Raw genomic sequence first — 453,959 nt, 5'->3', positions numbered from 1 at the left:
CATGCTCGGCGAGCCCGAAGACGACCGCCTCCTTCGACTTGAAGTAATGGTAGATGTTGCCGGCCGTCATCCCGGCCTGGCGCGCGAGATCCTGCATCGTGGTGCGATGGAAGCCGTTGCGGACGAAGCAGATCTCGGCGGCGTCGAGGATGTCCTGCCGCCGTGTTGCCTGACTGGCTCTCGGCTCGGCGAGCGCGCCGGCGCTCACGAGGCGGACCTCTCACCGGAAACGGGGATTCTCCCCTCCAGCTGGATCGTGCCGCAAGACCGGGCCTGCATGAAGGGATCGGCGCAGATCCGCGCCTGCCAGCCATCCGATCCCGCACCGGTCCAGCCGATGAAGGCGAGCCAGCCGACGAGAATCAGAATCCCCGGCAGGAGGCTCGAAGGCCGGAATGCGGATCGGATCGAAGCCAAAACGCGCGAGGCGCTCCGTTCGCGCGGCGCGTCGACATCGTCGTACCAGCCCAACTCAGCCATCGCGGCCTCCTGTCCGCCAGCAGCTCTATTGAACGTTCATTCATGTGTCAATGAATGTTCATTCAATCACTTTCGGTGGCGAGGTTCCTTCACCGCCTCGACAGGACGCGCGACGGACCTATCTCATCGGCGATGCGCTTCCTCCTCATCACCGCCTCCCTGCTGTCCCTCTCGACCCTGCCGGCACGCGCCGATGCGTGCGGGGACCTCATCGACAGCGTGGTCGCCGAGACGAAATCCACTCTCGTCAACCGCACCGTCGATTTCGCCGAGATGTCCGCCACCGACGGCATGACGCTGACCCTGGCCTGCGGCGATCCGTCGGCGGTGGGCGTACAGTTCAAGGGCGAGACGCCGGGCGACGCCTATTACGCGCTGTTCGGCCGGGCCGGGCAGATCGCGACCGGCATCGCGCCGGACCTGATCGAGGCGGCGGCGCGGCAGGCCCGTGAACAGGCGGTGACCACCCGCCACAGCCATGCCGATGCGGCCTCGGCCGTCGTCACCTGCTCGGTGATGAACGGCAGTCGCGGGCCGATGACCGGCTGCGCCGTGGTCGACAAGAGCAAGCGCTGACGGCCTCCCCGCCGATCGTCGAAATGGGAAGATGCGGCAGCCGAAGCGGAATTTCGGTCAGGCGGTGAGCCGCCGCTCGTCCTTGGCCGCGAATTCTTCGGCGATCGTGGTCGCGATCTTGGCAAGCCACGCTTCCGCCGTGCGTGCACGCTCCTCCGCGTCCCTGGCGCGCGCTTCGGCAGCTCTCAGCAGCGCATCCGACCGATTTTGGATCTCCTGCGCATGCGCCTCCGCCACCCGGATGCGCTCATGGGCCGCCTTCATGTCTTCGCGGACCCGGTCCAGAAGCTCACGAACCCGCATTTCCTGCTCATGAGCATCGGCCTCGGCCTCTCTCACGCGGGTTGCCGCAGTTCTGACGCGCTCGATCAAGTCGGACCAATCTTGAGGGGTCGAACGATGATTGAGCGGCGCATCCGCCGATGCCCTATCCGACGGGCTAATGACACGAAGGATGCCGGCTAGTGGAGCCGCGGCGGATTGTTTTGAATGAGACGCTTGCTGGTCGTCTTCAAAATCCTTGGTCAGATCGCGCATGATCTTCTCGATCTGATCCACCGTACAATTCCTTACAATCCAACCGTGTTATGATTCGAATAGCCTGCGGTTGCTGGCCGAGGAACCAACACGCTTTAAATTTTCTTAACCGTCAAGGCGCCCCTGCACGAACAAATGCATGCCGCAGGAAAAGTGGCGGGAGGTGTGCCGAATCTGGCGCTACCGGCGTCGGGGCTTTTCGCAGCCGGGGGTCGATCCGGCTCGGCAGCGGCAAGCTGGGCGAGGGCGAGGTGGGCGGCCACCGTCGAGCTCACGGGGTCCGGTCGTTTGCGGGTCGAGGCCGTGTTTCAAGCCAACGCCCTGAACGTGATCGTCGAAGCGCTTCCGTCGCGGCTCTTTCCGGCGGCCCCCTGGGCCAAGCCCTTGCCGGCCGCGACCGGCCCGCTATCCTGTGGGGATGACTTTGCGCTCCACCAGCAGCCGATTGTCGCCCAAGGCAGGCATCGCACTCGTCCTCGTCATGACGGTGCTGGTCGGGCTCGGCTTCTGGATGGGATTGATCGGCTGAGCGATGAGGGGCCGCCTTGGCGCGAGCTTCTCACCTCACGGTCATGACAGCGGTTAGTTTCACGCTCGCCGGCGGGCCGTCGATCGCAACGCTCAGGCCGACGAGCGATGCCGGCACGGCTGCGATCAGACCGACCTGCAACGCAAGTGGCCAGGGCGGATCGCGACACGATCCAGGACTTCAGCCAGGCACGGCACGACAGAATCGACGTGCACTTCATCGGTGCCATCGCTGGCGGAAGCGTCAATCAGGCCTTCAACGTCATCGGGGCGGATGCCTTCGGCCATCATGCCGGCGAACTGCGTGCGGTCGCTTCCGGCGGCAATGAGGGCGGTCTCCGACATCGGCCTCTCGCTCTTCGTGCGGCTAAAACGACCTGCCCTGGCTCCCTCGCAATGCCGGCGCTCCTCTTATCCCTCGGCGCAGGTTCGATGGAGACACGAAAAGCCCGCCACGGCCGAAGCCGGGCGGGTTGAGTAATTGGTGCATCCTTGGAGGGATGGATGAATCTTAGCATGGCTCCTCACAGGCAGCAGACGGCCCGCTGCATAACCACCCCTCGCTGGGTGCGGGCCTGCGTCGGACGGAGCCGGATGCGCGATGACGACGATCCGGCTTTTCGCCTGGGGAACGACATCGCGGCAATGAATTCGTATCCATGGGGTCTCCCATGGACATCATTGGAACGCTTCAGACGAAGCAAGGGCCGCCTATCTGAAGCCGGGCCGGGCGTTCGATGTGCGGTCAAGCGAGGTCGTTCTGCGCCTCGGGGTCATCGGAAATTCGCTCGGCTGGATCGACGGTCTCCTGCGTATGGCTGCCTTCGATCTTCGGGGTTTTCGTGGTGACGTGATCGGTCTGCACGGTCAGCGGATCTTTTGCGTCCGGTGCGATCGGAGGGCGTGCCTCGTCGGTTTGGGGCGCTTTCTTCTCGGTCATAGCTTCCTCGCTGGCTTCTTGAAGGAAGCCAACGACTGGGCTGGGCGGATGTTCGAGCCAACGTTCCTCTCTGCCCCGCGCAGGAGCGTTGTCGTGTCGACGATTGCCCCCCGCCCGGCCTAAGCCGGACGGATCTGAGGAGGATGGTGATGGTGCCAACGCAATCGCGATACGTATTCAAGCCTCTCAAGGGGATCGCTGGCCTCGGGCTCCTATGGCTCAGTTATGAAATCTGGTTGGGATGGGCAGCCATTTTGCCGCGAGACAGTGTTTTGAACTGGGCTGCGGCGATCACGCTGGGATGGCTGGGGCTCCGCTGGCTCTCCGGTTTCCTCGAACTCAATCCAGAAATGGAAAAACCCGCCGCGGCCTGAGCCGGGCGGGTTTCAAAAGAGGCGCTACCGCGCCGTGAGGTGATTGCTACTCAATACCCGTAGCGGTAGGCGCGACGGTAATGCTGATCCTGACGGCGCAGATGCGCGCCGTAGCGACGATCGTGGAGCATCTGCCGGCGAATATGCTGCCGGTACCGGTGCTGTGGCGAGTGGCCATAGCCGTAACGGTATCCGTACTGGACCACCTCAGTTGCCGCGGGCTGCCCGAGCGATGTCGCGTCAGCTGCCAGTGGCGCGGCCTGGGCCGGCGACAACAGGCCAGCGCCGACGAGCGCGGCCGCCAGTGCGAGGGAGCGCAGATTTCTCATTCGATGTCCTTCCTCATGAGTTCGGATGCGACATGTAGGTCACGACAGCGCAGCTTCAAACGAAAAGACGCCGCTCCGGTTTTCACCGGGCGGGGTCTGTCGTTCAGTGACCCGAGGGGAGGGGGAGGGATCATAGCAGGGGGCATGCCCGCCCTGAGAACGCCGAAGACCCGGCGCGGCGAGCCCTGACGCAGGGAGTTCGCGGATTGCCTTTGACCGATTGAGCGGCAGCGTCCCACCGCCGGTCACCATCCAGCGCGGGTCCCGCCTTCAGGTCACCGGTCGATCGGCATCTCGGGACGCGAGTGATCGGATGAAGGCTATCACAGGACGAAATCGGCTCTGGTCAGGGTGATGGCGTCGTCGAGATGGATCGAGAAGTCCCAAACTTTGTCGCCGTCGAGGTCGCCGTAGACGTCAGTATCCGACGCCGCCTTGTCGAAGCGCAATTGGCCGGCTTGGCCAGAGAATGCCGCCGAGCCGAGGAAGCTGAAATCCTGGTTGCCACTTTTGTTAGCGTCGGCGTCAATGGTGATCAGCCAGATAGAGGGCCTCGGCGGCGACCTTGAACAAGCGGTCGGCCATGCGGCCCCGCTGGACCGGAAGGATGGTCGGAGACAGCGTCTGAGCGAACGCGGTGGAGACGGCGCGGGCGAGCGCCAGTGCCGCGGGTGTGAGCAAGCGGGTCATAATGATCACACGATGTCAGGGATTACGCGGCAGGACCGGCCGGCTCGGTATGGTAGCGTTCTCGGAGCAAGCCGGGAGCCTCTGGATGCCGTACGTATGGTGCGACTTAGGAAACCCTGGCTTCCAGCTCGATCTATACAGCTTAGACGGCCGCTCCATTTACAGTGCGAGGGTTTATACAGTCGACGGCTTCGGACACGGCTACACGATCACGAAGCAAGGTCAGAACCAGCCACTCATCATGGGATCGCGCCCGCTCGATCTCGACCAGATAAAAGCCGAGTGCGAAGTAATCCTACAGGCGCTCTGCGCTGAGGACGGTTCCTTACCCGAACCAGGCCCCCATGAGCCATGAGGCGAAGCGCGAGCCCCATGACGGCTTCATGTCCCCGGCCGCCTCCGGCAGCCACTCTCGCACCTCGGACGGGGTGACCACGGGAGCGGCCGGGACCAGTGCTATGCGATCACCTGCCCGAGTTTCACGCCAGTGATGTGCCCGAAGCCAATGGTCGGCATGCCGACGCTGTCACGGTGAGCTTTCGGGCGATCTGAGCGCGGCAAGGCCGAGCGGCGTCATGGTGGCGGACGCGGCCCCATCACTTCTCACGGTTTTGGGAGTTGCGCGGCGTAGCCCTTGCCTCCACCTCCGCCCAGCGGTGGCTCGGATGCGAAGACGATGGAGCAGAGGACAGTCGAAGCGGCATTCGCCATCGGATTGATGACGGGACTGCTGATCACGTTGACCGTCCGGTACGGTCCGGGCTTCGCGTTCTGATCGGGGAGTTGCGCGGCGACCGGCCGGCTCGGGCGGGATAGAAGGCCGGGATGATCAGCGCCTGCGACTGACCATCATCCTGAGCCGATGGACCCGGCGGCGCGGGACGCGGACTGAAGCGATCGTCGCCCTGGACTGCTTTCGCAAATCGTTGAACGCCTCGATGCGACTGTGTTCGGCTTGATGGAAGCACTCGATGCCGATCGCGCTGATCTGGCCTACGCCGGACACCGCTGGGTTATGGCTGCGCTTCCGGACCGAAGCTCAGCGATGTGGGCCATGCACCGATGCCGACGGACAATGAGTACAGCCACCTGCATGGACATCCGGCCGGCGTGGCTTCACCAGCGGCCTGCGAACCGAAGCGAGGGAGCGAGGAATGGACGAGGCGAGATTTCGCGCGTTGGAGGCGCGCGTCGTCGCGTTGGAGGGCGAACTGAAGCGCGCGCGGAACGACATCCAGTGGGCCATTGGCCTGATGTTCGTCGTCCCGGTGGGGCTGCTGATCATATTGCGGGTCTGGTCGTGAACGCTCCCCCGTCCAATCACGTCGGATATCGCGAAGACGATGCCCGGCATTCGGGACGGACTGCTTATTCGTGAGATGTCCGTTGCATTGACGGGTGCCATCATGCCCTCGACGTGAAGCGTTGGCATGCCGCGTGGTCGAAGAACGGAAAGCCCCCGCCGCTGGCTCAATGGCACTTGCAGTTCTCAAGGCAGCGCTGACGTTCTGCATCGTCGCGGGGCACCGCCAGCGTCGGCAGTCGGGCGACGATATCAGCGAGTTCAGGATTACCGGACAGAGACCACGCAAGGCCTTCGCGACGGCGGACCCGGTCATCGAAGCACCGCTGCCGAGCACCGTCACCGACGGGAATGCGAAGTGTGCCGGCCTGGAATGACGCTACCATCGATGCGAACCGGACCCTGCGGATCACGCCCGGCAAGACCGAGGGGACGACCGAGGCGTGGATCGCGATCGACCTGAAGCTCTGCCGGATGGTCTTGGAGGAATTGGCGCGTCTTACGGAGGACGCCCGATCCGGTCCCGTCATCGTTCATGACCGGCAACATCGACCGTACCTAGCTCGCGGAGCGATGGAGCTTCGTCCGAAGGATTGCCGCCCGGTATATGGTGCCGAGATCTCCGCGCCTGCGCCCATACGGAGGCCGGGGAGACGGGGCTTTGACCGACGCTGCCAGTAAGCTCGCGGGGCAGTCCAAGCCCCGGATCACGGCTGCGGTGTATGACCGCGCCGGCCTCGACGCCCAACGTCGCATTGCCGTTGCACCCGTTGCGAAACGCTCCGGGAACGAGAAGGAACGGCCCCTCGGCAAATCCGGGCGTCAGGTCGTTTTCGCGTTAAGGCCGTGTTAACCCTGTCCCGACGATCGTTCTGCCGATGGACAGGCGGTCTGCCGACCCGACCGAGGAGCCGATGGGCCGCACGATCCTCGCCTGCCGCATCTCCGCTTTATCTCTCGCCTGCTCCCTTGCGGGATCGCCGGTTCTGGCCCAGGAACCGCTCCTCCTGAGAATCAGGCCCGCCGACGCCGCTCCGGCCGAGATCGGCGCGGGGGGCGGAATGCCCTCGGCGGAGGAAGTGGCGCGGGCCCGCGCCGCCCGCGAAGCGGTATGGGAGCGGGCCAGCCGGCGCGCCCGCATCGCCATCGCTTCCGTCTGTACCGGATGCCTCCAGCCGGAGCGTCCGGTGCGTCCCGTTCCTCAGCCGGACCCGGACGGGACCGGCCTCAGGGAGCGGGCCACGCCTACCGAACCTCTCGCCGCCGGAGAGCCCCTTTCGGCCGGCACCTTCGCCCAGCACTCAACCAGCCAGACAGGTATTCCATGACCCAGTCGCACCCCACCAGCGGCGCCGAGCCGGATCCGGCCTGCCCGGTCTCCCTCGACCTTCTCGGAGCGGTCTACCGCGCCGAGCCCGAGGACCTGCCCGAGATCCTCGCGGAAATCCCTCCCACCACCCGTGCCAAGCTCGCCGTCTACCTCTACGGCAAGAGCCACATGCACCAGCTCGGACTCTCGGTGGCTCGGGCCTGCGAGCGGGACGACCTCGTGCGGGTCGCGGGCGAGATCGGCTCGGTGGTCCATGGCCAGGCGCAGATGAAGTCCGCCCGCCCGGCCGCCCCGAATCCGGCCGCCCCCCCGCCGCCACGCAAGATCAGCCTCGGCGGTTCGGCTCCGAAGAAGATCAGCCTCGGCGGTTCGGCGGCGAAATCGCGCTCCTTCGATTGAGATATCTTCGCGACTGAACACGTTGGCGGGACTCGGCCCGTTCGCGCGATCGTGAGGCGACGAAGGGCTTTCGACCAAGGTCGGCCTTTCGGCGGCGGCCGACCGCGTGGCATAAGCGCGGCGGTTGTGCCTGTCGGCATTGAGAGGAACGACATGTTCGGTGCGTGGTGGAAGCTCGGCATGGATGCGACCCTGCTCGCGATGGAATCGCAGCAGGTGATCGGCCTTCGGCTCGCCAAGCTCTCCCTCGGCGGACCGGCCGCGCAGGCCGAGGCGCAACGCATGGTGAGCGAGAAGATCATGGCCGCCAACGAAGCGGCCATGCTGATGGCGACGGGAAGCTCGACCCAACATGTGCTGACCGGGTATCGCCGAAAGGTCCGCGCCAACGCACGGCGGCTCTCGAAGGCCTGATCCGGCTTCGCCGCAGCGCAGCATTAACCGGGGATTAACCAACCTCCGCTTCCATCGGGGCCACCACCCACGAGGAGAGCGCGGATGAACCCCTTCGAACAGCAGGTGCGCGAGCGTGCCTATTACATCTGGGAAGGCGAGGGCCGAGTGTTCGGCCGCGCCGACCAGCATTGGCTGATGGCCGAATCCGAGCTGCGCTCGGTGAGTGTTCCGGCCCCGGTCTACGTCCAGCCGGTGACCGCCGATCTCAGCATGGCACCGAGCCCGGCCAAGACCCTGAAGCCCCGCGCCTCGCGCAGCGCCGGCACCGCCGCCAAGGCTGTCGCCGAGAAATCCGAGACCGCCCCGCGCCAGACCAAGGCCGCCACATCTAAATCTGCTTCGACCAAGGCGCCTGCCGCTCCCGAGGCGACCAAATCTGCCTCCACCAAGGCTGCTTCGGCCAAATCTGCCTCCACCAAGTCCGCCTCGGCCAAGACCGCATCGGCCAAGACTGCATCGAGCGCCGGCACCGCCACCAAGCCGCGCAGTGTGGCCAAGCCCCGCGCCGCCGCCTCGATGGAATCCGCCGCGACCGTCCACTGACGCCGAGCGGCTCCGTTCAAGCCCGCCGCCCCGCGCAGGGCGGCGGGCTTCTTTTTTGCGGCCCCCGGTTCAAGCGCCGCCCTCGACCCGCCACCCGGCGCGCCGGGACGGAATGCCGGAACGCCGGGCCAACCTTTGCCGTTATGGATTCACGATATCGATTCGAGCCGGATCCGGCTCGCTCTCCCGAGGCTCGCCATGAAGACCGTTCTCTCCACCCTGGTCGCCCTGACGATGGTGGCAATCCCGCTCGCTGCCGAGGCCGGTGCGGGTCCGTATCGTGAGCGTCCGGTCGCGCGCGACATCGATTCCACCGGCGGCATCACCGTCGGCGGACGCGCGCCCTGGAATCAGCCCTGGGAATACGATTCGGGCAGCGACAACGACCGCCGGCCGGAACTGCCCTATTACCAGCAGGGCCGCGGCCAGCAGACCGGCGGCCCGGCCCGCAACCTGCTCCCGGATGACGGGCTTCAGATCTTTCCGCGCTGAATCGCCCGTCTGGAAGCGCTCTGCATTCCACACATGACACAAATGCGTCAGAACCGGCCGCCGGCTATGGATAGTCGGCGAAAGGGACTGGCGTGGGCGAGCGTCTTCGCGTAGCCAACCGCCCGGGGAAAATGATCCCGAGCGACGGAACGTTGACCATGGCGCAGCAGGCCCAGTCGAGCTTCGATTCTCAGTTTTCTTGCGAGCAAATGCCGCTCCGGGACCAGGTCGAGGCCGCCGTCCAGGACGGTACGACCCCGATCAGCCGGCTGCTTCGGCTGATGTTTGCCGTCGATGCGGACGCGACCGCCAACGAAAACCTGCGCCTGCGCCTGCGCGCGCGCATCGGCGCCCCGCGTATCGTCTGATCGCCGGTTACCGCCGTCGACGCCGAGCGACCTTCGGTTGCGAACGCGCCATGCAGGCCATGTAGATCTGTCGCCCGATCGCGTAGAGACCGATCGCGTGCGGGTCCGGCGTGATGAACACCTTGGCCCGTGCCTCATTGCGGCAGGCCGCATCCTGAGGGCTCTTGATCGGAGCCTCCGCCCGGACCTGCGATACAACTCCCAATAATCCCACAGCGACCATACCGGCGATCAAGCCTAGTCGGCGGCGTGCCGAATGTCGTCCGCATACCCCGGCCGTTCCGCCCATGATTCTCGCCCCCCGTTACGGTGAAGGTAGGGCGCATCGGCGGGAAAGCGCATCCGTATTCTCCGCCGAACCCTGGGTCTGAAAGTTCGAGTGGCTCCGGCGTCGTCCCGGATTTCCACTCACGGCATGACCCAGAGGCAGTTTGGCTCGTCCGTCACCGCGAGGCATTCGAATGGAGCCCCGCCGATCATGGCCCGGTGCTCTGCCGCGCCGATCCGGACGCGGGCAATCCTGCGACAGCCGGGATGGCTCGCGAGGTCGGCCAATGCCCTGGCATGGTCGGCCTGCGCCTGTCCCATCAGCACGCGGAGATTGACCAGGGTCTCGCAGGCGACGACGTCTCGCGCGGCGGTCTCATCGGCCTGTGCCGCGCTCGTCCCCGCAAGGGCGAGGAGCAATGCGGCCCCCCATTTCATCTTTCCCATCACGGCGGCGTCTCCCGGTCCCAGCACTGCCGGGAGGATGTAGGGCGATGACGACGCATCGGGAGCCTCGTGCAGGCCGGTTCTTGCTCGGCCGGTTCTTGCCCGCCGGTTCTTGCCAACTCGTACTTGCCCGCCGGTCAGGACTTCATTGTCAGGACTTGGCCTTGGCGGGAGGCGTCTTCCCCGGAGGTGCCTTCTTGGGCGCGCGTGCCGGATCGGCCGGGACGACCGTTCCGGCGATGGTCCAGTAGCAGACGCTGGTCCCGGTGACGCCGACGCAATCGTAATCGTTGCCGTTGAGCGCCGCGTGGTCGGTGATGGCGTTCACCGTTTCGCGTCCGAGCAGGGTGCAGCTCAGATGGTCGGCCTTGGGATCCGACAGCGTCGCCGCCGCTTTCTTGGCATCACCGCCCGACTGGCGCAGGAGAAGGCGGAGATTGGCCAGGGACGGGCAGCCGATGGCGGGCGCCGAGGCCAATGCGGCGGCAGGCGGCGAGAAAGCGGGCGCGGAAGGCGGTGCGGGAGCCTTGGCCGTCTGCGCCTCGGCGTGCAGGCATCCCATCGCGGCAAAGGCGGACAGGGCCGCCAGATAGCCCATGCGGGGACCGCGCCTCATGCCGCGCGCCTCGCCTTGGCATAGCGCTTCACCGCCCGCTCCCGCCGGAGCCGCGACAGGCGCTCGATCCAGAAGATGCCGTCGAGCTGATCGATCTCGTGCTGGAGGCAGGCTGCCTCGAACCCCTCCGACTCGACCTCATGCAAGGCGCCGTCGAGATCGGCGTAGCGAATCCGTATCCGGGCCGCCCGCTCCACGGTGTCGGACACACCCGGCATCGAGACGCTGCCCTCGGTCTGGGGCGCCGTCTCGGGCGAGACGAAGGTGATCTCCGGGTTGACGTAGATGGTTGCCGGCGTGCCGGGCTCGAGCCGCAGCGCCACGACGCGGGCGAGCCAGCCCACATGCGGCCCGGTCAGCCCGATGGCGGACACGCGGGCAAGCGCCGCGACGAGGTCGTCCGCATCGCGGCGAAGGCCGTCGTCAAACACGGTGACCGGCTCGGCACGCAAACGCAGCCGGGGATCGGGATAGAGGATCAGCGACTGGACCGGCACGGTGCGGACGACCTTCGGAATGGATAGCAGCGTGGATACGCGATCCCCCCCACGCTGTTCAAGCGCGGCACAGGATGGCGGGAACCCTGCCTTCCGCTCGGAGCCGCCATGCCGTAAGGCCCGCGGGAGACATCTCAGGACAACGATGCGCGCATGATCCGCCTCGAGAAAATCGGCAAGCAGAACGGTCGGCAGATCGTCTTCATCGAGGCCTCGGCCGCCCTGCAGAAGGGCGAGAAGGTCGGCCTCGTCGGCCCCAACGGCGCCGGCAAGACCACCTTGTTCCGCATGATCACCGGCGAGGAGGAACCCGACGAGGGCCAGGTCGCCACCGATCGCGGCATCACCATCGGCTATTTCAGCCAGGATGTCGGCGAGATGGCGGGCTGTTCCGTGGTGTCCGCCGTGATGGACGGCGCCGGCCCGGTGAGCACGGTGGCCACCGAGTTGAAGCAGATCGAGGCCGGCCTCGCCGACCCCGACCGGATGGACGAGATGGACGCCCTGGTCGAGCGCTACGGCGAGGTCCAGGCCCGGTTCGAGGAACTCGACGGCTACGCCCTCGAAGGCCGGGCCTACGAGGTTCTGGCGGGGCTGAGCTTCAGCCAGGAGATGATGGACGGCGATGTCGGCAAGCTGTCGGGGGGCTGGAAGATGCGCGTGGCGCTGGCCCGCATCCTCCTGATGAACCCGGACGTGATGCTCCTCGACGAGCCTTCCAACCACCTCGACATCGAGAGTCTGATCTGGCTGGAAGCCTTCCTCAAGAACTTCGAGGGCGCGCTGCTGATGACCTCGCACGACCGCGAGTTCATGAACCGCATCGTCGGCAAGGTCATCGAGATCGACGGCGGCAACCTCACCACCTTTTCCGGCGATTACGTCTTCTACGAGCAGCAGCGGGCCCTGAACGAGACGCACCAGCAGGCGCAGTTCGAGCGCCAGCAGGCCATGCTCGCCAAGGAGATCAAGTTCATCGAGCGGTTCAAGGCCCGCGCCAGCCACGCCGCCCAGGTCCAGAGCCGGGTGAAGAAGCTCGACAAGATCGAGCGGGTGGAGCCCCCCAAGCGCCGGCAATCGGTGGCGTTCGAGTTCCAGCCGGCGCCGCGCTCCGGCGACGACGTCGTCATCATCAAGAACGTGCACAAACGCTACGGCAGCCGCAGCATCTACGAGGGGCTCGACTTCTCGATCCGCCGCCGCGAGCGCTGGTGCGTGATGGGCATCAACGGCGCCGGCAAGTCGACCCTGCTCAAGCTGGTGACGGGCTCGGCCAAGCCCGATGACGGCTCCATCGCCATCGGCGGCAGCGTCAAGCTCGGCTACTTCGCCCAGCACGCCATGGACCTCCTCGACGGCGACCTCACCGTGTTCCAGGATCTGGAGGCCACCTTCCCGCAAGCCGGGCAGGGGTCTCTGCGAGCGCTGGCCGGCTGCTTCGGCTTCTCCGGCGACGACGTGGAGAAGCGCTGCCGCGTGCTCTCTGGCGGCGAGAAGGCCCGGCTGGTGATGGCCAAGATGCTGTTCGACCCACCGAACTTCCTCGTCCTCGACGAGCCCACCAACCACCTCGACATGGGCACGAAGGAGATGCTGATCACGGCGCTCGCGAGCTACGAGGGCACCATGCTCTTCGTCAGCCACGACCGACACTTCCTCGCGGCGCTCTCGAACCGCGTCCTCGAACTGACCCCTGAGGGCACCCACCAATATGGCGGCGGCTACACCGAATACGTCGCCCGCACCGGCCAGGAAGCGCCGGGCCTGAGGAGCTGAGCGGAGGCCGCCATGGATGCCAAGCTCGCCGAGATCGTCAGGGCGGCCGCCGCGCAAGCCCGGCGCAAGGCCCAAGCCTTCAACGCCCAAGCCTTCAACGCTCAGGCCTTCGACGGGACGTCGTCGAGGGACGCGCTGCCCTGGGCGGTGATCGAGGCCTTCGACGCCGACGTGCGCGGGCATGTGGAGCGCGACCGTCGCATTGAAGAGGAACGCGACCGGGTACTCATCACCGCGGTGAACTTCGCCGAGACGCGACCGGAAGACGGGGCGGAGGAGATCGAGGCGGCACGAAGCGCGCTGATCGATGCGATCGATTACCTCGAACAGGCCGTGCTGCGCTTCGGCATCGTCAACCGCCAGGGCGCGAAGCTCGGCTACGGCGAAGCCGGGCAGTCGGTGACGGCGCGGCGCTGAACTGCGTCAGCCGAACCATCCGGTGATCCAGTAGCAGATTGCGGCGATGAGGGCCGCGGCCGGCAGGGTCAGCACCCAGGCGACGACGATGTTGCCGGCGATGCCCCAGCGCACGGCCGATGTCCGGCGCGCCGCGCCGACACCGACGATGGCGCCGGTGATGGTGTGGGTGGTCGAGACCGGCACCCCGAGCCAGGTTGCCAGGAACAGAGTGATGGCACCCCCCGTCTCGGCGCAGAAACCCTGCATCGGGTTCAGCCGGGTGATCTTCGAGCCCATCGTGTGGACGATGCGCCAGCCGCCGAACAGGGTGCCCAGAGCCATCGCCGACTGGCAGGCCAGCACCACCCAGAGCGGCACGTGGAAGCTGCCGCCGAGATGCCCCTGCGAGTAGAGCAGCACCGCGATGATCCCCATGGTCTTCTGCGCATCGTTGCCGCCATGGCCGAGGGAGTAGAACGAGGCCGAGACGAATTGCAGGAGCCGGAAGCTGCGGTCGACCCCGAACGGCGTGGACCGTCGGCAGGCCCAGGACACGATCAGGACGAGGAGGAGGGCCAGCAGGAAGCCGACGAGCGGCGACAGCACGATGGCCGCGATCGTCTTCGACAGGCCGGACCAGACCACGACGTCGAAACCCGCCTTGCTGACGCCCGCCCCGACGAGGCCGCCGACCAGGGCATGCGAGCTGCTCGACGGAATGCCGAGCACCCAGGTGGCGATGTTCCAGGCGATGGCGCCGACGAGCGCGCTCAGGATCACGCGCGGATCGACGATGTTGGCGTCGACGATGCCGGTCCCCAGCGTCTGCGCCACATGAAGGCCGAAGAACAGGAACGCGATGAAGTTGAAGAATGCCGCCCAGAGCACCGCGTATTGCGGGCGCAGCACGCGCGTCGAGACGATGGTGGCGATGGAATTGGCCGCATCGTGCAGGCCGTTGAGGAAGTCGAAGAAAAGGGCGACGGCGATGAGGCCGGCGAGGGCGGGCAGCGCGAGCGAGGCGGCGTCCATACCCGTCACACGTTCTCGATCACGATGCCGCTGATCTCGTTGGCGACGTCCTCGAACCGGTCGACCACGTCTTCGAGGTGTCCGTAGAGTTCGGCGCCGATGAGGTAGGCCATGGTGTCGCCGTCGCCGCCATCCTTGCGATGGGCCTTGTAGAGGGCCTTGAGCCCGCGCTCCTGCAGCTCGTCCGAGCGGCCCTCGACGCGGGTGATCCGCTCGGTGAGGGTGTTGATACGACCCGCATGGGTCCCGATCGCGTTGAGGAGGGGGATCGCCTCCGCGGTGAGGCGTGCGGCCTCGATCACGGTGTCGCCCATCTCCCGCATCAGCGGCTCGAAGGTGCGGACTTCGTAGAGGGCAATGGTCTTCACGGTCTTGTTCATCTGGTCGATGGCGTCGTCCATCGACTGGATCAGGTCCTTGATGTCACCGCGGTCGAAGGGCGTGATGAAGCTCCGGCGCACGGCGAGCAGAACCTCGGCGGTGATCGCGTCGGCCTCATGCTCGCGATCGACGATGACCTGACAATAGTCCGGTACGCCGTCTCCGCCCTTCAGCACGCCCTGGAGCGCCTCCGCCCCTGCGACGAGGGTGTGGGAATGGCGCTCGAACAGGTCGAAGAAACGATCTTCGCGCGGCATCAAGGCGCGGAACCAGCCCAGCATTCGGTACGCTCCCCCATCTCGTCGTCAGAGGCACTGTCCGCACCGGGCCGCAGGCTACATCAACCGATGCGCCACCGTCATCGAAAGACCGTGCCGCCCGATAACACTTTCGTGGCCGACTCGTGCCCGCGACGGGTTCCGACGGCCTCAATATTCCCATTCGGCGCCGACGCCGACGGCGGTGCGGCCATCGCTGCCGGCCTCGCCCTGGATCTTGATGCGGCGGGTCACGTCGTAATCCACGGTGGCGGCCGTGTCCTGGGGCTTGGCGCCGGCCTTCACCCCGACGCTGAGGCGGTCGCTGAGGTAGCGCGAGGCGCCCAGCGCCGGGCCGCCGGAGGCACCGGTGGAGACGTCGAGGCTGTCGAGGCCGAGCCCCTTGCGGGCCTGCTCGAACACGTCGGGGCCACCGGCTCCGCCGGAGAGCTGCGACACCGCCTGGGCGAGCTGCAGCGCCTGGAATGGCGAGAGCCCGCCCGCCGCCTTCTTGAACAGCAGGCGCGAGAGCACCTCGTCCTGCGGCAGGGTCGGGTCGGAGGTGAGGATGAAGTCCGGCTGGTTGGCCGGGCCGGTCACGATAACGCGGGCGGTGACCTCGGCGGCCTTGGTCTCGGCCTGGAAGTCGAGGTCGGGGATCGCGAGCTCACCGTTGAAGGCGAGGCGGCCTCGGGTGAAGTCGAGGCGCTGGCCGATGATGCTGAGGCGGCCACGACGCATGGCGAAATCGCCGACCGCCACCGGGTCGCGCGAGGTGCCGGTGAGGCGCAGGTCGCCGCCGAGTTCCGCGTCGATGCCGCGCCCGCGCACGAAGATGCGGCTGGGCGCCGAGACCGTCACGTCGAGCGTCGCGTCGAAGGGCGGGGGCGCCTTCTTGCGCTTGGCCAATGCCGTGATCTTCGCCCTGCGGTCGGCCTTCGCGTCGAGGCGCGCACGCACGTCGGAGGGCGTATTGACCCGTCGCACGCCGGGCAGGGGCTGCACCGTGGCGGGCAGACGATCGGGGACCGTCACGTCGACGGAGGCGAGATCGACGCGGCCCGAGATCTTCGGCGTCCGCGCCAGTGGGCCGCTGAGGGCGAGGTTGAGGCTCGCGGTGGCGGTGACGATGGGGCTGGAGACGAGCTCGGCCCGCTCGGCCGTGATCTTGAACGTGCCGGGGAACCCGCCGGTCGGGTCCAGGGCCACGCGACCGCTGGCCTGGAGGCCGCCGCCGTTGCGGGTCTGGGCGGTAAGGCGCTCCACCACCAGGGTGTCGCCGCGCCCGGTGACGCGGCCCTCGATCTGCTTCAAGGCGATGCCCTGCAGCGGATCGGTGAAGCTGCCGCCGGAGAGGGTGGCGACACCCTCCGCACGGGGCGCGTTCAGGGTGCCGGAGACGCCGCCGTCGAGGGCGAGGCGGCCTGCGACGCGCTGGCCACCGACGCTGAGCAGGCTGTTGGCCATGGCGGCGTCGAGGGTGCCGCGCAGCTTCAGGGCGATCGGCCCGCCGGCGGAGACGGGCAGGAATCCCGCGAGGGTCAGCTCGGCACCGCGACCGGCGGAGACACGGCCCTCGATCCCGGCGCGACCATCGCTCAGGGTGCCGCTGGCCTTGGCGTCGATGGGCGGCAGGCCGGCTTTCCGGGTCTCGGGCGTCACCAGCTTCGCCAGCGACAGGGCATAGCGCCCTTCCGGCCGCGCGCTCGTGCCGTGGATGTCGGCCTCCCCGTCGAGCGTGCCGGTCAGCGCGAGGCTCGGCGAGGCGATGCGGGCAAGGGCCAGCGGCAGCGCCCGGATGCCGAGCTTCAGGTCGAGATTCGACCCGACGCGGCCGGCGAGACTGACCCTGCCGGTTCCGGCGGCGATGACGAGGCCGTCGATGACGGCACTGCCGCGGTCGAGGGTGATCGTCGCCGGGCCCGCGAGCGCCAACCGGTCCTTGCCGCGCGCGGCGGAGAAGCGCGACAGCTCGATCCGTGTGGCGTCCGCCGGGACGAGCCGGGCGGCGCCGTCGAGGTCGAAGCCGCGCGCCTTGGCGGTGAGGGTGATGTCGCTGGCGCCGGGCGACCCGACGGCCAGGAGCCGCACGGTGTCGATGGATTCGCCCGCGGCGACGACCCGGTCGGCATTGACCCGGCCGTCGACCACGGGATGAGCGAGAAGGTCGCGCCCGGTGAGGTCGGCGTCGAGCTGCGCGAGACCGATCTCGCCCGAGCGCAGGGACGCGCCCTTCGCCTTGATGGAGGCGTCCTGTCTGCCGCCGTCTCGCGAGAGGGCGATGGTCGCATCGAGGCTGCCGCCGAGCGGCGTGAGGGCCAGCGGCGAGAGGTCGTCCAGATTGGCGGCGGAGAGGGTGACCTTGCCCTGCGTCAGGAGGGTCGCCGCATCGACGATTGCCGTGCCGTCGAGGGTGACGGAGCCGAGATTCACGGCAAGCCGGTCGAGCGACCAATCGGCGGCCCTGCGGGCGAGGTGCAGGTCCCCGCGAAGGGTCTTGCCGCCGATCTCGCCGCCGAGCGCCAGCGTGCCGTCCAAGGCCCCGGTGAGGTCCTTCAGCGTCGCGGCCACGCGCAGATCCCGGATCGGGCGGCCGAGCGCCCGTCCGTCCGCGGCGGTGAGCGTAGCGGTGAGGTCAGGTTTCTCGAGCGTGCCGGAGAGCCGCCCGTCGAGGAGGGCACGACCGGCGAGGCGCGGGTCGAGGGCCGAGAGGGTCTTCACGTCGACCAAGAGCTTGGCGTCGGCGAGCCGCGCCGTGGCCTTGCCCTCGAGCCGGGCGACCATCTCGGCGCCTTCGAGCTTGGCACCCTCGAAGCTGTAGCCGTCGAAGACCTGCGACAGGCGCCCGGAGAAGCGCGGTTCGCGCCCGAGCAGCCGATCCAGAGCGGGGAGACCGAGGGCGAGGTCCCGGGTGGTCGCATCGACGTCGGCAGTGACCGCTTTACGGGCCGGATCGCCGCTCAGCGCGGCCTTCACGGCGACGCTGCCGGCGAGGGTGCGGTCGGCGACGTCCGAGAAGGCGGAGAGGTCGGCGAGGCCCGCGTTCAGCGTGCCGGTCAGCGTGTTCTGGCCGACGCGACCGGCATAGGAGAGCTTGGCGGTGGGCGCGTCGAGGTCGAACTTCGCCACGTCGATGACGCCGTCGGGCTGGAGCGTGCCGCGGAAGGTGAAGGCCCCGCGCGATCCGACGGCGCGGCGCAGGGCCGCGTCGGCGAGCTTCAGCCCCTCGACCGTGGCATCGGCGCTGAGCGCGAAGCGGGTGGCGTTGGGGTCGGTCCCGGCCGGCTCCATGGCGAGAGTGGCGGCGATCCGATCGAGGACATTGCCGTCGGCGCGCAGGCCCGCGGCCTTGAGGTCGCCGTTCACCCGTGGCCGGGCGATGGGGCCCTTCACGCTGCCGTCGAAGACGAGGGTGTCGAGTTCGGCATTGGCCGCCTTGGTGACGCCGCCCTCGGTGGGGATGGCGCGGGCGGAGAGGGTGAAATCGGCGACGCGGTCCGGGGTGAGGCTGCCCGAGGCGTCGAGGCGGGCGGTGCGGGAGGCGAGCGCCAGACGGTCGATGCCGAAGGCGCCGCTATCGCCGAAGCGCAGGGCCCCGTCGAGCTTGGTCGTGCCGGAGAAGATCGCGGCCGCCGGGCCGGGCAGCAATCCCTCGATCCGCGAGGAGAGATCGAGGGTCAGGTGACGGTCGGTGCCGGCGCGGGCGATGCGGGCGGTGCCCTTCGCCCCGAGATCGGGGCCGGCATCGAAATCGAGCCGGGCGTTCCAGGCGTCGAGGGTGCCGCGTCCGTCGAGGTCGAGGTTGATCGGTGGCTCGCCGGGCAGGGTGGCGAATTTGGAGAGAAGACCGCCCGCGGCTTCCACCAGGGTCGTCTTCACCTCGAGTTTCGCCCCCTTGGGCACGAACAGCAGGCGCGCGGCGAATTGGCCGACGGCATCCAGGCGACGCACCGTGAGGTCGAGGTCGAGCCCTTCGGACGGGGCGCCGAGCTTGGCCTTTCCCTCGGCCGACAGGCGCGCCGGCTGGCCGGCGACGGTCTCGCCGAGCACCAGTTCGGCGAGCTTGAAGGCGGTGATCTCCACCTTCACCGGCAGGTCGGGCAGGAGCGTGCCATCGGGCTCGGCCGTCGCCGAGACCGGAGCGGGGAGGGGGCGGCGCAGGACCTCGAGCCGGCCGATCTCCAGGCTGTCGACCTGCAAACGACCGGAGAGGAGGGCGAGGCGGCTCCAGACGAGGCGCGCCTTGTCGAGCCTCAGCCAGACACCGTTGGCGTCGCTGATCGCCACGTCGCGGATCGTGGCATTGGAGGAGAGCGCCCCGTCCACGGCTCCGATGGAGACCTGAGAGCCCGGCGTCGACAATGCCTTCGACAGGAGCCCGCCGAGCACGGTCTTCTCGCCCTCGTCGGCGCGGGTGTGGGTGGCTGGGACGGCGATGCAGAGGGTCAGGCCGATGACGGCAGCGATGTTGCGCATCACCCTCCCCCCTTCGCGGGGGAGGGTGCCTGCGGAGCAGGCGGGAGAGGGGGCGACCTCTTTGGATACGGCGCTCCCCTCTCCCGACCCTCGCTCACGCGAGGGCCACCCTCCCCCGCAGAGGGGGGAGGGACGGCTCGCACGGACGCCTCTGAAAAATCCCATCAGAACGACTGCCCCAGGCTGATGTACAGCGCGACGGGGCGCTCGCGGTTGCCCTTGATCCGGTCGAGGGGGAAGGCGACGTCGACGCGGATGGGGCCGATGCCGGTGTAGTAGCGCAGACCCAAACCCGCGGCGTACCGGATGCGCTCCTCGAAGTCCGGCAGGCTTCCCTCGAAGGCGGTGCCGGCATCGAAGAACGGCACGATTCCGATCGTGTCGGTGATCTTGACCCGCGCCTCCACCGAGGCTTCGAGCAGGCTGCGTCCGCCCACCGGCAGGTTGAACGGCCCGCGCGGCCCCAGCGTCCGATAGGGGAAGCCGCGCACCGAGCCGCCGCCGCCGGCGAAGAAGCGGATATTGGCCGGGATCTCCTCCAGGCTCGCTCCCGAGATAGAGCCGAAGCCGATGCGGCCGGCGAGGATGTAGCGAGCCTCGTCGTCGAGGGCATAGTAGGTCGAGCCCTGCGCCTTGGCGACGAAGATCGACGGATCCGAACCGAGGAACCCGGCATAGGGAGTCACCGAGGCGGTGGCCCTGAACCCCTGCGTGGGATCGAGGAGATTGTCGGTGGAATCGTACGCGACCGAGAGCGGCACGCCGACGAGGCGGTAATCGACCTTGCCCAGCGCGTCCTGCGAGCGGCCGGCCTGCCCGTCGATGCCGATCTGCGCGTAGAAGGTATCCGAGAACCGGTGGCGGATGCCGATCGTGCCCCCGGCCGCGTCCGAGACGTAGGATTGCTGCGCCTCGCGCCCCGCGAAGACGTTCGCCACTAGGTCGTTGCGCGTGCCCCACAAAGCCGGCTTGACGAAGGTCGCGGAGAGCCGGCCGCCCAGGCCGTTGGAGTCGATGCCGGCGGCCTTGCGCTGCTTCGCGTAGAGGTCGTTGCCGAGATAGTAGATGTCGGCGTCGAGCCGCAGGGTCTCGCCGCCGCCGAAGAGGTTGCGGTTGGCGTAATAGGCTCGGATGCCCGGACCGTCGACGGTGGAATAGCGGGCCGCCACGCCGATCAGATTGTGGTCGCGCTCGGTCACGTCGACGAAGATCGGCAGGTTGCCCTGCGCGTCGAGCGCCTCGCCCTCGCGCACCCGGACGGAACCGAGGGCCTCGACCTTCGCCACCGACCGGCGGATCTCCGCCACCGCTTTGGGCGAATAGGGATCGCCCGGCTCGCTGTAGATGAAGGAGCGCACCACGGCCGGGTCGAGACCCGTGGTGCCGCGCACCGCGACCTCGCCCATCCCGGCGATGGGGCCGGGATCGATGGTGAAGCGCACATCCATGACATGGGCGCTGTCATCCACCACGGGATCGCGCGAGACCGCCTTGGCGAAGGGATGGCCCAGCGCACGGAAGCGGTCGACGATCTTCGCCTCGCGGGCGAGCACCGTGGCCGAGCGCGCGGGGACATCGTCGCCCACCCGCGTGAAGCGCTCCGGCAGGACTTCGTCCGGGAAATCGCTGCCGCGGGGATCGGAGGCCGCCACATTACGGAGCTTGTAGAGCGGGCCGGCATCGACGACGATCCTCACCGGCACCAGGGCGTTGTTTCGCGCGCCTTCGGCGGCCCGCGCCGCGGCCGCGATCGCGGCTTCGCCGGAGAGCTCGACGCCATCGATGCGGATGGCGACCTTGCCCTGGTAATAGCCGTAGCCGGAGAGCACGTCGGACAGGCGGCGCAGGTCGGCCTCCGCCCGCCGCACGATGCCTTCGCCGTCGGGCGGCGCGTCCTGGCGCAGGCGGTAGAGTGTCGAGGTGTCCTGCAGGGCCTGCAGCACGTCCTCGTCCTCGAGACCCTGGAACTTGACGGAATAGGGCAGGGTCTCGCGGCTCGGTGCCAACGGCTCCTCCTCGGAGCCGAACATGCCGAACAGATCGAAAGCCGCCGCCGGGGAGCAGGCGAGGGCGCTCATCGACACGCCGCCGATGACGGCCAGAGCCACACCCGCGCAGCCGTGCCTCAGGCCTCTGACCCTCGCATCACGCGTGTGCGACGTCACGAAGCACGGCCCGCCCGCGATCCCGGCCGGCCAGTTCGCGTCATCCGAGACGGCGCCCCCCTAAAGGTTTGCACGCCGGCCTTCGACTCCGTCATCCCGCCCCCGCTTCGATGCCGGTCAACCTTCCGTGACGACCCCTCACCGGGTCGTTAAGGTCGTTCCTCGCCTCATGTCGCAGAGTGACAAGCCTAGCCGCCGCCTCCAGCCAGGGCAACCTCGGCGGTGCCGCAGCCCCCGTCCGAGGGAGTGGAAACGGGAACCATCCCGGCGTCCGAGCCGGCTACGCTCCGTGTGAAATCGCGGCCTTCATCGGGAACCCGGAACGGTCGGGAGCCTTGTCTGAGCATCGCAGGCAACCTAACTTTCACCTATCGGACCGTGTCTTCTATGATCCCCCGCCGGTTCATCCCGGGTCGCACGCCCAGCAGTCGCTGCAGAACTGCCGCGGGCCGTCGCTTCGATCCCATCGCATCTCCGAGACCCTGCGCCCTGTCGGCCGCGCATGACTTTGTGCGACCCGAGAGGCCCCTCCACCCCCTATTCGAGACGAGGCCGCGACGACTGCAATCGCGTTCCTCCCGACGGCGAGAAGGACATCACCATGAGCACGGGTACCGTGAAATGGTTCAACGAGACCAAGGGCTACGGCTTCATTCAGCCGGATGACGGCGACAAGGACGTGTTCGTCCACATCTCGGCCGTCGAGCGCGCCGGCATGCGCAACCTGATCGAGGGACAGAAGGTCTCCTACGAGATCGAGAGCGACCGGCGCACGGGTAAGCAATCCGCCGGCAACCTCCAGGCCGCCTGAGGCTGAAACGGGCGAGGGCCACCCCATGTGAGGCCTTCGTTCAACACTTGTGTAAGAAGCCGCCCTGTCATGGGCGGCTTCTGTTGATTCCGGCCGAATCGTGAGGCATTGGCTCTCCGATTCGAGCCGGACTTTCGATGATTCACAGCAAGGCGCCGCTCCGCGTGCCTCCACATGCGGGCCGGGCCGAGACACACACATGAGAAAGGTCAGATGAGCGCCTTCGACTACAGGAATTTCGACGATCGCCGTAAGAACTCCGCCAGCGCCAAGCAGATGCTGCTGGAAAAATTCAAGGCCCGTCCACCGGCGGATGACCCGGACATGATCGCCAAGGCCCAGGCCCGCGCCGAGGTCGCCCGGGCCCGCGAGGAACGGACGCGCGAGCGCGAAGCCGCCCGTATCGCCGCCGAGAAGCAGGCCGCCGCCGAGAAGCGGGCCCGCGAAGAGGCGGAACTCGCCGCCCAGATCGCCCGCGAAGAGGAAGAGACGCGCCTCGCCGCCGAACGCAAGACGATCGATCTCGCCGAGAAGAAGGCTCAGCGGGACGCGCGCTACGCCGCCCGCAAAGCCAAGGCCCGCCGCTGAGGCCTCGTCTCGCCGTATCGAGACGGCCGTCGCCGGCGGGGACGGTAATGATCCAAGACAGCGCCGAGGGCCCGGATCGCAGCAGCGGATTTCGTATCCGCAGCTTCGGTCCGGGCCCTCGGCGTTAGCGCGGCTCGAGAGCCGGCTTCAGGCCTCGGTCTCGCCTTCAGCCTCGCCTTCGTCCTTCTCGGACGTCGTCTCGACCTCACCCTTCGGCTCGGTATCCGCCTCGGGGCGGGGGCCGGCCTTGAACGAGCGACGTGGAGCATTGCCGCGCTTCATCTGCGCGGGCTTCTCGATGGCACCGAGACGTTCGGAGAGCTGCTTGGCCCGCTCGTTGAAATCGTTGGTGGTGCGAGACTGAGACGCACCACTCTTGAACGCATTCGCCACTTGGGCCTCATGGAGTTTGCCCAAGGCACGGGTTCGTGCGGGGTTGCTCATCCCTTAGCACGCTTTGCCGCTCCGCGGGCAGTTAACTGTCCGCCGGCCGTTTCGGGTGCCTCAGAACCGCGCAGTCAGGAACAGACGGACGTTGCGTCCGGGCAGAAGAATCTCGTCCTTCTTGAACGAGGCCGAGTTGCGAATCCGGTCGTCGAGCAGGTTGCGTCCCTGTAGTCCGAAGGTGATCTCACTGGCGCCGTAGAGGGTCCGATCGAGCACCTTGGTGTGGCTGATCTCGGCGCGCAGGTCGTTATAGCCCGGCGTCGTCGTCTCCAGGGAGGCGGTCTCGATATGGTCGAAGGCGTGGAGCAGGTTCACGCGGGCATACCACCCGTCGGCGCGGATGAAGGCGCCGCCGCCGAGGCGGTGCGGCGGGATGCGGGGCACGTAGGACCCATCGTCGAATTGCGCGCGGACGAAATCGTACTGCGCCTCGATGCCGGCGAACCCGTTGCCCACGGGCAGGAGATCGAGCTGCGCGCCGATCTCCGCGCCGTAGAACGCGGCGTTGCGCTGCGAGTAGACGATCTGCTGCAACTCGTCGTCGCTGCCGCAGGAGGCGAAGTCGTCACCGCAGCCGATGCCGGTCTCGCGCTTGTAGATGAAGTTGGTGTAGCGCGTGTAGTAGCCGGTGGCGTCGAGGCGGAACGGCCCTTCGCGACGGCGCAGGCTGAGCTCGACGGTGCGGGCGCGCTCCTTCTTGAGGTTGGCGTCACCGATCTCGAACGTCTCCGTGGCGTCGTGCGGTCCGCGCGAATACAGCTCGAACGCCGTCGGTGCGCGCTCGACATAGGAGCCGTTGAGGCTCGCGACGAAACCGTTGGGCAGGTCCTGCAGGGCACCGAAGCTGAGGCTCTTCGGCGCGAACGAGCGGCGGCGGCCGTAGGAGAGCGGGTCCTGCCCGTCCACCGGCAGGTAATCCCCGGGAAAGAGCGACGCCGTGCCGGTGGAGCGGTCGCCCTCGATCCGCCCCGCCCCCTGGACGCGCAGGCCGTTGCCGAGAGCGATCTCCTCGAACAGGTACACCGCGTTGCTGCGCGAATCCGTCGGCGCGAGAAGGCTGCCGGCCTCGCCCGACGTGCCGATGGTGCGCCGGCCGGTCTGCAGGCCGAGGGCGCCGGTCAGGGTGCCGAAACCGAGGCTCACCGGCACGTGCTGCAGCTCGACCCGGCCTTCGGCCTCGCGGTTCTTGAACGTCGCCTGGATTCCATCGACGCCATCCTCGCCGATCCCGGTCTCGTTGTGCCGGTAGACCGAGCCGCCGGCCCAGAAGCGGATCACCTCGAACGGCCCTTCGAGGGGACGATACTCGCCGCGTGCGAGAAGCCGGTCCTGATTCGGATCGAGGCGGGTCCGGCTCTCGGCGGCTCCGCCGCCGGGGATCTGATAGAGCGCGTCGTAATGGCTGTAGGACAGGCCGACGAAGCCGCGATCGCCGATGAACGACATGCCCACCGCGCCGCCCTGCGATTCGTTGGCGGAGTTGCGCTGGATGCCGGCCGGCGTGCCGTAACTGTCGGCCGCGGTGCGGAAGCCGTCGGCATGGATGGCGACGTTCTGGCCCCCGGCATCGACGCTGACGGCACCGAGCCGCCCATTGTCCACGGAGGAATAACCGGTGGTCGCCTGGCCCGAGATGCCGCCGGCCGGGATGAAGGTCGGGACGCGGTTGTTCTCGGCGCTGACCACGCCGCCGATCGCCTGCGAGCCGTAGCGCAGGGAGGCCGGACCGCGGATCACCTCGATCCGGTTCGTCACTAGCGGGTTGATCGGGACGCCGTGATCTTCGCCGAGTTCCGACACGTCCTGAATCCCGACGCCGTTCTCCTGGATGCGCACCCGGTTGTTGTCGAGGCCACGGATGATCGGCCGGCTCGCCGCCCCCGGTGCGTAGGTGGAGGCCGAGATGCCCGGCCGGTCCATGAGCGCATCGCCGAGGGTGCGCGGCTGGTCGCGGGCGATCTGCTCGGCCGTGACCACGGTGACCGGCGAGAAGGTGTTGGTCACCACCGGCAGCACGCCGGTGGGAAAGCCCGAGGTCGCGGCGGTGCGAGGCGCGGCGAGGATCGGGCTCGCCGAGGTCACCGTCAGTTCGGAGAGCGTCGCCTCGGCCTGCTGCGCTGCCACCGGGGCGATCATCGCAGCGGATGTCAGGCCCGCGCCGGACAGCATCGTCCCGGCCAGCCAGATCCTCGATCGTCTCATCCGCGTCACGCCCCGCAAGAACTACGTTATAATGTTTCATTGCTGAGCACGCTCGATGCGGCAAGGGGATGGTGGTATTGCAGCGCAGCTTGGACACCGGCTGTGGCCGAAGCGCATCATCGGCGCTGCGGTCGCCATCGCCGTGGAAACGCCGTGACTGCGACGAAGGCGGCGCTTGCGCGGGGCACCGCGCCGGCAAACATCTCCTCCGTGATCTCCCTCTCCGTTCTCGGCACGACGCTCCGCGTGCTCGGCCTCGTCCTGCTCGGCGTGTTCCTGCTGCCGCTCGGTACCCATGCCCTGTGGTGGATGGCGCGGGGCGGCGGCGCGGCGAATTGGTCCGTGGCCGATTGGTCGAGCGCCGGGCTGCTGCGTCCTCCCGGCGCGTCGGACCCCGCTCTGGTCCGGGTCTATGCGGCGCGGGTCGGGCGCTGGCGCGGGATCTTCGCCCATCACAGTTGGATCGTGGTGAAACCGGCCGGCGCGCCCCGATACACCCGCTACGACGTGGTCGGCTGGGGGATGCCGGTCCGCACCGACGGCTGGGCGGCGGACGGCCGCTGGTTCGGCAATGATCCGCAGACCGTCCTCGCCCTCGACGGCGCAGAGGCGGCTCGCGCCATCCCGGCGATCCGCGTCGCAGTGGCGGATTACCCCTATCGCGCGCTCGGGACCTATCAGGCCTGGCCCGGACCGAACTCGAACAGCTTTGCCGCCCACGTGCTCGCCCGCCTGCCAGAGCCGCAGGTGACCCTTCCGCCGACGGCCCTGGGGAAGGATTGGGCGCCGCCCGGACGCATCGTCGAGCGCACGCCCAGCGGCACCGGCATCCGGTTGACCTTCGGTGGCTATGCCGGAATCACCCTCGGCTGGGTCGAGGGAATCGAGGTCAACCTGCTGGGCCTCGTCGCCGGGCTCGACCTGCGCCGCCCGGCGCTCAAGCTTCCCGGCTGGGGCAGGATCGGAGTGGCATGAATCGGGGTGGCATGAATCGAGAGGGCATGAATCAGAAGTCCGCGGCGACCTCACTCGTCATCCGCCCGGCGGAACCCGGCGATGCCGACGCGATCTGGTCGATCCTGGAGCCGGTGATCCGGGCGGGCGAGACCTACGCGCTGCCGCGGGACGGTTCCCGCGAGGCCATGCTGGCCTACTGGTTCGCCCCGGCGAACCAGGTCTTCGTCTGCATCAGCGGGGACGCCGTGCTCGGCACCTTCATGCTCAAGCCGAATCAGCAGGGTGGCGGAGCGCATGTCGCCAATGCCGGCTTCATGACCCATCCCGATGCGGTCGGGCGCGGCATCGCCCGCGCCATGGGGCACCATGCCATCGCCATTGCCACCGACCAGGGTTTCCTGGCGATGCAGTTCAACTTCGTCGTGGCCAGCAACACCCGCGCGGTCGCCCTGTGGACGAGCCTCGGCTTCTCCGAACTCGCCCGCCTGCCCGAGGCGTTCCGGCACCCGCGTCTCGGGTTTGTCGACGCCCTGGTGATGCACCGCAGGCTCGGGACCGGCGCCGCGACCTGAAGCACAGACGCGACCTTTACGACCGCGCGGCCCCCGAGACGGAACCTCGGCTGCCCGGACGCCTTGTCGGAAGGATTCCCTCAGCGAGCCTCATGCCCGATCCCTCGTCCCCGCCGAACGATTCCCCGCCCTTGCGCGTCACCGTCGATCTCAACCGCTGCCAGGCCTATGCCCAGTGCTGCTATGCGGCGCCGGCGCATTTCACTCTGCATGGGCGCGAGGCGTTGTTCTACGACCCCGCGCCGTCCGCCTCCGACCGTCTCGCCATCGAGCGGGCGCGGGTCTCGTGCCCGGTCCAGGCGATCCGGGTCGAAGACCCGGAGCGGCAGGGTCGATGACCGAAGCGATGATCGACGGACATGCGGTGGTGGTCGGCGCCTCGCTCGCCGGTCTGCGCGGCGCCGAATCCCTGCGCCGTTCGGGTTTTGCCGGCCGCCTCACCCTGGTCGGCGACGAGGCGCACCGCCCCTATGACCGGCCGCCGCTGTCGAAATCCGTGCTCACCGGCGAGGTCGCGCCCGAGGCGACGCGGCTGCCGAACTTCCACGCCCTGGATGCCGAATGGCGGCTCGGCATCGCCGCCAGCGGCCTCGACAGGGACGCCCGCACGATAAGGCTCGCCGACGGCTCGACGCTTGCCTACGACCGCCTGCTCATCGCCACCGGATCGCGCGCGCGATCCTGGCCGAACCCGGCCGAAGCGGGACTCATCGGGGTCCATACATTGCGCGGTCGGGACGATGCCGACGCCCTGAGGCGGGCGCTCTCCGCCGGCCCCAAGCGCGTCCTCATCATCGGCGCCGGCTTCATCGGCTGCGAGGTCGCGGCCTCCTGCCGGGCCCTCGACCTCGCCGTCACGCTGATCGATCCGGGACCGGCGCCTCTTGCGCGCATCCTCGGGCAGCCGGTGGGAGAGATCGTCGCTGCCCTGCACCGGACGCTCGGCGTCGACCTGCGCAGCCGAACCAAGGTCGAGCGCCTCGAAGGCGATACGGCCGGCCGGGTGGTACGAGCCATCCTCGACGATGGCCGCTCGGTGGAGACGGACGTCGTGGTGGTGGCCCTCGGCGCGGTGCGCAACACCGAATGGCTGCACGGCTCCGGTCTCGATGTCGGCCCGGGCGGTCTCGCCTGCGACGCGGCCGGCCACGCCCTCGACACGGAGGGACGCCCCGATACGGCCATCGCCGCGGCCGGCGACGTGGCGCGCTTTCCCCACCCGCTCTACGACGGCCGCCCCGTCGCCCTGGAGCATTGGGGCCATGCGGTGGCGCAGGGCGAGCATGCCGGGCGCCTCCTCGCCGGGATGGCCGCCGGGACGGCCTATGCCGAGATGCCGGCCTTCTGGTCCTCGCAGGGCGGCATCACGATCAAGTCGGTGGGGCTTACCGAGGGGGCCGATGCCATGGTCTTCGCGCAAGGGAATCCGAAGGAGGGGCGCTTCGTCGTCGTCTACGGTCGCGAGGGTCGCTGCATCGCGGCCGTGTCCTTCGATTCCGCGCGCTGGCTCCCGGCCTATGCCGAGCGGATCGCCGCCCGTGCCCCGTTCCCGCCGATCCGCGGCGGAACCGACGAACACAGCCTGACCGTACTGGCGCCGGGCTTTCCCGAGGTACGGACATCGCCATGAAGACCGGGAGCCTGTTCGAGGCGGTCAAGGACGAGGCCAACCGGGCCGATCCCTATCCGCTCTATGCCCGCCTGCGTGAGACGCCCGTCTCGCGCCAGGACGACGGCACCTACGTGGTCTCGACCCATGCGGCGATCACGAGCCTCCTCCACGATCCACGGATCAGCTCGGAAACCCTGCCGCCGAGCGAGCGCCCGCGCACGGGCAACCCGGTCTCGGACTGGATCATCAATCCGCTCAAGAACCGCGTCACCAACAGCCACCGCCCCTTCATCTTCCGCGATCCACCGGACCACGACACGCTTCGGATGGCCGTGATGGGTCAGTTCACCCATCAGCGGGTCCACGCCATGCGCGATCGCGCGCACGTCCTGGTGGCCGACCTCCTGGACAAGCAGAGCCACGCGACGAGCCTCGATCTCGTCTGCGACGTCGCCTACCCGCTGCCGGTGACGGTGATCTGCGAGATGCTCGGGGTGCCGCCCGAGGACGAGCCGAAATTCCACGGCTGGGCGACGCAGCTCGCCTCGGCGCTCGAGCCCGACAACCTCGGCGACGAGGAGGCGCGGGCTGCCAACATCACGACGTTCGACGAGATCGCGACCTATATGGGCGGCCTGATCAAGGAGAAGCGCCGGCACCCGCAGGACGACATGCTGTCGGGCCTGAGCGGCACACCCGGCGCGGACGCACCGCAGATGGGCGAATACGACCTCATCGCCAGCGCCATCCTGCTGCTGGTGGCGGGGCACGAGACCACCGTGAACCTCATCGCCAACAGCATGCTGGCGCTTGTGCGCCACCCCGACATCCTCGCCCGGCTCGCTGAAGAGCCTCACCTCGCCCCGCGCCTGGTGGAGGAGATGCTGCGCTTCGACCCGCCGGTGCATTTCCGGACGCGGCGCGCCTTGAGCGCCATCGACATCGCCGGAACCACGATCCCGCAGGACGCCGACATCGTGCTCCTCCTGGCCTCGGGCAATCGCGACCCGGCGGTATTCCGAGACCCGGACAGGTTCGATCCGGACCGGCCCGACATTCGCCATTTCGGCTTCGGCGGCGGCCTGCATTACTGTGCCGGCGCGCCGCTGGCCCGGTTCGAGGCGGAAGCGGCACTGGTGGCGCTGGCACAGCGCCTCATCCATCCGCGCCTCGTCGACGATCCGCCGCCCTATCGCCCCGGCGCGGCCCTGCGCGGCCCCAAGCACCTGCGGCTCGCCATCGACGGGGTCGCACCCCGGCGCTGACCTCACGGCGCAGGGGACGGGTGCGATTGCGGCCTTGCCGCCACACCCTGCCCGAAAAGCCGGGGCGTCACGCCTTTCCCCGTTCGGCCTCGCGGATTGCCTTGCCGTCAGCGCAATTGCCGGTGACGCAGCGGCCTATTGCCGATGTCCCTGCCGGGAAGAGAAATCGATGCCGCGTCAGTTCCTGTCGACCGTTGCCCTCGTCGCCCTTGCCGCAAGCCTCGGAGCCTGCAGCTCGTCGCGTCTCGACGGGCCGAGCCGCGGCAGCCGCGCCGGCCTCGGTGCCCAGGCCGCTCTCGAGCCGGTCGCCCCGGCCATGCCCTCCGGTCCGGTGACCTCCGCCCCCCTCGCGCCTCCGCCCGGCGCCAGCGCCGCGCCCCTCGACGCTCCGCCTCCGCCCCTCGGTGCCGACGTGGCGATGGCTCCCGCCCCGGTCGTCGTGGAGCCCACCTACGTGCCGCCGCCCGCACCGCCGATCGTGTCGAGCGGACGCTCCTCGGTGGTGGGAAGCTGGAACGCCAGGGACGCCACGGGCGCGACCTGCAAGGTCTCCCTGTCGAGCGCACCGGCCCTCGACCTCTACAAGGCAAACGCGTCCGGCTGCGCCAACAAGGATCTCGCGAAGGTCACCGCCTGGGATTACCGCGACGGCGAAGTCTATCTCTACCAGCCAGGCGGCACCGTCACGGCCCGCCTGCGCCAGGGTGGCGGGGCGCTGGACGGTGCTCTGTCCAAGTCCGGTGCCTCGCTGGCTCTCGCACGGTAAAGAGCTGCGACGCAGCTTCGAAAACCGATCGCAAGATCCTGTTCCTGCTTCATCTTTTTAGAAACAGGACATGCCCTGGCGCAGTCCCTTAGGGGCTGACGCGCAGCCCCAGAAGCCAGGTATTGGCGCTGAAGCTCGACCCGGCGGAACTGCTGTCGATCTGCTGGTAGATGTAGCTGCCGCGCAGGGAGAGCCAGCGGTTGAAGCGGTAATCGAGCCGGGCGGTGGCCGAGAAGCCGCGCTCGGTGATGTTCACCCGGTCGTAGTCGCTGGCGAGGTAGCCGGCGCCGAGCGTGATCGACAGGTTGCGCAAGAGGTCGTGCTGGACTTCCAGGGTGGCCGCCTGGGTCAGCACGCCGCTCGATCCCGGCACGGCGGTCTCGATGATGCCGGTGGTCGCGTTGAGCCGCACCGTGGTGAGCGGACTCGCCGTCCAGATCAGGGCCGCGTTGATGATAGGGGCCGTGAGATCCTTCAGGGTCGGATCGACATAGGTCCGGTGCTGGAGGCCCGCCGAGACCTCGCCGCTGATGAAGCGGGTGAGGGCCACGCGTGCGCCGCCCGTGACGGTGATGCCGTCGGAATTCCGGCGGATTCCGTTGGAATCGGTGCGCAGGTCGTAGACGCGGGTATCGGCCAGGACATCGACGAAGGGCGCGATGACCGGCGAGATCTCGTAGGCGGCGCGCAGCCTCAGGCCGTACTGGTTCAGGTTGCGGTCGCTCTGGTTCAGGACCGCGCCGTTCGAGAGCGTCGCGCTCTCGAACTCGGACCGGTCGACGAGGCCGCGCAGCGAGACCTGCAGCCGGTTGAAGGTCTCCGTGACGCCGACAGTCGTGCCGTAGCTCGCCACGATCGGACGGTTCGACAGCGTCGCATTGATGTCCGGCGAGCCCGGCCGCTGCGTGTCGATGAGGAAGCGCGTCTCCACATCGATACTGGTGCTGCGGTTGGCGTCGAGACGCAGGCGGACGGCGCCCGCGCCGTTGGGCCGGCTGGCGGCCTGATTGTCGGGAAAGTCGAGATAGCCGCCGCGGAGCTCGCCCGCGAGTTCATGCGTCGACCAATCGCTGCGGAAGGCGAGTTCGCCCTCCGTGCGCAGGGCCAGCGATCCCTTGGCGCGGTTGGCGGTGATCTGGTCCGGATTGGTGTCGTAGCCGACGCTCTGCTGGAACACCGGCAGGACGGTGAAGGTGCCGACCTTGACGCCGAGGGGGGCATAGGCCTGGTCCACCGCGAGCGGCTGGCGCAGGGCCGCGCCGAGGACAGCGCCCGGCGTGCTGATGCCGGCGAGCGGCAGCAGGGTCAGGGAGGGGGCCGAGGGCGGCGAAGGCGACGGCGTCGGCAGCGGCGCGCCGACGACGGCATTGCGGATCACCGGCGTGAGACGCAGGTCCGGCGGGGGCGTCTGCACGATGGCACGGACCGGACGCGCCGTGGCGAGGCCGAAGCGGCGCGGCGGGATCGCGCGCTGGCGCAGGATGTCGGTGAGCGTGCGGTTGTTGCCGGCTCTGGTGGTCGCGCTCGGCACCGGGGCGCGGGACCGCGGCCGGGCAGGGGCATTGGACAGGCCGTCGCCGATCTGCAAGGCGGAATCGTCGCTCGGGGAGAGCGCGCCCGTGGAAGCGTCGCCGGACGCGCCGCTGCCGCGCAGGGTCGGGCCGCCCTCGCTTGAGGCTCCGGAAGCGGAGGAGGGGCTGCTGCTGCCGAAGGTCGCCGTGCCGGGCCGCGTCCCCCGGTTCGAGACGGTCTGGTTCGAAGGGGTCGGGATCGCCTGGGCCAGGACCTCCGCCCCCGGCAGGGCGACGGCGGCCGTCAGGATCAGGCCGTGAAGCCCTCCCTTGCGCCATCCAGCGATCGGCCCTGCACGCGTCACGGATGAATGTCTCTCCGCGGACCTTCCGTGCCGAGCGGTGCGCACGACAGGACCGCTCCCCGGGGTGATCACGGCAATCCGCTCGCGCATCCCGGGACCGGCGCGACGGACGCGACGGTGAAGGTCCAACACGAAGGCCGCCGCGATCGAGACCGCGCGACACCCTCGTGAGGACGGCCTTCGCCGACCTCAACGTGGTAAAAGAACAGGGTTAGCGTTGTCTTAAAATCGAGCCGAGCCTTGTCGTGTCGGCTCGATCCTGCCGGCGCGGGCGCGGAGAACGAAGAAGCCCGGCGCGGAATGAGCCGGCCGGGCCTGGTCTGCTCCGATCGTGGGCGGGCGCTCAGGGAAAACCGATGAAATCGGTCTCTTGGATCGATGACGCGGCGACATCGTGCAGGATGATCTTGTTGGTCCCGGAAATTCCGGCGCGCGTGATCAGCGTATCGGCTCCGCCGTGAAGTTCACTGATGCTGACCTGATCGAAACGGCCGACGAAGGCCGACACGTTGAAATGGTCTAGGCCCGACTCGAAGCCATAGACAGTGTCGCGCCCGAAGTTCGCCTTGAAAGCAAAGGTATCGGACCCCGCGCCGGCATAGAGCTTGCCCCCACCGATGCCGCCGAAGATGAGTGGAGCGTCGAGGAAACCACTCCGATCACCAGCCTGGGCCGCGCCCGTCATGCGGCCGGACGATCCCCGGCGCCCATGGGCCTCGTCGTGAAAACCCGTCCGCGACATCGGTCAGCCGAGGCGGTGATAGGCCTTGAACCAGCGCACGAAGGCCGGGATGCCGACCTCGATCGGCGTCGTCGGGGCATAGCCGAGGTCGCGGGCGATGGCGCCGAGATCGGCGTAGGTCTCCCGCACGTCGCCGGGCTGCATCGGCTCGGACCGGCGGATCGCGGGCCGTCCGCAGGCCTCTTCCAGCACGTCGATCATGCGCAGGAGCGGGACCGAGCAATTGTTGCCAATATTGTAGAGCCGGTGCGGCGCGCGGCTGCCGCCCGCTTTCTCCGCGCCGTCATCGGGGGGCGGGTTGTCGAGGCAGGCGAGGATGCCGGCGACGATGTCGTCGATATAGGTGAAGTCGCGCCGCATCGCTCCGTCGTTGAACACGCGGATCGGCTCTCCCGCGAAGATCGCCTTCGTGAACAGCCACAGCGCCATGTCGGGCCGTCCCCATGGCCCGTAGACGGTGAAGAAGCGCAGGCCGGTCTGAGGCAGGCGATAGAGATGGGCGTAGGTCTCGCTCATCAACTCGTCCGCCTTCTTGGTGGCGGCATAGAGCGAGACCGGGTGGTCGACGCGGTCCTCGACCCGGAAGGGAAGGGAGGTGTTGCCGCCATAGACCGAGGAGGACGAGGCGTAGGCCAGATGGGCCACCGCCCGGTGGCGCGCGAATTCCAGGATGTTGAGGTGACCGACCACATTGGCCTGGACGTAGGCGCGCGGGTTCTCGATGGAGTAGCGCACCCCGGCCTGGGCGCCGAGATGGACGATCCTGTCGATCTCGAACGCCGCGAGGCCCCTGTCCAGGGCCTCGTGGTCGGAGAAATCGAGCGGCAGGAAGCGGAACGCGTCGCCCCGGCGCGTCTCGATATCGGCGATCCGGTCGCGCTTGAGCGCCACCGGATAATAATCGTTGAGATTGTCGATGCCGATGACCGTCTCGCCGCGCGCGAGCAGGCGATCGGCCACGTGGTAGCCGATGAAGCCCGCCGCTCCGGTCACGAGAATCGCCATGTTCGGGTCGCGCCCTCACGATTGCCCGGACCGCCTGCCGACAAGGCCGGCGGCGGTCCGGAAAGGTCCGCTTACAGTCGCTCGTAGAGTTCCTTGAGGCGCCCGCGATAGATCTCGGGGCTGTATTTCGCCGCCTGGACCTTGCCCATCTCGGAGAGGCGCGCGCGCAGGTCCGCATCCGAATCCACCGCACGGATCGCGTCGGCGATGTCGCGGGTGTCGTAGGGGTTGATCAGCAGGGCCGCGTCGCCCGCGACCTCCGGGGTCGAGCCCTCGCGCGAGGTGATGACCGGCGTGCCGAGCAGCATGCTCTCCAGAACGGGCAGGCCGAAGCCTTCGTAGAGCGAGGGGAAAACGACGCCCTTGGCGCCGCGGATGAGACTGACGAGCAGGGAGAACGGCGCGTAGTCGAACCGCCGGATGCGGTCGCGCTGGTAGGTCAGGTTGTCGACCTGCTCGAGATACGAGTTCGTCAGCGGATTGATGAACTTGAACTCGACATCCGACTTCCAGGCGGCGCCGCCGACGATGACGAGGGGCGACGAGACCTGGCTCGCGAGATAGGCCTCGACCAGGCGTCCGACGTTCTTCTTCGGCTCGATGGCGCCGAAGAAGAGGAAATACCCCTTGTAGGGAAGGCCGAACGCGCCTTCGATCTCGCGGCGGACCACGTCGTCGGGCTTCTCGGAGAACTTCTTCGGGATTTCCACCGACTGGTAGGTGTTGGTGATCCGGTGCTCGGGGCAGCCGAGCAGGTTGATGATGTCGCGGCGCGAGGTCTCCGACACGGTGACGATGTGATCGGCATCCTTCACGATGCGCCGCATCAGGCGCAGGTAGCGCCGCTTGATGTCGCCGGTGGTGAAGGGCAGGCGCAGGGGCACGAGGTCGTGCAGGGTGTAGATGTTCTTGGCGCCCGGAATCCGGATCGGCAGAGGATAGGTCCAGTGCATGATGTCGGGGGTGCGCAGGCCGCTGACGCGCAGGGTGCGGTTGTAGGTCTTGAAATAGGCGAGCGAGACGTCGAACAGGTTCACGCTGTTCCAGATCTGGTCGAAATACGGCATCCGCGACTCGAACGTCTTGCTGATGACCGTGCCGGTGATCGGCACCTTCACCGCCCGACGTCCGAGGGGCGAGGTCAGCTGGTCGCGGAGGTAGCGCAGGACCAGCAGCCACTGGGGCGGCTTGCCGACCGCGGGATCGAAGAACGAGATCTCGCGCAGCAGCGGATCGAGGCCCGGCGAGGCGCGAGTCCCGTAGAGGACGTCCGTCCGGTAGCCGAGCTCATGCAGTTCGTAGCTCAGGTTGCGGGCGTAGGTGGCGACACCGGTCCCCTTCTCCAGGCCGAGGTTGTACCCATCCAACATTATACTCTTGGGCATTCGGGGCTTCCTCAGATGGTTCTGCGATGGGTCGGTCGCGTCATGGATGAAAGACTCGGGCCGAGCGTCGTCTCCGTCCCGATGGGCCGGCCCGTGTCCTATGAAATCCGCTCGATCGCTTCGTGGGATCGACGAGACGGCGCGTCCGGCGGGCCTAGAACTTCAGCGCCTTGAGCACTCTCGGCTCGACCGGCCAGGGGGAAGCTTCGAACTCGACCGCCTTCGGCAGCGGGAACGCGTCGAACAGCGCCTGGGGCGAGTAGGTCAGCGGGCGCCAGGTCGCCTTGATCCAGTCGAGGGCCTTGTCCCATTCGGGCTGGGCGCGCCGCTCCAGGCAGAAGGCATTGAGCCGGGTCACGCCGGCACCGAGGTAGAAGTCCCGGACCCGGTGATCGACCTTCTCCTCGTCGTCGTCGAGCTTGAGCTCGCGGCCTTCGCCCTTGCCATAGGTCGCGAACCAGGCACTGGGAATGCCGTAGCACTCGGCGATCACGAGGCCATGGAGCGAGGTGGAGAGGATGTGCCGGCAGGACACGATCTCCTCGACCTTGGCGCGCAGGGACGGAGCGTCGCGCTCGGTGATCGTGTTGATGATCCGGATATCGCCCTTGCGCTCGGGCGGGATGCCGTAGCGCGTCATCACGTCGAGGACCGCGGCGGCGGGATCCTGGGAGGCGAGTTCGGTCAGATGGACGATGACGCCGATCTCATGGGTCTTCACCACGTGGTCCATGGGCCAGAACTTGGGCAGCAGGTAGACCGGATCACCGTAGATCTCCGGGACGGCGATGCCCTGGGCCCTCAGCACGGCGCCGGTCTTGGGGCCGCGCACGGCATGGACGTGGAACTCGGTTCCGGCCGGTCGCTGGTACGGCGCCGGATTCGGATTGCCCGGACAGCGCTGGGCGTCGAGGCCGGTACCCCACATGTGCAGCGTGCCGTTGCTCACCGCGTGACCGATGGTTCCGACCGCCACCAGCCGCTCGGAATTGCTGTCGAAGGCCGCATGCCGGACGACACGCCCGGAAATGGCGGCGACCATGACGGCGCTCAGAGCGTCGCCGAAATTGGCGTAGGGAAATTTCTTCGAACTGGCCGCCCAGGCGAGGGGAACCGAACCGGGCGGCAGCGTCGATTTAATGCGCTTCAGGAGAGCGACGGAGCTCTTTTTTTTTTCTAGCTTCGCCGCGGAGGCCACGGCAGCATCTTCGCCAGCCGGCTGGGGAGCAGCTTTGGCAGCACTTTTGGGAGCCCCTTCAGGAAATCGAGCAGCGGCCACCTTGGCGCCTCCCGGAAATTCCTTGCGGTCGAGCCGGTTCAGTTCGCCGACGTCGTGGCGCAGCTTCAGATCCGTGAGCGCCTTATGCTCCCAGATCGTCTCGCCGGGGGCGGCGGAGATGGGGCTGAGATCGACGGGGAAGGCGTTGATGAGGTCATCGCCGTCGAAGGTCTTGGGCGCCCAGGTCTGGTCGATGGCCTTCATGATCGCCGGCCAGTCGCTCGGCTTGGGCCGCGGCTGGTTGTAGACGTCGATCTTCGGAAGGCCGAGGCCGGTATAGAGGTCGACGATGCGCAGATCGACGTCGCCACCGGGGGTGAGTTCAACCGATTGCAGGCCGTCCTTGCTCAGGCTCGGCGCGAAGTACAGGCAGGGAATGCCGTAGGATTCCGCGATCACCATGCCGTGGAGGCTGGTGGAGACGATGCGCTCGCAGGACAGGATCTCGTCGATCTTCGACTGCAGGGCGCCGACATGCAGCTCCGTGACGGTCGTGATGAGATGGATGTCGTCGGCGAGTTCGGCCGGGATCCGGAAGCGCGCGATCTCCTTGCGCGGCACGGCCTCCATCTCGCGGTTGGCGAGTTCGGACAGGTGCAGGATAACGCCGAGCTTGTAGCGCTTCTTGATGGTGGGCTTGTAGAATCGGGGAAGCAGCCAGACCGGATCGCCGTAGGGAACGGCATGCGAGAGCGTCCTGCCCGAAAGCAGAGCCTCCGAGACCGGACCACGGGTCGCGGTCACGGTGAAGTGCGAATCCTCCGACGGGACGAAGGGCTTCTTGTCCGCCGCCGGTGCGGACGGATTCGCCCAGTTCGAGCACCCCGTCCCCCAGAACCAGACCTCGCCATTGGCAAATCCGTGCCCGATCGTACCGACGCAGGAGAGGCGAGGCGCGAACGACTTCATCGGCGCCCTGCGGATCGGCTTGCCCGAAAGCAGGGCGATCATCACCGGGCTCAGAGCGTCGCCGAAATTGAGATAGTTCATGTCCAGGGTCGAACCGGCCCAGGCCAGAGGAATCTCGCCTTTCTCGCGCACGTACCGGGTGATGGATGTCGCCATGATCACGTCCTTGCTCTTTGATTTTCTAAACGAAAACAATGATCACATCGTCATGGCATGGCTTGGGGCCGCAAGCCTCGGACCCGCAAGCATCGACGCGGCCGATGCTCATGGGCTTCGCCACCTCAACCGAAAGACCGGCTGCGCAGAAATGACATCGACGCTCGAATGACGATCTCTTCGTCATCTCAACGGAATCACCGAGACCGTCTCGACCAAAGAAGCTTGGATCATTCCGCATTTTCTTGCCTGAATGCCAAGCTCTCCGAGTCGCCCAAGTCATTGGTGCGCCTGATTAAGGCGGATTCCGCAGGGTGTCCAGGGCGGGATGTCGCGGTGCAGGCAAAACCGCACGCCGCTCCCAGCACCACCCCGGCGCCGAGAGCACGGAGGGAAGCAGAAACCGGAATCGAGACCGCACCGTGACGATCGTCACGGTGCGGTCTGAGAGACGCGCTGCCTCGCACCGCCGGAGGTCGACACCACACGACGGGCCGGCGCGGGACGTTGCGCGACCCGGGCGGTCTTGGCGCGCTCGTCGAAACGGTTCAGCGCCGCCATGATCTGCCGGCCGGTTTCCGTCCAGGTGGTCGCACGGAAGTTCTTGTCAATCTCGCACTCCTTCTCCCGCAGCAATGCGGGATCGGTGGCGTAGGTCTTGATCTTGGCGGCCCATTCGCGCGGCATATGGGGCTTCGCGTAATCGACGAAATGCTGCCCCACCTCGGGCAGGGAAGTGGTGTCCGAGACGATGCCGAACTTGCCGAAGCTCAGAGCCTCGGCGACCGGCAGGCCCCACCCCTCGTAGCGGGAGGGAAACACGAACATCTGGCAGCCCTTGTAGAGGGTCCGCAATGCCAGGTCGTCGACCTTGGCGAGGAAATGGAGCTTGCGGGCCAGCGGCGTCCGTCGGACGATGGCCCGCAGGAGCATACGCCTCTTGCGCTTGCTGTGGCCGACGCAGACGAGGCTCGGCGCCGCCTCCTCGTTGCCCTTGAAGGCCAGCGACCATGCCTTGATGGCGACGCGATGGTTCTTCCGGGGATGCACGGACGAGACGTAGAGGATGTAGGGCCCCTTGACCTTGAGCGGTTTCGGAGGGGTGTTGTCGCCGATCTGCGAAACGCCGAAGTCGAGCTGCACGATACGCCCGCAATCGAACCCCTGATAGGCGATCAGCGCCTCCGCGGTGGCCCGCGACGGCGTGAAGATCACGTCCGCAGTCTCGAGAACGAGGTCGATCCAGCGCTTGAAGGTCGCCTCCGCCGAGCGGAAGGTCAGCTTCGGCCGCTCGATCGGCAGCATGTCGTGGACGAGGACCGCCTTGCGGCACGCGATCCCGGCCGTTTTCATCGCGCTGATGATGCCGTGGTAGTTCGAGCGCGACCAACTCGCACCGAGCATCACCAACCACGGATCTGCCCGAGGCATGGAGATATCGGCGGCCGCGGCGACCTGACCCTTGAAGATGCGGACGTAGCTCAGTTCCTCGACCGCCTTGGCGACGAGGGAACGGCCATGGACGGTGTTGGTCCTGCCATAGGCCTCGATGAGTTCCAGCATCGCGCCGTTGATGGGCGCGAGCCGCCGCTTGAACGGCGTGATGCCGATGGGCGTGATGACGGCGCCGGAATCGTCGGCCTGAATCGCGCTGGTGATTTCGTACACGACCCGTTGAATTCCGGTGATCGGAAGCCCTCTTTTGAAGAAGGAAACCAGATCCGTGTAGTCCATCAGAATGTTGTGATCTGTCATGGAACCATAATCGCGGATTCGACGATGGAAAAACGCCGACACATTGTATGTGCCGTCTTCTGACCACCTACGGTGTCAGCCATTGCTGCCATCGACGAGTACGCCCCGCTTGCTCGAAAACGCCAAGGCCACCTGCGAGAACTACGCGCCTAAAATATGACGCTCCCGCAGCCACGGGTCGAGGCTATCGCATCGCACCCAGCGCGCATAGTCGGTCAGGAAAAATGAAGCGTCCTGCGAATGCGATGAGGAGATGAGCGGTAAGACAGGGATTGTCGAGTTGCGACGGGTCCGACCGCCCGTCGCGCACCGATCCGGCATCAGCATCGGATCTGAACAGGTATTTGGCTCCCCGAGTAGGACTCGAACCTACGACAAAGCGATTAACAGTCGCTTGCTCTACCAACTGAGCTATCGGGGACCACGGCGGGGTCTCTACACACGGCTCACGAAGGATGCAAGGGCCGTCCGCATGTTTGTCGGCTTTGTTTGCGGCGGCGCCGCGCATTGGGCTCTCGTGGCGGAATCCCCGTTGCGAACGGGGCTCGGGCTCTGTATGAGACCCGTCACCCCGGATCGGCCGCCCGATCCGGAGGCGCCATTCCCTCTCGAAAAGGGATGTGCCAGAGGCCTCGTGGCGGAGTGGTTACGTAGAGGACTGCAAATCCTCGCACCCCGGTTCGATTCCGGGCGAGGCCTCCAACTTTTCCCGACCGTCCACGAGGGACGGGCCCCGGCCAAGGCCGGACCACCTCATTCCGTCGCTTCCGTCCAGCCGAACGAGCGCGTCACCGCCTTGCCCCAGGCGGCATAGAGCCGGTTGCGCCGCTCTTCGTCCATGCGCGGGTGCCAGCGGTGATCGACGCCCCAATTGGCCACGAGGTCACCGGTCCCGGCCCAATATCCCGTGGCGAGGCCCGCCGCGTAAGCGGCGCCGAGCGCCGTGGTCTCCGTCACCTTCGGGCGCAGCACCGGCACGGCGAGGAGGTCCGCCTGGAACTGCATCAGGAGATCGTTGCCGACCATGCCGCCATCGGCCCGCAGCTCCTTGATCGGAATCCCCGAATCCGTCTCCATCGCTTCGATGACCTCGCGGGTCTGGTAGGCGGTCGCCTCCAGGGCGGCGCGGGCGATGTGGCCCTTGTTGGCGTAGCGGGTGAGGCCCGCGATGATGCCGCGCGCACTCTCCTGCCAATGCGGCGCGTAGAGCCCGGAGAAGGCGGGCACGAAGTAGACATCGCCATTGTCCTCGACGGTGCGGGCGAGGGGCTCGATATCGGCGCTGTCCCGGATGAGGCCGAGATTGTCGCGCAGCCACTGCACCAGGGCACCGGTGATGGCGATGGACCCTTCGAGCGCATAGACCGGCGCCTCGTCGCCGAGCCGGTAGGCGAGGGTGGTGACGAGGCCGCAGCTGGAGGGCACCGGCGCCGCTCCGGTATTCATCAACACGAAACAGCCGGTCCCGTAGGTGTTCTTGGCCTCGCCCGGCGAGAAGCAGGTCTGGCCGAACAGGGCGGCCTGCTGGTCGCCGAGGATGCCGGCGATGGGCACGCCCGAGAACGCCATTCCGGCGAAGGATCCGCGCGTCTCGCCGTAGACCGCGCTCGAGGAGACGATCCGCGGCAGCATCGCCCTGGGGATGCCGAAGGCCGAGATCATGCCGGCATCCCAGTCGAGGCTGGCGAGAGCCATGAGCTGGGTGCGGCTGGCATTGGTCGCGTCGGTGATGTGAAGACCGCCCTGCGGACCACCGGTGAGGTTCCAGACGAGCCAGGTGTCGATGGTGCCGAACAGGACATCCCCGGCTTCGGCCGCCGCGCGGGCGCCGGGTACCCGGTCGAGGAGCCAGGCGAGCTTGAGGCCCGAGAAGTAGCTCGCCAGGGGCAGCCCCGTGACCGCACGAAACCGGTCCTTGCCGCCGTCGCGGGCAAAGCCCGCCACGAGCCCGTCCACCCGCGTATCCTGCCAGACCAGGGCATTGTGGAGCGGCCGGCCGGTGGCGCGGTCCCAGATCAGCGTGGTCTCGCGCTGGTTGGTGATGCCGATGGAGACGAGATCGGAAGGCAGCAGCCCCGCCATCTCCAGGGCCTCGCGCATCACGATCCCGGTGTTGCGCCAGATCTCGACGGGATCGTGCTCCACCTGGCCGGGACGGGGATAGATCTGCTCGTGCTCGCGCTGGGCCGACGCGATGATCGCGCCGCCGCGATCGAAGACGATGAAGCGCGTGCTGGTGGTGCCCTGATCGATGGCACCGACATACCGGGTCATGGACCTCTCCCGTCCCAGGCGTTTCTAGTCCCGTCCGATTCGCGAAACCGGCCGAGAACGGCTCGTTCGCCGTCAGGCCGCCTCGGCCTTGCCTGCCATATAGGCTTCGAGCCGCGCCCGTCCCTCGGGCGCCAGGTGAAGGCCGAGCTTCGAGCGACGCCAGAGGATGTCGGGCGCGCTGCGCGCCCATTCCCGGTCGATCAGGTAATCCACTTCCGCCTCGGTCAGCCCCTCGCCGAAATCCGCGCCGAGATCGGCAAGGGTCCGGGCCGAGCCGAGCAGGCTGTCCGTCCGGGTGCCGTAGGCGCGCGCCAGGCGCCGCGCCATCGCAGCCGTGAGGAAGGGCCTGCGCGCCATGAGATCGTCGAGGAAACTCCCGAAATCGGCATGGGGCATGTCGCCGCCCGGCAGCACCGCATCGCCGGTCCAGGCGGGCTTTAGCCCCGGCCGGTAGGAAGCGAGCTTCTCGATGGCGTGTTCGGCGAGGCGGCGGTAGGTCGTGATCTTGCCGCCGAAGACCGAGAGCACCGGCAGGCGCCCGCCCCTGTCGGAGACGTCGAGGACGTAGTCGCGGGTGACCGCGGAGGCCTTCGCGGCGGCATCGTCGAACAGCGGGCGCACGCCCGAGTAGCTCCAGACCACGTCGCCGGGATCGATGCGCGCCCGGAACGACCGGTTGATGCAGTCGCAGAGATAGCGGGTCTCGTCCCCGGAGATGCGCACCGGGCCGGGCTCACCGCCATGGGGTACGTCCGTGGTGCCGATGAGGGTGAAGTCGCGCTCGTAGGGGATCGCGAAGACGATGCGCCCGTCGGGTTGCTGCAGGATGTAGGCCTGCGCGCCCTCGTAGAGTTTCCTCACGACGATATGGCTGCCCTTGACGAGCCTCACCGCCGCCCGGCTGTCGAGGCCGAGCGTGTGGCGGAGGGTCTCGCTCACCCAGGGGCCGGCCGCGTTGACGACCATCTCCGCACGCACGGTCTCGCTGCGTCCCGTCCCGACGTCGCGGATCGTGGCGACCCAGGATGTCTCGTCGCGACGGGCGGATTCCACGGCGGTGCGGGTCCGGATGACGGCGCCGCGCTCACGCGCATCCATGGCGTTCAGCACCACGAGGCGGCTGTCCTCGACCCAGCAATCCGAATAGGCGAAGCCGCGGGTCAGCCGCGCCTGCAGCGGCTCCCCCAGTGCCGAGCTGCGCAGGCGCACGGATGTGCTGCCGGGGAGGGCGCGCAGGCGTGCGAGGTGATCGTAGAGGAACAGGCCGAGCCGGAGCATCCAGGCGGGCCGCAGGCCCTCGTCGTGCGGCAGGACGAAGCGCAGCGGCCAGATGATGTGGGGCGCCAGCCGCAGCAGGCGCTCGCGCTCGGCCAGGGCCTCCCGCACCAGGCGGAACTCGAACTGCTCGAGATATCTCAGGCCGCCATGGATCAGCTTGGTCGAGGAGGAGGAGGTGAACTCGGCGAGATCCCCGCGCTCGCAGAGCAGAACCTTGAGGCCCCGTCCGGCCGCGTCGCGCGCGATGCCCGCGCCGTTGATGCCGCCGCCGATGACGAGAAGATCGTAGCCGTCCGCGTCCACTCTGCGACCTTCCCGTTCCTGGGGCCCGCCCTAAAGAGCCCTCGATCACAACGGCCGGAAGGCGAACCCGTCCCTGTTCCGATCGCAAGAACACGCGGTCCATGAAAACACGGCTCTTGTAAACGCGGCAGCACCCGATGCTCCGCACCGCCGCCGCGCAGCCACTATCGAACAGTTCCAAGATTCCGCACGTCTGCGTCGGAGGCCGGCATCGTCGGCAGCGCATGCACAAAATAAGTCTTTTCGCTCTTATATCAAAATGTTTTGCAAATAGCGTCAGCCCGTTCCGTCACAGAAATCAGCATCTTCAAATCACTTTATGCAATAAACAGAATCAAATCTGAAAACGATCTAAACTCTTGCCAAATAAAAATCGATAAACTGGCGCAGTTTTATCTGTATATATGTCGAAATACTCCCTACGATTAGAGCGACATTAACATCGGCGCCCTAGGGACGGATATCGCCCGGGTCGGCCGGCATCGGCCGCCCGTCCGGGAGCCGGGGCTTTCGAACACAGAAGACTCGGGTCTCGCCTTTGGGGGGCGGAAACGCATGAGACATGGACCGCATCTCCGGCGCGGATTGATCGCCGCATCCGTCCTCGCGCTGACGATGGCAGCGGGGTCCGGCGCATCGGCCGAGACCGACATTCCCGCCTATATGAACGTCATCGTGGGCGCCAAGGTGCCGGATGCGGCGGCGGCGGCTCGCCAGAACGTCCTGGCGCTGAATACCGGGATGTTCGAACTCTACGGCGAGGCCGGCAAGCTCGTACAGAGCAGCATCCTGTCCCAGCACCCGGTGATCCTGGGCCTGTTCTCGGGCGCCGGCGGCCGCTTCATCCTCTATCGGCCGGGTCAACCCTCCCTGGAAGGTCCGCCGGTTCCGGAAGTCTACCAATACCTCAAGTCGGTGGGCCACAGCGTGATGGCGCTCGGGGTCGTGGTCGGGCCCCATATCGGCAAGACCGGCGACACCTCGTGGCAAACGTCGGTGGCGAGCTACCGCGTCCGCCTGAAGGCGGCCCTGGACAGCATCGATTCCGTCGCCATCCCGGAGGCCTGGAAGGCGAACAACAAGGCGCTGATCGCCGAGAACATCGCCTTCATCGACAAGTGCCTGTCCGAGGGCACCATCTCCTTCGCCTCGGTGAAGGCCTTCGCCGAAAAGCAGAAGCGCCCGCTCAAGCTCAACATCCAATGGGCCGCCGATACCCAGGTGAAGCACTGGATGGGCGTGCTCGCCGATTGGAAGCGGCAGCTCGGGGCCGATTGGGACAAGGTCTATGCGGCCAGCAACACGATCTACGTGGCGCGGCAGAACAACGTCCTGTTCAGCGTCCTGGCGCAGTTCTTCAAGCCCGAGGACATCAACACCCGCCTGATCCTGATCGAGACGGTGTCGTTCACGACGACACCCACCGATATGCTCGAATCGCTGACGCGCATCATCGCCGATCGCACCGTGGGCGAGACCTTCTTCGGCAGCCCCCACCTGATGGATTACGAGCTGATGGGAGGCGACGCCCGCGACACGATCACGGCCGAGACCAAAGCGCGCGGGATGACGACCCTGCTTCCGCCGCGCGTGCCGTTCGGTTCGCATCAATGGCCGACCCTGATCACCCCCGGTCCCGGCCCCGCCTCGCTGTCCGACCTGCCGTAGGCCCTCCGCCCGACACGGCGCCGCAGGAGACGACCCGCGGCGCCCATTCCTGACCCTATCGCGGCTTGGCCGCGGGCGACCGGACCGATGGGCGATGCCGGTCGCCGACGCCACGATGCCGAGGGATCGCTCCATGCTGGCTACGAACGATCGTTGCGCCGACCCCGCCAAGCGGCGGCTTGCCCGGGGCCAGGGCTCCATCGTCGCGCCGGTCCGCAGGGTCCTGTCGGCCGGAACGATCCTGCTCGCGCTTCTCGCCGGTGCGCCGGTGCGGGCGCAGATGCCGCCCGCCGAGACCGTGCGGGACGCCATCACCGGACTGCCGCGCCAGCCCGTCCACGTGACGGCATGGCCGGGGGGCAAGAAGGTCGCCGTGACCTTCGTGCTCTACGTGGAGGTCTGGGGGACCGGGCACGGCCCCAACTTCCGCACCGACATGAACGGCCGCGATCCCGATGTCGTCGACGAGGCCTTCCGCACCTATGCCATCGACTGGGGCGTGACGCGGGTCGGCCGCCTGTTCCGTGAGCAGGGCGTCCCGCTGACGATCGCCCTCAACGCACAATTCCCCTCCGCCCATCCCGACATCTGGCGCCGGTTGAGGGAGAGCGTGCCCAGCGCCCCCATCCTCGGCCACGGGCTCAACAACTCGACGCAGCTGCTGCCGCTGGGACAGGGGCTCGCCGCGCAGCAGGCCTATATCCGCCGGACCCTCGACCTCCTCGAGAAGGAGACCGGCCGGCGCCCCATCGGCTGGTCCAGCCCGAGCGTGTTTCCCAACGGCGACACCTTCCCCGCCACTGCGGCGGAGGGCATCCGCTACACCCTCGACAGCATGGATTCCGACATCCTGTCGCGCCTGCGGACCCCGTCGGGGCCGCTGCTGCAGATCCCCTATCCCGCCGTCACAGTCGATATGGGCCAGTACCTGTCGCGGGGAAAGGAACCGGCGGACCTGGAGCGGCTGTGGATCGACTACGTCGGCGAACTCGCCCGCGAGGCGACGGCGGACACGGCGCGGGAGGCGACGGTGGTGGCGATCGGCATCCATCCCTTCGTCGTCGGCACGCCCTCCGGCGCGGCCGCCATGCGTCGCGTCCTGGAGGCGCTGAAGGCGCTCGATCCGGTCTGGCTGACCGACACGCAGGCGGTGTTCGAGGCCTCCGGTCGGTAGCTCGGCGAAGACCGGCCGCCCTGGAACGACACAAGAATTAATGAGATTGCAATGCCTATTCACTAACCAGGCAACAAACCACGAATTTCACGCCGCTGATACTTTGGCATGACTTTTCCATTGAACGACCGGCCACCCGGCTTCAGCCGGAGGCCGTAGCGCACCCGACCCATACCGAGTCCGACCAGAGGGTAGAAACATGCGCGCGTCGCGCCGGGAATTCATGACGTGGATGTCCGCCGGTGGCATCTCCCTCAGCATGACCCGCCTGGGTCAGGCGCAGGAGGTCGGCTTTGCCGCGCGGGAGACGCTCCCCGGCCGCACCCGGTGGAACCCCGCCATCGGCGGCCTCGGCCGGATCGACGGCGAACCCAAGGTGACGGGCGCGAAACTCTACGCCTCGGATTTCCGGGCCGCCGACATGCCGGGCTGGCCGGCCAAGACCTCGCATGCCCTGCTGGTGCGCGCGCCCGACGCCTCGCATGTCTATCTCGGCCTCGACCTCGCGCGTCTCGACGGGCCGATGAAGCCGACCACGATCGTCACCGCGGCCGATGTCGCCAAGATCGGCCTCCAGGTCCCGGAATTCTACGCCGGCGATCTGTTCTGCCCGGTGGGCAAGACGCCGCTCTATCTCGGCCAGCCGGTGGCGATGCTGATTTTCGACGGGTTCGACGCCTATGACCGGGCGCGGGTGGCCGTGCGCGACGGCAAGGTCGTCAGGTTCGGCGAGGAGACGGGGCCGATCGCGGCCGAGAATTACGGCGCGTTCCGCTTCACCCGCGTGGCCGGGCCGACGCCGGATTCGCCCGATCTCTACTCGCCGGTCCTGGCCGGCTGGGTGAGGCCGGGACGCGTGCAGCATTCGCCGCTCCCGGTCTGGGAACCCTATGCCAGGGAGACCTCCGATCCCTACGGCAAGGCGGCGCGGTACGGCGAGGAGATCCGCGCCGGGCTCGCCGAGAACGATCCCGACCTGCTGGTGCTCGACCGGCATTTCGAGACGCAGTCGGTGGATCCGATGTTCCTCGAACCGGAGGCCGGCCTCGCCTGGCATGACGGCCGGAGCGGCACCCTCGAACTGGTGCTCGGCGTCCAGTCTCCCTTCGAGGCGTCGGAGGCCATCGCGTTCCTGCTCGCCAAGGCGAAGGCGCCGTTCAAGCCGAAGCGCATCAAGACCGACTTCGCCTATATGGGCGGCGGGTTCGGCGGGCGCGACCACACGCCCTTCATCCTCTACGTCACCCTGGCGGGACTGTTCTTCCCCGGCCGCCCGGTGCGCCTCGCGCATGACCGGTTCCAGCAGTTCCAGGGCGGCATCAAGCGCCACGCCATCAAGATGCATTCGCGAATCGGGATCGACCGCAGGACGGGCCGAATCACGGCCTTCGCCGCCGACCATGTCCTCGACGGCGGCGGCCTCGCGAACTTCTCGCCGAACGTCGCCACGGTGGCCGCCACGGCAGCGATCGGCATCTACGACATCCCGAAGGTCGACGTCACCACGGTGGCCGTGCATTCCCGCGGCGTCACCGCCGGGTCGATGCGCGGCTACGGCACGGTGCAGACCATGACCGCGCTGGAAACCCTCGTGGACGAGGTCGCGGCCGCACTGCCCCTCGACCCGATCGCGTTCCGCCGGCGCAACGCCCTGCCGCCGGACGGCCGCACCATGACGGGCAACCGCTACAGCGTCTCGGTGCGCACCACCGAGATCCTCGACAAGCTCGAAGCCCATCCGATCTGGACCTCCCGCGCGGAGGCGAAGACGCAGACCGGACGCGACGGGATCCTCGTCGGCACCGGCGTGGCCGTCGCCACCAAGGATTACGGCACCGGCGCGGACAGCTCGCTCGGCCGGGTCGAGATCGACGCCGAGGGCCGGATCTCGATCGCATCCGACCAGCCCGAGATGGGCAACGGCATGGGCACCGCCCTGGCGAGCCGGGCGGCCGCGCATCTCGGCGGCGTGGCCGACGAGATCGCCCTGGCGCAGGTTGGCGTCTTCGGTGAACTCGCGCTCGTCACCTCCGGCAATTCCTACACGATGGATCAGGCGACGCAGGATGCCGCCGAGAGGAACAGCCACTGGGTGCCGGCGATCAGCTCGGCCACGGCCGCTTCGAACGGCGCCCATGTGGGCACTCACTCCACCGCCGAGGCCGCGCGCGTCGTGTTCCGCTTCGGCCTGTGGCCGGCCGCTCTCGCCCTCTGGTCGATCGCGCCGACCGATCACCGAGCCGGGCAATGGGCGCAGGCGACCTGGGTCGACGGTCGGCTTCATTTCGCGGATCTGCCGCCGCTGCCCCTGAAGGAACTGGCCGCCAAGGCCCATGCGGCCAAGCTCGTCACCGGCGCCACGACCCATTGCTTTTCGCGGTGGGCCTGGTCGAAGGCGACCTTCCCGGTCCAGGGCCAGCGCTACTCGGCCGAGATCGATGCCCTCGCTTTGCGCAGAGGGGGAGGCAGGTTCGAGCGGGTCGGGCGCGTCGCCGTCTCGTTCCCGCCCACGGACAACAACCGCATCGGCACCACCTATACGGCGATGTGCGGCACCCTGGTCCGCGTCGAGATCGAGCGGGCGACCGGCGCGATCAAGGTGGTCGAGGCCTATTCGGTCGTCGAATGCGGCCATGCCCTGGTGCCGGAGGTGGTGAGGGGTCAGGCCCAGGGCGGATTCGCCATGGCCGTCGGCTATGCCCTGCTCGAGACCCTGCCGCCTTTCGAGGACGGCCCCGGCAACGGCCAGTGGAACCTCGGCCAGTACGTGGTGGCGCGCGGCTCCGACCTGCCGCTCTCCGCTTTCAAAGTGGAGATATTGGCGCCGCGGACTCCGGACGAGCCGCCCAAGGGCATCGCCGAGGTGGTGATGGTGCCCGCGGTGCCGGCCATCCTCAATGCCATCTCCGATGCCACCGGCCACCGCTTCCGGGCGCTGCCGGTCACCCCAGCCCTCATCAAGGGAGCCCTCGCGTGACGACCTTCGCCATTACCATCAACGGGCAGGCGTACGGGCCGGTGGAGCTGCGCGACGACCTGTCGATGAACGACTACCTGCGCGAGTATCTCGGGATGACCGGGACGAAGTTCGGCTGCGGCGCGGCCCAGTGCCTGAGCTGCGCCATCATCGTCGACGATCCGGACGGGACGAGCCGGACCAGCCCGACCTGCATCGTGCCGGCGGTGACCTTCAACGGCATGGCCATCCGCACCATCGAGGGCCACGCCAAGGGCGACGCGCTCACGACCCTGCAGAAGGCCTTCATCGAGCATTTCGCCTTCCAGTGCGGCTATTGCACCGCCGGCTTCCTCAACGAGGGGCAGGTCCTGCTGGAGCGGCTGGAGAAGAGCCCGGTGGCGCGGGCAGAGCTCGAAGGCATCATTACCGAGGCACTCGACGGGCATCTCTGCCGCTGCACCGGCTACATCAAGTATCACGAGGCCGTCCGCTCCGTGATCCTGGCCGAGCCCAAACGTTACCTCGCCTAGCCCGCCGCCCCGGCACGACACGCCGGGCGCGTCTCGTGCCTCACCTTTCTTCGAACAGCGGCCTGCGCGTTACGGGCCGATGCTTCAGGATCACCGCGATGATCTCCTCCGTTCGAACCGCCATCCTGGCCTCGGCCGCCCTGCTGACGCTGGGCGGGCTCGCCGGCTACGCGGCCGAGAGCGGGAGGGTGCCGGCGGACCGGCTCGCCCCGCCGCAGAGCTTTGCCGGCATCGCCGACCCGCAGGCGCGGTCGGCGGCGCTCTTCACCGAACTCGGCAAGGTCCTCACCAGTCCGCGCTGCGTCAATTGCCATCCGGCGAGCGACCGGCCGCGCCAGGGCGATGCGAGCCGGCCGCACCAGCCGCCGGTGACGCGGGGTGCGGATGGGATGGGCTCGGACAGCATGCGCTGCCCGACCTGCCATCAGGACAGGAACTACGATCCGGCCCGGATGCCCGGGCATGCGGCCTGGCACCTCGCCCCGCGCGAGATGGCCTGGGAGGGCCGGTCGCTCGCGGAGATCTGCGCCCAGATCAAGGACCCCGAACGCAACGGCCAGCGCAAGCTCGACGACCTGATCGAGCATATCGGCAAGGACAGTCTGGTCGGATGGGCCTGGGCGCCCGGCACGGGCCGCAAGCCCGCACCGGGCAGCCAGGCCGAAGCGGGCGCCCTCGTCGCCGCCTGGGTCGAGAGCGGAGCGGCCTGCCCCTCGAAATGACCGCGCTCGGCCGACCCTCCGGCAGGATGGAAATGTCGCGCGGGAAGGGCCTCACCCGGAAGTTCATCCTCCGCGATTTTGGCTCGATCCGGGTGGTTGACCGGACAGGCACAGTGCCTTATGCGAACAACCTCTATCGGAGGCGCTCACGCAGCCTCCGGCCCAGATCGAAGAACGGCCGCAATAAAGCACCGTCTTCAGCGGGTTCGTTGGGGGATAGTTTAACGGTAGAACAGTGGACTCTGACTCCTCTAGTCGAGGTTCGAATCCTCGTCCCCCAGCCACTGTCACACCTAAGTCATTCAGATCATTGAGCTCCTCGCGCAGTCGCCCTGCGGTGTGAGCCTGTTGCTACACACCGCTGCTACACAAGGCACCCAGCCAGGTGCCGAAGGAGCGGAGTGGCACCGATCGCGAATGTCGTCCTGCGTGGACGCACCTTTCATTTCCGCCGACGTATACCGACTGGCCTGCAGCCGAAATTGCGCCTCACCGAGATGGTGCGCAGCCTCGGGACATCGGACGCACGGACTGCCAAGCTGCGAGCCTGTCAGCTATACGTCGCGTCAGAGAATATCTTCTCGACCCTGAACGCGACCCCGATGCTGACCGACGCCCAACTCGCCCGCCTCGTACAGGATTTTTACGGGCTGATTCTCGATCAAGAGAACAAGGGGCGTCTGACGCGCGGTGCAATCCCGAACGACATCCGTGAGCGCCGTGTCGTTCAGTACGACACGATGGCGGCGCGGAACCGGGAGGCGCTCGCCTGCAACCGACTGGAAGAGGCGGGCTTCGTCACCGCCCAAATGCTTAACAAACAGGGCATTAAACCCTCTCACCTAAGCCCTGCGGAACTTTCCCAAGCGCGGCAGGCGATGCTGCGCGCAGGCATTGACGTGGCCGAAGCGCTCAAGGCCCGCCACGAGGGCGACTTCAACTTCGAGCCACGCGACAAACTTTTGAAAGCCCAGTTGGAGGCGACGGCCCCTCCACCGCCCTTCGCTGAGCAAAGCGCATCGGCCCCGGCGCCCGCGTCTGAGCCCGAGGCGACGCATGAGGCGCCTGACCCCTTATCTGTAGTCGGTGCGGCCTTCCGTACCACACAGGTCGCCACAGGCGCCTGGGACCGACAGACAGCGGCGCAAGCGGGAGCAACGTTCCGGCTATTTGTTGACTTATGCGCGGACCGCCCCCTTGCAGCGTACACCCGTAAGGATGCCGGCCGCTTCCGGGAACGGATAGAGCAGCTACCAAATGACTACGGGAAGCATCCGCGTTACCGCGACCTCACCGTCGACCAGATCCTGACCGCATACGATGCGCTCCCCATAACCGGACGCCCGCCCGTCATTACCCAGAAGACCGTCAAGCGGCACTTCTCAGCGCTATCCTCGCTTTGGACAGCGGCCGTATCGAAGGATGACGCCCCCACAAACATCTTCTCAGGCTTCCGCTTTAGCAGCACGCGCAAGGCCAGTGAGCAGCGGGATATGTGGGAGCAGGCCGAGCTCGTCCAACTTTTTGCGAGCCCAGTCTGGACCGGTTGTCTTTCCGAACGCCGTCGTGCGGTCCCAGGACACATCATCCTGCGCGACGAAAAATTCTGGCTGCCTCTGATCGCCGTATTCTCCGGATTGCGACAGGAGGAGATCTGTCAGCTGCATGTCGACGATATCCGGCAGGACGGGGGTATTTGGTTCATCGATGTGAACGATCGCCCACCACGCAAAGTGAAGAACGCAACTGCAGTACGACGCGTGCCCGTGCACTCCGAGTTGATCCGGCTGGGCTTCCTCGCCCATGTCGACACCCAGCGCCGATCCCGGCAGCCGCGGATCTTTCCAGGCCTTGAACCGGGCGGAGCAGATGACCGTCTCGGCCATGCCTTCACCAAGTGGTTTACGCGCTACCGACGAGACGTAGGGATTTACCGGCCAGGCCTGGACTTCCACTCCTTCCGGCACACGGCAACAACCCTAATGCATCAAGCCGGCGTAGTCTCGGCAGTGATCGACCATGTTACGGGCCATGCCACCGCAGGTGAAACAGCTCGTTACACGAAGCGTTCGACCATGATGCAGTTGCAGGCAGCCATCGAGACGATAGCCATCGGAGTGGATTTAACTGCCTTGCACGCAATGAAAACCGCCTGATCTCCGAATTGCCCAGGCATTCAGCGGCGGCGCCCGCCTTTCAGGGGCGCAGGCGGGGCCTCTCCTTCTGCGGGCGCTACAAACAATTCCCCCAGGGGCACGGCGAGCGCGTCAGCAACCTTGTCCAGAAGGTCAACTGTTGGGTTTTCGGCCTGCCGCTCAAGCCCTCCGAGATACGCCCGATCCACTCCAGCATCCGCTGCCAGCCGCTCTTGGCTGATTCCTTGCGCCACACGTACTCGGCGCACGTTCCACGCGACTAAGGCCCGACCCTTCATAGCTGGGAATGAACGGGCAGGGCGGGCTATTTAACCACTGGCTATAGCCACAGGGTATCGCTAAGCTTGGCCTGCGGCGCGACGACCGCACGAGGTCCCGGCTCAGATGCAGGTTCGTATCCACCGCGGCACGCGTGAGATCGGCGGTACCTGCATAGAGCTGGTTCACGAAGGCGCCCGCATCCTCCTCGACCTTGGCCTCCCGCTCGACGGCGATCCGGGAGATGCGTCGTGTCACCCAGTCGTGGATGGCATGGCCGCTGGCGGCAATCTGAAGGCGCTTATCCTATCACACGGCCACCGTGACCATGTCGGGTTGGCCCACCTCGCCGGACCGGACCTCCCGGTGGTCATGGGCGCCGCGACACAGGCGATCTTGACGGCCGCCGCCCCGTTCGTCCCGGACGCCTACCTACCGCCATCGACGATCACGATGGAGAACGGCAAACCCCTCACCTTCGGCCCGTTCACGGTCACGCCGACCCTCGTCGATCACTCGGCCTACGACGCCTACGCCCTCCTCGTCGAAGCCGGCAGGCAACGCCTGTTCTACTCGGGCGACTTCCGGGGACATGGGCGCAAGGCCAGTTTGTTCGAGCGCTTCATCCGGCACCCGCCGAAGAATGTCGACCTCCTGCTGTTGGAAGGATCCAGCCTCGGTCGCCTCGATCCGGACCAGCGTTTCCCGACGGAGTCAGACGTCGAGGACCGCTTTGTCTCGCTGTTCCAGGAAACGACCGGCATGGCCCTCGTCGCGGCCTCCGCCCAAAACATCGACCGGATGGTCTCGCTCTACCGCGCCTGCAAGCGCACCGGACGAACCCTTGTCATCGACCTCTACGCAGCGGAAGTCCTGCGAGCGACCGGCAACGCCAACATCCCGCAATCGGACTGGCCTGGCATGGCGGTGTTCGTGCCGCACTACCAACGAGTCCGGATCAAGCAGGCTGAGCGGTTCGATCTGATCGAAGCCCGTGCGGCCAACCGCATCTTTCCGAGCCAACTTCGAGCTCTCGCCCCCCGCGCCGCCTTCCTATTCCGGCCAGCCATGCTGCGAGACCTCGACCGGGCGGAGTGCTTGTCCGGCGCGACCGCGATCTGGTCTCAATGGGACGGCTACCTTGCCCAAGAAAAGGGCTTAACCCTACAGGCGGATCTGACCGAGCGCAGCATCCCGCTTGCCCACGCCCACACGTCGGGCCACGCGAGCATCCCGGATTTGAAGCGGCTCGCGGAGGTCATCGCCCCGCGCCAGATCGTGCCGATCCATACTTTTCACGGCGACAGCTTCCCCGAATTGTTCGGTCCGAGCGTTAGCATCAAGCAGGATGGTCAGTGGTGGGAGATAGCAGCGTGAGTTCGTCGCCTTCGTCGTTCTACAGGGGCCTCAGCGAGACTTACCTCGCAGCACTGAATACCCTTACCAACCAGCCCAAGGGCAATTGGTGGCAAGACGTCCTAGCGAGACGCGACCTCGTGATCGCGATCCGCGCAGAGTACCTGAACGTCTATTACCGCGGTGCCTCCATCTTCCGTGTAGAGCGTGAAGGCGACAAGCTCGTACCGATCACGCACGCCAAGTATCTGACCCGCCGGAAGCAGGGATCGGTCAAGATGGCCGCGGACGGAACCTTCAACATAGATTCTAACACGGCACTCTGGCGCAGCTACGAGGGTCCGCCGACACTGCGGGAGATGATCCAGGCTGCCGATGCGCTCACTGGACCGGAAAAGATTGGCCTGCACGGCCTCCTCATCACCAGTCCCCATGTGATTGACGTAGAAATCGCGTTCGGTGTCGTTGCAGCGCCAACAACCGAAGATTCGAAGGACGGCCTCATCGCCGCCGCAGAAGAAGAAGCAAGCGAAGCCGCTCAGTCGCTATCAGTGCCAATCGCTGGCCGCGCGGACCGGATCGACGTGGCGACTTTGGAGGAGCAGGACGGGAAAGTCCGCATCGTCTTCCACGAGGCCAAACACTTCGCCAACCCGGAACTTCGTGCCAGCGCCGGGGAGACGCCGCGAGTCGCTAAGCAAATTGACCGGTATCGGCGGACCCTCGCCCATCATGCTGAGGCGATCGGCCGGAGCTATCGTGATGTCTGCCAGGCGCTTGCCCTTATCGACGGCATGCGTCGCCGGGTGCAAACCGGCACTCGGGCCTCGCCCCCCCTTCATTCGCTGATTTCCCGTGTTGCGGACAATGGCACTCCGCTCACGGTAGACCCCGAGCCACGTATCGTTGTCTTCGGTTTCGACAAGGACCAACGTGACGGCACGATCTGGCAAAGCCACCTTAAGCGGCTGACGGACACCAGCGGAGATGGCTTCGGTCTGAAAGTCCACGCGGTCGGCAACACGCAAGGACGCCGATCTCCCGCCTTCACAGCTTGAGAGCAAACGCGGTTCGTGCCGCTGACGACTTTGATGGATGGATGTTGGGAGCCGCCAACATCCATCTTTGACCCTAAGCGGCCTCTTGGCAGGTCCCGCTTCCGGGCAGTCTGGTCGCATAATACGAACCAGAGCATTGGATGGCGGCCGGTTTCGGCTCGGCGGGTTTCCGACGCCGGAGGAAAGAAGGGCAGCCGTTCGCGTTACCTCGAGATATCCCTCTCAATCACTAATGCGCTGTTCAACGTTTGAGACAGCTTTCGCCAAATTCGACGCCGATGGAATAGCTCTACTTCTTATCGGCAGCCATACTGGTACGCGCAACTTACGATCCTGGACCAAAGACCTTTTACAAAAACCTAGCCGGCATATTCGACGAAACCCCACAGCCATTGCCGCACATCCTCCCCGGTCTGCGGATCCCTGCTGACTCTGTCCAGCAGCCGAAAAGCTTCCGCCTTTAAAAACGCGCGATCTGCGTAGCCGTCCTGAACGACGCCCTCGATGTAGCGCGGAAGCTCCGCTGCAACCGCTGCGGCGTTATGATCTCGCCCCTTCTCCCTAATAAACCATCTGCTGTAATGACCGACCCATGAGAGAAAATCTGCGTCGAGAATATCACGTGTATAGCGAGTCTTGATTTGATAAACTGCGTCCCACGTGTCTGATCGGTCCGACTCATGACCGACGATGTTGATGTTCCATCGCGGCAAGGTATAGCCTCCAATCTCGTTGCCGTTAAAAAATTCGCTACCTTCAAGCGTGATGCGATAGTTGGGACCGAAATAAGGATCGCAGCAGCGACGTCTCCGCCCGTCGCTCCCAATCAGAACGTCAATCGCGCGTTTGTAGGTCGAGTTGCACTCGTCGCACGCTGGCGGAAGATTTCGAAGATCAGCAGAAGCAAAAGGATATTTTGAGATCGGAAGCAGGTGGTCGAGCGCATGTCGGGGAGCACCGGGAGCCCGAAAGTAGTTTAGTCCGCAAAAGGGACAAAGCCTGATGTCAGCCGCATAGATTACGCTGTATTGATGGTCGCGAAGGAAGCCGTCGGCTGCTTTGATACTTGACAGTTGGCCGAAGAGATACGTCGCCAGCGCGCTCGCTGACTCCCGGATCGACTGAGGAAGAGAATCAATAGTCGGGCAGGGGGCGGTATCGTTAAATACGTCCGGCAGGGCCGTTTGCCGCATGATGGCAGCCCGGACGTCTGGCCGCTGCGCCGCGGGTAGCTGGGAATATCTCTGAAGCAGGCATGCGAGCTTTGACCGCAAGCCGGTACGTTGCGCTAAAATATCGCGCTGACCTTCAGGCAAACATCCCGGCCAAGCCGCCGGCTCAAAGCCGCCATCAATCGCGTTCATCCCGGCCAACATTAGATCTACGGCCAGAGCGTTGAGCCAATTATGGCCCAAGGCTTCAATCGGGTAGGAGAAGAGCATCGTTAGGCCTGGTTTTTCAGCTTTCGTAGGTGATCGGCCAGAAGAGCTTTCCCGATTGAGGGCCCGAGACCCTTGAACCCCTCCTCGATCTCGGCGACGTTGTCCGACTTCAAGAGCTTCTCGATTTCCTTTTCTGCAATGTGCGAGTTGGGCGGGCGGATGCCGAAACAGCTCTCAAGAATCCGGTCGAATGTGGTTCCGAAGGTCTCAATCTTAGGATTATCGACGACAAATTTTCCAGTTTCCTCATCTCTCGAGAAGATCATTACTTGATCCCTCGGCATGTCTGATGGCACGAAAGGCGCGTGCGTCGTGAGCAAGAATTCTTGGTTCCCGCGATCTCCCACTATCTTGGTGAGTTGCTGAACGAATTCGACGCGCCATTTTGGGTTGAAGTGAGATTCAGGCTCGTCAAGCAGGAAGAGCGCGTTGGTGTCGGCGATCATCGCGTAAGTGCCGAGGATTAGCGCTTGCTGGTGCTCGCCGTCAGAGAGCGAGACGTAGTCGACAGGAGCCGACCTGCACCCCTCGGGCCAAAACCGAACCTCCTCGAAGCTGAAAACCATATCCTCCTGCTGTGGCTCGGGCAGCCTGGAGGCAAAGCGCCGCTCCTTAACGGCCTTATCAAACCGCTTTCGCGCTGGTCGCGGGATGGCAAGGTCATTGAGCAGGGCAAGCTTGTGCAGCGAGCGGTATAGCGAGAAAGCATCAGCCCAGTAGTGGGCGAACGCTTGCCGGGTCGCCTCCGTGATGAGGAAGTCGAAGGTGTATGTCTCGGTCTTTTCGTCGACATGCCAACAGGTTGCGGTACGTTGAAGATTGGCAATGACGGTCTCGAGTTCGTCGGTGAGCTGGATGCCCTTGCGAGAAGAGACTCTTTTTTTCTTTGGGATTTTTGGAACGGCGGAGTGCGCTAGGCGCACGATGCAACGGCAAGACGCAAGATCACCGAGGCGGGCGTGCAAAAGCAGTCCGGCTCGAACAGGCTCCAAGCCCAGCATGAGATTGGAAAACAACACCTCCAGGTTCGTGCTATAATCTATGAGCATAAGCCTGTTATCGGGAACTGCCTTAGCGTCATCTTCGCGCGCCGCCTTCGCGACGTCGCGAGCATATCCACTTCTGCTAGCGAGGAAGGGCAAACTCAGGGTTTCATTGTCACCCGACGTGTAGCCAATGATCAATGTCGGCAGAAATTGGCTGAACGCAGCCTCCCCCGCCTTGATACTATCGCCATCGGCGGTCAAGAGTTCGATCGGCCCAGGTTTATTACCCTTTAGCGCTCGGACGAGACGGACGGTTTGATAGTTATCTGATTGGGGCGGCCGGATAATATACTCAAGATCAAACAGAACCGCGTCGTTGGCGCTGCGCCGCTCCTCGCCGGGGGCATGAGCGTGCCACGCCGCCTGGAAAATCTCCGCGATCAACTGGAGAAATTGAGACTTACCGGATCCGTTCGGACCGATCATGCACAGCGGCGCGAGAGGTGCGTCCACCTTGCCGTCAATGTCGCGACCGAACCAAATTTGTGTGCCGTCAAAAAGGCCACCACCGGTTCCCGATCGCTCGATCTTGAGCAGCCTCAACCTCACCGCGCCGCCCTTCTTAGCAGCATGCGGTGTTCATCCTTGTCGAACACCTGCATCAACTTGGGCGACGTGCCGCTCAGGAGCTCAAAAAGCGCGTCGCGCACATCGCCGTAGGGTAGCAAGACCCGCTGAGCGATGGCCTCGAACGTCAATCCCTTCTCAGGCCAATTGGCGCTGTCGGTCAAAAGTGCGTGCTTTGGATCCGTTTTCACTGTTTTCGCTTTCGGACTCTTCGGCGCGTCGACGGCAAGAATTGTACGCATCTTTCCGATACGATCGAGCAATTTGTTGGCTGGTTCGTCGCCGGTGGTTTGTTCGACCAACTGTCCTGCGAACGCTCTTGCTAGGATGCGCTGTTCCGCCCGTTCGACGAGGCGCAATGACCGCTCCACCTCGCTGGCAAGATAACTGATGCGGGCAAATGCGTCCTCGACAAGTCGGATAATTTCTCGCTGCTCCGCGAGCGGGGCTAATTTAATGTTGAACGCCCTGATCTCGGGAAAATAGATTGTCGTGTGGGTAGTCCCGCGCCCAAAGTCGCGGATGTCATCGCCCTCGGCCAGTAAAGCGTACATTAGATATTTGGGCTCGAGGGCAGCAGTGCAGGACCAGGTCACGAAATCCTGGCTGGTCGCCATTTCACGGCCCATGATTGCGACATAACCAACGGACGCCGTACGCGAGAGGACGACCGTACCCGCCGGAAGCAAACGCGCTGATGAATTGGCAAGGCCCGCGTTGTTGATCGTCTGAAGGGTGTGCTCGATCACGCCCCCATGGTGCCGGTTAGCGTCCGGAATCCCGATCCATGGCACGTCGCCGCGCCACCATTCAGGGTGCGACCGACTGGGCGTGTGTCCGGTCTCCTGGCGCGCTATGCGCAAGAGCGGAACCCAATCCCAGCCGTCGGGGAGAGCGGTGCCGGGATTGTTGACCGAGATTCCGCCTCTACCCGCGATAATCTCGTTCGTCGCCTGCCGCCCGCCACGGGCCTGTTCCGGCTCTTTGACCCTCGCAAGTAGCCCAGCCACCGGTTCGATTTTCTCTTCGTCACGAAACGCTGCAGTTAGCTCACCGCGGAAGGCCGATCGAAGAAGTTTGAGCTTATACTGATCGACCAGCGGAGCAATCTTTCGTAATTCGCTGCGCGAGAGATCGATGCGCGCCCCTACTTCCTCAAGCAGAGCCACAATCCGGCGCTGCTCGGACAGAGGCGGGATGGCCGCCTGATAGCCTTCGATGTGATGCTTCGAAAGCCCCGGGATATCGCCTTGGGCCTGCTCGATGATTTCGCCCGCACGATAGGCGATCGTTCGCAAGATAAATTGAAAATCCAGTTCAGGGCTAGGGTGGTAAGCATAGATATCTCGCCCGATCGCCGCTGGAATGCCCGGAAAAGTCTTACCAACGCCGCCGCCTTTGACAGTGATGAAGATACAGCCTTCTGGCACTATCCTACGCGGATCGGTCGTCCATTTCGGCCTGTGAAATGCACTTCCGTCCCATTGCTCGGGTCCAGTCACATAGCTGGTTCCCCGACCTTCCTGGTTGACGGTTTCCGCGCTCGGCGACTGTCCCGTATATAGAAGGCCGACGTCACCCAGCTTTGCGTAGGCCCACCCGGCTGGAAGCTTGTTCATTGAACCAAGAACCCCGCCCCCAGGCATACTCTATGCGCGAGCATCCCGGTTGTCGGCATGGCCCGTCGAATAGCATCGCGATTTGAGTAGAAACAAATAGGGATGTGTGACATTAATTGCTCCTTCTCAATCAATGCGCGGGTTTTAGCTGAAAGTCTTCACCTTCAATATCTGAGGTTAGGGCATCGATTTCGTTCAGCGCTGAGCGCAAGTGGCCGACGATCGCGGCCAAGATTTCATTGGTATCCTGCATAGCGTCGTCCTGTTCCGCATTTTCGTCGCGCAACCACATCCAGTTGAGATTGTCGCCGCGTTCGGCAACTTGCTCGCGCGATAGCTTGCGCCATCTGCTGTTTTCTCCTTGGTCCATGCGCTGTGATGTGCCTCCGGGATCGGCGCCGTATACGCGCTCGAAGTCATCAAAATGAAAGTCAAGCAGTGCATTGGTTTTGCCAAACGCAGGCATGTTTGTGCGCAGGTCATAGAACCAAACATCGTCCGATACGACCCCGGCTTCTTTCCGAAAGAAGAGCACATTGGTCTTTACCCCTGCGCCCGGGAAGATCCCTTTGGGAAGCCGAAGGATCGTGTGTAGGATGCACTTCGTCATCAAGTCCTGACGAAGTGACCGGCCGACCCCGTCCTCGAACAGCACGTTGTCAGGCACCACCACCGCAGCCCGGCCGCCATTACTTAGCGTCAGGTAGATGTGCTGCAGGAATGCCAGCTGCTTATTGGTGTTACGGTATGGAAAGTCCGCGCGCAGTGCCCGTCGGCTTCCTGCCTTGCTGCCAAACGGGGGGTTCGCCAGTACGAGCGTCGCCGCGCCAAGCTTACGGCCATCATCTGTCAGCGCGTCTCCGTGGATGATGTCCGCATCGAGACCGTTCAGGAAGGTGTTCATCAGGCATATTCTGCGAGTATTCTTTTCAATCTCGACACCCTGATACTTCGGCGGATTTATAAGATAGGCTTGCTCAGAGTTGCTTAACCGGATAAATCGGTCGGCCGTGATCAGGAATCCGCCGCTTCCCACAGCCGGATCCTGGATCAGCTCGCCTAAATTGGGTTTGGAGACCCGCACCATGGAATTCACCAATGCGCGCGGAGTGAAATACTGCCCTGCTCCCGACCTAACATCTTGGGAGCTCTTCTCTATCAGCCCTTCATAGATCTCGCCGAACCGATCGCCGCTGACGTCGTTCCATCCGATTTTCGCGATCCCCTCGACCACCGCATGAAGGTTCTCGGAGTGGGAAAAGACCGTCGTGGGAAAAGAGTAGATAGCTCGAATGATTTCGCTGTCGGCGCTGGTCCCGAGATGGGTCAGCATTTCTTGGTAGAAGCCGAGCAATCCTTCCTTCGGGTGCCGGGCCAAGTCGCGCCAGCGATAATCGGGTGGAAGTAGCCGCTCAACACCGTTCTCTTCCGCTATCTTCAGAAACAGGAGATAGGTCAGTTCGGAAACATATTGGTGATAGCTAATCCCATCTCCGCGAAGAATGTGGCACAAGGCCCAGATTTTTTGAACGATGTTTTCACTTTTCATTTTTAATACAATCGTTTAGGTCCAAAATCGCATGCTGCTCATGGTGGATGCCCAGCCTGGGCGAGATCCTATCGAGATTGGATCAAGCCGGAAACCGCAGAATGGGGAAGGCCGGAGCGATATAATGGTAAGCGTTGCCGATCGGCCGATGAGATGCGGGTAGGTGCTGACTGAACGAGGCAGCGACGACACCCGGCAAGTGCCCCCCCAGAAAGGGTTTGTCGGCCCCCTCGTCAAGAATGATAACCTGATCGCCGGGCGCGTTCGGCCGGTGCCGGTGAGAATCGAACTTACGACCTCAGCCTTACCAAGGATGCGTTTGATTGAGCTGCATTAATAGCTTGGGGGAACTAATGCATCGGTGACGAACGATCGAGATGGGCGCAAAGCCGAAGGTCGACCCTCCGATTAGGAGCCAAGGTCAGGTCGTGGCGCGCTTCAGATCGCGCGAGGAATGGCCGTGGCCGCTATTCCCGTCATGTGGACGCGAGCGTCTCATGACCGTCTGAAACCGTAGCGGAGGCCCTCGCCCAGGAGATCGAGGACGGCTTCGCCGGTTTCGCTCATCGGGTTCGGAATCATCTCGACCCGGATGCGCCTAGCATCGGCGACGTTGCTGACGTAGGCGATCCAGTAACGGAGACCGGACCGCGTGCGTGCCGCAGCCCGGCCCGCGCGGACCTGGGTCTCCCCGAGCTCGAAGGCGCGGGGGTCGTCGAGGTGCGATTTGACCTCGATCTGCCAGACCTGTCGCTGCCAGCCGATCTCGAAATCGTACCCGAGGCCATCGTTCCCTTCCTTGCCAGTGAACTGCTTGGCGTTGCTCGACTTCCAAGCGTCGTCGATGTCCTGCTTAGGCAGGCGCTTCTGGAGCCACCGCCGGACGGCGAGTTCGCCGAGCCGTCCGATCATGTCGGTCTTCGAGGACGGGGCGAATTTCCGGCTCCCGTACACGTTGCGGGTTCCTGATCCCCATCCACCGAGTTGTGGCGTAAGGGCTGGTCGTGCATGGGCGGGCGCGAGGTCTGCCTCGCGCCCGACCGGCGTGTCGAGGAAGGCAGCGGATAGGTTCTTGGAGAGCTCCGCTTCGAGTGCCGTCCAGTCGACCTCATCTGGATCGCGCGCTACGCCGTTGAACTCGACGGACCGCTCCTGCTTGCGCTGAGCCGCTGCATCTGCCTTGGCCTTGGCCTGCGCAGCGGCCAGCGCCGCGTCGCCGAGTGCAAGCGACGCTCCGTCAAGTGTCAGCTCCATGCCCTTCGGCCACGCGCCCAGCCGCCGGATCCAGGCGAGCAGGTCGTCGTGGTCGATCGCCTTGAAGTCGTAGGCCCCGGCGAGGTCGAGCATTGTCCTGAAGTCGGCCATGCCGCCGTCCGCCGCCGCCCACTGAGCGGGGATCGCGCGACTACGCGCGCCGCACCAGGCCCTGACGAGGGGACCGGCGGATCCGAGAACCGACCTCAGGGTCTGTCCGTTGGCCCTACGGACCTCCTCTAGGCCCGCGAGGTCCGGGTGCGGGAAACCGAGCGGCTGCGCGCCTTGCTCGGCGAGCCACTCGTCGACCCGTTGCGTCAGGATCTCGTCGGGCACCTCCTGCCATCGGGTCAGCCAGGCAGGATCGGGTTCGATGGTGGCCGCGGCGTCGCGGGTTTGGGCGTAGGCTGGCGCGGGTTCGCCGGTGGCAAGGGTCGGGGCGAACACGGCGCGCAGCGCGTCGGCGATATCGATGGAGGCTGCCTTAATGCGGCTGGCGAGCTGGCGCGCGTGGGCCTCCGGGTAGGTGTCGGGCATCTGCCCTGTCGACAGCAAGGCTAGGTTAAGCGCTTCGAACTCCAAGGACAGCGCCTCGCGCAACTCGAAGACCGACAGGGCGGTCCGGCAAGCGTCGAGCGCTGCTTGCGCGTCGCAGCTGAGCGGCTCGAGCCAGGGCGAGATGGCCTCCCGCAGACGCACCGGATCCTTAACTGCCTCGTGCTCGACAGATGCGAAGGCATCGAGGGCCGGTTGCCCGCCGCCCATGAAGAGCAGCGCGCGCAGCCACGGCACGTGCCGCTCAAGACCGGCGCCGAGCGTCTCGCGGGCGGCCCGGCGTGCCCGGCCCGACAGGCGCAGGCTATTGCACAGCGCGTCAAGGTCGCGATCAGGATCTAACGGGTCGCCCATCGCCGCGCCGGCGGCCTGGAGCGAGCGCAGGAGGATCCGCAGCCCCTGTTCGAGCCCGGGCTGGAGGAGCCCGTCGCAGACCGCGGCCAGCGCCCGGTCGAGCTGCGCCCATCCTGGCCCGGCGTCTAGCCGGACCGCGATGACTGGCCGGCCGTCCGCAAGCTTCAGGCTGAGCGCGTCCGGACCGCCCGTTAGGTCGTCGTCGGTACCGTCGAGCCGAAATCTGAGCTGCATCCCGGTTCGGACAGATAGGCCGTCGAGACGGTCGAGGATGATCCTGCGGTTGACGGGCACGTTGCGCGCTTCCAGCCCCTTGATCGCTTCCATGGCGACGGCGGCCATCAGCGGCAGGCGGGGGCACCAGTCGACCAACGGGGTGGCCTCGCCCGTTCCGACGTCCTCGCCATCAATTATTACCTGGTAGTCGACTTCCGAGAGGAGGCGCACCCGATCGCCGTACAAGCCCAGCAGCACATTTCCGAGCTGGGCGCGGCTACCGCCGCGTGTCTCGATCATGGGGCGCCCCGCTGCCTCCACGAGGCTCGACCCCGCCTCGTCGTCCGTATTGCGGACGTAGATCGGTTCGCTACCCGCATCCGCGCCCTTCATGGCGAAGCATTCCAACGCGCCACGCCGCCTTGCGAGCAACCGAAGAGGCGCCTCGGCGACCGGCAGTGGCGGTCCGGTCCAGTGGCGGTCCGCGATCCTCTGCCACGTATTGGCGTAGAGGTTGGCGAGCTGTCGTTCAAAGTAGCCGTCGAAGCCGTCCTTGGCGAACTGATCGGCGAGAAACGCCGCCTGCGCGAGCAAAGCGTCGGATTGATCGAAGGTCCGCAGGCCGGTCCTCGCGCGGATAGCGCCGAGGTGAGGCGCCATCGCCCGCTCGAGCGTGCGCAGAACTGAGATCGCGGGGCGTCGGAGGAAGGAGGGGAACCTGTCGCCGGCGTCCGCTGCCATCCAGATGTCCGAAGGGGCTACCGTGACCGTTTCATGACCCTCCCGCGTAGGCTCCGTCGCCGGAATCCAGGTAGCCGTGCGCAGGAAGGCCGTGAGCGGCGTCGGCCACTCCCGCACGTCGGACTGGCTAAAGAATGTGTGGCGGATGGTCAGCGACCAGCTTTCCGGCAGAGGCTCGCCGAGCCACGCAATCACGAGCATGGCGTAGAGTTCGAGCGCATCGCGATCGAAGCGCCCGATGTCACCTTGGCCCGGGAACCATCGCAGCTCGCCGGTCACGGTGTAGGCGCTGGCTGCGCCGAGGCCGTGGGGCTTGGCCGCGGCCACCGCCGCCTTCCAGTGCGTGACGACCGATTCCGGCATTCCCTGCTCAACCCAAAACCGGTTTCCCCCGAGCGTATCGCCGCGGTGTCCGCCGGGAAGCACTTTCCGACGCGGTTGAAGGCCACGCTTGACGCCAAGTTCCGTCAGGAAGTCCAGCCATTGGCCACCCGCGCCGCCGCGGAAAGCGTAATGGTCCGGCCCGGCGAGCCGTTGTTGCGCCACCCGGTCCAACTCGGGGCAGTCGCGAGGCGCGGAATTGAGGAACCTCTGGAGGAGACGGCCCCGGGTCTCCTCGGGCCATCCGTCGGAAAAGATCGCCTCCTCGGCCGCGACGAAGCCATGGTTCAGCGTCGGTACGTAGAGGCGGAGGTTCGCCGGCAGCGAGATGCTGCGCCCCTGGCCCAGCGGCCGCCGCCATATCTGGAAGGCCCAGCGCAGCCCTGCCGCCCTCGAAAGGTTGCGCTCGTCCCGGCGCAGCACCCTAGCGAGCTGGGTGAGGATGCCCTCGCGGTCGAACTCGAAGACCAGCCTGTGCCGGACCAGGAAGCCTCGGGCCTCGGCAAGCTCCCCGTGCCAGTCGAGCGCGTCGGATAGGAACGCGAAATTGTTCGCCAGCGCCTTCGGCGGCGAGAGGTCGTCCTGCTCACCTCCCGGCCCCCGCCGGACCGGCGGCGCGAACACCGTAATCCGTCCGACCCGTCGCACGCGCTTCCGCGCGGTCCCTACGGCGCCTTCGATGGGCTCGACGACCGACATGGCCGGCTGCAGCGTGCCGTCGTCGCCAAGCAGGACATGCTTGTCCGCGAGCGAGCCCCCCGCGGTGCCGACGAAGCTGCTAAGCTCTTTGTAGTAAACCGTCCACGCCTCGAAAGAGCGGCCGGGGGCCTTCGCAAGCGCGCCGGCGATCTCGACGGCCAGCGTGGTGCGTTCGTCCGCGTTCGGAGCGTCGAGATAGGTCGGCATCTGTCCCTTCGCGTACACCACCAGCGCATCAAGCCGCGAGCCGAGCCCAGGCCAGAGGGGCCAAGCCCGCACGGTTTGGGAATGCTTGGCGGCTGCCGTGATGGAGAAAGCGCGCCCTTCGTGCGTCCAGCGGCGGGCGTTGCGCAGAGCGGCCCACCCGATCGCCAGCTCACCAGAGCTGGTCGTTACCAGGACGGGCGCCATGGGGGCGTCGCCGAACTCGGCGACGCCGGCGGCGGCGGCGATGCCTGCTGCCACCCGCGCCGGCAAGTCAGCCGGGGAATCGAAGCTCTGGGGCTTCCGCCAGCACATGAAGTCGACGGCAGCCCGCGCCTTGTCCCGAGTGGTGAGTTCGCCGGACGGTTCGCGGGCCGTCGACGCCGTCCAGACGGCGCTCTCGGCTGCGAGGTCCGCGGCGCGTTCGAGCAGCATGGCGTTGAGCCGGATCTTCCCGTCCAGGCCCTTGCGGTTCGCCGTCGGGAAGAACGAGGCGTGCAGGTATCCGCGGAACGGCGCATGGGCCTGCTCGCCCATTGGGAGGTAGGTGAACAGACGCGAGGTCAGCGGTGCGTCCTCGTCGAGCCTAACCGCCAACGCTACCTCTCCGGGGCCCCGCCATTCCCTCCAATTCGAATGGAGCTGCGTCTGCTCGATCCCTGCGACGATCGCCTCGATCATCTCCTCTTCCTCGACGGAACGCCTCGCGAGCAGGAAGCGCCCAGCCGGCCCTAGGTCAGCAAGGGTGAGGTAGTGCGGCGCGCCCTCGACCGCCTTCTCGGTCCGGGTGAGCGACAGCGGATGCCCTTCTGCGCCATCGGCCCCTCGCACCCGCACGTCCAGGCGCGCGAGCCTGGACAGGAACAGCAGCATCGGCACGTTCATCTTATTGAGCGCGTCGATCTCCTCATGAACCGCCTGCGCTGCGCGCTCGTCGCGCAGTGGAAGCGCGATGACCGTCGCGAACCCGCGTGCGGCGAAGCTGCGGACCAGTTCCGGTTGCTCGTTGAGCCAGACCGGCACGTGGAAGTGCGGCAGGTCGCGGCGGGCAAGCTCGAAAGCCCGCGGCTTTGACACGAGTTCCGCCAGGTCGTCGTCGTCCGCGAAGCGAAAGCAGAAGCCCTCGAACCGTCCGGCCTCGCAGCCGCCCGGAGCCTGGGAGTAGATCTTCGGCGAATCGCACACGTGCCGGACGCTCCTGAAGCCGAGGCCCTTGTTGCCGATGGATTGCCCGGGCGGCTTGCTCGAGAGGCCGAGGTCGGAGAGTGCCTCGACGTTGCCGCGGCAGAACGGCGTCCCGCCGTTCGCGACGTATAGCGTGGGATGGCCCTCTGGTCCGGCATCCAGGAAAACCTCGATCGCCCCGTCTGTGCAGTCGGAAGGATGGACGTCGTGGGCGTTCTGGATCAACTCGATCAGGAAGCGGCCGTGGTAATCAGCAGACACCTGCTCGCTGATGCTTTTGGCGGTCGGGTAGATCTTGGCAAGGTAGTCTCCTTGATCGTCGATCGTGCCCTCGAAGGCGCGCATCTTCCGGCGCGCCCACAATTCGATGAAGCGGCGGGCGTCCGAACCCCATGCGGGCGCATCGCAGGCCGGCTCGAACGGCTGAGCCGTGCCAATCGCTTCGGCATCGTCTGCTGCAACCATTCGAATCGTCGTCTCCCTCGCAGATTGTAGAGTGGTTCTTGCTTGTGGCGCAGGTCGGGAACAGCTGGGTCAGACCGAGCTAATCGCCATCCCAAATGTCAGGCGGATTGTGCGAGAGCTACACAAATCACCTGCAACGAGAGCAGAAACAACCTGATTTGTGGTGGTAACGACCGCTCAACTGGCGTCTTACATCCCTTACCCTTCGTGGACCAGCGCCGCCGTAAACGCTCGTGTTGGGTCATAACGCCCGCTTGCCCGTCGTGACGTAAATGTCCGGAATGTAGCAATCAGCCAATGTCCAGTCCTGGCGCAAACCAGAAGCTCACGGGCCTCCTCCATCGGCGTGTAGAGGCATGCACCTGAAAGCTCAGCTTGGTATGCCGGCAACGGCATGAGGCAGTCTGCCACACCCAAAATCAACGTTGCCCTGTAAATTTCAGGCGGGCCAACGTGAATCCCCTCTGTCGACTTTTCCGACAGCAGAGGACACACGCGATGCCTTCCACACTCGCCAGCGCGGCGACTTCCCGCCAGGTTAAGTCTGCTCGCTGCCGTCCGCTCATCATCGCCCTGGCAGCCGTCGGGTTTCTGCTTACATCAAACGCTTACGCAGATCTGAGACTGGAAGGCCGCTTCCATGGACGTGGCGATGGCCGTCTAGAACTCCAGGTGCTCGCCCTCGATAGAGATGATCAAAACGGCGCGTATCTGGTGATCGCGGATACGGCTATTCTGAACCAATGCACGGGTGAAGTTCGCGGTACCGCGAAGAAGCTGGACGCGAGCACCCTTCGCTTGCGGGCGAAGACGGACGATCCCAACGAATTCTGCGAGATTACTGTTCGCTACAACAGCGATCGCAGCCGAGTGCAGGTCACGTCGGAAAACTGCAACCACTTCCACGGACCGTCCTGCGACTTCGGGGGCATCCTCAAGCGGCGCTGAACGAGGGACGGTGGGGCCAGACCCCATCGCCACCGTGGTGCCAAGTAGCCCGACAGCACGCCTCCCACTCCGCCACAGGAAACGGACCTCCCATGAAGCGTACAATAATCGCGCTCGCCTTTGCCATGCTGTCAGGCGAGGCAGCGCAAGCCAACCCACCCGTGGACGAAGTGAACGCGGGGCATTGCCTTGAACTCAAGGTCAATGGGCAAGCCGCCCCCTGCAATAACGACCTTCGGCTCGTCGACGACGGCAAGGGCGAGGTTACGTTCGTCGCCGGCTACGGTGACGGCAAGATCGGGGCGAAGATGGTCGTAGCGTTCACGACGGCACAGACGCCCGACATGGAGAACGCCTACGGCTATGCCCTACGCGTAAACTCACTGACCCTGATGCCCGTCGGCGCACCGGACACGCAGAAGCATTGGCCCGCGACCGGGCTGTGCTTCATGGTCAAACCGAATCCGGTGCGGGCGGGCACGACGGCGATCAAACAGGACATCGTTGTCATGTGCTCGGCGAACCTGACCGACATGGCCGCGCGGGTACGACGTATCGACTGGAAGTTCATTCTTTGAACGGGACGGCGACGCATGACGAACCCACTCCACCAGCCGACCCACAAGCCGACACCGTCGGCTACGACTTCCCCGCCACCGAGCGTCGGCATTTTCTGGGGCCTGCGCGAGGGCGATAGCCCGTGGGAACTGGTTCATGCCGGGCTCCCGCTGTCGGAGGCGGAGCCCTATGGAGACTGCCTGACCTATCCCAGTGCGCATTACGACGTTTGGGAGAGCTGGCGCCGCCTGCGTCCGGTCGGTCTGCGCAAACGTGGCCTGCCGACGTGGATCGCATCCTACGAGTACGAACATTTCCCCCGTGGCCGCATCGTCTACGAGACGGTTCCGCGCCGATTCGTCCTTTATGCGGACCGCCGGCTACAGCGGCCCGGCGTCATCGACCAGTTGCGGCAGAGATTCGGCCTCATCGATGCCACCGTGATCCTGCGTAGCGACCCACATTACCGAACAGGTCGGGGCTGAAGATCCTGCAAAAGTACCGACCACGCAGCTGCCAATAACTAAACGGTGGCTCCTGCCTGCGTCTGCGATTGCTCCATCACAATCATGTCTGGAGCTTCGACTTTGTGCAGGCCCAGACCCAACATGGGCGGAGCCTGCGCATCCTCACGCTGATCGACGAATATAGCTGGGCTTGTCTAACGCTGAAGATCGATCGGCGCATCAGCAGCTTGGTGAAATCGAAGCGCTGGGAGATGCGATGTGCTTCGACGGCATCTCCGACACCATCCGAGTCCCAAGGCGCACGGATGGAAACCTGCCCGTTTCATTGGCCGGCTGAAGCGCTTGCGCACCGCCTTCTGCCTCGCCCTCTGCTTGGCCCCGCCCATCCTGTCCTCACTCCCGTTGCACCTCACGCGGTCGCGAAACGCACCTCGGGCAGTTCATCGGACGAGGCGGCGGCGATCCATTGCTCGGTCGCGTCGCTCGCATGCCCATGGTGGGCCAGCATGACTGCCAGCCGCACGGCATCGGCCCGTATCAGCGTGAGCCGAGCCGTCGTCTCGTCGTTGCCCGCCCACGTGGCATAGGCGGTCTCCTGCAGCAGATGTCGCAGGCCGATCGCGAGCCGGCGCGCATCGGGAGGTGTCACACCGCCATGTTCGACGATGGTCCTGGCGGTCTGCAGGGCTTCCGGCAGCGCCCTAGAGACCCGGAGCGAAACGAGACCCGCAACCTCCTCCGTGAGCTGGCGTGGGAGCGCTACCACGTTGCCGCGATGGTGCTGGGTCATCCATTCGCCAACGCTCCAGAGGGCGGCGGTGACGAAGCGGCGCTCCTGCTCGAGCAACGCTCCCTGTAAATGGCCCGTCGCTTCCTCGACGTCCAGCACGCCCAACCGTATGGCCTGCGGGACGAGGACGAGGTGCTCGGGCAGCCAGGCTTCGAGCACGAGGCCGCGAAGAGCGATCCGCCGTGCTTCGTCCATTTGCTCGTCCGTTACTGCAGGGAGAATGGCATGCGCCAGCGCAGCCACGATCTCCCGACCCTGTTGTTCGTCGTGAGCCCTCACATCGACGAGGTCGAACTGAGCCTCGGGACGCTCCGGCGGACGCCATGCCACCAGGACATCGAACACTGTCAGCAGTTCCTGCGCAGACAGGTAGTCCCGAACGCCCGCCGGCTCTCGTTCGGCCATCTGCCTTAGCAGCCGCATGCCGCCAGGCGAAGGCTGCATGGTTTGATCCTCAGCGCCGAGGACGAGTTGACGAAGCATCGCGCGGCGCGCGTCCTCGTCCCGCGCTGGCACCTCGAACACCGTGTAGAGGGCAAGATCCCAGACGAGGCCGGGATTGCCGAGCCTGTCGCGTCGGCTCCAGAAGGCGCGGCCGAAGGAAGCGCGTTCTTCGGCCGACAGCAGGCCGTTCCGGGAGAGGTGAAAAAGGCGCAGGGTCGCCTTGGACGCGTTGTCCTGATCGCCGTGCTCGGCGGCGGTGGTGAGTTGCGCGATCCTCTCCGACCACCGTGCGTCGTCCCACGGTCGATCTGTTCCGGCACGGATCTGATCGCTCGGCTCGGGCCAGTTCATGCCGACATGCACACCGGCCTCCGATGGCAGTGGGAAAGCGATCAGGTCCAGTGCGGCATCGGCGCGGTCGGCAGGAGCCATCGTGTCGTACGAACGGTCGATGAGATGCTCCAGCGGCTCGAACAAGGATGGGTGTCGCCAACTCGGATGCCGCGCGAGTTCAACCGCGAACCGGAAGCAACTCTTGGCGTCGTCGCTGGGCAGGCGGACGATCAGCCGAGACATGAGCTCGGCAAAGTTCTGAGAACGGCTCACCCAGTAGCCGTTAAAGGGGCGTAGCGTCAGCGCGTAGTCCAGCGCGCGACGCGTGCGGACGAAGAGTTCGCCCGCGACCGCCTGATCGAGACGTGCAACGGCAATCCGATTGAACCGCAGTTCGATCAGGTCTCTCTCACCACGCGAAGCCGCGACGAGCGCGCGTACATCATCGACACGATCGGAACCAGCCGAGACGGCGATCGCTCTTGCGACCCGGCTTTGCAGGACGTTTACGCGCCCCTTCATCGCCATCGGTATCCCGACATGGTCGGCGAGCCGTGTCGCGTAGTGGTCGACGTTCACCGTCGTCATCGACCGCAGGGTGGTGCCGGGATGCTTGACGACGCCTGGATCAAAAGTCGCTGCCGGTCCCGCGGCATCCTTGCGAGCTTGCCTCTCGCCAGCCGTGATGGCGGCGTCGAGCCCTTCGATGCAGGGCCAGGGGTTGCAGCCTCCCTTGTCGAAGCGACGCAGCCAGTCCACCTCTAGGATCCCCTCGGCAACGTACTCGGGATTCCGTTTGTCCGGCGTGCTCGTCCGGGTGAGGGCATGCGCCAGAAACCCGGCCCACGCCAAGCGCGAGCGTATCCAGAGGGAGGAGCGATCACGGACGATCAGCGCCTTCAGCTCGCGGAAGGCGTCGAGCACGCCGGCCTCAACAGCGTCGTGCTGTCCGAGTTCGGCGAGGAGCGCGGTGCGCCGCAGAGCCCACACTGGATCGCGGCCTTTCACGCCAGCGACACGTGCGGCGAGTGTGGAGTAATCGAGATGATCGCGTGCCCAGAGTGCCTCCTCGTAGGCGAGAAGCGCGCGCGCCTCGTCATCCCGCTCCGCCGTCGGCGCCAGCCAATCGCGCCAGCGCTCGAACGATGTGCGATCCTCGGCCTCGCGATAAGTCCGAAGCAGGAGGCGCCCGAGCGACCAGCGGTCTGCGGGTCGCAGCCGCATCGGATCGGCTCCCTCGATTGCAGCCTCGATCCAGGTCAGATCGAACGCGTGCAGGCTGCCGTGCACGAGATCAAGCCGCCAGAGCACGTCGGCCACGGTGCCGATCGGATCATGTAGGCGAGCGTGGCTGAAGCCACGCTCCAGAGCCGTCATCTGATGTCGTAGGTCCAGTTGCAGCCATTCGCGGGAGGCAGGGGGCGGTTCGAGCCATCCCGGATAGGCGAGGCGTTCTGCACGCCAGCGCCCGGCACAGCTCTCGACGTAGCGGGCCGCGAAATCCGGTTCGTGAAGCCCCGTCCAGGATCCCGCGGGGTTCTCGGGATCGGGCGTGCGTGAGGAGCGTGCTGGCCAAGGGTCTTGTGGCGGCCAAGCCTCGGGGGGAACTCTGCGCGCCTCCTCCAGGGCCGAGAGGAACAGTTCGAGGGCCGCGGCATTCCGCTCGTCGCGATTGCCCGTCGGATCGGGGACGAAGGGCCCGAGATCGATGGGCGTGATGCCGCGTCCGAGATAGGCGTCGCGGGTCTCTCCGGTCAGGTCGAGGATGCCGACGAGGAAGAGGGTCCGGCTGTAGGGCGCGATCTCCGCTCGCACCCAACCCGTCCAGGCCGTGAAGTTGGGGTCGTCGCCGGAAAACCCCAGCATGCAGACGTCGTTCTCGATCAGCACCTGCCGCGCCAGGTTGACGAAGGGGGCGAAGCGGGTGGGATACTCGTGGTAATCGCCGTCGGTGATCACGAACGGCGTGTGAGAGGGAAGGGTACCGTGCAGCTTCACGATGCGCGGCGAGCGTGTCCGGGCGAGGTCCACCGGCGTCAGTACGACCTCGTAGATGGGGTCGGTGATCTGATCGGCGGCCCGCTCCAGCAGCGTGTCGTAGTTGGTCGTGAGCACCTCGGTCCACGGCAGGCGTAGCAGACGCGTGTGCAGATCGCCCGGCATCCAACTCGCATCGGGGATCAGGCGCCGGATCAGCCCCTCCAGGCGTCCCCGGCCGAACATCTCCTCGTAGCGCGCCGCGAGCTTCAGGGCGCCTGGGGCTATGCTCTCATCGAGGCCGAGTTCGTCCCGCATCACCCGCAGCAGGTCACCCCAAAGTGGAGGCTTCGGGCTATCGAACGCGGCAAGGCCCGCATTACGCGACAAGCCGGCACCAGCCATGAGAGCCGCTCCGCGCAGTTCGGTTTCCCGCCAGAGTGATCGGACAAGCGCCCTGAAGGCGGGCGAGGTCGCGAGTTCCGCTTTCGCGTCACGGCCATTCTTCATGGATCGTCACCTACCTCACTGTTCCAAGGAAACCGCCTTGTGTGAGGCGCCCATTGCATCCGGGTTGCATAGCTTAAGATAGGACTCGCTCCAATTGGAGGGCCGGTTCCGTCGAGCGCATTGGTGGACCTTAGCCTGCCCCATTTGGTGGCCCAGGTTTGAAGTTAGCGCATCGTCGGCCCGCAGTGGATCACAACGCGGGTCAACTCCTAACATGACTCGAATATATACTTTAGGGAGGATCACTTTTCTGGGGGCAGGCCAAAGAACACGAAGCCGTTGTCACGTTGGAGGCTATCGTTTAATATTTTTCACAACTATCTATACGATTTATCGTATTAAAGAGCCCTAGTTCTAAATATAGACCAGGTAAATACATTCGCTGCGAAGCAAATAACTATTCACTTAACAGATGTATGGTTATAAAGATACCGCCGAGCATGTTCGGCAGCGCCTCACCGCAAAATTAGAACCTACACCGACGCATCGACCTAGCCCTTACGCTCAACTTATCGGGCCAGATACTCTATCCCGTCCAACTCTTCCCCTTATATCGTGCGTCGGATTAGGCTGCGGTGAGGCGTCCATTCGAATGGATGCCTCACAATGCTTCGACGCCGTATCGCCCCTGCCGACATTGCAGGCACGATCGAGATCGTTCGTACCCTCGGCGCAGCAAACGATACGATCTGGCCGGTTCATAAGGTACCGAATCTCTTCGCATCACGACCGGATTCCTTCCGACGCCCCCTCGTCGGTATCCGCATCTCTGCCGTGCGGGGTGATCCAGGAGCCGTGACACTTCGCCGTGCCGACGGCGCAATCGAGGAACGATGCCCCCTCTGGACGACGACCATATCGCAGCAGCAACTTTCGGCTGACACGGGTGGGATGACCGGCTCCAACCGGGATGATGATGGGACCGGACTGGTTCTCTCGTTCGACTGGACGCCGATCCGCTCGGGGTCCGGGCGGAACCAGTCCGAACTGGTCTTACGCATCCGGTATCGATTCGAGCCGTTCTGGCTCGACGACATGGCCCATGCGCTACGTGATCTCGCAGACCACACGATGCACCGCATCGTTGCCCGTACAAGGCTGAAGCAAGAAGCGTAGCCGGCGTCGCAACACCCGTCGCATCAGCGAGACGGACGAGACACCGGCGCAACGCTGCGGAGGGACCGGGCGGAACCGCGTGTTTTCGACTGTCCAAACGCGCTATAAAAGTATAAGGGCATTGGAATACCGGATGGGATAGCGAGTACGGCATGTAGCCGTCCGGTAGGCGCCGGCATGCACCCAACCACCTACGGCACTACGTACGACCGCAGGCACTCCTGTGCGGCCAGCCCCTACGCCACATACGACCTACGCGCTGCCCACGCAGCCACCACGTCGGCACGTCCCCCTGACCACTACGCCGACACCGATCCGGCACCCGGCTACCACTGCCTCTTCGTCCGGCACGCCACTATCACCGCTGCCGCCGCCCCTTCTCGTTCATGATCCGAACTGCAACGGGAATCCTGACCTGACCGCACCGACGCGGCCGCACGTCAGGATTTCTTCATGGCCGACAACGCCCTCATCCCGCTGCCCCCCGCCAGCGATTCCATCCCTTCGTCCACCCATCTCGATGCCTTCGACCCCACCGGGCTCGGACCGCTCACCATCCTGCCGATCATCCCCGAGGCGCAGCGCCGAACCCACCACGTCTTCGTTCCCGCCGACCACCGCTTCAAGGCCGCCGCCCGCTTCCTCCAGGCCCTCTGGCGTGAGGACAACGGCCTGCCCACGGGCCACCTCCCGGCCGGCACAAATGGCAAGCGCCGCCGCCTCGGCTCCCGCATCAGCACAACGGCCGGCGACCAGGGCGCCAACTTCCTTCATCCGGACATCGTCCCCACCGTGGCCCGCGCCCTGGCCTACCGGGAACTCGGCGCCGTCTATGATGTCGAGCGCCTCAAGACCAACCTGCTCTCGTCACAGCCCCTGGCCTTCAACCTCTTCGGCCTGCTGCAACGCGACCCCGCCCTTGCCACCCGCTTCATCGCGGACTTGTTCCCGGGCGTCATGACCGAGGTAACGGAGTTCATCTTCGAGCACAGTCCCGGCCGCAGCGGCCCCCGCTTCACGGCAGACGGCACCGCGTTCGACCTCGCGATCCGCGGGCTATCTGCAACAGGCGACCGGGTCTTCATCGGCATCGAGGTCAAGTACAGCGAGAGCGGTTACGAACCAGCGCCACGGCTGAACGACAGATACACAACCCTCGCCCCGACCACCGACCTCTTTATCGATCCAACCGCCCCCACCCTGACAACCAACCCCTGCCAGCAACTTTTCCGCCAGCACTGCCTCGCGGCCACGATCCTGGACGAAGGTCTCGCGGACTACGCTCTCCTCGCGTTCATTGCCCCCCAGCACAACCATCTGGCCCAAGCCGCGGCCACGACCTACGCCCGCCAACTGCAATCGGCCACCACAGGACGCATCCCCTTCATCCCGCTCACCCTCGAACGCGTGATTGCAGCCATCGCGAAAGCCGGCCTCCCGGAACACGCGCGGAAGCTCCACCGCCGCTACACCGACTTCTGGCTGGTCGATGGCGAGCTTCATCTCGACACCGTGCCCGAGACGCTGTTCACGGCCGCCGCCGCATCAGCCCGCCGCCCGCGCCGCACGACGGCAAACGCCGCCTGACACCAGCGCCGCCCCCTTCATCTGACCACCCACCACACCGCGCACCGGACCCGCCCTGGCCCCCAACCGGTCGGGGCGGAGGCCGCACGCCTCCAAGCCACTTTGGACGCCCACCCAGGCGAACCCACACGACCGCCAACATCATTGCGGACGCAGATCCCGCCGAACTGCTCACGAACGGACACACATCACAGCAAGACCCCGACTTCGACCCGCCCCCGGTCACCAAGCTCTTCATGCCCGACGGCCCCGGCACTTGCCTCCTCAGCGAACTCGACCCGAACGAACCCGACCGTGCCTTCGGCCTGTGCGACACCGGCCACGGCTACCCGGAACTCGGCTACGTTCTCCTGAGCGAACTGCACGCATTCCGCGGCCGCCTTCGTCTACCTACCGAGCGCGCCGCCCCACTTCATTCCGGACCGACCCTGGTCCCAATACGCGAAAGAAGCGCGGGCGGGCGCATCACCACCTGAACAACCGCCTTTCATCGGGACCCGCGACCCACAACCACCGACGCCGCAAAAACGGCCACACGACATCACCGGTCACCCGACTACCCAACAGACCACATCTCACACTTCTCGCGAAATCGGCCCACGCTAAGTGTTTGAAACTATGGAACCCGAACCACACGAGTTCTCCCCGCATCGCCCCTTCATCGCCACCGCCGACCTGTAGCTCAGCCCCCAAGATTTGGCAGGGTATTTGGCCTATGGTCGTTGGCTGGACGATAGACAATTGTTATCAATTAGACGTCGACGCTAGCTCTTCGGTTGCAGGTTTGAGGCGTCTATGCGGTCGCGCGCCTCCCCCCGCTCACGGACTGAGAGCCCGCCGTCGGGCGATTTTCGCCGGAAACGGTCGGATGCTATGGCTTCCAACGCTGGAACATGGCTGCGAGGCTCGCCATGATGCCAACCTCCCGTTGCGCGACGTCTACGCTCCGCAGATGCAGCCGATCCGTATTCCCGTTTACCAGATAATCCGTAGAGAACGGCTCCGATCCAAGATCCAGATGGTGCGGATAGATAAGAATAAGGTCTGGGCATGAATAAATCTGCCCATAGGCCATCATCTGATAGACATCGGTCTGATTGACCCCGTGCTTGACGTCTTCGATCGCCGGTGACAAGCGCTTCCATTTCGTGTCGAGGATCGCAATCGGCGCGTTGCTTTGGCGGTCCCGAACAATGATGTCGGGCCGAGTCTGAAATCGCCGGCGCCCCTGGTCTCCCTCCTCGATCAGGCAAAACAGCCGGCCGCCCTGCGTCTCGACCGTGAACCCGCCAGGACGCAGGCTCCTTCGCATAAGGACTGCAATGTAAGCCTCGAATAGGTCGTTCATTGGGAAGAGGAGCGTGATCCCTTGTCCTGCAGACGGATCATGATGCGTGGCCTGCCAGTCGCGCTTAAGGAACAGCCGGGCGAGACCGAACAGCGCCTCCCAGCGCCGGTGGGTCCGGTCGATCCGCACCGCGCCCCAGGGCAAAGCGGCCACGCCCACATCGGCAATGTCAGCAAGCATGAAGCGCAACTCGTCGAGCTTGCGCACGGTATCGGCAGCGCGCGCATGGCGGCGAAGGGCCAGCACGCAAGCCTTCATGATCTGCAGCAGCGGAATGTCGCTCGACAGCGCGTCAAAGCGGCACGCTAGCCGATCGGGTCGCACCGCATGGGCAGTGAACTGGCGCACCACGTTCAGCCGGCCGCGGAGCGCGGGAAGATCGTCTTCTTGCTGGAGATATGCCCTGGGAAAACCACGGCGCGCCTCGGTCAGGAGCTTGTCCGCGAACAAGCGGATCAGAATGTCGAGAAGTCCTTCCGCCTGCCTCGCCATCGCCGACACCGCACCATCGCCAATGTCGAGGCCTAATGCCACATCGAGCATCCGTACCAGCCGTTCGCGGACTGTACGGCGCCCCTCGACCGATGCGGTGTCGAGCGGGTCGATTTTAGGAAAAATCTCGAGACTGCATCCGGGAGCCGCGATCACGCCAACCATCTGACCGGCCGTTAGGTGGCGGAAATGATCTCGCAGAATTGTTGTGCCCTCGTCGCCCCCGAGGGGATGCGCACGCGCCGCATCGATCAGGGCATTTGCCTGTGGCCGGGTGAAGCCTCCTTCCCCCGGTCGATCAAGGACTCTGACGCGCCCCCACTCGCTGACGGCGAGATGGCTCATTCGGCCGAGGCGCCTGCGGTGCCGCCTCGATTCAGCCGCTCGAAGGCGTCCGCCCGAAACGGCTCGCGGACGAACCAGCTATCGCGATCGTCGCCCTCAAAGCCTGGCGGCGGGGCGATCTTGCGCAATCCAATGAAGCCATCACCGAGGACACTCTGGATGCGACCCCAATCCTCGAAGAAGTATTCTTGGAGCAGGGGAATAACCTTGTCACGCATGACCAGGGCGATTGCCTCGCGATTCTGACACCCCATGAAGAAAGCATGGCCGATGCGATGTTCGCGGTCGATCAGATACTCGATCCGATCGTTGATGGCGGCGAGCACCGCGCGCAGGTCGATACCGTCTATGGTGCCGAGCAGGTCGATGCGCGGCGCCATCTCCCGAAACGTGAACCGGCGCCTTAGCGCTGTGTCGAGTAGTGCGATCGAGCGATCGGCGGTGTTCATCGTCCCGACGATGTGAAGATTGGCAGGGACGCCGAAGTCGCGTTTCTTCGAATAGGGCAAGGTGAGGCTTAGCGCATTGGCCATTCCAAGACGCTTGTCGGGTTCGATCAGCGTTATGAGTTCGCCGAAGACCTTCGAGATATTTGCCCGATTGATCTCGTCGATGATCAGTACGAACTGCTCCGGTTCGCCGGCGACCGCTTCGGCCGGGGCGTTGTCGTCATTACGGGCGATCAGGCGTGTCAGCGCTGGCAGGTTCACCCGCTTGGTGGTGATTGAGTAGAGCGTTCGCATTGTGAAGTTGCCATCGACGATCGTGTCGAGCGGCAAGGGCTCGTCCAGCGTGAGCAACCACCGCACTTCGCGGCGGTGCGCGTAGAAGCCCTCGGCCTCGGGAACGTAACCATAGTCGCCAATGACTTCGGCGACGGCCCTGAACGCGGTGTTACCGTAAGGTACGATGACAATGTCACCGATCTTCATCACGGCTCGGAACGGCCAAGTCTGCGTCCAATTACTGGGCGTCTGATCTTCCGGATTCTTTTCCAGCCATTCGGCTTTAATCGCATCGAAGGACGAGAAGCGCCCGTCGCTCCAATCAATCGCTCCGCCCCATCCAAGCGCGATGTATCGGTTCGCCAAAGCCGCGTCATAGACCTCGTCCTCGCTGCCGATCGCGCCTTGACCCATCTTCCAGAAACGACGGCCCGAAAAGTCGAAGTCGACTGCGCTCGATTTCGGCACAGGTCGGGTCCTGGCCTGGTCGGCGAGCGCACAGATCTCGCGGAAGGTGCCGGGCCGGGCTTCGAGGCGGAAGCCAGCCGAGTTGTTATCACCGTCGCCCGTCTCCGGCCGCAAACCCTCAACGAAGGTCTCGTAATCATAGTTCTGGTGGAATGTGACGAAGGCAATCCGCTTTTCCGCTTCGAGCTCGCGATAGCGGTCAAGTAGCGCCTGGCGACCTTCAGGGGACTCGTCGAACGCAACCGTTCCATCGCACAGCAACACGGCCTCATAGGCGGTGCGGTAGGTCTTGCCGGTGCCCGGAGGGCCGTAGAGGATCAGGTTGGTCGGCGATTGCTTCGGCTTGGGCATGCTCTCGGTCTCCATCGCCAGCGAGTAGGTCAGTTTCCGCGTTGTGCTCTGCTTCGGTCCTTCCGCCGCCGGCGGGGGCACGTTCGCGAGCTGCAAGAACAATCGACCTTCGAGCGCTTGGCAGATGTTCGGCCAGGCCATGTGAAGGCCCATCTCGTTATTGAGCGCGCCGATCGTGATGGTGACGGTCGCATCTCCCCGAACTCGTGCCGGTTTGATATAGTTTTTCAAAACGTACCGGCGGATTTCGTCGGCCTGGCTTTCGCCGCCACCGTCCTCGTCTGCGACACCTGCGACTGAATAATTGGGATCACGCCCTTCGCGGAAATAACCATATTGCCGCAGGCTGGCGATCATGTTGCCGAGCTGTCCCTTTGGATCTTCGGCTTGGGGGACGACCGCGCGCACAACCGTCATATTTGGCTCAGGGTCGCTCGCCAGCGCCGTCAATTGCGCCAGCAAATCGTCCCATTTGCCATCGTCGAATACCTCGTCGAGCGTGGATTTAGAGTAGCCGAAGCCATACAATCCACGCTCGGCTCGCCGGCTGCGGCGCACGCGTGTATCCATAGCCTTTTTCGTCAGCGGCTCTCCTTTCCAAAGTCGCTTGCTCAACCAGTCTCTGAACTCCTGTTCTTTCATTCCCCCCCCAGCGGCGACACCAACTTAGCGCTATTATAGCCGGATGCTTCTCTACTCGATAGATTCACATCCAGTGCGCTACCGGCATCGACCTCAGCAAGCAAGTGGCCGAGATGCACGGGGCTCTCACATAGACGATAGCCAATCTCGTCAGGTCCGGCGGCTGCGTCGAGGTGCATGAAAATCTGTTCGAGAAGTCCAACATCCGCGCTGGCGCTCTGCCGAGGCGTGCCAGCCAGCCCGATACGCGATCGCAGCTCCGGGGACCGTTCCGCAAATATCGACCATTCGTCCCGATCGAGCTTCACCTCGAAGAATCGCGAATAGCACCAATACGAAACTGCCCCGCGCGCGCCGCGGTGCGCGCAGAGGAACAGCCTGGGCCAAGCGTTTGCGTCCGCATCCGACCAGCCGGAGAACAGATTTCCCTTCGGCCAGTTCGGCAGGCGGCCAATCTCTTCCTTCTTCAACTTCGGCTTGCGACTCTTGCTCTCGACCGCCATCGCCACCTCGGCTGCGCGCTCAACATCGTCGTGATCAGCCTCGCCCGACGAGAACACCACGCCAATTCCTCGATAGCGGTCAGGGTCAGCCGCGATGGTCCGCAGCAGGGTATCGGATGCAGCGATCAACGGCGCGCTCTTAGGGGTACCGTGTCGCGGTCGCTTTGCCCAGGTGGCGCGAGCTGTCGCGAGGGCCTTCGGATCGACTACCTCAGCGTTCTCCCAGATCGCCTCGAACCACTTCGCGCCTTTGCAGAACGCGGTCGTATCGGGTCGATGGAATGTGCCGCATTCTGTAAGGGCGGCCGGTTCGACAAAGCCGATGCCCCGATTTGAGGCGTTAGCTGAGGTGACGACTAAACCGGCGCTCGAAAGGTACAGTTTCGCGTGCAATCCCCGAAGATGCTTAAGATGAGGATTTTCCGGCGCCCCAAGCAGCACCAGTTCGTCAGGATTAGTGCCGCCCATTGAAAGGTCGCAGATGATCCGCGCCCTGAAGGCAAGCCTTTTAAAGCCGAACAGCGCCTTGAGCGCGCCATTACCCCAGAACGCGACGGCGCATCGGACGTCGTCTCCCGCGATGACGGCCTGGACTGCACTGCGCACTTGCTTGTGATCGAGGAACCGCGCCATTCTCTCCCCTATGCCGGTCGCTAGAGCATTTTCGGTTTAATCTGGTTCAGATCCTGCTGCGGCGAAGAAGTTGGCGCACTCGCCTGGCGTGACGGTGTCGACGAGGCGTCCGATGGCCGACCACAATCCCTCGACGGTGCGTTCGGCCGCCTTGCGGAGCAGTGCTTTGAGCTTCGAGAACGCCATCTCGATCGGGTTGAAGTCGGGCGAGTAGGTCGGCAGGAACAACAGCCGTGCGCCGGCGGCCTCAATGGCGGCGCGCACGGCCGGTCCCTTGTGGCTGCCGAGGTTGTCCATGACGACGATGTCGCCGGGGGTAAGCTCGGGCACTAGGACCTGATCGACGTAAGCCTGGAAGGCGTCGCGGTTGATAGGCCCATCGAGCACGAACGGCGCGGCGATCCCGGACAGGCGCAGGCCCGCCACTAGGGTCGTGGTCTTCCAATGACCGTGCGGGATGGGCGAGCGCAGCCGCTCGCCGCGCAGTGAACGCCCACGGGTGCGAGCCATGTTGGTGGAGGTCCAGGTCTCGTCGAGGAAAACTAGGCGCGCAGGGTCGAGATCGGGCTGGCCCTCGAACCAAGCCTCGCGCGCCGCTTTCACGTCCGGGCGTTCCTGCTCGGCGGCGTGAGCTGTCTTTTTTGTAGGTGAGATCGCGCGCGTCGAGGAAGCTCCACAGGGTGCCCAGCCCGACCGTGAGAGCGTGCTCGTCCCGCAGCCGAGCGCGCATCTCCTCCGGGGTGATATCGACTTGTCCGTCGATCAGGCTGCGTAAGAAGGCCTCGTGCGGATAGAGCTTCGAGCGGCGTGCCCGGCCTTGCGGACGGGCCGCTACCATCCCGGTCGTGGTGAGTGCGGCCATCCAGCGGATCGAGGTGGCGACACCGACCCCAAAGCGCGCGGCCTCCTGGCGACGCGAGGTCGTTGCAGCGGCCTCCACCACGCGCTTCCGCAAGTCCTGGCTGTAGGGTCGGCCCATGCTTCGCTCCTTCTCAGAGCGATCAGTGAATCAGCTCAACAGCTTCGCGTGAACCCCACCTGCCCGATTCAGCGCAGCCCGAAAACGCTCTAGAACTCCGCAATCCGCCCGCCAAGTCGGGAATGAGTCCCACAGGCACACGCTTCTGGCTCTACGCAGCGAGCTGCCGCTGGCCTCTGACAAGTGCAGATAGCCAACTTGTTAGACGGTCAGAAATATCTGATTCCGCACACTGGTACTGCAACATCTCGAAGACCGCCCGCCTCAAGTGAGCCCCATCGCTGTAAGTGCGTTGAAGAACGAAAAGTAGATATCGCTCCAAAGCAGCGATCACTTCTTCCTGCGTCGTGACTAGGCCAACCTGCCCCTCGCACCAGAGCGCAAAATGCTCCATCCATTCGCGTGATCCTCCCCCGTGTCCGCGAAACCGGGGGGAGGATCAATAGGACATGCGTGCCACGTCCCAGGGCAGTTAAATAAGGCTGCGCTGGTGCAGGTTCGCGGTTGACATGAGCAGCCGCTACACACCTTGGATCGAAGGCCCTAAGCGAAACGGTGCTCCTAATTCCAGGCGTGGAGCCGAGCTTCTCCCCGCCGAAAGGAAAGAGCCACGCTCCCTATGAGCCCCGAGCCTCCACCGCTAACCAGGCGGGATGGGGAACGCCGGGTCGCAAGTCGAAGGGCATCGATAGCAAGCGGTCTGCCCAAACGGGGCAGACCGCAGGATGAAGGGAATGGGTTGCCCCAGACCTCCAGAACGACCCCGATGCCAGCGGATCGAGCGGGTAGGGTCCGTTCGCGTTGTCCGTCCAAGGTGGCGGGAAGCGGTGCGCAAAGGCCGTCAGCACAACCCCGGCCTCGCCTATAACAAGGTTGCACCTTCGATCCGCCGGTCGACCGACGGCGTGGCTCCGAGATCCGGACCCCTCGGTTTGATGCAAGGCTTTGCCAATGCCTGGCAAAGCCTTGCCCCTAGGCAAGCCGGCCTCCCTCAAACGTTCACCAAGATCCGGGCGAAGACAGACGAATACGCCGATGGCTTGGAGCCGAAGCACGGACACGCTGCCGCCGGCCTAACGAACAGGGCGACACTGCCAACCGTGAAAAACCGCCGCCCCAGCGGGAACCCGGATTGCCGCCCTACAGGGCCCACCGGAACTATCCTGATGCCAAACGACCTGCACACCCGTGTTGCCGCCGCCATTTTGGAGCAGCTGGAGACGGCTGACCCCGCTTCATGGACACTACCCTGGCACGGCGCAGACCCGATGCCCTGCAATGCCAGCACGGTTCGTCGGTACCGTGGCATCAACATCCTTGCGCTTTGGTGCGCGGCGCAGGCCAACGGATACACGGACGCGCGGTGGGCCACCTATCGTCAATGGACAGCGCTCGGAGCCCAGGTTCGTCGAGCCGAACGCAGCACGCTCGTACTGTTCTACAAAGAGCTGCCCCGAGGTACCGACGCAGCGGCAGAGACAAACGGCTCAAAGAAGCCCGGCAGCGTCCCCTTCGTCGCCCGCGCCGCCAACGTGTTCAACGTCGCACAGGTCGACACAGCCCCCACCCAAGTGGTCCTGCCATCAAGCGGCACAACCATACTGCCGCCCCCAGCCTTCGACAGCTTCGTCACGGACACCGGCGCGACAATCCACGAGGGCGGCACACGCGCCTGCTACGTGCCCGCTACCGACACAATTCGCATGCCTACCCGCACCACCTTCCACTCCACCGAGGGCTACGCCGGCACGCTCGCGCACGAACTCGTTCATTGGACGGGAACACCCCACCGACTCGCCCGTGACCTCACCGGCCGCTTCGGCGCCCACAGCTACGCAGCCGAGGAACTCGTGGCCGAGCTTGGCGCCGCCTTCATCCTGGCCGACCTTGGGATTGCCCGCGTCCCGCACTCCAACCACGCGGCATACTGCGCATCCTGGGCACCCCTCCTACGCGCCGACCCCCACGCACTCGCAACCGCCGCCACGCAAGGCTCACGCGCCGCCGACTATCTGGCCGACATGCAACCAAACGCGGAGGTATTAGCCGAACGAAGCGACGCCACCGGCGCATCCGCGCTCGTTAAACCATCCGCGGCAGCAACCACCTTTTTGGGTGTGTCAGTAGGATCAGCACCAATGCGCGCGGCGAACCGAACGCGAGCTACTGCCAACCGCCAGTGAGTGAGTTGGGAGGCGATATAGCGACACCAAAATCCTGGCGATCGACGAAGCGCAGGCAATTGCCAACTGCCCACTTCATTGCTACACATCCCCAGCCGATATGCGCGGCAAGTCATTGATCTTGCTTAGGTTTATCCGAGGCTGGCAACGGGAACAGGATCCTCGTCCCCCAGCCACTGCTTTTAGCCCGCTCGGTCAATGACTTGGCGGGTTTTTTGCTGCCTGATTTCTCGCCTGAGTAGCGTGAAAGGGCGAGCAGGACGACCTCATATGACGACGCGCTGGCCGGCAATGCGCGCAGGGCGGAGATCCTCGAGCGCCGAGATGACCGCGGTGGCGAGGAGATCGGCTTCGGTGAAGGTCTTCGCCCCACAGAGAACGTTCACGCGGCCTTCGCGGAGTGGCACGGACCCGGCGAGACCATCGTGCTGCCGGCTCCCGGACTGACCCGAGCCAGGAACGAACGGCTGCCTCGTCGAAGACGCCCACGGCTCGCGACTGGACCCACCTCTTACCAAAGCCGACTGCCGCATGCTGGCGACGACCGTCAGGGGGAGGGGGCGTGTGGCCGGGCGGCGAGGTTACCGGGCGAACTCGAGGGCGGAGCGGAACCGCATTGTCCGCACGGGACCGGACAGAAACCGCACAGATCCGCCTGCACCGGGCGAGGTCGTCCGGGTGCGGCCCGAGACTGGCAGAAGCGTCCCGTGGCGAAGCTTCGATGCGCGGGTGAACCTCTGTGACGCGCCGGCCATCGTGCCGGAAGCCCGGAGATCACGCCCATGCTGCCCTCTAGTCTCACCACGCGCCTCCGCTCAGCGGATGGCACCGGGATCGTCCGGTCCGTCTCGCCTTTGTTCCTGGCGCTTCTCGCGCTGCTCATCTCGATCTGCTCGGCCAGTGCCCTGCCGGCACCGTCGAGCGGTAGCCTGGTTCTGCGCGGGCCGGATGCCGCCGCGCCCGTAGAGGCGCCGCGCCTCAGCACCGATTTCAGCGTCACCGTCAGCGGCCCGACCGCCCGCACGGTGGTGACGCAGGCCTTCCGCAACACCACCGGATCCTGGGTGGAAGGGACCTACCTCTTCCCGCTGCCGGAAGATTCGGCGGTCGATACGATGAAGCTCGTGATCGGCGACAAGGTGATCGTCGCCGAGATTCGCGAACGCGCGGCGGCCAAGCGCATCTACGAGGCCGCCAAGGCGGCCGGACGGAGCGCGGCCCTGACCGAGCAGGAGCGGCCCAACGTCTTCACCAACACCGTCGCCAATATCGGACCGGGCGAGACCGTGCTGGTGCAGATCGAGTACCAGCAGACGGTGGCCCTTTCGGGGGGCACCCGCTCCCTGCGCCTGCCCCTGGTGGTGGCGCCCCGATACAGCCCGGCCCCTGCCGCAGCGGAGCTCGTCTCGGCCCGTGACGAGACGAGCTCCGACCCGGTGCCCGATCGCCACCGGATCAACGCGCCCGTTCTCGACCCCTCCCTTTCCGCCCCGGTCAATCCTGTCGGTATCACGGTGCGGCTCCAGGCCGGCTTTCCGATCCACACGCTGAGAAGCGCCACGCACCCGCTCCAGATCGACGAGACCGGTCCGGATTCCCGGCGCGTGACCCTGGCCGACGGGGTCGTCCCCGCCGACCGCGACTTCGAGCTCACCTGGGAACCCGTGCCGAGCATGGAGCCGCGCCTCGGACTGTTCCGGGAGATTGTGGCCGGCCGCACCTATCTCCTCGCCACCCTCACCCCGCCCGACGCGACTGCGGCGCAGCGCCAGCCCCGTGACGTGGTCTTCGTCATCGACAATTCGGGGTCGATGTCCGGCCCATCGATGCGGCAGGCAAAGGCCGGATTGCTCGCCGGCCTGGCCCGTCTCACCCCCCGGGACCAATTCACCGTCATCCGCTTCGACCACACCATGAGCCAGCTCTTTCCGGAGCCGGTCCCGGCGAACCCGGAGAATCTGCGGGCGGCCGAAAGCTTCGTCGCCGGACTGGAAGCGAGCGGCGGCACCGAGATGCTCGCTCCCCTCCGCGCGGCGCTCGCCGACAGCCATCCTGAGGATCGGAGCCGCGTCCGCCAGATCGTCTTCCTCACGGATGGCGCCATCGGCAACGAGAACCAGATCTTCGCCGCGATCCATGACGGCCTCGGCCGGAGCCGGCTGTTCATGGTCGGGATCGGGTCGGCTCCGAACGGACACCTGATGCGTCACGCCGCCGAGATCGGCCGGGGCAGCTACACCGCGATCCACACCGTCGATCAGGTCGCGGAGCGCACCCGCAGCCTCTATGCCAAGCTCGAGAACCCCGCCGTCACCGATCTCGCCGCCACCCTGTCGAATGGGGGCGACATCACCCCGAACCCGCTGCCCGACCTCTATCGCGGTGAGCCGGTGGTGCTCGCGGCCGAGATTGCCGACCCGTCGGGTACCCTGACCGTGACGGGCCGCATCGGCGACGCGCCATGGCAGACCAGCGTGTCCCTGGCCGACGCCGCCGAGGGGGAGGGCATCTCGAAGGTCTGGGCACGCTCGAAGATCGGCGAGGCCGAAACCGCTCGCGTCACCGGGCGCGTGATGGCGAACCAGGCCGATGCCACGATCCTGCAGCTCGCCCTGACGCACAAGCTGATGACCCGCCTGACCAGCCTCGTCGCCGTCGACGCGACGCCGCGCCGGCCGAGCGGCACTCCCCTCGTCGCAGCCGATCTGCCCCTGAACCTGCCCGCGGGCTGGGATTTCGCGAAGGTCTTCGGCGAACGGGCCATCCAGCGGCCGCAGGAGCGCGGCGCGGCTCTCATCCCTGCCCAGGCCACGGCTCCGGCCCCGGCGGTCCCACTCCCCCAGACCGGGGCGGGCACCCGGGCGCAAATCCTCCTGGGTCTCGTCCTGCTGCTCGGCGGATTGCTCACCCTTCGCCGGGTTCGGGGGGTCCAATGAGCCGCACGACCGGGGGGAGGGTGCTCGCCACCCTCCTCGTCCTCGCGGGCCTCGGCACCTTGATCGGGGCCGCCTGGATTCCCGCCAAGGCGGCGCTCGCGCAGGTGCTTCTCGAGCGTGCCTTCGCCCGAAGCATCGCCGAGGGCCGCCCGGTACGGCCCTGGCCATCGGCCGATACCGAGCCGGTGGCCCGCCTCACGCTGGCGGGACGAAGCTTCATAGCCCTGCGCGGCGGCAGCGGGCAGGCCCTGGCCTTCGGCCCCGGCCATCTCGACGGGACGCCGGAGGCCGGCGAGCCCGGCACCGCCATCTTCGCGGCCCATCGCGATACGCAATTCGCAGGGCTCGGAGCGGTGAAACCAGGCGATGTCGTCTCGGTGACCCGACGAGACGGACGCACCGTCCGTTTCCGGATCGGCGGCAGCCGGATCGTGTCCTGGGACGCATCGGGCATCGATCAGGCCGCCCCGGGACGGAACATCGCCCTCGTGACATGCTGGCCGCTGGATGGCCTGGTGCAGGGGCCGCTGCGCCTGGTTGTGGAGGCAGAGGCGGTGGACGACGGAGACTGACCCACTGCTCTTGCCAGCCTGTGCGGTTTCGTGCGGATCTCAGCGGAGACGAGCGACGAGCCGAGAGACCGTGCAAAAACCCGAGACCGTGCAAAAGTCCGAGACCGGGCAAGAACCCGAGACCGAGCTGCCCGAGGGCCAGAGCCGCGCCATTGCCCAGGCCGTGCGCGAGGCGCTCGCCCGTCGCCGGATCTCCCGCCAAACGCTCGCCGATCTGGCGCGGATCAGCGTCTCGACCCTGGAGAAGGCACTGGCCGGTCGCCGGCCCTTCACGCTCGCCACCACCATCCGCCTGGAGGAAGCGCTCGGCCAGCGCCTGCGCAACGGCGCCGAGCCCGTGAGCGCGGCACCCGAGACGCGGCATGCCCCATCGGAACTCGGCTCCTACTCCCGGGAATCCGCCGCTTGGCTCGAGGGGCGCTACCTGACCTTGCGACCGTCCTTCGGCCTGGCCGATGCGGTCTTTGCCTATCGCACCGAGATCGCGTGGGATGCGGCGAGTGCGCGCCTTGCCTTCCGCGAGGCCGAACGGAGCGATGCCCCTTTCGCGCAGACCGGCAGCGTCGCGGTGCCGAACCAGTCGGGCATGATCTACCTCGTCACCAATTGGCAGGGGCAGTGCCGCCTCGCCGTGCTCTGCCGGCCGACCATCCATGGCGAGATGTTCGGGCTGCTCACGACGCTGCATGCGGGACGCGGCACTCAGCTGACCCCAGCCGCAGCTCCGCTCGCCCTCATCCCCGAAGCTTCGGCCGGCCCGGACCTCAGTTACGGACGCGTGACATCCGGCATGCCGGCCTATGCCGATTACCGCCGCCGACTTGGACGGGTGTTCGAGGAGGGCTACGGGGTCTTGTTCGGCTGAGCCGACCCGAACCAACCTGACTCCGGAAACCCCGGCGCGGTTCGGTTTCGACCCGCCGAAGATCGCGCCCGACCGTCGCGCGGGGTCAGGGACGTTCGGACCCGGCCCAGGGTGCCGTGGACAGCACCTGCGCCAGATAGGCGATCAAGGCCGTGACGCGGGCAGGGCGCAATTCGCCCGGCGGCATGACGAGGTGCAGGGCGATCGGCGGCAGGGACCAGTCGGGCAGCACGCGCTCCAGCCTGCCGGCCTTCAGGTCGTCCCAGATCATGAAGTCGGGCTGAACCGCCAGGCCGAGTCCGGCCCGCAGGGCGGGCGCCAAGGCGTCGGCATTGTTCGCGCGCATCGGGCCTTTCGGGGCGATCACGGCCTCGGTGCCTCGACCGTCCGTGAACCGCCAGCGATCCGGGGTCGGAAGGTAGGCGTAGCCGAGGCAGGCATGCCGAACGAGATCGTCGGGATGCTCCGGCCGGCCGTGCCGCTCCAGGTAACCGGGCGTCGCCACGAGCGAACGGTGGACGGCGCAGAGCTTACGGGCGCGCAAAGACGAATCCGGCAGTGCGGCGATCCGCAATCCGATATCGAAACCGCCGCCGATGAGGTCGACCACGGCGTCGCTCAAGTGCAGATCGACGGACACGGCAGGGTACTGGCTCAGGAAGTCCGGCAGCCGGGGCGCGACGTGCAGGACACCGAACGACATCGGCGCGGCGAGCCGCACCAGGCCCTGCGGTTCGGAGGCGCCGGCGCTGGCCTCCGCTTCGGCGGCTTCCCCTTCGGAGAGGATGCGCGCGGCGCTGGTCTTGGCGGCCTGTCCCGCCTCCGTGAGCGAAAGCTTGCGCGAGGTCCGGTGGAAGAGGCGCGCTCCGATGCGGACTTCCAGGCGAGTCACGGCTTTGGAGATGGTCGCCTTCGACAAGCCGAGATCGGACGCGGCCCTGCCGAAGGAGCCTGTCTCCACCACCTTGGCGAAGATCGCCCAGGCCTCGAAGTCGGGTAACCGCATCATACATTTCCAGAAACGATGGGTTTCCATCGTTTCTGTTTTACAGCTCGGTGACAAGCCGTATCATGCCTCCATCGCAGACACGCCACGCGGCAGGCGACGGACAAGCCCGACAGACAGGCGGCGGATGACGTGGTTCGGTACGGCCTCGCGGATCGCGCCGTCATCGGCGGCGCGACGGGGAGGCGCTCGCCGAGCTCCATTCCAAAGAGTGACACCCTTGTCCGACGCTCCGGCATCGATGGTATTCGTTGTTCGAATCGCAGTCACGCAAGCAGAAGGAGAGCCATGATGCCCATGTTGACCACGCAGGACGGCACCGAGATCTTCTACAAGGATTGGGGCTCGAAGGATGCCCAGCCGGTGGTCTTCCATCATGGCTGGCCGCTCAGCGCCGACGATTGGGACAGCCAGATGCTGTTCTTCCTCGCGAAAGGCTATCGCGTGATCGCCCATGATCGCCGGGGCCATGGTCGCTCGACCCAGACCGATACCGGCAACGAGATGGACACCTACGCGGCCGACGTCGCCGAACTCGTCGTCGCCCTCGACGTGAGGAACGCCATCCATGTCGGCCATTCCACGGGTGGCGGAGAGGTCGCCCACTATGTCGCCCGTGCCGAACCCGGCCGCGTCGCCAAGGCGGTGCTGATCGGCGCCGTGCCGCCCGTGATGGTGAAGTCCGCGGCGAATCCCGGCGGCCTGCCGATCGAAGTCTTCGACGGCTTCCGCGCCGCGCTCGCGGCCAACCGGGCGCAATTCTACCGCGACGTGCCGGCGGGTCCGTTCTACGGCTTCAACCGGGCGGGCGCGCAAGTCTCGCCGGGCGTGATCGACAATTGGTGGCGCCAGGGCATGATGGGCGGCGCCAAGGCGCATTACGATTGCATCAAGGCCTTCTCGGAGACGGACTTCACCGAGGATTTGAAGGCCATCGACGTGCCCGTCCTGGTGATGCACGGCACCGACGACCAGATCGTGCCGATCGCGGATGCCGCCCTGCTGTCGCACCCACTCTTGAAGCACGGCACGCTCAAGACCTACGAGGGCTTCCCGCACGGCATGTGCACGACACATGCGGACGTGATCAATCCGGACCTGCTGGCCTTCTTCAAGGCCTGAGGCGGCCCCGGATCGGCCCCGCAAACCACAACACTCTTCGAGAGCATCGCGCAGAAGGCGAACAGGCAATGAGCTGGCACAGTGCGGACGACCCGGTTCCGGGCGATCACTTCACCTGCGACGCGATCAAGACCCTGATCGTGCCGCGCTCGCGCGATCTCGGCTCGTTCGCGGTCCGGCGTGCGCTACCCTCGACGGAGTGCCGGATGGTCGGCCCGTTCATCTTCTTCGACCAGATGGGGCCGTCGGAATTCCTCCTCGGCCAGGGCATGGACGTGCGGCCCCACCCGCATATCGGCCTCTCCACCGTCACCTACCTGTTCGACGGCGAGATCATGCACCGGGACAGCCTCGGAACGGAATTGCCGATCCGTCCGGGAGAACTCAACTGGATGACGGCGGGCCGGGGGATCACCCATTCGGAGCGCACGGGTGCCGATCTCCGCCAGACCGGCTCGAAGCTGTTCGGCATCCAGAGCTGGGTCGCACTCAGCGGCAGGGACGAGGAGACCGCCCCCGCCTTCGAACATTACGAGGCCGAGGCGCTGCCGATCCTCACCGGCGAGGGCAAGATCGTCCGGCTGATCGCCGGCGAAGCCTTCGGCGCCAAGTCCCCGGTGCGGACATCGAGCCCGATGGTCTATGCCGACGTGGCGCTGGAGGCGGGCGCGGTGCTGCCCCTCGACCCGACCTATGACGAGCGTGCGATCTACACCGTCTCGGGCGCGATCGAGATCGCCGGGGACGGGTTCGGTCCCGGCCAGCTCCTCGTCTTCAATCCGGGCGACCGCATCAGCGTCCGGGCGACGGAGGCCTCGCGTTTCATGGTGCTGGGCGGCGAGCCGATGGACGGCCCGCGCCATCTCTGGTGGAACTTCGTCTCCTCGCGACCGGAGCGGATCGAGCAGGCCAAGGAAGACTGGCGCCAGGCCCGTTTCGACACCGTGCCGGGCGAATCCGAGTTCATCCCGCTGCCGGAATCCCCTCCGCCCGTGCGCTATCCCTGAACACTCTCCGAGCTCGGCCCGACGCGTCGGGCCGAGCTGCCGCCCGCCTTACCTTGCCTTACAGAGGATACCTGGAAAACATGGCTGTTGAAGCGTCCGGTGCCGCGAGCGAACTCGTCCAGGTCGTGGCCCTCCTCGCGGCCGGCGTCGTCGCGGTCCCGGTCTTCAAGCGCATCGGGCTCGGCTCGGTCCTCGGCTACCTCGTGGCGGGGCTCGCCATCGGCCCGTTCGGCCTCGGCCTGTTCTCGGATGCCCACGCGATCCTGCACGTGGCGGAACTCGGCGTGGTGATGTTCCTGTTCATCATCGGACTGGAGATGGAGCCGTCGCGGCTCTGGGGCATGCGGCGCGAGATCTTCGGGCTCGGCCTCGCCCAAGTCGCCGCCTGCATCGCGGCTCTCACCCTCGTCGGTGTCGCCATGGGGTTCCCGCTCGCCGTCTCGTTCGTGGCCGGCACCGGCTTCGTCCTGACCTCGACGGCCATCGTCATGCAGCTCCTCGAAGAGCGCGGGTCGCTCTCGACCCCGAAGGGCCAGCGCATCGTGGCGATCCTGCTGCTCGAGGATCTCGCCATCGTGCCGCTGCTCGCCATCGTCGCGCTGCTGGCGCCCGGCGGGCAGGAAGCCGGCGGGCAAGGGACGGGCACGATGGACCGCGTCTTGGCCATCGCCATCGCGCTGGGGTCCATCGCGGCGCTGGTCGCCGCCGGACGCTGGCTGCTCAACCCCCTGTTCCGCCTGCTGGCCGCATCGAAGGCCCGAGAAGTGATGACGGCCGCGGCCCTGCTCGTCGTGCTCGGCTCGGCTCTCGCCATGCAGCTCGGCGGCTTGTCCATGGCGATGGGCGCGTTCCTGGCGGGCGTGCTCCTGTCGGAATCGAGTTTCCGGCACCAGTTGGAGGCCGATGTCGAGCCGTTCCGGGGCATCCTGCTCGGCCTGTTCTTCCTCGGCGTCGGGATGTCCCTCGACCTCACCATCATCGCCGCGAACTGGGCGCTGATCCTGACGAGCGTCGCTTCCTACATGATCGTCAAAAGCCTCGTCATCTACGCCGTCGCCCGCCTCCTGCGGGCCTCGCATCCCGAGGCGATGGAGCGAGCGGCCTTGATGGCGCAGGGCGGCGAGTTCGCCTTCGTGCTCTACGCCGCCGCGACGAGCGCCGGGATCATCGACGGCACCACCAACGCGATCCTGACGGCGACCATCATCCTGTCCATGGCGATCACGCCCCTGATGGTGATCGCCTTCGACAGGCTCGGCCCCAAGGCCTCGGTGTCGACGGCCGGCGTCGATGTGCCGGAGAATCTCGTCGGAAGTGCCCTGATCATCGGCTTTGGCCGGTTCGGACAGATCGTCAGCCAACCACTGATCTCGCGCGGCTGCTCCGTATCGATCATCGACACCAACCCGGCCTATATCCGCATCGCCGAGACCTTCGGCTTCAAGGTCTATTACGGTGACGGCGCCCGCCTCGACATCCTCCACGCGGCAGGGGCCGCGACCGCGCGGGCGATCCTCATCTGCATCGACGACCGCGAGGCCGCCAAGCGCATCGCCGAGATCGCGAAGGCCGAGTTTCCGCTCGTGCCCGTCCTCGCGCGTGCCCGTGATCGCGAGCATGCGATCGAGCTCATCCATGCCGGTGTCGCCTATCAGCTTCGCGAGACCTTCGAATCGGCGTTGGCCTTCGGCGAACAGGCGCTGCTCACCATCGGGGACGAGCCGGAATCGGCCAATGCGGTCATGGGTGAAGTTCGCCGCCGCGACACCGAGCGTCTCGACATGGAGACCGTCGGCGGCATCTATGCCGGGCGTGGCCTCATCCGGGGAAACGCGGCCGAGGCACAGGAAGTCGGCTGAGATCTCTCGACCGACCTCTGATCGCCGGCATCGAGGCCGGCGATCGACGGGAAAGGTAGCCTTGGCCGGAGGTTGAGGGCCGCCTGTTTTGCTCCGCGCCGAGCCGGTGCTTAGAATACGGGGCATGAGCATCAGACCGGTACGACGGCCGATCTTCACGCGCCGACTCGTCGCGGCGCTGCTCGCCGGATCCTGCTCGGCGATGCCGATTTCGGTCCCGGCGCAGCCGAACGCAGCGCCATCGGCCGTGAATAACTGGGCGGACCTTCGAGCGAGGCTCGCCTCATGCTGGTCGGTACCGCCGGACACGAAAGGATCGCTCATCGCGTTCCGTTTCGGCATCGGCAAGACCGGCTCCCTGCGCGGTGCTCCCCTGGTGACGGCCCGTCGACTCGAAGGCGACCGGGACGCGCGAAAGCACTACGAAGATGCCGCGATGGATGTCCTGTCCCGCTGCTTTCCCATCACGGTGACCCCGTCCTTCGGAGCCATCCTGGGCGAGAGCCCCGTCCGGCTGCGGCTCGTCAACACTCCACCGACGGCGGCCTACCAGCTCAACAGCAACATCACGATCTTCGCGCCGCCCTGATGCCGCGGCACCGGGCCGGATCCGACCCGGATGGTTGCTGCGGAAACCCTGTCACATCACGAAAAAGGGCCGCCTTGCGGCGACCCCTTCTTCCGAATATCCGGTTTCGGCTCAGTAGCCGTAATAGCCGCCATACCCACCGTAAACCGGGGCGTAGCCACCGCCGTAATAACCGACCGGGCGGTCGTAACCGTAGCCACCATAGCCACCGTTATACGCGCCCGCCGCGATGGCACCGGCTGCGAGACCGGCAACGCCGAGACCGATGGCGGCACCCGGCCCGATCCCACGACGTCCACCATAGCCATAGCCTCGACCGTAGCCGCCGCTGTAACGACCATATCCGCCGCGGCCGTATCCACCGCCATGGCCATAACCGCCGTGACCGTATCCGCCGCCATGGCCCCAGCCGCGAGCTTCCGCGGGGGCGACAGCGAGGGCGCCGAGGCTGATGGCTGCAGCCGAGAGGATTGCGAGCTTACGCATTCGAAATCTCCTGTTGTGAGGTATGCCCATCAACACGGCAGGAGCCCAGCCGTTCCCGTCGCTGCCTGGTCGCCGGAGCATCCCCCCGAGAAGCGGGAACCGGTTTTCGAAGAAAGATGCTGCCTTATCAAAAGCCTACAGCGTCGCCCCGGATGCCGTATCCGGAGCGATGCTGTAACGACGCAGGCCCCGGCGGACGCTGAGCGATCGCCGTGAGCCGAGGATAACGAGGAGACGTGTCATGAAGGTCGTCGCGGATTTGTGCATCGTGCCCATGGGCGTCGGCCCCTCGGTCTCCTCCTACGTCAGGGAGATCAAGACGATCATCGAGGCCAGCCACCTCAATGCCGAGATGCACGCCAACGGCACCAACATCGAAGGCGAACTCGCCGACATCTGCCGGCTCATCGAACTCTGTGAGGACAGGCTCAGCCAGCTCGGCGTCCAGCGCGTCTTCTTCACCATGGCCTTCTCGTCGCGACGGGACAAGGAACAGTCCATGGCCGACAAGCTGACGGCCGTGTCCTGAAACCCTCGGCACCTTGGCGGGGGGCCGTGCGTTGGTGCTGTCCGATCCCCATGAGGACCGAGCCGGCATGCAGCCCTCCCGACGTGCGTTCCTGGCCGGATCCGGCCTGCTTCCCCTGATGGTGCCGATGCTGGAGCGGTCGGTCTCGACGGCACGGGCGGAGGAGGGCGGGCTGATCCGACGCGCCATCCCTTCCTCCGGCGAGACCCTGCCCGCCATCGGGATCGGGACGTCTCGCCGCTACGAAGTCGAGCCGGTCCAAGACAAGGTCGCTCCCCTGCTCGATGCGGTCCGGCGGTTCGTGGCGCTCGGCGGCTCCGTCATCGATACGGCGCCGAGCTACGGCACCGCCGAGGACGTCCTCGGCCTGATCCTGCCGCAGGACGGCCTGCGCGAGAAAGTGTTCCTCTGCAGCAAGGTCGGGACACCCGGCCGCGAAGGCGGTGCGGCCGAGATCGCGCGCTCCTTCCGGCGCATGAACACCGACCGGATCGACCTCGTCGCGGTCCACAACCTCATCGATACGGAGGCGAACCTCGCGACGTTGCGGGAGCTCAAGGCACAAAAGAAGATCCGCTATCTCGGCGTCACGGTCTGGCGCGACAGCCAGTTCGCGGATCTCGAAGCGGTGATGCGGCGCGAGGCGATGGACTTCATCCAAGTGAATTACGCCCTCGACGATCGCCGCGCCGCCGAGCGCATCCTGCCGCTGGCCAAGGACCGCGGCATGGCGGTGATGGTGAACGTGCCGTTCGGACGCGACCGCCTGTTCAAGGCCGTGCAGGGGCGCGAATTGCCGCCCTGGACCGCCGAGTTCGACTGCGCGAGCTGGCCGCAATTCTTCCTCAAATACGTCCTCGCGCACGATGCCGTGACCTGCCCGATCCCCGGCATGGCCAAGGCGGCCTATGTCGAGGACAATCTCGGCGCGGCGCGCGGTCGGTTGCCCGACGCCACCCAGCGAACCCGAATGGAGGCCTATGTCGACGCGCTCTGACCCCCTGACCCGCCGTGCCGCCCTCGTCCTGGGAGGCGCTCTCATCCTCGCGTCGAGCTGTCTCGCCGCTGGCCTTCCCGCCTCGGCACAGACCGCCGCGCAGCCGGTTCGCATCGGCGTCATCGGGGCCGGCAACATCGGCAGCACCATCGGCGGACTCTGGGCCAAGGCGGGGCACGAGGTCATGCTGTCCTCGCGTCATCCCGAGGAGCTGAAAAGTATCGTCGAAGGGCTCGGCCCCAAGGCGAAAGCGGGGAATCCGGCCGAAGCCATCGCCTTCGGAGACGTCGTTTTCATCGCCGTGCCCTACAAGGCCTATCCGCAGCTGGCGCAGGATTACGCCGGCGCGCTCAAGGGCAAGGTGGTGATCGACGCCGGCAACGCGACGCAGGCCCGCGACGGCGACGTCTTCGGCGAGGTCCAGGCCAGCGGGATCGCGGCGGTCTCGGCCAAATACCTCAGCGGGGCGAAGGTCGTGCGCGGCTTCAACGCGGCGAATTACAAGATCTTCGCCAAGAACGCCCATCGCGAGGGCGGCTCCATGGCGATCCCCATCGCCGGGGACGACCCCAAGGCGCTGGCGATTGCGGCCCAGCTCGTCAGGGATGCGGGGTTCGATCCGGTGGAGGTCGGGCCTCTGGCGAAGGCGGACACGTTCGCCATGGGCTCCCCCGGCTTCGGTCTCGACCTGAAAGCCGACGAGCTTCGGACGCACCTCGGGGTCACGCGTTGAGCGAAAAGCCGGTCGCGCTCGATCCGGCTTCCGCCGGGAGCGGCGGCTACGTTCCGCCCTGGCTGCGCCGGCTCATCGACGTGCGGGCCGAGGAGGTGCCGGCACTGGCGTGGTCCTGGGCCTACATCTTCTCGATCCTCGCGGCCTATTACGTCCTTCGCCCGATCCGCGACCAGATGGGGGTCGCCAGCGGCCTCGAGAACCTGCCCTGGCTGTTCACCGGCACGCTCATCGGCATGCTGGTCCTGAACGTGCCCTTCGCCTGGCTGGTGAAGACCCTGCCGCGCGCCCGGTTCGTGCCGCTGACCTACCGCTTCTTCGCGGCCAACATCGTGCTCTTTGCCGGCGCGCTCTATCTCGCCGGCCCCGACGGCGACATCTGGGTCGGACGGGCCTTCTTCATCTGGCTGTCGATCTTCAACCTGTTCGTGGTCTCGGTGTTCTGGGCCACCATCGTCGACGTGTTCTCGACCGAGCAGGGCAAGCGCCTGTTCGGTTTCATCGCCGCCGGCGCGACCCTCGGGGCGATCGCGGGCTCGGCCACCACGGCGATCCTCGCCCGCGACGTGCCGACCTGGGTCCTGTTGCTAGGCGCGGCTCTCCTCCTCGAAGCGGCGGTGTTCAGCATGCGCGGCCTCGCGAGGCTGTCCGACCGCCTGAACCGGGCTCCCGTCTCTGGCGATACGGCACCGTCGGAGGCCATCGGCGGGAGTGCGCTCGCAGGCATCACCCGCACACTCCGCTCGCCCTACCTCCTCAATATCGGTCTGTTCCTGCTGCTGTTCTCGGTGACCTCGACCTTCCTGTATTTTGAGCAGGCGGGCATCGCCAAGCGCAGCTTCCCCGATCGCGGAGCGCAGACGGCGTTCTTTGCCAGCGTCGATCTCCTCGTGAACCTGCTCACCTTGGGCGTACAGTTCTTCCTCACCGGACGGATCGTCCGGCGCATCGGGGTTGGGCCGTCCCTCGCGCTCCTGCCGGCGGCCAGCATCCTCGGATTCGCGGCTCTGGCCGTGTCGCCGACGATCACCGCGATCGTCGCCTTCCAGGTCTTCCGACGGGCCGGCAATTTCGCCATCGCCCGGCCGATCCGCGAGGTGCTGTTCACGGTGGTGCCGCGCGAGGACCGCTACAAGGCGAAGACCTTCATCGACACCGTGGTCTATCGCACCGGCGACCAGATCGGCGCCTGGTCCTATAACGGGATCGCGGCCCTCGGCCTCGGCTCGACCGCCGTGGCGCTGACGGCGGTGCCGCTCTCGGTGGCCTGGCTCGCCAGCAGCCTCTGGCTCGGGCGCCGGCAGGAGGCGCGGCGAGCCGCGATGGAGAAAGCGGGCGAGCCGGACGGTGCGCTCAAGGACGATCGATCCTGACGGGTATCGGGCACCCGGAGGGCTGCGCTACCCCTGACGGCGACATCCGAGGAGCCCGCATGACCACCGACAAACCTGCCATCCTGTTCGTGTGCCTCGGCAACATCTGCCGCTCGCCGCTGGCGGAGGCCGCGTTCCGCCTGGAGGCCGAGCGGGCGGGCCTCGATGTCGAGGTGGATTCGGCCGGCACCGGCGCGTGGCATGCGGGAGAACCGCCCGATCGGCGCGCCCAAGCCGTCGCCCGGCGCAACGGCGTCGACATTTCCGGCTACCGCGCCCGTCAGGTCGAGCCCGCTGATTTCGCCCGCTTCAGCCATATCGTCGCCCTCGACGGCGACAATCTCGCCGTACTGCAGCGGCTTCGGCCGCGGGACGGCGCCGCGCTGTCGCTGCTCCTCGACCATGTGGCGGGGCGGATGGGCGAGGCGGTCGCCGACCCCTATTACGGCGCGGAAGCCGGCTTCGACACCACCTGGACAGACGTGACCATGGGGGCCCGCGACCTCGTCAGGGCGTTGATGAGATGAGCGGCCTGGCCGAGCGCGGAGCGGCCCTGCTCGCGCGCAGGCTCGCAGGGTCGGAGCCGATCCGTGGCGGCAACCTGTCCGGTATCGCGCGGATCGTCCTCGATGACGGAGGCGAGGCGATCGTCAAGGATGGGCCGGCTCCACTGATCGAGGCCGCGATGCTGCGCGCGATCCGGACCGCCGGCATCCCCGCGCCGGAGGTCCTCGCGGCCGATGCGGCGGTCCTGGTGATCGCGTGCCTGCCGACCCGCGACGGCGATGCGGATGCGGATCTCGGCCATGTCGTGGCGCGCCTCCATGCCGTCACCGGCGAGAGCTACGGCTGGGATGGGGATTACGCCTTCGGTGCGGTGCGAATCGACAATCGCCGGGGCGTGGATTGGCCCGGCTTCTGGGCGGAGCGGCGCCTTCTCTGCCACTGTCCCCATCTCGACGCCCCGCTAGCGCGCAGGATCGAGGCCCTGGCGACGGCGCTCCCCGGATGCCTGCCGGCCCGGCCGCGCCCGGCCCTGCTGCACGGCGACCTCTGGAGCGGCAACATCCTGATCGACGGAAGCCGCGTCTCCGGGCTGATCGACCCGGCCTGCTGTTACGGCCATGCGGAGGTGGATCTCGCGAAGCTGTCCCTGTTCGGCCGGCCCGGCCCGGCTTTCAGAGCGGCCTATGGGCAGGCCGAGGCAGGCTTCGCCGAGCGGCAGGCGATCTACCAGCTCTGGCCGGCGCTGGTGCATCTGCGCCTGTTCGGATCGGGCTACCGCAGCATGGTCGACGGGCTGCTCGACGCGACCGGCTTCTGACTCTTCGGTCCGTCCCACCGGATAAGCGAGAGACGAAGGTTACCGGAGAGCCCGCCGCGAACCTTGCGTTTTGGGGGCCGATCCACGACAACCCGGCAAGCTCTGGCGCTGGCGTCCGGCCCCGTCCGAATATCCGGATGAGGCGGACGGTCGCCGGCAGTCGATGCGGCGAGGGAAGACGAGACCCATGCTCGATTACGCGCAGGCGCGACGCCTCATGGTGGATTGTCAGCTGCGGACCTTCGACGTCAACGACATCGCGGTCCTCGACGCTTTCGAAGCCGTGCCGCGCGAGCGCTTCGTGCCGCCGGGGCGCGAGGATTTCGCCTATATCGACCAGACCCTCCGCATCGGCGGACAGGGCTCGGCCACGCCGGATCGCGCGATCCCGGCGCCGATGATCCTCGCCCGGATGGTGCAGGCGCTGCAGCTCGTGCCGGGGCATGTCGTCCTCGACGTCGCTGCGGGCTACGGCTACGCCACCGCCATCATGCGGCAGCTCGGCGTGCGGGTGGTGGCCCTCGAATCCGACGATACCCTCGCCGCAGAGGCCGAGAGCCGCCTGTCGGGAACCGAAGGGGTCGAGATCGTCCGCGGTCCTCTGCAGGCGGGTGCGGCGAAGGCCGGACCGTTCGACGGGATCCTCGTCAACGGCCGCGTCGAGACCCGGCCTCAATCCCTCCTCGACCAACTGAAGGATGGCGGACGCCTCGTCTGCGTGATGGGGCGCGACCGGGCCGCGAAGGCCACTCTGTTCGTGCGGACCGGAGACGCTTTCGGAGCCCGCCCGCTCTTCGACGCGAACCTGCCGGCCCTGTCGGCCTTCGCCGTCGATTCCGGCTTCTCCTTCTGAGCCGAGATGGCTTTTCCCCTCTGAACGGAAGGGACAGGTGTCGCTTTTATGCGGCACTGCGCCATCAATCTCGCGCAGCATCCGTCTCGGCCGATGCTCTGGAGCCCAAGCTCCGCTAAACTCCTGCTTGAGGCGGGCAATCCGGATGGCACCCTAGGCGCTATGGCCGTGCGAACGGCCGACCGGTTCATCGAGAAACCGCAAGGGCAGATGGACGTGAGACAACGCAAACCTGCGAAAAGCCTCGGGCTGCGGCTCGGCGGCTTCGCCGCGCTGACGCTCGCCACCGCATTTCCGGTTGTCGCCGAGACGCTGGATAGCGCGCTGGCCCGTGCCTATGGCGCCAACCCGGCGCTCAACGCGACGCGAGCGGGCTTGCGCGCCACCGATGAGAACGTCGCGCAGGCCAAGGCCGGCTACCGTCCCACCGTGAGCCTCGACGCCGATATCGGGCTGACCCAGTCTCAGGGCCGCGTCAGCGGCATCACGCTCAACCAGGTGACCAAGCCCGGCGGGGCGGGCCTGACCGTCAACCAGACCCTGTTCAACGGCTTTCAGACCGACAACCAGACCCGGCGCGCCGAATCGGACGTGCTCGGGACGCGCGAATCGCTGCGCGCCACCGAGATGACCACCCTGTTCAACGCCGCCCAGATCTACATGTCGGTCCTGAGCGACACGGCGACGCTTGAGCTGCGCCGCAACAACGTCGAGGTGCTCGAAGAGCAGCTGCGCCAGACCCGCGACCGTTTCAATGTCGGCGAGGTCACCCGGACCGACGTGGCCCAGGCCGAGGCTCGCCTCGCCGGCGCCCGCTCCGATGTCTCCGGTGCGGAGGCGAACCTGCGCGCCAGCATCGGCACGTACCGGCGCATCATCGGCGTCGAGCCGCGCCAGCTCGCTCCGGGGCGTCCCCTCGACCGGTTCGTGCCGCCGAACCTCGACAACGCCATCGCCATCGGCCTGAAGGAACACCCGCAGATCCTGTCCTCCATGCATTCGGTGGACGTGGCCGAGGCGCAGGTGAAGATCTTCGAAGGCGCGCTCTATCCGACCGCCGCCCTGCAGGGGACCGTCCAGCAACGCTACGACCAGCAGTTCCCCGGCGATAACGGCATGACCGCGACCATCGTCGGCCGCATCTCGGTTCCGCTCTACGAGGGCGGCCAGACCTATTCGCAGATCCGCCAGGCCAAGGAACTGGTGGGTCAGGCCCGCATCAACGTCGAAGACATCCGCGATCAGGTCCGTTCGTCCATCGTCACGGCCTGGGGCCGGCTGGAAGCCGCGAAGGCGCAGGTCATCGCCTCGCAGGCCCAGGTCCAGGCCAACGAAGTGGCGTTGAACGGCGTGCGTGAGGAGGCCCGCGTGGGTCAGCGCACCACCCTCGACGTCCTGAACGCGCAGCAGGAACTGCTGAACTCGCGCGTGAACCTCATCCTCGCCCAGCGCGACCGCGTGGTGAACTCCTACGGCGTCGTCCAGACCGTGGGCCGCCTCACCGTGCGCTTCACCTCGATCCCGGTGGTGGCCTACAGCCCGAAGGAGCATTTCGACCAGATCAAGGATCTCTGGTACGGCGTGCGCACGCCCGACGGACGCTGAGGAGGCGTTCCTGTCGCGAGGGGCATTCGAGGCATGGGCTTTATCCTGTGCCTTGCGCTCGGCCGGTGCTTGTATCCGGCAGCTGTGGTGAAATACTCAGAGTGACCGAAACGTTTCTTTAACCATGTGACCCGAGCGTCGTCCGGATGAGTGCAGCGAGCCCCAAGGCGCCGGAGAAGACCGTGCAGGAGAAAGCCCAGGAACCCTCCATGGAGGAGATCCTGGCTTCCATCCGCCGGATCATCGCCGACGACCAGAACGCCAAGGCCGAGGTCGTCGCGCCGGTGCGCTCGGCCCCGCCGCAGCCGGAGAACGACGACGTGCTCGACCTCGCCGAGGTCGCACAGCCGCGCAAACCCCAGCCCGCTCCCATCGAGGAACCCGAGATCGGCTTCGCCGATAGCGGCGAGATCGATTTCGACTCGATCTCCTTCGACGACGAACCCGAACCCGAGCCGTTGCCGCCTCCGGTCGTGCGCCAGCCCGAACCGCCGCGTGCCGCCCCGCGCCCCGCGCCGGTGGAGGCGCCCCGCGAGACCCCGCACGAGCGCCTCGTCTCCGCCGTCACCGATGCCAGCGTCGGGCATGCGTTCCAGCTCCTCGCCGGGACGATGGTGAGCCAGAACGCCCGCACCATCGAAGACATGGTGCAGGACATGCTGCGGCCGATGCTGCAATCATGGCTCGACGATAACCTGCCGGGCATGGTCGAACGGCTGGTCCGCGCCGAGATCGAGCGCGTGGCGCGGGGCCGCTGACCGGCCTGCGATGTTGACGCGGGGAGCGTGACCGGGTGAAAGCGGGACAACACGCGGGCTGAGGCCCGCCCCGCACGAACTGGCCCGACGTAAGCCCATGATGGACAAGACCTTCGATCCTGCCGCCGTCGAGACGCGCATCGCGGCCGCCTGGGAGGCGGGAGCCGCGTTCAAGGCCGGCCGCCCCGAGCGGGCGGACGCCAAACCCTTCACCATGGTGATCCCGCCGCCGAACGTGACCGGCAGCCTGCATATGGGCCACGCCCTCAACAACACGCTGCAGGACATCCTCTGCCGCTTCGAGCGGATGCGCGGGCGCGACGTGCTGTGGCAGCCGGGCACCGACCATGCCGGCATCGCCACCCAGATGGTCGTGGAACGCCGCCTTGCCGAGGCCAAGGAGCCGGGCCGGCGCGAGCTCGGCCGGGACGCCTTCGTCGAGAAGGTCTGGGCCTGGAAGGCGGAATCGGGCGGCGCCATCGTCAACCAGTTGAAGCGCCTCGGCGCTTCCTGCGACTGGTCGCGCGAGCGCTTCACCATGGGCCTGTCCGGCCAGCCCGACGACCAGATGGTCCGCGCCGTCACCAAGACCTTCGTCGATCTCCACGCCCAGGGTCTGATCTACCGCGACAAGCGCCTCGTGAACTGGGACCCGAAGTTCCAGACCGCGATCTCCGACCTCGAAGTGCTGCAGGTCGAGGTGAAGGGCCATCTCTGGCACTTCGACTATCCGATCGTGGACGAGGCCGGTGCCGAGACCGGCGCAGTCATCACCGTCGCCACCACGCGGCCCGAGACCATGCTCGGCGACACCGCCGTGGCGGTCCATCCCGACGACGAGCGCTACACCCATCTCGTCGGCAAGTTCGTGCGCCTGCCCCTCGTCGGTCGCCTGATCCCCATCGTCGCCGACACCTATTCCGATCCGGAAAAGGGCACCGGCGCGGTCAAGATCACGCCCGCGCACGATTTCAACGATTTCGAGGTGGGCAAGCGCGCCGGGTGCACACCCATTAACATCCTGGATCCGGAAGCACGCATAACCCTCGATGGAAACACGGCTTTCCTGAAGGATTCGAACCCGGAACCGGAAGCCCTGGCTCTGCACGGCCTCGACCGGTTCGAGGCGAGGAAGCGCGTCGTCGCCCTGATGGAGGCGCGCGAGCGCCTGCGCCTCGTCGAGCCCAACACCCATGCCGTGCCGCATGGAGACCGCTCGAACGTCGTCATCGAGCCCTACCTCACCGACCAATGGTACGTGAACGTGAAGCCGCTGGCCGAGCGCGCGCTCCAGGCGGTGCGCGACGGGCGGACGAAGTTCGTGCCGGAGAATTACGAGCGGACCTTCTTCCAGTGGCTGGAGAACATCGAGCCCTGGTGCATCTCGCGCCAGCTCTGGTGGGGCCACCAGATCCCGGTCTGGTACGATGACGAGGGCGGCATCTTCGTCGCCACGGGCGAGACCGAGGCGCTCGCGCAGGCCGAGGCCAAGCATGGTCGCGAAGTCGCCCTGCGCCGCGACGAGGACGTCCTCGACACCTGGTTCTCCTCCGCCCTCTGGCCGTTCTCGACGCTCGGCTGGCCCGACGCGACGCCCGAGCTCGACCGCTACTACCCGACCAACACCCTGGTCACCGGCAAGGACATCATCTTCTTCTGGGTCGCCCGGATGATGATGATCGGCCTCCACGTCACCGACCAAGTGCCGTTCGATACGGTCTACCTCCACACCCTGGTGCGTGACGCCTCCGGCGCCAAGATGTCGAAATCGAAGGGCAACGTCGTCGACCCCCTCGGCCTGATCGACCAGTATGGCGCCGATGCCCTGCGCTTCACCCTGGCGGCGATGGCCGCGCAGGGCAGGGACATCAAGCTCGCGGTCAACCGCGTCGAGGGCTACCGCAACTTCGCGACTAAGCTCTGGAACGCCTCGCGCTTCGCCGAGATGAACGGTTGCGTGCTCCGCGCCGATTATCGCCCGGAGGACGCGACCGAGACCCTGAACCGCTGGGCGCTGGGCGAGGCCGCCCGCGCGGTGGCCGAGGTCACGGTCGCCCTGGAGGCCTACCGCTTCAACGACGCGGCGGCGGCCGCCTACCGCTTCGTCTGGAACATCTTCTGCGACTGGTATGTCGAGCTGGCAAAGCCCGTCCTGCAGGGGGAGGGCGACGCCGCCACGAAGGCCGAGACGCAGGCCACCGTGGCCTTCCTGATCGACCAGATCGCCAAGCTGCTGCATCCGTTCATGCCGTTCCTCACCGAGGAACTCTGGGCGATCAAGGGCGAGGGCATCGATCACCGCGGCCTGCTCGCCCTGGCGCCGTGGCCGGATCTGGCCGGCCTCGCAAACACCGAGGCCGAAGCCGAGATCGGCTGGGTCGTCGACCTCGTCTCGGAGATCCGCTCCGCCCGCTCGGAGACCAGCGTGCCGGCCGGCGCGCAGATTCCCCTGGTGATCGTCGGCGCCGACGAGGTCCTGCGGAAGCGGGCGGCTCAGTGGCAGGACACGCTCCTGCGCCTCGCCCGCCTCTCGGACATCTCCTTCGCCGAGACCGCGCCCAGGAACGCGGTCCAGCTGCTGGTGCGCGGCTCGGTGGCGGCCCTTCCGCTGGAGGGCATCGTCGACCTCAAGGCCGAGGTCGCCCGCCTGAACAAGGAGGCGGTGAAGGCGGCGTCCGAGATCGGCAAGATCGACGGCAAGCTCGGCAATGCCGACTTCCTCGCCCGCGCCCCCGACGAGGTGGTGGACGAGCAGCGCGAGCGCCGCGACGCGGAAGCCGCGCGGCTGGAGAAGATCCGCGAGGCCCTGGCGCGGCTGTCCGACGCGTGATCCTGCGCCGGCTGGGCCAAGGCCTTGCCTGCCTCCTCGCGCTCATCGTCCTCGCCGCGATCGTCACGGCGAGCCGCGGCGACCCGACGCTCTACCCGGCCGACGGGGCGGACTCGCAGGAGATCGAACTCGTCAGCCACGGCTGGCATTCGGGCCTCGTGATCCCGCGCGAGGTCCTGACCGGGGAGGGCGCCGGCACGGCTTTGCGCAACATCGCCACCCGCTTTCGCGCCTATCCGGGGATCGAGTTCGGCTGGGGCGAAGCCCGCTTCTACAGGGCGACGCCGACCCTGGCGCAGTTCGACCTGCGCCTTGCGCTGGAGGCCCTGTTCACCCCCGGCGGACGCGACGGCGTCGTCCAGGTGGTGGGCCTCGAAGACGACGCGCGGACGAGCTTTCCGCATTCGGACATCGTCCCCATCCGGGTCTCGAAGCTCGGTCTCGCCCGCCTCCTCGCCCGCCTCGACGCCAGCTTTCGCCTGGCCGACAACGCCCCCATCGAGGGCGGCCCCGGCCTTTACGGGCCGAGCCTGTTCTATGCCGGCGAGGGCCGCTTCAGCGCCGCCAACGTCTGCAACCACTGGGCCGCCCGCCTCCTCAACGCCGCAGGCCTGCCGATCACACCCGTGCTCGACACGCATCCGGCGGGTCTGCTGCTGGATTTGCGCTGGCGCGCGGGGGTGAAGGCGCTGCCGGCCGCGAACCTGTCCAAACCGTAATCTCGGCGACACGGGAGGGTCAGGCTGGGGTCTCTACACGGATGGTCATGGCCCCGCTCCATTGCGGGGACACGACATTCCCGGAGAGACCCGTCCATGACTTCGTCCACCTCTCGCCTGCGCCGCAACGCCCTCGCCTCCGTCGCCGCCATCGCCCTGGTGGCGACCGGCGCGGCCGGCGTCGGCCTGACCCAGCCCTCGACCCCGGCCTACGCCCAGGCCCTGTCGAAGAACCCGATCGACGTGCCGGACCATCCGCCGGGCTCCTTCGCCAGCGTGGTCGACAAGGTGAAGCCGGGCGTCGTCGCCGTGAAGGTCAAGCTCGACGACAGCGCGAGCATGGACGACGATGACGGCCCCGGCCAGGGTCAGGGCCAGCAGGTGCCGCCGCAGCTGCGCGAGTTCTTCAAGCGCTTCGGCCAGAGCGGCCCGGGGCAGGGCCAGGGTCAGGGCCTGGGTGGCCCTTCGCCCAAGCGCCAGGGCCAACGCGGCGCCATGGGCTCGGGCTTCATCATCTCGGCGGACGGCTACGTCGTCACCAACAACCACGTGGTCGACAAGGCCAAGACGGTTCAGGTGACGCTCGACGACAACCGTACCCTCGACGCCAAGGTCATCGGCAAGGACCCGAAGACCGATCTCGCCCTCCTCAAGATCAGCGAGGGCGGCCCCTTCCCCTACGTCTCGCTCGGCAAGACCGCGCCCCGCGTCGGTGATTGGGTGGTGGCCATCGGCAACCCGTTCGGCCTCGGCGGCACGGTGACGGCCGGCATCGTCTCGGCCCGTGGCCGCGACATCGGCGCCGGCCCCTACGATGACTTCCTGCAGATCGACGCGCCGATCAACAAGGGCAATTCCGGCGGCCCGACCTTCAATGTCGGCGGCGAGGTGGTGGGCGTGAACACCGCCATCGCCTCCCCCTCGGGCGGCAGCGTCGGCCTCGCCTTCGCCATCCCGGCCGAGACCGTTCAGGCGGTGGTCGACCAGCTGCGTGCCGACGGCAAGGTGGCCCGTGGCTATCTCGGCGTGCAGGTCCAGCCGGTGACGAAGGACATCGCCGACGGCCTCGGCCTCGACAAGGCCAAGGGCGCCCTCGTCGACCATGCCGAACCCGGCACTCCGGCGGCCAAGGCCGGCCTGAAATCCGGCGACGTTATCGAATCGGTCAACGGCGCGGCGGTCAACGATGCCCGCGAATTGTCCCGCAGGATCGCCGGCCTCAAGCCGGGCGCGAAGGTGGATCTCGCCTATCTGCGCGGCGGCAAGTCCGACACCGCCACGGTGGAGCTCGGCGCCCTGCCGAACGACCCGAAGGCGGGCAACGACAATGCTCGCGGCTCGTCGAGCGCCGGCCAGCCGCGCCTCGGCCTCAGCCTTGCCCCGGCTTCCGAGGTCGGTGCCGGCGACGAGGGTGTCGCGGTGATGGATGTCGATCCCGATGGTCCGGCCGCGGCCAAGGGCATCGAGCAGGGCGACATCATTCTCGATGTGGCCGGCTCCAGCGTCTCGAAGCCCTCGGAGATCGCCGAGCGCATCAAGGCGGCCGAGGCCAGCGGCCGCAAGGCGGTGCTGATGCGGGTCAAGAGCACGAAGGGCGTCACCCGCTTCGTCGCCGTGGCCCTCAACAAGGCCGGCTGAGCGACCGCGAAAAGGCCGCCTCCGGCCCGCCATCACCGATGACGACAGACACGCCGGCCCGTTCGTTCGGGCCGGCGTTTTTGCGCGCGCGCCACGCTGACGGGGAGGGGCGTCTCCGCGGACCGGATCTTGCTTCCGATGTTCGGTGTGCCTTCGCGCACGCCGACGCCGGATCCTGTCGCAATCCAGAGACATTGGAGGGCGAGGCTGCGCGTCTCCCGATGCGACGAACGGAGGGGTGGAGATGCCGGTGCCGGTCCTGGGTCGGACGATGATGATCAGCCTGCCGATCCTCGGCCTCGCCGTAGCGGCTCCGGCCGCGGCCAGATCGGTCCCTGCCAAGCCAGTCTGGGCCACGGGCACCTACGTCTATGCCGATCTCTGCACCGAGGCGGAGAGCGGCGAGCGGGCCGGGCGGCGAATCACGCTGAAACGCTCTCCCGGCGGGGACGTGCTCGTCTACGAGACCGCGTCCCAGTCGTCGCAGGCCGAGAGCGTGACCCTCGACGACGAGACCAAGGCCCTGTCCTTCCTGGTCGGCGGCGAACGCGGCAGCGTCGCGTTCCATGGAACGCTGGCGACGGATGCGCTGGTCGGCACGGTCGAGGACGGGACCGGGGCTTATCCGTTGCGTCTGCGCCGGATTCTCCGCTCCCACGCCCACGAGGCCTGCCCCGCCGAAGTTACACCCGGCGATGTCACGGGATCGATCGGGACGCGACGCTGACAGCGTTGGGTTCGGGCGGCGGCCTGCTTTAGGATCGCGCCCATGAGAGCCCATGTCGTCCCCTCCATCGCCTGCATGCTGACCGCCATCGCCCTGTCCGCGGCAGCGCCCCCGGCGTGGGCGGCGGATGCCTGCGACCGGCTCACGGCGCGGATGATCCGGGCCACCGGTGCCTCGCTGGCCGGGCGCGAGGCGTCGTTCGCGGTGTTTCGCGCCGCGGATGCCGACCGCATGAGCCTCGATTGCCGGACTCCGGCGCGGATGGCGTTCGGATCGCGCGACCGCGAGCCCGCCGGCGCCTTTTTCGTCCTGATCGGGCTCGCGGCCGAAGGGCTGACCGGCGCGAAGGCCGGTGCGGTCGAGACCCTGGCCCGCGACCTCCACCGGGATTCCCTCCTCACCGGGTTGCCGCAGACGGGACGGGCGGGCCACGCGGCCCTGCGCTGCGAGGTGAGCGGTCAGGGGCTCGCAGACGCGCTCGGACTGGGTGGCGCCTCGCCCGACCTGACGCGCTGCCTGCTCGTCCGACATCGCAAGACCGTGCTGCGCCGTCGCGCCGGCCTTTTCGGCGGGGCCCAGGCGGGCTAGACCGGGCGCCATGTCCGAACCCGCTCGCTCACCCGCCGGTCCCGTCGTGATGGCGGGGTCCACCACCTTCGCCAACCACCTTCCCTTCGCGCTCATCGCCGGCCCATGCCAGCTCGAGAGCCGCGACCACGCCATCGAGATCGCCGACGCGCTCAAGGGCATGACCGACCGCCTCGGGATCGGCCTCGTGTTCAAGGGCTCGTTCGACAAGGCCAACCGGACCTCCGGCTCCACCGCGCGCGGCCTCGGCCTCGCCGGGGCGCTGCCGATCTTCGCCGACATCAAGGAGCGGTTCGGCCTCCCCGTCCTCACCGATGTCCACGAGGCAGGCCAATGCGCGCCGGCCGCCGAGGTCATCGACATCCTCCAGATCCCTGCCTTCCTGTGCCGGCAGACCGACCTGCTGCTGGCAGCCGCCGCCACGGGCCGGGTGGTGAACGTGAAGAAGGGCCAGTTCCTCGCGCCCTGGGATATGGCCCACGTGGCCGCCAAGGTGACGACCGCCGGCAATCCCAACGTGCTCGTCACCGAGCGCGGCGCCTCGTTCGGCTACAACACCCTCGTCTCCGACATGCGCAGCCTGCCGATCATGGCGCAGGTCACGCACGGCGCTCCCGTCGTGTTCGACGCGACCCACTCGGTGCAGCAGCCGGGCGGGCAGGGCGCCACCTCGGGCGGGCAGCGCGAGTTCGTGGCGGTCCTGGCCCGCGCCGCCGTGGCGGTGGGCGTCGCCGGCCTGTTCATCGAGACCCATCCCGATCCCGACCATGCCCCGTCCGACGGACCGAACATGGTACCCCTGAAGGCGATGCCGGAGTTATTGGAGACCTTGCAGGCTTTCGACCGCCTCGCGAAGTCGACCGGCCGGCCGTGACTCGCCGCATCGGCGAGCTTGACAATGGAACCGATCTGCCCGGACCTCGTTGTCCTTGCTTAAGCGAAGCAACGATTTGAGGAGCCCCATGCGCAAGTTCGCACTGATCACGGCCGTCACCCTTTCCCTCGGCGCGATGGCTGCCGGTACGGCAGCGGAGGCCCGCCCCGGACATGGTCACGGCTACGGTCGCGGCGGCCATGGCGGTTATGCTCATGGCGGGTACGGCCATCGCGGTTACGGTAACCGTGGCTACGCCTATCGCGGCGGCGGTCGCCGTGGGATCGGGACCGGCGCCGCCGTCGGTCTCGGCATCGCCGGTCTCGCAGCCGGTGCCATCGCGGCGGGAGCCGCGCGCGATTCCTACTACAACAACGGTTACGGCCGTCCCGCTTATGGCTACGGCTACTGAGCCACCGGAGTTTTTATCAAGGATCGAAGGGCGGCCGGTGTCTACCGGTCGCCCTTTTTCATGGCCCGACCCGACACCGCGCCATGACCGACAACGCCTGATCCGTCCGGAATGATGGCGATGGGATCTCCGGTATCGCAGGACGATCGCCGACGCCGATCGGATTGCATGACGCGTCCGGAGATTGCATGACGTCGTGCAATATCGACGACAGGACAATCGCACGCCCATGCCCATCATCGCCGCGCTCTTCGGCGCTCTCATCGCCGGACTGGTCTACTGGATCAAATACGGCAACGGGATGGAGCATATCAACAACGCGGTGCGCGACTGGCGGAGCGCCAGACGTCGGACCGCGAGCGAAAGGCAGATCGGCTCCGCTCCACTACGGTCCCTGCGACACCCCGCCGATGCGGCCGGGGTCCTGCTGGAACTGGTCGCCCGCCTTCGCGGCGTGCCGACCCCCGAGCAGGAAGCGGCGATCCTGGTCCAGATGCGCGGCATCGTCGAGCCCGGCGACGATCTCGACAAGCGGATGGTCGTCATCCGCCATGCCGCCACGCTGGCACCGGATGCGAAAGCCGCGATCGACGCCCTCGCGCCAATCCTGCGCGATAGCCTGGATTCCTCCGAGCGAAGCCACTTCGCCCGGATGCTTCAGGCCGTCGCCGAGATCCATCAAGGGCCGACCGAGGCCCAGGAGCGCCTGATCGCTCAGATCCTCCGGGCGATCGACGAGGATCGTTGAAACCGGCGTCTCAGCCGCGACCGCGATAGGGCGCGATGCCCTGGTCCGGGAGCCAGAGCGCTTTCGGAGGCTCGCCGCTCTGCCAGAACACGTCGATGGGAATGCCGCCGCGCGCGTTCCAGTAGCCGCCGATGCGGAAGTAGCGGGGCTTGAGGAGACCGACGAGGGTGAGGCCGATCCCGACCGTGCAATCCTCGTGGAAGGCGCCATGGTTGCGGAAGGCGCCGAGATAGAGCTTCAGGGATTTCGATTCCACGAGCCACCGATCCGGCACGTAGTCGATCATTAGGATCCCGAAATCGGGCTGGCCTGTCACCGGACAGATCGAAGTGAATTCCGGTGCGGTGAACCGCGCCAGATAGTCGGTCGCCGGATGCGGATTCGGCACGCGGTCCAGGCGCGCGGCCTCCGGCGAGGCGGGCAGGGGGGTCGGATGACCGAGCTGGAGCGAGTCGTCGGGGGGAGGCGGGTTGGTCATGCCGTCGCTATAGCGCAGGCCACGCCCCAGGGGAACTGGCGGCCTGGAATCCCGCATGAAATCAACGATCTAGGATGCGGCCTGCTTATCCCCGCCCGACCCCGGCGGCACGCGCGACACCGATGCGGGGATCGGCGGCGCGGAATTTCTTTCAACCCACGCAAAGATTTGTAACCTCGCGGAACCCTCACCAGGCGAGGGGGCGCTTGCCGGATGCGACACGTTGACGGATAAGCCTGCCCTGGATCCGACCGGTCCCGCAGGGTGAGCTCGTTCACGAAGCGCTCCTGCGGGACCATGACGGCTTGGCCGAGCGCCCGCCGCAACACCTTGAGAGCAGGGGCACGCATGACCGCGATCACCAATATCGCCGCCCGCGAGATCCTCGACAGCCGGGGCAACCCGACCATCGAGGTGGACGTCCTCCTGGAGGATGGCTCCTTCGGCCGCGCCGCCGTCCCCTCGGGCGCGTCGACCGGCGCCCACGAGGCGATGGAGCTGCGCGACGGCGACAAGGGCCGCTACGGCGGCAAGGGCGTGCGCAAGGCGGTGGCCGCGGTACGCGGCGACATCCTCGACACGATCGGCGGCATGGATGCCGAGGATCAGATCGCCGTCGACGAGGCGATGATCGAACTCGACGGCACCCCCAACAAGGCGCGCCTCGGCGCCAACGCCATCCTCGGCGTGTCGCTGGCTGTGGCCAAGGCCGCCGCCGAGACCGCCGGCCTGCCGCTCTACCGTTATGTCGGCGGAACCCAGGGCCGGGTGCTTCCGGTGCCGATGATGAACATCATCAACGGCGGCGCGCATGCCGACAACCCGATCGACTTCCAGGAATTCATGATCATGCCGGTGGGCGCGTCCTCGCTCGCCGAGGCCGTGCGCATGGGCGCCGAGGTGTTCCACACCCTGAAGGGCGCCCTCAAGAAGGCCGGCCACAACACCAATGTCGGCGACGAAGGGGGCTTTGCCCCCAATCTCCCCACGGCCGAGGCCGGGCTCGACTTCGTCATGGAATCGATCGTGGCGGCCGGCTTCAAGCCCGGCACCGACATGGTGATCGCCCTGGATTGTGCCGCCACCGAATTCTTCAAGGACGGCGCCTACCATTACGAGGGCGAGGGCAAGGTGCGGGATATCGAGGCACAGGTGAGCTACCTCGCCGGCCTCGTCGACGCCTACCCGATCCTCTCCATCGAGGACGGCATGTCGGAGGATGACTGGGCCGGCTGGAAGCTCCTCACCGAGCGCGTCGGGGCGAAGTGCCAGCTCGTCGGCGACGATCTGTTCGTCACCAACGTCACCCGCCTGTCGCGCGGCATCGCCGAGGGCACCGCCAACTCGATCCTGGTGAAGGTCAACCAGATCGGCACCCTCACCGAGACGCTGGCCGCCGTCGATATGGCCCAGCGCGCCGGCTACACCGCCGTGATGTCCCACCGCTCGGGCGAGACCGAGGATTCGACCATCGCGGATCTCGCCGTCGCGACGAATTGCGGGCAGATCAAGACCGGCTCCCTCGCGCGCTCGGACAGATTGGCCAAGTACAACCAGCTCATCCGCATCGAGGAGGGCCTCGGTGCGCAGGGTCGCTTCGCCGGCAAGTCCGCGCTGCGAGCCTTCGCGTCCCGCTGAGACGCGTGAGGGGACGCTCTCCTACGGATCGAGGCGCCCTGTCGTCTCGAAACGACGAAACGCCCGTACCATCGCTCCGATCGATGGTGCGGGCGTTTCGCTTCGATGTGAGCGTTTGCTGAGCAGAAGCGTTGTCCCGGGACGTGATCTCCACGTCTCGAACCGATGCATCGATCCACCATGACCCAGCCCGGCGTATTGACGGTCTATTACGACGGAGCCTGCCCGCTCTGCGCCGCCGAGATCAGGACCTACCGGCGCAGCCGCGGGTCCGAACGGCTTCGGTTCGTCGATGTGAGCGGTGACGATGCCCCCGACATTCTGGGGCCCGATCTCACCCGCGCGGCCGCCCGGGCCCGCTTCCACGTCCGGGATGAGCACGGCCGCCTCGCCTCCGGGGCGAAAGGATTCATCCGGCTCTGGCGGCACTTGCCGGGCTGGCGCTGGCTGGCGATTTTCGCGAGCCTGCCCGGCATGCCGATTCTGGCCGAGGCCGCCTACCGCCGGTTCCTGCCCCTGCGCCCCTCCCTCGCCCGGCTCTTCACTCGGTTCCGTGGCAGGAAGGGCGCGCCCTGCGACACGGCCTGCGGCTCACCGAAGGTCTGATCATCGGCGTCATCACGGGGATGCGATTATCGCGCGGGCGCGCATCTGCGCTATGGCCGGGCGCCCTGACCTTCCGCGAGTCACCCCCATGCAGAACCCCTTCCAGGCCTTCCTGCTGCGTCCGCGACTGCTCGGCTCGATCGTGTTCACGACCGTGCTCGCGGTGGCTCTTCCGGTCGCCTCGCTCTGGACGCGCCTCCTCATGGGCTGGTGCGTCGGGGTCGTCCTCTACACCACCCTCGTCATCTGGCGGACATCGTCCCTGTCGCGAGACTCCCTGCGCCGGGAGGCCTCGCGGCTCGACGACAGCGCCCCGGTGATCTCGCTCTTCGCCATCCTGGCGGGAATCGCGAGTTGCGGTGCCGTGGCGATGCTGGTCATCGGGGAGCAGGAGCCGGGCGCGCAGCGCCTGCCGCTGATCGCGCTGGCGATCATGACGATGCTCTGCGCCTGGGTCTTCGTGCAGGTGGTCTTCACCGTGCATTACGCCCATCTGTATTATGGCGGGGGCGAGGACGGTCGAAGCCGTGGCGGGCTCGACTTTCCCGGCGACGAGGAGCCGGATTTCTGGGACTTCCTCTACTTCTCCGTCACCATCGGGGCGACCTCCCAGACGTCGGATACGGACATCACGAGCAAGGCGTTCCGCCGGATCGTCACGGCACAGACGGTCTATGCCTACCTGTTCAACACCAGCGTCCTGGCCCTGGCGGTGAACATGGCGGCAGGCTTCGCGCAGCATTGAGCCGGAGCGGTCAGGCCTGCTTCACCCGTTCCGCTCCGAGGTCGCGCCCGTCGGGCCCGGTCTGCGGCGTCTGCGAGCCGGGCTTGCCGTTCCTGTCGCGCCAGTTCGCACCGCTCCGCGTGAGGATGAGATAGAGCGAGTGCGGATTGGTGAGGAAGTAGCGCCAGAACAGGCGCCTCGGCTCCTGCGCCAACCGCCAGAGCCATTCGAAGCCGATCCGCTGGACCCAGGACGGAGCCCTGCTGCGACTTCCGGAAAGGAAGTTGAACAACCCGCCGGAGGTCTTGATCACGGCGACGTTCCGCAGAAGCGGTCCGTAATCCCGTACGAAGGCCTGTTCGCGGGGCACGCCGAGGGCGATCCACAGGATGTCGGGCGCCAGGGCGTCGATCTCGGCGATCTTGTCCTGCAGCGCGTCGCCCGCGAGGTAGCCATGACAATGGCCCGCGATGCGCAGATCGGGATACAGCCGCTGCGACGTCTCCACGGCGGCGCGGTTCTCGTCCTCGGTGGCACCGTACAGGTAGAAGGTCAGGCCGGCCGCGGCCGCCTTCCGGGCGACCCCGTGATACAGGTCGGTGGTGGCGACGCGTTCGGGTAGACGCCGGTCGCCCATCAAGCGCGACATCGACACCATCGGCTGTCCGTCGGCATTGATCAGGTCCGACAAGTCCATCAGCCGGGCGAATTCGGCATCGCGGGCGTGCCGCGACATCACCTCACCGTTGGCCGAGGTCAGGTAGAGGGGCGTTCCGGGCCGCGGATGGAGGCGCACGGCCTCGACCATGAGATCCACGGTCTCCTGCATCCCGACGGCGGCAATCGACAAGCCGCCGAGGGAGGTCGTGGGAACATGGCGGAGGAGCGCACGTGAGGGTGTTGTCATCGGGCCCCTCCAACCAGCGCCGCCGCGCCCGAAATACTGAACGGTGCGGGCGACGAACGCTTGGTCGACCGGATCCCGGCGGAAGCCGGCTTGTCGAACGAACGCTCCACGGCCTGATCCGGTTCACGGCGGGGTTTCGGTTCGGCCCGAGGCGCCGGCTCCACCGGACGTTTCGGTTCCTCCCGTGCCGCGGGAGCGACGTCCGGCTTGGTATCGGGGTCCTTGAATCTGTTCCGGAAGAAGGCCATCGGCGATCGCGGGAGATCGGGAAGATCCGGCGCGCGGAACGAGCGGGGCGCGACCGGGATGCGGTTTTCCTTCAGGGCACGCGGCGGCATCGGTGCCGGGACCGGATCGGTCGCCTCGACGGAATTGGGCATCCGGGCCGGCTCGGCGGCTCGGGCCGGCCTGGGAGCGCGAGACGGCCTCGGCACCCGGACACGTTCCGGGCGGCCGAAATTCGCCCAGTCGTCGAGCAGGGCGAGGAGGACGCCGAGGCCGAGCCCGGCCACGAGCCCCATCGCCATCAGCGTGCGGGCGGGAGGCGGGAAGCTGCGCATGATCGGCTTCGTCGCCGAGGTCACGACACGGGCGTTGCCCATGTCGAGATAGGCCTGCTGGCCGGTCTCGCGCGAGCGGGTGAGGAAGGATTCGTAGACCGAGCGGCCGGCCTCCGCCTCCCGCTCGAGCTCGCGCAGGCGGATCGAGGCCTGGGCGAGACCGACCGTGCGACCCTTGGCCTGGTCGAAATTCTTTTCCAGGGCCGACGCCGTGGCCTGCGCCTTGGCGAGGTCGGTCTGCGCGGCCTGGGCGAAGCGGGCGACCTCCTGGTCGATGGAGCGCCGCGCCTGCGCGACCTGCTTGGCGATGGAAGAGACGGAGGGGTGGCGCGGGCCGAGGTCGTTGGTGAGTTCGGCCTGGCGCCGGGTGAGTTCCGCATATTGGCTGCGCAGGGCGGCCACGGTCGGCGAGGCGAGGACATCGTCCGTCGCCCCGGCATCGAGGCCGGAGCGGGCGATGCGCTGGCTCTGTCCGAGTCGGGCCTGCGCCTCGGCCACGCGGGCACGGGCGGCGGCCAGCTGCGAATTGAGCTGCGTCAGTTGCTGGTCGGTGACGAGGGCGTCGCGCGTGCCGACGAGGCCGGTCTCGGCCCGGTAGGCCTGAACCCGGTTCTCCGCCGCGTTGAGGGCGTTGCGCAACTCGCCGAGCCGAGCGGTCAGGCCGGCATTGGCACGGTTGGCGGCCTCGGTGCGAGAGGCGGCATCCTCGGCGAGATAGGCGGCGACGACGGCGTTGGCGAGGCGTGCGGCCTTGGCCGGATCCCGGGACCACACGGAGACGTCGACCACGTAGGTCCGGCCCGTCCGGCGCACGGAGAGGCGCTGCTGCAGGATCCCGATCGCCGCGTTCGCGTCGCCTTCGGCATCCGTCGGCACCTCCTGGCTCCCGAGGCCCAGAGCGGCGCTCAACTTCGCGAACATCCCGCCGCCGGACGCGGCGACGAATTCGTCGTCCTTGGTGAGACCGGTGGCGTCGACGGCCCGGCGCAGCACGCTGCTCGAGGTGATCAGGCGGGTCTGGCTCTCCACCACGCTCTGGTAGGCGTTGGAATCCTGGCCGCCCGTGGTCAGTTCGCGGGAGACGAGGTTCAGGTCGCGCGGGTCGATGTAGATCTGCGCCTCGGCGGTGTAGCGCGGTGTCAGCATCTTTCCGACGACGAGGCCGGCACCGGCCAGGACGAGGGCACAGACGAGGATCCAGATCATGCGCCGGCGCAAGGCGGAGACCACGCCCCCGGCGGACAGACGGTAGCCGCTCCGCATCGGCTGGGCCGTTCCGGGCCCGCCGGATGGCGGGGGGTCGTCGTAGACCAACATCAATGGCTCCCCAACATCATGGGCTCTCTCGGGAAGGCGGACCCGGATCGTGACCGGGTCCCCGTCTCATCCTTCCCGCTTCCGTCCGATCATGTCCCAAGATGGCACGATCTAAAGGTCACGGGCCGAACGCAGAGGAGAATAGCAACCACGAGTCCAAGGCTTGATTAAATTCTCAGTGGCTCGTCGCCGAATGCAGCACAACGCGATGCGATGATGAATGTAGTCTTTATGGCGCCTTCGAGCGGCACATGAACGCAGGCGACGGGATCAGGCCGTCGCGTCCGGCGGGACCGACCGAGGCCGGGCCGGGCTCACGCGCCGCGTGTGCGGCCTTTGGCGAGCCGCGTCGCGAGCTCGGACGACGGTCGGGATTCAGTCCCGGACGGGCGCCGCTCCTCGGCGGTTCCGCAGGCGAGGGCCATCCCCTCCGCGATCGAGACCGTTGGGATGCCGCGCCTTTTCGCGGCCGCGAGGGTCGCATCGAGCAGGGAGGGGGAGCAGCCATAGGGACTCGCTCCCTCGGCGACGTCGTGGCCGAAGAAGATCACCCAGCCGTTGCGGGCGACCGCCTCGTCCATCAGGCGCGCGAGGGAATCGGCATCGAGGCAGCGGTCGAAGAGCGGATTCGCGCGCAGGAAATGGCGGTCGATGCGCCCGGCATTCAGGCCCGGCACGATGCTGCGGCTGGAAGAGTACATCCGGTTCAGGACGCGCTTGGCGGCGAGCGAGGCGTAACCGTAGGGAAACGCGAAATTCTCCAGCCTCAGACCCGGCACGAGGGTCGCCAGTTCGTCCCGGTTGCGCCGGATGTCGGCCGCGAAGGTGCCTGCGTCGAGGGCCGGCACGAGACCGTGGGAATGGGTGTGGCAGCCGATCTCGTGCCCACGGCGATGGATCTCCGCCAGAGCCTCCGGTCCGGCGACCCGCCAATGCTCGTTACGGGTGCCGAGGAGGGTGCGGGAGACGTAGAACGTGCCCTTCGCGCCGTGGGCGTCGAGCAAAGCCGCACCGGTGCTGCAGGCCGTGTCGGGCACGTCGTCGAAGGTGATGCTCAGCATCGGACCGCGCAGGGCGGGAAGCGCGGGCGCGATCCGGACATGTCTTGACAGGCGATGGGAGATCCGAGCCCGGAGCGAGAGTTGGGCCCTCAGCTGTGCTGCGTCGCGATCGATGATGGCGTCGGGGGTCATCGGGGGGTTGGATGCTCCGCCCGCTTGCGCAGAACCAGATGATAGTCGCCGTGGCGCAGGTTGATGCGCCGGGCCGCCGCCATGTTCGCCAGGTCGGTGATGCCGTCGACGACGGCCGCCAACCGGGGACGGCGCTCCCGCATCTCCGCGTAGCGCGGGCTCTCGTAGACGCGCTCGTAGACGGGCTCGAGGCCGAAACGATCGAGGAAGGGCTTCAACCGGGCCGGCAGGACGAGGGGGTGGTAGAAGACCGGGAACGGAGGCTCGCCCGGCTCGCCCGCCCGCTCGTGGCCGCGGATATGGCGGTAGAACCAGACGTGGAACCAGTGCGGTGAATACTTGGTCACCAGCCCCGAGAGCGAGCGCGGATGCGGTGCGCCGATGAGCAAGAGACCGCCGGGCTTCAGGCTTTCGGCGAAGCGCTCCATCGCCGCGCCGACATCGGCGAGATGCTCGATGACGTTGTAGCTCGTGACGAGGTCGAAGGTCCCGGGCGTGAAGCGGTGGGTCTGCACGTCGCCGCAGATCACCGTCTCGGCATAGCCGTTGTTGCTCACCTGGGTCGGGTCGATATCGACCACGGTCACGCGGGAGCGGCGCAGCACCGAGACCGGAAGATAGGAGGAGGCCCCGCCGCCGGCCTCGTAGACCGAGACCTCGCCGGGCGGCAGCAGGGTCTGCAGGATTTCGTGGACCTTCGCGAGGCTGAACCCCGCCTCGCCGGCCGGCATCTCCGTATCGTGGTGGAGATCGTCAAAAGCGACCTGCATCGCCGTCGCCGAGGTGCCGTTCTGTGCCATGGCCTGCATGCTCCGTCTCTATGCCGTCTTGGAGGGGCGGGACGAGGGGGAGGACATGGAACGAAGATCCCTTCTGGACGCGCGTCGACCGTGTCCTGCTCATGCCACGGCAAACCTTACTTTTCCAAGTACAAAGCGCACAAAGGCACATCCAGCGAGCCCTCGAGTGCCCTCATCATTAATCACACAAGTCTAGGGGCGCAGAAATGCAGCCCTCACGCAGCTTCCGTCCGCCGTTTCGAATTTTCTACTCCGCATCGGGAATAGAACGTCTCGATACTCGTGCGGATCGTCGAGAGAGGCGTGGATCCGAACGACTGGATACAGAAGGCCCGCTCCGTCGGCGTGGCGGCTTCCAGCATGGCGAGGATGTCGGACTCGCTCAAGGGGTCGTCTTCCCAATGCGTCCTGCAATAGCTCCGCGTCGTCACCGCGTGCCGCGCCATCGCCGAGGGCGTGTTGGCGACGAAGGTGCCGTAGATCATGTATTCCGAGAAGTTGCGGTCCCGGCACAGGGCACCGACCCAGCCATGCCCGGTCACCGCCTCGATCCGGTCGGTCATCGCCCGTGCGGTCGCCTGATCCCAGATGATGATCTGGTCGATGTAATCGTCGGCGGGCACGCTCTGCTGCGTGGTGCGGAGGAGACGGCTCGCGGTGCCGATCCAGAGGATGTGGCGGGGCCGGTTCTCCATGACGCCGCCGGGATGGACGTGGAACGGCGTCGGGTTCGGCTCGGCCAAGGCGGCGAGGTCGAAGTCCCGGAAGAAGTAGATGTCGGAATCGATCAGGCAGTAGCGGGCCTCGGGCAGACGGCGCGTGGCCTCGATCTTGACGATCTGCTGGATATGCCAGCCGCTGATCGGCTTGCCGAACGGCGTGAGCCAGTAACGGCGCCCGCGCCAGCGCAGGACGGGAATCGGCTTCATCCACCAGGGCAGGAACTGCGACAGCGGCAGGATATGGCGGTCGGGGCGGGCAAAACGCGCGAACAGCGCCACGTCTTCGTCGTCGACGATGACGTAGTGGCAGCCGCGCGGTGTCGCGTGCCGGTCGATGGTCTCGAACAGGAGGGCGCAACGCTCGAGGTCGCCCCGGTGGCTGAGCGTGATCAGGCCCACCGTCTCGGCCCGGCCCTGTCCCGCGGATGCGGACGGGAGATCTCCGGTCTCGGCCTTCATGCGCACCTCCTTCGATCGGCCGCCCTTCATCATGCGGGACCCTGCGCCGGGAACGGTGAAGGATTCCGTCACCGGACCGTGCCTGTCAGGGCCTGTCGCGATCACGGTGCCGTGTTCCGCCACAAAAGACCGTAGAGGGTAAAGAAGGACACCGCGTAGATCGCCACGTAGATCGCGTTCAGCCACAGGCTCCACTGCTCCGGATTGGGAAGCGCCGTGAGGAGCAGGACGAAGGCCAGAGCCTTGAAGGCGATGAGAGCGGCGGTGACGCCCGCGCGCAAGCCCATCCGGCCGAAGGCGAAGAACAGCTCTCCCTGGAATTCCAGCAGGTTCCGCACCGCCGGCACGGCGATGATGACGGTGAGCATGCCGTAGGCGGCCGACACGTTGGGCCCGAGAAGGTCCGGCCGGATGTGCAGGACGGCGATCATGAAGACGAGGGCGCCCGTCGAGACCGCCGCCACCATCGCTTCCACCTTCAGGCATTCGCGCAAATTCGCCCTCGTGGCGCGGCCGGCCTGGATGAGCTTGCGCGAGTACATCATGAACATCGGCCGCAGCGGCACCCCGGTGAGGTCGATGAGCCGCATCGAGATCGCGTAGATGCCCGCCATGCGCTCGCCGGCCAGCGTCAGGACGATGAGCTTGTCGATCTCGCCCTGGGCGAGGAACATGAAGTAGGACGCGGCATAGAGCAGGCCGTCGCGGAGCTTGCCCTTGAGCAGCACCGCGCGGAACCGCATCCGCGTCCGGGGATGGAACAGGATGGCGAGGACGGTCACCGAGACCGCGTTGCCGACGAGGTAGTAGATCGCCCAGGTCTCCGCGTCGCCGCCGCCCGCCGCCCAGAACGCCACGGCGGCGGCCGCGCGGAAGCCGACGGGAAGCGACACCACGGTGGCCGCGGCGGCGTAGCGGCCGAGACCGTTGTTCACCTGGACGAGAAGCTCGATCTGGCGCCAGAGCGCCACCTCCACCACGATGATCGCGAGATAGCCGGGCAGGGCGATCACGTCCCGGAACAGCAGGACGTAGAGGGCCAGCGAGAGGCCGAACATGATCGGCAGGGCGAGGGCGAAACAGGCATAGTAGACGGCGAGATAAGCGCCCATCGACGAGCGCCGGCCGGCAGCCGACCGCATCACGAAGGATTGGAAACCGAATCCCGCCAGGCATCCGATCATCACGCCCGCCGCCGAGACGGAGGCGAAGACGCCCATCTCCGCGAGACTGAGCGTATTGGCGAGAACCAGGAAGTAGACCATCTGGAGCACGAGGCGACTGCCGGCGCCCGCCAGAAGCTGCCCGTAGCCGATCAGCATGGTGCGGTGGGTCGACCACGCGCCGGCGACGAGGCGCATCGGCGCGACGTGCCAATGCCTGATGCGGCGTCCCGCGACGGGCGTCGGATTTCGGGACAGATGTGCCGTCATGGCCGGCGTATCCGCAGAGCCCGTGCCAGAGCCGGGACATGCGCCGGACTCGCTCGCGGACGATGCACCGTCATATCCGGGTTCGGGGCGCATCGTTCGCACGTCATGTCGGTCGGAGGCAGATCGTTCAGAGCCATGTCCTGGTCGCCGGGCCGCGCAAGTCATGCCACAAGGGTCGAGACTGCGAAGGGCATCGCGCGCGACGGATGATAGCGTATGTGCGGACTTGATCTTGCAAAACCGTTCGCCGCGTCCCGGCCGAGTGTACCGTTTTGGACGATGGCCACGTCTCGCGAGATTTCGGCATGACGACAGCGCCCTCCGACCGCCGGGCCATCCTGAAAGGGGCCCTCGGCGGCGTCCTCTGCGTGGGAAGCGCCCTGGGCACCCCCCTCGGCCATGGTCCGGCCATGGCCGCCGCGCCGCGAAAGATTCCCTTCGGCGCCGCCGTCCGCGGGGACGCCCTGGCGGCGGATGCCGCATACGGCGCGGCGCTGGCGGACAGATGCCGGCTGCTGGTGCCCGAGGGCGGCCTAAAATGGCCGGTCCTGCGGCCGAACCGCGAGACCTTCGATTTCGGTGAAGCCGACCGGATCGCCGCCTTCGCCCGCCGCAACGGGCTCGGCCTGCGCGGCCACACCCTGGCCTGGTACGGCGGGATGCCGGCCTGGGCCGAGGCGATCACCAGTCCGGTCGAGGCGGAATGGGTGCTGACCAGCCATATCGAGACGGTGGTGTCCCGCTATCGCGGCTTCATCGGCTCGTGGGACGTGGTGAACGAGCCGATGCCCGACAACCCCGCCTCGCCGCAGGACCTGCGCCGCTTCGTCTGGACGAAGACACTCGGGGCCGAGTACATCCCGATCGCCTTCAAGGCGGCTCACGCCGCGGATCCCGCGGCCCGGCTCGTCCTCAACGAATACGACATCGAGTATGTCGGGCCGCGCTTCGCCCAACGCCGCGCCGGCATCCTCGCGATCGCGCGCTCCCTCCTCGACCGGGGCATCCCAATCCACGCCATCGGCCTGCAGGCGCACCTGTTCGCGGACCGGGAGCTCGACCGCGACGGCCTCCAGAGCTTCCTGCGGGAGATCAAGGCGATGAAGCTCGACGTTCTGGTGACCGAACTCGACGTGATCGATGCCGGGCTGCCGACCGACTTCGCCACGCGCGACGCCATCGTCGCGAAGAAGGCGGCCGATTTCCTGCAGGCGGTGGACGAGGTGACGCCGCCGAGCGCGGTCCTGACCTGGGGCATTACGGATCGTTATACCTGGGTGCCGATATACTTCACCCGCTCCGACGGAACGGCGAACCGGCCGCTTCCCCTGGATTCCGACCTGAGGCCCAAGCCGCTGATGAATGTGATCGAGCGCTTCACCGGAAGCGCGTCGTGAAGGCGCGCGCCACTCCTTTCGACGCGGTGGTCTGCATCCCGACCTTCAGAAGGCCGGAACACCTCGTCCAGACCCTCGCATCCCTGGCGCGCCAGCGGACCGGACGGCGCTTCGCCGTGGTCGTGGTCGATAACGACGCCGCGGCGCAGGCCGGGCGGATGGCCGCCGAGGAAGTGTTCGCGAAGGGGCCGCTCCAGGGCCAGTGCGCGGTGGAGCAGCGCCAGGGCAATTGCTCGGCGATCAACCGCGCCTTCACCACCGCGCTCGCGGCCTATCCCGAGTGCCGCTACTTCCTGATGATCGACGACGACGAACTCGCCCAGCCGGACTGGCTCGAACGCATGGTAGCGACGGCTCTGCGCACGGGGGCGGGCATCGTCGGCGGACCGGTGATGCCGCGCTTCGAGCCGGGGAGCCGGTCGGGCCTCGACCGGCATCCCGCCTTCGCCCCCGCCTACGACAAGAGCGGGCCGGTGCCGGTGATCTACGGCAGCGGCAATTGCCTGATCACGCGTCGCACCTTCGCGCTGATGGGCGCACCGCCCTTCGACACGGGCTACAATTTCCTCGGCGGCGGCGACACCGACTTCTTCGTCCGCGCCCGCCGGGCCGGCGTGACCTTCTACTGGGAGTCGGACGCGGTCATCACCGAGACGGTGCCCCTCGCCCGCACCCGGACGGGATGGCTCGCCGCGCGGGGCCTGCGGATCGGCGCCGTCAATTACCGGATCGAGCGCAAGCATGTGAGCGGCAGCCTCGGCCTCGTGGCCCTGGCCGGCAAGTCCTTCGCGGTCCTCGGGCTCTCCTTCGGACGCAGCATCCTCGACCTGGCCCGGACGCGGGAGCCGACCATCGCCCTGCACCCGATCCTGGTGGCCGTCGGGCGCTGCCTCGCGGCCCTGGGCGTCGAGCCGCAGCCCTACCGCGCCAGCACGCCGCGCCTGCGGACGCGCGGGAGATGAAAGCGGGACACCGATGAAGACGGGTGCACCCGCCGCCGGATTGCCGGCCTCCGAGGCCGCCCCCGGAGGATGGCGCCGGCTGCAGACGGCGCTGGCCGAGACACCCGCCAGCGTCATCGCGCGGAAAGCCGTCTTCCTCGCATTCCTCCTGCTCGCCTGGATCTCGCTCAGACCCTTTCAGGACTTGAGCAATCCGGACGTCGCGGAACTGAGCTCGGGGCGCGAGGGACTGACCTACGCGAGCTTCGGCATCCTTGCCGCGCTGGCTCTCGCCCTGACCGTCGTGGGCCATGCCCGCGCCCTGAATTCGTTCGTCTCGCCCTGGTTCCTGGCCCTGGGCGCCTGGCTCGCCTTGAACGTGGTGTTGTCGCAGGATCCCGCCACATCGGCCAAGCGCCTGACCCTGACCGGGGCGGTGATGCTGGCATCGGCCTGCCTGCCGCTGCTGGCGCGCTCTCGGAACGATCTGCGCAATCTCCTGGCCATCGCGTCGCTGCTGCTGCTCGGGGCCTGTTATCTCGGCATGCTGCTCGCGCCGGATCTCGCCATCCACCAGGCGAACGACGTGGTCGAGCCGATGCTCGCGGGCAATTGGCGCGGCGTATTCGGCCACAAGAACGGTGCTGCGGCGGTCATGGCCATGCTGGTCTTCATCGGCATCGCCGTCGCGCGCTCGGGGCTCATGGCGGTCGGCCTCGTCATCGTCGCCCTGTCCGGGCTCTTCCTGGTCGGCTCCGAAGGCAAGAGCGCGACGGCTCTCCTGGTGGCGGCGCTGGCGATCACGGGGCTCTTCACCGTCATCCGCTCCTTCCGGGGCCGCATCCTCCTCACCCTGGTTCCGCTCTTCGCGATCAACCTGTTCAGCGTCGGCACGGTGGTCAGCGAACCCCTCGCCGCCATCGTGAGGGCGCTCCCCGTCGACCCCACCTTCACCGGCCGGACCGATGTGTGGGAGTTCGCCATCGAGGCGCTCGGGGCGCGTCCGCTCACGGGCTACGGCTTCTCGGCGTTCTGGAACAACGTCACCGTGCGCGCGGCCTCCGACGATGGGTCGAGCTGGGCCGGATATGCCTCGCACAGCCACAACAGCTACCTCGACACCGCGGTGACCCTGGGCCTGCCCGGCCTCGTTCTCGTGCTCGCGATCTTCGTCGTCGCTCCCTTGCGCGACATCATGAGGATCGAGGCGAGCGGCCGGACCGACCCGCTCGCGACGATGTTCGTGCAGATCTGGCTGTTCGGGCTGCTGCTCTCCTGCATGGAGAGCTTCCTCTTCGACGGCGGCGACCCGATCTGGGTCACCTTCCTCGTCTCCGTGTTCGGCCTGCGCTACCTCGCCCGATTCCGCAGCGCGTGAAACGGCCCGAACGACGATGGTCTCACGCCTCGGGCCGATGATCCTAGAACTCGAAGATGCCGACGGCCCAGCCACCGAGGGTCACGAGCAGGCCGAGCCATAGCAACGTCGCGATTCCGCCGACGATCAACCCACCCATCGCCAGGTGTTCGGTCAAGCGGAACCTGTCCTGTTTCGGGACATTGTCTGCGTCAAATTGGGTCACGGTCTACCTCCTTGCCCCTTCGCCATCACGAAAGCGCAAAGTTCGCACCCCTCAAGCGCGACACACTACCCGATCGCCGATCCGGGACAATGACGATGGGTCCCGAGAAAGGGACGACGGAGGCGAATACCAAGCCCGCCGACCCGTCCAAGCCTGCCGACCCGTCCAAGCCTGCCGACTCGTCCAAGACTTCCGCACCAGGCGAGCGCCTCCCTGACGAGATGCCTTCAGCCGAGGATGGACCTCAGGGCGCGGGCCGCATCGGCGAACCAGACCTGCCGGTCGAGTTCGGGCGGCCGCGTCGGGCGCGCGGCGGCCGCCTGAGCGAGGTCCGCATAGGTCTCGGGTCCGGCTCCGCTCGGGGCCGCGACGATGGCCCCGCCGGACAGGAGCTCATGGAAGCGCGGATGGTGGTCGAACTCATCCGCGCGCTTCGGCTCGGTCACGATGACCGGGCGTCCGGCCTGGACGCAGGCCAGCACGCTGGCGCGGCGCGCGGTGAGCCCCTCGGGAAGCACGTAGGCGAAGGCGTCGACCTCGTCGAACAGGCCGAACAACTCCTCGGACGAGGCGACGTAGCCGGAGACCACGACGGTCTCGGCGAGGCCGAGCGCCGCGACCTTGTTCCAGAAGATCTCCTCGATCCCGTCCGAGGCGCGGATGAACGAGCCGATGAAGACGACGAGCGGATCGGCGCCGCGCGCCTTCAGACTCGCCGCGATGTCGAGGATCGCCTCCGGCTGCTTGCCCGGATAGATCGAGCCGAAATGACCGAGGATGAGGCGGCCCTGGTCGCGGGCGGCGCGCATCCGTTCGGACAAAGCGCTCGGCGCCGAGGCGGCAGGCCGCGCGATGTTCGGGGGCAGGGGCATCATCACCGCGCCCCGCGCGAGGCGGCCGATCACCGGATCGGCGGCCAACTCGTCACGCACCTGCGGCGACAGGAGGACGATCGTGTCCGAAAGGAGGAGGAGCGGCCTCAGGACGAGCCGGCGCAGACGGTGCATACCGCCCCATTCGTGCAGGATCGCGATACGCCGCCGCCGCCGCAGGAGCGCCATGGCGAAGGCCGCCGGGGGACCGGCGAGCGCCCGCTTCCACGCGACCAGGGGCAGGTTGGCGATGACGGCGTGGCTTCTCCCCACGGCGCGCCAGATCTCGCCGAACGACACGTGGCCCGGCTCCAGGGCGAGGACCTCCTGGGGCATCCCGTCGTGCCGCAGCGCCTCGATCAGATGCGCGGCGAAATCGCCGATGCCGCAGGGCGGATGCCCCGTTCCCACGAGATGAAGGCAGGGGGAGGGGAGGCTCGTCTCTTCCGGTCCAGGGCGTTGCGTCATGCGGCGGGATTCCGGAAGTGGACGTGGCCGTCCGATCCTAAGCGGCGGTCACTTGCCAAAGGCTTTCGTAGACGAGGCTTTCATCGATTTGCCTGCATAGACTTGCCTGCCGAGGCTCATCCCCGACGGCATTGCGATTGCAAAGCTCACGGCATCGTCGGATGTAGTGTCCGGAAACGGATCGGCCCTGTCCCGCAGGGGGATCGATCCGCCCTTCTGATGGAACGGCGGGACACGATACGGATTGGCCGTAGCCATGAACGACCCGATCTTTACGTCCTGGAACGAGACCCACGCCGCCCTTTGGGGCCACCAGCCCCTGCGGCTCGAGCATCGGCTGCACGAATCCGCCCTGTTCTCGAGGGCGGCTTTGGCCGACTTGATCGATGCCTATCCGCGCGACCAGTACAGCCTCGTCCATATGGGCGCGGCCGGCCAGCGCAAGTTCTGGCGCGAGGGCGAGACCGGGGGGCTTCCCGGAGCGCAGGTGATCGAGTCCATCGCGCAGGGGCGGATGTGGCTCAACCTGCGCAACATCGAGACAGTCGACCGGCGCTACCGCGACACGCTCGACGCCATGTTCGAGGAACTGGCCCGGCGCGTGCCCGGCTTCTCACCGGCGAAATCCACCTGCGGCATCCTGATCTCGTCGCCCAACGCCCAGGTCTATTACCATGCCGACCTGCCGGGGCAGCACCTGTGGCAGATCATCGGGCGGAAGCGGGTCTACGTCTATCCCTCGACCCCGCCCTTCGTGACGCCGAGGCATCTCGAGGACATCGCCCTCTTCGACGTCGAGGTCGATATGCCCTACGCCCCCTGGTACGACGCCCATGCCCAGGTGATGGAACTGTTGCCCGGCCAGATGCTGAGCTGGCCGCTCAACGCGCCGCACCGGGTCGAGAATCTCGACTGCCTCAACGTGTCGATGACGGTTTCCTTCGTGGACGAGCCGATCCGCCGCAAGCAGATCGTCAATCTCGCCAACGGCATGCTGCGCCATCGCTTCGGCCGCGAGCCTGCGAGCCATGCCATCACCGGGCCGGGATACTGGTCGAAGGCGGTGATGCAGAAGCTGCTGCGCAACGGCGGCTGGGTGAAGAAGGAGCGCGCCGCCCGTCGCGCCGTCGATTTCCGCCTCGATGCGGCCCGTCCGGGCCAGATTCTCGAACTGTCCGCTCCGGCATGACGGAAGCGGCGCTGCCGGCCGGTCGACGCGGCAGGAGCCGCGACGCAGCGGGTTCGAGAGCGGACGGGTTCGGCACCCTGGGCTACGGCGTCGAGATCACATCCGATTGGGCCCGGGCGGTCGCCGGATGGACCGGCGCGCCGACGCCTTTCCAGGATCCGGTCTGGATCGAGACCTGGTACGAATCGCTCCGAGGCCGGGCAGGGCTCACACCGCTCCTGGTGACCGCGCGGGACACGGCGACGGGGGCGCTGGCGCTTCACCTCCCCCTCGTAATCGACGAGACGGGCCGCCGCCGCATCATCGCCTTCGCCGATTTCGGCCTGACCGATTACAACGCGCCGCTCCTCGGCCCCGCCTCGCCGCAGGACCATGCCGGCGCCCTCGAATTGTGGCAGGCGATCCGGCGCGCGCTGCCCCGCGCCGATCTCCTCTCCCTGCGCAAGATGCCGGCGCGCCTCGCCGATGGTCCCAATCCGCTGGCCCTTCTCAGGGGTGCGTGCCCATGCCCGCTCAACGGAAACGAGGTCAGGACCGGAGAGGATTGGGAGGCCTATCATCGCAGCCTCGCCAAGACCGTGCGCAAGGAGCTGGAGCGAAGCTGGCGGGTGTTCTCCCGCGAGCCGGAGACGCGGTTTGGCATCGTCACGGATCAGGGCGAGGCCCAGCGGGTGCTGGAGATCATGGCACGGCAGCAGGAGGCGCGGATGCGCAGCCTCGGTGCCGATTACCGCCTCGACGAAGCCGAGTTCGATGCCTTCTACCGGCGTCTCGTCGAGAAAGGCCTCGGCAGCGGCTACGCCATCGTCAGCGCCCTGACAGCGGGAGACGAGGTCGTCGCCGCGTTGCTCGGCATCCGCGATGCCGGCACCTACGTGATGATCCGCATCAGCAATGCCGGAGAGCCATGGTCCCATTGCTCGCCGGGCCGCCTCGTCATCGACAAGACCATGGAGGCGCTCCATGCCGAGGGCTGCCGCTCGTTCGACTTCAGCATCGGCGACTACGATTACAAGCGCCGTTTCAAGGTCGAGCCCCTGGCGCTGGTGGACCTCACGCTCCCCCTCGGCTGGCGTGGCCTGAAAGGCGCGGCGCGAGCGAAGCTGGTCTCGACCCTTCGCCGATATCCCGCCCTCGACCGGCGGGTGAGGGACATGGCCTGCCGGGCCATCGTGTTCTGGCGCGAACGCCGGGCGTGAAGAGGGGTCCACGCAGGACATCCATCGTTGTTCCGTCCGAAATCCGAAACCCTTTTCTCCCGCCGCTGCTCTATTCCAACGCTGCGCTTTCACGTGCCGAACGGAGATAGCCCCGCCTGACCCAACCTCGCCGCCTGCATCTCGGCGCCTTCATGCGGCCAATCGGCATCCACACCGCATGGTGGCGCTATCCCGGCGGATATCCGGACGCGAATTTCAGCTTTCCTCACCTCAAGCGCTTCGCCCAGCGCCTGGAAGCGGCGAAATTCGACGCGTTCTTCATGGCCGACCATCTGGCGGTGATGAACATGCCCATGGCCGCGCTGAAGCGCAGCGCCACCGTCACCTCGTTCGACCCGATGACGCTGCTGCCGGCGCTCGCCGCCGTCACCGAGCGGATCGGACTCGTGGCGACGGCGTCCACCACCTACAACGAGCCCTACCATGTGGCCCGGAAGTTCGCCTCCCTCGACCACATCTCGAACGGTCGCGCCGGGTGGAACCTCGTCACCTCCGGCAACCCGGACGAGGCCCTGAATTTCGGCCGCGACGCCCATCTCGACCATGCGGTCCGCTACGCCCGCGCCCGCGAGTTCTTCGACGTGGTCACCGGCCTGTGGGATTCCTGGGCCGACGACGCCTTCATCCGCGACGTGGAGGAGGGCGTGTATTTCGATCCCGCCAAGCTCCACGTCCTCGACCATGCCGGCGAGTTCCTGAAGGTGAAGGGGCCGCTCAACATCGCCCGGCCGATTCAGGGCTGGCCGGTGATCGTGCAGGCCGGCGCGTCGGAAGCCGGACGCCAGATCGCCGCCGAGACCGCCGAGGTGGTGTTCGGCTCGGGCTCGAAACTCGCCGCCGCGCAGGATTTCTACGCCGACGTGAAGGGCAGGATGCCCGCCGCCGGCCGCGACCCCGACCATCTCAAGATCCTGCCCGGCGCCTTCGTCGTCCTCGGCGGGACGCGGGGCGAGGCCGAGGCCAAGAAGGCGCGGCTCGACGCCCTGGTCCCCACCGATAGCGGGATCGCCAACCTCTCCGTGCGGCTCGGAATCGATGCCTCCGGATTCGACCTCGACGCGCCGCTCCCCGACATCCCCGAGACCAATGCCAGCAAGAGCGCCCAGGCGCAGATCCTCGGCTATGCCCGCAAGACCGGGGCGACGGTGCGTGAACTCGCCCAGCGGGTCGGCGGCTATGGCGGGCTCACCATGGTGGGGACGCCGGCCGACGTGGCGGACCAGATGGAGGAATGGCTCGAAACACGCGCCTGCGACGGGTTCAACGTGATGTTCCCCTTCGTGCCCGAAGGACTCGACGACGTGGTCGACACGCTGGTGCCCGAACTTCAGCGCCGGGGCCTGTTCCGCACCGAATACGAGGGGACGACCCTGCGCGATCATCTCGGCCTGCCGCGCCCGGCCAACCGCTTCTTCCCGGCCTGAACGGATCCGAGACCGAGTCTCGTCGATCGGTCAGGCTCACCGAATTCCGGGATGACGCGACTTGGCCGCCCACCCGTCAGGGCAGGCGGCCGGGCCTGTTCAGGCCGCGCGGCGATTGATCCCGCTCTCGGCCATCCGGGTCAGCCGCTCATCGGTGGCACGCTCCTCGTCCAGGGTCTGCTGGAGCACGCCGGCGCAATCGTCCCGGCCGAGTTGCTTGGCCCAGGCTACGAGCGTGCCGTACCGCGTGATCTCGTAATGCTCGACCGCCTGGGCGGAGGCGATGAGCGCGGCATCGAGCACCGTCTTGTCGCCGATCTCGCCCGAGATCTCGTTGGTCTCCTTGATGATCCCGTCGATGGCGGGGCAGGTGACCGCCTTCGGCGTGTGGCCATGCATCTGGAACACCTGCTCCAGACGGGTGATCTGACCCTCGGTCTCAGACAGATGCTTCTCGAACCCGCTCTTGAGTTCGGGGTCGCTCGCCTTGGCGATCATCTTCGGCAAGGCCTTGGTGATCTGGTTCTCGGCATAATAGATGTCCTGCAGCGTATGCACGAACAGGTCGTCGAGGGTCTGGATGTCCTTCGTGAAAATGCCCATGGTTCGTTGCTCCTCGCATGAATCCGTGACGCATAGGACAAACGAAATCCGCCGTACCGAAGATAAACTTTGGTCATTATCTTGAACCAATCCGCAAACGGCGAAGCTTGATCCAAGTTAAAATGCGGATTCCGAAGCGTCCTTGCTAGGCCGGATCAAGAGATTGACGCTGCGATGGTTCCGGAAGACCGCCGGCATGAAGGGTCGAGATTCGATCCGCGCTCGCGAAGACCGTTGCGTGGAGGCTTCCTCGCTTAAGTGCGATGCGCGCTGCCCGTGGATGCTCAGGCCCCGAACCGCCGCGCGACGGCGGCACGAGCAGGGGTGCGGAACACCACTTCGAAGATGGGCTCATGATTGTCGCTGTGGCAGCGCACCATGATCTGGTAGGTGAAACAAATTCAGGCATGCTCGAATTACCGGCATGTACTGTTTTTCTTGCGTTTATCCGGTGCAAATATCAGACGACACTCATATCATCAGGTGACGTCGGGTGCATGAACGCCCAGCAGCCATTGGAGACGTAGAATTATGACTATGAATTCACCTCGGAATTCGGCCGAAATCTTTGCGTTCGTGCCCAGAAAGGACGCAGTCGCTCCGCGTGCCTATTCGAACGGCACGCGCAAGGGGAGCGATGCCGTGGTGGATCTCGCAGCCCGCCTGTCGCCGCCGATGGCACTGCCCAGGATGGATTTCGGCGAGAGCTGGTACCATGCCGAGGCCATCCTGGACGACGGACGCACCCGCAAGGTCTGACCGGCGCCACGCTCCACGGGACATGATATCGCTCCGGTGCCGGAACGCGGAACGGGCCGCGCCTTCGGGTAACCGGAGACTGCGATGAAGCCGCCGATCGGACGCGAAACCACGCTGTGCATGTCCCTTTCGGGACGCCCGGGTCATTTCGGTTCGCGCTTCCACAACCGGCTCTACGAGCTCATGGGGCTCGATTACGTCTACAAGGCCTTCACCACCACAGACCTGCCCGCCGCGATCGGCGGAATCCGTGCGCTGGGCATCCGTGGCTGCGCCGTCTCGATGCCGTTCAAGGAGGCGGTGATTCCCCTTCTCGATGGCCTCGAACCCTCGGCGGCGGCTATCGACAGCGTCAACACGGTGGTGAACGAGGCCGGGCGCCTCACCGGCCACAACACCGATTATGTCGCCATTCGCCTGCTGCTGCGGAAGCATGGCATCGATCCGCGAACGCCGTTTCTCCTGCGCGGCTCCGGCGGCATGGCCAAGGCCGTGATCGCCGCCCTGCGCGACGCCGGCTTCACGCTGGGCACCCTCATCGCCCGAAACGAAGGGGCCGGCCGGGCGCTGGCGACACGCTACGGCTACGACTGGCGCCCCGAGATCGGCGCGGCGCAAGCCCCGCTTCTCATCCCAGCCCCGCTTCTCATCAACGTGACGCCGCTGGGGATGGAAGGCCCGGACGCCGACGCGCTCGCGTTTCCCGTCCCTCTGATCGCGGCCTGCGACATCGCCTTCGACGTGGTGGCGCTGCCATCGACCACGCCGTTCCTGCGCGCGGCCGAGCAGGCGGGCAAGCGCCGCATCACCGGCCATGAGGTGGTGGTGCTGCAGGCGCTGGAGCAATTCGTCCTCTATACCGGCCTTAACCCCAGCCCGGAGCAGGTGGACGACGCTGCGGCCTCTGCCCGGACATGATGGCCTGCACCGGCAGCGCCCCGTCCGCATGTCGCTCCGGGCAGCGTTCCATGAGAGAAAACTAAGGGAATCCTGCAAGATATTTCCTTGCTTTGGCGCGTCCTGGGCAATAGGTATCTCTCAAGCGCGGTCGTGCCGCGCATCTGAGATGTCTTCTCAGGAAGACTTGCAACGCAGGAGAAACATCATGGCTTGGACTGCACCGGTTGTTCTGGAAGTGTGTGTCGGCATGGAAGTCACCAGCTACGAGTCGGCTGAGATCGACACCTTCAATTAAGTGGATCGGAAGCTTCCAAGCTTCCTCCAGACGCGACGAGATCACGATCTCCGGGATGAGCCGCCTTCGGGCGGCTTTTTCCGTTTCAGACCTGCCTGCAAGGCGGACCTGCCTCCAGGCTTGAGCCTCGCACCGGGAACCGATGCTCTCGCGGGTTGAGCGAGCTCCCGTTCGCGTCGGGCCGGGGCGCCGATGTGCGTCCGAGCACAGCGAGACGGACCAAGCTCAGCCATGAAACATTCAGGCAATATCTGCGCACGATGACACGGTGACCACCTGATCCCACCCGAGCCCAGGAGCCTGATATGACAGCTGCACGCCCCTTCCGCTGGCTGCTCGCCCTCGTCTCAATGGTCTTGCCCGCATCCGTGATGGCGGGCCGCACCGCCGCAGAAGGATGCGAGCGCGGCAAGGCGCAGGATCTCCAGAGCCAGGTCGTGTTCCGGCACTACATCTGATCCCGTCGCCGCTGGCCGTTCCAGGCCGTCAAGCATGTGACGGCACGATCATGGACTATTCCGTCATTCTTCGCCGCGCGCGGGCGACTCTGCCTCCCCTGACTCATCACGGCCGATGGCCCAACGCTTCGACGAGGGCCGGGCCTCACGATCGTGGGTCGGCCCCGGATGGATCGAGCGGACTTCGCCACTTTTGGGCGGCAATGCGGGGATGCCGACCACCGTCCTTCAGGTCCGGTTCAACCTCCACGGCCTAGCTTGAGCGGCCTTGCGAGACGGGCCGCCACCATCGGAGTCGGCGACCTCGCGGCAGGGCGCGTCGCGCACCCCCGTGGAAGCCATGCTCGCTCTACCGACAACGGTCCTCGGCACGATCATCCTGCGGGCCACCCTCACGGAATCGCAAGAGCGTGATGTGGCTGCCTCGGCGTCCCGAGCGGTCCTGCGGAGCACGATGCCCGCCCTCGACCTCGCCTTCGGCCTCGATCGCGAAACCGATCTGCCGGAGAACATGGCAGCGCTGATCGCGAAGCTCGATGCCGGCCCGCTGGGCGTCCGGTCACAGGGACCGAGTCCGTCCATCGAGACGGAGGCGCCGGACCTCGCCGCGGCAGCGTCGGGCATGTCACGATGGGTAGTGCCGGCCTGCGAACCGGCATGACCGTCGGACACTCATCAGGTCGCGTCACTTCATCGAGACGGGTCCGATGGGGGTGCCTTGACGTCGATCGGGCCGAGCAAGGTGAATTGGCCAGTCTCGATCGGCATCCCGCACAGTGAAGTCCGGATCTCGGGTAAGTTGATACGCCGTCGAGAGGCGGCGGGACCAGTCTTACGACATCGACGCCCGCCATGCTAAACTGATCGCGTCACGTCGGCGTCCGATATCACGTGTCGGAGATCCAGCGGCGGGTAATCTCCATGAGCGATCCGCGACCGCCATCCCCGTCTCTCCCGGCTCCCGCCCAGACCATGGTGGCTACCCAGGCAGGCAGCCGCAAGCAGCGGGTCGGCCGCCGCATGATCGAGGAGGCCAGGAGGATCCTCGGCATCTTCCTGTACCTCCTGGTGGTCTTCGGTATCCTCATCCTTCATGAGCACATGGTCCTGTCGCGTCATGGCCTGAGCTACGGGTTCTACGGCCTCGCCTTCATCAACGCCTGGATCCTGGCGAAGATCATGCTCGTGGCCGAGAGCCTCGATGTCCGCCCCCATTTCCAGGGACGGCCGCTGCTCTATCCGATCCTCGCTCGATCCTGCGCCTTCGCGGCCATCCTCGTGAGCGCCTACCTGCTCGAGGAGATGGGGCTCGCACTCTGGCGCGGAACATCGCTGGCCGACAGCGTGCCGGCCATCGGCGGAGGCGGATTTCGCGGTCTCGCTTCGGCCTGGGCGATCATGGCCGTCGCCCTGATCCCGTATTTCACGTTTCGGGAGCTCGGCCGGGCGATCGGGCGTGAATACTTGCACACGCTCCTGTTCAGGGGCGAGCCTGAAGCGGCCCGACCGAATACGCGGGCCAGCAACGATCCTTGACCCCATCGCCGCAACGGCCCGGATGTCGATCGCATACCAAGTCTCGGCGAGTCCCACCGAGGTCCGGCGGACGAAAGCCGCCGCGCCGTCGCGCGGTCCGACCGCGATGATCCACGCTCATCGAGGTCTGGTATCGGGCCGTTTCCGTCCCGTCCGATCAAGCCCGCCTGCGCCGAAGCTGCGAGAACGAGGCGACGGTGCCCGCTTTCGGTGACCGTGCCGAAGACAGGAACGAGCATGTTCCGCCTTTTCCCCCGATTGTGTGTCCTGCCTCTCCTCGTCGGGCTCAGCCTGCCCGCCCGAGCGCAGCAGCCGGCCGCGCCCGCGGCGGTCCCGGTCGGAACGGTGACGGCCGAGCGCAAGGCCATCGACCAGACGCTCGATTTCGTCGGCCGCATCGAAGCGGTGGGGCGGGTCGAGATCCGCGCTCGCATCACCGGCTTCCTCGACGCCGTCCTGTTCAAGGAGGGCGCGGCGATCAAGGAGGGGGCGCCGCTCTATCAGATCGAGCCCGACCTGTTCGAGGCGGCGGTCAAGCAGGCCGAGGGCGCCCTCGAACGCACCAAGGCCGCCTACACCCTGGCGGCCATCCAGCTGCAGCGGGCTCAGGAGCTACTCGATCGGAACTCGGGGACCGTGGTCGCCCGCGATCAGGCCCGCGCCGCCCTGGATCAGGCGAAGGGTGCCGTCACGGGTGACGAGGCGAACCTCCAGACCGCGCGCATCAACTTCGGCTACACGCAGATCTTCGCTCCCATCGCCGGCCGGATCGGCCGGACCAGCGTGACGAAGGGCAACGTGGTCGGCCCCGACAGCGGCGTCCTGACCTCCATCGTCAGCCAGGACCCGATGTACCTCACCTTCCCGGTGAGCCAGCGCGAATTCCTGCGCTACGAGAAGGGTGGAGAGCGCCCCGACCGCAGCAAGATCGCGGTCCGGATCCGCTTCTCGGACGGCACCGCCTATGGCGAGGTCGGGCGGATCGACTTCGTCAATGTCAGCGTCGACCGATCCACCGACACGGTGATCGTGCGGGCCACGATGCCGAACCCGACGGACGCGCTTCGCGACGGTCAGCTCGTGCGTGTCGACCTCCAGGCCGGGCAGCCGGAGCAGAAGGTCGTCGTGCCGCAATCGGCCCTCATCGCCGATCAGGGCGGCGTCTACGTGTTCATCGTCGAGGACGGCCGGGCCGCGACGCGACGCGTCAAGCCGGCCCCCGGCGGCAGCGGCCCGGACGCCGTCATCGCGGAGGGCCTCTCGGGCGGCGAGCTCGTCATCGTCGATGGCCTGCAGCGGGTGCGGCCCGGGATCCTCGTTCAGGCGACCCCGGTCAGCCAATCGGCCAGCAGGATCTGAGCCCATGTTCTCCGCCATCTTCGTCGACCGACCGCGGCTCGCGGTGGTGATCGCCATCGTCATCTCGATCGCGGGCGGGCTGGCGCTGCTGACCATCCCGGTGGCGCAGTATCCCGACATCGTGCCGCCGCAGGTCTCGGTGACGACGATGTATCCCGGCGCCTCCGCCGACGTGGTGGAATCCACCGTCGCCCAACCCATCGAGTCGCAGGTCGTGGGCGTCGACAAGATGATCTACATGAAGAGCGTCAGCGGCAACGACGGCAGCTACACGCTCACCGGCTCGTTCGAGCTCGGGACCGATCCCGACATCAACGCGGTCAACGTCAACAACCGCGTCCAGATCGCGCTCGCCAAGCTGCCGGAAGATGTCCGCAAGCAGGGCGTCACGGTCAAGAAGAAGTCTTCGGCCCTGCTCGGCGTGCTGGCGGTCTACTCGCCGACGGCGACGCAGGACCCGCTGTTCATCTCGAACTACGTGACGATCAACCTGCTCGACCGGGTCAAGAGCACGCCCGGCGTCGGCGACGCGACCCTGTGGGGTCCGCAGGATTACGCGATGCGGGCCTGGGTGCGGACCGACCAGCTGACGGGCCTCAACCTGACCACGGGCGACGTCATCGGGGCGATCCAGGCGCAGAACGTCCAGGCCCCGGTGGGGCGGATCGGCGCCCGCCCGATCTCGGACGAGCAGCAGCTCCAGCTCAGCATCCAGACGCAGGGCCGGCTGACCTCGGCAGAGCAGTTCCGCAACATCGTCCTGCGCACGAACCCCGACGGTTCGGTGCTGCGCCTCGGCGAGGTCGCCCGGATCGATCTCGGCGCGGCCAGCCTCGACCGCGAGACGCGGCTGAACGGCAGCCCGGCCACCGTCATCGCGATCTACCAATCGCCCGGCGCCAACGCCCTCTCGACCCTGAAGGAAGTCGAGAAGCGGGTCGGAGAATTGGCGAAGACCTTCCCCGAGGGCCTTGCCTGGAAGGTGACCTACGATCCGACCGCCTTCATCACCGAGACGGTCCACGAGGTCCAGAAGACGCTGATCGAGGCCTTCGTGCTCGTCGTCATCGTGGTGTTCCTGTTCCTCGGCAGCCTGCGCGCCACGCTGATCCCGACGCTCGCCGTGCCGGTCAGCCTGATCGGCACCTTCATCGTGCTCAAGGCCGTCGGCTACTCGGCGAATTCCGTCTCGCTGCTCGCCCTGGTCCTGGCCATCGGCATCGTGGTCGACGACGCCATCGTAGTCGTCGAGAACGTCGAGCGCGTGATGGAGGAGCACCCGGACCTGTCGCCCCGGGACGCGACGAAGCAGGCGATGGCCGAGATCACGGCGCCGATCATCGCCATCACGCTGGTCCTGCTCTCGGTCTTCGTGCCGGTCGCCTTCGTGCCCGGCATCTCGGGCGAGCTCTTCCGCCAATTCGCCGTGACGGTGGCGGTCTCGATGTTCATCTCGGCGATCAACGCGCTGACCCTGTCGCCGGCCCTGTGCGGCGTGCTGCTGCGGCCCCATCACGGGCCGCGCCGGGGCATCATGGGCTTCGTGATGCGCTCCATCGACCGTGTCCGCGACGGCTACGGTGCCACGGTCGCCCGCATCGTGCGCGTCTCGCTCCTCGGTCTCGTCCTCGCCGGTGCGGCGGCCTACGGCACGGTCGAGTTCGCGAAGATCACCCCGACCGGCTTCCTGCCCGAGGACGACCAGGGCGCCTTCTTCGTGGTCGTGCAATTGCCGGAAGGCGCATCGGTCGGGCGCACCTCCGAAGTCGTGGCCCGCGCCGAGGCCATCCTGCGCGAGGAGCACGCGGTCGCCGACACCACGTCGGTGATCGGCCTCAACTTCATCGACAATTACTCGCAGGGCAACGCGGCCTTCCTGGTGGTGACCCTCAAGCCGTTCGAGGAGCGGAAGGCGGCCGCGGACGGGGCGACGGCCCTGATCGCGCGGCTCGGCCAGCGGTTCCGGGAGGTCCCCGGCGGGACCGTCGTCCCGCTCGCGCCCCCGCCCATCATCGGCCTCGGTACCGGCGGCGGCTTCAGCTACGTCCTGCAGGACCTGCGCGGCGGCGATCCCAAGGAGCTCGCCCAGGTCCTGCGCGGCCTCGTCGTGGCGGCGAACCAGGAACCGCAGCTGAACCGCGTGTTCAGCACCTTCTCGGCGACGAACCCGTCGGTCTACCTCGATATCGATCGCGACAAGGTGCAGGTCCTCGGCGTGTCCCTGAGCGCCGTGTTCCAGGCGCTCCAGGCTTCGCTCGGCGGCTTCTACGTCAACGACATCAACCTGTTCGGGCGCACCTGGCAGGTGCAGGTCCAGGCGGAGGCGGCCGACCGGACCAGGATCGACGACATCTACCGGATCAATGTGCGCAACAAGGACGGCCAGATGGTGCCGCTGCGCTCCCTCGCGGAGGTCCGGATCGTGGTGGGGCCACCCTCGCTGATCCGCTACAACAACCTACGCGCCGTCACGATCCAGGGCTCGCCCGCGCCGGGCATCTCGTCGGGCCAGGCCCTCGCCGCCATGGAAGGCGTCGCCGCCCGGACCCTGCCGGCGGGCTTCGGCGGCGAATGGACCGACACGGCCTTCCAGGAGAAGCGGGCCGAGGGCAAGACGGCGATCATCCTCGCCTTCGCGGTCCTGTTCGCCTTCCTGTTCCTGGTCGGGCTCTACGAGAGCTGGACCATCCCCGTTCCGGTACTGCTGTCGGTGACCGTGGGAATCGTCGGCGCCTACGCCGCCATGGCATACGGCAAGCTCACCCTCGATCTCTACGCGCAGATCGGCATGATCGTGCTCATCGGTCTGGCGGCCAAGAACGGCATCCTCATCGTCGAGTTCGCCAAGGAGAAGCGCGACAAGGGCGTTCCCCTGCGGGAAGCGGCCACCGAAGGCGCCCGCCTGCGCTTCCGGCCGGTGATGATGACCTCCTTCGCCTTCATCCTCGGCTTGCTGCCCCTCGTAATCGCCACCGGCGCCTCGCAGCTGGCCCGGCGCAACGTCGGAACCCCGGTCTTCGGCGGCATGATCGCCGCGTCCTTCATCGGCATCTTCGTGATCCCGCCCCTCTACGTGCTGTTCCAGAGCCTGCGAGAGCGGGCCTGGAGCCTCATGGGAGGCAAGAAGGGGCGGACCGACGCATCGGCGGCGGAGCCGGCCGGCACGGCGGGGCACCTTCCGGCCGAGTGAGGCCATCCGGTCGCGCGAGGCACGGAGAAAGGACGATCGATGACGGACGACGAGACCGCACTCAGTCCCGATGGTCCGCACCTTCCGTAGGCGCGTCTGCCGCTCCGCCGCGGCTCATGGCGAGCAGCGACGGTAGCCGGTCCCGGTCGGGTCCTGCTCATTGTAGTAGCGTGTCAGAAAGCCGTTCGCCTGCGGCTTCATGTAAACCCTGACCTCCTGGGCCGCCACGGCGTTCGCACAATCGAGGACGAGACGCTGACGGTCCCCGGTCGGTCGAACCGACACGATCCTGCACGTCGCCATCGGTGTTCTCAGACGCGTGCCGGAAATGATGAAGGCAGGTGCGAAGATGTCGACGGGCTTCTTGTAGGAGGCCCCTTTCCCCGAGGATGAGAAGACGTCCGCGCAGTCGCGCCCGTCCAGCACCCAGGTGCCCTGGTAGCCGGAGGGACCGGCCCCCGCCGCCTGCGTGGCCGGCACTCCGGCCGAGGCCGCGAGGCTCAGCCCGAGCGCTGCGGCGGCAACGAAACCTGGCGCTGTCATCGCTGCTTCCTCCACCCATTCTACCGGAACGGTTGACGTGTCTCATCCGGGACGGACGCGTTGGCCTGCGGCCGACCACGTTTCTCCGCCGGGTGGTTCGCCGAGCGCCAGGCGCTCGGCGTCATGCCCGACCAGCGCCGGAAAGCGTGGCTGAAGGCGGCCGGCTCGGAGAAGTCGAGGACCGCCGAGATCTGCGTCATGTTCATGTTGGTGTCGGTCAGGAGCTGCATGGCCAATTGGAATTGCGCCTCGTTGGCGAGCTCCTTGAACGTCGTTCCCTCGGCTTTCAGACGACGGCTCAAGGTCCGTCGATTGACCAGCCGCAAGCGCGCGACCCGCTCCGCCTTGCAGCGCTGCCGCGTCACCTGAACCCGGAGATACTGACGGAGGTCATCCGTCAGATTGGACGAATGCTCCGCCTCGAGCCGGCGGATACGCCCCTCCGCTCGCAATCGGACGGCCGGATTTGCCCCCTCGATGCGCTGTTCCAGCAGTTTGGCCGGAAACACCAGGGCGGCCATCTCCTGGTCGAACCGGACGGGTGCTCGGAAGAAATCGCCGAAGGGGGCCGCGTTGTGAGGCGCCGAGCGCGGCAGCAACACCTCCAACAGAGCCCAGTTGGAGCCGCACAAAGCCCGAAGGACGCTGGTCGTCGTGGCGAGAGCCCTCTCGGAATGGAGGGCCGCGCCCTGGGCGTCCGGCCCATAAGGGCAGTAGCTGAAGACGGCGACATGGCTGTCGATGCCGAGCCCGACCACCGCGCCCCAATTCTGCACGCCGGAATGGGCTTCGAGAGCCCGCAAGGCGTCGCCGATCGTCGCCGAGTGGCCCATCAGCAGGCCGAGCAGGCCGAGCGAGGCCAGGGTGGCGCGCTGTCCGACGAGAAGTCCGAGATGCGGGCAGCCCGTGCGGTCGGCCCCGAGGGCGATCAGGCGGCCGAGGGAGGCGTAGGGAACGCGGGTTCCGCCGCCGTCGAAGAGCCGCGGATCGAGCCCGATCTCGGCAATGAGGTCATCCGGATTAGCACCGAGTTCGACGAGGGTGATGTAGACCGCCTGCGCCACGCCGGGACGGGTCAGGCCGACGGGGGGCGGTGTCTCGGGGACGTTCGGGATGTCGGTCGCATTCGACCAACCCGACACTGTGCCCATACGCGATGCAGCGGAAGTGGACGTGGAAGTGGACATGGAGACCATCACCCCCCAAACGCAGCGACCATACCGTGCGTCGGTCAAGCTACACAATTACAACTCCCGGACTACCGATGAGATTGACGTATACAAAAGTGAATTTTCTCAGTAAAAGTCAAAATCAACTGACAATTTTATGCGTATTCTTTAATTTACATCCCACCATTTGAACGCGTTCTAGATCGGACATTCAAAATCCCTGTCAGACCGTCCGTTTCTACATGAATCAACCCTAGGTCACGCGTCTTACGGCAATGACGATCTATGGCGGGTGCCGTACATTGTGGTGCCAGACGCGATTGTTTGAAAAAATCGCGATCGGACTCGTCGCGTGTCCTGTTCGATCAAGTGGCGCGACGAAGTGGGCGGTACCGTCATCTGTACGAACACAGTGAATCGTGAGCGATGTACGAACACAGTGAATCGTGACCGATCGCAATCCGATCGGGCAGGCGTCGACCGGCGCAGCTGCTCCGACGCTTTGGTCATGCCGCGAGGCTGCGGATTCAGGTGATCGGGCCAAATATTGCTGATTGTGCCATCTCCGACCTGCCAGAATTCGACGTTTGTCCCGTTCGATCAAGCATAGATTTGAATTCGTGATTATAAGTCAGACCGGCTAGACGATTCGAGTGAGCAGGCGCACCGACGATTGCCGTCCCGCTTGTGCCCGAGGCCCTCCACCCAGGAGATACACTCATGAAAACTCTGCTTATTGCATCCGTGGCCTTCGCCGCCTTGCTCATCACGAGCGTCGTGGCCGATGCGCGCGGCTTCCGCGGGGGTGGCGGAGGGTTCAGGGGCGGCGGCGGCTTCCACGGAGGGGGGATCCGGGGCGGCGGCTTCCATGGCGGCCGGGTCGGCGGCTATCGCGGAGGCTACGGCCGGGTCGGACGATACGGCCACGGCTACGGGCGATACGGATATCGCGGCTATGGATATCGCGGCTATGGCTTGGCTGCGGCCGGGGTCGGCGCAGCCGCCGCCGCGGGCTATTACGGCTCGTCCTATCGCGGTTGCGGGCCCTATGCTCAGTACGACCCGTATTCCGGCGTCTGCCGCCCTTACTGAGGGGAATTCCGGCGCTCCGGTGAGGACGGACCGGCGCATTTGTTAGACACGTTCGAGCCGCTGAAGGCGCGAGCGACCGCCTCTCGACGAGGCCGGCATCCACGGGTGGGGAGGTCGAGCGCCATGATCCTCAGGATGGGTTCTTCGGTCCTTCTCGCCGTGTGTCTGCCGTCATTCGCGCTCGCCCAAACCGGCGGAACGGCACGCCAGCCGGCGGTGCTCCTCCACGGCCATTATTGCGGCCTGGGCAACGACGCGCCGCTGCCCCCGATCGATGCCGTCGATGCCGCCTGCGCCCGGCACGACGCCTGCGTGCCGAACGGTGGTCTGCCCGCTCGGGCCTGCAACCTTCGGCTCCAGCGGGAGATGGCCTTCCTGTCTCGCGACCGGAACCAACCGGACGACCTGCGGGCACTGGCGGCTTTCATCGCCGCCGGCGCTGCGGTTCTGCCTTTCGACCCCCATGGCCCCGATTCGGTCGTCGGGGCTCCCGTGCCGGCAGGCACCGGCTGGTATCGACCCGGCGCGTACCGTTTCGCTGACCACCCATACTGACGACCCGGTTTCAACGACACGATGGCGCGTTCGATCCGGTCGAGGGGAGAGAACAGCGCAGATCGATAAGGCCCCCTGTGTACTTGTACGGGAGTTCGGTCATGAGCGATTGGTTCGTGGGAACATTGCGAAACTACCCGGAACTGGCGATTTTTCTGTCACTGGCCATCGGTTTTTCAATAGGATCGCGAAAGATCGCCGGCTTCAGTCTGGGAAACGTCACGGCGACCCTTCTGGCTGCAGTGGTCATTGGCCAGCTCGGCATCACGATTTCGCCGAACGTCAAGGCGGCCTTCTTCATCCTGTTCATCTTCGCCATCGGCTACGGCGTCGGCCCGCAATTCATGAGCGGATTGACCAAGGAGGGCCCGAAGCAGATCGCCTTCTCCCTCGTCGTTCTCGCTCTGTGTCTGATCGTTCCGCTTCTCTGCGCCCGCATCGCGGGGCTCGATCTCGGATACGCGGCCGGGCTCTACGCGGGATCGCAGACGATATCGGCATCGATCGGCGTCGCCTCCGACCAGATCTCGCGGCTCGATTTCACGCCCGAGCAGATCAAGACCTACAACGATCAGATTCCGATCGGCTATGCCGTCACCTACATCTTCGGCACCATCGGTTCGGCGATCATCCTGGCTCAGCTCGGCCCGAAGCTGATCGGCGTCGATCTCGCCGAGGCCTGCAGGGACTACGAAGCTCAGATGGGCGGCGGCGGGAGTCCGGACGCGGGCCTCACCTCCGCCTACCGCCAGATCGAGTTGCGCGCCTACCGCATCGGCAACGACCGCGGCATCGTCGGGCAGCCGGTCAAGCAGCTCTGGCCCGGCCTCCGCGTCTTCGTCGAGCGCCTGCGACGCGGGGCGGAGATCATCGACGCGGATGCCGGCACCGTGCTGCAGCCCGGCGACATCGTCGCGATCTCGGGGCGCCGGGAGCATATCGTCGAGGCGATCGGCCCGATGCTCGAAGAGGTCCAGGATCGCGAGCTGCTCGACGTACCGGCGGAAGTCATCGACGTCTTCGTGACCAACCGGAAGGTGGGGGGCCTGACCCTCCGGGAGCTGTCCGAGTCCGAATGGGCGCGCGGCGTCTACCTGCGCAAGATCACCCGCAACATGGTCGAGATCCCGGTCCTGCCGGGGACGCATGTCCTGCGCGGCGATATCCTCACCCTCGTCGGCGGCCGCCGCCACATGGAACTGGCGATCCAGCATCTCGGCTACGCGGACCGGCCGGTCGAGGCCACCGACGTCGCCTTCCTCGGCGCCGGCATCGTGCTCGGCGGCTTCGTCGGAGCCTTGAGCTACAAGGTCGGGGGCATTCCGATCAGCCTGTCGACGACGGGCGGTGCGCTGCTGGCGGGGCTGTTTCTGGGTTGGCTTCGGACGATCCGACCCGTCTTCGGCCGCATTCCGGGGCCTGCCCTGTGGCTCATGAACACGCTCGGCCTGAATGTGTTCATCGCCGTCGTCGGCATCACGGCCGGGCCGGGCTTCGTCGCCGGCGTGAAGTCCGTCGGCCTGAGCCTGTTCCTATGGGGGGCCATCGCGACCTCGGTCCCGATGATCCTGGCCGTCTATATCGGCCGGTACGTCTTCAAGTTTCATCCAGCCATCCTCTTCGGAGCCTGTGCCGGCGCCCGAACCACGACGGCGGCCCTGGGCATGATCCAGGAAGCGGCGAAGAGCAAAATTCCGGCGCTCGGCTATGGCATGCCTTACGCGGTCGGCAATACTGTGTTGACCATCTACGGGATGGTCGTTGTGCTTCTTTATAAGTGATCGCAAAATCGCAGGAGTACTTCCATGGACGATCATTTTCATCTCAAGGACTTTGAAGCTCTCAGTCCATTCGAGATCAAGGACGAGCTCATCAAGCTTGCCAAGGCGACGTCGAAGCGAACCCAATCGGCCTTTCTGAACGCCGGTCGCGGCAATCCGAACTGGATCGCCACCACGGCTCGCGAAGGCTTCTTCCTGCTCGGTCAGTTCAGCGTCGGCGAGAGCCGGCGCGTGATGAGCCACCCGGCCGGTCTCGGCGGGATGCCCCAAGCCCCCGGCATCGCCAACCGTTTCGAGGCCTGGCTCGCGGAGCACGGCGACATGCCGGGCGCGCCCTTCCTGTCCGCCATGGTGCCCTATGCGGTGAAGGCCTTCGGCTTCGAGCCGGACGCGTTCGTGCACGAGCTCGTCGATTCGATCATCGGCGACAATTACCCGGTGCCGGACCGTATGCTCGTCCACAACGAGACGATCGCGCACGAGTACCTGATGTGGGCGATGTGCGGACATAAGGCGATCGCCGGCAAGTTCGACCTCTACGCGGTCGAGGGTGGCACCGCGGCGATGTGCTACCTGTTCAAGTCGCTCAAGGCCAATCGCCTGCTGCATCCCGGCGATACGATCGCGCTGGGCACCCCGATCTTCACGCCGTACCTGGAGATGACGCATCTCGAGGATTACGCCCTGAACGTCGTGCACATCAAGGCGCCGCAGGAGAACAAGTTTCAGTTCACCGACGAGGAGATCGACAAGTTGCTCGATCCGAAGGTGAAGGCCTTCTTCGTCGTCAATCCGGGTAATCCGACCGGGATGGCTCTCAGCAAGGAGACGACGGCGAAGATCGCCAAACTCGTGAAGACCAAGCGCCCCGACCTGATGATCCTCACCGACGATGTCTACGGGACGTTCGTGGATGATTTCCAGTCCTTGATGGCCGAGCTGCCGCAGAACACGATCGGCGTCTATTCATATTCGAAATACTTCGGCTGCACCGGATGGCGTCTCGGCGTCATCGCCGTTCACGAGAACAACATCTTCGACAAGAAGATCGCAGAACTGCCGGCGGCCGAGACGGCCGCCCTCGACAGGCGCTACGGCGCGCTGACGCTCGAGCCGCGACAACTCAGATTCATCGATCGCATCGTCGCCGACAGCCGCGACGTCGCGCTCAACCACACCGCTGGCTTGTCGCTGCCGCAGCAGGTGATGATGAGCCTCTTCTCGCTGGCCGAACTGATGGATGAGAAGAAACGGTACCAAGCCGCCTGCCGGGAGATCGTCGATCGGCGCGCACGGGCGCTGATCGAGGGCCTGGGCCTCACGCTCACGCCAAATCCGAACTTCGATGCGTATTACGGCCTGATCGATTTCGAGTTCTGGGCGCGGAAGAACATCGGTGACGAGGCCGTCGAACACCTGAAGCGCAACGTCCACCCCCTCGACCTCGCCTTCCGCCTGGCCGAGGTCCACGGGATCGTGCTGCTCAACGGCGGCGGCTTCGAGGCACCGAACTGGTCGTTGCGCGTCTCCCTCGCCAACCTGCCCGACGATGTCTACGACGATATCGGCCGCGGCGTCCGCGCCATCGCGCGCGGCTACCGGGATGCCTACGAGGCCCGTCAACATGCGCCCGAAGAGAGAAGGAGCGTCGAGGGCGTGCCGGCGGAGTAAGCACCGCACGTCCCCGCTCGGAGCATCTGACAGACCGGCACGGAGCTCCGCTGCCGACGTCGCTCCGGCTCGACCGCGTCGTCCAGGCGGCACGAAGGCTGGCGGAAGGGGTGGGATTCGAACCCACGGTGGAGTTGCCCCCACGGCGGTTTTCAAGACCGCTGCCTTAAACCACTCGGCCACCCTTCCAAGCCGTTGCAAAAGCTAGATATTTTGCCTTTGCCGATACTTGGACTTTTCGTCCATTGCTACCGGATTGCTACCCAATCATCCGGCCGCCTTGTCTATGGCGGCGCGCATGGCAGCGTCAACCGCCGGCACCGCATCCTCGCGCCTTCCCGACATTTGATGAGAGGAGAGAACGGGGCAGGGTGGCGGCGCTCCAGGTCGTGGATGGCCAGGTACGCAACGAGGTGGGCGCCTGCCGTTCTGCGGGGCAGCCGGTTGTGGAGACGTGGTTCGCGAGCCCCGTCCGGCCTCGACTTACCGGCCTCCGAGAGAGGGGCCGCCGGCCGTGCCGCCCGTGCCCGGCGGGCTGCCGGTCGGCGTGCCGCCGATATTCACATCGGGTGTGCTGCCGGGAACGGAAGCAGGGCTGGGATTGCCGGGAATGGCTTCAGCGGGCCGCTGGGCGGACTCGTTCGGCCGAGGGACCGGACCGGGCTCCATGGCGGGCGTCATCACGCCGGTATTGCCCGCGCCTCCGGTCGGAGCGAGCGGCTCGGCAAGGGCCGGGCCCGCCAGGACCAGTCCCAGCAAGGCGGAAAGGGTGAAGGTCGTGCGTGCCATGAGGCCATCCAGTCGAATGCGGGTGGTCACGCAACAACCGGCGTCGGGTTAAGTTCAGCGAGAGCGTACGCCGTCGGCCCATCTGGCGACGATATCCGCGGCAGGAAGCGCCGGAAAACTGGACTGCCCCCGTCCGATGCATCGCACCGACCCTGTGGCCTCACGCAGGGGCGAGGCGGGAGAGCCGGTCGAGCAGGGCGCGGTCGTGGAGGAGGGCCATGCGCTCCTTCGGGCTGAGCCAGGCGGCGGCCTCGGCGATGGTCTCGGCTTCCACCACCTTGGCCTGGGCGAGGGCACGGTCGGTATCGATGGTGCCGCGGGGGCGCTGCGGCATCTCGGGCAGCATCAGGGCATGCGCTTCTGCGAACCTCGCATCGGCATGGAGGGAGCGGATCGCGTCGTCCTCGTCGAGACCGCCTTCGGCGTTGCGGGCGGCCAGCGCCCCGGCGCTCACGGCGATGGAGGGTGGGTCGCGCTCCTCCGGGGTCATCAGCAGCCCGAGGCGCTTGAGGGCGAGGCCCCAGCTGAGCTGGCCGCTCGCCCAGGAGATCGGGATGGCGAGGACGAGACCGAGGATCGTGGGCGACATCCACAGGAACAGCGAGGTGGCGATGGCGAAGGCGGCGATGCCGGTCACCAGCCCCAGCACCATGTGCCAGCGGTGGCGGCGAACGATGTCGCGCAGCGGGATCGAGCCGTCGTCGCGCCGTTGCGGGTTCCAGCCGGTATCGCGCCCGACCAGGATCTCGAACACCGAGCCGGATTGGATCAGCATGGCGATGGGCGCGATCAGCGCGGAGAGGATCGTCTCGATCAGGCTCGACAGGACGAGGCGGATGGCACCGCCCGAGGCCCGGCGCACCGGCCCGTCGATGAGGGCCAGGATCAGCCCCAGCAGCTTCGGCGCCAGCAGGATGCCCATGGTGAGCCCGAACAGCTGGAGCGCGCGAACCGGATCGAAGCGCGGCCAGACCGGGTAGAGCCCGAATTCGGAGGTGAAGTATTCCGGCCGCACATAGGCGGTCTGGAGCACCAGCGCGATACCGACCACGAGCTGGCCGAGCCAGAGCGGGGAGGCGACGTAGCCGGCGATGCCGGTGGCGAAATGCTGCCGCGAGGCCATGGCGAGACCCGCCGTCCCGATGATGCGGCTGTGCTGCAGGTTGCCCTGCGCCCAGCGCCGGTCGCGCACCGCGACGTCGATGAGCGAGGGCGGGCTCTCCTCGTAGGAGCCGGGCAGGGCCGGCAGCATGGTCACGCTCCAGCCCGCCCGCCGGATCAGCGCGGCCTCGACGAAATCGTGCGACAGGACGTGACCGCCGAAAGGCGGTTTGCCCTTGAGGTCGGGCAGGCCGCAGGCTTCCGCGAAGGCGCGGGTGCGGATGATGGCGTTGTGGCCCCAGTAATTGCCGTCGCGGCCCGACCAGACCGAGAGCCCGGTGGCGATGACCGGACCGTAGATGCGCGCCGCGAATTGCTGGACGCGGGCGAACAGGGTGTTGCGGTTGATGATGAGCGGGAGCGACTGGATGATGCCGGAATCGGGATCGGCCTCCATGGCGGCGGCGAGTTGGACCACGCAAGGACCGGTCATCAGGCTGTCGGCGTCGAGCACCAGCATGTGGTCGTAGGCCCCGCCCCAGCGCGAGACGAAGTCGCCGATATTGCCGGCCTTGCGGTGATGGTTCTTCGCCCGGTGCCGGTAGTAGAGCCGCGCATCCTCGCCCCAGCGCGCGCGCAGGTCCAGGAACGCGCGCTCCTCGGCGATCCAGGCGTCGCCGACCGTCGAATCCGACAGGACGAAATAGTCGAACGCGTCGCCGAGGCCCGTGGCGTCGATCTCCGCCCTCATCGCCTCGACGGCGGCGAAGGTGCGGGCAGTGGCCTCGTTGTAGACCGGCATCACGATGGCGGTGCGGGTCGAGAGCCGTGTCGGCGGAAGCGGCGCATTCCGGCGGCGCAGGAGCGTGAGAAAGCCGAGGATCGCGCTCATGAAGGAGAGGGCGATCCAGGAGAAGTTCAGGGTGAAGAGCACGAGCAGCACATATTGCAGCGCCGTCGTCCCGCCCGATACCGCGACGACCTCATACATCTCCAGGGCGCCGTAGGCGGTCAGCAGCGCCGCGCCGCCGAAGACGAGGGCGCGGGCGAGCCACGGCCGCGGCAAGGGCTGGGCAGGCCGGTGGCCCGAGGCCGCGTCCCAGCGGTCGAGGTCCTGCACCGGCATGGGCAGCGACGATTCGGGCGGCATCGCCGGCCGAAAGGCGGCCGGGGCGGCGGGGGGAAGCGCGTGCGTGTTCAGGGTGTCCACCGGTAGAGCCAGGTTTCGGTGACGGGGGCATCGCCGCGCTTGAGCAGGAGGCGCAGTTCGCAGGCCTTCTCGCCACCCGTATCGAGCTCGAAGGAGACCCGCACGGTCTTGCGATCGGGATAGCGATAGAGCGTCGGGGGCGCCACCGTGCCGGGCGAGGTCAGGAGGGTCGGCTGCAGGTCCGGATCGGCGAACAGGATGTCTCCGGTGAAATCCACCAGGAAGAGCCGGCGGTTGCCCTCTCCCTTCGCCTTGCCGCTGCGGGTGCCGGAGACGAGGGCCACGGGGGGAGCTTCGGGCGGCTGCCAGCACCAGTGCTGGCGATAGCTGAAGGCGTGCTCGGTGCCCGCCTCCAGCTTGGCCTTCGGCCGCCAATAGGCGAGGATGTTCTCGTTGAATTCGGAATCGCTCGGGATCTCCAGGAGCGTCACCGCGCCCGGCCCCCAATTGCCGAACGGCTCGAGCCAGAGGGACGGGCGCCACTCCCAATGCTGGACGTCGTCCTCGAAATCGCCGTAGCGGCGCGCTCGCTGCATCAGGCCGAACCCTTTCGGGTTCTCGTCGACGAAGGACGAGACCTGCAGCGTCTCCGGGTTGCGGGCCGGGCGCCAGATCGCCTCACCGGCGCCGGTGCGGATCTGCAGGCCGGTGGAGGCATAGGCACCGGCCCTGGCGTCGTCGGCGCCGCGCCGGTCGTAGGGGCCGAAGAAGTAGCTCGTGGTCATGCCCCCCAGGCCCAGATGGTCGATGGCGGCGCGCGCGAACACCGTGCCCTCGACATCGCACAGGGAGGCGCCGCCCGGCCTCAGGCTCATCCTCAGGGAGGCGGTGGCGGAGGCGGAATCGACGAGGCAGTGGAGCACCAACGGGCCGCCGGGACCGGGCCGCTCGACCCAGATGGCGCGGAGTTCGGGAAACTCCTCGCCGCGTGAATCGGCCGGGCGCAGGGTGAGGGCGCGCGCGGTGACGCCGAAGCCCTGGCCGGCGGCGATGAGGCGGAAGAACGACGCGCCCTGGAAGGTGGCGAAATCGGTGAGCTCGCCGCCATCGAACCGGGCGCGGATGCGCAGGCCCGAATAGCCGGGATCGTCCTTGAACTCGGGCAGGGCAAAGCCTTCCGCCTCGAATCGCGACCGGTCGTAGGCCAACGGCCGAACCTTGCCGTCCTCCACCAGCGCCAGGGCGACGCGGCCGGTAAAGACCGAGCCGCGATGCAGCGGCTCGACGGTGAAGCCAAGATTGTCTTGGGACCAGACCGCGCTGCCCGGAGCGGTGCGGATGGCGTTGTACTGCTCCCGGTTGAGGCCGGTCAGGGCACCGGGCAGGTCGTCGGTGCGCGGGGCGGCGTAGGGCCGCTTGGCCAGCGCGCGGGCCAGGTCGGCCACCATACCAGCCTGGAACGGCGTGCCCGCGGCGGAGAGGGCGGGGGCCGCGTCCTCGGCCAGGGCAACCCCGGCGGAAAGGCCGGGCAGGGCGCCCATCAACGCAGCCACGCTCCCCTGCCGCAGCAGGTCGCGCCGGCTGTGATCCTGTGATCCCGTCGTCACGGGATCATTGGAGATACGTTCCATCATGGCGCGGCGAAGTCCCAGAATCGTCGGCGTCATTGGACCTGTGATGTCGGCGCGGAGGAGGCGCGGGGTGCGGTGCGGCGGTTCCCGGCTTTACCATGGGGCAGCCTGAATCCAACCTTAAGCCCGGAAGGGCCGAAACCGTTCAAACCCACCCGGATTTTCCGACGTCATCGCGGAGGAGCGGACGATAGGGGACGGAACGGGACGAGCGGACCGCACTGGCCGAATGGTCGCGCCTATGACAGATACCGAGGGGTCGTTCATGTCAAAAGAGGCTCCTCATGGCACTGATCCCATGCCCTGCCTGCACGCGACAGGTCTCGGTACAGGCCCTGGCCTGTCCGGGTTGCGGCCATCCGGGACAGCCAACATCCTCCACCGGAGGCGGTGTCGCACGCGTGCTGGGGAGCGTCGCCGGCACCTACATCTCTACCACCACGTTGGCGAGCCTTGTCCTCGGGGTCGTGATGTTCGTGTGCGTCGCCGCCGTGCTGATCACCCTCATCATCAAGAGCCACTGAGCGGCGCCGCTCGGGTCCGATCTCCATCCGTGAATTCGGCTTTTCGACAGGCAGGGTTGCCGAAAGGCAGGCTTACGGACGGGCAGGCTTGCCGACAGGCAGACTTGCCACCCGGTAAGCCGCACAGTAGCGCAGCCGACAGGACGCGAACCGGCCCCGGGCCCGACAGCGGCGGAGCGACGATGACGGCGCAGACCAGCACCACGACCGAATTCGATACGACGAGCGGACGCAGCCTCACCGCCATCGTGCTGGCCGCCGGCAAGGGCACGCGGATGCGCTCCGACCTGCCCAAGGTGCTGCATGCGGTGGCCGGACGGACCATGCTCGGCCACGTGCTCGCCGCCGCGCGCGAAGCCGGGGCGAACCGCATCGCCGTCGTGGTCGAACCGGGGCAGGGGGCGGTGGCCGCCGAGATCGAGCGGGCGGCGCCCGGCGCCTCGGTCCATCCGCAATTCGAGCGCCTCGGCACGGCGCATGCGGTGCTCGCCGCCCGCGAAGCGCTGGAAGCGGGTTCCGACGACGTGGTGATCGCGTTCGGCGACACCCCCCTCATCACCGGGGCCACCCTCACCCGCCTGCGCGCGCCCCTGGCCGAGGGGGCGGCGGTCGCCGTGCTCGCCTTCACGGCGGAGAATCCCACCGGCTACGGACGGGTGCTCACGCAAGGCGGACGCGTGCTCGCCATCCGCGAGGAGAAGGATGCGAGCACGGAGGAGCGCGCCGTCACCCTGTGCAATGCCGGCCTGATGGCGCTCTCCGGGCCACATGCCCTCGCCCTGCTGACGCGGATCGGCAACAACAATGCGGGGCACGAATATTACCTGCCCGACGCCGTCGCTCTCGCAGTGGCAGACGGGCTCGACGTAGCGGTGGTGCCCGTGGACGAGGCCGAGGCGCAGGGCGTCAACGACCGGGTCCAGCTGAGCGTCGCCGAGGCGACAATCCAGGCGCGCCTGCGCCGTGCGGCGCAGATCGGGGGCACGACGCTGGTGGCGCCGGAGACGGTTTTCCTCAGCGTCGACACGGTGTTGGGCCGGGATGTTCTGGTGGAACCTCATGTGGTCTTCGGCCCCCAGGTGACCGTGGGCGACCGTTGCGTGATCCACGCCTTCTCGCATCTCGAAGGCGCGACCCTGGCGCAGGGCGTGAGCATCGGCCCCTATGCCCGGCTCCGGCCGGGCGCGGTGCTGGAGAGCGGCTCGCGCATCGGCAATTTCGTCGAGATGAAGAATGCCCGCCTCGGCGAGGGCGCCAAGGCCAACCACCTGACCTATCTCGGCGATGCCGAGATCGGGCCGGGCGCCAATGTCGGGGCCGGCACCATCACCTGCAATTACGACGGGGTGAACAAGCACCGCACCGAGATCGGGGCCGGCGCCTTCATCGGCTCGAACACCGCCCTGGTGGCGCCCGTGAGCGTCGGGGCCGGCGCCATCGTCGGCGCGGGCTCGGTCATCACCGCCTCGGTGCCGGCCGATGCCCTCGCCATCGCCCGCGGTCGCCAGCGCATCATCGAGGGCATGGCCGGCGGAATGCGCGCGGCCTTGCAGGCGATGAAGGCCGCCAAGCGATCCTCGGGCCTCTAATGGCGCCTCCGCTTCTTCGCGGATGCTGCACGAGGCACTGAATTGGAGCTCGATCCAGAGCAAGATCTGGCTTTTTCATAACCTGAAGGTTATAGTTTCAGATGTCCTGGACCGTCGTGCTGCACGATGCATTCGACCCTGAATACGAAGCGTTGTCCGAGCCGGTCCAAGACGCGATTGCAGCCTTGTCGCTGCTTCTCACGGAGTACGGGCCTGCGCTCGGGCGCCCGCATGTCGACACGCTTTCGGGGTCCCGGCATGCCAATATGAAGGAATTGCGGTTCCGGGCCGACGACGGAGTATGGCGGGTCGCATTCGCCTTCGATCCGGAGCGCCAAGCCATTCTCCTGATCGCGGGGGACAAGGCCGGAGTGGCGCAAAAGCGTTTCTACAAGGGACTCATCGCCAGAGCGGACGAGCGGTTCGAGGACCATCTGGCAGCGCGGGAGCGATAGAATGGCACGGACGATGGAACAGGTGATGGCCGCAATTCCGCCCGACCGTCTTGCGCGAATTCATGCTCGCGCGGATGAGATGAAGGCCGAGATCGACGGGCTCAAGGCGTTGCGTCTGCTTGCCGACCGCAGCCAAGAAGACATCGCACGGGAGCTGGGCATCACGCAGCCCGCCGTTCTCAAGATGGAGCGTCAGACCGATCTCTACCTCTCGACGCTGCGTCGGTTCGTGGAAGCGGCGGGAGGCAAACTGGAACTGCGTGTCGAGCTACCCGGCAAAGGCGTGATCTGCCTCACGAGCATGGGTGAACTTGCGCCCTGACACTGCATGACGCCGACCGGCATCGAATCTCGAACATGCGCCCGGCCCATGCGACACCTTCAGAATGCGTCTCCAGAAGCATAAAGTTCATTTTTAACATGACCTTGCCAGATATTGCCGATGGCAAAAATGAAGGCAGGTCATGCGCCTTGTGCGGCAGCGTGACAGGATGGCTGGCGGCACGGTGTCCCGATCCGATACAAGGCCGTCATAGACGGCTTGGGCCGGTCTTTGCGTTGTCACCGCCATGATCCCGGTCCGGGACGGTCGGAGGCCCGTATTGCTTCGGCCCCTCGGCCCAGCCCCTTCGTGTGAGAGAAGCGACCATGTGCGGAATCGTTGGCATCGTCGGGCATGAGGCGGTGGCGGGACAGGTGGTCGAAGCCCTGCGGCGCCTCGAATACCGCGGCTACGATTCCGCGGGCGTCGCGACCCTGGCCGACGGCCGGCTGGATCGCCGCCGCGCCGAGGGCAAGCTCTCGAACCTCGAACTCAAGCTCCGCGACGAGCCCCTGCCCGGAACGATCGGCATCGGCCATACCCGTTGGGCGACGCATGGGCGCCCCAACGAGACCAATGCCCACCCGCACGCCACGGCGCGCCTCGCCGTGGTCCATAACGGCATCATCGAGAATTTCCGCGAGTTGAAGGCCGAGTTGCAGGCGAGAGGCGTGCAGTTCGAAAGCGAGACCGACACCGAGGTCGTGGCGCAGCTCGTCAGCGCCGAGATGGACAAGGGCCTGGGGCCGGTCGAGGCGGTGGCCGCCGCCCTGCCGCGCCTGCGCGGTGCGTTCGCGCTCGGCTTCATCTTCGCCGGCCATGACGACCTTCTCATCGGCGCCCGCCACGGCGCCCCGCTGGCGATCGGCTTCGGCGACGGCGAGACCTATCTCGGCTCGGACGCGCTCGCGCTCGCCCCCTTCACCGAGGAGATCACCTATCTGGAGGAGGGCGACTGGGCGGTGCTGACCCGCGAAGGCGCCGAAATCCGCGACATCGATGGCAACGCGGTCTCGCGCCAGCGCCAGCGCATCGTCGCCCAGGCCTACCGGGTGGAGAAGGGCAACCACCGCCACTTCATGGCCAAGGAGATCCACGAGCAGCCCGAGGTGGTCGGCCGCACGCTGGCGCATTACGTCGACCTCGCCAACGGCCGCGTCGCCCTGCCCGAAGCCCTGCCGTTCGATTTCAAGGACCTCTCGCGGCTCTCGATCACCGCCTGCGGCACCGCCTATTATGCCGGCCTGGTGGCGAAATACTGGTTCGAATCCCTGGCGCGCCTGCCGGTGGAGATCGATGTCGCCTCCGAGGCGCGCTACCGCGAGCCGCCCCTCGACAAGGCCGGCCTGACCCTCGTCATCTCGCAATCGGGCGAGACCGCCGACACCCTGGCCTCGCTGCGCTACGCCAGGGACCAGGGCCAGCACACGCTGGCGGTGGTCAACGTGCCGACCTCCACCATCGCCCGCGAGGCCTCGGCCGTCGTGCCGACGCTGGCCGGACCCGAGATCGGGGTGGCCTCCACCAAGGCCTTTTCCTGCCAGCTCACGGTGCTGCTGTGCCTCGCCATCGCCGCCGGCCGGGCGCGGGGCACCTTGAGCGCCGAGCGCGAGCGCGCGCTCGTCGACGCTCTCATCACCGTGCCCGGCCTGATGGCGGATGCCACCAAGCTGGAAGGTGAGATCGAGCTCCTCGCCCGCGAGGTCTCGAAGGCCCGCGACGTGCTCTATCTCGGCCGCGGCACCAGCTACCCGATGGCCATGGAAGGCGCGCTAAAGCTGAAGGAGATCAGCTACATCCATGCCGAGGGCTATGCCGCGGGCGAGCTCAAGCACGGCCCCATCGCCCTCATCGACGAGAGCGTGCCGGTCATCGTCATCGCGCCCCACGACGCGATCTTCGAGAAGACGGTGTCGAACATGCAGGAGGTGGCCGCGCGCGGCGGGCGCATTATCCTCATCGGCGACGCCAAGGGCGCGGCAGCGGCCGGCCTCGACACCATGGCGACAGTGACCATGCCCGACCTCGACCCGGTCGTGGCTCCCATCGTCTACGCGGTGCCGATCCAGCTCATCGCCTACCACACCGCCGTGTTCATGGGGAAAGACGTGGACCAGCCGCGCAACCTCGCCAAATCCGTCACGGTGGAATAGGCCGGAACCGGCGCCGGGGGCCGTCGATTGTCTGGCGGCCGGCCAAGCTGGGCCGCAGGCGGGCGGTCGGGACGACGCGCCGTGACCCGGTTGCACGATCCGGCGGGATGCCGAGGCGGCGGAGACAGGTTTGACGTATCTCACGCTCGCCCTGAAGGGCATCGCGGGTCTGCTGGTCGCGGGAACGCTGCTGCCGCTGATCGAGACCAATCTCGGCCTCGTCCGGAGCCTGGACTTTCCCCGGCTCCAGATCGCTGTGGCGCTCGCGGCCTGCATCGTCGGCCTGCTGCTGGTCTCCAGGGACACTTCGGACGTGATCCTCGCCATCGCCATGGCGGCGGCGCTGGTCATGCAGGTCCGCTACATCCTGCCTTTCACGCCGCTCGCCGCCACCCAGGCGAAGTCCGCGACATCGTGCGAGCCGGGGGCCCGGCTCAGCCTCGTGGTGCTCAACGTCTTGCAATCGAACCGGGATTTCGGCGCGGCCCTCGATCTCGTCACGCGCCGATCACCCGATATCGTCCTGCTGCTGGAGACCGATTCCGGCTGGCAGGAGGCCATGGCTCCTCTGCGCGCGCTCTACCCGAACCGGGTCGAGCAGCCGCAGGACAACACCTACGGCCTGCTGTTCTACTCGCGCCTGCCCCTGCGCGGCCCCGAAATCCGCTTCCTGCTGCAGGACGACGTGCCGTCGCTGCGCACCGACATCGTGCTGCCGGACGGCGAGACGGCACGGCTCTACGGCCTGCACCCGCGCCCCCCGCATCCCGGCCAGAGCAGCGCACCGCGTGACGCCGAACTCGTGATCGTCGCCCGCGAGGTCGCGCAGGGCCGGGGACCGACCATCGTCGCCGGCGATCTCAACGACGTGGCCTGGTCGCGCACGACCCAGCTGTTCCAGAGCATCAGCGGCCTGCTCGACCCGCGCCAGGGCCGCGGCCTGTTCGCGACCTTCCACGCGCAATGGCCGGTGATGCGCTGGCCCCTCGACCACGTCTTCTTCAGCGAGCACTTCCTCCTCGCCGGAATGGAGCGGCTGCCCGGCGTCGGCTCCGACCATTTCCCGATCGCGGTCAGCCTCTGCGCCGCGCCGCACGCTCCCGCCCGGCAGGAGAAGCCGACGGCCACCGCCGAGGATCATCGCGACGCGCAGGAGGCGATCGAAGCCGCGCGCTGAGGGGGTTCCCGCATGGTGCGGGGAGGGGTGTCGACACGGGCCCTCTCCGGTTCCAGATTGCCCTCAGGTCCGTACTGCGACGCCGCCCCTGGTCCACGCCGCCTTCGGGCTGGACCGGTGATGCGACGGTGCCAAGACCGCTCCGGGTTCAGGACGAGACGCCATGGCGCACGACCACGATCACCACGACGACCATTCCGGCCACGCGCATGGCAGCACCCTCTCGCCCATCGAGGCGCGGGTGAAGGCGCTGGAATCGCTCCTTCTCGAGAAGGGCTATGTCGAGGCGGACGCCCTCGATGCGCTCGTCGAGATGTACGAGACCCGCGTCGGCCCCCATAACGGCGCCCGTGTCGTCGCCCGCGCCTGGACCGATCCGGCGTATCGCGAGCGGCTCCTGGCCGATGCGACCCCGGCCATCGCCGAACTCGGCATCGGCGGACGCGGCGGCGAGCACATGGTGGTGGTGGCCAACACGCCGAATGTTCACAACCTCGTCGTCTGCACCCTGTGCTCCTGCTATCCCTGGCCGGTGCTGGGCCTGCCGCCGGTCTGGTACAAGGCGCCGCCCTACCGTGCCCGCGCCGTGATCGACCCGCGCGGCGTGCTGTCCGAGTTCGGCCTGAACCTTCCCGAGACGACCCGCATCACCGTGTGGGATTCCACCGCCGAGACCCGGTTCATGGTTCTGCCCCTGCGGCCCGCCGGCACGGATTCCTTGAACGAGGCCGAACTCGCCGCCCTGGTGACGCGCGATTGCATGATCGGCATCGGGCTGCCGCTCGCCCCGGAGACGGGCCGGTGAACGGCGCGCAGGATCTCGGCGGAGCCCACGGCTTCGGTCCCGTCATGGCGGAGGCGAACGAGCCGGTCTTCCACGCGGCATGGGAGCGGCGCGTCTTCGCCCTCGCCCTCGCTATGGGCTATACCGGGACCTGGACCCTGGATGGCAGCCGCGCCGCGCGCGAAGCGCTGCCGCCGGCCGAATACCTCGCGTCGAGCTATTACGAGATCTGGCTCGCGGCCCTCGAATCCCAACTCCTATCCAGCGGGCTCGCCACGCGAGAGGAGATCGCCAGCGGCGTGAGCGGGGAACCGGCAAGACCGGTGACGCGGGTGCTCCATGCCGAGGAGATCCCGCCCCGCTTCTCGGCGGGCTTCCCGAGCGACCGGCCGGCGCCGGCACCCGCGCTCTTCCGCCCGGGCGACACCATCCTGACCCGCAACGACCACCCGACGGGCCATACCCGCCTGCCGCGCTACGTCCGCGGGCGGCGCGGCGTCATCGAGCGGGTCCACGGCGCTTTCGTCCTGCCCGATGCCAGCGCAATCGGCCGGGATGCCCCGCCGCAATGGCTCTACACGGTGGGTTTCGAGGCCGCCGACCTGTGGGGCGCGAGCGCCGATCCCGGCGGGCGCGTCACGGTGGCCGCCTTCGAAGGCTACCTGTTGCCGGAGGCGTCACGATGAGCGCCGGCTGCCGGCTCGACGATCCGGGGCCGTTCGCGGAGCCGTGGGAGGCGCAGGTCTTCGCCCTGGTCGTCGCCCTGCAGGAGCGCGGCCTGTTCACGCAAGGCGATTGGGCGCGGGCCCTCGGGCGCACCATCCGGCCGCATGGCGAGCCGGAGGCGGCGGCCGATTACGGACGTTGGCTCGCGACCCTGGAGACATTGCTCGCCGAGCGTGGTGTCGCCGATCCGTCGAGCCTGCAGGCACGCAGCGACGCCTTCCTCCGGGCCGCCGCCGCGACCCCGCACGGCGAGGCGATCCTGCTGGCGAACGATCCGCGTCCTTCCTCCTGAAAAGTCTCGCGATCGCTTGCATCGCGTCCCGGCTCTGGCGGATAGGGCGTCGGCGGGGCATCCTGTGACATCCCCTTATTCCTGAGAACGGACACGACCATGGCAACGCCGCGCGACCTCAAGGTCCAGATGGCCGGCGAGACCCGCGCCCGCGAACGGGCGCAGGCCCTGGCCTCGGCGAGTTCCACCCGCGCTCAGCGCGCCGAGCTCGCTCTCAAGGAAGCTCTGGCGGAACGGGATGCCTGGAAGGAGAGGGCGCTCGCGGCGGAAGCGACCCTCGGCGAGAGCAAGACCTGAATCCCAATACCTGAATCCCAAGGCCTGAATCCGGGGCGCGGCCTCCTCGCGCTTGAGGTGGCAGGCCCGACCCGCTAACCCTTGTCGTGCGGGCCGAAGACCTGCGGGCCGGAGACCGGCCTCCCACGAGACAGGCCGCCCGTGCGCGAAACGCTCACCCCGTTGCCGGAACCAGACCTACCCGGAGCACGACCACCGCCCCGCGTGAGCAAGAAGAGCCGCCTGCGGACCTACTTCCTCACCGGCATCATCGTCGCCGGGCCACTGGCGATCACGATCTACATCACCTGGTGGTTCATCAGCCTCATCGATGGCTGGGTGAAGCCGCTGGTGCCGGCGAGCTACCTGCCGGACCATTACCTGCCCTTCTCGATTCCGGGCCTCGGCCTCGTCATCGCCTTCGTGGCGGTGACCCTGCTCGGCTTCCTCACGGCCAACCTCGTCGGCCGCAGCGTGGTGGAATTCGGAGAGGTGCTGCTGGCCCGCACCCCGGTGATCTCGGGCCTCTACAAGGGCCTGCGACAGATCTTCGAGACGCTGTTCTCGGCCAACGGCACGTCGTTCCGCACCGTCGGGCTGGTGGAATTCCCGGTGAAGGGGACGTGGTCGGTGGTGTTCGTCTCAGCACCCGCCGGCCCCGACGTGCAGACCGCCCTGGGCGAGGAGAACGACCATGTGGGCGTGTTTCTGCCCTGCGCGCCCAATCCCACCACCGGGTTCTTCTTCTACCTGCCGCGGGCGGACATCATCGAAGTGCCCATGAGCATCGACGACGCGGCCAAGCTCGTGATGTCGGCGGGGGTGATTCAGCCGGAAGACCCGCAGGTCAGGCTCCAGGCCATGGCGGCGTCGATCCGCTCGGCCCAAGGGGGAGCCAACCATTCCACGGAGGACGATGCGCTGCTGCAAGCCTCGTCCCGTCGCCAGGACAAACTCGTCGCGACCGGGAAGGTCGTCGAGAAGTCGGTCTGACCTGTCGCCCCGAAAAGCGTGCTTCGCCTTTCGGGGTCTCAAAGTCGACGTGGTCTAGTTATGGACCATCAGCGCCGCCTTTTCGACGGGAAGCGTCGGAGGCGAGGCGTCGGCGACGTGGTTGGTCGCGCGAGGAGCGACGACGGAGCCGCCCCAGCCCGTGGCGACCTGGGCGGTCACGGCCACGAGAAGCAGGGCCATCAGCGCGTTCGCGGCAATCCGGAAAGGACGGGCGGATCGGCGCACGGCGAGAAGCACATCCTCGGTCGTCCGCGCCACGGGCTCCTGGCCATCGGAGATCGGAAGCAGCCAGGGCTCGCTCGGAAGAGCATAGGCACTCCCCATTTCGTGGGCGCCCGGCAGGTTTTGGAACAGTCCGGCCGACATATCCATCCTCCTGAAATCTGTGTGGCAGCCCAGTCTGGCGGGCCGTTCGTTCATGTTCAGTTAAGGGGAGAATACGTTCATTTCAAGTTCAGGAAGTCCTTGCGGCATCGCACAACCGCACGGCATGGCAGTGGCTGTATCCATTCCAAGACATTGAAATTACTCGGCTTTCTTGCTTGCTGCGACTGCGGCACGATGGCTTCGGGAGGCGGAGTGCGCAGGCGCTGCGCCATCCCGATTCGTCGCTTTTGCGGCACCGCGTTCATGTTTGGACTCGGATTCGTTCAGCCGGCGAATCACCTCATCCCGCCCCAAGCAGCCGGATCGCGGCGTCGCGCTCGAACAGGTAGAGCAGCACCCGCAGGGCCTTGCCGCGCTCGGATTTGAGGCCGGGATCGCGCTCGACGATGAGCCGGGCATCGTCGCGGGCGACGTCCAGCAAGCTTCCATCGCTCTCGAGGCTCGCGAGCCGGAAGGCGGCCACGCCCGATTGGCGTGTGCCCAGCACCTCGCCCTCGCCGCGCAGGCGCAGATCCTCCTCGGCGATGCGAAACCCGTCCTCGGTCTCGCGCATCATCTCGAGGCGGGCCCGCGAGACCTGTCCCAGCGGACCGCGATAGAGCAGCAGGCAGGTCGAGGCCTTGGCGCCGCGCCCGACCCGTCCGCGCAGCTGGTGCAGCTGGGCGAGACCGAACCGCTCGGCATGCTCGATCACCATGATCGTCGCCTCGGGCACATCGACGCCGACCTCCACCACCGTGGTCGAGACCAGGATGCGCGTCTCGCCGGCGGCGAACCGCTCCATCGCGGCGTCCTTGTCCGGCCCCGGCATCTTGCCGTGGATCAGGCCCACGGCATCGCCGAATTCCTGCCGCAGGTCGGCGAACCTGTCCTCGGCGGCGGCGAGGTCGACATATTCCGATTCCGCCACCAGGGGGCAGATCCAGTAGACCCTGTCCCCGGCGGCGAGCGCCCGGCCCAAACCCGCCACCACTTCGTCCAGGCGATCGACGGAGACGAGGCGGGTGGTGATGGCCTGCCGCCCGGCCGGTTTCTCGTCGAGGACGGAGACGTCCATGTCGCCAAAACAGGTGAGCGCCAGGGTGCGCGGGATCGGCGTCGCGGTCATCACCAGGATGTCCACCGCCGCCCCCTTGGCGCCCAGAGCAAGGCGCTGGTGGACGCCGAAGCGGTGCTGCTCGTCCACCACGGCGACGCCGAGATCCTTGAAGATCACGCTGTCCTGGAACAGGGCGTGGGTGCCGACCACGATGTCGATATGGCCGTCGGCGAGGTCGGCGAGGGTGGCGCGGCGCTCGGAGACCTTGTCGCGCCCGGTCAGGAGGCGCAGGCGCAATGCGCCGACGAGCCCGGTCAGGCGCTCGAAATGCTGGCGCGCCAGGATCTCGGTGGGCGCCATCAGGGCGGCCTGACGCCCGACTTCCACCGCCGAGGCCATGGCCAGCAGCGCCACCGCCGTCTTGCCGGAACCGACATCGCCCTGGAGCAGGCGCAGCATGCGTCGGTCGGAGGCGAGGTCGGCGCGGATCTCGGCGACGGCACGGTTCTGCGCGCCCGTGAGCGCGAAGGGCAGGGCGGCCTCGATCCGGTCCTTGAGATGCCCGTCCCCGGCATTAGCCCGGCCGGGCGCCCTGCGGTTGCGCGCCCGCGTCAGGGCGAGCGCCAGTTGCGAGGCGAGAAGCTCGTCATAGGCGAGGCGGCGGCGGGCGGGTGTGCGGGGTACGATGCCGTCGCCGGAGGGCGCGGGCGGCGCGTTCTCGGGACGGTGTTCGGCCCTCAGCGCGTCGGCGAAGCCCGGCAGCCCTTCCCGCGCGAGCCAGGCCGGGTCCTGCCATTCCGGCAGGATCGGCAGGCGGTCGAGGGCGGAATGCGCGAGTTTCGAGATCGCCCGCGAGGTCAGGCCCTCGGTGGCGCCGTAGACGAGTTCCACGGCGGGGAGGGCGGCGAGCCCGGCCTCGTCGACGATCCGCGACGGATGCACCATCTGGCGATGCCCGTCCCACAGATCGATCCGGCCCGAAATATAGCGGTGTGCGCCGAGCGGCAGCATCTTCTCCACGCGGGCCTGCGGCATGCCGAAGAAGACGAGGGTGATGTCGCCGGTGCCGTCCTCCACCAGGACCCGGAAGGGACGCCGCCCCGCCCCGGCCTGTGGCGGGCGATAGCCGGTCACCGTGACGCCGAGCGTCACCGGCTCGCCCGGTGGTGCCTCGGCGATGGAACCCATCATCGTGCGCGCCACCCCGCCCTGGGGCAGGTGGAACAGGAGGTCGACGATCCGCGCGGGCTGCTCCGGCGTGCCGAGCAGCCGCTCGATCAACGGCGCCATCTTCGGCCCGACGCCGGGCAGGGATTGCGCCGGAGCGAAGAGCGGATCGAGGATACTGGGGCGCAGGGGTGTCGGGCGGGATTCGTCTGTCATGCAAAGCCGGTTGAGCCGCGCGAACGGGCATGGTGATGCCACCGCGCGGGTCTATATAGACGACAGCGCAGGCCTTTGCCGCCATCAAGGTGCGGGGCCGCGAACAGGATTCACGGATCCTGAGACCACATGATCCCAGGATCGCAGCATCACAGGCTGACCCCATGTCCGGAACCACCCGCACCAGCGCCGACCTGTCGCCGCGCCGGCGCCGCACCCTCTTCCGCGCCTGGCATCGCGGCATGCGCGAGATGGACCTGATCATGGGCCGTTTCGCCGATGCCGAGATCGGCACGCTGACCGAGACGGAACTCGACACGTTCGAGCTCCTGATCGAGGTGCCCGACCGCGACCTGTTCCGCTGGCTCACCGGCGAGGACGAGACCCCGGAGAACTACGACACGCCGGTATACCGGCGCCTCAAGTCGTTCCATAAGCACGACGCGCCGATTCACTAGCGCCGGAACCTGCCCTTTTCCTGACGTCGTTTCGGGACGCCGAAGGCGAGCCCGGAATCCAGATCCGCAGGACGTGAACGCCGGGGCGCCGTCCGAGGATTTGGATTCCGGGCTCGGCTATCTGGCCGCGACATGACGGAGCGCCATGATTCCGGACGGGTTATCGGCTCCAGGCGGGTCATCGCCTCCTTCCAGCACGAGTTCGCAAACCCAGATCCGATGGCAAAGTCCCAATCCACCAAGCCCCAGCCCGCGGTGCCCGCCCCGAAGCCGCAGACGGCGCGGTTCGCGCTGCCGAAATCCGGTGCGCTCGCCCGCGCCCTGGAGGCGCTGAAGCGCGGCGACAGCCCGACGCTGGCCAACGTGCCCGAAGGGTTCGACGCCGTCGTGGTGGCGGATCTCGCCCGCGCGCTGTCCCGCAGCTTCGAGGGGCCGGCCGTGCTGGTCCACGTCGCGCGCGATTCCGGGCGCTCGAACGCGTTCCAGAACGCGCTGAGTTTCGTCGCCCCCGAGATCGAGCTGATGAGCGTGCCGGCCTGGGATTGCCAGCCCTACGACCGGGTCTCGCCGAACTCCGCCATCGCCGCCCAGCGGATGACGGCCCTGTCGCGGCTCTCGCGCTCGCGCTCGTCGGAGGAGCGGCCGCGCATCCTCTGCACCACGGTGAACGCCCTGATCCAGCGCGTGCCGCCGAAGACCCATATCGCGGTGGAGACGTTCTCGGCCGCGATCGGCAACGTCGTGCCGATGGAGACCGTCACCGCTTGGGTCGAGGCCAACGGGTTCCTGCGCACGGGGACGGTGCGGGATACCGGCGAATACGCGGTGCGCGGCGGCATTCTCGATCTGTCGCCGCCCGGCCTGCCGAACCCGATCCGCCTGGACTTCTTCGGCGACACCCTCGAATCGATCCGCGCCTTCGACCCAGAGACCCAGCGCACCGTCGGATCCCTGCGCTCCCTCGACCTCGTTCCCATGAGCGAGGTTCAATTGACCACCGAGACGATCCGGCGCTTCCGCCAGGGCTACATCTCCACCTTCGGCGCGGCGACCCGCGACGACCGGCTCTACGAGACGATCAGCGAAGGGCGGCGCTATGCCGGCGTTGAGCATTGGATGCCGCTGTTCTACGACCATCTCGACACCCTGTTCGACTACGTCCCCGGCGTGCCGCTGATCTTCGACGCACAGGCCGAGGAGGCCGTCGCCGAGCGCCTCTCCCTGATCCGCGACTATTACGACGCCCGCGCCGAGGCGATGAAGGCGCCGTCCCCCGGCGTCGCGCCCTACAAGCCGCTCCGGCCCTCGTCGCTCTACCTGACCCAGAACGACTGGAAGGAGCGGGTCGCCGCCTCGTCCGTCGCGCGGCTCTCACCCTTCTCCGTCCCCGAAAGCCCGGAGCGCCTGACGATCGATTGCGAGGGCAAGGCGGGCCGCACCTTCGCCGCCGAGCGCGCCGACGAGACGGCCAGCGTGTTCGACGCCGCGGTCGCCCATGTGAAGGAGCTGCAGGGATCCGGTCATCACGTGATCCTTGGATCCTGGTCCGACGGCTCGCGTGACCGGCTATGCGGCGTGCTGGCCGATCACGGCTTGAAGAAGCCGATCGCCATCAACACCCTCACGGCGGTGAACGCCCTCAAACGCGGCACCGACGTCGCGGTGGCGGTGTGGGGCCTCGATGCCGGCTTTACCGTCGACAAGCTCGCGGTGATCTCGGAAGGCGACATCCTCGGCGACCGGCTGGTGCGCCAGAAGCGCAAGTCGAAGCGGCCACAGGACATCATCCTTGAGGTCCAAGCCCTGCAGCCCGGCGATCTCGTGGTCCATGCCGATCACGGCATCGGCCGCTTCATCGGCCTCAAGACGGTGACGGCGGCGGGCGCGCCGCACGATTGCCTGGAGATCCAGTATGCCGGCGGCCTGCTGCTGCTGCCGGTGGAGAATATCGAGCTTCTGACCCGCTACGGCTCCGAGGATGCCGAAGTCGCGCTCGACCGCCTCGGCGGCGGTGCCTGGCAGGCCCGCAAGGCCAAGATGAAGAAGCGCATCCTCGAGATGGCCGGCCAGCTCATCAAGATCGCGGCCGAGCGTTTCGTACGCCAGGCGCCCCGCCTCCAGGCACCGGAGGGCCTCTACGGCGAATTCGCCGCCCGTTTCGTCTTCGAGGAGACCGAGGACCAGGCCACCGCCATCGACGCCGTCCTCTCCGACCTCAATGCCGGCCGTCCCATGGACCGCCTGGTCTGCGGCGATGTCGGATTCGGCAAGACCGAGGTGGCGCTGCGCGCCGCCTTCGCCGGCGCCATGGGCGGCAAGCAGGTGGCGGTGGTGGTGCCCACCACGCTGCTGGCGCGCCAGCATTTTCGGACGTTCGCCGAGCGCTTCAAGGGATTGCCCGTCCAGGTGGCGCAGCTCTCGCGCTTCGTCTCGGCGGCCGACATGAAGCAGAACCGGGCCGGGCTCGCCGCCGGCACCGTCGATATCGTCGTCGGCACGCATGCCCTGCTCGCCAAGAACGTGGCGTTCAAGGATCTCGGCCTCATCATCGTCGACGAGGAGCAGCATTTCGGCGTGGCCCACAAGGAGCGCCTCAAGGCGCTCCAGGCCGACGTGCACGTCCTCACTTTGTCGGCGACGCCGATTCCGCGCACGCTCCAGCTCGCCATGACCGGGGTGCGCGAACTCTCGATCATCGCGACGCCGCCGGTGGATCGTCTGGCGGTGCGCACCTTCGTGATCCCGTTCGATGCGTTGATGATCCGCGAGGCCCTGCTGCGCGAGCGCTATCGCGGCGGCCAGTCCTTCTACGTGGTGCCGCGAATCGAGGATCTGGCGGAAGTGAAGCGCTTCCTCGACCAGGAAATGCCGGAGACCAAGGTCGCGGTGGCCCATGGCCAGATGGCGGCGGGCCAGCTGGAGGACGTGATGACGGCGTTCTACGAGGGCAAGTTCGACGTGCTGCTCTCCACCACCATCGTCGAATCCGGGCTCGACATCCCCACCGCCAACACCCTCATCGTGCACCGGGCCGACATGTTCGGCCTCGCCCAGCTCTACCAGCTGCGCGGCCGCGTCGGGCGCGCCAAGGCCCGCGCCTACGCCCTGTTCACCACACCGGCCAACAAGCAGCTCACCGTGCAGGCGGAGAAGCGCCTCCAGGTGCTCCAGACCCTCGACACGCTGGGCGCCGGCTTCCAGCTCGCTTCCCACGATCTCGACATCCGCGGCGCCGGCAACCTGCTCGGCGATGCCCAGTCCGGCCACATCAAGGAGGTCGGCTACGAGCTCTATCAGCAGATGCTGGAGGATGCCGTCACTGCGCTCAAGGCCGGTATCGAGGAGCCGGTGGAGGAGGCCTGGTCGCCCACCATCGCGCTCGGAGCACCGGTCACGATCCCGGAGGATTACGTCGAGGACCTCACCGTCCGCCTCGGCCTCTACCGCCGGCTCTCGACCCTCGAGAACGATGCCGAGATGGAGAGCTTCGGTGCCGAACTCATCGACCGGTTCGGGCCGCTGCCGCCCGAGGTGGAGCAGCTCCTCAAGATCGTCACGATCAAGATCCTGTGCCGCGACACCAACGTGGAGAAGGTCGAGGCCGGCCCGAAGGGTGTCGTCGTCCATTTCCGCGACAAGTCGTTCGCCAATCCCCAGGGGCTGGTCGCCTTCGTCGGGGGGCAGGCCTCCTTCGCCAAGGTGCGGCCGGACATGAGCATCGTGTTCATCCGCGAACTCGATTCCATCCCCGCGCGCCTGAAGATCACGACCTCGATCCTGCGCGAATTGTCCAAGATCGCCCGCGCCAAGAAGGCGGCCTGACGCGGGACGGACGAGCGGCCCGGCTCCCGGCAAAGGAAGGGCTCGATGCGGCTCGCCTCTTAGAGGTCAACATCGAAAAAGGCGGGCCTGCCGGCCCGCCTTCGGATGGAATCATCGATTTATTTCAACGGCCTGCGGCGCGTGTCTCGAGCGCTGGATCTAGAGATCCGGCTGGTTCAGGACATAGGGTCCGATGCGGCTCTGCAGGTCGATCGCCGAACCGCCACCACGCCCCGTCCGTCCATCGATGACAATGACGGGGATGCCGGCATGCTGCATCTGCTCGCGCAGGCGCTCCGAGAGCATGGCATAGGCCGGGTCGAGGCGGGACGAGGTCTGGAGAAGGATGGCCGCGGGACGGGCGATGACGGCGAGGACGTCGTCGGCAGCCTCGAGCGAAGCGGTGACGCTCGCGTAACCCAGCTCAGCGAGCTCGGCGGCGAGGGAGTGATCGATGGCGCGGTGACCATCATCGACGACCAGCACTTGTTGCAGCGCACTCATGACTATCAGGGTTAGCCCATCGATCGTCCCTTGGGAAGGGACCCGTGCGATAACACACGTGAACGCCGTTGGTTCGCCGGCGACATGATGAAAACTATCCTGACGCCGAGCCGATGAGCCGGGGCTGAACGCGGGCATCGGACAGCCTTCATCCCTCACTCGGAAAATGAGGATCAGGCCTCAACCCTATCCAGATGAAGGAGAAATTATTTTTCTTCTGGCCAGACGGACCGGCGCTCGGCAACTCGCTCCCGCCCGGGCTCGACAGCGGTGGATGTCGGGCGAAACCTGACCTTGTCCCGATCAGCGGCGGGCGATTCCGGTTGCTCGGCCGGCAAATATCGTCACGGCGAAAGCCGAGACGTCCCAGAGATCGGCGGCTTTTTCCGGCGGAATGCCGCGTTGCAAAGGGCTCGCCTTACTGGCGTGGCCCCGGAATGCGAATCGCCCATCCTCGCCCCGGACGATGTCCAGGAGGGTCGGAAACGGCGCCGGCGGATGAGGGTCCGCGAGGAGATGGGCGAGATCCCCGTCGGCCCGCGAGATCGTGAGAAGCGCCGTCTCGTCGAAGGCCAGGACGTCGACCACCCATCTCGGGCCACGGCCGGCATCCGGCGTGAGCAACCGGGCGGGCAGGCGAGTCGGCAAGCGGTGGGCGAGGGTGATCGAGTGGAGCCCGTCGGGACAGCGGCTCGCAGCCAGATTGCGCTCCAGGGCGGCCGGCACGACGAGATGGGTGGGTCCCGGCAGGGCCAGCGCCTCGGCGAGGCGAACGGCATCGAACGGGCCGAGCATCTCCAGGCCGGCCCCGGCCACCAGAGCGGCGCCGAGGCCGGTGACGAGGCCTCGCAGATCCGCCGGCGCGAGAAGGCTCAGAATGCGCTCGCCCGGCGCGATCCGGGTCGTGGCGAGGTGGACGGCGATGGCGGCGATCAGGGCATCCGCGGGACGATAGATCGGCCGGGCCGGATCGCCGGCGGCGAAGGTGACGAGGCCTGCACTGCCCGGCGCGAACGGGCCGCCGCGCCCGTCGAGGACCATGCCGTCGAGGCTGATGACGCCATCGGGCACGTCCGGCCCGAAGGCCGCGAGGTAGCGCAGGCCGAAATAGCGGAATGCCGCGCGGCACAGGCATTCGGCCGGCAGCATTCCGGCGACGCGCGACTGGGTGAGGACCGCCTGGATGCCGGCGGCCTGGATGCCGGCGACGAGGGTATCCTCGTCCCATGCCAGGGGCAGGAGGCAGGGAATGTGGCCGGCGGCTTCGATGGCGAGGTAGGACAGCAGGGTCTCGGATCCGGGCGCGGCGACGAGGCCGACCCGGCTCGCCGGAGGCAGACGCCACTGCTTCAGGCCATTGGCGAGGCGTGCGACGATCTCGGCCGCCGCCCCATAGGTCCAGGTGATGGGTCTGCGGCCGGACCAGCCGGCCTTGTCGGCCGGATCGACGAAGGCGATTCGGGCTGGATCGGCATGGGCGGTCGCCGCGAGCAACGCGCAGAGGCCGGGACGGATCGTCTCCGGCCGTCGACCGGGCAGGGCGGGCCGGTCCGCGGGCACGGCGTCGCGAAAGGATATGATCGCTGGCTGCGCCGACACCTCCGCCTCAACTCCCCGCGCGCATCGACTCCTCGTGCCCTTCGGTCATGAAGCGTTAGGGTTAAACCTTGCTTAAGCGTGCCCCTGCGGGAGAGGCCATTCGAGGGCGGTCGCGACCTCGCGGACGGCACAGGTGTCATGTCTTCGCCGCATTCCGCAGGGAAGCAGGCCGCCCGGTCGTTCGAGCGGGTTCGAGGCGTTGAGCGCCCCGTTCAGTACCTTCGCAGGCCGGTTTGGCCGTCTAAGGTTCAGGAGCGGGTGATTTGCGCGCGCCGAGGGCTTGACCGCGCGGACCAGGGCGGCGAGGGCTCGACCGAACGCCGTCCGCGGGTTTCGATCCGCACCATCGAGTTCAGGAAACGTCCTGCGGAGATTGAGAGCCGCAGCATTCGTTTGTCATGATGATATCCAAGGGGTCAGAGCTGATGTTCTTTGCCAACCGTCCCGCGCGCCCGATGCGCGCTGCCGCGATCCTCGCCCTGGCCGGCATGATGGGCAGTGCGGGCTTGGCGGCACCGGCCCTCGCCCAGGCCCCGAAGGGCAAGGCCGCGGCTCCGACCGCGCCCGCCCCGGCGGCACCGACCAGCCCGACCCCGGCCGCACAGCAGCCGGCCGGCCCGCAGATCGTCAACGTGAAGTCCGAGCCGTCGCAGGCCGACTGGACCAAGGTCTGCGGCAAGGACCAGAACACCAGCACCGACGTCTGCTACACCACCCGCGACTTCGTCTCCGACCAGGGCCAGCCGGTCCTCGCGGTGGCCGTCTACGACATGAAGAACGCCCAGCAGAGCGTGCGCGTCGTGCGCTACCTGTTGCCGCTCGGCCTGTTGCTCAGCCCCGGCATCCGCTTCACCGTCGACGGTCAGCAGGCGACGCCCGGCAAGTTCGCGGTGTGCTTCCCCAACGGCTGCTTCGCCGAGGCCGGCAATGTCGGCAACGACCTCGTGAACGCGCTGAAGAAGGGCACCACCCTCAACATCAGCGTCCAGAACCAGGCCCAGCGCGAGGTCACCTTCGCCGTGCCGCTGACCGGTTTCGGCAAGGCCTTCGACGGCCCGGCCGTGGACCCGAAGGTGCTGGAAGAGCAGCAGAAGAAGCTCCAGGCCGAGCTCGAGAAGCGCAGCGAAGACATGCGCAAGAACCTCGAGAAGCAGAACGCCGCCGGCGCTGCCACCGCCCCGGCCACAGGAGCGGCTCCGAAGCCCTGATACCGGGTTTCGGACACGATCACGCAGACGAGAAAGGCCGGGCATGATGCCCGGCCTTTTTTCATTCGCGCCGCCGATGACGGAGAACCGCGTCGCGATCAGTTCGCGTGCGCGCTCCGCAGCCGGTAGGCGCCATCCGAATCCTGCTCGAACACGTCCGAGATGCCGGCATGGCGCAGGGCCTCGCCGGACGTGTCGGGGACGAGGTTCTGCTCGGAGACGTAGGCCACGTACTCGCTCTCCGCGTTCTCGGCGAGGAGGTGGTAGAACGGCTGGTCCTTGCGCGGCCGGACCTCCTCGGGAATCGCCAGCCACCATTCCTCGGTGTTGTCGAAGATCGGGTCCACGTCGAAGACGACGCCGCGGAACCGGTAGATCCGGTGGCGCACCACGGCGCCGAGGCCGAACTTGGCGGTCCGCGTCTTGGATTCGGTGGGAAGAAGATCGGTCATGGCGTCAAAATAGGATGCGTCGGGCAGCTTGTCATCGGCGACGTCGACGACAACGGAGCGATGCCGCGCGACCGGAACCATCGATGTCCGATCGCGCGGCTTGCTTCACCTCAGGCCGAAGGCCTCACTTCAGACCGTAGGTCTTGGCCAGTTCCGGGTCCTTCTCGGCCACCAGCTTGGCGAGATCGACGATGACCTTGGCCTGCTTCCAGGTGGCGTCGTCCTGCATCTTGCCGTCGAGCATCACCGCGCCGGTCCCGTCGGGCATGGCCTCGACGATGCGCACGGCGAAGGCGACTTCCGCCGGATCGGGGGCGAAGACGCGCTTGGCGATGGCGACCTGGTTCGGGTGCAGGGTCCAGGCACCGGCGCAGCCCATCAGGAAGGCGTTGCGGAACTGGGCCTCGCAGGCATCCCCGTCCGAGAAGTCGCCGAACGGGCCGTAGAAGGCCTTGAGGCCGTTGGCCATGCAGGCATCGACCATTTTCGCGATGGTGTAGTGCCAGAGGTCCTGCTGGGCGCTCGCGCGGGCGGCGCCGTCCGAGGTCGGGTCGGCGATGACCCGGTAATCCGGGTGGCCGCCGCCGACGCGGGTGGTCTTCATGCCGCGCGAGGCGGCGAGATCGGCGGGGCCGAGGCTCATGCCGTGCATGCGCGGCGAGGCCGAGGCGATGGCATCGACATTGGCGACGCCCTCGGCGGTCTCGAGGATGGCGTGGACCAGGATCGGCTTCGACACGCCGTGCCGGGCCTCGAGCTGGGCCAGGAGCTGGTCGATGTAGTGGATGTCCCACGGGCCTTCGACCTTGGGCACCATCACCACGTCGAGCTTGTCCCCGACCTGGGACACGATCTCGAACAGGTCGTCGAGAATCCAGGGCGAGTTGAGGGCGTTGATGCGGGTCCACAATCCGGTGCCGGAGGCAGCGAAATCGGTCGCCTGCGCCATGGCGACGAAGCCCTTGCGGGCCGCCTCCTTCTGGTCGACCGGCACCGCGTCCTCGAGGTTGCCGAGCACCACGTCCACGGTGGCGGCGAGCTCCGGCACGCGGGCGCGGACCTTGTCGTTATGCGGCGGGACGAAATGGATCATCCGCTCGAGCTTCACCGGCAGATCACGGAACGGGGCCGGCGCGCCTGTGGCGAGCGGCTGGAAGAAGCGACGCGGCAATTTCATCGGGTCTCGGGCTCCGGCTCTCAGATGTCGGCGGGTTGTTACGAGCGGTCTCCGATCCGGCCGGATCGGACATCGCTCCGCGTTTTCGTCCTGTCGCGCACTCCTGCCGACGAACCGGCATCCACTTCGTCGGAAAGCGCGTCCGCGTCGAAGCGGTTAGTCAAGGTTACCCCCGACGTAAAGGCGGGTTTTTGGAGAAGAACGCTTTCCCAACGACGTGCGCTGGCGCATGTTCAACGCGGTGACACGGTGAGCGGGTCGGAACCGGCCGGTAGACGCCGGGTTCTCGCAGCAGAGGCGGGCGTTTCGAGACTTTCCAAGGACACTGTACCATGTCCGGATCATCCACCCGACACGGTCTTCTCTACGCTGCCGGCATGGTCGCCATGCTCGGCATCGCCCTGCCGGTCGAAGCCGCCCCCTCCCATGCGGGCGCACAGGCGAAATCCGCACCCGCCAAATCATCGACGGCCAAATCATCGACGGCCAAGCCAGCAGCGCCCCAGGCATCGGCGGCCAGATCGACCGAGCGCGTGGCGTACACGGCTGGTGACGCGGCCGAGGCCCGCCCCGACGGCCTGACGGGCCATCTCCGGATCGCGGCCGACGACACGAGGGCGTTCCAGAGCCTCATCGACGGGGCGAGCGCCGCATCCGATCCGTGGCTGGTCCTGTCCGGCGGCGGCGAGAACGGCGCCTTCGCCGCCGGTCTCCTCAACGGCTGGTCGAAAGCCGGCAACCGGCCCGATTTCGGGATCGTCACCGGGGTGAGCACCGGGGCGATGATCGCGCCCTTCGCCTTCCTCGGCTCCAGCGCCGATGCGACCCTGGCCCGCGCCTATACCGAAATCTCCGCCGCCGACGTGTTCGAATTCGGCGGCACCAACGAGGCTCTCACCGATACCTGGCCGCTCAAGCGCCGGATCGAGCGGATGGTGACGGGCAAGCTCCTCGCCGACATCGCCGCCGAGCATGCCAAGGGACGGCGGCTGCTGGTCGCCACCACGGCGGTGGACAGCGAGCGCCCGGTCCTGTGGGACATGGGCGCCATAGCCTCTGAAGCCAGCCCCAAGGCGCTCGACCTGTTCCGCTCGATCATCCTCGCATCCTCGGCGGTGCCGGGCGTGTTCCCGCCGGTGATGATCGACGCGGTCGGTGCGGACGGGAAGCATTTCCAGGAGATGCACGCGGATGGCGGCACCACGGCGCCGTTCTACCTGGCGCCGGAGGCGGCGATCCTCGGCAAGGCCAAGGTGAGGCTGCCGACGAGCACGGTCTACCTCGTCGTCAACAACACGGTGGCGCCGGACTTCCAGATGGCCACACGCACGACCCTGAGCGTGCTCGGCCGCGCGATGTCCGCCGCGATCAAGGCGCAGACCCGCGCGGCCCTGGCCCTGACGGAGCGCTTCGCCGAGCGCAACAGCCTCGATCTCGACGTGGCGCAGATCGACAACCGGTTCACGCGCACCACTTCGGCGCCCTTCGACCAGGATTACATGAAGGCCCTGTTCGCCCATGGCGAGAGCCTTGGGCGCGACGGCACCGCCTTCAGCCGGGGGACGCCCGCCGCCTCGATCCCCACCGGATCGACGGGCGACCGCTTCGGCGGGACGGAGACGCCGACGAGTCTCGCCCGGCGCTGATCGTCACCATGTCGGGGCAGATGCCTACCGCATCAGGGATGGGGCGCCGAGGCGCGGCAGCACGCCCTCGCGCATGACCATGCGGCGCAGGGGCCCGATCGTCGTCATGGCAAGAAGGCCGAGGCCGCGCAGGGCGTCGACGGGCACGAGGGTGGTGAGCAGGCTGCGGTTGAGGGTATCCACCGCCGCCGTGCGCAGGCGGGCATCCAGCGACCGCGACCGCGCGAAACCGGACAACGCGTTGCGCGAGCCCGGATCGCGTCCGTCCGACGTCGCAGCCAAAACGGCATCGCGAAGGGCCGCCGCGTCGCGCAGGCCGAGGTTGAGCCCCTGCGCGCCGATGGGCGGGAAGGCATGCGCCGCCTCGCCGATGAGCGCGATGCGAGGCCCGACCGGGGAGGCGACGGACAGGCCGCGCATGGGAACGAGCCCGCGCGGCCCATCGATGCGCAGGGCGCCGAGCATGGACTGGGCCTGGGCCTCGATGGCGCCGGCGAGATCGGTATCGGGCAGTTCGGAGAGGCGCCGCGCCGCCCCCGCGCCGGTGACCCAGACGAGGCTGGAGCGATGCCCGCCGGGGAGGGGGACCAGGGTGAACGGTCCCTGCCGGGTATGGAACTCGGTGGAGACGTCCCGGTGCGGGCGTTCATGGGCCAGCAGCGTGGTGATGGCGGCCTGCGGGTAGGACCAGTCCTTGGTGGCGATGCCGGCCTGCTCGCGCATGCGCGAACGGGCCCCGTCCGCGCCGACGACGAGGCGCGCGGCGACGCTCTGGCCGTCCTCCAGGCCGATCCGGGCCTCGTCGGCATCCCGCTCGAGCCCGCTGGCGTCACTCTCGAACAGGGTCAGGCCGGGAACCGAGCGGGCCTGCGCGCGCAGGGATTCCACGAGGCGCGCGCTCTCCACGTTCCAGCCGAACGCGTCGAGGCCGATCTCGGTGGACACGAACCGGGCCGGCGGCGGGCGGAACAGGCTGCCGGTGTCGTCGACGATATGGAGTTCGGCGAGCGGCGCGGCGTGCGGCGCCACCTCCGCCCAGGCGCCCAGCGCGCGGAGGAAACGCACCGACCCATCGAGGAGCGCGACCGTGCGCCCATCGGCGACGGGGGCATGGCGGCCGACCAGGGCGGTGGCGATGCCCTCGCGCGCCAGAGCCAGGGCGAGACCGAGTCCGGCCGCACCTGCGCCCACGACGGCCACGTCGAAACGGGGAGGGGACGAAACCATGCATCGCTCCTCGGCGAGGGGCGCCCTCACCAGACCAGTCGAAGCGGCACAGAACCGGGCCGCTGCCGTTTCAAATAGGTGCCGTCCGTCTCGGGTCACCTCGCTGTGGCATTGCCACGCTGCGGCTTCTAGCATCAGCTGCGCGCCCCGACAGGGGCAGAGTGTCCGGAGGTCGTCCCATCATGAAAGCGTCGCCATGAGCCTCGCCATCGCGCTGCTGGCGCTCGGATTCCTGATGCTCGTCGCCTATCGCGGCTTCAGCGTCATCCTGTTCGCTCCGGTGGCGGCCCTTCTCGCCGTGCTCCTCACCGATCCGTCCGCCGTGCTGCCGGTCTTCTCGGGCCTGTTCATGGAGAAGATGGTCGGCTTCGTGAAGCTGTACCTGCCGGTCTTCCTCCTCGGGGCTGTGTTCGGCAAGGTCATCGAACTGTCGGGGTTTTCACGGTCGATCGTCACCGCCGTCATCGATCTCGTCGGTGCGCGGCGCGCCGTGCTCTCCATCGTGCTGGTGTGCAACCTGCTCACCTATGGCGGCGTCTCGCTCTTCGTCGTGGTGTTCGCGGTCTATCCCTTCGCGGCGGAAGCCTTCCGCCTCAGCGACATCCCGAAGCGCCTCATCCCCGGCACCATCGCGCTGGGCGCCTTCTCCTACACGATGGACGCGCTGCCCGGCACGCCGCAGATCCAGAACATCATCCCCACCACCTTCTTCGGCACCAACACCTGGGCCGCCCCCTGGCTCGGACTGATCGGCGCCGCCTTCATTCTCGTCCTCGGGGTGGCCTATCTCGACCGCCGCATCGCCTCGGCCAAGGCGAAGGGCGAGGGCTACGGCAGCGGCCACACCAACGAGCCCGCGCCCGTCGCCGACGAAGCCCTGGCCCATCCGCTGATCGCGCTGCTGCCGCTCCTCGTGGTGGGAATCGCGAACCTCGCCTTCACCGCCCTGATCCCGCGCCTCTACGGGGCGAAGACCGAGACCATGCTGGCGGGCCTCGACAAGCCGATCGTCACCACCCTCTCCTCCGTCACCGCGATCTGGGCGGTGGAGCTCGCCCTGCTCGCCGGCATCCTCACGGTCTTCGTCTTCGCCTGGAGGCCGGTCTCGAAGAGCTTCGCCGAGGGCAGCCGCGCGGCGGTGGCGGGCTCGCTCCTAGCAGCCATGAACACCGCCTCCGAATACGGGTTCGGCGCCGTCATCGCGGCCCTGCCGGGCTTCATCGTCATCCGCGAGGCGCTGTCGGCCATTCCCAACCCGCTGGTGAACGAAGCGGTGACGGTGACCGCGCTCGCGGGCATCACCGGCTCGGCCTCCGGCGGCCTGAGCATCGCGCTCGCGGCCATGTCCTCCACCTTCATCGCGGCGGCGCAGGCGGCCAACATCCCCATGGAGGTGCTGCACCGGGTGGCCGCCATGGCGAGCGGCGGCATGGACACGCTGCCCCATAACGGCGCCGTCATCACCCTGCTCTCGGTGACCGGCCTCACCCACCGCCAAGCCTATGCCGACATCTTCGCCATCACCGTGCTCAAAACGAGCGCGGTGTTTCTCGTGATCGGGGTCTATTACCTGACCGGGCTTGTCTGATCGCGAGGACGGGGAGCGCGCCGCTATACGCCCGCGCTCCATTCCAGGGGCAGCGTCGCCGGGGCGCCTCCTCGTCCCCGACCGCACCTACCGGCACGCCTATGCCGACAATTTCGCGATCGCCGTGATCGGGCCGGGCGCGCTGTTTCATATCATCGGGACCGATCGCCCGACCGGGCCGGTCCGATTCCGGGGCAGCCGCATCCCGATCGCGGGCATTCTGGACTTTTCCAGCGAACCGGCGACCAATGCCGCGGCATCCGATGCGACAGGAGCCTTCGATGGATCGCCGACATTTCCTGACACTCACGGCCGCCGGGGCGGTGGTCCCGCTCATGCGGAATGCGGCCATGGCGGCCTCGCTGGCACCGCCGGCGCGCAACGTGGTGCTCGTGCACGGCCTGTTCGCCGACGGGTCGTGCTGGTCCGAGGTCATCGCGCGGCTGCAGGCGGCGGGCCTCGCGGTCACCTCCGTGCAGAACCCGCTGACCACGCTCGATGAGGCGGTGGCCTCGGTGCAGCGGGTGCTGGCGCGGCAGGATGGCCCCACCGTGCTCGTCGGGCATTCCTTCGCCGGCATGATCGTCTCCGAAGCCGGCATCGACCCGAACGTGTCGGCCCTGGTCTACGTGGCGGCACGCGCGCCGGATGCCGGAGAAGATTACGCGGCCCTGGCGAAGACCTTTCCGACGCCCCCCGCCTCGGCGGGGATCGTCTTCGACGGCGAGTACGGGCGCCTCGGCGAGGCGGCGTTCCTGCGCGACTTCGCCGGCGATCTTCCCGAGGCGAAGGCGAGGGTACTCTACGCGGTGCAGCAGCCTTTCGCGAAGGCGCTGCTCGCGGGCAAGACCCGTCATGCGGCCTGGCGGTCGAAGCCGAGCTTCTACGCCGTCTCCAGCGAGGACCGGACGATCGATCCCGATCTCGAACGCTTCATGGCCAAGCGGATGGGCGCGACGACGATCGAGGTGAAGGCGAGCCACCTGTCGCTGATCTCCCAGCCGGACACGATCGCGAGACTCATCCTGGACGCCGCCGGACAACCCTGAGGGAGCGCGCGAGGGCAGGGCGCGTCGAGCGCCCGGAACTCCGTTTGCCGGCAGCCGAGACCTGCCCTATCGTTCGAACCGGCGATGCTGGATGGTCGCCGAGACAGGAGAGGTCGCATGGCATTCTTCATCGGGATCGCAGGCCCCTGGCTCGTTCTCGCCGTCCTCGACCTCATGGCGATTCGCCGCGATCAGGAGACGTCCCGCATCCCGTGAGACGCCCTAGCCGTCCGAGCGGTCCGCGTTCTCGACGATTCTCAGGGTGAGTTGCGTGAACGGCCTGATCTCCCAGGCCGGGCCTGCATTGAACATCATCACCACCCGGCGGCGATCCAGAACCTCGAAGGCGGGGAGGTGGGGTTCCGGCTGGAAGACGAGCCCCGCGATGACGGCGGGATCGTAATCCGCCGGCCTGATCCAGACGATCTCTTCCATGGGAAGTTGCCAACTCCCTCCGCAGTTGCCGGGGACACGAAACGCTCAAGCTTGTTAAGCGCGCGCCGTGCGGTGATTCGCAACCGCCATGCCGCGAAATTCGCACAGGGCGTGAACCCTATCCCGGTCTCGGCGCGGATCCGGGTCGCGGCGGTGGACGCCGACGCGCCGTCCCCCCTCGATCGGAGGGGCGGCCCCTTGCTCCTCGCGGGCGGCAGCTTATGTCGCCTCCATCGAACGGGGTGAGGAGTGACGACGATGCCCAAGGCAATCCGGGTCTACGAATACGGCGAGCCCGAGGTGATGCGCTACGAGGAGGTGGCGGTCGGCGAGCCCGGTCCAAACCAGATCCGCGTCCGGCAGACGGCCATCGGCGTCAACTTCATCGACATCTACTTCCGCTCGGGTGCCTACAAGGCGCCGCAGCTTCCCTTCACCCCCGGCAACGAGGGCGCGGGCGAGGTCACCGCCATTGGCGAGGGCGTCACCGGCTTCCGGGTCGGCGAGCGGGTGGCCTACGGCTCGGCGTCCGGCACCTATGCCGAAGAGGTGGTGATCAATGCGAGCGCGGCGGTGCATCTCGCCGACGGGGTCGACGACGCCACCGCCGCCGCGATGATGCTGAAGGGCCTCACCGCCGAATACCTGCTGCACCGGACCTGCCCGGTGAAGCCCGGCGACACGATCCTGTTCCACGCCGCCGCCGGCGGCGTCGGGCTCATCGCCTGCCAATGGGCCAAGCATCTCGGCGCCACCGTCATCGGCACGGTGGGCTCGGCCGAAAAGGCCGAACTGGCGCGCGCCAATGGCTGCGACCACGTCATCCTCTACCGCGACGAGGACTTCGCCGCCCGGGTGAAGGAGATCACCGACGGGCGTGGCGTGCGCGTCGTCTATGACGGCGTCGGCAAGGACACCTTCCCCGCCTCCCTCGACTGCATCGCTCCCCTCGGGATGTTCGTGAGCTTCGGCTCCGCTTCCGGCCCGGTCGAGAATTTCAACATGGCTCTGCTCGGCCAGAAGGGCTCGCTCTTCGCCACGCGGCCCTCGCTCTTCGCCCATGCCGGGACGCGGGCGACCCTCGATTCCATGGCCGAGAACCTGTTCGGCGTCGTGGCGAGCGGTGCGGTGAAAATCCCGGTCCATGCCCGGGCGAAACTCGCCGACGCGGTGCAGGTGCACAAGGATCTGGCCGGACGCCAGACCACCGGTGCCACCGTGATGATCCCGTGATCCCGGGATACGGTGATCCAAGGGTCCGATAATCCAAAGGTCCGGTGATCCTCGGATCACGTCAGGTCGGGGGCGTTTCGAACCATGCCGTCAAGACGTCTGCCGCCGGGCGAGCGCGACCTCCTCCTCGTGGTCGACGTGCAGGAGGATTTCCTGCCCGGCGGGGCGCTCGCCGTACCGGGCGGCGATGCGGTGATCGAACCGATCAACCGCCTCGCCGCCTTGTTCCCTCACGTGGTCCTGACCCAGGACTGGCACCCGGCCGGGCATGTCTCCTTCGCTTCCAGCCATGCCGGACGAAGGCCCTTCGAGACCGTGGATCTGGCCTATGGCCCGCAGGTCCTGTGGCCGGACCATTGCGTCCAGGGTTCCACCGGCGCGCGCCTCTCGGCCGAACTTCACGCCGATTGGGCCGAGCTGGTGATGCGCAAGGGCTACCACTTTCATACCGACAGCTATTCGGCCTTCGTCGAGGCCGACCGGGTCACGCAAACGGGGCTCACCGGCTATCTGCGCGAGCGCGGGTTCGAGCACATCTATCTCACCGGCCTCGCCACCGATTACTGCATCCTCTGGAGCGCGCTCGATGCCCGCAAGGCAGGCTTTGCCGTCACCATCATCGAGGATGCGGTGCGGGGGATCGATATCGACGGATCGGTGGAGCGCGCCTGGGCGACGATGGCGGCAGCGGGAGTCGATCGGATCGAGAGTGCGGCTCTCAGTGACGCGCGGCCGTCAGAGCCATATCCATAGAGACCGGTCGGAAGGGGGCTATGCGGCTCCCTTCCATCGGATCATGCCCGCCTGTCGGCGCTACACCGCGCTGCCGTAGAGATCGTAGGCGTCGGCCCGCTCGATCTTCACGGTGACGATGTCGCCGACCCGCAGCGGGCGGCGCGAGGTGACGTGGACGTTGCCGTCGATCTCCGGCGCGTCGTATTTCGAGCGGCCCTTGGCGACGCCGCCCTCGACCGCGTCGATGATGACGGGCAGGCGCTTGCCCACGCGGGCCTTCTGCAGGCGGGTGGAGACAACGGCCTGCGCCTCCATGAAGCGGCGCTTGCGCTCGGCCTTGAGCTCGGGCGGCACGAGATCGCCGAGGCCGTTGGCCACCGCGCCGCCCACGGGCTCGTACTCGAAACAGCCGACGCGCTCGAGCTTGGCTTCGCGGATCCAGGTGAGCAATTCCTCGAACTCGGCCTCGGTCTCGCCGGGGAAGCCAACGATGAAGGTCGAGCGGATGGCGAGATCGGGGCAGATCTCGCGCCAGCGCCGGATGCGCTCCAGCTGCTTCTCCTGGTTGCCCGGCCGGCGCATCCGCTTCAGCACCGAGGGCGAGGCATGCTGCAGCGGCATGTCGAGATAGGGCAGGATCCGGCCCTCCGCCATCAACGGGATGACGTCGTCCACGTGCGGGTAGGGATAGACGTAGTGCATCCGCACCCAGGCACCGAGCTCACCGAGTTCGGCGGCGAGATCGTAGAACTTGGCCCGCACCTCGCGGTCGCGCCAGGGACTCGTGGCGTAGCGGATATCGACGCCGTAGGCGCTGGTATCCTGCGAGACCACCAGCAATTCCTTGACCCCGGCCTTCACCAGCTTCTCGGCCTCGCGCAGCACGTCGCCGGCCGGGCGGCTGACGAGATCGCCGCGCAGGGACGGGATGATGCAGAAGGTGCAGCGGTTGTTGCAGCCCTCGGAAATCTTCAGATAGGCGTAGTGGCGCGGGGTGAGCTTCACCCCCTGCGGCGGCACCAGATCGAAGAACGGATCATGCGCCGGGGGCACCGCCTCATGCACCGCCGCCACCACCGATTCGTAGGCCTGAGGCCCGGTGACGGCGAGGAGATTGGGATATTTCTCGCGGATCTCGTCCGGCTGCGCGCCCATGCAGCCGGTGACGATGACCCGGCCGTTCTCGGCCATGGCCTCGCCGATGGCAGAGAGCGACTCGGCCTTGGCCGAATCGAGGAAGCCGCAGGTGTTGACGATGACCACGTCCGCCCCGTCATGACGGCGGGCGAGTTCGTAACCCTCCGCGCGCAGATGCGTGAGAATGCGCTCGGAATCCACCAGCGCCTTGGGGCAGCCGAGGGAGACGAACGAGATCCTTGGCGCGATCTTCGGAGCGGCTTTCGCCGGAGGCAGGATGGAGGCGGGTTCGGTCATGGTCGCTCGTCGGTCGCGGTCGAGGGGAAGCTCGACCGGCCGTGAATCTCAGGGTGCGAAGGGTGCCGTGTCCCTATACGCCGATCCGCGACAGGTTGCGAGGGCGGCGGTTCGGGCCACCATGCCGCCAGCCTCCACGGCCCATGCAGCCCGCGCGGCTTCCGTCGAACCGCGACCCGTGTCACCTGTGGCGCACCATCAGGAAACCATGCCGCAGGAGGGGCCCGTGTCCCCGCCCGCGCCAAGCTCTTAAGTCCGACAGCATCATGTGGACCCGCGAGATCCCCTTCATCGATCCCGTCGCGGCGGCGGACGCGCTCTCGGCCCTGCCGGGGCTTGCCTTCCTCGACAGCGCCATGCGCCACGAGACCCTGGGGCGCGTCTCGATCGTGGCCGCCGACCCGTTCGGGCGGTTCCGCTACGGCCGGGGCCGCGCCACCCTCGACGGACGCCCGCTCGACGGGTCGGGCCTCGAGGCCCTGCGCGCCTGCCTCGCGCCCTATCGCCTGGCAGCGGACGAGGCGATCGGCTTTCCCGGCGGGGCCATCGGCTATTTCGCCTACGATCTCGGCGCTTCGCTCGAACGGGTGGTGCTGCCGGCCCGCCGGGCGGATCTCACCGACGACATCGCCTTCAACCTCTACGACACGCTCCTCTCCATCGACCACGATCGCGGCACCTGCCGGCTCATCGCCAACGGCTTCCCGGAGCGGACGGACGCCGCGCGGTCGGTGAGGGCGCGGGCGCGCCTCGACCATTTCGCGGAGTTACTGGGAACCGGACGGCGCGAATCCCCGGCACGGGAGAAGGCCGCGCCCCTCGCCTGGCGCTCCAACTTCACCAGGCAATCCTACGAGGCCGCCGTCGAGCGCGTGCGCGACTACATCCGGGCCGGCGACATCTATCAGGCCAACATCGCCCAGCGCTTCGAAGCCGCCTTGCCGCCGGGCTTCGACGCCTTCTCGCTCTATCACCGCCTGCGCGAGACCAACCCGGCGACCTTCGGCGCCTACCTGTCCTTCGAGAATCTCACCATCGCCTCGAGCAGCCCCGAGCGGTTCATGAAGCTGCAGGGCAGGGCGGTGGAGACCCGGCCGATCAAGGGTACCGTGCGCCGGGTGGAGGATCCCGCCGCGGACCGGGCTCTCGGCGAGGCGCTCCAGGCCAATGTGAAGGAGCGTGCCGAGAACATCATGATCGTCGATCTCCTGCGCAACGACCTCTCGCGCATCTGCGAGCCGCACAGCGTGGCGGTGCCGGTCCTGTGCGGGCTCGAATCCTACGCCTCGGTCCACCATCTCGTCTCGGTGGTGACGGGGACCTTGCGCGAGGGCCACGACGCCATCGACCTCATCGCCGCCACCTTCCCCGGCGGCTCGATCACCGGCGCGCCGAAGCTGAGGGCGATGGACATCATCACCGAGATCGAAGGCGACGCGCGCGAACTCTATTGCGGGGCGATCGGCGCCCTCGGATTCGACGGCGCCCTCGACACCTCCATCGCCATCCGCACCGTGTTCATGGACGAGACGCGGGCCGTGCTCCAGGCCGGAGGAGGGGTGACGCTGCTCTCCGACCCGGCCGCCGAATACGAGGAGACGCTGACCAAGGCGGCGCGGGTCTTCGCCGCCTTCGAGCAGGACCAGGACGCGGATAAGGACCAAGCCCCGCTCAAGGACCAAGCCCCGCACAAGGATCGGGATCGCGACCGGGGCGAGGCGCCATGATCCTCGTCATCGACAATTACGATTCCTTCGTCTTCAACGTGGTGCGCTACGTGGAGGAACTCGAGCAGGATGTCAGGGTGATGCGCAACGACGCCGTCGACGTCGCCGGCATCCGGGCGCTCGCCCCCGATGCGCTGATTTTCTCGCCCGGCCCCTGCACTCCCACGGAAGCGGGCGTGACCCTGCCCGCAATCGAGGCCCTGTCCGGCGAGATCCCGATCCTCGGCGTCTGCCTCGGCCATCAGGCCATCGGCGCGGCGTTCGGCGGCAGGGTCGAGCGAGCGGCGCGTCCGCTCCACGGCCAGGCGACCGCGATCCGCCATGACGGCGCGCGCCTGTTCGCGGGCCTGCCCAACCCGATGCAGGTCGGGCGCTACCATTCCCTCATCGTCACGCCGCGTCCGGGCATGGACGAGACCCTCGTCGTCGACGCGGTCTCGGGGGAGGGCGAGGTGATGGCCCTGTCGCACCGGCATCACCCGACTCTCGGGGTGCAGTTCCACCCGGAATCGGTGCTGACCGAGAACGGCCACGCGGTGTTCGGCAACTTCCTCGACCTGGCGCGCCGGTGGAGGGGGAGGCGCGATGCTGTGGTTTGAGGGCGCCCTCCACGAGGGAACGCGACACGGTTTCGACCTCGCCGACCGCGGCCTGACCCTCGGGGACGGGATCTTCGACACCGCCCTCTGCCTCGGCGGCAGCATCGCCTTTCACGAAGCGCATCTCACCCGCCTCGCCGCCTCGGCAGAGCATCTCGGCTTTGCCATCGACGCCGAGGCCGTGGGGGAGGCGATGGGACGCATCGCCGCCGCCATCGGCGACGGCACGATCCGCACCACGGTGACCCGCGGCTCGGGCCCGCGCGGCCTCCTCCCGCCGGAGCCGGCGCGGCCGAACTGGTGGATCGGCGCGGCGCCGCGCCAAGCCGGATCGGGCTTCGCGCCGGTCTCCCTGTATCCGAGCGACATCCGCCGCAACGAGACCTCGCCCGGCTCCGCCATCAAGACGCTAGGCTATCTCGACGCAGTGCTCGCCGCCCGCGAGGCGAGGGTGCGGGGCTTCGGCGAGGCCCTGTTCCTGAACACGCGGGGCAACCTCGCCTGCGCCGGGACCGGCAACCTCTTCGCCATCCGGGAAGGGCGCCTCGTCACCCCGCCCCTCTCCGACGGCGTGCTGCCCGGCATCGTCCGCGCGCGCATTCTCACCCTGGCCGGAGCGCTCGGCCTCGCCGGCGAGGAGCGCTCCCTCACCCTCGACGAAGCCCGCGCGGCCGAGGCCGTCTTCATGACCAATTCCCTGCGCTGTCTTTCTCCGGTGACCGCGATCGGGACGACGAGCTATCCCATGGCCCATGAGGCCGTCGCCGCGTTGAGCAAGGCTCTTCGCGGGCTCGTCGCCGAGGAATGCGGCGTCGCGCCGGAATTGCCGTGACGGTCCTGACGGGAGCTTTGCGAGGCCGCCTGCTCTCCCGCCTCGGGCTCGTCGCCCTCTACGGCATCGTCGGAATCGTCCACCTCGTCGCCGCCGACAAATTCCTGCCGATCATGCCGGATTGGGTGCCCTGGCCGAGACAGGTCGTCATCCTGACCGGATGCTACGAGCTCGCCTGCGTGGCGGGGCTTCTGTTCGAACGAACCCGCAAAGTGGCCGGTTACGCCCTGGCCGCCTACGCGATCTGCGTGTTTCCGGCCAATATCAAACACGCCGTCGAGGGGATTTCCGTGCCCGGCCTGCCCGAGAGCTGGTGGTATCACGGCCCCCGTCTCGCCCTGCAGCCCGTCATCGTCTGGTGGGCGCTCCATGCCACCCATATCGTCGATTGGCCGTTCGGGCCGCGTCGAGGGCAGGGCATCGAGGGGACAGCGCCGAGGCCCTGAGAGCACCGGTCATGTCTCCGAGCGCTTCACCCGCTGCCAGGCTTCCTCCATGGCGGCCAGATCGGCCTCAGCGAGGCTTCCGCCATCGTCGGCGATCAACGCCGCCATGGCATGGAAGCGCCGCTCGAATTTGATATTCCCTTTTTTCAGAGAATATTCCGGATCTATTCCGGCATGGCGCGCGAGATTGACCACCGCGAACAGCAGGTCGCCGATCTCCTCGGCGAGATGATCCCGGTCATCGTGCCGGAGGGCGTCGGCCACCTCATCGACCTCCTCGCGGATCTTGGCGATCACGGATTCCGCATCCGCCCAGTCGAAGCCATGGCGAGCGGCATTGCGGCTGATCTTCTCGGCTCGGGTGAGGGCGGGGAGCGCCTTGGCGATACTTCCGAGAAGATCCTTCCCTTCCCCGGCCCCCCGTTCGGCTGCTTTCGACAGGCTCCATTGGGCGTCCAGTTCATCGAGGCTCAGACGAGACGGTCCATCGGGCAACAACGATCCATCGGCCGTGAAGACGTGCGGGTGGCGTCGGATCAGCTTGGCGCAGATCGCGCGGACGACGTCGTCGAAGGCGAAACTCCCGCTCTCCTGCGCCACCTGCGCCTGGAACACGACCTGGAGGAGAAGGTCGCCGAGCTCTCCCTTCAACTCGTCGAGATCCCCACGCTCGATCGCATCCACCACCTCATACGCCTCCTCCAGCGTGTAGGGCGCGAGGGTCTGGAGCGTCTGGACCTGATCCCAGGCACAGCCGCGTTCGGGATCGCGCAGGGCTGCCATCAACCGCAGCAGGGTTTCGATCGGCTGTTGCGACGTCACGGGCTCACCAGGCTTCGAGTGGGATCAACTGAAGCGAGAGGTAGGCCAAGCGCTGCCTTATCCTCAACCCGGTCGTCCTCACCCCATCTGTGCCGAACCTGTTGATGAGGAGGGTAGAAATTCTGGAAATTCCAAAAATCACCATCAAAAATCGGGGTGTCCGGCAAAGCGGACGAGCCTCACAGGCGATAGGAAAGATATCAGTAACGTCTTTTTAGAGAGTCATTTCAGCAAGTTATATGGGAAGCCGAATTTCCCCGTCCGTGCAGAGGGTTGATGCCTGTTCGCGTATCGAACTCTGCGCGCTGGCGTATGGAAGTCTGCGTCGACCCGTACCCGATTCTGCGCCGTGCCGGCTTAGTTCCGTATGAGATTCTGCGTCGATCCGTATGGAATTCTGCGGGGAGAACGGTGTTTGCCGGTGAAGTGCGGGGATAGTCCGGAATGCGGGCCCGTATTGAACTCTGCGTCGTCTCCGGAAATCGTTTTCGCTAGGCCCGGTGAGTCCATTGTCGGAACGACGCCGGATGGCCAGGGGCCGGCCGTGGATTGTCGGGATAAGATCCGGCGCCACCGACTCCTGGCGCCGGAATCATGCGATGGCGGACAGTCAGAGGTCGGGAATGCCGGTATCGATGAACGTCATGGGGATCGAGGAGAAGCTCGCCCAGATCCGTGATCCCGACCTTCTCGAGGAGGTCGCGGCCGGTCGCGGCAGCTTCCTGTTCGGCAGCATCGTCGACCACATCCTGCATCGGCAGCGCGAGCGCGATGCCGAGACGGCGTCCCTGCGCCAGGCGGCCGACAAGCGCGGCGCGATGCCCCGCGACCAGCGCCGCCGCGACATGGTGCGCGAGGTCATCGAGAACGAACCGACCCTGCCGGAGAACCTGCAGCACATCCACAGCGTGCTCGCCCTGTGCGGCCTGCCCTATCGCGACCCCGGCGAAGCCCGTGAATTCTTCCGCGAATACGGGCGGAATTCCCTCAGCCTGCTCGCCGGACGGCTCAAGAACCCGGTCAATGGCGAGATGGAATTCCAGGGCCTGCCCTACGGCCCCAAGGCCCGCCTCGTCCTGCTGCATCTCTGCACCGAGGCGGTGCGCCAGCGCAGCCCGACCATCACCGTGGCCGACAGCCTGTCGGGCTTCATGAAGGAGATGGGGTTCGCCGTCACCGGCGGCGAGCGCGGCACGATCCGCCAGTTCAAGGAACAGCTCAACCGACTCGCCGCCTGCACCCTGCAGATCGGCCTGTGGGATGGCAGCGACAAGGCCAGCACCCTCAACGTGCCGCCCTTCCGCCAGCTCGACCTCTGGCTCTCGCATGGGGCGGGCGAGGGCCAGGTCTGGTCGAAGACCGTCCAGTTCCACCAGGATTTCTACGACAACCTGATCCAGCACGCCCTGCCGGTGGACATTCGTGCGGCCCGGGCCTTCGCCGGTTCGGCACGCAAGCTCGATCTCCTGTTCTGGCTCGGCTACCGCCTGCGCGTGCTGCAACGCCCGTTGCGGCTCACCTGGGCCAACCTGCACAGCCAGTTCGGCGCCGACAATGCCAGCATCCGCAGCTTCCGGCAGGCCTTCAAGGCCGACCTCGCCCATATGCAGGAGGTGTTTCCGAAGCTGCCCGTTTTCCTCGACGAGGCCGGCATGACCTTGCAGCCCGCCCACCCGAGCGCCCTGCTGGTGCCGCCCAAACTCGGCGGATCCAGATCCGGTGGATCGAAGCGCGCGCTCGCAGGCTAAGCACTCTTCCGCTGGCGGATTTAGAATATTCCATTCTATCGGGGAATATGATAGGTATTCCCATCTGCGGAATATTCTAAAGGTGTCAGCATGTTCCTGACGGAAATCGAGGCCGAGACGCGACTGCGCGATCTCCATCGCGAGCGCGCCCGGATCGAGCGGGCCATCGCCGATCTCACCCTCTTCCTCGATACCGGCCGTCAGCATTCCGGCGGCGGATCGGCGGCGGAGAGGGGTGACAGGCAGTTTCCTCCGCCTCCCGTCTCGATACCGTCGCAGGATGGCTCTCCCGAATCCGTCGCCGATCGTTCGCTGGCCCGGCGCGAGGGTCGTCTCCTGATGGATGCGGCCTGCGAGATCCTCGGCGATGCCGGTCGTCCGCTTCACGCCGCGGCGATCCTCGAGGGCCTGACCCTGCGCGGCCTGTCGGTTCCCGGTATCGATCCGGTGGCCGCCCTCAACACCCGGCTGTGGAAGCGCTCGGGTCCGGACGGCCCGTTCCAGCGCCTGGGCGACGCCGTCTATGCCCTCTCCGCCGGGCCCGATCCCGACGACGAGTGATCGCTGAAATTACTTCGTCTCCGTGAGACTCGCGATGATCTCCTCGCGCGCGGCCCGGGAGGCCGCGAACCGCAGGCGGGCGGCGGCGACCACCTCCGGCGAGGCGGTGTCGGGATGTCCCGCCGAGAAGGGCGGTGCCGGCGCGTATTCGAGCGCCAGCTGAATGGTCTCGGCTTCCATCCGGCCGGCGAGATCCGCCACGACGGCGAGGGCGAAATCGAGGCCTGCCGTGACCCCGCCGCCGGTGATGATCCGCCCGTCGCGCACGATGCGGGCATCGACGGGAATCGCGCCGAAGGCGGCGAGCAGGTCGAGGGCGCCCCAATGGGTCGTCGCCCGCTTGTCCTTCAGCAGGCCGGCCGCGCCGAGGACCAGGGCGCCGGTACAGACCGAGGTGACGAGGATCGGCCGTTCCGCCTGGCGTCGTATGAAGTCGAGCACGGCCACGTTCGTCATCAGCGCATTCACGCCGATCCCACCCGGAACGCAGAGCAGGTCGAGATCGGGGCAGTCGGCCAGATCCGTGGTCGGTGTCAGCGGCAATCCCGTGGCGCTGGTGACGGTGGCGCGGTTGAGCCCGACGAGATGGACGCGCGCGTGCCGCATCGAGGCGAAGACCTCGTAGGGCGCGGTCAGGTCGAGCTGCTGCACGCCCTCGAATGTCAGGAGGCCGATCTCGAAGCGGGTCTCTGGCTGGGGCATGGGCATCGTCTCCTCGACAACCGGGTCTGGACAGGGTGGAGGATATCGGCGCAGGGTCGTGGCCGACATGCCTGAAAACCCTCGCATCCTGCCAAATCCTAGGCCCTCGCATCCCCCGCTCGACGTGGTGATCTTGGCCTATCCGGCCGTGCAGCTCCTCGATGTCGCCGGCCCGCTCCAGGTCTTCGCCACTGCCAACGACCTCTCTGCCGATGCCGGCCGGCCGGCTCCTTATCGCGTCAGAATTGTGGCCGAGCGGGCCGGCGCCGTCACCACCTCTTCCGGTCTCGCGCTGGTGGCCGAAGGGCTGATCGCGGAATCCGATCCCGTCGACACGCTGATCGTCGCGGGCGGGCGAGGGGTCCAAGCTCTCCTCGATCAAGCCCAATTCGGTCATTCCGCCATCCTGTCCTGGCTCGTGAACCGGTGCGCGAAATCCCGTCGCGTCGCCTCGGTCTGTACCGGCGCCTTCCTTCTCGGCTCCACCGGGCTCCTCGACGGACGCCGCGTCGCCACCCATTGGACCCGCTGCGACGCGCTCCGCGCGCGCTATCCCGCGGCTCTGGTCGAGGCCGATCCGATCTTCATCCGCGACGGCGACCTCTGGACTTCGGCCGGGGTCACGGCCGGCATCGATCTCGCGCTGGCGCTGGTGGAGGACGATCTCGGGCGGGAGATGTCCCTGGCCGTGGCGCGCCACCTCGTCGTGTTCCTCAAGCGTCCCGGCGGGCAGGCGCAGTTCAGTGCCGCGCTCTCGCTTCAGGGCGGCGATGCCCGGTTCGGTCGCCTCCACGCCTGGATCGCCGAGAACCTCTCCGCCGACCTGACGATCCCCGCCCTCGCGGACCGGGCCGGAATGAGTCCCCGCAGCTTTGCGCGGCATTACCGCGCCGACACGGGCCGCAGTCCGGCCGAGGCGATCGAGGGTATCCGTTTCGAGGCCGCCCGCCGTCTCCTGGAGGAGACCGGCCTGCCGGCAAAACGCATCGCCGAACGCTGTGGCTTTGGCGCCGAGGAGACCCTGCGCCGCGTCTTCCTGCGCCGGATCCTGACCACGCCCGGCGATTACCGCCGTCGTTTCGCTGCTTTTGCGTGATCCTGGCAGCACTCGTCCGACGCGGGCGAATTTGACTTTCCCGCCCGCATCATCGACACCGCCGCCGGTCGCGGCATCGACCGATCGTCACTGGTCGATCGTCATGGGCTGACCGCCGGCTCGGAGCCGCCTCATGTCCGCCCCAACCCGTTCCGTCTCATGAGAACTGCCGATGCCGGACATGCCGTTCCGCGCGGTGACGCCGCCGGCGTCCTCGACAGGCTGATCGAGGTCGCCTCGGCGAGCCACGCCCGCGCCTGCGCCCTGCTCGTGGCCCTGTGCCTCGTCTGCTTCCTGCCGGGCTTCGTCTCGCTCCAGCCGATGGACCGGGACGAGCCCCGTTTCGCCCAGGCCTCGAAGCAGATGATCGAGACCGGCGACATCGTCGACATCCGCTTCCAGGGCGAGGCGCGGCACAAGAAACCGGTCGGCATCTACTGGGCGCAGAGCGCGGTGGTGAAGGGTGCCGAGGCGCTCGGGCTCGACCACGCCCGCACCACCATCGCCCTCTACCGCGTGCCCTCGCTGATCGGTGCGGTGCTCGCCGGCCTCCTGACCTACTGGGCGGCCCTCGCTTTCCTGCCGCGCCGGGGCGCGCTGCTCGCCGCCGCCCTGTTCTCCGCCTGCATCATGATCTCCGCCGAGGCGCGGCTCGCCAAGACCGATGCCCTGCTCACCGCCTGTTCCGTCGCCGCGATGGGAGCGCTCGCACGGACCTGGCTCGGGCGCGACCGTGGCCGGCCCGATCTCGCGACGGTGCTGATCTTCTGGTTCGCCTGTGCCGTCGGCATCCTGGTGAAGGGGCCGATGGTGCCGCTCTTCCTCGGCCTGGCCGCCGTCACCCTCTCGATCAAGCTGCGCTCGGGCCGCTGGCTGATGGGGCTGCGGCCGGGGCTCGGCCTGTGCCTCATCCTCGTCCTCGTCGCCCCCTGGTTCGTCGCCATCGCCTGGAAGAGCGGCGGCGCGTTCTTCGGCGAGGCGGTGGGGCACGACATGCTCGGCAAGGTCGGCGGAGCCGCCGAGAAGCACGGCGCGCCGCCCGGCACCTATCTCGTTGTGTTCTTCGCGACGTTCTGGCCGGGAGCGGCCTTCGCGGCGCTCGCCGCGCCCTTCGCCTTCGCCAACCGGCGCGACGATGCCGTCGCGTTCCTCATCGCCTGGATCGTCCCCGCCTGGATCCTGCTCGAGGCGGTCCCGACGAAGCTGCCGCATTACGTCCTGCCGCTGATGCCGGCGGTGGCGATCCTCACCCTTCTCGCCCTGGCGCGCGGCGCCCTCGACCCGGACAGGTGGGGAGCGAAGGCCATGGCCTCCCTGGTGGTGCTGATCCCGGTCGGGCTCACGATCGGCCTCGTCGCCGTCGCCTGGAACTTCGACCACGTGATTCCCGTGGCCGGGCTGCCGCTGCTTCTGGCGGCCTGCGCCGCCGCGATCCTCGCCTTCATCCTGTTCACGCGGCGCCTGCCCGAACGGGCCCTGGCCTGCGCCATCCTCGCCTCGGCCCTGCTCTCGCCGGCGGTGTTCGGCCTGACCCAGCCGGCGCTCGCCGCCTTGAAGGTGTCGCCGCGCCTCGCCGCCATCCGCGACGCGCTGCCCTGCGCCGCGCCGAAGGTCGCCAGCCTCGGCTACCGCGAGCCGAGCCTCGTCTTCCTCATCGGGACGGATCTCGCCATGCTGAATACCGGCGCCGAGGCAGCGGAGTTTCTTGCCGGAGGCGGCTGCCGCCTCGTCTTCGTCACCGAGCCCCTCATGGCCGAGTTCGGCCGGGCTGTGGCCAGCGATCGGGCTATCGTCCCGGTCGGCCGGGTCTCCGGCTTCAACATCAACAGCGGCCGGCGGATCGACCTCTCGGCCCATGCGGTGATCCCGTGACCCACACCGATCCAGATCCATCCCCGCGCCTCTCCATCATCGTCCCGGTGAAGAACGAGGCCGGCAACGTCGAGAGCCTCGTCACCGAGATCGCGCGCGCCTGTTCGGGCCTGACCCCGTTCGAGGCGATCTACGTCGATGACGGGTCCACCGACGCCACGGGCGCGGTCCTGGCCGATCTGCGCCGCACCCGGCCCTGGCTCCGCGTGGTTCGGCACGCCCGCAGCGGCGGGCAATCGGCCGCGATCCGCAGCGGCGTCGCCGCGGCCCGCGGCCCCATCGTCGCCACCCTCGACGGCGACGGCCAGAACGATCCCGCCTTCATTCCCGCCCTGGTGGCGGCCCTGGAGGAGGGCGGCCAGCGCACGGGTCTCGCCCAGGGCCAGCGCGTCGGCCGCAAGGACGGGCGGCTGAAGACCCTGCAATCGCGCATCGCCAACGGCGTGCGCGGCCGCATCCTCAAGGATGCCACCCGCGATACCGGCTGCGGCATGAAGGTGTTCCGCCGCGAGGTCTACCGGGCCTTGCCGTATTTCGATGCGCTCCATCGCTTCATGCCGGCCCTCGTCGCCCGCGAGGGCTACCGCGTGGTCCATGCCGACGTGGTCGACCGGCCGCGCTTCACCGGGCGCTCCAATTACGGGCTGTTCGACCGGCTCTGGGTCGGCCTCCTCGATCTCGCCGGCGTGTGGTGGCTGATCCGCCGCAAGCGGCCCTCGCCCGAGGCGGTGGAGATCGCGCCCGCGTCCGGTGGGGAGGTCTGACCCCATGCTGATGCATCTTTCCGAAGACCTGCGCGGCTACGCCTACGAGATCTTCGTCACCAAGTTCGACGGCTGGCTCGTCTTCGGCATCCTGGCGCAGCTGGTGTTCGGCGCCCGCTTCATCCTGCAATGGCTGGAAAGCGAGAAAGCGGGACGCAGCGTCATCCCCCTGTCGTTCTGGTTCCTCTCCATCGCCGGAGGCCTCATGACCCTGGTCTACGGGCTGGTGCGGCGGGAGCCGGTGCTCATCTTCGGGCAGGCCCTCTCGACCGGCATCTATCTGCGCAACGTCTCGCTGATCCTGAAGGAGAAGCGGCGCAAGCCCGAGTCGGACCCTGGGACAGACGTGGTCTCGTGACCCCGCTGCCGGATTTCTACGACGATCTCGACGCCAGCCTCGGCCATGTCTGGCGGCTCCTCGAAGACGGGCCGCGGCTGCGCCACAACGCCTTCCACATGCCGACCCTCGCCACGGTGGATGCGCGAGGCCGGCCGCAGGTCCGGACCATCGTCCTGCGCGAGGCGGATTCCCGGACCGGAACGCTGCGCTTCCATTGCGACCGCCGCTCGCGCAAGGCCGCCGAGATCGCCGCCACCGGCCGGGCCGCCCTGCACGGCTACGATACGCCCGGCAAGGTCCAGATCCGGATTTCGGGCCCGGCCGCCCTCCACACCGACGATGCCCTGGCGGAGGCGGCCTGGGCCGGATCTCTGGCGATGAGCCGGGTCTGCTACGGGGTTGAACCCGGCCCCGGATCCGAGCTCGCCTCGGGCGAGGCCTACACCCTGCCGGAGACCGATGAGGCCATCGCTGCCGGCCGGCCGAATTTCTGCGCGGCGGTCGTGAGTGCCGACGCCATCGAGTTCCTGTTCCTCGACCGGCGCGGACACCGCCGCGCCGCCTGGCGGCGGGACGGGGCGGTCTGGACGGGGACGTGGCTGGCGCCGTGAGAGACACCCTGCTCCTCCGCTGGGGGAGGAGAGGGAGGACCCGTCACATCGCCGCCCGCAACCTCGAAAATCCGGCATCGAGATCCGCCTGCAGGTCCGCCACCTCCTCGAGTCCGATATGGAAGCGCAGGCCCGGCCCGCCCGGCTCCCAGCGGGTGGCGGTGCGGTAGGTCCTGCAATCGAACGGGATGACGAGGCTCTCGAAGCCGCCCCAGGAAAACCCCATCCCGAACAGTTCGAGCCCATCGAGCATGGCCGCTACGGCCTTCGCCGGGGCCGGCCGCAGCACCACCCCGAACAGGCCGGACGACCCCGAAAAATCGCGCTTCCAGATGGCGTGGCCGGGATCCTCCGGCAAAGCGGGGTGGAGCACCCGCAGCACCTCCGGCCGCGCCTGGAGCCAGCGCGCCATGGCGAGTCCCTGGCGCTCGTGCTCGCGCAGGCGCAAGTTCATGGTGCGCAGGCCGCGCAGGGCCAGGAACGCATCCTCCGGCCCGGCGCACATGGCGAAATGCTCGAACGTGCGGTGGAGCGCCGGCCAGTACGCGGCATTGGCCGAGGTGAGGCCGAGCAGCAGGTCCGAGCCGCCGCTGAGATACTTGGTGCCCGCCTCCACCGCGATGTCGACCCCGCGCGCATGGGGCGGGAAGAACAGCGGCGTCGCCCAGGTATTGTCCATGATCACGGCGGCGCCGCGCGCATGGGCGACCTCCGCGATGGCGGGCACGTCCTGCATCTCGAAACTCTGCGAGCCCGGCGCCTCCACCAGCACCGCCTTGGTGTTCGCCTGCATCAGGTCGCCGATCCCGGCGCCGACGAGGGGATCGTAATAGGTCACCTCCACCCCGAAGCGTTTCAGCACCCCGTCGCAGAAGATGCGGGTGGGGCGGTAGGCGCTGTCGGTGACGAGGAGGTGGTCACCGGCGCTCACCACGCTCATCAGGGCGACGGTGAGGGCGGCGAGGCCCGACGGCGTCAGCACCGTGCCCTTCGCCCCGGCGAGTTCGCTCCAGGCCTCGGTGAGCGAATCCATCGTCGGGGAGCCGCTGGTGCCGTAATCGTAGCGCCCGCGCCGGTGCTGGAGGTCGTCATAGGTCGGGAACAGCACGGTCGAGCCGCGATAGATCGGCGTGTTGACGAAACCGTGCTGGGCGGATGGATCGCGGCCCGCATGGACGAGGCGGGTGGCCGGGCCGAAGCGGGACGGATCGCGGGGAGGGGTGTTCGACATGGAATCCGGTATGGGGGGAGGTCGGTTGCGCTGCAACCTCAGCCCGGCGAGCGTGGCAGCGTCAACCCCGTCCCCCGCCCCCGAAATCACGGCGTGGTCGGCTTGACCGCGGCGCCCGATCCTTTGCAATGCGCCCATGCGCATGACCCTCGCCCCCTTCCTCGGCGCTGCCCTCTTCCTCGCGGCCTCGCCGGCCTTCGCCCAGATTCAGCAGGGGCAGAATACCCTCGCCCAGGTGAAGGCCCGCGGGCATCTCGTCTGCGGCGTCAGCGGCGGGGTCGCCGGGTTCAGCATTCCCGACAGCCAGGGCCAGTGGCGCGGGCTCGACGTGGATTTCTGCCGGGCGCTCGCCGCGGCGATCTTCGACGATCCGGCCAAGGTGCGGTTCATTCCGCAATCCTCGGCCGCGCGCTTCACCGCGCTGCAATCGGGCGAGATCGACGTCCTCTCCCGCAACACCACCTGGACCCTGTCGCGGGACACAGCGGCCATGAACTTTCCCGTCATCACCTTCTATGACGGGCAGGGGTTCCTGGTGCGCAGGAGCCTGAACATCGGGTCGGTGAAGCAGCTCGACCGGGCGACGATCTGCCTGCAGCAGGGCACCACGACGGAGCTCAACCTCGCCGACTGGTTCCGCACGCGCGGCCTGACCTACCAGGTGGTCACCTTCGCCAATAGCGAGCAGACCCTCGGCGCCTACGAATCCGGCCGTTGCGACGCCTATTCCACCGACAAGTCCTCCCTCTACGGCGAGCGCCTGAAGACGGCGCATCCGGACGAGCACGTCATCCTCGACGAGGCGATCTCCAAGGAGCCGTTCGCGCCCGGCGTGCGCCAGGGCGACGACCAGTGGCGCGACCTCGTCGCCTGGACCCACTACGCTATGATCGATGCCGAGGAGGCGGGGATCTCCCAGGGCAATGTCGAGGCGTTGCGCACTTCCACCCTGAGCCCGGACGTGCGGCGCATCCTCGGCGTCGAGGGCAGATACGGCGAGGGCCTCGGCCTCACCACCGACTGGGCCTACCGGATCGTCCGCCATGTCGGCAATTACGGTGACGTGTTCGAGCGCAATGTCGGCGAGGGCACGCCCCTGAAGATCCCGCGCGGCCTCAACGCCCTGTGGACCCAGGGCGGCCTGCAATACGGGCCTCCGATCCGGTGAAGGGCCTCCCGGTACGGACCCCTCTTCCACGAGGGCGTCGGCATGGCTGAATCCCGCCGCTCCATCGGAATTCGCGCCCTCGCGCTCCAGGTCGTCCTCGTCGTCGCGGTGGCCGCCCTGATCTACGGCGCCTCCACCAATGCCGCGCAGAAGCTCGCCAAACAGGGCATCGTCGCCGGGTTCGGCTTCCTGTCGCGCAATGCCGGGTTCGACATCAGCCAGCGTCTGATCCCGTATCAGGCCGCGACCTCGACCTATCTCGACGCGTTTCTCGTCGGCCTCTTCAATACGCTGCTGGCCGCCGCCCTCGGCATCGTGCTCGCCACGCTGATCGGCTTCGTCGTCGGCATCGCCCGGCTGTCGCCGAACCTCCTCGCGCGCGGGCTTGCCGCGTCCTATGTCGAGGCCCTGCGCAACGTGCCGCTGCTGCTGCAGCTCCTGGTCTGGTACGTGGCGGTGCGGGTGGCCCTGCCTCAGGCCGAGGCGCCCGCGAGCCTCTTCGGGGCGGCCTTCGTCTCGCAGCGCGGCCTCGTCCTGCCGCGACCGGATTTTTCGGGGTTCGCCTGGCTGGTGCCCCTGGCGTTCCTCGCCGGCATCGTGGCCCTGCTCAGCCTGCGAAGACGGGCGCGCCTCGCCGCGGAGACCGGCCTGCCGCCGGTCCGGGTCTGGCTGCCGGGTATCGGCCTCGTTCTCGTCCTGCCGGGCCTCGCCTGGATCGGGCTCGCGCTCGCCGGCCATCCGGTCGTGCTCGCCTTTCCGGTGCGCGGCCCCTACGACGTCGAGGGCGGGCTGCCGATCCTGCCGGAATTCGCCGCCCTGGTCCTGGGGCTCTCAACCTATACCGCCGCCTTCATCGCCGAGATCGTCCGGGCCGGCCTGTCCAGCGTCGCGCGCGGGCAGGGGGAGGCGGCCGCCGCCCTGGGGTTGAGCCGGGGGCAGGCCCTGCGCCTCGTGGTGATCCCCCAGGCGATGCGGGCGATCGTGCCGCCGCTCACCAGCCAGTATCTCAACGTCACCAAGAACTCGTCGCTCGCTGTGCTGATCGGCTATCCCGACCTCGTCCACGTCTTCATGGGCACCGTGCTCAACCAGACCAACCAGGCGGTGGAGGTGGTGGCGATCACCATGGCGGTCTACCTCACGCTCAGCCTCGCCACGGCGTTCCTGATGAATCTCTACAACCGCCGCGTCACGATGGTGGAGCGCTGACGATGGAGCCGTTCGTCCGCGCCGAACTCGTCCCCTCGCGGGGCCCGCCGCGCGCCGTCGGCGGTCCCCTGGCATGGCTGCGCCGCAACCTGTTCTCGGGGTTCGGCAACACCCTGACGACGCTGGCGATCCTCGGATTCCTCGCCTGGGCCGTCCCCGCCGCCCTGCGTTTCCTCGTCCTCGACGCGGTCTGGACCGGCACGTCCGGCGAGGCCTGCCGGCCGGAAGTGGCGGGGCGCCCGGTCGGGGCCTGCTGGGCCTTCATCGCCGACAAGATCAACTACCTCGCCTACGGCTCCTACCCCGCCGCCGAACGCTGGCGCCCGAACCTCGCCTTCGCGCTTCTCGGGCTCGCCACCGGATGGATGCTCTGCCTCGGGGCGCCGCGCCGGGACCTCGGCGCGCTCTTCGCCTTCGTCGCCTTTCCCGTCTCCGCCTACCTGCTGCTCGCCGGTGCGCCCGCGCTCGGCCTCGCATCGGTGGCGACGGGGTTGTGGGGCGGCTTCCTCGTCACGATCGTGGTGGCCACGGTGGGGATCGTCGTCTCCCTGCCGCTCGGCATCCTGCTGGCGCTCGGGCGCCGCTCGACCATGCCGGTGGTGCGCGTGCTCTCCACCGCCTTCATCGAGTTCTGGCGCGGGGTGCCGCTGATCACGGTCCTGTTCATGGCCAACGTGATGCTGCCGCTGTTCCTGCCCGGCGACATCACCGTGGACCGCCTGCTGCGGCCCCTCGTCGGCATCGCGCTCTTCGCCTCCGCCTACATGGCGGAGGTGGTGCGCGGCGGTCTGCAGACCGTGCCGAAGGGACAGGCCGAGGCGGCGGCGGCGCTCGGCCTCGGCCATGCCCAGTCCCTGCGCCTCGTGGTGCTGCCCCAGGCGCTGAAAGTGGCCCTGCCCGGCATCGTCAACACGATCATCGGCCTGTTCAAGGACACGACGCTGGTCTCCATCGTCGGGATCGCCGATTTCATCCGCGTGCTGGAAGCCTCCCGCGCCGATCCGCGCTGGTCGGCTCCCACCATCCCGGCCACGGCCTACGCCTTCGCCGCGCTCGTCTATTTCACGGTGTGCTTCGGCATGGCGCGCTATGCCGGCTTCATCGAGCGGCGCCTCGCGGCGGGGGAGAGACGATGACGGCGAGGGTGGAAACCTTTGGATTGGCCGACACGATGACCGATGCGTCTCCCGCCGTCGCCCTGTCCGGCGTCAACAAGTGGTTCGGTGCCCATCACGTCCTGCGCGACGTCGATCTCACGGTCGCGCGGGGGGAGAAGATCGTCGTCTGCGGCCCGTCCGGCTCGGGCAAGTCGACCCTGATCCGCTGCGTCAACGGGCTCGAGGCGCATCAGGTGGGCACCATCCATGTGAATGACGTCGCGCTCACCGGGGAGCCGAAGAGCGTGGAGGCCGTGCGCCGCGAGGTCGGCATGGTGTTCCAGCACTTCAACCTGTTCGCCCACCTGACGGTGCTGGAGAATTGCACGCTCGCTCCCATCCACGTGAAGCGGATGGGGCGGGCGGCGGCCGAGGACCTGGCCATGGGCTACCTCGAACGCGTGCGCATCCCGCACCTGGCCGGCAAGTTTCCCGGCCAGATCTCGGGCGGTCAGCAGCAGCGGGTGGCGATCGCCCGCGCCCTCTGCATGAGCCCGAAGGTGATGCTGTTCGACGAGCCGACCTCGGCCCTCGACCCGGAAATGGTCAAGGAGGTGCTCGACACCATGGCCGAACTGGCGCGAGGCGGCATGACGATGCTCTGCGTCACCCACGAGATGGGCTTTGCCCGCGAGGTCGCCGACCGCGTGGTCTTCATGGACGAGGGCCAGATCATCGAGACCGCCCCGCCGGCCGAGTTCTTCGATCACCCCCGGCACGCCCGCACCAAGGCCTTCCTCAGCCAGATTCTGTGATCCGCCCGGTCCCTCGCGACGGGAGCAAGGGCGAGAAAATGGCACGGTCCGGCCGGGGCTGGCGGATCGGTTTCGTTAATGGCCTTGGTTTAAAACAGGTATTCAAGGTGTTGAGTATCTTCAGAAAGCGTATCGCGTGCGTATCTTGCGCTTCCTCGTCGTCGGTGGCGTCTTCGGCCTGAGCGTCCTGGCGATCGGCTTCGTCAGCGCCGACCGGCTGGCCCATCTCCCCACCGCCCCGGTGCCGCAGCTGGTGCGGGCGCCCGTCCCCAGCGAACCGCAGGACACGGGCTCGATCCCGTCCCTGCTCCAGAATGTGCCGGCCGAGCTCTCGACCACCGGCCCCGTGGCGCCCCGGCCGACCGGAGCGAGGCCCACCGGAGCGAAGCCGTCGCCCTCGTCCGCCGCCAAACCGTCCATGACGAAGACGGCCGCCCTGAAGCCCGCGCCGGCCAAGGCCAAGGGCATGGACGGGTTCGACACCGAACGCCTGAACGCGCTCCTGCGCGGCGACCCGATCACTCCGCCGCGCCGCTGATCCGCCGCCCGCGCCATGGGCGCGAGGGCCGAATCACGCCGGTGCCTCGTCGTGTCCGAAAACCGGTTCTCACTTTTGGGGACGATGCCCTAGATGCCCTCCGGTCCCCGACAGGGGACGGGAGGATCGTCGTGGGGTTCATCTACGCGCTCGGTGCCTATCTGAGCTGGGGCATCGTCGTCCCGGTGCATTTCCGGCTGCTCGATTCCGTGCCGGCCGGCAGCATCCTCGCCCACCGCATCGTCTGGTCGAGCGTGCTCGTGGTCGGCCTGCTGGCGATCCTGCGCAGGCGCGTGCGCAACCCCTTCCCCCTGAGGCGGCGCCACGCGCTCCTCATCGCCTCGGCCGGGCTCATCGCCGTCAACTGGCTGCTCTATCTCGTGGCGGTCCAATCCGGGCACATGCTCGATGCGAGCCTCGGCTACTTCATCAACCCGCTGATGAGCGTGGCGCTCGGCGCCGTCGTGCTCGGTGAGCGGCTGCGGCCGGTCCAGGCCGTGGCGGTGGGGCTCGCCGCCGCCGCCGTGATGCTGGCGGTGGCGCTGGCCGGGCACCTGCCCTGGCTGTCCTTGAGTCTCGCCGCGAGCTTCTCGCTCTACGGGCTGGTGCGCAAGGTCGTCGGCGTCGACGCCATGGTGGGGTTTGCCGCCGAGACCTTCCTGCTCCTGCCCGTCGCCGGCTTCTACCTCGCCTTCCTCGCGGAGCCCGTGGTGAACGGCGATCCCGCCCGCCTCGCGCTCCTCGTCCTCACCGGCGCCACCACCGCCCTGCCGCTGATCTGGTTCGCCGCCGCCGCCCAGCGCCTGACGCTCTCGACCCTCGGGCTGATGCAATACCTCGCCCCCTCCTGCCTCCTCGGCCTCAGCGTCCTCGTCTATGGCGAGCGTCTGGAGCCGCACCGGGCGGTGCTGTTCGTCCTGATCTGGCTGGCGCTCGCGCTCTACGCCGCCGATGCCCTGCGCGCGGCGCGCAAGGCGAAGGCGCCGCCCGAGCCCGCCACCGGCGACAACGGACTCGGCTCGGGCCGGCCGGGCATGCGATCGTTCTGACAACACGGGATCGTTCTCAAGGTCGGCCGAATGCGCAGCCTCATCACCGACATCGCCGGCATCAGGGTCGGCCACGCAGAGGATGCGCGCGTGGCGAGCGGCACCACCGCGATCCTGTTCGATACCGCCGTCGTGGCGGGCGTCGACGTGCGCGGCGGCGGGCCGGGCACCCGCGAGACCGACCTCCTCGATTCCGAGCGCACGGTGGAGCGCATCGACGCGCTGGTCCTGTCCGGCGGCTCGACCTTCGGTCTCGACGCGGCAGCGGGCGTCGTCGCCCATCTCGCCGAGGCGGGGAGGGGGTTTCCCATCGGCGCCATCCGCGTCCCCATCGTGCCCGGCGCGATCCTGTTCGACCTCCTCAACGGCGGCGACAAGGATTGGGGCCGGTTCTCGCCCTATCGCGACCTCGGCTACGCGGCGGCGGCGGCGGCCTCCGGGGATTTCGCCCTCGGCACCGTCGGCGCGGGCTACGGCGCGCGCACGGCCAATCTCAAGGGCGGTCTCGGCTCGGCCTCCGCTGGGGTGGCCGGAACCCATGCCCGCATCGGTGCCCTCGTGGCGGTCAACGCCTTCGGCCGGGTGACGGTGGGGGAGGGGCGGCACTTCTGGGCGGCGCCGTTCGAGCGGGACGGGGAGTTCGGCGGCCTCGGCTTCCCGGCCTCGATGCCGGCGGACGCCTTCACCTGGCCGCGCGAGGCGCCGCCCGGCGCCAACACCACCCTGGCCATCGTCGCCACCGATGCCGTGCTGACCAAGGCCCAGGCCCGCCGCCTCGCGGTGATGGCCCAGGACGGGCTGTCGCGGGCGATCCACCCCGTCCACACCCCCCTCGACGGCGACGTGGTCTTCGCGGTCTCCACCGGGCGGGTGCCGCTCGCCGACCCGATCGCGGACCTCGCCCGCATCGGCGCGGCGGCGGCCGATACGCTGGCCCGCGCCGTCGCCATCGGCATCCACGCGGCGACCGGCCTGCCGGGCCTGGCGATGCCGCCGGCATGGCGGGACCTGTGGGGCTGACCGGACTTTATTCCGCCCGTCTGACCGCCCCGGTCGGGGCGGCGCGGCTCACTCCGCCTTGGCGTCCTCGACCAGCTGCGCCAGTCCCGCATCGACCTCGGCGCCGAGCATCGCCCGCTCCGCGTCGGTGAGGTCGCGAGCCCATTTCGGGCCGGCGAACCCGGCGACGCATTTGGCCCGTTCGGCCGCGATATAGGCCTCGGTCTCCTCCGGCTGGCGCCGCATCGCCTCTGCGAAGCCGAACCAGGCCGCGCGCTCCACCACCGCGAGGCGGGCGCGCAGGCGGATCATCACCGCCCGGTCGGGGCTGACGCTATCGTCGCTCATGGTGTGATCGCTCCCGTCGCCGCCTCAGCGCCGCTGCTCGCAGCGGGTCTTCACGTAGGTGTCGCTGTCGGAGCCGCGCCCCGCATTGGCGGCGAGGACCGGCCCCTGGATCAGGCATTCCTGCAGGGTATGCGCCGGCCCCGTGATCACGTCGAGGGCGGTCTCGCGGTTGCAGTCCGGAGCCTGGACGGTGGAGGCGCAGATGAGGGCGACGACGAGGATCGTGTTCATGAGGTTCGAACCTAGACGCACCGCCCGAGCCGGCAAGAGCGGCCTGCAGGAAAATGCAGCGCCGGGTCGGATGGCCGCATGCCAAACGGATCGATAGGATCGTTGGCCCAGGAACAAGAGCCTATGACAATAATCATAGGCTCTCTGTCCCAGGTGTCGGCGGTGCCGCTCCTGTGGATGCGCCTCCCTCATGCTCATCGGCGCGGGCTCATCCGTGCTAGGGTCGGCTGCATCGCGGACGGGATGCGGGACAGCGGAGCGGGAATGACGGTTGGGATCGAGATGGGCCTGAGCATGGGCCCGGGCGAAGAGCCCGCCCGGCTCGATCTCGAGGAGTTGCTGGCCACCCGTCTCCTGGTCCAGGGCAATTCCGGCTCCGGCAAGTCGCACCTGCTGCGCCGCCTGCTCGAGCAGAGCGCCGGCTCGGTCCAGCAGGTGATCATCGACCCCGAGGGCGATTTCGTCACTTTGGCCGAGGCTTACGGCCATGTGGTCGTGGACGGCGCGCATGGCGAGGGCGACCTCCAGGCCATCGCGGCGCGGGTGCGCGCCCACCGGGTCTCCGTGGTCCTCACCCTGGAGAGCCTCGACATGGAGGCGCAGATGCGCGCCGCGGCCGCCTTCCTCGGCGGGTTGTTCGAGGCCGAGCGCAGCCACTGGCACCCTGTCCTCGTCGTCGTCGACGAGGCGCAGATCTTCGCGCCGGCCGCGGCCGGCGACGTTTCCGACGAGGCGCGCAAGGCCTCCCTCGGCGCCATGACCAACCTGATGTGCCGCGGCCGCAAGCGTGGGCTGGCCGGCATCATCGCGACGCAGCGCCTCGCCAAGCTCGCCAAGAACGTGGCGGCGGAAGCCACCAACTTCCTGATGGGCCGCACCTTCCTCGATATCGACATGGCCCGCGCCGCCGACCTTCTCGGCCTCGACCGCCGTGGCGCCGAGCGTTTCCGCGATCTCTCGCGCGGCGAGTTCGTCGCCCTCGGGCCCGCGCTGAGCCGGAGGCCGCTGGCCCTGCGCATTGGCCCGGTCTCGACCTCGGCGCGGTCCGGCTCGCCCAAACTGGTGCCGCTCCCCGCCCCCGCCGATGCGGATCTGCGCGCCCTGATCCTCACCCGCTCGGCCGAGGACGGGCCGGGCTCCTGGGCACCGGCACCGCGCACGCCGCCGGTGCCGCGCGCCAGCCCGGCCGATCTCCTGCGCGAACTCAGCGCCTATCGGCCCGAACCCGCCGAGGCGCCCGAGCCGTTGAGCGAGGAGGACCTGCGCGCCGGCCTCGACGAGATCCTGCGCGGGATCGCCGCCGATCCCGATGCCGGGCGCCAGCCCGTGGCGGTCATTTACCAGGACTTCCTCGTCCGCTGCCGCATGCGCGGTCTCGACGGCGAATCCCTCAGCCTCGCCGCCTTCCGCCGCCGCCTCGGCGTCGCCCGCGCGGGAATCGACGGGGAGGGCGCGCCCACCGACGGCGGCGGGCGCTGGGAGGAGGCGCAGAGCGCGGCCGCCACTCTGCCCGACGAGGTCCAGGGCCTGTTCCTGCTCCTCGCCCGCGCGGCTCTGGCCGGAGAGCCCTGCCCCGGCGACGAGGCGCTGGCCCGCGCCATCGGCAGCCGGTCGCCGGGCCGGGCGCGGCGCCTGCTCGCCTATGTCGAGACGCGCGGCACCATCGTCTGTCGCATGGATTTTCGCGGAAACCGCGTCATCGCCCTGCCGTCGCTGGGCTGCGAGACCGGGCCGGGCGACCCGAAGGCGAGCCTGCCGGGACAGGCCGCGCCCGACATGCCGGGCCTGTTCGCGGCCGAATAGATCTGGTGGACGGTGCCGAACCGCACCCGTGGCGAAAGATCCGTGCCAGATCCGATGGTGCGCCGCGATTGTCCGGATTCGCCCCGCCAAGCCTTTGAACGAGCATCATAACAGCTGCGGCTCGGTGCGAATGTCGCTCGGTTCGGGCTGATCGGAAGCCATCGTCCGGCGGTACGCTGCACAGCAAGGCGGCAATTTCTGTTGCTCGATAAGGCAGTCCTGCTCAATTCTTGGGAACTCGAATCGACGATGCCGCTTGATCGGCACCGGACTCGACGACCAGGACGACAGCCATGACCGCACGTATCGCCACCCGCATCCTTGCGCTCGCCATCGGCATGGCGGCCTCCGCCGCATCCGCCCAGAGCTACACCGCGCCGGCCGGCATCCCGGCTGCCGTGGCGCCCGGCGGCCTCGAAGGCCGCGCCGCGGTGTCGAACGCCATGGATTTCCGTGACGGCCGCGCCGCCGCCGCGCCCCGTCGCGGCGACCAGGGCGAACTCACCACGGGCTCCGCGCGTCGCGGCGAGCGCGGCACCCGCTGAGCCGAGGCGGTCTCCGCTTCGAGACAGGCGATACGGCTCGGCGGCGCTCCTTCCGTCGGAGGGGTCCGAACCAGAACGGCGTGCGGTCAGGCCCGCGCGCCGCCCACCCGTGCCGGTGCGCCTGCGAGCCTCGTCAACCCGAGCAGGTGGTAGATCAGGATCGCCCCGAACGTGGCGGTGCCGATGCCGCCGAAGGCGAAGGAGCCGAATTTCAGGGTCAGGTCGCCCGCTCCCAGCACCACCGCGACGCCGACGGTGAGGAGGTTGCGGGCGCTGGCGAAATCGACCCGGTTCTCCACCCAGATCCGCCCGGCGGTGGCCGCGATCAGCCCGAACACCACCACCGAGAGTCCGCCGATCACCGGCACCGGCAGGGTCAGGATCAGGGCTCCGAATTTCGGACACAACCCGAACAGGATCGCGGTGATGCCGGCGACCACGAAGACCAGGGTCGAGTAGATCCGGGTCATGGCCATCACGCCCATATTCTCCGCATAGGTCGTCACCCCGGTGCCGCCGAGCGAGCCCGACAGCATGGTGGCGATGCCGTCACCGAGAAAGGCGCGGGAGATGTAGGGGTCGAGGTTGCGGCTCGTCATCGCGCCGATGGCTTTGATATGGCCGAGATTCTCCGCGATCAGGACCACGAAGACCGGCGCGATCAGGGCGATCGCCCGGCCGTCGAAGACCGGGGTGACGAAGCCGGGCACGCCGATCCAGGGAGCGGCCATGACGGCGGAAAAGTCGATCGGCTTGGCGAGCCCGAGCCCGTTGGCGAGCAGCAGATAGAGGAGATAGGCGAGCGCCGCCCCGATGAGGATCGGCAGGCGCCGGGCGAGGCCGGGCGCGTAGATGGTGATGACGCTGACGATCACCACCGTCATCAGGCCGAACCAGGTGTCGAAGGCGCTGCCCGAGATGATCCGCGTCGCGATCGGCGCGAGGTTGAGGCCGATGGCGGCCACCACCGCGCCGGTCACCACCGGGGGCATCAGCCGGTCGACCCAGGCATAGCCTACGAGGCCGATGACGGCGCCGACGAGGCTGTAGAGCAGGCCCGCCGCGATGATGCCGCCGAGCGCGATCGCCATGTTGGGGTTCGCCCCCGACCCGGCATAGCCGGTGGCCGCGATCACCACCCCGACGAAGGCCGCCGACGAGCCGAGATAGCTCGGCACCCGGCCCCCGGTGGCGACGAAGAAGATCAGCGTGCCGATGCCGGAGAAGAAGATCGCGAGGTTGGGGTCGAACCCCATCAGGATCGGCATCAAAGCGGTGGCGCCGAACATCGCCACCACGTGCTGGAAGCCGAGCAGCACCGTCTGCCCCGCCGGCAGCCGCTCGTCGGGCATCACGTCCGTGGTCTCGCCCATCACGTCCCGGGCGTGCACATCCTTGGCGCGCCAGGTGGGGAAATAGGAATCGGCTGCCATGGTCTCGTCGTCTCCGGGCGGTGGGATCGCGTGATGCAAGGAGCGTGGCAGTCGGGTCCGAACCGGACCGTCAGGCGGCCGCGTCGCGGGCCGCAGCGGTCGTCACGGGCAGGGTATGGTAGCGCCGGCCGGCATAGACGAGGCCGTGGCCGCCGCCGGGCTCGGCGAGATCCACCACCTCGCAGAACAGCACGTCGTGGCTGCCGACCGCATGGCGCGCGACGATGCGGCAATCGAAGGCGGTGAGCGCCCCCTCCAGCACCGGAGCCCCGGTGGCGAGCCGGCCCCAGGAGGCCGCGGCGAAGCGCTCGTCCATGGGAGTGCGGCCGCCGAAGGCGCCGGCGATGCCGGCCTGTTCGCCGGACAGCGTGTTCACGCACAGGACGGCGTTGGCGCTCACCGCCGCATAGGCCGAGGAGGTGCGGTTGATGCAGACGAGGAGCGTCGGCGGCGCGTCGCTGACGCTGCAGACGGAGGAGGCGGTGAAGCCCGCCCGTCCGCCCGGCCCATCGGTGGTGACGAGGTGCACGGCGCTGGCGAGATGGGCCATCGCCTCGCGAAAAGCCCCGGCCTCGACCGGGGGCGTCGTCGTCTCGGTCATGGCCGGCGCTTTCAATTTCAGGGGCGGTCGAGAAAGGCGAGGAGGGCGCGGTTGAACGCCTCCGCCTGCGTCACGCTATGGGCGTGGCCGCCGCTCTTGGCCAGATCCAGCGTGGCGTTGGGCAGATCCGCCGCGAGTCGTTCCGAGCGGAGGTAAGGCACGAGCACGTCGTCGGCCGCGGCCATGACCAGAATCTCGTGCGGGATGCCGCCGAGACGATCGCCGAGGTCGAAGGCTTCCAGCGCCGCGATCCGCCGGACCGTGTTCTCCACACCCGGAAAATGCGCCAGGGCATGGGCCTCGTCCGCCGCGACCCGTTCGGCATTGAGCGACAGCCAGGGCGCCGGATAGAGGAAGATCGCCTGCGCCGCCACGTAGGCTTCCGGGCCGGCATGGGCGAGGAGGGCCTTGCGGGCGGCAAAGCACCGTTTCGTCGCGGAATCGACCCTGGCCCAGCCGTTGACGACGACGAGACGCCCGACCCGGTCGGGATGGGTGCGGGCGAGTTCGAGGCCGATCAGTCCGCCGAGCGCGTGCCCGACAATGTCGGCTGTGGCGATGCCGAGATCGTCCATCACCGTCAGCGCGTCGGCCGCCATCGACGCGATGCTGTGGCCCTCCTCCAGCCTGTCGGGCGAGCGCCCGGTGCCGCGATGGTCGTAGCCGACCACCCGGAACCGCTCGGCCAGAGCCGGGATCTGCGGCGCGAAATAGCCGCACGATCCGCCGAGCCCCGGCGAGAGCAGAACGGTCCGCGCGCCGTCCCCGTGGATCTCGTGATGGATCGCCGCGCTCACGGCTTGCCCACATGCGCGATGGACGCAATCTCCACCAGGGCGTCGGGTTTCACCAGCCCGCACTGGATGCAGTAGCGCGCCGGCTTCTCGCCGGGGAAGTAGGTGGCATAGACGGCATTGATCGCGCCGTAATCCGCCCAGTCCTTCAGGAAGATGTGGTTGAAGGTGACGTCGTCCATGGTGCCGCCGGCGGCGGTGACGACGCCCTTGATCGTCTCCAGCACATGCTGCGTCTGCGCGCCGGCATCGCCCACATGGACGACGTTGGCCTCCGCATCGAGCGGCAGGGTTCCCGAGACGTAGAGCACGCCGTCGGCGAGCGTTCCCGGAACGTAGGGCGCCAGCGGCTTGCCGGTGCCGGGTGGGATGATGACGGTCTTGGGCATGGTCGGTGGTGCTCCCGTTGGTTCGATCGTCGATCTGGTCCCTTGTTTCCCGCCCGTGACCTCATCCTGAGGTGCCGCAGCGTAGCGAAGGCCTCGAAGGAGGTCTCCAGCTCGCTCACAGGGTCCTGGAAGCCTCCTTCGAGGCCCGCTGACGCGGGCACCTCAGGATGAGGTGAGAGGGTGGAAGGCAAGTCTAGAATGCAAGTCTAGTAGGCAACGGTGGGAGGAGGGATGTCACTCCGCCGCCGCGGCGTCCCGCTTGGCCAAAGCCGCCGCGAAGCTCGCGACATCCGAGACCCAGCCGAAGAAGGTCTCGATATTGGACAGCGCCCCCGCCTGCAGGCTGTCCGGCCCGGCCTGATGCGTCGCATCGGCCAGGACGATGCCGAAATATTCGAGGAAGAATCCGTCGCGCAGGGTCGATTCCACGCAGACATTGGTGGCGATGCCGGTGAAGACCAGGGTGCGGATGCCGGCCGAGCGCAGCAGGCTGTCGAGCTGGGTGTTGAAGAAGCCGCTGTATCGCGGCTTGCCCAGCACGATGTCGCCGGGCTCGGGGCTCAGCGCATCCACCAGGGCGTAGTCCCAGGTGCCCTTGGCGAGCAATCGCTCGTTCATGCCGGGCTTGGCGCGCATGGTCTTGAGGGCGTTCGACTTGTGCCAGTTCGGCGAGCCGGGGCCGCCCGCCTCGACGTAATCCGGATCCCAGCCGTTCTGGAACCAGACGATCCTGATCCCGGCCCGACGCGCGGCGGCCACCGCCTGCGCGATCCGGTCGATCACCGGGCCGGTGGACGAGACGTCGAACCCGGCGAGATCGAGATAGCCGCCCTTGGTGGCGTAGGCGTTCTGCATGTCGACGACGATGAGGGCCGTGGCCTCCGCATCGAAGGCGATGGGCTCCGGCCGGGCGGGGAGGGTGACGCGGCCATGGCGCCCCCTCGCATCGTGATAGCCGGCGACCATCACGCCACCTTGGCCATGATCTGCGCCATCGGCACGGCATCGGCGGTCAGATGCGCCCGCGAAGCCATCAACGGCTGGATCCGGGTGCCGTAGGCGTCGAGGCCTGCGAGGAAGTCATCGAAGACCAGGAGCACGCCCTCCGTGCCGGGCACGGTGGCAACCTCGTCGAGCATCCGGGCGATTTCGGCATAGGAGCCGACGAGGGTGCCCATGTTGATGTTCACCGCCGAGGTCGGATCGGCCATCTGGCGCACGTTGGTGTCGGCACCGGACTTGGTGTCGGCCGCCCCCTGAACCCCGAGCCAGGCGATGGCCTCGGCATCCGCGCCCGCCTTGTAATGCTCCCAGGTGGCACGGGCCTCCTCGTCGGTCTCGGCGGCGATGATCATGAACAGGACGTAGGACGAGACGTCCCGGCCGGTCTCGGCCTTGGCGAGTTCCAGCCGCTCCACCGTGGGGGCGAAGGCGGTCGGCGTGTTCACGCCCTTGCCGAAGCAGAAATTGTAGTCGGCATATTTCGCGGTGAAGGCCATGCCGGCGGCGGACTGGCCGGCGCAGATGATCTTCATCTCCGCCTGCGGCCGGGGCGAGAGCCGGCAATCGTCCATCTGGAAGAACTCGCCCTTCCTGTCGGAGGCGCCCGTCTCCCACAGGTCGCGCAGCACCTGGGCGTATTCCGAGAGATATTCGTAGCGTCGCGAGAAGTATTCGTCGCCGGGCCACAGGCCCATCTGCGAGTATTCCGGCCGCTGCCATCCGGTGACGAGGTTGAGGCCGAAGCGGCCGCCGGAGATGGAATCGATGGTCGCGGCCATCCGCGCGGTGATGGCGGGGGGCATGCACAGGGTCGCGGCGGTGGCGAAGAGCTTGATCCGGGTCGTCACGGCGGCGAGGCCGGCCATCAGCGTGAAGGATTCGAGGTTGTGGTCCCAGAACTCGGTCTTGCCGCCGAAGCCGCGCAGCTTGATCATCGACAGGGCGAAATCGAGCCCGTAGCCCTCGGCCTTGAGCACGACCTGCTTGTTCAGCTCGAAACTCGGCTTGTATTGCGGCGCGTTCTCCGAGAGGAGCCAGCCGTTGTTTCCGATCGGGATGAAGACGCCGACATTCATGGCCACCTCGCTATGCTGGCGAAGATTGGATGGGCAGGGCCGGGGCCGGTCAAGGATGAGGCCGGAGATTGTATTCGCCGATCCGCCCTATGGTGAACGGTAGCTGTTTAGACCGAATGGTCAAACTCTGAATCGGTGAATGGGACCGTTTGCACAAACTCTCTTCGTTCTGCCTCCGGGGGAGGCGGAGTTTGCCGAAACAGGGTGCGGGAAGAGGGGCTCGTGCGGCGAATCGAGAGGCGCGCGCTTCCATGCGTCGCGACAACTTTTCGTGATCGTGCGCCTCGATCCATTGCCTTCTCAGCCTGGGCTTTACCTAACCTGGAGGTATTCAAAACAACCACAGAGAGGAAATGCCATGCGATATTCCGTGCTCGGTGCCCTCGTCGCCCTCCTGCTCCCGGCCGCCGCCCATGCGGAGGGTGATGCCGCCGCGGGCGAGAAGGCGTTCGCGCCCTGCAAGGCCTGTCATGCGTTCGGCAAGAGCGGCGTCGGCCCCGACCTCACGGGGGTGGTCGGGCGCAAGGCGGCCTCTCTGGAGGGCTATTCCTACTCGGCGCCGCTCAAGGCATCGGGCATCACCTGGGACGAGGCGAACCTGCACGAGTGGCTGAAGAACCCGAAGGCCAAGGTGGCCGGAACCAAGATGGTGTTCCCCGGCTACCCGGACGACAAGAAGATCGATGACGTGATCGCTTATCTCTCCACCAAGAAGTAGGCGCCCGTCTCGAGCCGGGATCTCACGGATCGCGGCCCCGCCGACGGCATCCGATGCCTGTCGGCGGGATTGCGCCGGGACCCGGTCGTCACGCCGCGCCTGTCTCTTTCAGGCCGAGCCCGGCCAGGATCAGCGCCTGCGTGCTGGCCACCGTTCGCTCGAAAAAGTCGGGATCGTCGAGGCCGCGCCCGGTGATGGCGCTCACCTGCACGGAAAAATCCGCATAATGCTGGGTGATGGCCCAGATCGAGAAGATCAGGTGATGCGGGTCGTGGTGCCCGATGCGGCCCGCCTCGATCCAGCCGCGCAGGATCGCCGCCTTGCTCTCCACCAGGCTGCGGAGCGGCCCTTCCAGTTCCGCCTTCAGCAGCGGCGCACCCTGGACGATCTCCAGGCAGAACAGCCGCGAGGCCTGAGGCGCATCGCGCGAGAGCACGAGCTTGGTGCGGATATAGGACCGGATCGCCTGGGCCGGCTCGCTCTCGGCGTCGAGTTCCTGCAGGGGATCGAGCCAGACGTCGAGGACGCGGCGCAGCACTGCCAAGTAGAGTTCTTCCTTCGAGGGGAAGTAGTAGAGCAGGTTGGCCTTCGACAGCCCGGCCCGCTCGGCGAGCCGGTCCACGCTCGCCCCGTGCAGGCCGAGGCCAGAGAACACCTCCAGCCCGGCATCGAGGATCGCCTCGCGCCGCGCCTCGCCGTCCTTGCGGCGGCGGCGCTGGGGCGGCTTCTCGGCGATCAGCGGCACGTGGTCGTCTCCTCATGCGTCGAACGAGCCGACCTCGTCGCGATGCGCGTCGATCTCGAAAGCGCCTGTCCGTCCGGCAACGTCACATTCAAGGAGCGCAGGACAGATCGGCTGAAACCCTCCGACACGTCCGCGTCCACTCGCCCATGAGGCTGCAGTCGCTCATGTTCATCGTCTCGGCGCCCGTGCCGAAGGAACAGGTACACCGTTCGAGTATCGTCTTCTTCGCGGCTGCAGGTCGAACGGGAGCCAGGATCGGCACCAACGCACAAGCGTATCGACCGCACATCGTCATGCTTCCCCCGGGTGAGTCTTCATCCAATGCTCGGCGATGTCGATCCGCCGCGCCACCCAGACCCGCTCGTGCGCGGCGATATGGTCGAGGAAGCGGGCGAGCGCGCCGATCCGGCCCGGCCTTCCGACGAGGCGGCAATGCAGGCCGACCGACATCATCTTCGGCGCGGTCTCGCCCTCTTCGTAGAGCGCATCGAACGTGTCGCGCAGGTAGGTGAAGAAGTGGTCGCCGGTGTTGAAGCCCTGGAGGGCGACGCACCGCATGTCGTTGGCGTCCAGCGTATAGGGCACCACGAGCCCGCGCCCGCTCGGCTCCTCGATCCAGTAGGGCAGGTCGTCGGCGTAGGAATCGGCGAGCCAGGTGAATCCGGCCTCGACCCCAAGATCGAGGGTGTGGACAGAGGAGCGCCCCGTGTACCAGCCGCGCGGCCGCTCCCCGGTGATCTCGGTATGGATGCGGATCGCCTCGTCCATATGCGCCTTCTCCTCGGCGCGGGTGAAGTCGCGGTAATCGATCCATTTCAGCCCGTGGCAGGCGATCTCCCAGCCGGCCTGTTTCATGGCGGCGGCGATGTCGGGATGCCGGGCCAGGGCGGTGGCGACGCCGAACACCGTGACGGGGATGCCGCGCGCCTCGAGCAGCCGCTGGATCCGCCAGAAGCCCGCCCGCGAGCCGTATTCGAACATCGATTCCATGTTCATGTGGCGCTGGCCCGGCCAGGCCTGCGCGCCGACGATCTCCGACAGGAACGCCTCGGAGGCGGCGTCCCCGTGCAGGATGCAGTTCTCGCCGCCCTCCTCGTAGTTGAGCACGATCTGCACCGCGATCCGCGCGCCGTTCGGCCAATGCGGATGCGGCGGGTTGCGGCCGTAGCCGACGAGGTCGCGGGGATAGGTCACGGGGCCTGTCATGGGTTCTGGACGGGAGTTCGAAAGCGCCGCAGGGTCTAGCATCCATGCTGTCTTCGGTCCGGCGCAGTCCAGTCAAATCGAACTGGCGGCGCCTTGCTCTCGCGCGAGGCAGGCCGGCTTGGCCGATGCCCTTTTCAGGGCTGGACTGCAGCGCGTCTCGGGCGATTTGGCTGGCGACGATACAGGCAGGCAGCTTATCCCGCCATCGATGAAGCTCATCACGAGCTAGGGACCGAGCATGAAGCAGCCACTGACGGCCATCGTTTTCCTGGTCTTGGTAGGAGGAGCTCCCGCGGCGGCCTGCGATTGCTCGCGCATCTCTCCGGAAGATGCATTCGAACGTGCCAAACTCGTCGCCGACGTGAAGATCATCGGTATGAAGCGAAAGTGTCAGTTCGAATGCATAGCTAAGGCAAAGATCATCAAGAGTTGGAAGGGTGAGAAGAAGGGGCGCATCATTCTCGTAGGATACGCAGAAGGTGTTTCCTGCGATGACTCTCCTCCTGAGATCGGGGCTGTACAACGAATTGCTGCCGCGACAGCCGATGGGTATTATTCTCCTGCTGTCTGTTGGTCCGAACTGACGCGTCCACGTAGCGAGACTTTACTGGATGCTCTTGCGCGGTCCCGCATCGAGGGCAAGGCGCTGGAATGAGCCTCCGAGAGGCAGCACTTGCGGACGGATCGGCGATGCGGTTGGGTGCGCCTATCGCTCGTCTACCGGATGCGAGAACGTCGCTGCCCGCGCACGGTCCTTGCCTGCGGTCTGCATCGCCCGCGAACACATCCCGAGGTTTCCCGTGCTCCTGACCCCGCGCGAAAAGGACAAGCTCCTCGTCGCCATGGCCGCCCAGGTCGCCCGCAACCGGCTCGCCCGAGGCGTCAAGCTGAACTATCCCGAAGCGATCGCCCTCATCACCGATGCGGTTGTGGAGGGCGCGCGGGACGGCCGCTCGGTCTCCGAACTGATGCAGGCCGGCGCCCATGTCCTCACCGCCGATCAGGTGATGGAGGGCATCGCCGAGATGATCCACGACATCCAGGTGGAGGCGACGTTCCCCGACGGGACCAAGCTCGTCACCGTCCACCACCCGATCCGCGGCGCGCCCTCGGTCGACGTGCCGGGCACGGTCACGACGCTGCCGGGCGAGATCGTCTTCAACGAGGGCGCCCCGCGCATCCTGCTCACGGTGGCCAATGTCGGCGACCGGCCGATCCAGGTCGGCTCGCACTACCATTTCTACGAGGTGAATCCCGGCCTGACCTTCGAGCGCGAGAAGGCGAGGGGGCAGCGCCTCGACATCGCGCCGGGCACGGCGGTGCGGTTCGAGCCGGGAGCCACGCGGGAAGTCTCGCTCGTGCCGTTGCTCGGCGCGCGGACGGTGTATGGATTTCGCGGCGACGTGATGGGGCCTCTATGACGGACGACGAGTCCCGCTTGCGCGATCACATCCTTCTCGTGACCCGCGCCGCCGAGTTCGCCGCGCGGCGTCACGTCGGACAGACCCGGAAAGGAGCGGCGCGCGAGCCTTACGTGAACCATCTCGCCGAGGTGGCCTCGCTGCTGGCCGCCACCGCCGAGACGCCGGATTCCGATCTGGTGGCGGCGGGCTGGCTCCACGACACGGTGGAGGATACCGGGACCAGCAACGAGGAGATCGAGCAGTTGTTCGGTCGCCGCGTCGCCGGACTTGTGGCGGAGGTCACCAACGACAAGTCGCTGCCCAAGGCCGAGCGCAAGCGTCTGCAGGTCGAACGGGCGCCGCAGAAGTCCGCCGGCGCCCGCGCCATCAAGATCGCGGACAAGATCAGCAACCTGCATTCGCTCGTCACCAGCCCTCCGGAGGATTGGGATGCCGAGCGCGTGGCGCGCTACATCGATTGGGCGAAAGAGGTGGTCGCCGGCTGTCGCGGCGTCAACGCAGCGCTGGACGCTCTTTTCGACCGCGCCGTCGCAGAGGCACGAGAGGCCGCCTGATGTCCAACACGCCCCGCCCCGCCTCTCTCCCCCGCTCGGCCTATGCCGACATGTTCGGCCCCACTACGGGCGATAGGATCCGTCTCGCCGACACCTCCCTGGTGATCGAGGTCGAGCGCGACCACACCACCTATGGCGAGGAGGTGAAGTTCGGTGGCGGCAAGGTCATCCGCGACGGGATGGGGCAATCCCAGGTGACGAACCGGGATGGTGCGGTCGATACCGTCATCACCAACGCCGTGGTCCTCGACCATTGGGGCGTGGTGAAATGCGACGTCGGCATCGTCAAGGGCCGCATCGCCAGGCTGGGCAAGGCCGGCAACCCGGACATCCAGCCGGGCGTCGACATCGTCGTCGGTCCGGGTACGGAAGTCGTCGCGGGCGAGGGCAAGATCCTCACCGCCGGCGGGTTCGACAGCCACATCCACTACATCTGCCCGCAGCAGATCGAGGAAGCCCTGTGTTCGGGCGTCACCACCATGCTCGGCGGCGGCACCGGCCCGGCGCACGGCACCTTCGCCACCACCTGCACCCCCGGCCCCTGGCATCTCGCCCGGATGATCGAGGCGGCGGACAGCTTCCCGATGAACCTCGCCTTCGCCGGCAAGGGCAACGCCTCCCGGCCCGAGAGCCTCGTCGAGATGGTCCGCGCCGGGGCCTGCGCCCTGAAGCTCCACGAGGATTGGGGCACGACGCCCCAGGCCATCGACACCTGCCTCACCGTGGCCGACCTGCACGACGTGCAGGTGATGATCCATTCCGACACGCTCAACGAATCCGGCTTCGTCGAGGACACGATCCGCGCCTTCGCGGGCCGGACCATCCACGCCTTCCACACCGAAGGGGCGGGGGGCGGGCACGCCCCGGACATCATGAAGGTGGCGGGGCTGCTGAACGTGCTGCCCTCCTCCACCAACCCGACGCGGCCCTATACGAAGAACACGATCGACGAGCATCTCGACATGCTCATGGTCTGCCACCACCTGTCGCCGTCGATACCCGAGGATCTCGCCTTCGCCGAGAGCCGCATCCGCAAGGAGACCATCGCGGCGGAGGACATCCTGCACGATATCGGCGCGCTCTCGATGATGTCGTCGGACAGCCAGGCCATGGGCCGGGTCGGCGAGGTCGTCATCCGCACCTGGCAGACGGCGGACAAGATGAAGCGCCAGCGGGGCGCCCTTCCCGGTGACGCGACCGGCAACGACAACCTGCGCGCCCGCCGCTACATCGCGAAGTACACGATCAACCCCGCCATCGCCCACGGCGTCTCCGCCCATGTCGGCTCGGTGGAACCGGGCAAGCTCGCCGATCTCGTCCTGTGGACGCCGGCCTTCTTCGGGGTGAAGCCGGATCTCGTGATCAAGGGCGGCATGATCGCCACCGCTCCCATGGGCGACCCCAACGCCTCGATCCCGACGCCCCAGCCGGTGCATTACCGCCCGATGTTCGGAGCGATCGGGCGGTCTCCCTTTGCCACCGCGCTCACCTTTGTCTCGAAGGCCGCCATCGAGGACGGGTTGGGCGACAGGCTCGCGGTCCAGAAGAGACTCGTCGCCGTCGAGAACGTGCGCGGCGGAATTTCCAAGAAGAGCATGATCCTCAACGACGCCACCCCCCATATCGAGATCGACGCGGAGACCTACGACGTGCGCGCCGACGGCGAGTTGCTGGTCTGCGAGCCGGCCGAGGTGCTGCCCATGGCGCAGCGGTACTTCCTGTTTTGAGGTAGGATCCCGGCTTCATGCCCTCGGAACCCGACCTGCTGGACCGCTCCTGACCTCATGATCCGCGCCACCCGAATCCTGCGCCGCGATAGCCTGTCCGGCGACATCGTCGACCGCATCGTCCTCGACCATGGCGACCGGCACCGCCGGCGCATGGCCATGCGCGGGGTCGGCGGCCTGGCCTTCCTGCTCGACCTCCCCGAGCCGACGGTGCTCGACGACGGCGATGCTTTGGTGCTGCAGGACGGACGCCTCGTCTGGGTCGAGGCCGCGCCGGAGCGCCTGCTGGAGATCCGCGCCGCCGACGACCTCGCCCTCAAACGGCTGATCTGGCACATCGGCAACCGGCACATCCCGGCCGAGATCGGCGTGGATGCGGTCTTCATCGCCGACGACCACGTGCTCGCCGAGATGGTGCGCGGCTTGGGCGGCAGCGCCGAACCGGTGGAGCGCCCGTTCCGCCCCGAGGGCGGCGCCTATGCCGGCGATGCCGCCGGGCACCACCATCATGGGCATGCCCACGATCACGCGCATCCGCATACCCACGACGCGGCCGCCGGATGAGGCCGCTCCTCTCAGCTGGGCTCATTCGCCGGGGGGCGACCCCTCGATGATCGAGACCGTCCGTCTCATGGCCTGGCTCTCGCCGGGCTATCCGGTCGGGGCCTATGCCTATTCGCACGGGCTCGAATGGGCGGTGGAATGCGGCGATGTCGCGAACGAGGAATCCCTGACGGATTGGCTCGGCGACGTGCTCGAACGGGGTGCTCTCCGCAACGACCTGATCCTCGCAGCCCATGCCCACTGGGCTGCCATAGAGGGCGATGCGCCGGGATTGGCCGCGATCAACGACCTCGCCGTCGCCCTGGCGCCCACCCGCGAACTCCATCTCGAGACGACCCAGCAGGGCCGCAGCTTCCTCGACGCCACCCGCGCCGCCTGGGGAGTGCCGGAACTCGACCGGTTGAGCGAGGCACTCCCCGGCGCCGTCGCCTATCCGGTGGCGGTCGGGCTCTCGGCCGGTGCGCATCGGATGGCGCTGCCCCCGGTGCTGGCCGGGTTCGGCCTCGCCTTCCTGCAGAACCTCGTCTCGGCGGCCCTGCGCTGCGCGCCGATCGGCCAGAGCGCCGGCACGCGGGTGATCGCGGCGCTCACCCCGCATGTGGCGGCTCTCGCCGCGACCATCCCGGGCTCGAGCCTCGAGGATATCGGCAGCGCGACGTTGCGCCTCGACCTCGGCTCGGCCCGGCACGAGACCCAGTATTCCCGCATCTTCCGCTCGTGAAAGACCCCGTTATGACCTCACCCAACGGCCCGCTTCGCGTCGGCATCGGCGGCCCGGTCGGCTCCGGCAAGACCGCCCTGATGGAGCAGCTGTGCAAGCGGTTTCGCGACACCTACGAGATCTGCGCCATCACCAACGACATCTACACCAAGGAGGATGCCCGCATCCTCACCGTGGCCGGGGCGCTGCCCGAGGAGCGGATCATGGGCGTCGAGACCGGGGGCTGCCCGCATACGGCGATCCGCGAGGATGCCTCGATCAACCTCGCGGCGGTGGCCGAGATGCGGCGCCGCTTCCCGAAGCTCGACCTGATCCTGATCGAATCCGGCGGCGACAACCTCGCCGCGACCTTCTCGCCGGAGCTCGCCGACCTCACCCTCTACGTCATCGACGTCGCCGGCGGCGAGAAGATCCCGCGCAAGGGCGGCCCCGGCATCACCCGCTCCGATCTCCTCATCGTCAACAAGACCGACCTCGCCCCCATGGTCGGCGCCGATCTCGGGGTGATGGAAGCGGATACCCGGCGCATGCGGGGCACGCGGCCCTACGTGTTCTCGTCCCTGCGCGAGGGACACGGCGCGGACACGGTCGCCCGCTTCATCGTCGAGGCCGGCGGGCTGGGGTAGGGCGCCACCTCCTATTCCGTTCACCCTCGTCCCGAAGCGCCGGAGCGCAGCTCGGGATGAGGAATTCGGCTAGGAGGACGTGGCGAGAGCGAATCCGCGTCCGTCCCCTCGAGGTCCTCCACCGTGACGACACCCCCGTCCGCCCGCGAGGGTTCCCTCTCGGAGATCTTCCTCGCCTTCCTCAAGCTCGGGCTCACCGCCTTCGGCGGCCCGATCGCCCATCTCGGCTATTTTCGCGATGAGTTCGTGCATCGCCGGCGCTGGCTCGACGAGGCGGCCTATGCCGATCTGGTGGCCCTGTGCCAGTTCCTGCCGGGGCCGGCCTCGAGCCAGGTCGGGTTCTCCCTCGGCCTGATGCGGGGAGGGGGATTGGCCGGGGGGCTGACGGCCTGGGCCGGCTTCACCCTGCCCTCGGCGCTCCTGCTCCTCGCCTTCGCGGGCAGCGCCGGCGCCCTCGGCGGGAGCTTGGGCGTCGGCATCCTCCACGGCCTGAAACTCGTCGCCGTGGCGGTGGTGGCGCAGGCGGTCTGGGGCATGGGCCGCAGCCTCGCCCCCGATGCCGTGCGCGCGTCCATCGCCTTTTCCGCCCTCTGCCTCGTCACGGCGCTCGCCGGATCGCTGGGGCAGGTCGCCGCCATCGCGGTCGGAGCCTTGGCCGGTCTCGTCCTGTGCCGGGGAGCGGCCGGGACGGCGGGCGTGCCGATGCACATTCCGGTCTCGCGCCGTGCCGGACGTGCCGCTCTCCTCCTGTTCGGCCTGCTCCTGATCCTGCCGCCGCTCCTGACCGGGGTCCTGGCTTCGCCGGGACTCGCCGTGTTCGATGCGTTCTACCGCGCGGGCGCCCTCGTCTTCGGCGGGGGACACGTGGTCCTGCCGCTCCTGCGCGCCGCCATCGTCGAGACCGGCTGGGTCGGGGCGGATGCGTTCCTCGCCGGCTACGGTGCGGCCCAGGCCGTGCCGGGGCCGCTCTTCACCTTTGCCGCCTATCTCGGCGCCGTGCTCGGGCCGGAGCCGAACGGCGTCGCGGGGGCCACCATCGCCCTCGTCGCGATCTTCCTGCCGGGCTTGCTCCTGGTCTACGGAGCGCTGCCGTTCTGGGAGGCGTTCCGCGCGAAACCCGTGGCGCAGGCGGCCATGCGGGGGGCCAACGCGGCGGTGGTCGGGATTCTCGCCGCCGCGCTCTACGATCCGCTCTGGACCGGCGCGGTGTCCGGCCCGCGCGACTTCGCCCTCGCCGCCGGTGCGTTCCTGCTCCTGACGATCGGGGCGGTCCCGCCCTGGATCGTCGTCACGATCATGGCCGCCGCCGGAGCGGGCTTCGCGGTTCTCGGGGGCTGATGCCGGACCGCGATCGGGGCGATGCATCGTGGTCCGACGGACCTCCCTGACGCTGGCGACGAGCCGGGGGCAGGGAGGGGGGATACGAGGCTCACCCGTCGCAATTGGCCGCGAGGAGCGCCAGGGTCCGCTGGAAACCCTGATACTGCGCCATGCTCGACGGGTGCCGGATTTCGGCCGCATCCGGCATGATCCCGGAGAAACCCGATCCCGGATCGGCGACGAAGGCGCGCGGACCGACATGGGCGCCCATCCGGTTGGTGACGTCGACCTCGCCGCAGACGGCACCCGCCTTGCCCCGCCGCAGCCGGGAATAGCGCGCGTCGGCCGGGCTCTTGAGCCCTTTGCCCACCAACGCCGTCACCGCGACGGAGACCTCAGGTCCGATCGCGGCGTCGGACCCGTCGGTGACCGTCTGCGCCATGGCGGGGAGGGCGGCGAGAACGGCGAGGGCGAGGCAGGCGGCTCGGATCACGAGGCTTTCGCCACCACCTCGATGTCGCGGTCCATCCCGCTCTCCACCTTAAACTCGCGGGTGTAGACCTGCCCGTCATGGCGGGCGATGAGGACGTAGTCGCCCTCCGCCAGGGTCACCTGTGGAAAGGCGCCGATCGCCTCTCGGATGGTGTCGCCGCCCGGCGTCAGCACGCTGAAGGCGGTGCCGGCGAAGGCCTCGGCGCCGGGCGCGGCCACGAGCTTGAGCGTCACGGTGGCGGCCCGGTGGTTGAGGGTCGCGTCGGTGACCTTGCCGTTCTCCACCTTCAGGTCCGCGCGCTGGATCGCGTTCGATTCCCCGTAGGTCGAGACTACGTGATAGGTCCCCTCCGGCAGGCGGATCAGCTCGCCCGCCTTGACGCCGCTGCGGACGAGACGCCCCTCCGAATTGGTGCCGATGGGCACGAAGACCGAGAAGGCGAGGTCGGCCGGGGCGATCTTCATGTCACCGATGGCGCCCGAGAGCTTGAGCGCCCCTGCTGTGATCGTCAGGCGCTCGCTCAGCGCCGTCCCGGCCATTGTGATGCGCTTCGAGGCACTGGCGAACCCATAGGTCACCGTGGCGACATAGGCGCCCGGCGCCAGGGTGAAGCGCGGGTCCGCCGCGTCGGAGCGGGCGACGATGTTCGGCCGCACCCCGTCGGACCGGTCCTCGTAGATGCGCCAGGCGAGGCCCGATCGCACCGGCTGGTCGCTGCCCGCGAACAGGGCGGTGAGGGCGAGCGGGGCCTCGCCCTCGATGGGCGGGCTCGGCAATTGCGGCCCGACGATCGACGGGGTCGGCAGGCCCGGCCCGTTGCGGCCGCCGAACGGATCGCGGTCCTGTGCCCGCGCCGGCAACGCCGCCACCAGCACGGCTCCCGTCACCGCGAGCGTGCGCATCACCGGTCTCATCCGCCGTCTCCTTCGCGGGTCCGTCATGCGCGGGTCCGTCATGCACGTCGGCGATTGCCAAGGTGCGGACCGCACGCCATGTCTTCGTGATCGACAGGCCCCTGCCGAAAGCTGCTTCCCGCTTTGGCGCCGGACCGTGGCGGCTCCAAGGCCGACACCCTCCGAGCTCGAAGCCCTTTGCATCGGAATAGCCGCTCGCTGGCCGGGCGGCGACTCCCTCATTCCCTCATTCGCGCCGAACAGGTTCCATGGACAGCACATCCGACATATCCCGGAACGACACCCTCGAACTCCTGCGCGTCCGCCGTTCCGTCCCGCCGATCAACCTCGACGGGCCCGGCCCGAGCGCCGAGGAGCTCGAGGCGATCCTCACCATCGCCTCCCGCGTGCCCGACCACGGCAAGCTCAGCCCCTGGCGTTTCCTGGTGATCGAAGGCGATGCTCGCCTCCGCGTCGGCGACACCATCGCCGAGGCCTATGCCGCCGACAATCCGGAGGCCGACGCCAAGCGTCTCGACCTGGAGCGCCACCGCCTCGCCCACGCTCCCCTGGTGGTGGCCGTGGTCTCGAGCGCCGGGCCGCATGTCAAGATTCCGGAATGGGAGCAGATGCTCTCGGCCGGCGCCGTGTGCATGAATCTCGTCGTCGCGGCCAATGCCGCCGGCTTTGCGACCGCGTGGCTGACCGAGTGGTTCGCCTATGACCGCCGCATCCTCGACGCGCTCGGCCTCGACCCGCGCGAGAAACTGGCCGGCTTCATCCATCTCGGCCGTGCTCGCGAGGTTCCGAGCGACCGCCCGAGACCGACCCTCTCCGACATCGTCACACGGATCTGAGCGGCGCCATGCATTACGATTCCGAGAACCGCACCCTGCCGCACAACCCGCTGAAGGCCCTGGTGGCGCCGCGGCCCATCGGCTGGATCAGCGCGATGAACACGGCGGGCCAGGTCAACCTCTCCCCCTATTCGTACTTCAACGCCGTCGCCAGCGGCCCCGACATGGTGATGTTCTCCTCCTCCGGCCGCAAGGACGCGATGACCTTCGCGGAGGAGGGCGGAGAGTTCGTCTGCAACATCGCCACGTTCGGCCTGCGCGACGCGATGAACGCCACCTCGGCGCCCCTGGCCCGCGGCGACAGCGAGTTCGTGGCGGCCGGGCTGACACCGGTGCCGTCGCGCATGGTCCGCCCGCCGCGCGTGGCCGAGGCGCCCGCCGCGCTGGAATGCCGATGGCTCCAGACCGTGCCGCTGACGCCGCTGGACGGCAGCGAGGCTAGTCACTTCCTGGTGATCGGCCAGGTCGTGTCGATCTATATCGACGATGCCTTCATCAAGGATGGCCGTGTCGATACCGGCGCCATGCATCCGCTCCTGCGCGGAGGCTATTTCGATTATTTCAGCGTCACCGACGAGGCTCGTTTCGAGTTGAAGCGCCCGTCCGGCGCTGGTCAGTAGCCTCGGCTCGGGGAGCATCCCGAGAGCGGTCCAAGCTTGGCCTTGGGGAGACGTGGTGGAGGCTTGGCCTGTGCCAAAGAGGGAACCAAGACAGCGCCCGAAACCTTAATGGCCCGAGCCGCCGTTTGGAGGCCCCTTTCTGCGTACCGCCTGAGGGGGCGATCGCACAGGTCAAGTCATCATGATGCTCAAACTCGCCGCACCGCTCCTGCTCGTCGCCGGCCTCGCGACCCCCGCCCTGGCACAATCGACGACCCGTCCGCCGACCATGCTGATCCATGGCAATTACTGCGGACCCGGCAACAACGCCCCGCTTCCGCCCATCGACGCTCTCGACGCGGCCTGTGCCCGTCACGATGCCTGCACCCCGGATGGCGGATTGCCGACCAAGGCCTGCAACCTGCGCCTCCAGCGCGAGGCCGCTCTGGTCTCGCGCGATCCGCACCAGCCCGACGAACTCCGCTCGCTCGCCGGCCTGATCTCGGTGGGAGCCTCGATGATGATGGCGGATCGGGGTGCGAGCGCCGCTCCCGCCGTTGCTCCTGCCCCGACGGCGACCCCCGTCAGTCACGACGTCGCCTCGCCCGAGACGCAGCGCTGGTCCCCTGCGCCCGTCGAGGCTCCTTCCGTGCCGGCGGACGAGGATGGCGACGAATCCGACTGAGCCCAGCCTCGACGCGCCCGTCTCCCGACCTCGTCCGCCGACGCGTCAGGCGTCCGTGAGCGAGGCCGGGGAGCGGTCGTCGCCTGTCATGACCGATCGTACCTGATCCGCGTCGCGGACGAGCTTTCCCGCGAACCCGTCCCTCCGCGCCGCCTCGATCTCGCGTGCGAGGTGGCTCCCGGATGGGCCCCCGAGCGGGCATGCCGTGTCGATGGCGTCGATTCCCGCCGCCGCCGCCGTGAGCCGGACCAGGGAGCGGATCTGGGCGAGGGGAGGGATCAGTCCTCCGTCAGGACCATAAATGGCGGGCGCTGCGATCTCGGCCCTCGCCGCCTCGGCGTCCCAGGCGATGCCGGCGAGACGGTCGCTCGATCCGACGAGGGTCGGCAAAGCGAGCGCACCCTTCGCCGTCTCGATGAGGGCGAGAATCCGGGTCGCACCATCGGGAATTCCCCGCATCGCCTCCTCGACGGCGAGCCGTGCGCCGAGCCGCATGACGTCGCGGGCCCCCTCGCAACGGGTTAGGACGATGCCGTGCGGGGCCGCCTCCATCATCGCCGGAAGGTCGCGCTCGACATCGCGCGAGCGCAGGTAGAGCAGGGGGGCACCCTCCTGCCCCTTGGCGGGGAGACCAGGGGGGGCGAGATCCGTCACATCCACGATCAGCGCCTGCGCGCCGCTCGCCATGGCCGCCGCGACGGCCCGCGCCTCTCCGGGAACGATCAGGATCGCGCGCATGCCAGCCTTTTCCGATGCTCCGATGCGGAAAGCCGGACCGGCCCATTCTCTCATGGCACCGCTCCCGGGTCTCGGCCCATTCGCTCGGCGAGGAAATCCACCAGCACGCGGATGCGGGCCGGCATGGCCGGTCCGCCGACGAACACCGCATGGATCGCCTCGCGGTCCTGGGGATTATACGCCTCCAGGAGCGGCACGAGCCGGCCGGCGGCGAGATCCTCGGCGATGTGGAAGGTGCCGACGCGGGTGATGCCGACGCCCTGAACGGCGAGCTGCACCAGGGTCTCGCCATTGTTGGCGGCGACGTTGCCCCGCACCGCCAGGAGATGGTCGCGTCCCTCCTCGCGGAACGGCCAGCCCGGCTCGATCCGGCGGAAGTCGAAGTCGAGGCAATTGTGGCCGGCAAGGTCGGCCGGCACGCGCGGCATGCCGGCGCGGGCGAGATAGGCGGGCGCGGCCACCACCATCCGCCCGGTCTCGCCGAGGCGCCGGGCGGTGAGCGGGCTGTCGGGCAAAGGGCCGAACCGGATCGCGATGTCGGCCCGGCCGCCGAGCAGGTCGGCGACCTCGTCGCTGAGGTCGATCTCCACCACGATCCCCGGATGGCGGGCGACGAAATCGCCGATGAGGGGAACCACCACCCGCCGTCCATGGGCCATCGAGGCGCTGATGCGGACCCGGCCGCGCGGACAGCCCCGGTCGGCGATCTGCGCTTCGGTCTCGTCGAGATCGGCGAGGATGCGTCGCGCCGCCCGGCCGTAGGTCTCGCCCTCGGCGGTGAGGCGCAGGCTGCGCGTGGTGCGAACGAGGAGCCGGACGCCGAGCCGGGCTTCGATCCGCGCCACCACCCGGCTCACGGCGGAGGGCGTCAGGCCGAACCGGCGCGCGGCGGCCGACAGGCTCCCCTCCTGCGCCACGGCGACGAAGATGGCCATGTCGCCGGCCCGGTCGACCCTGTCGCGCAGCATTGATGCCTCCGGCGCACGGATGTTGGTCCCGTCGCGACACTACTGCGATGATGCGGTTTCCGCCATGTGCCTGTTCGGAACAGACGGAAAGCACGCGCATGACGATCAACCTTCCCTTGCTGGCGCTGGCGGCCGGTGCCTTCGGCATCGGCGTCACCGAGTTCACGCCGATGGGCATGCTGCCCCTGATCGCGACCGACCTGCATGTCTCGATTCCGGCGGCGGGCCTCCTCGTCAGCGCCTACGCGATGTGTGTGCTCATCGGCGCGCCGCTGATGACGCTGGCCTTCGCCCGGATGCCGCGCCGCCGGCTGCTGGTCGGCCTGATGGGCATCTTCACCCTCGGCAACCTGCTCTCGGCGATGGCCGACAGCTACGCGATGCTGATGGCCGCCCGCCTCGTCACCTCGCTGAACCACGGCGCGTTTTTCGGAATCGGCGCGGTGGTGGCGGCCGGCATCGTGCCGCCCGAGCGCCGCGCCGCCGCCGTGGCGGCGATGTTCTCCGGTCTCACCATCGCCACCATCGGCGGCGTGCCGCTGGCGGCCTGGATCGGCGAGATGCTCGGCTGGCGCGCGGCCTTCTGGGGCATCGCCGGAATCGGGGCCGTGGCCATGCTGGCGCTGCGCCTCGCCCTGCCGCCGCTCGCGGTCGAGGGCGGCGGCGACATGCGGGCCGAATTGCGCGTGCTCGCGCGCGGTCCGGTGCTCGCCGCCCTCGCGCTCACCGTGCTCGGGGCGAGCGCGATGTTCACGGTGTTCACCTACATCGTGCCGATCCTGCGGGTCGAGACCGGGGCGGCGACGCCGTTCGTGACGGCGATGCTGGTGCTCTACGGAATCGGCCTGACCCTGGGCAACTGGGTCGGCGGGCGCTTCGCCGACCGCTCGGTCGACGGCACGCTGTTCGCCTCGCTCGGCGGGCTCGTCGTGGTGCTGGCCCTGTTCGCCTGGGGCATGCGCTGGGAGGTGCCGGCGGCGGCCTTGATCGTCCTCTGGGGCATCGCGAGCTTCGCGCTGGTGCCGCCGCTGCAGATGCGGGTGATGGAGACGGCGCAGGGCGCGCCCAACCTCGCCTCGGCCATGAATATCGGCGCGTTCAACCTCGGCAACGCCATCGGTGCCGCCGTCGGCGGGGGCGTAATCGATGCCGGCCTCGGCTATCCGGCCGTTCCCCTCGCGGGCTCCGCCATGGCCGGCGCCGGGCTCGTGATGCTGGCGGCCCTGCGCCGGGGACGCCACGCCGCCGCCGCCGTCTCGTGCTGACGGTCCTTCGGGGTCGGGCAATTCTCCGGGGTCGGGCAGTTCTCCGGGATCGGGCGTTTCTCCAGCTTCGAGACGGTGTTCATGCTCCGTCCTTCAGTCTTTATTTACCATGACTGGAACAGGTTGACGCTCAGGCCGACACCTCCGGGTCCGCCTGCAGCCGGACGGCCATGTTCCTGTTCACCACGCCCCCCGCCAGCACCCGCGAGACCGGCCTCGGCCGGGACGCGGCCACGCGCGGCGGAGTCGCGACAGGGGCGGCGAGTTCGGGGACGGCGGCCGGATCGGCCTCGACGGGCGTGGTCGACGCGATCCGCAGCGGCGCACGCAGCACCGGCACCGAATTCGACTATCTCCTCGCCACGGCCAAGCGCGAATCCTCCCTCGACCCGTCGGCCAAGGCCGCCACCTCCTCGGCCACCGGGCTGTTCCAGTTCATCGAGCAGACCTGGCTCGGGACGATGAAGAATGCGGGGCCCAAGCTCGGCCTCTCGACCTATGCCGACGCGATCACGGCCAAGCCCGACGGCACCTACACGGTGCAGGATGCCTCCGCCCGCCAGACCATTCTCGACCTGCGCCGGGATCCCACGGTGGCCGCCACCATGGCCGGCGCCCTGACCCAGCGCAACGGCGAGTCCCTGAGCGCCGCGCTCGGGCGCGAGCCCACCGGTGGCGACCTCTACGCCGCCCATGTGCTCGGCGCGCGCGGAGCGGCGACGCTGATCAATACCGCGCAGGCGAGCCCGGCCCGCGCCGCCGCCCTCGACATGCCGGAAGCGGCCGCCTCCAACCGGAACCTGTTCTACGACAAGACCGGCCGGCCCCGCGGCGCGGCCGAACTCTACGCGCTCCTCTCCGCCAGCCAATCCGCGTCCCGGCCCGCACCGACGGCCCTGGCTGGGGCCGCCATCGACCCGGCCTCCACGACCGAGACCGTCTCCGCCTATGCCGCCATCGATGGCGGCGGCCTGCGGGCGCTGTTCCAGACCGACAAGCGCCAGGGCGCGATGTCCGAGGGAGTCGCCCGCCTGTGGCAGGGCAGGGCCACGACCGCCACCTCGACTTCGGCCATGTCGTCGGGCGCGCCGGAGCGCGTGCGGAGCGCGCCGACCTACTTCCCGCGCTCGGACGGGACGGGAGAGACGGCGTCGGTCACGGCCGCCGCTCCGACGGAACCGGCGAAGGTCGCGACGAGCGTGTCCACGCCATCCCATACGTCCGCCGCCCTCCTCAACGTGCCGCTGCCTCCGCGCCGGCCCGCCGAGTTCACCGCCGCCACCCGGCTGGCCAGGTCGGCCGACGCCAAACCCCTCGATCTCTCACTCTTCACGACCCGGAGCGGTCAATGATCATCCGCCAATTCCTGTCCTGGACCCGCGACGCCTCCATCGACCGCCGTGCGGAAGCCGCCGCGGCGCTGACGCAGGCCTACCTCTATGGCGGGCTCGACGCCGAGGCCGCGCGCGATGCGCGATCGGCGATCCTGGCGCTCCTCGACGATCCGGCCGCCGCCGTGCGCCGCGCCCTGGCCCAGGCCTGCGCCGGCTGCGCCACGGCGCCCCGGCCCCTGGTGGTGGCGCTGGCCGGCGATCAGCCCGACATCGCCGCCTTGGTGCTGCGGCGCTCGTCCGTCCTCACCGATGCGGACCTCGTCGACGGCATCGCCATCGGCTGCGAGATCACCCGCACCGCCATTGCCGGCCGGCTCGGCCTCTCCCACGCGGTGGCCGGCGCCATGGCCGAGATCGGCGGCGTCGTCTCCCTCACCGCCCTGGTGCGCAACCGCGGCGCCCACATCACCACCGGCAGCCTGATGCGCATGGTGGAGCGGCACGGCGACGATTCCGGCCTGCGGGACGCGCTGCTGGCACGGGCCGACCTGCCCCTCGAAGTGCGCCAGGTCATCACCGCCCGCGTGGCGGCGTCGCTCTCGGCCTTCGCCATCGCCTCGGGCTGGCTCACACCGGCCCGTGGCGAGCGGGCGAGCCGCGAGGCCATGGAGCGCAGCACCCTCGAAGTGAGCGCCGGCGCCGGCGCGAAGGATCTCGCGCGCCTCGTGAGCCATCTCCGGATCCAGGGCCAGCTCAATGCCGGCCTGATCCTGCGGGCGATCCTGTCGGGCCGGATGGCCTTCGCCGAAGCGGCGCTCGCCGATCTTACCGGGCTGAAAGGCGACCGCGTGGCCGGGCTGATGCACGACGCCTCCGCCTCGGGCTTCGCCGCCCTTCACCGCCGCGCCGGGCTGCCGCCCGTCCTGCTGCCCGCCTTCACCGCTGCTCTGTCGGCCTGGCGCGAGGCCGGAAGCAGCGCCGAGCCCGGCGACGCCACCCTGTCGCGCCGGATGATCGAGCGCGCGCTCACCGCCTGCGAGGGCATGCCGCTCGCCGAGGCGCAGAGCGTCATGGCCCTTCTCGCCCGCTACGAGGCCGAGGCCGCCCGCGAGGAGGCCCGCGTCGCGGCCAAGGCCAGGGACGAGGAAGCCCGCCAGCAGACCCGGACGCGGATGCAGATCCTCGATGCCGAATGGCGCGTGGCGCAGCTCCTCGTCGTCCACCAGTCGGCGCGGCCTGCCGCGATCGAGATCCGGTCTGTCGAGATCGAGACCATCGAAATCCGAGATGTCGGGATATCGGCCGGTGCGGTCGAACGGATCGAGGCCGAGCCGGTCGAGGCCGGAACGGTGGAGGCCGTGCTCGATTCGCTGTCCGACGGGCTGATGGCGAGTTTCCGCGCGGCGCGGGCGGAGATCCGCCCCCTCGACGCCGCGCCGATCGACTTGACCGGCCACGACCTCGTGACGATCGACGTGCAGCCCATCGCCGTCTCCCAGCCGGAATTCTGCGCCGGCACCCTGCCGGACCCGATGGAGATCGACATGGCCAAGGCGATGGCCGGCAGATCCATGATCAGCGAGTCCGCGGCCAGCGAGGCCGATGCGGTTCTGGACACGATCCCCGACGCCCTCATCGCCAGCTACCGCGCCGACCGCGCCCGGATGCGGCTGGCGGCATAGGGGCAACGGCGCGGATCGATCGTCGTCGATCGTTCGCGGCTCCATTCGTCCCGACGCTCCCTCCCGCCTTCGGCCCGATACGGCTAAGAGGGCGGCATGCAGGGAACCGACACCAGGACATTCTTCGCCGGCCTCGCCCCCGTGGCCGCTCTGGTGGGCTCGATCCTCTCCCTCGTGATCGGCACCTCCTTCGCCAAGCAGTTGTTCCCGGTCATCGGCGCGGAAGGCACCTCGGCCTATCGCGTCACCCTGGCGGCGCTCCTGCTGCTGGCCGTGTGGCGGCCCTGGCGCCGGCCGCTCGGCCGTCGCGATGCCGGCGTGGTGCTGCTCTACGGGCTCGTGCTCGGCTGCATGAACCTGCTGTTCTACCTCGCCCTGCGGACGATCCCGCTGGGGCTCGCCATCGCCATCGAGTTCGTCGGCCCGCTCACCGTGGCGGTGGCCTCATCCCGGCGCGCCATCGATCTCGTCTGGGTGGCGCTGGCCATTCTCGGGCTCGGCCTGCTGCTGCCGCTGGACCGGGCGAGCGCCGGGCTCGATCCCACCGGGGTCGCCTGCGCCCTCGGCGCCGCCCTGTGCTGGGCGCTCTACATCCTCGTCGGCCAGAAGGCGGGGCATCTGCCCGGCGGACAGGCCGTGGCGCTCGGCATGAGCGTGGCGGCCCTGGTGATCCTGCCCTTCGGCATCGCCGGGGCGGGCATGGCGCTGCTCTCGCCCTCCATCGTCGTGGCCGGGCTCGCCGTCGCGATCCTGTCGAGCGCGATCCCCTATTCCCTGGAGATGGTGGCCTTGCGCGGCCTGCCGCGCCACACCTTCGGCATCCTGCTGAGCCTCGAGCCGGTCTGCGGCGCGCTCGCCGGGTTCCTGATCCTCGGCGAGCGGCTCACCCCGCTGCAAGGTGGTGCCATCGCCTGCATCATGGCGGCGTCCATCGGCAGCACGATCGGGGCCTACCGGGCGAAGCGGAATATTCTTCGGATAGAATGCGAAAAGTCGCTGTAAAATAAAGGTTTGCGGCCGTTGGTTCAGGCGATGCATGATCGGCCTGAGTCACGCTCATCGAGACTTGGTATCAGCCGAACTGTTCGCGAAGTATCCGCTCGTCGAGGCTGTGGCCGGGATCGTGGAGGAGGGTGAGGTTGGTGGCGAGGTCGAGCCAGGTCTCCACGGTGCAGACCCGGCGGAACTCGGTGTGGTCTGCCACCGCCGCCACCGGCCGGTGCGCCGCGTCGAGCACTTCGATATGAATCCGGGCATGGTCCGGCAGCAGGGCGCCGTGCCAGCGCCGGGGGCGGAAGGCCGAGATCGGGGTCAGGGCCAGGAGCCGCGAATTGAGCGGCAGGATCGGCCCGCCCACCGAGAGATTGTAGGCGGTGGAGCCGGCGGGCGTCGCGCAGAGCACGCCGTCGGCGATGAGTTCCGGCAGGCGCACATGCCCGTCCACGGAGATCTTGAGCTTGGCGGTCTGGTGCGTCTGGCGCAGCATGTAGACTTCGTTGATGGCGCGCGCCGTGTGCCGGCGCCCCTCCACGTCCACCGCCTCCATGAGCAGCGGGTGGATGGTGCTGCGCTTGGTGCTCTCGAGCCGGTCGAGGAGGTTGTCCTCGCGGTACTCGTTCATGAGGAAGCCGACGGTGCCGCGGTTCATGCCGTAGATCGGCGTGCCCGCCAGCATGAAGCGGTGGAGCGCTTGCAGCATCAGCCCGTCGCCGCCGAGGGCCACGATCACGTCGGCCTCTTCGGGGGCGACGCTGTCGTAGCGCCGCATCAGCGTATCCGCGGCACCCCGTGCATCGCTGGTGGGGCTCGCGATGAAGGCGATCCGGTTGAAGCGCCGCGCCATGGATGATCGTCCGCTCGTGTTGACGCCGGGCCTCGCCGCGCGCCTCATTCCGGTCGGAACAGGCCGCAGACCCGGAGACCCATAGCATGGAGCGTCCGCTCCTCGTCTACACCACCTTTCCCGACGCCGAGACGGCGCTCGCCATCGGTGAGGAACTGGTGCGCGCGCGACTCGCCGCCTGCGTCAACGTGCTGCCGGGAATGCGCTCGGTCTATGCCTGGAAGGGCGCGGTGGAGCGGGGCGAGGAGGTCGTCGCCATCCTCAAGACGCGGGAGGGGGTGGCCGAGGCGCTCACCGAAGCGCTGAAGCGGCGCCATCCCTACGAGACGCCGATCCTCCTGCATCTGCCGACCTGCGGGGCGGATGCCGACACGGCGGCCTGGATCCTCGGGGAGACCGGCGTCTAGGTGCCCGGTCGTCTCGCCGTTCCCCGTGAGGCAACCGGGTCGCGGGAGGGTGTGTCAGCGATGGTTGCCGCCGGCCATGCCGGGCATCATCGGGAGCGGGTGATGGCCGTCGCCGAAGATGATGACGGACAGGGTCAGGCCCAGGGCCGCGACGTACAGCACGGCGAAGAGATCGCGGTTGGCGCCGGCCGTGGCGAGGACGAGGGCCGCGAACGGAATGCTCTGCAGGGCGATAATGGCTGCGAGGTTCATCACGGTCACTCCGGCGATCGCCGAGCAGAGTTGGAGATGACGGCAGACGGGGCAGGACGGGACGGCGGGGCGCGATGGCGCGCCGTTCGTCGAATTGGCTCGCCCCGCCTTTCGGGCGGGGCGAGCCGGGGGATCAGGCGTGGGCCAGGGCGCCGGCGGGGGCCACCGCGGCGTTGGCGAGGTGGTGGCGCTTGAGCATCGGCCGGAGGACGACGATGGCCAGGAAGGCGGCCACGAGATCCATGATCGCCACCGTGTACAGCACCGTCGCCCAGGTGCCCGTGGCCTGCATGATCAGGTTGCCCACCGGGACGAACAGGGCGGCGAAACCCTTGGCGCAGTAGAGCACGCCGTAGATCTTGCCGATGTGCTTGGAGCCGAAGGTGTCGGCGGCCGTGGCGCTGAACAGCGAGTAGACTTCGCCCCAGGCCAGGAACACGATGCCCGAGAGGATGACGAAGGCCCAGGGGTTCGAGCCGAAATAGCCCAGGGCCACGATGCCGATTCCCTCCATCGTGAAGGCGATGAACATCGTCTTCTCGCGCCCGATCCGGTCGGAGACGTAGCCGAAGAGCGGCCGCGAGATGCCGTTCATGATCCGGTCGAGCATCAGCGCGAAGGGCAGGGCCGCCATGGCGAAGAAGTACAGGTTGACCTGGAACTCCTTGACCCCGAGATCCTGCGCGATGACGCCGAGCTGGGCCACCGCCATCAGGCCGCCGGTCACCGTGCAGGTGAACATCAGCAGCATGACGTAGAAGACCGGGGTGCGCAGCGCTTCGCGAAGGGTGTAGTCGCGCCGGGTCTGCAGGACCTTGGTCGAGTAGGTGACCTCGCCCTTGGCCGGGCCACGCAGGCCGATCGAGGCCAGCATGATGATCGCGCCCTGGATCAGGCCGAAGATGAAGAAGGCCTGGGCGTAGCTGCCCTGCGAGATCATGCTGGCGATCGGCAGGATCGTGAGCGCCGAGCCGGCACCGTAGCCGCCCGCCGTCAGGCCGACCGCGAGACCGCGCTTGTCCGGGAACCATTTCAGGGCGTTGTTGATGCAGGTGGCGTAGACGCAGCCCACGCCGATGCCGCCGGCCACGGAGCCGAGATAGAAGCCGCTGAGCGAGGTGGCGTAGGAGTTGATGACCCAGGCGAGGCCGGTCATCAGGCCGCCGAACATCACCACGCGGCTCGGGCCGTACTTGTCGATGAAGTAGCCTTCGATCGGGGTCAGCCAGGTCTGCACCACGACGAAGATGGTGAAGGCGACCTGGATCGCGGCGCGATCCCAGCCGAAGGTCTTCTGGATTTCAGGGACGAACAGCGTCCAGGCGTATTGGATATTCGCCGCCGCGACCATGCAGGCCACGCCGAGGATCAGTTGGAGCCATCGGTTCGAAGTTTGCGCCGCTATGGGCGCGGTCACGGGCGTTGCCATGAGCTTTCTCCCTGATCATGGACATGGATACTTGAAGGCGTGGTGGGGAACGAATCCCGGCGCATCGGCCCCGGCGATTGCGACGCATGATCGTCGCACTCCGTGGCAGCGGCCTGGTATTTAGTATTTGGCATATCAAATGCGCTGGCAAGCACCATAGTGCATGTATTGTACGGAAATCTGCAGTAACTCGCGAGATTCTGCTTCATATTAGCCTACGTATGAGCAGAATTTTTCATCCCACACGATCGCAAAAATTCGTCTTTCGGCGTCGGCCGATGATCCGGCGCGCGGGTCGAGGGGGGGAAGTCATCGAATGTCCGGGATGTCGTCGACTGGCACGGTCAGGCAATGGCCAGATCCCCGTAGGGGCAGGCATGATCTTGCTGCGCAGACCCGAGTATTCGATCTGCATAAATTATAAAATCAAGAGTTTTTGATCTTTACGTCAAAAAAAACAAACACTTGGCCGGTCTTCGCCATCCGACGCGCGGAGCCGGCGAAGGCATCTGCCTCGCCGACCCGTATTTCGAAGAATTCGTGCGAGACGGTCGGACGGATTGCCTCGTCTTCACCCCGGCTTCCGACGGCGGCGGTGCGCGCGCCGGGGCTCCCCGATTCCCGTTCGCCGGTAACTGCGGGGGGCTGGCGGGCCTTCGCTCTACCGGGTCACATGCCCTTGACCGGATAGCTGCGCCCCTTCCACACCGCCGCGCCTGCGCGCCTCGGCGCCAGCAGGACGTTCCACTGGATCGCCAGCGCCACCGCCACGCCGAGCGGGTGGAGGAGGATGGTGATGGCCGGCTCGTCGGTGACGAGGGTGATCGCGGCGCGGGTGCCGAGCGACACGACGAGGGCGGCGAGGGCCACCAACCCCGCGCTGGGTGTCGCGAGGCCGAACGCGGCGGCGAGGACGAGGAGCAGCGGCAGGACGTGGCCGGCGAGCAGCAGCAGCGTCCAGACGGGGAGGGCGCGCGGCGTCGCCATGCCCTCATGGGCGTTCTTCGAGAACCCGGCCCAGGATTCGGCGAAGCTCGTGTACATCCGGCAGGTGGCGAGCGCGTGCCCGGCCACGAGGTCGGTGCGATGTCCGGCATGGCGCAGGATGCGCGGCAGGAACACGCCGTCATGCAGGCGTCCCCGGATGGCGCCGTGTCCGCCGGTCCGGCCATAGACGGAGCGATCGACGAGGACGAGCTGGCCGCAGGCGGCGCCGAGGGCGGGGCGGAGCGAGGCGCGCATCATCGGCACGGGCAGGTAGCCGACGAGGAGGAAGTTGATCATCGGCACGGTGAGCCGCTCGCCGACGCTACCCATGATCTGGCGCGGCACCGCGCTCACCAGGGCGGCCCCCGAGGCGCGGGCATGGGCGACGAGCCCGGACGCCGTGCCGGGCGAGAGGGTGACGTCGGCGTCGAGGAAGAGGAGATGGCCGCCCCTCGCCTCCCCGGCGAGGGCGGCGCAGGCATGGTTCTTCCCCGTCCAGCCCTCGGGCAGGGCGGGCACGGAGACGAGGCGGACCCGTGGATCGGCCTCCGCCAGGGCGCGGACGATGGCGGCCGTGGCGTCGGTGGAATGGTCGTCGCCCACCAGCACCTCCACGGCGATGCCGGTGCTCGCCAGCGCCGCTCGGACCGTGGCCGCGATGCTGCCCTCCTCGTTGCGGGCGGGGATCAGGATCGAGACCAATCCGTCCTGCGCGGCCTCCGGCTCGGGCGTGCGCAGGGCAATGAGGTTCGCGCAGGCCAGGAAGGCGGGAAGGAGGGCGAAGGCGAGGGCGACGAGCGCCAGGGCGAGGGTCACGGTGTCCTGTCTCCCTCGGAGCGATGGGCCGGGTCGAAGCGGCGGCCGGTGAGGACGGCCCGCATCCGGCGCCAGCCGTCGTAGATCCCGCCGACACCCTTGCCGCCGGCGGTCAGAATGGTGAAGCGCCCGGGCTCGCGGGCGATCACGTCGGCGGAGAGCCGGTCGAGGGTCGCGGTCAGGTCGGCCTCCATCCGCGCCAACCGTTCGGGCCGGGGCAGGGCGAGGAGATCGGCGCCCCGCACCGGCGTGCCGAACGCGGCGAAGGCCTCGGCGCCGCGCTCCTCCCAGAAGGCGTAATCCAGGGCCAGCGGCACGAACAGGGCGTCGGGCGCGATCTCGGGCAGCCGCGCGACGCCCCCGCGCAGGTCGAGCGGCCGGGTACGGACGTCGACGAAGCGCCCCTGCGCCGTGATCCAGAGCATCTGTCCGGGCGCGCCGAGGATGGCGCGGGACTGCCTGAGGAACTGCGCCGCGCCGCGGGCCGAGGCGAGGTCCACGGCAAACGCGCCGATGCGCGAGAACACCGCGTATTTCGCGAGGGCCTCCGCCTCGAACGGGGCGTGGCTCGTCCGGTCGGGAAACAGGCGGCCGGCCAGCAGGATCACCACCGCCGCATCCCACCAGGCCGGGTGGTTGAGCGTGACGACGATGGGGCCGGAATGCCCGGCGACGTCCGGAACGCCCCAGCGGGCGAGCCGGAGCGCGTTCATGTGCCGACGCAGGAAGCGGTCGAAATACGCGACCATGAACCGCCAGATCAGCGGCGAATGGCGCGGGGCCGGGGAAGCCGGCGGGCTCACGCGCTCTGCCGCACCTCGCCACGGGTGTCCCCGCCCTGCCGGGTGTCGGAATCGTGGGCGTCGGCGGCGATCCAGCCGGACATCATCACCATCGGCATGCCGGGGCCGGGATGGGCCGCGCCGCCGGCCAGGTACAGCCCGCGCACCTGCCGCGAGCGGTTGCCCGGCTTGAACGCGCCCATGAACTTGCCGTGCGAGGCGAGGCCGTAGATCGCGCCGTTCAGGACCTTGTAGCGGTCGTGGATGTCCTGCGGGGTGAGGTGACGCTCGACGACGATGCGCTCTTCGAGATCGGGCATGTGGCCGGTGCGCTTGAGCTTGTCGAGGATGACCTGGCGGTAGGCCGGGAACATCGTCCGCCAGTCGTGGTGCGGCCGGAGATAGGGTGTGTGGACGAGGACGTAGAGCGCCTCGCCCCCCTCGGGCGCCACCGACGGGTCGGTGGAGGAGGGGGCGGCGAGATAGGCGGTCGGGTCCGGGGCGGGCTCGCCCTTGTGGTAGATGTAGTCGAACTCCTCCTCGGGATCGCGCGAGAAGACGAAATCGTGGTGGTTCAGGTGCTCGTAGCGCTTGTTCAGACCGAGATAGAGCACCACGCCCGAACAGGCCGGCTCGAAGCTCTTCTTCTCGTAGGCCTTGCCGACATCCCCGCCGACGAGTTCGCGGTAGGTCCGCACCGAATCCATATTCGAGATCACCGCGTCGAACGGGGTGATGCCGGACACGGTCCGCACGCCCTTGACCGTGCCCTTCTCGATGGCGAGGCCGGTGACCTCCTCGTTCGGTCGCAGGGTCGCGCCGAGCTCGCCGGCGAGTTTCGTCAGCGCCTCCGCCACGGCGCGGGTGCCGCCCATCGGGTACCAGACCCCCTCGGCCGTCTGCATATGGGCGATGGCGCAGAGCACGGCCGGCGCGCCGTAGGGGGACGAGCCGACATATTGCACGAAATGGTCGAGCATCTGCGCGAGGCGGGCATCCTTCACCTTCGAGCGGATGGTGCCGGCCACCGAGGTCCCCATGCGCAGGGACAGCACGTCCCGCAGGGTGCCGGGATTCATGTTGGCGCGGATGTTGATCGTGTCGAACAGGTCCTCCACCGGCTTCCAGAAGAAGAACTTGTTCGAGACGTCGTGCAGGTGCTCGGAAATCTCGAGGAATTTCTTGTAGCCTTCGCCGGCCCCGGTATTGGGCGCGAAGCGCTCCATATCGGCGGCCATGGTCGGCACGTCGGCCATCAGGTCGAGACGGGTGTCGTCGTCGAAGAAGCAGCGCCATTGCGGGTCGAGGCGGCGAAGGTCGAGGTAGTCGTGGATGTCGCGCCCGGCCTCCTGGAAGATCCGCTCCAGCACCTTCGGCACGGTGAGGATGGTCGGACCCATGTCGAAGCGGAAACCGCCCTCGTGCAACACCGCCGCCTTGCCGCCGAGCCAGTCGTTCTTGTCGTAGACCGTCACCGCGTGGCCGCGCGCCGCGCTGACGCAGGCCGCCGCGAGACCGCCCAACCCTGCACCGACCACGGCGACCGAAGACCCGACCCGCATGTTCATCGTCACTCCCCGGGCACGGCCGATGCCGCGCCTCGGAGGTGAAGCTAGACCGGATCGCCCGGGGGTCAACGCGCTAACCGGTCGCGCCGGCACAGTTCTTCCCGGTTTTAGGAAACGGGGAGACCGCGATGGTTCCCTCCGGGTCGATGCCGAGAACGCGGTCGGTCGGGTCGGGCAGCGTTTCGAGGCGATCGAGCGCCCGTGCGAAACGATCGGATCGGGGGCGGGGATGGCCGGACCATCATGCGGCGGTCGCGAAGCGGGTCCGCTCACACCACCCGGCGCGCCACCAGCCCCACCGCCGCCACCAGCCCCAGGGCCGCGATCGTGATCATCACGCCCCAGGCCGGCAGGGCCGCCGCCCAGCCTTCGCCCAGAGCGGTCTGATAGGCCTCGATCGCCCAGGCGTTGGGGGTGAGCCAGCCGGCCTGCTGCAGCCAGGGCGGCATCAGGAAGCGGGGCACCATGCTGCCGCCCACGGCCGAGAGCAGGAGCACGCCGAAGGTGGAGGCGAGATGCGCCTGCTGGCGGGTGTTGGCGGCGGCGCAGGCCGCGAGCGCCAGCCCCGCGGCCATGGCCGAGACGAGGAGCGAGGTCACGATCCAGGCCGGCCAGTGCGGGCCGATCTCCACTCCGTAGATCAGGGCGGCGGCGGCGAAGATCAGGCCGGCCTGGACGATGCCCTGGATCACCAGGAACAGGAATTTGCCCAGCACCACCACGGCCAGCCCGCCGGGGCCGGCCATGAGCCGGTCGGCGAGGCCGGATTGCCGCTCCTCGACGAGAGACATCGCCCCCTGCATGGCGGCGAACAGCAGGAACACGGCGGTGATGGCGCCGGCGTAATAGCTCACCCGCTCGTTGGTGCGGCCCGAGGCGGTGCTCCGGCGCTCCACCAGGGAGGCGAAGGAGAACGGCTCCTTTCGGGCGCGCTGCTCGGCGAAGGCCGAGGTGAGGAAGGCGCGCTCGTCCGGCCCGATCTTGCCCGAGCGCTCGACGTCGGCGACGATCCGGGCGAGCACCACGTCGGGCAGGGCCTCGTTGAGGACGCGCTGCAACTGGCCGAGGGCGATCGGGGTGGCGAGCGCCCTCGCCGGGTTCTCGATCAGCACCACCGGCTGGCCGGCCTCCGGCGGGGCTCCGGTGGCCGGCGCGTCGAGATCGCCGCGCAGGACCAGGGCGACGTCGACCTCGCCGCGGCGGACCGCGCTCGTCGCCCCGGCGAGGTCGGTCGCGCTCAGGCGCTCGATGCGCAGGGACGGGTCGGCCTCCAGGGCCGCCATCAGCCGCTCGGTGGTCGCGGTGCGGGCGAGATCCGCAAGGCCCAGATGGATGCGGATGCGGTCGCCGATGGCGCCGGAGAAGATCGCGGCGAAGATCATGAAGATCACGGTCGGCAGGACGAAGGCCATGACCAGGGCGGCACGGTCGCGCCGCAGGCTGATCAGCATCACCCGGAAGGCGGCGGCGATCATGGCATGGCCCCGATCCGGCGGAGGTCGATCGGCCGGTCCGGCTCGGCGCGGTCCAGGGCCTCGCGGTAGATCGCCTCCAGGCCCGGCGCGCGGATGCGGATCTCGGCCACCGGCACGCCCTCCATCCTCAGGGTGCCGAGGAGCGCGGTTCCGTCGAGCCCCGCCCTGTGCGTGGCACGCCAGGTCAGGCCGGTATCGACCGGCGAGAACCCCGCCCGGCGCAGGGCCGCCTCGGCCGCGGGATCGGCGGGGCTCGCCAGCGCCACCTCGTGCTCGGGCACCTCCGCGCGGATGCGTTCCAGCAGGGCGGCGAGGCGGCCTTCATGGACGAGCCGCCCATCCGCCAGGATGGCGACCCGGTCGGCGAGGCGCTCGGCCTCGGCGAAATCGTGGGTGGCGATGAGGATGGCGGCCCCTTGCGCCCGCAGCCGCGCGAGCACCGCATGGATCGCGGCGCGGGCGTGCAGGTCCACCCCTTGCGTCGGCTCGTCGAGGAGGACGAGGCGCGGCCGCGCCATCAGGCTCGCGGCGATGTTGGCCCGGCGCTGGTAGCCGCCGGACAGATGGCCGACCGGGCGCCGCGCCACCTCGCCGAGATCGGCCAGATCCAGGGCGGCCTGCACCGCCGCCTTGCGCTCGCGCCGGCCGATTCCCGAGAGCTGGGCGAAGACCGAGAGGTTCTCGGCCACGGTGAGGCGGGGATAGAGGGCGATCTCCTGCGGCACCCAGCCGATGGCGCGCCGCGCCTCGCGCTCGCGGAACGGGTCGGCGCCGGCGATCCGCACGGTGCCGCTCTCCGGCGGCAAGCGTCCGGCCACGAGGCGCATGAGCGAGCTCTTGCCGGCGCCGTTGGGCCCGAGCAGCGCCAGGGTCTCGCCCGCCTCGATCCGGCAATCGATGCCTCGGAGCACGCGATGCCCGCGATAGGCGAGGGTGGCGCCCCGGATCGCGACCAGGGGCTCGCGTCCCGGATTCATCGGCGGCGGCGTCAGCGGGGTGGCAGGGCGCGGGTGAGGCGCACCCGCAAGGCGATGCCGGGCTCGCGCAGGACGAACCGCGCGCGCGCGAAATCCGGCCGGGCGCGTCCCATCTCGCCGGAAAAGCCATAGGGTTCGAGCGGCAGGCCGAGGCCGGTACGGTCGAGGCGGCGGTTGCCGTTGAGATCCTGGTAGGCCGCCACCGCATAGGCACCGGGTTCGATCCCGGTGAGGACCACCCGCTGGCTCCGGCCTGTGGCGGGAACGTCCTGGCCGTTGCGGCACTCGGCCTCCGACAGGCCGCCCTGGCACAGGGCGACGTAGACCGTGCCGGCGCCCGGCTCGATCCCGTCCACCACCACCTCGACGGTGGCCGCCCGCGCGGGGCCGAGGCCCAGGCCGAGGATCAGCGCCAGGCCGGTCGCGAAAAAACGCCTCACGAAGCCTCGCCCGACGTGGCGAGCGGCTGGGTGGTGGGGATGCCGGCGGCCTCCGCATTCACGCGCCCGGCGGAGAGCTCCTCGATCAGCAGGCGGGCGGTGATGCGCGCGCCCTCGTAGATCACCGGCAGGCCCGAACCCGGATGGGTGCCGCCGCCGACGAGGTAGAGCCCCGGCCCGAAGCGGTTGTGCGGGCGGAAATACAGCATCTGCATCAGGTCGTGGGCGAGGTTGAAGGTGGCGCCCTCGTGCACGAAGAAATCGTCGCGCCACTGCGTCGGGTCGACGATGCGCTCGTAGCGGATGCGGTCCTCGATATCGTCGAGCCCGAGCAGCTTCAGCCGGTCGAGGACGAGGCGGCGGTAGCTCTCGCGGGTGGCGGGCCAGTCGATCCCGGATCTCAGGTTCGGCACCGGCACCAGGACGTAGAGACTGGTATGGCCGGCCGGCGCCATGCCGCCATCGGTGTAGCCCGCGTGCTGGACGTAGAGCGAGGGCTGCATCGGCAGAGTGCCCTCGGTGATCTCGCGGATGTTGCGGGCGTATTCCTCCGACAGGAAGATGGTGTGGTGGCCCAGAGCCGCCGGCACCGTCCCTTCGATGCCGAGATACATCATGAAGGTCGAGCAGGAGAGGCGGGCCTTGTCGATCTTGGCGTCGCGCCAGCGCGGGCGATGACTCTGCGGCACCAGATCCTGGATGACCTTGGCGAAATCGCCGTTGATGACCACGGCGTCGGCCTTCAGGGTCTCGGCCCCGCAGACCACGCCGGTGGCCTTCTTGCCCTCGAAGATCACCCGGTCGACCGACGTGTCGAGGCGGATGTCCACGCCCATGCGGCGGGCGAGGCCGGCCATCGCCTCCGACACCGCGCCGCAGCCGCCGACGGGATGGTAGACCCCGTGCTCGTATTCGAGGAACGACAGGATCGTGAACAGGCTCGGGCACCGGAACGGCGACATGCCGAGGTATTTGGTCTGGAACGCGAAGGCGAGGCGGACCCGCGGGTCCTTGAAGTAGCGCTGAAGGTCCTTGTCGACGCTGCGGCCGGGATGGAGATAGGGCAGGGCCGCGAGCATCGCCGGCGAGGCCATGGCCCGCAGGGTGTGGAAGGCCTGTTCCAAAACCGGCTTGAAGAATTTCAGCTTGACCCGATTGTCGGCGAAGAACTTCCTGACGTTCTTGGCGTCATCCGGGGCGATGCGGGCGATCTCCGCCTCGAGGCGGTCCATGTCGCCGGTGGCGCGGATCTCGCCCGAGACCCCGTTCCGGCCCTCCGCGTCCTTGCCCTCGAAGACGAGATGGTATTGCGGGTCGAGCCGCTCCAGCTTGACGTGATCCTCGAGTCTCTCGCCGCATGTCTCGAAGATGTCGGCGAGGATCTGCGGATAGAGGAAGAAGGTCGGGCCGATGTCGAAGCGGTAGCCGCCGGGCGCCTCCACCGTCTTGGTCCGGCCGCCGACGGCCGGGTCCTTCTCGACGATCGTGACGTGGATGCCGGCGCGAGCGAGGAGCAGCGCCGTGGCCAATCCTCCGGGACCGGCGCCGACGACGATGACGCGGCGTCCGGACAAGGTCCGCATGCCATCCCGTGACTGAAGCAACGCGTTCAACTCCCTCGGCGACAGGCCCCGTGCGAAGGGGGGTCCCTCCGAAAGGAGGGCGCCTGCCGCAAGGGGTATCGATATTCACTCCAAGCTCAAGGTCGCCGCGTCGAAAATCTCCTCCGCACCGGCCTAGCTTGCCGCCTAATCTCGACCGGCATCACGGACGGGACAATGGGTGCGGATTGTCGCGTGCCTGCATCGCCAGGTGGTGCATCGCCAAGTGGTGCAGCGCCAGGGCCCCCGCCGTGGCCACGTTCAGCGAATCGAATCCCGGTGCCATGGGGATCCGCACGGTGCGCGTCCGCGCCATCAGGCCGTGCGACAGGCCCGGCCCCTCGGTGCCGAGCAGCAGCAGCGTGCGCGGCAGGGGCGGCAGGTCGGCGAGCACTTCCTCCCCGCGCGGGCTGAAGGCGAGGGGAACGAGGTCGTTCGCCCGGGCACAATGCAGCATGGCCTCCGCCTCCATCCGCGCGAACGGCACGATCAGCGCCGCGCCGGCCGAGACGCGGATCGCCTTGCGGTAGAGCGGGTCGCAGGTGGCCGGGTCGAGGAGCACGCCGTCGGCGCCGAACGCGGCGGCGTTGCGGAACAGGCCTCCGACATTGTCGTGGTTGGTCAGGCCGACGAGGCCGACCACCAGGGCGGGGGCCGGGGACGGCGGAAGGGCGAAGGGGACCTGCGCTCCGCGCAAGCCCACCGCCATTACGCCCCGGTGGATCGGGAAGCCGGCGATGGCGCTCATCACCGCCTTCGAGGCCGTGTAGACCGGCACCGAGGCGGGCAGGGCGGCGATCGCGTCGGCGAGGGGCGCCACGCGCTCATGACTGAGAAGCAGCGATTCCGGACGGAACCGCGCCATCTCCGAGAGCAGCACCCGCAGGGTCACCTCCCCCTCCACGATGAAGCGGCCCTCGCGCCCGATCAGGTCGCGCTCCCGCATGGCGGCATAGGCCGCGATGCGGGAATCGGAGGGGTCGTCGATGGGGATGGGCGGCATGCGGACGGAAGGCAGGGAATCGCGGGACGCGGGCATGGCCTCTCTCGCTGATGGAGAGAGGGCGTGATCGCCGCTCACGCCCCCGTGGGACGCCCGCCCATGCGCACCGCCAGCGGGTCGGCCTCTTCCTTGGTCGGCACCTTGACCAGGGCTTCGCCGTCGAGGACGACTTCTCCCGCCACCGAGCAGGTGCATTTCAGTCGGGCGCGGCGGCGCTCGGGGACGAGCTCGGCCACTTCCACGGTCACCTGGACGGTGTCGCCGATGCGCACGGGCGCGCGAAAGTTCAGGGTCTGGCTGATGTAGATGGCGCCGGGGCCGGGCAGCCGGGTGCCTAGCACGGCCGAGATCAGCCCGGCGGTGTAGAGGCCATGGGCGATGCGGGTGCCGAAGGGGGTGCGCGCCGCGAAGTGCTCGGACAGGTGGATCGGATTGCGGTCGCCGGTGATCTCGGCGAAGCCGACCACGTCGGAGGAGGCGATGACCTTGTTCAAGGTTTCGGACAGCCCGACTTCGAGATCCTCGAAATACAGGACGCGCAGCTCTGGCATCATCGGTCGGTCTCCCCCCGGTCTCACGTCGTACTCGCGGGACATGGTCCCGCATCCGACGTGTCGCGTCGCACAAGCGCTGCTGCAAATCCAGCGCAAGGACACCGAAAATCGTGGCTCGACAGGCCTGTCGTCGTCGGTCCAAGAGGCAAAGACTGTTTCGAGAGCCGATCCCGAGAGCCGATGAACGACGCGTCCGCACCGGCGATTCCCACCACCCTGCGCCCGGTCGTCCTCCGGGTGGCGGGGCTGAACCTCGCCTATTTCACCGTCGAGATCGCCGTGGCGGTGTCGATCGGCTCCCTCGCGCTCATCGCCGACAGCCTGGATTTCCTGGAGGATGCGGCCCTCAACCTGCTGATCTTCGCCGGGATCGGCTGGAGCCTGCGCAACCGGGCCCGGCTCGGCATGGCGCTGGCCGGCATCCTGCTGCTGCCCGCTTTGGCCACCGCCTATGCCGCCTGGGAGAAGCTCTCGGACATGGCGCCCCCCGCCCCCCTGCCGCTGACGCTGGCCGGCCTCGGCGCCCTCGCCGTGAACCTCCTCTGCGCCACCATGCTGGCGCGCCACCGCGAGGGCGGGGGAAGCCTGACCCGCGCGGCCTACCTCTCGGCCCGCAACGACGCCTTCGCCAACCTCGCCATCATCGGCGCCGGCCTCGTCACCGCGCTGACGCTCTCGCCCTGGCCCGATCTCGTGGTGGCGGCCGGTATCGCCGTGCTCAACGCCGATTCGGCGGTGGACATCCTCAAGGCCGCCCGCGCCGAATGGCGCGCGGCCCATCCCGCTTCATGATGACCCGCCATCCGACGATTTCGCCGCTTGCCGGAGCGCGACCGTGCCGGGGCGCGGCATCGCCAACACGATGAGACCCTCAACGATGCGCCTGTTCCCGATCTCCGACCTGCATCTCGAGCGCCGGCGTCCGGAGACGATCGCGCGGCCGGCCGCGGCGTTCGACGTGCTGGTCTGTCCCGGCGACCTCTACGAAGGCCGGCCCGAACTCGGCCTCGCCGCCCTGCGGGAGATCGCGCAGGGCCGCCCCATCGTGCTCGTGCCGGGGAACCACGAGCATTATGCGCCGACCGGCGATGCCCGCACCGCGCCCGAACTGATCGCCGCGCTGGAGGCCGAGGTGGCGCGGGTCAATTCCTCGGGGGAGTGCGGCCCGGTCCACCTCCTCAACCATGGGCAAAGCGTCGTCCTCGACGGCATCCGCTTCGTCGGCACGACCCTGTGGAGCGACTGGTCGCTCGCCGGCCGCTGGCTCGACGAGACCGTCGCCGACCGCCCGGACGATCCCGTCGCCTTCGCCGCCGCGCGGATGACCGACCCGGTGACCGGGTCGCGCGAGTTCCGCGGCTCGATCCGCAACGGCGACGGCACGGTCTGGTCGCCGGCCGATGCGATGGCGGCGCATCTGGCGCAGAAGGCCGAGCTCGCCGCCGCCCTGGCGGTGCCGCATCCCGGCGCCACGGTGGTGGTGACCCATCATCCGGCGAGCCCGCTGGCGGCCGACGCCTTCCGAACCGTGCCCGGCGTGCCCTGGTGGGTGCCGGCCTTCTACGCCACCACCGCCCTCGACGACCTCCCCGAGGCGAGCCGCCCCGAACTCTGGATCTCCGGCCATTTCCACGCCGGCCACGACCTGCGGGTCGGCCGCACCCGCTGGATCGCCAACCCGGTGGAGGGCGCGACCTATTCGGCCGAGCGGTTCGTCGAGCTGGGATGAGGGTTCGGTGGCATCGCAGACCCGCATCCACGGTCGGCGCTTCGGAAGCGAGGCTCCGCCGCCGTCCGTGAAACAGGGCCGTTTTCGCGCACGAGACGGAAGCGCTCCCGCGAAACCGAACGCCTCCGCCCTACGTAAGGGCCGAGGGGCGCGGCCCCGCCTCGCATTGGAGCCCTTCATGAACACCTTCATCGCCGTCGTGCTCGTCTGCGCCAACGCGATCCCGATCGAATCCTGCTCGGACGACAAGGCGAGCGAGGTGCGCAAGGTCCGCGTCTCGAACGAGCTCGGCTGCACCAACGGCTGGCAGGAGATCATCTCCCGCACCGATCTGAGCGAGGAGATCGGCAAGACCGCCTATCTCAAGACCGAGTGCCGGAGGGTGAAGGAGCCGCAGTGATTCCTACTTGTCGTATTTGATGTAGGCGAAGCGCGCGTCTGTGGGCGTGCCTTCGAGGCCCTGCCCTTCCGTGCCCGGCTGCCAGCCGACGACCTCCTCGATCTTCCTGGCCAGCGCGAAATCCTTGTCGGTGATGCCCTTGGCGGCGTGGTTCATCAGCCGCACCTCGACCCAGGCATAGGAGGCGGTGAGGTCCGGATGGTGCCAGGCGGCTTCCGCGAGGTGGCCCACCGTGTTGATGACCATCAGCGTGCTCTTCCAGCTCGCCGTCTTGTAGGTCCGCCGGATCCAGCCCCCCTCGTAGGTCCAGGCCGGCAGCTCGGCGGCCAGGCGCTCCGCGATGGTGGCGTCGTCGATGACGTCTTCGCGCGATCCGGCCATGGCCTGCACTCCCGTTCAATGGTGATGATGTCGTGGTGGCGATATGGGGCGCCCCTGCATCGGACCCTGCCCCGAGCGGCGGGTCCGGGCAAGATCGCGCGGGCAGGTTTCCCGTCGTCGCGTGAATCCGCGCCCGGCGGGCACTGGACCGCAGGGGCGATCGGTGGACGGCAGGGATGGGAGACCCTATGAAATAAGAATAATGGCCGAACGGTCCCAGCCATGGGGCCGGAAAGCGGCTCGATCCGGCCCCATATCCGGTCCCAGGGAGACGATGCTCATGCTGTCACGGCGCGGATTGCTCGCGACGGCGGCGCTCTGGCCGATGGCGGGTACGGTCATGGCCGGCGCGGTCGTGCCGGCCGCGGCCGCAGCGGCGACCGTGCGCGTCGGCAGCCTGCCCTTCGGCACCGTGTCCTGGGAGGCGGCCGTCATCAAGGCGCGCGGCCTCGACACCGCCAACGGCTTCACCCTCGACGTGGTCAAGCTCGCCGGCAACGATGCCGCGCGGATCGCCTTCCTCGGCGGTCAGGTCGATACCATCCTCGGCGACCTGATCTGGGCGGCGCGCCTCGGCAACGAGGGCAGGGCGATGCGATTCATCCCCTATTCCACCACCGAAGGCTCACTGATGGTGCCGCCCGGCAGCGCCATCGGCGGCCTCAAGGATCTCGTCGGCAAGCGCCTCGGCATCGCCGGCGGCCCCCTCGACAAGAACTGGCTCCTGCTCAAGGCCCAGGCCAAGGATGCCGCCGGGATCGATCTCGAATCGCAGGCCCAGATCGCCTACGGCGCGCCGCCGCTCCTGGCGCTCAAGCTGGAACAGGGCGAGCTCGACGCCGCCTTGCTCTACTGGACCTACTGCGCCCGGCTCGAGCCCAAGGGCTTCCGCCGCCTCATCGGCTCCGACGACATCATGCGGGCCTTCGGGGCCACCGGCTCCATCGCCCTCCTCGGCTACCTGTTCGAGGGCAGCACGGTCTCGGGCAAGGCCGAGGCGATCGCCGGCTTCGCCCGTGCCTCGCGGACCGCCAAGGAGCTGCTCGCCACCGACCCCACAGCCTGGGACGTGGTGCGGCCGCTGATGTCGGCCGAGGACGAGGCGACCTTCGACGCCCTGAAGCGCGATTTCCTCGCCGGCATCCCGCGCCGGGCGATCGCCACGGAACGCGGAGACGGCGAGCGCCTGTTCGGCGTGCTGGCCAAGCTCGGCGGCGAGCGCCTGGTGGGAGTGGGAACGACTCTGCCCGCCGGCCTGTATTTCGACGGGGCCGGAAACGGTTGAGCCTCGCCCGCGTCTCCCATCGGCACGGCGACCGGTGATCCGGCGCGGCTCCAACGCCATGGGATTGGCGACCCGGCTCGTCTCCGTGCTGCTGCTGCTGGCGGCCTGGCAGGTGGCGGCGGGCCTGGCGGGATCGCGGCTGCTGCCGGCCCCGCTGGCGATCCTCGACTTCATCGTCAGCGAATCCGCCAGCGGCGACCTCTGGCGCAATGTCGGCATCACCCTCACGCGGGTGGGCGTGTCCTTCTTCATCGCCATGGGACTCGGCGTGCTGCTCGGCATCGCGCTGGGGCGGCTGAAGGGCCTGAACCTCGCCCTCGACACGCCGCTCCTCATCCTGCTCAACACGCCCGCCCTCGTCATCACGGTGCTGGCCTACATCTGGGTCGGCCTCAACGAAGGGGCCGCGGTGCTGGCGGTGGTGCTCAACAAGCTGCCCAACGTGGCGGTGATCGTGCGCGAGGGCGCGCGCGGCCTCGATCCGGGCCTGGAAGAGATGGCGCGCACCTACCGGTTCGACCGCCGCACCTGGATCGCCCACGTGCTGGTGCCGCAGCTCCAACCCTTCGTGGTGGCCGCGGCCCGGTCCGGCCTCTCGCTGGCCTGGAAGATCGTGCTGGTGATCGAGCTGCTCGGACGGCCGAACGGCGTCGGGTTCGCCATCAACTTCTACTTCGTCCAGAGCCTGAACGTCGCGGCCATCATCGGCTACAGCGTCGTCTTCATGAGTGTGATGATCGCCATCGACATCCTGATCCTCCAGCGTCTCGAAGCCCATGTCCGACGCTGGCGCTGAGATGACCGACGCATTGTCCGTCTCCATCCGCAGCAAGGTCTACGGGGCCGGCGGCCCGGAGCCGGTGGAGGCGGTGCGCGACCTCTCCTTCGCCGTCCGCCGCTCGGAGATCGCCTGCCTCATCGGCCCTTCGGGCGCCGGCAAGACCACCACCCTGCGCATCCTGCTGGGACTCGACGCCGCCTTTGACGGTACGGTCTCGCCGGATCCGGGCGAGGCCGGGATCGCCATGGTCTTCCAGGAGCCTCGCCTCCTGCCCTGGCGCACGGTCGAGCAGAATGTCCGTCTCGGCCTGCCCCGCCCCGAGCGGGGGCGCGACCTCGACGCCCTGTTCGAGTCCCTCGGGCTGACGCCGTGGCGCGGCCGCTACCCGGGCAAGCTCTCCCTAGGCATGGCGCGTCGCGTGGCCCTGGCCCGCGCGCTCGCCCTTCGCCCCCGCATCCTCGTCCTCGACGAGCCCTTCGTTTCCCTCGACGACACCGCCGCCGCCGCCCTGCGAGAGATCGTGGTGGAGGCCGTGGGACGCGAGGGGATGGGCGTGCTCATGGTGACCCACAACGTCGCCGAGGCCATCGAGATCGCGGATCGTCTGCTGCTCGTCTCGGCGCGTCCGGCGAGCCTGCTCGCCGATGTTGCGCTCGACCGGCCGAGGGGGGGACGAGACCGGGCCTGGGCCGAGGCGACCCGAAAGGATCTCGCGAATCGCTTTCCGGGCGTGATCGCCGCCTGAAAAGCCCCCTCCGGCAGCGGCAAAGGGCATAATTTCGCGGACGCGACATTATGCACATGGGTACGAGGCCCATGTTCCGACAGCGGACCACTGCGTAGCCGTGCGGCGAGACAACGCAGCGCTTGATCGAATCGTGCCCAATCGAAGCCGCCGGCCCGTTCCGACGGCGTAATACTTATGATGCAAGATTGCATTATAATGCTGTGTTGGGCGGCTCCAATTTGTCGCTGAACCGGACGGATTGATCGTTCTTTCGAACGTCGCCTGCCTATTCGTAGAGGGTCTGGCATATCAAGGCGCTCGCATGCGTGGCGCGCATAGAAAGGCTTGAGAGTTCCAAAAGCTTTTGTCTTCGGAATTTTGAATTTTGCAGCGCAACATTTCTATGTGCGACCGCTAACGAAATGGGCCGGCGAAGACATTCGTTCACCAGGACTTGATGGACCCCGGTCTCAAGCCTGCTCAATCGAGTTGACGCAGCCGCGATTTTTCTTAGAGTTCATTCAAGCTTCGGTTCCGAGGGGCGCCGCAAAGGGGTAGCGGCGACCGGGATAGGAGGCGGTGGTTTGGGCGAGAATATCGCGAGAACAACTGCCGACGAGACCCTATCGAAGTGATCTATCCCTGTCGCAAACAACAGGTCGCACAAAGGGCGCAGGTCATACTGCTTTCCAGCTGTGTAAAGACTTGTCGGAGGAATGCATGAGAGCGGTCCATCTTCTCGCACTCGGCGCTGGTCTGGTGGCTTCGGCCCCCGCCTTCGCCAATGACGACGTCCTGAAGCGCACGGCCGATCCGGCCCAGCAGGTTCTTCAGACGGTCGACTACGCCAACACGCGCTATTCGAAGCTCGACCAGATCAACGCCAGCAACGTGAAGCAGCTGCAGGTTGCCTGGACGTTCTCGACGGGCGTTCTTCGCGGCCACGAGGGTTCGCCTCTCGTCGTCGGCAACATGATGTACGTCCACACCCCCTTCCCGAACATCGTCTACGCCCTCGACCTCGACAAGGACGGCGTGATCGTCTGGAAGTACGAGCCCAAGCAGGACCCGTCGGTGATCCCGGTGATGTGCTGTGACACGGTGAACCGTGGCCTGGCCTATGCCGACGGCGCGATCATCCTGCACCAGGCCGACACGACCGTCGTCTCGCTCGACGCGAAGTCGGGCAAGGTGAACTGGTCCGTGGTGAACGGCGACCCCAAGAAGGGCGAGACCAACACCGCGACGGTTCTTCCGGTGAAGGACAAGATCATCGTCGGCATCTCGGGCGGCGAGTTCGGCGTGCAGTGCCACGTCACCGCCTACGACGCCAAGTCGGGCAAGAAGGTGTGGCGCGGCTACTCCATCGGCACCGACGAGCAGATGATCATGGATGGCGAGAAGACGACGTCTCTCGGCAAGCCGGTCGGCAAGGACTCCTCGCTGAAGACCTGGGAAGGCGATCAGTGGAAGACGGGCGGCGGCTGCACCTGGGGCTGGTTCTCCTACGATCCCAAGCTCGACCTGATGTATTACGGTTCGGGCAACCCCTCGACCTGGAACCCCAAGCAGCGTCCGGGCGACAACAAGTGGTCGATGACCATCTGGGCGCGTAACCCCGACACGGGTGCGGCCAAGTGGGTCTACCAGATGACCCCGCACGACGAGTGGGATTACGACGGCATCAACGAGATGATCCTCACGGATCAGAAGGTTGACGGCAAGGATCGTCCGCTCCTCACCCACTTCGACCGTAACGGCTTCGGCTACACCCTCGATCGCGCCACCGGCGAGCTCCTGGTCGCCGAGAAGTTCGATCCGGTGGTGAACTGGGCCTCCAAGGTCGACATGGACAAGGGCTCCAAGAACTACGGTCGCCCGCTGGTCCAGGCCAAGTACTCCACCGAGCAGAACGGTGAAGATACCAACTCCAAGGGTATCTGCCCCGCGGCCCTCGGCACCAAGGACCAGCAGCCTGCTGCGTTCTCGCCGAAGACCAACCTGTTCTACGTGCCCACCAACCACGTCTGCATGGACTACGAGCCGTTCCGGGTGTCCTACACCCCGGGTCAGCCCTACGTCGGTGCGACCCTCGCGATGTACCCCGCTCCGAACAGCCATGGCGGCATGGGTAACTTCATCGCTTGGGACGGCGTCGCAGGTAAGATCAAGTGGTCGAACGCCGAGCAGTTCTCGGTCTGGTCGGGCGCTCTCGCCACCGCCGGTGACGTGGTCTTCTACGGTACCCTCGAGGGCTACCTGAAGGCTGTCGATGCCAAGTCGGGTAAGGAACTCTACAAGTTCAAGACCCCGTCGGGCATCATCGGTAACGTGATGACCTACAGCCACAAGGGCAAGCAGTTCGTCGGCATCCTGTCGGGTGTCGGTGGCTGGGCCGGCATCGGCCTCGCGGCCGGCCTGACCGACCCGAACGCCGGTCTCGGCGCGGTGGGTGGTTACGCTGCCCTCTCGAACTACACCAACCTCGGTGGTCAGCTGACCGTCTTCGCTCTGCCGAACTAATCGGTCGCACGAAGCCTAGGTAGTTAGGGTGCCGGCGCGGGTTTCCGCGCCGGCATCTTTATGATTAGATCGTTATTAAGAACACTTCGACCGTTGCCCGCATGAGGTCGACGATCGCTCCAGGGAGAAACGTCGTTGCAGTACGAAAGCAAAGCCGCCATCCGTCCGCTTGTGGCCGCCCTCGTCTTGGCCCTTGCCTCCACCGTTGCCGTCCGGGCGGAAGACGCCAAGCCTGCTGCCGATCCTGCAGTGGCCAATCAGCTCGACCCGAATGCTCCTGAAAAGGACGCCAAGCTGATCGACAAGTATCAGGCGGTGAAGGTCGAAGACGGCAAGTATTTCGACAAGGATGGCGCCCCGACCTACCACATCACCAATGACGGGAAGAAGTTCGACTGGTATGCCTATTCCGGCTACCGCCGCTATCACGCCGAATGCCACGTCTGCCACGGCCCCGACGCCATGGGATCGACCTACGCGCCCGCTCTCAAGGACTCGCTCAAGCGCATCTCCTACGAGGAGTTCATCGGCATCATCGCCGGCGGCAAGCAGGACATCAGCTCGAGCGGCACCAACGTGATGCCCGCCTTCGGCGATAACAAGAACGTCATGTGCTACGCCGACGATCTCTACACCTATCTGAAGGCCCGTGCCTCCGGTGCGATGCCGCGCGTGCGCCCGACCGACAAGGAAGAGAAGCCCGAAGGGGCCAAGAAGTCCGAGAAGGAATGCCTGGGCGGCTGATGGCTCGCTCCGGTTCCTTCACCACGACGCTGTGCGCGCTCCTGCTGATCTCGGCAGGGGCGCGCCCCGCTTTGTCGCAATCGCTCCCCGATCTCGTCACCACGGACGTCCTGCGCGTCTGCGGAGATCCCGGCAACATGCCGTTCTCCGAGCGCAAGGAAGACGGGTTCGAGAACAAGATCGCCGCGATCATCGCCGATGAGCTGAAGGTCAAGGTCCGCTATTACTGGCTGACCCAAGGGCCCGGCTTCGTCCGCAACACCCTCGGCACCGGTCTGTGCGACATCATCATCGGCTCGGCCGCCGGCGGCGACCTCGTCCAGCACTCGAACCCCTATTACCGCTCGGCTTATACGCTGGTCACCCGGCAGGGCGAGTTCGACGGCGTGACCCGGATCGACGATCCCAGGCTCAAGGGCAAGGCGATCGGCGTCATCGGCGGCACGCCCCCGGTGAACCGGATGGGGGAGGTCGGCCTCGTCAGCACGATGAAGGCCTACGCGCCCTACCAGCTCGATCCGGCGCGCAAGCACCAGACCGTCTCGGCCGAAATCATCGCGGATCTCGCCGAGAAGCGCATCGACGCCGCGATCCTGTGGGGACCCGCCGCCGGCTGGCTCGCCAAGCAGAGCGGCGTGCCGATGAGCGTCGTGCCGCTGTTGCAGGAGCCTGACCGTCCCCCGCTCACCTTCCGCATCGCGCTCGGCGTGCGGATGGAGGAGAACGACTGGAAGCGCAGCCTCAATACGATCCTGCGCAAGCGCAAGGCCGATATCGAGAAGGTCCTCCGGGATTTCGACGTCCCGCTGCTCGAGGACGAGGGCAATACGCTGCTGGAGCCGTCGGCGCGTTAGGCGTGACGGCGAGTCGGGGACGAGCGGAGAGGGCGATGGGGCGACGACGGATCGGTCTCATCGTCGCGGCCCTCTTCGCAGCCGCCGCGATCGGCATCGTCGCCGTCGATCGCGCCCAGATCGGCCGCGTCGCCCCCGATCTCGTCGCCGAGACCGAGCGGGCCGACCGCGTCCTCGTGGAGAAATCCGCCCGGCGCCTGACCCTGCTGCGCGAGGGGCGCGTATTGGCGACCTATCCGGTCTCCCTCGGGTTCTCCCCCATCGGCCACAAGCAGCGGGAAGGGGACGGGCGCACGCCGGAGGGGCTCTACGCCATCGCCTACCGCAACCCTCTCAGCGTGGCCCATCTCTCCCTGAAAGTGTCCTACCCGAACGAGGCCGACGCGCGATCGGCCCGCGACGGCGGCTACGAGCCGGGCGGCGACATCATGATCCACGGGATCATGAACGGCTTCTCCTGGCTCGGCACCCTGCACCGGCTGAGGGACTGGACCAGCGGCTGCGTCGGTGTCGCCAATGGCGAGATGGACGACATCTACGCGCGGGTCGATGTGGGCACCCCGGTGGAGCTTCGCCCCTGAGGGGCCGACGTCAGTCCCGGACGATGCCGGCCGTATCAAGCTTCGACAGCGCCTGCGTCACGGTCTCCGGCCCGATCACCAGGTCCGGTGCGATCTCGGCCAGGGGAACCAGGACGAAGGCGCGCTCGCGCACGAAACGGTGCGGCAGGACGAGGCGCTCGTCGGAAATCGCCGCGCCTTCGTAGGAGAGCACGTCGATGTCGATGACGCGCGGCCCCCAGCGCCGCTCGCGCACCCGGCCCATGGCGGTCTCGATGGACAGGCCGGTCTCCAGCAGGTCGTGCGGCGTCAGGTCGGTATCGACGGCGACCGCCGCGTTGAGGAACCAATCCTGGTCGGTATCGCCCCAGGGCGGCGTGCGATAGTCGCTCGACCGGGCCGTGAGCCGGATGCCGGGACTCGCCGCGATCCGCCGGATAGCCTCGGCGATGGTCGCGGCCTTGTCGCCGATATTGCTGCCGAGACCGAGATAAGCCGTCGTCATCGCGAGGCTCCGGTACGGCTGCGCAGGATCGAGATGGCGACGCCGTCGATGACTGCCGGCACGGGGGCGCTCGGCTTGTCGACGCGCACGACGACGCTGTCCACGCCCTCGAACCGGTCGAGGATCTCGGCCGCGATGGCCTCGGCCAGGGCTTCGATCAGGGCGAAGCGCCGGGTGGTGGCGATGCGCACCGCGATCTCGGTGAGGTCGGCATAGCTCACCGTTCTGGCCATGTCGTCCGACAGGCCGGCGGGGCGCAGGTCGGTCCGGCAATCGAGGGAGATGTAGAAGCGCTGGCCGATCCGCGCTTCCTCCTCGAGGAGCCCGTGATAGGCGAAGACGGCGATGCGCTCGACGAGGATGCGGTCGGTCATGATGGGATCGGTCTCGAATCTGTCCGCATCACGGCATCGACCACGCGAAGGGCGTCCACATGGGGCGCCACGTCGTGGACGCGGACGATGTCGGCCCCCAAAGTCGCGGCGAGGACATGGCTCGAGAGCGAGCCGTACAGCCGATCCACCGGCCGCGTCTCGGCATCGTGCAGGCGCCCGAGCATCGATTTTCGCGAGACGCCGACGAGGATGGGAAAGCCGAGCGCCTTGAGTTCCGGCAGACGCCGCAGGGCTTCGAGATGCTGGGCCCAGCTTTTGCCGAAGCCGATTCCCGGATCGAGGACGATGTCCCCGTCCGGGATGCCGGCGCGGCGGGCGATGTCGAGGGAGCGCTCGAAGAAGCGCAGCATGTCGGCGACGATGTCGATGGCGGGGTCGATGACCTCGCGGTTATGCATCACCATGACCGGCGCGCCGTGGGCGGCGGCCACGCTGGCGATGTCGGGCTCGCGCTGCAGGCCCCAGACGTCGTTGACGATGCGGGCACCCGCCTTCAGCGCCACATCGGCGGTGGCGGCCTTGTAGGTGTCCACCGAGATCGGGACGGCGAGGCGTGGCGCGAGATCGCGGATGACGGGGAGGATGCGGCGCTGTTCCTCCTCGGCCGTCACCGGAGAATGGCCGGGCCGCGTCGATTCCCCGCCGATATCGACGAGGGCGGCCCCCTCCGCCACGAGGGCATGGCCTTGCGACAGGGCGGCCTCGACGCCCTCGAAACGCCCCCCATCCGAGAAGGAATCCGGGGTGACGTTGAGGATGCCCATCACGAGCACGCGCTGCCCGATTCCGGGCAGGAGGGTTTTCAGGATCGGGGGGGAGGACGGCACGGGGTCTCTTCGACGAAGGAATGATCGCGATGCTGTAGGCCGATGAGATCCGTTTCATCAACCTCGTCCTGAGGTGTCGCGACGGGGCTGTCGCTCCGCTTTCGCACCTCAGGGAAAAAGCCGGCCTCGATCGATGCCGCCGTTCACACACCGCCGCGATAGCAGCGGATCTCGGCCTCGGCCTGCGCACGGCGAAGGTCGGCGACCTTGTCGTCGAACACCTTGGTCGATTTGAACTCGTTCGAGCGGGCGCCGATGCCCTGGCGCATGGACAGGACGGTGCTCGCCTGGACGTATTTGTCGTATGTCAGGATCGAGGCGAGGGCATCGACGGAGCAGGAGCAGCGCGAGAGCGATTCCCGCGACTGCCCGTTGGCCGCCATGCAGCCGAAGATGTAATCCGCCCGCGCCTCGGTGGGGTAGTCGTTCTCGCTCTCCATGGCCGAGGCCGGGGCAGCCAGGCCCAGATTGAAGGCGGAGACCAGGGTGAGGGCGACGAGGCCGCCTTTAGCCAGCGTTCGGATCATAGTTCAGGTTCTCCTGGAGAAGCTCGCCGCCTTCCGCGTTCTTCGACTGCGCCTCGATGGAGAGCAGTTCGCCGGGCACGGCGGGCGATGTCACGAAGGTGTATTTCAGGTTCTCGAGGCCGCGCATGCGGTCCTTCATCTTGTCGTCGAGGAAGGGCTGCACCTCCACGCGCCAGGCATCCACCGTCTGGCCCTTCACGGTCGCCGTCGTGGCGGTCACCGTCGCGTTGTCGCGCAGGGCCTTGCGGATGCCGTTCTTGATGTAGCGCGGGTTGGCCGAGAGCACCTTGGCGAGATCGATGAGATGGTGCTCGAGGAAGAGCGTCATCACCGGGTTGCCGGGCATATCCTCGAACGGGCCGGCGGGGAAACGGTTGGCGCCCGAGAACATCTGCACGCGGATGTTGCGCTTCTCCGGCGCCGCGCCCGGCTCGATCGTGAGCTTGATCTGGTCGTCCATGGTCGGGCCGAACGGACCCTTGGAGATGCCGCTCCGGCGCAGATAGGAATAGGTCAGGGTCGAGCCCGGCGCCACGTTCTTCATCTGCGGCTCCTCGAACAGCAGGTCCGAGGCATTGGGCGGCGTGGCCGTGTTGGCCTTGGTGACGGCGGGGGCATCGGCCGGGGGCGTGCCCTGCGCCAGGGCGGGCAGGCCGGCGAGAGACGAGCCGGCGAGCGACAGGGCGAACGCGACGTGAACGGGCTTCACAGGGGAGCATCCTCTTTCAGGGGCGGCGGCGCGACGCGGTCCACGTTGCTGCCGATCGTCCGGTAGACATAGTCGGGCGGCGACTCGGCCGCTTCTTCCTTGGCCAGATCCCGTACCTTCGCATGGAGCGGGGAGAGCGAGCAGGCCGGGTCGGTGGCGGCGGCATCGCCGGCGAGGGCCAGGGCCTGGCAGCGGCAGCCGCCCCAATCCTTCTCGCGCCGGTCGCAGGAGCGGCAGGGCTCCTTCATCCAGTCCGTCCCGCGATAGGCGGTGAAGGCTGGAGAATTCGCCCAGATGTCGGCCAGCGAATGGTCGGCGACGTACCAGAATTCGAGATGCTTGATGGTCTCGGCGGCGTGGCAGGGCAGGACCTTGCCGGCCGGGGTGACGTTCATCAGCTTGCGTCCCCAGCCGCCGGCGCAGGCCTTGGGGTATTTCGCGTAGTAATCCGGCACGACGAGATCGATGACGAGCTGGCCCTTCAGCCGCTCGCGCGCCGCCTCGACGATCCTGATCGAGTGGTCGACCTGGGCCTTGTCCGGCATCAGCGCGGCGCGGTTCACGTAGGCCCAGCCGTAATACTGGGTGTGGGCGACCTCAAGGCGCTTGGCGCCGAGCTTCACCGCGAGATCGATGAAGCCCTCGACCTCGTGAATGTTGCCGCGATGGATCACCGAATTGAGGGTCAGCGGCAGGCCGAGCTGCGTCACCCGCTCGGCGAAGGCCAGTTTCTGCGGCTGTGCGTTCTTCAGCCCGCCGATCTTCTCGGCATTGGCCGCATCGACGCCCTGGACCGAGAGCTGCACGTGGTCGAGCCCGGCATCGTAGAGCGCGTCGAGCTTCTGCAACGCGCCGCCGACCCCGGAGGTGATGAGGTTCGAGTACAGGCCGAGATCCGCGCAGGTCTTCGTGATCTCGACGATGTCGTTGCGCGCTGTCGGCTCGCCGCCGGAGAGGTGGACATGCAGCACGCCGAGACCCGCCGCCTCCGTCAGCACGCGCTGCCACGTTGCCGTGTCGAGTTCGCCCGAGCGCCGGTCGAGTTCGAGCGGGTTCGAGCAATAGGGACAGCGCAGGGGGCAGCGATGGGTCAGCTCGGCGAGGAGCCCGACCGGAGCCGGCAGGGAGGGGGTATTCGGCGTGATGGCGTTCATCGCTCCAGAACCCGTTTCGTGGCGAGGTCGTTGAGCATCGCCAGGACGTCGGCCTCGATCACGTCCGGGTCGGCTGCGAAGGTCTCCGCGAGTGTCACCGCGATGTCGCGCACGCTGCGCGATCCGTCCACCAGCGACAGGACCGCCACGGCGTTGGCATCGAGGTCGAAGGTGCGCTCGGGCGCCAGCAGCACGTGCTGGCCGCGAACCTCGTCGTGGCGCAGGCGTACGCCGCGGGGCAGGCGGGGCACGTCGCCCGATCGGATCGTGCCGGTGCCGGCGGCCTGCGCCACCTCGGCGACGAGGCCGGTTCCGGGCGTCCAGGCATCCGGCGGGGTCATGCCCGGTGCGACGTAGGAGAAGTAGAGGGCGTCGAGCTGCGTCCAGAGCACGGTGCATTTGAAGGTCAGCGCGGCCATGGCCTGGCGCTGCAGCTCCGGCGTGGTGGCGTGCTGCTTGACGTAATCGATGGCGAATTCCGCATCGCGCGGCGCCTGGGTCAGGCGCTTCTCGAAATAGGCCAGCGTGTCCTTGGTGATGAAGTCGTAGTTCTTCAGCATCCCGGCCACGCGCTCGGAGATGATGGTCGGCGAGAACATCTCGGTGAGCGAGGAGGCGATGGCCTCGAGCAGCGAGCGCTCCTTCACGAAATGGACGTAGGCATCCACCGAGAAGCGCGTCGCCGACAGGATGCCCTGCGTCGATTCCACGTAGTCGCGGCGGAAGCCGACGCCTTCGGCGAGCTTGAGCCAGCGCTCGATGCCGCCGTCGCCGGGCGCGTCGCCGTCATGGTCGACGATGCGCTGGCGCCAGACGCGGCGCAGGGAGGCGTCCTCCATCCGGGCGAGGACGGCGGCGTCCTTCACCGGGATCATCGCCTGGTAATAGTAGCGGTTGAGCGCCCAGGCCCGGACCTGATCCTTGTTCAGCTTGCCGTCATGCAGCAGGCGGTGGAACGGATGCAGGTTGTGGTAGCGCCGCGCGCCGATGTCGCGAAGCGCCGCCTCGAGCTCGTCGGGGCTGAGCAGGCGCTGGGACTCGTCGGACTTGGGCGTCGGGAAAGGCGCGGTCATGGCGTGGCTCGGCATTTCGGCGAAGGGCGGCGGCTGGAACTTTTCTTATAGATGGCGACGATCCCCGTGAAGGCTACGGACAGGAATCGCGCAATCGCATTGGGCACAATATAAGCCGGCAGCATTAAAATGCCAGCCGGACCCGGGCCTTCGGCATCCACGCGGATGCCGTATCCGGGACGTCGGTCTACAGTGCCAGGGCCAACCCGTCATGGGCGACGGTCCAGCCCTCGGCTTCCACCTGTCGCCGTTCGGCGGAATCCTCCACCAGCACCGGGTTGGTGTTGTTGATGTGGACGAAGACCCGGCGGCCGATCTCCACGTCGGCGAGCGCCGCGATCGATCCGCCCTCGCCGGTCATCGGCACGTGGCCCATCCGCCATCCGGTCTTCACGCCGACCCCGGCGCGGATCATGTCGTCGTCGAGCAGCACGGTCCCGTCGAACAGAAGCGCATCGACGCCCGCGATGCGCTGCTTCAGCCCGTCGGTCACGCGGGCGCAGCCGGGAATGTAGGCGAGGCGATGCCCGCCCGCCTCGATCATCGCGCCGACCGTGGTCTCGGTCTCGGCGCCGATCTCCATGGTCTCGTCCTCGAGCCAAAGCGGCACCTTGCCCGGCACCGCGAACAGCGTGACCGTCAGGCCCGGCACTGGCTCGAAGGCGCGGTCCAGGGCGATCTTCTCGCGCGTGACCACGTCGGCCGCCATCACGTCGAAGACCCGGTTGGCGTTGACCGAATCGAGGATGCCGGATGTGGCGTAGAGCGTGTAGGGCTGGCCCTCGCGCAGGGTCAGCAGCCCGGCCACGTGGTCGACATCGCCGTTGGTGAGGAGAACGGCGTGGATCGGCGAATGGCGCAGGCCCTCGCGCGGATGCATCGCCGGATTGTCGAAGAGTTGCTGCCGGATGTCAGGCGACGCGTTCACCAGGAGCCAGCGTTCGCCATCGGGCGACACGGCGATGCTCGACTGGGTCCGCGGACGCACGCGGGACGAATCCTCGCGGGCGAGGGAGCAGATGGGGCAGCGGCAGTTCCACTGGGGAAGGCCGCCGCCCGCGGCCGAACCGAGAATCACGACATGCATGGCTGAACCGGCGCTGCCTCGATCCTCAAGTACGACACGACACCTCAGTTGAAGGTATCGATCTCAGCCGACTCGTAGCTGGTGACTTCCATGCCGACACAGATCTCGGAAACGACGGGGGCAGCCCAGGTCATGGTGTTTCTCCTAGAAGGTTTCTTGAACGTCAGCAGCATCCGGATCACGTTTTAAGAAGATCCTAAGACACTGACGGCGCAGTCATTTCTGTCGCGGGAGCTATATCGACAATTCCACCGGACTCTTCAAGCGATAAATTGCCGGATCGTCCCGAACCGCTCCCGGAATCGGTGCGACGATTAATGACGGAAATCTTGTCCGCGCAGGTCGAGCATGAAGCCCCGCCCGCGCACCGTGACGATGACGGGTCCGCCGAAGCGCACGAAATCGGACAGCTTGGTGCGCAGGTAACCCACGTAAACATCGACGACATTCAGCGAGAGGCCGCCCTGGCCCGCCCAGAGCTTGTCGAAGATGTCGCCGCGCGACACCGGCTGGTTGGCCTTGTCCATGAGCAGGGCCAGCAGTTCGGCCTCGCGCGGCGTGAGGCGCGCTGTCGCATCCCCGAGGGAGGCCTGCCGGATGTTGAGATCGAGGACGAGCTTGCCGGCGGTGACGATGGTGCGCGGCTGGTCCGATTCCTTGCGGCGCAGGAGATGCGTCTGCAGGCGGGCGAGGAGTTCGTCGAAGACGAAGGGCTTCACGATGTAATCGTCGGCCCCGAGCGCCAGTCCCTCGGCCCGGTCGCGGACCTCGTCGCGCGCCGAGAGGAACAGGATCGGGCCGGGATAGCCGCCCTCGCGCAGGGAGCGGCAGACATCGTGGCCGGAGCCGTCCGGCAGGGTGATGTCGAGGACGACGGCGCCCGGCGCATCGTCTCTTGCCGAGGTGAGGGCCTCGTCGACGCAGCCGGCCACGCCGACGGAGAACCCCTCCGCCTCCAGGCCCCGCGCCAGCATGGCGCGGATGTCGCTGTCATCCTCGACGATGAGCACTCGCGTCATGCGACGCCTTCCTTCCGCTTGGTGTCCTCTCGATCCCCGGAATCGAGGTCGAGCACCGGCAGGACGAGCGTCACGCGCGCACCCTTGCCGTCCTCGCCCGCACCGAGGCCGATGGTTCCATCATGGCGCTCCGTCACCCAGCGCGCCAGTGCCAGGCCGATGCCAAAGCCGGATTCCCCCGAATGGCCCTCCCTCCGGAAGCGTTCGAACAGGTCCGCGCCGGCCTCCGGGAAGCCGGCGCCGTCATCCGTCACCGTGATCGCGGCCGAACGCGCCTCGTCGACGGCGAGGGCCACGACCACCCGCGTCAGCCCGGTCGCGTGCCGCAGGGCGTTGTCGATGAGGCTCTCCACCACCTGCCGCAGCCATTCCCGGTCGGCCAGGAGCGTGACGTCGTGCCGGGCCGGTTCGAGGGTCAGGGTCACGCGCCGGCGCGCCGCCTCAGAGGCGGCGCTGTCCACCGCATCGGTGAGGATGGCGATGGCGCCGGTGGCGCGGCGGTCGAGCTCGATCTGGCCGGATTCGGAACGGGCGACCCGCAGAAGGTCCTCCACCCGGCGCTGCAGGCGGAGCGCCCGCTTGCGGATCGTGGCGAAGACCGGTGCGTAATCGACTCCCGTCCGCCCGGCCGAGCGGGCGGCGATGTCGCATTCGCCGAGGATGACCGTGAGCGGCGTGCGCAGCTCGTGGCTGACATCGGCGAAGAAGCGCCTGCGCGAGCGGTCCACCGCCTCCAGGCGCTCGTTGGCGCCGCGCAGGTCGGTGGTCCTCGCCTCCACCGTATCCTCGAGGGCGGCGCGGTCGGCGGCGAGACGCCCCTCGCGCCGGGCGAGCCGCGCGGCCATGCGGTTGAAGTTGGCGACCAGCAGGCCGAGCTCGTCGCGGGTCGCCACCGAGAGCCTGGTGTCGAGCTCGCCGCGCCCGACCGCCCCCGCCGCTTGGCGCACCGCCTCGATCCGCGCCAGGGTCGGCCGGGTCACCGCCCGGTACAGGACGAAGACCAGGGCCAGCGCCAGGATGACGGCGGCGACCGATGCGATCCGCAGGGTCGAGGACAGGTGGCGGGCCTCGTCCGAGCCCGCGATCATCGAGCGGCGCTCGACCTCGATCAGGAACGAGAGCGGCTGGCCGGTCATGGCGCCGAACCCGTTCAGCGCCCCGCGGATGGAGTTGCGCCGCTGGTCCTCCTCCGATTGACGCAGGACCTGGGAGACCTGCCGGTCGAGGATGGCGCGGGCCGAGCGGAGCTGGGCGAGGGGGCGCGTGCGCGCCGCATATTGCATCCGGTCGAGGGGATCGTCGCTGACGGCGATGCTCTTGCCTAGGGCCTCGTCGACGGCGACCAGCGCCCGGTCGACATTGGCGCGGGCGAGGGCGAGGCCTTCCGGCTGCGCTTCCGGATTGCTCACCGCCTCCAATGCCGCGAGCCCGTACTGGGTCATGCGGCCGGAGAGCTCCACCAGCATTTCGAGCCGGCCCTGCGCCGCCAGCGTCCGGTCGATGGTGCGTTCGGCGGCGCCGATGGAGCCCAGCACCCCGATCGCCGCCAGGACGACCAGAAGCGCGGCGCCGCCGAGCAACAGCGCGAACCTGACCTTCAGAGAGCGCATCGCGTCTTGCCGCCCGTGTCTCGCCGTTCCCTTAGAGGGCAGCGATAGCGCAATCCGCCACGGCGTCCAGACCCATCACCGACGGCTCATCCGTCGCGGGTCATGACACTCACAGATCTTTCGGCAGGCTCTCGCGCGTCGCGCAGCGCCAGCGCGTCACCTGCCATTCGGGGTGGGCCTCCTGCCAGGTGGCGAGCGCGCTCTGGGCGGTGCGCAGGCAGATGAACGGGTTCGTCGCCTCGTAGGACAGGGAGATCCTGTCCTCCCTGCACTGGGACGGCTGGGCCGCGAGACAGATGGAGAGCAGGATCAGCATGGGGCAAAGGCCTCGGCCGGCGCGGGACGATCCGGCAATGGTCGGCCAGACCCGAGGCGCGCACAAGACCCGAGCCGCGTACAAGATCAGAGCCGCCTCCCTCCCTCGTACGGGGACGGGAGGCGGCTTCTGTGGCCGGAGGATCAGGCCTTCTTGCGCGTGGCCGCCTTGGCCGCAGGCTTGGCGGTGCTCGCTTTCGCCGCCGTCGTCTTCGAGGCCGGGCTCTTGGCGGCGGCCGCCTTTTTCGCGGGCGCCTTGGTCGCCGCCGTCTTGGTCGCCGCCGTCTTGGCGGTCCCGGCCTTCGCCGCACTCTTCGTCGCGGTCTTGCCTGTCGCGGTCTTGCCCGTCGCGGTCTTGCGGGCCGGCGCGCGCTTCTTGGCGCCGCCTCCCGAGGCTTCGCGCGCCGCGATCAGTTCGAGCGCCTGGGGCAGGGCGATGTCCTCGGCGGCCAGGGTCTTGGGCAGCGTCGCGTTGGTGGTGCCGTCGGTGACGTAGGGGCCGTACTTGCCCGACTTCACCACGATGGCCTTGCCCGTCTCGGGGTGCGCGCCGAGCGAGCGGCCGGGGTCGGAGGCGGGTCCACGCCGTCCGCCGCCCTGCTCCTTGGCGACGATGAGGTCGATGGCGCGGTTGGCGCCGATCTCCAGCACGTCGTCGTCGCGGCCGAGATTGGCGTACATCTTCCCGTGCTGCACGTAGGGTCCGAACCGGCCGAGATTGGCCAGGATCGGCTCGCCGCTCTCGGGATGCTTCGCCACCTCACGGGGGAGGGCGAGCAGGCGCAGGGCCTTCTCCAGATCGACCGCGGAGGGGCTGAGCCCCTTCGGCAACGACGAGCGCTTGGGCTTCGGGGCCTCCTTGTCGGTGGAGGCCTCGCCGAGCTGCACGAACGGGCCGAAGCGTCCGTCGCGCAGGCTCACGGCCATGCCCGAGACCGGATCGGTGCCGAGCACGCGGGTGCCGGGCTGGCCTCCGTTCTCGGACGAGCCGTCGCCGTCGCCCTCGACGCCGGAGGCGGCGAGCTGGCGGGTGTACTTGCACTCGGGGTAGTTCGAGCAGCCGACGAAGGCGCCGAACTTGCCGAGCTTGAGCGAGAGCTGGCCGGAGCCGCAGGTCGGGCAGGTGCGCGGGTTCGAGCCGTCCGCCTTCTCGGGGAAGATATGCGCCCCGAGGAGGTCGTTCAGCGCATCGAGTACCTCGGTGACACGCAGTTCCTTGGTGCCGGCGATGGCGGCCGAGAAGTCCCGCCAGAAATCGCGCAGCACCTCGCGCCAGTCGATCTCGGCATTCGAGACCCGGTCGAGCTGGGTTTCGAGATCGGCGGTGAAATCGTACTCGACGTAGCGCTTGAAGAAGCTCTCGAGGAAGCCGGTGACGAGGCGGCCCTTGTCCTCGGCCACCAGCCGCTTCTTCTCGATCTTCACATATTCGCGGTCGCGCAGCGTCTGCAGCACGGCGGCGTAGGTTGAGGGCCGGCCGATGCCGAGCTCCTCCATCCGCTTGACGAGGCTGGCCTCGGAATAGCGCGGCGGCGGCTCGGTGAAGTGCTGGGTCGAGACGATGCGCTCGCGCTTCAGCGCGTCGCCGGCCTTCATCGGCGGCAGGCGCTTGCCGTCCTCGTCCTCCTCGTCGTCCTTGCCCTCCTGGTAGAGGGTGAGGAAGCCGTCGAACTTCACCACCTGGCCGGTGGCGCGCAGCTCGATCCTGCGCGGGCCGACGGAGGCGACGATGTCCACGGTGGTGCGTTCGAGCTCGGCCGATTCCATCTGGCTCGCCACCGTGCGGGTCCAGATTAGGTCGTAGAGCTTGGCCTGTTCGGCATCCACATAGCGGGCTACGGATTTCGGTAGCCGGCTCATGTCGGTCGGGCGGACGGCCTCGTGAGCCTCCTGCGCGTTCTTGGCCTTGGCGCTGTAGCGGCGCGGCGCGGCGGGGAGGTAGCGCTCGCCGTATTCCTTGCCGATGACGCGGCGCGCATCGGCGATGGCCTCCGGCGCCATGTCGACGCCGTCGGTTCGCATGTAGGTGATGAGACCCACGGTCTCGCCGCCGATCTCGACGCCCTCATAGAGCTTCTGCGCCGCCCGCATGGTCTGCGCCGGGGCGAGGCCGAGCTTGCGCGAGGCCTCCTGCTGCAGGGTGGAGGTGGTGAAGGGCGGGGCGGGATGGCGCTTGGCGGGCTTCGCCTCGACGCTGCCAACCTGGAACGTCGCGAGTTCGAGGTCGCGCTTGAACGCGGCCGCCTCCTCGCCGGTGCCGACATCGAGGCGCTGGATGCGCTTCCCGTCGGCGCCCACGAGGCGGGCCTCGAACACGGCGCCGTCCTGGGTCACCAGGGTCGCCACCAGGGACCAGTATTCGCGCGGCTTGAACGTCTCGATCTCGCGTTCGCGCTCGCAGACGAGGCGGAGCGCCACGGACTGGACGCGGCCGGCCGAGCGGGCGCCCGGCAGCTTGCGCCACAGGACCGGCGAGAGGTTGAAGCCGACGAGGTAATCCAGCGCCCGGCGCGCGAGATAGGCGTCGACCAGGGCCTGGTCGATCTGGCGCGGGTTGCGCATGGCGGTGTCCACCGCCGATTTGGTGATGGCGTTGAAGGTCACGCGCTCGATTGGCATGCCCTTGATCGCCTTGCGGGCGTTCAGCGCCTCGACCACGTGCCACGAGATGGCCTCGCCCTCGCGATCCGGATCGGTGGCGAGGATCAGGCCATCGGCGCCCTTCAGCGCCCTGACGATCTCCGAGACGCGCTTCGAGCCGCGGTCGTCGAGCTCCCACAGCATGCGGAAATCCGCTTCCGGGTCGACGGAACCGTCCTTGGCCGGAAGGTCGCGGATATGGCCGAACGAGGCGAGCACCTCGTAGTCGCGGCCGAGATACTTGTTGATCGTCTTGGCCTTGGCCGGCGACTCGACGACGACGACTTTCATGTGCGGATCAGCCTCTCGTCAACGCCCAAGCCGGCGCCGGGACTCGCAGCCGGCGGGCTTCCCACCCGCCGAGACTCACAAATTATGTGCAAGACTTAGAACGTGGCCTGACCTTGCGGCCGGCTCGGCGCTGGGCGGGGGACAAGTGGGTCAAGGGCGCGGGGTTGTCAAATCGGTGGGTCGCGGCACGGTTGCAGGCCGAGTCGTCTGTCAGATCCCCGCATACCATTCGTAGCCGCGATCCTCCCAGTAGCCGCCCTGGCCGTCGCCGATCCCGGACAGGCTGTCGACCACCTCGATCCGCATCACGTATTTGGCCTGCTTGTAGCCGAGCTGGCGCTCGATCCGCAGGCGCAGGGGGGCGCCGTTCGAGACGGGCAGGGCCTTGCCGTTCATGTCGTAGGCGACGATCGTCTGCGGGTGGAAGGCGTCAGCGAGGTCGATGCTCTCGTAATATCGGATCGGCCGGCCGCCCTGGCCGTCCTCGCCGGATTCGGCATCCGCCTCCTCGCCGCCTTCGAGGCCGCCGCCGGCCATCTCCATCGTATCGGCGCAGTGGAACACGACGTAGCGCGCATTCGGCTTCAGCCTCGCGCTGGTGAGGAGGGCGGCGAGAGGCACGCCCGTCCATTTGCCGATGGCGCTCCATCCCTCGACGCAATCGTGGCGGGTGATCTGGGTCCGCGCGGGCAGGGCGCGCAACTCGGCGAGGGAGAGTTCCTGCGGCTGCTCGACGTGGCCGTCGATCGTCAGTCTGAAGCTCGTGAAGCCGTCCTTCGCCAGCGCCTTGTAGCTCTTGTCCTGCGGGTCGATCGTGCCGTTCGGCTTGAACCAGGGCGAGATGTCGGCCTCGGAGAATTCATGGGCCAGCGAGGTCGGCGTCAGCAGCAGGCGCTGGACGAACAGGTTGGCGTCCTCGCCGAGCTTCAGCGTGCGCCGGCCCCAATCGGTGGTCGCGATGCGGTCGCAGCCGCCGAGGAAGGCGGCTCCCAGCAGGCCGGCCGCGCCGGTCAGGATTCCGCGACGGTTCGGACTGCGCCTCATCGGATGCTCCCCGGATCGTAGGTCCTGGTCTTGGTAGTCTCGATCACGAACCAGCCGGTGACCATGCCGCGCAGGTTGTTCCAGACGCCCGAGACCAGCACGAGCACGACGTGGACGAGGGTGAACAGCACGAGCAGGTTCATCACGACGAAATGGACACTGCGCGCCGATTGCCGGCCGCCGAACAAGGCGGGCAGGGGCAGCACGGCGTTGAACCCCGGCGACATGGCGAGGCCGGTGAGCAGCATCAGCGGCAGCAGGACGACGATGACGACGAAATAGGTCAGTTTCTGCAAGACGTTGTAGCGCTTGGCCTCCTCGCCGCGCGGAAATTTCAGCGTCAGGTGCTCGCGGATGGAGGCGCCGAGCCCCCTGATCTGGCTTCCCTCGGGGATGATCCGGCGACGCAGCTGGCCGCTCTCGATCCCGTAGACGAGATAGATCAGCCCGTTGATGACGAAGGCCCAGGCGAACAGGAAGTGCCAGCGGCGCCCAGTGGCGAGGTCCTGGTTCGCCGGCAGGGTGATCCAGGCGGGGAAGGCCCGGCCGGCCGCCTGGCCCTGCGCGGTGGAGAGGCCGAGCCAGCCGGTCGTGTCGAATGTCCGGCCGCCGATCGCGACGATTCCCCGCGGCCTTCCCTCCGCCGTCTCGTCGTTGGTGATGGCGAGAAGCGGGGCATCGAAGGTCGAGGCCGAACCCCAGTACAGGGCGGGATGGGCGTTGAAGATCTGCAGCCCGCTCATGAGCAGGACGCAGAGGCAGGCGAGGTTGATCCAATGCGCCGCCCGGATCACCAGCGGGTGGCGGAAGAACCAGCGGCGGCGGACCGTCTCGATCCGCTCCTGTGATCGTCTCGTCGTGCTGGCTGCCAAGGGGCGGACTCCAAAATCGCTCATCTGCCGGGGAGACTACGAGCCAGGGCACCGAAAAGTTACACGCCGCCGTCCGCCGGCGGGACGCCACCGGCCGACGGGCCCCGGCCTTCTTGCTGGCCTTCTTGCCGCTCCCCGTCCATCTCCCTATAGCCATGGTCCCAGAATGACCGTCGCATCCCCATCCTTTCCCCATCGCCATCTGCTCGGCATCGAGGGGTTGTCGCGCCCCGATATCGAGGCTCTCCTCGACCGGGCCGAGGATGCCGTCGCGCTTTCCCGACAGGTGGAGAAGAAGCGCACCACCCTGCGCGGCCGCACCCAGATCAACCTGTTCTTCGAGCCCTCGACGCGGACGCAGAGCTCGTTCGAGCTGGCGGGCAAGCGCCTCGGCGCCGACGTGATGAACATGTCGGTGGCCTCCTCCTCGGTGAAGAAGGGCGAGACCCTCATCGACACGGCGGCGACGCTCAATGCCATGCGGCCCGACATCATCGTCGTGCGCCACCACTCGGCCGGCGCCGTCCATCTCCTGGCCCGCAAGGTCGATTGCGCCGTGGTCAATGCCGGTGACGGCGCCCACGAGCATCCGACCCAGGCCCTCCTCGACGCGCTCACCATCCGCCGCAACAAGGGCCGGATCGAGGGTCTGCGGGTCGCGATCTGCGGCGACGTCCTGCATTCCCGCGTCGCCCGCTCCAACATCATCCTGCTTCAGGCGATGGGCGCCCGCGTGCGCGTCATCGGCCCCTCGACGCTGCTGCCCACCGGGATCGAGCGGTTCGGCGTCGAGGTCTTCACCGACATGCGCAAGGGCCTCGAGGGCTGCGACATCGTGATGATGCTGCGGCTCCAGCGCGAGCGCATGAACGGCTCCTTCGTGCCCTCGGTGAAGGAATATTTCCGCTATTTCGGCCTCGACGCCGAGAAGCTGGCACTCGCCAATCCCGGCGCCCTAGTGATGCATCCGGGGCCGATGAACCGGGGCGTCGAGATCTCGTCCGAGATCGCCGACGGGGCGCAATCCCTCATCCGCGAGCAGGTGGAGATGGGTGTCGCCGTGCGCATGGCGGTGCTCGAAGCCCTCGCGATCCATCTGCCCAACGCGTGATGGTCATGACCGGACACGTCCTCCTCACCCATGCCAGCCTCTGCGACCCGGCCACCGGCCGCGAAGGGCCGGGCCATATCCTCGTGCGCGACGGCCGCATCGCCGACATCGCCTGGGGCGCCGCGCCCGGCGCCCCCGAGGGCGCCGACGTCATCGAGTGCGGCGGCCATGTCCTCGCCCCCGGCCTGATCGACCTGCGCGCTTTCGTCGGCGAGCCCGGCGCGGAGCATCGCGAGACCCTGGCCTCCGCGAGCGCGGCGGCGGCCGCCGGCGGTGTCACCACGCTGGTCTGCATGCCCGACACCAACCCGGTCATCGACGGGCCGGCCATCGTCGATTTCGTGCTGCGCCGCGCCCGCGACACGGCCTGCGTCAACGTCCTGCCCGCCGCCGCCATCACCAAGGGGCTCGCCGGCCAGGAGATGACCGAGTTCGGCCTGCTGCAGGAGGCGGGTGCCGTCGCCTTCACCGATGGGCTGAAGGCGGTGCGGAACGCCCAGGTGATGCGCCGCGCGCTCACCTATGCCCGCGATTTCGGCGCCCTGCTGATGCAGCACGTGGAGGAGCCCGACCTCGTCGGCGAGGGCGTGATGAACGAGGGCGAGATGGCCTCGCGCCTCGGCCTCGTCGGGATTCCGCGGGAGGCCGAGACGGTGATGCTGGAGCGCGACATCCGCCTCGTCCGCCTCACCGGCGGCCGCTACCACGCCGCCATGATCTCATGCGCCGATTCGGTGGAGATCGTGCGGCGGGCGAAACACGACGGCCTGCCCGTGACCTGCGGCGCCTCGGTGAACAACCTCGTCCTCAACGAGGGCGACATCGGACATTATCGCACCTTCTGCCGGCTCTCGCCGCCGCTGCGTCACGAGACCGACCGCCTCGCCCTGGTGGAGGCCCTGAACGAGGGCGTGATCGACGCGATCGTCTCCGACCACAACCCGCAGGACGTCGAGACCAAGCGCCTGCCCTTCGCCGAGGCCGCCGACGGGGCGCTCGGGATCGAGACCCTGCTCGCGGCCGCCCTGCGCCTCGTCCATACCGGCGATGTGGCGCTGCCGCGCCTGCTCGAGGCCCTCACCGTCACTCCGGCGGCGATTCTCCGGCGCGAGACCGGACGTCTCGCCGTCGGCGCACCCGCCGATCTCGTGCTGATCGATCCCGACCTGCCCTACGTGCTCGACAAGCGGACCCTGAAGTCGCGCTCCAAGAACTCGCCCTTCGACGAGGCGCGGCTGCAGGGCGCGGCCCTGATCACCCTGGTCGGCGGCAAGGTCGTCTTCCGGGCGGCGCAGGGGGCGGCGGCGTGACTCCTCTTCTCGAGGCCGGCTGGCCGGTCCTGCTCGCGAGTCTCGTCGGCGGCTACCTCGCCGGCTCGATCCCGTTCGGCCTGATCTTCACGCGTTTGGCCGGCCTCGGCGACGTCCGCGCCATCGGCTCGGGCAATATCGGCGCGACCAACGTGCTGCGCACCGGCCGCAAGGGGCTCGCCGCCGCGACCCTGCTCGGCGATGCCCTGAAGGGCACGCTCGCTGTGCTGGTGGCCGCCCGTTTCGGCGAGGGGGCGGCCCTGGCGGCGGGGCTCGGTGCCTTCCTCGGTCATCTCTTCCCGGTCTGGCTCGGGTTCAAGGGCGGCAAGGGCGTCGCCACCTTCCTCGGCGTGCTCCTCGCCTTCAGCCCCATCGGGCTCGCCGCCTTCGCGGCGATCTGGCTCGGCCTTGCCTTCACCCTGAAATACTCGTCGCTGGCGGCGCTCGCCGCCTCGGCCGCGACACCCATCGTCCTGTGGGCGGCGGGACATCCTGCGGTTGCATTGCTGTTCCTCGTGCTCGCGCTGCTGCTATGGTGGAAGCACGCCCCCAACATCCGCCGGCTTCTCGACGGCTCAGAGGGGCGGATCGGGCAGAAGGGCTGACCTTCCGCCAAGACCGGCGAGGCAGGTGCGGGGCATGGGCATGGGCATGCAACTCAACCCCGCCCAGCGCCTCGACTGGCTCCGGCTGATCCGCACCGACGGCGTCGGCCCGCGCACCTTCCGCACCCTGATCAACCGGTTCGGCGGTGCCGGCCCGGCCCTGGAGGCCCTGCCGGGCATCACGGGGCGCGGAGCCAGGCGCGTCGTGCCGATCACGCGGGCGCAGGCGGAAGCCGAAATGGAGGCGGCGGCCCGGATCGGCGCCCGCCTCGTGGCGATGGGCGAGGACGATTACCCGACGCTGCTCCAGGCGGCCGATTCGGCGCCGCCCCTCATCGCGATCCGGGGACGGGCGGCGATCCTGTCCCGGCCGGCCATCGCCATCGTCGGGTCGCGCAACGCCTCCGCCGCCGGCCTCGGCTTCACCGAGAGGCTGGCGCGCGGCCTCGGGGAGGCGGGGCTCGTGGTCGTCTCGGGCCTCGCGCGCGGCATCGATGCCCGCGCCCACAAGGCGGCGCTGGTCTCGGGCACGGTGGCGGTGCTCGCCGGCGGCCACGACCGGATCTACCCGGCCAACCACGAGGCGCTGGTGGAGGCCATTCTCGCATCCGGCGGCGTGGTCCTGGCCGAGATGCCGATGGGCTGGGAGCCGCGCGGCCGGGACTTTCCCCGCCGCAACCGCATCATCTCGGGCCTCGCCTACGGCACCATCGTGGTGGAAGCCGCCCGCCGATCGGGCTCGCTCATCACCGCGCGCTTTGCCCTCGAACAGGGCAGGGAGGTCTTCGCCGTACCGGGATCGCCCCTCGACCCGCGCGCCGAGGGCACCAACGACCTCATCCGCCAGGGCGCCACCCTGGTCTCGGACGTGGAGCACGTCCTCTCCGCCATCGCGCCGCTGATCGGGCGGGGTGATTTCGAGCAGGGAACCGGGCGGCTCGCCCTCGACCGGCCCGACCTCGCCGACGCGCCGATCTTCTGGGACGAACTCGACGGGATCGGCGGAGCGGCACCCGACCCGGAGGAAGAGCTGGAGCCGGAGCCGCCGGAGCCCGCCGACGACCGCGCCCGCCTCATCGCCTATCTCAGCCCGACCCCGATCGGCACCGACGACCTCGCCCGCGCGGCGGGCCTCAGCGTGCGCATCGTCCAGACCACGCTGCTGGAACTCGAACTCGACGGCCGGATCGAGCGGAATGGCAGCGGGGCGGTGTCGCTGGTGGGGTAGGTCGGCCGACGACTCACACTCGCTTCAGCGGCTTCAGCGGCTTCAGCGGCTTCATCGTGATGAAGCGCGCCACGCGCCCGTCGGTCCCGAAATTCACCTGCTCGCCCATTGATGGGACGGAATGCAGGACCGAAAGCCCGTGAGCAACCCGGTCGCCACGGCAGCCGGTCGTTCTCAGAACGCCTCCCGCTCCTCCTCCTCGTCACCCAGCAGGCCCCGGATCTGATCGAGGCAGCCCTGGAGGATGTAGGCGGCGGCCAGCATGTCCACGACCTCGCCGCGCTTGGCCCGCGAGGCGTCCGCGGCGATCAGCGCGCGCGTCACCGCCGCCGTGGAGAGGCGCTCGTCGCAGAACAGCACCGGCAGGTCGAGCAGGGGCTTCATGTTGCGCACGAAGGAGCGCGTCGCCTGGACGCGCGGCCCTTCGCTGCCGTCCATGTTGAGCGGCAGGCCCATCACGAGGCCGCCGACCCGGTGCGTCTCGCACAGCACGCGCAGGCGGCCGACATCGGGCGTGAACTTCACCCGGCGGATGGTCTCCAGCGGCGACGCGATCTGCCGGCCCACATCCGACAGGGCGAGGCCGATGGTCTTGGTGCCGAGGTCGATCCCGATGAGGCGCTGGCCGCCCTGGGAGTTCGCGACGAAAGCCCGGATGTCGTCTTCCGTCACGAGGAGAGTCTCACGCCGGTATCGCCGAGGAAGCTGGAGGGCAGGGGCTCCGCGCCCATGCCGAGGATGCCGCGCACGGCGGGGCCCTGAAGCCGGCGCATGAGGTCGGAGAGGTCGGCGCCGCCGAACCGCACCGATTCGAGGTCGGCGCCCATCACCCAGATCTCGTATTCCCGGTGCCCGTCCTCATCCGTGCCGGGAACCACGTCCCAGAACAGGAACTCGCCGGCTTCGGTCTCGCCGAAGAAGCAGGCGCGCTCGACCACGCCCGGATCGTCGCCCTCGACCTCGAAGCGATGCCCCTCCCGCGTCTCGACCACGGAGGCGATGCTGTGCGCGATCAGTTCCGAGCGGGTGACGAGGTCCGCGCTCTCGTCCGCGCTCGGGATCGCGATGCGCACCGAACCGCCCGCGAGGCCGGCGCCGCAAGTGAGGCAGAAGCTGCGGTAGCTCTCCGGCAGGGGAAACCCAAATTCCGCCTCCGCACGGTCGATTCCGGCCTGGTCGGCCGTCGGCCCCGGCGCGAATTCGGTGAACACCGTCTGCCACATCATGTCTGTCCCCAGCCTGTCTTAACCATACCTCCGAAGGGGAATAGCCGCACACGGAGCGAATGCGCCATAAGTCCGTTAAGGATCTGTTAACGGTACGGGGGCAGCATGGACCGGTTCGGCCGCGTGGGGCGAGTGTTCGGCACAATTCGTAGGGCCGGAAGCGACGGCTCCGGTGCGCGCGAGATGCCGCTTCGGCACAAATTGATGCTCATCCTGGCCTTCGAGATCATGGCTTTGGGGTTCCGGCAGGCCGATCTCGGTCGCCACGACAAGGGAATCGTGGTCGAAGCGCCGGCCCATGCCGGCAACGCCATCGTCTGAGATGACGCGTCCCCCCGGCCCCGGCGTTGCGGGGCCGCGAAGCGCGGTGCTATAGCCCGGCCCCTGACGCGCGATCCGGCGCAGGTCCCGAGGTCCCAAGGCAGCATGTCGGTCGACGCAACTACAGTGAGGCGCATCGCGCATCTGGCGCGCATCGCGGTCAGCGACGAAGAGGTCGCGCCGCTTCAGGGTGAGCTCAACGCCATCCTCGCCTTCGTCGAGCAACTCTCCGAAGTCGATGTCGACGGCGTCGAGCCGATGACCTCGGTCACGCCGATGGCGATGAAGAAGCGCACCGACGTGGTGACCGATGGCGGCCACGCGCGCGACATCGTCTTCAACGCCCCCGAGACCGAGGACCATTATTTCCTCGTCCCCAAGGTGGTCGAGTAGCCCCGCCGATTTCGTGATGCATGCCCGTCGAGAGGGACCGCGCGGCGCCGGAGACGGGCGACGGGGTCCGGCGGGCTTTGAGGACAGGCGCCATGACCCAGATCAACGAACTCACCCTGGCCGAGGCCCGTGACGGGCTGAAGGCCAAGGACTTCTCCGCCAAGGACCTCGCCAAGGCGCATCTGTCCGCCATGGACGCCGCGCGCGGCCTCAACGCCTACCTGCTGGAGACGCCCGAGCGCGCCCTGCAGATGGCGGACGTGGCCGATGCCAAGATCGCCTCCGGCGAGGCCCGGCCCCTCGAAGGCCTGCCGCTCGGCGTCAAGGACCTGTTCTGCACCCACGGGGTCACCACCACGGCGGGCTCCAAGATCCTCGAAGGCTTCCAGCCGCATTACGAATCGGCCGTGACCCACAACCTGTGGCGCGACGGCGCCGTGATGCTGGGCAAGCTCAATCTCGACGAGTTCGCCATGGGCTCGTCCAACGAGACCTCCGCTTACGGCGACGTGGTCTCGCCGTGGCGCCGGAGCGGGTCCGAGACGAAGCTGGTGCCGGGCGGTTCGTCCGGCGGTTCGGCGGCGGCTGTCGCAGCCCATCTCTGCCTCGGCGCCACCGCCACCGATACCGGCGGCTCCATCCGCCAGCCCGCCGCCTTCACCGGCACGGTCGGCATCAAGCCGACCTACGGGCGCTGCTCGCGCTGGGGCACCGTGGCCTACGCCTCGTCGCTGGATCAGGCCGGCCCGATCGCCCGCACGGTGCGCGACTGCGCCATCCTGCTCGGTTCGATGTCCGGCGCGGATGCCCGCGACACCACCTGCGCCGACCTGCCCGTGCCGGATTTCGAAGCGGCGGTGGCGCGCGGCGTGAAGGGCCTCACCATCGGCATCCCGAAGGAGTACCGGGTCGAGGGCATGTCCGCCGAGATCCAGGCGCTCTGGGACAAGGGCGCCGAGATGCTGAAGGATGCGGGCGCCACGATCCGCGAGATCTCGCTGCCGCATACGCGCTACGCCCTGCCAGCCTATTACATCGTCGCGCCGGCCGAGGCCTCCTCGAACCTCGCCCGCTACGACGGCGTGCGCTACGGCCTGCGCGTGCCCGGCAAGGACATTGCCGGCATGTACGAGAACACCCGCGCGGCGGGCTTCGGTCGCGAGGTGAAGCGCCGCATCATGATCGGGACCTACGTGCTCTCGGCCGGATATTACGACGCCTATTACGTCCGCGCCCAGAAGATCCGCACCCTGATCAAGCGCGATTTCGAACAGGCCTACGCCTCCGGCATCGACGCGATCCTGACGCCCGCGACCCCCTCGGCCGCTTTCGGCATCGGCGAGAAGGGCTCGGGCGATCCCGTCGAGATGTACCTGCAGGACGTCTTCACCATCACGGTGAATATGGCCGGCCTGCCCGGCATCTCGGTGCCGGCCGGCCTCGACGCGCAAGGGTTGCCCCTCGGGCTCCAGCTCATCGGCCGGCCCTTCGACGAGGAGACGCTGTTCGCCGCCGCCCAGGTCATCGAGACCGCCGCCGGGCGGACCAAGCTGCCCGCCGCGTGGTGGGCATGAAGGCTCGGTCATGACCGTCCCGGTCTATCCCTTCGACGTCTGGATCTGGGCCGCCTTCGATCCGGTCCTGATCGCCATCGCGCTGGTCATGGGCTGGAAGTCGGACCAGTTCGTGAAGATCATCCTGGTGGCGCTGATGGCCTTCGCCATCTCGGTGCTGGTGTCGTGGTGCGTCACCGCGATCGGCATTCCCTGGCCGGCGCCGGTGAGCCACGATGGACCGACCTTCTTCCCTGTCCGCTGGATCGCCGCCTTCCTCTGGGGCGCCCTGGGCTTCCTGGCGCACCGACTCTATCGCCTGCGCGCTTGACCGCGCCGGCCGGCACTTCCACCATTCTGGCGCTCACCCGCGCCCCGCAGCACTGAATCTGGGCCATCATGACCGCAGCCGTGAACCCCAAGAAGCTCATCAAGGGCGGCCTGCACGACTGGGAGGTCGTGATCGGCATGGAGATCCATGCCCAGGTCACGAGCCGGTCGAAGCTGTTTTCCGGCGCGTCCACCGAATTCGGCGGTGAGCCCAACGACCACGTCTCCCTGGTCGACGCGGCGATGCCCGGCATGCTTCCCGTCATCAACGAGGAATGCGTGGCCCAGGCCGTGCGCACCGGCCTCGGCCTGAAGGCGCGGATCAACCACCGCTCGGTCTTCGACCGGAAGAACTACTTCTACCCGGACCTGCCGCAGGGCTACCAGATCAGCCAGTTCAAGGACCCGATCGTCGGCGAGGGCGAGGTGCTGGTGGATCTCGCCGACGGCGAGTCGATTACGGTGGGAATCGAGCGCCTGCATCTGGAGCAGGATGCCGGCAAGTCGCTGCACGACCAGAACCCGACCCAGAGCTTCGTCGACCTCAACCGCTCGGGCGTCGCCCTGATGGAGATCGTCTCGCGGCCGGACCTGCGCTCGTCCGAGGAGGCGCGCGCCTACGTGACCAAGCTGCGCACCATCCTGCGCTACCTCGGCACCTGCGACGGCGACATGGAGAAGGGGTCTCTCCGCGCCGACGTCAACGTCTCGGTGCGCCTGCCCGGCGCCCCCCTCGGCACCCGCTGCGAGATCAAGAACGTCAACTCGATCCGCTTCATCGGGCAGTCGATCGAGGTCGAGGCCCGGCGCCAGATCGCGATCATCGAGGATGGCGGCACCATCTCGCAGGAGACCCGCCTGTTCGATCCCGGCAAGGGCGAGACCCGCTCCATGCGCTCGAAGGAAGAGGCGCACGATTACCGCTACTTCCCCGACCCGGACCTGCTGCCGCTTGAATTCGACCAGGCTTACGTGGATGCCCTCGCCGAGGGGCTGCCGGAACTGCCGGACGCCAAGAAGGCGCGCTTCATCGAAGCCTACGGCCTCAGCGCCTACGATGCCGGCGTGCTCATCGCCGAGCGTTCCTCGGCAGATTATTTCGAGGCGGTGGCCAAGGGCCGCGACGGCAAGGCCGCGGCCAATTGGGTGATCAACGAGCTGTTCGGCCGCCTCAACAAGGAAGGCCACAGCATCGAGACGAGCCCGGTCTCGGCCGATCAGCTCGGAGCCATCGTCGACCTCATCGGCGAGGGCGTGATCTCCGGCAAGATCGCCAAGGACCTGTTCGAGATCGTCTGGTCGGAAGGCGGCGACCCGCGCGCGCTCGTCGAATCGCGCGGCATGAAGCAGGTCACCGATACCGGCGCCATCGAGGCGGCGGTGGACGAGATCATCGCCAAGAACCCCGACAAGGTTCAGCAGGCCAGGGAGAAGCCGACCCTGCTCGGCTGGTTCGTCGGCCAGACCATGAAGGCCACCGGCGGCAAGGCCAACCCGGCGGCGGTGAACGCGCTGCTGAAGACGAAGCTCGGGATCGAGTAGCGCCGGAGTTTCCAGGCGTCATGGCCCGATTGGTCGGCCGTCAGCGAAGGGGAGCATTCGGACGATGCCCCATGATGACCTGACCGCCCATACGCGGCGCGTGTTGTGGACGATCTGGGACCCGATCGGCGTCGCCGCCCTCGGCGCGCCGGAGGACGAATACGACGACTATGTGCCCGGCATCGTGGCGCTCGTGCTGGATACCCACGCCGATGGGCGGATCATTACGGATCATCTCACCCGAATCGTGCGGGACGAGATGTGCCTCGATGCGTCCATAACGGCGGCGCAAGGAACGGCACGCGCTCTCCTCGGACTACGTGAAGCTTATCGGAGGAATTCCGCTGGATTTGTCGATCAGATCCTGAGCCGTGATGGACGATATTGCGTGTGGATCTTCTGTCGTGAGGAACGTGTGTTCCACTACGAATATGCCACGTGGTGTGAGTACACCGATGTGAACGGAACATGCTCTTGGTGGTCCGGCCCCGAATGCGGGCGATCAGGGCTTTTCGAAACCGCGACTGCGGCTGAAAGCGAAGCGCGCGCGTCTCTCTGGTGGCTCCGTGATCGAGACCGGGCGTAACAAACCACCCATCGGGGAGGCGGCTTACGCCTGAAGGCAAGACGATATCAAAACGCCGCCGGACGATCCGGCGGCGGAAGCGGTCGAGGTGGGGCATTTTGCGCATTCGAAGTCGTGCCGTATCGGCCGCTTCTGCGCCCCGGAGACCGCCTCCGTCCCGTGATTCGTGTGTATGCTGCTCAGCGTCCGGTCCGAATTAGTGCCGGATGATCGTCACAGCGTGCTGCTGGGGTGGAGTCATTCCCGTCTCCTGCGGCTAAGTTGGTCGCGATCGAAAAACGATCGACGCCTCCTCGTTGCTTGAGATGTGCTTTGCATCGAGCACATGATCAAGGTGGGACGGGATCGATCCCGCGTCAAGTCCCTATCTCGTCTTTCCGGGAACTGTATTCATTCCCATTTTAACGGCTCGCAAAAACCTCCGACCGTTCAGGCGGTTGGCGGCCGAAAGGCCGACTCGAAGGCCGGTTTCAGGCGACGCGGCGACGACGGCGAAGCCGCGCCCGTGCTCGCCGGCCCTGGCCGCCTCGATCGTGGCGTTCAACGACAGCATCCAGATCGTCGCGCCGATCCCGTCGATGGCGGCGACGATCCGGCGCGCCTCGGCGGCCTTCGTGTCGATGCGCGTGCCGATCCGGGCGATCTCGGTGGTGATCTCGCGCATGGCCTCGCCGACCGCATCCACGAGTTCCCCACGCAGGCGCTCGGCCGTCCCCGCCGCGGTGTCGCGGCCGACGCTGCCGAGCGTCGCCGCCAGCGAACGGTCGACGCCGGTGCTCTGGCGACGGATCTCGCGGGTGAAGCTGCCGGCCTGGGCATTGGCCCGGGAGGCATGACGCATCAGGGTCGCGATGCCGGCGAGCGCGTCGGCGGCGCCGCCGACCGGCGTCGCGGTCGCGTCGTTCGGACGATCGTCGATGGATGTCGGCAGGTGATGTGATCCGGGCGAGAAGATGTCCGCAAGATCACCCCTAGTCTATTAAGTGCGGCTGAAGGTTCTTCTCCGACGGTGCTCAGCTTTTCACCATGACGGGGAAATTTTTCACCTCATCCCCCGGCGGGACGTACCCGACCGGGGGATGCGACGCATCGGGACGTGCCGCCGCCGCCTTCGCCCGTCAGGGTCAGGCGGCCGGGCGATAGCGCTCCGCCGCGTGGTCCTGGGCGAAATTGGGCAGCATCGCCGTTCTCGCCGCTTCGTAGCCGTCCCACTGCCCGGCCTCGGGAAGCGGGGGAATGGTCACGCTCTCGCGCCGGTCGAAGCCGAGGAGGGCGGCGTCGACCAGCTCTCCCGTCTCCATGACGCCGGACATCGTGTTCACGTCGGCACCGGAGCGCTGCCAGATCTCGGTGCGGGTCGCCGCCGGCAGCACCGCCTGGACGTAGACGCCCCTGGGCGCGAGTTCGAGATGGAGGCCCTGGCTCAGATACAGGACGAAGGCCTTGGTCGCTCCGTAGACCGTCATGCCGAATTCCGGCGCGAGTCCGACCACCGAGGCGATATTGACGATGGCGCCTTCACCGGAGGCGGCCAGGCGCGGCGCCACCGCGCCCGCGAGCCGGGTCAGGGCCGTGACGTTGAGGCCGATGAGGTCGGCCATCCGCTGAGGCGTCTGGTCGACGAAGCTTCCGAGGAGGGCGGCCCCGGCATTGTTGATCAGGATGCCGATCCGGCCATCCTCGCGCAGGCGGGTCTCGACGCTGGCGAGGTCGGCCGAGTTCGTCAGGTCGGCCTGGACGACGTCCACGGCGACCCCGGTCTCGCGGCGAAGACGCTCGGCGATCCTGTCCAGGCGGGTCGCGTCGCGCGCGACCAGGACGAGATCGTGGCCGCGGCTGGCGAAGCGCTCGGCATAGACGGTACCGATGCCCGAGGAGGCGCCGGTGACGAGGACGGTGGGCTTGCTGGACATCGGGAATTGCCTGTCTCTAAACATGATCATCATCATGCAAAATAAACATGACGATGATCATGTTTATCGTCAAGCCGGTCGAGCCGGCTGCGCGTGAGGTGCCGCACATGAAGGTCGGTCGCGAACAGGTGGCGGATGAATCGCCGCAGGATTCTCGACTCGGCCGGACGGCTGTTCCATCGCCGCGCTCGGTGCCACAGGATCCGGCAGCCGCCGCAGGCGAGGGCCACGATGACGGAGGGGCTGCGTCGATGCGCCGACGAACCGGCGGGCCGCCATCGGCGGCTGGGCCACCCTGGTCGGCGCCATGGTGCCGGCGCGGATGAGCGACGATCCCGACTTGTCCGGCGAGGTGCTCGCCGGGGCGCGCGCCTGGATCGGCCGGGCGGAGATCAGAGGGCGGAGGTCAGGGAGCGGGGAAGGTGCCCTGGCGGCGCGGCTCGGTGGAAGCGGGTCCGTCGGTCCCGGCGAAGCGGTCGCGCAAGCTCCGCCAGAGCGTGCCGCCATGGGCGCCGGGCTCGCCGACCGAGACGGTGGCGTTCATGCCGGCCACCAGCGTGACGCCCTTGGGAACCCGGTCGATGCGGATGCGCACGGGGATGCGCTGGGCGAGGCGCACCCAGGTATAGACCGGGTCGACATTGGGCAGCCCCTGCGTGCTCGGCGAGGCGTTGGCGTTGCTGATGCCCAGCGTGATGCTCTCCACCGTGCCGTCGATCAGGGGCGCGTAGCCGAGAAGCTCCGTCTTCGCCGTGTCGCCGACATGGATATGGGCCATCTTCGTCTCCTCGAAATAGCCGTCGATCCAGAACGAATCGGTGTCGATCACCGCGACGTTCACGGTGCCGGCGGTGGCGTAATCGCCGGCGCGCAGCAGCAGGTTGGTGACGCGCCCGTTCACCGGCGAGCGCACCTCGGTGCGCCGGCGGTTGACCTGGGCCTGGTTCAGCTGCGCCTTCGCCGAGGCGAGGGCGGCCTCCGCGATCTTGGCGGTGCCCGCATATTGCTGCTTCTCCTCCACCGAGGTCGAGAGGGTGGTCAGCGCCTCGCGCCGTGCCGCCTGGGTCCGCTTCACCTGGAGGTCGGCCTCGCGGTTCTCCAGTTCCGCCTGGGCGGTGGCGATGGCGATGTCGAAATCGACCGGGTCGATCACGTAGAGCACGTCGCCCTTGGCGACGTTCTGGTTGTCGGTGACGCGCAGCTCGACGATCTGGCCCGAGACCTGGGGCGCCACGCTCGCCACCTGCACGCGGACCCGTCCGTCGCGCGTCCACGGCGCCGTGACGTAGAATTGCCAGACCAGGGCGGCCGCCACTCCGGCGCAGGCCAGGATCACTACGGTCGCCAGCAGCCGCAGCACGCGCCACAGCCGGCGCCTGGCGAGGGAGGGCGAGCGTGCCTGGGACCGGGAGGTATCCTGGGATGGGGACGCATCCGAGAGGTCGTCGTCGGCCATATCAGCGGAAACTCTTGTCGGCGAAGAACCCGGTCACTGGAAAACTCCCCTCAGAGGAAGACGATGAGAAGCGCGAGGATGCAGACGAAGATCCCCGCCTCGGCGAGCGGCGGGTTGGCGACGTAGCGGCTGAAGCGGATGCGGCTGAAACCGAGGCGCAGTACCAGCATGATCGCCAAAGCCGCCGCCACGTAGGCGACGAAGGGCGAGATCAGGACGCCGCCGATATCGATGTCATGACGCATGGGATGCCGACCTCGGGCGGGACGCGATGGGTGCGAGACGCGCGTTGTGCCGAAACATCATGAGGACCGTGCCGGTCGCAGGATGCCGAGGCGACGCAGCAAGCGGCTCTGGCTTTCCATGACGGTGCTCGCCGTCACGAGGTCGCTGACGAGACGGGCGATGGCGAGGCGCGTCTCCGCGTTTTCGTTGCCGCCGTGCCGGAGCAGCGCGCGGGCGGAATCGGCGATCGCGGCGGCATCCGCGGCCTCCAGCCCGTCCCGTGCCCGTCTCGCATCGGCGCGCAGAGCGGGCTCGTCGGGGAGGCGGCACAGCTGGGCATGGGCGCGGGCCGCCGCGGATTCGAGGCGCGACAGATCGAAGGCGCGGTCCAGGCTCGCCGCGCGGACCGCGCCGCTGCCCGAACTCCATTGCGAGAATTGCAGCAGCCGGTCGCTGTTGAGGCTGGTGCGGGTGGTGGCGTCGCCGCCATCGCCGGCCAGCGCGTCCAGCACCGAGTCCCGCGCCGAATCGAGGGCGAAGGCGCGGCGCTGCGCGCTCGAGATCGGTAGCACGATCCGCACCGCGACGAACAGGAAGCCGGCCGCCATGGTGACCAGGAACGCGTTCGCGAGGAAGGTCTGCGCGTCGTAGGTCTGCGGGTTCGACGGCGATAGCAGCACCATGAAGAAGACGAGCAGGATGAAGCCGATTCCGAAGGTCGGCGGATTCAGGCTGAGGAAACAGGCGACGAAGATCACCGGGGCGATGGCGATGGCCAGCAGCGGGAAGCCCTGCTCGCCCGCCAGGACGCCGAAGAGCACGAATCCCGCGCACAGGGCGGCGAGGGGCATGCCGATGAGGACGCCGCGGGCGAAGGCCTTCGAATCCGGCGCGATGGCCGAGAGCGAGCAGGTCGCCGCCACCTGAACCAGGGCGAAGGAGGTCGCCGGCCAGCCGGTGGCGATGAGGAAGAGGGCGGTGGCGGCGAAGGCGATTCCCACGCGGGCCGCTCCCCGAAGGGCCACCGGCACATCGCGATGCGTCGGCAGGGCGACGTCGCGCCTCGGCCGGCAGCCCGTGGACAGGGCGTTCAACCCATCCTCGGCGAAGACCGCCGCGCGCGCGAAATCGAGGCCGCGCTGGAGCGCCAGGACCTCCGCCGGGTCGGTCGTCCCGCGCTGGATCGCCGCGTCGACCAGCGCGCCGAGGCGCCGGGCCGCTTCGTCGGCACCGGCGATGCCGGAATCCTCGCTCTCGGTGAGATCGAGGCAGATCCGTCGGGCCTCGGCGACGGCCTCGCTTGGGTGGTCCGGCATCCGGCTCGCGGCGGTGAAGGCCCGGCCCGCGGCCGCCATGGCGTAGAGCGCGGCGATGGTGCTGCGCGCGCCGGCCGCCCGGCGCGCCCCGTCGTCGAGCTCGCCGCCGATGGCGCTGGCATCGGCGCGCATCGCCGCGATCCGCCGGATCAGGGCCGCCGCCCGCTCCGATCCCGGATCGCCCTGCGACAGGGTCTCGCGGGCGAAGGCACGGGTTGCCGCCAGCGCCTCCGAGAGCGGCTTGCGCAAGGTGCGCCAGGTGCTCGGCGAGGCGAGCGCATCGTTGATGAAGGTGATGGCGACGATGCCGATGGTGATCGCGGCGACCCGGTCGATGGCGGCGTCGAACACCTCCTGCGGCGCATCGATATGGGCGACGGCGACGATCGCGACGGTGTAGCCCGCGAGCATCGCGCCATAGGCCCGCGTATCCTGCAGGAAATGGGCGACGAAGACGCAGAGGCCGAGCCAAGTCGCCACCGAGACGAGGAGGAGCACCCTGTCCTGCCCGAACAGGGCGATCAGCAGGATCGAGACCGCCGCGCCCGCGAGGGTGCCGAGGAAACGGTACAGGGCCTTGGACAGGGCCTGCCCGCGCTTGGGCTGGGCCAGGATCGCCACGCAGACGGCCGCCGACGATGCGCCGGACAGCTGAAGCCAGAAGGCGGCGTAGAGCGCCAGAACCATGGCGAGCCAGATCCGCAGGGCGAAGGCCCAGGCGGCGGGGGCCGGGACGACGCGCTCCGCGAGCGCGAGCGCACGGTCGATCGCGGAGGGGCGGGTTCCGGCGGACGCGCCGCTCACGGGGAGGGGGCGCCCGCCGCCGCAGCATCCGCGGCCCTGCTTGACGCTGCCGCATCCGCGGCTTGGCCGGCGACCCGCATCTGCCAGAGGCAGAGGAGCGGCGTCACCACCAGCTCCATCGCCAGGGCGCAGAGCATCACCGCCGAGGGCAGGCCGGTGAGATAGAGGCCGAGCAGCCTTGCCAGGCCGCCGAGCACGACGACGAGGGTGAGGAAGCGGAACAGGCGCGACTTGGCCTCGATTCCCGGAACGCAGCTCCAGAACAGGATGCCGATGCCCATCAGCAGGCCCGAGAGATAGCGGAAATGGCTGTCGGCGGAGATCTCGGCGAGGCTATTGCCGCCGAGTCCTCCGAGACCGAACAGGATTCCGAACAATCCCGAGGCGACCGGGATGATCGCGGCCACCGCCACCACGCGCTGCAGCGCCTCGCGCTCCCGCATCCGTCCGCTTCTCCGCTCCGGCGGGTCTCTCGCTTCGGCCCGTCGCCCGCCGAACTAGATCAGGCCTTGATCTCCTTCAAGCGCTTGACGCACTTACTGAAATATTGCGGCCATTTCGGCCCCTGGGCCGCCTTGTCGGTGACCGAGAGCGCGCGCCACTCGGCGCCGCACTTCTTCTGCCGCTCGCGGGCGGCGGTCTGCCCGACACTCGGCTCCTTGGCGCCGGCGGCAGGGGAGGTCGCCACGGCCTCCTTGGCCATGGCATCCTTGGCGAAAGCGGTGCCTGCGGCACTCAAGGCGATCGGTGCGACGATCGCCGCGGCCAGAAGGAAACGAAACCGCATGATTGCAACCCCAGATCGTCGGACTGCGCTCACGGCGTGGCGTCAGAACCGACCGTATCACAGCTAGAAGTCCGGCGGAGGGCAAGCCACTTCGCCGTGTCGTCTCACACCGTCCACCGTTCGATGTCGGCGTAGAACCTGCAACCATCCGGCCATCGCCCGGTTTGATCCGGCGATACGACGCGACCCTGACACGAGCGGAACGTTTGCCATGGCCGCCGCCACCGAGAAACCCATCGACGTCCACAGCTGGGGCACCCCCAACGGCTGGAAGATTCCCATCATGCTGGAGGAGTGCGGGCTGCCCTATCGGGTGGTGCCGGTGAACATCGGCAAGGGCGACCAGATGGCGCCGGATTTCCTGGCGATCTCGCCCAACAACAAGATTCCGGCCATCGTCGATCCGGACGGGCCCGGCGGGGAGCCGATCACGGTCTTCGAATCGGGAGCGATCCTGCAATATCTCGGACGCAAGACCGGCTGCCTCTATCCCGCCGACGAGCGCGCCCGCGTGGCGGTGGACGAGTGGCTGTTCTGGCAGGTCGGCGGCTTCGGGCCGATGCTCGGCCAGGCCCACCATTTCCGCATCTACGCGCAGGAGAAGATCCCCTACGCCATCGATCGGTTCACCGCCGAATCGCATCGGCTCTACGGCGTGCTCGACCGGCGTCTCGCCGGCCGGGATTTCCTGGCCGGCGACTATTCCATCGCCGACATCGCGATCCTGACCTGGGCCAAGCATTACGAAAAGCAGGGCATCGACCTGTCGGGCCTGCCGAACGTGCGTCGCTGGCTCGACCGGGTGCTGGCGAGGCCGGCGGTGAAGCGAGGCTTCGCCGCGATCTGACGGTCAGAATCGCCGGCATCGCCCTGTTGGAGCCGTCCCACTGATCGAGCCACGCCTGAGATGACCCGCGAAGACTACGTCAAGCAGCAGATCGCTGTCGCAGACCATACGTTTTGGCTGGCGGACAACTGCGAAGCTGAGCGCTTGCGATTTTTGGACCTTGCCCTGGAGACGGCCGATTTTCTGGCGTCATCGGGCGTCTATCCCTCTTGGTGGTTCAATCCTTCTCCCGACTCAGCACTCAATGCCCTCGCCATGCATGGGCCAACCCTAGCTGGCCAGGACAAGACCGCTTTGCCTGTGGCCTTGATCGAGAGGTGGAACTCTTGGAATTGGGAGTATCGAGATCTGTGCGAGCGCAGCCCCCGGCTTGCACTGCGGGATATGCTCAAGAGCATCAGCGAGAGCCACGATAGTGCATCTTGGCCGGTCGAGTACGAGCGGCTGATCTGGAGGTGGGTGGACGCAGGACTTGTGACGGCTGCACCACCCTTCGCCGATCGGCACGCCATTGCGACGACCGATTTTTTCGCACGACTGCGTGAGCTCAAGCTCCGGTCTGGCGGATGGCTTTATTGGAACGCCGACCTCAAGCAGGTGGTGTTCGCCTCAGAAGCCCAGTGGCAGCAGGTGATGATTGCGCAGGATCGCGCAGCGGAACGCGCCCGAGCGACCTTCGACGAAGGCATGGTGCGCCAAGACTCTTACATGCGAACAATGCCCAAGATCATCGCCATGGCTCAGGCCGATGCGCTGCTCTGGGAGTCGCTACGTCAGTGGCAGATTGAAAACACTGCAAAGAGGCGACCCGCGGAGCGTAAAACCAATTTGACGGGCGCTATCGCCATCGTCCGTCGTCGGGATGCGGCTACCATCGAAATGCCGGCTGACCTCATCGCCATCCTCGCGCCGCTCTTGGGGAATCTCGAAAGGGATGTAGGGCTGCTGTCGGATGGCGAGATCGCAATGTCGATTTTGGCCGCTGTCGTCCACGATCTCAGCCTTTCGCCGGAGCGCGGATCCACGTCAGGGCCGTAATTAACTCCAGCCCAGCCAAAACGGCTTGACTGGGACAACTTTTATTCTCACCCGAATCCGTTAGCAGTGCTGTCGGAACAGCACTGCTGGGATTGCTACGGGGCCGCAGGCAAAGCCTTCGCCTGAGACTTGGGAGCTGGCTTCACGGGAGCGGACTCCGGGGCGATGGCGGCCTGCTGGTTCACGTCGGGCACGCGGGTCCAGGTCTCGGAGCCGCACAGAACCTTGAGCAGGCATCCCGATACGCTGAGTTCCGAGCCGGATTCGCGCTCCAGGCTGACCTGATAGATCTTGCCCTCGTCGATATTGTAGATGTCGCCCGAGAACTTCTCCTCGTCGGGGGCGAGCCCCTCGATCAGCTGCAGTCCGATGACGGGGCGCGAGCGCTTCTTCGGGTCCGGGTTCTTGGCGTCGGTGCGCGGGGTGCCGGTCTCGGTGGTCGGAATCTTCAGCCAGACGACCTTGCCGCAGATGTTGGCGGTGTTCGTGCCGCAATGATCGATGCGGATCTTGGCGCGGCCGTCCTTCGTGAGCCAGGTGCCGGACGGATCTTTCGACGGGGCCGCCGAGGCGGCGACGAGTCCGGAGAGCAGGAAGGCGGAGGTCAGGGCAACGCGCATGGCTTTTGGTCTCCTGGTGCCTGTGAAGGGCTGCGGCGCGCCGGCGGGCGCGTCGCGAAGGGTCGTGAGCCTTGGGTCGAGATCGGTCTTGAGGACGAAGAGACCCCAGCAATCAGGCGATTTTCCGGCAGTGTTGCGCCGGAGCCATGGCCAAGCGGTTTCCGCTGTGGATGCGCGGCCTTCCTCCGTCGGGTTGAGGCGAGGGGACGTGCCCGCTATAAGCCGGCCGCCGAAGCCGTTTTCGGCCGAGCGAAAACAACCGGACTGATCATGGCCACCGAGCGCACTTTCTCCATCCTGAAGCCCGACGCGACCAAGCGGAACCTCACCGGCGCGGTGAATGCCGTGATCGAGAAGGCGGGCCTGCGCATCGTCGGCCAGCGCCGCATCCAGATGAGCCAGGCCCAGGCCGAGAAGTTCTACGAGATCCACAAGGAGCGCCCGTTCTTCGGCGAGCTCGTCTCCTTCATGACGTCGGGTCCCGTCGTCGTGCAGGTTCTCGAGGGCGAGAACGCCGTTGCCGCCTACCGCACCGTGATGGGCGCCACCAACCCGGCCAATGCCGACGCGGGCACCATCCGCAAGACCTTCTCCGAGTCGGTCGGCGAGAACACCGTGCACGGTTCGGACAGCGCCGAGAACGCCGCCCTCGAGATCGCGCAGTTCTTCCAGGATTCCGACATCGTCGGCTGAGCCCGTTCGCGTTCGCGTCCCAGTGTGGCGCGAACGCTCTTGCGCGCGAGTCGCGCGGGGCGTGAAAGGAATTCCCTTAACCGAATCCCTTTCACGGACCCCACATTCCATGCGCTCCATCGCTCCGCGCACCGGCCGGATCCTGCTCGCCGCCGGCCTCCTCTCCCTGCTCGCCGCCTGCAATGCGAACAAGGGTGGCCCCACCGCCGCGCTCGAAGGCTACACGCCCGATCCGGCGCTGAAGACCGCCTCCGCCGGCAACCTCACCGGCCGCGTGCGCCACGCCTGCACCGTGACCCAGTCGCGCCTGCAGAGCGTTCCCGAGGCCTCGCTCGCCCGCCCGTGCGGCTGCTACGCCAAGCAGACCCTGGCGAGCCTCGATCCGGTCGAGCTCGAATCCTACCGCGCCACCGGCTATTTCAACGATTCCGCCCGGGCCAAGGCCCTGTCCGCCCTGGACAGCTGCAAGCTGCCGCGCCCGGCGTAAGCCCGAACCATTGCCGATCTCGATGATTCGGGATCGGCAGCCTGATCTCAGCCCGCATTCGCCAGACTGAGTAGGGCACCCTCGGCCGCCGCGATGTCCTCGGCGAAGACCACGCGGCCATCCTCCAGCCGTGCCCGTCCGCCGGCGACCAGCGCCAGGGCGCGCGGGTAGAGGAGATGCTCCTGGACGAGGATGCGGGCGGCGAGGCTGTCGGCATCGTCGCCGGGCAGGACCGGGACGGCGGCCTGGGCCACGATCGGCCCCGCATCGAGTTCCGGCACCACGTAATGCACCGTGCAGCCGTGCAGGCGCACGCCCGCCGCCAGGGCCTGCTCGTGGGTGTGGACGCCGCGAAACAGCGGCAGCAGCGAGGGATGGATGTTGATCATCCGCCCGGCCCAGGCCTCGACGAAGCCGGCGGAGAAGATCCGCATGAAGCCGGCGAGCACGACGAGGTCGATCCCGGCGGCGGCGAGTTCCGCGTTCAGGGCGGCATCGAAGGCCGCCCTGTCGGGATAGGCGCGGTGATCGAGCGCCGTCGTCGCGATGCCGGCGGCCTCGGCATGGGCGAGTCCGCCCGCTTCCGGCCGGTTGGAGGCGACGAGGACGATCTCGGCGGGAAAATCGGGTGCGGTCGCCGCCTCGATCAGCGAGATCATGTTCGAGCCGCGACCCGAGATCAGGATCGCGACCCGCGTCTTGGCGCGTGCCGCCGTCACAGGGCGAGCCGGCCCTGGAAGGTCACGGGTTCGGGGCCGCGCTCGGTGATGATCCCGAGGCGGATCGGCGAGGCGCCCGCGGTATCGAGGGCGCGGGTCACCGCAGAGACGCTCTCGGGCGAGACCACCGCCACCATGCCGATGCCGCAGTTGAAGGTGCGCAGCATCTCGGATTCGGCGACGTTGCCCTCGCGGGCGAGCCAGCCGAAGACCGGGGGCGGCACGATCGTGTCGAGGTCGATCAGGATGCCGACGCCGTCGGGCAGGACGCGGGGCAGGTTGTCGGGAAAGCCGCCGCCGGTGATGTGGGCGAGCGCCTTGATCCCGTCCGTCGCCTTCAGTGCGGCCAGCAGCGGCTTCACGTAGATCCGGGTCGGCTCCAGCAGGGCGTCGCCGAGGGAGCGCGACGGCTCGAACGGGGCCGGGTCGTCGTAGGAGAGGCCCGTCGCCTCGACGATGCGGCGGACCAGGGAGAAGCCGTTGGAATGGACCCCGGAGGAGGGCAGGCCGAGAACCACGTCGCCGGGCGCGATGCCGGGACGCGGCAGCAGGCGCCCGCGCTCGGCGGCGCCGACGCTGAACCCGGCGAGGTCGTAATCCGCTCCGTCGTAGAGGCCTGGCATCTCGGCGGTCTCGCCGCCGATGAGCGCGCAGCCGGCGATGCGGCAGCCCGCCGCGATGCCGCGCACGATGTCGGTTCCGACACCCGGCACCAGCTTGCCGGTGGCGTAATAGTCGAGGAAGAACAGCGGCTCGGCGCCCTGGACGATGATGTCGTTCACGCACATCGCCACGAGGTCGACGCCGATCGTGTCGTGCCGGCCGGTCTCGATGGCGATCTTCACCTTGGTGCCGACGCCGTCATTGGCCGCCACCAGGATCGGGTCGGAGAAGCCGGCCGCCTTGAGGTCGAACAACCCGCCGAACCCGCCGATCTCGGCATCCGCTCCGGGCCGGCGGGTGGAGCGCACCAGCGGCTTGATCGTCTCGACCATGGCATTGCCCGCGTCGATGTCGACGCCGGCCTCGGCATAGGTCATTCCGCTCCGGCTCTCGCCGTTCTTGTTCTCGGCCGTCATCGGCACCTCGTCTCAACGTCCTGTCCCGGCTGCTCTAACGGGTCGCGACGGTCTCGGCGAGTCGTCGCGGACGAGTTCGGCACTCGGTGCCGGGCGCGGAAGCAGATTTCGATGGCCCCACGGTTCGACGAGGGCCGCACTTGGGCTCGCCGATCCCGCGCCCGCTTCGATGAACCGGACAGGCGACGCCTTGCGCGGATCGGAGCATCGTCCTCAGGCGGCGCGAAGCTGCGCCAGAAAACGGGTGACTTCAGCATCGAGATGGTCGGCATCGTGCGAGACCGAGGAGGCCACGGAAAGCACCCGCTCGGCCGCTCCGCCGGCCCTCTGCGCCGCGTCGGCGACGCCGCCGATATGAGACGTGACCTGACCGGTGCCATCGGCGGTCTGGTGGATGTTGCGAACGATCTCCCGGGTCGCTGCCCCCTGTTCCTCCACCGCGGCCGCGATCGCGCTCGAGATCCCGCTCAAGTCGTCGATGCGCCCAGCGATGGCGCCGATCGCCGTCACCGCCTCCCGGGTGACCGACTGGATGTCGCCGATCTGGGAGGCGATCTCCTCGGTGGCCCTGGCGGTCTGGGTGGCGAGTTCCTTGACCTCGGCCGCCACCACCGCGAAGCCGCGTCCCGCTTCGCCGGCACGCGCGGCCTCGATGGTGGCGTTGAGGGCGAGCAGGTTGGTCTGGCTGGCGATGCCGTTGATCATCGCCACCACGTCGCCGACACGAGTCGCCGCCCGGCTCAGATCCTGGACCAGACCGGCGGTGCGCCCGGCCTCCGTCGCGCTCGCCTGCGTCAGCGACGCCGAACTGTCGACCTGACGGCCGACCTCCGACACCGAGGCACTGAGTTGCTCCGCCGCTGCCGCTACGGCGGCGACGTTGGCCGAGGCCTCCTCCGCGGCACGGATCACCGCGCCGGAACGGTCGGCGGTGTCGCCGGCCATCTGCGACATCGCCTGCGCGGTGTCCTGCAGTTCGCCCACGGAGGTCGCCACGGCGCGGACGATGCCGCCGAAAGCCGCTTCGAAGGCCTGCGCCAAGATTTCGGTCTGAGCCCGGCGCGCGATCTCGCGCTGTCGGGTTTCTCCGGCATGACGCTCCGCCACGTCCCGGGCGAGGTTGGCCTTGAACGCTTCGAGGCCCCGGGCGAGGCTGCCGACCTCGTCCCGGCGATCCAGGCAGGGCACCGCGGCGGCGTAATCGCCCTCAGCGATCCGGCCCATGGCCAGGCCCACCGCGCCGTAGCCGCGGACCAGCGCCTCGTGGGCGAACCAGCCGAGGGCCAGGAAGGTGGCGACGGTGCCGACCAGCGTGCCGACGACGACGGCGAAGTAGAAGTGTGCCTGGGCTTCGTCCGCAGCGACGGCCGCGTCGGTGCGGGACTGCATCAGCCCGTAGAACGCGTCGAGCGGCTTCATGATCTGCGCCTTGAAACCGTGATAGGCCTCGGAATGGACGAGCCCGATCGCCCGATCGCGGTCTCGGGCCGGGTCCGGTTGTGCCAGGGGCTGGCCATCCTTGTCCTTGCCCTCGACGAGATTCATCGCCTCGACCTCGAGATGAACCAGCCCGTCCGAATTCCGGACGGATTCCGCCAGCATGTCGGTTTCCTGCCGGCTGAAGCCAAGACGCTTCATCAGGTCGTGCACCGACACGGTCTCGCCGTCGGGGCGCGGCTTCGCCACGCCGGCGGCGACGAAATCCCAGTAGATGCGATGATACTCCTCCGGGCGCGGCTTGCGGCCGGAGCGGATGTCGAGGATGTCCAAATATTGCTGCTTGTACGACGCTTGGCCGGTGACGACGTAGGTGCGGCCGAGCCGGGTGAGGTCGTCCGAACTTTGCCGGATCTCGTCGGCGAGGAGGATCGATTGCTGGCGGGTCGCGTAGGCCGCGCTCACCTGGTCGACAGCCCGTCCATAAAGGATGATGGGCCCGGCCAGCAGCAAGCTGGATACCAGCATAGCCGTGATCAGACCAATAAATCTGCGCGATAGACTCATTTTATCCCCCCGCTTTTGAGGGACAGTAAAGACTAGCTCGTTAAAAATCCGCTCTATAGAGGATGAAAGTCGTTCGAGCTCGTTCCCCTGTCGCGGGCCGTGCGGGGCTTTCGCGGGCGAGCCTTGACCCCGCCGCACCGCCTTCCCACTCTTGTGCGCGGGCGACGGGCGAGACGGAGGAGGGCCGATGCGCGGCAGGGCGGTGATCGGACTGGTGGGCCTCGGCATCGTCGTGCTGCTGCTTTACCTGCTCTCCGGCGTGATGCTGCCCTTCGTGGCGGGGCTGGCGCTCGCCTACCTGCTCGATCCCATGGCTGACCGTCTCCAGCGCTGGGGCCTCGGCCGCCTCTCCGCCTCGCTGCTGATCCTGGCGATGTTCGTCGTCGGGCTCGTAGTGCTGCTCTTGATCGTGGTGCCGCTGGCCGCCAACCAGATCTCGGCTCTGGTGACGACGCTGCCCGGCATGGTCTCGCGGCTCCAGGGCATCATCGTCGAGCGGGTCGGGCCGCTCATGACGCGGGTCGGCGGCGCCGACGTGCTCAACGATCTGCAATCCTCCGTCGGAACCCTAGTGGGGCAGGGTGGAACCTGGTTCCTGGCCTTCCTCAAGTCGCTATGGTCGGGCAGCCAGGCGCTGGTCTCCATCGCCTCGCTCCTGGTCGTCACCCCCGTCGTGGCCTTCTACCTGCTGGTCGACTGGGACCGGATGGTCGCCACCGTCGATGGCTGGACGCCGCCGCGCCATCGCACCACGGTGCGGCGCCTGGCCGGCGAGATCGACCGCGCGATCATCGGCTTCGTGCGCGGCCAGACCCTGGTCTGCCTTATCCTGGGCACGTTCTACGCCGTGGGCCTGTTCTTCGTCGGCCTGAATTTCGGCGTGCTGATCGGGATGATCGCGGGGTTCCTCACCTTCATCCCCTATGTCGGCACCCTCGTCGGGTTCCTGCTCTCCGTGGGCGTCGCCCTGGTCCAGTTCTGGCCGACCTCGGACTGGCTCCATATCGGGCTCACCATCGGCGTGTTCGTGATCGGCCAGTTCTTCGAGGGCAACGTCATCTCGCCCAAGCTCGTCGGTGACTCGGTCGGCCTGCACCCGGTCTGGCTGATGTTCGCGCTGCTGGCCTTCGGCTCCCTGTTCGGGTTCCTCGGGCTCCTCCTCGCGGTGCCGGTGGCGGCCTCCATCGGCGTCATCGTGCGGTTCGCGATCGCGCGCTATCTTCAGAGTCCGCTCTACTCTGCCGAACAACCGATCCTGATTCAGAAACGCGAGGGATGAAGACGCCGATGCGCGAGGCCGCGCCTCCGAGGCAGCTCGCCTTCGACCTGCCCCTCGACCCGCGCTACGGCCGCGAGGATTTCCTGGTGGGTCCGGCCAACGAGGCGGCCTATGGGCTGATCGAGGCCTGGCCGCGCTGGCCCGATACGGTCTGCCTCATCACCGGGCCGTCCGGCAGCGGCAAGAGCCATCTCGCCTCGATCTGGGCGACGCGCTCCCATGCCTGGACCGTCCCGGCCTCCGAAGTCACCGCCGATTCGGTGACGCATCTCGTCTCGAACGGCGCCCTGGTGGTCGAGGATATCGACCGTCCGGAAGGCCGCGAGGAGGCGGCCCTGTTCCATCTCCTCAATCTCGCCCGCGAGAACGGCAGCCCGGTCCTCGTCACGGCGGCCGCGCCCGTGGAGGCGCTCGGCCTCGTCACTGCCGATCTGCGCTCGCGCCTGAGGCTGGCCCCGGGCGCGACCATCCTGCCGCCCGACGACGCGCTGATGCGGGCGGTGCTGGTGAAGCTCTTCGTCGATCGCCAGCTCGTGGTCGATCTCAGCGTCGTCGAGGCCATCGCGCTGCGGATCGACCGCTCGCTCGCCCGCGCCCGGGCGGTGGTGGCCGAACTCGATCGCGACGCCCTTCGCCGCGGACGGCGCATCACCCGGCCGCTCGCCATGGCGGTGCTGGCGGCGCTCGGCCTGCCGGACGAGGAGGCGGGCGAGGACGAGGCGGACGAGGACGCGCCGGCCTGATCGCGGACACTTCCCGAAGACCCGTCCCGATTGTCATGGAATTGTCAGACGCGACGGCCCTGCCGCATGGTACGAGGCCGATCGTTTCGACAGAGTGAGGAGAAGACCCGTTGCCGGAAGTGGATTCGGACGCGATCGCCAAGGGCACGGATGCCGAGGAGAGGGAGGTGGCTCAGGCCGCCGACGATTCGCCCGGTGAGACCGGCTCCCGCGAGACCGACCGGGACGGCGCCACGGCGGAATCCGCGCCGGCCGCTCCCGGCACGCGTCCCGCTGCCCGGCGCCGCCCCCCCGTTCGGGCCCGGGCGGCGAAGGCTTCCCCGAAGGCTGCACCGAAGCCTCGATCCGCCGCGAGCCCGTCGTCGGCAGGCGCGGCCGCGATCGACGAGCCGGAGGCGGAATCCGACTCGATCCTGGTGGAGACGGTGATGGCGGATACCGTGCCCACACGGGCGAATGCAGAACCTCCGGCGCGCGAGACCGTGCTGGCGGCCGGCCGCGCCCTGCGCGAATCGCCCGAGCGCTTCGTGAACCGGGAATTGTCCTGGCTGCAGTTCAACCGGCGGGTGCTGGAAGAGGCCTCCAACACCACCCACCCGCTTCTCGAACAGCTGCGCTTCCTCTCGATCTCGGCCAACAACCTCGACGAGTTCTTCATGGTCCGCGTGGCGGGCCTGCACGATCAGGTGCGCGCCGGCCTGATCCAGCCGTCGCAGGATGGGCTGAGCCCGGCCGAACAGCTCGCCCGCATCGGCTCGGAAGTCTCGCGCCTCGCCCTCGACCAGCAGCAGCGCTGGCGCGAGCTGCGCCATGACCTGCACGGCGTCGGCATCGATCTCGTCGAGCCTGGCGACCTCACCCCCGAGCACAAATCCTGGCTGGAGGAGTATTTCCTCAGCCATGTCTTCCCGGTGCTGACGCCGCTCGCCATCGACCCGGCGCACCCGTTCCCGTTCCTGTCCAACCTCGGTTCCAGCATCGCCCTGATGATGGTCCGCCCGCGCGACGGACGCACCCTGCGCGCCCTCATCCGCCTGCCCTCGGTCCTCGGCCGCTTCGTGCGCCTGCCCGACATGGCCGGGGACGCCACCGCGCGCTTCATCGCCATTGAGCAGATGATCGTGCTGTTCACCGGCCGCCTGTTCCCGGGCTATTTCGTGAAGGGGCAGGGGACGTTCCGGGTGATCCGCGATTCCGACCTCGAGATCGAGGAGGAGGCCGAGGACCTCGTCCTGCATTTCGAGAGCGCGCTGAAGCAGCGCCGCCGCGGCGTCGTCATCCGGCTCGAAGTCGAGGCCGGGATGCCGGAGGATCTGCGCGCCTTCGTCGCCGACGAGCTCGAGATCGGCTACGACGCGATCTTCGTGGTGGAGGGCATGCTGGCCCTCAACGAACTGTCGCAGATCGTCGGGATCGAGCGTCCGGACCTGAAGTTCAAATCCTACAACGCCCGCTTCCCCGAGCGCATCCGCGAGAGCGGCGGCGACGTCTTCGCGGCCATCCGGCAGAAGGACTTCATCGTCCACCACCCCTACGAATCGTTCGATTCGGTGGTCCAGTTCCTGGCCCAGGCCGCCCGCGACCCGAACGTGGTCGCGATCAAGCAGACGCTCTACCGCACCTCGTCGAATTCGCCGATCGTGGCGGCCCTGGCCGAGGCGGCCGAACTCGGCAAGTCGGTCACCGCCCTGGTCGAGCTGAAGGCGCGGTTCGACGAGGAGGCCAACATCCGTTGGGCGCGCAACCTCGAGAAGGCCGGCGCGCAGGTGGTGTTCGGCTTCATCGAGCTGAAGACCCACGCCAAGCTGTCGATGGTGGTGCGCCGCGAGGGCGACAAGCTCGTCACCTATTGCCATGTCGGCACCGGCAATTATCACCCGATCACGGCGCGGGTGTATACCGACCTGTCGTTCTTCACCGCCGACCCGGCGGTGGCCCGCGACGTCAGCCGCATCTTCAACTACATCACAGGCTATGCCGAGCCGGCCGAACTCGAGCGGATGTCGGTCTCGCCGCTGACCCTGAAGCCGCGCCTGATCGAGAGCATCGAGGCCGAGGTCGCCCATGCCAAGGCGGGGCGCCCGGCCGCGATCTGGATCAAGTGCAACTCGCTCGTCGACGCCCAGATCATCGATGCGCTCTACGATGCGAGTGCGGCCGGCGTGCAGATCGATTGCGTGGTGCGCGGAATCTGCTGCCTCCGGCCCGGCATCCCCGGCCTGTCGGAGACGATCCGGGTCAAGTCCATCGTCGGGCGCTTCTTGGAGCACGGGCGGATCTACGCCTTCGGCAACGGATTCGGCCTGCCGCACCCCAAGGCCACGGTCTCGATCTCGTCGGCCGACCTGATGAGCCGCAACCTCGACCGCAGGGTCGAGGCGCTGCTGCCGATCACCAACCAGACGGTGCACCAGCAGGTGCTCGACCAGATCATGCTCGCCAACCTCCTCGACAACCAGCAGAGCTGGCGTGTACTGGCATCGGGTGCGGGCGAGCGGGTCCAGCCCTCCGAGGGCGAGGAGCCGTTCAACGCGCACAAGTACTTCATGACGAACCCGAGCCTGTCCGGCCGGGGCAAGTCCTCGAAGAAGTCGAGTCCGCGCGCGCTGAGCCGCAGAGCTCAGCGTCCGTGAGCGGACGAGCCCAGCAGGAGCCGGTCATGGGACTTCCTCGTGACGGCGGGGCCAGTATCGGCGGTGCAGGTATCGGCTTCACGACTCAAGGAGAGCGCGTCGTGCAGGATCGCGTGGAACCGGTGGCGATCATCGACATCGGGTCGAATTCCGTGCGTCTCGTGGCCTATGACGGCCTGAACCGCGCGCCGACGCCGCTCTACAACGAGAAGGTCCTGTGCGGCCTCGGCCGCAACGTGTTCAGCACGGGCCGGCTCAACGAGGAGGCGGTCCGGCGCGCCCTCAGCGCGCTCGCCCGCTTCCGCATCCTGTGCGAGACGATGAGGGTCGGCCGCGTCTTCGTGCTGGCCACCGCCGCCGCGCGCGACGCGCAGAACGGCCCGGAATTCCTCGCCGCCGCGGAGGCCGCCTGCGGCCACCCGATCGAGCTCCTGTCGGGGCGGCGCGAGGCGGAACTCTCGGCCCTCGGCGTGATCTCGGGCTTCCATACGCCGGACGGCGTCGTCGGCGATCTCGGCGGCGGCTCCCTCGAACTGGTGGACGTGCGCGGCGCCACGGTGGGGCAGGGCGTGACCATGCCGCTCGGCGGCCTCGCCCTCCAGGACCTCTCCGGCGGCTCCGTGAAGAAGGCCCTCAAGATCGCCCGCGAGAACCTCGCCAAGGCCGCGCCGCAGCTGGAGACCCTGCGCGGCCGCAGCTTCTACGCGGTCGGCGGCACCTGGCGGGCGCTGGCCCGCCTGCATCAGGCCGCGCGCGGATATCCGCTCCACGTCATGCACGGCTACAGCATCGAGCCGTCGGACGAGTTGAGCTTCCTCGAAGTGGTCGAACGCACCGACGCCGCCCTGCTGCAGGATGTGGAGGCTGTCTCCGAGGCACGCCGGCCCCTCCTCGCCTACGGCGCCGTGGTGCTGGAGGAGATCATCCGCGTCGGCCGCCCGCGCGAACTCGCCATCTCGGCGAGCGGCGTGCGCGAGGGATTGCTGTTCGAGCAGCTCGACCGCGACACCCGCCTGACCGACCCGCTCCTCGCGGCGGCGGCCGAACTCAATCGGCTCCGAGCCCGCTCGCCGGGCCACGGCAACGACCTCATCGCCTGGACCGACCGCTTCGTCGCCACCCTCGACGGGCCGGAGACCGCCGACGAGCGCCGTCTGCGCCACGCCGCCTGCCTCCTCTCGGATATCGGCTGGCGCGCCCATCCCGATTACCGGGGCGAGCAGAGCATCAACGTCATCACCCACGCCGCCTTCGTCGGCATCGACCATCCGGGCCGCGCCTATCTCGCCCTGGCGGTCTATTTCCGCCACGAGGGCGTCGCCGCCGAGAAGGCGAGCCCGATGCTGCGCAGCCTCGCCGGCCCGCGCCTGTTCGAGCGCGCCCGCCTCCTCGGCGCGCTCCTGCGCATCGCCTTCCCGGTCTCGGCGGGGATGGAGGGGGCGCTCACGCGCCTGCCCGTCCTCATGGAAGACGGCCGGGTGACGTTGACCCTGCCGTCGGATCTCGCCGCCTTGCCGGGCGACCGCCTCCTCAACCGCGTCCGCGGTCTCGGCCGCCTGCTGGGGCTGGAGGGGCGGATCGCGGTGGTGTGACGGGCGGGCCCCGGTCCACGCCGCCCGATCCCGATCTCACATCCCTGTCACGGCCTTGCCGTCCAGGCGCTCCTGGATCGCGAGATGCGTCATCGCCGTGGTCGCCGTCGCCCCGTGCCCGTGCTTCTCGTTCAGAGCGACCAGCCGCCATCGACCGCAATCGCCGCGCCGGTCACGAACGCGCCGAGATCCGAACACATCCACAGGACGGCTTCCGCGATTTCCTCGGGCTTGCCCAGCCGCCCGACCGGCTCGAGATCGATCGCCTTCTGGATATCGCCGCCCGTGAAGCGGTCCATCATCGGCGTCTCGATGTTCCCGGGCAGGACGGCGTTCACCCGGATGTTCGCCTTTGCGTAGTCGAGGGCGGCGGACTTGGTCAGGCCGATGAGGGCGTGCTTGGAGGCGGCGTAGCTCGCCCCGCCCGCCACGCCCCGGACGCCCGCTCCCGACGACGTGTTGACCACCACGCCGCTGCCCTGGCGCAGCATCTGAGCGATCTCGTGCTTCATGCAGACGAACGTGCCGCGCAGGTTGATGGCGAGGATACGGTCCCATTCGTCGAGGGCGATCTCATGGACGGGAGACGCCTTGTTCTCCACGCCCGCATTGTTGAAGGCGCAGTCGAGCCGGCCGAACCGCTCGACGGTTCGGGCCACCGCCGCTTCCACCTCCTCTGGAGCCGATACGTCGCAGCGGATCGCCAGCACCTCGCCGCCGCTCGCCTCGATCTCGGCGCGAAGCCGTTCCAGCGGTGCTTCCGCGCGGTCGGTGATCGCGACGCGCGCTCCCTCCGTCGCGAAGGCGATGGCGGCGGCGCGGCCGATGCCGCTGGCGGCACCCGTGATGAAGGCGACCTTTCCGATGAAACGGCTCATGTCTCGTTCTCTCCGCTGACCTCGATGTGGTCTCTTACGTAGAGGTCGCGCCGGCCGACGATCAGCCACTCCCGCCTCAACGGAACGATGAGCGACATTCATCGCCGGAGGGAGCGGCCCCTACGATCCGAGCGGTTCGACCTCGCGGATCAGGTCGATGAGGAGCCGCAACCCGGTCGGCAACTGGCGGCGTCCGGGATAGTAGAGGTGGAAGCCCGCCCCCGTGGAAGCCCAGTCCGGCAGCACGACGCGCAGCTCGCCGCGGGCGACCGCAGGAGCGACGCACGGCTCGGGCAGATAGGCGAGCCCGCCGCCTGCCACCGCCAGGGACAGGCCGAATTGCGTGTTGTTGATCGTCACCGCACCGGGAACGTCGAGCGCGATCGGCTCGCCCGGTCGCTCGAACTCCCATCGGTAGAGGCTGTCGTCGCCGAGGCGGATGCGCAGGCATCGGTGAGCCGCAAGGTCGTGGGGATGATCGGGCGTCCCATGCCGGTCGAGATAGACCGGAGCGCCGACCACCACCCAGCGAAGATCGGCCGACAGGCGCTGCGCCACCATGTCTTGAGGGATCGTTCCGCCATACCGGATGCCCGCGTCGGCTCCGGCTTCCACCACATCGAGCAGGTCGTTGGACACCCGGACGTCGATCTCCACCAGCGGATGACGGTCATGGAAGAGCGGCAGCACCGGAGCGAGCAGCAGCGTGCTGGCATGTTCGAGCACGTTGAGACGGATCCGCCCGGTGGCCCGGCTCGGCTCCCGGTGCCGGTTGAGCACGTCGAGCGCGGCGTCGATTGCCGCGAACGGAGCGTCCAGCGAAGCGAGCAGATCGTCCCCGGCCGCCGTGAGCGTGACGCTGCGGCTGGTGCGGTTGACGAGACGCAGGCCGAGGCGCGCCTCCATGGCTTTCAGCGCGTGGCTGAGCGCCGAAGGGCTGACGCCGAGCTCCAGTCCGGCTCGCCGGAAGCTGCGATGGCGCGCGAGGGCGAGGAACGTGCCGAGATCGGCCAGTTCGTGTCGATTGATCCGCATCGAGGCAGTGAAATGACTGCTCGCGGGAAAGCAATATGGACCGGCCCGTGACCGGATGCGGAACGTCCGCTTCGGGACCGGATGCCACGGTGCGTTCCCCACTCCCCGGACGTTCAGGGAAGGGGTCCGGGCGACCGGATGTCGGCCCTTCGATGCAGCTCGGCCCCTTACGCAGGCCGCTCCGAGAAGATCGCCTTCTTGACGATGGCGTGGACGCCCCAATTGCCGTCCACCACCTGGGTGATGCCGAAATCGACGGCGATCGACATGAGCGAGATCGCCTCGTCCTCGGTGAGTCCCTTCGCCTGCATCAGGAACTGCCGCATCTTGCGGAAGGCGTCGCGCATGGCGAGGTCGATGGAGGATTTGGCGAAGATCTCGCTCTGCGCCTCGGGGCCGAGATCGGCGAGGTAGTTCGGGTAGCTGAACCCGGAGAGAACCCAGTCCTCCGCCGTCTCGATCATCGGGAAGTCGAGGGATTCGAGCGCCGTGCCAGCGAGATCCGCCTTCTTGTGCAGGACGAACTGGAAGGTGCCGGTGAGCGAACACTCGATGGCGGTACCGCAGAGTTCGGAATCGCCCTGGCTCGCATGCGGGTCGCCCACCGAGAACAGGGCGCCTGGCACCGCCACGGGGTAGTACATCGTCGCGCCCTTGCCGATGCGCCAATTGTCGATGTTGCCGCCAGTGTAGCTCGGGGGAATCGAGTTCACCATGTCGGCCTCCTTGGGCGCGAGGCCCATCGTGCCGAAATGCGGACGGATCGGCACGCGCACGCCCTTGAGCACGTCGAAATTGCGGCTCGTCTTGGTGTGGTCGACGGGGATGCCCGGATAATCGATGGTCGGATGCGCCACGCCGAACGGATCGGTCACCCCGGGCCAGCGGAAATTGTAGACCGCCTTCGCCCAGTCGCGGGCGCCGGTGGCGTCGACCTCGTAGATGGTGATGACCTCGCGCGGCCGGTCGCCGGTGATCATGTCCTTGTAATGATAGCCCCACCAGGCGGCGGCGTTGCTGCCGAAGCTGCGGCCCTTGAAGGCGGGGTTGGCGCAGGGGCGCGGCGCCACGTCGAGGATGCGCACCTCCAGCACGTCGCCGGGTTCGGCACCCCGGATCGCCACCGGGCCGGTGCAGATATGGACGCCGAGCCCGCCGCCCGGTCCGAGCGGGCCGGTCTCCGGTCCGGCCCCGCGGCGGGCCACGCCCTTCTTCTCTCTGGTCCAAAGGAACACGCTCTCGGCGCCGGGATCGCCCGTCACCATGCGCTCGGCATCGTCGTTGGCGTGGTGGGTCAGGGTCTCGATGGTGACGTAGTCGCCGGATTCGATCTCGACCTGGGGCTTCAGCAGTTTCGAGAAATATCCCCAATGCACGGTCTCGGCGGTGGCCTGAAGGTGGTAATGCGCCGTCCGCTCGATGCCCTTGCCGCTCGCCTGCGCCAAGGCGGGACCGACGAGGGACAGGCCGCCCGCCGCGAGCGCCGCGGCACCCCCGGTGGCGACGAAGCCGCTCTTGAGGAAGGCGCGCCGCTCGGGCGCGAGGTCGCCGAGGAACCGGCGCCGATGCTCGGCGAAATGCGCGCAGTTCGGGTCGTCACCGAGGCACATCGAACTCTCCCGTCGCACCATCCGGCCCGAATTCCGCCATCTGGTTTGAATCCTGTATGCAATCCGGCGGCCAAGGCATGGGGGGAGTGAACCGTGGACAGGCTCGAGAACCAGGGGTGCCGGCACCGCGTCCGTGACCCGCAGGTCGCATCGCGCGCCCCCGCAGAGAGTGGTCTCCCTCGTTGACGGCGGGCTTCGACCGATCCCAGCTCCACCAGATCGTCGCCGGCCTCACCGAGGGCGTCATCCTCATCGAGCCCGACGAGACCATCGCCTGGGCGAACGCGGCGGCCCTGGCCCTGCATGGCGTCGAGACCCTCCACGATCTCGGGGCGACCATCGGCGCCTATCGCGAGAGGTTCGTCCTCCGCTCCCGCAACAACCACGTCGTCGCGCGCACGCCGATGGAGCGCGTGGTGGCGGGCGAAGCCTTCGACGACGTGGTCGTCACCGTGCGTCGACCGGACAGGCCGGATTTCGAGGCCACGCACCGCATCCGCAGCCTCGTGATCACCGATGCCGCCGGTGCGCCGGATTGCCTCGCCCTCGTTCTCGCCGACGTCACGCCGCAATGCGAGGCGGAGGAGCGTTTCGAGCGGACCTTCGCCGCCAACCCCGCGCCCGCCCTGATCTGCCGCCTCTCGGACCAGCGCCATGTGAAGGTCAATCTCGGCTTCCTCGCGATGACGGGCTACCGGCGCGAGGATGTCCTCGGGCGCAGCATCGGCGAGGTCGACGTGCTCAACGAGGCCCGCAGCCGCGACCTCGCCCTCTCGCGGCTGAGCCGGGGCGAGACCATTCCGCAGATGGAGGCCTGTCTTCGCCTGCCCGATGGCGGGACCCGCTTCGTCATCGTGGCCGGCCAGCCGATCGAGCTCGGCGACGAGCCGTGCATGCTCTTCACCTTCGCCGATCTCGAATTGCGCAAGAAGGCCGAGGCCGCCCTGCGCCACAGCGAGGAGCGCTTCGCCGCCGCCTTCCGGCTCACCCCCGTGCCGACCGTCCTGTGCCGCGCCGACGGCTTCGCCATCATCGGCGTCAACGAGGCGATGACCCGCGTCTTCGGCGATGGAGACACCGTCCTCGCCGAGGACGGCATCGAACAGCGCGAACCGGATCCTCGTGAACCGGATTTTCGCGATTCGGATCTGCGCACGCTCTGGGTCGACCCGGCGGAAGGCGCGCGCTTCGCGCGGGACCTGACCGAGCATGGCCACGTGCTCGGCCTGGAGACCTGTCTTCGCGTGAGGGATTTCGCGCCGCGCGACTGTCTGGTCTCGGCCGAACGCGTCACCATCGCCGACGAGGCCTGCATCCTCGCGGTTCTCCAGGACATCACCGACCGGAAACGCTCGGAGCGGGACCTGTACTCGGCAATCGAGGCGGTGATGGCGGATACGTCGTGGTTCAGCCGCGGCATCATCGAGCGCCTGGGGCGCCTGCGCCGCGCCTCGGCCAAGCCGGCCGGAGGTCCGGTCATCGACCTCACCCGGCGCGAGCGCGAGGTGCTCGGGCTCATCTGCCAGGGGTTGGCCGATGCCGCCATCGGCAAGCGGCTCGGGCTCACGCCCAACACGGTGCGGAACCACGTCGCTTCGCTCTACCGCAAGCTCGGCATCCATCGCCGGGCCGAGGCCATCGTCTGGGGTCGCGAGAACGGATTCACCGGCTGAGACCGTAGCTCGCTGAGCGTGGCCCGTCGGGCTCCGCCCGCGCGGCGGCGCGGCGGCCTTCGTCCGGCGGACCCCGGTGAGACGCACCGAGACCGGGTCAGAGTCCGGTGCGGGAGGCCGCCAAGCATTCGCGGACCGGCGGAGCGTCCTCAGCCGACTAGCCAAAACAAATTGGTGACCTGGTCGATTTGTCCCGGATCGTCCGAACGATTCCGAGGGATGCACGTTGACGGGCGCTGCATCCCGGGACCTTCGCGGCCCGGGAGGCGAAATCACGGTTCAGGAGATCGACGACACGAACGGCTTGTCCGCCCCGGCACGGTCCGGCGGAGGACGGGAGGCGTCCGTGCGCGCGATCGCCGGCGCCTTCATCGTCATCGTATTCAGGAATTCGCCCTTGGCCCTCTCACCGACCCTCACCCCCGCCGTCTCGACGGCGCCCTCGCTGGAGACCCGTACGATCCTGCTCCATCAGGTTTCGTGGGGCGCCATCTTCGCCGGCGCCGTCGCCGCCCTCGTCGTCCAGATGATCGTCAACATGGTCGGTCTCGGCATCGGCCTCGCCACCCTGAACCCCACCGGCACCGACACGCCCAGCGCCGCCAGCCTGTCCACCGGCGCCGGCCTCTGGTGGGTCGGCTCCGGCATCGTCGCCTCGCTGATCGGCGGGTTCCTGGCCGGTCGCCTCTCCGGCAAGCCGTCCGCCGGCACGGCGGGCTATCACGGCCTGGTGTCCTGGGCGGTGACCACCCTCGTGATCGTCTACCTGCTCACCTCGGCGGCCGGCGGCCTCATCGGTGGCGCGTTCGGCGGCATTTCGAGCGTGATCGGCGGGGCCGGATCGGCCATCGGCGGCGCGGCCCAGACGGCGGCCCAGGCTGCGGCCCCCTCGCTCACCAAGCTGACGAACCCCCTCGACGGCATCGAGAACCAGGTCCGCCAGTCCACGGGCGGCCAGGACCCGGCGGCCCTGCGTGATGCGGCGGCCCAGGCCGTGCGCGCCTACCTGACGGGCGATGCCGCCCAGCAGGCCCAGGCCGAGACCCGCGCCGCCGATGCGCTCGCCAAGGCTCAGGGCATCACCCCGGATCAGGCCAAGGCCGAGATCCAGGATTACCGCAAGCAGTACGAGCAGACCGTGGCCGACGCCAAGAAGAAGGCCCAGGCCGCCGCCGAGGCCACCCGTAGCGCCGCCGCCCAGGGCGCCCTCTACGGCGCTCTCGCCCTGGTGCTGGGGGCCCTGGCCGCCTTCCTCGGCGGTCGTTTCGGCACCGTGAGCCCGGCCCTCGCCTATGGCGAACGCCGCGCCTGATCCGACCCTTCCGAGAGGTCGAGGATGAAAAAAAGGCCCCCGAACCGTCCGGTTCGGGGGCCTTTTTCGGGTGATGTCGGCGCGCCGGGCGTGTCCGGCAGTTCGCGTTACTCGGAAAGCGGTGTCGCCCCCGGTTCGGCTTCGACGGCCGTCGGATGGACGGACATGGCCTGCGCCTCCACCACCGCCGCGGCGGTGACGTTGACGATGCCGCGGGCGGTCACCGACGGCGACAGGATGTGGGCGGGTTTCGCCGGCCCGATCAGCAGGGGACCCACCGGGAGGGCGTCGGCGAGAACCTTCGAGAACTGGAAGGCGATGTTGGCCGCATCGAGGTTGGGGAAGATCAGCACGTTGGCCGCGCCCTTGAGAGGCGAGCCCGGCAGCACCCGGTCGCGGATGATCTCGGACAGGGCGGTGTCGGCCTGCATCTCGCCATCGACCTGAAGCGTCGGGGCGCGGGACCGGATCAGGCCCAGGGCCGAGCGCATCTTCATGGCCGAACGGGAATCCGACTGGCCGAAATCCGAGTGGCTGAGCAGGGCGATCTTCGGGGTCAGGCCGAAGCGCGAGACGTGGCCGGCGCAGGCCACCGCGACGTCGGCGATCTCCTCGGCGGTCGGGTCGGGGCGGACATGGGTATCGGCGAGGAAGTAGGCCCCTTCCTTGGTGACGATCAGGCTCATGGCGGCGAAATCGAGCACGCCCGGCGCGAGGCCGATGACGTCGCGGATCACCCGCAGGCGCGTCTCGAACCGGCCCTCCAGGCCGCAGATCAGCGCGTCCGCCTCGCCCCGGCGCACGGCGACGGCGCCGATCACCGTATTGTTAGTGCGCACCAGCGTGCGGGCGGCATCCGGGGTGATGCCGCGCCGGCCGGCGGCCTCGAGATAGGTCGCGACGTAGTCGCGGTAGCGCGGATCGTCCTCGGGATCGATCAGGTCGAAATGCTCGCCCTGCTTGATCGACAGGCCGAAGCGCTTGATCCGGGTCTCGATCACCCGCGGGCGTCCGACCAGGATCGGGCGCGCCACGTGATCCTCGACGATGGCCTGCGCGGCGCGCAGCACGCGCTCGTCCTCGCCCTCGGTGTAGATGACCCGCTTGGGGTTCTCCTTCGCCTTGGAGAAGATCGGCTTCATGATGAAGCCCGAGCGGTGGACGAAGCGGTCGAGGCTGTCGGTATAGGCCTGGACGTTCTCCAGCGGCCGGCCGGCGACGCCGGAATCCATTGCGGCCTGGGCCACGGCGGGGGCGATGCGCAGGATCAGGCGCGGGTCGAACGGGCTCGGGATCAGCGAGCGCGGGCCGAACGGCCGGGCCTCGCCGCCATAGGCGCGGGCGACCACGTCGGAGGGGGTCTCGCGGGCGAGCGCCGCGATCGCCTTCACGGCGGCCTGCTTCATCTCCTCGTTGATCGAGGTGGCGCCGACATCGAGGGCGCCCCGGAAGATGTAGGGGAAGCACAGGACGTTGTTGACCTGGTTCGGGAAGTCGGACCGCCCGGTGCAGATCATCGCGTCGGGGCGCTTCGCCTGCGCCAGATCCGGCATGATCTCGGGATAGGGGTTGGCCAGCGCCATGATCAGCGGGTTCTCGGCCATCTTCTCGAGGTATTCGGGCTTGAGCACCCCGCCGGCCGAGAGGCCGATGAACACGTCGGCGCCGGGGATGACCTCCGCGAGGGTGCGCGCCTCGGTCTCCTGGGCGTAGATGTCCTTCCAGCGGTCCATCAGTTCGGTGCGGCCCTTATGGACCACGCCCTTGATGTCGGTGACCGTGATGTTCTCGACGCGGGCGCCGAGCGACACCAGCAGGTTGAGGCAGGCCAGCGCCGCCGCGCCGGCACCCGAGGTGACGATGCGGACGTCGGAGAGCTGCTTGCCGGCGAGTTCGAGGGCGTTGAGCACCGCCGCCGCGACGATGATCGCGGTGCCGTGCTGGTCGTCGTGGAAGACGGGGATGTTCATCCGCGCCCGGCACTGCTCCTCGACCTCGAAACACTCGGGGGCCTTGATGTCCTCGAGGTTGATGCCGCCGAAGGTCGGCTCCAGGGCGCAGACCACGTCGACGAGCTTCGACACGTCGTTCTGGTCGACCTCGATGTCGAACACGTCGATGCCGGCGAACTTCTTGAAGAGGACGGCCTTGCCCTCCATCACCGGCTTCGAGGCCAGGGGCCCGATATTGCCCAATCCGAGCACCGCGGTGCCGTTGGTGAGCACGGCGACCAGGTTCTGGCGGATGGTGAGGTTGGCGGCTTCCTGCGGATCCTCGTAGATCGCCATGCAGGCCGCGGCGACGCCGGGCGAATAGGCCAGCGCCAGGTCGCGCTGGTTGCCCAGCGGCTTCGTCGCCTGGATCTCGAGCTTTCCGGGCCGGGGCAAGCGGTGATAGACGAGGGCTCCGGATTTGAGATCGTCGGACATGTTGTCGCCCATGAGCCTCACTCCCTCAATGGCGGGCCTTTGCGGCGCCGCTGATCTATCCCGCCGGATGCCGGGATGCTTTGGTTGACGTCCCTGTTGCACCGCCTGCGGAGTGGGCGCAACCCGCACAACGAGACCCGTCTCCACCTCGCGAAACTGGTGAGAAAGTACGGTTTCTCCATCGGGAACTACTCCTACGGCCGCCCGAAAGTCCGTTTCGCGGAAGCTGGGCAGCACCTTACGATCGGCCGGTATTGTTCCATCGCCGACAAGGTCGAGATCCTTCTCGGCGGGGGGCACCGCCTCGACTGGGTGACGACCTATCCCTTCGCGGCCATGGCCGGGCTGTGGCCGGGGGTGGAGGCGGCGGCCGACGACCACGCCACCCGCGGCGGCGTCACCATCGGCAGCGACGTCTGGCTCGGATCGGGCTGCCTGATCCTGTCCGGCGTCACCATCGGCCATGGCGCGGTGGTGGGCGCTCATGCCGTCGTCGCCCGCGACGTGCCGCCCTACGCGGTGGTTGCCGGCAACCCGGCGCGGCTGGTCCGATCCCGCTTCGCCCCGGAGCTGGTGGCGGGCCTGCTGGAGACGGCGTGGTGGGAGCTCGATCCCGGGGCAATCCGCCCCCTCGTGCCGCTGCTCCAGAGCGGCCAAGTCACCGACCTGATCGCGGCGGTGCGCACCGTGCGCGGGGCCGGCGTTGCGGGCGGCGCCTGAATCCCTTACCCGGACAGCTGACGCTCACACAGACGATCGCCTTCAGACCGATCGCCTTCCAAGGCAGAGACGATGTCCGACACGCCTCCCGACCGCCTCGCGGTGAACCCCAACAGCCCGTTCTACAACGAGGCCATCCTGGAGCGCGGCATCGGCATCCGCTTCAAGGGCGTCGAGAAGACCAATGTCGAGGAATACTGCGTCAGCGAGGGCTGGGTCCGCCTCTCGGCCGGCAAGACCCTCGACCGGGCCGGAAACCCGATGACGGTGAAGCTCAAGGGCCCGGTGGAACCCTATTTTCGCGATGATGCCGCGGACGCCTGAGACGGCTCAGCCCGGCGCCCTCTCCAGGGGGAACGGCGTCGGCTCCCAATAGGGCTCGATCTTCGTGCCCCGGATGTTGCCGGCCTCCCAGCCATGGAGGATCGCCGCGAGGGCAGGGCGGTCGCCGGCCAGAAGCGGGTCGGCGACGGCGAGGATCTTGGTGCGGGTGGCTTGGTATGACGCCGAGCTCGGGCTGGCCTCCTTGAAGCGCGGAAGCAGGTCCCGCACGATCCGTTGGGCGCCTTCGAGATGGCCGAGGGCGATGTCGATGATCAGCCGGTCCTCCGGCGCTCCGATCCGAGCGATCTCGAAATTCTCACGATAGAACGCGGCGAATGTTTCCAGCCTGTCCGCCGAGCGCAAGAGCGGCAGAGCCTCGGTTTCGATCGCGGATATCGCATCGCCGACCGTCGACGGATCGGACCAGCGCCAGACCGCGTATGGCGACGCACCCGTTCGACCGAGTTTGCCCGAACACCAGCCGATGCTGCCGAACAGGCCGTCGAGCGGCGTGAAGAGGTCGAGCATCGACCATTTCAGGTAGAATGCATCGGGATTGGATGTGCCGTCGATCATGACGCGCAATGCGACGTGGCGCACGGGCCTGATCCAGAGGTCGCGGCTGCCGACATGGACGAGGTCGGCATGACGATCCAGCAAGGGACGAAAGATCGCTGTGATCCGGCTCGCGCGCGTCACCGACGAGGCCTCATTTCCACGACAATGAAACGCTTTGCGGTAGGAAAATTCTTGCGTGCAAGCGCCGCAAAATCAACAGCCCGTGCTGGATCGAGACCAGCATCCCCTGTCTTGTGATCATAAATGCAGACAGTATCTGTGGGAGGTTTTTCAAGTATGTCGAGCCGTATGGAATTCCGCTCGCCATATCTGGTTGGTAAATAGCTGATTTTTCTGTAAGATATTTCTGCAACGAAATTGGGGTCATTAAAAGTTTTTACCTCCTCCGACATCAGGAAATGAACTTTATTTCCAATGGCTTGAGGGCTGCTATAGAGTCCGGAAGACCGGACGAGGGCGGTCGTTGTATCAAGCATCTCCTGCACCACGCCGTAGCGAGGGCAGGCTAGATCCAAGCTTCTTTGGGCGACCTGCCCGACCCAGAATACAGGAAACTGAGGATCGTCGCTCAGTCCATATTCGCTCGCGGGGGCCACGAAAATCGCGGAACCGTTAGAGCCGTTTCGTTGAGACAGCACCGTCAGCAGCGTTGCGGCCGCCTCGATCGCCGCAGCGATCCTCAAAGGACCGCGCATCGGAGCCCGCGCGTCCTGAACGAACGCTTCCGGCTCCGCCCGATCGCCGTTCAAGGTACTGCGGGAGAGGATATCGCCGGTCTCGCCATCGCGGATCGTCTGGGTGCGGCCGGACATCTCGAAGACGGTCCGCGTGCCGTCCGGCGCCGTGACGGTGTGCTGCTCGTCCCAATCCTGGGAAGGATGACTGCGGATGCGAAGAGACAGGACGTGCGAGCCGTCCTCGGTCACGGCCTGCTCGGCGCCCGGTGGATCGTCCGAGCCTAGCGCGCCCGTGGCCGTCGGGTCTGATGGGCCGCCGCTTCCCGATGCCCAGCGTCCGCCGCCGGACTGGCCGGCCGGCTCGCGGGGCTGATCGGGACTGTATTTGCGGACGAGGACGCGCTCGACGCGGATCAGTTCGACCTCGACGGCGAGCTCAGCGAGATCGGCACGGATCGCAGCGATACGATTTTCGCGGGTCGTCGGTCGCGACATCAGTGACGCTTTCAGCGCAAGTGGCAGAGCTCATTGGCTAGCATAACAATCCGATGTTAGCAATAAAAACCTATATCGAGAGCTTGCATCGTCCGCGTCGCGACGGTCGTTTCGGCATGAGCGACGACGTCGCAATGGTTCGAGGCGGGCGGGCTTAGCCCTCTCGCTTCCGGCACTCGCCCGCGAAAGTCCGCACGGCTCCCTCCACCAGGGCGTCGACCTGGGCCGCCGTCTTCGGCTGGCGGATGACGAGGCTCGTCACGGCATCCGGGTGGTTCGCGCGCTGCTTCGGCGTCCTGGCATGGTTCGAGACGCGCAGGGCGAAGGGGTTGCCCTCCGGCTTGAGATAGACGCTGTCGCCGCGCGTGTTGCGGGCGACGACGGTAAAGCCGTGCGCCGCGACGCCGGCCACGGCGCGCGCCAGGGCCTCCTTCGGGGCGAGCAGGCTCACAGGAGCCCTTCCTGCGCCAACGCCGTGCGGCCGCGCAGGGCGGCGAGGGCGCCCGCGGCCGAGCCGGCATAGCGCTCCACCAGCGGCTGGCGGAAGCTCAGGGAGGCCAGGGCCGCCTTCGGGGCGTTGACGGCGAGCATCTTCGGGCTCGGGTCGGGGAGGCCGTATTTGCGCGAGACGTAGGCCCGCGACCAGGCCTGGTGCCAGCGCGTCCGGAAGACCCGGCCCGGTTCCGGCTTCGACGAGCGCCCGCGCCCGTGCAGGGCGACCGCGCCGTGGACATGGACTAGGGCGCGGCCGGCATCGGCGACGCGGCGGCAGAGGTCGTCATCCTCGTAGAACAGGAAGATGTTCGGATCGAACCCGCCGAGGTCGAGGAACAGGTCGCGCCGGATCATCAGGCAGGCGCCCGAGAGGAACGGTGCGCAGGCATCGCCCTCGGGCAGGGTGAGGGTGCCTTGCGGATTGGTGAGGTAGGGCGCGAGCAGCGAGCGCGGCTGGTAGAAGAAGCGCCCGTCCGGCTCCATCAGGCGCGGCGCCAGCAGGCCCGCATCGGGAGAGGCGGCGGCCGCGCGCAGCAGCGCATCGGCGGCGCCCGGCTGCAGCACGATGTCGGGGTTGAGGATCAGCACGTGCTCGGCCCGCTCGGCGGCCCGGATTCCGAGGGTGTTGGCCCGGCCATAGCCCTCGTTGCGAGGGTTGCGGATCACCCTCGCCCCCACCGCCTCGGCGATGCTGACCGACGCGTCGCGGCTCGCATTGTCGACCACGACGGCCGGCACGTGCTCCGCCGCCAGGGCCGCGAGGCAGGACGGCAGCGCATGGGCGCTGTCATGGGCGACGACGATAGCGACGAGGGAGGGCATCGTGACCGACCGCGCCGAGGCTCCGCCTCAGCCCTGCTTCTCCGGCAGGTTCAGCCGGATGTGGAGCTCGCGGAGCTGCTTCGGGGTCGCCTCGGCGGGGGCGCCCATCATCAGGTCCTCGGCGCGCTGGTTCATCGGGAACAGCACCACCTCGCGCAGGTTCTGCTCGCCGCAGAGCAGCATGACGATGCGGTCGATCCCCGGCGCGATGCCGCCGTGCGGCGGGGCGCCGAGCTTCAGCGCGTTGAGCATGCCGCCGAACTTCTCCTCCAGCACGTCCTGGCCGTAGCCGGCCAGACCGAAGGCCTTCTCCATCACCTCGGGGCGATGGTTCCGGATCGCGCCCGACGAGAGTTCGGTGCCGTTGCAGACGATGTCGTACTGGAACGCCTTGATGCCGAGGATCTTCTCGGACTCGCTCGGGTCCAGGGCCAGGAATTCCTCCCGGTCGAAATTCGGCATCGAGAACGGGTTGTGGGAGAAGTCGATCCGCTTGTCGTCCTCGTTCCACTCGTACATCGGGAAGTCGGTGATCCAGCAGAACGCGAACTGGTCCTTGTCCGAGAGGTTCAGCTCGTCCGCGATGCGGATGCGGGCCTTGCCGGCCAGCGCCGCGGCCTTGGCCTCGGTACCGGCGGAGAAGAACACCGCGTCGCCGGCCTTCGTCCCGGTCTTGTCCGCGATCCGGGCCTGAACCTCGGCCGGGATGAACTTGGCGATCGGGCCCTTGCCCGTGAGCACCCCGTCGACCTCCTCGAAGACGATGTAGCCGAGGCCGGGCGCGCCCTCGGAGCGGGCGAAGTCGTTGAGCTTGTCGAAGAACGAGCGCGATTGCGTCGCCGCCCCCGTCGCCGGGATCGCGCGGACCACGCCGCCCGACTTGATCACGCCCTTGAACGCCTTGAACTCGACCTCGTCGCGGGCGAATTCGTCGGTCACGTCGGCGATGATCAGCGGGTTGCGCAGGTCCGGCTTGTCGACGCCGTATTTCAGCATCGCCTCGGCATAGGGGATGCGCGGGAAGGTCTCGGTGACGCGCTTGCCCTCGGCGAATTCCTTGAAGACGTCCCGCAGCACCGGCTCCACCGACTGGAACACGTCCTCCTGCGTGACGAAGCTCATCTCGATGTCGAGCTGGTAGAACTCGCCGGGCGAGCGGTCGGCCCGCGCATCCTCGTCGCGAAAACACGGCGCGATCTGGAAGTAGCGGTCGAAGCCGGCGATCATCGTCAGCTGCTTGAACTGCTGCGGCGCCTGCGGCAGCGCGTAGAATTTTCCGGGGTGGACGCGGGACGGCACGAGGTAGTCGCGCGCACCCTCCGGCGAGGAGGCGGTGAGGATCGGCGTCTGGAACTCGAAGAAGCCGCCGTCCCGCATGCGGCGACGGAGCGAATCGATGATCGCGCCGCGCTTCATGATGTTGGCGTGGAGCTTGTCGCGGCGGAGATCCAGGAAGCGGTACTTGAGCCGCGTCTCCTCCGGATAGTCCTGGTCGCCGAAGACCGGCACCGGCAATTCGCCGGCGGGGCCGAGCACTTCGATCTCGTCGATATAGACCTCGACCGTGCCGGTGGGCAGGTCGAGGTTCTCGGTGCCGGCGGGGCGGGTGCGGACGCGGCCGTCGATGCGGATCACCCATTCCGAGCGGGCGAGATTGGCGGTCTTGAACGCCTTCGAATCGGAATCGACCACGCATTGGGTGCGCCCGTAATGGTCGCGCAGGTCGATGAAGAGCACGCCGCCATGGTCGCGGATGCGATGGCACCAGCCGGAAAGGCGAACGGTCTCGCCGACGTCGGACGGGCGGAGCGCCCCGCAGGTATGGGTACGATAACGGTGCATGACGGGCTCTTGAGATTGAGCGGCGCACCATTCACGCGAGGGCGGGCAAGTCAAGGCAGGCGGGCAAGACCGGCGGGCAAGGCAGGCAGGCCGGGCGAGGCGATCCCGATCGCGCCGGAGTGTATTCGCGGAGTGTCGCACGAGGCCGCGCCGATGCGGGTGAGGGGCTCTGAGGCCTTTCGGAAACGGGGCGGAATCCCCATATCAATCCCATGAATTCGAACGCTTTTTTCGACATTCTGAACGAGGCCGCCAGCGCTTCCGCGCGAGCTGGGGCCGCCGCTGACCGGGGCGAGAGCCGGGACGGCGCATGGCGGGCCCTGCCGCTCGCAGGCCGGTTCGAGATCGTCTACGAGGATTCCCGTGGCGTCTGGAGCACCCGCTTCCTCGACGCGCGGGAATTGAGGCTCGGGCCGGGCCGGACGCTGCTGGGCGGCATCGCCCTCGGCGGGGACCCTGCGCGCCGCGGCGGCTATCGCGGCTTCCGGGTCGACCGCATCCGCCGCCTCGCGGAGGAGGGCGGGCCGCGGATGAAGGCCGGCATCCTCGACTGGCTACTCGCCCGTGCCGAAGCGCAGAGGCGCGAGCGCGCCGCCCTGGTGCGCGACCTCGCTCGACGGAACCGGCCCCGGACGCGCGCCGCCTGACGAGGAATTCGGAACGGGGATTCGGGGCAGGGATTCGGGGATAGTCGCGCGCGGCTGCCGGATACGATCTCGCCTGACGCGTCAACCTCCGATATAGCCGGCTGTCATGGAACTCATCGCTACCACGCCGGCCCTCGCCGAGGCCTGCAGCCGTTTCGCCGCGCAGCCCTTCGTCACCGTCGACACGGAGTTCATGCGCGAGACGACCTACTACCCCAAGCTCTGCCTCATCCAGATGGCGGGGCCGGACGGGTCGGGCGTGCTCGTCGACCCGCTCGCGCCCGAGATCGACCTCGCGCCGTTCTTCGCGCTGATGGCCGATGAAGGCGTGGTCAAGGTGTTCCACTCGGCGCGCCAGGATCTCGAGATCATCTGGCTGCTCGGCGGCCTGCTGCCGCACCCCTTCTTCGACACGCAGGTCGCCGCCATGGTCTGCGGCTACGGCGATTCGGTCTCCTACGAGCAATTGGTCAACGACGTCGCCAAGGCCAAGATCGACAAGTCCTCGCGCTTCACCGACTGGTCGCGCCGCCCGCTCTCCGATGCGCAGTCGAGCTATGCGCTCTCGGACGTGACCCATCTCGTGACGATCTACGAGGTTCTGGCCGGCAAGCTGCTCTCCACCGATCGCGGCGAATGGCTCGACGAGGAGATGAGCGTCCTGACCTCGCCGGACACCTACAAGGCCGACCCGGCCGAGGCGTGGCGCCGGTTGTCCGGCCGCATGCGCAAGCCGCGCGAGATCGCGGTGCTGATGGAGGTGGCAGCCTGGCGCGAGCGCGAGGCGCAGAACCGCAACGTGCCGCGCGGGCGCATCCTCAAGGACGAGGCAGTGATCGACATCGCCACCTCGGCCCCCCGCAACGTCGAGGCCCTGGGCCGCCTGCGCTCGATCCCCGCCGGATTCGAGCGCTCACGCACGGGCGCCGACATCCTCGCGGCGGTCGAGCGCGGTTTCGCGCGCGATTCCTCCGATATCGCCCTGCCCGAGCGCAGCCGGGGCCGGGGTGGCAACGGCGCCGTGGTGGAACTGCTGAAGGTGCTGCTGAAGGCGGTCTGCGAGGCCGAGCGCGTGGCGCCCAAGATCGTCGCCACCATGGACGATCTGGAGGCCATCGCCGAGGATGACGAGGCCGACATCGCCGTCCTGCACGGCTGGCGCCGGACCCTGTTCGGCGAGAAGGCCCTCGCCCTCAAGGCCGGCCGCCTCGCCCTGTCGGCCGAGAATGGCCGGGTCGTGGTGCGCGCGCTGGATTGATCCGGGCACCAAGCGGGTCGGCCTCACCCTTACGGTGGGGAGCGATCCGCTCATGCTCCGGTCTGGTTGAGGAGTGCGCTCCGGCGGTGCGACCCGCGGTACTCTCAATTCGCCTTCGCGCTCACGTCCAGCCGGTCGAGCACGGCGCCCGGCGTCGGCGCCGCGCTGAATTCGAGCATGCCGATTCCCCCGGCATTCTTCGCCTTGGCGCTCACGACGAGGGTGCCGGGCTTGGTCACGAACTGCCCCATGGCCGTGCCGATGGCCTTGGCGCCCGCCGAATTGCCGAGGATCGCCGGCACCCCGAACGTGGTCGCCGTCACGTATTCCTGGGTCAGTTCCTCCGGCTTGAGGCTCAGGCTCTTCGATTGCGAGGCGATGAAGCGCTCGAACAGGCCGGTATTCTCGATCCGCAGGTCGAGGGCCTTGGCCGTCGCGCCCAGCATGGCGAAGGTCGAGACGCTCGGATCGGGATCGAACACGGCCGGGCCGATGCCTCCGAGCGTGCCGTTGATCCTCACGCTGCCCATGTCCTTGCCCGACACCGAGACCTCGCTGACGGAGAGTTCCTTGGCGGCCTCGTTCCAGGCGGTGTCGGCCACCACGTCGAGGTCGAGGTCGCGGTAGCCATAGGCACCGAGCGAGCCGAGCCCGGGAATCCCGGCCACCACCGAGGCGGGGAGGGTGAGACCCGAGAGGTTGGCCCGGCCGGTGGTGGGCACGCCGTCGCGGAGCGGCCCGAAGGCGAGGGCGCCGTCGCGCAGGCCGATATGCAGGGGGGCCGTCGCGGCCGTCGGCGCAAGCGGATCGCGCGGTGCCGCCAGCGGCCGGGCGCCGGGCCTGTCGGTGCCGGCCGGCTTCTCGTCCGGCGGCAGGGCGAGGCTCAGATCCTTGAAGGCCAGCGTGCCGAGCACCGGCGTCATCCGCCGGAGATCCTGCTCGGACGGGTCGCCGGGCTGCACAGACAGCTTGCGCAGGGCCGCCACGGTGGGAGCGAGCGAGAAGCCCGAGAGGCTCAGGCGGGCGAGCTTCGCGCTGGTCTCGCCCACATGGAATCCGAGATCCTCCATGCTGAGGCCGCCGGAGGAGAGCGCCAGTCGCCCCATCGCGATCGAGACGGGCTCGCCGTCCTTGGTCTGGCTGATGGTGAGGCCGCTGGCCTGGAACGAGCCGATGGAGAAGCCGTCGAACAGGTCGGCCAGCACGCCGAGGATCCGCGCCTTGTCGGCGGGGTCGGCATGGGCCGGGTCCGTCTGGGTCACCGCGTCGAGCGCGCCGGTCCAGGTCGCCGGAATCTGGCGGCCGCTGAGGTCGGTGCCCTCGATGCGCGCCAGCTTCACCACGGTGCCGTCGGCCTCCATCAGGGTGTCGGAGACCGAGAACGCGCCGTAGAGGCGCATCATCGGGCTCTTGGCGTCCCCCGCCTCGCCGTAGAGGCGCGCCATCGCGGCGAGATCGACGTCCCGCATCTCCATGCGGCCGTAGCTGGCGCTGCGCCTGGCCTCGCCGCCCGCCTCGGCCGCCGTCGCTCCGGCGGCGGTCGCCTGAGCGATGCGGCCGCCCCGCACGTCCTTGGCGGTGACGTCGCGATAGGTCGCGGTCTGGGCCTTGGTACCGATCCGGGTCTCGGAGCGCAGTTCGGGAATGACGATGCTCGCGGCATCGAATTTGGAGAGCCGCGCGGCGAGGGGCTCGGGGCCGCCCTTCAGCAGGGCGAGGAGGTCGTCCTTGGTCAGCCGCGTGCCGCTGACGATGATCTGGGGCGCGGTGAGGACCGTGCCGCCCACCGTCATCGTCACGTTCTGGAGCGTGACGTCCTGCACGGCCGAGGCCGCTTCCTGCGCCGTGGCCGGCAGGGGGGCGAGCGGGCCGCCGCCCCCGAGGACGAGGAGGGCGCAGACCGACAGGCCAGCCGCCCGCACGAGGAAAGGACGGCCGTGTGGGACGATCATGAGCGGATCCGGGGCGCTACGAAAAAAGGCGCTTCGTGCAACGGTGCCGCGCCGAACCGCATCCGTGCCGCAGTTTCCGCGGCGAGGCAATCGTGGGCCGGACGCCGCATCGCTGCGACCGGATCGAGATGACCGCGACCGGCGCAAGACGGTTCAAAGCGAGAACGACGTGCCGCAGCCGCAGGAGGAGGTCACCTGCGGGTTCTCGATCTTGAAGGCTTGGCCGATCAGGTCGTTGGCGAAATCGATCGTCGATCCGCTCATGTATTCGAGCGAGACGGGGTCGACGAGGACGGTGGCGCCGTCCCGCTCGATCACCAGATCGTCTTCGGCGCGCGCGCGCGTGATGTCGAAGGCGTAGGAAAAGCCCGAGCAGCCGCCGCCGTTTACGCTGATCCGAAGGGAGGCGCCGGGAGGCTCCGTCCCCATGATCTCGTTGATGCGCTTGGCCGCGCGGGGCGTCAGAATGATGTCGGCCATCGTGGTGCTCTCGGGGTTCTCGTCGATTGCCAGACGCGCTAGCCCAAACAAGATATGCGCCGTAGAGACGCGCTGCAACGCGGCAAGCGTTCGGTGTGAGCATGACACGCATCTGGCACGAGGACAGCGGTCGGGATGACGGGTTCGGGAGGTGACGTGCGGCACAGGGGCGAACGTTGGCGGGCCCGCTACGCCACCGATCCGGCGGCCACGCGCGGGCGGCTGATCCCGGAGGCGATCTCGCCGACGCGCAGCGATTTCCAGCGCGACCGCGACCGGATCATCCATTCGGCCGCTTTCCGCCGCCTCAAGCACAAGACCCAGGTCTTCGTGCATCACGAGGGCGACCATTACCGCACCCGGCTGACCCACACCCTCGAAGTCAGCCAGATCGCCCGCGCGCTCGCCCGCGCCCTCGGTCTCGACGAGGATCTCGCCGAGGCGCTGGCGCTGTCCCACGACCTCGGCCACACCTGTTTCGGGCATACCGGCGAGGACGCGCTCGATGCCCTGATGAATCGCCATGGCGGGTTCGACCACAATGCCCAGGCCCTGCGGATCGTGACCCGTCTCGAGCGGCGCTACGCCGGGTTCGACGGGCTGAACCTCGCCTGGGAGACGCTCGAGGGCCTCGTCAAGCATAACGGCCCGCTGCTCACGGCGGAGGGGTATCCGACCCCGCGCTGGGCCGGGCGCGGCATTCCCGCCGCCATCCTCGAATACGACGCGCAGAACGCCCTCGACCTCGCCCGTTTCGCCGGACCGGAGGCGCAGGCGGCGGCGCTGGCCGACGACATCGCCTATGACAGCCACGACCTCGATGACGGCCTGCGGGCCGGGCTGTTCGAACTCTCCGATCTCGACGAAGTCCCGTTCCTCAGGGATATCCTCGACGAGATCGACGCGCTGCACCCGAACCTCGAGGAATCGCGAAAGATCCACGAACTGGCGCGGCGCGTGATCACCCGCTTCGTCGAGGACGTGATCGCCGAGAGCACCCGGCGGATCGCGGCCCTTGCGCCGGAGAGCGTCGCCGACATCCGCGCCGCCGCCGCACCGGTCATCGCCTTCTCGCCGGCCCTGGAGGAGGCGGATGCGACGACCAAGCGCTTCCTCTACGCGCGGATGTACCGCCATCCGAGCGTGCTGGCAGTGAGGGCGAAGGCCGACATCATCGTGGCGGACCTGTTCGACGCCTTCACCCGCGATCCCGCGACGATGCCCGAGGAATGGCGAGCCGGGCTCGACCGCGCCGAGGAAGGCCGCATCGCCCGCCGGGTCGCCGACTACATCGCCGGCATGACGGATACCTACGCCGTGCTCGCCCACAAGCGCCTGTTTCCGACGACGCCGGACCTGCACTGGAGCCCTGAGAGCCGGGGTCTGCCGCTGGCGGAGGGGTAGGGCGGAAGCACCCCAACCGTGACTCCCCCGCCCGCCCTTGCTATGCCGCGCGCTTGAGACCGGAAGGCCCCGGTGCCGGCCGGCGCAGCGGAATTTTTGAAACGCACATGAACATCTTCGCCACCTTCGAGGCGCGCGTGCGCGAGGCGCTCGAGAGCCTGATCCGGTCCGGGACGCTGCCCGAGGGGCTCGATCTCTCGCGCGTGGTGGTCGAGCCGCCGCGCGACGCGTCCCATGGCGATCTCGCCACCAACGCCGCCCTGGTCCTCGCCAAGGACGCGAAGACCAATCCGAAGGCACTCGGCGAGGCCCTGGCGGCGGAGCTCCGGCAGGATCCCCGCGTGGTCGAGGCGAGCGTCGCCGGCCCCGGCTTCATCAACCTTCGCCTGACACCCGCGATCTATCACGAGGTCGTGCGCGCGGCGTTAGCCGAGGGCGCCGAGTACGGCCGCGCCCGCATGCCCGGCGGCAAGGTCAATATCGAGTACGTCTCGGCCAACCCCACCGGGCCGATGCATGTGGGCCATGGCCGCGGAGCCGTGTTCGGCGATGCCCTCGCCAACCTGCTCGTGGCGGGCGGGCGGGACGTGACCCGCGAATACTACATCAACGATGCCGGCGCGCAGGTGGATGTCCTCGCCCGCTCCGCCTATCGGCGCTACCGCGAGGCGCTCGGCGAAGAGGTGGGCCCGGTCCCCGAAGGCCTCTATCCCGGCGATTACCTCGTGCCGGTGGGCCGGTCCCTGGCCGAGCGGCACGGCCGCGCCCTCCTCGGCAAGCCCGAGGCCGAGTGGCTCGCGACGGTGCGGAGCGAGGCGATCGCCGCGATGATGGACCTGATCCGGGGCGACCTCGCCCGGCTCGGCATCCATCACGACGTGTTCTTCTCCGAGGCCACGCTGAAGGACGCGGTGCCCGTCCTCCTGGCGGAACTCCGCGCCAAGGGCCTCGTCTACGAGGGCCGGCTGCCGCCGCCGAAGGGCCAGCTGCCCGAGGATTGGGAAGACCGCGAGCAGACCCTGTTCCGCACGGTGGAGTTCGGCGACGACGTCGACCGGCCGCTGCTGAAATCGGACGGCTCGTTCACCTACTTCGCCTCCGACATCGCCTATCACCGCGACAAGATCGCCCGCGGCGCCACCGACCTCATCGACGTGCTCGGCGCCGATCACGGCGGCTACGTCAAGCGCATGCAGGCGGCGGTGAAGGCGGTGAGCGGGGGGCAAGCCACCCTCGACGTGAAGCTGTGCCAGCTGGTGCGGCTGCTGCGTGCCGGCGAGCCGGTGAAGATGTCGAAGCGCGCCGGCGAGTTCATCACGCTGGCCGAGGTGGTCGACGAGGTCGGCCGCGACGCGATCCGCTTCATGATGCTGTACCGCAAGAACGACGCGACCCTGGATTTCGACCTCGCCAAGGTGGTCGAGCAATCCAAGGACAACCCCGTCTTCTACGTGCAATACGCCCATGCCCGCTGCGCCTCGGTGTTCCGGCAGGCGCGCGAGGCCATGCCGGGCGAGGACTTCTCCGTCGCCGGCCTCGCCGACGACGACCTGACGCTGCTCGCGGATTCCGCGGAGATCGAGATCATGCGCCTCATCGCCCAATACCCGCGGGTGATCGAAGCGGCGGCCTCGGCGCACGAGCCACACCGTGTGGCATTCTACCTCTACGAACTCGCAAGTTCCCTCCATGGTTTCTGGAACAAAGGCAAAGACTTGCCGCAATTACGGTTTATTAATCTAAACGACCGAAACTCGACACGGGCAAGACTGGCCCTCGTGGAGGCTTTGAGAGGCGTCGTCGCCTCCGGCCTCGCGGTCTTGGGTGTCACCGCGCCGGATGAAATGCGGTGAGGTGATCTCGGCGTGAAGAGGAATGCTGCCATGACGACGAACGCTTCGCGAGCGCATGTCGATTTCGACGCCTTCGCGCGTGAGTTGCAGCCCACGCCGGTTCCCCAGCCGCAGGCTCAGCCGACGGTGAAACCCGACCCCCTGGCCGAGCTCGCCCGCATCGTCGGCCAGGATGATCCCTTCCGCGCGCTGCTCGAGGCGCGGGATTCCCGCGCCGCCCCCGAGCCGCAGAATCAGGGCGGGCAGATTCAGGCAGGACACGTTCAGGCAGGACGCAGGGAGCCGAGTTTCTACGAGGAGGCCCCGGCGCCCGCTCCGCAGGCCTACGCCGCCGCGCCCTCGGTCTATGCCCAGCATCCCCAGCATCAGATGGCGCCGGACCCGCATGCTCCGCTCTCGGCCCATCCGGCGGATGCGTTCGACCAGTATCTCGCCTCCGTCGATCACGGCGCCTATGCCGATGCGGCCCACGATCCTCACGGCTCCGAGGCCTTCGCGCCGGAGCAGGAGGACCGCCTCAACCGTGCGGCCGAGCGTCCGCGCCAGCGCAGCCGCCTCGTCTCCGTGGGTGCCGGCCTCGGCGTGCTGGCGGTCTGTGTCACCGGCGCCCTGACATGGCGGACCCTGCATTCGGGCGCGAGCGACGGCACCGTGCCGACGATCATGGCCGACAAGGCCCCGCTGAAGATCGCGCCCCAGAAGGCGGACGGCGTCGAGATTCCCGATCAGAACAAGCAGATCTACGACCGCAACGCCAAGGACGGCCAGATTCGCATCGTCAACCGCGAGGAGCAGCCGGTCGACGTGGCGCAGGCCGCCCGGTCGGCCCAGCGCGCCGGGGAGGGGGGAGCCACCCCCGCGACGGGGCAGGCCGGCAATACCGGCCCTCTCACCGACACGTTCGGCGAGCCGCGCCGGGTGCGCACCGTGTCGGTGAAGCCCGATACCCCGCCGCCGCCGCCGCAGCGCGAGGCCACCGCTCCCCAATCCGTGATCCCGACCATGACCCTGCCGGGCGATACCGGCGGCTCCACCAACGGATCGATGCATCCCCGCGTCGGCAAGCTGCCCGCGTCGACCCCCGCTCCCGTCGTCGAGGCCTCGGCGCCGGAGCCGACCGTGCCCGCTCCCGCACCGGCCCCTCGCGTGAAGGCTCCGCAGCGCGTCGCCGCCGTCGCCCCCGACGCGACCTCCGCTCTGCCCGCGCCGACGCCGACCGTCACCGCCTCGACGGCGCCGGTCAGCGGCTACTCGGTCCAGCTCGGCGTGCGCACCAGCGAGGCCGAGGCGCAATCCGCGTTCAAGCAGATGCAGGGCAAGTTCAGTCAGCTCTCCGGCAAGCCCGCCCTGATCCGTCAGGCCGAAGTCAGCGGCAAGACGATCTACCGCGTCCGCGTCGGACCCCTGGCCAAGGCCGAGGCCACCACCCTCTGCACCGAGTTGCAGGGCGCCGGCGGCCAGTGCTTCGTCGCCAAGAATTGAGTGCGCGAACCGAAACCCCGAGAATCGAGCGTGCGACTCCAAGCCCATTGAGCGCGCGAACCAGATCCGCTTGAGCGAAGCGACGGCCTCCACGGAGGTCGTCGCCGTATCCAACGTCCCTGACGCCGTCGTCGAGGCCGCCCGTGTGGGAGTCTTCGAGGAAGCGGGGCGAGCAGGGCGTCCGTCACGTCGAGCCGAGCATCGCCCCGAATCGAGCATCACGCCCATGACCACTCGCGCCCTGATCCTTGGCTGTGCCGGACGGACCCTCTCGGACGAGGAAGCCGCGTTCTTCCGCGACGCGCAGCCCTGGGGCTTCATCCTGTTCAAGCGCAATATCGGCTCGCCGGACGAGGTGAGGGCGCTCACCGATGCGCTGCGCGCCACGGTCGGCCGCGCCGATGCGCCGATCCTGATCGACCAGGAGGGCGGACGGGTCCAGCGCATGGGCCCGCCGCATTGGCCGTCCTACCCGGCCGGCGCCCGTTTCGGCCGCCTCAACGGGTCGGGCGAGGCCATGGCCCGCCTCGGCGCGCGGCTGATGGCGCACGATCTCGCCTCCGTCGGCATCAACGTCGATTGCGCGCCCGTCCTCGACGTGCCGGTGGCGGGAGCCCACGACATCATCGGCGACCGCGCCTACGGCACCGATCCGCAGACCGTCATCGCCCTCGGGCGCGCGGTGGCCGAGGGGCTGATGGAGGGCGGCGTCCTCCCCGTGATCAAGCACATTCCCGGGCACGGTCGCGCCGCCTGCGACAGCCACATGGACCTGCCGGTGGTGGAGGCCGAGGGCGTCAGTCTCGCCGCCCACGACTTCGTCCCCTTCCGGGCGCTCGCCGACCTGCCGATGGCGATGAGCGCGCATGTGGTCTACGCCGCCCTCGATCCGCATCACCCCGCCACCCAGTCGAGCGTGGTGATCGGCCAGGTGATCCGCGGCCTGATCGGCTTCGACGGCCTGCTGATGACCGACGACCTCTCGATGAAGGCCCTCGACGGCACCTTCCGCGAGAAGGCCGAGAAGGCCTTCGCCGCCGGCATCGACGTCGCGCTCCATTGCAACGGCGACGCGGAGGAGATGCGCGCCGTCGTCGCGGGCTCCCCGGTCCTGGCCGGCGAAGCGCTGCGCCGGGCAGAGGCCGCTCTCGCCCGGCTCGCCCCGCACGCCGAGTTCGACGTGGCCGAGGCGCGCTCGCGCTTCGAGGCGGCACTCTCCGCGCACGCCTAAAGCATCATCCCGAAAAGGGGGGCGGTTTTCGGAAACGAAGCCGGAGAGTTGTGGCGGGCGCTCTCCCGTGACGGTCTTCCGCCACGCCCATGGTGCACAGCACAATTGTCTCATCGGGCTCAAATGCCATGAGGCGATGTCGCGCAGTTCTTGTGTTCGACCCCCGCCATCCTTAGGTTCCCGGCAATCTCTCGGAAGTGGCGTCGCTGGGCGAAGCGACCGCGTGAGCGCAGGAGTTTGCCATGGGCAGCATGAGTATCTGGCACTGGATCATCGTCGCGGGCATCGTGATGCTGCTGTTCGGGCGCGGCAAGATCTCGGACCTGATGGGCGACGTCGCCAAGGGCATCAAGGCCTTCAAGAAGGGCATGGCCGAGGACGAGACCCCCGCCGGACAGGCCGCCCCCGCCGTTCCGCCGCCGAGCAACGGCGAGCCGGTGCGCACGCTGCCCCACCAGGGCGAGCCCGCCACGGCGAGCCATGTGGCGACCGACCGCAAGGTCGTCTGAGGGAAACCGTCCGGACAGGCATCGGCCTTGCGCAAACTTATGCTAGGCCGCCGGCCGTGACGAGGCACAGGCCATCGGCCGCGGGACGAGCGACGCCATGTTCGACATGAGTTGGGGCGAGGTGATGCTGATCGGCGGCGTCGCCCTCATCGTCATCGGCCCGAAGGACCTGCCCAAGGCCCTGCGCACGGTCGGCCAGATCACGGGCAAGATGCGCCGCATGGCCGGCGAGTTCCACGCGCAGTTCAACGAGGCGATCCGCGAGGCCGAGTTCGACGAGGTCCGTCGCGAGGTCGACGGCATCAAGCGCTCCGCGAGCACGATGGGACCGAGCTTCAACCCGGTCCAGACCATCCGCGACGAGATCCGCGGCGCCGTGGACGGCCGCGCCCAGCCGAGCACGCAGCCCCTGGCCAACGTGGCCGCCAAGCTCGCCGAGGACGATCCGCCGGCCACGTCCGAACCAGTCTCACCGGACGCGGTCTCGCCCGAGCCGCCGCCGCCGCCGGTCCATGCCCTGCCGGACCTTCCGCCTCGTGCTCCCGCGCCGCCTGCCGAAGCCTCCTCCGCGCCCTTGCTGAAGCCGGAAGACGCTAAGCCGACCGAAACCAAGCTTCCCGAGCCCGGCGCCACCTCATGATCGATCCGGTCGACGAATCCGAGGTCGAGGCGTCGCGCGCGCCGCTCCTCGATCACCTGATCGAATTGCGCTCGCGGCTGATCAAGTCGCTCGCGGCGTTCGTGGTGATGTTCTTCGCGTGCTTCTTCGTCTCGCGGCACATCTACAACATCCTGCTCCATCCCTACGTCTCGGTGGTCGGGCCGGAGAAGGCGCAGCTCATCGCGACGCATTTCCTCGAGCAGGTCTTCACCAACATCAAGCTCAGCGTGTTCGGCGCGGCCTTCCTCGCCTTCCCGGTCATCGCGACGCAGATCTACGCCTTCGTGGCGCCGGGCCTCTACCGCAACGAGCGTCAGGCCTTCCTGCCCTACCTCGTCGCCACGCCGATCTTCTTCGTGCTCGGCGCGCTGGTGGTGTTCTTCCTGGCGATGCCGCTGCTGATCCAGTTCTCGGTGAGCCTGCAGCAGGTCGGCCAACCGGGGGAGGCGACGATCTCGCTGCTGCCAAAGGTGGACGAGTATCTCTCGCTCATCATGACGCTGATCTTCGCCTTTGGCCTGGCGTTCCAGCTGCCGGTGATCCTCACCCTGCTCGGCCAGATCGGCGTGATCGACACCGCCTTCCTGCGCGAGAAGCGCCGCTACGCCATCGTCCTCGTCTTCGTGGCCGCGGCGATTCTGACCCCGCCCGACGTGATCTCGCAGCTCTCGCTGGCCCTGCCGATGCTCCTGCTCTACGAGGCCTCGATCTTCTCGGTCGCCCGCGTCGAGCGCCGCCGCAAGGCCATGCGCGCGGCCGAAGGGCTGGAACCGTAGTCGCTCCATAAGCCCCACCCGCATGCCTCATCCTGAGGTGCCGCGTGAGCGGCCTCGAAGGAGGCTTCCAGTCCGCTCCGTGGTCTCTGGGGGCCTCCTTCGAGGCCTTCGCCGGTGCTTCGGCATCTCAGGATGAGGTGGTGGGCTGGGCGGAGGCCATATCGGCCCGGCCTTGTCGGGGGTGCCCCGATGCTGCAAAGCGTCCGCGAGTCACAGCGAACCGAGCCGCCCATGCACGACATCCGCGCCATCCGCGAGAACCCGCACGCCTTCGACGAGGCCCTGCGCCGTCGCGGCCTCGGCGCGCTCTCGGACGAGCTGATCGCCCTCGACGACGCGCGCAAATCCGCGACCTCGGCGGCGCAGGCGAATCAGGAGCGGCGCAACGCTCTCGCCAAGGAGATCGGCGGCGCCAAGAAGGCGAAGGACGAGGCGCGGGCCGCCGAGCTCATGGCGGAAGTCGCGCGCCTGAAGGAGGAGGGGCCTGCCCTGGAGGCGGCCCAGGCGGAAGCCGGCAAGGTCCTCGACGACCGCCTCGCCGCGATCCCGAACCGCCCCAACCCGGACGTGCCGGACGGCGCCGACGAGCACGGCAATGTCGAGCACCGCGCCTTCTCTGCGAGCCGCACCAGGCTCGCCACCGGCCGCCAGCATTTCGAGCTCGGCGAGGCCTTCGGCCTGATGGATTTCGAGGCGGCCTCGCGCATGTCCGGCGCCCGCTTCGTGGTGCTGAAGGGCCAGCTGGCGCGTCTGGAGCGGGCGCTCGGCCAGTTCATGCTCGACCTGCATACGGGCGAGCACGGCTACACCGAAGTGGCGCCGCCGATCCTGGTGCGCGACGAGGCGATGTTCGGCACGGCGCAGCTGCCGAAGTTCCGCGACGACCAGTTCCGGGCCGGTGAGGAGCACTGGCTCATCCCCACGGCGGAAGTCCCCCTCACCAACCTCGTGCGCGAGAGCATCCTCTCCGAGGACGAGCTTCCCTTACGCTTCACCGCGCTGACCCCGTGCTTCCGGGCCGAGGCCGGCTCGGCCGGGCGCGATACGCGCGGCATGCTGCGCCAGCACCAGTTCAACAAGGTCGAGCTCGTCTCGATCACCACGCCAGAGCAATCGGCGAACGAGCACGAGCGCATGCTCGGTTCGGCGGAAGCCGTGCTGAAGAAGCTCGACCTGACCTACCGGGTGATGACGCTCTGCACCGGCGACATGGGCTTCGCCAGCCAGAAGACCTACGACATCGAGGTCTGGATGCCGGGGCAGGAGACCTTCCGCGAGATCTCGTCCTGCTCGGTCTGCGGCGACTTCCAGGCGCGGCGGATGAACGCGCGCTACCGTCCCAAGGAGGGCAAGGGCGCACAATTCGTGCATACGCTCAACGGATCCGGCGTCGCCGTGGGCCGTGCCCTCATCGCCGTGATGGAAAATTACCAGAACCCGGACGGCAGCGTCACCATCCCGTCGGTTCTCAAGCCCTACATGGGCGGCATCGAGAAGATCGAAGGGCTGAAGAGCTGATGCGCATCCTGGTCACCAACGACGACGGCATCCACGCGCCGGGGCTCGAGACCCTGGAGGGCATCGCCCGGACCCTGTCCGACGACGTCTGGGTCGTGGCCCCCGAGAGCGACCAGTCCGGCGTCTCGCACTCGCTGTCGCTCAACGATCCCCTGCGCCTGCGCCAGATCTCCGAGAAGCGCTTCGCGGTGAAGGGCACGCCCTCCGATTGCGTGATCATGGGCGTGCGCCACATCCTCAAGGACCATGGGCCGGACCTCGTCCTGTCCGGCGTCAACCGGGGCCAGAACGTCGCCGAGGACGTGACCTATTCGGGCACGATCGCGGCGGCGATGGAGGGGACCATCCTCAACGTGCGCTCCATCGCCATGAGCCAGGCCTATGGCGCGGGCGGGCGCGGGGCGATCAAGTGGTCCTGCGCCGCCCATCACGGGCCGGGCGTGGTCCGGAAGATCCTGGAGATCGGGATCGAGCCCGGCATCGTCGTCAACGTCAACTTCCCCGATTGCGAGCCCGAGGAGGTCGCCGGCACCTCGGTGGCCGCGCAGGGCATGCGCAACCAGGCGCTGCTCGCCATCGACGCGCGCCAGGACGGGCGCGGCAACCCGTATTTCTGGCTTGCCTTCGCCAAGGCCCGGTTCGAGCCGGGCCACGGCACCGACCTGAAGGCCATCGCCGAGAACCGCATCTCGGTGACGCCCCTGCGCCTCGACCTCACCGACGAGCCGAGCCTGACCCGCTTCGCGCAGGCCTTCGCCGAGTGAGACGCTCCGGTCTTCGCGCAGCGCAGGCGCGACCGCGCGTCGGCGCCGATGCGCCGGATTGCGGACGTTCCGGCAACCGGAACGTCCGCACACAGCCATGACGCGCAGCTCGTGACGATGGAGGGCTCGGTCGAGGATGCCGCCTTCGTCATGGCCCTGCGCGGCCTCGGCGTGCGCGATACCGATACGCTGCGCGCCATGGAACGGGTGCCGCGCGCCCGCTTCGCGCCGCGTGAGCATCGGGAGCTCGCCCGGCGCGACATCGCCCTGCCGCTGCCCTGCGGCCAGACCATGTCGGCGCCGACGACGGTGGCGGCCATGCTCACCGCGCTGAAGGTGAAGCCCAGAGCCCGCATCCTCGAGATCGGCACCGGCTCAGGCTATGTCACCACCCTGCTGATCCGACTCGGCGCCGCCGCGATCCTGAGCGTCGAGCGCTACGCGACGCTGGCCGAGGACGCCGTCGCCGCCCTCGACCCCGAAGACCGGGTGATCGCCTGCGTGGAGATGGGCGACGGGCTCGATCCCGCCTTGGCCGGGGAGGGCGCCTTCGACCGCATCCTCGTCAACGGGACCCTGCCCGCTTTGCCGGACCATCTCGTCGCCGCCCTGGCGCCCGGCGGCCGTCTCGTCGGCGCCCTCGGTCACGGAACCGACAGCCGCCTCGCCGTGGTCGACCGGGATCGCGACGGGCGGATCAGCGAGGCGGTCGGCGATCGCTCGAGGCTGGCGCCTCTCACCCCGGGCAGGGCCACGATTCTCTGACATGTCCGTGTCCGCCGAGGATGCGACGGGCCAACCCGTTGTTCGGCCATGATGTTATCGCCGGTCGAGGCATTTCGAGCCGTCGGCGACCGAGAGCGCCCCGATCCCGGAAAGTTCCGTCAGCACCGAAAACGTGGTGAACGGGAACGGTTGTTTAACCTGAATCCCGTTTGAATGACGTCATCAAGTTGCGTCAGGCTAACAGGTGCGTCGATGCGGGTTCGCGGGACTGGTCTAGGGTTGAGGACGCTGTCGCGTTTCGCGCTCATCGGTGTGATCGGCGGCGGTGCGGCCGGTTGTTCATCCGATGCGTCGCGTCTGGGGGACCCCTTCGGGAACCCCTTCGCGTCCAACATTTCGAGTGAGCCGAACGCCACGGGCAGCCTGCCCGACGAGGGCGGGCTGGCGCCGGCACCGGTGGTGCGGACGTCGCGGATTCAGTCGCAGTCGCTCGGTGCGCCGATGTCGCCGCGTCCGCTGGCGGCCGCTCCGCCGATGGCCACCGGCCGCGTCGCCTCCACCGAGCCGGGCTCCGGCATGGTCTCGGGCATGAACCCCTCGGGCATGAATCCCGATGCCGGCCGCGGCATGGCCGCCCCGGCGGTGACGCCGCGTGCGGTGCCCGTGGCACCCCAGCCGCGCCTCCCGTTCAATGCCGGCGCCAAGGCTGCCGAGTCCAGGGCTGCGGAATCCAGGGCGGCAGAGGCCAAGGCCATGGAAGCCAAGGCCCGTGCCGAGGCTGCCCGCACCGAAGCCGCCCGTCAGGAAGCAGTCCGTCACGAAGCCGCCCGCAAGGATGGCGAGGCCAGGAAGCTCGCCGAGGCCAGGAAGCTGGTCGAGGCGAACAAGCTGGTCGACGCCAAGAAGCTCGCGGACGCCAAGAAGATCGCGGAGGCCAAGAAGGCCGCCGAGGTGAAGAAAGTCGCCGAGGTGAAGAAGCCCGTCGAGGTCGCCAAGGTCGAAGCGCCGAAGGTCGATCCCGCCAAGGCGAAGGCCGAGGCCGCCCGCAAGTCCGCCGAATCCGAGGCCAAGCTCGCCAAGGCCGAAGCCGCCAAGGACGCCGCGAAGAAGGCCGCCGAAGCCAAGCTCGCCGAAGCCGCGGCCGCGAAAGCCAAGGCCGCTCCGGTCAAGGTCGCATCCCTGGCGCCGCCCGAGAAGGTCGAGCCCGCCAGCACCGGCTCCGTCGCTCCCCCGGCTCCCGCCGAGGCCGACCAGTCGTTCCGCTGGCCCGCCAAGGGCCGGGTGATCTCGGGCTACGGCACCAGCGGCAACGAGGGCATCAACATCGCGGTGCCCGAGGGCACCGCCGTCAAGGCCGCCGAAGACGGCACGGTCGCCTATGCCGGTTCGGACGTGAAGGGCTACGGCAAGCTCGTCCTCGTCCGCCACACCAACGGCTACGTCTCGGCCTACGCCCATAACGGCGAACTCGACGTCCGCCCCGGCGAGAAGGTCAAGCGCGGCCAGACCATCGCCAAGTCCGGCGCTTCGGGCAACGTGACCTCGCCCCAGCTCCACTTCGAGATCCGCAAGGGCGCGACCCCGGTCGACCCGATGCCGCACCTCGCCAGCAACTGAGCGATTTCAAAGACTCCGACGAAAACGGCGGCTCTCACGAGCCGCCGTTTTCGTTCGTGGCCGGGGCCGATCCGCCGGATCGTGGCGAACGGTTCTTCAATCGAGCCGCTGCCCGAGCCGTCCCGCCAGGTCCTGGATGAACTGGAACGCGGTGCGGCCCGAGCGCGAGCCGCGGGTGGTGGCCCATTCCAGGGCCTCGGCCCGCACCGTCTCGGGATCGGCCTGCAGGCCGTGGCGCTCGACATAGGCGCGGATCATGGCGAGGTACTCGTCCTGGCTGCATTTGTGGAAGCCGAGCCAGAGGCCGAACCGGTCGGAGAGCGAGACCTTCTCCTCCACCGCCTCGCCGGGGTTGATCGCGGTGGAGCGCTCGTTCTCCACCATCTCGCGGGCGAGCAGGTGGCGCCGGTTCGAGGTGGCGTAGAACAGTACGTTCTCCGGCCGTCCCTCGATGCCGCCGTCGAGCGCGGTCTTCAGGGACTTGTACGAGGTGTCGTCGCCGTCGAAGGACAGGTCGTCGCAGAACACGATCCAGCGGTGCGGGTCGGCCCGCAGGGTGGCCATCAGGTCGGGCAGGGCCTCGATGTCCTCGCGGTGGATCTCCACCAGCTTCATCGGCGGCGCGGTCTCCGCCCGCTCCGCGTTGATGCGAGCATGGACCGCCTTCACCAGCGACGACTTGCCCATGCCCCGCGCCCCCCAGAGCAGGGCGTTGTTGGCCGGCAGCCCCCTGGCGAAGCGCGTGGTGTTGTCGACGAGGATATCGCGGGCCCGGTCGATGCCGGTGAGGAGGTCGATCTCCACCCGGTTGACCTTCGGCACCGGGATCAGGCGGCGATCCGCGCCCCAGAGGAAGGCGTCGGCCGCCTTCAGGTCCACGGCGGGCCTCGCGGCCGGCGCGGAACGCTCCAGTGCGGCGGCGATCCGTTCGAGGACGGGGAGGATCGCGTCGAGCATCTCCCGGTCGGCAGGTTGGGTCGCGGTCATGGTGTCACGATGCTCCTCGGATACGCGGCTGCGTGCGTCCATAAGGACATCGGGACCGAAAATCACGGGTGCGGCATCGGGCGCCCGAGCGCCGACCCGCGCCCGGTTCAGACGCGCCGTTGCTTTCACCTAGTGCATGGCTATAGTCCGCGCGCTTTTAGACCGGTCTCGACGCGCCCTCATCCGCCTGTGCGCGACCGACCAGGACCGGTTCAGCCCAAGGAGTCATCCGCTTGATTACCCCCGCCTTCGCGCAAGGGGCCACCTCGGCCGCTGGCGGAGCGGACATCGCCTTGCAGGTGGTGCCGTTCGTCCTCATCTTCGTCATCATGTACTTCCTGATCCTCCGCCCGCAGCAGCGCCGCGTGAAGGAGCATCAGGCCCTCGTGAAGAACGTGCGCCGGGACGACACCATCGTCACCACCGGCGGGCTCGTCGGGCGCGTCACCAAGGTGACCGACGAATCTCCCGAGATCGAGGTCGAGATCGCCCCGAACGTGCGGGTGCGGATCGTCCGGACGATGGTCTCGGAAGTGCGCGTCAAGGGCGGGCCGGTCAAGGCGGCGTGAGGCGAGGTGCCGTGAGGCGTGGCGTGGCCAGCATGGGCCGCGCACGCTCTCATGGCATGAGGCTCCGCTTGAAGATGCCGATGCAAACATCGGCATCATAAGAAGAAACGGGACGGGCGGATGCTGCGCTTTTCGAGAACCAAGATCATCGCGACGCTGGCCGTCATTCTCATCGGCCTGAGCCTCGCCGTGCCGAGCTTCTTCTCGGCCGATCAGCGCAAGGGCTTCATGGCGTCGCTGCCGGGCTGGTTCCCGAGCTGGATCGTGCCTCAACGCGCCATCGTGCTGGGCCTCGACCTGCAGGGCGGCTCGCAGATCCTCCTCGAAATCGACCAGGCCGACCTGATCCGCTCGCAGACGACGGCCCTGCGCGACGACGTGCGGCGCTCGCTGCGCGAGGCCGGAGTCACCCCCGAGGGCGGCATCCAGGTGATCCCGCGCGGCGTCCAGGTCCGCATCCCCGATCCGGCCGCCCGCGCCAAGGCCCTGCCCAAGCTGCGCGAACTGTCCCAGCCGGTCTCCAACGCCCTGGTCAGTCAGGCAGGCGGCCAGACCCTGAACCTGTCCGAGACGCCCGAGGGCCTCATCCAGCTGACGCTGACCGATGCCGGCCTCACCGACCGCACCCGCCGGGCCGTGACCCAGGCGATCGAGGTCATCCGCCGCCGCATCGATTTCGGCGGCACCAAGGAGCCCTCGATCCAGCAGCAGGGCGCCGACCGCGTGCTGGTGCAGGTGCCGGGCCTGCAGGATCCGCAGCTTCTCGAGGAGCAGCTCGGCAAGACCGCCAAACTCGAGTTCCGCATGCTCGCCGATTCGCCGTCCGGCGACGTCGACATGCTCCCCTCCAAGGACGAGGGCGGCGCCAAGGTGCCGGTCGAGCGCCGTATCATGGCCGATGGCGGCGACCTCACCGACGCCCAGCCGGCCTTCGACCAGCAGAGCCACGAGCCGATGGTGAGCTTCAAGTTCAACCTGAAGGGCGCCCAGCGCTTCGGTCAGGCGACCTCGGAGAATGTCGGCCGCCGCATGGCCATCGTCCTCGACAACGAAGTGGTCTCGGCGCCCCGCATCAACACGCCGATCACCGGCGGCTCGGGCCAGATCACCGGCAACTTCACCGTCAAGCAGGCCAACGACCTCTCGGTCCTGCTGCGCGCCGGTGCATTGCCCGCCAAGCTCACCGTGGTCGAGCGCCGCGTCGTCGGCCCCGGCCTCGGCCGCGACTCGATCAAGGCCGGCCAGAATGCCACCATGGTGGCGGGCGCCCTCGTCATCATCTTCATGTTCGCCACCTACGGCGTGTTCGGCTTCTTCGCCAACATCGCCCTCATCGTCCATGTCGGCCTCATCCTCGGCCTGATGTCGGTGCTGGAGGCGACCATGACCCTGCCCGGCATCGCCGGCATCGTGCTCACCATCGGCACGGCGGTGGATTCGAACGTGCTGATCTACGAGCGCGTGCGCGAGGAGGTGAGGGCGGGCCGCTCCATCGTCTCGGCCCTGCAGGCCGGCTTCGACAAGGCCTTCGCCACCATCATCGATTCGAACTCGACCATGGCCATCGCCGCCATCATTCTGTTCTTCCTCGGCTCCGGCCCGGTGAAGGGCTTCGCGGTGGTGTTCATCCTCGGCATCCTCACCACCGTCATCACGGCGGTGACGCTGACCCGCATGATGATCGCGCTGTGGTACACCTACGCGCGGCCCAAGGCCCTGCCGTTCTGAGATTGCCGTCAACCCGTATTCCGACTCCAGGAAGAGGACGCCCCGCTTCTCGAATGATCCGACCGACCGGCCCTGCGCCGCGTCCTCACGGGCTCGCCTCCGGCGCCCGGGAACGACGCGGCGGGCGAAGCCGATACGATCTTGTCGAAACCGGGTATCGTCCACGAAAGACCGAGACCGATCATGCGTCTGCTCCGCCTCTGGCCCGATGAGTCGCACGTCGACTTCATGCGCTTCCGGCGCTTCACCTTCCCGCTCTCGGCGCTGCTGTCGGTGGGGACGGTGATCCTGTTCCTGACGGTCGGCCTCAATTTCGGCATCGACTTCAAGGGCGGCACCCTGGTCGAACTCCAGGCCAAATCCGGCACCGCCGATGTCGGCTCCGTGCGCCACACCGCCAACGGCTTCGGCTTCGGCGAGACCGAGGTGCAGGAGCTCGGCGGCTCGGGCCAGATCCTGGTGCGCTTCCCGCTCCAGCCCGGCGAGCAGGGCCAGACCGCGGTCATGCAGAAGGCGCACGGCGCCTTCGATTCCGAGTACGAGTTCCGCCGCACCGAGACGGTGGGTCCGCGCGTCTCCGGCGAGCTCGTCCAGTCCGGCACGATCGGCGTCGTGCTCTCTGTGCTCGCCGTGCTGTTCTACCTCTGGTTCCGCTTCGAGCGCGAACTGGCGCTGGGCGCCATCGTCGGCACCCTGCACGACATCGTGCTCACCATCGGCATCTTCGTGATCAGCCGGATCGAGTTCAACATGACCTCGATCGCCGCGATCCTCACCATCGTCGGCTACTCGCTGAACGAGACCGTGGTGGTGTTCGACCGGACCCGCGAATTGATGCGGCGCTACAAGACGATTCCCACGGTGGAACTCCTCAACCTGTCGATCAACTCCACCATGTCGCGCACGGTGATGACGGCGACCTCCGCCTTCCTCTCGCTGCTCGCCCTGGTGCTGTTCGGCGGCGAGGCGATCCAGGGCTTCGCGGTGGTGATGCTCGCGGGCGTGGTGATCTGTACCTATTCGGCGATCTTCGTCTCGACCCCGGTGCTGATCTATCTCGGCCTGATGCTGTCGGGCGTGAAGGCGCAGGCCCGTCCCACCGGCGGCCGCGTGCCCCAGGCGGCGGAGTAGACATGGCGGTGGGCAGCCTGCACGACGGGTTCGTTCCGGGGCGCCATCTCATCGACGCCTACGGCAATGGCGGCTTCCGCTTCGCCGACATGTCGCATCGCGGCTCGGTCCTGGTGACGCCGGGCGGCATCAGGGCCTGGGACGTCACCGAGGCGAAGGCCATCGACCGCAACGCCCTGCGCCCCATCGTGGCCGAGGCGGGGGCGGTCGAACTGCTCCTCATCGGCACCGGTCTCGACATCGCGCCGTTTCCCGACACCCTGCGGCGCTGGCTCAAGGAGAACGGCATCGGCCTCGACGTGATGCAGACGGGGGCCGCGGCGCGGACCTACAACATCCTGATGGCGGAGAACCGCAAGGTCGCCGCCGCGCTGATCGCGGTCGCGTGACGAAGACCGAAACCAGTCCCACCACGGCGGAGCCCCTGGCCTTCGCCTTCGCGCATTGCGAGGCCCTGGTGCGGGAGGGCGATCCGGACCGCTATTTCGCGACCCTGTTCGCGCCGGCCGCGTTCCGACCGCATCTCTTCGCGCTCAGCGCCTTCAGCCTCACCATCGCCCGCGTGCGCGATGCCGCCACCAACCCGATGGCCGGCGAGATCCGCCTGCAATGGTGGCGCGATGCGCTCCAGGGGGAGGCGAGGGGGGACGTGAAGGCCAATCCCGTCGCCGCCGCTCTCGACGACGCCATCGTCAAGCGCCGGCTCGGGCGCCAGCCCTTCGTCGATCTCGTCGATGCCCGCGTCTTCGACCTCTATGACGATCCGATGCCGCGGATCAACGATCTCGAAGGCTATTGCGGCGAGACCGCCTCCTCCCTGATCCGCCTCGGCGGCCTCGTCCTCGCGGACGGCGCCGAGCCCGGCGGCGCGGCGGCGGCGGGCCATGCGGGCGTCGCCTACGGGGTCGCCGGCCTCCTGCGGGCGTTGCCCTGGCATGCTCGCAACGGACAGGTCTACCTGCCCGCCGACATCCTCAAGGATCACGGCGTCACCCGCGAGGACATCGTCACCGGGCGCGGCGGCCCCGGTCTCCTCGGGGCGACGGCCGATCTGCGGGCTCTCGCCCGCCGGCATCTCAAGGCCTTCGAGGAGGCGCGCGCGACCGTCGCTCCCGCAGCCCTGCCCGCCTTTCTCCCCACCGCCCTGGTGGAGCCGAGCCTCGCGCGGATGGAGCGGCCGGGCTACGACCCCCTCAACACCCACATCGCGCTGCCGCGCTGGCGCCGGTTGTGGTGGCTCTGGCGCGGGTCGCGGAAGGGCTGAGCGCGTCGCGACGCATCCATTCTCCGCCAACGAAGCAACGCCTCCCGATCGCCCGGATCGGGAGGCGTTGTCGTTTCAGCGCGCCTTCTTCGTCAGCTTCTTGGCGATCTCGAACATCTCTTCCGGCGCGTAATCTGGCGTAAAGGCCGAGGGGACGCCGGTGAGCTGGTGGATCTTGCCGCCTTCCGGCATGCCTTCCACGACGCTGAGCTCACCCGGCGGGTCGCCCGGAAGCGCCACCTCGCCATTGCCCCAGATGCCGGCCATCTCGGTATAGTCGCCGGGGCTGAACGTGTAGAGCCGGCGATGCGAGCCCTCCTGCAGGTACTTCTGACATTCGGGGATCTTGTCGAGGTTGATGTTCGGCGTCGGCAGGAACTTCTCGATCTCGACACCGGTGATCTTCTTCAGCGCCAGGGCATAGGCGTGAGCGTGGACCGAGCCGCGCACCAGCAGGTAGCCGCAGACCTCGCGGCCCGTCGGGTCGGTCAGCGTCTCGTAGACCCGGAGCTTGTGCAGCCGGGCGCCGCATTCGAGATGGAAATTGTGGAGCAGGTCGACGACGACGTTGCCCGTCGTGGTGATGAAATCGTTGTTCCAGGACGCGCCGTTGCTGCTGACCGGGGTCACGCCGCCGCCATTCGACAGGAACGCGGCCGCGAGGCGGATGTCCTTCATGTCCTCGAACGGCGCCTTGGAGATGTCGCCGCCATCCGTCTTGTCGCCGTCATTGTCCGGACCGTTGTTCAGCATCGCGACGCCGTTGCTGACGAGCTCGACATGGCCCAGTTCCTCGGCCGTGATGGCGGCAACTAGGCTATAGAATGGCTTCAGTTTGGACTTGCTGCGGAAGTTGAAGCTCTGGAACATGTAGTTCCCCAGCGTCGACATCTCACCATACTTTCCACCCAACAGTTCTTGCAGGGCAGCGGCCGCGTTGGGATCTTTCCTTTTCGGTGCAGGAAGCTCGGCTTGCAGCTTGTCGACGCGCATAAACATAGGTTTATCTCCGTATCTCCGACCTGACGACTATGATCGGCAACGGGCGCCCGACCCTCATGTTCCGAAGCTTCGACAGGTCGTTCGGGCCGTTCCGCCGGCGTTTCGCAGCGTCGCCGCCGCGCGGGGGGAGGAAACCGAAGCACGGGCGCAACATAATCTGAATACAAGATTCTTCGCGTTGAGCCGGCTCCACTGCTCTGCTAGCAACGATGTCAAGGCCCCGGCGTGAGATCGGGTCCACCGAGGAGCACGACGCCCGTGAATACGTGGAATCAGGTCTACGATCCCTTTGGGAGCCCTTGGCTCTCGACGCTCGCGGCGTCCCTGCCGGTCATCGCGCTGCTCGGCATGATCGCCAGCGGCAAGGTCCAGGCGCATATCGCGGCCGTCCTGTCCCTGGTCCTCGCCTTCTGCGTCGCCGTCTTCCTGTTCGGCATGCCGGCGGATCTCGCCACCCGCGCCTCCGGCTACGGTATCGCGCTCGGCCTGTTCCCCATCGGCTGGATCATCCTCAACGTCATCTTCCTCTACCGCCTGACGGTGGAGAAGGGCTGGTTCGCCACCCTGCAGCAATCGGTGGCCGGCATCACCACCGACCGGCGGCTCCAGCTGCTGCTGGTCGCCTTCGCCTTCGGCGCGTTCTTCGAGGGCGCGGGCGGCTTCGGCACCCCGGTGGCCGTCACCGGCGCCATCCTGATCGGCCTCGGCTTCTCGCCGCTCGCCGCATCGGGCCTCTCGCTCATCGCCAACACCGCCCCGGTGGCCTACGGTGCCCTCGGCGCCCCCATCGCCGGCCTCGCCTCGGTGACCGGCTACGACCCCTACATCCTCGGCGCGATGATCGGCCGCCAGCTGCCGTTCTTCTCGGTGCTGGTGCCGTTCTGGCTGATCTGCGTGTTCGCGGGCTTCCGCGGCATGCTGCAGATCTGGCCGGCGATCCTCGTCTGCGGCGGCTCCTTCGCCCTCGCCCAGTTCGGCATCTCGAACTACGTCAACCCGTGGATCGTCGATATCGGCGCCGCCCTGGTCTCCATGGGGGCCCTGGTGCTGTTCCTGCGCTTCTGGCGCCCGGCCGTGATCTGGACCTCGCCGGCCCTGCGCGGCAACGATCCCTCCATCGGTTACGTCACCGCCACGGGCGGCGCCAAGCTGGCTCCCACGGGCGCCGATGCCCGCACCGCCTCCTCCTCCGAGATCCTGATGGCCTGGGTCCCGTGGATCATCCTCTCGGTGATCGTGGCGATCTGGGGCACGAAGTTCTTCAAGGACATCGTCGATCCGATCTTCATCTGGAACTACCCGGTGCCGGGCCTGCACAACATGATCATGAAGGTGCCGCCGGTGGTGGCGACAGCCCATCCAGAAGCGGCCGTCTTCAAGTTCGCCTACATGTCCTATACCGGCACCGGCGTGCTGTTCGCGGCTATCCTGTCCGGCCTGCTCATGCGCTTCTCGCCCTGGCGCCTGGTGACGGCCTATCTCGAGACGATCTGGGTGCTGCGCTACTCGCTCATCACCATCTCGGCGATGCTCGCTCTCGGCGTGCTCACCCGCTACGCCGGCGTCGATGCCACCCTGGGTCTGGCCTTCGCCGGAACCGGCATCCTCTACCCGTTCTTCGGCACCCTGCTCGGCTGGCTCGGCGTCGCCCTGACCGGCTCCGACACCGCCTCGAACGTGCTCTTCGGCGGATTGCAGAAGATCACCTCGGAGCAGCTCGGCTTGTCGGGCATCCTGATGGCCTCGGCGAACTCGTCGGGCGGCGTCATGGGCAAGATGATCGACGCCCAGTCGATCGTCGTCGCCTCCACCGCCACCGGCTATTTCGGCCAGGAGAGCAAGATCCTGCGCTTCGTGTTCTGGCACTCGATCGTGCTGGCCTGCCTCGTCGGCTGCCTGGTGATGCTCCAGGCCTACGTCTACCCGTTCAACGCGATGGTCATCCATCCGTAGGATCGGCCGACCGGACCACCGAGCGACCGACCCGTCCCGGCCATGCCGGGGCGGGTTTCATTTTTGTCGCGCTCCTCGACCGAACGTCCTCTCCGCAAACGACGCGTCTTGCCCTCGGCGCGGCGCTGCCCCACCTCGAAGGCCATGTTCTTTCGCACGCTCGCCTCGCGCTACTCCCTGTCGAACCTGCCCGCGCATGCGACGCCCCGCCTGCGGCTCGCGCCGCTGGTCCAGGCGGATGCGGAGGCGGTCCAGGCGCTGACCGCCGATCCGGCCATCACCGGCGTGGTGGATTTCCTGCCCGAGCCCTTCACCCTCGACCATGCCCGCCGTCTCATTGGCCGGCGCAAGCCGCGGAAGGATTGCTTCCTCGGCGCCAAGGCCGACGGGGTTCTCGTGGCGGTGATCGGCCTCCACCTGCGCGGAGAGCACGCGGTCGAGATCGGCTACTGGGTCGGCGGCGCCGCCCGCGGCCGGGGCTACGGCACCGAGGCGGTGAGCGGCGCCGTCGCGATCCTGCGCAAGCGCTTCCCCCACCGCTTCATCGTCGCCGAGTGCCGGCCCGAGAACACGGCCTCGCGCGGGCTCCTCATCAAGGCCGGCTTTCGCGACACCGGCGACGAGGGCCACCGGCCCGGCCGGAGGATCTTTTCGCTCGATCCGGCCTGAACGAAGGGCGCGGCGACGGCGGGTGATCGGCGGCACGCCCATCACGATGAGCCTGCTCCGCGCGATCGAGGGCACTGGCCCGAACGAGAGGGTCGGGCGTACCTCTACTCCGCCGCCGCCTGCACCGCGCCGGTCCCCATCCAGGCGGCGAGATCGGCCCGCCCCCGGTCGGTGAGGGCCTTCTTCTTGGCGACGGCCTTTTCCGGCCCCTTCAGGCGCTTGCCGCCCTCTCCCTTCGGGGCATGGTCGAGGGGCGGGAACAGGCCGAAATTCACGTTCATCGGCTGGAACGAGCGCGGGCTCCCGGCCTCCTCCGCCGCGATGTGACCGCCGGTGATGTGGCCGATGAGGGCGCCGAGCGCCGTGGTGGCGGGCAGCGGCGCCAGGCTCTCGCCGCGCGCCTCGGCGACGGCGAAGCGGCCCGCCATGAGGCCGATGGCGGCGCTCTCGACATAGCCCTCGCAGCCGGTGATCTGGCCAGCGAAGCGCAGGGACGGCCGCGCCTTCAGGCGCAGGGTCGCGTCGAGGAGGCGGGGGCTGTCGAGATAGGTGTTGCGGTGCAGGCCGCCGAGCCGCGCGAATTCGGCGTTTTCCAGGCCCGGAATCGTGCGGAACACCCGCACCTGCTCGGAATAGGTCAGCTTCGTCTGGAAGCCGACCATGTTGTAGAGGGTGCCGAGCGCGTTGTCCTGGCGCAGCTGGACGATGCCGCAGGCCTTCACGGTAGGGTCGTGCGGGTTGGTGAGGCCGACGGGCTTCATCGGCCCGTGGCGCAGGGTCTCGGGTCCGCGCTCGGCCATCACCTCGATCGGCAGGCAGCCGTCGAAATAGGGGGTGGTCGCCTCCCATTCCTTGAACCCGATCTTGTCGCCCTCGATCAGCGCCCGGATGAAGCCGTCGTACTGCTCGCGGTTCATCGGGCAGTTGATGTAATCCGCACCCGTGCCGCCGGGTCCGACCTTGTCGTAGCGCGACTGGAACCACGCCTTGTCCATGTCGATCGAGTCGCGGTGGACGATGGGCGCGATGGCGTCGAAGAAGGCGAGGGCCTCGGCCCCGGTTAGCGTGCGGATCGCCTCCGCCAGGGCCGGCGAGGTGAGGGGGCCGGTGGCGATGATGGTCCGGCCCCAATCCTCCGGCGGCAGCCCCTCGACCTCCTCGCGGAAGATGGTGACGAGGGGATGCGCCTCGAGAGCGGCGGTGACGGCGGCGGCGAACCCGTCGCGGTCCACGGCCAGCGCGCCCCCGGCCGGGACCTGGTTGGCATCGGCCGCGCGCAGGATCAGCGATCCGAGCGTGCGCATCTCCTGGTGCAGCAGGCCGACGGCGTTGCCGTTGGCGTCGTCCGAGCGGAACGAGTTCGAACAGACGAGCTCGGCGAGGTCCTGGCTCTTATGCGCCTCGGTGCCGCGAGTGGGGCGCATCTCGTGCAGGATGACGGGATAGCCGCTCTCGGCGATCTGCCAGGCGGCCTCCGACCCGGCGAGGCCGCCGCCGACGATGTGGATGGGGGAGGGATCTGCTCGGTCGGTCATGGCCACGGGATAGACCCGTGACCCGCCCCGATCAATGCAGCTGCGGCGAGACCAGGAAGCGCTCGCGGTCGCTCGACGTCACGGTGACCTTGATCGGGCGCCCGTCGCGCTCGATCGTCAGCGGCACCCGCACGCCGGCCTCGCCCAGCGCCCAGATCTGGCGGAAGAACCCGACGAGATCCTCCACCGGCTCGCCCGCCACCGCCGAGAGCACGTCGCCGACGCGCAGGTCGGCGCTCTCGGCCGGGCCGTCATCGGCGAGGCCCATCACCACCACCATGCCGTCGCTGTCGCTGGCATAGAGGCCGAGCCAGGGCCGGGTCGGGCGATCCGCCCGCCCGCGATTGGTGAGGTCGTCGAGGATCGGCGGCAGGAGATCGATGGGCACGACGAGGTTGATCGCCTTCGGGCCGTCGGTCCCGCCCTGCTGCAGTTGCAGCGAGCCGATGCCGAGCAGGTCGCCCGCCGGGCCGATCAGGGCCGTGCCGCCCCAATGCGGATGCGAGGGCGCGGTGAACAGGGCTTCGTCGAGGACGTATTCCCAGTAGCCGGCGAATTCCTGGCGCGCGATCAGCTTGGCGGCGACGCTGCGCGTGCGGCCCCCGGCTCCGGCCACCACCGCCTTGTCGCCGATCTTCAGGCTGTCCGAACGCCCGATCGGAAGCGGCGGCAGCTTCAGGTCGCCCAGGGCCTGGACGAGGCCGAACCCGGTCACGGCGTCGAAGCCGACCACGTGGCCGGGGACCGAGCGTCCGTCATGCGTCGTCATCCAGACGCTCTCGGCCTCGGTCACGAGGTAGCCGATGGTGAGGACGAGGCCGTCGTCGCGGATCACCACGCCGTTGCCGGCGCGCTCCGTGCCCAGGGTCTCGGCGGTGAACGCCTCCGGCGGGATGCGCGTGGAGAGCGACACGATCGCCGACAGCGCCCGGTCGAGGTCGTAGGCGTAGTCGCCGGCCTTGGGCTGCACGGCGGCGGGAATTTTCCAGTCTCCGTGCGACGTCATCGATCCCGCTTCCTTGTCCTTCGTCCAGGAGCGCCGCCTCTCGAAGCGCGGTCTCCGGAAGACCCGTGGCTCCGCATCCTCGAAGGATCGCCGGGCTCCGTCCAGAGATAGGTCGCCGGCTCGCCGTCGAACACCCACGCAGGCGCAACCGTGCGAACGCTTTCAGTCATGTGCTTGCACTCATGAGCACCCCTTCATGCGCCTCTCGATGCTCCCTTGCGCGGGCCGGACCGGAGAGAGGCGCGTCGATCCACATCGATTGCGCGCCATGCGGTAGCCTGCGCGCCGTCGCTCGATTAAGACTCGTCGGTAACGTTCCCGACAGATCGAACGGCTTCACCATGTCGCGCACAGAGGACGCCCCGACCCTTGCGTGACGATGTGGCACTGGCGCGCCTGATCTCGGCGGTCGCATCCGGCAACGAGCAGGCTCTGCGAGCGCTCTACGATCTCACCGCCCCGAAACTTTTCGGCATCGTGCTCCGTATCCAGCGGGATCGTGGCATGGCCGAAGATGTGCTTCAGGATGTCTACCTCCGGATCTGGCAAAATGCCGGCTCGTTCTCTCCGGAGGCGGGCCGCCCGTTGCCCTGGCTCTGTACCATCGCCCGAAACCGGGCGATCGACGGGGTTCGCCGCAAGGGAGAGGTTCAGGGGCCGGTGACCGAGGACGGAGTGGACTGGGTGGAGCGGCTGGCCGATCCCCACGACAATGAAGGTGCGATCCTGGGGCGCGACGCCCTGCGCACCTGCCTGTCCCGCCTCGACGCGACGCAGCGCGACTGCGTCGTGCTCGCCTATTGCGAGGGATTCTCGCGGGAGGAACTGGCCGAGCGGTTCGAGCGGCCGGTCAACACCATCAAGACCTGGCTGCATCGCGGGCTCGCGGCCCTCCGCGGCTGCCTGGAGGGGCCGGCATGACCGAGGACCCCGCCGAGCGCGATCTGCGCGCCGCCGAATACGTGATCGGCACGCTCGACGCCGACGCGCGTGCTGCGATGGATCTCGAACTCGCCGTCGACCCGGCGGCGCGCGCCGCCGTGCGGGATTGGGAGCGCCGTCTGGCGCCCCTCGCCGACATCGTGCCCGAGAGCGAGCCGGGTCCGGGCGTCTGGCCGGCGATCCTGCGCGCGCTGCCGGCCCGGACCTCGCCGTCTCCGGCCGCGAACGACAATCGCGTGGCCTCCCTGTCGCGAAAGCTCGGCCTGTGGCGCGCCGCCACGGCCGGTGCCGCCGCGCTGGCGGCCGGGCTCGCTCTGTTCATCGCCGTCGGTCCACGCCCCGGCGGAGTCGGAGAGCCAGGTCCCGGCGAGGCGCGCTACGTCGCCGTGGTCAGCAGCGGCGGCGAGGCTCCGGCCCTCATCGTCAGCATCGATACGGCGGCGGGGACGGTGCGGGTGCGCCCGGTCGGCGCCGAGGCCCCGGCGGGGCACAGCCTCGAACTCTGGTATGTGGGGGCGGACAAGACGCCGAAATCGCTGGGCCTGATCGGCAAGGATGCGGCCCGCCTGACCCTGCCCGCCGGCTCGGAGGCGGCCCGGCGCGGCGAGGGCGTCTTCGCGGTCTCGGTCGAGCCGCCGAACGGCTCGGCAACCGGCCTGCCGACCGGCCCCGTGGTCTATACGGGCAAGCTCATCCGGGATTGAGCTCCGCCGAGTTCGAGACGGATCGAGATCGAGGCCCGCCATGCCGCGCTTTGCCGCGAACCTGACCCTGCTCTTCACCGAGCACGCCTTCCTCGACCGGTTCGAGGCCGCCGCCCGTGCCGGCTTCACCGCCGTCGAGATGCTGTTTCCCTACGACCACCCGCCGGCGGCGATCGCCCGGCGCCTCGCCGCCAGCGGGCTCGACCTCGTCCTGTTCAACATGCCGCCGGGCGACTGGGCAGCCGGGGAGCGCGGGCTCGCCGCCTTGCCCGGCCGGTTCGACGCAGTGGCCGAGGGGATCGAGACGGCGCTCGCCTATGCGCTGGCCACCGGCTGCCCGCGCCTGCACATGATGGCGGGCATCGCCGAGTGGCGCGACGCGCGCGCCATGGATGCCTATCGCCGCTCCCTGCTTCACGCCGCCGGTCGCCTCGCCGAGCACGGGCTCGATCTCCTGATCGAGCCGATCAACCGCCGCTCCATGCCCGGCTACTTCCTCGACGATGTCGATGCCGCCGCCGCCCTCGTCGCGGCGCTGCGCGCGGAAGGGGCCACCAATCTCAAGCTCCAGTTCGACGTCTTCCATTGCCAGATCCTGCACGGCGACGTGACCACGCGACTGGCGCACCTGCTGCCGCTGATCGGCCATGTCCAGATCGCAAGCGTGCCGGCGCGGCACGAACCGGGGACGGGCGAGGTGAACGACGCCTTCGTCTTCGCCGAACTCGACCGGCTCGGCTATGCCGGGAGCGTGGGCTGCGAATACAATCCGCGCGGGGCGACCGGGGACGGGCTGGGGTGGTTGGACGCCCATGCGTCCGGGCCGACGCGGCTCTAGCGCGACTGCGCCGGGCCTGTTTCAGACCTCGTCAACCACGTCTCGCCCGAAGCCGGCACGAATCGAGGGCGGCCGGCCTCGTCGATTGTTCGCGACAGGGCACCGTGCTTAGAGACCGGCGCGGCCGGATCAGACGGCCGCGACCGCGATCACCCTCAGGACAGACCGCCTCATGGCCGACCTCTACAGACCTGTCGCCCTGACGGGGAATGCCGTGGTGGACAGTCTCATCCTCGACGGCGCCTGGAACGCCACGACCTTGACCTATGGGTTCAAGTCGCAGGACATCGACGCCAACGGGATCAACGATTTCGACGAGGGCGACTGGAAGGCGTTCTACAAGGAGATCTACGACGGCGTCAGCAGCGTCGCGAATCTCGACTTCGTCGAAGGCGATGCGGCTCAGGCCCAACTCGTCCAGCGTCTCGATGTCGGCGGCGGCGGCGAATCCGGTACGCCCTCTCCCGGTATCACCTCGCTGGAAACCGCCGTGGGCATCGATCCGGAGAGTGTCGAGGCCGCCGCCGACGTGATCCGCCTCGGCACCTATTCCGAAACCTGGATCCACGAGATCGGCCACAGCCTCGGCCTCGGCCATCCGCATGACGGCGAGAACGGCAGGCTGCCGGGCGTTGTCGAGCCGGGCGATGTCGGCACCGGCAACCTCAATTCCCAGATCTACACGGTGATGGGCTACATCTCTCCGTTCTGGGGCGAGGACAACCCGTTCACGCCCGAACGCGACGAGAATACCGCGCTCAACGCCCAGCCGGGCTCCTTCGGCGCCATCGACATCGCGGCGCTGCAGCACCTCTACGGCGCGCGCGCCCACAACACCGGCAACGACGTCTATCGCTTCGGCGACGATGTCGACGCCAACCACGGTTACACCACGATCTGGGATACCGGCGGCTCCGATACGATCGTCTATGACGGCGCGAGTTCGGCCAAGATCGACCTGCGCGCTGCGACCCTGAAGGCCGAGATCGGCGGGGGCGGCTGGCTCTCCACCTCAGAGACCCTGACCGGCGGCTTCACCATCGCCAACGGCGTCGCCATCGAGAAGGCGAAGGGCGGTTCCGGCGACGACATCCTCATCGGCAACGACGGCGCCAACCGGCTCGACGGTGCGGGGGGAGCCGACCGCCTGAGCGGCGGCCTCGGCAACGATACCTACGTCACCGACGGCCTCGACATCATCGAGGAGGCCGCGGGAGCGGGGGCGGACCGGGTTCTGAGCACGGTGAGCTACCGGCTCGGAACTTCCATCGAGAACCTCAAGCTCCTCGGCACCGAGGCTCTCGACGGCTTCGGCAATGCCCGAGCCAACGTCATCACCGGCAATGGCGGCGCCAATACGCTGACGGGAGGGGGCGGCAACGACGTCCTGACGGGGGGCGCGGGGGACGACACCTTCCTGTTCCGGACCAGGCCCGGCACCGGCAATGTCGATCACATCCGCGATTTCTCCCTCACCGACGATGTCGTCGCGCTCTCGGCCAAGATCTTCACCGCCCTCGGCGGCGGCACGCTCGCCGAATCCGTGTTCAAGGATGTCGCGTCGGGCGCGGTCGATGCGGATGATCGCGTTCTCTACGACCACGAGACCGGCATCCTCGCCTACGATGCCGATGGAAGCGGAGCGGGCCGAGCCCTCACCATCGCGGTGCTCGACACGAAGGTGGCGCTGACCTTCGCGGACCTGCTGGTGGTCTAGGCTGGCTTCGTCAGGTTCGAGGCGAGGTCGCGACAGGTGCTCGAACTTCGAAGGCGGGCCCGCGACAGGCTGCGGAACTCCGCTCCGATGGTGCGGAATTGTCCGCGACGATCCGAGATCCGAAACTTTTCCGCGGCCTCGTCCGTAGCGTCCCGAAAACGGGGAATGCCGTCCGCGATTTCGGAGGCACGCATGCGATGGATCTTGGGATTGTTGGCGGTGGCAGGCGTCTTGTCATCGCCCTGCCGCGCAGAGCCGGGACAGAACCCGCCGAGCGTCACGGCTCAGCAACGACGGGCGGTCAGCGATGAGAGGGCCGCCGAAATCAAGGCCGCCATCGCCGAGGCGCGAAAGCGCCAGGATGGAATCGACCGGCAGAACACCAGCCTCTGGCTGCGCTGGACCTATGCGGTCTGCATCGGTTGCGGCCCGATCCCGAATGGGTTCCGCACGGTCCGCACCCACCCGCTCCGTGTGCTCAGCGGTATTCCGGCGGCCATGGACGATGCGCGCGAGAGGCGCCGCCTCCGCCCGATCTGAGCCGGATCGCGGCGAGACTCGGCGATCGGCTCAGCGCCCCGCGATCCGGCCTTGAACCCCCGCAATCCGGCCTCCGGCGCCCCACGATCGGGCGTCTCGCGCGCCTCAATCCAGCAGTTTGTCGAGGGTGATCGGGATCTCCCGCACCCGTATGCCGGTAGCATGCCAGATGGCGTTGGCGATGGCCCCGGCCGTCCCGACGATACCGAGTTCGCCCACGCCCTTGATCCCGAGAGCGTTCACGTGCGGGTCGTGCTCCTCCACCAGGATCGCCTCCACGAACGGAATGTCGGCGTTCACCGGCACATGATAATCGGCGAGGTTCGCGTTCATGATCCGGCCCGAACGGCGATCCATCACCGCATGTTCGTGGAGGGCGAGGGAGACCCCCCAGATCATGCCGCCGTAATACTGGCTGCGCACGAGGCGCGGGTTGACGACGCGCCCGGCCGCGAAGGCGCCGACGAGGCGGGTCACCCGGATCTGGCCCAGATCGGGATCGACCTTCACTTCGGCATAAACTGCCCCATGTGCATGCATCGCATAGGTTTTTTGCGCTGCCGGGTCGCCGGCGCCCTGTCCCTTGGCGACGACGGAATCCCGGCCGGCGCGCGCCAGAATCTCCGCGAAGCTCTCCGACCGGGCCGGGTCGTCGGCGCGGGCGATGCGTCCGTCCGAGGCGATCACGCCGGCATTGCCGGCCCCGTAGAGGGGGGAGGCGGGATCGCTGGTGGCCAGCTCGGAGAGCTGCGCGATCGCCGCCTTCGCCGCGTTGTGGACCGCCATGCCGGAGGTCGCCGTGCCGGTGGAGCCGCCGGCGAGCCCGCCATTGGGCAGGTCGGATTCTCCGATCCGCAGGTCGATCCGCTCCATCGGCAGACCGGTGCCGTCGGCGGCGATCTGGGCGAGCACGGTCCAGGCGCCCTGGCCCATATCGTGGGCCGCGGTCTCGATCAGTGCGCTGCCGTCGGCCCGGATCGTCGCCCGCGCCTCACCCTGGAACATGCTGGCCGGATAGGTCGCGGTGCCGAGCCCCCAGCCGACGAGAAGGCCGTCCGCATCCCGCATCCGCCGCGGCGCCAGAGGGCGCCCGTCCCAGCCGAACCGCTCTGCTCCCTGGGCGTAGCATTCGCGCAAGGCCTTCGAAGAAAACGGCTTTCCGGTGATCGGCTCGACCTCGGCGTAGTTCTTGAGGCGCAGCTCCAGCGGGTCGATCCCGAGCGTATGGGCAAGCTCGTCGAGGGCGCTCTCCACCGCGACGCTGCCCGAGGCCTCGCCCGGCGCGCGCATGAAGATCGGCGTGCCGATATCGCCGCGCACGCCTTCATGCGTCGTCGCGATGGCGGGCGAGGCATAGAGGTGGCGCGAGATGATGCCGGACGGTTCGAAGAAATCGTCATAGGCGCTGGTCTGGGTCAGGGTGTGGTGATGGTAGGCGGTCAGCGAGCCGTCGCGCTTCGCCCCGAGGGTCAGGGTTTGGCGCGTCTCTGCGCGATGGCCGACCGGACCGAACATCTGCTCACGCCGGGTGACGAGCTTCACCGGCCTGCCCACGAGCTTTGCCGCCATGATCCCGAGAATCTGCGGCGCGGACAGGAAGCCCTTCGAGCCGAAGCCGCCGCCGAGATAGTGGCTGACGATGTGGATATTCTCCGGCGGAATGCCGAGCAGCCCCGCGATGCGACCCTTGGCGACCCAGAGCGCCTGAGTCGGAGTGTAGAGAACTAGTTTGTCGCCGTCCCATCGCGCCACCGTGGAATGCGGCTCCAGGGCGTTGTGATACTGCGCCGCCGTCTCGTAGGTGGCGACGAGGCGGGCCTCGGCCGCCTCCATGCCGGCCTCGACGTCGCCGATCCCCTCCGAGGTCGCCGAACCGGCGCCGATGGTTCCCGGCACGAAGGGTTCACTCGCATCGAGGCCCACATGCGGGGTCTCGGCGGCGTAGCGCGGCGCCAGCAGGACGGCCCCCTCGGTGGCGGCCTCCAGCGTCGTGGCGATCACCACCGCGATCGGCTGGTGCGCGTAGCGAACCTCGTGGTTCTGCAGCAGGTTGAGCCGGAAGCTGAAGGGATTGTCCTTCTCGTCCGGGGATTTAGCGAGCGCCGGCGCGTTGTCGGGGGTCATCACCGCCTTAACGCCGGGATGGGCTTTCGCCGCCTCCATGTCGAGATGCGTGACCCGGCCCTTGGCGATGGTGCTCACCGCCATGACGGCATGGAGCATCCCGTCCGGCTTGAAATCGGCGGTGTAACGGGCGGCGCCCGTCACCTTGGCCTCGCCGTCCCTGCGGGTCGCCGGCTGGCCGATGGAGGCGCCGTGGCGCATGCGGTTTGAGGTTTCGCGCTCAGGAATCATGGGTCGCTCCCGAGAAGGGGCTGGCGGGCAGAGCGGGGACACGATCGGGCGTTCCGGCCAGGGCAAGGGCGAGCGCACGCCGCACGACGCGCCGCGCGAGTTCGACCTTGGCCGCATTGTCACCGGACGGCTTCGCGTCGGCGAGGGCGATGTCGGCCGCCTCGGCGAACAGGTCCGGGGTCGGTTCACGGCCAGCGAGAAGGCTCTCCGCCTCGCGGGCCCGCCAGGGCTTGAGGGCGACGCTACCGAGTGCGATCCGCGCATCCGCGATGCGGCCCGCCTGGATCCGCAGGGCGGCGGCGACCGACACCAGCGCGAAGGCGTAGGACGTCCGCTCCCGCAGCTTGAGATAGCGCGAATGGGTCGCGAGGGAGGACGCCTCGGGAGGCAGCCTGATGGCGACGACGAGTTCGCCCGGAGCCAATTCGGTCTCCCGCTCGGGCTGCTCGCCCGGGAGGCGATGAAAACTCTCCAGCGGCATCTCGCGAGCGCCATTCGGTCCTTCGATCTCCACCACCGCGTCGAGGGCGACCAGCGGTACGCAGAGATCGGACGGGTGGGTGGCGATGCAATGCTCGCTCCAGCCGAGGATGGCGTGGGTCCGCGTTTCGCCGCCGATCGCTTCGCAGCCGGCCCCCGGCGCGCGCTTGTTGCAGGCGCTGGCGGGGTCGTAGAAATACTGGCAGCGCGTCCGCTGGAGGACGTTGCCCGCCGTCGTCGCGGCGTTGCGCAACTGCGCCGAGGCACCCGAGAGCAGGGCTTCGGCCACGGCGGGATAGGATTGGGCGAAGGTCGGATCGTGGGCCAGGGCGCTGTTGCGCACCAGAGCGCCGATGCGGGTCGCCCCATCGGGAAGGCGCACGACGGCGTCGAGTCCCGGCACACGGCTGATGTCGACGATGCGCTCCGGACGGGTGATTCCGCCCTTCATTAGGTCGAGGAGGTTGGTGCCTGACGCGAGATATTGCGTGCCCGGACCGAAGGCGGCGACCGCGTCGGCCACCGACGAGGCGCGAACGTAATCGAACCGGTTCACGCCGCATCCTCCTGAACGTAGCCGCCGGGCAGAACGTCCGGGCCGGTCATGACCCCGTGGGCTGCAAGCACCGCCTCGGTGATGCCGGCATAGGCGCCGCATCGACACAAGTTGCCGCTCATGCCTTCGCGTATGCGCTCGGGATCGTCACCCGCGTGACCCTCCTGGATCAGGCCCACCGCGCTCATGACCTGCCCCGGCGTGCAGAAGCCGCACTGGAACCCGTCATGGGTGAGGAAGGCCGCCTGGACCGGGTGCAACCCATCGGGCCCGGCCAGACCTTCGATCGTGGTGATCGAGCAACCGTCATGGCTCACCGCCAGAGCGAGGCAGGAATTCACCCGCATTCCATCGAGGAGGATGGTGCAGGCACCGCATTGCCCTCGGTCGCAGCCCTTCTTCGAGCCGGTGAGGTCGAGCCGCTCCCGCAAAAGATCGAGCAGGGTCACCCGCGCATCTTCGATGACGAGGCTGCGGGCGATGCCGTTGACGGTCAGAGTGATAGGAATGCTCATCCTCGAGTCGCCTCCTGCCGGCACTGAGTGATCAGTCTGGAGGCGTTCCAGATAGCTCTGCTCGCAGGGGGGACCAGGGGGCGTGCGGCCAAGTGACCTGCCGGAGACCCGCCGGCGATGGGGCCTGTTCAGGCGAGGGGCGGAGACCTCACTTCTTCGCAGGATCGGTGCGCTTCAGGATGGCTTCCATCTGCGCGATCTCGCTCTCCTGCGCCTTGACGATGGCTTCCGCCAAGGTGCGGACTTCGGGATCCTTCGAATGCTGGAGCGCGATCTTCGCCATCGCCAGGGCACCCTTGTGATGCGGGATCATGCCGGCGGCGAAATCGCGGTCGACATCTCCGGAATAGCGGATGTCCATGTCGCCGTGCATGCGCATGCTCGCCTCTTTGAAGGCGCGCGTCGCAGGCGTGTCGGCGGCCTTGCCCTTCGCGGGAGTGCGGGGGGCGTGGTCATGGCTGTCGGTATGGGTGGTGCCGTCCTCGTGGCGGTGTTCGGCACCGATCGCGGGGAGGTTGAGGAGCGGATTGGAGAGGCTCAAAGCCAGGATGGCGGCGAGTTTCATCGGTGTCATGGGAGTTTCCTGTCGTCAGAAGGTTGCGGGCGGGGAGGGCGTGGCTCCGGCCGGGGCGGGGGCCTCATCGTCGGGCGCTTCGCGCAGGCGTCCGAAGGCGGGGCCGCCGAAGCGCAGCATCAGGACCGGCGTCAGTACCGCGTCGAGCAGCGTCGCACTGATGAGTCCTCCGAAGATCGTCACCGCGACCGGGTGCAGGATCTCCTTGCCCGGGGCCGTCCCGTCCACGAGGAGCGGCACCAGGGCGATGCCGGCGGCGAGTGCCGTCATCAGCACGGGCACGAGGCGCTCGTTGCTCGCGCGCAGGACCAGGGCGGGGCCGAAGGGTAGCCCCTCGTTGAGGCCGAGATTCAGGACGTGGCTGATCTTCAGGATGCCGTTGCGGGCGACGATGCCGGTGAGCGTCACGAAGCCGATCATCGAGGCCACCGAGAGCGGCAGGCCGGCGATGGTGAGGGCGACGACGCTGCCGATCAGGGCGAGCGGCACGTTGCCCATGACGATGAGGGCCAGCACGCCCGAGCGGTAGCGGCTCGCCAGGAGCGCGAAGACCAGCGCGAAGGAGACGAGGCCGAGGAGGCCGATCCGGCGGGTGGCCTCCCCTTGTGCCTCGAACGCGCCTTCGAGGCGCGCACTGATCCCCTCCGGCAACGTCGTCCGCGCCAGGGCTCGCTCGATATCGGCGGCGACCTTCGACCCGTCCGAGCCCGGCTCGGTGTTGGCCTGGACCACGATGCGGCGGCGGCCGTTCTCGCGCAGGATCTGGTTGGGGCCGTCGCGCTCGGCGATATCGGCGAGGGCGTGGGCGGGCACCCAGCCCGACGGCGTCTCGATGAGGAGCTCGCGCAGGGCGGCCATGGAGCGGCCGCTCTCGGGCAGCCGTAGGACCACGTCGAAGCGGCGCAGGCCGTCCACCAGGGTCGAGACCACGCGGCCATTGGCGAGCTGCCCCACCGTATCCACCACCGTCGCCGGCGAGATGCCGTAGAGGGCGGCCTTGGCCGGGTCGACGCGCACCTCGATCTGGGGAACGCGCACCTGCCGCTCGACCTGAAGGTCGGCGACGCCCGGAATGGCGGACAGGGTTTCGCGCAGGGATTCGGCGGTGCGGCGCAGCGCGTCGAGATCCTCGCCGAACAGTTTGAGGGCGATCTCGGCCCGAACGCCGGAGAGCATGTGGTCGAGCCGGTGCGAGATCGGCTGGCCGACATTCACCGTGACCGGCAGAACGGCGAGCCGTCCCCTGATATCGGCGACGATGGCGTCACGCTCGCGCCCGCCGGGCTTCAGGCGGATTTCGAGGTCGGTGGAATGGACCCCCTCGGCATGCTCGTCGAGTTCGGCGCGCCCCGTGCGGCGCCCGACCTTGTCGACCTCCGGGATGTCCATCAGCAGGCGCTCGGCGATGGCGCCGACGCGGGCGGATTCGGCGAGCGAGATGCCGGGCGTGAAGGTGGTGGTGACCGTGAACGAGCCCTCGTTGAAGGTCGGCAGGAAGGCGCGTGGCAACAGCCCCGCGCCGTAGCCGGCGGCGGCGACCGCGAGGATCGCACAGGCCATGGCGAGGCGCTGATGGGCGAAGGCCGTCTCGACGAGACGGCCGTTGGCTCGCTTGAGGCTGCGGATCAGCCGGCTCTCGGGATGATCGAGGCTCTTGAGGCCGGGAAGCAGCCACGAGGAGAGGGCGGGCGTCAGGGTCAGCGAGACGACGAGACTCGACAGGATGGCGATGATGTAGGCTTGGCCCAGGGGCGCGAAGAGCCGGCCCTCGATGCCCGAAAGGGCGAAGAGCGGCACGAAGACGAGGCAGATGATGATGGTGGCGTAGACGATGCCGGAGCGCACTTCGTTCGAGGCATCGACGATGACCGCGAAGGAGGTGCGCGGCGAACCGTCGGCCCTGTTGTCGCGCAGGCGCCGCAGGATGTTCTCCACGTCGACCACGGCGTCGTCCACCAACTCGCCGATGGCGATGGCGAGGCCGCCGAGCGTCATCGTGTTGATGGAGAGGCCGAGCAGCGAGAACACCGTGGCGGTGGCGAGAATCGAGACGGGAATGGCGGCGAGGGAGATCAGGGTGGTCCTGACATTCATCAGGAAGACGAACAGCACCACCGCCACCACGGCCACGGCCTCGATCAGCACCGTGACGACGTTGCGAAGCGACGTCTCGATGAAATCCGCCTGCCGGAACAGGACGCTACCAGCCTCGATGCCGTGGGGCAGGGAGGGGCCGATCTCCTTGAGCGCGGCCTCGACCTCGCGGGTCAGGCGCACGGTGTCGATGCCCGGCTGCTTCTCGATGGAAATCACCACGGCGGGATTGCCCATGAAGCCGCCGTCGCCGCGCTTCGGGCGAGCTCCGAAGCCGATATCGGCGACCTGCCGCAGGTAGATCGGCCCGCCCGGCGTCGTGACGACGAGATTGCGCAGGTCGTCGAGATCGGTGGTACGGCCGAGCGCCCGGATCAGGACCTCGCGACCTCCGGCTTCGGAATAACCGCCGCCGGCATTGCCGCCGTAATTCTGAAGCGCGCGGGCGAGGGCCTCATCGGTGACGCCGAGCGCTCGCATGGCGCTGGGGTTCGGCGCGACCCGGAACTGGCGCACCTCGCCGCCGATGGGGATCACCTGCGCTACGCCAGGGATCGAGAGCAGGCGCGGGCGCAAGGTGAAATCGGCGGTCTCGCGCATCTGCATCGGCGTCGCCGATTTCGACGTCACCGCCACGAGCAGGATGCCGCCCATGATCGAGGAGACCGGCCCCATCTGCGGGATCACGTTCGGCGGCAGTTCCGAGCGCGCGAGCGCCAGCCGCTCATTCACGAATTGCCGGTCGCGGAACAGGTCGGTGTCCCAATCGAACTCCACGGTGACGATGGAGAGGCCGATACCGGAGACCGAGCGGACCCGGCTGACGCCGGGAAGGCCGTTCATGCGGGTCTCGATCGGGTAGGTCACCCGCTGCTCGACTTCAGAGGGAGCGAGCCCTTCGGCCTCGGTCAGGATGGTGACGGTGGGCCGGTTGAGATCGGGAAGGACGTCGACGGGCAGGCGCGCGAGGGAAAGAGCGCCGGTGAGGACCAGGGCGAAGGCGAGGGCCAGCACGAGCAGGCGGTTGCGCAGCGACTGCGCGACGATGAGGCCGAACATGGGGCTTTCTCCTCAGCGGATCTGGTCGAGGAGTTCGGCGCCCTGGACGACGACGCGACGTCCCGGCTCCAGACCGTCGGCGATGAGCGTCCGGTCGGCATCGAGGGAATCCGTGCGGACGGCGCGCGCCACGAAGCGCTCCGCACCGACATGCTCGTAGACGACGCTGCCGCCCTCGGCGCGCAGGACGCCGGAGCGCGGCACCGCGAGACCGGACCGCTCCCCCGTCAGTGCAGCGTGGACGGTGAGGAACTGCCCGAGCCGCAAGCCGGCCGGGTCACCGGTCACCGCGAACTGCACCGGCACGGCCTGATTGCGGTCGGCGAGGCCGGCCCCGCGATAGGTCAGCGCCAGGGTGCGCCCGTCTCCGAGGCGGGCGGTCGCCGCGCCTTCGGGCGCCAGCGCCTCGAAGCTCAAGGCCTCGACCCAGAGCTTCGCCGGATCGACGATGCGGAAGACGATAGTGCCGGGGGCCGCCATGGCGCCTGCGGTGGCGCTGGCCTCGGCGATGACCCCATCCACGGGCGCGACCAGCGCCTCGGGCGATCCACGCACGGCGTCGAGGGCCGCACGGCGGTCCTTGAGCCCGTCTCGCTCGGAGCGGGCATCGTCGAGCTGGGTCTGGGCCACGGCCCCCGTCCCCGCCAGCCGCTCGAACCGGGTCACGCGCCGATCGAGGATCGCGATCTGCTGGTCGAGTTCGCCCTGGCGCTGGCGCATGTCCGAGACGTCCACCGCCTGGACCGGAGGCGTGACGGTGGCCAGGATCTCACCGCGTTTCACCCGGGTTCCGAGGCGTGGGAAACCCCTCTCCGGAGGGGCCAGACGGCCGCCGACGGAGGATTGCACCACGCCGCTGGCATTGGGATCGGCGATGACCCGGCCGGGCAGGGCCACGGTGCGGGCGACGGTTTCCGTCGCCGTCATGGCGGTGCGCAGGATGAGGAGCCGCTGCAGGGATTTCGGCACGAAGATCGATCCGTCCGTGAGACGCTTGGCCCGGTCGGTGCTGCCCGCGGCCGGGGCCGCCATCATCCCGCCCTCCGCCGGCGCGGAATCGTGGCCCTCATGCGCGAGTGCGGCGCTGCCCAGCACGATCGTCGCCGTGACGGCAAGGACGACGACGATGGGGATCGTGCGGCGGCGCCGGAACAGGACGACGGCGCCGAGGCCGAGGAGGAAGCCGCCGGCTGCGGTGACGGAGGGCGGCTGGTGCTTCAGACGGTCGGCCCAGGAGGCCGTGGCTGAGATCTCGGGCTTGGCCGCCGGGCTTTTGGCGAGCGGACGGTCGAGATCGAGGGAGAGGATGTCGGTGCTGCCCTCCACCGTCACCGCGACGATGAGATCGTGATGGTCGGTTTCCTCGAGCCAGGGCGCCGAGAGCCGGTAGGTGCCATCGGTTTGAATCTCGGCCGTTCTGCGCCCGTTCGGCGTCGAGAGGGCGAGGATGGCGTCGGTGACCGGCGCGTTGGTCTCGAACGCGTCGAGGTAGAAGACGAGGTCGTTGCCCTGCACCGTGGTGACGAGCTCGTAGCGCTCCGATCGGGCTTCCGCCCGCGGTGCCGCTGCCGTGACGGGCAGGAGAGGGGCCTCGTCGCCGTGGGAATGCCCCTCATGGGAGAGGACCGGTCCGGACAGGCCTGCCCATGCGATGGCGCACGCTGCGACGACGCGCAGGGCGACCGGAAAAACGAAGGACATGATGCGAGAACCTTAACGCCGCTGAAGCTGGAAACGGCTTTCCACGCGAGGCCGGCAGGCAGCCGGGCGGGAAGGCCGTCGTTACATCAGGCGAAGGATCTCGGCGGTTCGGACAGGGAATCCGGGGCGACATCCGTCCGGGCAGCGACAGCGCCCGTGGGAACAGGGTCGGTCAGGCCGGGAGCGGAGGCGACATCCCCATCGGCCGGTGCCAAGCCGATGGCGCAGCAGCAGGCGGCTCCGCAGCCGCCGGTGCAGCAGGGACCGGTGCAGCCGAAATGGGGTTCGGCCCGTAGGACGGACACCGCTACATCCGATACCACGGCGGGCATGCCGATCTCGGCTATTGCCGCCAGGACCGCTTTCGCATCGTGAGCGATCGGAGGCTGGACCCGCTCGACATGAGCGCCGCCATCGTGGCCGTGGCCGGTATGGGCACTCGCGGGCGACGACATGCAGAAGCCGGCGATCGTGACGATCACCGCCATCAGCCAGAGCGCGAGGCCCCGGTCCAGATTGGGCCGGTCAAGTTTCATGTCGACGCCGAGCCTAGCATAGGGCATGCGCCCGCGACAGAGCCGATCGCAGGGCGATCGCATGTCGGGAGGCTTCACACGTGAGACAGATCCTCGTGATCGGCATCGGCACCGGAAATCCGGAGCACGTCACGATCCAGGCGATCCGCGCCTTGAACACGGTGGATGTGATCTTCGTCCTCGACAAGGGAGGAGAGAAAGCCGACCTCATCGATCTGCGCCGCGATATCTGCGAGCGCTACATCGAAGGGCGGCCCTACCGCATCGTCGAGGCCCAGGACCCGGCACGCGACCGCAACCCTGCCGATTACGGCGTTGCCGTCGAGGATTGGCACAGCGCCCGTGCCGCCCTCTACGAGGCGATGATCACGCGCGAATTGGGTGAGGACGGGTGCGGTGCCTTCCTGGTCTGGGGCGACCCGTCGCTCTACGACAGCACCCTGCGCATCATCGACCGGATCGTGGCACGAGGCCGCCTCGTCTTCGACTATCGGGTGATCCCCGGCATCACCAGCGTCCAGGCGCTCGCGGCGAGCCACCGCATCGCCCTCAACCGCATCGGCGCGCCGGTGCAGATCACCACCGGGCGCCAGATCGCCGGAGGCCTCTCCGCGGATGCCGACACCACCGTGGTGATGCTCGATGGCGATCCGACCTTCGCCCATCTCGATCCGGACCTGACGATCTATTGGGGCGCCTATCTCGGGAGCGACGACGAAATCATCCTCTCCGGCCGACTCGGCGATGTCGCCGCCGAGATCCGGCGCGTCCGTGCAGAGGCGCGGGCACGCCACGGCTGGATCATGGACATCTACCTCCTGCGAAAACGCGCGGAATAGGTAGCCCGCCGCATCCTCAATGGCTGCGCCGTCGCTCACCTCTCCCGAGATGATCGGCAAGGGTGAAGCCGATTTCCCGCATCAGCGTATCGAGAAGCGAGACAAGCCTCGGCTGCTGAAGGCTGGCGGCGAGACCATGAAGGGCAATGGCGTGTTCCGCCATGCGGTTCACCGCCTGTTCGGCGTCTCGACCAGATGGGCTCAGGCCGACCCTCTCCTCGGTGTGGTCGATGACGATTCCGAGACCCCTGACCCACTGACCGGTTTCGTCCCGGTCGATCCGCCCGCGCAGGCTGAGCCGGCGTTCGCCGCGAATCGTCCTGAAGGCGATATCGAACGATCCTCCGCCCTCGCTGGCGGCATGCAGGGTGTTCTCCACGCGAAGCCGATCTTCGTCGAGGATCGTCGCTAGGAAGGCTTCCAGCGGCAGGCCCGTCGACGCCCCGTCCGGGGCGAGGCCGAGCACCCCCGCGAGGGCGGCGGAGACTGCGATCCGGTCCGTCCAGACGTCATGGGTCCAGACGCCGATGACGCCCGATGCATCGAGCGCGGCCTGTATGTCGTCGCTATCGTCGGGGAGGGGGCTCGTGCGCCGAGGCATGGATCTCCTGAGCCGCCGGGACGGGTCGTTGACGACGAGACGTGTGAAGGCGGATCGACGGAAAAGGGCGAGATCTCGGCGATTGGAAAATTACTTGAAGTTGAATTCCGGTTTATCCAACCTCGATCAATACCGTATCTTAGTGGTAAAATTGGCCGTTTGGAAGAGGCGGACACGCTGTGCGGGAATGAATAGCAACTTGAAATTGATTTATGGTGCCGCCGGGACGGGCGAGTTCGCGAGTGCGGATGACGGCGTCTGATCCTTGGATCACGGCATCGGGCGATACCCGGACAGGGTTTTAACCCTTGATTAACCATGATCGGCCAAACACCGGGGTCAGGGCATCCTGGTGTCACGGGGCGAATTCAAGCGCGTCAGGTGATCAACCGAGGCATGTGGCTCGATGAGCCGCCCAGCGCGGCAGGACATGACATCTCAGGACGAGAAAAGGGCGCCAGGATGAAAGCCATCACCTTCGTCACCCAAAAAGGGGGCAGCGGGAAGAGCACGTTGTGCATCTCCTTGGCCGTCGCGGCGCAGGAACGCGGCCTGTCTGTCTGCATCCTGGAGATGGATCGCCAGGCGACGATCAGCGACTGGCTCGATCACCGTACGGTGGACGGTCCCGAGGTCGCCCAGATCGATGCGACGCAGATCGAGGCCGTGATGGCCCAGCTCCGCCAATCGGCCTACGATTACGTCTTCATCGATACGCCGGGCGTGGATTCCACCGGCACCCTTTCCGCCATTCGCGCGGCCGACCTCTGCATCATCCCCTGCCGCCCCACCCCGGCCGACCTGCGCGCCTTCAAGCCGACGCTGGCCGCGGTCTACCGGCTGGAGAAGAAGTTCGCCTTCGTGCTGAACCAGACCCCGCCGCGGTCTTACCGTATCCGCGACGCGGCCGACGGCCTCGCCGTGCTGGGTATCCTGCCCGACGTGAACATCGTCGCGCGCACCGATCACCAGGATGCGATCGGCGTCGGTCAGGGCGTCACCGAATTCAATCCCAAGGGACAGGCCGCGGCGGAAGTGCGCAAGCTCTGGACTTGGATCGAGAAGCGGATGCAGGTCGTCAAGCATGCCAAAGCCGCCTAGGCCGAACCTCGCCTCCATCGTCGCTGGAGCCGCCCCCCCGGCCAGGACCGCCGACATCGTCAAGCTCGATACGGGACACGCGCCACCCCGAAAGACGCCGAGTACCCTGAAGGAGCGTGCCCGGCAGATGTCGGTCTACCTGGAGCCGCCGGTCTACGATCAGCTGCGCGACCTCGCCCATACCGAGCGCACCAAGATGCATGCGCTCATGCTCGAAGCCCTCGACCTGCTGTTCAAACAGCGCGGTACGATCTCGATCGATGGACTCAACGACCGTAACCAGCATTGACCTCGCTTCCCCTGTCGCGGCCGACCGGCGACAGGGGAAAGATAGATAGATAGATGAGCAACTTGGGCTTCGATGCTCAGGTGCCACATTCGCTTCTGACGCGCCTTTTCGGCTTGCCGGAGGAGCGTTTCTTCAGCTGATATGCACAGCGATCAATCCGCCTTTTTCAACGGCATGACAGAGCGATAGCGCCGTCTTCGCACGTGACCGATGAGCAAGGGACGCCTTTGCGCGGCTGTCTCCCTTCATCGTTCAGGGTTCCTTTACGTCAACCCGACAATTGTCTGTGCAATCGAGGGTCGCCTGTTCACGGCGGCATTCGGCGGCCGGACCGGATCGCTCTTCCGCTCCCCAGCCAGTGTGGCGTTTGAGAGCGAGAGTGCTGGGCGGTTGGGTATGGCGCGTTCGACGAAAGCCGGATCGGCTCAACCGGCGGGGCTTCCCCTGGTACGCCTCCTCGCCGTGTCCGTAGTGGCATTGACCACCGCGAATTGCGCGCAGAACACCCAGAAGCTCGCTGGTCCGGCAGGATCCTCCTCATCGTCCTACGATCCGAAATACGGCGTGAAGGCCAGCCCGCGCCTCTATCAGGAGGGCGACGCCATTCCCAAAGGCGGCGGCCGCCGCTTCTCGGGAAAGCCCTATGTGGTGGCGGGGCGCACCTACGTGCCGCGTGACGATGCCAAGGGCTATGTCCGGGAGGGCCTTGCCTCCTGGTACGGCAGCGCCTTTCACGGGCGAATGACGGCCAATGGCGAGGTGTTCGATCGGCACTCCATCGCGGCCGCTCACCCGACCCTGCCTTTGCCGAGCTACGTCCGAGTGACCAACCTGGCGAACCGCCATTCGATGATCGTGCGCGTCAACGATCGCGGACCGTACCATGCCAACCGCGTGATGGACGTGTCGGAGGAGGTGGCTCAGGCTCTGGAATTCCATCGCAGCGGCACCGCGAAGGTGCGGGTAGAATATGTCGGGAAGGCCTCCACCGCCGGCAGCGACGACCGCAAGCTGATGGCGACGCTGCGCACCGATGGCGCGCCTGCCAATGTCGGCGGCCGCTCACCGGTCATGATGGCCGATCTCGGACCCGATGCCGAGCCGGAGCGGTTCGAGCGCGCGCAGCGTCCTGCCCTGGCCTTCAAGCCGGCCGTGGAGGAGGAAGACGCCGCGCCCACTCCGCGTCCTGCCCGGTCCGCGCCGGTGCTGGTGGCGGGTGGTTCCCACGTCGCCGTGCCGGCGGCCCTGCAGCCCACGACCGCCCGGTCGAATGGGTTCCAGCCGACCGTCCCCATGCGTTCGGCGCCCGTCATGCAGATGGCCCATGCCGCTCCGAAGGCGAGAGAATCCGCACCGCTCGACATCGCACCACCGTCGATGCGCCTCGCCTCCTTTGCCGCCCCTGCGAATGGCTCCTCGTCGAAGCGCGGCGTCGCATCGACTGCCGAGGCCAAGATGCCTGAGGCCAAAATGCTGCATGCGAAGCTGGCGACCTCGGGTCCGAAGACCAAGGTCGCTCAGATGGCAATTCCGGCAGCACCGCAGCGGATGGCCGTTGCGGCTCCGTCGCGTGGTACTGCCCTCACAATGGCCGGCCGCACCGGCCCGCTCGTGAAAACGGCGCTCGCCACGCCGCCCGCCCGCCCCGGGACGGCATATGTGCCGGTCGCAGGCCTGCGACCCGCTCCGCTTCCTTCGAGCCCGTTGGCGACGGCCAAGGCCGGGATCGCCAAGCTTTCCGTGCCGCCCGCCGGCTCTCAGCTTGCTAATTCGCAGCTTGGTAATTCGCAGCTTGCCAACTCCCAATTTGGACGTGGCAAGTCGTCCTCCCCGGCCATCGCCACCGCTGCTGCGAAACCAGCCCCGTCGCGCCGCTCTCGCATCGCCGAGGTCAATTAGTTCGAAGCGGCTTAAAAGAAATCGTTGTTTCTTCGTAGTTGGTTGGCGCAGTTTTCTCGCTCCACGGTTATGGAGTGGCCGTCACGATGGTGGGCCAGCGCCGCTCTCGCGAAGGACCTCTCGATGTGGCGGCATTCTGCCTTCCACCGCGTTGCGATATCATCGGCGACGGTGCGTTCAATTTCGTCGGGAATCCGCTATACCATCTCGCACGGGCGAGAACGGACCGGGCTTTTCTGCCGAGCCTCGGGGCCGATGGGCATGAGGCGAGTGATGCGTGCGACAAGATCCCGGAACAAAATGGCCGACGGCTTTCGCGCCGGATTCGTCGGCTTCAGCCTCTCGGCCATCGGCTGGTTCGCCGCCATACCGGCCTTGGCGCAGGGCTTTCAGACTGCGGCTCCGCACGCGATCCTGATCGATGCCGATTCCGGCTCCGTGCTGTTCGAGAAGGCGGCCGACGAGCTGTTTTCCCCGGCTAGCATGGCCAAGCTGATGACCACGGAGATCGTCTTCAACGAGATCCGGCAGGGCCGGCTCAGCATGGACAGCGAGTTCCAGATCACCGAGGACGCCTGGCGCCGGGGCGGTGCCGGCGGCGGCGGCTCATCGATGTTCGCCCAGCTCAACAGCCGCATCAAGCTGTCCGACCTGCTGCGCGGACTGATCGTCCAATCGGGCAACGACGCGGCCATCGCCATCGGCGAGGGCATTGCCGGCTCGGAGGAGAATTTCGGGCGTATGATGACCACGCGGGCCAAGGAAATCGGCCTGACTCGCTCCACCTTCCGCAACGCCACCGGCTATTCCGCGCCGGACCAGAAGGTGACCGCGCGCGACCTCGCCAAGCTGGCGACCCATATCATCGACACCTATCCCGACCTCTATAAGATCTTCGCCGAACGCGAATTCACCTGGAACAAGATCAAGCAGCAGAACCGCAATCCGCTCCTTACCCTCGATATCGGGGCGGACGGACTCAAGACCGGCTATCTTGAGGAATCCGGTTACGGCCTTACCGGTTCGGCGGTGCAGAACGGCCAGCGGCTCGTGATGGTGGTGAGCGGCCTCAAGACGGCGCGCGACCGTGCCGCCGAATCGCGAAAGCTTGTGGAATGGGGCTTCCGCGCCTTCGAGCCACGTCAGATCTTCGCCAGCGGCGAGACCGTGGCCGACGCCTCCGTCTTCGGGGGCGCACAGGGCAGCGTTCCGCTGGTGGCCAAGAAGCCGGTGCGGGTACTCCTTCCGCGCGGCAACGGCGACCGTATCACCGCCCGCGTCGTCTACCAGGGCCCACTGACCGCGCCGGTGGAGCAGGGCAGGGAAGTCGGCCGACTGCGCATCACCCGGGGCGATACCCAGGCCCTCGACCTGCCGGTCTATGCCGGGGAAGACGTGGCGGCCGGCACCATCCCGCAGCGCGCCCTCGATGCGGCCTGGGAGGTCGGGACCGGACTGTTCCGCCGCGCCTTCGACAAGGTCGGCGCACCCGATAAGGCCGGCGCCAAATCGTGACCGAACGCGGCGGGATGCAGGCGCGGCGGAGCGGAGCATTCATCACCTTCGAGGGCGGGGAGGGGGCCGGCAAGTCGACGCAGATCGGTCGGCTCGCGGTTCGGCTGCGCGGCGCTTCCTCTATTCCGGTCGTGACGACACGGGAGCCCGGCGGTTCGGCGAAGGCCGAGGCGATCCGAGAGGCCCTGCTCGCCGGCACGGTGAAGCGGCACGGTCCCTTCGCCGAGGCGCTGCTGTTTTCCGCGGCCCGCATCGACCATCTCGACACGATGATCCGTCCGGCCCTCGCCCGCGGCGAGACCGTCCTGTGCGACCGCTTCGCGGATTCGACGCGCGCCTACCAGGGGGCGGCGGGGGGGCTCGATCCCGCTTTGCTCTCCGCCCTGGAACGGGTCGTCATCGGCAATACGAGGCCCGACCTCACGCTGATCCTCGACCTCGATCCCGCCATCGGCCTCGGCAGGGCGAAGGCGCGGGCCGGGGAGGGAGGAGGGGGCGCCGACCGTTTCGAGGCCGAGGCGCTCGGCTTCCACACCCGCCTGAGGGAGGCGTTCCTTGCCATCGCCGCGTCAGAGCCGGAGCGCTGCGTCGTGATCGATGCCGGCCTCTCCGTCGATGCCGTGGAGGAGGCGATCGCAGCCGCCATCATCGCCCGCCTGCCCCACCATCTCACCGGCGCGGAGGCAACCGACGATGCGGCCTGAACGTGCGCCCGAGGATGTCGAGCCCGGCGACCTCGCCGACATTCCCCGCCCGCGCGAGCAGGCCGATCTCGTCGGCCATGAAGAGGCCGAGGCTGCCTTCATCGAGGGGATCGGCTCGGGCCGGCTGCACCATGCCTGGCTCATCGGCGGCCCGCGCGGGATCGGCAAGGCGACGCTGGCCTATCGTGTGGCGCGCTGGCTCATCGCCAACGCGGGTGCTGTGCACGTCCCGGACACCCTCGCCGTCGATCCCTCCCATCCGGCCGCCCGGCAGGTGGCGGCCCTGTCGCATCCCAACCTCGTGGCTCTGCGCCGGACACGGCCGCCCAATGCCAAGACGCTCGCGACCAAGATCTCGGTGGATGCCGCCCGCCACGCCCTCGACCTGTTCGGCTCGACCGCGGGCAACGACGGCTACCGCATCTGCATCGTCGACAGTGCCGAGGATCTCAACGCCAACAGCGCCAACGCGCTGCTGAAGATGGTGGAGGAGCCGCCTCCGCGCTGCCTGTTCCTCATCGTCAGCCATGCACCGGGCCGCCTCCTGCCGACGATCCGCTCGCGCTGCCGCGCCCTCAACCTGCGGCCCCTGAGAGAGGGGGAGGTGGCCAAGGTCCTGGGGAGCTTCCCTCCCCCCTCCGTGCGGCCGGAACCGGAGGCGCTGGCTCGCGCCGCCGCGCTCTCCGAGGGCTCGGTGGCGCAAGGCTTCGCCATGCTCGATCCGGCGACGTCCGGCTTCGTCGGTGAAGTCGAGATCCTGCTCTCGCGCCTCGACCATCCCGATTGGCGCCGCATCATGGCGCTCGCCGAAAAGCTTTCGGGACGGGATGCGGACGAGCATTTCGCAGCGTGCCTCGAGGCGGTGTTCCGCTTCGTCTCCGCCGAAATCGACAGACGCCGCCATGAGCCTCCCGCTCGCCTTGCGGCACTGGTGGAGGTGTGTGACAAGATCGCCCGCGCCGCCCGGGAGGCCGCGACCTACAACCTCGACCGCCGGCCGCTGATCCTCTCGCTGTTCGGCGACCTCTCAGGGACGGTGCGCTGAGGCGGGCGGGCCGGGTCGTCCCGTGTTCCGGGGCCGTCCTGTGAGCCTATGAACCCTGTATCCGGGGATACCGTTACACGATGGCCAACGATTCAGGCCCCACCCTTTCCGATGCCAACACCTTCGGCATCAGCACGGCGATCTCGTATCCCAACGGCGCGCCCCATATCGGCCACGCCTACGAGGTGATCGCCACCGACGCGATTGCCCGGTTCAAGCGCCTCGACGGCTACGACGTGCTGTTCTCCACCGGCACAGACGAGCACGGGCTCAAGATCCAGCAGACGGCCTCCAGGGCGGGCATCAGCACGAGAGAGCTGGTCGACGACATGGCGGCGCGCTTCAAGGCCATGGCAGAAGCGCTGAACTGCAGCCACGACCGCTTCATCCGCACCACGGAGCCGGACCATTATGCCGCCGCCCAGGAACTCTGGCGGCGCATGGAGGCGAACGGCGACATCTACCTGTCGAAATATGCCGGCTGGTACTCGGTGCGCGACGAGGCCTATTACAACGAGGACGAGACCGAGATCGGCCCCGACGGCGAGCGACGGGCGACGGAGACCGGCACGACCGTGACCTGGATGGAGGAAGAGAACTTCCTCTTCCGCCTCTCCGCCTACCAGGACCGGCTTCTGGCTCTTTACCAGTCCCAGCCCGATTTCATCGGCCCCGAAACCCGGCGCAACGAGGTCGCGAGCTTCGTCCGCTCCGGCCTCAAGGACTTGTCCGTGAGCCGCACCAATTTCAATTGGGGCGTGCCGGTGCCAGGCCATCCCGACCACGTCATGTATGTCTGGGTCGATGCGCTCACCAACTACCTGACCGTCACCGGCTTTCCCGAGGAGACCGATGCGCGCAAAAAATTCTGGCCGATGGACCTGCACATCATCGGCAAGGACATCGTGCGCTTCCATGCGGTCTACTGGCCGGCCTTCCTGATGTCGGCGGGCTTGGCCCTGCCCAAGCGCGTCTTCGGCCACGGCTTCCTGCTCTCCAAGGGCGAGAAGATGTCGAAGTCGCTCGGCAACGTGGTCGATCCGATGGACCTCATCGCGACCTACGGCGTCGATGCGGTGCGTCAGTTCGTGCTGCGCGAAGTGCCCTTCGGCGGTGACGGCAATTACAGCCACGAGGCCATCATCGCGCGTTATACGGCGGACCTCTCCAACGGTCTCGGCAACCTCGCCCAGCGCTCGCTCTCGATGATCGCCAAGAATTGCGGTGGCCTGGTCCCCGAGCATGGCGAATTCACGCAGGACGACCGGGCGCTCCTGGCGCTCGCCGACGCCCTTCCCGGCACGGTGAGGGTGGCGATGGACAAGCTCGCCCTTCACACCGCGCTCGCCGACATCTGGGCGGTGGTGACGGCCTCCGACCGTTATTTCGATGCGCAGAAGCCCTGGGTGCTGCGCAAGACCGATCCGGTCCGCATGGCCGCCTCGCTCTATGTGGTGGCCGAGACCCTGCGGGCCATCGGCATCCTGGTGCAGCCGTTCATGCCGGACTCGGGTGCCAAGCTCCTCGACCTCCTGGCCGTGCCGGCCGACAGGCGGCAACTGGCCGATATAGGGGAGGGCGCTCGGCTCGTGCCCGGCACCGCCCTGCCGTCGCCCGTCGGGCTGTTCCCGCGCTTCGTCGAGCCGGACATTCCGGGCGCCTGAAGGCCCGAGCCCACCATCGCATTCATGCCGAGTTCCTTCATGCTGGTCGACAGCCACTGCCATCTCGACTTCCCGAACTTCGCCGACGATCTCCCCGGTGTGATCGCGCGCGCCGAGGCGGCGGGCGTCACGGGGATGCTCACGATCTCGACGCGGGTTGCCAAGGCGCGGACCTACGAGGCCCTGTCCGAGGCGCATCCGCAGATCTGGCACACGGTGGGGACTCATCCCAACGGGGCAGGGGACGAGCCCGACATCCCGACGGAGGAGATCGTCGCCCTCACCCATCATCCGCGCTGCATCGGCATCGGCGAGGCCGGGCTCGATTTCCATTACGAGGATGCAGCCCCCGAGACGGTGCAGGAGCGAGTGTTCCGCCGGCACATCGCGGCCTCCCGCGAGACCGGCCTCCCCCTCGTCATCCATGCGCGCGACGCCGACGAGCAGATGGAATCGGTGCTCGTCGACGAGATGAAGCGAGGCGCGTTCAAGGCGGTGCTGCACTGCTTCTCTTCGGGCAGGCGCTTGGCGGAAGTCGGGATCGAGCTCGGGCTCTCGATCTCGTTCTCGGGCATCGTCACCTTCCGGCGCTCGCACGAGCTTCGCGACATTGCCGGATTCGTGCCGCGCGACCGCATCATGGTGGAGACCGATGCGCCGTTCCTGGCGCCCGAGCCGCATCGCGGGCGCAGCAACGAGCCGGCCTATACCGCGGACACCGCCCGGTCCCTCGCCCTGACCCTGGGGTTAGAGTTCGAGGATTTCGCCGCGCTCACCACGGCCAATTTCCACCGCCTCTTCGACAAGGCGACCCCATCCGGCGGCCGGGGGGCGTGACAGCCGCCCGCGCGCTCCGATACCAACGGACCGGGAGGTGCGGATGGGTTCTCTGACGTTGACGATCCTCGGCTGCGGCTCGTCCGGCGGCGTTCCGCGCGTCGGCTATGGCTGGGGCGCATGTGATCCGGCCGATTCGAGGAACCGGCGCCGCCGCTGCTCGATTCTGGTGGAGCGGCGAGGGGAACCGGATGGGGCAGTGGGAAGCGAGGCGGGGTCCACCACCCTCCTCGTCGATACCTCCCCGGATCTGCGCGAGCAGCTCCTCGCGGCGCGGGTCCAGCGCCTCGACGCCGTGCTGTTCACCCATGCCCATGCGGACCATACCCACGGGATCGACGATGTGCGGCCGCTGGTGATCCACATGCACCGGCGCATCCCGGTTTATGCCGATGTCGAGACCCGTGCCCTTTTGACCGCGCGCTTCGGCTATTGCTTCGAGACCCCGCCCGGCAGCGCCTATCCGCCGATCCTCGACCTGAACGATCTCGTGGCCGGGGAGCCCGTCTCGATCCGGGGCGAGGGCGGTGCGATCGAGGCTCTCGCTTTTGGAATGGAGCACGGCACCGAGACCGCACACGGTTTCCGCTTCGGCCCCGCGGCCTACGCGCCGGATGTGAGCCTGATGCCGGAGGCGAGCAAGGCGCGCCTCCGCGGCCTCGATCTCCTCATCATCGACGCCCTACGCGACACCCCTCACCCGACCCATTACTCGGTCTCGGATGCGCTCGCGCTGATCGAGGAGGTGCGCCCGCGGCGCGCGATCCTCACCAACCTTCACACCGACCTCGACTACGCCACCCTCGCGGCCAAGCTGCCGCAGGGCGTGATGCCGGCCTATGACGGGCTGTCGGTGAGCGTGGATCTCTGACGAGAAGGGCCTGGTGCCTCAGTTACGAAGTGGGTCCGCCGGAACCAGGCCGGCATTGACCAGGATCTGCGCTGTGGCTGCCTTGGCGAGGCGGTCATAGCCCGCATCGGTCATATGCAGCCCGTCCGGACCGATCATCTGCGCCTGGCTCAGGAGGCCGCTGGCGGCCCAGGTCCGCATCAGGGCGTGGCGACGGATCACCGGCACGTCGAGTTCGGCGGCGAGGCTGTGCAGCGCCTCCCCGTAGCGCTCGGCGCCATTGGTCGTGGTCAGGCGGCGGCACCATTGCTGGTCCATCAGGATCACGTCAGAGCCGGCGGCGCGCATCGCTGCGATGCCCTGGCGCGTCAGTTCCGTGAACCGCTCCACCGTGACGCCGGTCATCGGGTCGTTGCTGCCGGTCTGCCAGATCACGAGGTCGGGCCGCTCGGACAGCACGTCACGGTCGAGGCGCCGAGCCATGGCCTCGGCATCGTCCCCGCCCTTGCCACGGTTCAGAACCGTGACGGTGGAGTGATTCGTGCCCGCGACGTCGAGGCGTCCTTGCAGGTCTTCCTGCAACTGAGCGGGGTAGGCGGCAGCCGGCGAAGAAGCGCCCGACCCTTCCGTGGATGACGATCCGAAGGCGACGATGCGGATGTCCGATCCCGCTTTCACCAAAGCTGCCAGATGGGAGAGCTTCGCAAGCGCTCTCGCTGCGATCGCCGGCTTCTGCGCCACCGGCTCCGCCCATGCCGGACCGCCGAGACCGAGTGCCACGAGGGCAAGGCCGAGAATCGGAGCAGCGCAGGGTTTGAGCACGGTCAGCATCGGATCCGCTTCGAGAACGAGAGGGGCGGGCGGTCATGGCGACCGTTGCCGCGCCGCGATGGGTTAGACACGCGGTTTGAGATAGGATTGTGACAATTGCCCTAGAAACTGGCGGATCGTTTAAGGGATGTGGTGAGCAAGGCGTGAACCGGCCATCTCTCGGCGAGACATGATGGAATGGTGTATTCCAAGTTTCTGCAGAGAGCCACCCTCACCCCGTATCCAGGGCAGATAAGTTCCATAATATATCTTATGCGAATGGTGGATCCGGGTGGAAATCCGGGACCGGCATCGGCTCGAACTGCACTCCGGCAGGATACTCCTACGATGCCCGCGCCGTATCCGGCGCCCTGCCCTCGCCAGTGGTGAACCGGCCGTAGCGCAGGGCCAGGGTCGGCAGGATCATGAGGTTCAGGATCGTCGAGGTCACGAGACCGCCAAGGATGACGATGGCCATCGGGCCTTCGATCTCGCGGCCTGGCTCGCCTGCACCCAGCGCCAGGGGCAACAGCCCGAGGCCCGTGACCAGGGACGTCATCAGGATCGGGACCAGGCGGTCGGCTGCGCCCTCCACCGCCGTGTCGCGATCCCATCGCCGGCCCTCGACGGCGACGAGGTGCTCGTAATGCGAGATCATCATGATGGTGTTGCGCAGGCTGATGCCGAACAGCGTCACGAAGCCGACGATGGAGCCCAGCGACAGCACGGCCCCCGTGGCGAAGACCGCGAGCACACCGCCGACGAAGGCGAAGGGCAGGTTGACCAGCACCAGCATGAGGTTTCGAACGCTACCGGTGACGACGGCGAGCAACAGCACGATGCCGAGGCCGGCGAGCCCTGAGAACAGCAGGAGGTCGCGCTTGGCCCGAGCCTGTGCTTCGGCCGAGCCGGCGAAGCTTACGTAGACGCCGGTCGGCAGCGCCACCTCCTTTGCGATCTTGCGTCGCGCGGCCTCGACGAAGGAGGCGACGTCGCGCCCCGTGACGTTGGCGGTGATCGCCTGGACGCGCTGTGCACCCTGGTGCTGGACCTGGTAGCGCGCCGACGTCTCGTAGATATCCGCCACCTGGGCGAGGCGGATGAAGCGGCCGTTCGATGAGCGCAAGGGGAGGTCGCCCAGAGCCGTGAGACGCCCCCTCGCCCCAGAATCGAGGATCACGAGGACGTTGAAGACCGCATTGCCCTCGTAGGTCTGGCCGACGACGTCGCCCTGGTAGGCGGTCCGTACAACCTCCATCACCTCCACCGCCGAGAGGCCCCAATGGCGCAGGTCGTTGGGCCTCAGGCCGACATTGATCTGCGGCAGGCCGGCGGGAGAGGCCTGCTGGATATCCGTCGCTCCCCGCACCTCGGCGAGTTCACGGGCGATGTCGCGCGCGGCCGCCTCGATCCGTGCGAGGTCGTTGCCGAAGACGTTGACGACGACGGGCGCGGTATAGCCGGAGACGGTCTCCTCGATGCGCTCGGTGAGGAAGGTCTTGAGCGAGAAGGCGGCGCCCGGAAACCCCGCCATCAGCGTGCGGATCTCGGCCTCGGCCCTGCCCTGTCCGGCGCCGTCGAGCCCCTGATCGAGGTCGATATGGATTTCGCTGTAATGGGTTCCGGCCGTGTCCTGGCCGGCCTCGGCGCGGCCGATCTGCGAGGCGACCGCGCGGATGCCCGGGATCTTCAGGAGTTCTGTCGTGATGCGGCCGCCGAGCCGCATGGATTCTCCGAGCGAGGTGCCGGGCGCTGCCGCCATGTGCAGGATCAGGTGGCCCTCCTTCAGGTCGGGCAGGAAAGTGCTGCCGAAGAAGGGCGTCGCCGCAACACCCGCCAGCGTCGCCAGGATACCGCAGGCGATGACGACGCGCGGCGCGCGGTTGATCCGCTGCAAGAGCCGGGTGTAGCCGCCGCGCGTCCAGCGCATGACCGGTGGGTCGTGCAAATCCGTCTCGCGCCGCCCGGTGAGGAGCATCATCGACAGTGCCGGGGTAACGGTGAGCGCCACGGCCAGCGAGGCCACCACCGCGAGGATGTAGGCGAGGGCGAGCGGAGCGAACAGCTTGCCGGCGATGCCCGACAGGACCAGCACCGGCAGGAACACCAAGAGCACGGCGAAGGTGGCATAGGCGACCGCCGTGCGGACTTCGAGGATGGCATCGATGACCACCCTCCCCTCGGAGACGGGTGCGGCGAGGCGCCGGTTGTCGCGCAGGCGCCGGACCACGTTCTCGACGCCGATGACGGCATCGTCCACCACCTCGCCGATGGCGATGGCGAGGCCTCCCAGCGTCATGGTGTTGAGGCTCTCGCCCATGGCCTGGAGCGCCACCACGGCGGCGATGAGCGAGAGCGGGATCGCCACCGACGAGATCACGCAGGTGCGCCAATCGTAGAGGAAGGCGAACAGCACGACGACGACGAGAATGCCGCCGAGCCCGAGAGCCTGAAGCACGTTGGCATTGGCGATGGTGATGAAGTTCGCCGGCCGGAACAGGTCCGCTCTCAACGCCACGCCCTCTCGGTCGAGGGCGGGGCGCAGGTCTTCCAGGGCGGCCTCGACGCGGGCCGTGACCTCGCGGGTGTTGGCGCCGTATTGCGCGCCGACCATCAGGAGCACGCCGCGCCTGCCATCCACCAAAGCGGCGCTGATCGGCGGCTCGCCGGCCGCGACCACGGTGGCGACATCGCCGAGGGTCACACTCGCCCCGCCCTCGTTGATGAGCACTGTGCGGCCCAGTTCCTCGGGGGTAAGCGACTGCCCCTCGGTCTGGAGGGTGACGCGCTGGTTGATCGTGTCGACGAAGCCCGCCCCGCGCACGCCGGTGGCCTTGCGGGCGGCGGCGAGGACGTCGTTCATGCCGATGTTGTAGCGGATCAGGTCCGCCGGGCGGATCTGGACCTGGAGCGAGCGCACAGCGCCGCCATAAACCGAGACCTGACTGACGCCGGGCACCGCCAGCAGCCGAAGGCGCACGGTCCAGTCCGCGATGGTGCGCAGGTCGAGATCCGAGCGCCGCTCCGAGGTGAGGCCGACGAGGAGCACGGTGCTGGTGGCCGAGGTGAGCGCCGTCATCGCCGGAGGCAGCACGCCCTGGGGCAGGCGGCCGGCGAGCGCCGTCAGCCGCTCCGTCACGAGCTGACGGACGCGGTAGACGTCGCTGCCGGTACCGAAGGTGACGGTGATGACCGACAGGCCCTGGATCGAGCTTGACCGCAGGGATTCGATACCCGGCAAGCCGTTCACCGCCACTTCGATCGGCTGGGTGACCAGCACCTCCACCTGTTCGGGGTTGAGGCCGGGTGCCTCGGTCTGGACGACCACGGAGGGCGGCGCGAATTCGGGAAACACATCGTATTTGGCATCGGCCAGCACTGCGAAGCCATAGCCGGCGAGCGCCAGGCTGAGCGCCAGGACGATGCCGCGGAAGCGGACAGCGAAGGCGACGAGGGCCGCCTGGGGACCGTTCGGAGTGTCGCTCACGTCAATCGTCGTCCACGCCGCCGGAGACCGAAAGCAGGCTCTTCATCTCCTCCGACAGGAGAGCCTGCGCACCGGTGAGCACGATCTCGGTCTCGCCGGGCAGATCCTCCACCACATAGGCGTCCGCCGACATCGGCGGGTCGGACTTGAGGGCGTGGCGGGCGAAGGCGTTGGGCGCCACCGCCCGGTAGATCCAGGTGCCGCCCTGCCAATGCACCACGGCATCCTCCGGCACACTAATGCCGGTGACGGTCCGGTCCGAAGCGAGGAAGGCGAGCATGCTCATGCCGGGCAGGAAGCCGCTGTCGCCGGGCACCGTATAGAAGAAGCTCAGGCCCTGGATGCGCTGGTCGGTGCGGGTGGCCGGAGAGATGTAGCGCAGCGCGATGCGCACGCTTTGCGGCGGCACCTCGGCGAAGGCGGCGGAGGGCTGTCCCTTGATGCTCTCGCCCGGCGGCAGCGTCACTTGGACCAGGAAATCGACGCGTTCGATCAGACGAGTGATCGCAGGCGAGCGCTCGACGATGGCCCGGCCGATCACCGGACCCCATTCCTGCTGAGCGGTGGCCGCGAGGGTACGGACCTGCGATTCGGCCGCCGCCAGCGCGGCTTGATCGGTCTGGAAGGTGCCCTCGGTGGTCTCGACCTGAACCGTGGTGGCGTAGGGGCCGAGGTTCTTCGCGCGTTGGAACGCATTACGCGAGACCTCGACGCGGGCCTGGGCGGTCTGCAGCTGCGCCCTGGCGCTGGCATAGGAATTGGTCAGGTCGGTGACCCTGGCGACGTCGAGGACGCTGCCATAGGCCTGGAGCTCTTCGCGGTGGGCAGCGGAGGTGCGAACCTGCGTCGCGATGCCGAGCCGTTCGCGCTCCTCCGGCTTCAACCGGACTACGGTTCGCCCGTCCTCGATCGCGGTACGCTGGGCCGGGAGATGGCGATGGGCCGGCGTTCCGGGCACGATCCGCTCACGCAATTCGGCGATCAGGGCCGTGCCGGTTTCGCTCGCCGCGTAGACGCCGATGCCGGCCACCACGCCGGCAAACAAGAGAACGCGCACCCACGACACCAGAACCGCCCTCCCCGGCCTCGCGGTCGAAGGCCGCATGTTCTCAGGAACGGATATAGTGCCGCTCGGCAACTCGATACTGGCCGTGCCGAATTATCCAGTCCTGGCTGATGGTGTCCTATGGTCCATCGGGAAGCCCGCGGCTTCCCAGCCCCGGGCCGGCAAGGGCTCCAGGCTCGCGATTTCTGGGGAGGCCGAAGCTCATCGTGAACCGCACCATCTCCTTGCCCTACCTACCACCCTACGATTGGCCCGCGACCCTGGCCTATTTCGGCGGCCGGGCCATTCCCGGTGTCGAGGTCGTGACGGGTGAAACCTATGCGCGGACCGTCTTCCTCTCCGGCCGGTGCGGCACGTTCTCCCTGGCTCCGGGGCAGGGCGATGTCCTCGTGGCCGCGATCGATCATCCCGATCCGGCCATCGTGCCGCAGATTCTCGCCCGGCTGAGGCCGATGTTCGATCTCGATGCCGATCCGGTCGTCATCGCGGCCGCGCTCTCGCGCGATCCCGACCTCGCACGCCTCGTCGCCGAACGACCGGGCCTACGGGTTCCGGGCGCCTGGAACGGATTCGAGCTCGCGGTTCGCGCCATCCTCGGGCAACAGGTCTCGGTGAATGCCGCCACCCGCCTCGCCGGCCGCCTGGTTTCCGCCTTCGGTGAACCTTTGGCGCCGGAGCGGGCCGTCGCGGGCCTGACCCATCTGTTCCCGACGCCGGGTCAATTGCGCGAGGCCGAGGTAGCCGCGACCCTCGGCATGCCGGGCGCACGCGGCAGGGCGATCAACGCGCTCGCCGCAGAGGCCCAGGCGAACCCTCGGCTGTTCGACGGGGGAAGGGGACTCGACGCAGCGGTGGCTGCCCTCAAAACCTTGAGCGGCATCGGCGAGTGGACGGCGCAATACATCGCCCTGCGAGCCTTGCGCGAGCCGGATGCGCTGCCGGCGGCCGACCTCGCGTTGCTCAGGTCCCTCGATACCGGCACGGGGCGTCCGACATCGGTGCAACTGCTCGCTCGGGCCGAAGCCTGGCGCCCGTGGCGGGGCTATGCCGCCATGCACCTTTGGGCGAGCGACGCAGCGCGGATCGCGGCCGCCCTCCCCCCCGCCGCCAGAAGCGGCCCTCCCCGCCCGGCATGATTGCGGGCACTGCGATGCGCAGACCTGTGGTCCGCGGCCTTGCTCATCCTTGCCTTGGCGGGACAGAAGAACGCCGGGGCTACCGCATGCGAGACAACACCGCGAAGGCATCATGACCTCTCCGTCCGCCATACCCGGCCCGGCCATCGAGACCCGCGCTGCCGCTGCCGCCTACCCGCTCCTCCTGTTCACGACGCTGCTCTGGGGCGGCAACGTGGTCGCGGGCAAATGGGCCGTCGGGGAGGTCTCGCCCCAGGTGCTCACCTGCCTGCGCTGGGCCTTCGCCTGCCTCGCGCTGGCTTGGCCCGCCTGGCGCGGAATCGTGGCCGAGCGCCACCTGATCGCGCGGCACTGGCGCTACGTCCTGCTGATGGGGGCCTGCGGCTACACTGCCTATGCGAGCCTGTTCTACGCAGCCGGCATCTACACGACCGGCGTCAACGTCGCCCTGTTCCAGGGTGCGATCCCGGTCCTCGTCATCCTGCTGAATTACATCGTGCACCGCGTCGCCGTCACCGGAGCGCAGGGTCTCGGCGTCGTCATCACCCTCGGCGGCGCAGGCGTGGCGGCGACGCATGGGGACTGGCACATCCTGTCGACGCTGTCCTTCAACGTCGGCGACATGCTGATGCTCGGAGCCTGCCTGCTCTATGCCGGCTACACCGTCGCCCTCGCCGACCGGCCCAAGATGTCCGGCCTGACCTTCTTCTCGGCGATGGCTTTGGCCGCCTTCGTGACCTCCCTCCCCGCGCTCGTCGTCGAGCAGGCCGCCGGCCACCTGATCTGGCCGACGACGCAGGGCTGGGCCATCGTCGCCTTCGTGGCGCTCGGGCCATCCCTCATCGCCCAACTCTCGTTCATGCGGGGTGTCGAGCTGATCGGGCCGAATCGGGCCGGGGTGTTCGTGAACCTCGTGCCGATCTTCGGCTCCGGCCTCGCCATCCTCGTCGTCGGCGAACCCTTCCAATGGTATCAGGCCCTGGCCCTCGGCCTGGTGCTCGGTGGCATCGTCATCGCCGAGCGCTTCGGTCGCCGCGAACGTCCCGGCGGGGTGGGGGCCAAGTGAGGGCGGATGCCCGGTCGGCCTCAGCCGGCGGCCGCGTTTTCCAGCGTGGCGATGTCGAGCTTCACCATGTCCTGCATGGCGGAGAAAACGCGGCGCGCCACGGCGGGATCGGGATCCGCCAGGAGCCGCGGCAGGATTGTCGGGACAATCTGCCAGGGCACTCCCCACTTGTCCCGGAGCCAGCCGCACATGATCTCGGACCCGCCATCCGCGGTGAGGCCCGTCCATAGCCGGTCGACCTCGACCTGATCAGCGCAAGCCACCGAGATGGAGGCCGCCATCCCGTAATCGGCTTGGGCGCCTCCGTTCAGCGCCTGGAAGCTCTGCCCGCCGAGGGTAAAGGCGACCAGTAGCGCATCACCCGTCTCCCCACCCGGCCACGGCCCCGGTGAGCGCTGGACGTGGTCGATCCGCGAATCGGGTACGAGAGAGACGTAGAGGCCGACGGCCGCCTCGATGTCCTTCCCGAACCACAAACAGGTGCTGACCTTCGACATCGTCGACGCCTCCCGCGAAACCGAGCTTGCGGAAGGATATCAAATGCCCAGACCCGATCCCACTAGATGATGAGCCCTCGTCGCAGGGCGATGGCGACGGCCTGAGTGCGGTTGGCGGTGCCGAGCTTGGCGCGGGCCGAGCGCAGATGAAAATCGACGCCGTGGGTCGAGATGCCCATCACCTCGCCGATCTCCCAGTCGGTCTTGCCCTCCGCCGCCCATTGCAGCGCCTCGCGCTCGCGTGGGGCGAGGCGCGCGGTCGCCGCCGGGCTCTGGCCATTCAGCAGCAGAAGGTGACCGAACGCGTAGGTGGCGATCAACTGGAGCATGCCCCGGTCGGCCGGATCGATGGCGAGGCGCTCGCCCGAAACGCTGAACCCGGCGGTCTCGCCGTCCAGGGTCATCAACGGGATGGTCAGGCCGTCGCACAGACGAAAATCCGCCGCCTCGTCCATCACCTTGCGTGCCAGCGGATCATCGGCATGCTGTTCGGTGGCGTCACTCCAGGCGAAGGGCGCCGTCGAGTGGCCGAGACGCCGGACCGTGGGATCGTGAAAGGCATAGCCGCGCATCATGTAGCGCCGGCCCCATTCCATCGGGAAGGTGTTGAGGAGGACGTGGCCGCGCTGTTGGCGAGCGGGCGTGCCCTGGGCCGGCACGGTGGCCGCCATGATATGGGCGACGCCGAGATCCGCCAGTTCTGCGAGCAGAACTCTGGCGACGTCCTCGCCGCTCGCGGTCCGGTCGAGGGAGCGCAGGAAACCGAGAGTCTGATCGAGGGATTTGCGCGTCAACCGCGTTCTCGCCGGGAGAGGCCGATCACTTGGCCGTGACCGAACAGCATGTGAGCGAGCGAACTCTAGATTGTCAATCAATTCTCCAGGAGTGATCGATTTTGCACGATCGGGTTTGTGGACCCCGTCATCCGAACAGGTCGATCACCGCGAACCCTCTCGCTTCCAGCCTTTCGGCCAGGACACGGCGGTGGCACCGCTCCGGGTCACGCTCGAAACACAGGAGGCAGGTAGGCGCCCGCGACGCGAGTTCGCGCAGGGCGTCCAGGGCGAGGCCGCCATCGGCGGTGTCGAGCACCTCCTCGCAGTAGATCCGGCGCATCAAGGCCGCGTCATGGGCGCGGGCCGCCTCGCGCCCGGCCTTGGGCGTGCCGAGTTCCCTTGCATGCGCATAGGTGAGCCCCGCCTCTTCCAGGCTGGTCTTCAGGGCATTCTTCGAGAAACCCCGCTTGCGCGAGTTCGCGACCGCGCGGATGTCGGCCAGTGTCGCCACGCCGGCATCCTTCAGGGTCGTGACGAAACGCTCGGAATCGAGCCCTTCGTAGCCGATGGTGAACAAAACCTTGCCCAGTCTCCCCTCCCCTCGAAACGGCATATCCGCTCGTAACTTAGCATCGAACGCAAACCTGCGGCGAAAGCGCCGGAATGCACGCTATGTGGCTCTCGCGCAACGACTTACGGAATTCCGCCGCATTGCCGTCAAAGCTCTGTTAACCGCACGGGGGTCATCCCTTAGCCATTAGCGTAGCGCGTGAGAGACGGTGGGCCGGGTATCGATGTCGCTGAAGAACGGAATCGACCCGACAAACCTGACCGCGACGCCACGGGGCACGGCGATGCGCTGGGCAAAGCGTTCGCTGACCGCTGCGCTGCTGGCGACTCTCGCCGCATGTGCCGGAAACAACAGTGACTTCTACCCGACGAAGGGTGACGTGAAGCCCCATCCGGGTGTCGCGCGCGCCAAGCAGCATCCGATCCAGGGCATCGACATCTCGAAATGGCAGGGCCCGATCGATTGGGCCTCGGTGCGGGGAGCCGGCACACAGTTCGCTTTCATCAAGGCGACGGAAGGCGGCGACCACGTGGACGAGCGGTTCCGCGCCAACTGGGACGGGGCCGCCAAGGCGGGCGTGCCGCGCGGGGCCTACCATTTCGTGTTCTGGTGCCGCTCGGCCCAGGACCAGATGGAGTGGTTCAAGAAGAACGTGCCCAACGATCCGACGGCCCTGCCCCCCGTCCTCGACGTGGAGTGGAACGGCCATTCGCAGCTCTGCCCGAAGAAGCTGCCGAAGGCCCAGGCGCTGGCGATGATGCGCTACATGCTCGACGAGATGGAGCGCTACACCGGCAAGCGTCCGATCATCTATACCGACATCACCTTCCATAAGGACGTGCTCGAGGACGAGCTGCCCGACTACCCGCACTGGGTCCGGTCGACGGCGGCCGAGCCGGAGCAGCGTTTCGCCAAGCGCCGGTGGATGCTGTGGCAGTTCACCTCGACGGGCCGGGTTCCGGGCGTGCGCGGCGATGTCGATCGGAACGCCTTCTATGGCTCGACGGCCGAATGGGCCTCGTTCCTCTCCACCGATTGCGACCCGCGCGACCACACCCGCCTCGCCGGACAGGGGCTCTGCACCGAGAAGTGAACGGAGCGCGGGTCTATCGGCCCGCGTCGATGACGCTGGTGAGGACGGTGCCGTAATGGCAGGCCGTCGCGGCCAGGACGAAGGCGTGCCAGATGGCGTTCTGGTAAGGCAGGCTGCGCCAGACGTGGAAGACGACGCCGGCCGAGTAGAGCACGCCGCCGATCGCGAGCAGCCAGAGGGCCTCGGTATTGAGGGCTCCGATGACCGATTCGTAAGTGGCGACGCCACTCCAGCCGAGCAGCAGGTAGAGGCCGATCGCGGCCCGGTCGAAGCGTCCGGGCATGAGGAGCTTCAGGGCGATACCGATGCCCGCCAGCACCCAGATCACAGCAAGTAGGATCCAGGCCGTCGATCCGCGTCCGACGAGGGCGACGAGGGGCGTATAGGTGCCAGCGATCATAAGGTAGATGATGGCGTGGTCGGCCCGGCGCAGGATCCACTTCCGACGTCCGACCGGCCACATGTTGTAGGTGGCCGAGACCCCGAGCATCGAGACCAGTGCGGCGGCATAGACCACCACCGCAGCGCGCTCGGTCCAGTTCAGCGGCGCCATTGCCGCGAGCATCACGATGGCGATGGCGCCCGCGACACCGAATGCGACGCCGGCATAATGGATGGCGGCGTCCGCCATTAGCTCTTTTCGAGTGTAGTTCCAGGTCAGTCCGATGGGTCTACCGTCCTCAGCCAGAAACATCGCTGACTCCGAACTTGTCTGTCGAAGCTTAAGCGACGAAAGCCGGAGTCGTTCCGTGTTTGGACTGCGTAGGCTGCGCAAGCGCCGGGCGTGGTGAATCGACGCTTGTCGGTGACCCTTCACGTCCTCGGTACGCGCCGGTCCTCAAAATGAAAAGCTCGTGAAACGACTCGCCAGAACGACGGCCCATGCCGCGCCGAGAAGGCCGGTGAGACCGAAGACGACCCGGCGCGTCCGCCGATCGCGCTTACCCTCCGCGCGCAACGAATCGACGAGCGTCTGTTGGCGCATACCGTCGCGCTCCACGGATACCTGCTCTTCCGACACGAGGCGTTGGTCGTGCATATGGAGGTGGCCTTTCGGTTCTGGTTGGACGATGCCGGGCAACGCATGCGCGCCGCGCTCGACATGCCGGTAACGGTTCAAACCCAAGCTTGGTTTCGCTGCGGTGCAGCGAAACATGGTCGGAGGGCGAATCGTCGATGGTTGTCGGAGCGTCGCAAGCCGTCGGCCAACCTGCGCCGGCCTTCGTGCATCGCAGTGAGGCAAGCCATGCAGGCGGTCGTCTAGGCGCTTCGACCGGTCAGGCCTTCGAACCCGAAAGCGGCGGTGACAGCCGTGTGCGATGACTCCGTTTGCAGGGGTGTGCCGCGACTGAGCCGTGCATGGACGGTCGCCATCATCAGGACCGCCATCGCGAAGACCTGATGCGCCAGCCCCGCCCAGAGCGGCACTGCCAGCAGAAGGGTGACGATGCCCAGTCCAGCCTGCGCCAGGGTCAGGCCTGCGATACCGGCCGCGCGACGCGCTGTCCCGCTTGCCGGCAGTTGCCTGCGTGCGTCGATGGCATGGAAGAGGGCGAAGGCGATGAGACAATAAGCCATCAGGCGGTGGTTGAACTGAACCAGTGTGACGTTGTCGACGAAGTTCTCGATCCACGGGCTAACGGCGAAGAGTTCGGAGGCTCCAGGCACGAGGACGCCATCCATGTCCGGCCATGTGTTGTGCACGAGCCCGGCTTTCGACCCGGCGACGAGGCCTCCGAGGGCGATCTGGAGCAGGACGAGGATCGGTAGCAGGCCTGCCGTCAACCTCAGCCGCCCTGGTGCAGGCTCGGATGACCCGGCCCGTAAGCCGGCGGCCAGCCAGACGAGTCCGGCCAGGATCAAACTCGCGGTGGTGAGATGGAGGGCGAGCTTCAGTGGCGCCACAGCCGTCATGCCGGGCTGGAGGCCGGAAGCGACCATGATCCAGCCGATCGTCCCCTGAAGGCCGCCGAGGGCGCCGAGGCCGAGGAGGCCGTATCCGAGGCGCCGGTCGATGAGGCCACGCCGCCAGAACACGAGGAGGGGCACGAAGAAGGCGAGGCCGAGGACGCGTCCGAGCAGGCGGTGGCTCCACTCCCAGGCGTAGATCACCTTGAAGTCCGACAACCCCATGCCCTGGTTGAGGATCCGGTATTGCGGCGTGTCCTTGTACTTGTCGAATTCCGCGGCCCAGGCCTGTTCGGAGACCGGGGGCACCACGCCGGTCACCGGGCGCCATTCGGTGATCGACAGCCCCGATCCCGTGAGGCGGGTGGCCCCCCCGACGGCGACCATTGCGACGACGAGGACGGCCAGCGTGTAGAGCCAGATGCGGACCGGGCGCTTGGAGCGGCTCGGTGCGGTGGTGATGATATCGCGTGAAGGCATCGCGGTGGGGCTCGCGTGGCGTGTCGGGGCAAGGTGAGGTTCCCCTGCGATACGCATGAAGGGCGCACGGGAGCAACGTCCCTCACGGCCGCAGAGGGGCAGGATGCGGCGCGAGCGGCAATTGCCTTGCCTGGGCCGTCGGCCTAACCCCGGCGGCGACTTCCCCGTCGGGAAGTAGGCCTTTTCCAGGAGAGCGCCCATGCGCCGCCGCACCCGCACGCTGCTCGGCACGATCGGCATGCTCGCCTTCGTCGCGCTCTATGCGCCGCTCGCCATGGCACTGGCCGACAGCCGCATCTCGCAGACGCCGCCGGTGGTGCAGGCGATCTTATACGCCTTCCTCGGCATCGCCTGGATCTTCCCGCTGATGCCCCTGATCCGCTGGATGGAGCGAAAGGACGTCGACGGGGGGACCTGAGACCGGGATTTTCCCTGACGCCGGGATTTCGCCGCACTCGGCCGTCACTGGCTTGGCTGCGTTTCGATATTCCGTCAGATCCAGGCCGAGATCCGCCGACCCATGAACCGATTGCTCGCGTCCTTCCTGCTCGTAGGCCTCGGCTGCACCGTCATCCCGGTCCTCGTCGCCCCGGCCTCGGCGCAGGGCGCGCCGCGCTCGATGTCCGAATGCGAGCGCCTCAAGAACGATCTCGCCTATAACCAGTGCCTCGCGATGTTCGGGCCGGCCGCCAAGAATGTCGGCGGCGGCGGAGAGGGCAGCGGCGGATCGGCATCCTCCTCCGTGGCGACGGCTCTGGCCGCCATCCCGCCCGGCAGCGCCGAGGCTATGCCCATGGCCGAGGAGCCTGCGCAGGAGGCCGGTAGGGGGCAGCGCGGCAGGCGCGGGCGCTACACCCGTCACGGTCGCCAGAGCGCCAGTTTCAGTGTCGGTGCGAGCGAAACCCGCTCCTATCGCCGTCGCAGGCGGCACTGACCGCTCCGTTGGGGAAGCGGCAGCCAGTCCGAGGTGGGCTCACACCACGTTGAGGCGTCGACCGCGATTCCAGGCGAGGAACGGAACACCCGACAGCAGTGCGCCGAGCGCCGCCCTCGATTGATGGAGCCCATTTGCCGAGACCCGCGGCAGGGCATGAAGATGGTCGACATGACCAGGGAACAGGTGACCAGGCCGGGTGGTCACGGCCGTGTCGAAACCGAGTTCGCGGGCGATTCCGAATTCCCGTCCACCGGCCGAGGTCGGATCGCCAACGGGATAGGATAGGTGCCGGACCGGCCGCCCGATTATCTGCTCGATCCGCGCCCTGCCCTCCCCGATCTCCCAGCGCACGCGGTCCTCATCGTACTTCGCCAGCATCGGATGGGCGATGGTATGGGCGCCGATCGTCAGGTCCGGATCGGCGGCGAGGCTGCGCAGCTCTTGCCGGGTCAGGCAGAGTTCGTCCGCCACCCGCCCTGCCCCGATGCCGGCCTCGTCGCAAAGTTCGGCGATGGTGGCGAGCAGGCGCTCCTCCGGTCCGGTGCGCAGGCGTCGATAGAGCGTGGCGAAGGCGGCCGTCTTCTCATCCGCTGTGGCGGCGGGCAGATCGAGGGAGACGGCTCCATCCAGGGTCACCCTCACCCGGTCGAGGCGACCGATCGCGCGTTCGAGTTCGATCCACCACAATCGCCCCCGCCCCTCGGTGAAGTCGCTCGTGACGAACAGGGTCCAGGGGACGCGGTGCCGCCTCAGGATGGGGACGGCATATCGTGCGTTGTCGCGGTAGCCGTCGTCGAAAGTCAGGACGGCGAAGGGCTTATCGCTGGTGGGGCGGGCAAGCCTCTCCGGCACGGAATCGAGGCCGACGACGTCGAATCCCTTCGCTTCCAGTGTGAGCAGCACCTCGTCGAGGAAGTCCGGCGTGATCGTGAGGATGGCGTTGGGCGCGTAGGCTTTCGCAGGTTCCGGATCGACATGGTGGAATGTCAGGATGAGTCCGCTCCCTCGCGCGATCCCCTTCAGCCAGCGATCGGCACCCGAGCCGGCGATGGCGCGGAAGCCCGCATCGAACAGGCGGTGACGGAGATCGGGCGAAGGCATGGACCTGACTGGAGAAGGGCGAGATCGAATCAACTTCGATCATCAACCTGCAAGGTTTCGTTACCCACACCGCGAGATGATGTCTTGCCGTTCCCCATCGTCACCGGCGCTTAAGGAGCTGAAGCGCTAGGTGCTGACGAGAGAGGCTCGTGCCTTGCGCTCGCGCGGGCCGATGCCAGAGGAGGCGGTGATGGCGGTTCTTGCTCACGATCTCACCGGAGCGGGCATGATCCAGGAGCGTGTCCGGGGGCAGCTGTTTCCGGAGGTGTTCCGCGATCTGGCGAGCGTCGAGGCACTCTGGCGTAGCGTGGAGAGCGACCCTGCCGCGTTGGCGACCCCCTATCAGCGGTTCGACTGGGCCTCGGCCTTCGTGGCGGCGAAGCTCGGCTGCACGGCGTCGGAACAGGACAAGTCCCTGCGTATCGTCGTCCTGCGCGATGCGGGAGGACGCCCGCGCGTGATTCTCCCCCTTCAGGTCGCACGGGAGCGCGGCGTCCGGGTCGCGCGGGTGATCGGCTGCAAACATGCGAATTACCACATGCCGATGTTCGCCTCCCGTGAGGCGGCGTCCATGCGTGCCGAGGACCTCGTCGAGATCCTGCGCCGCATCGGTCGGGAGGCCGGCATCGATGTCTACCTGCTCGGGCATCAGCCGCGGTTCTGGGATGGGGCCGCCAACCCCCTGAGCCTTCGTGCCGCGCCCGCGGCCAGCGACGCCTACGGCCTGATTCTCGGTCCCGACCCGGATACCACCGCCAAACGCGTCTTCAGCGCCGACGCGCGCAAGAAAATGCGTTCGAAGGAGAAGAAGCTGATCGAGGCCTTCGGCCCGGTGGAGTATCGCGTCGCCTCCACTGTCGAGGAGGTGACGTCCTATCTCTCCGCGTTCTTCGCGCAGAAGGCCTCGCGGTTCGCGGCCATGGACATCGCCAATCCCTATGCCGACGAGGCGATCCGCCGCTTCATCGCTGCCGGCGCTTGCCGGCATGACGACCCGAGCGAAGTCCGCGGTGCCGCGATCGAGGTCTCCGCCCTCGTGGCATGCAACAGCGGTCGCGTGTTCGCGACCTTCGCCGGAGCCGTGAGCGATGTGCGCTACAGCGGCATGATGACCTCCTTCGACCAGGATCCCGTCGTCGGTCGGTCGAGCCCCGGCGACATCCTGCTGCATCACCTCATCCGCGACCAGACCGAACGCGGCCGTCGCAGCTTCGATCTCGGCGTCGGGGAAGCCCGCTACAAGGCGAATATCTGCGACGAGACGATCCAGCTCGGCGAGGTGACCATCGCCGTCACTCTGCGCGGCCATCTCTTCGCCATTCCGGCCATCGCCGCCACCCGGCTCAAGCGCCGGATCAAGCGCAGCGAGCGATTGGCACGCCTCGCGAAGGCGGTTCAGAAAGCGGTTCGACGCTCGACCCGGCAAGGGCAGACGGCCGGCGAGATCAAGATCTAGCGGTACCGCCGGCGCAAGGCATCCAGGCAAGGCATCCAGGGGCGGGCGTAGCCAACTCGGCTGTGCCCGCAAGGAAGTTATCTTCGTACGTTCATAAAATGCATCTGGATCAGAGGCTTAGGTCGTCTATCTTCCTCGACGCATGAGCCTTGGGGCGAGAAAAGCGCCGTCACGTCACGCCGCCGAAAGCCTGAGACCCGTCTCCGAAGTTTTTTCCGCAATGTCTTCGACGGCGATGGATGCCTGCTCGCCGGCGACGAGAACGGAAGCGACACCCGCCTGCTCGGCGAAGGTGTAGAGCATGACGAGTTCGGCATCGTCGGGCGCCTTGTCCGACGCAATGACGACGGCTTTCATCCGGCCCGCCATCGCTGCCAGCAGGTCGCGCGCCTCAGGTGAATGGGCCTCGCCCAGGCGATAGACGACCCAGTCGTAGCTCTGGGCCAGGGCATCGAGGGCGATGGCCAAGGCCTCGGGCTCTTCCGTGAGGATATCGCAATCGACGAAGCCGCGCGGGATGACGTGGAGTCGGCGAACCGAGGATACCGACCGGATCACGTCGAGGAAGGCCGCCTCGCCCGCGACAAGGTCGGTGAGGCCGGCATCGTCCGAAGCGCAGGCCGGGCCATTGACGTCCACGAACAGGATACGCCCGTTCGCGGCCAGAGCCTCCGCCAGGACCATGGCGAGTTGCCGGTCGGCGGCCATGTCGGTCTCCGCCACCAGGATGCTTCCGCCATTGCGGCCGTTGCGCTCGCGCAAACGCCGGATCAGCGCCTGGAGGTCGTGGTTGGACGCGCCCGTCCGGCTCGGGCCGTCCGTTGTCGTCTCCGCATCTTCCGTCTCCACGTCCGCCTGCGCCGAAGGCGGCGCGACGTCCGGCATCGAAACAGAGGCGAGCGGGGTGCCGACGGGAGAGACGACGACGCTCGCGGTCAGCGGAGCCTCGTAGACAGAGGCGGCCGTGCTGGTCCGCGACATGGCCACGGATGCTTCCGGGAAGGTGAAGGGAGCAGGCTCAGTGGTCTGCTCATCAGGGCCGGTGCGGCGCCTGCGGCGGGTGTTGTCGGGATCGCTGAGGAGATGGCGCGCCACCACCCCGCCCATGGCGAGCAGCATCGTCATCACCATGGCGAGCGCCACGATGGGCAGCTTCTTCGGGAAGGACGGGACCTGGGGCACCACGGCGCGCGAGACCACGCGGGCATCGGCGGGCGCCGCGCTCTCGGCGTCGCGTGCCGAGGCCTCGCGGTAGCGCGAGAGATAGGATTCGAGCTGGTCGCGCTGGGCTTTCGCCTCGCGCTCGAGGGCACGCAACTGGACCTCGCTGGAATTGCCCTTCGAGACGATGTCGCGCTGCGCGTCGACGGCGGCGGTGAGGCTGTCGACCCGGGCCTCGGCGATGCGGGCATCGTTCTCCATCGTCCGCACCACCCGGTCGGCGGTGGCCTTGATCTGCGCGTCGAGGTCCGAGATCTGCGCCGTCAACTCCTTGATGCGGGGATGGGCCGGCATCAGCGTGCGCGATTCGAGGGCGAGCTGTCCGCGCATGGTGATGCGCTGCTCGACCGTACGCCGGATGACCTCGTTGTTGGCGACATCCGGAATCTCGAAGGCGCGACCGTCCTTGATCATCTCGCGGATGAGCTTGGCCCGGCTGGTCAGGTCGGCCTTGACGGTTCGGGCCTGCGAGAGCTGGCTCGATAATTCGCTGAGCTGCTGGGTGCCGAGAGGCTGGCTGGTGCTGCCGCCGGCGCCGATCAATCCGTTGCGGGCGCGGAAGGTCTCGACCTTCGCCTCGGCCTCCGACACGCGGGTGCGGAGGGTATCGATGTTGCCGCCGAGCCAGGTCGAGGCATAGCGGGCGGTGTCCACCTTCGCCGATTCCAGCGAGGCGATGTAGAGTTCCGCGATGGTGTTCGCGGCCTTGGCGGCCAGTTCGGGATCACGCGATCGGAACTCGACGGTCAGGATGCGGGACTTGCCGGCCGGGTAGACCAGGAGGCGGTCGAAATAGGTGTCGAGCACCCGGTCTTCGGGGGGGCGCTCCATCGGGTTCTTGCCGAGACCGATCATCATCAGGACGCGCTGGACCGGGCCGATGCCGTCGACCTCGGGATCGAATTCGGCATTGCCGACGAGTTTCAGCCGGCGGATCGCCTCCCGTGCGATATCACGGGACATCACCACCTGGACCTGGCTCGCCACCGCCTGATCGTCGATGGCCAGGGGCTGATCGCTGCGTTCCTGTGCGGAGCGGGTGAAGGCCGCATCGCGGCTTTCCAGCAGGATCTTCGCCTCGCCGGTGTAGCGGGGCGGCACGACCTGCACGAAAACGATGGCCCCGATCCCCGCCGCCACTGTCGGAACGACGATCCAGCGCCAAGAGCGCGCCAGGAGCCCGAACAGTTGGGACAGGCCGAGGCCCTCGTCCCGCTGCGGGATCGGCTCGAAGGGGGACATGGTCTGCTGCGAGCGGGGCATGAGACGATCTTTACGCAAGGCAGGACAGCGCATCGAGCGCCTGCCGAAAGACTAGAACTCGTTAAGATTGATCGTCGGTTAAGATCGACCGCAGAACAGCGCATTCCTTTCGGGGCATCAGCTTTCGTTAACCATATGATCCTACGACGAAGGGCAGAAACTTGCTCTTAGCGGCTTGGAAGATGAAACGGCGCTCCTTTCTCCTCGCTCTGACCTCCACACTGGCACTGGGCGGCTGCCTGCGTCCCGATTTCAGGACCGCACAGCTCGACGCCACCGGTACCGGATCGATCGGGGGACGCTACACGCTCTCGACCGGCGACCGGCTCCGCGTCATCGTCTTCGGCCAGGACAACCTCTCCAACATCTATGCCATCGACGGCGCCGGCGGCATCGCCATGCCGCTCATCGGCCTCGTGAAGGTCGGGGGGCAGTCGACCGCCCAGGCCGCCCGGACGATCGAAGCCAAGCTCGCCTCGGGTTTCGTGCGAGAGCCGCATGTCACGGTGGAGGTGGACGCCTATCGTCCGTTCTACATCCTCGGCGAAGTCACGACCTCGGGGCAGTACCCTTACGTGAACGGCATGGCCGTCGAGACGGCGGTGGCGATCGCGGCGGGGTTCGGGCCGCGGGCGGCGCGCGACTATGCCGTCCTCACCCGCGAAGGCCCGAACGGCCTCGTCTCCGGCATCGTCCCGATGACCTACCCGGTGAGACCGGGCGACACGATCGTGGTCAAGGAGCGCTTCTTCTAGGAACGCCAACTCGCAGCCAATTCGACACAGGCATTTTCTCCTGTGCAAGTCGTTCGATGCCGAGCATCCCGCGCGTGTCCTCAGGCATCGTTCCGGTCCGGACAGCCAACCCGATGAGGTCGCGACGGATCATGCTCGACTCGTCGACAATGGTTCGCTTTTTCGCTTTTCCTTTAGGGGTTGCCTAACCGCGTAGGAGGGTTTTCCCCTTTCGATGACGCGGGAAGCCGATACGGCGCACCGTTTTAACGATCGCACCACCTCTGGAGACCAGTCTCCGCCGACGTCGAACCCCCTCTCGGTTCGAAAGGTCGTCGCGTGGAGTTCCTATCGTGAGTGCGTCCGCCTCCGTCCTGTCCGTCGGTGCCTCCCTCAACGAGGGCAAGAAGGTCCATCGCATCCTGCACGTGTTCCGCGCGCCGGTCGGAGGGCTGTTCCGTCATGTCTGTGACCTCGCGAGGCTTCAGGCTGCGGCCGGTCACAAGGTCGGGCTGATCTGCGATTCGTCGACCGGCGGCGAGCGCGCGATCGAGGCGTTGAACGATCTCCTGCCGCATCTCGAGCTCGGTATCGTCAGGCTACCGATGCGGCGTAATCCGCATGGATCGGATATCGTGGTGGTGCGCGCGGTCGCCAGACGAGCGCGCGGTATCGGCGCCACGATTCTGCACGGCCACGGCGCGAAGGGTGGCGCCTATGCGCGCCTCGCTGGCATGCCGTCGAATCTGCCTTCGCTCATCCGCGCCTACACTCCCCATGGTGGAAGCTATAATTACAAGCCGGGAACGCTGCGGCACCGGATATATATGGGCGTCGAGCGCCTGCTCGCGACGCGCACCGACGTGTTCCTGTTCGAGAGCGAGTATGTCGCCGGCCGGCACAGACGCTTCGTGGGCGGCCGGCCCCGCACCGTGAGGATCGTCCATAACGGCATCGACGAGGCGGAATTCGTGCCGGTGCAGCACAAGGCGGACGCCTACGATCTCGTTTATGTGGGCGAGCTTCGGGAGGCGAAGGGCATTCCGGTTCTGCTCGACGCCTTGGTGGGGCTGCATGCCGAGGGACGTCCCACGCGACTGCTCATGGTGGGCTCGGGGCCGGATGCCGATCAACTGGCGGAGCGCGCGCGCCAGCTCGGCCTGTCCGGTTCTGTGGCGTTCGAGCCGCCCCAGCCTATTCGTGCGGCGCTGGCGAAGGGGCGGATCATGGTGGTTCCGTCTCTGGCGGAATCCCTCCCCTACGTGGTGCTCGAAGCCGCTGCCGCCCAGCAACCCCTCGTCTCGACCAATGTGGGCGGCATTCCCGAGATCTTCGGGGCGGCTGCGACCGATCTCGTCGGTGCCGGAGATCCTTTCGCCCTCAAGCGCGCCATCGTCCGCCTGCTCGACGAAGACCCCGCCCAGGGCTCGGCGCGGTCGCGGGCACTCGGCGAATTCGTCCAGACACGGTTCTCGATGAAACGGATGGGGGCGGATGTCCTGTCCGGTTACGCTGCCGCTCTGCGGGTGCGGGCGGCATCCATCGTCAGGACGCCGCTTTCGACGCTGAAGCAATTGCCGAAGTCGAGCTGACGACAGACGGCTCCCCTCCCCGGCTCGCCCCTGTTTCCGCGCTGTCGGTCGTCATGTCTTCGTTAAACGTTCCGTGACCTCGATATGGCACCGTCGGCCATCTCACCGACGGTAAGCTTGAACGAGTGCAGACGATGAGTGCCTTCGACGTCCGCGACCTTCTGAAAGCGGCGGGACACCCCGGCCAGCTGAATGCCGCCGATGCGGGCCTTTACGGCCCTGTCGTGTCCACGATTCCCCCGGCCGAGGTCGGCGCCCCCCGCGATCATGGCGGTGCGGTATCTCCCGTCGTGCTGGCAGGCAGCGTGCGGCTCGCGGACCTGTTTCTCGTCACTGTCCTCGGCTTTGCCATTCACCGGGTTCAACTCGCCGACATGGTCGCCTTGGGATGGAGCTATCCCACGGCGATCCTGTCCGTCGCCGGACTGGCGGTGGCCTTGTTCCAGATTTTCGGCAGTTATCGGATCGCCGCCTTCCGCAGCTTCTTTAAGCCCGCTCTCCGCCTGACCGCCGCCTGGTCGCTGACCTTCCTGGTCGTCGCCACGGTGATGGTCTTCGCCAAGGTCGCGGACCATTACTCCCGCATCTGGCTGGCGACGTTCTTTGCCTTGGGGCTTTCCCTGCTCCTCGCCGAGCGTTTCATCCTGCTCCGCTTCGTCACGGCCCGCATGCGGCGGGGACAGTTCGATCGCCGCACGGCCATCGTCGGAGGTGGTCCACTGGCGGAAGAGCTCATCCGCGCCCTCGAGGCCGAGACCGAATCCGGTATCCGCATCGTCGGCGTGTTCGATGATCGTGGGGACATGCGGTCGTCGTCGGTGGTCGCGGGCTATCCGAAGCTCGGCACCGTCAGCGACCTCGTGGATTATGCGCGCTCGACCCGGCTCGACCTCGTGGTGTTCACGCTGCCGATCGCGGCCGAGGATCGTCTGCTGCAGATGCTGGCCAAGCTCTGGGTGCTGCCGATCGACATCCGGCTCTCCGCCAAGGCGACGAAGCTCAAGCTGCGGCCGAGGGCCTATTCGTATCTCGGGTCCGTTCCCGTCCTCGACGTGTTCGACAAGCCGATGGCCGATTGGGACATCGTCGCCAAGGCCATCTTCGATCGCGTCGTCGGCGCGGCCATGCTGGTGGTCCTGGCACCGGTCATGATCGGTCTGGCGATCGCCGTTCGTCTGACCTCGCCGGGTCCGATCCTGTTCCGGCAGAAGCGTCTCGGCTTCAACAACGAGACGATCGAGGTCTACAAGTTCCGATCCATGTATGCGGACCAATCCGATTACACGGCTTCAAAGCAGGTCACGCGGGGCGACCCGCGCGTCACGCCCTTCGGTCGGTTCATCCGCAGGACGTCGCTGGACGAGCTTCCGCAGCTCTTCAACGTCATGAAGGGAGAATTGTCCCTGGTCGGGCCGCGCCCTCATGCCGTTCAGGCCAAGACCAGCACGACCCTCTACGATCAGGTGGTCGACGGCTACTTCGCCCGGCACAAGGTCAAGCCAGGCATCACCGGCTGGGCCCAGGTCAACGGCTGGCGCGGCGAAACCGATACCGACGAGAAGATCCAGCGCCGCGTCGACCACGACCTCTACTACATCGAGAACTGGTCGATCCTGTTCGACATCCAGATCATGCTCGCGACCCCCCTCTCCCTCGTGACCACCAAGAACGCCTACTGATCCGGCATCCTCACGGATGCACCCGACGAAGAAAGGCCGCCCTCGCATCGCGAAGGGCGGCCTTTCTCGTCTTTGCGCCGAAAGCCGGCGCGGCAGGACTGTTCCGTTACGGCAGGGAGCCCGCCGCCTTCTTGGCCTCGGTCATCGTGTCCTCGCAGCCCTTGGCATCGCCCGCCGCATCCTGCTTGCGCGCCTGCTCGATCAGGTGACGGGCGTGGTCGACACTCTTGGCGTTGGGGGTGGTCGAGGGATCGGTGGGCTTGCCGCCGGGAGGCGCATCGAGCCCCATCGACGGATTGGCCGCGACCTTGCCGTCGGCCGAGGCGGTGCCGGTGACCGACACGGCACCGGAACTGTTGAGGCGCCGCTCGATCGTGGCGATCTGGTCGGAGCAGGCCGAGGCGAAGGCCGGACCGGCGATGGCGGTGAAGACGAGGACGGGCACGAGGAGGCGGATCGACGGCGAGGCCGTGGTCGGCGAATGCGCCTTGGCCGAGGACGTCCTGGCCTCGCTGGGGGCCTTGGTCATGTGATGCTTTCCGGTAATGTCGAACATGGCACGCCAACGCTCGAGTCACCCGGCATGTTGCTGCGACATCGTCGAACCCGCGATGCACCCTCCCCCTGTGGAGGCCATCCGCCGCATGCGGCGACCAACAAAAAAGGCCACCGCCCCGTTGCCGGAGCGGTGGCCCTTCGAAGGGGCGTCAGGGAGCGGCTACCAGAAGATGCGCATGCCGCCATAGGCCGCGATCGGCGCGCCCGGTGCCAGGCTCCGGTTGGAGCTGGCATTCGGCAATGCCAGGATCGGAACCTCGCCGACGGGCGAGAAGGTACCGAAGGTGGCATATTTCGCGTTCAGCGCGTTCTCGACGTAGCCGTAGACCTCGAAATGCTCGCTCACACGGTAGCTCGTGTTGAACCCGATGACCGCATAATTGCCCGTGGTCTTGTTCAGGTTCGACTCGTCGCCGACGAGGTACTTGCCGGTGGCGACGCGGGCCAGCACGCCGACCTTCCATTCCGGCGTGACCATGTACTGGACGCCGATCTTGACCTGGTGCGGGGCGACGCCGGGAAGCTTGTCGCCGCGCTTCACGAAGATCTGGTTGGCCTCCGAATTGTCCGGTTGGGCCGGGTTCGGAGTAGCGAACGGGTTGCCGCCCGATGCCAGGGTCAGCGGCGACTGGAAGGTCGCGTCGACGAAGGCGTAGTCGACGAAGGCGTTCCAGACCGGGGTCGTGATGCTGAGGCTCGCCTCGACGCCCTGGCGGCGGGTCGAGCCGACATTCTGGAAGTAGGCCCGGCCGATGGTGATGTCGGAGGGCACGAAGGTGATGTCATCCTCGTTGCGGGCACGGAACACGCCGGCCTTCCAGCTCAGGACACCGAGTTCGATCGGCGAGGGCAGCTTGCCGCGGAAGCCGGCCTCGACGGTGCGGGAGATCACCTGCTTCAGCGGCGGATCGCCGACGAAGAAGTTGGTCAGCGAACACGGGGCGAGCGGATCGGCGCAGGAGAGCTCGGCCGGGGTCGGAGCGCGGTTCGCCTCGACATAGCCGCCATACGCCGTGAGGAACTCGGGAACGATCTTGTAGCTCAAGCCGGCGCCCGGGTTGAACCGCTCGAAATAATGGTCGCCGTTCAGCGCCGTTCCGATCTGATCCCGCAGCACGATCTTGGCCATGTTGTACCGGCCCTGCAGCGTCAGCGTCAGGCGGTCGGTCAGATCGGTGTTGTTCGACAGGTAGATGCCGCCGTAATCGTTGCTCGACTTCACGCTGACGGGGGTGATCGAGTTGTCGTCGCTGCGCACGACGACGCCGGGGCCGAAGAAGCCGCGATCGAAGGTCAGGCCGCCGATGGCGTTGTCGGCGGTGAAGGCGGTACGGCCGCCATCGTAGGAGCCGCCGAGGACGAAGCGGTTGGGCAGGCCGAACAGCGTCTCGCGCACGTTGGTCTGGACCGAGACGCCGAAGTTCTCGGTGCTCGTCTTTGTGGAGTTGAGGAAGGCATAGGGGCCGCCCTCGTCGAACCGATCGGCGAAGGCCGGCAGCCGGGCGAAGTTCGCCGTCCTGATGTTGCTCGCCTGGACACGCCGGTTCAGCCGGTCGCGCAGGAAGAACTGCTCCTCGTTGGCGCCTTCCGAGCAGAGGAAGCGCTCGTTCGCCTCGCAGCGCTCCACCTCGGCGGCGTCGCCGTTGGCGGTGTTCTGCTCGAACTGCCCGTAATAGGCGTTGCCGGAGATGTTGACGGTGGGCGTGATGTCGTAGGTGCCCGAGAGCCCGATGCGTCCGAACGAATTCAGCGTCTTGTCGGGGTAGGTGAAGACCTGGTCGCGCTGGGCCGCCAGCAGGTCGACGGGCAGGGTGCCGTTGCCGGTAAGGCTGTTGATCGCGCCCATGAAGTTCAGGTGGAACTCACCCTTCTCCGCCTGGACGCCGAGATCGCCGTAGAACTGGCGCAGCCGCGACGGCGAGTGCGCGCGCCAGCCGTTCTCCGAAAGCGCGGTGCCGGCGACGTAGAGGCCGACATTGTCCGAGCGCTGGCCGTGCTGGAACGAGCCGCCGAAACGGCCGAACGAGCCACCGGAGAGGTTCAGCTCGGTCCCCTGGTAGGTGAAGCCGTTCTTGAGCTGCACGCTCAACGCACCGCCGAGGGCGTTGAGGCCGTAGGCCGGGTTCGAGCCTTCGAGCTCGATGCGGTCGACGGCGATGTCGGGGATGAGGTCCCACTGCACCGTGTCGCCGAAGGAGGTGTTGAAGCGGTTGCCGTTCACGTAGACGGCCACGCCCTGCGGACTTCCGCCGAGCGGCGAGGCTTCGAAGCCGCGATAGGTGATGGTCGGCTGGAAGGGGTTGCCTTGCGCGTTGTTGATGCTGATCGAGCCGATCCGCTCGTCGAGGGCGCGCAGCACGCTCGGGGTGCCGACCCGGTTGACGTCGGCCGAGGTCAGGACGCTGGTGTTCTGGGGAAGCTTGTCGCGGTCCTGGCCGAGCAGGACGCCCTGCGCATTGCGCAGGTTGGCCGTCGGCGTGGTGGCGACGACATCGAGTTCCTGCAGCGTTACGGCCTGCTGGCCACCCACGACTACCGCCTGTGCGTAGGCGACGCCCGGCAGCAACGCTACCGACACGAGGAGGCTGCTCCGCAGCGTCCGCTTCTTCATGTCCCGAGACCCTTCGATTTCTTTTACCGGCGTGGCCGGGTTTTTTCCGGCTCGTTGCTCATTGTTGCGGGGCGTATCGGGCTCGGACAATCCAGTGGTGAGGGGATCCACCCATTCTCATAGGGATCCTGTCGAGATGGCGCCGGCGCGTGATCTCCGAGCAACACGATTTGCCAGATATTACAAAGACTTCGGGATCAATAGGAACGCAGCGCGGGACGATTTGGCAATCGATGCTGCCGGAATAATTTCCGCCATCGAGCGGATTAATGAGGACTTCCGGACGTGGTGGATCGTTGCGGAAGTCGCGCGAATCGAACGTGAGCGATCGCTCACGGGGGAGGCCAGTAAAAAGGCCCGCCGGAGGGACCGGCGGGCCTGAACGAGCGACTGCGATGCGTCGACGTATCGAGATGTCGGATCAGAGGCGTGCCTGAATCTTGCGGGCGACCTCGCCGAGGCGCTGTTCCAGCAGGGTCGGTACTTCGCAGACATAGCTCAGGGACTGGCTGCGTTCTTGGAAGATGCGCCGGTCCCAGGCGAACTTCGTCTCCAGATCCGAGGCTTCCTTGGGCATCTCGCGGGCGTCGTTGGCGCCGGGGCCGTCCTTCACCGAACTGATCTGATCGGCCTCCTGCCGGATGCGCTCGGCCATCCGCCGCTGACCCTGGGCATAGCGCGCGATCCCGCCGATGACCCGGCCGCGCTCGTTGTTCACCACCTCGAACACGCCGGCGAAAACGCGGGTCAGGCGCTTGGCCTTCTCGTCACCGGCCTTGGCGACGAACGCGTCGAGCAGGGGGTCGACTTCGCTCAACTCGGTGCGTCGCGAGGCGATTTTCTGAGCGAGCGATGCCGCCTCGAAATCGTCGCCCCAGGGGCCGGCCTCGGCGAGATCCGGGCCGGTCCAGACCGTGCCCGGGCTCAGGGTCGAGACCTTGCGCTGAACGCAGGGCCAGTCCGGGTCCGCCTTGGGCTGGGCGAGGGCGTGTCCCGACATCAGGCCGGTGGCCGTGAGGGCGAGCAGCAGGGTGCGTGATAGGGTCATGAATTGTCTCCGGCCGGTCCGCCGCGCCGGGCCATGATGCCGCGGCCGGGATCGTAGGCGATCACGGCGAGGGTGAAGAAGGCGATGGTGGTGCCTACGACGACGGCGCAGGCCATGGGCTCGAACTGCCCGTAGAGGGCGAAGCGCACGAGTTGGACGGCATGGCTGAACGGGTTGGCCATGCAGATCATGTAGAGCGTCTCGCTCGATTCGCGGATCCGCCAGAGCGGGTAGAGTGCCGAGGAAGCGAAGAACATCGGAAAGATCACGAAGTTCATGACGCTGGCGAAGTTCTCGAGCTGCTTGACCATGGAGGACAGCAGCAGGCCGATGGAGCCGAGCATCAGCCCCGAGGCGATGAAGGCCGGCAGCGCCGCGACGTAGCCGATGGCGGGGATGTCGAGTTCCCAGAACCAAGCGATGGCGAGGAACGCATAGGCCTGCACCACCGAGACGGTGACACCGGCGATCAGCTTGGCGAGCAACAGCAGCCAGCGTGGATAAGGGCTCGTCAGCAGCACCTTCATCGAGCCGACTTCGCGGTCGTAGACCATCGAGAGCGAGGATTGCATGCCGTTGAAGAGCTGGATCATCACGGCGAGGCCCGGCACCACGTAGACCTCGTAGAGGACGTAGGTCTGGTAGGGCGGCTCGATCGAGACCCCGAGCGTGTTGCGGAAGCCCGCCGCGAAGATGAACAGCCAGACGAGCGGCCGCACCAGGGCGGAGAAGAACCGCTCCTTCTGATTGAAGAAGCGCAGAAGCTCGCGGCGGACGATGCCGCCGAGGCAGATGAGATAGCCGACCGCATCGAGGCGGCCGAGATGAGGAACGGGCGTCTCCACGCTGGCTTGCGTCGGATCTGTTCGGGAAAGCGTCATGCGGCCTGCTTCGACGGTTCGGCGACGAGGCGGCGGAAGGCGGTTTCCAGAGTTTCGTCCCCTTGGGCGATGGAGCCGGCAGTCCCGCGCGCGACGATGCGCCCGCGATGGAGCACGACGGCATCGTCGGCTCCGTCGATCTCCTCGAAGATATGGGTCGCCCAGAGGACCGACAGCCCTTCTTCTCGCACCAGGGCGCGGACGATGGCGACGATATCGGCGCGTGATTCGAGATCGAGACCCACGGTGGGCTCGTCCAGCAGCAGGAGCTTGGGCTCATGCACCAGCGAGCGCGCGATCTCGATGCGCCTCGACTGGCCGCCGGACAGCGTGCGGACCTTGTCGTCGCGCCGGTCGCTGAGACCGACGCGGGCGAGCAGCACCGCGATGCGAGCCTTGGCCGCCCGGCGCGCGATGCCATGCAGGCTGGCATGATAGAGGAGGTTCTGCTCGACGGTGAGGTCGGTATCGAGCGTCCGGGCCTGGAACACCACGCCGAGCCGGGCCAATGCGCGGGACGGCTCGCGGTCGAGGCCGTGGCCGAAGATCGAGACCCGCCCGTCCTGGTTGGCGTAAAGGCGGGTAATCACCGAGAACAACGTGGTCTTGCCGGCGCCGTTAGGGCCGAGCAGAGCCATGAAACGCCCCCGCTCCACTCGGATCGACACATCGGACAAAGCCGCGCGTGCTCCGAAGCGATGGCTCACGCCCGCCACGTCGAGGGCCGCGCTGGCGCCCGCTTCGTCGCTCACGGCTTCATCGCCCGCTTGGCGTCGCCGACGGCGTCGAGGCACTCGTCGAACTCGCCCTCGCCCTGCTCGCGCTCGGCCACGCGCAGGGCCTTCTTCAGCTTCGGCGCGGCCGCCTCCGACGGGCCCTTGGCGATGGCGTCCTTGATCATGGCGACGCCCTCGGCACAGGCGGCCTTGTCATCGGCCAAGGCCGGGCCGGTGGCGAGGAGGAGGGCGATCGTGGGGATGAGAAGACGCATGCTGGTGCCCTGCCCTGGTTCGATACGGACTTACTTGACGATGAACTTGCCGGTCATGCCCTTGGACTCGAGTCCATGGATCGACCAGGGATATTCGCCCGGCTTGATCGTGACGAACTCGATCGCGATCTCGCCCGGATCGTCGAATTCGAGATGGTCCGGCGGACCGCTGCCGTGGATCTCGAGATGCTGGATCACGATCTGGTTGAACCAGATGTTGCGGAAGAACTCGGTGGCATAGAACTTATATTCCTGCCGGCCCTTGGCGACGATGCGCAGGCGATAGGCCTTGCCGGATTCGAGCTCGATCTCCTTGTTCTCGACCACGAAATCGTTGCCCTCCTCGTTGCCGAGGACGAGGTCGGGCAGGTTGGAGCGCTTCTTCGTGAGGTCGAGGGCGCCGGCCGGCCCGGCGCCGAGCAGGACCGCCAGGGCGAGGGCACTCGCCCACATCGTCCGCTTCATGTTGTCGTCCTCCCTTTCGCCGCCTTGAGGCGGTCGCTGATTGTCTCGACGCATTCGGACTCGGGCCGTGCCGCTTCCGGGGCTCGCCTGCAGCGTCCCGGAATGCCGGCCCCGTTCGACGACACGGTCAGTTCGGCGAGACCGCCACGCCCCAGGGCAGCAACCCGACCGGGATGCTCTTGATGACCTTGTTCGCCTCCACATCCACCACCGAGACGTCGTTGGACGAGCCATTGGTGGAGAACAGGTACTTCTGGTCCGGAGTGAAGGCGAGCTGCCACACGCGCTGGCCCACGGGCAGGTATTTCTCGACCTCGTAGGTCTTGGTATCGATCACCGCGATGCGGTTGGCCGGGCCGAGGGCCGCGAAGGCCTTCGTGCCGTCCTTGGTGATGCGGATGCCCACCGGCTGGATCGCCTCGTCGTTCACGCCCGGGATCTTGAAGGTGATCTTCTTGATCACCCGCCGCGCGGCGACGTCGATGATGCTGATCGTGCCGCCGACCTCGGCCGAAACCCAGAGGAACTTCCCATCCGCGGTAAACTCGGCGAAGCGCGGCCGCGCATCCACCAGCACGTTGTCGATCACCTGGAACGTGGTGGTGTCGATGAAATGCGCCATGTTGGTGGTCTCGGAGGTGTTCACCAGGATCTTGCCGTCCGGCGACAGGCCCATTCCCTCCGGCTCCACACCGACGGGCACTTCGGCGAGAACCTTGTTCTTCTCGATGTCGATGACCGTGACCTGGCTGTCATCCTCGTTGGCGACGTAGAGCGGGTTGCCGCCCGGTCCCAGGATGAACTGCTCCGGATCGGGGCCGGAACGGAGCGAGCGCACCACCTTGCCGGTGGCGGTATCGAGCACGTCGATGCGGTCGTCGTCGCTGGCGCAGACGAACAGCTCCTTGCCGTCCTTGCTGGTCGTTACCCCGCGCGGGCGACGTCCGACCTTCCAGGTCCCGGTCACGGCCATGGTCGTCGTGTCGATGACGCTGACGGTGTTGCCCTTCTCGTTGGTCACGTAGACCGTGTAGGCCTGCGCGGAGGCGCTCACACCCACCGTCGCACCGACGAGGGCGACCACACACACGCCTGCCTTGAAGCCGAGGCTCATTCCGTCTTCTCCCTGGGGCATCGCTTCTTCGCGCGATTGACCGTGATTATAGTGCAGTTTGTCCGCACGGGGAGCGCATGCCTGCACGGGGAAGGCAAGCGTCTTGCCGCAGGACGATCAGGAAAACCGGCAGATCGTCAAAACTCGAACGTCGTCAGAACTTGCACGTCGTCTCGGGCAGATCGACGCCGAGCGTATCGAGGGGCGTGCGCTGGTGGGTGAATCCCTGTTCGGGCGCTACGGTGACCATGGCTTTGGGCTGAACCACGATGATCGGCTGGCGTAGCTGATGATCCCAGGGCCGGTAGTTCAGCGAGACGCCCTTGTAGGCCGGCAGGCTGAAGGCAGGGTCGGCGAAATAGGCCGAGAGAACGGCCGGGTCGGCGGTCTTCTTCTGTGTCGCCGCCTCGCCCACCGAGCGCACGGCCGCCCAGACCTGATAGTCGAGCGGGCGCATCAACCGGCCCGAAAGGCGCCGGAATCGGTTCTGTGCCTGCGCCGCGCCCCAGGTCTCCAGGGTTGGATGCCAGGTGGCGGCGATGAGACCTTGGGTCCCCGCGACGGGACGGGGGTCCACCGTGCGGAAAGGAACGTAGTCGCCCCAATCATTGGCCTCGTCGGCGACGATGGCGAGGTCGTAATCGACGCCGCGGGTGAAGACCATCGCCTCCGAGCGGGTCGGCGTGTCCCCGCGCGCCTTGGCGAGCGGCCCGAAGGTCCAGGGCTTCTCGGCCGTGATCTTCAGCGAGAACTTCTTCGCCGAGGCCCTGAACGCATCGGCATAGAGCTTGTCGTTGTCCTGGGGGCCGATGATCAGGAACATCTTGCGCCAGCGCATCAGCGTGAAGAACTGCGCCAGCGCATCGGTCTGCATCGCCCGGCTGGGGATGACGTGGAAGACGTTCTTCCGGCAATCGGCTCCGCGCAGGCGGTCGTCGGGGGCGGCCGTGTTGAAGATCGTCACGCCCTCCCCCTTGATCGCGTCGGCGACAGCCAGGACCTCGTCGGCCGGCAGCGCCAGGACGAGATAGCGGATCCCCTTGCCCACGAGATCGCGGGCGGCATCGATCGCGCTTTTCCCGTCCGTGAGGGCGACCTCGTCGAGGGCGTAGGTCTGCTTGGTGAAGCGCCCCGTCGTGTTGTTGTCCTTGATCGCCATGCGAGCGCCCGCGACGCCCTCATCCTCCGGCGCGGCTTCCGCATCGTAGGAGGAGGGCGCGATTTCCGGCCGGTAGATCAGACCGATATGGGTATCGCCCGAGGGCGCGTCCGCCGCTTGCGCGGAGGCCGGAGGTTCCTGCGCCGATGCAGGGCCTGCGAGGGACACCGTGCCGCCGAGGCCGAGCGTGAGGGCGAGGGCGGTGGATCGGGAAAAGAGCAATGCGTTCATGAGGTCGGCACGCTAACAACATTGCGCGCATGCGCTCAATCACGGAAGCATAAGGGAATGCTAAGGCTCGGCGCCGCGTCGCCCACCCGCCGGGGCGCGATCCGATCCATTCAGGACCGAGGCGCGGATCTCCGATTTGCACGCCTTGCCAAATCCGGGCACTGCTCGACTTTCAAGGCATGGGCGCGGTGTTCGCCGCAGGCCGCATCGATCGTGACACAGGTTCGCCATGTCCTTAATCCGCTCTGGACGCGCCACGTCCCTCGCCACGTCCCTCGCCGCCGCGCTCGCCCTCGTCCCGGCTCTGGCAGGGCCGGCAGCGGCAGCGCCGGACAAAGCCGCGATCTTCGGGATCGAGCTCAACGATCCGGGCGTCGTCGGCGGTCGCAAGGCCCGGCCGGACGAGGTTCGCCGCCTCGCGCTGGTCACGGAGGAGTTGCGCAAGGCGCTCGTCGCCGGCGGGGCCGTGGAGGATGTGGACGTGTCGCCGCAGGCCGTCGAGATCACCAAGCAGGCGCCCCTGTTCAAGTGCGAGGGATGCGCCGCCACCATCGCCAAGACCCTGGGCGCCAATCTCGCCGTGAACGGTTACGTCGAGAAGGGGTCCAACCAGATCTTCAATCTCTATGTCCTGATCTCGGATACCGCGACCGGAAAGGTCGTGCGCGGCGGACAGGTCGTGATCCGGGCCGATACCGACGACACATGGGCCCATGCGATGCGATGGGTGGTCAAGAACCGTCTTCTGGCCGAACCCTTGCCCAACCGATCCTGAATCTCCGTTGCCGAAGTTTGTGCTCGAGAAGTCCACGTTGAAACCGATGTCACCGCAAGCAAACCCGCGTCCCCGCCTTCTCGTCAGCGTCCGCGATGCGGGCGAAGCCGCGATGGCCATGGCGGCGGGCGCCGACCTGGTCGACGCCAAGGATCCCGAACGCGGCGCTCTCGGCGCCCTGCCGACGGAGACGGTCCGAGCCATCGTCGCGGCCATCGCGGGCAAGGCCGTCAGCAGCGCCGTTGCCGGCGAGCCGATGGACGCTTCCTCGCTGGCCACCGACGTGGCGGCGATGGCGGCGACCGGGATCGGCTACGTCAAGGTTGCGGTCAGGCCTGACTTCGACGCCGCCGCCCTCGCCGCCGCCGCGCAGGCGGCTCCCGGTCGGCTGATCGCGGTCCTCTTCGCCGAAGTGCCGATCCCGGAGGATCTGGTCGCCCGTCTCGCCGAGGCCGGATTCGCCGGGGTGATGATCGATACCGCGGGCAAGGATGGCCGGCGCCTCACCGATCTCCTGCCCGCCTCTCGCCTCTCCGCCTTCGCCCGAAAGGCGCGCGATCACGGCCTGCTCTCCGGCCTCGCGGGATCGCTGGCCATTGCCGACATCGCGATCCTCGCGGCGCACGGACCGGATTATCTCGGTTTTCGCGGCGGCCTCTGCGACCGGAGCGACCGCACGCGCGGCCTCGATCCCGAGCGCGTGGCCCTGGCCGTTCGCGCTCTTCGCGAGCTCGACCGGCGGGACGCCGCATGATGGGCGCGCGCGCCGATGTGGTGAAGCTCGGCGGCAGCCTGCTGTCGGAGCCCGAGCGCTTGAGGAGCGTCCTCGCCGACTTGCGGAATGGGAAAGAGGGCCCCTGTGTCATCGTCCCGGGCGGTGGCCCGTTCGCCGATGCGGTGCGGCTGGTCCAGGGGCGACTTGCGTTGTCTGACGCCCTCGCCCATCGCCTCGCCCTCGAGGCCATGGGTCGGATGGCGGAGGTGTTCCGCGAGATCGAGCCGCGCTTGTCCATCGTGCGCAGCGTGGCCGAGGCCAGCTCGGCCGAAGCACCCTGCATCTGGGACCCGGTCGCGCTGAAGGCCGGCCATCGGGCCATTGCCGAGAGCTGGAACGTCAGTTCGGACAGCCTCGCCCTCTGGCTCGCCACCGAGCTCCAGGCGCCTCGCTGCATCCTGGTGAAATCCATCGACCGGCCGGCGGGGGCAAGCCTGTCCGATCTCGCTCGGTCGGGGCTGGTGGATGCGGCCTTTCCCGACTTCGCCGCTTCCTACGCTGGCGAGATCGTGATCCGCGGCCCCGGCTTCGGCATCGTAAAGGCCGCCGCGTGAGCGCGTCCGAGCACCTCGTCTTCATTACCGGCCGGATGGCGAAGGCGCGCCTGGAGAAGGTCGCGTCCACTCTGCCGACCGAGCGTTTCACCTGGAGCATCGCCGATGCCGGGGTGAAGGTCGCCGCCCTGATGACCGAGGAGATCATCCGACGTCGCGTGACGATCCCCGAGGGCGCGACCCGCATCGTCCTGCCCGGCCGTTGCCGCGCCAACCCGGAGGCGCTGTCCGTGCATTTCGGGCTGCCGGTGGAGCGAGGCCCGGACGAGGTGGTCGACCTGCCGGCCTATCTCGGTCTCGCCGGACGAAAACCGGACCTGTCGCGCCACGACCTGCGCATCTTCTCCGAGATCGTCGACGCCTCGAAGATGACGCCCGACCAGATCCTGGAGAAAGGACTCGATCTGGCCCGCAGGGGCGCCGACGTGATCGATCTCGGTGGTCTGCCCGACACTGCCTTTCCCCATCTCGAAGACTGCGTGCGCCTCTTGAAAGATGCCGGGCTGAAGGTGAGCGTCGATTCCTTCTCCCTCGACGAACTGACCCGCGGCGCGAAGGCCGGAGCCGACTACCTGCTGAGCCTCAACGAGGAGACACTCGATCTCGCCTTCGAGACCGACGCCGTGCCGATCCTCGTGCCGATGCGGCCCGACGACCTGCCCTCCCTCGACCGCGCCATCGAGCGCATGGAGAAGGCCGGCCGGCCCTACATGGCCGACCCGATCCTGGAGCCGATCCATTTCGGCTTCGTCGAATCGATCACCCGCTATCATGAGACGCGGAAACGATGGCCCGGCATCGAGATGATGATGGGGACGGGCAACCTCACCGAACTCACCGAGGCCGACAGCCTCGGCGTCACCGCCCTCCTCGTCGGCATGTGCTCGGAGCTGTCGATCCGCAACGTCCTGATCGTGCAGGTCTCCAACCATACCCGGCGCACGGTGGAGGAGCATGACGCCGCCCGCCGTGTGATGTTTGCGGCCAAGGCCGATTCCGCGCTGCCGAAGGGCTACGGACGCCAGTTGCTGGCCTTGCACGACAAGCGTCCCTTCGTGCAGACCCCGGACGAGATTGCTGCCCAGGCGGCGGAGGTGCGCGACCCGAACTACCGCATCGCGGTGGCCGAGGACGGCATCCATGCCTTCAACCGCGACGTCCACACGATCGGCACCGACGCGATGGCCTTCTTTCCCGATCTCGACGTCGCCACCGACGGTGCCCACGCCTTCTATCTCGGTGGCGAGCTGACCAAGGCCGAGACGGCCTGGCGCCTCGGCAAGCGCTACGTCCAGGACGAGCCGCTGCGCTGGGGCATTGCCGCCGACGAGGAGGCCGAGGACACCACCGCCTTCAAGAAGGCCGGGCATACGAAGCATTCCGGCCCCGATGGCCTGGCGCGCGCCACTCGGGATGCCGTGCCGGCGGAGGCGGGTGCAGGCCGGCCGGAGACGATCGGGCCCGCTCAGGCGCGAGGGGGTGATGCCCTCGCGGACGAGGGTGGACGCATCGTCTGCGGCAAGCTCGTGCCGAACGACAAGCTCGTGCCGAGCGGCGAGGCCTGATACTATGCCGCTGATCCTCGAGACCATCGTCACCACGACCTCGCCGTCCGGCGACCTGCAGCTCGTGCCCTTCGGACTGATCCGAGAGGGGGACGAGTGGGTGCTCGCCCCGTTCCGGCCCTCGCCGACCATCCTCAATCTCGACGCCAATCCGGTTTTCGCCGCATCGAGCCCCAGCGACGTGCGGGTGATCGCGGGCGCGGTCACCGGGCGGCGCGAGTGGGCGACCCTCCCCTGCGACCGGATTGCCGGCCGGCGCCTCGCCGAGAGCTTCGGCCATGCCGAGTTCGAGGTGATCGGGGTGGAGGACGATGCGACGCGCCCGCGTTATCGCGGGCGCATGGTACACTCGGCCAGCCACATGCCGTTCATCGGCTACAACCGGGCGCAGGCGGCGGTGCTGGAGGCGGCGATCCTGTCGACCCGCCTGCACATGCTGGAGCCGGACAAGATCCTGACGGAGATGCGCTACCACGCCATCGCGATATCCAAGACAGCCGGGCCCGAAGAACGCGAGGCCTGGGACTGGATCGAGGACAAGGTCGCCGCCGCCCTCGGGCGCGACGAGCGTGTTCTCGCGAGAGCCCCCGAAGCACCCTAGAATGTGCGATCCCAAGGAGACAGGGTTGATGAGATTCAAGACGCTGGCCGCTGTGGCGGCGCTCGCTACGGTGTCCTACGCGGCGCAGGCCCACGGCCCGACCCGCCAGAAGGTTTCCGAGTCGATCGAGATCAACGCTCCGGCCGACAAGGTCTGGGCACTGGTCGGCAATTTCCAGGACGCGAGCTGGATCCCGGTGGTCGAGAAGACCGAGGGTAAGGGCGGCAACGAGGCCAAGGCCACCCGCATCGTGACGCTCAAGGGCGGCGCCACCGTCGAGGAGGAACTCGGCAAATACGATGCCGAGAAGAAGAGCTACATGTACCGGATCACCAAGGTGGACGTGAAGACGTTGCCGGTGAACGACTATTCCTCGACCATCGAGCTCGAAGGCGACGGCGCCAAGACCAAGGTCACCTGGCGCGGTGCGTTCTATCGCGGCTACATGAACAACGATCCGCCGCCGGACCTCTCCGACGAGGCTTCCAAGAAGGCCGTCCTCGGCCTCTACAAGGAAGGGCTGGAGAACCTGAAGGCGAAGGCCGAAAAGGGCTCCTGAATTCCACGACCAGACTTCTCGTCACGAGACTTGGATATTCATCCAGGTCTCCACGTCTCCCCTCCCCATGAGGAGGGAGACGGCCTCGGGCGCCACGTCGTGCCCGAGGCAATCCTAAATTGAGCCGCAGCGCCGGCGAGGGGACAGTTCCGGATGAGAGTCTTTCGGTGCCGCCCCCTCACCTTCGGCTTCAGCCCGGCCCGGCCGACGACATGTTCGGCCGAGCCATCTCCCCGCAAGCGGGGCGAGACATTGCCGCGTCGATCCGATTCGATCGCCCGGACGGTGGGGGCTCCCCTTCTCGCCCTGATTCTGACTATGGCTCCGGCCCTCGCCGACGAAGCTCTCGTCACGGCGCAGGGAGCGAACATCCTCGCCGTGGTCGATCTCGACACGCAGATCGTCGTCGCACAGATCCCCGTCGACGGCGCGCCGGCCGGCATTGCCGTGTCGCCCGATCGCAAGACTGCCTATGTCACCCGCCCCGAAGGCCACGGCCTCGCCGTGGTGGACCTCGATGCACGAACGGTGACGAGCACTCTCCCCCTGCCCGGTGGCCCCCTCGGTGTCGCCGTCAATCCGAAGTCCGGCGCGGTCTACGTGGCCGACTGGTATGGAAGCCGGATCTTCGTGATCTCGCCGGACGGCTCGAAGCTCGAGACCGAGATCCAGGTCGGCGCCTCGCCCTCGGGCATCGCGGTCACGCCGGACGGCGCCACGATCCTGGTCGCCAACCGCGAGGGCAATTCCGTCTCCGTCGTCGATACCGCGACGGCCACCGAGACGGTGAAGATCCCGGTCGGAGAGCACCCGTTCGGCATCACCCTCGATGAGACCGGCACCCGCGCCTACACCGCCAACGTCACCTCCAATGACGTCTCCGTCATCGACGTCGCCGAGCGTCGCGAGTTCGGCCGGGTGACCACCGGCGAGCGGCCCTATGTGGTGGCGCTCACCGCTACGCGCGGCTTCGTCACCGACCAGTATTCGAACACCGTCACGGTGTTCAACTTGAAGACCCTCACCAACGTGGCGGCCATCGACGTCGGTGACCACCCGGAGGGCATCGCCGCCTCCCGCGACGGCAGTCGCCTCTACGTGACGAACTGGGGCTCCAACACCCTGGGCATCATCGATGCCACGACCTTGAAGCTAATTGCGGACATTCCGGTGCCGGACGGGCCGCGCTCGTTCGGGGACTTCCTGCGGTAGGAGCAGCGGACGGAACGCGCGGCTTTTGCGTCTTGCCTCGGGGCAGAGGTGGTCCGCGAAGCGGAACGGACGAGGGGAACGCCGCTTCCGGAGAAATAGCCCCCTCCTCCGGTCGCTCCGCAACCACCCTCCATCCTCGAAGGGGACGGAGGTCCATGGGGTTTATGCCGCCGGAGGCGGCCCATCGTCTTCGGGCTCGACCGGCGAGTTCAGGATATCCTCGAGCTCATCCACCAGCATGTCGATCTGGTCCTGGCTCGCCAGCACCTTGAGGGTCTGGCCGCTCTCGGTGGCGAGAGCCAGTTCGATCCCTCCACCGGAGCGCGTGGCGAGGATGCGGGCGAGTTTGTGCGTGGCGCTCATGCGGGTCTCCTGTTCGGTTCAGAGGCGGATCGGGTCGGCGGCCAGAAGGGCCACGGCGACGGCCGGACCGCAGGTGGAGGCCCAGTCGCCCCCTTCCTCGGCAAGCGACGGGGCGATCAGATCCGTGAGCGCCACGGACGGGCGTCCCAGGCGCTGGGCCAGGCGCTCGGCGAGGAACCTCCCCGCCCCGCAGACGATCAGGGGTGCGTCCGCTCCGATATCGGGGCGCGAGAGCAGGATCGCCGCCGCGTCGTGGAGCGGTCGCAACTGGCACTCCGCGAAATGGGCTGCGAGGGCCTTCCAATCGGCGCAGGTTCCCTCCGCATGGTCGCGACCGATCATCCGAGCCAGGCGGATCTCGGTCTCGGGGATCGACTTGCCCTTCATGTCGGCGCTGTGCTGCTGGTCGGCGCCCTCCGGCAGGTCTCCGGTGAGGCGGTAGACGTCCGCCGTGGTGGCGAAGGTCTCGGCCATCAGGCCGGTCCGCCGCCCCTTGAACGGCGCCGAGGCGGTAAAGGCGAGGACGGGCGTGCGGACTACGCCGGAATAGACAAGCTCGCCGGTTTCCAGTCGCTCGGCATCGCTGTAGCCGGTGGCGGCGGGCCGGCCACCGACGATGGGGATCAGGTCGGCGGTGGTGGAGCCGATATCGACGAGGAGCGCGTCGTTCACGTGGCGACCGACGAGGGCGGCGGTGGCGTGCCAGTTGGCCGATGCCACGTCCAGGGCCGAGCCCTTCGCCTCCTCGGCTGAAAGCAAACCGGCGCGGCCGCCATAGATCCGCACCGAGCCGGACAGATGTGCCTTCGCCCAGGCGGAGATCTGTGCCACGCCGTCCGTGCGGTCGGAGAAGCAATCGGTGAGCTCGCCCGTCATGGTCACGACGTGACCGGCCTCTCCGCGCGCCCAGTCGGGCAGTTGCGAGAAAGTCTCGTCGAGGGCGGGCAACCCACGCCAGAGGCGGCAGGGCGCCTGCACCACGGCCTCGATACGGCCGCTGCGAACCAGGGCCGCCTTGACATGGACCCCCCCGAGATCCCAGCCGATCACCGGGGCGTGCGTGGATGCGGCAGGCGTCACGGGCAGGTCCGTTGAAGGAGAAAAACGGGAATGAGGGACGAATTTCGGATCGTTCCGGTGATCGACCTGCGCCACGGGGAAGTGGTGCGGGCGAGAGCCGGCGATCGCGCCTCCTATGCCCCGATCGTGACGCCCTTGGCAAAGGGGTCGTCGCCCGGCGAGGTCGCGCGAGGGCTGGTGGCCGCCATCGCCGCAGCGACCCTCTATGTGGCCGACCTCGATGCGATCATCGACGGCAAGGCGCCCGATCTGCGAAGTCTGGCGCGAATCGCGAGGAGCTGTCCCGGCATCGGGCTCTGGGTCGATGCCGGGTTCTCGGACGCGCCGGGTGTCGATGCCTTCCTGAGTGAAGGACTGGGCCGTCCTGTGATCGGCAGCGAGAGCCAGACGGATGCCGTTTTGGTGAGGGCCCTCGGCGACCGTGCCGTGTTCTCCGTCGACACCAGGGGCGCGGAGCGGATGGGGCCGGCGACCCTGCATGACGAGCCGGGGCACTGGCCCTCCGAGGTCATCGTGATGACCTTGAGCCGGGTCGGCGCCGGGGCCGGGCCGGACCTCGCCCGACTGTCGGAGATCAGGCGGATCAGCCCTGCGACGCGGCTCTACGCGGCCGGGGGCGTGCGCGGGCCCGAGGATGTCGTCGCGCTCGAAGCGATTGGCGTTGCCGGGGCGCTGGTGGCCTCCGCGATTCACGACGGAACGCTGCGTGGATGAGCCGGCGGAGACATAAAAAAACGAGGCGGCCGAAGCCGCCTCGTTTCATGTTTCATCGTCCGAGGAAGATGGAAGCCAGTCGCTGGAGCAGGCCCCGCGGTGCGGGCGGAGGCACGCTCTGCCCAGGACTGTCCCCAATCTAAGCGTTCGACGCGAAGGGGTGCGAAGCGGAGTTGCGCTGCTCGGTAGCATGGGCAGCGGTGGGCTCGCCCTTCACGGCGCGCTCGATCGACAGCTTGACGGCGTCGTAGTTGTACTTCTGGATCTTGGCGTCGTCGGCAGCTTCCCAGTGGATGAACACGCCGACCAGGATGAACAGGTCGTCGGCTTCGTCGGCGGGGATGATGCCTTCAGCGACGGCATCCTGCACGGCCTTGGCGACGCCGTGCTGGGCGGGGCCGAACATCTGGACGGCCTGACGGGCGTCGTTGATGGTGACCTTGTTGAACATCAGGGTGTTCGGCTTGCAGGGCAGGTTCGGCGCGATGACCGCGAGCAGGCTGGTGAAGCCGTGCTTGTTGTTCACGAGGCCGTTGCAGAAAGCCGTCTCGGCCGGCGAACCGCGCGGTCCGATGATGAGATCGATGTGAGCGACCTCGTTGCCGTCGCCGACGAGAGCCTCGCCGACCATAACTTTGTTGATCTTCGCCATGTGGGGTTTCTCCCAGGAGTCTTGAAAAGACGTGACCGCCCCCGAGCGTGTGGGCGCGGCCGACAGCTATCCTTGTTCACGGCGTCCAGCCCCAATGGGACCGGACCGGTTTGCCCGGATCGCGGCGCGGACCCTACTCTGGGGTCTCGGCCGGAACAACCCTGCAGGGGGGGCGTAACCGAGCAAAATCTTTGCCTGACGGGGGGTTGAACACGCAACAACACTGATTAGGGCGCGCGACACAGCAGCCGCGCAGCCGATTTCAGGGAGTTGCTGTCTCACCTGCGAACAACCGGTCGGCGAAGAGGGTGGCCACCGTCATGTCCGCGCTGGTTCCGGGATTGAGATTCTCCGCCTTCCACGAGCGATCTCGCGCGAGGAGCTCGGAGATGGGAGGCACGGAAAGATCGAGGGCGAGCAGTGCCTCCGCCTCGAGGCGGAGGGCTTCGGCGCGTTCCGTCCCATGCTTGCGCGCAACGTGACTGTCGGGAACCGAACCGAGGTAGGCGAGGAAGACGGCCGTGGTGCTCCAGGGAGGCGCAAGCCCCTTCGCGCGCGCTGCCGACAGGGCTGGCAGGCCGATGGTGAAGAGATCCGCAAAACCGGTCACGTAGGCGCGGGCGATCCGATCGCGAGGGGCCGCCTCCGCCATGGCCGCGCTCAAGGAGGCTGGTGCCTCCGTCCCGGTCACGTCGTGGCGTTCGGCCTTGCCGAGGCCGCCGGGATTGGCGGCGCGGATCGCGGCGAAGACATCGGCGGCATCGGCTGGATCGAGCGTATCGAGAACTTGGAGCAGAGCCTCGCGCCATGTGCCGCCGCGGTCGGCAGCGAGCGCGAGGGGGGCGCATAGCAGTAGGATGCCGAGATTGGTGTTCTGGCCCACCGCGTGAAGGGTCGCTTCCATGGCGGCGAGCACGCGCCGGCCCACCCGTGCGCCGGGGGCTGCCAGATGGGGGGCGGAGACCGCGGCGCTGGTGACGAAATCCGCCACCGCCATGCGGTGGCCGTCGCCGAAGACGTGGACGTTGCCGGGCTTCAATGCATCGAGTTCGGCGAGGCAACTCGCCCGGTAGGCCTCCGCGATCGCGTCCGGCGACAGCCCGCTCATCCCTGTGCCGCCACGAGGCGCGGCGGCCTCGCCGCCCGTACCGCGTTGAGGAAGCCGCGCGCCACGGCCTGGGCGATATCGACCTCGGTGACCTGCTGTAGGCCGGACCAGGCCGGCATGGAATTGACCTCGAGAACGAGATAGCCGCCCTCCCCGTCTTCCACGAGATCGATGCCGGTATAGTCGACGCCGATGGCGGCGGCCGCGGATTCCGCGAGGTCGGCGGCCTTCGCCGGCATGGTCCAGGGCAGCGGACGGCCTCCGCGATGGACGTTGGTGATCCAGCCGTCGCCCTCGCGAATCATGGCGGCGATGGCCCTGCCCTCGCACACGAAGACGCGGTAATCGCGCCAGAGTCCGTCATTCCGCGCGATGTAGCGCTGGAGATAGTAGACGCGGGACACCGCCTCCTCGTCGGGCAGGTCGTCCGGCCGCTCGATCAGTTGCAGGCCCTCGCCCTGCGAGCCGAACAGCGGCTTCAGCACGAGCGGCCGGCCCGGTCCCGCCTCGCGGGCAACGCAGTCGGCGGCGGCGGCGCGGCTGGAGAAGACGAAGGTGTCGGGCGTCGGGAGGCCGGCCCTAGCGACGAGAAGACTCGTCATCGCCTTGTCCACCGAGCGTTCGATGGCGCTGGGCGAGTTCCACACCGTGACCCCGGATGCGACGAGGGCGTGGAGCACGCCGAGCCGCATGGTGGTCGCCTCGAAGGTGCCGCCGGCGATGGTCCGCAGCAGGACGCCGTCGGGCAACCCGGCGGAAAAGCCCGGCACCCGAAGCGGCTCGCCCGCGCCCGTGACCACAGCCACGTCGGCCAGCGAGAATAGCACCGGCTCGGCGCCGAGACTTTCGAGGGCGGCCTTCAGGCGTGCCTTGTGCCAGTTGCCGTTATCGGCCGCGAGCCCGATGCGCATGTTCTTCGCAACCTCGACGTCGATCCCTCTCCCCGGTGCGGGAAAGGGTGGCCCGCACAGCGGGTCCGGAAGGGGAGCTACGGTTCCGGACAGGGTTGTCCCTCTCCCGACCGCTCCGCGACACCCCTCCCCCCGGGGCGGGAGGGGTGAATGGCACGCCTCAGGTGAAGGAGGCTTCGACCAGGTCCGGCATCAGACGGCCACCGCGAAAACTTTTGCCGGTGGTGACCGAGGTGACGATGACCTCGGCCGGGCTGAAGAGGGCGCCGTCGATCTTGTAGAAATCGCCGTTCACGCGCGAGAAAATGTCGGCGAAGGGCGCGCCGTGATCGGCGGATGTGGTGGAGGGCAGCTGCTCGGCGAGCTGCTTGGCGTCGGCCTCGTCGGCCTCGACGAAGAGCTGCACCCGGCCGCCATAGATGATGGCGTCGTTGGTGCGGCCCATGGCCTGGATGAAGTCGGGATGCTGCGGCGAGAGCGGGGCCGAGCCGATGCCGTCGACGATTTTGTGGAGGTCGAAGCCGACGGTATGGGCCTTGTGCAGGGCGACTTCGAGCACGCGGGCGACGACCTGGGTCGAGCCGGCGAGTGACTGGGTGGGCGCATAGATGAAGGTCAGCGCATCCGCCGAAAGATTGCAGGCCTCGGCGACCTTGGCGATGACGGAGGCCGGCGGGCCGCTGGCGGCCTCGAGCACCAGCGCCGTCTGGCGGGCGCTGTCACGGTAGCCGAGCTCCTTGTAGAGATCCTCCACCACGGAGACGGCGCGGCCGGGGCCGGAGCCCAACGCGAAGAAGCCGGAATCGCCGGTCTCGTCGGCGAGGGACCAGCCTGCATATTGGCTGCCGAGGCAGGCCAGAACCGGATCGGCGGAATGCACCACGACGGAATAGGGCCAGGACGCGATCGGCCCGGTGGGGACGATCGATACGGTGCCGAGGCCGCCCAGGCAGATTTCGGCGATGCGCCGGCCCGCTTCGATTGAGCCGCGCACGGTGGCGCCGGCATCGACCATGCGCGCGCCGTTCTCGGTGGTGACGGACAGGCGCAGGGCCTCTGCGTCCGCCACGAGCTTCTCCACGAGGGGATTGGAAAGAGCGTTCAGGCTCGGCGTGGTCCGGAGCGTGGCGGGGGGATGGGTGGTCATCTGGCTTCCTCCGTCGTGGCGAGCAGGGTCCGCAGAGTGGCGGCCCGGACTCGCAATAGGTCTCGGGTGGCGGCCGAGTCCGGTCCTGTGGCGAACACGGTGCACAGAGGAGCATCGCGTGGCACGCAGGCGCCGGATTGTGGGCGGTCGCGAACGAAATCCGGCCAGTCGAAGGGCGGCATCGGCGCGTAGCCGGCTGCCGCGTAACAGATTTCGGTGGCCGCCGCATCCACCGGTGCGGCTTCGATTCGCGGCAAAACGCCGAGGCTCGCCTCGATATGCGCGGCCAGGAGCGGTGTGTGGCGGCGGTCGAGGATGTCGAGCGTGGCCCCCGGGCGCGGGTTGATCTCGGAGAGCCACCACCCGTCTTCCGAGACGAGGATGTCGGCACTGCCGAGACCGCACAACCCGGTCTCGGCGACGATTCCGGCGATGGCGGCCCCGATGCCGACGAGCGTGGCGGCGGTCAGGATCGGTGCCTCGTGGGCCGCGCGTTCGAGGGCTCCAGCGTAGCGGAAGGGACGCAGCGGTGACGGCGCGCTCCATTGCTCGGTCGTCGCCAGGATCGCCGCCTCGCGCCCGTCGGCGAGGAAGGCCACCGCGCGGGCATATCCGCCGACCCGCCGCTGGAAATAGGCGCCGGGCGGAGCGCCCCCCATGCCCGCGGGGCGGATATGGCTGCCGCCCGAACCGCCCGCGCGCTTGACGAGCCAGTCCGAACGGTCCGCCAGGGGCGCACGCGTCACCTCGGGATGCGGGATCGACAACCGCGCGCAGAGAGCGGCGAACGCGAGCGGGTCTTTCAGTGTCCGGACCGAATCTGGCGTGGCGCCCAGGAGTCTGTGGCTCCGGCCGATTCTCTCCATCAGCCCCGGCGCCGTCTCGAAGCCGCTTCCGAGTACGATTCCAATGGGTGATCGACCTGCCAAGGCGGCGAGAGAATCGAGCCCGGCGAGCAATCCCTCCCCCGCGAGCCCGTCACCGAAGCGACCCGTGGCAGGGCGATAGCCTTCGGCGAGGGCGAGGGTGTCGGCATCGCCGAAGAGGTCGAGCACGTAAGGACGGAGGCCCGCCCGACGTGCGGCCAGCGCCAGCGCCCGCCCGGACTGGGCCGCGATGAGGATCGCCTCGCCATGGCGAGGCGATCTGGACACGGTATCTGCCAACGGAGCGGCTCCCAGCAGATCACCTCATGCTCGGATGCCGCAGCGAAGTGGAGGCCTCGAACGAGGCTTCCTTGTTTGCGCCGAGACAGCTCGAGGTCTCCTTCGAAGCCTACTTTCGTGGGCATCTCAGGATGAGGACGAGATGAGGATCAGAAAGCGGCGGACGTTGTCAGCCCGCCACCTCCACGGCGACCTTGTAGGCGTCGCGGAAGTCGAGGCAGAGCGGTTCGCTGGCATCGAGCATCTGGCGGAACAGCCGCGACTGGGTCTGGTACTTGACGTTGCCGACCGCGAGCGCGCCGATGCCGATGCCCTTGCCGGTGGGCAGCGCCACGTCCTTGGCGTTCACGTCGATCCCGGCGATCCCGGCCGGCGGCACCGCGTTCACGTCGGAGGCGACGAGCAGCTTCGACGCGGATTCGAGATCCGCAGCCGACAGGATCGGGATGCCGGCCGGGCCGGCCGAGAGGATCACGTCGGCCTCCGCGATGGCGGCCCGGCGTGCGTCGGCGGTCGAACCGTCGACGGCGCCGACATCGATGCCGAAGCGCCATTTCATGGTGAAGGCGATCTTGCTGACGCGCTCCTCGCCGTCATGGCCGACGATGACGGTCTTGGCGCCTTCCAGCGCGCCGATCACCGCAGCCACGTAGGCGACGACGCCGGCTCCGCCGAAGATGACGATCCGCTTGCCCTTCAGGTCCGTGCCGAATTTGGCCTTCAGCGCACGGGTTACCTCTGCGACCATGGCCGCACCCGTGGTGAAGGAGCCGGCGGGATCGGCGATGATATGGTTGGCGAAGGGCGGCACCAGGGCCTTCTTCGCCCGGTCCATCATGTCGAGGGCGTCCTCGGCGTTCTTGCCGCCGATGAAGATGCCGGTGCGCGCGCCGTCCTGGGGAGCGCGGGAGAAGATCGAATCCTGCACCAGGGACGTCACGTCCGGCAGGGTCACGTCGGTGTAGGTCGCGATCGTCTCGAAACCAGCATCCACGGCCATGTTCACGTCGAACGGGCTCATGTGCTTGAGGGGCGTGAGCATATGCAGAATCGAGCGGGCCATCGTCTGTCTCCCTCCGCAAGTGTCCGACACCTTCTCAGGGTCGCCTCTTGCATGGTTTCTTTCCGAGTCTACTTCCAAACCGGCCGGGGCCGGGGTGGTCAAGCGTCGCTGATGCGCCCGGTTCCCTTAAAGTCGCGTCACCGACGCACCGCTGTTGCGTCCGCGCGTGATCACGAAACGCAGGCCGGGTCGTTCGAGGGAGGCTTTTAGAGCCTGGGCCTCGGCCTCCGAAGCAACCAATGCGAAGCCCGTCGGTCCCCATGAACTCTGACCGTAGCCGGCCACTCCCTGCGCAGCGATCGCCGCGAGTACCTCCGCCACCGCGGGGCTCGCGTAGCGCCCCCCCTGATGGGGCGCGAAATGGTCGCCGATCAGTCGCTGGATCGTGGTGATTCCGGCCCCGTATCCGTCAGGCTCCGCAATGGCGACGGCAGGCAGGACCTGCATCAGCACGATCCGGCAGATTTCCGCGGCCTGCGCTTCCGGGAAGCGCGGCAGGTCGCGGAACGCTTCGACCTCTCGGGTGCCATGCACGCCGGTCATGCCTTCATCGAGGATCAGGACAATTCGCCAAGCGTCCGGGTAGGCGAGACGCGCGATCAGCGGCGGCGGTCCGTTGCTGGCGTCACGGCCTCCGTCGACGATGAAACCACCCTGGGTAAAAGCGGCGAGGCCGACGCCGGAGCGGTTGCCCCGGTCGAGGGCGTCGGCGAAGGCATCGGGCGAGAAGGGGCGGCCGTCGAGGGCGGCGAGGGCCGCGGCGACGCTGAGGGCGAGCTGCGTTCCCGAGCCGAAGCCGGCATGAGCTGGAATCGCTTCCTCCACGTGAATGGCGGCATGAGTCTCGATCCCGAGATGGCTCGCCGCCGCCTCTGCGTAGGCGCGGGCCCGCTTCGCCTCGAACCCCTCCACCTGAAGCGTCGCCGCCGGCCTCGCGGTGAGGTCGATGGACGGTGCGTCGACCGCGAGGCCGATGCTTCCGAACCGCCGGCCGAGGCCACCATGGAGATCGAGGAAGCCGAAATGCAGGCGTGCGGGCGCATGCACCCGGACCGCGCCCTGCGTCACCGGTCCCTGCCCTGCGGGCCGTTCGTCGGGGATCCGGTCCACAGCGAGCTCCTTAGATTGCGGAAAGCCATTACGGGCGTCTCATGCCCATCCCGATCCCGTCGGGCGATGACGGAATCGGAATGGGCATGAGACGCTTGGTCGCCGGCTTCTCCCACGGAGGGCCGATCGCTCGCAAGCGTCGACGAACATCGCCGGAGCCATCGCGTTCGAGCGATCGGCAGTGAGTATCGCTCGACAGATTCCCGGTTAGCGCCGGCCTCCACCCAGGGCAGGCCGGCCCGGCGGAAGTTTTGCGAGAGACGCGAATCCTGCCACGATGAGGGCTTGCTTGCCGTGCCTCGGCGATGCAAACGTGCCGGCCCACTAGGAATGGACTGGCGCAGTCCCGCCGTGCGCGACGCTGAATACAGCGCGTGCCGGGCCCTCGTTCTCCAAGGTGAAGGCATGGCTGCCTGGATAAAGGGTGGTGCAGCGGACGTGAGCGCGGCGGTGGAGGCCGCTGCCACTCTCCTCGCCGCAGCAAAGACGCCGATCGTGACGGGTTTGAGCGCGGATACGAGCGCGGTGCGCGCGGCCTATCATCTGGCCGGGATCATCGGTGCCTCCGTCGATCCCGTGGGCGGTGCCGGCCTCTATGCGGAACTCGGCCCGCTCAGCCAGTTCGGCAATCTCAACACGACGCCGGCAGAGGCGATCGGCCGTGCGGACGCCGTGCTGATCGTCGGCTTCCGTCCGTGGGACCGGCCGATCGTGCAGGAGATCGCCGCCTCCGCGCCGAGTCGCGGCCGCGCCGCCGGTTCCGAGCGCACGCTGCTCTCCCTCGGAGGCTCCGGCAATGGCGCGACCCGCCACGTGGCCTACCCCGCCGATACCGGCGGCCTCGCCGTCTCGGTGGCGCATCTGCGCGCCTACGTGAAGGGCAACCTTTCCGGAGAAGCCGCCTACGCCGATCTCGCCCGGCGCTTGACGACGGCCCAATACGGCGTCGTCCTCTACGATGCCGCCGAACTCGGCGAACTCGGCGTCGAGATGCTGCAGGGGCTGGTTCGTGACCTCAACGACCTGACGCGCTTTTTCGCGCTGTCCATCTCCGATGGGTTCCAGGGGCGTGCCGTGACGCAACTCGCATCCTGGACCACCGGGCAACCGCCGCGCGTCGGCTTCGGGCGCGACCTGCCCGAACACGATCCCTGGCGCTTCGACAGCGCGCGGCAGGTGGCGGCCGGTGAGGTCGATGCCGCCCTCTGGCTCGCATCCATCCCCGCCCCTCGTCCGGACTGGCTCGGCAGCCTGCCCGCCGTCGCCATCGTCGGCGAGGGCAGCCCCGAGGCTACGGGCGACGTCGCCGAGGTCGTCATCGCGGTCGGCGTGCCCGGCGAAACCGCCGGCGGCGCCATGTGGAACGAGCGCCGCGCAGCGATCACGTATTCGCCTCCCGCCGGCCAGCCGACGGACCTGACGGCGGCCGGCGTGCTCGCCGCCATCCAAGGGCGTCTCCAAGAACGCCTCATCCAGAAGAAAGGCGCCTCATGCTGATCCTGATCCAGGGTGGCCGGGTCGTCGATCCTACCGCCGACCGTGACGGTGTCGGCGACGTCTGGATCGAGGATGGCCGCGTCGTCGCCGCCTCCGAGCGCAAGCCCGACCGGACCATCGATGCCTCCGGTTGCGTCGTGATGGCGGGCGGCGTCGAGGTGCATTCGCATATCGCTGGCGGCAACGTGGTGATGAGTCGCCTGCTGCTGCCCGAGCTCTATGCCAGCGAGGCCGCGCCCGAGGGCCATCCCTTCGCCCATGCCGGCGGCTCGGCCGCCTGGATCGGCGCGAACTACGCGCGGATGGGCTACACGATCGCCGTCGAGCCCGCGATGCCGCCGACCAATGCGCTCGCGACCCAGCTCGAACTCGCCGACATCCCCCTGCTCGACCGCGGCGCCCTGACCGTGATGGGCAATGACGACCAGCTGCTCGATCTGCTGCGCCAGCGCGAGGGCAAGACGGCGGTACGCGACCTCGTCGCCCTTTCGGTCGCGACCTCCCGAGGCCTCGGCGTCAAGTGCATCAACGCGGGCGGTGCCTCGGCCTTCAAGGACGGGATGCTCAATCTCAGCCTCGACGAGGAGATTCCGGTCTACGGTCTCTCCACCCGCAAGATCATGAACGCCCTCCTCGACGCGGTCGAGGAGATCGGCGTGCCGCACCCGCTGCACGTCCACGCCAACAACCTCGGTATTCCCGGCGCCGACGATTCATTCGTGGCGACGATGGAGGCGGCAGAGGGCCGGCGCATCCATTTCGCCCACGCGCAATTCTACGCCTACGGGGCTGTCGATCCGGAGAATCCCGGCACCGGTGGCTTCCGCTCGGCCGCCCAGCGCATCACCGAGGCGATGGAGAAGCACCCCAACGCGACCTTCGACGTCGGCCAAGTGGCTTTCGGCCAGACCGTGACGATCTCGCTGGACGTCATCCGCCAGTTCGCCGGGCGCAAGGGCGCTAACCCGAAGAAATGGATCATCACGGCAGGTGACGCGGAAGGCGGCGGTATCGTGCCGTTCCTCTACAAGCCGCGCGGCCCGGTCAGCTCCCTGCAGTGGGCGATCGGCCTCGAGCTGATGCTGCTGTCCGGCGATCCCGAGCGCACCATCCTGACCACCGACCATCCCAATGGCGGTCCCTTCACCGAGTATCCGCGGATCATCCATCTGCTGATGGACAAGGAGGAGCGCGACCGCGAGATCGCCGGCCTGCACAAGGTCATCGCCGAGCGGTCCGGCCTGTGCGGGATCGAGCGGGAATACTCCTTCTCCGAGATCGCGCAGCTGACGCGCTCCGGCCCGGCCAAGCTTCTCGGCCTCGCCGATCGCGGCCATCTCCGCGAAGGCGCGCGCGCCGATGTCGCGATCTACCGCGACGACAGGAACCGCACCGCGATGTTCGCTCGCGCCAGGCTCGTCCTGAAGGACGGCGAGGTCATCGTGGAGGATGGCGAGATCGTGAACTGGCGGTCGGGCCGGACGCTTGAGCTCGTCGTCGAATCCGACAAGGCGATGGAGACACGCACCGACGCCTATCTCGACGCCCGCTTCGGCGCCGGCCTCGACAGCTTCACCGTGCCGGACGAGGCCTTCCCCGCGGGCGACGTGTTCGAGGACGTGGCATGTCGGGTTTGATGATGTCGAGTTTGATGACGATGCGTCGCGTGAGGACGGGTGACTGACCATGGCTGACCTCACCCTCAACGGCATCCCGGTGATCGACACCTTCGCCGAGGCGTTCGACGTCGCCGGCACGGCGCTGATCATCACCAACGACACTGCCAAATGGGCGATGATCGCCGCCGTGACCATGACCGGGTTCGCGACGTCGGTGATCGGCTGCGGCGCCGAGGCCGGGATCGATTGCGAGCTCTCGCCCGAGGAGACCCCGGACGGACGGCCCGGCGTACGCGTGCTGTTGTTCGGCTTCGAGCCGAACGGCCTCAAGGACCAGCTGCTGAAGCGCGTCGGCCAGTGCATCCTCACCTGCCCCGGCACGGCCTGCTACGCCGGTGTCGATGGCCCCCACAAGATCAAGCTCGGCGGCGCGATCCGCTATTTCGGAGACGGGTTCGCGGTGGCCAAGCGCCTCACGGACCCGGTCACCGGCAAGGCCCGGCGCTACTGGCGCGTGCCGGTGATGGACGGTGAGTTCCTCTGCGAGGATTTCGTCCGTGCCGTGGACGGCGCGGTGGGTGGCGGCAACCTGCTGTTCCTCGGTCGCACGCATGCCGAGACCCTTAAGGTCGCCGAGATCGCGGTGGATGCCGCCCGCTCGGTGCCGGATGTGATCCTGCCCTTTCCCGGCGGCATCGTCCGCTCCGGCTCGAAGGTCGGCGCGCGCACCAAGGGCATGATGGCCTCCACCAACGACGCCTATTGCCCGACCCTGAAAGGGCGGGCTGGCTCGGAACTCGCGGCCGAGGTCGGCGTGGTGCTGGAGATCGTCATCGACGGACTCACCTCGCGCTCGGTGGCCGAATCCATGCGCGCCGCCCTGCACGCTTCGACCGAGGCCGGTGCCGCGCACGGGCTGGTGGCGGTGACGGCCGGCAATTACGGCGGCAATCTCGGCCGCCACCATTATCACCTGAAGGACCTGCTCTCGAAAGAGCCGGCGAGCGAGGCTGGAGCGGCATGAGCACCCTCACCCTGCGCCAGGAGCCGCCGGAGCGGCTCGATTTCCTTCACGTGACGCCACTGTCGCTGAGCGGGCTGACAGAAGCCGAAGCGAGCAATCTCCCGGTCGGCACCAGCCGTCGCGGGCTGACGCTCGGCGATTGTTTTTCGGTGTCGCTCGACGGCTCCGACAGCCTGACCATCGAGGGCGGCTCATCCCGGCTCGACCAGGTCGGCGCGTCGCTCAGTGGCGGCACGATCCGCGTGCTCGGCGATGTCGGCCAGCGCCTCGGCGCCGGCATGGCGTCGGGCTCCATCACGGTGACGGGATCGGCGGGTCCCTATGCCGGGTCCGGAGCCAAGGGCGGCACGATCACGATCGAAGGCGATGCCGGGGATCACGCTGGCGGGGCGGTTTACGCCGCTAAGGCCGGGCTCGACGGCGCCACTCTGGTGATCCGCGGATCGGCCGGCGATTTTCTCGGCGACCGCATGCGGCGCGGCATGATCCTGGTCGGTGCCGCCGGCGCCCATGCCGGATCGCGGATGATCGCGGGCACGATCGCGGCCCTCTCCGTGGGCGACCATCCGGGCTACGGCATGCGGCGCGGCACGATCCTCGCCGGTGGGCACGGCGCCCTGAGCCCGAGTTTCGTCGAGACCGGAACCCACGACCTCGTGTTCCTACGGCTTCTCGCCCGCTCTCTGCGCGCATTGAGCCCAGCCCATGCCGATCTCGCAACCGGCGCGCTCAAGCGTTATTCGGGCGATCTCGCCACCCTCGGAAAGGGTGAGCTATGGGTCTCGGCCGGCTGATCGGGAGCCGGTCCCGTCACCGACGGATCGCCTCCGTCGGTGACGAAGACACGTCGCTCACGCCGTCGCATTCGTGACGATCAGCGCAGCCTGAGGTCCATGTTTCCGGCGGGGGATGGGCGCGGGACGATGCCGGACGACCGGCGGCTTCCGGCGATCGACCCCGTGGTCGCCGGGTCTTCGGCCAGTCTCGCCAATTGGGCGGATGTCGTCGATCCGGGCAGCGCCTTCGAGAGATAGAAACTCGCGCCGAATCCGACCGCCGTCAGGATGAGGGACACCTTGATCGCCCATGGCAGCAAGGTCGGCGCGGCGAGCCGGCTTTCTTCCAACGGCTCCGGCTTGGAGGAAGCGAACGGCCGGATCATGAAAATCGATGCATCGACAGGGATGTCCGTAGGGCTTCGCCACTGCTGAATGCCGTCTGCGACCGCTTGCGATACAAGATCGCCGGTTACGGTTAATTCCGCCTTACTGCGCCTGCGTGCCAGGGCACGATCCTGCGCCTGCACCGTCTCTGCCAAGGGCGAACGAGCGCCACTGACAGCGACCGCCGTGATAAAAATCCGGTCCTAACCCGCGTTCTGCAGAATTGTTCCGCTTAGACAGTCATTCTTGCAAATGGAGATGGGACGTCGTGGCAACGGATCTGGCTCGTCACGCAATTGTGTCCGGAAAGAGCCTGACGTGCGCCAGAACACACCGGCGGCCGCTCAATCCTCACCTGGACCTAACCTTTACCGTTCATTGACGGTGAGCCTTGTATTCGGTGAATGTTGTTGCAGGAATGCGACAGACCTCACCTCCGTCCGAGCCTACAAGCCACCCAGGCTCAATGCCCATCAGGACCCGAAACACAATGAAAAGACTGCTTCTCGCTACGACCGTCCTCGCCGGCCTGACCAGCGTCGCTTCGGCCGCCGATCTTCCGCGCCGCGCTGCCCCGCCGATCTTCGTGCCGGTGCCGGTGTTCACCTGGACGGGCGCTTACTTCGGTATCAACGCCGGCTACGGCTTCGATGCCGGCAGCAACAGCGACCGCTACAACCTGCCCACCGGCTCCGTGCTGAACTCGGGCGGCACCAACGGCGTGCTCGTCTCGAACAACAACAACAGCCTCGAAGGCTTCACCGGCGGTGGCCAGGTCGGCTACAACTACCAGTTCACCCCGGGTTCGGGTGTGGTCGTCGGTATCGAAGCTGACGCCCAGTACACCGACTTCGGCAACAAGTCGCGCGCCGGCACCTACACCTTCACCGGCACCCCCGGCGCCGCCTTCTCGGCTCCCGCCGCCACGGCTCTCCTGCCGGGCAACGAGATGAACTTCTTCGGCACCGTTCGCGGCCGTATCGGTTACGCCTTCGACCGCACCCTCGTGTACGGCACCGGCGGCTTCGCCTACGGCGACGGCGGTTCGGGCAGCAGCGATTTCCGCACCGGCTACGCTGCCGGCGGTGGTATCGAATACGCTCTCCCCACCGACTCGTTCTTCAACTTCTTCAAGTCCTCGGCCGTCACCCTGAAGGTCGAAGGCCTGTACGTGAACCTCGAGCAGGACGGCCGCGGCGCCCGTTCGGTGTTCAACCCCGCCACCAACGTCATCGCGCTCAGCCCCTCGGCTCGCGAGACCGAGTTCGCCGTCGTCCGCGCCGGCCTGAACTACAAGTTCGGCTCGTACTAGGCCGATCCGACCCGGCGATCGCGCGCTCCTTCGGGACCCGCGCGACCGTCGGGATGGTGCAAACGAAAAGCCCGGCCGAAAGGCCGGGCTTTTTTTCGTCGCGAACTAGGAGCGATCGGCTCCGTCCGGTCCCGTCGCATCGGCGGTGTCGAAAACGACGTCTGGACGCGTTCGCGCGGAGCGGGGATCGGCGCTCCGGTTCAGATGTCGAGGGCCGCTCCATCGGCGAAGGCGGCCCGTTCGGAGATGAAGGCGAAGCGCGCTTCGGGCTTGTTGCCCATCAGGCGCTCCACGGCGTCGCCGGTGGAATCCCGTGCCTCGTCGAGGACCGCGACGCGCAGGAGCGTGCGCTTCTTCGGGTCCATCGTGGTCTCCTTCAACTGCGCCGGCATCATCTCGCCCAGCCCCTTGAAGCGGCTGATCTCGACCTTGCCGCCCTTGAACGTGGTCTTGATGACCCGCTCCTTGTCGGCGTCGTCGCGGGCATAGACCGTCTTGGCGCCGTGGGTCAGCCGGTAGAGCGGCGGGATGGCGAGGTAGAGATGCCCCTTGTCGATCAGCTTGGGCATCTGCCGGTAGAAGAAGGTGATCAGCAGCGAGGCGATATGGGCGCCGTCCACATCCGCGTCGGTCATGATGATGACCTTCTCGTAGCGCAGATCCTCACCCTTGTAGCTGTTGCCCGTGCCGCAACCCAGCGCCTGGGTCAGATCGGAAATGAGCTGGTTGGCGCCCATCTTGTCCCGGCTCGCCGAGGCGACGTTGAGGATCTTTCCACGCAGCGGAAGAATGGCCTGGCTGGCGCGATCGCGCGCCTGCTTGGCCGATCCGCCGGCGGAATCGCCCTCGACGATGAAGATCTCGGAGCCTGCCGTTCCGGCCTTGGAACAGTCGGCGAGCTTGCCCGGAAGCCGCAGCTTGCGCGTGGCGGACTTGCGCGCGACCTCTTTCTCCTGGCGCCGGCGGACCCGCTCCTCGGCCCGGTCGATCACCCAGTCGAGGAGCTTGTTGGCCTGGGCCGGGGAGGCGGCGAGCCAATGGTCGAACGCGTCGCGGATCGCCGTCTCGACGATGCGCGACGCTTCCACCGTGGCGAGCTTGTCCTTGGTCTGGCCCTGGAATTCCGGCTCGCGGATGAAGACCGAGAGCATCGAGGCGCAGGTGGCCATGACGTCGTCGGTGGTGACGGAGGTCATGCGCTTGGCTTGGCCGACGCGCTCGGCATGTTCGCGCAAGGCCCGCAGTAGAGCGACGCGCAGGCCGCTCTCGTGGGTGCCGCCCTCGGCGGTGGGAATGGTGTTGCAGTAGGAGTGCGAGACCCCGTCCTCCACCACCATCCAGGCGACGGCCCATTCGAGGGAGCCGTGCCCGCCGGTTTTCGTGATCTTGCCCGAGAAGACCGCGTCCGTGACGAGTTCCTTGCCCTCAAGATCACGGGCGAGATAGTCGCGCAGGCCGCCGGGGAAGCGGTGCACGGTCTCGGCCGGCACGTCGGTCATGCCCTCGATCAGGGACGGCGCGCAGCGCCAGCGAATTTCGACACCGCCGAACAGGTAGGCCTTGGAACGGGCCATCTTGAACAGCCGGCGCGGATCGAACTTCAGTGCCCCGAAGATTTCCGAATCGGGATGGAAGCGCACCCGCGTGCCGCGCCGGTTCTGCACCCGGCCGACCTCCACGAGTGGCCCCTGCGCATGGCCGCGTGAAAAGGTCTGGCGGTAGAGCATCTGGCCGCGGGCGACCTCGACTTCGAGGATGTCCGAAAGGGCGTTGACCACCGAGATGCCGACGCCATGCAGGCCGCCCGATGTCTCGTAGACCTTCGAGTCGAACTTGCCGCCCGCATGGAGGGTGGTCATGATGACTTCGAGGGCGGATTTGCCGGGGAATTTCGGGTGCGGGTCCACCGGGATGCCGCGCCCGTTATCGGTGATCACGAGGTGACCGGTCGCTTCCAGTTCCACCTCGATGTAGCTGGCATGGCCCGCCACCGCCTCATCCATCGAGTTGTCGACCACCTCGGCGAAGAGATGGTGCAGGGCGCGTTCGTCGGTGCCGCCGATATACATGCCCGGCCGCCGCCGGACCGGCTCGAGGCCTTCCAGCACCTCGATCGACGAGGCATCGTAGCCGGCCTCGGCGGATTCGACGGGGAGCTTGTCGAGGGGGGCGCGGGTGGCGGAAGACGCTTTCGCGCCCCGCACGGGCGCCTGACCACCTGCGAACAGGTCGCTCGGCCGGCCGCCGGCTGGGGCCGCAACGGCCTGGCGTGAGGTCTCGCGCTGTGTCATCGATCAACCATACAGGAACGAAACGGAAACGTGAAGCGTCGCCGCCCTCGCGGACCGCGTCCTCCCCGTGTTCCTGCACAGCTTGCGCCGATTCCGTTAACGCTGTGTCGTCGGGGTATCGGAGTCGCCTCCGCCCCTCAGGTCCCGACCCGTCCGCCCCCGCGCTTGGTGATGGCGACGATGGCGGGACGGGGCGGCATCGATTCGTCGAAATCCGGCCAGCGGGTGGAGGGGGCCTCGAAGGTGGCGGGCAAGGCTTTCGGATCCTCCTCGTCGGCCTCGCCGGGATGCTGGACGGCGACGAAGAACGTGGTGTCGTCGGGACTGAAATAGGGGCCGCACATCTCGGCGCCGTTCGGCACCCGGAAGAAGTGCTTGGCCGTACCCCGCCCCGGCCCTTGCGTCTCGATCGCCCAGATGCCGTCATTCCGGCCCGTCTTCGAGGGCGAATTCCCGTCGGTGGCGACCCAGAGGCGGCCCTGGCCGTCGATCGAGCAATTGTCCGGCATGCCGAACCAACCGTCCTTCGTCGTCGCCGAGGAGAAGGTGGCGCCGACCGCGGCGATGGAGGGATCGCCGCACCTGACCAGGATCTCCCAGCCGAAGCCCAGGGCCGCGTGGTCCCCATCATCCGGTGTCAGTTCGACGATGTGGCCGAAGCGGTTGTCGGGGCGCGGGTTGGCGGCGTTCACATCGTCCGCTTTACGCTTCACGTTGTTGGTGAGCATGACGTAGACCTTGCCGGTCTTCGGGTTGGCCTCGACATCCTCCGGCCGGTCCATCTTGGTGGCACCGAGGAGGTCGGCGGCGCGACGAGCCTCGATGACGACGTCCGCCTGGGAGCCGAACCCGTTCGCCGGCGTCAATGGGCCTCGCCCGAAGACCAGGGGCATCCACGCGCCGCGCCCATCCGCATCGAACCTCGCCACATGCAGCGTGCCGGAATCGAGGATGTCTCGGTTGGCGCTCCGGTCGGCGACGTTCACCGCCGCATCCGTCACGAACTTGTAAACGTAGTCGAAGCGCTCGTCGTCGCCCTGGTAGACGACGTAAGCCCCGCCCTTCGCGACGATGCCGGCGGCACCCTCGTGCTTGAACCGGCCCATCGCCGTGCGTTTCGTTGGGACGGAGGCCGGATCGAACGGGTCGATCTCCACCACCCAGCCGAAGCGGTTGGGCTCGTTCGGCTCCTTGGAGAGGTCGAAGCGCTCGTGGAAGCGACCCCAGGCATAGGCGTTGCCGGGCAGGCCGAGGCGTTTGTGGTTGCGCGCCTCGGCCGAATCCTCGGCGAGAACACCGGAGAAGTAGTAGTTGATGTTTTCCTCGCAGGTGAGCCACGTCCCCCAGGGCGTGGTGCCGCCGGCGCAGTTGTTGATCATCCCCTTCACCGCCCGGCCCGACGGATCGGCCGACGTCTTCAGCCGGTCGGAGCCTGCGGCGGGGCCTGACAAGGCCATCGGCGTCTCGGCGGTGATGCGGCGGGCGTATCGGGAATCCGGCATCACGGCCCATTTGCCGTCCGTGCGTTTCACCTCGATCACCGAACCGCCATGGGCGGCCATCTCGATGTCGACGAGGTCGCGGTTCATGCCCTTGAAGGCGACGGTCTTGATGTCCTGGCGGCCGAGGCCGGGGAACATCAGCTCTTCATTGGTGTATTCGTGGTTGACCACGAGAAGGCCGTGCGCGGCCGGGTCGTCGGCGCCGGGCATCGGGAAGTAGCCGACGAAGTCGTTGTTGTAGCCGAATTGCCGGGCCTGTGCGGCCGCCGACTGGTTCCGTGGATCGAAGGCGGGCGCGCCGGGCAGGACCGGATCGCCCCAGCGGATCAGGATGTCGGCATCGTGCCCGTCGGCGACGTGGTGATGCACATCGGAGCCCGCTTCGATCTCCGTGAACGGAAACGCCGGCGCCTCCGTCCGAGCCGTCGCGGCCGGGCTGGCGGCGAGTGCCCGAGGCGTCACCACCGCCGCGATGGCGCCGACCCCGAGGAGGCCTCGCAACAGGTCGCGCCGGTCGAACCGGGCAGCGACCACGTCCCCGAAAGTGGCGTTGCGGCTGGTATTGGAGCCGGCATCCTCGCCGTCTTCAGCGGCCTGCGAACGGGTGCGCAGCGGCTCGGTCATCGTCAACTCGTTCTCCGTGGAAGCGGTCGAGGAAGCGTAGGGCGCGGACATGGCGGGTGGATGACGCCAGCAGTCCGGAACCAATCATGATCATGTGCGTTTTCACACCCAATAAGGATGCGATTGGGAGATCGACATGGCGCCGTCCGCAGCTCTGAGCATGGTGCGTCACGACGATCTGATCCGCGCGTCCCAGGCCGCGGGCCATGCCTTTTCCCTGATCGACGATGGCCAGGATGACGGCCCGGCCGCATCGTCCAGGTTGATTACCCTCTCGGCCATCTCGCTCGCTGGGTTCGTCGCAAGCTGCGGAATGTTCCTCGTCTTCGTGTGAGGCTACCCATCACGCCGCGTCGGCGCTTCTGTCCGGCAGTCCGTTCCGGACGGGTCGCCGACATTGATTCCTCCTCGTTCTCCTGAGGTTGGCCCCAGAATTCAGCGACGCTAGGCCCGTTGCTGGTCAAGGGGTCGCGGAGAAAGTTCACGATTCAATAGGGCCATACCCTGCGGCCCATCCGCGTGTACCAGCGCATCGCATGGCGTAGCCCGGCGTCGGGATGGAACAACACCCGCGCCATGGCGCGCGGGCGCGCCTGGACCGCCACCTCGATCAGCTTGAACCACAACAACACCCGCCATGGCGCCATGTGCCGGGTCGCCAGGACCTGATGCTTGTAGTCCCAGCGACGGCGATCGGTCTGGATCACCCTCCGTTCGGCGGCGAGGCCGAAATACGGCGTCCAGCGGTGGGGCGTCACGTAGAGCATCTGGATCTGGTCGGGATCGTAGGAAAGGAGCTGGCGCAGGCCGCGCCAATAATCCCGATCGGTCTCCTCCTCGAACCCGACGACCCAGGTCGCCATGGAGAGAATGCCGTGCTGCCGCAGAAGGCGGATCGCCTCGCGGTCCGTGGTGGTGGTGCCGCCTTTCTTGATGCGGGCGAGCGTCGCCTCGTCGGTGCTTTCCAGTCCGAGGAGGAAGCGCGCCCAGCCGGCTCGTTTGTAGAGGTGCAGGATGTCGGCATCGCGCACGATGTCGTCGGCTCGGGTCGAACCGACCAGGATGAGGCCGACATCCTCCGCGATCAGCGCTTCGAGGAAGATCCGCCACGCCTTCTTCGAGACGGTGGGGTTCTCGTCGGCGAAATTGATGACCCGCACGCCGTGCTCGCGGTGAAGCCGGGCGAGTTCCTTGGCGAAACGCTCGGGGTCGCGGTGTCGCCAGCGGGTCCAGAAGCCGCGCTGGCCGCAATAATTGCAGAGATGCGGGCAGCCGCGGGAGAATTGCACGACGACCGCCCGTAATCCGCCCCAGTAGCTGTAGCGGGCGTGGTCGATCAGCTCCCAGCCGACGCGGTAGGCGTCGAGGTCGCGGATCACGGGGGCGGCTTGAGTGGCATGAGGCCCGTCGCCGCTGCGAAAGGCGATGCCTGGCACGGCCGCGAGGGGGCTTCGTGTAGAGAGGGCGGCCATCAGCCGACGCGCCGTCTCCTCGCCCTCCCCGCGCACGATGGCGGTGACGTAGGGTTCGTCGTGGAGAATCTCGCGCCAATGATAGGTCGGGAACACCCCACCGTAGATGATGGCGAGACCCGGTCGCGCTCTCGCCAGGCGCGAGGCGATGTCGGTGATGACTGGATGGCCCGAGGTCGAGCCGGAATGCCCGAACAGCACGGCATCGGGGCGGAGGGCCAGAGCCTCCGCGACGAGCGCGCCCGGTTCCATGGGGCCGAACTCGCCATCGATCAGGTGCACCTCGTGTCCATCGTCGATGAGCGGGCCGCCGACGGCGAGAAGTCCCAGCGGCGGCAGATGGTCGTCGGGAATCCGGCTGCCGATGGCCGGGTGGGGCACGTTGACGAGGACGATGCGCATGGCTTTCCCTCCCGTGTCACCAGTGATTCAGGCGGCGGCTGACGTGGCGCCGAGCCCCCCGAAGCGGCGGTCGCGGCGCTGGAAGGCGGCGCGCGCCTCGGCGAGGTCGGCGGCGTCGAAATCCGGCCAGTGCCGCTCGGTGAAGTGGAGTTCGGCATAGGCGCTCTCCCAGAGCAGGAAGTCCGAGAGGCGCTGCTCGCCGCTGGTGCGGATCACGAGGTCGACGTCGGGCACGCATGCGTCGCCCGTCACCAGGGCCGAGAAGGCCTCGCGGCCGATGTCTTTCCTGCCGGCGCCGGCGAGCGCGGCGGCGAGAATGGCGTCGCGGGCGGAGTAGTCGATGGCGACCCGCAGGTGCAGCGCCCTCCCCGTCACTGTGGCGGCTTCCACGCGGGCGATGTCGGCGGCCAGGCCCTCCGGCAGGCGGTCGCGCCGGCCGATCACGCTGAGGCGCACGCCGTTCTCGATCAGGCGGGCAATCTCGTTACGCAGGTAGAGGCGGAGTAGCCCCATCAGCGCGGAGACCTCCGTTTCCGGTCGCTTCCAGTTGTCGCAGGAGAAGGCGTAGAGGGTGAGGGTCCCGACTCCCTGTTTCGGCGCCGCCTCCACGACCCGGCGGATCGCCTCGACGCCGGCCTTGTGACCGAGCGCGCGCGGAAGGCCGCGTGCGGTCGCCCAGCGCCCGTTGCCATCCATGATGATCCCGATGTGCAAGCCGGGCGTGCGTTCACTTTGCATTACAAAGCTCCTTGGCAAAAAAAGACGGTTCTCGGGCGTCAGGCCGGACGGGCGACGAGGGGGAGACCGGCGGTCTCGGCGGCTTTGGCCGCGTCCCGCACCACCTGTTCGAGGATGGCGAGATAATCGAGAAAGCGCTGCCGTCCGGCCGGCGTCAGATGGCAGGTGGTCAGCGGGCGGGCGCTTCCAAGACCGTTGGCGAGCCCGGTGCCATGGCCTTTGCGGATATCGACGAGGCCCGCTTCCTGCAGCACCTGAAGATGGCGGCTGAGGTTGCCGTCGGTGAGACCGCAGAGCTGCTTGAGGTCGCCGAAGGCGAGGCCCTTGGGCGCCGCCATCAGCGAGGTGAGGAGGCCGAGGCGGGCCTTCTCGTGGATCACACGGTCGAGGCCGTCATAGGCGAAGGGTGCGTCAGACATCGTTCTCCTCCCGGGCACGGTAGAGGATCACGGCCATGAGGAGCTGGCCGATGGCGAAGGGCAGGCCCATGGTCCAAGGCGAGAGGGCGTGGTCGGCACTTGCCAGCATCAGAACGGCGAGGCCGGCCACCATGTACCAGGCGCCGGGAAGCGCGACGCCCCTGGGCAGCGATCGAACCGAGGCGAAGAGCCCCAGGCTCACCAGCACCTGCCACAGGCCGGGCAGCATCCAGAGGTTCTCCGGTGAGACCCGCACCAGCACCAGGGCGAGGAGCGCGCCGGCCGCTCCCGCCGGCAGGAACTGCTCCGCCGCGTTGATGATCATCGTATCGGCCAGGCCCGCATGGTCGCGCCGCGAGCGGGCCCGCATCTCGGCCCCGATGAGGCCGGCCGACATCAGGGCGGCGGCGATCCATCCGGCGAGGAACACCAGCGGCTGGCCGGTCGGGTCGTCGAGCCAGACATGCTGGGCGAGGGCGGTGCCAAGGGCGAGGACACCCGTCGCGGCGATGGCGGACGGCCCGAACCCGCAGAAAGCGTTGCCACGGGCGAGCTGGGTTCGGATCGCCACGATATCGGCGAGGGCCTTGTCGAGATCGGACATCCGATGCTCCCGGATCAACTTTGTATCGCAAAGTAAGCCGATCCGGCGAACCTTCGCAAGTGCCTTTCGGCACGAAGGCTCGCGGAGCCCGGCTTTCCGTCACTCCTGCGCGAGACGCTCGGTCAAGGCCGGCGACAGGCCGATGCTTTCGAGGGACGGTGCGGGCCGGCCCGGGGGCAATCCGCAGATCGCGGCGGCGATGACCGCCCGGGTGCCCACTTCCACCGAGCACAGGACGGGCACGGGCACCTGCGGCTGGATGCGCTCGGCGAGACCTGCGAGCGCCGCGCCGCCGAGGATCACCACATCCGCCCCATCACGGGTCGCGCAGGCGGTGCAGGCGGCGGCGAGGTCGGAGAGCGCCGCATCGGGGTCGCGCGCGATGCGGTCTCCGGTGGGGGCGATGGTGCGGATGGCGGCGAGCTTGTCGGAGAGGCCGAGCCCGGCCACGAATTCCTCCAGCATCGGTCCCCACAGGGCGCCCCCGGTGACGATGGCGAAGCGCCCTCCCCGCGCAGTTGCGGCGAGGCACGACGCTTCCGCCATTCCCACCACCGGCAAGGGCGAGATCTCGCGCAACGCGCCGAGCCCCGGATCGCCGAAACAGGCGAGGTAGACCGCGTCGCAGCCTTCCGCATGCTCGGCCAGCGCATCGAGGGCGGCATGGGCCGCGATCGCCGAAGCCGCACGGCTGGCGATGTAGCGGGCGCCGAACCGTCCGGTGACCGGAACGATCTCGGCGGTGTCTCCCGCCACCCGGCGCACATGCGCGGTGACGAGACCGGTGACGGACTCGGTCGTGTTGGGGTTGATCAGCAGGATGCGCAACGGGACACGATCTCCGGTCAGGCCTTGGCCGTGACCGGCGTCTTACGCATCAGGACGAGATATATCGAGAAGCCCAAGGCCACGCCGATGAACCAGCTGAAATTCGCGAGACTCCCCAAAGCGGGGATGACGGCGCACAGCGCCGGCACCAATGCCGACGGGATGACGCTCATCACCGCGGCGCGGTTATAGCCGCCATCGTACCAGTACGTGCCGGTCGGGCTCATCGTGTAGAGGTCGTCGACCACCACGTGCTGCTTCCTGACGATGAAGAAGTCGGCGATCAGGATGCCGAAGAGCGGGCCGATGAACGCGCCGAGGATGTCGAGCGTGTAATGGATCACCGCCGGGTTGTTGTAGAGATTCCACGGGGTGATGAAGATCGAGCCCACGGCCGCGATCATGCCGCCCATGCGCCAGCTGATGTGCTGTGGCGCCACGTTCGAGAAATCGAAGGCGGGCGAAACGAAATTCGCCACGATGTTGATGCCGATCGTCGCCGTCATGAAGGTGAAGGCGCCGAGCACCACGGCGTAGGTGTTGTCGATCTTGCTCACGGTCTCCACCGGATCGATGATGAGGTGGCCGAAGACCGGCAGTGTCGACGAGGTCGTGATCACGGTCAGAAGCGAGAAGCCGATGAAGTTCACCGGCAGGCCCCAGAAATTACCGGACTTCACAGCCGGGAACGATCGACCGTAGCGCGAGAAGTCGCCGAAATTCAGCATCGGTCCGGAGAAGTAGGACACGACCAGGGCGACCGCGTTGATCATCACCGGCAGGGCGTCCCAGCCCTGGTACTTCACCTCGCCGAGGGTGAGTCCGACATTGGCGACGCCCGCCTTGGCGACGAGATAGATCGCGAGCGCGATCATCACGACGTAGACGGCGGGCCCGGCCCAGTCGATGAACTTGCGGATCGCCTCCATGCCGCGCCAGAAGACCAGGGCCTGGATCACCCACAGGGTCATGAAGGCGGCCCAGCCGAGGCTGGACAGGCCGGCGAAGCCGAATTGCGTCACATCGGCATAGGGTTTCAGCTCCGGATAGAACCGCAGGGCCACGATCATGAAGGCGCTGGAGGCGAGATAGGTCTGGATGCCGTACCAGGCCACGGCGATGAGGCCGCGGATGATGGCGGGGATGTTGGCGCCCTTCACGCCGAAGGAGGCACGGCAGATCACCGGATAGGGTGTGCCCGTGACCTGGCTCGGCTTGGCTACGAGATTGCAGAAGAACTGCACGATGAGGATGCCGACCAGCAGCGAGATCAGCACCTGCCAGCTCACGAGGCCCAGGGAGAACAGGCTGCCCGCCGTGATGTAGCCGCCGACGCTGTGGACGTCCGACATCCAGAACGCGAAGAAATTGTAGGTGCCCCAGGTCTGGTTCCTGAGAGGGGCCAGATCCTCGTTGGTGAGGCGGTCGTCGTAGCCGGGCTTGATCACCACATCGGCATGGGAGGTCGGAACGGCTCCCCCGGACGCAGCCGGGTCGGCGATCGAGGCACTGTGTGACATCGGCCCGCGTCTCCATGTCGAGAAGACATGCGCCTTCCGATCCGTGCTGGACCAAGCAGGGCATGTGCCATGACGATCCCGTGAAGAGGCCTGTCCGCGCCTCGGCGGCCGTCTCGATCCGCCCGGATAAGCGAGGGTGGCGGCCAAGTGGTCGATTGACAAGACACCTCAAGGCTCTAAGTGTCCGCGCAACGCGTGTGCGCGGCTGGTCGTGTGTTCGAACGGACCTGGAAGCCTAGCCCACGACGATCTTCTCCGCGCGGATCGGTACGAGTTCCCGCGCGCAACGGTTCTCATCAGCATATGTCTTTTGCCGACCTCGGATTGAGCGACAAGGTCCTCCAGGCCGTCACGGCTGCGGGCTACACGGACCCGACGCCGATCCAGGCTCAAGCCATCCCGCACGTTCTGGCGCGCCGCGACGTGCTCGGCATCGCCCAGACCGGGACCGGCAAGACCGCCGCCTTCACCCTTCCGATGCTCACCCTGCTTGAGAACGGGCGGGCGCGCGCCCGCATGCCCCGGACCCTGATCCTCGAGCCGACCCGAGAGCTCGCCGCGCAGGTGGTGGAGAATTTCGACCGCTACGGTGTGAACCACAAGCTCAACGTGGCTCTGATCATCGGCGGCGTCTCCTTCGCCGAGCAGGACGCCAAGCTGATGCGCGGCGCGGACGTACTGATCGCGACCCCCGGCCGTCTGCTCGACCATTTCGAGCGCGGCAAGCTCTTGCTCACCGGCGTCGAGCTTCTCGTCATCGACGAGGCCGACCGCATGCTCGACATGGGCTTCATTCCCGATATCGAGCGCATCGTGAAGATGGTGCCGTTCACGCGCCAGACCTTGTTCTTCTCCGCGACCATGCCACCGGAGATCGAGCGGTTGGCGGACGTGTTCCTGCACAACCCGCAGCGGATCGAGGTGGCGCGTCCCGCCTCCACGGCGGCGACGATCGTGCAAAAGCTCGTGGCGGCGGGGTCGGAGGGCCATGAGAAGCGCGATCTCCTGCGCCGGCTCATTCGCGGCGAGGCCGAGCTCAACAACGGCATCATCTTCTGCAACCGTAAGCGCGACGTAGCGCTGCTGCAGAAGTCGCTGGCGAGCCATGGCTTCAACGTCGCTGCCCTTCATGGCGACATGGACCAGCGCGCGCGCACCGTCGCCCTCGACGGTTTCCGCTCCGGCGAGGTGCCGCTGCTGGTGGCGAGCGACGTCGCCGCCCGTGGCCTCGACATCCCGGCCGTGAGCCACGTCTTCAATTTCGACGTCCCGCACCATCCGGAAGACTACGTGCACCGGATCGGCCGTACCGGCCGCGCCGGCCGCGCCGGCCATGCCTTTACCCTGGTCACCCGTTCGGACGAGCGCTCGGTGACCGCGATCGAGAGCCTGATCGGACAGCCGATTGGATGGGCCGAGGGCGATCTCGGCACCCTGGCGGAGCCGTCGCCGGATGCCGGTGAAGAGACCCGGACGCGGCATCGCGGACGCGGCGGAGATTCCGCGCGACGCTCGCGCGGCGGTGAAAGTGGCCGCTCGGAAGCGGCGAAGCCCGAGGGCAAGCGCTCATCGTCCCGCGAGCGCCAGCCCGCCCGGCGGTCGGAGCCTGCACGGGTCGAGGCCGTCGCAGAGACCGCGGCTCCTGAGGAGGTCGCCGAGACCCCGCGTGAGGCTCCTCGCCGGCGCGAGCCGTCGCGACCGCCCCAGGATCAGCGTCATCAAGATCAGCGTAACCAGGATCATCGCAAGGCGGCTCCCGATCGTTCCCGCGAGGAACGCCGGCCGTCATCACGCCGCCGCGAAGACGAGGACGGTGACACGCCCCTCGGCCTCGGGGAGCATGTGCCGGCCTTTCTTCTGCGTCCAGCCGTGATTAAAAAGGCGAAGTAACGCGTCGATCCCCAAACTGTTCCCGCTACCTTAACCGCATCTCCATCATCGGTCAGGTAGCGTGCGCTCCCAGGCCTTCGATGTCCTCGATGCCGGATCAGGAGCGGGCGGGTTGATGAGCCACGGAAGCTACGGTGACAGGGAGCGGACCTTCGCTCTGGCCGACCGCGCCAACGTGCTGATGCGTGACTACGGCTCCTCGGCGACTCCTCAAGCCTACACCGTCTGGTACACCTACGTATCGGGCGTGCAGCCCCTGATGAACGATGCGATCAAGAGGCTGACCACGGAGAACGGCAGCCTCTCCGACGCCGACGTGGATTCCCTCTACGAGACCTATGTCGACAGCCGCCGCCTCGTCGCCGCGACCGAGCGGATGAGCACGAACATGCTGGCCGAGATCGAGGGTATCATGGAGGTGATGGACCTCTCCCTCGGCTCGACCACGCAATACGGCGAGTCGCTCCAGGCCTTGTCGCGCGATCTCGATGTCTCCGACCAGAACCGCGTCCGCGTGCGCGAGATCATCACGACCCTCGTGTCGACGACCCGGGAAGTCACGGCCAACAATCAGACCCTCGAAGCACGCATGCGGGAGAGCCGCAGCGAGATCGAGACCTTGCGCGAGACGCTGGAAGCGACGCGGCTTGAGAGTCTCACAGATCCCCTCACCGGCCTGTCGAACCGCAAGCATTTCGAGGAGAGCCTGCGCAAGATGGTGGATGGCGCCGCCAGCCAGGCCGTGCCCTCCAGCCTGATCGTCATCGACGTCGATTTCTTCAAGCGATTCAACGACGTCTACGGCCATCTCACGGGCGATCAGGTGCTGCGCCTCGTGGCCATCGTCATGCGCGAGCATCTCAAGGCACGTGCCACCCTCGCTCGTTTCGGCGGCGAGGAGTTCGGAATTCTTCTGCCGGAGACCGACCGTGCCGCAGCCGTCGCGATCGCCGAGAAGGTCCGAGCCAGCGTCATGGGACGCGAGTTGGTGAAGCGGACCACGGGCGAATCGCTCGGCAAGGTGACGATCTCGCTCGGTGTTGCCACGTCGCGACGGGGCGACACCGCCGTGTCGCTGCTCGAGCGCGCCGACCAGTGCATGTTCATGGCCAAGCGCGATGGTCGCAACCGGACCGTGGACGATTCCTGCGTCGCGATGGACGCGCTCACGGCCGTCGCGTGAGTGCCTCCGCAGGCTGAGCCTACTCCGACCTCAGGCGGAAGCGCGGAGCATCTCGGGATTGGCCGGCGTGATCGCGACCGATTCACCGCAGCCGCAGGACGAGGTCTGGTTCGGGTTGTTGAACACGAACTGGGACGACAGCTTCGTCGTCTTGAAGTCCATCTCCGTGCCGAGAAGGAACAGGACCGCCTTCGGGTCGACGAACACCGTCACTCCGCGATCCTCCACCATATCCTCGCCGGGGTTGCGGCCTTCCGCGTATTCCATCGTGTAGGACATGCCGGCGCAGCCGCCGTTCTTCACGCCGACCCTCAGGCCTGCGATGGGCTTGTCGGCATCCGCGATGATGGCCTTGATCCGGTCCGCCGCCGCATCGGTCAGGGACAGGACCTTGAAACTCTTGAGCATGGGTCTCTCCGGCAACCGGGTTCAAGGCCCGGGCGGTTGAGGATGAAGCTACGTCGTTAAGATAAGGATGGCGGAGGCCGCGGTCCACTGCCGTGCGTTGCACCGGGGCCGGCTTCGCCCCGATATCGCGCGCGACGTGATCCCGGAGGTCGGCCTACCACATATCAAGCGCGACGCGGGCCTCGTCCGACATGCGGCTCTGGTCCCACGGCGGATCGAACACCATCGTCACGGCGCAGGATTGCACGCCGGGCACGGCGGCGACCGCCGTCTCGACCCAGCCCGGCATCTCGCCGGCCACGGGACAGCCGGGAGCGGTCAGCGTCATATCGATGGCGACCTTGCGATCGTCGGCGATGTCGACCTTGTAGATCAGGCCGAGCTCGTAGATGTCGGCCGGGATTTCGGGGTCGTAGACGCTCTTCAGCGCCGCGACGATGTCGTCCGTCAGGCGGTCGAGCTCTTCCGGCGGGATCGCCGAGTCGCTGGCGATGGCGGGGGTGTTGGCCCCTCCGGTGATGGCGGCGTCGCTCATAGTGTCGATCCTTCTGACGATGATCGCGGATCGCATCCGATCCGCGATGTTCGCCGCATGAGCGGCGGCGCGCTGTCGCGCTGGCGGCGTCTTGCGCCACCGGATAGGGTTAGGCGAACATCATCTCGGCCTTGGCGAGCGCCTCGGCGAGAGCATCGACCTCGTCCTTGGTGTTATACAGTCCGAACGAGGCGCGACAGGTGGAGGTCGCACCGAATCGCGTCAGCAACGGCATGGCGCAATGGGTTCCAGCCCGGATCGCGACGCCGTAGCGGTCGATCACCGTCGCGATGTCGTGGGCGTGGGCCCCCTTCATCTCGAAGGCGATGACGCCGCCCTTGTCCTTGGCGGTGCCGATCATCCGCACGGAATTCATCGCTCCCAGTCGCTCCTGCGCATAGGCCAGGAGCGAGGCCTCGTGTGCGGCGATTCGGTCGCGTCCGACACCCATCATGAATTCGAGGGCGGCGCCGAGGCCCACCGCCTCGATGATCGCCGGCGTGCCCGCCTCGAAGCGGTGCGGCGGATCGTTGTAGGTGATCGTGTCCTGCGACACGGTTCGGATCATCTCGCCGCCGCCTTGATAGGGGGGCAACCGGTCCAGCCATTCCTTCTTGCCGTACAGCACGCCGATGCCGGTCGGGCCGTAGACCTTGTGGCCGGTGAAGACGAAGAAGTCGCAATCCAGCGCCTTCACGTCGATGGGCTGGTGGACCGCGCTCTGCGCCCCGTCGAGGAGCACCGGCACCCCGTGGGCATGGGCGATCCGCACGATCTCGGCGGCCGGCGTCACCGTGCCGAGCACGTTCGACATGTGGGTGATCGCCACCATCTTGGTCCGGGGCGTGAACAGTTTTTCGTAGTCCTCGACGAGGAAGTTGCCGGCGTCGTCCACCGGCGCCCACTTGATCACGGCACCGCGCCGCTCGCGCAGGAAGTGCCAGGGCACGATGTTGGAATGGTGCTCCATGATCGAGAGGATGATCTCGTCCCCCTCCCCGATCAGGCCGGCCCATCCCATGGACGAGGCCACGAGGTTGTAGGCCTCGGTGGCATTGCGGGTGAAGATGATCTCGTCGGTGGACTCCGCGTTGAGGAATTGCCGCGTGGTCTCGCGCGCGCCCTCGAACCCTTCCGTGGCGGCATTCGCCATGAAGTGCAGCCCGCGATGGACGTTGGCGTAGCCCGTCTCCATGCAGTTCACCATGGCGTCGATGACGGCGCGCGGCTTCTGCGACGAGGCCGCATTGTCGAGATAGACCAGCGGCCGGCCGTAGACCGTCTGGGAGAGAATCGGGAACTGGGCCCGGATCGCCTCGACGTCGTAGGGCTGGGTGAGAACGGGTGCGTTCATGGCGAAACCTGTTGGAGGTCCAGCGTGCGCGACCCTCCCCCCTCTGCGGGGGAGGGTGCCTCGCGGAGCGAGGCGGGAGAGGGGCGGCGCTGCCCTTCGATGGCTTGCTCGATCCTGCTCATCACAGCGCCGAGATTGTCGAGGACGAGGTCGTTCGGGAAGCGCAGGACTTGGAAGCCTTGCTTGGCGAGCCAAAGGTCGCGCTGGGCATCATGGTTTTTCCGCGCTTCGGTTTCATGTGGTTCGCCATCGAGTTCGATGACCAGCCGCGCCGAGACACATTGGAAATCGACGATGTAGGGCGCGATTGGAACCTGCCGCTTGAACTTATGACCGTTGAAGCGGCGACCTCGGACTTGCTCCCAGAACAGGGCTTCCGCCCGGGTCATCAATCGGCGCTGCTCGCGCGCGAAGGATCGCAGGTGGGGCGCGATGTCGTTCAGCCTCGGCGGCGGCTCCATGGATCGTGTTCCTTTACCGTCGTGCGGGTCCTTCTCCCCTCTGCGGGAGAAGGTGGCCCGCGTCAGCGGGTCGGATGAGGGGAGCGCGCGATCCGGAATCGTCGCTCCCCTCTCCCGCCTGCTCCGCAGGCACCCTCCCCCGCAGAGGGGGGAGGGTTTTTTCTCCCCCCCGCGCCGCGAGCCAGGCCTCGATGGTGCCGACCAGCGCCTCGCGCGCGCCCTCGTGGCTGACCGCCTCGACAGCCGCGCCGAGGAAGGCCTGGACCAGCAGGCTCTCGGCCTGGGCCTTCGGCAGCCCGCGCTGCATCAGGTAGAACAGCAGATCCTCGTCGAGCGCGCCGCAGGTGGCGCCGTGGCCACAGGCGACGTCGTCGGCGAAGATCTCCAGCTCGGGCTTGTTCATCATCTGCCCTTCGTCGGACAGGATGAGGCAGGCGGACATCATCTTGCCGTCGGTCTGCTGGGCAGCCTGCTGGACGATGATCTTGCCCTGGAACACGCCCGTGGCTTCACCGTCCACCACGGTCTTGAACAGCTCTCGGCTGAGCCCGCCCGTGGCCGCATGATCCGCCAGGAAGGTGGTGTCGGCGAGCTGCCGGCCGTTGAGCATGGCCGCGCCGTTGACGACGGCCTTGGCGTCCGCCCCCGCGAAGCTCAGGTAGACCTGATGGCGCGAGAGGACGCCGCCGACGACGACGTTCACCGTCTCGATCGAGGCGTCCGCCCCGAGCTTCGCCGACAGGGTCGAGAGCGCCACGGCCTCGCGGCCCTCGGCGTTGAGGCGGGCGTGGCGGAAGGTGGCCTTGTCGGCGATCACGACGTCGAGGGCATCGTTGGGCTGGAAGGCGACGCCGTCCGGTCCTTCATGCGATTCGAGGATCGTGATCTCGGCGCCCTCTCCCAGCACCACCAGGGTGCGGGTGGCCGTGGAGAAAGCCTCCGAGCCGGTGGCGATGAAGCGCAGGTGCAGAGGCGCATCGACCTGGGCGCCGGCCTCCACCGCGATCAGCGCGCCATCCGCCAGGAAGGCGGTGTTGAGCTGATAGATCGGATTCTCGGAGGCCTGACGCACCGGCGTCAGCTGGTCGAGGAGCGCATGGCCCTCGGTGAGCGCCTGGGTCAGCGGGGTCACGGTGACGCCGGCCGGGATGCGGCCGAGGTCGGAGAGGTCCGCGATCAGGTGGCCGTTGACGAAGGTGAGGCGCGCGGCCTCGATTCCGGCAAAGCCCTTGGCCTCGGCGACGGCAGCCTTCGCCACCTCCGCCGTCGGCATCTCGGCCGGATGCGCCGCATCGCGGAACGCGCTGCGAAGGTCGGTGTACTTGAAGGCTTCGACGCGGCGGGTCGGCAGGCCGACCGCCTCGAAGTAACGGAAGGCCTCCTCGCGGGCGATCGAGACGCCCGTGGGGTACTTCATTCTGGTGGCTTCGAAGAGCTTGGAGAGCCCGGTCTCGGCCGCGGAGCGGAGCGGAGTGATGTCGGCCATCTCAGGCGGCCTCGTCCGTGCGGTACTCGGCATAGCCGGAGGCTTCGAGTTCGAGCGCCAGTTCCTTGCCGCCCGACTTCACGATGCGGCCCTGCGACATCACGTGGACCACGTCCGGCACGATGTGGTTGAGGAGGCGCTGGTAGTGGGTGATCACGAGGAACGAGCGCCCCTGCGCCCGCAGCGCGTTCACGCCCTCGGAGACGATGCGCAGGGCATCGATGTCGAGGCCGGAATCGGTCTCGTCGAGGACGCAGAACTTCGGCTCCAGCAGGGCCATCTGCAGGATCTCCATGCGCTTCTTCTCGCCGCCGGAGAACCCGACATTGAGGGCGCGCCGAAGCATTTCCTTGTTGATCTCCAGCTTCTCGGCTGCCGCATTCACCTTGCGGATGAAATCGGGGGTCGAGAGCTCGCCCTCGCCGCGCGCCTTGCGCTGGGCGTTCAGGGTCGCCTTGAGGAAGGTCATGGTGCCGACGCCCGGGATCTCCAGCGGGTACTGGAAGGCCAGGAAGACGCCGGAGGCGGCGCGCTCGTCAGGCGACATTTCGAGGATGTTCACGCCATCCAGCAAAATCTCGCCGTCGAGGACTTCGTAATCCTCCTTTCCGGCGATGACGTAGGACAGGGTCGACTTGCCCGAGCCGTTCGGCCCCATGATGGCGGCGACCTCGCCGTCGTTCACGGTGAGGTTGAGGCCGTTGAGGATCTGCTTGTCCTCGATGGCGACCACGAGGTTCTTGATTTCGATCATTGCAGCGTAGTCCTAAGTCTCGAATCGTTGGATCGCGAACCCTCCCCCCTCTGCGGGGGAGGGTGTCTGCGGAGCAGGCGGAAGAGGGGCGACCTCTCCGGAAAACGCGCTCCCCTCACCCGACCCGCTTCGCGGGCCACCCTCTCCCGCAGGGGGAGAGGGGAAGTGCGCGCTGGATGTGGTTGCGCCGGCTCAGCCCACCGAGCCTTCGAGGCTGATCGAGATCAGCTTCTGGGCCTCGACGGCGAACTCCATCGGCAGCTGCTGCAGCACGTCGCGGACGAAGCCGTTGACGATCAGCGCGGTCGCCTCCTCGTTGGAGAGGCCACGCTGCTGGCAGTAGAACATCTGGTCTTCCGAGATCTTCGAAGTGGTGGCCTCGTGCTCGAACTGGGCGCTCGAATTCTTGGACTCGATGTACGGCACGGTATGCGCGCCGCACTGGTCGCCGATCAGGAGCGAGTCGCAATTGGTGAAGTTGCGCGCGCCCGTCGCCTTCCGGTGCGCCGAGACGAGGCCCCGGTAGGTGTTCTGCGAACGCCCGGCCGAGATGCCCTTCGAGATGATCCGGCTCGTCGTGTTCTTGCCGAGATGGATCATCTTGGTGCCGGAATCGACCTGCTGCATGCCGTTCGACACCGCGATGGAGTAGAACTCACCCCGCGAATTGTCGCCGCGCAGGATGCAGGAGGGGTACTTCCAGGTGATCGCCGAGCCGGTCTCGACCTGCGTCCACGAGATCTTCGAGTTATTGCCCCGGCAATCGCCGCGCTTGGTCACGAAGTTGTAAATGCCGCCCTTGCCCTCGTTGTCGCCCGGGTACCAGTTCTGCACCGTCGAGTACTTGATCTCGGCGTCATCGAGAGCGACGAGCTCGACCACGGCGGCGTGGAGCTGGTTGTCGTCGCGCTTCGGGGCGGTGCAGCCCTCCAGATACGAGACGTAGCTTCCCTTGTCGGCGATGATCAGCGTGCGCTCGAACTGGCCGGTATCGCGCTCGTTGATGCGAAAATAGGTCGAGAGCTCCATCGGGCAGCGAACGCCCGGCGGAATGTAGACGAACGAGCCGTCGGAGAAGACGGCCGAGTTCAGGGTCGCGAAGAAGTTGTCGGTCACGGGCACGACCGAGCCGAGATACTTCCGCACGAGGTCTGGGTATTCGCGGATGGCCTCCGAAATCGGCATGAAGATCACGCCGGCCTTCGACAATTCCGCCTTGAAGGTGGTGGCGACCGAGACCGAATCGAACACCGCGTCGACGGCGACCCGGCGCTCGGGGGCGATGCCCTCCAGCACCTCGACCTCACGCAGGGGAATGCCGAGCTTCTCGTAGGTCTTCAGGATTTCCGGGTCGATCTCGTCGAGGGACATCGCCGCCGGTCGCTTGGGCGCAGCGTAGTAGTAGATGTCCTTGTAATCGACCTTGTCGTACTCGACGCGGGCCCATTCGGGCTCCTTCATGGTTTGCCAGCGCTTGTAGGCGTCGAGACGCCAGGCCAGCATCCATTCGGGCTCGCCCTTCTTGGCCGAGATGAAGCGCACGACGTCCTCGGAGATGCCCTTCTCGGACTTCTCCATCTCGATCGTGGTCTCGAACCCGTACTTGTACTGGTCGAGGTCGATCGAGCGGACCCGATCGATGGTTTCCTGCACTGCAGGCATTGCACGTCTCCTGACCTACACCGGCGTCAAGGGCCGGGGGTTTTCGCGAGAGGATGGCTTGGGATGTGCAGCGCTTCAGGCCGCCTGCCCTCGCCGTTGATATAGGGTCGCCGCATGCCGTTCGAAGGCCGCGAGGAAGCGTGACCCGTCGCTTTCCGTGCTGTTCCAACCGAAACTGACGCGGAGCGCCCCCGCAGCCAGCGCGGGGCTCACCCCCATCGCCGCCAGAACGGGTGAGCGGGAAACCTTGCCGGACGAGCAGGCCGACCCGGACGAGATCGCGATGCCGGCGAGATCCAGCGCCATCAGTGCGGTCGCCGCATCGAGGCCAGGTACGGCAAAGCACAGGGTGTTGGGAAGGCGCGGTGCACGGCTCCCGAACACCACGGCATCCGGGGCGATCCGGAGCAGGGTGGCCTCGACCGCGTCACGCAGGCCTGCATCGTTTCCGGCGAGCTGCGCCATGGCGATGCGCGCGGCTTCGCCGAGGCCGACGAGGCCCGGCAGGTTCTCCGTGCCGCAGCGCTGGCGCGCCTCCTGACCGCCGCCACGCAGAAACGCCTGTTCCAGCGTGACGCCCTCGGCGAGAACGATCGCGCCGGTGCCCTTCGGCGCAGCGAATTTGTGGCCGGACAGGGTCAGCGCGTCGAGGCCGAGTCCCTCGAAATCCAGGGGCATCTTCCCCACGGCCTGCACCGCGTCGCTATGGACCAGCGCGCGACCATGCGCCCTGGCGAGGGCAACGATCTCGGCCAGGGGCTGGATCACCCCGGTCTCGTTGTTGGCGGCGTGAACCGAGATCAGCACCGCCTCGTCGCTCAGGCGGTCCAGGCTCCGTTCCAATGCGGAGAGATCGAGGACGCCGGCCCCGTCGACTGGCACGATCTCGACGGCTCCCGATGAGAACCGGTGCCCGGCGGCGACGCAAGGATGCTCGGTCGCGCTCATCAGAAGACGCGTCGGCGCAGGATGTCCGACTTTCGTCAATGCGCCCGACAGGACGGCATTCGCCGCCTCGGTGCCGCCGCTGGTGAAGACGATACGGCCCCGGCCGGCCCCGACAAGGGTGGCGAGATGGTCGCGCGCCGCCTCCAGTGCAGCCTTCGCCGCACGACCCTCACGATGGATCGACGAGGGGTTGCCCGGCAATTCCAGCGCGCGCGCGACCGCAGCCGCCACCTCCGGACGAACCGGAGATGTCGCGTTGTGGTCGAGATAGGCGCGCGAAATAGTCATGCGTTGGTCAAGGCCCGAACCGACATTTCCTTGCTCTTGCCCCCCGTCATCATGCTAAGGCGCCGGCACGACACGTCTTCGCCAAGCGCCGAGCTTCGTGGGGCGACCGATCCGAGTTCTCTCGATACGATCTAGTTTAGAATAGTTCTAATGACCTAGAATTATTCTAAGAGCGTTTTTAAGAGTGCGGCGCAGCGAGTCAAGGCGCGTTGGCCGACAGGATGGGTTGCGTTCACCGAGCGGCGCCAGGAGTTTTGGAAAGACCATGCCCGAAGTCATCTTCACCGGCCCCGCCGGCCGTCTCGAAGGGCGCTACCAAGCTCCCAAGAAGAAGGGCGCGCCAATCGCGATCGTGCTGCATCCGCACCCCCAGTTCGGGGGAACGATGAACAATCAGATCGTGTACAATCTTTTCTACACCTTCGCCAATCGCGGCTTCGCCGCTCTGCGGTTCAATTTCCGCGGTGTCGGCCGCAGCCAGGGCGCGTTCGACCACGGTACGGGCGAGCTTTCGGATGCCGCCTCGGCCCTCGATTGGGTGCAGTCGGTCAACCCGGAGGCGCGGGCCTGCTGGATCGCCGGTGTCTCGTTCGGTTCGTGGATCGGCATGCAGCTGCTGATGCGCCGTCCCGAGATCGAAGGTTTCATCTCGATCGCGGCCATGGCCAACCGCTACGACTTCACCTTCCTCGCCCCCTGCCCGTCCTCCGGCCTGTTCGTGCACGGCTCCGAGGACCGCGTAGCTCCGGCCCGCGAGGTGATGCCGGTGATCGAGAAGGTGAAGACCCAGAAGGGCGTCATCATCGAACACCAGATGGTGGAAGGCGCCAACCACTTTTTCGACGGCAAAGTCGACGAGCTGACCCAGACGGTCGACACCTATCTCGACAAGCGGCTCGGTCCGAAAGACCAGGCGGGCTGAGGCCGGCGGCTTCGTTCGGAGCGATCTCGGGCGTGCAGGGCTTGTTTCAGGCGATGGTCTGGAACGTGGTGGACCCGAGAATCCGAGTCCAATCAGCCTGCCGAGGCCTGGGAAACCGGTGTCACCGAACCCCTACTCCGAGACCGTGTGAGTCGAGTCGGACGCGGGGCGGCCAAGGTTTCCGCATGGCTCGGCGAGAAGCGGCCATAACGGAATATGCAACAGGCGGCGTGCCCAATGGCCCGCCGCCTTTCGTGTTGGATTTCCGCGTCAGTTCCTCGGCATGTGCAGCACCGGCACCGCCGGCGCTCCCTCCCATTCCGAATGGCTCGGGATCGACTCGCCCTTCATCACGATGGTGAGCGGGCGCAGGCGCGCGTAATTGCCGACCTTGGTGTCGTAGAGGACGGTCGAGAACGCGCCCACGGAGACGCCCTCGCCCACCACGACCCGACCGACCTTCATGATCCGGTCCTCGTAGAGATGGGTCTGGAGCGCCGAGGTCCGGTTGATCACCGAATAGTCGCCGATGGTGACGCAGTCGAACTCGGTGATGTCGGTGGTGAGCATGCAGACGCCCCGGCCGATCTTCGCGCCGAACAGGCGCAGCATCCAGGGCAGGAACGGCGTGCCCACGAGATGTTCGAGCAGCACCTTGCCGGCCAGACCCCAGTACAGCACGGCCACGGCCTCGGTGCGCATGGCCCACCACGACCACATCGGCCGCATGCCGGGCTCGTAGACGCCCATCAGTAGCCACTTCACGCCGATGACGGTGAAGGACTGAATGAAGGCGATGGCGACGCTGACGGCGATGAAGCTGACGGCGAGCCCGGTCCAGTCCTGCGCCAGGATGGCGGGGTAGAAATAGAAGTCGATCGCCGAGATCGCCAGCGTGATGAACAGCATCGGCGAGAACGAGGTCGAGAACGCCTCGAAGATGCCGCGCCGCAGCTTCGGTCCCATGCCCGGCTCGTAGGTCTGCGCGTCCGAGCCGAGATCGACCTTCTGGCGTGAGGGAAGCTTGATCGGCGGCGAGCCGAACCAGGTGTCCCCCGGCGCCATCAGATCGTTGGCGGGCGGCTTCGACTTGATGCCGACGAGCATGTCCTCGGGGATGACGGCGCCCGGCGGCACCACCGCGTCGTTGCCGACGAAGACGCGGGGGCCCGTGCTCACCGGATGCATGTGCATCCAGCCGCGACGGACCTCTTCCTCGCCGAACACCACCTCGTCGGCGATGAAGTTGCGGGCGCCGATATCGGCCAGATCGTAGCGCCCGGCGAGATTGGTGGAGATTTCCGCCCCCTGCCCCATCCGCGCGCCCATCAACCGGTACCAGGCCCTCATGTAGACCGTGGCGAAGAGCGAGGAGAGCGTCTCGAGGGTCACTTCCGCGGCCAGCGCCACCGCCCATTTGCGCAGGTAGAAGCCGCTATGGATCGAGTAGGTGCCGGACGAGACCCGTGGCAGCACCAGCCAGCGGATGCCGGCGATGAGGAGCACGGTGCCCGCCGTCATCAGCATGGCGGTGGGCCAGGTCAGCAGCGGCAGATACCAATGATAGTCGATATCGGTGATGTCGCTGAGCGAATCGCTGAGCTGATCGAAGATGTAGAAGGCAGGGAAGATCGGCAGCAGCCCGACGGCCGGGATCGCCGCCAGCAGGAAGGCATAGACGGCGAGAAACCCGGCACGCCGACGTGGCGAGGCCTGCGCGGGCTGCGGCAGGTCGTCGGGATCGGCCATGCCGACCTTGCGGCCGGGTGAGCCGTCCCATTGCTCGGCGCGCTCCACCACCGTGCCGGTGGGGATCGTGGTGAGGTCGGCGATCTCTGCGAAATCTCCGATCGTCGTATCGGGGCCGATGACGCAGGAGGTCCCGATGGCGACGTCCGCGCCGATGCTGACAGGGCCGATGACGAGTTCGTTGCCGATCACCTCGGCATTGGCGATGACGAGGCGGCCGCCGAGCGAGGCCCCCTCCCCGACGCTGAGAAGGTCGGGCGCCCCGACTTCGATGTCGGAGATGAGCGCGTCGGCGCCGATCTTGGCGCCGAGCAGGCGCAGGTAGATGGCGATGGCGGGTGAGCCCTGGAGCCATTTGACGTGGACCAGCGGGGTCAGCCGCTGCGTCAGCCACCAGCGGTAGTAGTAAACGCCCCAGAGCGGGTAACGGCCGGGCTTGGTGCGCCCGAGGATCAGCCACTTGGCGGCGACGGCGATGGAGGCCGTGACGGCGTTGATGCCGATATAGACGAGGAGCAAGACCGCCATCTCGCCGAAGAAGCCGAGCGAGCCGCCGGTGAGCAGCAGATAGGTGACGAAGATGCCGAGCCATTGCGAGGTCGCGAGGGCGATCACGAATGGTAAGGCGACCGCCTGAGCGGTCCCGCACAGGAAACGGCGCAGGAGCGGCGGCGCGGAAAAGCCGAGGTCGCGCACGGCCATCTGCGTGCCGACCCCGCCGGTGCGCTCGATCAGCGCTTCCGACATCGCCCGCAGCGTGCGCCGGCCATAGACGTCCTGCAGCGTGATCGCGGCCAGCGCCGGCGCCTCGCGCACCGCGCCGACGAAGCGGGCGGCGAGCAGTGAATGGCCGCCGAGATCGGTGAAGAAGTCGGCCTCGAACGGGATCGGCTGGTTGCCGAAGACCTGTTTGGCCGCGGCCAGCATCGCCGCCTCGGTCTCGTTCTGCGGCAGTTCCTGTTCGCCGGAGAGGTCGGCGACGGTGAGCGTCGCGATGCGCAGGGCCTTGCGGTCGACCTTGCCCGAGGTCAGGCGCGGCAGCACCTCCACCACCTCGAAATGTCCCGGCACCATGTAGGGCGGCATCTGTTCGGCGAGGGTCTGGCGCAGGTGCGCCTTGTCGAACTCCGTCCCCCGCTCAGGGATCAGGAAGGCGACGAGGCGGTCGACGCCGTCGTCCTGGCGCAGGACCACGGCCGCCTGGTTGATGCCGGGCTGGGCCTGAATGCGGGATTCGATCTCGCCGAGTTCCACCCGGAAGCCGCGGATCTTCACCTGGTCGTCGATGCGCCCGTGGAAGACGATCCGATCCAGCGGGTCGAGGGAGACCGCGTCGCCCGAGCGATAGAGCACCGGGTCGGTCCCATCGGAGGAGAACGGGTTGGCGACGAACTTCTCCGCCGTCAATTCAGGCCGCTGGAGATAGCCGCCTGCCACGCCGGGGCCGCCGATGAGGAGTTCGCCCTGCTGGCCGGGCTCGAGGAGTTCCAGGCTCTCGCTGGCCACGTAGACGGAATAGTTCGGGATCGGTCCGCCGATGGTGACGGGATCCCCCGGACGCATCTCGGCGGCGGTCGCCACCACCGTGGCTTCGGTCGGACCGTAGGTGTTGAACAGTTTTCGCGAACCCGTCGCCCAGCGGGCGACCAACGGTTCCGGCAGGGCCTCGCCGCCGAGGAGCACGAGGCGGACGCTCGGCAGCGTCTGCGACAGCATGGCGAGCAGCGTCGGGACCGTGTCGAGGACGGTGATGCGGTTCTGCGTCAGGATGTCGGGCAGCGCCTCGACATCGCCCATCATCGCCGGGCTCGCCACGAACAGCGTCGCGCCGACGAGGTAGGGAACCCAGATCTCCTCCATGGAGAGATCGAACGCCACCGAGGCGCCCTGGAACACCACGTCGTCGGGGCGCATGCCGTAGATGGCGTTTCCAGACCGGAGGAAGTGGCAGATATTGGCGTGGCTGATGACGATGCCTTTCGGCACGCCGGTCGAGCCGGAGGTGTAGATCAGGTAAGCCGGATGCGCGGGCGTGAGGCCGGCGGCACGCGGGTCGGGACGAGGCGCGTCCACCGGCACCTGCGCGAGGAGCGCCTCCGGCGTCAGGGCGGGGGTTCCGGATGGCGCCTGGGGCGCGAGCGCGGGCGAGACCAGCAGCGCTTTCGCTGCGGCATCGTCGAGACAGACGGCGACGCGGTCGGCGGGCGCCTCGGCATCGAAAGGCAGCCACGCCGCTCCCGACATCGTGATGCCGATCTGGGCGATCAGCAGATCGGGACCGCGCGCCATCCAGAGACCGACAACGTCACCGGGGCCGATCCCACGATGGGCGAGGCCGCGGGCGATGGCGCCGGCGCGGGAGGCGACGTCGGCATAGGAGAGTTTCGGATGGCGGCCCGCCGCATCCCTGGTCGCACCGTCGACGATGGCCGGATGGTCGGGGCGAAGCCGGGCGCTCTCGGCGAAGAGCTCCCCCAGAACCTCGTTCCGTATGAGGTCCGGGCGGCTCTCCCCGCGCAGGACGGCCTTCCGCCCAGGCACTCCGGCGCCGCTCCGCGACGTCGTCTCATCCGGACCTGTCTTGTCCAGAAGCGACTCTGCCCGAGGCCGGGTTGTCTCGGCGAGACTGCTCATCCGATGCTCCGCTGCCGGTCCCACCGCTGCGAGACCGTCCTTTTGACCGGGTAGGCGCCCGGATCGTGCCGAAATCGCGGCGCCCCTGATTTGGTCGCGCCGTCTAGCACGTTTGCGGACCCGCCTAGAACCGCCCTTCGCGGAGAAAGGGATTCAGGCCCAACGCCAGCGGGACTGATCGAGGACGAGCACGCTGCCCTGGCGGATGCCCATGCGCGGGGCCTCACGGATGCTGGCATAGCCAAGGATCACCAGGATGGCGCGGGCGACCCCGCCATGCGCGACGATCACCGCTGGCCGGCGCAGGTCCGTGATCGCCGGCCTCACTCGCTCCACCAGCATGGCATAGCTCTCCGAACGCTCGCCGGGTGGGCGATAACCCCAGCGGTCCCGATCCCGCGCCAGGGCGCTGCCGCCATCGCGCCGGCGGATCTCGGCCCAGGTCGAGCCTTCCCAACTGCCGAAATTGATCTCCATCAGGCGGTCGTCGACGTCATAGTCGCCCGGAGCGAGATCGAGGCTGGCTCGGAGCACCTCCATTGTCTGCCGCGTACGCAGGAGTGGGCTTGCCACGAACTCGGCTTCGGCGAGGTCGGCTCCCGCCACGGCCTTCAGCCGTTCGGCCACCGCTTCGGCCTGGCCCCGTCCCGTGGCGTTGAGGGGCACGTCGCGCTGGCCCTGGAGCCGGCCTGCCGCGTTCCAGTCGGTCTGGCCATGTCGAACGAAATACACCGTCATGCGACAGGAGCGCTCATGCGCGCCGGCCCGCTTCGGACGAAGCGAGGCCGGAACGGCCAAGGCTGCGGATCGTTGTCGCGCTCAAGGTTGCTCCATGCGCTACGGGCATCTGCAGACGCCCTTTCCTGAAAAAAGGCGGCTCACCGGTGCCGTGCCCGCTGCATCGATTGAATATCGTATAAGGCGAAGTGTGATCATGTCGAAGAAGCACGGCAAGCGGCATTCGGGCCAATCGGGCGAAGAGAGCGGGCATAAGCGGGAACTGCCCCCTCGTCGCTCGGAATCGGACCAACCTCCGTCCTCCGCCGCCTGGGCCCGCTCGGCGGTGCGTCACGCCGCGCGCGGAGCTCCGATCGATACGGCCGCCCTCGCCTCCTGCGCCGCCTCGGGCATCGTTACGGTGCAACCGGGGGAGGCGGTCGATCTGGGCGCCATCGACGCCGATTCCGATGGCGGTCTCGACAAGGAGGCGGCCAAGGAAGCCCTTGTCGTCGAGCATGGCCGTATCCAGGAGTTGCAGGAACGGCTCTATGCCGAGCATCGGCGCAGTCTCCTCGTCGTGTTTCAGGCCATCGATACCGGCGGCAAGGACGGGACGATCCGCTCGGTCTTCGAGGGCGTGAACCCGCAGGGGTGCCGGGTCTGGTCGTTCAAGGTGCCGAGCGCCGAGGAGCGCGACCATGACTTCCTCTGGCGCTACCACGCCAAGGCGCCGGGGCGCGGCATGATCGGCGTGTTCAACCGCAGCCATTACGAGGACGTGCTGGTGGTGCGGGTGAAATCCCTGGAGCCGGAGGGCGTGTGGCGACCGCGCTACGATCTCATCAACGATTTCGAGCGGATGCTGACTCTCTCGGGCGTCACCGTCCTCAAGTTCTTCCTGCACATCTCGAAGGAGGAGCAGAAGGAGCGGCTGGAGGCGCGGATCGCGGACCCGGAGAAGCACTGGAAGTTCGATGCGGCCGACCTCGTCGAGCGCGAATCCTGGGACGCCTACCAGACCGCCTTTACCGACGCCCTGAGCCGCTGCTCCACCTCGCACGCACCCTGGCACGTGGTGCCCGCCAATCGGAAATGGTACCGCAACCTCCTCGTCGCCCGCACGATCGCCAACACCCTCGAGGCGATGGACCCGCGCTATCCCGACGCCCAGCCGGGCATCGCTGAGCTGACCGTACCCGATTGATCTCAAGCACGAAGCGCATGTGCCATGCCTTCATGGATCGCACGCGCTTCGATGGTCTCGGTGTCGTCGAAGGCGCCGGCACTCCGCACAAGTGATCAAGCGGGACGGTGCCACCCTGATCGGCGCGCAGACGCTGTCGGGGGCGTTCGCGAAAACCGACGACGACTGACGAAATCGCTCATGCACGATCCGCGTGGTCGGGCCGCCAGCGCGTCAGTCTCGCCGGCAGCGCCCGGGTCATCGTGCCGCCGACCCGCCGGGCGTTGCGCTGATAGAGGATGCCGAGCCCGATCATGCCGAGGCCGATGAGCGACAGGGCGAAGGGGAAGAGCAGAGAGTCGCGGAAGACCCGGCTCGCCAGATCGCCGAGATAGAGCGCGACGCCGATGGCGCCGAACACCGCGTAGATCCGGCGCGAGAGGAAGATGGCGAAGCCGATCAGGCCGACATTCATCAGGGCGTAGAGCGCTTTCGCGACCTCGCTGTCGGAATGGTGCCACGTCACCGCGCCCCAGAAGGTGAGGATGCCGGAAAGATGGAGCCAGAACGCGTAATCCGCCTGCTTCTGGCGCAGATCGACCGCCCAGGCGAAGGCGACGAGGCCGAGACCGAACCAGAGCGAAATCGTCCGCCGGGTCTCCCAATCGAGGTCCGGGCTCGTGGCCCAGGCGCCAAGATCCATCGACAGGAACCACAACGACACCGCCGCGATCAGGGTGATGAAGCCGAAGCGCGTGACGCGAAGGGCGATGGCGGAGGCCACCAGCGTCGCCGCTTCCATCGGCACCCAGCCGCCCTTGATCCAGGCGAAGATCTCGCGATAGGCGCCCGGCCGTCCGTGCCCGCTCCAACCCCAGCTCTCCTGCAGGCCGTAGACGGCGAGCGGCGTCATCGCGACGGCGCAGGCGACGAGGAGGCCGCCGGGGACCGGCAGGTCGCGGGTGGTGCGGAGAAATTGTCCGGCGGCGATGAAGACGGCCGCATAGAACAAGGCGGTGGCCGTGAGGGCCGGACCGCCCATCAGGCCGAAGGCCAGGGTCGAGAACAGGCCCATCGCACCGATGACGACGAGGGCCCCGGCATACCAGAGCACGTGGGCGAGATCGAAGGACACGGCCCGCCCGGGCTTCGCAGCGTGCAAACTCGCGGCGTAGAACGAAGCGAGCGCCCGCGCCTGTTCGGCGGTGATGATACCGGCGGCCGCGGCGTCATCGAAGGTGGGCCTGGATTTCATGGAGGCGGGCCCTCGGCGGGTAGCGGCCTCGGAGCGGATCGAGACACCCCGCCTAATCCAAGGGACGCCTCCGGCGCGGAGCGCTCCCGCACATGGCGAGCCTCACTCTTTGCTGTCGAGTCTCAGGTCCGGCGCCTCTGGGTTCTTCATGCCGACCACGTGGTAGCCGGCATCCACATGCAGGATCTCGCCGGTCATGCCGCGCGACATGTCGGAGATGAGGTAGGAGGCGGTCTCGCCGACTTCCTCGATGGTCACGGTACGACGCAAGGGGGCGTTGTACTCGTTCCACTTCAGGATGTAGCGGAAGTCGCCGATGCCGGACGCGGCCAGGGTCTTGATCGGCCCGGCGGAAATCGCGTTGACGCGGATTTTCGAGGGGCCGAGATCGGCGGCGAGATAACGCACGGAGGCTTCGAGCGCGGCCTTGGCGACGCCCATCACGTTATAATGCGGCATCCACTTCTCGGCGCCGTAATAGGTGAGCGTGAGGAGCGAGCCGCCATTGGGCATCAGCTTCTCGGCCCGTTGGGCCACCGCCGTGAACGAGTAGCACGAGATCATCAGCGACTTGGTGAAGTTCGCCTCCGACGTCTCGACGTAGCGGCCGGTCAACTCGTCCTTGTCGGAGAAGGCGATGCAGTGGACGACGAAGTCGATCCCCTGCGGGAAGACTCGGCTCGCCTCCGCGAACACGGCGTCGATCGAAGCGCCGTC

General features: G+C 67.8%; 420 protein-coding genes, 4 tRNA genes and 5 pseudogenes (2 of these 429 only partly in view). 234 read left to right on the top strand and 195 right to left on the bottom strand.

Annotated elements, in window-relative coordinates; translation table 11 throughout:
- Both A3OK_RS0106915 and A3OK_RS22430 read right to left on the bottom strand, forming a co-directional pair.
- Positions 1–208, bottom strand: the beginning of a protein-coding gene (locus tag A3OK_RS0106915) for a TetR/AcrR family transcriptional regulator (RefSeq protein ID WP_019904212.1). 425 nt of this gene lie to the left of the window's left edge; the window shows 208 of its 633 coding nt (coding positions 1–208); its start codon is at positions 206–208; its stop codon lies beyond the left edge, outside the window.
- Complete coding sequence (locus tag A3OK_RS22430) at positions 205–480, bottom strand: hypothetical protein (RefSeq protein WP_019904211.1); 276 nt, start codon at positions 478–480, stop codon at positions 205–207. The genes A3OK_RS0106915 and A3OK_RS22430 overlap by 4 nt, the downstream gene beginning before the upstream one ends.
- Before the next feature lie 132 nt (positions 481–612).
- Between A3OK_RS22430 and A3OK_RS0106905 the strand changes: the two genes are divergently transcribed.
- Positions 613–1,056, top strand: a complete 444-nt coding sequence (locus tag A3OK_RS0106905) for a hypothetical protein (protein WP_019904210.1) — start codon at positions 613–615, stop codon at positions 1,054–1,056.
- Positions 1,057–1,113: 57 nt separating this feature from the next.
- Here the strand turns inward: A3OK_RS0106905 and A3OK_RS0106900 are convergent, their stop codons facing one another.
- The 3 genes from A3OK_RS0106900 to A3OK_RS0106885 all read right to left on the bottom strand — a co-directional run bounded on the left by A3OK_RS0106900 (position 1,114) and on the right by A3OK_RS0106885 (position 3,061).
- Positions 1,114–1,614, bottom strand: a complete 501-nt coding sequence (locus A3OK_RS0106900) for a hypothetical protein (RefSeq protein WP_026597009.1) — start codon at positions 1,612–1,614, stop codon at positions 1,114–1,116.
- Between the two features lie 633 nt (positions 1,615–2,247).
- A complete protein-coding gene (locus A3OK_RS0106890; protein WP_019904208.1) occupies positions 2,248–2,466 on the bottom strand; it encodes a hypothetical protein in 219 nt (72 codons plus the stop codon).
- A gap of 400 nt (positions 2,467–2,866) precedes the next feature.
- Positions 2,867–3,061 (bottom strand): hypothetical protein, encoded by a 195-nt coding sequence (locus A3OK_RS0106885; RefSeq protein ID WP_019904207.1) that lies wholly within the window; start codon positions 3,059–3,061, stop codon positions 2,867–2,869.
- A 143-nt stretch (positions 3,062–3,204) separates the two neighbouring features.
- Between A3OK_RS0106885 and A3OK_RS0106880 the strand changes: the two genes are divergently transcribed.
- The gene (locus tag A3OK_RS0106880; RefSeq protein WP_019904206.1) at positions 3,205–3,435 is read left to right on the top strand and encodes a hypothetical protein; all 231 of its coding nucleotides are present in this window, start codon (positions 3,205–3,207) and stop codon (positions 3,433–3,435) included.
- Positions 3,436–3,485: 50 nt separating this feature from the next.
- On the opposite strand, the gene A3OK_RS0106875 is transcribed toward A3OK_RS0106880, so the two are convergent.
- The 3 genes from A3OK_RS0106875 to A3OK_RS23925 all read right to left on the bottom strand — a co-directional run bounded on the left by A3OK_RS0106875 (position 3,486) and on the right by A3OK_RS23925 (position 4,454).
- On the bottom strand, positions 3,486–3,764 hold the full coding sequence (locus A3OK_RS0106875) for a hypothetical protein (protein ID WP_019904205.1): 279 nt from the start codon (positions 3,762–3,764) through the stop codon (positions 3,486–3,488).
- Between the two features lie 323 nt (positions 3,765–4,087).
- The gene (locus A3OK_RS24705; RefSeq protein WP_019904204.1) at positions 4,088–4,213 is read right to left on the bottom strand and encodes a hypothetical protein; all 126 of its coding nucleotides are present in this window, start codon (positions 4,211–4,213) and stop codon (positions 4,088–4,090) included.
- 76 nt (positions 4,214–4,289) lie between these two features.
- Entirely contained in the window at positions 4,290–4,454 is a 165-nt protein-coding gene (locus tag A3OK_RS23925) for a hypothetical protein (RefSeq protein ID WP_019904203.1), read from the bottom strand.
- Positions 4,455–5,608: 1,154 nt separating this feature from the next.
- Between A3OK_RS23925 and A3OK_RS23920 the strand changes: the two genes are divergently transcribed.
- The 8 genes from A3OK_RS23920 to A3OK_RS0106805 all read left to right on the top strand — a co-directional run bounded on the left by A3OK_RS23920 (position 5,609) and on the right by A3OK_RS0106805 (position 9,345).
- Positions 5,609–5,758, top strand: coding sequence for a hypothetical protein (locus tag A3OK_RS23920; protein WP_019904199.1), 150 nt, complete (start codon positions 5,609–5,611; stop codon positions 5,756–5,758).
- 133 nt (positions 5,759–5,891) lie between these two features.
- Complete coding sequence (locus A3OK_RS0106840) at positions 5,892–6,134, top strand: hypothetical protein (RefSeq protein ID WP_155911970.1); 243 nt, start codon at positions 5,892–5,894, stop codon at positions 6,132–6,134.
- 501 nt (positions 6,135–6,635) lie between these two features.
- The gene (locus A3OK_RS0106830) at positions 6,636–7,085 is read left to right on the top strand and encodes a hypothetical protein (RefSeq protein ID WP_019904197.1); all 450 of its coding nucleotides are present in this window, start codon (positions 6,636–6,638) and stop codon (positions 7,083–7,085) included.
- A complete protein-coding gene (locus A3OK_RS0106825) occupies positions 7,082–7,486 on the top strand; it encodes a hypothetical protein (RefSeq protein ID WP_019904196.1) in 405 nt (134 codons plus the stop codon). Before A3OK_RS0106830 ends, A3OK_RS0106825 begins: the two co-directional genes overlap by 4 nt.
- 153 nt (positions 7,487–7,639) lie before the next feature.
- A complete protein-coding gene (locus A3OK_RS0106820; protein ID WP_019904195.1) occupies positions 7,640–7,900 on the top strand; it encodes a hypothetical protein in 261 nt (86 codons plus the stop codon).
- Positions 7,901–7,984: 84 nt separating this feature from the next.
- Positions 7,985–8,485 (top strand): DUF2934 domain-containing protein, encoded by a 501-nt coding sequence (locus A3OK_RS0106815; RefSeq protein WP_019904194.1) that lies wholly within the window; start codon positions 7,985–7,987, stop codon positions 8,483–8,485.
- Positions 8,486–8,683: 198 nt separating this feature from the next.
- Positions 8,684–8,977, top strand: coding sequence for a hypothetical protein (locus A3OK_RS0106810; RefSeq protein ID WP_019904193.1), 294 nt, complete (start codon positions 8,684–8,686; stop codon positions 8,975–8,977).
- Between the two features lie 158 nt (positions 8,978–9,135).
- Positions 9,136–9,345 (top strand): hypothetical protein, encoded by a 210-nt coding sequence (locus A3OK_RS0106805; protein WP_036302633.1) that lies wholly within the window; start codon positions 9,136–9,138, stop codon positions 9,343–9,345.
- A gap of 408 nt (positions 9,346–9,753) precedes the next feature.
- Here the strand turns inward: A3OK_RS0106805 and A3OK_RS0106795 are convergent, their stop codons facing one another.
- The 3 genes from A3OK_RS0106795 to A3OK_RS0106785 all read right to left on the bottom strand — a co-directional run bounded on the left by A3OK_RS0106795 (position 9,754) and on the right by A3OK_RS0106785 (position 11,172).
- Positions 9,754–10,059: a hypothetical protein gene (locus tag A3OK_RS0106795; protein WP_019904190.1), complete on the bottom strand. Its 306-nt coding sequence runs from the start codon at positions 10,057–10,059 to the stop codon at positions 9,754–9,756.
- A 151-nt stretch (positions 10,060–10,210) separates the two neighbouring features.
- Positions 10,211–10,675, bottom strand: coding sequence for a hypothetical protein (locus tag A3OK_RS0106790; RefSeq protein WP_245259324.1), 465 nt, complete (start codon positions 10,673–10,675; stop codon positions 10,211–10,213).
- A complete protein-coding gene (locus A3OK_RS0106785) occupies positions 10,672–11,172 on the bottom strand; it encodes a peptide deformylase (RefSeq protein WP_019904188.1) in 501 nt (166 codons plus the stop codon). The genes A3OK_RS0106790 and A3OK_RS0106785 overlap by 4 nt, the downstream gene beginning before the upstream one ends.
- Positions 11,173–11,325: 153 nt before the next feature.
- On the opposite strand from A3OK_RS0106785, the gene A3OK_RS0106780 reads away from it, so the two are divergent.
- Positions 11,326–12,948 (top strand): ABC-F family ATP-binding cassette domain-containing protein, encoded by a 1,623-nt coding sequence (locus A3OK_RS0106780; protein WP_019904187.1) that lies wholly within the window; start codon positions 11,326–11,328, stop codon positions 12,946–12,948.
- A gap of 12 nt (positions 12,949–12,960) precedes the next feature.
- On the top strand, positions 12,961–13,365 hold the full coding sequence (locus tag A3OK_RS0106775) for a hypothetical protein (protein WP_019904186.1): 405 nt from the start codon (positions 12,961–12,963) through the stop codon (positions 13,363–13,365).
- 6 nt (positions 13,366–13,371) lie between these two features.
- Here the strand turns inward: A3OK_RS0106775 and A3OK_RS0106770 are convergent, their stop codons facing one another.
- The 4 genes from A3OK_RS0106770 to A3OK_RS0106755 all read right to left on the bottom strand — a co-directional run bounded on the left by A3OK_RS0106770 (position 13,372) and on the right by A3OK_RS0106755 (position 21,571).
- Positions 13,372–14,379, bottom strand: coding sequence for an inorganic phosphate transporter (locus A3OK_RS0106770; protein ID WP_019904185.1), 1,008 nt, complete (start codon positions 14,377–14,379; stop codon positions 13,372–13,374).
- A 5-nt stretch (positions 14,380–14,384) separates the two neighbouring features.
- Positions 14,385–15,041: a DUF47 domain-containing protein gene (locus tag A3OK_RS0106765; protein WP_019904184.1), complete on the bottom strand. Its 657-nt coding sequence runs from the start codon at positions 15,039–15,041 to the stop codon at positions 14,385–14,387.
- Between the two features lie 147 nt (positions 15,042–15,188).
- Entirely contained in the window at positions 15,189–19,493 is a 4,305-nt protein-coding gene (locus A3OK_RS0106760; protein ID WP_019904183.1) for a translocation/assembly module TamB domain-containing protein, read from the bottom strand.
- Positions 19,494–19,657: 164 nt separating this feature from the next.
- Positions 19,658–21,571: an autotransporter assembly complex family protein gene (locus A3OK_RS0106755; protein WP_051092979.1), complete on the bottom strand. Its 1,914-nt coding sequence runs from the start codon at positions 21,569–21,571 to the stop codon at positions 19,658–19,660.
- Between the two features lie 688 nt (positions 21,572–22,259).
- Here A3OK_RS0106755 and A3OK_RS0106750 point away from each other — a divergent pair.
- Positions 22,260–22,469 (top strand): cold-shock protein, encoded by a 210-nt coding sequence (locus A3OK_RS0106750; RefSeq protein WP_019904181.1) that lies wholly within the window; start codon positions 22,260–22,262, stop codon positions 22,467–22,469.
- Between the two features lie 213 nt (positions 22,470–22,682).
- Positions 22,683–23,057: a DUF6481 family protein gene (locus A3OK_RS0106745; RefSeq protein ID WP_019904180.1), complete on the top strand. Its 375-nt coding sequence runs from the start codon at positions 22,683–22,685 to the stop codon at positions 23,055–23,057.
- Between the two features lie 147 nt (positions 23,058–23,204).
- On the opposite strand, the gene A3OK_RS0106740 is transcribed toward A3OK_RS0106745, so the two are convergent.
- Both A3OK_RS0106740 and A3OK_RS0106735 read right to left on the bottom strand, forming a co-directional pair.
- The gene (locus A3OK_RS0106740; RefSeq protein ID WP_019904179.1) at positions 23,205–23,474 is read right to left on the bottom strand and encodes a hypothetical protein; all 270 of its coding nucleotides are present in this window, start codon (positions 23,472–23,474) and stop codon (positions 23,205–23,207) included.
- A gap of 87 nt (positions 23,475–23,561) precedes the next feature.
- The gene (locus tag A3OK_RS0106735; protein WP_026597004.1) at positions 23,562–25,706 is read right to left on the bottom strand and encodes a TonB-dependent receptor; all 2,145 of its coding nucleotides are present in this window, start codon (positions 25,704–25,706) and stop codon (positions 23,562–23,564) included.
- Positions 25,707–25,907: 201 nt separating this feature from the next.
- Between A3OK_RS0106735 and A3OK_RS0106730 the strand changes: the two genes are divergently transcribed.
- From A3OK_RS0106730 to A3OK_RS0106705, 6 genes are all read left to right on the top strand, one after another.
- Positions 25,908–26,681: a DUF3750 domain-containing protein gene (locus tag A3OK_RS0106730; RefSeq protein WP_051092978.1), complete on the top strand. Its 774-nt coding sequence runs from the start codon at positions 25,908–25,910 to the stop codon at positions 26,679–26,681.
- 26 nt (positions 26,682–26,707) lie between these two features.
- Positions 26,708–27,235 carry a GNAT family N-acetyltransferase gene (locus A3OK_RS0106725; RefSeq protein WP_019904176.1) on the top strand — a complete coding sequence of 176 codons (528 nt, stop codon included), beginning with the start codon at positions 26,708–26,710 and terminating at the stop codon, positions 27,233–27,235.
- A gap of 92 nt (positions 27,236–27,327) precedes the next feature.
- Positions 27,328–27,573: a ferredoxin gene (locus A3OK_RS0106720; protein ID WP_019904175.1), complete on the top strand. Its 246-nt coding sequence runs from the start codon at positions 27,328–27,330 to the stop codon at positions 27,571–27,573.
- Positions 27,570–28,865 carry an FAD/NAD(P)-binding oxidoreductase gene (locus A3OK_RS0106715; RefSeq protein ID WP_019904174.1) on the top strand — a complete coding sequence of 432 codons (1,296 nt, stop codon included), beginning with the start codon at positions 27,570–27,572 and terminating at the stop codon, positions 28,863–28,865. The genes A3OK_RS0106720 and A3OK_RS0106715 overlap by 4 nt, the downstream gene beginning before the upstream one ends.
- Positions 28,862–30,112 carry a cytochrome P450 gene (locus A3OK_RS0106710; RefSeq protein WP_019904173.1) on the top strand — a complete coding sequence of 417 codons (1,251 nt, stop codon included), beginning with the start codon at positions 28,862–28,864 and terminating at the stop codon, positions 30,110–30,112. The genes A3OK_RS0106715 and A3OK_RS0106710 overlap by 4 nt, the downstream gene beginning before the upstream one ends.
- 169 nt (positions 30,113–30,281) lie before the next feature.
- Positions 30,282–30,878, top strand: coding sequence for an AprI/Inh family metalloprotease inhibitor (locus A3OK_RS0106705; RefSeq protein ID WP_019904172.1), 597 nt, complete (start codon positions 30,282–30,284; stop codon positions 30,876–30,878).
- 88 nt (positions 30,879–30,966) lie between these two features.
- On the opposite strand, the gene A3OK_RS0106700 is transcribed toward A3OK_RS0106705, so the two are convergent.
- From A3OK_RS0106700 to A3OK_RS0106680, 5 genes are all read right to left on the bottom strand, one after another.
- Complete coding sequence (locus tag A3OK_RS0106700) at positions 30,967–32,754, bottom strand: outer membrane beta-barrel protein (RefSeq protein ID WP_019904171.1); 1,788 nt, start codon at positions 32,752–32,754, stop codon at positions 30,967–30,969.
- 343 nt (positions 32,755–33,097) lie between these two features.
- On the bottom strand, positions 33,098–33,439 hold the full coding sequence (locus A3OK_RS22425) for a hypothetical protein (RefSeq protein WP_019904170.1): 342 nt from the start codon (positions 33,437–33,439) through the stop codon (positions 33,098–33,100).
- Between the two features lie 60 nt (positions 33,440–33,499).
- Entirely contained in the window at positions 33,500–34,501 is a 1,002-nt protein-coding gene (locus A3OK_RS0106690; RefSeq protein WP_019904169.1) for an NAD-dependent epimerase/dehydratase family protein, read from the bottom strand.
- A 71-nt stretch (positions 34,502–34,572) separates the two neighbouring features.
- Positions 34,573–35,886 carry a glycosyltransferase family 1 protein gene (locus A3OK_RS0106685; protein WP_245259323.1) on the bottom strand — a complete coding sequence of 438 codons (1,314 nt, stop codon included), beginning with the start codon at positions 35,884–35,886 and terminating at the stop codon, positions 34,573–34,575.
- A 154-nt stretch (positions 35,887–36,040) separates the two neighbouring features.
- Positions 36,041–38,230 (bottom strand): polysaccharide pyruvyl transferase family protein, encoded by a 2,190-nt coding sequence (locus tag A3OK_RS0106680; protein ID WP_019904167.1) that lies wholly within the window; start codon positions 38,228–38,230, stop codon positions 36,041–36,043.
- Here A3OK_RS0106680 and A3OK_RS23915 point away from each other — a divergent pair.
- Positions 38,229–38,402 carry a hypothetical protein gene (locus A3OK_RS23915; protein ID WP_155911969.1) on the top strand — a complete coding sequence of 58 codons (174 nt, stop codon included), beginning with the start codon at positions 38,229–38,231 and terminating at the stop codon, positions 38,400–38,402. The two genes, A3OK_RS0106680 and A3OK_RS23915, sit on opposite strands and share 2 nt — an antisense overlap.
- 260 nt (positions 38,403–38,662) lie before the next feature.
- On the opposite strand, the gene A3OK_RS0106670 is transcribed toward A3OK_RS23915, so the two are convergent.
- Together A3OK_RS0106670 and A3OK_RS0106665 are read right to left on the bottom strand one after the other, a co-directional pair.
- On the bottom strand, positions 38,663–39,985 hold the full coding sequence (locus tag A3OK_RS0106670) for a glycosyltransferase family 1 protein (protein WP_026597003.1): 1,323 nt from the start codon (positions 39,983–39,985) through the stop codon (positions 38,663–38,665).
- 345 nt (positions 39,986–40,330) lie between these two features.
- A tRNA-Asn gene (locus A3OK_RS0106665) sits at positions 40,331–40,406 on the bottom strand.
- Between the two features lie 207 nt (positions 40,407–40,613).
- Here A3OK_RS0106665 and A3OK_RS0106660 point away from each other — a divergent pair.
- Positions 40,614–40,687: transfer RNA gene (locus tag A3OK_RS0106660), tRNA-Cys, on the top strand.
- Between the two features lie 51 nt (positions 40,688–40,738).
- Here A3OK_RS0106660 and glpK read toward each other — a convergent pair.
- The gene (glpK, locus tag A3OK_RS0106655; protein ID WP_019904164.1) at positions 40,739–42,259 is read right to left on the bottom strand and encodes a glycerol kinase GlpK; all 1,521 of its coding nucleotides are present in this window, start codon (positions 42,257–42,259) and stop codon (positions 40,739–40,741) included.
- A 72-nt stretch (positions 42,260–42,331) separates the two neighbouring features.
- Positions 42,332–43,840 carry a glycerol-3-phosphate dehydrogenase gene (gene glpD, locus A3OK_RS0106650; RefSeq protein ID WP_019904163.1) on the bottom strand — a complete coding sequence of 503 codons (1,509 nt, stop codon included), beginning with the start codon at positions 43,838–43,840 and terminating at the stop codon, positions 42,332–42,334.
- Between the two features lie 555 nt (positions 43,841–44,395).
- On the opposite strand from glpD, the gene A3OK_RS0106645 reads away from it, so the two are divergent.
- From A3OK_RS0106645 to A3OK_RS0106615, 7 genes are all read left to right on the top strand, one after another.
- Positions 44,396–45,508: a hypothetical protein gene (locus tag A3OK_RS0106645; protein ID WP_036302178.1), complete on the top strand. Its 1,113-nt coding sequence runs from the start codon at positions 44,396–44,398 to the stop codon at positions 45,506–45,508.
- Positions 45,509–45,641: 133 nt separating this feature from the next.
- Entirely contained in the window at positions 45,642–46,682 is a 1,041-nt protein-coding gene (locus tag A3OK_RS0106640) for a polysaccharide deacetylase (protein ID WP_155911968.1), read from the top strand.
- Between the two features lie 199 nt (positions 46,683–46,881).
- Positions 46,882–49,659, top strand: a complete 2,778-nt coding sequence (locus A3OK_RS0106635; RefSeq protein ID WP_019904160.1) for a molybdopterin cofactor-binding domain-containing protein — start codon at positions 46,882–46,884, stop codon at positions 49,657–49,659.
- Positions 49,656–50,171 (top strand): 2Fe-2S iron-sulfur cluster-binding protein, encoded by a 516-nt coding sequence (locus A3OK_RS0106630; RefSeq protein WP_019904159.1) that lies wholly within the window; start codon positions 49,656–49,658, stop codon positions 50,169–50,171. Before A3OK_RS0106635 ends, A3OK_RS0106630 begins: the two co-directional genes overlap by 4 nt.
- 98 nt (positions 50,172–50,269) lie before the next feature.
- The gene (locus tag A3OK_RS0106625) at positions 50,270–50,893 is read left to right on the top strand and encodes a hypothetical protein (protein ID WP_019904158.1); all 624 of its coding nucleotides are present in this window, start codon (positions 50,270–50,272) and stop codon (positions 50,891–50,893) included.
- 210 nt (positions 50,894–51,103) lie between these two features.
- A tRNA-Gln gene (locus A3OK_RS0106620) sits at positions 51,104–51,177 on the top strand.
- A 117-nt stretch (positions 51,178–51,294) separates the two neighbouring features.
- Positions 51,295–53,049: a site-specific integrase gene (locus tag A3OK_RS0106615; RefSeq protein WP_051092907.1), complete on the top strand. Its 1,755-nt coding sequence runs from the start codon at positions 51,295–51,297 to the stop codon at positions 53,047–53,049.
- 20 nt (positions 53,050–53,069) lie between these two features.
- Here A3OK_RS0106615 and A3OK_RS23510 read toward each other — a convergent pair whose 3' ends face one another.
- A complete protein-coding gene (locus tag A3OK_RS23510; protein ID WP_081631161.1) occupies positions 53,070–53,327 on the bottom strand; it encodes a helix-turn-helix transcriptional regulator in 258 nt (85 codons plus the stop codon).
- Between the two features lie 106 nt (positions 53,328–53,433).
- Here A3OK_RS23510 and A3OK_RS0106605 point away from each other — a divergent pair, with 106 nt between their 5' ends.
- Both A3OK_RS0106605 and A3OK_RS0106600 read left to right on the top strand, forming a co-directional pair.
- Positions 53,434–54,684 (top strand): MBL fold metallo-hydrolase, encoded by a 1,251-nt coding sequence (locus tag A3OK_RS0106605; RefSeq protein ID WP_019904155.1) that lies wholly within the window; start codon positions 53,434–53,436, stop codon positions 54,682–54,684.
- 119 nt (positions 54,685–54,803) lie between these two features.
- Entirely contained in the window at positions 54,804–55,721 is a 918-nt protein-coding gene (locus A3OK_RS0106600; protein ID WP_155911967.1) for a hypothetical protein, read from the top strand.
- Positions 55,722–56,080: 359 nt separating this feature from the next.
- On the opposite strand, the gene A3OK_RS23910 is transcribed toward A3OK_RS0106600, so the two are convergent.
- The 5 genes from A3OK_RS23910 to A3OK_RS0106580 form a co-directional block, all read right to left on the bottom strand.
- Positions 56,081–57,163: a hypothetical protein gene (locus tag A3OK_RS23910; RefSeq protein WP_155911966.1), complete on the bottom strand. Its 1,083-nt coding sequence runs from the start codon at positions 57,161–57,163 to the stop codon at positions 56,081–56,083.
- A gap of 2 nt (positions 57,164–57,165) precedes the next feature.
- Positions 57,166–58,752, bottom strand: a complete 1,587-nt coding sequence (locus tag A3OK_RS0106595; protein WP_026597001.1) for a restriction system-associated AAA family ATPase — start codon at positions 58,750–58,752, stop codon at positions 57,166–57,168.
- A gap of 2 nt (positions 58,753–58,754) precedes the next feature.
- The gene (locus A3OK_RS23260) at positions 58,755–60,395 is read right to left on the bottom strand and encodes a restriction endonuclease subunit S (RefSeq protein ID WP_196805425.1); all 1,641 of its coding nucleotides are present in this window, start codon (positions 60,393–60,395) and stop codon (positions 58,755–58,757) included.
- Positions 60,396–60,525: 130 nt separating this feature from the next.
- Complete coding sequence (locus A3OK_RS0106585; protein ID WP_019904151.1) at positions 60,526–61,944, bottom strand: N-6 DNA methylase; 1,419 nt, start codon at positions 61,942–61,944, stop codon at positions 60,526–60,528.
- A gap of 495 nt (positions 61,945–62,439) precedes the next feature.
- Positions 62,440–67,998 carry a DUF3883 domain-containing protein gene (locus A3OK_RS0106580; RefSeq protein ID WP_026597000.1) on the bottom strand — a complete coding sequence of 1,853 codons (5,559 nt, stop codon included), beginning with the start codon at positions 67,996–67,998 and terminating at the stop codon, positions 62,440–62,442.
- A 498-nt stretch (positions 67,999–68,496) separates the two neighbouring features.
- On the opposite strand from A3OK_RS0106580, the gene A3OK_RS0106575 reads away from it, so the two are divergent.
- From A3OK_RS0106575 to A3OK_RS24540, 4 genes and pseudogenes are all read left to right on the top strand, one after another.
- Positions 68,497–68,946 (top strand): hypothetical protein, encoded by a 450-nt coding sequence (locus A3OK_RS0106575; protein WP_019904150.1) that lies wholly within the window; start codon positions 68,497–68,499, stop codon positions 68,944–68,946.
- Between the two features lie 92 nt (positions 68,947–69,038).
- On the top strand, positions 69,039–69,524 hold the full coding sequence (locus A3OK_RS0106570; protein WP_019904149.1) for a hypothetical protein: 486 nt from the start codon (positions 69,039–69,041) through the stop codon (positions 69,522–69,524).
- Between the two features lie 15 nt (positions 69,525–69,539).
- Entirely contained in the window at positions 69,540–69,989 is a 450-nt protein-coding gene (locus A3OK_RS0106565; RefSeq protein ID WP_019904148.1) for a hypothetical protein, read from the top strand.
- Positions 69,977–70,260, top strand: a pseudogene (locus A3OK_RS24540) (IS3 family transposase); the annotation flags it as partial. The gene A3OK_RS0106565 and the pseudogene A3OK_RS24540, both read left to right, overlap by 13 nt.
- A gap of 120 nt (positions 70,261–70,380) precedes the next feature.
- Here A3OK_RS24540 and A3OK_RS0106560 read toward each other — a convergent pair.
- Positions 70,381–73,761 (bottom strand): SIR2 family protein, encoded by a 3,381-nt coding sequence (locus A3OK_RS0106560; RefSeq protein ID WP_196805424.1) that lies wholly within the window; start codon positions 73,759–73,761, stop codon positions 70,381–70,383.
- An 870-nt stretch (positions 73,762–74,631) separates the two neighbouring features.
- On the opposite strand from A3OK_RS0106560, the gene A3OK_RS23905 reads away from it, so the two are divergent.
- From A3OK_RS23905 to A3OK_RS23505, 3 genes and pseudogenes are all read left to right on the top strand, one after another.
- Positions 74,632–75,141: a hypothetical protein gene (locus tag A3OK_RS23905; RefSeq protein WP_155911965.1), complete on the top strand. Its 510-nt coding sequence runs from the start codon at positions 74,632–74,634 to the stop codon at positions 75,139–75,141.
- Positions 75,142–75,594: 453 nt separating this feature from the next.
- Positions 75,595–76,728 (top strand): hypothetical protein, encoded by a 1,134-nt coding sequence (locus A3OK_RS0106550; protein WP_019904145.1) that lies wholly within the window; start codon positions 75,595–75,597, stop codon positions 76,726–76,728.
- 140 nt (positions 76,729–76,868) lie between these two features.
- A pseudogene (locus A3OK_RS23505) lies at positions 76,869–77,129 on the top strand (DUF2958 domain-containing protein); the annotation flags it as partial.
- A 470-nt stretch (positions 77,130–77,599) separates the two neighbouring features.
- Here A3OK_RS23505 and A3OK_RS0106540 read toward each other — a convergent pair.
- The 4 genes from A3OK_RS0106540 to A3OK_RS23500 form a co-directional block, all read right to left on the bottom strand.
- Positions 77,600–78,913, bottom strand: coding sequence for a hypothetical protein (locus A3OK_RS0106540; protein WP_019904143.1), 1,314 nt, complete (start codon positions 78,911–78,913; stop codon positions 77,600–77,602).
- Positions 78,910–81,072, bottom strand: coding sequence for an AAA family ATPase (locus A3OK_RS24535; protein WP_245259322.1), 2,163 nt, complete (start codon positions 81,070–81,072; stop codon positions 78,910–78,912). Before A3OK_RS24535 ends, A3OK_RS0106540 begins: the two co-directional genes overlap by 4 nt.
- A 23-nt stretch (positions 81,073–81,095) precedes the next feature.
- Positions 81,096–82,235, bottom strand: a complete 1,140-nt coding sequence (locus A3OK_RS0106530; RefSeq protein WP_019904141.1) for a phospholipase D family protein — start codon at positions 82,233–82,235, stop codon at positions 81,096–81,098.
- A gap of 36 nt (positions 82,236–82,271) precedes the next feature.
- Positions 82,272–83,214, bottom strand: a protein-coding gene (locus tag A3OK_RS23500) for an IS630 family transposase (protein WP_155911963.1) whose coding sequence is annotated in 2 segments (ribosomal slippage) — positions 82,272–82,878 and positions 82,877–83,214 — 945 coding nt in all. Because the reading frame shifts where the segments join, the coding sequence is not laid out codon by codon here.
- Between the two features lie 1,166 nt (positions 83,215–84,380).
- On the opposite strand from A3OK_RS23500, the gene A3OK_RS0106515 reads away from it, so the two are divergent.
- The 4 genes from A3OK_RS0106515 (at position 84,381) to A3OK_RS0106495 (ending at position 89,770) form a co-directional block, all read left to right on the top strand.
- A complete protein-coding gene (locus A3OK_RS0106515) occupies positions 84,381–85,397 on the top strand; it encodes a zincin-like metallopeptidase domain-containing protein (protein ID WP_019904138.1) in 1,017 nt (338 codons plus the stop codon).
- Between the two features lie 782 nt (positions 85,398–86,179).
- Positions 86,180–88,333: a marine proteobacterial sortase target protein gene (locus A3OK_RS0106505; RefSeq protein WP_019904136.1), complete on the top strand. Its 2,154-nt coding sequence runs from the start codon at positions 86,180–86,182 to the stop codon at positions 88,331–88,333.
- Positions 88,330–88,905, top strand: coding sequence for a class GN sortase (locus A3OK_RS0106500; protein WP_026596998.1), 576 nt, complete (start codon positions 88,330–88,332; stop codon positions 88,903–88,905). Before A3OK_RS0106505 ends, A3OK_RS0106500 begins: the two co-directional genes overlap by 4 nt.
- 70 nt (positions 88,906–88,975) lie before the next feature.
- Positions 88,976–89,770: a helix-turn-helix transcriptional regulator gene (locus tag A3OK_RS0106495; protein ID WP_019904134.1), complete on the top strand. Its 795-nt coding sequence runs from the start codon at positions 88,976–88,978 to the stop codon at positions 89,768–89,770.
- Between the two features lie 85 nt (positions 89,771–89,855).
- On the opposite strand, the gene A3OK_RS0106490 is transcribed toward A3OK_RS0106495, so the two are convergent.
- Positions 89,856–90,779, bottom strand: a complete 924-nt coding sequence (locus tag A3OK_RS0106490; RefSeq protein ID WP_019904133.1) for a LysR family transcriptional regulator — start codon at positions 90,777–90,779, stop codon at positions 89,856–89,858.
- Between the two features lie 288 nt (positions 90,780–91,067).
- Here A3OK_RS0106490 and A3OK_RS0106485 point away from each other — a divergent pair, with 288 nt between their 5' ends.
- The 4 genes from A3OK_RS0106485 to A3OK_RS0106470 all read left to right on the top strand — a co-directional run bounded on the left by A3OK_RS0106485 (position 91,068) and on the right by A3OK_RS0106470 (position 95,353).
- Entirely contained in the window at positions 91,068–91,898 is an 831-nt protein-coding gene (locus A3OK_RS0106485; protein ID WP_026596996.1) for an alpha/beta hydrolase, read from the top strand.
- Positions 91,899–91,966: 68 nt separating this feature from the next.
- Entirely contained in the window at positions 91,967–92,905 is a 939-nt protein-coding gene (locus tag A3OK_RS0106480) for a pirin family protein (protein WP_019904131.1), read from the top strand.
- Positions 92,906–92,985: 80 nt separating this feature from the next.
- A complete protein-coding gene (locus A3OK_RS0106475) occupies positions 92,986–94,764 on the top strand; it encodes a monovalent cation:proton antiporter-2 (CPA2) family protein (RefSeq protein ID WP_019904130.1) in 1,779 nt (592 codons plus the stop codon).
- Between the two features lie 124 nt (positions 94,765–94,888).
- A complete protein-coding gene (locus A3OK_RS0106470; RefSeq protein WP_019904129.1) occupies positions 94,889–95,353 on the top strand; it encodes a hypothetical protein in 465 nt (154 codons plus the stop codon).
- Positions 95,354–95,464: 111 nt separating this feature from the next.
- Here the strand turns inward: A3OK_RS0106470 and A3OK_RS0106465 are convergent, their stop codons facing one another.
- Complete coding sequence (locus A3OK_RS0106465; RefSeq protein ID WP_019904128.1) at positions 95,465–95,839, bottom strand: hypothetical protein; 375 nt, start codon at positions 95,837–95,839, stop codon at positions 95,465–95,467.
- 241 nt (positions 95,840–96,080) lie between these two features.
- Between A3OK_RS0106465 and A3OK_RS0106460 the strand changes: the two genes are divergently transcribed.
- The 17 genes from A3OK_RS0106460 to A3OK_RS0106380 all read left to right on the top strand — a co-directional run bounded on the left by A3OK_RS0106460 (position 96,081) and on the right by A3OK_RS0106380 (position 112,547).
- Positions 96,081–96,368 carry an MTH1187 family thiamine-binding protein gene (locus tag A3OK_RS0106460; protein WP_019904127.1) on the top strand — a complete coding sequence of 96 codons (288 nt, stop codon included), beginning with the start codon at positions 96,081–96,083 and terminating at the stop codon, positions 96,366–96,368.
- A 67-nt stretch (positions 96,369–96,435) separates the two neighbouring features.
- Positions 96,436–97,365, top strand: coding sequence for an aldo/keto reductase (locus tag A3OK_RS0106455; RefSeq protein ID WP_026596995.1), 930 nt, complete (start codon positions 96,436–96,438; stop codon positions 97,363–97,365).
- Positions 97,349–98,098 (top strand): NADPH-dependent F420 reductase, encoded by a 750-nt coding sequence (locus A3OK_RS0106450; protein WP_019904125.1) that lies wholly within the window; start codon positions 97,349–97,351, stop codon positions 98,096–98,098. Before A3OK_RS0106455 ends, A3OK_RS0106450 begins: the two co-directional genes overlap by 17 nt.
- Positions 98,099–98,160: 62 nt before the next feature.
- Complete coding sequence (locus A3OK_RS0106445; RefSeq protein ID WP_196805468.1) at positions 98,161–99,471, top strand: MFS transporter; 1,311 nt, start codon at positions 98,161–98,163, stop codon at positions 99,469–99,471.
- Between the two features lie 59 nt (positions 99,472–99,530).
- Positions 99,531–99,998, top strand: coding sequence for a low molecular weight protein-tyrosine-phosphatase (locus A3OK_RS0106440; RefSeq protein WP_019904123.1), 468 nt, complete (start codon positions 99,531–99,533; stop codon positions 99,996–99,998).
- A complete protein-coding gene (locus tag A3OK_RS0106435; RefSeq protein ID WP_019904122.1) occupies positions 99,995–100,795 on the top strand; it encodes a fructosamine kinase family protein in 801 nt (266 codons plus the stop codon). The genes A3OK_RS0106440 and A3OK_RS0106435 overlap by 4 nt, the downstream gene beginning before the upstream one ends.
- A gap of 187 nt (positions 100,796–100,982) precedes the next feature.
- Positions 100,983–101,648: a protein-L-isoaspartate O-methyltransferase gene (locus tag A3OK_RS0106430; RefSeq protein WP_019904121.1), complete on the top strand. Its 666-nt coding sequence runs from the start codon at positions 100,983–100,985 to the stop codon at positions 101,646–101,648.
- 210 nt (positions 101,649–101,858) lie between these two features.
- Positions 101,859–103,253, top strand: a complete 1,395-nt coding sequence (locus A3OK_RS0106425; protein ID WP_051092976.1) for a TolC family outer membrane protein — start codon at positions 101,859–101,861, stop codon at positions 103,251–103,253.
- 146 nt (positions 103,254–103,399) lie between these two features.
- Positions 103,400–104,011 (top strand): DUF2497 domain-containing protein, encoded by a 612-nt coding sequence (locus A3OK_RS0106420; protein WP_019904119.1) that lies wholly within the window; start codon positions 103,400–103,402, stop codon positions 104,009–104,011.
- Positions 104,012–104,108: 97 nt separating this feature from the next.
- Positions 104,109–106,841, top strand: a complete 2,733-nt coding sequence (locus tag A3OK_RS0106415) for a valine--tRNA ligase (RefSeq protein ID WP_019904118.1) — start codon at positions 104,109–104,111, stop codon at positions 106,839–106,841.
- Positions 106,838–107,560 carry a DUF2459 domain-containing protein gene (locus tag A3OK_RS0106410; protein ID WP_019904117.1) on the top strand — a complete coding sequence of 241 codons (723 nt, stop codon included), beginning with the start codon at positions 106,838–106,840 and terminating at the stop codon, positions 107,558–107,560. The genes A3OK_RS0106415 and A3OK_RS0106410 overlap by 4 nt, the downstream gene beginning before the upstream one ends.
- A 96-nt stretch (positions 107,561–107,656) precedes the next feature.
- A complete protein-coding gene (locus tag A3OK_RS0106405; RefSeq protein ID WP_019904116.1) occupies positions 107,657–109,198 on the top strand; it encodes a Do family serine endopeptidase in 1,542 nt (513 codons plus the stop codon).
- A gap of 244 nt (positions 109,199–109,442) precedes the next feature.
- Positions 109,443–109,925, top strand: coding sequence for a hypothetical protein (locus tag A3OK_RS0106400; RefSeq protein ID WP_036302614.1), 483 nt, complete (start codon positions 109,443–109,445; stop codon positions 109,923–109,925).
- 75 nt (positions 109,926–110,000) lie between these two features.
- Positions 110,001–110,513 (top strand): hypothetical protein, encoded by a 513-nt coding sequence (locus tag A3OK_RS0106395; RefSeq protein WP_036302612.1) that lies wholly within the window; start codon positions 110,001–110,003, stop codon positions 110,511–110,513.
- A 10-nt stretch (positions 110,514–110,523) separates the two neighbouring features.
- Positions 110,524–111,387, top strand: a complete 864-nt coding sequence (gene kdsA / locus A3OK_RS0106390) for a 3-deoxy-8-phosphooctulonate synthase (RefSeq protein WP_026596993.1) — start codon at positions 110,524–110,526, stop codon at positions 111,385–111,387.
- Between the two features lie 88 nt (positions 111,388–111,475).
- Entirely contained in the window at positions 111,476–111,799 is a 324-nt protein-coding gene (locus A3OK_RS0106385) for a hypothetical protein (RefSeq protein ID WP_019904112.1), read from the top strand.
- Between the two features lie 229 nt (positions 111,800–112,028).
- The gene (locus tag A3OK_RS0106380) at positions 112,029–112,547 is read left to right on the top strand and encodes a hypothetical protein (RefSeq protein WP_019904111.1); all 519 of its coding nucleotides are present in this window, start codon (positions 112,029–112,031) and stop codon (positions 112,545–112,547) included.
- Between the two features lie 10 nt (positions 112,548–112,557).
- On the opposite strand, the gene queF is transcribed toward A3OK_RS0106380, so the two are convergent.
- Positions 112,558–113,025 (bottom strand): preQ(1) synthase, encoded by a 468-nt coding sequence (gene queF, locus A3OK_RS0106375; RefSeq protein WP_019904110.1) that lies wholly within the window; start codon positions 113,023–113,025, stop codon positions 112,558–112,560.
- 348 nt (positions 113,026–113,373) lie between these two features.
- On the opposite strand from queF, the gene eno reads away from it, so the two are divergent.
- The 3 genes from eno to A3OK_RS0106360 all read left to right on the top strand — a co-directional run bounded on the left by eno (position 113,374) and on the right by A3OK_RS0106360 (position 116,014).
- The gene (eno, locus tag A3OK_RS0106370; protein WP_019904109.1) at positions 113,374–114,663 is read left to right on the top strand and encodes a phosphopyruvate hydratase; all 1,290 of its coding nucleotides are present in this window, start codon (positions 113,374–113,376) and stop codon (positions 114,661–114,663) included.
- A gap of 180 nt (positions 114,664–114,843) precedes the next feature.
- Positions 114,844–115,269 carry a DUF393 domain-containing protein gene (locus A3OK_RS0106365; RefSeq protein ID WP_019904108.1) on the top strand — a complete coding sequence of 142 codons (426 nt, stop codon included), beginning with the start codon at positions 114,844–114,846 and terminating at the stop codon, positions 115,267–115,269.
- A gap of 88 nt (positions 115,270–115,357) precedes the next feature.
- Entirely contained in the window at positions 115,358–116,014 is a 657-nt protein-coding gene (locus A3OK_RS0106360) for a DUF1345 domain-containing protein (protein WP_019904107.1), read from the top strand.
- A 10-nt stretch (positions 116,015–116,024) separates the two neighbouring features.
- Here the strand turns inward: A3OK_RS0106360 and A3OK_RS0106355 are convergent, their stop codons facing one another.
- From A3OK_RS0106355 to A3OK_RS0106330, 6 genes are all read right to left on the bottom strand, one after another.
- Positions 116,025–116,900 (bottom strand): WecB/TagA/CpsF family glycosyltransferase, encoded by an 876-nt coding sequence (locus A3OK_RS0106355; RefSeq protein WP_019904106.1) that lies wholly within the window; start codon positions 116,898–116,900, stop codon positions 116,025–116,027.
- Positions 116,897–118,777 (bottom strand): GumC family protein, encoded by a 1,881-nt coding sequence (locus tag A3OK_RS22415; protein ID WP_051092906.1) that lies wholly within the window; start codon positions 118,775–118,777, stop codon positions 116,897–116,899. Before A3OK_RS22415 ends, A3OK_RS0106355 begins: the two co-directional genes overlap by 4 nt.
- A 314-nt stretch (positions 118,778–119,091) precedes the next feature.
- Positions 119,092–119,970 (bottom strand): polysaccharide deacetylase family protein, encoded by an 879-nt coding sequence (locus tag A3OK_RS22410; RefSeq protein WP_019904105.1) that lies wholly within the window; start codon positions 119,968–119,970, stop codon positions 119,092–119,094.
- Positions 119,967–120,770 (bottom strand): class I SAM-dependent methyltransferase, encoded by an 804-nt coding sequence (locus A3OK_RS0106340; protein WP_026596992.1) that lies wholly within the window; start codon positions 120,768–120,770, stop codon positions 119,967–119,969. The genes A3OK_RS22410 and A3OK_RS0106340 overlap by 4 nt, the downstream gene beginning before the upstream one ends.
- Positions 120,771–120,985: 215 nt before the next feature.
- A complete protein-coding gene (locus A3OK_RS22405) occupies positions 120,986–122,056 on the bottom strand; it encodes a DUF6492 family protein (protein WP_245259321.1) in 1,071 nt (356 codons plus the stop codon).
- Positions 122,053–123,384: a hypothetical protein gene (locus A3OK_RS0106330; protein ID WP_019904102.1), complete on the bottom strand. Its 1,332-nt coding sequence runs from the start codon at positions 123,382–123,384 to the stop codon at positions 122,053–122,055. The genes A3OK_RS22405 and A3OK_RS0106330 overlap by 4 nt, the downstream gene beginning before the upstream one ends.
- 305 nt (positions 123,385–123,689) lie before the next feature.
- Here A3OK_RS0106330 and A3OK_RS0106325 point away from each other — a divergent pair, with 305 nt between their 5' ends.
- The 3 genes from A3OK_RS0106325 to A3OK_RS0106315 are packed head-to-tail and all read left to right on the top strand — an operon-like array spanning position 123,690 to position 127,100.
- Positions 123,690–124,781 (top strand): endo-1,4-beta-xylanase, encoded by a 1,092-nt coding sequence (locus A3OK_RS0106325; protein ID WP_026596991.1) that lies wholly within the window; start codon positions 123,690–123,692, stop codon positions 124,779–124,781.
- Positions 124,778–125,743 carry a glycosyltransferase gene (locus A3OK_RS0106320; RefSeq protein ID WP_019904100.1) on the top strand — a complete coding sequence of 322 codons (966 nt, stop codon included), beginning with the start codon at positions 124,778–124,780 and terminating at the stop codon, positions 125,741–125,743. Before A3OK_RS0106325 ends, A3OK_RS0106320 begins: the two co-directional genes overlap by 4 nt.
- Before the next feature lie 13 nt (positions 125,744–125,756).
- The gene (locus tag A3OK_RS0106315; RefSeq protein ID WP_019904099.1) at positions 125,757–127,100 is read left to right on the top strand and encodes an O-antigen ligase; all 1,344 of its coding nucleotides are present in this window, start codon (positions 125,757–125,759) and stop codon (positions 127,098–127,100) included.
- A 432-nt stretch (positions 127,101–127,532) separates the two neighbouring features.
- On the opposite strand, the gene A3OK_RS0106305 is transcribed toward A3OK_RS0106315, so the two are convergent.
- Positions 127,533–128,645 (bottom strand): hypothetical protein, encoded by a 1,113-nt coding sequence (locus A3OK_RS0106305; protein WP_245259320.1) that lies wholly within the window; start codon positions 128,643–128,645, stop codon positions 127,533–127,535.
- Positions 128,646–128,901: 256 nt separating this feature from the next.
- On the opposite strand from A3OK_RS0106305, the gene A3OK_RS0106300 reads away from it, so the two are divergent.
- The 3 genes from A3OK_RS0106300 to A3OK_RS0106290 all read left to right on the top strand — a co-directional run bounded on the left by A3OK_RS0106300 (position 128,902) and on the right by A3OK_RS0106290 (position 132,478).
- On the top strand, positions 128,902–129,834 hold the full coding sequence (locus A3OK_RS0106300) for a hypothetical protein (protein WP_019904096.1): 933 nt from the start codon (positions 128,902–128,904) through the stop codon (positions 129,832–129,834).
- The gene (locus tag A3OK_RS0106295; RefSeq protein ID WP_019904095.1) at positions 129,831–131,033 is read left to right on the top strand and encodes a GNAT family N-acetyltransferase; all 1,203 of its coding nucleotides are present in this window, start codon (positions 129,831–129,833) and stop codon (positions 131,031–131,033) included. The genes A3OK_RS0106300 and A3OK_RS0106295 overlap by 4 nt, the downstream gene beginning before the upstream one ends.
- A gap of 116 nt (positions 131,034–131,149) precedes the next feature.
- Entirely contained in the window at positions 131,150–132,478 is a 1,329-nt protein-coding gene (locus A3OK_RS0106290; RefSeq protein WP_026596990.1) for an LLM class flavin-dependent oxidoreductase, read from the top strand.
- A gap of 99 nt (positions 132,479–132,577) precedes the next feature.
- Here A3OK_RS0106290 and A3OK_RS0106285 read toward each other — a convergent pair whose 3' ends face one another.
- Entirely contained in the window at positions 132,578–133,081 is a 504-nt protein-coding gene (locus A3OK_RS0106285) for a ferritin-like domain-containing protein (RefSeq protein WP_019904093.1), read from the bottom strand.
- A gap of 576 nt (positions 133,082–133,657) precedes the next feature.
- Here A3OK_RS0106285 and A3OK_RS0106280 point away from each other — a divergent pair.
- The 8 genes from A3OK_RS0106280 (at position 133,658) to A3OK_RS0106245 (ending at position 141,578) form a co-directional block, all read left to right on the top strand.
- Complete coding sequence (locus A3OK_RS0106280) at positions 133,658–133,840, top strand: hypothetical protein (RefSeq protein ID WP_155911962.1); 183 nt, start codon at positions 133,658–133,660, stop codon at positions 133,838–133,840.
- Between the two features lie 84 nt (positions 133,841–133,924).
- Positions 133,925–134,758, top strand: coding sequence for a shikimate 5-dehydrogenase (locus A3OK_RS0106275; protein ID WP_019904091.1), 834 nt, complete (start codon positions 133,925–133,927; stop codon positions 134,756–134,758).
- Positions 134,759–134,945: 187 nt separating this feature from the next.
- The gene (gene pqqA, locus A3OK_RS24700; protein WP_019904090.1) at positions 134,946–135,035 is read left to right on the top strand and encodes a pyrroloquinoline quinone precursor peptide PqqA; all 90 of its coding nucleotides are present in this window, start codon (positions 134,946–134,948) and stop codon (positions 135,033–135,035) included.
- A 305-nt stretch (positions 135,036–135,340) separates the two neighbouring features.
- Complete coding sequence (locus tag A3OK_RS24270) at positions 135,341–135,493, top strand: hypothetical protein (protein WP_019904089.1); 153 nt, start codon at positions 135,341–135,343, stop codon at positions 135,491–135,493.
- Positions 135,494–135,947: 454 nt separating this feature from the next.
- Positions 135,948–136,154, top strand: a complete 207-nt coding sequence (locus A3OK_RS23900; protein WP_155911961.1) for a hypothetical protein — start codon at positions 135,948–135,950, stop codon at positions 136,152–136,154.
- Positions 136,155–136,414: 260 nt separating this feature from the next.
- Positions 136,415–137,029 (top strand): hypothetical protein, encoded by a 615-nt coding sequence (locus A3OK_RS0106255; protein ID WP_051092905.1) that lies wholly within the window; start codon positions 136,415–136,417, stop codon positions 137,027–137,029.
- Between the two features lie 237 nt (positions 137,030–137,266).
- Positions 137,267–138,388, top strand: coding sequence for an efflux RND transporter periplasmic adaptor subunit (locus A3OK_RS0106250; RefSeq protein ID WP_019904086.1), 1,122 nt, complete (start codon positions 137,267–137,269; stop codon positions 138,386–138,388).
- A gap of 4 nt (positions 138,389–138,392) precedes the next feature.
- Positions 138,393–141,578, top strand: a complete 3,186-nt coding sequence (locus A3OK_RS0106245; RefSeq protein ID WP_019904085.1) for a multidrug efflux RND transporter permease subunit — start codon at positions 138,393–138,395, stop codon at positions 141,576–141,578.
- A gap of 114 nt (positions 141,579–141,692) precedes the next feature.
- Here the strand turns inward: A3OK_RS0106245 and A3OK_RS0106240 are convergent, their stop codons facing one another.
- Both A3OK_RS0106240 and A3OK_RS22390 read right to left on the bottom strand, forming a co-directional pair.
- Entirely contained in the window at positions 141,693–142,121 is a 429-nt protein-coding gene (locus A3OK_RS0106240; RefSeq protein WP_019904084.1) for a hypothetical protein, read from the bottom strand.
- 20 nt (positions 142,122–142,141) lie between these two features.
- Positions 142,142–143,308 carry an AraC family transcriptional regulator gene (locus A3OK_RS22390; RefSeq protein WP_245259319.1) on the bottom strand — a complete coding sequence of 389 codons (1,167 nt, stop codon included), beginning with the start codon at positions 143,306–143,308 and terminating at the stop codon, positions 142,142–142,144.
- 702 nt (positions 143,309–144,010) lie between these two features.
- Here A3OK_RS22390 and A3OK_RS0106230 point away from each other — a divergent pair.
- From A3OK_RS0106230 to A3OK_RS0106215, 4 genes are all read left to right on the top strand, one after another.
- Complete coding sequence (locus A3OK_RS0106230) at positions 144,011–144,382, top strand: hypothetical protein (RefSeq protein WP_026596989.1); 372 nt, start codon at positions 144,011–144,013, stop codon at positions 144,380–144,382.
- A gap of 135 nt (positions 144,383–144,517) precedes the next feature.
- A complete protein-coding gene (locus A3OK_RS0106225; protein WP_245259318.1) occupies positions 144,518–144,937 on the top strand; it encodes a hypothetical protein in 420 nt (139 codons plus the stop codon).
- Positions 144,938–145,038: 101 nt separating this feature from the next.
- Positions 145,039–146,718 (top strand): aspartate-alanine antiporter, encoded by a 1,680-nt coding sequence (gene aspT / locus A3OK_RS0106220; protein ID WP_019904079.1) that lies wholly within the window; start codon positions 145,039–145,041, stop codon positions 146,716–146,718.
- A 24-nt stretch (positions 146,719–146,742) separates the two neighbouring features.
- Positions 146,743–148,389, top strand: coding sequence for a bifunctional aspartate transaminase/aspartate 4-decarboxylase (locus A3OK_RS0106215; protein WP_019904078.1), 1,647 nt, complete (start codon positions 146,743–146,745; stop codon positions 148,387–148,389).
- Between the two features lie 99 nt (positions 148,390–148,488).
- Here A3OK_RS0106215 and A3OK_RS0106210 read toward each other — a convergent pair.
- The 4 genes from A3OK_RS0106210 to A3OK_RS0106195 all read right to left on the bottom strand — a co-directional run bounded on the left by A3OK_RS0106210 (position 148,489) and on the right by A3OK_RS0106195 (position 153,063).
- Positions 148,489–148,578 (bottom strand) — tRNA-Ser (locus A3OK_RS0106210).
- A gap of 294 nt (positions 148,579–148,872) precedes the next feature.
- Positions 148,873–149,178: a hypothetical protein gene (locus A3OK_RS0106205; protein WP_019904077.1), complete on the bottom strand. Its 306-nt coding sequence runs from the start codon at positions 149,176–149,178 to the stop codon at positions 148,873–148,875.
- Between the two features lie 160 nt (positions 149,179–149,338).
- Positions 149,339–151,489, bottom strand: a complete 2,151-nt coding sequence (gene mdoH / locus A3OK_RS0106200; protein WP_019904076.1) for a glucans biosynthesis glucosyltransferase MdoH — start codon at positions 151,487–151,489, stop codon at positions 149,339–149,341.
- Positions 151,477–153,063 (bottom strand): glucan biosynthesis protein D, encoded by a 1,587-nt coding sequence (locus tag A3OK_RS0106195; RefSeq protein ID WP_051092975.1) that lies wholly within the window; start codon positions 153,061–153,063, stop codon positions 151,477–151,479. Before A3OK_RS0106195 ends, mdoH begins: the two co-directional genes overlap by 13 nt.
- Before the next feature lie 281 nt (positions 153,064–153,344).
- Between A3OK_RS0106195 and A3OK_RS0106190 the strand changes: the two genes are divergently transcribed.
- The 11 genes from A3OK_RS0106190 (at position 153,345) to A3OK_RS0106140 (ending at position 162,351) form a co-directional block, all read left to right on the top strand.
- Positions 153,345–153,584, top strand: a complete 240-nt coding sequence (locus A3OK_RS0106190; protein ID WP_026596988.1) for a hypothetical protein — start codon at positions 153,345–153,347, stop codon at positions 153,582–153,584.
- Between the two features lie 182 nt (positions 153,585–153,766).
- Positions 153,767–155,173 (top strand): bifunctional UDP-N-acetylglucosamine diphosphorylase/glucosamine-1-phosphate N-acetyltransferase GlmU, encoded by a 1,407-nt coding sequence (gene glmU / locus A3OK_RS0106185; protein WP_019904073.1) that lies wholly within the window; start codon positions 153,767–153,769, stop codon positions 155,171–155,173.
- Between the two features lie 101 nt (positions 155,174–155,274).
- Entirely contained in the window at positions 155,275–155,628 is a 354-nt protein-coding gene (locus A3OK_RS0106180; RefSeq protein ID WP_019904072.1) for a type II toxin-antitoxin system RelE/ParE family toxin, read from the top strand.
- Position 155,629: 1 nt separating this feature from the next.
- Positions 155,630–155,950 (top strand): XRE family transcriptional regulator, encoded by a 321-nt coding sequence (locus A3OK_RS0106175; protein ID WP_026596987.1) that lies wholly within the window; start codon positions 155,630–155,632, stop codon positions 155,948–155,950.
- A 326-nt stretch (positions 155,951–156,276) separates the two neighbouring features.
- Positions 156,277–158,103: a glutamine--fructose-6-phosphate transaminase (isomerizing) gene (glmS, locus tag A3OK_RS0106170; protein WP_019904070.1), complete on the top strand. Its 1,827-nt coding sequence runs from the start codon at positions 156,277–156,279 to the stop codon at positions 158,101–158,103.
- Positions 158,104–158,233: 130 nt separating this feature from the next.
- The gene (locus A3OK_RS0106165; RefSeq protein ID WP_019904069.1) at positions 158,234–159,280 is read left to right on the top strand and encodes an endonuclease/exonuclease/phosphatase family protein; all 1,047 of its coding nucleotides are present in this window, start codon (positions 158,234–158,236) and stop codon (positions 159,278–159,280) included.
- A 163-nt stretch (positions 159,281–159,443) separates the two neighbouring features.
- A complete protein-coding gene (gene nthA / locus A3OK_RS0106160) occupies positions 159,444–160,085 on the top strand; it encodes a nitrile hydratase subunit alpha (RefSeq protein WP_019904068.1) in 642 nt (213 codons plus the stop codon).
- A complete protein-coding gene (gene nthB, locus A3OK_RS0106155; protein WP_019904067.1) occupies positions 160,082–160,750 on the top strand; it encodes a nitrile hydratase subunit beta in 669 nt (222 codons plus the stop codon). Before nthA ends, nthB begins: the two co-directional genes overlap by 4 nt.
- A complete protein-coding gene (locus A3OK_RS0106150) occupies positions 160,747–161,082 on the top strand; it encodes a nitrile hydratase accessory protein (RefSeq protein WP_019904066.1) in 336 nt (111 codons plus the stop codon). Before nthB ends, A3OK_RS0106150 begins: the two co-directional genes overlap by 4 nt.
- A gap of 99 nt (positions 161,083–161,181) precedes the next feature.
- A complete protein-coding gene (locus A3OK_RS0106145; protein ID WP_019904065.1) occupies positions 161,182–161,379 on the top strand; it encodes a hypothetical protein in 198 nt (65 codons plus the stop codon).
- A 141-nt stretch (positions 161,380–161,520) separates the two neighbouring features.
- Positions 161,521–162,351 (top strand): DUF502 domain-containing protein, encoded by an 831-nt coding sequence (locus A3OK_RS0106140; protein ID WP_081631158.1) that lies wholly within the window; start codon positions 161,521–161,523, stop codon positions 162,349–162,351.
- A gap of 54 nt (positions 162,352–162,405) precedes the next feature.
- On the opposite strand, the gene A3OK_RS0106135 is transcribed toward A3OK_RS0106140, so the two are convergent.
- The gene (locus A3OK_RS0106135) at positions 162,406–162,738 is read right to left on the bottom strand and encodes a hypothetical protein (protein WP_019904063.1); all 333 of its coding nucleotides are present in this window, start codon (positions 162,736–162,738) and stop codon (positions 162,406–162,408) included.
- A 301-nt stretch (positions 162,739–163,039) separates the two neighbouring features.
- Positions 163,040–165,181: an ATP-dependent DNA helicase RecG gene (gene recG / locus A3OK_RS0106130; RefSeq protein ID WP_019904062.1), complete on the bottom strand. Its 2,142-nt coding sequence runs from the start codon at positions 165,179–165,181 to the stop codon at positions 163,040–163,042.
- 164 nt (positions 165,182–165,345) lie between these two features.
- On the opposite strand from recG, the gene A3OK_RS0106125 reads away from it, so the two are divergent.
- Both A3OK_RS0106125 and mfd read left to right on the top strand, forming a co-directional pair.
- Positions 165,346–165,639 (top strand): succinate dehydrogenase assembly factor 2, encoded by a 294-nt coding sequence (locus A3OK_RS0106125; RefSeq protein ID WP_019904061.1) that lies wholly within the window; start codon positions 165,346–165,348, stop codon positions 165,637–165,639.
- Positions 165,640–165,858: 219 nt separating this feature from the next.
- Complete coding sequence (mfd, locus tag A3OK_RS0106120; protein ID WP_026596986.1) at positions 165,859–169,461, top strand: transcription-repair coupling factor; 3,603 nt, start codon at positions 165,859–165,861, stop codon at positions 169,459–169,461.
- 159 nt (positions 169,462–169,620) lie between these two features.
- On the opposite strand, the gene A3OK_RS0106115 is transcribed toward mfd, so the two are convergent.
- Positions 169,621–169,965, bottom strand: a complete 345-nt coding sequence (locus A3OK_RS0106115; RefSeq protein WP_019904059.1) for a hypothetical protein — start codon at positions 169,963–169,965, stop codon at positions 169,621–169,623.
- Between the two features lie 303 nt (positions 169,966–170,268).
- Positions 170,269–171,564, bottom strand: coding sequence for an AMP-binding protein (locus A3OK_RS0106110; RefSeq protein WP_019904058.1), 1,296 nt, complete (start codon positions 171,562–171,564; stop codon positions 170,269–170,271).
- Between the two features lie 425 nt (positions 171,565–171,989).
- Here A3OK_RS0106110 and A3OK_RS0106105 point away from each other — a divergent pair, with 425 nt between their 5' ends.
- The gene (locus A3OK_RS0106105; RefSeq protein ID WP_019904057.1) at positions 171,990–172,772 is read left to right on the top strand and encodes an invasion associated locus B family protein; all 783 of its coding nucleotides are present in this window, start codon (positions 171,990–171,992) and stop codon (positions 172,770–172,772) included.
- A 98-nt stretch (positions 172,773–172,870) separates the two neighbouring features.
- On the opposite strand, the gene hspQ is transcribed toward A3OK_RS0106105, so the two are convergent.
- Positions 172,871–173,224 (bottom strand): heat shock protein HspQ, encoded by a 354-nt coding sequence (gene hspQ / locus A3OK_RS0106100; protein WP_026596985.1) that lies wholly within the window; start codon positions 173,222–173,224, stop codon positions 172,871–172,873.
- A 124-nt stretch (positions 173,225–173,348) separates the two neighbouring features.
- On the bottom strand, positions 173,349–174,401 hold the full coding sequence (locus A3OK_RS0106095) for a CoA ester lyase (RefSeq protein ID WP_019904055.1): 1,053 nt from the start codon (positions 174,399–174,401) through the stop codon (positions 173,349–173,351).
- 332 nt (positions 174,402–174,733) lie between these two features.
- Between A3OK_RS0106095 and A3OK_RS0106090 the strand changes: the two genes are divergently transcribed.
- Entirely contained in the window at positions 174,734–176,047 is a 1,314-nt protein-coding gene (locus A3OK_RS0106090; protein ID WP_019904054.1) for a patatin-like phospholipase family protein, read from the top strand.
- A 24-nt stretch (positions 176,048–176,071) separates the two neighbouring features.
- Here the strand turns inward: A3OK_RS0106090 and A3OK_RS0106085 are convergent, their stop codons facing one another.
- Positions 176,072–177,274 carry an FAD-dependent monooxygenase gene (locus A3OK_RS0106085; protein ID WP_019904053.1) on the bottom strand — a complete coding sequence of 401 codons (1,203 nt, stop codon included), beginning with the start codon at positions 177,272–177,274 and terminating at the stop codon, positions 176,072–176,074.
- Between the two features lie 196 nt (positions 177,275–177,470).
- On the opposite strand from A3OK_RS0106085, the gene A3OK_RS0106080 reads away from it, so the two are divergent.
- Entirely contained in the window at positions 177,471–178,862 is a 1,392-nt protein-coding gene (locus A3OK_RS0106080; RefSeq protein ID WP_019904052.1) for a GntP family permease, read from the top strand.
- 335 nt (positions 178,863–179,197) lie between these two features.
- Positions 179,198–179,911 carry an alpha/beta hydrolase gene (locus A3OK_RS0106075; protein ID WP_245259415.1) on the top strand — a complete coding sequence of 238 codons (714 nt, stop codon included), beginning with the start codon at positions 179,198–179,200 and terminating at the stop codon, positions 179,909–179,911.
- 222 nt (positions 179,912–180,133) lie between these two features.
- Here A3OK_RS0106075 and A3OK_RS0106065 read toward each other — a convergent pair whose 3' ends face one another.
- Positions 180,134–180,346: a hypothetical protein gene (locus tag A3OK_RS0106065; RefSeq protein ID WP_019904049.1), complete on the bottom strand. Its 213-nt coding sequence runs from the start codon at positions 180,344–180,346 to the stop codon at positions 180,134–180,136.
- Positions 180,347–180,604: 258 nt separating this feature from the next.
- Here A3OK_RS0106065 and A3OK_RS0106060 point away from each other — a divergent pair, with 258 nt between their 5' ends.
- Both A3OK_RS0106060 and pncA read left to right on the top strand, forming a co-directional pair.
- Positions 180,605–181,579 carry a quinone oxidoreductase gene (locus A3OK_RS0106060; RefSeq protein ID WP_019904048.1) on the top strand — a complete coding sequence of 325 codons (975 nt, stop codon included), beginning with the start codon at positions 180,605–180,607 and terminating at the stop codon, positions 181,577–181,579.
- 84 nt (positions 181,580–181,663) lie between these two features.
- Positions 181,664–182,332 (top strand): bifunctional nicotinamidase/pyrazinamidase, encoded by a 669-nt coding sequence (gene pncA / locus A3OK_RS0106055; RefSeq protein WP_019904047.1) that lies wholly within the window; start codon positions 181,664–181,666, stop codon positions 182,330–182,332.
- A 60-nt stretch (positions 182,333–182,392) separates the two neighbouring features.
- On the opposite strand, the gene rimO is transcribed toward pncA, so the two are convergent.
- Positions 182,393–183,748 carry a 30S ribosomal protein S12 methylthiotransferase RimO gene (gene rimO, locus A3OK_RS0106050; protein WP_019904046.1) on the bottom strand — a complete coding sequence of 452 codons (1,356 nt, stop codon included), beginning with the start codon at positions 183,746–183,748 and terminating at the stop codon, positions 182,393–182,395.
- 266 nt (positions 183,749–184,014) lie between these two features.
- Here rimO and pabB point away from each other — a divergent pair, with 266 nt between their 5' ends.
- From pabB to A3OK_RS0106030, 4 genes are read left to right on the top strand one after another with little or no spacing between them, the layout of a single operon-like run.
- On the top strand, positions 184,015–185,475 hold the full coding sequence (pabB, locus tag A3OK_RS0106045; RefSeq protein WP_019904045.1) for an aminodeoxychorismate synthase component I: 1,461 nt from the start codon (positions 184,015–184,017) through the stop codon (positions 185,473–185,475).
- Positions 185,472–186,074: an aminodeoxychorismate/anthranilate synthase component II gene (locus tag A3OK_RS0106040; RefSeq protein WP_019904044.1), complete on the top strand. Its 603-nt coding sequence runs from the start codon at positions 185,472–185,474 to the stop codon at positions 186,072–186,074. The genes pabB and A3OK_RS0106040 overlap by 4 nt, the downstream gene beginning before the upstream one ends.
- The gene (locus tag A3OK_RS0106035; RefSeq protein WP_019904043.1) at positions 186,061–186,906 is read left to right on the top strand and encodes an aminotransferase class IV; all 846 of its coding nucleotides are present in this window, start codon (positions 186,061–186,063) and stop codon (positions 186,904–186,906) included. The genes A3OK_RS0106040 and A3OK_RS0106035 overlap by 14 nt, the downstream gene beginning before the upstream one ends.
- Positions 186,903–187,352: a DoxX family protein gene (locus A3OK_RS0106030; protein WP_245259317.1), complete on the top strand. Its 450-nt coding sequence runs from the start codon at positions 186,903–186,905 to the stop codon at positions 187,350–187,352. Before A3OK_RS0106035 ends, A3OK_RS0106030 begins: the two co-directional genes overlap by 4 nt.
- A 9-nt stretch (positions 187,353–187,361) precedes the next feature.
- Here the strand turns inward: A3OK_RS0106030 and mazG are convergent, their stop codons facing one another.
- Positions 187,362–188,174 carry a nucleoside triphosphate pyrophosphohydrolase gene (gene mazG / locus A3OK_RS0106025; protein WP_019904041.1) on the bottom strand — a complete coding sequence of 271 codons (813 nt, stop codon included), beginning with the start codon at positions 188,172–188,174 and terminating at the stop codon, positions 187,362–187,364.
- Between the two features lie 644 nt (positions 188,175–188,818).
- On the opposite strand from mazG, the gene A3OK_RS0106015 reads away from it, so the two are divergent.
- Together A3OK_RS0106015 and A3OK_RS0106010 are read left to right on the top strand one after the other, a co-directional pair.
- Complete coding sequence (locus A3OK_RS0106015; protein WP_036302595.1) at positions 188,819–189,922, top strand: replication protein RepA; 1,104 nt, start codon at positions 188,819–188,821, stop codon at positions 189,920–189,922.
- A 90-nt stretch (positions 189,923–190,012) separates the two neighbouring features.
- Positions 190,013–190,483, top strand: a complete 471-nt coding sequence (locus A3OK_RS0106010) for a hypothetical protein (RefSeq protein WP_019904038.1) — start codon at positions 190,013–190,015, stop codon at positions 190,481–190,483.
- Between the two features lie 9 nt (positions 190,484–190,492).
- On the opposite strand, the gene A3OK_RS0106005 is transcribed toward A3OK_RS0106010, so the two are convergent.
- Entirely contained in the window at positions 190,493–191,191 is a 699-nt protein-coding gene (locus A3OK_RS0106005) for a DJ-1/PfpI family protein (protein ID WP_036302167.1), read from the bottom strand.
- A 61-nt stretch (positions 191,192–191,252) separates the two neighbouring features.
- Between A3OK_RS0106005 and A3OK_RS0106000 the strand changes: the two genes are divergently transcribed.
- The 5 genes from A3OK_RS0106000 (at position 191,253) to A3OK_RS0105980 (ending at position 195,868) form a co-directional block, all read left to right on the top strand.
- On the top strand, positions 191,253–192,281 hold the full coding sequence (locus tag A3OK_RS0106000; RefSeq protein ID WP_155911960.1) for a GlxA family transcriptional regulator: 1,029 nt from the start codon (positions 191,253–191,255) through the stop codon (positions 192,279–192,281).
- 159 nt (positions 192,282–192,440) lie between these two features.
- Complete coding sequence (locus A3OK_RS0105995) at positions 192,441–194,153, top strand: glycosyltransferase family 39 protein (RefSeq protein WP_019904035.1); 1,713 nt, start codon at positions 192,441–192,443, stop codon at positions 194,151–194,153.
- The gene (locus A3OK_RS0105990) at positions 194,150–194,917 is read left to right on the top strand and encodes a glycosyltransferase family 2 protein (RefSeq protein WP_019904034.1); all 768 of its coding nucleotides are present in this window, start codon (positions 194,150–194,152) and stop codon (positions 194,915–194,917) included. Before A3OK_RS0105995 ends, A3OK_RS0105990 begins: the two co-directional genes overlap by 4 nt.
- A gap of 4 nt (positions 194,918–194,921) precedes the next feature.
- Complete coding sequence (locus A3OK_RS0105985) at positions 194,922–195,275, top strand: lipid-A-disaccharide synthase N-terminal domain-containing protein (RefSeq protein WP_019904033.1); 354 nt, start codon at positions 194,922–194,924, stop codon at positions 195,273–195,275.
- The gene (locus A3OK_RS0105980; protein WP_019904032.1) at positions 195,272–195,868 is read left to right on the top strand and encodes a pyridoxamine 5'-phosphate oxidase family protein; all 597 of its coding nucleotides are present in this window, start codon (positions 195,272–195,274) and stop codon (positions 195,866–195,868) included. Before A3OK_RS0105985 ends, A3OK_RS0105980 begins: the two co-directional genes overlap by 4 nt.
- Positions 195,869–195,911: 43 nt before the next feature.
- Here the strand turns inward: A3OK_RS0105980 and metC are convergent, their stop codons facing one another.
- The gene (metC, locus tag A3OK_RS0105975) at positions 195,912–197,099 is read right to left on the bottom strand and encodes a cystathionine beta-lyase (protein WP_019904031.1); all 1,188 of its coding nucleotides are present in this window, start codon (positions 197,097–197,099) and stop codon (positions 195,912–195,914) included.
- 142 nt (positions 197,100–197,241) lie between these two features.
- Here metC and A3OK_RS0105970 point away from each other — a divergent pair, with 142 nt between their 5' ends.
- From A3OK_RS0105970 to A3OK_RS0105940, 7 genes are all read left to right on the top strand, one after another.
- Positions 197,242–198,267: an amino acid ABC transporter substrate-binding protein gene (locus A3OK_RS0105970; RefSeq protein WP_155911959.1), complete on the top strand. Its 1,026-nt coding sequence runs from the start codon at positions 197,242–197,244 to the stop codon at positions 198,265–198,267.
- 42 nt (positions 198,268–198,309) lie between these two features.
- On the top strand, positions 198,310–199,476 hold the full coding sequence (locus A3OK_RS0105965) for an ABC transporter permease subunit (RefSeq protein WP_019904029.1): 1,167 nt from the start codon (positions 198,310–198,312) through the stop codon (positions 199,474–199,476).
- Between the two features lie 2 nt (positions 199,477–199,478).
- Positions 199,479–200,612, top strand: a complete 1,134-nt coding sequence (locus A3OK_RS0105960; RefSeq protein WP_019904028.1) for an amino acid ABC transporter permease — start codon at positions 199,479–199,481, stop codon at positions 200,610–200,612.
- 35 nt (positions 200,613–200,647) lie between these two features.
- Positions 200,648–201,388, top strand: a complete 741-nt coding sequence (locus A3OK_RS0105955; RefSeq protein ID WP_036302593.1) for an amino acid ABC transporter ATP-binding protein — start codon at positions 200,648–200,650, stop codon at positions 201,386–201,388.
- A 136-nt stretch (positions 201,389–201,524) separates the two neighbouring features.
- Complete coding sequence (locus A3OK_RS0105950; protein ID WP_026596981.1) at positions 201,525–201,926, top strand: hypothetical protein; 402 nt, start codon at positions 201,525–201,527, stop codon at positions 201,924–201,926.
- Between the two features lie 131 nt (positions 201,927–202,057).
- On the top strand, positions 202,058–202,975 hold the full coding sequence (rarD, locus tag A3OK_RS0105945; protein ID WP_019904026.1) for an EamA family transporter RarD: 918 nt from the start codon (positions 202,058–202,060) through the stop codon (positions 202,973–202,975).
- Between the two features lie 30 nt (positions 202,976–203,005).
- Positions 203,006–203,995 carry a P1 family peptidase gene (locus A3OK_RS0105940; protein ID WP_019904025.1) on the top strand — a complete coding sequence of 330 codons (990 nt, stop codon included), beginning with the start codon at positions 203,006–203,008 and terminating at the stop codon, positions 203,993–203,995.
- Positions 203,996–204,043: 48 nt separating this feature from the next.
- Here A3OK_RS0105940 and A3OK_RS0105935 read toward each other — a convergent pair whose 3' ends face one another.
- Together A3OK_RS0105935 and A3OK_RS0105930 are read right to left on the bottom strand one after the other, a co-directional pair.
- A complete protein-coding gene (locus A3OK_RS0105935) occupies positions 204,044–204,322 on the bottom strand; it encodes a hypothetical protein (RefSeq protein WP_019904024.1) in 279 nt (92 codons plus the stop codon).
- Between the two features lie 24 nt (positions 204,323–204,346).
- A complete protein-coding gene (locus A3OK_RS0105930) occupies positions 204,347–204,553 on the bottom strand; it encodes a hypothetical protein (RefSeq protein ID WP_019904023.1) in 207 nt (68 codons plus the stop codon).
- Positions 204,554–204,817: 264 nt separating this feature from the next.
- Between A3OK_RS0105930 and A3OK_RS0105925 the strand changes: the two genes are divergently transcribed.
- On the top strand, positions 204,818–206,356 hold the full coding sequence (locus A3OK_RS0105925; protein ID WP_019904022.1) for an ATP-binding protein: 1,539 nt from the start codon (positions 204,818–204,820) through the stop codon (positions 206,354–206,356).
- A 293-nt stretch (positions 206,357–206,649) separates the two neighbouring features.
- Positions 206,650–206,901 carry a hypothetical protein gene (locus A3OK_RS0105920; RefSeq protein WP_019904021.1) on the top strand — a complete coding sequence of 84 codons (252 nt, stop codon included), beginning with the start codon at positions 206,650–206,652 and terminating at the stop codon, positions 206,899–206,901.
- A gap of 86 nt (positions 206,902–206,987) precedes the next feature.
- Here the strand turns inward: A3OK_RS0105920 and A3OK_RS0105915 are convergent, their stop codons facing one another.
- The 6 genes from A3OK_RS0105915 to rutA form a co-directional block, all read right to left on the bottom strand.
- Positions 206,988–208,274: a solute carrier family 23 protein gene (locus A3OK_RS0105915; protein ID WP_051092972.1), complete on the bottom strand. Its 1,287-nt coding sequence runs from the start codon at positions 208,272–208,274 to the stop codon at positions 206,988–206,990.
- A 130-nt stretch (positions 208,275–208,404) separates the two neighbouring features.
- Entirely contained in the window at positions 208,405–208,935 is a 531-nt protein-coding gene (locus A3OK_RS0105910) for a flavin reductase (RefSeq protein WP_019904019.1), read from the bottom strand.
- Positions 208,936–208,952: 17 nt separating this feature from the next.
- Positions 208,953–209,732: a pyrimidine utilization protein D gene (rutD, locus tag A3OK_RS0105905; RefSeq protein ID WP_019904018.1), complete on the bottom strand. Its 780-nt coding sequence runs from the start codon at positions 209,730–209,732 to the stop codon at positions 208,953–208,955.
- Entirely contained in the window at positions 209,729–210,118 is a 390-nt protein-coding gene (rutC, locus tag A3OK_RS0105900; RefSeq protein WP_019904017.1) for a pyrimidine utilization protein C, read from the bottom strand. The genes rutD and rutC overlap by 4 nt, the downstream gene beginning before the upstream one ends.
- Positions 210,119–210,352: 234 nt before the next feature.
- The gene (gene rutB / locus A3OK_RS0105895; RefSeq protein WP_019904016.1) at positions 210,353–211,084 is read right to left on the bottom strand and encodes a pyrimidine utilization protein B; all 732 of its coding nucleotides are present in this window, start codon (positions 211,082–211,084) and stop codon (positions 210,353–210,355) included.
- Positions 211,084–212,196: a pyrimidine utilization protein A gene (gene rutA, locus A3OK_RS0105890; RefSeq protein ID WP_019904015.1), complete on the bottom strand. Its 1,113-nt coding sequence runs from the start codon at positions 212,194–212,196 to the stop codon at positions 211,084–211,086. Before rutA ends, rutB begins: the two co-directional genes overlap by 1 nt.
- Positions 212,197–212,554: 358 nt before the next feature.
- Here rutA and A3OK_RS0105885 point away from each other — a divergent pair, with 358 nt between their 5' ends.
- Positions 212,555–212,914 carry a c-type cytochrome gene (locus tag A3OK_RS0105885; protein ID WP_019904014.1) on the top strand — a complete coding sequence of 120 codons (360 nt, stop codon included), beginning with the start codon at positions 212,555–212,557 and terminating at the stop codon, positions 212,912–212,914.
- 88 nt (positions 212,915–213,002) lie between these two features.
- Here A3OK_RS0105885 and rutR read toward each other — a convergent pair whose 3' ends face one another.
- Together rutR and puuE are read right to left on the bottom strand one after the other, a co-directional pair.
- The gene (gene rutR, locus A3OK_RS0105880) at positions 213,003–213,659 is read right to left on the bottom strand and encodes an HTH-type transcriptional regulator RutR (protein WP_019904013.1); all 657 of its coding nucleotides are present in this window, start codon (positions 213,657–213,659) and stop codon (positions 213,003–213,005) included.
- A gap of 312 nt (positions 213,660–213,971) precedes the next feature.
- Positions 213,972–214,853, bottom strand: a pseudogene (gene puuE / locus A3OK_RS0105875) (allantoinase PuuE); the annotation flags it as partial.
- Between the two features lie 250 nt (positions 214,854–215,103).
- Here puuE and A3OK_RS23895 point away from each other — a divergent pair.
- The 8 genes from A3OK_RS23895 to chrA all read left to right on the top strand — a co-directional run bounded on the left by A3OK_RS23895 (position 215,104) and on the right by chrA (position 221,819).
- The gene (locus A3OK_RS23895) at positions 215,104–215,520 is read left to right on the top strand and encodes a hypothetical protein (RefSeq protein WP_155911958.1); all 417 of its coding nucleotides are present in this window, start codon (positions 215,104–215,106) and stop codon (positions 215,518–215,520) included.
- 145 nt (positions 215,521–215,665) lie between these two features.
- Positions 215,666–216,286: an urease subunit gamma gene (locus A3OK_RS22385; protein ID WP_019904010.1), complete on the top strand. Its 621-nt coding sequence runs from the start codon at positions 215,666–215,668 to the stop codon at positions 216,284–216,286.
- Positions 216,283–216,843, top strand: coding sequence for an HD domain-containing protein (locus tag A3OK_RS0105860; protein ID WP_019904009.1), 561 nt, complete (start codon positions 216,283–216,285; stop codon positions 216,841–216,843). Before A3OK_RS22385 ends, A3OK_RS0105860 begins: the two co-directional genes overlap by 4 nt.
- On the top strand, positions 216,843–218,570 hold the full coding sequence (ureC, locus tag A3OK_RS0105855; protein WP_019904008.1) for an urease subunit alpha: 1,728 nt from the start codon (positions 216,843–216,845) through the stop codon (positions 218,568–218,570). The genes A3OK_RS0105860 and ureC overlap by 1 nt, the downstream gene beginning before the upstream one ends.
- 57 nt (positions 218,571–218,627) lie before the next feature.
- Complete coding sequence (locus A3OK_RS0105850) at positions 218,628–219,134, top strand: urease accessory protein UreE (RefSeq protein ID WP_019904007.1); 507 nt, start codon at positions 218,628–218,630, stop codon at positions 219,132–219,134.
- A 46-nt stretch (positions 219,135–219,180) separates the two neighbouring features.
- Positions 219,181–219,855: an urease accessory protein UreF gene (locus tag A3OK_RS0105845; RefSeq protein WP_019904006.1), complete on the top strand. Its 675-nt coding sequence runs from the start codon at positions 219,181–219,183 to the stop codon at positions 219,853–219,855.
- A gap of 11 nt (positions 219,856–219,866) precedes the next feature.
- Complete coding sequence (gene ureG, locus A3OK_RS0105840) at positions 219,867–220,481, top strand: urease accessory protein UreG (RefSeq protein ID WP_019904005.1); 615 nt, start codon at positions 219,867–219,869, stop codon at positions 220,479–220,481.
- 123 nt (positions 220,482–220,604) lie between these two features.
- The gene (chrA, locus tag A3OK_RS0105835) at positions 220,605–221,819 is read left to right on the top strand and encodes a chromate efflux transporter (RefSeq protein WP_019904004.1); all 1,215 of its coding nucleotides are present in this window, start codon (positions 220,605–220,607) and stop codon (positions 221,817–221,819) included.
- A 91-nt stretch (positions 221,820–221,910) separates the two neighbouring features.
- Here chrA and A3OK_RS0105830 read toward each other — a convergent pair whose 3' ends face one another.
- Together A3OK_RS0105830 and A3OK_RS0105825 are read right to left on the bottom strand one after the other, a co-directional pair.
- Positions 221,911–222,294, bottom strand: a complete 384-nt coding sequence (locus A3OK_RS0105830; RefSeq protein WP_019904003.1) for a hypothetical protein — start codon at positions 222,292–222,294, stop codon at positions 221,911–221,913.
- Entirely contained in the window at positions 222,291–223,208 is a 918-nt protein-coding gene (locus A3OK_RS0105825; RefSeq protein ID WP_019904002.1) for a hypothetical protein, read from the bottom strand. The genes A3OK_RS0105830 and A3OK_RS0105825 overlap by 4 nt, the downstream gene beginning before the upstream one ends.
- Positions 223,209–223,456: 248 nt before the next feature.
- Here A3OK_RS0105825 and A3OK_RS0105820 point away from each other — a divergent pair, with 248 nt between their 5' ends.
- The 3 genes from A3OK_RS0105820 to A3OK_RS0105810 all read left to right on the top strand — a co-directional run bounded on the left by A3OK_RS0105820 (position 223,457) and on the right by A3OK_RS0105810 (position 225,328).
- The gene (locus tag A3OK_RS0105820) at positions 223,457–224,044 is read left to right on the top strand and encodes a nitroreductase (protein ID WP_019904001.1); all 588 of its coding nucleotides are present in this window, start codon (positions 223,457–223,459) and stop codon (positions 224,042–224,044) included.
- Between the two features lie 8 nt (positions 224,045–224,052).
- On the top strand, positions 224,053–224,664 hold the full coding sequence (locus A3OK_RS0105815) for a flavin reductase family protein (protein WP_019904000.1): 612 nt from the start codon (positions 224,053–224,055) through the stop codon (positions 224,662–224,664).
- 181 nt (positions 224,665–224,845) lie between these two features.
- Positions 224,846–225,328 carry a hypothetical protein gene (locus tag A3OK_RS0105810; protein ID WP_019903999.1) on the top strand — a complete coding sequence of 161 codons (483 nt, stop codon included), beginning with the start codon at positions 224,846–224,848 and terminating at the stop codon, positions 225,326–225,328.
- A gap of 45 nt (positions 225,329–225,373) precedes the next feature.
- Here the strand turns inward: A3OK_RS0105810 and A3OK_RS0105805 are convergent, their stop codons facing one another.
- Positions 225,374–226,066 (bottom strand): aldolase/citrate lyase family protein, encoded by a 693-nt coding sequence (locus A3OK_RS0105805; RefSeq protein WP_019903998.1) that lies wholly within the window; start codon positions 226,064–226,066, stop codon positions 225,374–225,376.
- Positions 226,067–226,116: 50 nt separating this feature from the next.
- Complete coding sequence (locus A3OK_RS0105800; RefSeq protein WP_019903997.1) at positions 226,117–227,034, bottom strand: LysR family transcriptional regulator; 918 nt, start codon at positions 227,032–227,034, stop codon at positions 226,117–226,119.
- A gap of 98 nt (positions 227,035–227,132) precedes the next feature.
- On the opposite strand from A3OK_RS0105800, the gene A3OK_RS0105795 reads away from it, so the two are divergent.
- The 4 genes from A3OK_RS0105795 to A3OK_RS0105780 all read left to right on the top strand — a co-directional run bounded on the left by A3OK_RS0105795 (position 227,133) and on the right by A3OK_RS0105780 (position 232,317).
- On the top strand, positions 227,133–228,299 hold the full coding sequence (locus A3OK_RS0105795) for an MFS transporter (RefSeq protein ID WP_019903996.1): 1,167 nt from the start codon (positions 227,133–227,135) through the stop codon (positions 228,297–228,299).
- A 170-nt stretch (positions 228,300–228,469) separates the two neighbouring features.
- Positions 228,470–229,651 (top strand): hypothetical protein, encoded by a 1,182-nt coding sequence (locus A3OK_RS0105790; protein ID WP_019903995.1) that lies wholly within the window; start codon positions 228,470–228,472, stop codon positions 229,649–229,651.
- Positions 229,648–231,315: a DUF2336 domain-containing protein gene (locus A3OK_RS0105785; protein ID WP_019903994.1), complete on the top strand. Its 1,668-nt coding sequence runs from the start codon at positions 229,648–229,650 to the stop codon at positions 231,313–231,315. The genes A3OK_RS0105790 and A3OK_RS0105785 overlap by 4 nt, the downstream gene beginning before the upstream one ends.
- Positions 231,316–231,411: 96 nt before the next feature.
- The gene (locus A3OK_RS0105780) at positions 231,412–232,317 is read left to right on the top strand and encodes a DMT family transporter (RefSeq protein WP_019903993.1); all 906 of its coding nucleotides are present in this window, start codon (positions 231,412–231,414) and stop codon (positions 232,315–232,317) included.
- A gap of 70 nt (positions 232,318–232,387) precedes the next feature.
- Here the strand turns inward: A3OK_RS0105780 and A3OK_RS0105775 are convergent, their stop codons facing one another.
- On the bottom strand, positions 232,388–233,158 hold the full coding sequence (locus A3OK_RS0105775; RefSeq protein ID WP_019903992.1) for an NAD kinase: 771 nt from the start codon (positions 233,156–233,158) through the stop codon (positions 232,388–232,390).
- Between the two features lie 86 nt (positions 233,159–233,244).
- Here A3OK_RS0105775 and cutA point away from each other — a divergent pair, with 86 nt between their 5' ends.
- Positions 233,245–233,565: a divalent-cation tolerance protein CutA gene (gene cutA, locus A3OK_RS0105770; RefSeq protein WP_019903991.1), complete on the top strand. Its 321-nt coding sequence runs from the start codon at positions 233,245–233,247 to the stop codon at positions 233,563–233,565.
- 54 nt (positions 233,566–233,619) lie between these two features.
- On the opposite strand, the gene A3OK_RS0105765 is transcribed toward cutA, so the two are convergent.
- The 11 genes from A3OK_RS0105765 to croR all read right to left on the bottom strand — a co-directional run bounded on the left by A3OK_RS0105765 (position 233,620) and on the right by croR (position 245,449).
- Positions 233,620–233,817 carry a hypothetical protein gene (locus tag A3OK_RS0105765; RefSeq protein WP_036302589.1) on the bottom strand — a complete coding sequence of 66 codons (198 nt, stop codon included), beginning with the start codon at positions 233,815–233,817 and terminating at the stop codon, positions 233,620–233,622.
- Between the two features lie 133 nt (positions 233,818–233,950).
- Positions 233,951–235,246 (bottom strand): oxalate/formate MFS antiporter, encoded by a 1,296-nt coding sequence (gene oxlT / locus A3OK_RS0105760; RefSeq protein WP_026596977.1) that lies wholly within the window; start codon positions 235,244–235,246, stop codon positions 233,951–233,953.
- Positions 235,247–235,915: 669 nt separating this feature from the next.
- A complete protein-coding gene (locus A3OK_RS0105755; RefSeq protein WP_019903988.1) occupies positions 235,916–237,049 on the bottom strand; it encodes a glycosyltransferase family 2 protein in 1,134 nt (377 codons plus the stop codon).
- Positions 237,046–237,798: a lysophospholipid acyltransferase family protein gene (locus tag A3OK_RS0105750; protein ID WP_051092971.1), complete on the bottom strand. Its 753-nt coding sequence runs from the start codon at positions 237,796–237,798 to the stop codon at positions 237,046–237,048. Before A3OK_RS0105750 ends, A3OK_RS0105755 begins: the two co-directional genes overlap by 4 nt.
- A 50-nt stretch (positions 237,799–237,848) precedes the next feature.
- Positions 237,849–239,393, bottom strand: a complete 1,545-nt coding sequence (gene crtI / locus A3OK_RS0105745; RefSeq protein ID WP_026596976.1) for a phytoene desaturase family protein — start codon at positions 239,391–239,393, stop codon at positions 237,849–237,851.
- A gap of 275 nt (positions 239,394–239,668) precedes the next feature.
- On the bottom strand, positions 239,669–240,874 hold the full coding sequence (locus A3OK_RS0105740) for an ABC transporter permease (protein ID WP_019903985.1): 1,206 nt from the start codon (positions 240,872–240,874) through the stop codon (positions 239,669–239,671).
- Positions 240,871–241,851 carry an ABC transporter ATP-binding protein gene (locus A3OK_RS0105735; protein ID WP_019903984.1) on the bottom strand — a complete coding sequence of 327 codons (981 nt, stop codon included), beginning with the start codon at positions 241,849–241,851 and terminating at the stop codon, positions 240,871–240,873. The genes A3OK_RS0105740 and A3OK_RS0105735 overlap by 4 nt, the downstream gene beginning before the upstream one ends.
- Positions 241,852–241,862: 11 nt before the next feature.
- Complete coding sequence (locus A3OK_RS0105730) at positions 241,863–242,291, bottom strand: DUF2141 domain-containing protein (RefSeq protein WP_019903983.1); 429 nt, start codon at positions 242,289–242,291, stop codon at positions 241,863–241,865.
- Entirely contained in the window at positions 242,288–243,895 is a 1,608-nt protein-coding gene (crtI, locus tag A3OK_RS0105725) for a phytoene desaturase family protein (RefSeq protein WP_026596975.1), read from the bottom strand. The genes A3OK_RS0105730 and crtI (A3OK_RS0105725) overlap by 4 nt, the downstream gene beginning before the upstream one ends.
- 160 nt (positions 243,896–244,055) lie before the next feature.
- Positions 244,056–244,895 (bottom strand): RNA methyltransferase, encoded by an 840-nt coding sequence (locus tag A3OK_RS0105720; protein WP_051092970.1) that lies wholly within the window; start codon positions 244,893–244,895, stop codon positions 244,056–244,058.
- 74 nt (positions 244,896–244,969) lie between these two features.
- A complete protein-coding gene (gene croR, locus A3OK_RS0105715; protein WP_019903980.1) occupies positions 244,970–245,449 on the bottom strand; it encodes a 3-hydroxybutyryl-CoA dehydratase in 480 nt (159 codons plus the stop codon).
- A 180-nt stretch (positions 245,450–245,629) separates the two neighbouring features.
- On the opposite strand from croR, the gene A3OK_RS0105710 reads away from it, so the two are divergent.
- The 3 genes from A3OK_RS0105710 to A3OK_RS0105700 all read left to right on the top strand — a co-directional run bounded on the left by A3OK_RS0105710 (position 245,630) and on the right by A3OK_RS0105700 (position 247,578).
- A complete protein-coding gene (locus A3OK_RS0105710) occupies positions 245,630–246,241 on the top strand; it encodes a cation transporter (protein WP_019903979.1) in 612 nt (203 codons plus the stop codon).
- 85 nt (positions 246,242–246,326) lie between these two features.
- Positions 246,327–247,178, top strand: a complete 852-nt coding sequence (locus tag A3OK_RS0105705; protein WP_019903978.1) for a metallophosphoesterase — start codon at positions 246,327–246,329, stop codon at positions 247,176–247,178.
- A 178-nt stretch (positions 247,179–247,356) separates the two neighbouring features.
- On the top strand, positions 247,357–247,578 hold the full coding sequence (locus tag A3OK_RS0105700) for a hypothetical protein (protein WP_019903977.1): 222 nt from the start codon (positions 247,357–247,359) through the stop codon (positions 247,576–247,578).
- 3 nt (positions 247,579–247,581) lie between these two features.
- On the opposite strand, the gene A3OK_RS0105695 is transcribed toward A3OK_RS0105700, so the two are convergent.
- A complete protein-coding gene (locus A3OK_RS0105695; RefSeq protein ID WP_019903976.1) occupies positions 247,582–247,959 on the bottom strand; it encodes a 4a-hydroxytetrahydrobiopterin dehydratase in 378 nt (125 codons plus the stop codon).
- A 280-nt stretch (positions 247,960–248,239) separates the two neighbouring features.
- Here A3OK_RS0105695 and A3OK_RS0105690 point away from each other — a divergent pair, with 280 nt between their 5' ends.
- The 7 genes from A3OK_RS0105690 to A3OK_RS0105660 all read left to right on the top strand — a co-directional run bounded on the left by A3OK_RS0105690 (position 248,240) and on the right by A3OK_RS0105660 (position 255,454).
- The gene (locus tag A3OK_RS0105690) at positions 248,240–249,244 is read left to right on the top strand and encodes an ABC transporter substrate-binding protein (protein WP_026596973.1); all 1,005 of its coding nucleotides are present in this window, start codon (positions 248,240–248,242) and stop codon (positions 249,242–249,244) included.
- 58 nt (positions 249,245–249,302) lie between these two features.
- On the top strand, positions 249,303–250,040 hold the full coding sequence (locus A3OK_RS0105685) for an ABC transporter permease subunit (protein WP_026596972.1): 738 nt from the start codon (positions 249,303–249,305) through the stop codon (positions 250,038–250,040).
- A complete protein-coding gene (locus A3OK_RS0105680) occupies positions 250,021–250,770 on the top strand; it encodes an ATP-binding cassette domain-containing protein (RefSeq protein ID WP_019903973.1) in 750 nt (249 codons plus the stop codon). Before A3OK_RS0105685 ends, A3OK_RS0105680 begins: the two co-directional genes overlap by 20 nt.
- A 702-nt stretch (positions 250,771–251,472) precedes the next feature.
- Positions 251,473–253,275 carry a lanthanide-dependent methanol dehydrogenase XoxF1 gene (xoxF1, locus tag A3OK_RS0105675; protein ID WP_019903972.1) on the top strand — a complete coding sequence of 601 codons (1,803 nt, stop codon included), beginning with the start codon at positions 251,473–251,475 and terminating at the stop codon, positions 253,273–253,275.
- A gap of 135 nt (positions 253,276–253,410) precedes the next feature.
- The gene (locus A3OK_RS0105670; RefSeq protein WP_026596971.1) at positions 253,411–254,019 is read left to right on the top strand and encodes a c-type cytochrome, methanol metabolism-related; all 609 of its coding nucleotides are present in this window, start codon (positions 253,411–253,413) and stop codon (positions 254,017–254,019) included.
- The gene (gene xoxJ / locus A3OK_RS0105665; protein ID WP_019903970.1) at positions 254,019–254,873 is read left to right on the top strand and encodes a rare earth element methanol dehydrogenase accessory protein XoxJ; all 855 of its coding nucleotides are present in this window, start codon (positions 254,019–254,021) and stop codon (positions 254,871–254,873) included. The genes A3OK_RS0105670 and xoxJ overlap by 1 nt, the downstream gene beginning before the upstream one ends.
- 35 nt (positions 254,874–254,908) lie before the next feature.
- A complete protein-coding gene (locus tag A3OK_RS0105660; protein WP_019903969.1) occupies positions 254,909–255,454 on the top strand; it encodes a L,D-transpeptidase family protein in 546 nt (181 codons plus the stop codon).
- Positions 255,455–255,464: 10 nt separating this feature from the next.
- Here the strand turns inward: A3OK_RS0105660 and folK are convergent, their stop codons facing one another.
- The 15 genes from folK to A3OK_RS0105585 all read right to left on the bottom strand — a co-directional run bounded on the left by folK (position 255,465) and on the right by A3OK_RS0105585 (position 269,501).
- Positions 255,465–255,938 carry a 2-amino-4-hydroxy-6-hydroxymethyldihydropteridine diphosphokinase gene (gene folK, locus A3OK_RS0105655; RefSeq protein WP_019903968.1) on the bottom strand — a complete coding sequence of 158 codons (474 nt, stop codon included), beginning with the start codon at positions 255,936–255,938 and terminating at the stop codon, positions 255,465–255,467.
- On the bottom strand, positions 255,935–256,312 hold the full coding sequence (gene folB / locus A3OK_RS0105650) for a dihydroneopterin aldolase (protein WP_019903967.1): 378 nt from the start codon (positions 256,310–256,312) through the stop codon (positions 255,935–255,937). Before folB ends, folK begins: the two co-directional genes overlap by 4 nt.
- Entirely contained in the window at positions 256,309–257,160 is an 852-nt protein-coding gene (gene folP / locus A3OK_RS0105645) for a dihydropteroate synthase (RefSeq protein WP_019903966.1), read from the bottom strand. The genes folB and folP overlap by 4 nt, the downstream gene beginning before the upstream one ends.
- Before the next feature lie 143 nt (positions 257,161–257,303).
- Positions 257,304–257,600: a hypothetical protein gene (locus A3OK_RS0105640; protein ID WP_245259414.1), complete on the bottom strand. Its 297-nt coding sequence runs from the start codon at positions 257,598–257,600 to the stop codon at positions 257,304–257,306.
- Positions 257,601–257,667: 67 nt separating this feature from the next.
- A complete protein-coding gene (locus A3OK_RS0105635) occupies positions 257,668–258,396 on the bottom strand; it encodes a hypothetical protein (RefSeq protein ID WP_019903964.1) in 729 nt (242 codons plus the stop codon).
- Positions 258,393–259,550 carry a pyrroloquinoline quinone biosynthesis protein PqqE gene (pqqE, locus tag A3OK_RS0105630; protein WP_019903963.1) on the bottom strand — a complete coding sequence of 386 codons (1,158 nt, stop codon included), beginning with the start codon at positions 259,548–259,550 and terminating at the stop codon, positions 258,393–258,395. The genes A3OK_RS0105635 and pqqE overlap by 4 nt, the downstream gene beginning before the upstream one ends.
- Positions 259,547–260,623: a pyrroloquinoline-quinone synthase PqqC gene (gene pqqC, locus A3OK_RS0105625; RefSeq protein ID WP_019903962.1), complete on the bottom strand. Its 1,077-nt coding sequence runs from the start codon at positions 260,621–260,623 to the stop codon at positions 259,547–259,549. The genes pqqE and pqqC overlap by 4 nt, the downstream gene beginning before the upstream one ends.
- Before the next feature lie 187 nt (positions 260,624–260,810).
- Positions 260,811–261,710, bottom strand: coding sequence for a pyrroloquinoline quinone biosynthesis protein PqqB (gene pqqB / locus A3OK_RS0105620; protein ID WP_019903961.1), 900 nt, complete (start codon positions 261,708–261,710; stop codon positions 260,811–260,813).
- A 44-nt stretch (positions 261,711–261,754) separates the two neighbouring features.
- Positions 261,755–261,844 (bottom strand): pyrroloquinoline quinone precursor peptide PqqA, encoded by a 90-nt coding sequence (pqqA, locus tag A3OK_RS22380; protein WP_018043604.1) that lies wholly within the window; start codon positions 261,842–261,844, stop codon positions 261,755–261,757.
- A 180-nt stretch (positions 261,845–262,024) separates the two neighbouring features.
- A complete protein-coding gene (locus A3OK_RS0105610) occupies positions 262,025–262,729 on the bottom strand; it encodes a response regulator transcription factor (RefSeq protein WP_019903960.1) in 705 nt (234 codons plus the stop codon).
- Positions 262,726–264,339, bottom strand: coding sequence for a HAMP domain-containing sensor histidine kinase (locus A3OK_RS0105605; protein WP_019903959.1), 1,614 nt, complete (start codon positions 264,337–264,339; stop codon positions 262,726–262,728). The genes A3OK_RS0105610 and A3OK_RS0105605 overlap by 4 nt, the downstream gene beginning before the upstream one ends.
- A 109-nt stretch (positions 264,340–264,448) precedes the next feature.
- Complete coding sequence (locus tag A3OK_RS0105600; protein WP_019903958.1) at positions 264,449–264,655, bottom strand: hypothetical protein; 207 nt, start codon at positions 264,653–264,655, stop codon at positions 264,449–264,451.
- A gap of 143 nt (positions 264,656–264,798) precedes the next feature.
- A complete protein-coding gene (gene topA, locus A3OK_RS0105595; RefSeq protein ID WP_019903957.1) occupies positions 264,799–267,585 on the bottom strand; it encodes a type I DNA topoisomerase in 2,787 nt (928 codons plus the stop codon).
- 210 nt (positions 267,586–267,795) lie between these two features.
- Positions 267,796–268,629: a molybdopterin-binding protein gene (locus tag A3OK_RS0105590; protein WP_019903956.1), complete on the bottom strand. Its 834-nt coding sequence runs from the start codon at positions 268,627–268,629 to the stop codon at positions 267,796–267,798.
- Positions 268,626–269,501 carry a cytochrome b/b6 domain-containing protein gene (locus A3OK_RS0105585; RefSeq protein WP_019903955.1) on the bottom strand — a complete coding sequence of 292 codons (876 nt, stop codon included), beginning with the start codon at positions 269,499–269,501 and terminating at the stop codon, positions 268,626–268,628. The genes A3OK_RS0105590 and A3OK_RS0105585 overlap by 4 nt, the downstream gene beginning before the upstream one ends.
- 166 nt (positions 269,502–269,667) lie before the next feature.
- On the opposite strand from A3OK_RS0105585, the gene A3OK_RS0105580 reads away from it, so the two are divergent.
- The 4 genes from A3OK_RS0105580 to dprA are packed head-to-tail and all read left to right on the top strand — an operon-like array spanning position 269,668 to position 273,755.
- Entirely contained in the window at positions 269,668–270,612 is a 945-nt protein-coding gene (locus A3OK_RS0105580) for an aspartate carbamoyltransferase catalytic subunit (protein ID WP_019903954.1), read from the top strand.
- Positions 270,613–270,617: 5 nt separating this feature from the next.
- Positions 270,618–271,922 (top strand): dihydroorotase, encoded by a 1,305-nt coding sequence (locus A3OK_RS0105575; RefSeq protein ID WP_026596970.1) that lies wholly within the window; start codon positions 270,618–270,620, stop codon positions 271,920–271,922.
- A complete protein-coding gene (gene plsY, locus A3OK_RS0105570) occupies positions 271,919–272,527 on the top strand; it encodes a glycerol-3-phosphate 1-O-acyltransferase PlsY (protein ID WP_019903952.1) in 609 nt (202 codons plus the stop codon). The genes A3OK_RS0105575 and plsY overlap by 4 nt, the downstream gene beginning before the upstream one ends.
- A 46-nt stretch (positions 272,528–272,573) precedes the next feature.
- Entirely contained in the window at positions 272,574–273,755 is a 1,182-nt protein-coding gene (dprA, locus tag A3OK_RS0105565) for a DNA-processing protein DprA (protein ID WP_026596969.1), read from the top strand.
- A gap of 174 nt (positions 273,756–273,929) precedes the next feature.
- On the opposite strand, the gene ruvX is transcribed toward dprA, so the two are convergent.
- Both ruvX and A3OK_RS0105550 read right to left on the bottom strand, forming a co-directional pair.
- The gene (gene ruvX / locus A3OK_RS0105555; protein ID WP_019903949.1) at positions 273,930–274,427 is read right to left on the bottom strand and encodes a Holliday junction resolvase RuvX; all 498 of its coding nucleotides are present in this window, start codon (positions 274,425–274,427) and stop codon (positions 273,930–273,932) included.
- Positions 274,424–274,978, bottom strand: a complete 555-nt coding sequence (locus tag A3OK_RS0105550; RefSeq protein WP_026596968.1) for an SMI1/KNR4 family protein — start codon at positions 274,976–274,978, stop codon at positions 274,424–274,426. Before A3OK_RS0105550 ends, ruvX begins: the two co-directional genes overlap by 4 nt.
- 108 nt (positions 274,979–275,086) lie before the next feature.
- On the opposite strand from A3OK_RS0105550, the gene A3OK_RS0105545 reads away from it, so the two are divergent.
- The 6 genes from A3OK_RS0105545 to A3OK_RS23255 all read left to right on the top strand — a co-directional run bounded on the left by A3OK_RS0105545 (position 275,087) and on the right by A3OK_RS23255 (position 279,706).
- Complete coding sequence (locus tag A3OK_RS0105545; RefSeq protein WP_019903947.1) at positions 275,087–275,302, top strand: hypothetical protein; 216 nt, start codon at positions 275,087–275,089, stop codon at positions 275,300–275,302.
- 105 nt (positions 275,303–275,407) lie between these two features.
- On the top strand, positions 275,408–275,695 hold the full coding sequence (gene gatC, locus A3OK_RS0105540; RefSeq protein WP_026596967.1) for an Asp-tRNA(Asn)/Glu-tRNA(Gln) amidotransferase subunit GatC: 288 nt from the start codon (positions 275,408–275,410) through the stop codon (positions 275,693–275,695).
- A gap of 92 nt (positions 275,696–275,787) precedes the next feature.
- Entirely contained in the window at positions 275,788–277,269 is a 1,482-nt protein-coding gene (gatA, locus tag A3OK_RS0105535) for an Asp-tRNA(Asn)/Glu-tRNA(Gln) amidotransferase subunit GatA (RefSeq protein ID WP_019903945.1), read from the top strand.
- 10 nt (positions 277,270–277,279) lie between these two features.
- Positions 277,280–277,579 carry a hypothetical protein gene (locus tag A3OK_RS0105530; protein ID WP_019903944.1) on the top strand — a complete coding sequence of 100 codons (300 nt, stop codon included), beginning with the start codon at positions 277,280–277,282 and terminating at the stop codon, positions 277,577–277,579.
- A 68-nt stretch (positions 277,580–277,647) separates the two neighbouring features.
- Positions 277,648–279,120, top strand: a complete 1,473-nt coding sequence (gene gatB / locus A3OK_RS0105525) for an Asp-tRNA(Asn)/Glu-tRNA(Gln) amidotransferase subunit GatB (protein WP_019903943.1) — start codon at positions 277,648–277,650, stop codon at positions 279,118–279,120.
- Positions 279,121–279,184: 64 nt separating this feature from the next.
- Positions 279,185–279,706, top strand: a complete 522-nt coding sequence (locus tag A3OK_RS23255) for a hypothetical protein (protein WP_019903942.1) — start codon at positions 279,185–279,187, stop codon at positions 279,704–279,706.
- 364 nt (positions 279,707–280,070) lie between these two features.
- Here the strand turns inward: A3OK_RS23255 and A3OK_RS0105515 are convergent, their stop codons facing one another.
- From A3OK_RS0105515 to A3OK_RS0105480, 7 genes are all read right to left on the bottom strand, one after another.
- Entirely contained in the window at positions 280,071–280,547 is a 477-nt protein-coding gene (locus A3OK_RS0105515) for a methyl-accepting chemotaxis protein (RefSeq protein ID WP_019903941.1), read from the bottom strand.
- 283 nt (positions 280,548–280,830) lie between these two features.
- Positions 280,831–281,619 carry an SDR family oxidoreductase gene (locus A3OK_RS0105505; RefSeq protein WP_019903939.1) on the bottom strand — a complete coding sequence of 263 codons (789 nt, stop codon included), beginning with the start codon at positions 281,617–281,619 and terminating at the stop codon, positions 280,831–280,833.
- Positions 281,620–282,025: 406 nt separating this feature from the next.
- Positions 282,026–283,075 (bottom strand): efflux RND transporter periplasmic adaptor subunit, encoded by a 1,050-nt coding sequence (locus A3OK_RS22370; RefSeq protein WP_019903938.1) that lies wholly within the window; start codon positions 283,073–283,075, stop codon positions 282,026–282,028.
- Positions 283,076–283,125: 50 nt separating this feature from the next.
- Positions 283,126–283,320 (bottom strand): DUF1656 domain-containing protein, encoded by a 195-nt coding sequence (locus A3OK_RS0105495; protein ID WP_019903937.1) that lies wholly within the window; start codon positions 283,318–283,320, stop codon positions 283,126–283,128.
- Positions 283,321–283,377: 57 nt separating this feature from the next.
- Positions 283,378–285,420 carry an FUSC family protein gene (locus A3OK_RS0105490; RefSeq protein WP_019903936.1) on the bottom strand — a complete coding sequence of 681 codons (2,043 nt, stop codon included), beginning with the start codon at positions 285,418–285,420 and terminating at the stop codon, positions 283,378–283,380.
- Positions 285,417–285,863: a DUF4345 domain-containing protein gene (locus A3OK_RS0105485; RefSeq protein WP_019903935.1), complete on the bottom strand. Its 447-nt coding sequence runs from the start codon at positions 285,861–285,863 to the stop codon at positions 285,417–285,419. The genes A3OK_RS0105490 and A3OK_RS0105485 overlap by 4 nt, the downstream gene beginning before the upstream one ends.
- A 59-nt stretch (positions 285,864–285,922) precedes the next feature.
- Positions 285,923–286,207, bottom strand: coding sequence for a hypothetical protein (locus A3OK_RS0105480; protein WP_019903934.1), 285 nt, complete (start codon positions 286,205–286,207; stop codon positions 285,923–285,925).
- A 211-nt stretch (positions 286,208–286,418) separates the two neighbouring features.
- On the opposite strand from A3OK_RS0105480, the gene A3OK_RS0105475 reads away from it, so the two are divergent.
- Entirely contained in the window at positions 286,419–287,054 is a 636-nt protein-coding gene (locus A3OK_RS0105475; RefSeq protein WP_019903933.1) for a glutathione S-transferase N-terminal domain-containing protein, read from the top strand.
- A 60-nt stretch (positions 287,055–287,114) separates the two neighbouring features.
- Entirely contained in the window at positions 287,115–288,092 is a 978-nt protein-coding gene (locus tag A3OK_RS0105470; RefSeq protein ID WP_019903932.1) for a hypothetical protein, read from the top strand.
- Between the two features lie 95 nt (positions 288,093–288,187).
- Here A3OK_RS0105470 and A3OK_RS0105465 read toward each other — a convergent pair whose 3' ends face one another.
- Positions 288,188–288,712, bottom strand: a complete 525-nt coding sequence (locus tag A3OK_RS0105465; RefSeq protein WP_019903931.1) for a DUF2147 domain-containing protein — start codon at positions 288,710–288,712, stop codon at positions 288,188–288,190.
- Between the two features lie 270 nt (positions 288,713–288,982).
- Between A3OK_RS0105465 and ndk the strand changes: the two genes are divergently transcribed.
- Positions 288,983–289,405 (top strand): nucleoside-diphosphate kinase, encoded by a 423-nt coding sequence (ndk, locus tag A3OK_RS0105460; RefSeq protein WP_019903930.1) that lies wholly within the window; start codon positions 288,983–288,985, stop codon positions 289,403–289,405.
- Between the two features lie 109 nt (positions 289,406–289,514).
- Positions 289,515–289,892, top strand: a complete 378-nt coding sequence (locus A3OK_RS0105455; protein WP_019903929.1) for a hypothetical protein — start codon at positions 289,515–289,517, stop codon at positions 289,890–289,892.
- Between the two features lie 47 nt (positions 289,893–289,939).
- Here the strand turns inward: A3OK_RS0105455 and purN are convergent, their stop codons facing one another.
- The 3 genes from purN to A3OK_RS0105440 form a co-directional block, all read right to left on the bottom strand.
- A complete protein-coding gene (purN, locus tag A3OK_RS0105450; RefSeq protein WP_019903928.1) occupies positions 289,940–290,611 on the bottom strand; it encodes a phosphoribosylglycinamide formyltransferase in 672 nt (223 codons plus the stop codon).
- Positions 290,608–291,690, bottom strand: a complete 1,083-nt coding sequence (gene purM, locus A3OK_RS0105445) for a phosphoribosylformylglycinamidine cyclo-ligase (protein WP_019903927.1) — start codon at positions 291,688–291,690, stop codon at positions 290,608–290,610. Before purM ends, purN begins: the two co-directional genes overlap by 4 nt.
- Before the next feature lie 213 nt (positions 291,691–291,903).
- Positions 291,904–293,655: a HAMP domain-containing methyl-accepting chemotaxis protein gene (locus A3OK_RS0105440; protein ID WP_019903926.1), complete on the bottom strand. Its 1,752-nt coding sequence runs from the start codon at positions 293,653–293,655 to the stop codon at positions 291,904–291,906.
- A gap of 226 nt (positions 293,656–293,881) precedes the next feature.
- Here A3OK_RS0105440 and A3OK_RS0105435 point away from each other — a divergent pair, with 226 nt between their 5' ends.
- The 4 genes from A3OK_RS0105435 (at position 293,882) to ppx (ending at position 299,941) form a co-directional block, all read left to right on the top strand.
- Entirely contained in the window at positions 293,882–294,973 is a 1,092-nt protein-coding gene (locus tag A3OK_RS0105435; RefSeq protein WP_019903925.1) for an AI-2E family transporter, read from the top strand.
- Between the two features lie 8 nt (positions 294,974–294,981).
- Positions 294,982–295,716: a DnaA/Hda family protein gene (locus A3OK_RS0105430; RefSeq protein ID WP_026596966.1), complete on the top strand. Its 735-nt coding sequence runs from the start codon at positions 294,982–294,984 to the stop codon at positions 295,714–295,716.
- A 428-nt stretch (positions 295,717–296,144) separates the two neighbouring features.
- Positions 296,145–298,349, top strand: a complete 2,205-nt coding sequence (locus A3OK_RS0105425; protein ID WP_081631235.1) for an RNA degradosome polyphosphate kinase — start codon at positions 296,145–296,147, stop codon at positions 298,347–298,349.
- A 26-nt stretch (positions 298,350–298,375) separates the two neighbouring features.
- Positions 298,376–299,941, top strand: coding sequence for an exopolyphosphatase (gene ppx, locus A3OK_RS0105420; RefSeq protein WP_245259316.1), 1,566 nt, complete (start codon positions 298,376–298,378; stop codon positions 299,939–299,941).
- A 36-nt stretch (positions 299,942–299,977) separates the two neighbouring features.
- Here ppx and A3OK_RS24530 read toward each other — a convergent pair.
- The 4 genes and pseudogenes from A3OK_RS24530 to A3OK_RS0105400 all read right to left on the bottom strand — a co-directional run.
- Positions 299,978–300,070 (bottom strand): annotated as a pseudogene (locus A3OK_RS24530) (cupin domain-containing protein); the annotation flags it as partial.
- 2 nt (positions 300,071–300,072) lie between these two features.
- Positions 300,073–300,819 (bottom strand): glucose 1-dehydrogenase, encoded by a 747-nt coding sequence (locus A3OK_RS0105415; protein ID WP_019903921.1) that lies wholly within the window; start codon positions 300,817–300,819, stop codon positions 300,073–300,075.
- A 120-nt stretch (positions 300,820–300,939) separates the two neighbouring features.
- A complete protein-coding gene (locus A3OK_RS0105405) occupies positions 300,940–301,854 on the bottom strand; it encodes a LysR family transcriptional regulator (protein ID WP_019903919.1) in 915 nt (304 codons plus the stop codon).
- A 167-nt stretch (positions 301,855–302,021) separates the two neighbouring features.
- The gene (locus A3OK_RS0105400; RefSeq protein ID WP_019903918.1) at positions 302,022–303,464 is read right to left on the bottom strand and encodes an acetamidase/formamidase family protein; all 1,443 of its coding nucleotides are present in this window, start codon (positions 303,462–303,464) and stop codon (positions 302,022–302,024) included.
- A 182-nt stretch (positions 303,465–303,646) separates the two neighbouring features.
- Between A3OK_RS0105400 and A3OK_RS0105395 the strand changes: the two genes are divergently transcribed.
- Both A3OK_RS0105395 and A3OK_RS0105385 read left to right on the top strand, forming a co-directional pair.
- Positions 303,647–305,137 (top strand): PAS domain S-box protein, encoded by a 1,491-nt coding sequence (locus A3OK_RS0105395; RefSeq protein WP_019903917.1) that lies wholly within the window; start codon positions 303,647–303,649, stop codon positions 305,135–305,137.
- Positions 305,138–305,534: 397 nt separating this feature from the next.
- Positions 305,535–306,449, top strand: coding sequence for a hypothetical protein (locus tag A3OK_RS0105385; protein ID WP_026596965.1), 915 nt, complete (start codon positions 305,535–305,537; stop codon positions 306,447–306,449).
- Positions 306,450–306,556: 107 nt separating this feature from the next.
- On the opposite strand, the gene A3OK_RS0105380 is transcribed toward A3OK_RS0105385, so the two are convergent.
- Positions 306,557–308,890, bottom strand: coding sequence for an NADP-dependent malic enzyme (locus A3OK_RS0105380; protein WP_019903914.1), 2,334 nt, complete (start codon positions 308,888–308,890; stop codon positions 306,557–306,559).
- A gap of 84 nt (positions 308,891–308,974) precedes the next feature.
- On the opposite strand from A3OK_RS0105380, the gene A3OK_RS0105375 reads away from it, so the two are divergent.
- Positions 308,975–309,598, top strand: coding sequence for a CatB-related O-acetyltransferase (locus tag A3OK_RS0105375; protein WP_026596964.1), 624 nt, complete (start codon positions 308,975–308,977; stop codon positions 309,596–309,598).
- Between the two features lie 72 nt (positions 309,599–309,670).
- Complete coding sequence (locus A3OK_RS0105370; protein WP_019903912.1) at positions 309,671–309,922, top strand: DUF3297 family protein; 252 nt, start codon at positions 309,671–309,673, stop codon at positions 309,920–309,922.
- Positions 309,923–309,928: 6 nt separating this feature from the next.
- Here the strand turns inward: A3OK_RS0105370 and A3OK_RS0105365 are convergent, their stop codons facing one another.
- The 5 genes from A3OK_RS0105365 to aspS form a co-directional block, all read right to left on the bottom strand.
- The gene (locus A3OK_RS0105365) at positions 309,929–310,582 is read right to left on the bottom strand and encodes a hypothetical protein (protein ID WP_155911956.1); all 654 of its coding nucleotides are present in this window, start codon (positions 310,580–310,582) and stop codon (positions 309,929–309,931) included.
- Positions 310,583–310,617: 35 nt separating this feature from the next.
- On the bottom strand, positions 310,618–311,673 hold the full coding sequence (locus A3OK_RS0105360) for a hypothetical protein (RefSeq protein ID WP_019903910.1): 1,056 nt from the start codon (positions 311,671–311,673) through the stop codon (positions 310,618–310,620).
- A 154-nt stretch (positions 311,674–311,827) separates the two neighbouring features.
- Positions 311,828–312,124: a hypothetical protein gene (locus A3OK_RS0105355; RefSeq protein ID WP_019903909.1), complete on the bottom strand. Its 297-nt coding sequence runs from the start codon at positions 312,122–312,124 to the stop codon at positions 311,828–311,830.
- Positions 312,121–312,990 carry a glycosyltransferase family 2 protein gene (locus tag A3OK_RS0105350; RefSeq protein ID WP_019903908.1) on the bottom strand — a complete coding sequence of 290 codons (870 nt, stop codon included), beginning with the start codon at positions 312,988–312,990 and terminating at the stop codon, positions 312,121–312,123. Before A3OK_RS0105350 ends, A3OK_RS0105355 begins: the two co-directional genes overlap by 4 nt.
- 27 nt (positions 312,991–313,017) lie before the next feature.
- The gene (gene aspS / locus A3OK_RS0105345; protein ID WP_019903907.1) at positions 313,018–314,832 is read right to left on the bottom strand and encodes an aspartate--tRNA ligase; all 1,815 of its coding nucleotides are present in this window, start codon (positions 314,830–314,832) and stop codon (positions 313,018–313,020) included.
- A gap of 212 nt (positions 314,833–315,044) precedes the next feature.
- Here aspS and A3OK_RS0105340 point away from each other — a divergent pair, with 212 nt between their 5' ends.
- Both A3OK_RS0105340 and rnd read left to right on the top strand, forming a co-directional pair.
- Positions 315,045–315,479 (top strand): hypothetical protein, encoded by a 435-nt coding sequence (locus A3OK_RS0105340; RefSeq protein ID WP_019903906.1) that lies wholly within the window; start codon positions 315,045–315,047, stop codon positions 315,477–315,479.
- 106 nt (positions 315,480–315,585) lie between these two features.
- Positions 315,586–316,737 carry a ribonuclease D gene (gene rnd / locus A3OK_RS0105335; RefSeq protein WP_019903905.1) on the top strand — a complete coding sequence of 384 codons (1,152 nt, stop codon included), beginning with the start codon at positions 315,586–315,588 and terminating at the stop codon, positions 316,735–316,737.
- A 104-nt stretch (positions 316,738–316,841) separates the two neighbouring features.
- Here the strand turns inward: rnd and A3OK_RS0105330 are convergent, their stop codons facing one another.
- Entirely contained in the window at positions 316,842–318,689 is a 1,848-nt protein-coding gene (locus A3OK_RS0105330) for a hypothetical protein (protein ID WP_019903904.1), read from the bottom strand.
- A 153-nt stretch (positions 318,690–318,842) separates the two neighbouring features.
- Entirely contained in the window at positions 318,843–319,169 is a 327-nt protein-coding gene (locus tag A3OK_RS0105325; protein WP_019903903.1) for an iron-sulfur cluster assembly accessory protein, read from the bottom strand.
- Between the two features lie 135 nt (positions 319,170–319,304).
- Between A3OK_RS0105325 and A3OK_RS0105320 the strand changes: the two genes are divergently transcribed.
- The 11 genes from A3OK_RS0105320 to A3OK_RS0105270 all read left to right on the top strand — a co-directional run bounded on the left by A3OK_RS0105320 (position 319,305) and on the right by A3OK_RS0105270 (position 331,710).
- On the top strand, positions 319,305–320,573 hold the full coding sequence (locus tag A3OK_RS0105320; RefSeq protein ID WP_019903902.1) for a deoxyguanosinetriphosphate triphosphohydrolase: 1,269 nt from the start codon (positions 319,305–319,307) through the stop codon (positions 320,571–320,573).
- Positions 320,574–320,680: 107 nt separating this feature from the next.
- The gene (gene argS / locus A3OK_RS0105315) at positions 320,681–322,426 is read left to right on the top strand and encodes an arginine--tRNA ligase (protein WP_019903901.1); all 1,746 of its coding nucleotides are present in this window, start codon (positions 320,681–320,683) and stop codon (positions 322,424–322,426) included.
- 30 nt (positions 322,427–322,456) lie between these two features.
- Positions 322,457–323,908, top strand: coding sequence for an SPOR domain-containing protein (locus A3OK_RS0105310; protein ID WP_019903900.1), 1,452 nt, complete (start codon positions 322,457–322,459; stop codon positions 323,906–323,908).
- Positions 323,909–324,134: 226 nt separating this feature from the next.
- Positions 324,135–325,139, top strand: coding sequence for a beta-N-acetylhexosaminidase (nagZ, locus tag A3OK_RS0105305; RefSeq protein ID WP_019903899.1), 1,005 nt, complete (start codon positions 324,135–324,137; stop codon positions 325,137–325,139).
- Between the two features lie 242 nt (positions 325,140–325,381).
- On the top strand, positions 325,382–325,648 hold the full coding sequence (locus A3OK_RS0105300; RefSeq protein ID WP_019903898.1) for a twin-arginine translocase TatA/TatE family subunit: 267 nt from the start codon (positions 325,382–325,384) through the stop codon (positions 325,646–325,648).
- A 97-nt stretch (positions 325,649–325,745) separates the two neighbouring features.
- Complete coding sequence (gene tatB, locus A3OK_RS23485; protein WP_019903897.1) at positions 325,746–326,288, top strand: Sec-independent protein translocase protein TatB; 543 nt, start codon at positions 325,746–325,748, stop codon at positions 326,286–326,288.
- Positions 326,285–327,085 (top strand): twin-arginine translocase subunit TatC, encoded by an 801-nt coding sequence (gene tatC, locus A3OK_RS0105290; protein WP_019903896.1) that lies wholly within the window; start codon positions 326,285–326,287, stop codon positions 327,083–327,085. The genes tatB and tatC overlap by 4 nt, the downstream gene beginning before the upstream one ends.
- 231 nt (positions 327,086–327,316) lie before the next feature.
- A complete protein-coding gene (gene serS / locus A3OK_RS0105285; RefSeq protein WP_019903895.1) occupies positions 327,317–328,603 on the top strand; it encodes a serine--tRNA ligase in 1,287 nt (428 codons plus the stop codon).
- On the top strand, positions 328,603–329,367 hold the full coding sequence (gene surE, locus A3OK_RS0105280; protein ID WP_019903894.1) for a 5'/3'-nucleotidase SurE: 765 nt from the start codon (positions 328,603–328,605) through the stop codon (positions 329,365–329,367). Before serS ends, surE begins: the two co-directional genes overlap by 1 nt.
- A gap of 117 nt (positions 329,368–329,484) precedes the next feature.
- Positions 329,485–330,132, top strand: a complete 648-nt coding sequence (locus A3OK_RS0105275) for a hypothetical protein (RefSeq protein ID WP_019903893.1) — start codon at positions 329,485–329,487, stop codon at positions 330,130–330,132.
- 213 nt (positions 330,133–330,345) lie between these two features.
- Positions 330,346–331,710: a M23 family metallopeptidase gene (locus A3OK_RS0105270; protein WP_026596962.1), complete on the top strand. Its 1,365-nt coding sequence runs from the start codon at positions 330,346–330,348 to the stop codon at positions 331,708–331,710.
- A 96-nt stretch (positions 331,711–331,806) separates the two neighbouring features.
- On the opposite strand, the gene A3OK_RS0105265 is transcribed toward A3OK_RS0105270, so the two are convergent.
- On the bottom strand, positions 331,807–332,697 hold the full coding sequence (locus A3OK_RS0105265) for an ATP-binding protein (RefSeq protein ID WP_155911955.1): 891 nt from the start codon (positions 332,695–332,697) through the stop codon (positions 331,807–331,809).
- Between the two features lie 233 nt (positions 332,698–332,930).
- Between A3OK_RS0105265 and yajC the strand changes: the two genes are divergently transcribed.
- The 5 genes from yajC (at position 332,931) to A3OK_RS0105240 (ending at position 337,389) form a co-directional block, all read left to right on the top strand.
- Positions 332,931–333,266, top strand: a complete 336-nt coding sequence (gene yajC / locus A3OK_RS0105260; protein ID WP_019903890.1) for a preprotein translocase subunit YajC — start codon at positions 332,931–332,933, stop codon at positions 333,264–333,266.
- Positions 333,267–333,386: 120 nt separating this feature from the next.
- A complete protein-coding gene (gene secD / locus A3OK_RS0105255) occupies positions 333,387–334,994 on the top strand; it encodes a protein translocase subunit SecD (protein ID WP_019903889.1) in 1,608 nt (535 codons plus the stop codon).
- Between the two features lie 183 nt (positions 334,995–335,177).
- Positions 335,178–336,125: a protein translocase subunit SecF gene (gene secF / locus A3OK_RS0105250; protein ID WP_019903888.1), complete on the top strand. Its 948-nt coding sequence runs from the start codon at positions 335,178–335,180 to the stop codon at positions 336,123–336,125.
- 2 nt (positions 336,126–336,127) lie between these two features.
- Positions 336,128–336,514, top strand: a complete 387-nt coding sequence (locus A3OK_RS0105245) for an MTH938/NDUFAF3 family protein (RefSeq protein ID WP_019903887.1) — start codon at positions 336,128–336,130, stop codon at positions 336,512–336,514.
- Positions 336,511–337,389, top strand: a complete 879-nt coding sequence (locus A3OK_RS0105240; protein WP_019903886.1) for a phytoene/squalene synthase family protein — start codon at positions 336,511–336,513, stop codon at positions 337,387–337,389. Before A3OK_RS0105245 ends, A3OK_RS0105240 begins: the two co-directional genes overlap by 4 nt.
- Positions 337,390–337,464: 75 nt before the next feature.
- Here A3OK_RS0105240 and A3OK_RS0105235 read toward each other — a convergent pair whose 3' ends face one another.
- The gene (locus tag A3OK_RS0105235) at positions 337,465–338,388 is read right to left on the bottom strand and encodes a manganese catalase family protein (protein WP_026596960.1); all 924 of its coding nucleotides are present in this window, start codon (positions 338,386–338,388) and stop codon (positions 337,465–337,467) included.
- A 261-nt stretch (positions 338,389–338,649) separates the two neighbouring features.
- Here A3OK_RS0105235 and A3OK_RS0105230 point away from each other — a divergent pair, with 261 nt between their 5' ends.
- Both A3OK_RS0105230 and A3OK_RS0105225 read left to right on the top strand, forming a co-directional pair.
- The gene (locus A3OK_RS0105230; protein ID WP_019903884.1) at positions 338,650–340,344 is read left to right on the top strand and encodes an L-lactate permease; all 1,695 of its coding nucleotides are present in this window, start codon (positions 338,650–338,652) and stop codon (positions 340,342–340,344) included.
- A gap of 144 nt (positions 340,345–340,488) precedes the next feature.
- Positions 340,489–341,013, top strand: coding sequence for a GNAT family N-acetyltransferase (locus A3OK_RS0105225; RefSeq protein ID WP_019903883.1), 525 nt, complete (start codon positions 340,489–340,491; stop codon positions 341,011–341,013).
- 104 nt (positions 341,014–341,117) lie between these two features.
- Here A3OK_RS0105225 and trmFO read toward each other — a convergent pair whose 3' ends face one another.
- Together trmFO and A3OK_RS0105215 are read right to left on the bottom strand one after the other, a co-directional pair.
- Positions 341,118–342,548 (bottom strand): methylenetetrahydrofolate--tRNA-(uracil(54)-C(5))-methyltransferase (FADH(2)-oxidizing) TrmFO, encoded by a 1,431-nt coding sequence (gene trmFO, locus A3OK_RS0105220; RefSeq protein WP_019903882.1) that lies wholly within the window; start codon positions 342,546–342,548, stop codon positions 341,118–341,120.
- Between the two features lie 31 nt (positions 342,549–342,579).
- On the bottom strand, positions 342,580–343,554 hold the full coding sequence (locus tag A3OK_RS0105215) for a S1C family serine protease (protein ID WP_019903881.1): 975 nt from the start codon (positions 343,552–343,554) through the stop codon (positions 342,580–342,582).
- Between the two features lie 369 nt (positions 343,555–343,923).
- Here A3OK_RS0105215 and A3OK_RS0105210 point away from each other — a divergent pair, with 369 nt between their 5' ends.
- The 5 genes from A3OK_RS0105210 (at position 343,924) to A3OK_RS0105185 (ending at position 348,295) form a co-directional block, all read left to right on the top strand.
- Positions 343,924–344,475, top strand: a complete 552-nt coding sequence (locus A3OK_RS0105210; protein WP_019903880.1) for a sigma-70 family RNA polymerase sigma factor — start codon at positions 343,924–343,926, stop codon at positions 344,473–344,475.
- The gene (locus tag A3OK_RS0105205) at positions 344,472–345,200 is read left to right on the top strand and encodes an anti-sigma factor (RefSeq protein ID WP_019903879.1); all 729 of its coding nucleotides are present in this window, start codon (positions 344,472–344,474) and stop codon (positions 345,198–345,200) included. The genes A3OK_RS0105210 and A3OK_RS0105205 overlap by 4 nt, the downstream gene beginning before the upstream one ends.
- Positions 345,201–345,240: 40 nt before the next feature.
- Positions 345,241–346,038 carry a 2-oxo-tetronate isomerase gene (gene otnI, locus A3OK_RS0105200; RefSeq protein WP_019903878.1) on the top strand — a complete coding sequence of 266 codons (798 nt, stop codon included), beginning with the start codon at positions 345,241–345,243 and terminating at the stop codon, positions 346,036–346,038.
- A 172-nt stretch (positions 346,039–346,210) separates the two neighbouring features.
- Positions 346,211–347,755 carry a M10 family metallopeptidase C-terminal domain-containing protein gene (locus tag A3OK_RS0105195; RefSeq protein ID WP_019903877.1) on the top strand — a complete coding sequence of 515 codons (1,545 nt, stop codon included), beginning with the start codon at positions 346,211–346,213 and terminating at the stop codon, positions 347,753–347,755.
- 192 nt (positions 347,756–347,947) lie between these two features.
- On the top strand, positions 347,948–348,295 hold the full coding sequence (locus A3OK_RS0105185; RefSeq protein WP_019903875.1) for a hypothetical protein: 348 nt from the start codon (positions 347,948–347,950) through the stop codon (positions 348,293–348,295).
- Positions 348,296–348,400: 105 nt separating this feature from the next.
- Here A3OK_RS0105185 and A3OK_RS0105180 read toward each other — a convergent pair whose 3' ends face one another.
- From A3OK_RS0105180 to A3OK_RS0105150, 7 genes are all read right to left on the bottom strand, one after another.
- Positions 348,401–350,650, bottom strand: a complete 2,250-nt coding sequence (locus tag A3OK_RS0105180) for a xanthine dehydrogenase family protein molybdopterin-binding subunit (protein WP_026596959.1) — start codon at positions 350,648–350,650, stop codon at positions 348,401–348,403.
- Positions 350,640–351,686, bottom strand: coding sequence for a xanthine dehydrogenase family protein subunit M (locus tag A3OK_RS0105175; RefSeq protein ID WP_019903873.1), 1,047 nt, complete (start codon positions 351,684–351,686; stop codon positions 350,640–350,642). Before A3OK_RS0105175 ends, A3OK_RS0105180 begins: the two co-directional genes overlap by 11 nt.
- Complete coding sequence (locus A3OK_RS0105170) at positions 351,683–352,201, bottom strand: (2Fe-2S)-binding protein (protein WP_019903872.1); 519 nt, start codon at positions 352,199–352,201, stop codon at positions 351,683–351,685. Before A3OK_RS0105170 ends, A3OK_RS0105175 begins: the two co-directional genes overlap by 4 nt.
- 148 nt (positions 352,202–352,349) lie before the next feature.
- Positions 352,350–352,775, bottom strand: coding sequence for a DUF305 domain-containing protein (locus A3OK_RS0105165; RefSeq protein WP_019903871.1), 426 nt, complete (start codon positions 352,773–352,775; stop codon positions 352,350–352,352).
- 15 nt (positions 352,776–352,790) lie between these two features.
- Entirely contained in the window at positions 352,791–355,928 is a 3,138-nt protein-coding gene (locus A3OK_RS0105160) for an efflux RND transporter permease subunit (RefSeq protein WP_019903870.1), read from the bottom strand.
- Positions 355,929–355,940: 12 nt separating this feature from the next.
- Positions 355,941–357,629, bottom strand: a complete 1,689-nt coding sequence (locus A3OK_RS0105155; protein ID WP_019903869.1) for an efflux RND transporter periplasmic adaptor subunit — start codon at positions 357,627–357,629, stop codon at positions 355,941–355,943.
- An 86-nt stretch (positions 357,630–357,715) separates the two neighbouring features.
- Positions 357,716–358,165 (bottom strand): hypothetical protein, encoded by a 450-nt coding sequence (locus tag A3OK_RS0105150; protein WP_245259315.1) that lies wholly within the window; start codon positions 358,163–358,165, stop codon positions 357,716–357,718.
- Positions 358,166–358,245: 80 nt separating this feature from the next.
- Here A3OK_RS0105150 and cobF point away from each other — a divergent pair, with 80 nt between their 5' ends.
- Positions 358,246–359,004 carry a precorrin-6A synthase (deacetylating) gene (gene cobF / locus A3OK_RS0105145; protein ID WP_019903867.1) on the top strand — a complete coding sequence of 253 codons (759 nt, stop codon included), beginning with the start codon at positions 358,246–358,248 and terminating at the stop codon, positions 359,002–359,004.
- Positions 359,005–359,020: 16 nt separating this feature from the next.
- Here cobF and A3OK_RS0105140 read toward each other — a convergent pair whose 3' ends face one another.
- Positions 359,021–359,605, bottom strand: coding sequence for a hypothetical protein (locus A3OK_RS0105140; protein ID WP_019903866.1), 585 nt, complete (start codon positions 359,603–359,605; stop codon positions 359,021–359,023).
- Positions 359,606–360,067: 462 nt separating this feature from the next.
- Here A3OK_RS0105140 and A3OK_RS0105135 point away from each other — a divergent pair, with 462 nt between their 5' ends.
- The 9 genes from A3OK_RS0105135 to A3OK_RS0105090 all read left to right on the top strand — a co-directional run bounded on the left by A3OK_RS0105135 (position 360,068) and on the right by A3OK_RS0105090 (position 369,530).
- Positions 360,068–360,706: a ParA family protein gene (locus tag A3OK_RS0105135; RefSeq protein WP_019903865.1), complete on the top strand. Its 639-nt coding sequence runs from the start codon at positions 360,068–360,070 to the stop codon at positions 360,704–360,706.
- On the top strand, positions 360,690–360,995 hold the full coding sequence (locus tag A3OK_RS0105130; RefSeq protein WP_026596958.1) for a ribbon-helix-helix domain-containing protein: 306 nt from the start codon (positions 360,690–360,692) through the stop codon (positions 360,993–360,995). Before A3OK_RS0105135 ends, A3OK_RS0105130 begins: the two co-directional genes overlap by 17 nt.
- A gap of 396 nt (positions 360,996–361,391) precedes the next feature.
- Entirely contained in the window at positions 361,392–362,894 is a 1,503-nt protein-coding gene (locus A3OK_RS0105120) for a septal ring lytic transglycosylase RlpA family protein (RefSeq protein WP_019903863.1), read from the top strand.
- A 300-nt stretch (positions 362,895–363,194) separates the two neighbouring features.
- The gene (locus A3OK_RS0105115) at positions 363,195–364,409 is read left to right on the top strand and encodes a D-alanyl-D-alanine carboxypeptidase family protein (RefSeq protein WP_019903862.1); all 1,215 of its coding nucleotides are present in this window, start codon (positions 363,195–363,197) and stop codon (positions 364,407–364,409) included.
- A gap of 14 nt (positions 364,410–364,423) precedes the next feature.
- Positions 364,424–365,113, top strand: a complete 690-nt coding sequence (gene tmk, locus A3OK_RS0105110) for a dTMP kinase (protein WP_036302576.1) — start codon at positions 364,424–364,426, stop codon at positions 365,111–365,113.
- A complete protein-coding gene (locus A3OK_RS0105105; RefSeq protein WP_019903860.1) occupies positions 365,103–366,158 on the top strand; it encodes a DNA polymerase III subunit delta' in 1,056 nt (351 codons plus the stop codon). Before tmk ends, A3OK_RS0105105 begins: the two co-directional genes overlap by 11 nt.
- A gap of 80 nt (positions 366,159–366,238) precedes the next feature.
- A complete protein-coding gene (gene metG, locus A3OK_RS0105100; protein WP_019903859.1) occupies positions 366,239–367,822 on the top strand; it encodes a methionine--tRNA ligase in 1,584 nt (527 codons plus the stop codon).
- 39 nt (positions 367,823–367,861) lie between these two features.
- The gene (locus A3OK_RS0105095; RefSeq protein WP_026596956.1) at positions 367,862–368,659 is read left to right on the top strand and encodes a TatD family hydrolase; all 798 of its coding nucleotides are present in this window, start codon (positions 367,862–367,864) and stop codon (positions 368,657–368,659) included.
- A 43-nt stretch (positions 368,660–368,702) separates the two neighbouring features.
- Positions 368,703–369,530, top strand: coding sequence for an MBL fold metallo-hydrolase (locus tag A3OK_RS0105090; protein ID WP_019903857.1), 828 nt, complete (start codon positions 368,703–368,705; stop codon positions 369,528–369,530).
- Positions 369,531–369,548: 18 nt separating this feature from the next.
- Here the strand turns inward: A3OK_RS0105090 and A3OK_RS0105085 are convergent, their stop codons facing one another.
- The 3 genes from A3OK_RS0105085 to A3OK_RS0105075 form a co-directional block, all read right to left on the bottom strand.
- On the bottom strand, positions 369,549–370,340 hold the full coding sequence (locus tag A3OK_RS0105085; protein ID WP_019903856.1) for an SGNH/GDSL hydrolase family protein: 792 nt from the start codon (positions 370,338–370,340) through the stop codon (positions 369,549–369,551).
- 322 nt (positions 370,341–370,662) lie between these two features.
- Entirely contained in the window at positions 370,663–373,806 is a 3,144-nt protein-coding gene (locus A3OK_RS0105080) for an efflux RND transporter permease subunit (RefSeq protein ID WP_019903855.1), read from the bottom strand.
- 1 nt (position 373,807) lies between these two features.
- Positions 373,808–374,863, bottom strand: coding sequence for an efflux RND transporter periplasmic adaptor subunit (locus A3OK_RS0105075; protein ID WP_155911954.1), 1,056 nt, complete (start codon positions 374,861–374,863; stop codon positions 373,808–373,810).
- A 215-nt stretch (positions 374,864–375,078) separates the two neighbouring features.
- On the opposite strand from A3OK_RS0105075, the gene A3OK_RS0105070 reads away from it, so the two are divergent.
- Positions 375,079–376,008 (top strand): AlkA N-terminal domain-containing protein, encoded by a 930-nt coding sequence (locus A3OK_RS0105070; protein ID WP_019903853.1) that lies wholly within the window; start codon positions 375,079–375,081, stop codon positions 376,006–376,008.
- Between the two features lie 112 nt (positions 376,009–376,120).
- Positions 376,121–377,074, top strand: coding sequence for a DMT family transporter (locus A3OK_RS0105065; RefSeq protein ID WP_019903852.1), 954 nt, complete (start codon positions 376,121–376,123; stop codon positions 377,072–377,074).
- A 20-nt stretch (positions 377,075–377,094) separates the two neighbouring features.
- On the opposite strand, the gene A3OK_RS0105060 is transcribed toward A3OK_RS0105065, so the two are convergent.
- From A3OK_RS0105060 to A3OK_RS0105050, 3 genes are all read right to left on the bottom strand, one after another.
- Positions 377,095–377,571 carry a VOC family protein gene (locus tag A3OK_RS0105060; protein ID WP_019903851.1) on the bottom strand — a complete coding sequence of 159 codons (477 nt, stop codon included), beginning with the start codon at positions 377,569–377,571 and terminating at the stop codon, positions 377,095–377,097.
- Positions 377,572–377,633: 62 nt separating this feature from the next.
- Complete coding sequence (locus A3OK_RS0105055) at positions 377,634–378,365, bottom strand: LuxR family transcriptional regulator (protein WP_019903850.1); 732 nt, start codon at positions 378,363–378,365, stop codon at positions 377,634–377,636.
- A 127-nt stretch (positions 378,366–378,492) separates the two neighbouring features.
- The gene (locus A3OK_RS0105050; RefSeq protein ID WP_026596953.1) at positions 378,493–378,936 is read right to left on the bottom strand and encodes a DUF488 domain-containing protein; all 444 of its coding nucleotides are present in this window, start codon (positions 378,934–378,936) and stop codon (positions 378,493–378,495) included.
- Between the two features lie 265 nt (positions 378,937–379,201).
- Here A3OK_RS0105050 and A3OK_RS0105045 point away from each other — a divergent pair, with 265 nt between their 5' ends.
- The gene (locus A3OK_RS0105045; protein WP_155912123.1) at positions 379,202–380,011 is read left to right on the top strand and encodes a GH25 family lysozyme; all 810 of its coding nucleotides are present in this window, start codon (positions 379,202–379,204) and stop codon (positions 380,009–380,011) included.
- Positions 380,012–380,024: 13 nt separating this feature from the next.
- On the opposite strand, the gene A3OK_RS0105040 is transcribed toward A3OK_RS0105045, so the two are convergent.
- From A3OK_RS0105040 to A3OK_RS0105030, 3 genes are all read right to left on the bottom strand, one after another.
- Entirely contained in the window at positions 380,025–380,705 is a 681-nt protein-coding gene (locus tag A3OK_RS0105040) for a hemolysin III family protein (protein ID WP_026596952.1), read from the bottom strand.
- Positions 380,706–380,849: 144 nt separating this feature from the next.
- On the bottom strand, positions 380,850–381,167 hold the full coding sequence (locus A3OK_RS24525) for a hypothetical protein (RefSeq protein ID WP_245259314.1): 318 nt from the start codon (positions 381,165–381,167) through the stop codon (positions 380,850–380,852).
- Positions 381,168–381,271: 104 nt separating this feature from the next.
- Positions 381,272–382,399, bottom strand: a complete 1,128-nt coding sequence (locus A3OK_RS0105030) for a COX15/CtaA family protein (RefSeq protein ID WP_019903845.1) — start codon at positions 382,397–382,399, stop codon at positions 381,272–381,274.
- A gap of 199 nt (positions 382,400–382,598) precedes the next feature.
- On the opposite strand from A3OK_RS0105030, the gene A3OK_RS0105025 reads away from it, so the two are divergent.
- The gene (locus tag A3OK_RS0105025; RefSeq protein ID WP_019903844.1) at positions 382,599–382,817 is read left to right on the top strand and encodes a DUF2842 domain-containing protein; all 219 of its coding nucleotides are present in this window, start codon (positions 382,599–382,601) and stop codon (positions 382,815–382,817) included.
- Positions 382,818–382,919: 102 nt separating this feature from the next.
- Positions 382,920–383,333, top strand: coding sequence for a hypothetical protein (locus tag A3OK_RS0105020; RefSeq protein WP_019903843.1), 414 nt, complete (start codon positions 382,920–382,922; stop codon positions 383,331–383,333).
- A gap of 39 nt (positions 383,334–383,372) precedes the next feature.
- Here A3OK_RS0105020 and A3OK_RS0105015 read toward each other — a convergent pair whose 3' ends face one another.
- A complete protein-coding gene (locus A3OK_RS0105015) occupies positions 383,373–384,437 on the bottom strand; it encodes a polysaccharide deacetylase family protein (protein ID WP_019903842.1) in 1,065 nt (354 codons plus the stop codon).
- 190 nt (positions 384,438–384,627) lie between these two features.
- Between A3OK_RS0105015 and A3OK_RS0105010 the strand changes: the two genes are divergently transcribed.
- Complete coding sequence (locus A3OK_RS0105010; protein WP_036302573.1) at positions 384,628–385,893, top strand: GNAT family N-acetyltransferase; 1,266 nt, start codon at positions 384,628–384,630, stop codon at positions 385,891–385,893.
- Between the two features lie 174 nt (positions 385,894–386,067).
- On the opposite strand, the gene A3OK_RS0105005 is transcribed toward A3OK_RS0105010, so the two are convergent.
- Positions 386,068–388,377 carry a GumC family protein gene (locus tag A3OK_RS0105005; protein ID WP_019903840.1) on the bottom strand — a complete coding sequence of 770 codons (2,310 nt, stop codon included), beginning with the start codon at positions 388,375–388,377 and terminating at the stop codon, positions 386,068–386,070.
- Between the two features lie 182 nt (positions 388,378–388,559).
- Between A3OK_RS0105005 and A3OK_RS0105000 the strand changes: the two genes are divergently transcribed.
- The 3 genes from A3OK_RS0105000 (at position 388,560) to A3OK_RS0104990 (ending at position 392,382) form a co-directional block, all read left to right on the top strand.
- Positions 388,560–389,132, top strand: coding sequence for a polysaccharide biosynthesis/export family protein (locus A3OK_RS0105000; protein WP_019903839.1), 573 nt, complete (start codon positions 388,560–388,562; stop codon positions 389,130–389,132).
- Between the two features lie 332 nt (positions 389,133–389,464).
- Positions 389,465–390,703: a glycosyltransferase family 4 protein gene (locus tag A3OK_RS0104995; protein WP_019903838.1), complete on the top strand. Its 1,239-nt coding sequence runs from the start codon at positions 389,465–389,467 to the stop codon at positions 390,701–390,703.
- A 134-nt stretch (positions 390,704–390,837) separates the two neighbouring features.
- Positions 390,838–392,382, top strand: a complete 1,545-nt coding sequence (locus A3OK_RS0104990; RefSeq protein ID WP_019903837.1) for an undecaprenyl-phosphate glucose phosphotransferase — start codon at positions 390,838–390,840, stop codon at positions 392,380–392,382.
- A 106-nt stretch (positions 392,383–392,488) separates the two neighbouring features.
- Here A3OK_RS0104990 and A3OK_RS22355 read toward each other — a convergent pair whose 3' ends face one another.
- From A3OK_RS22355 to A3OK_RS0104945, 9 genes are all read right to left on the bottom strand, one after another.
- Positions 392,489–392,911, bottom strand: coding sequence for a hypothetical protein (locus A3OK_RS22355; protein ID WP_245259313.1), 423 nt, complete (start codon positions 392,909–392,911; stop codon positions 392,489–392,491).
- A gap of 189 nt (positions 392,912–393,100) precedes the next feature.
- A complete protein-coding gene (locus A3OK_RS0104980) occupies positions 393,101–395,551 on the bottom strand; it encodes a TonB-dependent receptor (protein ID WP_019903835.1) in 2,451 nt (816 codons plus the stop codon).
- 421 nt (positions 395,552–395,972) lie between these two features.
- The gene (locus A3OK_RS0104975) at positions 395,973–396,599 is read right to left on the bottom strand and encodes a hypothetical protein (protein ID WP_019903834.1); all 627 of its coding nucleotides are present in this window, start codon (positions 396,597–396,599) and stop codon (positions 395,973–395,975) included.
- Positions 396,596–397,480, bottom strand: a complete 885-nt coding sequence (locus A3OK_RS0104970; protein ID WP_019903833.1) for an ABC transporter permease — start codon at positions 397,478–397,480, stop codon at positions 396,596–396,598. Before A3OK_RS0104970 ends, A3OK_RS0104975 begins: the two co-directional genes overlap by 4 nt.
- Positions 397,477–398,232, bottom strand: a complete 756-nt coding sequence (locus tag A3OK_RS0104965) for an ABC transporter ATP-binding protein (protein WP_019903832.1) — start codon at positions 398,230–398,232, stop codon at positions 397,477–397,479. Before A3OK_RS0104965 ends, A3OK_RS0104970 begins: the two co-directional genes overlap by 4 nt.
- The gene (locus A3OK_RS0104960; protein WP_019903831.1) at positions 398,229–398,471 is read right to left on the bottom strand and encodes a hypothetical protein; all 243 of its coding nucleotides are present in this window, start codon (positions 398,469–398,471) and stop codon (positions 398,229–398,231) included. Before A3OK_RS0104960 ends, A3OK_RS0104965 begins: the two co-directional genes overlap by 4 nt.
- Before the next feature lie 30 nt (positions 398,472–398,501).
- The gene (locus A3OK_RS0104955) at positions 398,502–398,936 is read right to left on the bottom strand and encodes a hypothetical protein (RefSeq protein WP_019903830.1); all 435 of its coding nucleotides are present in this window, start codon (positions 398,934–398,936) and stop codon (positions 398,502–398,504) included.
- Between the two features lie 127 nt (positions 398,937–399,063).
- Positions 399,064–400,050 (bottom strand): YVTN family beta-propeller repeat protein, encoded by a 987-nt coding sequence (locus tag A3OK_RS0104950; RefSeq protein ID WP_019903829.1) that lies wholly within the window; start codon positions 400,048–400,050, stop codon positions 399,064–399,066.
- Positions 400,051–400,204: 154 nt separating this feature from the next.
- Entirely contained in the window at positions 400,205–401,440 is a 1,236-nt protein-coding gene (locus A3OK_RS0104945) for an ABC transporter substrate-binding protein (protein ID WP_019903828.1), read from the bottom strand.
- 229 nt (positions 401,441–401,669) lie between these two features.
- Between A3OK_RS0104945 and A3OK_RS0104940 the strand changes: the two genes are divergently transcribed.
- The 7 genes from A3OK_RS0104940 (at position 401,670) to A3OK_RS0104910 (ending at position 407,481) form a co-directional block, all read left to right on the top strand.
- Positions 401,670–402,215, top strand: a complete 546-nt coding sequence (locus A3OK_RS0104940; protein WP_019903827.1) for a DUF3280 domain-containing protein — start codon at positions 401,670–401,672, stop codon at positions 402,213–402,215.
- 46 nt (positions 402,216–402,261) lie between these two features.
- On the top strand, positions 402,262–402,969 hold the full coding sequence (locus A3OK_RS0104935; protein ID WP_019903826.1) for a (5-formylfuran-3-yl)methyl phosphate synthase: 708 nt from the start codon (positions 402,262–402,264) through the stop codon (positions 402,967–402,969).
- Positions 402,966–403,544 carry a uridylate kinase gene (locus A3OK_RS0104930; RefSeq protein ID WP_155911953.1) on the top strand — a complete coding sequence of 193 codons (579 nt, stop codon included), beginning with the start codon at positions 402,966–402,968 and terminating at the stop codon, positions 403,542–403,544. The genes A3OK_RS0104935 and A3OK_RS0104930 overlap by 4 nt, the downstream gene beginning before the upstream one ends.
- Positions 403,541–405,109 carry a DUF6513 domain-containing protein gene (locus A3OK_RS0104925; protein ID WP_026596949.1) on the top strand — a complete coding sequence of 523 codons (1,569 nt, stop codon included), beginning with the start codon at positions 403,541–403,543 and terminating at the stop codon, positions 405,107–405,109. The genes A3OK_RS0104930 and A3OK_RS0104925 overlap by 4 nt, the downstream gene beginning before the upstream one ends.
- A gap of 4 nt (positions 405,110–405,113) precedes the next feature.
- Positions 405,114–405,710 carry a DUF447 domain-containing protein gene (locus tag A3OK_RS0104920; RefSeq protein WP_019903823.1) on the top strand — a complete coding sequence of 199 codons (597 nt, stop codon included), beginning with the start codon at positions 405,114–405,116 and terminating at the stop codon, positions 405,708–405,710.
- A gap of 28 nt (positions 405,711–405,738) precedes the next feature.
- Positions 405,739–406,269, top strand: a complete 531-nt coding sequence (locus A3OK_RS0104915; protein WP_019903822.1) for an SRPBCC family protein — start codon at positions 405,739–405,741, stop codon at positions 406,267–406,269.
- 318 nt (positions 406,270–406,587) lie between these two features.
- Complete coding sequence (locus A3OK_RS0104910) at positions 406,588–407,481, top strand: beta-propeller fold lactonase family protein (protein WP_019903821.1); 894 nt, start codon at positions 406,588–406,590, stop codon at positions 407,479–407,481.
- A 162-nt stretch (positions 407,482–407,643) separates the two neighbouring features.
- On the opposite strand, the gene A3OK_RS0104905 is transcribed toward A3OK_RS0104910, so the two are convergent.
- Both A3OK_RS0104905 and A3OK_RS0104900 read right to left on the bottom strand, forming a co-directional pair.
- Entirely contained in the window at positions 407,644–407,844 is a 201-nt protein-coding gene (locus A3OK_RS0104905; protein WP_019903820.1) for a hypothetical protein, read from the bottom strand.
- A gap of 18 nt (positions 407,845–407,862) precedes the next feature.
- Positions 407,863–408,924, bottom strand: a complete 1,062-nt coding sequence (locus A3OK_RS0104900) for a hydantoinase/oxoprolinase family protein (RefSeq protein ID WP_019903819.1) — start codon at positions 408,922–408,924, stop codon at positions 407,863–407,865.
- Positions 408,925–408,954: 30 nt separating this feature from the next.
- On the opposite strand from A3OK_RS0104900, the gene A3OK_RS0104895 reads away from it, so the two are divergent.
- The gene (locus tag A3OK_RS0104895) at positions 408,955–409,638 is read left to right on the top strand and encodes a HisA/HisF-related TIM barrel protein (RefSeq protein ID WP_019903818.1); all 684 of its coding nucleotides are present in this window, start codon (positions 408,955–408,957) and stop codon (positions 409,636–409,638) included.
- 139 nt (positions 409,639–409,777) lie between these two features.
- Here the strand turns inward: A3OK_RS0104895 and fae are convergent, their stop codons facing one another.
- The 7 genes from fae to A3OK_RS0104860 all read right to left on the bottom strand — a co-directional run bounded on the left by fae (position 409,778) and on the right by A3OK_RS0104860 (position 416,795).
- Positions 409,778–410,290: a formaldehyde-activating enzyme gene (fae, locus tag A3OK_RS0104890; RefSeq protein WP_019903817.1), complete on the bottom strand. Its 513-nt coding sequence runs from the start codon at positions 410,288–410,290 to the stop codon at positions 409,778–409,780.
- 262 nt (positions 410,291–410,552) lie between these two features.
- Positions 410,553–411,398, bottom strand: coding sequence for a triphosphoribosyl-dephospho-CoA synthase (locus A3OK_RS0104885; RefSeq protein ID WP_019903816.1), 846 nt, complete (start codon positions 411,396–411,398; stop codon positions 410,553–410,555).
- Positions 411,395–412,309 carry a RimK family alpha-L-glutamate ligase gene (locus A3OK_RS0104880; RefSeq protein WP_019903815.1) on the bottom strand — a complete coding sequence of 305 codons (915 nt, stop codon included), beginning with the start codon at positions 412,307–412,309 and terminating at the stop codon, positions 411,395–411,397. The genes A3OK_RS0104885 and A3OK_RS0104880 overlap by 4 nt, the downstream gene beginning before the upstream one ends.
- A 160-nt stretch (positions 412,310–412,469) precedes the next feature.
- Positions 412,470–413,456, bottom strand: coding sequence for a methenyltetrahydromethanopterin cyclohydrolase (mch, locus tag A3OK_RS0104875; RefSeq protein ID WP_019903814.1), 987 nt, complete (start codon positions 413,454–413,456; stop codon positions 412,470–412,472).
- A complete protein-coding gene (locus tag A3OK_RS0104870; RefSeq protein WP_245259312.1) occupies positions 413,453–414,610 on the bottom strand; it encodes an ATP-grasp domain-containing protein in 1,158 nt (385 codons plus the stop codon). The genes mch and A3OK_RS0104870 overlap by 4 nt, the downstream gene beginning before the upstream one ends.
- A gap of 181 nt (positions 414,611–414,791) precedes the next feature.
- Positions 414,792–415,685, bottom strand: a complete 894-nt coding sequence (locus tag A3OK_RS0104865) for an NAD(P)-dependent methylenetetrahydromethanopterin dehydrogenase (protein WP_019903812.1) — start codon at positions 415,683–415,685, stop codon at positions 414,792–414,794.
- A 126-nt stretch (positions 415,686–415,811) separates the two neighbouring features.
- The gene (locus A3OK_RS0104860) at positions 415,812–416,795 is read right to left on the bottom strand and encodes a beta-ribofuranosylaminobenzene 5'-phosphate synthase family protein (RefSeq protein ID WP_019903811.1); all 984 of its coding nucleotides are present in this window, start codon (positions 416,793–416,795) and stop codon (positions 415,812–415,814) included.
- A gap of 405 nt (positions 416,796–417,200) precedes the next feature.
- Between A3OK_RS0104860 and A3OK_RS0104855 the strand changes: the two genes are divergently transcribed.
- Genes A3OK_RS0104855 through A3OK_RS0104840 form a run of 4 tightly spaced genes read left to right on the top strand, consistent with a single transcriptional unit; the run spans position 417,201 to position 421,729 of the window.
- The gene (locus A3OK_RS0104855; RefSeq protein WP_026596946.1) at positions 417,201–418,292 is read left to right on the top strand and encodes a formyl transferase; all 1,092 of its coding nucleotides are present in this window, start codon (positions 417,201–417,203) and stop codon (positions 418,290–418,292) included.
- A complete protein-coding gene (locus A3OK_RS0104850; protein WP_019903809.1) occupies positions 418,286–419,929 on the top strand; it encodes a formylmethanofuran dehydrogenase subunit A in 1,644 nt (547 codons plus the stop codon). The genes A3OK_RS0104855 and A3OK_RS0104850 overlap by 7 nt, the downstream gene beginning before the upstream one ends.
- A gap of 49 nt (positions 419,930–419,978) precedes the next feature.
- Positions 419,979–420,935 (top strand): formylmethanofuran--tetrahydromethanopterin N-formyltransferase, encoded by a 957-nt coding sequence (gene fhcD, locus A3OK_RS0104845; protein ID WP_019903808.1) that lies wholly within the window; start codon positions 419,979–419,981, stop codon positions 420,933–420,935.
- Positions 420,932–421,729: a formylmethanofuran dehydrogenase subunit C gene (locus A3OK_RS0104840; RefSeq protein WP_019903807.1), complete on the top strand. Its 798-nt coding sequence runs from the start codon at positions 420,932–420,934 to the stop codon at positions 421,727–421,729. Before fhcD ends, A3OK_RS0104840 begins: the two co-directional genes overlap by 4 nt.
- Before the next feature lie 80 nt (positions 421,730–421,809).
- Here the strand turns inward: A3OK_RS0104840 and A3OK_RS23890 are convergent, their stop codons facing one another.
- Positions 421,810–422,253 (bottom strand): hypothetical protein, encoded by a 444-nt coding sequence (locus A3OK_RS23890; protein WP_155911952.1) that lies wholly within the window; start codon positions 422,251–422,253, stop codon positions 421,810–421,812.
- A gap of 335 nt (positions 422,254–422,588) precedes the next feature.
- Here A3OK_RS23890 and A3OK_RS0104830 point away from each other — a divergent pair, with 335 nt between their 5' ends.
- Positions 422,589–423,410 carry a porin family protein gene (locus tag A3OK_RS0104830; RefSeq protein ID WP_019903805.1) on the top strand — a complete coding sequence of 274 codons (822 nt, stop codon included), beginning with the start codon at positions 422,589–422,591 and terminating at the stop codon, positions 423,408–423,410.
- A gap of 200 nt (positions 423,411–423,610) precedes the next feature.
- Here the strand turns inward: A3OK_RS0104830 and parE are convergent, their stop codons facing one another.
- Together parE and A3OK_RS0104820 are read right to left on the bottom strand one after the other, a co-directional pair.
- Positions 423,611–425,701 (bottom strand): DNA topoisomerase IV subunit B, encoded by a 2,091-nt coding sequence (gene parE / locus A3OK_RS0104825; protein ID WP_019903804.1) that lies wholly within the window; start codon positions 425,699–425,701, stop codon positions 423,611–423,613.
- A 137-nt stretch (positions 425,702–425,838) separates the two neighbouring features.
- Positions 425,839–427,827 (bottom strand): PhoX family phosphatase, encoded by a 1,989-nt coding sequence (locus tag A3OK_RS0104820; RefSeq protein WP_026596945.1) that lies wholly within the window; start codon positions 427,825–427,827, stop codon positions 425,839–425,841.
- 136 nt (positions 427,828–427,963) lie between these two features.
- Here A3OK_RS0104820 and A3OK_RS0104815 point away from each other — a divergent pair, with 136 nt between their 5' ends.
- Positions 427,964–428,161 carry a hypothetical protein gene (locus tag A3OK_RS0104815; protein ID WP_019903802.1) on the top strand — a complete coding sequence of 66 codons (198 nt, stop codon included), beginning with the start codon at positions 427,964–427,966 and terminating at the stop codon, positions 428,159–428,161.
- Here the strand turns inward: A3OK_RS0104815 and bchE are convergent.
- The 6 genes and pseudogenes from bchE to A3OK_RS0104785 form a co-directional block, all read right to left on the bottom strand.
- A pseudogene (bchE, locus tag A3OK_RS22350) lies at positions 428,094–429,701 on the bottom strand (magnesium-protoporphyrin IX monomethyl ester anaerobic oxidative cyclase). The gene A3OK_RS0104815 and the pseudogene bchE sit on opposite strands and share 68 nt — an antisense overlap.
- Positions 429,702–429,728: 27 nt before the next feature.
- A complete protein-coding gene (locus A3OK_RS0104805) occupies positions 429,729–430,439 on the bottom strand; it encodes a di-trans,poly-cis-decaprenylcistransferase (RefSeq protein WP_019903800.1) in 711 nt (236 codons plus the stop codon).
- Positions 430,440–430,477: 38 nt separating this feature from the next.
- Positions 430,478–430,858 (bottom strand): transcriptional regulator, encoded by a 381-nt coding sequence (locus tag A3OK_RS0104800; RefSeq protein WP_019903799.1) that lies wholly within the window; start codon positions 430,856–430,858, stop codon positions 430,478–430,480.
- Positions 430,851–431,462 carry a hypothetical protein gene (locus A3OK_RS0104795; protein WP_019903798.1) on the bottom strand — a complete coding sequence of 204 codons (612 nt, stop codon included), beginning with the start codon at positions 431,460–431,462 and terminating at the stop codon, positions 430,851–430,853. Before A3OK_RS0104795 ends, A3OK_RS0104800 begins: the two co-directional genes overlap by 8 nt.
- 99 nt (positions 431,463–431,561) lie before the next feature.
- Positions 431,562–432,290, bottom strand: a complete 729-nt coding sequence (locus tag A3OK_RS0104790; protein ID WP_019903797.1) for an aspartate/glutamate racemase family protein — start codon at positions 432,288–432,290, stop codon at positions 431,562–431,564.
- A 17-nt stretch (positions 432,291–432,307) separates the two neighbouring features.
- Positions 432,308–433,810, bottom strand: a complete 1,503-nt coding sequence (locus A3OK_RS0104785; protein WP_019903796.1) for an NCS1 family nucleobase:cation symporter-1 — start codon at positions 433,808–433,810, stop codon at positions 432,308–432,310.
- 303 nt (positions 433,811–434,113) lie between these two features.
- Here A3OK_RS0104785 and A3OK_RS0104780 point away from each other — a divergent pair, with 303 nt between their 5' ends.
- A complete protein-coding gene (locus A3OK_RS0104780; RefSeq protein ID WP_019903795.1) occupies positions 434,114–435,700 on the top strand; it encodes a DEAD/DEAH box helicase in 1,587 nt (528 codons plus the stop codon).
- A 115-nt stretch (positions 435,701–435,815) separates the two neighbouring features.
- On the top strand, positions 435,816–436,883 hold the full coding sequence (locus A3OK_RS0104775) for a GGDEF domain-containing protein (RefSeq protein ID WP_019903794.1): 1,068 nt from the start codon (positions 435,816–435,818) through the stop codon (positions 436,881–436,883).
- A 30-nt stretch (positions 436,884–436,913) separates the two neighbouring features.
- Here the strand turns inward: A3OK_RS0104775 and A3OK_RS0104770 are convergent, their stop codons facing one another.
- The 8 genes from A3OK_RS0104770 to A3OK_RS0104735 form a co-directional block, all read right to left on the bottom strand.
- Positions 436,914–437,291 (bottom strand): iron-sulfur cluster assembly accessory protein, encoded by a 378-nt coding sequence (locus tag A3OK_RS0104770; protein ID WP_019903793.1) that lies wholly within the window; start codon positions 437,289–437,291, stop codon positions 436,914–436,916.
- A gap of 154 nt (positions 437,292–437,445) precedes the next feature.
- Positions 437,446–437,826, bottom strand: a complete 381-nt coding sequence (locus tag A3OK_RS0104765; protein WP_019903792.1) for an SUF system Fe-S cluster assembly protein — start codon at positions 437,824–437,826, stop codon at positions 437,446–437,448.
- Positions 437,827–437,935: 109 nt separating this feature from the next.
- Positions 437,936–439,180: a cysteine desulfurase gene (locus A3OK_RS0104760; protein ID WP_019903791.1), complete on the bottom strand. Its 1,245-nt coding sequence runs from the start codon at positions 439,178–439,180 to the stop codon at positions 437,936–437,938.
- Positions 439,177–439,641 carry an endonuclease domain-containing protein gene (locus A3OK_RS0104755; protein WP_019903790.1) on the bottom strand — a complete coding sequence of 155 codons (465 nt, stop codon included), beginning with the start codon at positions 439,639–439,641 and terminating at the stop codon, positions 439,177–439,179. The genes A3OK_RS0104760 and A3OK_RS0104755 overlap by 4 nt, the downstream gene beginning before the upstream one ends.
- A 13-nt stretch (positions 439,642–439,654) precedes the next feature.
- Positions 439,655–441,127, bottom strand: coding sequence for a Fe-S cluster assembly protein SufD (gene sufD / locus A3OK_RS0104750; protein ID WP_019903789.1), 1,473 nt, complete (start codon positions 441,125–441,127; stop codon positions 439,655–439,657).
- A 1-nt stretch (position 441,128) separates the two neighbouring features.
- Entirely contained in the window at positions 441,129–441,881 is a 753-nt protein-coding gene (sufC, locus tag A3OK_RS0104745) for a Fe-S cluster assembly ATPase SufC (RefSeq protein WP_019903788.1), read from the bottom strand.
- Between the two features lie 192 nt (positions 441,882–442,073).
- Positions 442,074–443,543: a Fe-S cluster assembly protein SufB gene (gene sufB / locus A3OK_RS0104740; protein WP_019903787.1), complete on the bottom strand. Its 1,470-nt coding sequence runs from the start codon at positions 443,541–443,543 to the stop codon at positions 442,074–442,076.
- 75 nt (positions 443,544–443,618) lie between these two features.
- On the bottom strand, positions 443,619–444,779 hold the full coding sequence (locus tag A3OK_RS0104735) for a cysteine desulfurase family protein (RefSeq protein WP_019903786.1): 1,161 nt from the start codon (positions 444,777–444,779) through the stop codon (positions 443,619–443,621).
- A 265-nt stretch (positions 444,780–445,044) separates the two neighbouring features.
- Here A3OK_RS0104735 and A3OK_RS0104730 point away from each other — a divergent pair, with 265 nt between their 5' ends.
- Positions 445,045–445,701, top strand: coding sequence for an alpha/beta hydrolase (locus A3OK_RS0104730; RefSeq protein ID WP_019903785.1), 657 nt, complete (start codon positions 445,045–445,047; stop codon positions 445,699–445,701).
- 270 nt (positions 445,702–445,971) lie between these two features.
- Here A3OK_RS0104730 and A3OK_RS0104725 read toward each other — a convergent pair whose 3' ends face one another.
- Together A3OK_RS0104725 and A3OK_RS0104720 are read right to left on the bottom strand one after the other, a co-directional pair.
- The gene (locus A3OK_RS0104725; RefSeq protein WP_026596942.1) at positions 445,972–450,084 is read right to left on the bottom strand and encodes a Pls/PosA family non-ribosomal peptide synthetase; all 4,113 of its coding nucleotides are present in this window, start codon (positions 450,082–450,084) and stop codon (positions 445,972–445,974) included.
- 153 nt (positions 450,085–450,237) lie between these two features.
- A complete protein-coding gene (locus A3OK_RS0104720) occupies positions 450,238–450,822 on the bottom strand; it encodes a histidine phosphatase family protein (RefSeq protein ID WP_026596941.1) in 585 nt (194 codons plus the stop codon).
- Between the two features lie 196 nt (positions 450,823–451,018).
- Between A3OK_RS0104720 and A3OK_RS0104715 the strand changes: the two genes are divergently transcribed.
- Positions 451,019–452,008, top strand: coding sequence for a polyphosphate kinase 2 family protein (locus tag A3OK_RS0104715; protein ID WP_019903782.1), 990 nt, complete (start codon positions 451,019–451,021; stop codon positions 452,006–452,008).
- Positions 452,009–452,186: 178 nt separating this feature from the next.
- Here A3OK_RS0104715 and A3OK_RS0104705 read toward each other — a convergent pair whose 3' ends face one another.
- Both A3OK_RS0104705 and fabI read right to left on the bottom strand, forming a co-directional pair.
- Positions 452,187–453,242 carry a hypothetical protein gene (locus A3OK_RS0104705; RefSeq protein ID WP_019903780.1) on the bottom strand — a complete coding sequence of 352 codons (1,056 nt, stop codon included), beginning with the start codon at positions 453,240–453,242 and terminating at the stop codon, positions 452,187–452,189.
- A 102-nt stretch (positions 453,243–453,344) separates the two neighbouring features.
- Positions 453,345–453,959 carry the 3' portion of an enoyl-ACP reductase FabI gene (gene fabI, locus A3OK_RS0104700; RefSeq protein ID WP_019903779.1) on the bottom strand. It continues 231 nt past the right edge of the window, so 615 of the gene's 846 nt are visible here — the last part of the coding sequence; its start codon lies off the right edge, out of view; its stop codon occupies positions 453,345–453,347.

Origin of the sequence: Methylobacterium sp. 77, from assembly GCF_000372825.1 — a bacterium.
In the GTDB taxonomy this organism is placed as follows: Bacteria; Pseudomonadota; Alphaproteobacteria; order Rhizobiales; family Beijerinckiaceae; genus Methylobacterium.
Note: the sequence above shows the minus strand (reverse complement) of the source record. Positions and strands in the feature narration are given on the sequence as shown.

Coding starts and splice junctions, on each gene's coding strand:
- A3OK_RS22430 (WP_019904211.1), bottom strand. CDS start 480: ATGGCTGAGTTGGGCTGGTACGACGATGTCGACGCGCCGCGCGAACGG.
- A3OK_RS0106905 (WP_019904210.1), top strand. CDS start 613: ATGCGCTTCCTCCTCATCACCGCCTCCCTGCTGTCCCTCTCGACCCTG.
- A3OK_RS0106890 (WP_019904208.1), bottom strand. CDS start 2,466: ATGTCGGAGACCGCCCTCATTGCCGCCGGAAGCGACCGCACGCAGTTC.
- A3OK_RS0106885 (WP_019904207.1), bottom strand. CDS start 3,061: ATGACCGAGAAGAAAGCGCCCCAAACCGACGAGGCACGCCCTCCGATC.
- A3OK_RS0106880 (WP_019904206.1), top strand. CDS start 3,205: ATGGTGATGGTGCCAACGCAATCGCGATACGTATTCAAGCCTCTCAAG.
- A3OK_RS0106875 (WP_019904205.1), bottom strand. CDS start 3,764: ATGAGAAATCTGCGCTCCCTCGCACTGGCGGCCGCGCTCGTCGGCGCT.
- A3OK_RS23925 (WP_019904203.1), bottom strand. CDS start 4,454: ATGACCCGCTTGCTCACACCCGCGGCACTGGCGCTCGCCCGCGCCGTC.
- A3OK_RS23920 (WP_019904199.1), top strand. CDS start 5,609: ATGGACGAGGCGAGATTTCGCGCGTTGGAGGCGCGCGTCGTCGCGTTG.
- A3OK_RS0106830 (WP_019904197.1), top strand. CDS start 6,636: ATGGACAGGCGGTCTGCCGACCCGACCGAGGAGCCGATGGGCCGCACG.
- A3OK_RS0106825 (WP_019904196.1), top strand. CDS start 7,082: ATGACCCAGTCGCACCCCACCAGCGGCGCCGAGCCGGATCCGGCCTGC.
- A3OK_RS0106820 (WP_019904195.1), top strand. CDS start 7,640: ATGTTCGGTGCGTGGTGGAAGCTCGGCATGGATGCGACCCTGCTCGCG.
- A3OK_RS0106815 (WP_019904194.1), top strand. CDS start 7,985: ATGAACCCCTTCGAACAGCAGGTGCGCGAGCGTGCCTATTACATCTGG.
- A3OK_RS0106810 (WP_019904193.1), top strand. CDS start 8,684: ATGAAGACCGTTCTCTCCACCCTGGTCGCCCTGACGATGGTGGCAATC.
- A3OK_RS0106805 (WP_036302633.1), top strand. CDS start 9,136: ATGGCGCAGCAGGCCCAGTCGAGCTTCGATTCTCAGTTTTCTTGCGAG.
- A3OK_RS0106795 (WP_019904190.1), bottom strand. CDS start 10,059: ATGGGAAAGATGAAATGGGGGGCCGCATTGCTCCTCGCCCTTGCGGGG.
- A3OK_RS0106790 (WP_245259324.1), bottom strand. CDS start 10,675: ATGAGGCGCGGTCCCCGCATGGGCTATCTGGCGGCCCTGTCCGCCTTT.
- A3OK_RS0106780 (WP_019904187.1), top strand. CDS start 11,326: ATGATCCGCCTCGAGAAAATCGGCAAGCAGAACGGTCGGCAGATCGTC.
- A3OK_RS0106775 (WP_019904186.1), top strand. CDS start 12,961: ATGGATGCCAAGCTCGCCGAGATCGTCAGGGCGGCCGCCGCGCAAGCC.
- A3OK_RS0106770 (WP_019904185.1), bottom strand. CDS start 14,379: ATGGACGCCGCCTCGCTCGCGCTGCCCGCCCTCGCCGGCCTCATCGCC.
- A3OK_RS0106765 (WP_019904184.1), bottom strand. CDS start 15,041: ATGCTGGGCTGGTTCCGCGCCTTGATGCCGCGCGAAGATCGTTTCTTC.
- A3OK_RS0106760 (WP_019904183.1), bottom strand. CDS start 19,493: ATGCGCAACATCGCTGCCGTCATCGGCCTGACCCTCTGCATCGCCGTC.
- A3OK_RS0106755 (WP_051092979.1), bottom strand. CDS start 21,571: ATGAGCGCCCTCGCCTGCTCCCCGGCGGCGGCTTTCGATCTGTTCGGC.
- A3OK_RS0106750 (WP_019904181.1), top strand. CDS start 22,260: ATGAGCACGGGTACCGTGAAATGGTTCAACGAGACCAAGGGCTACGGC.
- A3OK_RS0106745 (WP_019904180.1), top strand. CDS start 22,683: ATGAGCGCCTTCGACTACAGGAATTTCGACGATCGCCGTAAGAACTCC.
- A3OK_RS0106735 (WP_026597004.1), bottom strand. CDS start 25,706: ATGAGACGATCGAGGATCTGGCTGGCCGGGACGATGCTGTCCGGCGCG.
- A3OK_RS0106725 (WP_019904176.1), top strand. CDS start 26,708: ATGAATCAGAAGTCCGCGGCGACCTCACTCGTCATCCGCCCGGCGGAA.
- A3OK_RS0106720 (WP_019904175.1), top strand. CDS start 27,328: ATGCCCGATCCCTCGTCCCCGCCGAACGATTCCCCGCCCTTGCGCGTC.
- A3OK_RS0106715 (WP_019904174.1), top strand. CDS start 27,570: ATGACCGAAGCGATGATCGACGGACATGCGGTGGTGGTCGGCGCCTCG.
- A3OK_RS0106710 (WP_019904173.1), top strand. CDS start 28,862: ATGAAGACCGGGAGCCTGTTCGAGGCGGTCAAGGACGAGGCCAACCGG.
- A3OK_RS0106705 (WP_019904172.1), top strand. CDS start 30,282: ATGCCGCGTCAGTTCCTGTCGACCGTTGCCCTCGTCGCCCTTGCCGCA.
- A3OK_RS22425 (WP_019904170.1), bottom strand. CDS start 33,439: ATGACGGGCGCGGCCCAGGCTGGTGATCGGAGTGGTTTCCTCGACGCT.
- A3OK_RS0106690 (WP_019904169.1), bottom strand. CDS start 34,501: ATGGCGATTCTCGTGACCGGAGCGGCGGGCTTCATCGGCTACCACGTG.
- A3OK_RS0106685 (WP_245259323.1), bottom strand. CDS start 35,886: ATGCCCAAGAGTATAATGTTGGATGGGTACAACCTCGGCCTGGAGAAG.
- A3OK_RS23915 (WP_155911969.1), top strand. CDS start 38,229: ATGATCACGTCCTTGCTCTTTGATTTTCTAAACGAAAACAATGATCAC.
- A3OK_RS0106680 (WP_019904167.1), bottom strand. CDS start 38,230: ATGGCGACATCCATCACCCGGTACGTGCGCGAGAAAGGCGAGATTCCT.
- A3OK_RS0106670 (WP_026597003.1), bottom strand. CDS start 39,985: ATGACAGATCACAACATTCTGATGGACTACACGGATCTGGTTTCCTTC.
- glpK (WP_019904164.1), bottom strand. CDS start 42,259: ATGACCCGGTATGTCGGTGCCATCGATCAGGGCACCACCAGCACGCGC.
- A3OK_RS0106645 (WP_036302178.1), top strand. CDS start 44,396: ATGAGACATGGACCGCATCTCCGGCGCGGATTGATCGCCGCATCCGTC.
- A3OK_RS0106640 (WP_155911968.1), top strand. CDS start 45,642: ATGCTGGCTACGAACGATCGTTGCGCCGACCCCGCCAAGCGGCGGCTT.
- A3OK_RS0106635 (WP_019904160.1), top strand. CDS start 46,882: ATGCGCGCGTCGCGCCGGGAATTCATGACGTGGATGTCCGCCGGTGGC.
- A3OK_RS0106625 (WP_019904158.1), top strand. CDS start 50,270: ATGATCTCCTCCGTTCGAACCGCCATCCTGGCCTCGGCCGCCCTGCTG.
- A3OK_RS23510 (WP_081631161.1), bottom strand. CDS start 53,327: ATGAAGGGTCGGGCCTTAGTCGCGTGGAACGTGCGCCGAGTACGTGTG.
- A3OK_RS0106605 (WP_019904155.1), top strand. CDS start 53,434: ATGCAGGTTCGTATCCACCGCGGCACGCGTGAGATCGGCGGTACCTGC.
- A3OK_RS23910 (WP_155911966.1), bottom strand. CDS start 57,163: ATGCTCTTCTCCTACCCGATTGAAGCCTTGGGCCATAATTGGCTCAAC.
- A3OK_RS23260 (WP_196805425.1), bottom strand. CDS start 60,395: ATGAACAAGCTTCCAGCCGGGTGGGCCTACGCAAAGCTGGGTGACGTC.
- A3OK_RS0106585 (WP_019904151.1), bottom strand. CDS start 61,944: ATGAAAAGTGAAAACATCGTTCAAAAAATCTGGGCCTTGTGCCACATT.
- A3OK_RS0106580 (WP_026597000.1), bottom strand. CDS start 67,998: ATGGTTGCAGCAGACGATGCCGAAGCGATTGGCACGGCTCAGCCGTTC.
- A3OK_RS0106575 (WP_019904150.1), top strand. CDS start 68,497: ATGCCTTCCACACTCGCCAGCGCGGCGACTTCCCGCCAGGTTAAGTCT.
- A3OK_RS0106570 (WP_019904149.1), top strand. CDS start 69,039: ATGAAGCGTACAATAATCGCGCTCGCCTTTGCCATGCTGTCAGGCGAG.
- A3OK_RS0106565 (WP_019904148.1), top strand. CDS start 69,540: ATGACGAACCCACTCCACCAGCCGACCCACAAGCCGACACCGTCGGCT.
- A3OK_RS0106560 (WP_196805424.1), bottom strand. CDS start 73,761: ATGTTCGGCCGGGGACGCCTGGAGGGGCTGATCCGGCGCCTGATCCCC.
- A3OK_RS23905 (WP_155911965.1), top strand. CDS start 74,632: ATGCTTCGACGCCGTATCGCCCCTGCCGACATTGCAGGCACGATCGAG.
- A3OK_RS0106550 (WP_019904145.1), top strand. CDS start 75,595: ATGGCCGACAACGCCCTCATCCCGCTGCCCCCCGCCAGCGATTCCATC.
- A3OK_RS0106540 (WP_019904143.1), bottom strand. CDS start 78,913: ATGAGCCATCTCGCCGTCAGCGAGTGGGGGCGCGTCAGAGTCCTTGAT.
- A3OK_RS0106530 (WP_019904141.1), bottom strand. CDS start 82,235: ATGGCGCGGTTCCTCGATCACAAGCAAGTGCGCAGTGCAGTCCAGGCC.
- A3OK_RS0106515 (WP_019904138.1), top strand. CDS start 84,381: ATGCCAAACGACCTGCACACCCGTGTTGCCGCCGCCATTTTGGAGCAG.
- A3OK_RS0106505 (WP_019904136.1), top strand. CDS start 86,180: ATGCTGCCCTCTAGTCTCACCACGCGCCTCCGCTCAGCGGATGGCACC.
- A3OK_RS0106500 (WP_026596998.1), top strand. CDS start 88,330: ATGAGCCGCACGACCGGGGGGAGGGTGCTCGCCACCCTCCTCGTCCTC.
- A3OK_RS0106490 (WP_019904133.1), bottom strand. CDS start 90,779: ATGATGCGGTTACCCGACTTCGAGGCCTGGGCGATCTTCGCCAAGGTG.
- A3OK_RS0106485 (WP_026596996.1), top strand. CDS start 91,068: ATGCCCATGTTGACCACGCAGGACGGCACCGAGATCTTCTACAAGGAT.
- A3OK_RS0106480 (WP_019904131.1), top strand. CDS start 91,967: ATGAGCTGGCACAGTGCGGACGACCCGGTTCCGGGCGATCACTTCACC.
- A3OK_RS0106475 (WP_019904130.1), top strand. CDS start 92,986: ATGGCTGTTGAAGCGTCCGGTGCCGCGAGCGAACTCGTCCAGGTCGTG.
- A3OK_RS0106470 (WP_019904129.1), top strand. CDS start 94,889: ATGAGCATCAGACCGGTACGACGGCCGATCTTCACGCGCCGACTCGTC.
- A3OK_RS0106465 (WP_019904128.1), bottom strand. CDS start 95,839: ATGCGTAAGCTCGCAATCCTCTCGGCTGCAGCCATCAGCCTCGGCGCC.
- A3OK_RS0106460 (WP_019904127.1), top strand. CDS start 96,081: ATGAAGGTCGTCGCGGATTTGTGCATCGTGCCCATGGGCGTCGGCCCC.
- A3OK_RS0106455 (WP_026596995.1), top strand. CDS start 96,436: ATGCAGCCCTCCCGACGTGCGTTCCTGGCCGGATCCGGCCTGCTTCCC.
- A3OK_RS0106450 (WP_019904125.1), top strand. CDS start 97,349: ATGTCGACGCGCTCTGACCCCCTGACCCGCCGTGCCGCCCTCGTCCTG.
- A3OK_RS0106440 (WP_019904123.1), top strand. CDS start 99,531: ATGACCACCGACAAACCTGCCATCCTGTTCGTGTGCCTCGGCAACATC.
- A3OK_RS0106435 (WP_019904122.1), top strand. CDS start 99,995: ATGAGCGGCCTGGCCGAGCGCGGAGCGGCCCTGCTCGCGCGCAGGCTC.
- A3OK_RS0106430 (WP_019904121.1), top strand. CDS start 100,983: ATGCTCGATTACGCGCAGGCGCGACGCCTCATGGTGGATTGTCAGCTG.
- A3OK_RS0106425 (WP_051092976.1), top strand. CDS start 101,859: ATGGACGTGAGACAACGCAAACCTGCGAAAAGCCTCGGGCTGCGGCTC.
- A3OK_RS0106420 (WP_019904119.1), top strand. CDS start 103,400: ATGAGTGCAGCGAGCCCCAAGGCGCCGGAGAAGACCGTGCAGGAGAAA.
- A3OK_RS0106415 (WP_019904118.1), top strand. CDS start 104,109: ATGATGGACAAGACCTTCGATCCTGCCGCCGTCGAGACGCGCATCGCG.
- A3OK_RS0106405 (WP_019904116.1), top strand. CDS start 107,657: ATGACTTCGTCCACCTCTCGCCTGCGCCGCAACGCCCTCGCCTCCGTC.
- A3OK_RS0106400 (WP_036302614.1), top strand. CDS start 109,443: ATGCCGGTGCCGGTCCTGGGTCGGACGATGATGATCAGCCTGCCGATC.
- A3OK_RS0106395 (WP_036302612.1), top strand. CDS start 110,001: ATGCTGACCGCCATCGCCCTGTCCGCGGCAGCGCCCCCGGCGTGGGCG.
- kdsA (WP_026596993.1), top strand. CDS start 110,524: ATGTCCGAACCCGCTCGCTCACCCGCCGGTCCCGTCGTGATGGCGGGG.
- A3OK_RS0106385 (WP_019904112.1), top strand. CDS start 111,476: ATGCGCAAGTTCGCACTGATCACGGCCGTCACCCTTTCCCTCGGCGCG.
- A3OK_RS0106380 (WP_019904111.1), top strand. CDS start 112,029: ATGCCCATCATCGCCGCGCTCTTCGGCGCTCTCATCGCCGGACTGGTC.
- queF (WP_019904110.1), bottom strand. CDS start 113,025: ATGACCAACCCGCCTCCCCCCGACGACTCGCTCCAGCTCGGTCATCCG.
- eno (WP_019904109.1), top strand. CDS start 113,374: ATGACCGCGATCACCAATATCGCCGCCCGCGAGATCCTCGACAGCCGG.
- A3OK_RS0106365 (WP_019904108.1), top strand. CDS start 114,844: ATGACCCAGCCCGGCGTATTGACGGTCTATTACGACGGAGCCTGCCCG.
- A3OK_RS0106360 (WP_019904107.1), top strand. CDS start 115,358: ATGCAGAACCCCTTCCAGGCCTTCCTGCTGCGTCCGCGACTGCTCGGC.
- A3OK_RS0106355 (WP_019904106.1), bottom strand. CDS start 116,900: ATGACAACACCCTCACGTGCGCTCCTCCGCCATGTTCCCACGACCTCC.
- A3OK_RS22415 (WP_051092906.1), bottom strand. CDS start 118,777: ATGTTGGTCTACGACGACCCCCCGCCATCCGGCGGGCCCGGAACGGCC.
- A3OK_RS22410 (WP_019904105.1), bottom strand. CDS start 119,970: ATGACCCCCGACGCCATCATCGATCGCGACGCAGCACAGCTGAGGGCC.
- A3OK_RS0106340 (WP_026596992.1), bottom strand. CDS start 120,770: ATGGCACAGAACGGCACCTCGGCGACGGCGATGCAGGTCGCTTTTGAC.
- A3OK_RS0106330 (WP_019904102.1), bottom strand. CDS start 123,384: ATGACGGCACATCTGTCCCGAAATCCGACGCCCGTCGCGGGACGCCGC.
- A3OK_RS0106325 (WP_026596991.1), top strand. CDS start 123,690: ATGACGACAGCGCCCTCCGACCGCCGGGCCATCCTGAAAGGGGCCCTC.
- A3OK_RS0106315 (WP_019904099.1), top strand. CDS start 125,757: ATGAAGACGGGTGCACCCGCCGCCGGATTGCCGGCCTCCGAGGCCGCC.
- A3OK_RS0106305 (WP_245259320.1), bottom strand. CDS start 128,645: ATGACGCAACGCCCTGGACCGGAAGAGACGAGCCTCCCCTCCCCCTGC.
- A3OK_RS0106300 (WP_019904096.1), top strand. CDS start 128,902: ATGAACGACCCGATCTTTACGTCCTGGAACGAGACCCACGCCGCCCTT.
- A3OK_RS0106295 (WP_019904095.1), top strand. CDS start 129,831: ATGACGGAAGCGGCGCTGCCGGCCGGTCGACGCGGCAGGAGCCGCGAC.
- A3OK_RS0106285 (WP_019904093.1), bottom strand. CDS start 133,081: ATGGGCATTTTCACGAAGGACATCCAGACCCTCGACGACCTGTTCGTG.
- A3OK_RS0106275 (WP_019904091.1), top strand. CDS start 133,925: ATGAAGCCGCCGATCGGACGCGAAACCACGCTGTGCATGTCCCTTTCG.
- pqqA (WP_019904090.1), top strand. CDS start 134,946: ATGGCTTGGACTGCACCGGTTGTTCTGGAAGTGTGTGTCGGCATGGAA.
- A3OK_RS24270 (WP_019904089.1), top strand. CDS start 135,341: ATGACAGCTGCACGCCCCTTCCGCTGGCTGCTCGCCCTCGTCTCAATG.
- A3OK_RS23900 (WP_155911961.1), top strand. CDS start 135,948: ATGCCCGCCCTCGACCTCGCCTTCGGCCTCGATCGCGAAACCGATCTG.
- A3OK_RS0106255 (WP_051092905.1), top strand. CDS start 136,415: ATGAGCGATCCGCGACCGCCATCCCCGTCTCTCCCGGCTCCCGCCCAG.
- A3OK_RS0106250 (WP_019904086.1), top strand. CDS start 137,267: ATGTTCCGCCTTTTCCCCCGATTGTGTGTCCTGCCTCTCCTCGTCGGG.
- A3OK_RS0106245 (WP_019904085.1), top strand. CDS start 138,393: ATGTTCTCCGCCATCTTCGTCGACCGACCGCGGCTCGCGGTGGTGATC.
- A3OK_RS0106240 (WP_019904084.1), bottom strand. CDS start 142,121: ATGACAGCGCCAGGTTTCGTTGCCGCCGCAGCGCTCGGGCTGAGCCTC.
- A3OK_RS22390 (WP_245259319.1), bottom strand. CDS start 143,308: ATGTCCACTTCCACGTCCACTTCCGCTGCATCGCGTATGGGCACAGTG.
- A3OK_RS0106230 (WP_026596989.1), top strand. CDS start 144,011: ATGAAAACTCTGCTTATTGCATCCGTGGCCTTCGCCGCCTTGCTCATC.
- A3OK_RS0106225 (WP_245259318.1), top strand. CDS start 144,518: ATGGGTTCTTCGGTCCTTCTCGCCGTGTGTCTGCCGTCATTCGCGCTC.
- aspT (WP_019904079.1), top strand. CDS start 145,039: ATGAGCGATTGGTTCGTGGGAACATTGCGAAACTACCCGGAACTGGCG.
- A3OK_RS0106215 (WP_019904078.1), top strand. CDS start 146,743: ATGGACGATCATTTTCATCTCAAGGACTTTGAAGCTCTCAGTCCATTC.
- A3OK_RS0106205 (WP_019904077.1), bottom strand. CDS start 149,178: ATGGCACGCACGACCTTCACCCTTTCCGCCTTGCTGGGACTGGTCCTG.
- A3OK_RS0106195 (WP_051092975.1), bottom strand. CDS start 153,063: ATGATGGAACGTATCTCCAATGATCCCGTGACGACGGGATCACAGGAT.
- A3OK_RS0106190 (WP_026596988.1), top strand. CDS start 153,345: ATGGCACTGATCCCATGCCCTGCCTGCACGCGACAGGTCTCGGTACAG.
- glmU (WP_019904073.1), top strand. CDS start 153,767: ATGACGGCGCAGACCAGCACCACGACCGAATTCGATACGACGAGCGGA.
- A3OK_RS0106180 (WP_019904072.1), top strand. CDS start 155,275: ATGTCCTGGACCGTCGTGCTGCACGATGCATTCGACCCTGAATACGAA.
- A3OK_RS0106175 (WP_026596987.1), top strand. CDS start 155,630: ATGGCACGGACGATGGAACAGGTGATGGCCGCAATTCCGCCCGACCGT.
- glmS (WP_019904070.1), top strand. CDS start 156,277: ATGTGCGGAATCGTTGGCATCGTCGGGCATGAGGCGGTGGCGGGACAG.
- nthA (WP_019904068.1), top strand. CDS start 159,444: ATGGCGCACGACCACGATCACCACGACGACCATTCCGGCCACGCGCAT.
- A3OK_RS0106150 (WP_019904066.1), top strand. CDS start 160,747: ATGAGCGCCGGCTGCCGGCTCGACGATCCGGGGCCGTTCGCGGAGCCG.
- A3OK_RS0106145 (WP_019904065.1), top strand. CDS start 161,182: ATGGCAACGCCGCGCGACCTCAAGGTCCAGATGGCCGGCGAGACCCGC.
- A3OK_RS0106135 (WP_019904063.1), bottom strand. CDS start 162,738: ATGTCGGCCGGACTGTTCCAAAACCTGCCGGGCGCCCACGAAATGGGG.
- recG (WP_019904062.1), bottom strand. CDS start 165,181: ATGACAGACGAATCCCGCCCGACACCCCTGCGCCCCAGTATCCTCGAT.
- A3OK_RS0106125 (WP_019904061.1), top strand. CDS start 165,346: ATGTCCGGAACCACCCGCACCAGCGCCGACCTGTCGCCGCGCCGGCGC.
- mfd (WP_026596986.1), top strand. CDS start 165,859: ATGGCAAAGTCCCAATCCACCAAGCCCCAGCCCGCGGTGCCCGCCCCG.
- A3OK_RS0106115 (WP_019904059.1), bottom strand. CDS start 169,965: ATGAGTGCGCTGCAACAAGTGCTGGTCGTCGATGATGGTCACCGCGCC.
- A3OK_RS0106105 (WP_019904057.1), top strand. CDS start 171,990: ATGTTCTTTGCCAACCGTCCCGCGCGCCCGATGCGCGCTGCCGCGATC.
- hspQ (WP_026596985.1), bottom strand. CDS start 173,224: ATGACCGATCTTCTTCCCACCGAATCCAAGACGCGGACCGCCAAGTTC.
- A3OK_RS0106095 (WP_019904055.1), bottom strand. CDS start 174,401: ATGAAATTGCCGCGTCGCTTCTTCCAGCCGCTCGCCACAGGCGCGCCG.
- A3OK_RS0106090 (WP_019904054.1), top strand. CDS start 174,734: ATGTCCGGATCATCCACCCGACACGGTCTTCTCTACGCTGCCGGCATG.
- A3OK_RS0106085 (WP_019904053.1), bottom strand. CDS start 177,274: ATGGTTTCGTCCCCTCCCCGTTTCGACGTGGCCGTCGTGGGCGCAGGT.
- A3OK_RS0106080 (WP_019904052.1), top strand. CDS start 177,471: ATGAGCCTCGCCATCGCGCTGCTGGCGCTCGGATTCCTGATGCTCGTC.
- A3OK_RS0106075 (WP_245259415.1), top strand. CDS start 179,198: ATGCGGAATGCGGCCATGGCGGCCTCGCTGGCACCGCCGGCGCGCAAC.
- A3OK_RS0106065 (WP_019904049.1), bottom strand. CDS start 180,346: ATGGAAGAGATCGTCTGGATCAGGCCGGCGGATTACGATCCCGCCGTC.
- A3OK_RS0106060 (WP_019904048.1), top strand. CDS start 180,605: ATGCCCAAGGCAATCCGGGTCTACGAATACGGCGAGCCCGAGGTGATG.
- pncA (WP_019904047.1), top strand. CDS start 181,664: ATGCCGTCAAGACGTCTGCCGCCGGGCGAGCGCGACCTCCTCCTCGTG.
- rimO (WP_019904046.1), bottom strand. CDS start 183,748: ATGACCGAACCCGCCTCCATCCTGCCTCCGGCGAAAGCCGCTCCGAAG.
- pabB (WP_019904045.1), top strand. CDS start 184,015: ATGTGGACCCGCGAGATCCCCTTCATCGATCCCGTCGCGGCGGCGGAC.
- A3OK_RS0106040 (WP_019904044.1), top strand. CDS start 185,472: ATGATCCTCGTCATCGACAATTACGATTCCTTCGTCTTCAACGTGGTG.
- A3OK_RS0106035 (WP_019904043.1), top strand. CDS start 186,061: ATGCTGTGGTTTGAGGGCGCCCTCCACGAGGGAACGCGACACGGTTTC.
- A3OK_RS0106015 (WP_036302595.1), top strand. CDS start 188,819: ATGGGGATCGAGGAGAAGCTCGCCCAGATCCGTGATCCCGACCTTCTC.
- A3OK_RS0106010 (WP_019904038.1), top strand. CDS start 190,013: ATGTTCCTGACGGAAATCGAGGCCGAGACGCGACTGCGCGATCTCCAT.
- A3OK_RS0106005 (WP_036302167.1), bottom strand. CDS start 191,191: ATGCCCATGCCCCAGCCAGAGACCCGCTTCGAGATCGGCCTCCTGACA.
- A3OK_RS0106000 (WP_155911960.1), top strand. CDS start 191,253: ATGCCTGAAAACCCTCGCATCCTGCCAAATCCTAGGCCCTCGCATCCC.
- A3OK_RS0105995 (WP_019904035.1), top strand. CDS start 192,441: ATGAGAACTGCCGATGCCGGACATGCCGTTCCGCGCGGTGACGCCGCC.
- A3OK_RS0105985 (WP_019904033.1), top strand. CDS start 194,922: ATGCTGATGCATCTTTCCGAAGACCTGCGCGGCTACGCCTACGAGATC.
- metC (WP_019904031.1), bottom strand. CDS start 197,099: ATGTCGAACACCCCTCCCCGCGATCCGTCCCGCTTCGGCCCGGCCACC.
- A3OK_RS0105970 (WP_155911959.1), top strand. CDS start 197,242: ATGACCCTCGCCCCCTTCCTCGGCGCTGCCCTCTTCCTCGCGGCCTCG.
- A3OK_RS0105965 (WP_019904029.1), top strand. CDS start 198,310: ATGGCTGAATCCCGCCGCTCCATCGGAATTCGCGCCCTCGCGCTCCAG.
- A3OK_RS0105960 (WP_019904028.1), top strand. CDS start 199,479: ATGGAGCCGTTCGTCCGCGCCGAACTCGTCCCCTCGCGGGGCCCGCCG.
- A3OK_RS0105955 (WP_036302593.1), top strand. CDS start 200,648: ATGACCGATGCGTCTCCCGCCGTCGCCCTGTCCGGCGTCAACAAGTGG.
- A3OK_RS0105940 (WP_019904025.1), top strand. CDS start 203,006: ATGCGCAGCCTCATCACCGACATCGCCGGCATCAGGGTCGGCCACGCA.
- A3OK_RS0105935 (WP_019904024.1), bottom strand. CDS start 204,322: ATGAGCGACGATAGCGTCAGCCCCGACCGGGCGGTGATGATCCGCCTG.
- A3OK_RS0105930 (WP_019904023.1), bottom strand. CDS start 204,553: ATGAACACGATCCTCGTCGTCGCCCTCATCTGCGCCTCCACCGTCCAG.
- A3OK_RS0105925 (WP_019904022.1), top strand. CDS start 204,818: ATGACGGTTGGGATCGAGATGGGCCTGAGCATGGGCCCGGGCGAAGAG.
- A3OK_RS0105920 (WP_019904021.1), top strand. CDS start 206,650: ATGACCGCACGTATCGCCACCCGCATCCTTGCGCTCGCCATCGGCATG.
- A3OK_RS0105915 (WP_051092972.1), bottom strand. CDS start 208,274: ATGGGCGAGACCACGGACGTGATGCCCGACGAGCGGCTGCCGGCGGGG.
- A3OK_RS0105910 (WP_019904019.1), bottom strand. CDS start 208,935: ATGACCGAGACGACGACGCCCCCGGTCGAGGCCGGGGCTTTTCGCGAG.
- rutC (WP_019904017.1), bottom strand. CDS start 210,118: ATGCCCAAGACCGTCATCATCCCACCCGGCACCGGCAAGCCGCTGGCG.
- rutB (WP_019904016.1), bottom strand. CDS start 211,084: ATGGTCGCCGGCTATCACGATGCGAGGGGGCGCCATGGCCGCGTCACC.
- rutA (WP_019904015.1), bottom strand. CDS start 212,196: ATGAATGTCGGCGTCTTCATCCCGATCGGAAACAACGGCTGGCTCCTC.
- A3OK_RS0105885 (WP_019904014.1), top strand. CDS start 212,555: ATGCGATATTCCGTGCTCGGTGCCCTCGTCGCCCTCCTGCTCCCGGCC.
- A3OK_RS23895 (WP_155911958.1), top strand. CDS start 215,104: ATGAAGCAGCCACTGACGGCCATCGTTTTCCTGGTCTTGGTAGGAGGA.
- A3OK_RS0105860 (WP_019904009.1), top strand. CDS start 216,283: ATGACGGACGACGAGTCCCGCTTGCGCGATCACATCCTTCTCGTGACC.
- ureC (WP_019904008.1), top strand. CDS start 216,843: ATGTCCAACACGCCCCGCCCCGCCTCTCTCCCCCGCTCGGCCTATGCC.
- A3OK_RS0105850 (WP_019904007.1), top strand. CDS start 218,628: ATGATCCGCGCCACCCGAATCCTGCGCCGCGATAGCCTGTCCGGCGAC.
- A3OK_RS0105845 (WP_019904006.1), top strand. CDS start 219,181: ATGATCGAGACCGTCCGTCTCATGGCCTGGCTCTCGCCGGGCTATCCG.
- ureG (WP_019904005.1), top strand. CDS start 219,867: ATGACCTCACCCAACGGCCCGCTTCGCGTCGGCATCGGCGGCCCGGTC.
- A3OK_RS0105825 (WP_019904002.1), bottom strand. CDS start 223,208: ATGAGACCGGTGATGCGCACGCTCGCGGTGACGGGAGCCGTGCTGGTG.
- A3OK_RS0105820 (WP_019904001.1), top strand. CDS start 223,457: ATGGACAGCACATCCGACATATCCCGGAACGACACCCTCGAACTCCTG.
- A3OK_RS0105815 (WP_019904000.1), top strand. CDS start 224,053: ATGCATTACGATTCCGAGAACCGCACCCTGCCGCACAACCCGCTGAAG.
- A3OK_RS0105810 (WP_019903999.1), top strand. CDS start 224,846: ATGATGCTCAAACTCGCCGCACCGCTCCTGCTCGTCGCCGGCCTCGCG.
- A3OK_RS0105805 (WP_019903998.1), bottom strand. CDS start 226,066: ATGCGCGCGATCCTGATCGTTCCCGGAGAGGCGCGGGCCGTCGCGGCG.
- A3OK_RS0105800 (WP_019903997.1), bottom strand. CDS start 227,034: ATGCTGCGCGACAGGGTCGACCGGGCCGGCGACATGGCCATCTTCGTC.
- A3OK_RS0105795 (WP_019903996.1), top strand. CDS start 227,133: ATGACGATCAACCTTCCCTTGCTGGCGCTGGCGGCCGGTGCCTTCGGC.
- A3OK_RS0105790 (WP_019903995.1), top strand. CDS start 228,470: ATGTTCCTGTTCACCACGCCCCCCGCCAGCACCCGCGAGACCGGCCTC.
- A3OK_RS0105785 (WP_019903994.1), top strand. CDS start 229,648: ATGATCATCCGCCAATTCCTGTCCTGGACCCGCGACGCCTCCATCGAC.
- A3OK_RS0105780 (WP_019903993.1), top strand. CDS start 231,412: ATGCAGGGAACCGACACCAGGACATTCTTCGCCGGCCTCGCCCCCGTG.
- A3OK_RS0105775 (WP_019903992.1), bottom strand. CDS start 233,158: ATGGCGCGGCGCTTCAACCGGATCGCCTTCATCGCGAGCCCCACCAGC.
- cutA (WP_019903991.1), top strand. CDS start 233,245: ATGGAGCGTCCGCTCCTCGTCTACACCACCTTTCCCGACGCCGAGACG.
- A3OK_RS0105765 (WP_036302589.1), bottom strand. CDS start 233,817: ATGAACCTCGCAGCCATTATCGCCCTGCAGAGCATTCCGTTCGCGGCC.
- oxlT (WP_026596977.1), bottom strand. CDS start 235,246: ATGGCAACGCCCGTGACCGCGCCCATAGCGGCGCAAACTTCGAACCGA.
- A3OK_RS0105750 (WP_051092971.1), bottom strand. CDS start 237,798: ATGGTCGCGTATTTCGACCGCTTCCTGCGTCGGCACATGAACGCGCTC.
- crtI (WP_026596976.1), bottom strand. CDS start 239,393: ATGCGGGTCGGGTCTTCGGTCGCCGTGGTCGGTGCAGGGTTGGGCGGT.
- A3OK_RS0105740 (WP_019903985.1), bottom strand. CDS start 240,874: ATGATCGCCGCCGCCTTCCGGGTGATGCTGATCAGCCTGCGGCGCGAC.
- A3OK_RS0105735 (WP_019903984.1), bottom strand. CDS start 241,851: ATGAATCCGGGACGCGAGCCCCTGGTCGCGATCCGGGGCGCCACCCTC.
- A3OK_RS0105720 (WP_051092970.1), bottom strand. CDS start 244,895: ATGCCGCCCATCCCCATCGACGACCCCTCCGATTCCCGCATCGCGGCC.
- croR (WP_019903980.1), bottom strand. CDS start 245,449: ATGATGCCAGAGCTGCGCGTCCTGTATTTCGAGGATCTCGAAGTCGGG.
- A3OK_RS0105710 (WP_019903979.1), top strand. CDS start 245,630: ATGAACGACGCGTCCGCACCGGCGATTCCCACCACCCTGCGCCCGGTC.
- A3OK_RS0105705 (WP_019903978.1), top strand. CDS start 246,327: ATGCGCCTGTTCCCGATCTCCGACCTGCATCTCGAGCGCCGGCGTCCG.
- A3OK_RS0105700 (WP_019903977.1), top strand. CDS start 247,357: ATGAACACCTTCATCGCCGTCGTGCTCGTCTGCGCCAACGCGATCCCG.
- A3OK_RS0105695 (WP_019903976.1), bottom strand. CDS start 247,959: ATGGCCGGATCGCGCGAAGACGTCATCGACGACGCCACCATCGCGGAG.
- A3OK_RS0105690 (WP_026596973.1), top strand. CDS start 248,240: ATGCTGTCACGGCGCGGATTGCTCGCGACGGCGGCGCTCTGGCCGATG.
- A3OK_RS0105685 (WP_026596972.1), top strand. CDS start 249,303: ATGGGATTGGCGACCCGGCTCGTCTCCGTGCTGCTGCTGCTGGCGGCC.
- A3OK_RS0105680 (WP_019903973.1), top strand. CDS start 250,021: ATGTCCGACGCTGGCGCTGAGATGACCGACGCATTGTCCGTCTCCATC.
- xoxF1 (WP_019903972.1), top strand. CDS start 251,473: ATGAGAGCGGTCCATCTTCTCGCACTCGGCGCTGGTCTGGTGGCTTCG.
- xoxJ (WP_019903970.1), top strand. CDS start 254,019: ATGGCTCGCTCCGGTTCCTTCACCACGACGCTGTGCGCGCTCCTGCTG.
- A3OK_RS0105660 (WP_019903969.1), top strand. CDS start 254,909: ATGGGGCGACGACGGATCGGTCTCATCGTCGCGGCCCTCTTCGCAGCC.
- folK (WP_019903968.1), bottom strand. CDS start 255,938: ATGACGACGGCTTATCTCGGTCTCGGCAGCAATATCGGCGACAAGGCC.
- folB (WP_019903967.1), bottom strand. CDS start 256,312: ATGACCGACCGCATCCTCGTCGAGCGCATCGCCGTCTTCGCCTATCAC.
- A3OK_RS0105640 (WP_245259414.1), bottom strand. CDS start 257,600: ATGGAGAGCGAGAACGACTACCCCACCGAGGCGCGGGCGGATTACATC.
- pqqE (WP_019903963.1), bottom strand. CDS start 259,550: ATGAACGCCATCACGCCGAATACCCCCTCCCTGCCGGCTCCGGTCGGG.
- pqqC (WP_019903962.1), bottom strand. CDS start 260,623: ATGACCGCGCCTTTCCCGACGCCCAAGTCCGACGAGTCCCAGCGCCTG.
- pqqB (WP_019903961.1), bottom strand. CDS start 261,710: ATGCATGTCGTGATTCTCGGTTCGGCCGCGGGCGGCGGCCTTCCCCAG.
- pqqA (WP_018043604.1), bottom strand. CDS start 261,844: ATGACCTGGGCTGCCCCCGTCGTTTCCGAGATCTGTGTCGGCATGGAA.
- A3OK_RS0105610 (WP_019903960.1), bottom strand. CDS start 262,729: ATGACGCGAGTGCTCATCGTCGAGGATGACAGCGACATCCGCGCCATG.
- A3OK_RS0105605 (WP_019903959.1), bottom strand. CDS start 264,339: ATGCGCTCTCTGAAGGTCAGGTTCGCGCTGTTGCTCGGCGGCGCCGCG.
- A3OK_RS0105600 (WP_019903958.1), bottom strand. CDS start 264,655: ATGCTGATCCTGCTCTCCATCTGTCTCGCGGCCCAGCCGTCCCAGTGC.
- topA (WP_019903957.1), bottom strand. CDS start 267,585: ATGAAAGTCGTCGTCGTCGAGTCGCCGGCCAAGGCCAAGACGATCAAC.
- A3OK_RS0105590 (WP_019903956.1), bottom strand. CDS start 268,629: ATGAGGCGCAGTCCGAACCGTCGCGGAATCCTGACCGGCGCGGCCGGC.
- A3OK_RS0105580 (WP_019903954.1), top strand. CDS start 269,668: ATGACCGTCGCATCCCCATCCTTTCCCCATCGCCATCTGCTCGGCATC.
- A3OK_RS0105575 (WP_026596970.1), top strand. CDS start 270,618: ATGACCGGACACGTCCTCCTCACCCATGCCAGCCTCTGCGACCCGGCC.
- dprA (WP_026596969.1), top strand. CDS start 272,574: ATGCAACTCAACCCCGCCCAGCGCCTCGACTGGCTCCGGCTGATCCGC.
- A3OK_RS0105550 (WP_026596968.1), bottom strand. CDS start 274,978: ATGTGGCAGACGGTGTTCACCGAATTCGCGCCGGGGCCGACGGCCGAC.
- A3OK_RS0105545 (WP_019903947.1), top strand. CDS start 275,087: ATGGACCGGTTCGGCCGCGTGGGGCGAGTGTTCGGCACAATTCGTAGG.
- gatC (WP_026596967.1), top strand. CDS start 275,408: ATGTCGGTCGACGCAACTACAGTGAGGCGCATCGCGCATCTGGCGCGC.
- gatA (WP_019903945.1), top strand. CDS start 275,788: ATGACCCAGATCAACGAACTCACCCTGGCCGAGGCCCGTGACGGGCTG.
- A3OK_RS0105530 (WP_019903944.1), top strand. CDS start 277,280: ATGACCGTCCCGGTCTATCCCTTCGACGTCTGGATCTGGGCCGCCTTC.
- gatB (WP_019903943.1), top strand. CDS start 277,648: ATGACCGCAGCCGTGAACCCCAAGAAGCTCATCAAGGGCGGCCTGCAC.
- A3OK_RS23255 (WP_019903942.1), top strand. CDS start 279,185: ATGCCCCATGATGACCTGACCGCCCATACGCGGCGCGTGTTGTGGACG.
- A3OK_RS0105515 (WP_019903941.1), bottom strand. CDS start 280,547: ATGCGTCATGCCTCCCGGGCCAATGCCCAGGCCGGCAGCTTCACCCGC.
- A3OK_RS0105505 (WP_019903939.1), bottom strand. CDS start 281,619: ATGTCCAGCAAGCCCACCGTCCTCGTCACCGGCGCCTCCTCGGGCATC.
- A3OK_RS22370 (WP_019903938.1), bottom strand. CDS start 283,075: ATGGCCGACGACGACCTCTCGGATGCGTCCCCATCCCAGGATACCTCC.
- A3OK_RS0105495 (WP_019903937.1), bottom strand. CDS start 283,320: ATGCGTCATGACATCGATATCGGCGGCGTCCTGATCTCGCCCTTCGTC.
- A3OK_RS0105485 (WP_019903935.1), bottom strand. CDS start 285,863: ATGCGGGAGCGCGAGGCGCTGCAGCGCGTGGTGGCGGTGGCCGCGATC.
- A3OK_RS0105480 (WP_019903934.1), bottom strand. CDS start 286,207: ATGCGGTTTCGTTTCCTTCTGGCCGCGGCGATCGTCGCACCGATCGCC.
- A3OK_RS0105475 (WP_019903933.1), top strand. CDS start 286,419: ATGGCCGCCGCCACCGAGAAACCCATCGACGTCCACAGCTGGGGCACC.
- A3OK_RS0105470 (WP_019903932.1), top strand. CDS start 287,115: ATGACCCGCGAAGACTACGTCAAGCAGCAGATCGCTGTCGCAGACCAT.
- A3OK_RS0105465 (WP_019903931.1), bottom strand. CDS start 288,712: ATGCGCGTTGCCCTGACCTCCGCCTTCCTGCTCTCCGGACTCGTCGCC.
- ndk (WP_019903930.1), top strand. CDS start 288,983: ATGGCCACCGAGCGCACTTTCTCCATCCTGAAGCCCGACGCGACCAAG.
- A3OK_RS0105455 (WP_019903929.1), top strand. CDS start 289,515: ATGCGCTCCATCGCTCCGCGCACCGGCCGGATCCTGCTCGCCGCCGGC.
- purM (WP_019903927.1), bottom strand. CDS start 291,690: ATGACGGCCGAGAACAAGAACGGCGAGAGCCGGAGCGGAATGACCTAT.
- A3OK_RS0105440 (WP_019903926.1), bottom strand. CDS start 293,655: ATGCTGGTATCCAGCTTGCTGCTGGCCGGGCCCATCATCCTTTATGGA.
- A3OK_RS0105435 (WP_019903925.1), top strand. CDS start 293,882: ATGCGCGGCAGGGCGGTGATCGGACTGGTGGGCCTCGGCATCGTCGTG.
- A3OK_RS0105430 (WP_026596966.1), top strand. CDS start 294,982: ATGCGCGAGGCCGCGCCTCCGAGGCAGCTCGCCTTCGACCTGCCCCTC.
- A3OK_RS0105425 (WP_081631235.1), top strand. CDS start 296,145: ATGGCGGATACCGTGCCCACACGGGCGAATGCAGAACCTCCGGCGCGC.
- ppx (WP_245259316.1), top strand. CDS start 298,376: ATGGGACTTCCTCGTGACGGCGGGGCCAGTATCGGCGGTGCAGGTATC.
- A3OK_RS0105415 (WP_019903921.1), bottom strand. CDS start 300,819: ATGAGCCGTTTCATCGGAAAGGTCGCCTTCATCACGGGTGCCGCCAGC.
- A3OK_RS0105405 (WP_019903919.1), bottom strand. CDS start 301,854: ATGCGGATCAATCGACACGAACTGGCCGATCTCGGCACGTTCCTCGCC.
- A3OK_RS0105400 (WP_019903918.1), bottom strand. CDS start 303,464: ATGTGCCTCGGTGACGACCCGAACTGCGCGCATTTCGCCGAGCATCGG.
- A3OK_RS0105380 (WP_019903914.1), bottom strand. CDS start 308,890: ATGGGCGACAACATGTCCGACGATCTCAAATCCGGAGCCCTCGTCTAT.
- A3OK_RS0105370 (WP_019903912.1), top strand. CDS start 309,671: ATGTCCGACACGCCTCCCGACCGCCTCGCGGTGAACCCCAACAGCCCG.
- A3OK_RS0105360 (WP_019903910.1), bottom strand. CDS start 311,673: ATGTCGCGACCGACGACCCGCGAAAATCGTATCGCTGCGATCCGTGCC.
- A3OK_RS0105350 (WP_019903908.1), bottom strand. CDS start 312,990: ATGCCCTCCCTCGTCGCTATCGTCGTCGCCCATGACAGCGCCCATGCG.
- aspS (WP_019903907.1), bottom strand. CDS start 314,832: ATGCACCGTTATCGTACCCATACCTGCGGGGCGCTCCGCCCGTCCGAC.
- A3OK_RS0105340 (WP_019903906.1), top strand. CDS start 315,045: ATGAATTCGAACGCTTTTTTCGACATTCTGAACGAGGCCGCCAGCGCT.
- rnd (WP_019903905.1), top strand. CDS start 315,586: ATGGAACTCATCGCTACCACGCCGGCCCTCGCCGAGGCCTGCAGCCGT.
- A3OK_RS0105330 (WP_019903904.1), bottom strand. CDS start 318,689: ATGATCGTCCCACACGGCCGTCCTTTCCTCGTGCGGGCGGCTGGCCTG.
- A3OK_RS0105325 (WP_019903903.1), bottom strand. CDS start 319,169: ATGGCCGACATCATTCTGACGCCCCGCGCGGCCAAGCGCATCAACGAG.
- A3OK_RS0105320 (WP_019903902.1), top strand. CDS start 319,305: ATGACGGGTTCGGGAGGTGACGTGCGGCACAGGGGCGAACGTTGGCGG.
- argS (WP_019903901.1), top strand. CDS start 320,681: ATGAACATCTTCGCCACCTTCGAGGCGCGCGTGCGCGAGGCGCTCGAG.
- A3OK_RS0105310 (WP_019903900.1), top strand. CDS start 322,457: ATGACGACGAACGCTTCGCGAGCGCATGTCGATTTCGACGCCTTCGCG.
- nagZ (WP_019903899.1), top strand. CDS start 324,135: ATGACCACTCGCGCCCTGATCCTTGGCTGTGCCGGACGGACCCTCTCG.
- A3OK_RS0105300 (WP_019903898.1), top strand. CDS start 325,382: ATGGGCAGCATGAGTATCTGGCACTGGATCATCGTCGCGGGCATCGTG.
- tatB (WP_019903897.1), top strand. CDS start 325,746: ATGTTCGACATGAGTTGGGGCGAGGTGATGCTGATCGGCGGCGTCGCC.
- tatC (WP_019903896.1), top strand. CDS start 326,285: ATGATCGATCCGGTCGACGAATCCGAGGTCGAGGCGTCGCGCGCGCCG.
- serS (WP_019903895.1), top strand. CDS start 327,317: ATGCACGACATCCGCGCCATCCGCGAGAACCCGCACGCCTTCGACGAG.
- surE (WP_019903894.1), top strand. CDS start 328,603: ATGCGCATCCTGGTCACCAACGACGACGGCATCCACGCGCCGGGGCTC.
- A3OK_RS0105275 (WP_019903893.1), top strand. CDS start 329,485: ATGGAGGGCTCGGTCGAGGATGCCGCCTTCGTCATGGCCCTGCGCGGC.
- A3OK_RS0105270 (WP_026596962.1), top strand. CDS start 330,346: ATGCGGGTTCGCGGGACTGGTCTAGGGTTGAGGACGCTGTCGCGTTTC.
- A3OK_RS0105265 (WP_155911955.1), bottom strand. CDS start 332,697: ATGACCGCGACCCAACCTGCCGACCGGGAGATGCTCGACGCGATCCTC.
- secD (WP_019903889.1), top strand. CDS start 333,387: ATGCTGCGCTTTTCGAGAACCAAGATCATCGCGACGCTGGCCGTCATT.
- secF (WP_019903888.1), top strand. CDS start 335,178: ATGCGTCTGCTCCGCCTCTGGCCCGATGAGTCGCACGTCGACTTCATG.
- A3OK_RS0105245 (WP_019903887.1), top strand. CDS start 336,128: ATGGCGGTGGGCAGCCTGCACGACGGGTTCGTTCCGGGGCGCCATCTC.
- A3OK_RS0105235 (WP_026596960.1), bottom strand. CDS start 338,388: ATGTTTATGCGCGTCGACAAGCTGCAAGCCGAGCTTCCTGCACCGAAA.
- A3OK_RS0105225 (WP_019903883.1), top strand. CDS start 340,489: ATGTTCTTTCGCACGCTCGCCTCGCGCTACTCCCTGTCGAACCTGCCC.
- trmFO (WP_019903882.1), bottom strand. CDS start 342,548: ATGACCGACCGAGCAGATCCCTCCCCCATCCACATCGTCGGCGGCGGC.
- A3OK_RS0105215 (WP_019903881.1), bottom strand. CDS start 343,554: ATGACGTCGCACGGAGACTGGAAAATTCCCGCCGCCGTGCAGCCCAAG.
- A3OK_RS0105205 (WP_019903879.1), top strand. CDS start 344,472: ATGACCGAGGACCCCGCCGAGCGCGATCTGCGCGCCGCCGAATACGTG.
- otnI (WP_019903878.1), top strand. CDS start 345,241: ATGCCGCGCTTTGCCGCGAACCTGACCCTGCTCTTCACCGAGCACGCC.
- A3OK_RS0105195 (WP_019903877.1), top strand. CDS start 346,211: ATGGCCGACCTCTACAGACCTGTCGCCCTGACGGGGAATGCCGTGGTG.
- A3OK_RS0105185 (WP_019903875.1), top strand. CDS start 347,948: ATGCGATGGATCTTGGGATTGTTGGCGGTGGCAGGCGTCTTGTCATCG.
- A3OK_RS0105180 (WP_026596959.1), bottom strand. CDS start 350,650: ATGATTCCTGAGCGCGAAACCTCAAACCGCATGCGCCACGGCGCCTCC.
- A3OK_RS0105170 (WP_019903872.1), bottom strand. CDS start 352,201: ATGAGCATTCCTATCACTCTGACCGTCAACGGCATCGCCCGCAGCCTC.
- A3OK_RS0105165 (WP_019903871.1), bottom strand. CDS start 352,775: ATGACACCGATGAAACTCGCCGCCATCCTGGCTTTGAGCCTCTCCAAT.
- A3OK_RS0105160 (WP_019903870.1), bottom strand. CDS start 355,928: ATGTTCGGCCTCATCGTCGCGCAGTCGCTGCGCAACCGCCTGCTCGTG.
- A3OK_RS0105155 (WP_019903869.1), bottom strand. CDS start 357,629: ATGTCCTTCGTTTTTCCGGTCGCCCTGCGCGTCGTCGCAGCGTGCGCC.
- A3OK_RS0105150 (WP_245259315.1), bottom strand. CDS start 358,165: ATGAAACTTGACCGGCCCAATCTGGACCGGGGCCTCGCGCTCTGGCTG.
- A3OK_RS0105140 (WP_019903866.1), bottom strand. CDS start 359,605: ATGCCTCGGCGCACGAGCCCCCTCCCCGACGATAGCGACGACATACAG.
- A3OK_RS0105135 (WP_019903865.1), top strand. CDS start 360,068: ATGAAAGCCATCACCTTCGTCACCCAAAAAGGGGGCAGCGGGAAGAGC.
- A3OK_RS0105130 (WP_026596958.1), top strand. CDS start 360,690: ATGCCAAAGCCGCCTAGGCCGAACCTCGCCTCCATCGTCGCTGGAGCC.
- A3OK_RS0105120 (WP_019903863.1), top strand. CDS start 361,392: ATGGCGCGTTCGACGAAAGCCGGATCGGCTCAACCGGCGGGGCTTCCC.
- A3OK_RS0105115 (WP_019903862.1), top strand. CDS start 363,195: ATGGCCGACGGCTTTCGCGCCGGATTCGTCGGCTTCAGCCTCTCGGCC.
- tmk (WP_036302576.1), top strand. CDS start 364,424: ATGCAGGCGCGGCGGAGCGGAGCATTCATCACCTTCGAGGGCGGGGAG.
- A3OK_RS0105105 (WP_019903860.1), top strand. CDS start 365,103: ATGCGGCCTGAACGTGCGCCCGAGGATGTCGAGCCCGGCGACCTCGCC.
- metG (WP_019903859.1), top strand. CDS start 366,239: ATGGCCAACGATTCAGGCCCCACCCTTTCCGATGCCAACACCTTCGGC.
- A3OK_RS0105095 (WP_026596956.1), top strand. CDS start 367,862: ATGCTGGTCGACAGCCACTGCCATCTCGACTTCCCGAACTTCGCCGAC.
- A3OK_RS0105090 (WP_019903857.1), top strand. CDS start 368,703: ATGGGTTCTCTGACGTTGACGATCCTCGGCTGCGGCTCGTCCGGCGGC.
- A3OK_RS0105085 (WP_019903856.1), bottom strand. CDS start 370,340: ATGCTGACCGTGCTCAAACCCTGCGCTGCTCCGATTCTCGGCCTTGCC.
- A3OK_RS0105065 (WP_019903852.1), top strand. CDS start 376,121: ATGACCTCTCCGTCCGCCATACCCGGCCCGGCCATCGAGACCCGCGCT.
- A3OK_RS0105060 (WP_019903851.1), bottom strand. CDS start 377,571: ATGTCGAAGGTCAGCACCTGTTTGTGGTTCGGGAAGGACATCGAGGCG.
- A3OK_RS0105045 (WP_155912123.1), top strand. CDS start 379,202: ATGCGCTGGGCAAAGCGTTCGCTGACCGCTGCGCTGCTGGCGACTCTC.
- A3OK_RS0105040 (WP_026596952.1), bottom strand. CDS start 380,705: ATGTTTCTGGCTGAGGACGGTAGACCCATCGGACTGACCTGGAACTAC.
- A3OK_RS24525 (WP_245259314.1), bottom strand. CDS start 381,167: ATGTTTCGCTGCACCGCAGCGAAACCAAGCTTGGGTTTGAACCGTTAC.
- A3OK_RS0105030 (WP_019903845.1), bottom strand. CDS start 382,399: ATGCCTTCACGCGATATCATCACCACCGCACCGAGCCGCTCCAAGCGC.
- A3OK_RS0105025 (WP_019903844.1), top strand. CDS start 382,599: ATGCGCCGCCGCACCCGCACGCTGCTCGGCACGATCGGCATGCTCGCC.
- A3OK_RS0105020 (WP_019903843.1), top strand. CDS start 382,920: ATGAACCGATTGCTCGCGTCCTTCCTGCTCGTAGGCCTCGGCTGCACC.
- A3OK_RS0105015 (WP_019903842.1), bottom strand. CDS start 384,437: ATGCCTTCGCCCGATCTCCGTCACCGCCTGTTCGATGCGGGCTTCCGC.
- A3OK_RS0105010 (WP_036302573.1), top strand. CDS start 384,628: ATGGCGGTTCTTGCTCACGATCTCACCGGAGCGGGCATGATCCAGGAG.
- A3OK_RS0105005 (WP_019903840.1), bottom strand. CDS start 388,377: ATGCCCCGCTCGCAGCAGACCATGTCCCCCTTCGAGCCGATCCCGCAG.
- A3OK_RS0105000 (WP_019903839.1), top strand. CDS start 388,560: ATGAAACGGCGCTCCTTTCTCCTCGCTCTGACCTCCACACTGGCACTG.
- A3OK_RS0104990 (WP_019903837.1), top strand. CDS start 390,838: ATGAGTGCCTTCGACGTCCGCGACCTTCTGAAAGCGGCGGGACACCCC.
- A3OK_RS22355 (WP_245259313.1), bottom strand. CDS start 392,911: ATGACCAAGGCCCCCAGCGAGGCCAGGACGTCCTCGGCCAAGGCGCAT.
- A3OK_RS0104980 (WP_019903835.1), bottom strand. CDS start 395,551: ATGAAGAAGCGGACGCTGCGGAGCAGCCTCCTCGTGTCGGTAGCGTTG.
- A3OK_RS0104975 (WP_019903834.1), bottom strand. CDS start 396,599: ATGACCCTATCACGCACCCTGCTGCTCGCCCTCACGGCCACCGGCCTG.
- A3OK_RS0104970 (WP_019903833.1), bottom strand. CDS start 397,480: ATGACGCTTTCCCGAACAGATCCGACGCAAGCCAGCGTGGAGACGCCC.
- A3OK_RS0104960 (WP_019903831.1), bottom strand. CDS start 398,471: ATGCGTCTTCTCATCCCCACGATCGCCCTCCTCCTCGCCACCGGCCCG.
- A3OK_RS0104955 (WP_019903830.1), bottom strand. CDS start 398,936: ATGAAGCGGACGATGTGGGCGAGTGCCCTCGCCCTGGCGGTCCTGCTC.
- A3OK_RS0104950 (WP_019903829.1), bottom strand. CDS start 400,050: ATGAGCCTCGGCTTCAAGGCAGGCGTGTGTGTGGTCGCCCTCGTCGGT.
- A3OK_RS0104945 (WP_019903828.1), bottom strand. CDS start 401,440: ATGAACGCATTGCTCTTTTCCCGATCCACCGCCCTCGCCCTCACGCTC.
- A3OK_RS0104940 (WP_019903827.1), top strand. CDS start 401,670: ATGTCCTTAATCCGCTCTGGACGCGCCACGTCCCTCGCCACGTCCCTC.
- A3OK_RS0104935 (WP_019903826.1), top strand. CDS start 402,262: ATGTCACCGCAAGCAAACCCGCGTCCCCGCCTTCTCGTCAGCGTCCGC.
- A3OK_RS0104930 (WP_155911953.1), top strand. CDS start 402,966: ATGATGGGCGCGCGCGCCGATGTGGTGAAGCTCGGCGGCAGCCTGCTG.
- A3OK_RS0104920 (WP_019903823.1), top strand. CDS start 405,114: ATGCCGCTGATCCTCGAGACCATCGTCACCACGACCTCGCCGTCCGGC.
- A3OK_RS0104915 (WP_019903822.1), top strand. CDS start 405,739: ATGAGATTCAAGACGCTGGCCGCTGTGGCGGCGCTCGCTACGGTGTCC.
- A3OK_RS0104910 (WP_019903821.1), top strand. CDS start 406,588: ATGGCTCCGGCCCTCGCCGACGAAGCTCTCGTCACGGCGCAGGGAGCG.
- A3OK_RS0104905 (WP_019903820.1), bottom strand. CDS start 407,844: ATGAGCGCCACGCACAAACTCGCCCGCATCCTCGCCACGCGCTCCGGT.
- A3OK_RS0104895 (WP_019903818.1), top strand. CDS start 408,955: ATGAGGGACGAATTTCGGATCGTTCCGGTGATCGACCTGCGCCACGGG.
- fae (WP_019903817.1), bottom strand. CDS start 410,290: ATGGCGAAGATCAACAAAGTTATGGTCGGCGAGGCTCTCGTCGGCGAC.
- A3OK_RS0104885 (WP_019903816.1), bottom strand. CDS start 411,398: ATGAGCGGGCTGTCGCCGGACGCGATCGCGGAGGCCTACCGGGCGAGT.
- A3OK_RS0104880 (WP_019903815.1), bottom strand. CDS start 412,309: ATGCGCATCGGGCTCGCGGCCGATAACGGCAACTGGCACAAGGCACGC.
- mch (WP_019903814.1), bottom strand. CDS start 413,456: ATGACCACCCATCCCCCCGCCACGCTCCGGACCACGCCGAGCCTGAAC.
- A3OK_RS0104865 (WP_019903812.1), bottom strand. CDS start 415,685: ATGGCCCGCTCGATTCTGCATATGCTCACGCCCCTCAAGCACATGAGC.
- A3OK_RS0104855 (WP_026596946.1), top strand. CDS start 417,201: ATGGCTGCCTGGATAAAGGGTGGTGCAGCGGACGTGAGCGCGGCGGTG.
- A3OK_RS0104850 (WP_019903809.1), top strand. CDS start 418,286: ATGCTGATCCTGATCCAGGGTGGCCGGGTCGTCGATCCTACCGCCGAC.
- fhcD (WP_019903808.1), top strand. CDS start 419,979: ATGGCTGACCTCACCCTCAACGGCATCCCGGTGATCGACACCTTCGCC.
- A3OK_RS0104840 (WP_019903807.1), top strand. CDS start 420,932: ATGAGCACCCTCACCCTGCGCCAGGAGCCGCCGGAGCGGCTCGATTTC.
- A3OK_RS0104830 (WP_019903805.1), top strand. CDS start 422,589: ATGAAAAGACTGCTTCTCGCTACGACCGTCCTCGCCGGCCTGACCAGC.
- parE (WP_019903804.1), bottom strand. CDS start 425,701: ATGACACAGCGCGAGACCTCACGCCAGGCCGTTGCGGCCCCAGCCGGC.
- A3OK_RS0104820 (WP_026596945.1), bottom strand. CDS start 427,827: ATGACCGAGCCGCTGCGCACCCGTTCGCAGGCCGCTGAAGACGGCGAG.
- A3OK_RS0104815 (WP_019903802.1), top strand. CDS start 427,964: ATGGCGCCGTCCGCAGCTCTGAGCATGGTGCGTCACGACGATCTGATC.
- A3OK_RS0104805 (WP_019903800.1), bottom strand. CDS start 430,439: ATGCAAAGTGAACGCACGCCCGGCTTGCACATCGGGATCATCATGGAT.
- A3OK_RS0104800 (WP_019903799.1), bottom strand. CDS start 430,858: ATGTCTGACGCACCCTTCGCCTATGACGGCCTCGACCGTGTGATCCAC.
- A3OK_RS0104795 (WP_019903798.1), bottom strand. CDS start 431,462: ATGTCCGATCTCGACAAGGCCCTCGCCGATATCGTGGCGATCCGAACC.
- A3OK_RS0104785 (WP_019903796.1), bottom strand. CDS start 433,810: ATGTCACACAGTGCCTCGATCGCCGACCCGGCTGCGTCCGGGGGAGCC.
- A3OK_RS0104780 (WP_019903795.1), top strand. CDS start 434,114: ATGTCTTTTGCCGACCTCGGATTGAGCGACAAGGTCCTCCAGGCCGTC.
- A3OK_RS0104775 (WP_019903794.1), top strand. CDS start 435,816: ATGAGCCACGGAAGCTACGGTGACAGGGAGCGGACCTTCGCTCTGGCC.
- A3OK_RS0104770 (WP_019903793.1), bottom strand. CDS start 437,291: ATGCTCAAGAGTTTCAAGGTCCTGTCCCTGACCGATGCGGCGGCGGAC.
- A3OK_RS0104765 (WP_019903792.1), bottom strand. CDS start 437,826: ATGAGCGACGCCGCCATCACCGGAGGGGCCAACACCCCCGCCATCGCC.
- A3OK_RS0104760 (WP_019903791.1), bottom strand. CDS start 439,180: ATGAACGCACCCGTTCTCACCCAGCCCTACGACGTCGAGGCGATCCGG.
- A3OK_RS0104755 (WP_019903790.1), bottom strand. CDS start 439,641: ATGGAGCCGCCGCCGAGGCTGAACGACATCGCGCCCCACCTGCGATCC.
- sufD (WP_019903789.1), bottom strand. CDS start 441,127: ATGGCCGACATCACTCCGCTCCGCTCCGCGGCCGAGACCGGGCTCTCC.
- sufC (WP_019903788.1), bottom strand. CDS start 441,881: ATGATCGAAATCAAGAACCTCGTGGTCGCCATCGAGGACAAGCAGATC.
- sufB (WP_019903787.1), bottom strand. CDS start 443,543: ATGCCTGCAGTGCAGGAAACCATCGATCGGGTCCGCTCGATCGACCTC.
- A3OK_RS0104735 (WP_019903786.1), bottom strand. CDS start 444,779: ATGACTATTTCGCGCGCCTATCTCGACCACAACGCGACATCTCCGGTT.
- A3OK_RS0104730 (WP_019903785.1), top strand. CDS start 445,045: ATGCCCGAAGTCATCTTCACCGGCCCCGCCGGCCGTCTCGAAGGGCGC.
- A3OK_RS0104725 (WP_026596942.1), bottom strand. CDS start 450,084: ATGAGCAGTCTCGCCGAGACAACCCGGCCTCGGGCAGAGTCGCTTCTG.
- A3OK_RS0104720 (WP_026596941.1), bottom strand. CDS start 450,822: ATGACGGTGTATTTCGTTCGACATGGCCAGACCGACTGGAACGCGGCA.
- A3OK_RS0104715 (WP_019903782.1), top strand. CDS start 451,019: ATGTCGAAGAAGCACGGCAAGCGGCATTCGGGCCAATCGGGCGAAGAG.
- A3OK_RS0104705 (WP_019903780.1), bottom strand. CDS start 453,242: ATGAAATCCAGGCCCACCTTCGATGACGCCGCGGCCGCCGGTATCATC.